The 451,154-nt window shown below is 59.0% G+C and carries 450 protein-coding genes, 5 tRNA genes, 1 other RNA gene and 2 pseudogenes (2 of these 458 running past the window's edge); 183 read left to right on the top strand and 275 right to left on the bottom strand.

Annotation, left to right across the window (positions count from 1 at the left end; translation table 11 throughout):
• Positions 1-1,031: the 3' portion of a murein L,D-transpeptidase gene (locus CFA77_RS04325; RefSeq protein ID WP_206992410.1), read on the top strand. Its footprint begins 769 nt before the window's first position; only the last 1,031 of its 1,800 coding nucleotides appear in the window; its start codon lies off the left edge, out of view; the stop codon is at positions 1,029-1,031.
• A 3-nt stretch (positions 1,032-1,034) separates the two neighbouring features.
• On the opposite strand, the gene CFA77_RS04320 is transcribed toward CFA77_RS04325, so the two are convergent.
• Entirely contained in the window at positions 1,035-1,652 is a 618-nt protein-coding gene (locus CFA77_RS04320) for a helix-turn-helix transcriptional regulator (RefSeq protein ID WP_206992409.1), read from the bottom strand.
• Positions 1,653-1,732: 80 nt separating this feature from the next.
• Here CFA77_RS04320 and CFA77_RS04315 point away from each other — a divergent pair, with 80 nt between their 5' ends.
• A complete protein-coding gene (locus tag CFA77_RS04315) occupies positions 1,733-2,461 on the top strand; it encodes an alpha/beta fold hydrolase (protein WP_206992408.1) in 729 nt (242 codons plus the stop codon).
• A 3-nt stretch (positions 2,462-2,464) separates the two neighbouring features.
• On the opposite strand, the gene CFA77_RS04310 is transcribed toward CFA77_RS04315, so the two are convergent.
• The gene (locus tag CFA77_RS04310) at positions 2,465-5,053 is read right to left on the bottom strand and encodes a response regulator (protein WP_206992407.1); all 2,589 of its coding nucleotides are present in this window, start codon (positions 5,051-5,053) and stop codon (positions 2,465-2,467) included.
• A gap of 197 nt (positions 5,054-5,250) precedes the next feature.
• Between CFA77_RS04310 and CFA77_RS04305 the strand changes: the two genes are divergently transcribed.
• The 3 genes from CFA77_RS04305 to CFA77_RS04295 all read left to right on the top strand — a co-directional run bounded on the left by CFA77_RS04305 (position 5,251) and on the right by CFA77_RS04295 (position 8,836).
• On the top strand, positions 5,251-7,140 hold the full coding sequence (locus CFA77_RS04305; protein WP_206992406.1) for a DUF885 family protein: 1,890 nt from the start codon (positions 5,251-5,253) through the stop codon (positions 7,138-7,140).
• 2 nt (positions 7,141-7,142) lie between these two features.
• Complete coding sequence (locus CFA77_RS04300; RefSeq protein ID WP_206992405.1) at positions 7,143-7,790, top strand: YceI family protein; 648 nt, start codon at positions 7,143-7,145, stop codon at positions 7,788-7,790.
• A gap of 62 nt (positions 7,791-7,852) precedes the next feature.
• Positions 7,853-8,836: a TerC family protein gene (locus CFA77_RS04295; protein WP_242517485.1), complete on the top strand. Its 984-nt coding sequence runs from the start codon at positions 7,853-7,855 to the stop codon at positions 8,834-8,836.
• A 21-nt stretch (positions 8,837-8,857) separates the two neighbouring features.
• Here the strand turns inward: CFA77_RS04295 and CFA77_RS04290 are convergent, their stop codons facing one another.
• Both CFA77_RS04290 and dksA read right to left on the bottom strand, forming a co-directional pair.
• The gene (locus CFA77_RS04290) at positions 8,858-10,021 is read right to left on the bottom strand and encodes a FliM/FliN family flagellar motor switch protein (RefSeq protein ID WP_206992404.1); all 1,164 of its coding nucleotides are present in this window, start codon (positions 10,019-10,021) and stop codon (positions 8,858-8,860) included.
• 243 nt (positions 10,022-10,264) lie between these two features.
• A complete protein-coding gene (gene dksA / locus CFA77_RS04285; protein WP_034816146.1) occupies positions 10,265-10,681 on the bottom strand; it encodes an RNA polymerase-binding protein DksA in 417 nt (138 codons plus the stop codon).
• A 281-nt stretch (positions 10,682-10,962) separates the two neighbouring features.
• Between dksA and CFA77_RS04280 the strand changes: the two genes are divergently transcribed.
• Positions 10,963-12,240, top strand: a complete 1,278-nt coding sequence (locus CFA77_RS04280; protein ID WP_206992403.1) for a hypothetical protein — start codon at positions 10,963-10,965, stop codon at positions 12,238-12,240.
• A 3-nt stretch (positions 12,241-12,243) separates the two neighbouring features.
• Here CFA77_RS04280 and CFA77_RS04275 read toward each other — a convergent pair whose 3' ends face one another.
• From CFA77_RS04275 to flbT, 3 genes are read right to left on the bottom strand one after another with little or no spacing between them, the layout of a single operon-like run.
• Positions 12,244-12,891, bottom strand: coding sequence for a MarC family protein (locus tag CFA77_RS04275; RefSeq protein WP_206992402.1), 648 nt, complete (start codon positions 12,889-12,891; stop codon positions 12,244-12,246).
• A 10-nt stretch (positions 12,892-12,901) separates the two neighbouring features.
• On the bottom strand, positions 12,902-13,195 hold the full coding sequence (locus CFA77_RS04270) for a hypothetical protein (protein WP_034816140.1): 294 nt from the start codon (positions 13,193-13,195) through the stop codon (positions 12,902-12,904).
• A gap of 11 nt (positions 13,196-13,206) precedes the next feature.
• The gene (gene flbT, locus CFA77_RS04265) at positions 13,207-13,593 is read right to left on the bottom strand and encodes a flagellar biosynthesis repressor FlbT (protein WP_206992401.1); all 387 of its coding nucleotides are present in this window, start codon (positions 13,591-13,593) and stop codon (positions 13,207-13,209) included.
• 394 nt (positions 13,594-13,987) lie between these two features.
• Between flbT and CFA77_RS04260 the strand changes: the two genes are divergently transcribed.
• The 3 genes from CFA77_RS04260 (at position 13,988) to CFA77_RS04250 (ending at position 16,678) form a co-directional block, all read left to right on the top strand.
• On the top strand, positions 13,988-14,860 hold the full coding sequence (locus CFA77_RS04260) for a MoxR family ATPase (protein ID WP_034816136.1): 873 nt from the start codon (positions 13,988-13,990) through the stop codon (positions 14,858-14,860).
• 201 nt (positions 14,861-15,061) lie between these two features.
• Positions 15,062-15,901 (top strand): hypothetical protein, encoded by an 840-nt coding sequence (locus CFA77_RS04255; protein ID WP_206992400.1) that lies wholly within the window; start codon positions 15,062-15,064, stop codon positions 15,899-15,901.
• 66 nt (positions 15,902-15,967) lie between these two features.
• Entirely contained in the window at positions 15,968-16,678 is a 711-nt protein-coding gene (locus CFA77_RS04250; protein WP_206992399.1) for a hypothetical protein, read from the top strand.
• 86 nt (positions 16,679-16,764) lie between these two features.
• Here the strand turns inward: CFA77_RS04250 and CFA77_RS04245 are convergent, their stop codons facing one another.
• Entirely contained in the window at positions 16,765-17,121 is a 357-nt protein-coding gene (locus tag CFA77_RS04245; protein ID WP_206992398.1) for a VOC family protein, read from the bottom strand.
• A gap of 100 nt (positions 17,122-17,221) precedes the next feature.
• Here CFA77_RS04245 and CFA77_RS04240 point away from each other — a divergent pair, with 100 nt between their 5' ends.
• A complete protein-coding gene (locus CFA77_RS04240) occupies positions 17,222-17,956 on the top strand; it encodes a YafY family protein (RefSeq protein ID WP_256434956.1) in 735 nt (244 codons plus the stop codon).
• A 45-nt stretch (positions 17,957-18,001) separates the two neighbouring features.
• On the opposite strand, the gene CFA77_RS04235 is transcribed toward CFA77_RS04240, so the two are convergent.
• The 5 genes from CFA77_RS04235 to CFA77_RS04215 are packed head-to-tail and all read right to left on the bottom strand — an operon-like array spanning position 18,002 to position 21,279.
• Positions 18,002-18,754 (bottom strand): DUF2270 domain-containing protein, encoded by a 753-nt coding sequence (locus tag CFA77_RS04235; protein WP_206992396.1) that lies wholly within the window; start codon positions 18,752-18,754, stop codon positions 18,002-18,004.
• Between the two features lie 55 nt (positions 18,755-18,809).
• The gene (locus tag CFA77_RS04230; protein WP_206992395.1) at positions 18,810-19,715 is read right to left on the bottom strand and encodes a mechanosensitive ion channel family protein; all 906 of its coding nucleotides are present in this window, start codon (positions 19,713-19,715) and stop codon (positions 18,810-18,812) included.
• 35 nt (positions 19,716-19,750) lie between these two features.
• On the bottom strand, positions 19,751-20,503 hold the full coding sequence (locus CFA77_RS04225) for a hypothetical protein (RefSeq protein WP_206992394.1): 753 nt from the start codon (positions 20,501-20,503) through the stop codon (positions 19,751-19,753).
• Between the two features lie 46 nt (positions 20,504-20,549).
• Complete coding sequence (locus tag CFA77_RS04220; protein WP_206992393.1) at positions 20,550-20,972, bottom strand: SRPBCC domain-containing protein; 423 nt, start codon at positions 20,970-20,972, stop codon at positions 20,550-20,552.
• The gene (locus CFA77_RS04215) at positions 20,965-21,279 is read right to left on the bottom strand and encodes a helix-turn-helix transcriptional regulator (RefSeq protein WP_206992392.1); all 315 of its coding nucleotides are present in this window, start codon (positions 21,277-21,279) and stop codon (positions 20,965-20,967) included. Before CFA77_RS04215 ends, CFA77_RS04220 begins: the two co-directional genes overlap by 8 nt.
• A 142-nt stretch (positions 21,280-21,421) precedes the next feature.
• Here CFA77_RS04215 and CFA77_RS04210 point away from each other — a divergent pair, with 142 nt between their 5' ends.
• Positions 21,422-22,603, top strand: a complete 1,182-nt coding sequence (locus CFA77_RS04210) for a VWA domain-containing protein (RefSeq protein ID WP_206992391.1) — start codon at positions 21,422-21,424, stop codon at positions 22,601-22,603.
• A gap of 3 nt (positions 22,604-22,606) precedes the next feature.
• Here CFA77_RS04210 and CFA77_RS04205 read toward each other — a convergent pair whose 3' ends face one another.
• The 3 genes from CFA77_RS04205 to CFA77_RS04195 are packed head-to-tail and all read right to left on the bottom strand — an operon-like array spanning position 22,607 to position 25,566.
• Positions 22,607-24,322, bottom strand: a complete 1,716-nt coding sequence (locus tag CFA77_RS04205; RefSeq protein WP_206992390.1) for a DUF2207 domain-containing protein — start codon at positions 24,320-24,322, stop codon at positions 22,607-22,609.
• Positions 24,319-24,882, bottom strand: coding sequence for a LemA family protein (locus CFA77_RS04200; RefSeq protein WP_242517483.1), 564 nt, complete (start codon positions 24,880-24,882; stop codon positions 24,319-24,321). The genes CFA77_RS04205 and CFA77_RS04200 overlap by 4 nt, the downstream gene beginning before the upstream one ends.
• 54 nt (positions 24,883-24,936) lie before the next feature.
• Complete coding sequence (locus tag CFA77_RS04195) at positions 24,937-25,566, bottom strand: GNAT family N-acetyltransferase (RefSeq protein WP_206992389.1); 630 nt, start codon at positions 25,564-25,566, stop codon at positions 24,937-24,939.
• A 115-nt stretch (positions 25,567-25,681) separates the two neighbouring features.
• On the opposite strand from CFA77_RS04195, the gene CFA77_RS04190 reads away from it, so the two are divergent.
• Positions 25,682-26,935: a TCR/Tet family MFS transporter gene (locus CFA77_RS04190; protein WP_206992388.1), complete on the top strand. Its 1,254-nt coding sequence runs from the start codon at positions 25,682-25,684 to the stop codon at positions 26,933-26,935.
• Between the two features lie 46 nt (positions 26,936-26,981).
• Here CFA77_RS04190 and CFA77_RS04185 read toward each other — a convergent pair whose 3' ends face one another.
• Positions 26,982-27,266: a hypothetical protein gene (locus CFA77_RS04185; protein ID WP_206992387.1), complete on the bottom strand. Its 285-nt coding sequence runs from the start codon at positions 27,264-27,266 to the stop codon at positions 26,982-26,984.
• A 143-nt stretch (positions 27,267-27,409) separates the two neighbouring features.
• Between CFA77_RS04185 and CFA77_RS04180 the strand changes: the two genes are divergently transcribed.
• The 4 genes from CFA77_RS04180 to CFA77_RS04165 all read left to right on the top strand — a co-directional run bounded on the left by CFA77_RS04180 (position 27,410) and on the right by CFA77_RS04165 (position 32,371).
• Positions 27,410-27,940, top strand: coding sequence for a D-glycero-beta-D-manno-heptose 1,7-bisphosphate 7-phosphatase (locus CFA77_RS04180; RefSeq protein WP_206992386.1), 531 nt, complete (start codon positions 27,410-27,412; stop codon positions 27,938-27,940).
• Between the two features lie 107 nt (positions 27,941-28,047).
• Positions 28,048-29,256: an acetyl-CoA C-acyltransferase gene (locus CFA77_RS04175; RefSeq protein WP_206992385.1), complete on the top strand. Its 1,209-nt coding sequence runs from the start codon at positions 28,048-28,050 to the stop codon at positions 29,254-29,256.
• 111 nt (positions 29,257-29,367) lie between these two features.
• The gene (locus tag CFA77_RS04170) at positions 29,368-30,543 is read left to right on the top strand and encodes a DUF1131 family protein (protein WP_206992384.1); all 1,176 of its coding nucleotides are present in this window, start codon (positions 29,368-29,370) and stop codon (positions 30,541-30,543) included.
• A 133-nt stretch (positions 30,544-30,676) separates the two neighbouring features.
• Positions 30,677-32,371, top strand: a complete 1,695-nt coding sequence (locus CFA77_RS04165; RefSeq protein WP_206992383.1) for a hypothetical protein — start codon at positions 30,677-30,679, stop codon at positions 32,369-32,371.
• A 3-nt stretch (positions 32,372-32,374) separates the two neighbouring features.
• Here the strand turns inward: CFA77_RS04165 and CFA77_RS04160 are convergent, their stop codons facing one another.
• A complete protein-coding gene (locus tag CFA77_RS04160) occupies positions 32,375-33,793 on the bottom strand; it encodes a TrkH family potassium uptake protein (RefSeq protein ID WP_242517482.1) in 1,419 nt (472 codons plus the stop codon).
• A 295-nt stretch (positions 33,794-34,088) separates the two neighbouring features.
• Here CFA77_RS04160 and CFA77_RS04155 point away from each other — a divergent pair, with 295 nt between their 5' ends.
• The 6 genes from CFA77_RS04155 (at position 34,089) to CFA77_RS04130 (ending at position 40,236) form a co-directional block, all read left to right on the top strand.
• Positions 34,089-35,129 carry a Glu/Leu/Phe/Val dehydrogenase gene (locus tag CFA77_RS04155; protein WP_206992381.1) on the top strand — a complete coding sequence of 347 codons (1,041 nt, stop codon included), beginning with the start codon at positions 34,089-34,091 and terminating at the stop codon, positions 35,127-35,129.
• A gap of 77 nt (positions 35,130-35,206) precedes the next feature.
• On the top strand, positions 35,207-36,037 hold the full coding sequence (locus CFA77_RS04150; RefSeq protein WP_206992380.1) for a universal stress protein: 831 nt from the start codon (positions 35,207-35,209) through the stop codon (positions 36,035-36,037).
• Positions 36,038-36,050: 13 nt separating this feature from the next.
• Complete coding sequence (locus tag CFA77_RS04145; RefSeq protein WP_206992379.1) at positions 36,051-36,419, top strand: hypothetical protein; 369 nt, start codon at positions 36,051-36,053, stop codon at positions 36,417-36,419.
• 92 nt (positions 36,420-36,511) lie between these two features.
• Positions 36,512-38,422 (top strand): DUF3604 domain-containing protein, encoded by a 1,911-nt coding sequence (locus CFA77_RS04140; protein WP_206992378.1) that lies wholly within the window; start codon positions 36,512-36,514, stop codon positions 38,420-38,422.
• A 12-nt stretch (positions 38,423-38,434) separates the two neighbouring features.
• Positions 38,435-39,268: a peptidyl-prolyl cis-trans isomerase gene (locus CFA77_RS04135; RefSeq protein ID WP_206992377.1), complete on the top strand. Its 834-nt coding sequence runs from the start codon at positions 38,435-38,437 to the stop codon at positions 39,266-39,268.
• Entirely contained in the window at positions 39,268-40,236 is a 969-nt protein-coding gene (locus CFA77_RS04130; RefSeq protein ID WP_206992376.1) for a HupE/UreJ family protein, read from the top strand. Before CFA77_RS04135 ends, CFA77_RS04130 begins: the two co-directional genes overlap by 1 nt.
• Here CFA77_RS04130 and CFA77_RS04125 read toward each other — a convergent pair.
• On the bottom strand, positions 40,233-41,054 hold the full coding sequence (locus CFA77_RS04125) for a sulfite exporter TauE/SafE family protein (protein ID WP_242517481.1): 822 nt from the start codon (positions 41,052-41,054) through the stop codon (positions 40,233-40,235). The genes CFA77_RS04130 and CFA77_RS04125 overlap by 4 nt on opposite strands.
• Complete coding sequence (locus tag CFA77_RS04120) at positions 41,054-42,280, bottom strand: hypothetical protein (protein WP_206992375.1); 1,227 nt, start codon at positions 42,278-42,280, stop codon at positions 41,054-41,056. The genes CFA77_RS04125 and CFA77_RS04120 overlap by 1 nt, the downstream gene beginning before the upstream one ends.
• Positions 42,281-42,329: 49 nt before the next feature.
• On the opposite strand from CFA77_RS04120, the gene CFA77_RS04115 reads away from it, so the two are divergent.
• A complete protein-coding gene (locus CFA77_RS04115) occupies positions 42,330-43,268 on the top strand; it encodes an alpha/beta hydrolase (protein WP_206992374.1) in 939 nt (312 codons plus the stop codon).
• Positions 43,269-43,271: 3 nt separating this feature from the next.
• Here the strand turns inward: CFA77_RS04115 and CFA77_RS04110 are convergent, their stop codons facing one another.
• The 14 genes from CFA77_RS04110 to CFA77_RS04045 all read right to left on the bottom strand — a co-directional run bounded on the left by CFA77_RS04110 (position 43,272) and on the right by CFA77_RS04045 (position 56,409).
• Complete coding sequence (locus CFA77_RS04110) at positions 43,272-43,685, bottom strand: DUF1489 family protein (RefSeq protein WP_206992373.1); 414 nt, start codon at positions 43,683-43,685, stop codon at positions 43,272-43,274.
• Positions 43,686-43,703: 18 nt separating this feature from the next.
• A complete protein-coding gene (locus tag CFA77_RS04105) occupies positions 43,704-44,429 on the bottom strand; it encodes a hypothetical protein (RefSeq protein ID WP_206992372.1) in 726 nt (241 codons plus the stop codon).
• A gap of 162 nt (positions 44,430-44,591) precedes the next feature.
• Positions 44,592-45,014, bottom strand: a complete 423-nt coding sequence (locus tag CFA77_RS04100) for a Fur family transcriptional regulator (RefSeq protein ID WP_206993166.1) — start codon at positions 45,012-45,014, stop codon at positions 44,592-44,594.
• A gap of 85 nt (positions 45,015-45,099) precedes the next feature.
• Positions 45,100-45,987, bottom strand: a complete 888-nt coding sequence (locus CFA77_RS04095) for a dienelactone hydrolase family protein (protein ID WP_206992371.1) — start codon at positions 45,985-45,987, stop codon at positions 45,100-45,102.
• Between the two features lie 77 nt (positions 45,988-46,064).
• A complete protein-coding gene (gene rimI, locus CFA77_RS04090) occupies positions 46,065-46,523 on the bottom strand; it encodes a ribosomal protein S18-alanine N-acetyltransferase (RefSeq protein WP_206992370.1) in 459 nt (152 codons plus the stop codon).
• Positions 46,523-47,167, bottom strand: coding sequence for a tRNA (adenosine(37)-N6)-threonylcarbamoyltransferase complex dimerization subunit type 1 TsaB (gene tsaB, locus CFA77_RS04085; protein ID WP_206992369.1), 645 nt, complete (start codon positions 47,165-47,167; stop codon positions 46,523-46,525). Before tsaB ends, rimI begins: the two co-directional genes overlap by 1 nt.
• A 6-nt stretch (positions 47,168-47,173) precedes the next feature.
• Positions 47,174-47,773 (bottom strand): malonic semialdehyde reductase, encoded by a 600-nt coding sequence (locus CFA77_RS04080; RefSeq protein WP_206992368.1) that lies wholly within the window; start codon positions 47,771-47,773, stop codon positions 47,174-47,176.
• A gap of 97 nt (positions 47,774-47,870) precedes the next feature.
• The gene (locus CFA77_RS04075; RefSeq protein WP_206992367.1) at positions 47,871-48,449 is read right to left on the bottom strand and encodes a NifU family protein; all 579 of its coding nucleotides are present in this window, start codon (positions 48,447-48,449) and stop codon (positions 47,871-47,873) included.
• Between the two features lie 82 nt (positions 48,450-48,531).
• Positions 48,532-49,533 (bottom strand): hypothetical protein, encoded by a 1,002-nt coding sequence (locus tag CFA77_RS04070; protein WP_206992366.1) that lies wholly within the window; start codon positions 49,531-49,533, stop codon positions 48,532-48,534.
• 251 nt (positions 49,534-49,784) lie between these two features.
• Positions 49,785-50,240 carry a copper chaperone PCu(A)C gene (locus CFA77_RS04065; RefSeq protein WP_206992365.1) on the bottom strand — a complete coding sequence of 152 codons (456 nt, stop codon included), beginning with the start codon at positions 50,238-50,240 and terminating at the stop codon, positions 49,785-49,787.
• 98 nt (positions 50,241-50,338) lie between these two features.
• A complete protein-coding gene (trpS, locus tag CFA77_RS04060; RefSeq protein ID WP_206992364.1) occupies positions 50,339-51,376 on the bottom strand; it encodes a tryptophan--tRNA ligase in 1,038 nt (345 codons plus the stop codon).
• Positions 51,377-51,400: 24 nt separating this feature from the next.
• On the bottom strand, positions 51,401-52,957 hold the full coding sequence (gene murJ, locus CFA77_RS04055) for a murein biosynthesis integral membrane protein MurJ (protein ID WP_206992363.1): 1,557 nt from the start codon (positions 52,955-52,957) through the stop codon (positions 51,401-51,403).
• A 22-nt stretch (positions 52,958-52,979) separates the two neighbouring features.
• Entirely contained in the window at positions 52,980-55,832 is a 2,853-nt protein-coding gene (locus CFA77_RS04050) for a [protein-PII] uridylyltransferase (protein WP_206992362.1), read from the bottom strand.
• Positions 55,833-55,944: 112 nt separating this feature from the next.
• The gene (locus tag CFA77_RS04045; protein WP_206992361.1) at positions 55,945-56,409 is read right to left on the bottom strand and encodes an Lrp/AsnC family transcriptional regulator; all 465 of its coding nucleotides are present in this window, start codon (positions 56,407-56,409) and stop codon (positions 55,945-55,947) included.
• Between the two features lie 112 nt (positions 56,410-56,521).
• On the opposite strand from CFA77_RS04045, the gene CFA77_RS04040 reads away from it, so the two are divergent.
• Positions 56,522-57,724: a methionine gamma-lyase gene (locus CFA77_RS04040; protein WP_206992360.1), complete on the top strand. Its 1,203-nt coding sequence runs from the start codon at positions 56,522-56,524 to the stop codon at positions 57,722-57,724.
• A 28-nt stretch (positions 57,725-57,752) separates the two neighbouring features.
• On the opposite strand, the gene CFA77_RS04035 is transcribed toward CFA77_RS04040, so the two are convergent.
• The 9 genes from CFA77_RS04035 to rmuC form a co-directional block, all read right to left on the bottom strand.
• Positions 57,753-59,093 carry a mechanosensitive ion channel domain-containing protein gene (locus tag CFA77_RS04035; protein WP_242517479.1) on the bottom strand — a complete coding sequence of 447 codons (1,341 nt, stop codon included), beginning with the start codon at positions 59,091-59,093 and terminating at the stop codon, positions 57,753-57,755.
• 201 nt (positions 59,094-59,294) lie between these two features.
• Positions 59,295-59,660, bottom strand: coding sequence for an EthD domain-containing protein (locus CFA77_RS04030; RefSeq protein WP_206992358.1), 366 nt, complete (start codon positions 59,658-59,660; stop codon positions 59,295-59,297).
• Positions 59,657-60,892 carry an acyl-CoA dehydrogenase family protein gene (locus CFA77_RS04025; RefSeq protein WP_206992357.1) on the bottom strand — a complete coding sequence of 412 codons (1,236 nt, stop codon included), beginning with the start codon at positions 60,890-60,892 and terminating at the stop codon, positions 59,657-59,659. Before CFA77_RS04025 ends, CFA77_RS04030 begins: the two co-directional genes overlap by 4 nt.
• Before the next feature lie 79 nt (positions 60,893-60,971).
• The gene (gene truA, locus CFA77_RS04020; RefSeq protein WP_206992356.1) at positions 60,972-61,709 is read right to left on the bottom strand and encodes a tRNA pseudouridine(38-40) synthase TruA; all 738 of its coding nucleotides are present in this window, start codon (positions 61,707-61,709) and stop codon (positions 60,972-60,974) included.
• Positions 61,710-61,718: 9 nt separating this feature from the next.
• Entirely contained in the window at positions 61,719-62,204 is a 486-nt protein-coding gene (locus tag CFA77_RS04015; protein WP_034816053.1) for a GNAT family N-acetyltransferase, read from the bottom strand.
• Complete coding sequence (gene fmt / locus CFA77_RS04010; protein ID WP_206993165.1) at positions 62,204-63,157, bottom strand: methionyl-tRNA formyltransferase; 954 nt, start codon at positions 63,155-63,157, stop codon at positions 62,204-62,206. The genes CFA77_RS04015 and fmt overlap by 1 nt, the downstream gene beginning before the upstream one ends.
• A gap of 55 nt (positions 63,158-63,212) precedes the next feature.
• The gene (locus CFA77_RS17190) at positions 63,213-63,347 is read right to left on the bottom strand and encodes a hypothetical protein (protein ID WP_256434954.1); all 135 of its coding nucleotides are present in this window, start codon (positions 63,345-63,347) and stop codon (positions 63,213-63,215) included.
• A gap of 5 nt (positions 63,348-63,352) precedes the next feature.
• Positions 63,353-63,880 (bottom strand): peptide deformylase, encoded by a 528-nt coding sequence (def, locus tag CFA77_RS04005; protein WP_206992355.1) that lies wholly within the window; start codon positions 63,878-63,880, stop codon positions 63,353-63,355.
• A gap of 45 nt (positions 63,881-63,925) precedes the next feature.
• Positions 63,926-65,269, bottom strand: coding sequence for a DNA recombination protein RmuC (gene rmuC / locus CFA77_RS04000; RefSeq protein WP_206992354.1), 1,344 nt, complete (start codon positions 65,267-65,269; stop codon positions 63,926-63,928).
• Positions 65,270-65,423: 154 nt separating this feature from the next.
• On the opposite strand from rmuC, the gene CFA77_RS03995 reads away from it, so the two are divergent.
• A complete protein-coding gene (locus CFA77_RS03995; RefSeq protein WP_206992353.1) occupies positions 65,424-66,014 on the top strand; it encodes a hypothetical protein in 591 nt (196 codons plus the stop codon).
• Between the two features lie 27 nt (positions 66,015-66,041).
• Positions 66,042-67,007: a glycosyltransferase family 2 protein gene (locus CFA77_RS03990; RefSeq protein WP_206992352.1), complete on the top strand. Its 966-nt coding sequence runs from the start codon at positions 66,042-66,044 to the stop codon at positions 67,005-67,007.
• Positions 67,008-67,014: 7 nt separating this feature from the next.
• Here the strand turns inward: CFA77_RS03990 and CFA77_RS03985 are convergent, their stop codons facing one another.
• The 4 genes from CFA77_RS03985 to CFA77_RS03970 all read right to left on the bottom strand — a co-directional run bounded on the left by CFA77_RS03985 (position 67,015) and on the right by CFA77_RS03970 (position 70,796).
• Complete coding sequence (locus CFA77_RS03985; protein WP_206992351.1) at positions 67,015-67,341, bottom strand: YbaB/EbfC family nucleoid-associated protein; 327 nt, start codon at positions 67,339-67,341, stop codon at positions 67,015-67,017.
• Between the two features lie 16 nt (positions 67,342-67,357).
• On the bottom strand, positions 67,358-69,037 hold the full coding sequence (locus tag CFA77_RS03980) for a DNA polymerase III subunit gamma/tau (protein ID WP_206992350.1): 1,680 nt from the start codon (positions 69,035-69,037) through the stop codon (positions 67,358-67,360).
• 72 nt (positions 69,038-69,109) lie between these two features.
• A complete protein-coding gene (locus tag CFA77_RS03975; RefSeq protein ID WP_206992349.1) occupies positions 69,110-69,889 on the bottom strand; it encodes a tyrosine-protein phosphatase in 780 nt (259 codons plus the stop codon).
• 76 nt (positions 69,890-69,965) lie between these two features.
• A complete protein-coding gene (locus CFA77_RS03970) occupies positions 69,966-70,796 on the bottom strand; it encodes a mechanosensitive ion channel family protein (protein ID WP_206992348.1) in 831 nt (276 codons plus the stop codon).
• Positions 70,797-70,996: 200 nt separating this feature from the next.
• On the opposite strand from CFA77_RS03970, the gene CFA77_RS03965 reads away from it, so the two are divergent.
• Positions 70,997-71,902, top strand: a complete 906-nt coding sequence (locus CFA77_RS03965) for an SDR family oxidoreductase (protein ID WP_242517477.1) — start codon at positions 70,997-70,999, stop codon at positions 71,900-71,902.
• A gap of 103 nt (positions 71,903-72,005) precedes the next feature.
• Positions 72,006-72,566: a YSC84-related protein gene (locus CFA77_RS03960; protein ID WP_206992347.1), complete on the top strand. Its 561-nt coding sequence runs from the start codon at positions 72,006-72,008 to the stop codon at positions 72,564-72,566.
• A gap of 90 nt (positions 72,567-72,656) precedes the next feature.
• Here CFA77_RS03960 and CFA77_RS03955 read toward each other — a convergent pair whose 3' ends face one another.
• The gene (locus CFA77_RS03955) at positions 72,657-74,108 is read right to left on the bottom strand and encodes an AMP nucleosidase (protein ID WP_206992346.1); all 1,452 of its coding nucleotides are present in this window, start codon (positions 74,106-74,108) and stop codon (positions 72,657-72,659) included.
• A gap of 323 nt (positions 74,109-74,431) precedes the next feature.
• Between CFA77_RS03955 and CFA77_RS03950 the strand changes: the two genes are divergently transcribed.
• The gene (locus tag CFA77_RS03950; RefSeq protein ID WP_206992345.1) at positions 74,432-74,782 is read left to right on the top strand and encodes a UrcA family protein; all 351 of its coding nucleotides are present in this window, start codon (positions 74,432-74,434) and stop codon (positions 74,780-74,782) included.
• Between the two features lie 171 nt (positions 74,783-74,953).
• Here the strand turns inward: CFA77_RS03950 and CFA77_RS03945 are convergent, their stop codons facing one another.
• Positions 74,954-75,982 (bottom strand): ribonucleotide-diphosphate reductase subunit beta, encoded by a 1,029-nt coding sequence (locus tag CFA77_RS03945; RefSeq protein WP_206992344.1) that lies wholly within the window; start codon positions 75,980-75,982, stop codon positions 74,954-74,956.
• A 311-nt stretch (positions 75,983-76,293) separates the two neighbouring features.
• Between CFA77_RS03945 and CFA77_RS03940 the strand changes: the two genes are divergently transcribed.
• Positions 76,294-77,076, top strand: coding sequence for an alpha/beta hydrolase (locus CFA77_RS03940; RefSeq protein WP_206992343.1), 783 nt, complete (start codon positions 76,294-76,296; stop codon positions 77,074-77,076).
• Between the two features lie 6 nt (positions 77,077-77,082).
• On the opposite strand, the gene CFA77_RS03935 is transcribed toward CFA77_RS03940, so the two are convergent.
• The 4 genes from CFA77_RS03935 to CFA77_RS03920 all read right to left on the bottom strand — a co-directional run bounded on the left by CFA77_RS03935 (position 77,083) and on the right by CFA77_RS03920 (position 83,294).
• Positions 77,083-79,068: an alkyl/aryl-sulfatase gene (locus tag CFA77_RS03935; RefSeq protein ID WP_206992342.1), complete on the bottom strand. Its 1,986-nt coding sequence runs from the start codon at positions 79,066-79,068 to the stop codon at positions 77,083-77,085.
• Between the two features lie 95 nt (positions 79,069-79,163).
• The gene (locus CFA77_RS03930) at positions 79,164-80,195 is read right to left on the bottom strand and encodes a lipid A deacylase LpxR family protein (RefSeq protein ID WP_206992341.1); all 1,032 of its coding nucleotides are present in this window, start codon (positions 80,193-80,195) and stop codon (positions 79,164-79,166) included.
• A 16-nt stretch (positions 80,196-80,211) separates the two neighbouring features.
• Positions 80,212-81,054: a lipid A-modifier LpxR family protein gene (locus CFA77_RS03925; RefSeq protein WP_206992340.1), complete on the bottom strand. Its 843-nt coding sequence runs from the start codon at positions 81,052-81,054 to the stop codon at positions 80,212-80,214.
• Between the two features lie 371 nt (positions 81,055-81,425).
• Complete coding sequence (locus CFA77_RS03920; protein WP_051607928.1) at positions 81,426-83,294, bottom strand: ribonucleoside-diphosphate reductase subunit alpha; 1,869 nt, start codon at positions 83,292-83,294, stop codon at positions 81,426-81,428.
• A gap of 410 nt (positions 83,295-83,704) precedes the next feature.
• Between CFA77_RS03920 and CFA77_RS03915 the strand changes: the two genes are divergently transcribed.
• Positions 83,705-84,220, top strand: coding sequence for a hypothetical protein (locus tag CFA77_RS03915; RefSeq protein ID WP_206992339.1), 516 nt, complete (start codon positions 83,705-83,707; stop codon positions 84,218-84,220).
• Between the two features lie 16 nt (positions 84,221-84,236).
• Here the strand turns inward: CFA77_RS03915 and ffs are convergent.
• Positions 84,237-84,337: signal recognition particle sRNA small type (gene ffs, locus CFA77_RS03910), an RNA gene on the bottom strand.
• Positions 84,338-84,456: 119 nt separating this feature from the next.
• Between ffs and CFA77_RS03905 the strand changes: the two genes are divergently transcribed.
• Positions 84,457-86,544: a S9 family peptidase gene (locus tag CFA77_RS03905; RefSeq protein ID WP_206992338.1), complete on the top strand. Its 2,088-nt coding sequence runs from the start codon at positions 84,457-84,459 to the stop codon at positions 86,542-86,544.
• Positions 86,545-86,723: 179 nt separating this feature from the next.
• Positions 86,724-87,800 (top strand): acyltransferase, encoded by a 1,077-nt coding sequence (locus CFA77_RS03900; protein WP_206992337.1) that lies wholly within the window; start codon positions 86,724-86,726, stop codon positions 87,798-87,800.
• Positions 87,801-87,809: 9 nt separating this feature from the next.
• Here the strand turns inward: CFA77_RS03900 and CFA77_RS03895 are convergent, their stop codons facing one another.
• Positions 87,810-87,995 (bottom strand): hypothetical protein, encoded by a 186-nt coding sequence (locus tag CFA77_RS03895; RefSeq protein WP_206992336.1) that lies wholly within the window; start codon positions 87,993-87,995, stop codon positions 87,810-87,812.
• An 84-nt stretch (positions 87,996-88,079) separates the two neighbouring features.
• Positions 88,080-89,906 (bottom strand): translational GTPase TypA, encoded by a 1,827-nt coding sequence (typA, locus tag CFA77_RS03890; RefSeq protein ID WP_034816009.1) that lies wholly within the window; start codon positions 89,904-89,906, stop codon positions 88,080-88,082.
• Between the two features lie 161 nt (positions 89,907-90,067).
• Here typA and nudC point away from each other — a divergent pair, with 161 nt between their 5' ends.
• A complete protein-coding gene (nudC, locus tag CFA77_RS03885; protein ID WP_206992335.1) occupies positions 90,068-90,982 on the top strand; it encodes an NAD(+) diphosphatase in 915 nt (304 codons plus the stop codon).
• 107 nt (positions 90,983-91,089) lie between these two features.
• A complete protein-coding gene (locus CFA77_RS03880) occupies positions 91,090-91,353 on the top strand; it encodes a hypothetical protein (protein WP_206992334.1) in 264 nt (87 codons plus the stop codon).
• A 385-nt stretch (positions 91,354-91,738) separates the two neighbouring features.
• Here CFA77_RS03880 and CFA77_RS03875 read toward each other — a convergent pair whose 3' ends face one another.
• The gene (locus tag CFA77_RS03875; RefSeq protein ID WP_206992333.1) at positions 91,739-92,197 is read right to left on the bottom strand and encodes a YHS domain-containing (seleno)protein; all 459 of its coding nucleotides are present in this window, start codon (positions 92,195-92,197) and stop codon (positions 91,739-91,741) included.
• A 20-nt stretch (positions 92,198-92,217) separates the two neighbouring features.
• Complete coding sequence (locus tag CFA77_RS03870; protein ID WP_242517476.1) at positions 92,218-92,757, bottom strand: hypothetical protein; 540 nt, start codon at positions 92,755-92,757, stop codon at positions 92,218-92,220.
• A 182-nt stretch (positions 92,758-92,939) separates the two neighbouring features.
• Here CFA77_RS03870 and CFA77_RS03865 point away from each other — a divergent pair, with 182 nt between their 5' ends.
• Positions 92,940-93,833: a LysR family transcriptional regulator gene (locus tag CFA77_RS03865; protein WP_206992332.1), complete on the top strand. Its 894-nt coding sequence runs from the start codon at positions 92,940-92,942 to the stop codon at positions 93,831-93,833.
• On the opposite strand, the gene CFA77_RS03860 is transcribed toward CFA77_RS03865, so the two are convergent.
• Positions 93,830-94,666: a prephenate dehydratase gene (locus CFA77_RS03860; RefSeq protein ID WP_206992331.1), complete on the bottom strand. Its 837-nt coding sequence runs from the start codon at positions 94,664-94,666 to the stop codon at positions 93,830-93,832. The two genes, CFA77_RS03865 and CFA77_RS03860, sit on opposite strands and share 4 nt — an antisense overlap.
• Before the next feature lie 161 nt (positions 94,667-94,827).
• Between CFA77_RS03860 and CFA77_RS03855 the strand changes: the two genes are divergently transcribed.
• Entirely contained in the window at positions 94,828-95,700 is an 873-nt protein-coding gene (locus tag CFA77_RS03855) for a cytochrome c family protein (RefSeq protein ID WP_206992330.1), read from the top strand.
• Here CFA77_RS03855 and CFA77_RS03850 read toward each other — a convergent pair.
• Positions 95,697-96,548: an NlpC/P60 family protein gene (locus CFA77_RS03850; protein WP_206992329.1), complete on the bottom strand. Its 852-nt coding sequence runs from the start codon at positions 96,546-96,548 to the stop codon at positions 95,697-95,699. The genes CFA77_RS03855 and CFA77_RS03850 overlap by 4 nt on opposite strands.
• A 23-nt stretch (positions 96,549-96,571) precedes the next feature.
• Positions 96,572-96,961 carry a MarR family transcriptional regulator gene (locus CFA77_RS03845; protein WP_034815997.1) on the bottom strand — a complete coding sequence of 130 codons (390 nt, stop codon included), beginning with the start codon at positions 96,959-96,961 and terminating at the stop codon, positions 96,572-96,574.
• Between the two features lie 129 nt (positions 96,962-97,090).
• On the opposite strand from CFA77_RS03845, the gene CFA77_RS03840 reads away from it, so the two are divergent.
• Together CFA77_RS03840 and CFA77_RS03835 are read left to right on the top strand one after the other, a co-directional pair.
• Positions 97,091-97,570 carry a transcriptional repressor gene (locus tag CFA77_RS03840; RefSeq protein WP_206992328.1) on the top strand — a complete coding sequence of 160 codons (480 nt, stop codon included), beginning with the start codon at positions 97,091-97,093 and terminating at the stop codon, positions 97,568-97,570.
• Positions 97,567-98,490, top strand: a complete 924-nt coding sequence (locus tag CFA77_RS03835; protein WP_206992327.1) for a thioesterase family protein — start codon at positions 97,567-97,569, stop codon at positions 98,488-98,490. Before CFA77_RS03840 ends, CFA77_RS03835 begins: the two co-directional genes overlap by 4 nt.
• Here the strand turns inward: CFA77_RS03835 and CFA77_RS03830 are convergent.
• Positions 98,487-99,680, bottom strand: a complete 1,194-nt coding sequence (locus tag CFA77_RS03830) for an amino acid aminotransferase (protein WP_206992326.1) — start codon at positions 99,678-99,680, stop codon at positions 98,487-98,489. The two genes, CFA77_RS03835 and CFA77_RS03830, sit on opposite strands and share 4 nt — an antisense overlap.
• Positions 99,681-99,807: 127 nt before the next feature.
• Between CFA77_RS03830 and CFA77_RS03825 the strand changes: the two genes are divergently transcribed.
• On the top strand, positions 99,808-100,614 hold the full coding sequence (locus CFA77_RS03825; RefSeq protein ID WP_206992325.1) for a DUF1206 domain-containing protein: 807 nt from the start codon (positions 99,808-99,810) through the stop codon (positions 100,612-100,614).
• Positions 100,615-100,642: 28 nt separating this feature from the next.
• Here CFA77_RS03825 and CFA77_RS03820 read toward each other — a convergent pair whose 3' ends face one another.
• The 6 genes from CFA77_RS03820 to hppD are packed head-to-tail and all read right to left on the bottom strand — an operon-like array spanning position 100,643 to position 105,036.
• Positions 100,643-101,272, bottom strand: coding sequence for a CoA transferase subunit B (locus tag CFA77_RS03820; RefSeq protein ID WP_206992324.1), 630 nt, complete (start codon positions 101,270-101,272; stop codon positions 100,643-100,645).
• The gene (locus CFA77_RS03815; protein ID WP_206992323.1) at positions 101,272-101,979 is read right to left on the bottom strand and encodes a CoA transferase subunit A; all 708 of its coding nucleotides are present in this window, start codon (positions 101,977-101,979) and stop codon (positions 101,272-101,274) included. The genes CFA77_RS03820 and CFA77_RS03815 overlap by 1 nt, the downstream gene beginning before the upstream one ends.
• Positions 101,980-102,024: 45 nt before the next feature.
• Positions 102,025-103,035, bottom strand: a complete 1,011-nt coding sequence (locus CFA77_RS03810; protein ID WP_206992322.1) for a fumarylacetoacetate hydrolase family protein — start codon at positions 103,033-103,035, stop codon at positions 102,025-102,027.
• A complete protein-coding gene (locus CFA77_RS03805) occupies positions 103,032-103,388 on the bottom strand; it encodes a hypothetical protein (RefSeq protein ID WP_206992321.1) in 357 nt (118 codons plus the stop codon). Before CFA77_RS03805 ends, CFA77_RS03810 begins: the two co-directional genes overlap by 4 nt.
• A complete protein-coding gene (locus tag CFA77_RS03800; RefSeq protein WP_206992320.1) occupies positions 103,388-103,939 on the bottom strand; it encodes a VOC family protein in 552 nt (183 codons plus the stop codon). The genes CFA77_RS03805 and CFA77_RS03800 overlap by 1 nt, the downstream gene beginning before the upstream one ends.
• A complete protein-coding gene (gene hppD / locus CFA77_RS03795) occupies positions 103,939-105,036 on the bottom strand; it encodes a 4-hydroxyphenylpyruvate dioxygenase (RefSeq protein WP_206992319.1) in 1,098 nt (365 codons plus the stop codon). The genes CFA77_RS03800 and hppD overlap by 1 nt, the downstream gene beginning before the upstream one ends.
• 92 nt (positions 105,037-105,128) lie before the next feature.
• Here hppD and CFA77_RS03790 point away from each other — a divergent pair, with 92 nt between their 5' ends.
• Positions 105,129-105,596 (top strand): MarR family winged helix-turn-helix transcriptional regulator, encoded by a 468-nt coding sequence (locus CFA77_RS03790; RefSeq protein ID WP_206992318.1) that lies wholly within the window; start codon positions 105,129-105,131, stop codon positions 105,594-105,596.
• A 3-nt stretch (positions 105,597-105,599) separates the two neighbouring features.
• Here the strand turns inward: CFA77_RS03790 and CFA77_RS03785 are convergent, their stop codons facing one another.
• The 3 genes from CFA77_RS03785 to CFA77_RS03775 form a co-directional block, all read right to left on the bottom strand.
• The gene (locus CFA77_RS03785; RefSeq protein WP_206992317.1) at positions 105,600-107,414 is read right to left on the bottom strand and encodes an SLC13 family permease; all 1,815 of its coding nucleotides are present in this window, start codon (positions 107,412-107,414) and stop codon (positions 105,600-105,602) included.
• Positions 107,415-107,505: 91 nt separating this feature from the next.
• Positions 107,506-108,486, bottom strand: coding sequence for an alpha/beta fold hydrolase (locus CFA77_RS03780; RefSeq protein WP_242517475.1), 981 nt, complete (start codon positions 108,484-108,486; stop codon positions 107,506-107,508).
• Entirely contained in the window at positions 108,486-109,226 is a 741-nt protein-coding gene (locus CFA77_RS03775; RefSeq protein WP_034815961.1) for a DUF4197 domain-containing protein, read from the bottom strand. The genes CFA77_RS03780 and CFA77_RS03775 overlap by 1 nt, the downstream gene beginning before the upstream one ends.
• Before the next feature lie 181 nt (positions 109,227-109,407).
• Here CFA77_RS03775 and CFA77_RS03770 point away from each other — a divergent pair, with 181 nt between their 5' ends.
• The 5 genes from CFA77_RS03770 (at position 109,408) to CFA77_RS03750 (ending at position 113,782) form a co-directional block, all read left to right on the top strand.
• Complete coding sequence (locus CFA77_RS03770) at positions 109,408-109,770, top strand: BlaI/MecI/CopY family transcriptional regulator (protein ID WP_034815959.1); 363 nt, start codon at positions 109,408-109,410, stop codon at positions 109,768-109,770.
• The gene (locus CFA77_RS03765) at positions 109,767-111,749 is read left to right on the top strand and encodes a M56 family metallopeptidase (RefSeq protein WP_206992316.1); all 1,983 of its coding nucleotides are present in this window, start codon (positions 109,767-109,769) and stop codon (positions 111,747-111,749) included. The genes CFA77_RS03770 and CFA77_RS03765 overlap by 4 nt, the downstream gene beginning before the upstream one ends.
• Before the next feature lie 156 nt (positions 111,750-111,905).
• Positions 111,906-112,352 carry a hypothetical protein gene (locus CFA77_RS03760; protein WP_206992315.1) on the top strand — a complete coding sequence of 149 codons (447 nt, stop codon included), beginning with the start codon at positions 111,906-111,908 and terminating at the stop codon, positions 112,350-112,352.
• Between the two features lie 10 nt (positions 112,353-112,362).
• A complete protein-coding gene (gene kdsB, locus CFA77_RS03755; RefSeq protein ID WP_206992314.1) occupies positions 112,363-113,172 on the top strand; it encodes a 3-deoxy-manno-octulosonate cytidylyltransferase in 810 nt (269 codons plus the stop codon).
• A 7-nt stretch (positions 113,173-113,179) separates the two neighbouring features.
• Entirely contained in the window at positions 113,180-113,782 is a 603-nt protein-coding gene (locus CFA77_RS03750) for a histidine phosphatase family protein (RefSeq protein WP_206992313.1), read from the top strand.
• Here the strand turns inward: CFA77_RS03750 and CFA77_RS03745 are convergent.
• Positions 113,779-116,163 (bottom strand): ATP-binding protein, encoded by a 2,385-nt coding sequence (locus CFA77_RS03745; RefSeq protein WP_206992312.1) that lies wholly within the window; start codon positions 116,161-116,163, stop codon positions 113,779-113,781. The genes CFA77_RS03750 and CFA77_RS03745 overlap by 4 nt on opposite strands.
• Positions 116,164-116,284: 121 nt before the next feature.
• On the bottom strand, positions 116,285-118,861 hold the full coding sequence (pepN, locus tag CFA77_RS03740) for an aminopeptidase N (RefSeq protein ID WP_206992311.1): 2,577 nt from the start codon (positions 118,859-118,861) through the stop codon (positions 116,285-116,287).
• Between the two features lie 109 nt (positions 118,862-118,970).
• Here pepN and CFA77_RS03735 point away from each other — a divergent pair, with 109 nt between their 5' ends.
• Positions 118,971-119,363 (top strand): VanZ family protein, encoded by a 393-nt coding sequence (locus CFA77_RS03735; protein WP_206992310.1) that lies wholly within the window; start codon positions 118,971-118,973, stop codon positions 119,361-119,363.
• Here CFA77_RS03735 and CFA77_RS03730 read toward each other — a convergent pair.
• Entirely contained in the window at positions 119,340-119,933 is a 594-nt protein-coding gene (locus CFA77_RS03730; protein WP_206992309.1) for a hypothetical protein, read from the bottom strand. The two genes, CFA77_RS03735 and CFA77_RS03730, sit on opposite strands and share 24 nt — an antisense overlap.
• A 218-nt stretch (positions 119,934-120,151) precedes the next feature.
• Between CFA77_RS03730 and CFA77_RS03725 the strand changes: the two genes are divergently transcribed.
• The gene (locus CFA77_RS03725; RefSeq protein ID WP_206992308.1) at positions 120,152-121,267 is read left to right on the top strand and encodes an acyl-CoA dehydrogenase family protein; all 1,116 of its coding nucleotides are present in this window, start codon (positions 120,152-120,154) and stop codon (positions 121,265-121,267) included.
• 13 nt (positions 121,268-121,280) lie between these two features.
• A complete protein-coding gene (locus CFA77_RS03720) occupies positions 121,281-122,486 on the top strand; it encodes an acyl-CoA dehydrogenase family protein (RefSeq protein ID WP_034815938.1) in 1,206 nt (401 codons plus the stop codon).
• A gap of 1 nt (position 122,487) precedes the next feature.
• Here the strand turns inward: CFA77_RS03720 and CFA77_RS03715 are convergent, their stop codons facing one another.
• Genes CFA77_RS03715 through CFA77_RS03700 form a run of 4 tightly spaced genes read right to left on the bottom strand, consistent with a single transcriptional unit; the run spans position 122,488 to position 125,950 of the window.
• A complete protein-coding gene (locus CFA77_RS03715; RefSeq protein WP_206992307.1) occupies positions 122,488-123,084 on the bottom strand; it encodes an ABC-type transport auxiliary lipoprotein family protein in 597 nt (198 codons plus the stop codon).
• Positions 123,085-124,044, bottom strand: a complete 960-nt coding sequence (locus tag CFA77_RS03710; protein WP_206992306.1) for an MlaD family protein — start codon at positions 124,042-124,044, stop codon at positions 123,085-123,087.
• A gap of 17 nt (positions 124,045-124,061) precedes the next feature.
• Positions 124,062-124,826, bottom strand: a complete 765-nt coding sequence (locus CFA77_RS03705; RefSeq protein WP_206992305.1) for an ABC transporter ATP-binding protein — start codon at positions 124,824-124,826, stop codon at positions 124,062-124,064.
• A complete protein-coding gene (locus CFA77_RS03700; protein WP_206992304.1) occupies positions 124,823-125,950 on the bottom strand; it encodes an ABC transporter permease in 1,128 nt (375 codons plus the stop codon). Before CFA77_RS03700 ends, CFA77_RS03705 begins: the two co-directional genes overlap by 4 nt.
• Before the next feature lie 89 nt (positions 125,951-126,039).
• Between CFA77_RS03700 and dgcA the strand changes: the two genes are divergently transcribed.
• Positions 126,040-127,023 carry an N-acetyl-D-Glu racemase DgcA gene (gene dgcA, locus CFA77_RS03695; protein WP_206992303.1) on the top strand — a complete coding sequence of 328 codons (984 nt, stop codon included), beginning with the start codon at positions 126,040-126,042 and terminating at the stop codon, positions 127,021-127,023.
• Here the strand turns inward: dgcA and CFA77_RS03690 are convergent.
• Entirely contained in the window at positions 127,020-128,132 is a 1,113-nt protein-coding gene (locus tag CFA77_RS03690) for a hypothetical protein (RefSeq protein ID WP_206992302.1), read from the bottom strand. The two genes, dgcA and CFA77_RS03690, sit on opposite strands and share 4 nt — an antisense overlap.
• Before the next feature lie 107 nt (positions 128,133-128,239).
• Here CFA77_RS03690 and CFA77_RS03685 point away from each other — a divergent pair, with 107 nt between their 5' ends.
• Together CFA77_RS03685 and CFA77_RS03680 are read left to right on the top strand one after the other, a co-directional pair.
• Positions 128,240-128,668, top strand: coding sequence for a PaaI family thioesterase (locus CFA77_RS03685; RefSeq protein ID WP_034815921.1), 429 nt, complete (start codon positions 128,240-128,242; stop codon positions 128,666-128,668).
• Complete coding sequence (locus CFA77_RS03680; RefSeq protein ID WP_206992301.1) at positions 128,665-129,021, top strand: DUF423 domain-containing protein; 357 nt, start codon at positions 128,665-128,667, stop codon at positions 129,019-129,021. Before CFA77_RS03685 ends, CFA77_RS03680 begins: the two co-directional genes overlap by 4 nt.
• Here CFA77_RS03680 and CFA77_RS03675 read toward each other — a convergent pair.
• Positions 129,018-129,635 carry a hypothetical protein gene (locus CFA77_RS03675; protein WP_206992300.1) on the bottom strand — a complete coding sequence of 206 codons (618 nt, stop codon included), beginning with the start codon at positions 129,633-129,635 and terminating at the stop codon, positions 129,018-129,020. The genes CFA77_RS03680 and CFA77_RS03675 overlap by 4 nt on opposite strands.
• 113 nt (positions 129,636-129,748) lie before the next feature.
• Here CFA77_RS03675 and pip point away from each other — a divergent pair, with 113 nt between their 5' ends.
• Positions 129,749-130,738, top strand: a complete 990-nt coding sequence (gene pip, locus CFA77_RS03670; RefSeq protein WP_034815912.1) for a prolyl aminopeptidase — start codon at positions 129,749-129,751, stop codon at positions 130,736-130,738.
• A 315-nt stretch (positions 130,739-131,053) separates the two neighbouring features.
• Here the strand turns inward: pip and CFA77_RS03665 are convergent, their stop codons facing one another.
• The 7 genes from CFA77_RS03665 to CFA77_RS03635 form a co-directional block, all read right to left on the bottom strand.
• Complete coding sequence (locus CFA77_RS03665; RefSeq protein WP_206992299.1) at positions 131,054-132,439, bottom strand: sodium-dependent transporter; 1,386 nt, start codon at positions 132,437-132,439, stop codon at positions 131,054-131,056.
• Positions 132,440-132,517: 78 nt separating this feature from the next.
• Entirely contained in the window at positions 132,518-133,726 is a 1,209-nt protein-coding gene (gene rodA / locus CFA77_RS03660) for a rod shape-determining protein RodA (protein ID WP_242517474.1), read from the bottom strand.
• On the bottom strand, positions 133,723-135,663 hold the full coding sequence (gene mrdA / locus CFA77_RS03655; protein WP_206992298.1) for a penicillin-binding protein 2: 1,941 nt from the start codon (positions 135,661-135,663) through the stop codon (positions 133,723-133,725). The genes rodA and mrdA overlap by 4 nt, the downstream gene beginning before the upstream one ends.
• Positions 135,660-136,208 (bottom strand): hypothetical protein, encoded by a 549-nt coding sequence (locus CFA77_RS03650; RefSeq protein WP_034815904.1) that lies wholly within the window; start codon positions 136,206-136,208, stop codon positions 135,660-135,662. The genes mrdA and CFA77_RS03650 overlap by 4 nt, the downstream gene beginning before the upstream one ends.
• Position 136,209: 1 nt before the next feature.
• Positions 136,210-137,079, bottom strand: coding sequence for a rod shape-determining protein MreC (gene mreC, locus CFA77_RS03645; RefSeq protein WP_206992297.1), 870 nt, complete (start codon positions 137,077-137,079; stop codon positions 136,210-136,212).
• Positions 137,080-137,122: 43 nt separating this feature from the next.
• Complete coding sequence (locus CFA77_RS03640; RefSeq protein WP_206992296.1) at positions 137,123-138,163, bottom strand: rod shape-determining protein; 1,041 nt, start codon at positions 138,161-138,163, stop codon at positions 137,123-137,125.
• 254 nt (positions 138,164-138,417) lie between these two features.
• A complete protein-coding gene (locus tag CFA77_RS03635) occupies positions 138,418-140,205 on the bottom strand; it encodes a hypothetical protein (RefSeq protein ID WP_206992295.1) in 1,788 nt (595 codons plus the stop codon).
• 105 nt (positions 140,206-140,310) lie between these two features.
• Here CFA77_RS03635 and CFA77_RS03630 point away from each other — a divergent pair, with 105 nt between their 5' ends.
• Positions 140,311-141,342, top strand: coding sequence for a glycosyltransferase (locus CFA77_RS03630; RefSeq protein ID WP_206992294.1), 1,032 nt, complete (start codon positions 140,311-140,313; stop codon positions 141,340-141,342).
• 159 nt (positions 141,343-141,501) lie between these two features.
• Here the strand turns inward: CFA77_RS03630 and CFA77_RS03625 are convergent, their stop codons facing one another.
• On the bottom strand, positions 141,502-143,217 hold the full coding sequence (locus tag CFA77_RS03625) for a sensor histidine kinase KdpD (RefSeq protein WP_206992293.1): 1,716 nt from the start codon (positions 143,215-143,217) through the stop codon (positions 141,502-141,504).
• A 176-nt stretch (positions 143,218-143,393) separates the two neighbouring features.
• Here CFA77_RS03625 and CFA77_RS03620 point away from each other — a divergent pair, with 176 nt between their 5' ends.
• Complete coding sequence (locus CFA77_RS03620) at positions 143,394-144,713, top strand: FAD-dependent oxidoreductase (protein ID WP_206992292.1); 1,320 nt, start codon at positions 143,394-143,396, stop codon at positions 144,711-144,713.
• On the opposite strand, the gene CFA77_RS03615 is transcribed toward CFA77_RS03620, so the two are convergent.
• The 4 genes from CFA77_RS03615 to CFA77_RS03600 all read right to left on the bottom strand — a co-directional run bounded on the left by CFA77_RS03615 (position 144,710) and on the right by CFA77_RS03600 (position 151,273).
• Positions 144,710-146,209, bottom strand: coding sequence for a tryptophan halogenase family protein (locus CFA77_RS03615; RefSeq protein WP_206992291.1), 1,500 nt, complete (start codon positions 146,207-146,209; stop codon positions 144,710-144,712). The two genes, CFA77_RS03620 and CFA77_RS03615, sit on opposite strands and share 4 nt — an antisense overlap.
• 27 nt (positions 146,210-146,236) lie before the next feature.
• Positions 146,237-147,274 carry a cupin-like domain-containing protein gene (locus CFA77_RS03610; protein WP_242517473.1) on the bottom strand — a complete coding sequence of 346 codons (1,038 nt, stop codon included), beginning with the start codon at positions 147,272-147,274 and terminating at the stop codon, positions 146,237-146,239.
• A gap of 17 nt (positions 147,275-147,291) precedes the next feature.
• Positions 147,292-148,023: a SapC family protein gene (locus CFA77_RS03605; protein WP_206992290.1), complete on the bottom strand. Its 732-nt coding sequence runs from the start codon at positions 148,021-148,023 to the stop codon at positions 147,292-147,294.
• A gap of 157 nt (positions 148,024-148,180) precedes the next feature.
• Positions 148,181-151,273, bottom strand: coding sequence for a TonB-dependent receptor (locus CFA77_RS03600; protein WP_206992289.1), 3,093 nt, complete (start codon positions 151,271-151,273; stop codon positions 148,181-148,183).
• Between the two features lie 543 nt (positions 151,274-151,816).
• Here CFA77_RS03600 and CFA77_RS03595 point away from each other — a divergent pair.
• Positions 151,817-153,214, top strand: coding sequence for an amidohydrolase family protein (locus CFA77_RS03595; RefSeq protein WP_206992288.1), 1,398 nt, complete (start codon positions 151,817-151,819; stop codon positions 153,212-153,214).
• 40 nt (positions 153,215-153,254) lie between these two features.
• On the opposite strand, the gene CFA77_RS03590 is transcribed toward CFA77_RS03595, so the two are convergent.
• The 3 genes from CFA77_RS03590 to CFA77_RS03580 form a co-directional block, all read right to left on the bottom strand.
• A tRNA-Val gene (locus CFA77_RS03590) sits at positions 153,255-153,330 on the bottom strand.
• An 89-nt stretch (positions 153,331-153,419) separates the two neighbouring features.
• On the bottom strand, positions 153,420-155,837 hold the full coding sequence (lon, locus tag CFA77_RS03585; RefSeq protein ID WP_206992287.1) for an endopeptidase La: 2,418 nt from the start codon (positions 155,835-155,837) through the stop codon (positions 153,420-153,422).
• 170 nt (positions 155,838-156,007) lie between these two features.
• A complete protein-coding gene (locus tag CFA77_RS03580) occupies positions 156,008-157,309 on the bottom strand; it encodes an NADH:flavin oxidoreductase/NADH oxidase family protein (protein WP_256434953.1) in 1,302 nt (433 codons plus the stop codon).
• A gap of 53 nt (positions 157,310-157,362) precedes the next feature.
• On the opposite strand from CFA77_RS03580, the gene parE reads away from it, so the two are divergent.
• Complete coding sequence (parE, locus tag CFA77_RS03575; RefSeq protein WP_206992285.1) at positions 157,363-159,360, top strand: DNA topoisomerase IV subunit B; 1,998 nt, start codon at positions 157,363-157,365, stop codon at positions 159,358-159,360.
• Between the two features lie 84 nt (positions 159,361-159,444).
• The gene (locus CFA77_RS03570; RefSeq protein ID WP_206992284.1) at positions 159,445-161,046 is read left to right on the top strand and encodes a diguanylate cyclase domain-containing protein; all 1,602 of its coding nucleotides are present in this window, start codon (positions 159,445-159,447) and stop codon (positions 161,044-161,046) included.
• Positions 161,047-161,131: 85 nt separating this feature from the next.
• On the opposite strand, the gene CFA77_RS03565 is transcribed toward CFA77_RS03570, so the two are convergent.
• The 3 genes from CFA77_RS03565 to CFA77_RS03555 all read right to left on the bottom strand — a co-directional run bounded on the left by CFA77_RS03565 (position 161,132) and on the right by CFA77_RS03555 (position 163,917).
• A complete protein-coding gene (locus CFA77_RS03565) occupies positions 161,132-161,746 on the bottom strand; it encodes a hypothetical protein (protein WP_206992283.1) in 615 nt (204 codons plus the stop codon).
• Between the two features lie 261 nt (positions 161,747-162,007).
• A complete protein-coding gene (locus CFA77_RS03560) occupies positions 162,008-163,147 on the bottom strand; it encodes a hypothetical protein (RefSeq protein ID WP_206992282.1) in 1,140 nt (379 codons plus the stop codon).
• 8 nt (positions 163,148-163,155) lie between these two features.
• Positions 163,156-163,917, bottom strand: a complete 762-nt coding sequence (locus CFA77_RS03555; RefSeq protein WP_206992281.1) for a hypothetical protein — start codon at positions 163,915-163,917, stop codon at positions 163,156-163,158.
• Positions 163,918-164,203: 286 nt separating this feature from the next.
• Here CFA77_RS03555 and CFA77_RS03550 point away from each other — a divergent pair, with 286 nt between their 5' ends.
• Positions 164,204-165,853, top strand: coding sequence for an NAD+ synthase (locus tag CFA77_RS03550; RefSeq protein ID WP_206992280.1), 1,650 nt, complete (start codon positions 164,204-164,206; stop codon positions 165,851-165,853).
• Between the two features lie 15 nt (positions 165,854-165,868).
• Here the strand turns inward: CFA77_RS03550 and CFA77_RS03545 are convergent, their stop codons facing one another.
• Positions 165,869-166,693: a hypothetical protein gene (locus tag CFA77_RS03545; protein WP_206992279.1), complete on the bottom strand. Its 825-nt coding sequence runs from the start codon at positions 166,691-166,693 to the stop codon at positions 165,869-165,871.
• Between the two features lie 129 nt (positions 166,694-166,822).
• Between CFA77_RS03545 and gltX the strand changes: the two genes are divergently transcribed.
• Positions 166,823-168,163, top strand: a complete 1,341-nt coding sequence (gene gltX / locus CFA77_RS03540) for a glutamate--tRNA ligase (protein WP_206992278.1) — start codon at positions 166,823-166,825, stop codon at positions 168,161-168,163.
• Between the two features lie 159 nt (positions 168,164-168,322).
• Positions 168,323-168,652 carry a hypothetical protein gene (locus tag CFA77_RS03535; protein ID WP_206992277.1) on the top strand — a complete coding sequence of 110 codons (330 nt, stop codon included), beginning with the start codon at positions 168,323-168,325 and terminating at the stop codon, positions 168,650-168,652.
• A gap of 134 nt (positions 168,653-168,786) precedes the next feature.
• On the opposite strand, the gene CFA77_RS03530 is transcribed toward CFA77_RS03535, so the two are convergent.
• Positions 168,787-170,691, bottom strand: a complete 1,905-nt coding sequence (locus CFA77_RS03530; protein ID WP_206992276.1) for a biotin carboxylase N-terminal domain-containing protein — start codon at positions 170,689-170,691, stop codon at positions 168,787-168,789.
• Positions 170,633-171,553, bottom strand: coding sequence for a DUF817 domain-containing protein (locus tag CFA77_RS03525; RefSeq protein ID WP_242517471.1), 921 nt, complete (start codon positions 171,551-171,553; stop codon positions 170,633-170,635). Before CFA77_RS03525 ends, CFA77_RS03530 begins: the two co-directional genes overlap by 59 nt.
• A 141-nt stretch (positions 171,554-171,694) precedes the next feature.
• On the opposite strand from CFA77_RS03525, the gene CFA77_RS03520 reads away from it, so the two are divergent.
• Positions 171,695-172,051 (top strand): hypothetical protein, encoded by a 357-nt coding sequence (locus CFA77_RS03520; protein WP_034816664.1) that lies wholly within the window; start codon positions 171,695-171,697, stop codon positions 172,049-172,051.
• On the opposite strand, the gene CFA77_RS03515 is transcribed toward CFA77_RS03520, so the two are convergent.
• From CFA77_RS03515 to CFA77_RS03495, 5 genes are all read right to left on the bottom strand, one after another.
• The gene (locus CFA77_RS03515) at positions 172,035-172,835 is read right to left on the bottom strand and encodes an enoyl-CoA hydratase-related protein (protein ID WP_206992275.1); all 801 of its coding nucleotides are present in this window, start codon (positions 172,833-172,835) and stop codon (positions 172,035-172,037) included. The two genes, CFA77_RS03520 and CFA77_RS03515, sit on opposite strands and share 17 nt — an antisense overlap.
• 5 nt (positions 172,836-172,840) lie before the next feature.
• Positions 172,841-173,887, bottom strand: a complete 1,047-nt coding sequence (locus CFA77_RS03510) for an acyltransferase (RefSeq protein ID WP_242517470.1) — start codon at positions 173,885-173,887, stop codon at positions 172,841-172,843.
• Positions 173,888-173,970: 83 nt separating this feature from the next.
• Complete coding sequence (locus CFA77_RS03505; protein WP_206992274.1) at positions 173,971-174,279, bottom strand: EF-hand domain-containing protein; 309 nt, start codon at positions 174,277-174,279, stop codon at positions 173,971-173,973.
• 118 nt (positions 174,280-174,397) lie between these two features.
• Entirely contained in the window at positions 174,398-174,985 is a 588-nt protein-coding gene (locus tag CFA77_RS03500) for an NAD(P)H-dependent oxidoreductase (protein WP_206992273.1), read from the bottom strand.
• Between the two features lie 72 nt (positions 174,986-175,057).
• Positions 175,058-176,665 (bottom strand): carboxyl transferase domain-containing protein, encoded by a 1,608-nt coding sequence (locus CFA77_RS03495; RefSeq protein ID WP_034816656.1) that lies wholly within the window; start codon positions 176,663-176,665, stop codon positions 175,058-175,060.
• 123 nt (positions 176,666-176,788) lie between these two features.
• Here CFA77_RS03495 and CFA77_RS03490 point away from each other — a divergent pair, with 123 nt between their 5' ends.
• Positions 176,789-178,579 carry a patatin-like phospholipase family protein gene (locus CFA77_RS03490; RefSeq protein WP_206992272.1) on the top strand — a complete coding sequence of 597 codons (1,791 nt, stop codon included), beginning with the start codon at positions 176,789-176,791 and terminating at the stop codon, positions 178,577-178,579.
• Here CFA77_RS03490 and CFA77_RS03485 read toward each other — a convergent pair.
• The 6 genes from CFA77_RS03485 to CFA77_RS03460 form a co-directional block, all read right to left on the bottom strand.
• A complete protein-coding gene (locus CFA77_RS03485) occupies positions 178,576-179,403 on the bottom strand; it encodes a lysozyme inhibitor LprI family protein (protein ID WP_206992271.1) in 828 nt (275 codons plus the stop codon). The genes CFA77_RS03490 and CFA77_RS03485 overlap by 4 nt on opposite strands.
• A 30-nt stretch (positions 179,404-179,433) precedes the next feature.
• Positions 179,434-179,691 carry a hypothetical protein gene (locus CFA77_RS03480; protein WP_206992270.1) on the bottom strand — a complete coding sequence of 86 codons (258 nt, stop codon included), beginning with the start codon at positions 179,689-179,691 and terminating at the stop codon, positions 179,434-179,436.
• Positions 179,692-179,737: 46 nt separating this feature from the next.
• Positions 179,738-180,910: an isovaleryl-CoA dehydrogenase gene (locus CFA77_RS03475; protein WP_206992269.1), complete on the bottom strand. Its 1,173-nt coding sequence runs from the start codon at positions 180,908-180,910 to the stop codon at positions 179,738-179,740.
• 36 nt (positions 180,911-180,946) lie between these two features.
• Positions 180,947-182,146, bottom strand: a complete 1,200-nt coding sequence (locus CFA77_RS03470) for a lysozyme (protein ID WP_206992268.1) — start codon at positions 182,144-182,146, stop codon at positions 180,947-180,949.
• 101 nt (positions 182,147-182,247) lie between these two features.
• Positions 182,248-183,630 (bottom strand): magnesium transporter, encoded by a 1,383-nt coding sequence (gene mgtE / locus CFA77_RS03465; protein WP_206992267.1) that lies wholly within the window; start codon positions 183,628-183,630, stop codon positions 182,248-182,250.
• Between the two features lie 419 nt (positions 183,631-184,049).
• Positions 184,050-184,134, bottom strand: a tRNA-Leu gene (locus CFA77_RS03460).
• A gap of 85 nt (positions 184,135-184,219) precedes the next feature.
• On the opposite strand from CFA77_RS03460, the gene lipB reads away from it, so the two are divergent.
• Positions 184,220-184,918: a lipoyl(octanoyl) transferase LipB gene (gene lipB / locus CFA77_RS03455; protein ID WP_206993158.1), complete on the top strand. Its 699-nt coding sequence runs from the start codon at positions 184,220-184,222 to the stop codon at positions 184,916-184,918.
• Here lipB and CFA77_RS03450 read toward each other — a convergent pair.
• The 4 genes from CFA77_RS03450 to CFA77_RS03435 form a co-directional block, all read right to left on the bottom strand.
• Complete coding sequence (locus tag CFA77_RS03450; RefSeq protein ID WP_206992266.1) at positions 184,915-185,685, bottom strand: hypothetical protein; 771 nt, start codon at positions 185,683-185,685, stop codon at positions 184,915-184,917. The two genes, lipB and CFA77_RS03450, sit on opposite strands and share 4 nt — an antisense overlap.
• 23 nt (positions 185,686-185,708) lie before the next feature.
• Positions 185,709-186,224, bottom strand: a complete 516-nt coding sequence (locus tag CFA77_RS03445) for a DUF805 domain-containing protein (RefSeq protein ID WP_206992265.1) — start codon at positions 186,222-186,224, stop codon at positions 185,709-185,711.
• A 153-nt stretch (positions 186,225-186,377) separates the two neighbouring features.
• Positions 186,378-186,824: a DUF805 domain-containing protein gene (locus CFA77_RS03440; protein ID WP_242517468.1), complete on the bottom strand. Its 447-nt coding sequence runs from the start codon at positions 186,822-186,824 to the stop codon at positions 186,378-186,380.
• Between the two features lie 162 nt (positions 186,825-186,986).
• Entirely contained in the window at positions 186,987-188,990 is a 2,004-nt protein-coding gene (locus tag CFA77_RS03435) for an acetyl/propionyl/methylcrotonyl-CoA carboxylase subunit alpha (protein WP_206992264.1), read from the bottom strand.
• 143 nt (positions 188,991-189,133) lie between these two features.
• On the opposite strand from CFA77_RS03435, the gene CFA77_RS03430 reads away from it, so the two are divergent.
• Positions 189,134-190,111, top strand: a complete 978-nt coding sequence (locus CFA77_RS03430) for a hypothetical protein (protein ID WP_206992263.1) — start codon at positions 189,134-189,136, stop codon at positions 190,109-190,111.
• On the opposite strand, the gene CFA77_RS03425 is transcribed toward CFA77_RS03430, so the two are convergent.
• Complete coding sequence (locus CFA77_RS03425) at positions 190,108-190,560, bottom strand: ion channel (protein WP_206992262.1); 453 nt, start codon at positions 190,558-190,560, stop codon at positions 190,108-190,110. The genes CFA77_RS03430 and CFA77_RS03425 overlap by 4 nt on opposite strands.
• 16 nt (positions 190,561-190,576) lie before the next feature.
• The gene (locus tag CFA77_RS03420; protein WP_206992261.1) at positions 190,577-191,518 is read right to left on the bottom strand and encodes a hypothetical protein; all 942 of its coding nucleotides are present in this window, start codon (positions 191,516-191,518) and stop codon (positions 190,577-190,579) included.
• Positions 191,519-191,665: 147 nt separating this feature from the next.
• Between CFA77_RS03420 and CFA77_RS03415 the strand changes: the two genes are divergently transcribed.
• From CFA77_RS03415 to CFA77_RS03405, 3 genes are all read left to right on the top strand, one after another.
• Positions 191,666-192,481, top strand: a complete 816-nt coding sequence (locus tag CFA77_RS03415) for an SDR family NAD(P)-dependent oxidoreductase (protein WP_206992260.1) — start codon at positions 191,666-191,668, stop codon at positions 192,479-192,481.
• A 172-nt stretch (positions 192,482-192,653) separates the two neighbouring features.
• On the top strand, positions 192,654-193,328 hold the full coding sequence (locus CFA77_RS03410; protein ID WP_034816626.1) for a TorF family putative porin: 675 nt from the start codon (positions 192,654-192,656) through the stop codon (positions 193,326-193,328).
• 158 nt (positions 193,329-193,486) lie between these two features.
• Positions 193,487-195,295: a cation:proton antiporter gene (locus tag CFA77_RS03405; RefSeq protein ID WP_206992259.1), complete on the top strand. Its 1,809-nt coding sequence runs from the start codon at positions 193,487-193,489 to the stop codon at positions 195,293-195,295.
• Between the two features lie 12 nt (positions 195,296-195,307).
• On the opposite strand, the gene CFA77_RS03400 is transcribed toward CFA77_RS03405, so the two are convergent.
• From CFA77_RS03400 to CFA77_RS03390, 3 genes are all read right to left on the bottom strand, one after another.
• On the bottom strand, positions 195,308-195,844 hold the full coding sequence (locus CFA77_RS03400; protein WP_206992258.1) for a phospholipid-binding protein MlaC: 537 nt from the start codon (positions 195,842-195,844) through the stop codon (positions 195,308-195,310).
• Positions 195,845-195,881: 37 nt separating this feature from the next.
• Positions 195,882-196,040, bottom strand: coding sequence for a hypothetical protein (locus CFA77_RS03395; RefSeq protein ID WP_206992257.1), 159 nt, complete (start codon positions 196,038-196,040; stop codon positions 195,882-195,884).
• Between the two features lie 99 nt (positions 196,041-196,139).
• A tRNA-Leu gene (locus CFA77_RS03390) sits at positions 196,140-196,226 on the bottom strand.
• A gap of 85 nt (positions 196,227-196,311) precedes the next feature.
• Between CFA77_RS03390 and CFA77_RS03385 the strand changes: the two genes are divergently transcribed.
• The gene (locus CFA77_RS03385; RefSeq protein WP_206992256.1) at positions 196,312-196,767 is read left to right on the top strand and encodes a hypothetical protein; all 456 of its coding nucleotides are present in this window, start codon (positions 196,312-196,314) and stop codon (positions 196,765-196,767) included.
• Here CFA77_RS03385 and CFA77_RS03380 read toward each other — a convergent pair.
• The 5 genes from CFA77_RS03380 to CFA77_RS03360 all read right to left on the bottom strand — a co-directional run bounded on the left by CFA77_RS03380 (position 196,764) and on the right by CFA77_RS03360 (position 201,470).
• The gene (locus CFA77_RS03380; protein WP_206992255.1) at positions 196,764-197,975 is read right to left on the bottom strand and encodes an acetyl-CoA C-acetyltransferase; all 1,212 of its coding nucleotides are present in this window, start codon (positions 197,973-197,975) and stop codon (positions 196,764-196,766) included. The two genes, CFA77_RS03385 and CFA77_RS03380, sit on opposite strands and share 4 nt — an antisense overlap.
• Before the next feature lie 6 nt (positions 197,976-197,981).
• A complete protein-coding gene (locus tag CFA77_RS03375) occupies positions 197,982-198,764 on the bottom strand; it encodes an enoyl-CoA hydratase (RefSeq protein WP_206992254.1) in 783 nt (260 codons plus the stop codon).
• An 86-nt stretch (positions 198,765-198,850) separates the two neighbouring features.
• Positions 198,851-199,336, bottom strand: a complete 486-nt coding sequence (locus CFA77_RS03370) for a hypothetical protein (protein ID WP_206992253.1) — start codon at positions 199,334-199,336, stop codon at positions 198,851-198,853.
• Positions 199,333-200,106: a molybdopterin-binding protein gene (locus CFA77_RS03365; RefSeq protein ID WP_034816615.1), complete on the bottom strand. Its 774-nt coding sequence runs from the start codon at positions 200,104-200,106 to the stop codon at positions 199,333-199,335. Before CFA77_RS03365 ends, CFA77_RS03370 begins: the two co-directional genes overlap by 4 nt.
• 23 nt (positions 200,107-200,129) lie before the next feature.
• Positions 200,130-201,470 carry a serine hydrolase gene (locus CFA77_RS03360; protein ID WP_206992252.1) on the bottom strand — a complete coding sequence of 447 codons (1,341 nt, stop codon included), beginning with the start codon at positions 201,468-201,470 and terminating at the stop codon, positions 200,130-200,132.
• Positions 201,471-201,596: 126 nt separating this feature from the next.
• Here CFA77_RS03360 and CFA77_RS03355 point away from each other — a divergent pair, with 126 nt between their 5' ends.
• The 3 genes from CFA77_RS03355 (at position 201,597) to map (ending at position 203,215) form a co-directional block, all read left to right on the top strand.
• Positions 201,597-202,034, top strand: coding sequence for an OsmC family protein (locus CFA77_RS03355; RefSeq protein ID WP_206992251.1), 438 nt, complete (start codon positions 201,597-201,599; stop codon positions 202,032-202,034).
• 22 nt (positions 202,035-202,056) lie between these two features.
• On the top strand, positions 202,057-202,293 hold the full coding sequence (locus CFA77_RS03350) for a hypothetical protein (RefSeq protein WP_206992250.1): 237 nt from the start codon (positions 202,057-202,059) through the stop codon (positions 202,291-202,293).
• Positions 202,294-202,393: 100 nt separating this feature from the next.
• Entirely contained in the window at positions 202,394-203,215 is an 822-nt protein-coding gene (map, locus tag CFA77_RS03345; RefSeq protein ID WP_206992249.1) for a type I methionyl aminopeptidase, read from the top strand.
• A gap of 6 nt (positions 203,216-203,221) precedes the next feature.
• Here the strand turns inward: map and CFA77_RS03340 are convergent, their stop codons facing one another.
• On the bottom strand, positions 203,222-203,845 hold the full coding sequence (locus tag CFA77_RS03340) for a cupin domain-containing protein (RefSeq protein WP_206992248.1): 624 nt from the start codon (positions 203,843-203,845) through the stop codon (positions 203,222-203,224).
• Positions 203,846-203,972: 127 nt separating this feature from the next.
• Between CFA77_RS03340 and radC the strand changes: the two genes are divergently transcribed.
• Positions 203,973-204,662 (top strand): DNA repair protein RadC, encoded by a 690-nt coding sequence (gene radC / locus CFA77_RS03335; protein WP_206992247.1) that lies wholly within the window; start codon positions 203,973-203,975, stop codon positions 204,660-204,662.
• Here radC and CFA77_RS03330 read toward each other — a convergent pair whose 3' ends face one another.
• Positions 204,663-205,244, bottom strand: coding sequence for a TetR/AcrR family transcriptional regulator (locus CFA77_RS03330; protein ID WP_206992246.1), 582 nt, complete (start codon positions 205,242-205,244; stop codon positions 204,663-204,665).
• A 66-nt stretch (positions 205,245-205,310) separates the two neighbouring features.
• On the opposite strand from CFA77_RS03330, the gene CFA77_RS03325 reads away from it, so the two are divergent.
• Both CFA77_RS03325 and CFA77_RS03320 read left to right on the top strand, forming a co-directional pair.
• Positions 205,311-206,168, top strand: coding sequence for an NAD(P)H-binding protein (locus tag CFA77_RS03325; RefSeq protein ID WP_206992245.1), 858 nt, complete (start codon positions 205,311-205,313; stop codon positions 206,166-206,168).
• Between the two features lie 79 nt (positions 206,169-206,247).
• Complete coding sequence (locus CFA77_RS03320; RefSeq protein WP_206992244.1) at positions 206,248-206,757, top strand: DUF1772 domain-containing protein; 510 nt, start codon at positions 206,248-206,250, stop codon at positions 206,755-206,757.
• On the opposite strand, the gene CFA77_RS03315 is transcribed toward CFA77_RS03320, so the two are convergent.
• A complete protein-coding gene (locus CFA77_RS03315; protein ID WP_206992243.1) occupies positions 206,754-207,431 on the bottom strand; it encodes a Fe2+-dependent dioxygenase in 678 nt (225 codons plus the stop codon). The genes CFA77_RS03320 and CFA77_RS03315 overlap by 4 nt on opposite strands.
• Before the next feature lie 76 nt (positions 207,432-207,507).
• Between CFA77_RS03315 and CFA77_RS03310 the strand changes: the two genes are divergently transcribed.
• The 6 genes from CFA77_RS03310 to rnhA all read left to right on the top strand — a co-directional run bounded on the left by CFA77_RS03310 (position 207,508) and on the right by rnhA (position 213,590).
• Positions 207,508-208,359, top strand: a complete 852-nt coding sequence (locus tag CFA77_RS03310; protein ID WP_206992242.1) for a hypothetical protein — start codon at positions 207,508-207,510, stop codon at positions 208,357-208,359.
• Positions 208,360-208,503: 144 nt separating this feature from the next.
• On the top strand, positions 208,504-210,021 hold the full coding sequence (locus tag CFA77_RS03305) for an MFS transporter (protein WP_206992241.1): 1,518 nt from the start codon (positions 208,504-208,506) through the stop codon (positions 210,019-210,021).
• 28 nt (positions 210,022-210,049) lie between these two features.
• Entirely contained in the window at positions 210,050-211,534 is a 1,485-nt protein-coding gene (locus CFA77_RS03300) for an MFS transporter (RefSeq protein ID WP_206992240.1), read from the top strand.
• A 9-nt stretch (positions 211,535-211,543) separates the two neighbouring features.
• The gene (locus CFA77_RS03295; protein WP_206992239.1) at positions 211,544-212,524 is read left to right on the top strand and encodes a homoserine kinase; all 981 of its coding nucleotides are present in this window, start codon (positions 211,544-211,546) and stop codon (positions 212,522-212,524) included.
• On the top strand, positions 212,521-213,108 hold the full coding sequence (locus CFA77_RS03290) for a hypothetical protein (RefSeq protein WP_206992238.1): 588 nt from the start codon (positions 212,521-212,523) through the stop codon (positions 213,106-213,108). The genes CFA77_RS03295 and CFA77_RS03290 overlap by 4 nt, the downstream gene beginning before the upstream one ends.
• A 38-nt stretch (positions 213,109-213,146) precedes the next feature.
• Positions 213,147-213,590, top strand: coding sequence for a ribonuclease HI (gene rnhA / locus CFA77_RS03285; RefSeq protein WP_206993156.1), 444 nt, complete (start codon positions 213,147-213,149; stop codon positions 213,588-213,590).
• On the opposite strand, the gene mnmH is transcribed toward rnhA, so the two are convergent.
• On the bottom strand, positions 213,587-214,639 hold the full coding sequence (gene mnmH / locus CFA77_RS03280; RefSeq protein ID WP_206992237.1) for a tRNA 2-selenouridine(34) synthase MnmH: 1,053 nt from the start codon (positions 214,637-214,639) through the stop codon (positions 213,587-213,589). The genes rnhA and mnmH overlap by 4 nt on opposite strands.
• A gap of 76 nt (positions 214,640-214,715) precedes the next feature.
• Here mnmH and selD point away from each other — a divergent pair, with 76 nt between their 5' ends.
• The gene (selD, locus tag CFA77_RS03275) at positions 214,716-215,762 is read left to right on the top strand and encodes a selenide, water dikinase SelD (protein WP_206992236.1); all 1,047 of its coding nucleotides are present in this window, start codon (positions 214,716-214,718) and stop codon (positions 215,760-215,762) included.
• Between the two features lie 67 nt (positions 215,763-215,829).
• Positions 215,830-216,270 carry a thioredoxin domain-containing protein gene (locus tag CFA77_RS03270; RefSeq protein ID WP_206992235.1) on the top strand — a complete coding sequence of 147 codons (441 nt, stop codon included), beginning with the start codon at positions 215,830-215,832 and terminating at the stop codon, positions 216,268-216,270.
• 3 nt (positions 216,271-216,273) lie between these two features.
• Here CFA77_RS03270 and CFA77_RS03265 read toward each other — a convergent pair whose 3' ends face one another.
• From CFA77_RS03265 to pdeM, 4 genes are all read right to left on the bottom strand, one after another.
• The gene (locus CFA77_RS03265) at positions 216,274-216,705 is read right to left on the bottom strand and encodes a hypothetical protein (protein ID WP_206992234.1); all 432 of its coding nucleotides are present in this window, start codon (positions 216,703-216,705) and stop codon (positions 216,274-216,276) included.
• Between the two features lie 22 nt (positions 216,706-216,727).
• A complete protein-coding gene (locus tag CFA77_RS03260) occupies positions 216,728-217,717 on the bottom strand; it encodes a nitronate monooxygenase family protein (protein WP_034816570.1) in 990 nt (329 codons plus the stop codon).
• 87 nt (positions 217,718-217,804) lie between these two features.
• Positions 217,805-219,229 (bottom strand): DEAD/DEAH box helicase, encoded by a 1,425-nt coding sequence (locus tag CFA77_RS03255; protein ID WP_206992233.1) that lies wholly within the window; start codon positions 219,227-219,229, stop codon positions 217,805-217,807.
• Between the two features lie 219 nt (positions 219,230-219,448).
• Positions 219,449-220,171 carry a ligase-associated DNA damage response endonuclease PdeM gene (gene pdeM, locus CFA77_RS03250; protein ID WP_206992232.1) on the bottom strand — a complete coding sequence of 241 codons (723 nt, stop codon included), beginning with the start codon at positions 220,169-220,171 and terminating at the stop codon, positions 219,449-219,451.
• Between the two features lie 126 nt (positions 220,172-220,297).
• Between pdeM and CFA77_RS03245 the strand changes: the two genes are divergently transcribed.
• On the top strand, positions 220,298-220,699 hold the full coding sequence (locus tag CFA77_RS03245; RefSeq protein ID WP_206992231.1) for a thiol-disulfide oxidoreductase DCC family protein: 402 nt from the start codon (positions 220,298-220,300) through the stop codon (positions 220,697-220,699).
• Positions 220,692-222,353: an SDR family oxidoreductase gene (locus tag CFA77_RS03240; protein ID WP_206992230.1), complete on the top strand. Its 1,662-nt coding sequence runs from the start codon at positions 220,692-220,694 to the stop codon at positions 222,351-222,353. Before CFA77_RS03245 ends, CFA77_RS03240 begins: the two co-directional genes overlap by 8 nt.
• Here CFA77_RS03240 and CFA77_RS03235 read toward each other — a convergent pair.
• Positions 222,350-224,848: a ligase-associated DNA damage response DEXH box helicase gene (locus CFA77_RS03235; protein ID WP_206992229.1), complete on the bottom strand. Its 2,499-nt coding sequence runs from the start codon at positions 224,846-224,848 to the stop codon at positions 222,350-222,352. The genes CFA77_RS03240 and CFA77_RS03235 overlap by 4 nt on opposite strands.
• Before the next feature lie 109 nt (positions 224,849-224,957).
• Here CFA77_RS03235 and CFA77_RS03230 point away from each other — a divergent pair, with 109 nt between their 5' ends.
• Positions 224,958-225,644 (top strand): hypothetical protein, encoded by a 687-nt coding sequence (locus CFA77_RS03230; protein WP_206992228.1) that lies wholly within the window; start codon positions 224,958-224,960, stop codon positions 225,642-225,644.
• A 3-nt stretch (positions 225,645-225,647) separates the two neighbouring features.
• Here CFA77_RS03230 and CFA77_RS03225 read toward each other — a convergent pair whose 3' ends face one another.
• Positions 225,648-227,201 (bottom strand): serine hydrolase, encoded by a 1,554-nt coding sequence (locus CFA77_RS03225; protein ID WP_206992227.1) that lies wholly within the window; start codon positions 227,199-227,201, stop codon positions 225,648-225,650.
• Positions 227,202-227,240: 39 nt separating this feature from the next.
• Here CFA77_RS03225 and CFA77_RS03220 point away from each other — a divergent pair, with 39 nt between their 5' ends.
• On the top strand, positions 227,241-227,633 hold the full coding sequence (locus tag CFA77_RS03220) for a hypothetical protein (RefSeq protein WP_206992226.1): 393 nt from the start codon (positions 227,241-227,243) through the stop codon (positions 227,631-227,633).
• On the opposite strand, the gene CFA77_RS03215 is transcribed toward CFA77_RS03220, so the two are convergent.
• Positions 227,628-228,857 carry an Hsp70 family protein gene (locus CFA77_RS03215; RefSeq protein ID WP_206992225.1) on the bottom strand — a complete coding sequence of 410 codons (1,230 nt, stop codon included), beginning with the start codon at positions 228,855-228,857 and terminating at the stop codon, positions 227,628-227,630. The two genes, CFA77_RS03220 and CFA77_RS03215, sit on opposite strands and share 6 nt — an antisense overlap.
• Before the next feature lie 115 nt (positions 228,858-228,972).
• Here CFA77_RS03215 and CFA77_RS03210 point away from each other — a divergent pair, with 115 nt between their 5' ends.
• Positions 228,973-230,001: a ligase-associated DNA damage response exonuclease gene (locus CFA77_RS03210; protein ID WP_206992224.1), complete on the top strand. Its 1,029-nt coding sequence runs from the start codon at positions 228,973-228,975 to the stop codon at positions 229,999-230,001.
• A gap of 30 nt (positions 230,002-230,031) precedes the next feature.
• Here the strand turns inward: CFA77_RS03210 and CFA77_RS03205 are convergent, their stop codons facing one another.
• From CFA77_RS03205 to CFA77_RS03195, 3 genes are all read right to left on the bottom strand, one after another.
• Complete coding sequence (locus CFA77_RS03205; protein WP_206992223.1) at positions 230,032-230,748, bottom strand: hypothetical protein; 717 nt, start codon at positions 230,746-230,748, stop codon at positions 230,032-230,034.
• Positions 230,732-231,259 (bottom strand): Panacea domain-containing protein, encoded by a 528-nt coding sequence (locus tag CFA77_RS03200; protein ID WP_206992222.1) that lies wholly within the window; start codon positions 231,257-231,259, stop codon positions 230,732-230,734. Before CFA77_RS03200 ends, CFA77_RS03205 begins: the two co-directional genes overlap by 17 nt.
• Before the next feature lie 879 nt (positions 231,260-232,138).
• A complete protein-coding gene (locus tag CFA77_RS03195) occupies positions 232,139-232,753 on the bottom strand; it encodes a glutathione S-transferase family protein (protein WP_206992221.1) in 615 nt (204 codons plus the stop codon).
• A 50-nt stretch (positions 232,754-232,803) separates the two neighbouring features.
• On the opposite strand from CFA77_RS03195, the gene CFA77_RS03190 reads away from it, so the two are divergent.
• Positions 232,804-234,417 carry a cisplatin damage response ATP-dependent DNA ligase gene (locus tag CFA77_RS03190; RefSeq protein WP_206992220.1) on the top strand — a complete coding sequence of 538 codons (1,614 nt, stop codon included), beginning with the start codon at positions 232,804-232,806 and terminating at the stop codon, positions 234,415-234,417.
• Between the two features lie 57 nt (positions 234,418-234,474).
• On the opposite strand, the pseudogene CFA77_RS03185 reads toward CFA77_RS03190, so the two are convergent.
• Positions 234,475-234,780, bottom strand: a pseudogene (locus CFA77_RS03185) (HU family DNA-binding protein); the annotation flags it as partial.
• Between the two features lie 275 nt (positions 234,781-235,055).
• Here CFA77_RS03185 and CFA77_RS03180 point away from each other — a divergent pair.
• The 4 genes from CFA77_RS03180 (at position 235,056) to CFA77_RS03165 (ending at position 238,279) form a co-directional block, all read left to right on the top strand.
• Positions 235,056-235,814, top strand: a complete 759-nt coding sequence (locus CFA77_RS03180; protein WP_206992218.1) for a hypothetical protein — start codon at positions 235,056-235,058, stop codon at positions 235,812-235,814.
• A 66-nt stretch (positions 235,815-235,880) separates the two neighbouring features.
• Positions 235,881-237,023, top strand: a complete 1,143-nt coding sequence (locus CFA77_RS03175) for a mechanosensitive ion channel family protein (protein ID WP_206992217.1) — start codon at positions 235,881-235,883, stop codon at positions 237,021-237,023.
• Positions 237,024-237,052: 29 nt separating this feature from the next.
• The gene (locus CFA77_RS03170; RefSeq protein WP_206992216.1) at positions 237,053-237,889 is read left to right on the top strand and encodes a mechanosensitive ion channel family protein; all 837 of its coding nucleotides are present in this window, start codon (positions 237,053-237,055) and stop codon (positions 237,887-237,889) included.
• 18 nt (positions 237,890-237,907) lie between these two features.
• Positions 237,908-238,279: a DUF6460 domain-containing protein gene (locus CFA77_RS03165; RefSeq protein ID WP_206992215.1), complete on the top strand. Its 372-nt coding sequence runs from the start codon at positions 237,908-237,910 to the stop codon at positions 238,277-238,279.
• Here CFA77_RS03165 and CFA77_RS03160 read toward each other — a convergent pair.
• Positions 238,257-238,694, bottom strand: coding sequence for a DUF2147 domain-containing protein (locus tag CFA77_RS03160; protein ID WP_206992214.1), 438 nt, complete (start codon positions 238,692-238,694; stop codon positions 238,257-238,259). The genes CFA77_RS03165 and CFA77_RS03160 overlap by 23 nt on opposite strands.
• Before the next feature lie 61 nt (positions 238,695-238,755).
• Here CFA77_RS03160 and CFA77_RS03155 point away from each other — a divergent pair, with 61 nt between their 5' ends.
• Both CFA77_RS03155 and CFA77_RS03150 read left to right on the top strand, forming a co-directional pair.
• Complete coding sequence (locus CFA77_RS03155) at positions 238,756-239,658, top strand: SDR family oxidoreductase (RefSeq protein ID WP_206992213.1); 903 nt, start codon at positions 238,756-238,758, stop codon at positions 239,656-239,658.
• 76 nt (positions 239,659-239,734) lie between these two features.
• A complete protein-coding gene (locus CFA77_RS03150; protein ID WP_206992212.1) occupies positions 239,735-240,472 on the top strand; it encodes a type I pantothenate kinase in 738 nt (245 codons plus the stop codon).
• Between the two features lie 5 nt (positions 240,473-240,477).
• Here the strand turns inward: CFA77_RS03150 and CFA77_RS03145 are convergent, their stop codons facing one another.
• The 8 genes from CFA77_RS03145 to CFA77_RS03110 form a co-directional block, all read right to left on the bottom strand.
• Complete coding sequence (locus tag CFA77_RS03145) at positions 240,478-241,614, bottom strand: zinc-binding dehydrogenase (RefSeq protein ID WP_206992211.1); 1,137 nt, start codon at positions 241,612-241,614, stop codon at positions 240,478-240,480.
• Positions 241,615-241,641: 27 nt separating this feature from the next.
• Positions 241,642-242,616: an NADPH:quinone oxidoreductase family protein gene (locus tag CFA77_RS03140; protein WP_206992210.1), complete on the bottom strand. Its 975-nt coding sequence runs from the start codon at positions 242,614-242,616 to the stop codon at positions 241,642-241,644.
• Complete coding sequence (locus CFA77_RS03135) at positions 242,613-243,647, bottom strand: alpha/beta hydrolase (RefSeq protein WP_206992209.1); 1,035 nt, start codon at positions 243,645-243,647, stop codon at positions 242,613-242,615. The genes CFA77_RS03140 and CFA77_RS03135 overlap by 4 nt, the downstream gene beginning before the upstream one ends.
• A gap of 74 nt (positions 243,648-243,721) precedes the next feature.
• The gene (locus CFA77_RS03130) at positions 243,722-244,348 is read right to left on the bottom strand and encodes a TetR/AcrR family transcriptional regulator (protein WP_206992208.1); all 627 of its coding nucleotides are present in this window, start codon (positions 244,346-244,348) and stop codon (positions 243,722-243,724) included.
• A gap of 60 nt (positions 244,349-244,408) precedes the next feature.
• Positions 244,409-245,098, bottom strand: coding sequence for a DUF6498-containing protein (locus tag CFA77_RS03125; protein WP_206992207.1), 690 nt, complete (start codon positions 245,096-245,098; stop codon positions 244,409-244,411).
• Entirely contained in the window at positions 245,095-245,694 is a 600-nt protein-coding gene (locus CFA77_RS03120) for a hypothetical protein (protein ID WP_206992206.1), read from the bottom strand. The genes CFA77_RS03125 and CFA77_RS03120 overlap by 4 nt, the downstream gene beginning before the upstream one ends.
• Before the next feature lie 16 nt (positions 245,695-245,710).
• Positions 245,711-246,400, bottom strand: coding sequence for a M23 family metallopeptidase (locus tag CFA77_RS03115; RefSeq protein WP_206992205.1), 690 nt, complete (start codon positions 246,398-246,400; stop codon positions 245,711-245,713).
• Positions 246,401-246,432: 32 nt separating this feature from the next.
• The gene (locus CFA77_RS03110) at positions 246,433-247,764 is read right to left on the bottom strand and encodes an NAD(P)/FAD-dependent oxidoreductase (protein ID WP_206992204.1); all 1,332 of its coding nucleotides are present in this window, start codon (positions 247,762-247,764) and stop codon (positions 246,433-246,435) included.
• 90 nt (positions 247,765-247,854) lie between these two features.
• Here CFA77_RS03110 and CFA77_RS03105 point away from each other — a divergent pair, with 90 nt between their 5' ends.
• From CFA77_RS03105 to CFA77_RS03090, 4 genes are all read left to right on the top strand, one after another.
• Positions 247,855-248,334 carry a PaaI family thioesterase gene (locus tag CFA77_RS03105; protein WP_051607972.1) on the top strand — a complete coding sequence of 160 codons (480 nt, stop codon included), beginning with the start codon at positions 247,855-247,857 and terminating at the stop codon, positions 248,332-248,334.
• Positions 248,335-248,345: 11 nt separating this feature from the next.
• Positions 248,346-248,774, top strand: a complete 429-nt coding sequence (locus CFA77_RS03100; protein WP_206992203.1) for a PaaI family thioesterase — start codon at positions 248,346-248,348, stop codon at positions 248,772-248,774.
• Between the two features lie 26 nt (positions 248,775-248,800).
• Positions 248,801-249,250 (top strand): DUF6265 family protein, encoded by a 450-nt coding sequence (locus tag CFA77_RS03095; protein WP_206992202.1) that lies wholly within the window; start codon positions 248,801-248,803, stop codon positions 249,248-249,250.
• 83 nt (positions 249,251-249,333) lie between these two features.
• Positions 249,334-251,097: a hypothetical protein gene (locus tag CFA77_RS03090; RefSeq protein WP_206992201.1), complete on the top strand. Its 1,764-nt coding sequence runs from the start codon at positions 249,334-249,336 to the stop codon at positions 251,095-251,097.
• Between the two features lie 7 nt (positions 251,098-251,104).
• Here the strand turns inward: CFA77_RS03090 and CFA77_RS03085 are convergent, their stop codons facing one another.
• Both CFA77_RS03085 and putA read right to left on the bottom strand, forming a co-directional pair.
• Positions 251,105-251,974 (bottom strand): DUF3298 and DUF4163 domain-containing protein, encoded by an 870-nt coding sequence (locus CFA77_RS03085; protein ID WP_206992200.1) that lies wholly within the window; start codon positions 251,972-251,974, stop codon positions 251,105-251,107.
• A gap of 11 nt (positions 251,975-251,985) precedes the next feature.
• Entirely contained in the window at positions 251,986-255,120 is a 3,135-nt protein-coding gene (gene putA / locus CFA77_RS03080) for a bifunctional proline dehydrogenase/L-glutamate gamma-semialdehyde dehydrogenase PutA (protein ID WP_206992199.1), read from the bottom strand.
• A 227-nt stretch (positions 255,121-255,347) separates the two neighbouring features.
• Here putA and CFA77_RS03075 point away from each other — a divergent pair, with 227 nt between their 5' ends.
• Complete coding sequence (locus CFA77_RS03075; protein WP_242517464.1) at positions 255,348-256,454, top strand: glycosyltransferase family 1 protein; 1,107 nt, start codon at positions 255,348-255,350, stop codon at positions 256,452-256,454.
• Here CFA77_RS03075 and CFA77_RS03070 read toward each other — a convergent pair whose 3' ends face one another.
• Positions 256,455-257,555, bottom strand: a complete 1,101-nt coding sequence (locus CFA77_RS03070) for a substrate-binding domain-containing protein (protein WP_206992197.1) — start codon at positions 257,553-257,555, stop codon at positions 256,455-256,457. It lies immediately after the preceding gene.
• A gap of 266 nt (positions 257,556-257,821) precedes the next feature.
• Here CFA77_RS03070 and CFA77_RS03065 point away from each other — a divergent pair, with 266 nt between their 5' ends.
• Positions 257,822-259,015, top strand: a complete 1,194-nt coding sequence (locus CFA77_RS03065) for a type III PLP-dependent enzyme (protein ID WP_206992196.1) — start codon at positions 257,822-257,824, stop codon at positions 259,013-259,015.
• On the opposite strand, the gene murI is transcribed toward CFA77_RS03065, so the two are convergent.
• Positions 258,961-259,833 (bottom strand): glutamate racemase, encoded by an 873-nt coding sequence (murI, locus tag CFA77_RS03060; RefSeq protein WP_206992195.1) that lies wholly within the window; start codon positions 259,831-259,833, stop codon positions 258,961-258,963. The genes CFA77_RS03065 and murI overlap by 55 nt on opposite strands.
• 123 nt (positions 259,834-259,956) lie before the next feature.
• Between murI and CFA77_RS03055 the strand changes: the two genes are divergently transcribed.
• Positions 259,957-260,256, top strand: a complete 300-nt coding sequence (locus CFA77_RS03055; RefSeq protein WP_034816515.1) for a hypothetical protein — start codon at positions 259,957-259,959, stop codon at positions 260,254-260,256.
• On the opposite strand, the gene CFA77_RS03050 is transcribed toward CFA77_RS03055, so the two are convergent.
• Entirely contained in the window at positions 260,253-261,638 is a 1,386-nt protein-coding gene (locus CFA77_RS03050; RefSeq protein ID WP_206992194.1) for a cell wall metabolism sensor histidine kinase WalK, read from the bottom strand. The genes CFA77_RS03055 and CFA77_RS03050 overlap by 4 nt on opposite strands.
• A 209-nt stretch (positions 261,639-261,847) precedes the next feature.
• Between CFA77_RS03050 and CFA77_RS03045 the strand changes: the two genes are divergently transcribed.
• From CFA77_RS03045 to CFA77_RS03010, 8 genes are all read left to right on the top strand, one after another.
• Positions 261,848-263,302 (top strand): efflux transporter outer membrane subunit, encoded by a 1,455-nt coding sequence (locus CFA77_RS03045; RefSeq protein WP_206992193.1) that lies wholly within the window; start codon positions 261,848-261,850, stop codon positions 263,300-263,302.
• A gap of 17 nt (positions 263,303-263,319) precedes the next feature.
• Positions 263,320-264,591, top strand: a complete 1,272-nt coding sequence (locus CFA77_RS03040) for an efflux RND transporter periplasmic adaptor subunit (protein WP_206992192.1) — start codon at positions 263,320-263,322, stop codon at positions 264,589-264,591.
• Positions 264,588-267,809: an efflux RND transporter permease subunit gene (locus CFA77_RS03035; RefSeq protein WP_206992191.1), complete on the top strand. Its 3,222-nt coding sequence runs from the start codon at positions 264,588-264,590 to the stop codon at positions 267,807-267,809. Before CFA77_RS03040 ends, CFA77_RS03035 begins: the two co-directional genes overlap by 4 nt.
• A gap of 74 nt (positions 267,810-267,883) precedes the next feature.
• A complete protein-coding gene (locus CFA77_RS03030) occupies positions 267,884-270,106 on the top strand; it encodes a M13 family metallopeptidase (protein WP_206992190.1) in 2,223 nt (740 codons plus the stop codon).
• Positions 270,107-270,257: 151 nt separating this feature from the next.
• Positions 270,258-270,593, top strand: coding sequence for a PilZ domain-containing protein (locus CFA77_RS03025; RefSeq protein WP_034816508.1), 336 nt, complete (start codon positions 270,258-270,260; stop codon positions 270,591-270,593).
• A gap of 86 nt (positions 270,594-270,679) precedes the next feature.
• Positions 270,680-270,922 (top strand): dodecin family protein, encoded by a 243-nt coding sequence (locus tag CFA77_RS03020; RefSeq protein ID WP_206992189.1) that lies wholly within the window; start codon positions 270,680-270,682, stop codon positions 270,920-270,922.
• 9 nt (positions 270,923-270,931) lie between these two features.
• On the top strand, positions 270,932-271,294 hold the full coding sequence (locus CFA77_RS03015; protein WP_206992188.1) for a DUF1801 domain-containing protein: 363 nt from the start codon (positions 270,932-270,934) through the stop codon (positions 271,292-271,294).
• A gap of 166 nt (positions 271,295-271,460) precedes the next feature.
• Entirely contained in the window at positions 271,461-271,934 is a 474-nt protein-coding gene (locus CFA77_RS03010) for a glutathione peroxidase (protein ID WP_233347836.1), read from the top strand.
• A gap of 20 nt (positions 271,935-271,954) precedes the next feature.
• Here CFA77_RS03010 and CFA77_RS03005 read toward each other — a convergent pair whose 3' ends face one another.
• Entirely contained in the window at positions 271,955-272,509 is a 555-nt protein-coding gene (locus CFA77_RS03005; protein WP_206992186.1) for a hypothetical protein, read from the bottom strand.
• Positions 272,510-272,736: 227 nt separating this feature from the next.
• Between CFA77_RS03005 and CFA77_RS03000 the strand changes: the two genes are divergently transcribed.
• On the top strand, positions 272,737-273,918 hold the full coding sequence (locus tag CFA77_RS03000) for a thiolase family protein (RefSeq protein WP_034816497.1): 1,182 nt from the start codon (positions 272,737-272,739) through the stop codon (positions 273,916-273,918).
• Between the two features lie 9 nt (positions 273,919-273,927).
• Positions 273,928-274,992: a DUF2332 domain-containing protein gene (locus CFA77_RS02995; protein WP_206992185.1), complete on the top strand. Its 1,065-nt coding sequence runs from the start codon at positions 273,928-273,930 to the stop codon at positions 274,990-274,992.
• A 2-nt stretch (positions 274,993-274,994) separates the two neighbouring features.
• On the opposite strand, the gene CFA77_RS02990 is transcribed toward CFA77_RS02995, so the two are convergent.
• Both CFA77_RS02990 and CFA77_RS02985 read right to left on the bottom strand, forming a co-directional pair.
• Complete coding sequence (locus CFA77_RS02990; protein ID WP_206992184.1) at positions 274,995-276,122, bottom strand: serine hydrolase; 1,128 nt, start codon at positions 276,120-276,122, stop codon at positions 274,995-274,997.
• A complete protein-coding gene (locus tag CFA77_RS02985; protein WP_034816488.1) occupies positions 276,119-276,619 on the bottom strand; it encodes an Lrp/AsnC family transcriptional regulator in 501 nt (166 codons plus the stop codon). Before CFA77_RS02985 ends, CFA77_RS02990 begins: the two co-directional genes overlap by 4 nt.
• Positions 276,620-276,744: 125 nt before the next feature.
• Here CFA77_RS02985 and CFA77_RS02980 point away from each other — a divergent pair, with 125 nt between their 5' ends.
• On the top strand, positions 276,745-280,206 hold the full coding sequence (locus CFA77_RS02980; protein WP_206992183.1) for an indolepyruvate ferredoxin oxidoreductase family protein: 3,462 nt from the start codon (positions 276,745-276,747) through the stop codon (positions 280,204-280,206).
• A 4-nt stretch (positions 280,207-280,210) separates the two neighbouring features.
• On the opposite strand, the gene CFA77_RS02975 is transcribed toward CFA77_RS02980, so the two are convergent.
• The 3 genes from CFA77_RS02975 to CFA77_RS02965 all read right to left on the bottom strand — a co-directional run bounded on the left by CFA77_RS02975 (position 280,211) and on the right by CFA77_RS02965 (position 283,351).
• Positions 280,211-280,549: a hypothetical protein gene (locus tag CFA77_RS02975; RefSeq protein WP_206992182.1), complete on the bottom strand. Its 339-nt coding sequence runs from the start codon at positions 280,547-280,549 to the stop codon at positions 280,211-280,213.
• A gap of 71 nt (positions 280,550-280,620) precedes the next feature.
• Positions 280,621-282,213, bottom strand: coding sequence for a lysine--tRNA ligase (locus tag CFA77_RS02970; RefSeq protein ID WP_206992181.1), 1,593 nt, complete (start codon positions 282,211-282,213; stop codon positions 280,621-280,623).
• A 376-nt stretch (positions 282,214-282,589) separates the two neighbouring features.
• Positions 282,590-283,351, bottom strand: coding sequence for a hypothetical protein (locus CFA77_RS02965; RefSeq protein ID WP_206992180.1), 762 nt, complete (start codon positions 283,349-283,351; stop codon positions 282,590-282,592).
• 197 nt (positions 283,352-283,548) lie between these two features.
• On the opposite strand from CFA77_RS02965, the gene CFA77_RS02960 reads away from it, so the two are divergent.
• From CFA77_RS02960 to bfr, 4 genes are all read left to right on the top strand, one after another.
• A complete protein-coding gene (locus CFA77_RS02960) occupies positions 283,549-283,971 on the top strand; it encodes a hypothetical protein (protein ID WP_206992179.1) in 423 nt (140 codons plus the stop codon).
• Positions 283,972-283,973: 2 nt separating this feature from the next.
• Positions 283,974-284,201, top strand: a complete 228-nt coding sequence (locus CFA77_RS02955; RefSeq protein ID WP_206992178.1) for a helix-turn-helix transcriptional regulator — start codon at positions 283,974-283,976, stop codon at positions 284,199-284,201.
• Positions 284,198-284,512: a bacterioferritin-associated ferredoxin gene (locus tag CFA77_RS17105; RefSeq protein WP_242517463.1), complete on the top strand. Its 315-nt coding sequence runs from the start codon at positions 284,198-284,200 to the stop codon at positions 284,510-284,512. Before CFA77_RS02955 ends, CFA77_RS17105 begins: the two co-directional genes overlap by 4 nt.
• 193 nt (positions 284,513-284,705) lie before the next feature.
• On the top strand, positions 284,706-285,197 hold the full coding sequence (gene bfr, locus CFA77_RS02945) for a bacterioferritin (protein WP_034816470.1): 492 nt from the start codon (positions 284,706-284,708) through the stop codon (positions 285,195-285,197).
• A gap of 5 nt (positions 285,198-285,202) precedes the next feature.
• Here the strand turns inward: bfr and CFA77_RS02940 are convergent, their stop codons facing one another.
• The 6 genes from CFA77_RS02940 to rpmI form a co-directional block, all read right to left on the bottom strand.
• The gene (locus tag CFA77_RS02940) at positions 285,203-286,027 is read right to left on the bottom strand and encodes an ion transporter (protein ID WP_206992177.1); all 825 of its coding nucleotides are present in this window, start codon (positions 286,025-286,027) and stop codon (positions 285,203-285,205) included.
• Positions 286,028-286,057: 30 nt separating this feature from the next.
• Positions 286,058-288,451 (bottom strand): phenylalanine--tRNA ligase subunit beta, encoded by a 2,394-nt coding sequence (gene pheT, locus CFA77_RS02935; RefSeq protein WP_206992176.1) that lies wholly within the window; start codon positions 288,449-288,451, stop codon positions 286,058-286,060.
• A gap of 3 nt (positions 288,452-288,454) precedes the next feature.
• Positions 288,455-289,075, bottom strand: coding sequence for a hypothetical protein (locus CFA77_RS02930; protein WP_206992175.1), 621 nt, complete (start codon positions 289,073-289,075; stop codon positions 288,455-288,457).
• A gap of 12 nt (positions 289,076-289,087) precedes the next feature.
• Positions 289,088-290,164 carry a phenylalanine--tRNA ligase subunit alpha gene (pheS, locus tag CFA77_RS02925; protein WP_034816740.1) on the bottom strand — a complete coding sequence of 359 codons (1,077 nt, stop codon included), beginning with the start codon at positions 290,162-290,164 and terminating at the stop codon, positions 289,088-289,090.
• Between the two features lie 124 nt (positions 290,165-290,288).
• Positions 290,289-290,651 (bottom strand): 50S ribosomal protein L20, encoded by a 363-nt coding sequence (gene rplT / locus CFA77_RS02920; protein WP_034816464.1) that lies wholly within the window; start codon positions 290,649-290,651, stop codon positions 290,289-290,291.
• A gap of 38 nt (positions 290,652-290,689) precedes the next feature.
• Positions 290,690-290,893, bottom strand: coding sequence for a 50S ribosomal protein L35 (gene rpmI, locus CFA77_RS02915; protein WP_034816462.1), 204 nt, complete (start codon positions 290,891-290,893; stop codon positions 290,690-290,692).
• 409 nt (positions 290,894-291,302) lie between these two features.
• On the opposite strand from rpmI, the gene CFA77_RS02910 reads away from it, so the two are divergent.
• Complete coding sequence (locus CFA77_RS02910) at positions 291,303-292,814, top strand: S10 family peptidase (protein ID WP_206992174.1); 1,512 nt, start codon at positions 291,303-291,305, stop codon at positions 292,812-292,814.
• A 302-nt stretch (positions 292,815-293,116) separates the two neighbouring features.
• Here CFA77_RS02910 and infC read toward each other — a convergent pair whose 3' ends face one another.
• From infC to CFA77_RS02895, 3 genes are all read right to left on the bottom strand, one after another.
• Positions 293,117-293,656, bottom strand: coding sequence for a translation initiation factor IF-3 (infC, locus tag CFA77_RS02905; RefSeq protein ID WP_084333463.1), 540 nt, complete (start codon positions 293,654-293,656; stop codon positions 293,117-293,119).
• A gap of 97 nt (positions 293,657-293,753) precedes the next feature.
• Positions 293,754-294,788, bottom strand: coding sequence for a glycosyltransferase family 9 protein (locus CFA77_RS02900; protein WP_206992173.1), 1,035 nt, complete (start codon positions 294,786-294,788; stop codon positions 293,754-293,756).
• A 17-nt stretch (positions 294,789-294,805) separates the two neighbouring features.
• Positions 294,806-295,966 carry a glycosyltransferase family 4 protein gene (locus CFA77_RS02895; RefSeq protein WP_242517462.1) on the bottom strand — a complete coding sequence of 387 codons (1,161 nt, stop codon included), beginning with the start codon at positions 295,964-295,966 and terminating at the stop codon, positions 294,806-294,808.
• A 55-nt stretch (positions 295,967-296,021) separates the two neighbouring features.
• Between CFA77_RS02895 and CFA77_RS02890 the strand changes: the two genes are divergently transcribed.
• Both CFA77_RS02890 and CFA77_RS02885 read left to right on the top strand, forming a co-directional pair.
• Positions 296,022-296,780: an alpha/beta fold hydrolase gene (locus CFA77_RS02890; RefSeq protein WP_206992172.1), complete on the top strand. Its 759-nt coding sequence runs from the start codon at positions 296,022-296,024 to the stop codon at positions 296,778-296,780.
• A 135-nt stretch (positions 296,781-296,915) separates the two neighbouring features.
• Entirely contained in the window at positions 296,916-297,494 is a 579-nt protein-coding gene (locus tag CFA77_RS02885; RefSeq protein WP_034816447.1) for a type 1 glutamine amidotransferase domain-containing protein, read from the top strand.
• Between the two features lie 66 nt (positions 297,495-297,560).
• Here the strand turns inward: CFA77_RS02885 and CFA77_RS02880 are convergent, their stop codons facing one another.
• Together CFA77_RS02880 and CFA77_RS02875 are read right to left on the bottom strand one after the other, a co-directional pair.
• Positions 297,561-299,288, bottom strand: a complete 1,728-nt coding sequence (locus tag CFA77_RS02880; RefSeq protein ID WP_206992171.1) for a lipopolysaccharide assembly protein LapB — start codon at positions 299,286-299,288, stop codon at positions 297,561-297,563.
• Positions 299,289-299,395: 107 nt separating this feature from the next.
• A complete protein-coding gene (locus tag CFA77_RS02875) occupies positions 299,396-300,253 on the bottom strand; it encodes an SDR family oxidoreductase (RefSeq protein WP_206992170.1) in 858 nt (285 codons plus the stop codon).
• A 60-nt stretch (positions 300,254-300,313) separates the two neighbouring features.
• Between CFA77_RS02875 and CFA77_RS02870 the strand changes: the two genes are divergently transcribed.
• On the top strand, positions 300,314-300,991 hold the full coding sequence (locus CFA77_RS02870) for a hypothetical protein (protein ID WP_206992169.1): 678 nt from the start codon (positions 300,314-300,316) through the stop codon (positions 300,989-300,991).
• A gap of 20 nt (positions 300,992-301,011) precedes the next feature.
• On the opposite strand, the gene CFA77_RS02865 is transcribed toward CFA77_RS02870, so the two are convergent.
• Positions 301,012-301,926, bottom strand: a complete 915-nt coding sequence (locus CFA77_RS02865) for an alpha/beta hydrolase (protein ID WP_206992168.1) — start codon at positions 301,924-301,926, stop codon at positions 301,012-301,014.
• Positions 301,927-301,952: 26 nt separating this feature from the next.
• A complete protein-coding gene (locus CFA77_RS02860; RefSeq protein WP_206992167.1) occupies positions 301,953-303,314 on the bottom strand; it encodes a M17 family metallopeptidase in 1,362 nt (453 codons plus the stop codon).
• Positions 303,315-303,433: 119 nt separating this feature from the next.
• Between CFA77_RS02860 and CFA77_RS02855 the strand changes: the two genes are divergently transcribed.
• Positions 303,434-304,405: a tetratricopeptide repeat protein gene (locus CFA77_RS02855; protein ID WP_206992166.1), complete on the top strand. Its 972-nt coding sequence runs from the start codon at positions 303,434-303,436 to the stop codon at positions 304,403-304,405.
• 76 nt (positions 304,406-304,481) lie between these two features.
• Here the strand turns inward: CFA77_RS02855 and CFA77_RS02850 are convergent, their stop codons facing one another.
• From CFA77_RS02850 to CFA77_RS02810, 9 genes are all read right to left on the bottom strand, one after another.
• Positions 304,482-305,501: a type II secretion system F family protein gene (locus CFA77_RS02850; RefSeq protein ID WP_206992165.1), complete on the bottom strand. Its 1,020-nt coding sequence runs from the start codon at positions 305,499-305,501 to the stop codon at positions 304,482-304,484.
• Between the two features lie 9 nt (positions 305,502-305,510).
• Positions 305,511-306,539 (bottom strand): type II secretion system F family protein, encoded by a 1,029-nt coding sequence (locus CFA77_RS02845; protein ID WP_242517461.1) that lies wholly within the window; start codon positions 306,537-306,539, stop codon positions 305,511-305,513.
• A gap of 3 nt (positions 306,540-306,542) precedes the next feature.
• Entirely contained in the window at positions 306,543-308,051 is a 1,509-nt protein-coding gene (locus CFA77_RS02840; protein ID WP_206992164.1) for a CpaF family protein, read from the bottom strand.
• Between the two features lie 19 nt (positions 308,052-308,070).
• Positions 308,071-309,459, bottom strand: coding sequence for an AAA family ATPase (locus CFA77_RS02835; protein ID WP_206992163.1), 1,389 nt, complete (start codon positions 309,457-309,459; stop codon positions 308,071-308,073).
• A gap of 26 nt (positions 309,460-309,485) precedes the next feature.
• The gene (locus tag CFA77_RS02830) at positions 309,486-310,196 is read right to left on the bottom strand and encodes a CpaD family pilus assembly lipoprotein (RefSeq protein ID WP_206992162.1); all 711 of its coding nucleotides are present in this window, start codon (positions 310,194-310,196) and stop codon (positions 309,486-309,488) included.
• A gap of 10 nt (positions 310,197-310,206) precedes the next feature.
• Positions 310,207-311,772 (bottom strand): type II and III secretion system protein family protein, encoded by a 1,566-nt coding sequence (locus CFA77_RS02825; protein WP_206992161.1) that lies wholly within the window; start codon positions 311,770-311,772, stop codon positions 310,207-310,209.
• A 2-nt stretch (positions 311,773-311,774) separates the two neighbouring features.
• Positions 311,775-312,617 (bottom strand): Flp pilus assembly protein CpaB, encoded by an 843-nt coding sequence (gene cpaB / locus CFA77_RS02820; protein WP_051607960.1) that lies wholly within the window; start codon positions 312,615-312,617, stop codon positions 311,775-311,777.
• Between the two features lie 100 nt (positions 312,618-312,717).
• On the bottom strand, positions 312,718-313,233 hold the full coding sequence (locus tag CFA77_RS02815) for a prepilin peptidase (protein ID WP_206992160.1): 516 nt from the start codon (positions 313,231-313,233) through the stop codon (positions 312,718-312,720).
• A gap of 148 nt (positions 313,234-313,381) precedes the next feature.
• Complete coding sequence (locus CFA77_RS02810; protein ID WP_084333459.1) at positions 313,382-313,543, bottom strand: Flp family type IVb pilin; 162 nt, start codon at positions 313,541-313,543, stop codon at positions 313,382-313,384.
• Between the two features lie 306 nt (positions 313,544-313,849).
• Between CFA77_RS02810 and CFA77_RS02805 the strand changes: the two genes are divergently transcribed.
• The 3 genes from CFA77_RS02805 (at position 313,850) to CFA77_RS02795 (ending at position 315,585) form a co-directional block, all read left to right on the top strand.
• Entirely contained in the window at positions 313,850-314,293 is a 444-nt protein-coding gene (locus CFA77_RS02805; protein WP_051607959.1) for a pilus assembly protein N-terminal domain-containing protein, read from the top strand.
• A gap of 123 nt (positions 314,294-314,416) precedes the next feature.
• Entirely contained in the window at positions 314,417-314,974 is a 558-nt protein-coding gene (locus CFA77_RS02800; protein WP_034816417.1) for a TadE/TadG family type IV pilus assembly protein, read from the top strand.
• Positions 314,975-314,979: 5 nt separating this feature from the next.
• Positions 314,980-315,585, top strand: coding sequence for a TadE/TadG family type IV pilus assembly protein (locus CFA77_RS02795; protein WP_233347828.1), 606 nt, complete (start codon positions 314,980-314,982; stop codon positions 315,583-315,585).
• Positions 315,586-315,599: 14 nt separating this feature from the next.
• Here the strand turns inward: CFA77_RS02795 and CFA77_RS02790 are convergent, their stop codons facing one another.
• Positions 315,600-317,102, bottom strand: coding sequence for an MFS transporter (locus CFA77_RS02790; RefSeq protein WP_206992159.1), 1,503 nt, complete (start codon positions 317,100-317,102; stop codon positions 315,600-315,602).
• A gap of 92 nt (positions 317,103-317,194) precedes the next feature.
• Entirely contained in the window at positions 317,195-318,619 is a 1,425-nt protein-coding gene (murC, locus tag CFA77_RS02785; protein WP_206992158.1) for a UDP-N-acetylmuramate--L-alanine ligase, read from the bottom strand.
• A gap of 189 nt (positions 318,620-318,808) precedes the next feature.
• On the opposite strand from murC, the gene CFA77_RS02780 reads away from it, so the two are divergent.
• Complete coding sequence (locus CFA77_RS02780; RefSeq protein ID WP_206992157.1) at positions 318,809-319,297, top strand: DUF3291 domain-containing protein; 489 nt, start codon at positions 318,809-318,811, stop codon at positions 319,295-319,297.
• Here CFA77_RS02780 and murG read toward each other — a convergent pair.
• The 12 genes from murG to CFA77_RS02720 form a co-directional block, all read right to left on the bottom strand.
• Positions 319,294-320,391, bottom strand: a complete 1,098-nt coding sequence (gene murG / locus CFA77_RS02775; RefSeq protein WP_206992156.1) for an undecaprenyldiphospho-muramoylpentapeptide beta-N-acetylglucosaminyltransferase — start codon at positions 320,389-320,391, stop codon at positions 319,294-319,296. The two genes, CFA77_RS02780 and murG, sit on opposite strands and share 4 nt — an antisense overlap.
• Positions 320,384-321,493, bottom strand: a complete 1,110-nt coding sequence (locus tag CFA77_RS02770; RefSeq protein ID WP_206993152.1) for an FtsW/RodA/SpoVE family cell cycle protein — start codon at positions 321,491-321,493, stop codon at positions 320,384-320,386. Before CFA77_RS02770 ends, murG begins: the two co-directional genes overlap by 8 nt.
• Positions 321,494-321,531: 38 nt before the next feature.
• Positions 321,532-322,947, bottom strand: coding sequence for a UDP-N-acetylmuramoyl-L-alanine--D-glutamate ligase (gene murD, locus CFA77_RS02765; protein ID WP_206992155.1), 1,416 nt, complete (start codon positions 322,945-322,947; stop codon positions 321,532-321,534).
• A gap of 10 nt (positions 322,948-322,957) precedes the next feature.
• Positions 322,958-324,151 (bottom strand): phospho-N-acetylmuramoyl-pentapeptide-transferase, encoded by a 1,194-nt coding sequence (gene mraY / locus CFA77_RS02760; RefSeq protein WP_206992154.1) that lies wholly within the window; start codon positions 324,149-324,151, stop codon positions 322,958-322,960.
• Complete coding sequence (murF, locus tag CFA77_RS02755; protein WP_206992153.1) at positions 324,151-325,584, bottom strand: UDP-N-acetylmuramoyl-tripeptide--D-alanyl-D-alanine ligase; 1,434 nt, start codon at positions 325,582-325,584, stop codon at positions 324,151-324,153. Before murF ends, mraY begins: the two co-directional genes overlap by 1 nt.
• Positions 325,581-327,020, bottom strand: coding sequence for a UDP-N-acetylmuramoyl-L-alanyl-D-glutamate--2,6-diaminopimelate ligase (locus CFA77_RS02750; RefSeq protein WP_242517459.1), 1,440 nt, complete (start codon positions 327,018-327,020; stop codon positions 325,581-325,583). Before CFA77_RS02750 ends, murF begins: the two co-directional genes overlap by 4 nt.
• Positions 327,017-328,645: a penicillin-binding protein 2 gene (locus CFA77_RS02745; protein ID WP_206992152.1), complete on the bottom strand. Its 1,629-nt coding sequence runs from the start codon at positions 328,643-328,645 to the stop codon at positions 327,017-327,019. The genes CFA77_RS02750 and CFA77_RS02745 overlap by 4 nt, the downstream gene beginning before the upstream one ends.
• Positions 328,642-328,983, bottom strand: coding sequence for a septum formation initiator family protein (locus CFA77_RS02740; RefSeq protein WP_206992151.1), 342 nt, complete (start codon positions 328,981-328,983; stop codon positions 328,642-328,644). The genes CFA77_RS02745 and CFA77_RS02740 overlap by 4 nt, the downstream gene beginning before the upstream one ends.
• Positions 328,980-330,002 carry a 16S rRNA (cytosine(1402)-N(4))-methyltransferase RsmH gene (gene rsmH / locus CFA77_RS02735; RefSeq protein WP_206992150.1) on the bottom strand — a complete coding sequence of 341 codons (1,023 nt, stop codon included), beginning with the start codon at positions 330,000-330,002 and terminating at the stop codon, positions 328,980-328,982. Before rsmH ends, CFA77_RS02740 begins: the two co-directional genes overlap by 4 nt.
• Entirely contained in the window at positions 330,002-330,550 is a 549-nt protein-coding gene (locus tag CFA77_RS02730) for a division/cell wall cluster transcriptional repressor MraZ (protein ID WP_206992149.1), read from the bottom strand. Before CFA77_RS02730 ends, rsmH begins: the two co-directional genes overlap by 1 nt.
• A 384-nt stretch (positions 330,551-330,934) precedes the next feature.
• Complete coding sequence (locus CFA77_RS02725) at positions 330,935-331,468, bottom strand: carboxymuconolactone decarboxylase family protein (RefSeq protein WP_206992148.1); 534 nt, start codon at positions 331,466-331,468, stop codon at positions 330,935-330,937.
• Positions 331,469-331,689: 221 nt separating this feature from the next.
• A complete protein-coding gene (locus CFA77_RS02720; RefSeq protein WP_034816389.1) occupies positions 331,690-332,250 on the bottom strand; it encodes a peroxiredoxin in 561 nt (186 codons plus the stop codon).
• Between the two features lie 121 nt (positions 332,251-332,371).
• On the opposite strand from CFA77_RS02720, the gene CFA77_RS02715 reads away from it, so the two are divergent.
• Positions 332,372-333,271 carry a hydrogen peroxide-inducible genes activator gene (locus CFA77_RS02715; protein WP_034816385.1) on the top strand — a complete coding sequence of 300 codons (900 nt, stop codon included), beginning with the start codon at positions 332,372-332,374 and terminating at the stop codon, positions 333,269-333,271.
• A gap of 97 nt (positions 333,272-333,368) precedes the next feature.
• The gene (locus CFA77_RS02710) at positions 333,369-334,340 is read left to right on the top strand and encodes a bifunctional helix-turn-helix transcriptional regulator/GNAT family N-acetyltransferase (RefSeq protein WP_206992147.1); all 972 of its coding nucleotides are present in this window, start codon (positions 333,369-333,371) and stop codon (positions 334,338-334,340) included.
• Positions 334,341-334,406: 66 nt separating this feature from the next.
• Here CFA77_RS02710 and CFA77_RS02705 read toward each other — a convergent pair whose 3' ends face one another.
• From CFA77_RS02705 to CFA77_RS02685, 5 genes are all read right to left on the bottom strand, one after another.
• Positions 334,407-335,864, bottom strand: coding sequence for a sigma-54 dependent transcriptional regulator (locus tag CFA77_RS02705; RefSeq protein ID WP_206992146.1), 1,458 nt, complete (start codon positions 335,862-335,864; stop codon positions 334,407-334,409).
• A gap of 849 nt (positions 335,865-336,713) precedes the next feature.
• Entirely contained in the window at positions 336,714-337,070 is a 357-nt protein-coding gene (locus CFA77_RS02700) for a PilZ domain-containing protein (protein ID WP_206992145.1), read from the bottom strand.
• A 95-nt stretch (positions 337,071-337,165) separates the two neighbouring features.
• The gene (locus tag CFA77_RS02695; protein WP_206992144.1) at positions 337,166-337,603 is read right to left on the bottom strand and encodes an ester cyclase; all 438 of its coding nucleotides are present in this window, start codon (positions 337,601-337,603) and stop codon (positions 337,166-337,168) included.
• Between the two features lie 7 nt (positions 337,604-337,610).
• Positions 337,611-338,021 carry a hypothetical protein gene (locus CFA77_RS02690; RefSeq protein ID WP_206992143.1) on the bottom strand — a complete coding sequence of 137 codons (411 nt, stop codon included), beginning with the start codon at positions 338,019-338,021 and terminating at the stop codon, positions 337,611-337,613.
• A complete protein-coding gene (locus tag CFA77_RS02685; protein ID WP_206992142.1) occupies positions 338,015-339,307 on the bottom strand; it encodes an AAA family ATPase in 1,293 nt (430 codons plus the stop codon). Before CFA77_RS02685 ends, CFA77_RS02690 begins: the two co-directional genes overlap by 7 nt.
• 149 nt (positions 339,308-339,456) lie before the next feature.
• On the opposite strand from CFA77_RS02685, the gene uvrB reads away from it, so the two are divergent.
• Entirely contained in the window at positions 339,457-341,652 is a 2,196-nt protein-coding gene (gene uvrB, locus CFA77_RS02680) for an excinuclease ABC subunit UvrB (protein WP_206992141.1), read from the top strand.
• A gap of 9 nt (positions 341,653-341,661) precedes the next feature.
• Here the strand turns inward: uvrB and CFA77_RS02675 are convergent, their stop codons facing one another.
• The 4 genes from CFA77_RS02675 to CFA77_RS02660 all read right to left on the bottom strand — a co-directional run bounded on the left by CFA77_RS02675 (position 341,662) and on the right by CFA77_RS02660 (position 346,437).
• Positions 341,662-343,320 (bottom strand): DUF6119 family protein, encoded by a 1,659-nt coding sequence (locus CFA77_RS02675; protein WP_206992140.1) that lies wholly within the window; start codon positions 343,318-343,320, stop codon positions 341,662-341,664.
• Positions 343,321-343,484: 164 nt separating this feature from the next.
• Positions 343,485-343,847, bottom strand: a complete 363-nt coding sequence (locus CFA77_RS02670) for a hypothetical protein (protein WP_206992139.1) — start codon at positions 343,845-343,847, stop codon at positions 343,485-343,487.
• A gap of 156 nt (positions 343,848-344,003) precedes the next feature.
• A complete protein-coding gene (locus tag CFA77_RS02665; RefSeq protein WP_206992138.1) occupies positions 344,004-344,972 on the bottom strand; it encodes a transposase in 969 nt (322 codons plus the stop codon).
• Between the two features lie 133 nt (positions 344,973-345,105).
• On the bottom strand, positions 345,106-346,437 hold the full coding sequence (locus CFA77_RS02660) for a Na+/H+ antiporter NhaC family protein (RefSeq protein WP_242517458.1): 1,332 nt from the start codon (positions 346,435-346,437) through the stop codon (positions 345,106-345,108).
• 874 nt (positions 346,438-347,311) lie between these two features.
• Between CFA77_RS02660 and CFA77_RS02655 the strand changes: the two genes are divergently transcribed.
• Entirely contained in the window at positions 347,312-348,286 is a 975-nt protein-coding gene (locus CFA77_RS02655; RefSeq protein WP_206992137.1) for an endonuclease/exonuclease/phosphatase family protein, read from the top strand.
• A 57-nt stretch (positions 348,287-348,343) separates the two neighbouring features.
• Positions 348,344-350,488: a caspase family protein gene (locus CFA77_RS02650; protein WP_206992136.1), complete on the top strand. Its 2,145-nt coding sequence runs from the start codon at positions 348,344-348,346 to the stop codon at positions 350,486-350,488.
• A 72-nt stretch (positions 350,489-350,560) separates the two neighbouring features.
• Here CFA77_RS02650 and CFA77_RS02645 read toward each other — a convergent pair whose 3' ends face one another.
• Both CFA77_RS02645 and CFA77_RS02640 read right to left on the bottom strand, forming a co-directional pair.
• Positions 350,561-351,175: a hypothetical protein gene (locus CFA77_RS02645; protein ID WP_206992135.1), complete on the bottom strand. Its 615-nt coding sequence runs from the start codon at positions 351,173-351,175 to the stop codon at positions 350,561-350,563.
• A 91-nt stretch (positions 351,176-351,266) separates the two neighbouring features.
• Complete coding sequence (locus CFA77_RS02640) at positions 351,267-352,103, bottom strand: ABC transporter permease (protein ID WP_206992134.1); 837 nt, start codon at positions 352,101-352,103, stop codon at positions 351,267-351,269.
• Between the two features lie 275 nt (positions 352,104-352,378).
• On the opposite strand from CFA77_RS02640, the gene CFA77_RS02635 reads away from it, so the two are divergent.
• From CFA77_RS02635 to CFA77_RS02625, 3 genes are all read left to right on the top strand, one after another.
• Positions 352,379-352,903: a GcrA family cell cycle regulator gene (locus CFA77_RS02635; protein WP_034817126.1), complete on the top strand. Its 525-nt coding sequence runs from the start codon at positions 352,379-352,381 to the stop codon at positions 352,901-352,903.
• Positions 352,904-353,019: 116 nt separating this feature from the next.
• On the top strand, positions 353,020-354,360 hold the full coding sequence (locus tag CFA77_RS02630) for an ATP-dependent RecD-like DNA helicase (protein WP_206992133.1): 1,341 nt from the start codon (positions 353,020-353,022) through the stop codon (positions 354,358-354,360).
• Between the two features lie 85 nt (positions 354,361-354,445).
• The gene (locus CFA77_RS02625; RefSeq protein ID WP_156947946.1) at positions 354,446-354,583 is read left to right on the top strand and encodes a hypothetical protein; all 138 of its coding nucleotides are present in this window, start codon (positions 354,446-354,448) and stop codon (positions 354,581-354,583) included.
• Here CFA77_RS02625 and CFA77_RS02620 read toward each other — a convergent pair.
• From CFA77_RS02620 to CFA77_RS02600, 5 genes are all read right to left on the bottom strand, one after another.
• Complete coding sequence (locus CFA77_RS02620) at positions 354,580-354,810, bottom strand: hypothetical protein (protein ID WP_242517457.1); 231 nt, start codon at positions 354,808-354,810, stop codon at positions 354,580-354,582. The two genes, CFA77_RS02625 and CFA77_RS02620, sit on opposite strands and share 4 nt — an antisense overlap.
• A 98-nt stretch (positions 354,811-354,908) precedes the next feature.
• Positions 354,909-355,100 carry a hypothetical protein gene (locus tag CFA77_RS02615; RefSeq protein WP_034817120.1) on the bottom strand — a complete coding sequence of 64 codons (192 nt, stop codon included), beginning with the start codon at positions 355,098-355,100 and terminating at the stop codon, positions 354,909-354,911.
• Positions 355,101-355,262: 162 nt separating this feature from the next.
• A complete protein-coding gene (gene dut, locus CFA77_RS02610) occupies positions 355,263-355,718 on the bottom strand; it encodes a dUTP diphosphatase (protein ID WP_206992132.1) in 456 nt (151 codons plus the stop codon).
• Positions 355,719-355,774: 56 nt separating this feature from the next.
• Positions 355,775-357,346: a hypothetical protein gene (locus CFA77_RS02605; RefSeq protein ID WP_206992131.1), complete on the bottom strand. Its 1,572-nt coding sequence runs from the start codon at positions 357,344-357,346 to the stop codon at positions 355,775-355,777.
• 68 nt (positions 357,347-357,414) lie between these two features.
• A complete protein-coding gene (locus CFA77_RS02600) occupies positions 357,415-358,293 on the bottom strand; it encodes a branched-chain amino acid aminotransferase (RefSeq protein WP_206992130.1) in 879 nt (292 codons plus the stop codon).
• A gap of 55 nt (positions 358,294-358,348) precedes the next feature.
• Here CFA77_RS02600 and CFA77_RS02595 point away from each other — a divergent pair, with 55 nt between their 5' ends.
• Genes CFA77_RS02595 through CFA77_RS02580 form a run of 4 tightly spaced genes read left to right on the top strand, consistent with a single transcriptional unit; the run spans position 358,349 to position 362,374 of the window.
• Entirely contained in the window at positions 358,349-358,816 is a 468-nt protein-coding gene (locus CFA77_RS02595; RefSeq protein WP_034817115.1) for a MarR family winged helix-turn-helix transcriptional regulator, read from the top strand.
• Positions 358,813-359,496: a response regulator gene (locus CFA77_RS02590; RefSeq protein WP_206992129.1), complete on the top strand. Its 684-nt coding sequence runs from the start codon at positions 358,813-358,815 to the stop codon at positions 359,494-359,496. The genes CFA77_RS02595 and CFA77_RS02590 overlap by 4 nt, the downstream gene beginning before the upstream one ends.
• A gap of 4 nt (positions 359,497-359,500) precedes the next feature.
• Complete coding sequence (locus CFA77_RS02585; RefSeq protein ID WP_206992128.1) at positions 359,501-360,796, top strand: ATP-binding protein; 1,296 nt, start codon at positions 359,501-359,503, stop codon at positions 360,794-360,796.
• Positions 360,797-360,826: 30 nt separating this feature from the next.
• The gene (locus CFA77_RS02580; RefSeq protein ID WP_034817111.1) at positions 360,827-362,374 is read left to right on the top strand and encodes a bifunctional GNAT family N-acetyltransferase/carbon-nitrogen hydrolase family protein; all 1,548 of its coding nucleotides are present in this window, start codon (positions 360,827-360,829) and stop codon (positions 362,372-362,374) included.
• Here CFA77_RS02580 and CFA77_RS02575 read toward each other — a convergent pair.
• Both CFA77_RS02575 and CFA77_RS02570 read right to left on the bottom strand, forming a co-directional pair.
• The gene (locus CFA77_RS02575) at positions 362,371-363,060 is read right to left on the bottom strand and encodes an SOS response-associated peptidase (protein ID WP_206992127.1); all 690 of its coding nucleotides are present in this window, start codon (positions 363,058-363,060) and stop codon (positions 362,371-362,373) included. The two genes, CFA77_RS02580 and CFA77_RS02575, sit on opposite strands and share 4 nt — an antisense overlap.
• Positions 363,061-363,063: 3 nt before the next feature.
• On the bottom strand, positions 363,064-363,966 hold the full coding sequence (locus CFA77_RS02570) for a GNAT family N-acetyltransferase (RefSeq protein WP_206992126.1): 903 nt from the start codon (positions 363,964-363,966) through the stop codon (positions 363,064-363,066).
• A 241-nt stretch (positions 363,967-364,207) separates the two neighbouring features.
• On the opposite strand from CFA77_RS02570, the gene CFA77_RS02565 reads away from it, so the two are divergent.
• From CFA77_RS02565 to zapE, 3 genes are all read left to right on the top strand, one after another.
• On the top strand, positions 364,208-364,642 hold the full coding sequence (locus tag CFA77_RS02565; RefSeq protein ID WP_206992125.1) for a response regulator transcription factor: 435 nt from the start codon (positions 364,208-364,210) through the stop codon (positions 364,640-364,642).
• Positions 364,643-364,745: 103 nt separating this feature from the next.
• Positions 364,746-365,351, top strand: a complete 606-nt coding sequence (locus tag CFA77_RS02560) for a rhomboid family intramembrane serine protease (protein WP_206992124.1) — start codon at positions 364,746-364,748, stop codon at positions 365,349-365,351.
• Positions 365,352-365,356: 5 nt separating this feature from the next.
• Positions 365,357-366,484 carry a cell division protein ZapE gene (zapE, locus tag CFA77_RS02555; RefSeq protein ID WP_206992123.1) on the top strand — a complete coding sequence of 376 codons (1,128 nt, stop codon included), beginning with the start codon at positions 365,357-365,359 and terminating at the stop codon, positions 366,482-366,484.
• Here the strand turns inward: zapE and CFA77_RS02550 are convergent.
• From CFA77_RS02550 to gntA, 6 genes are all read right to left on the bottom strand, one after another.
• Positions 366,438-367,580, bottom strand: coding sequence for an acyltransferase (locus CFA77_RS02550; RefSeq protein WP_206992122.1), 1,143 nt, complete (start codon positions 367,578-367,580; stop codon positions 366,438-366,440). The two genes, zapE and CFA77_RS02550, sit on opposite strands and share 47 nt — an antisense overlap.
• Positions 367,581-367,765: 185 nt before the next feature.
• Positions 367,766-368,131, bottom strand: a complete 366-nt coding sequence (locus tag CFA77_RS02545; RefSeq protein WP_206992121.1) for a hypothetical protein — start codon at positions 368,129-368,131, stop codon at positions 367,766-367,768.
• Positions 368,132-368,255: 124 nt separating this feature from the next.
• Positions 368,256-369,977: an EAL domain-containing protein gene (locus tag CFA77_RS02540; protein WP_206992120.1), complete on the bottom strand. Its 1,722-nt coding sequence runs from the start codon at positions 369,975-369,977 to the stop codon at positions 368,256-368,258.
• A gap of 133 nt (positions 369,978-370,110) precedes the next feature.
• Positions 370,111-370,653, bottom strand: coding sequence for a DUF421 domain-containing protein (locus CFA77_RS02535; RefSeq protein WP_206992119.1), 543 nt, complete (start codon positions 370,651-370,653; stop codon positions 370,111-370,113).
• Positions 370,653-371,246, bottom strand: a complete 594-nt coding sequence (locus CFA77_RS02530) for a DUF1989 domain-containing protein (protein ID WP_206992118.1) — start codon at positions 371,244-371,246, stop codon at positions 370,653-370,655. The genes CFA77_RS02535 and CFA77_RS02530 overlap by 1 nt, the downstream gene beginning before the upstream one ends.
• A complete protein-coding gene (gene gntA, locus CFA77_RS02525) occupies positions 371,243-371,917 on the bottom strand; it encodes a guanitoxin biosynthesis heme-dependent pre-guanitoxin N-hydroxylase GntA (protein ID WP_034817095.1) in 675 nt (224 codons plus the stop codon). The genes CFA77_RS02530 and gntA overlap by 4 nt, the downstream gene beginning before the upstream one ends.
• A 318-nt stretch (positions 371,918-372,235) precedes the next feature.
• Here gntA and rpoH point away from each other — a divergent pair, with 318 nt between their 5' ends.
• Positions 372,236-373,144, top strand: coding sequence for an RNA polymerase sigma factor RpoH (gene rpoH, locus CFA77_RS02520; protein ID WP_206992117.1), 909 nt, complete (start codon positions 372,236-372,238; stop codon positions 373,142-373,144).
• Here rpoH and CFA77_RS02515 read toward each other — a convergent pair.
• Positions 373,141-373,734, bottom strand: coding sequence for a hypothetical protein (locus CFA77_RS02515; RefSeq protein ID WP_206992116.1), 594 nt, complete (start codon positions 373,732-373,734; stop codon positions 373,141-373,143). The two genes, rpoH and CFA77_RS02515, sit on opposite strands and share 4 nt — an antisense overlap.
• Before the next feature lie 286 nt (positions 373,735-374,020).
• On the opposite strand from CFA77_RS02515, the gene CFA77_RS02510 reads away from it, so the two are divergent.
• Positions 374,021-374,836, top strand: coding sequence for an RNA methyltransferase (locus CFA77_RS02510; protein WP_206992115.1), 816 nt, complete (start codon positions 374,021-374,023; stop codon positions 374,834-374,836).
• On the opposite strand, the gene CFA77_RS02505 is transcribed toward CFA77_RS02510, so the two are convergent.
• Genes CFA77_RS02505 through cysG form a run of 6 tightly spaced genes read right to left on the bottom strand, consistent with a single transcriptional unit; the run spans position 374,833 to position 380,052 of the window.
• Positions 374,833-375,576, bottom strand: coding sequence for a phosphoadenylyl-sulfate reductase (locus tag CFA77_RS02505; RefSeq protein ID WP_206992114.1), 744 nt, complete (start codon positions 375,574-375,576; stop codon positions 374,833-374,835). The two genes, CFA77_RS02510 and CFA77_RS02505, sit on opposite strands and share 4 nt — an antisense overlap.
• 5 nt (positions 375,577-375,581) lie before the next feature.
• On the bottom strand, positions 375,582-376,070 hold the full coding sequence (locus CFA77_RS02500) for a DUF934 domain-containing protein (RefSeq protein ID WP_206992113.1): 489 nt from the start codon (positions 376,068-376,070) through the stop codon (positions 375,582-375,584).
• A complete protein-coding gene (locus tag CFA77_RS02495) occupies positions 376,057-377,715 on the bottom strand; it encodes a nitrite/sulfite reductase (protein ID WP_206992112.1) in 1,659 nt (552 codons plus the stop codon). The genes CFA77_RS02500 and CFA77_RS02495 overlap by 14 nt, the downstream gene beginning before the upstream one ends.
• A complete protein-coding gene (locus CFA77_RS02490; protein ID WP_206992111.1) occupies positions 377,715-378,344 on the bottom strand; it encodes a glutathione S-transferase family protein in 630 nt (209 codons plus the stop codon). The genes CFA77_RS02495 and CFA77_RS02490 overlap by 1 nt, the downstream gene beginning before the upstream one ends.
• Positions 378,344-378,649, bottom strand: coding sequence for a DUF2849 domain-containing protein (locus CFA77_RS02485; protein WP_206992110.1), 306 nt, complete (start codon positions 378,647-378,649; stop codon positions 378,344-378,346). Before CFA77_RS02485 ends, CFA77_RS02490 begins: the two co-directional genes overlap by 1 nt.
• Positions 378,646-380,052, bottom strand: a complete 1,407-nt coding sequence (gene cysG / locus CFA77_RS02480) for a siroheme synthase CysG (RefSeq protein WP_206992109.1) — start codon at positions 380,050-380,052, stop codon at positions 378,646-378,648. Before cysG ends, CFA77_RS02485 begins: the two co-directional genes overlap by 4 nt.
• 108 nt (positions 380,053-380,160) lie before the next feature.
• Here cysG and gcvA point away from each other — a divergent pair, with 108 nt between their 5' ends.
• On the top strand, positions 380,161-381,093 hold the full coding sequence (gcvA, locus tag CFA77_RS02475) for a transcriptional regulator GcvA (RefSeq protein ID WP_206992108.1): 933 nt from the start codon (positions 380,161-380,163) through the stop codon (positions 381,091-381,093).
• Here the strand turns inward: gcvA and CFA77_RS02470 are convergent.
• From CFA77_RS02470 to CFA77_RS02455, 4 genes are all read right to left on the bottom strand, one after another.
• Positions 381,090-381,539, bottom strand: a complete 450-nt coding sequence (locus tag CFA77_RS02470) for a YcgN family cysteine cluster protein (RefSeq protein ID WP_206992107.1) — start codon at positions 381,537-381,539, stop codon at positions 381,090-381,092. The two genes, gcvA and CFA77_RS02470, sit on opposite strands and share 4 nt — an antisense overlap.
• On the bottom strand, positions 381,536-381,817 hold the full coding sequence (locus CFA77_RS02465; RefSeq protein WP_034817077.1) for a GNAT family N-acetyltransferase: 282 nt from the start codon (positions 381,815-381,817) through the stop codon (positions 381,536-381,538). The genes CFA77_RS02470 and CFA77_RS02465 overlap by 4 nt, the downstream gene beginning before the upstream one ends.
• Positions 381,814-382,101, bottom strand: a complete 288-nt coding sequence (locus CFA77_RS02460) for a GNAT family N-acetyltransferase (protein WP_034817075.1) — start codon at positions 382,099-382,101, stop codon at positions 381,814-381,816. Before CFA77_RS02460 ends, CFA77_RS02465 begins: the two co-directional genes overlap by 4 nt.
• 106 nt (positions 382,102-382,207) lie before the next feature.
• Positions 382,208-382,378, bottom strand: a complete 171-nt coding sequence (locus CFA77_RS02455) for a CsbD family protein (RefSeq protein ID WP_084333513.1) — start codon at positions 382,376-382,378, stop codon at positions 382,208-382,210.
• Positions 382,379-382,531: 153 nt separating this feature from the next.
• Between CFA77_RS02455 and mnmC the strand changes: the two genes are divergently transcribed.
• Positions 382,532-384,382 carry an FAD-dependent 5-carboxymethylaminomethyl-2-thiouridine(34) oxidoreductase MnmC gene (gene mnmC, locus CFA77_RS02450; protein ID WP_206992106.1) on the top strand — a complete coding sequence of 617 codons (1,851 nt, stop codon included), beginning with the start codon at positions 382,532-382,534 and terminating at the stop codon, positions 384,380-384,382.
• Here the strand turns inward: mnmC and CFA77_RS02445 are convergent.
• The 5 genes from CFA77_RS02445 to CFA77_RS17185 all read right to left on the bottom strand — a co-directional run bounded on the left by CFA77_RS02445 (position 384,362) and on the right by CFA77_RS17185 (position 386,298).
• Complete coding sequence (locus CFA77_RS02445; protein ID WP_206992105.1) at positions 384,362-384,571, bottom strand: hypothetical protein; 210 nt, start codon at positions 384,569-384,571, stop codon at positions 384,362-384,364. The genes mnmC and CFA77_RS02445 overlap by 21 nt on opposite strands.
• 45 nt (positions 384,572-384,616) lie before the next feature.
• A complete protein-coding gene (pspC, locus tag CFA77_RS02440; protein ID WP_034817059.1) occupies positions 384,617-385,063 on the bottom strand; it encodes an envelope stress response membrane protein PspC in 447 nt (148 codons plus the stop codon).
• Positions 385,064-385,075: 12 nt separating this feature from the next.
• Positions 385,076-385,330, bottom strand: coding sequence for an envelope stress response membrane protein PspB (gene pspB / locus CFA77_RS02435; protein ID WP_034817057.1), 255 nt, complete (start codon positions 385,328-385,330; stop codon positions 385,076-385,078).
• Between the two features lie 113 nt (positions 385,331-385,443).
• Entirely contained in the window at positions 385,444-386,136 is a 693-nt protein-coding gene (gene pspA / locus CFA77_RS02430; RefSeq protein WP_034817055.1) for a phage shock protein PspA, read from the bottom strand.
• A 30-nt stretch (positions 386,137-386,166) separates the two neighbouring features.
• A complete protein-coding gene (locus CFA77_RS17185; protein WP_255342029.1) occupies positions 386,167-386,298 on the bottom strand; it encodes a hypothetical protein in 132 nt (43 codons plus the stop codon).
• A 211-nt stretch (positions 386,299-386,509) separates the two neighbouring features.
• Between CFA77_RS17185 and pspF the strand changes: the two genes are divergently transcribed.
• On the top strand, positions 386,510-387,598 hold the full coding sequence (gene pspF / locus CFA77_RS02425) for a phage shock protein operon transcriptional activator (protein ID WP_206992104.1): 1,089 nt from the start codon (positions 386,510-386,512) through the stop codon (positions 387,596-387,598).
• A gap of 8 nt (positions 387,599-387,606) precedes the next feature.
• Here pspF and CFA77_RS02420 read toward each other — a convergent pair whose 3' ends face one another.
• Together CFA77_RS02420 and CFA77_RS02415 are read right to left on the bottom strand one after the other, a co-directional pair.
• The gene (locus CFA77_RS02420; RefSeq protein ID WP_206992103.1) at positions 387,607-387,957 is read right to left on the bottom strand and encodes a response regulator; all 351 of its coding nucleotides are present in this window, start codon (positions 387,955-387,957) and stop codon (positions 387,607-387,609) included.
• Positions 387,958-387,964: 7 nt separating this feature from the next.
• Positions 387,965-389,707: a PAS domain S-box protein gene (locus CFA77_RS02415; protein ID WP_206992102.1), complete on the bottom strand. Its 1,743-nt coding sequence runs from the start codon at positions 389,705-389,707 to the stop codon at positions 387,965-387,967.
• Between the two features lie 350 nt (positions 389,708-390,057).
• Between CFA77_RS02415 and hpf the strand changes: the two genes are divergently transcribed.
• Positions 390,058-390,651 carry a ribosome hibernation-promoting factor, HPF/YfiA family gene (gene hpf / locus CFA77_RS02410; protein ID WP_034817049.1) on the top strand — a complete coding sequence of 198 codons (594 nt, stop codon included), beginning with the start codon at positions 390,058-390,060 and terminating at the stop codon, positions 390,649-390,651.
• 23 nt (positions 390,652-390,674) lie between these two features.
• Positions 390,675-391,145 carry a PTS sugar transporter subunit IIA gene (locus tag CFA77_RS02405; RefSeq protein WP_206992101.1) on the top strand — a complete coding sequence of 157 codons (471 nt, stop codon included), beginning with the start codon at positions 390,675-390,677 and terminating at the stop codon, positions 391,143-391,145.
• A gap of 82 nt (positions 391,146-391,227) precedes the next feature.
• Here the strand turns inward: CFA77_RS02405 and CFA77_RS02400 are convergent, their stop codons facing one another.
• Together CFA77_RS02400 and CFA77_RS02395 are read right to left on the bottom strand one after the other, a co-directional pair.
• Positions 391,228-393,426, bottom strand: coding sequence for a M3 family metallopeptidase (locus CFA77_RS02400; protein ID WP_206992100.1), 2,199 nt, complete (start codon positions 393,424-393,426; stop codon positions 391,228-391,230).
• A 67-nt stretch (positions 393,427-393,493) separates the two neighbouring features.
• Positions 393,494-394,432, bottom strand: coding sequence for a nitronate monooxygenase family protein (locus CFA77_RS02395; protein ID WP_206992099.1), 939 nt, complete (start codon positions 394,430-394,432; stop codon positions 393,494-393,496).
• A gap of 95 nt (positions 394,433-394,527) precedes the next feature.
• Here CFA77_RS02395 and CFA77_RS02390 point away from each other — a divergent pair, with 95 nt between their 5' ends.
• The 7 genes from CFA77_RS02390 to rpoN all read left to right on the top strand — a co-directional run bounded on the left by CFA77_RS02390 (position 394,528) and on the right by rpoN (position 399,771).
• Positions 394,528-394,980 carry a GNAT family N-acetyltransferase gene (locus tag CFA77_RS02390; protein WP_206992098.1) on the top strand — a complete coding sequence of 151 codons (453 nt, stop codon included), beginning with the start codon at positions 394,528-394,530 and terminating at the stop codon, positions 394,978-394,980.
• 6 nt (positions 394,981-394,986) lie between these two features.
• Positions 394,987-395,469 carry a YaiI/YqxD family protein gene (locus CFA77_RS02385; protein ID WP_206992097.1) on the top strand — a complete coding sequence of 161 codons (483 nt, stop codon included), beginning with the start codon at positions 394,987-394,989 and terminating at the stop codon, positions 395,467-395,469.
• A gap of 68 nt (positions 395,470-395,537) precedes the next feature.
• Complete coding sequence (locus CFA77_RS02380; RefSeq protein WP_206992096.1) at positions 395,538-396,152, top strand: ribonuclease D; 615 nt, start codon at positions 395,538-395,540, stop codon at positions 396,150-396,152.
• Positions 396,153-396,240: 88 nt separating this feature from the next.
• A complete protein-coding gene (gene lptC, locus CFA77_RS02375) occupies positions 396,241-396,915 on the top strand; it encodes an LPS export ABC transporter periplasmic protein LptC (RefSeq protein ID WP_051608018.1) in 675 nt (224 codons plus the stop codon).
• A complete protein-coding gene (locus CFA77_RS02370; RefSeq protein ID WP_051608017.1) occupies positions 396,902-397,423 on the top strand; it encodes an LptA/OstA family protein in 522 nt (173 codons plus the stop codon). Before lptC ends, CFA77_RS02370 begins: the two co-directional genes overlap by 14 nt.
• A gap of 98 nt (positions 397,424-397,521) precedes the next feature.
• Positions 397,522-398,256, top strand: coding sequence for an LPS export ABC transporter ATP-binding protein (gene lptB / locus CFA77_RS02365; RefSeq protein WP_034817035.1), 735 nt, complete (start codon positions 397,522-397,524; stop codon positions 398,254-398,256).
• Between the two features lie 21 nt (positions 398,257-398,277).
• On the top strand, positions 398,278-399,771 hold the full coding sequence (gene rpoN / locus CFA77_RS02360) for an RNA polymerase factor sigma-54 (protein WP_242517456.1): 1,494 nt from the start codon (positions 398,278-398,280) through the stop codon (positions 399,769-399,771).
• A gap of 3 nt (positions 399,772-399,774) precedes the next feature.
• Here rpoN and CFA77_RS02355 read toward each other — a convergent pair whose 3' ends face one another.
• The 3 genes from CFA77_RS02355 to CFA77_RS02345 form a co-directional block, all read right to left on the bottom strand.
• The gene (locus CFA77_RS02355; protein WP_206992094.1) at positions 399,775-400,566 is read right to left on the bottom strand and encodes a S1/P1 nuclease; all 792 of its coding nucleotides are present in this window, start codon (positions 400,564-400,566) and stop codon (positions 399,775-399,777) included.
• 87 nt (positions 400,567-400,653) lie between these two features.
• The gene (locus CFA77_RS02350) at positions 400,654-401,490 is read right to left on the bottom strand and encodes a ribokinase (RefSeq protein WP_034817031.1); all 837 of its coding nucleotides are present in this window, start codon (positions 401,488-401,490) and stop codon (positions 400,654-400,656) included.
• Positions 401,487-402,410: a nucleoside hydrolase gene (locus tag CFA77_RS02345; protein ID WP_206992093.1), complete on the bottom strand. Its 924-nt coding sequence runs from the start codon at positions 402,408-402,410 to the stop codon at positions 401,487-401,489. The genes CFA77_RS02350 and CFA77_RS02345 overlap by 4 nt, the downstream gene beginning before the upstream one ends.
• Before the next feature lie 86 nt (positions 402,411-402,496).
• Here CFA77_RS02345 and cdd point away from each other — a divergent pair, with 86 nt between their 5' ends.
• Positions 402,497-402,904 (top strand): cytidine deaminase, encoded by a 408-nt coding sequence (gene cdd, locus CFA77_RS02340; protein WP_206992092.1) that lies wholly within the window; start codon positions 402,497-402,499, stop codon positions 402,902-402,904.
• Here cdd and CFA77_RS02335 read toward each other — a convergent pair.
• Both CFA77_RS02335 and CFA77_RS02330 read right to left on the bottom strand, forming a co-directional pair.
• Positions 402,901-403,449, bottom strand: coding sequence for a thioesterase family protein (locus CFA77_RS02335; protein WP_051608016.1), 549 nt, complete (start codon positions 403,447-403,449; stop codon positions 402,901-402,903). The two genes, cdd and CFA77_RS02335, sit on opposite strands and share 4 nt — an antisense overlap.
• A gap of 281 nt (positions 403,450-403,730) precedes the next feature.
• Positions 403,731-404,912, bottom strand: a complete 1,182-nt coding sequence (locus CFA77_RS02330; RefSeq protein WP_206992091.1) for a hypothetical protein — start codon at positions 404,910-404,912, stop codon at positions 403,731-403,733.
• 224 nt (positions 404,913-405,136) lie between these two features.
• On the opposite strand from CFA77_RS02330, the gene CFA77_RS02325 reads away from it, so the two are divergent.
• Together CFA77_RS02325 and CFA77_RS02320 are read left to right on the top strand one after the other, a co-directional pair.
• Positions 405,137-406,030, top strand: a complete 894-nt coding sequence (locus CFA77_RS02325) for an acyl-CoA desaturase (RefSeq protein ID WP_206992090.1) — start codon at positions 405,137-405,139, stop codon at positions 406,028-406,030.
• 196 nt (positions 406,031-406,226) lie between these two features.
• Positions 406,227-406,988, top strand: a complete 762-nt coding sequence (locus CFA77_RS02320) for a vWA domain-containing protein (protein WP_206992089.1) — start codon at positions 406,227-406,229, stop codon at positions 406,986-406,988.
• 118 nt (positions 406,989-407,106) lie between these two features.
• Here CFA77_RS02320 and CFA77_RS02315 read toward each other — a convergent pair whose 3' ends face one another.
• Positions 407,107-407,886: an SDR family NAD(P)-dependent oxidoreductase gene (locus CFA77_RS02315; protein WP_034817023.1), complete on the bottom strand. Its 780-nt coding sequence runs from the start codon at positions 407,884-407,886 to the stop codon at positions 407,107-407,109.
• A gap of 65 nt (positions 407,887-407,951) precedes the next feature.
• On the opposite strand from CFA77_RS02315, the gene CFA77_RS02310 reads away from it, so the two are divergent.
• Together CFA77_RS02310 and CFA77_RS02305 are read left to right on the top strand one after the other, a co-directional pair.
• Entirely contained in the window at positions 407,952-408,353 is a 402-nt protein-coding gene (locus CFA77_RS02310) for a YkvA family protein (RefSeq protein WP_206992088.1), read from the top strand.
• 4 nt (positions 408,354-408,357) lie between these two features.
• Positions 408,358-409,011, top strand: coding sequence for a lysoplasmalogenase (locus CFA77_RS02305; protein ID WP_206992087.1), 654 nt, complete (start codon positions 408,358-408,360; stop codon positions 409,009-409,011).
• Here the strand turns inward: CFA77_RS02305 and CFA77_RS02300 are convergent.
• Complete coding sequence (locus CFA77_RS02300) at positions 409,008-409,844, bottom strand: TauD/TfdA family dioxygenase (protein ID WP_034817019.1); 837 nt, start codon at positions 409,842-409,844, stop codon at positions 409,008-409,010. The two genes, CFA77_RS02305 and CFA77_RS02300, sit on opposite strands and share 4 nt — an antisense overlap.
• 136 nt (positions 409,845-409,980) lie before the next feature.
• Between CFA77_RS02300 and CFA77_RS02295 the strand changes: the two genes are divergently transcribed.
• From CFA77_RS02295 to CFA77_RS02260, 8 genes are all read left to right on the top strand, one after another.
• Complete coding sequence (locus tag CFA77_RS02295; protein WP_206992085.1) at positions 409,981-411,144, top strand: phosphoserine transaminase; 1,164 nt, start codon at positions 409,981-409,983, stop codon at positions 411,142-411,144.
• Between the two features lie 10 nt (positions 411,145-411,154).
• The gene (locus tag CFA77_RS02290) at positions 411,155-411,547 is read left to right on the top strand and encodes a contact-dependent growth inhibition system immunity protein (protein WP_206992084.1); all 393 of its coding nucleotides are present in this window, start codon (positions 411,155-411,157) and stop codon (positions 411,545-411,547) included.
• A 4-nt stretch (positions 411,548-411,551) separates the two neighbouring features.
• The gene (gene serA, locus CFA77_RS02285) at positions 411,552-413,147 is read left to right on the top strand and encodes a phosphoglycerate dehydrogenase (protein ID WP_206992083.1); all 1,596 of its coding nucleotides are present in this window, start codon (positions 411,552-411,554) and stop codon (positions 413,145-413,147) included.
• 112 nt (positions 413,148-413,259) lie between these two features.
• Entirely contained in the window at positions 413,260-413,847 is a 588-nt protein-coding gene (locus CFA77_RS02280) for a flavodoxin family protein (RefSeq protein WP_206992082.1), read from the top strand.
• Between the two features lie 67 nt (positions 413,848-413,914).
• Entirely contained in the window at positions 413,915-414,496 is a 582-nt protein-coding gene (locus CFA77_RS02275; RefSeq protein ID WP_206992081.1) for an acyloxyacyl hydrolase, read from the top strand.
• Positions 414,497-414,575: 79 nt separating this feature from the next.
• Entirely contained in the window at positions 414,576-416,042 is a 1,467-nt protein-coding gene (locus CFA77_RS02270) for an NAD(P)/FAD-dependent oxidoreductase (protein ID WP_206992080.1), read from the top strand.
• A 173-nt stretch (positions 416,043-416,215) separates the two neighbouring features.
• The gene (locus CFA77_RS02265) at positions 416,216-416,596 is read left to right on the top strand and encodes a hypothetical protein (RefSeq protein ID WP_206992079.1); all 381 of its coding nucleotides are present in this window, start codon (positions 416,216-416,218) and stop codon (positions 416,594-416,596) included.
• A gap of 466 nt (positions 416,597-417,062) precedes the next feature.
• Complete coding sequence (locus CFA77_RS02260) at positions 417,063-417,308, top strand: hypothetical protein (protein ID WP_206992078.1); 246 nt, start codon at positions 417,063-417,065, stop codon at positions 417,306-417,308.
• Positions 417,309-417,351: 43 nt separating this feature from the next.
• Here the strand turns inward: CFA77_RS02260 and CFA77_RS02255 are convergent, their stop codons facing one another.
• Positions 417,352-418,293: a hypothetical protein gene (locus tag CFA77_RS02255; protein ID WP_206992077.1), complete on the bottom strand. Its 942-nt coding sequence runs from the start codon at positions 418,291-418,293 to the stop codon at positions 417,352-417,354.
• Positions 418,202-418,945 (bottom strand): hypothetical protein, encoded by a 744-nt coding sequence (locus tag CFA77_RS02250; RefSeq protein WP_206992076.1) that lies wholly within the window; start codon positions 418,943-418,945, stop codon positions 418,202-418,204. The genes CFA77_RS02255 and CFA77_RS02250 overlap by 92 nt, the downstream gene beginning before the upstream one ends.
• A 323-nt stretch (positions 418,946-419,268) precedes the next feature.
• On the opposite strand from CFA77_RS02250, the gene CFA77_RS02245 reads away from it, so the two are divergent.
• From CFA77_RS02245 to CFA77_RS02230, 4 genes are all read left to right on the top strand, one after another.
• A complete protein-coding gene (locus CFA77_RS02245) occupies positions 419,269-419,889 on the top strand; it encodes a hypothetical protein (protein ID WP_206992075.1) in 621 nt (206 codons plus the stop codon).
• A 158-nt stretch (positions 419,890-420,047) separates the two neighbouring features.
• Positions 420,048-421,340 carry an adenylosuccinate synthase gene (locus CFA77_RS02240; RefSeq protein ID WP_206992074.1) on the top strand — a complete coding sequence of 431 codons (1,293 nt, stop codon included), beginning with the start codon at positions 420,048-420,050 and terminating at the stop codon, positions 421,338-421,340.
• 93 nt (positions 421,341-421,433) lie between these two features.
• Positions 421,434-421,877 carry a PA2169 family four-helix-bundle protein gene (locus tag CFA77_RS02235; protein ID WP_206992073.1) on the top strand — a complete coding sequence of 148 codons (444 nt, stop codon included), beginning with the start codon at positions 421,434-421,436 and terminating at the stop codon, positions 421,875-421,877.
• A gap of 162 nt (positions 421,878-422,039) precedes the next feature.
• A complete protein-coding gene (locus tag CFA77_RS02230; protein ID WP_206992072.1) occupies positions 422,040-424,127 on the top strand; it encodes a catalase in 2,088 nt (695 codons plus the stop codon).
• A 64-nt stretch (positions 424,128-424,191) separates the two neighbouring features.
• Here CFA77_RS02230 and CFA77_RS02225 read toward each other — a convergent pair whose 3' ends face one another.
• From CFA77_RS02225 to cpdR, 4 genes are all read right to left on the bottom strand, one after another.
• The gene (locus CFA77_RS02225) at positions 424,192-424,467 is read right to left on the bottom strand and encodes a hypothetical protein (RefSeq protein ID WP_206992071.1); all 276 of its coding nucleotides are present in this window, start codon (positions 424,465-424,467) and stop codon (positions 424,192-424,194) included.
• 65 nt (positions 424,468-424,532) lie between these two features.
• Positions 424,533-424,607 (bottom strand) — tRNA-Val (locus tag CFA77_RS02220).
• 44 nt (positions 424,608-424,651) lie between these two features.
• Positions 424,652-424,972, bottom strand: a complete 321-nt coding sequence (locus tag CFA77_RS02215) for a hypothetical protein (RefSeq protein ID WP_034816980.1) — start codon at positions 424,970-424,972, stop codon at positions 424,652-424,654.
• Entirely contained in the window at positions 424,972-425,331 is a 360-nt protein-coding gene (gene cpdR / locus CFA77_RS02210) for a cell cycle two-component system response regulator CpdR (protein ID WP_034816978.1), read from the bottom strand. The genes CFA77_RS02215 and cpdR overlap by 1 nt, the downstream gene beginning before the upstream one ends.
• 340 nt (positions 425,332-425,671) lie before the next feature.
• On the opposite strand from cpdR, the gene CFA77_RS02205 reads away from it, so the two are divergent.
• From CFA77_RS02205 to CFA77_RS02195, 3 genes are all read left to right on the top strand, one after another.
• Entirely contained in the window at positions 425,672-426,421 is a 750-nt protein-coding gene (locus CFA77_RS02205; RefSeq protein ID WP_242517455.1) for an N-formylglutamate amidohydrolase, read from the top strand.
• Positions 426,422-426,716: 295 nt separating this feature from the next.
• Entirely contained in the window at positions 426,717-427,112 is a 396-nt protein-coding gene (locus CFA77_RS02200) for a helix-turn-helix domain-containing protein (RefSeq protein ID WP_034816976.1), read from the top strand.
• Positions 427,113-427,146: 34 nt separating this feature from the next.
• Positions 427,147-427,962, top strand: a complete 816-nt coding sequence (locus CFA77_RS02195) for an inositol monophosphatase family protein (protein ID WP_206992070.1) — start codon at positions 427,147-427,149, stop codon at positions 427,960-427,962.
• Positions 427,963-427,966: 4 nt separating this feature from the next.
• Here the strand turns inward: CFA77_RS02195 and CFA77_RS02190 are convergent, their stop codons facing one another.
• Positions 427,967-428,968, bottom strand: a complete 1,002-nt coding sequence (locus CFA77_RS02190) for a TraB/GumN family protein (RefSeq protein WP_206992069.1) — start codon at positions 428,966-428,968, stop codon at positions 427,967-427,969.
• Between the two features lie 308 nt (positions 428,969-429,276).
• Between CFA77_RS02190 and CFA77_RS02185 the strand changes: the two genes are divergently transcribed.
• The 5 genes from CFA77_RS02185 (at position 429,277) to CFA77_RS17265 (ending at position 430,811) form a co-directional block, all read left to right on the top strand.
• Positions 429,277-429,353, top strand: a tRNA-Arg gene (locus CFA77_RS02185).
• Between the two features lie 79 nt (positions 429,354-429,432).
• The gene (locus CFA77_RS02180) at positions 429,433-429,726 is read left to right on the top strand and encodes a heme-binding protein (RefSeq protein WP_256434949.1); all 294 of its coding nucleotides are present in this window, start codon (positions 429,433-429,435) and stop codon (positions 429,724-429,726) included.
• Complete coding sequence (locus tag CFA77_RS17270; protein WP_371822968.1) at positions 429,663-429,866, top strand: heme-binding protein; 204 nt, start codon at positions 429,663-429,665, stop codon at positions 429,864-429,866. The genes CFA77_RS02180 and CFA77_RS17270 overlap by 64 nt, the downstream gene beginning before the upstream one ends.
• Before the next feature lie 107 nt (positions 429,867-429,973).
• Positions 429,974-430,228, top strand: coding sequence for a VOC family protein (locus CFA77_RS02170; RefSeq protein WP_206992067.1), 255 nt, complete (start codon positions 429,974-429,976; stop codon positions 430,226-430,228).
• 166 nt (positions 430,229-430,394) lie between these two features.
• On the top strand, positions 430,395-430,811 hold the full coding sequence (locus CFA77_RS17265) for a DUF2461 family protein (RefSeq protein WP_206992066.1): 417 nt from the start codon (positions 430,395-430,397) through the stop codon (positions 430,809-430,811).
• On the opposite strand, the gene CFA77_RS02160 is transcribed toward CFA77_RS17265, so the two are convergent.
• Positions 430,702-431,145 (bottom strand): MarR family winged helix-turn-helix transcriptional regulator, encoded by a 444-nt coding sequence (locus CFA77_RS02160; protein WP_206992065.1) that lies wholly within the window; start codon positions 431,143-431,145, stop codon positions 430,702-430,704. The two genes, CFA77_RS17265 and CFA77_RS02160, sit on opposite strands and share 110 nt — an antisense overlap.
• Before the next feature lie 95 nt (positions 431,146-431,240).
• Between CFA77_RS02160 and CFA77_RS02155 the strand changes: the two genes are divergently transcribed.
• The 3 genes from CFA77_RS02155 to CFA77_RS02145 are packed head-to-tail and all read left to right on the top strand — an operon-like array spanning position 431,241 to position 433,333.
• Positions 431,241-431,687, top strand: a complete 447-nt coding sequence (locus CFA77_RS02155; RefSeq protein WP_206992064.1) for a DoxX family protein — start codon at positions 431,241-431,243, stop codon at positions 431,685-431,687.
• Positions 431,684-432,337 carry a glutathione S-transferase family protein gene (locus CFA77_RS02150; protein ID WP_206992063.1) on the top strand — a complete coding sequence of 218 codons (654 nt, stop codon included), beginning with the start codon at positions 431,684-431,686 and terminating at the stop codon, positions 432,335-432,337. Before CFA77_RS02155 ends, CFA77_RS02150 begins: the two co-directional genes overlap by 4 nt.
• Positions 432,338-432,370: 33 nt before the next feature.
• A complete protein-coding gene (locus tag CFA77_RS02145) occupies positions 432,371-433,333 on the top strand; it encodes a LysR family transcriptional regulator (protein ID WP_206992062.1) in 963 nt (320 codons plus the stop codon).
• Here the strand turns inward: CFA77_RS02145 and CFA77_RS02140 are convergent.
• The 19 genes and pseudogenes from CFA77_RS02140 to CFA77_RS02045 form a co-directional block, all read right to left on the bottom strand.
• Positions 433,245-433,502 carry a DUF2274 domain-containing protein gene (locus CFA77_RS02140; RefSeq protein ID WP_206992061.1) on the bottom strand — a complete coding sequence of 86 codons (258 nt, stop codon included), beginning with the start codon at positions 433,500-433,502 and terminating at the stop codon, positions 433,245-433,247. The genes CFA77_RS02145 and CFA77_RS02140 overlap by 89 nt on opposite strands.
• Positions 433,503-433,505: 3 nt before the next feature.
• Positions 433,506-434,699 carry a TrbI/VirB10 family protein gene (locus CFA77_RS02135; protein ID WP_206992060.1) on the bottom strand — a complete coding sequence of 398 codons (1,194 nt, stop codon included), beginning with the start codon at positions 434,697-434,699 and terminating at the stop codon, positions 433,506-433,508.
• Positions 434,696-435,733 (bottom strand): P-type conjugative transfer protein TrbG, encoded by a 1,038-nt coding sequence (trbG, locus tag CFA77_RS02130; RefSeq protein ID WP_206992059.1) that lies wholly within the window; start codon positions 435,731-435,733, stop codon positions 434,696-434,698. Before trbG ends, CFA77_RS02135 begins: the two co-directional genes overlap by 4 nt.
• Positions 435,730-436,413, bottom strand: coding sequence for a conjugal transfer protein TrbF (gene trbF / locus CFA77_RS02125; RefSeq protein ID WP_206993146.1), 684 nt, complete (start codon positions 436,411-436,413; stop codon positions 435,730-435,732). Before trbF ends, trbG begins: the two co-directional genes overlap by 4 nt.
• On the bottom strand, positions 436,413-437,699 hold the full coding sequence (trbL, locus tag CFA77_RS02120; RefSeq protein ID WP_206992058.1) for a P-type conjugative transfer protein TrbL: 1,287 nt from the start codon (positions 437,697-437,699) through the stop codon (positions 436,413-436,415). The genes trbF and trbL overlap by 1 nt, the downstream gene beginning before the upstream one ends.
• Before the next feature lie 3 nt (positions 437,700-437,702).
• Positions 437,703-437,975 carry a putative entry exclusion protein TrbK-alt gene (trbK-alt, locus tag CFA77_RS02115; protein WP_206992057.1) on the bottom strand — a complete coding sequence of 91 codons (273 nt, stop codon included), beginning with the start codon at positions 437,973-437,975 and terminating at the stop codon, positions 437,703-437,705.
• 6 nt (positions 437,976-437,981) lie between these two features.
• Positions 437,982-438,722, bottom strand: coding sequence for a P-type conjugative transfer protein TrbJ (trbJ, locus tag CFA77_RS02110; protein WP_206992056.1), 741 nt, complete (start codon positions 438,720-438,722; stop codon positions 437,982-437,984).
• The gene (gene trbE, locus CFA77_RS02105; RefSeq protein WP_206992055.1) at positions 438,715-441,174 is read right to left on the bottom strand and encodes a conjugal transfer protein TrbE; all 2,460 of its coding nucleotides are present in this window, start codon (positions 441,172-441,174) and stop codon (positions 438,715-438,717) included. Before trbE ends, trbJ begins: the two co-directional genes overlap by 8 nt.
• A gap of 3 nt (positions 441,175-441,177) precedes the next feature.
• A complete protein-coding gene (locus tag CFA77_RS02100) occupies positions 441,178-441,447 on the bottom strand; it encodes a VirB3 family type IV secretion system protein (protein ID WP_206992054.1) in 270 nt (89 codons plus the stop codon).
• The gene (locus CFA77_RS02095; RefSeq protein ID WP_051599995.1) at positions 441,447-441,776 is read right to left on the bottom strand and encodes a TrbC/VirB2 family protein; all 330 of its coding nucleotides are present in this window, start codon (positions 441,774-441,776) and stop codon (positions 441,447-441,449) included. The genes CFA77_RS02100 and CFA77_RS02095 overlap by 1 nt, the downstream gene beginning before the upstream one ends.
• Positions 441,773-442,756, bottom strand: a complete 984-nt coding sequence (trbB, locus tag CFA77_RS02090; protein ID WP_206992053.1) for a P-type conjugative transfer ATPase TrbB — start codon at positions 442,754-442,756, stop codon at positions 441,773-441,775. The genes CFA77_RS02095 and trbB overlap by 4 nt, the downstream gene beginning before the upstream one ends.
• A 156-nt stretch (positions 442,757-442,912) precedes the next feature.
• Positions 442,913-443,621: pseudogene (locus tag CFA77_RS02085) on the bottom strand (2OG-Fe(II) oxygenase).
• On the bottom strand, positions 443,618-444,682 hold the full coding sequence (gene ada, locus CFA77_RS02075) for a bifunctional DNA-binding transcriptional regulator/O6-methylguanine-DNA methyltransferase Ada (RefSeq protein ID WP_206992050.1): 1,065 nt from the start codon (positions 444,680-444,682) through the stop codon (positions 443,618-443,620). The pseudogene CFA77_RS02085 and the gene ada overlap by 4 nt, the downstream one beginning before the upstream one ends.
• 79 nt (positions 444,683-444,761) lie before the next feature.
• Positions 444,762-445,406 (bottom strand): DNA oxidative demethylase AlkB, encoded by a 645-nt coding sequence (gene alkB, locus CFA77_RS02070; RefSeq protein WP_206992049.1) that lies wholly within the window; start codon positions 445,404-445,406, stop codon positions 444,762-444,764.
• Between the two features lie 50 nt (positions 445,407-445,456).
• Positions 445,457-446,212 carry an SDR family oxidoreductase gene (locus CFA77_RS02065; RefSeq protein ID WP_206992048.1) on the bottom strand — a complete coding sequence of 252 codons (756 nt, stop codon included), beginning with the start codon at positions 446,210-446,212 and terminating at the stop codon, positions 445,457-445,459.
• Positions 446,213-446,408: 196 nt separating this feature from the next.
• Entirely contained in the window at positions 446,409-446,831 is a 423-nt protein-coding gene (locus tag CFA77_RS02060) for a CopG family transcriptional regulator (RefSeq protein ID WP_206992047.1), read from the bottom strand.
• Between the two features lie 8 nt (positions 446,832-446,839).
• Positions 446,840-448,849: a conjugal transfer protein TraG gene (locus tag CFA77_RS02055; protein WP_206992046.1), complete on the bottom strand. Its 2,010-nt coding sequence runs from the start codon at positions 448,847-448,849 to the stop codon at positions 446,840-446,842.
• 23 nt (positions 448,850-448,872) lie between these two features.
• Positions 448,873-450,630, bottom strand: a complete 1,758-nt coding sequence (locus CFA77_RS02050; protein ID WP_206992045.1) for a DUF3363 domain-containing protein — start codon at positions 450,628-450,630, stop codon at positions 448,873-448,875.
• Positions 450,631-450,877: 247 nt separating this feature from the next.
• Positions 450,878-451,154, bottom strand: the 3' end of a protein-coding gene (locus tag CFA77_RS02045) for a lytic transglycosylase domain-containing protein (RefSeq protein WP_206992044.1). 410 nt of this gene lie beyond the right edge of the window; only the last 277 of its 687 coding nucleotides appear in the window; the start codon falls outside the window, past its right edge; it ends in the stop codon at positions 450,878-450,880.

The raw sequence follows: 451,154 nt of genomic DNA, 5'->3' as shown, positions 1-451,154 counted from the left end.
GCTATTACACGCCCGAGACATGGGCAGGCGATTTGCTGTCCGCCATCAGCATGGCTTCGAAAAATGATGACGGCACATCCGCTACGGAGATCGTGTTTGATGAGCGTCTTCAGAGCGCCCTGAAGGACTTCCAGCGCCATCACGGCCTTGAGGATGACGGTGTTGTGGGCCGGAACACGCTTGCGGCGCTGAATGAGAGTGTCGACTCCAAAATCGACCGGATCGCCGACACGATGAATCGCTGGCGTCATTATGATGATCTGGGTGACCAGTATATCTGGGCCAATATTCCATCCTTCACCGCCGAAGGTTGGCGTCACAACCGTCGCGAAATCGCGATGAAGACCATTGTTGGCATGCCCAGCCGTGAAACCCCGGTTTTCTCCGACCAGGTGGAATACGCAGTCGCAAATCCGCGCTGGTATGCCCCGGTCAGCATCGTGCGCCGCGACAAGCTGCCAAAGCTGGCCAAGGACCCGTCCTATGCCGCCCGCAAGAATTTCAGGGTGATTGAACGAGCCACGGGTCAGTCTGTCTCCGCCGCCTCGGTAGACTGGACCGATCCAGTCGCCGCCGACAACTACCAACTGGTCCAAGGCCCTGGCGCGAACAATGCGCTGGGCGATCTGAAAATCATCTTTCCCAATCAGTATTCTGTCTATCTCCATGGCACGCCCGGCGTGAGCCTGTTTGACAGGGCCCAGCGCACGTTCAGTTCAGGCTGCGTCCGTCTGGAAAGGCCTGAAGACATGGCGAAATGGATTGCGGCGCATGACCCGGAAATCACATCCAGGGATGTATCGGAGGCGCTCGAAGGGTCAAATCCGGAACGAATCGAGTTCAAGTCCGAAACCCAGATTCACATCACCTACATGACCGTCACAGTGGACGAAGACGGGGAGCCGAATTTTTGGCGTGACGTCTATCACGAAGAAGACGGCATCGAGATGGTCGACAAATATGCCCCACTCTACCAGCCCGCCCAGGATGAGGAACTGGCTCAAGCGACATCCGACCAACGCAAGGGATAAGCCTTACTGGCTCGCCCAGAGAATACGGGCGAGCCAGGCAATCTCTGACGGTTTGAAACTGCGCACGGGATAGGCCGGGTTCAACGAGGCCAGTTCAACTGTGCGCGTATTCTTGCGCGCCAGGACCTTGGCCATCACTTCGCCACCAACAGTTTTTGCCACCACCCGATCGCCCGGTTTCACTTCGGAACCCGGCGACACGATAATCCGGTCCCCGGCCCGATAGGCCGGCTCCATGGAATCTCCGCTGATCTCCAATGCGTAAACCGACTCCGTTTCCAGCCCCGGAAACCGAACCTCCTCCCAGCCCCCGCCAACCGGAAACCCGGAATCATCGAAGAAGCCGTCCTGCCCGGCTTGCGCAAAGCCTATCAGGGGGGCAATCGCTCCGCGCCGACCATCGACCAAGGCGGCAAAATCCTCAAACCGACTGCCAACAGATTCCAGGACGCGCGCAAGGCTTTCCGTGGACGGCCAGCGCGGACGTCCATCAGCCCCTTCCCGCTTGGAAGGATTGAAGGCCGTCGGATCCAGCCCGGCCCGGCGTGCCAGTCCAGACGGCGTCAGCCCATGATGCGCAGCAAGGGCATCAAGCCCCCGCCAGATATCACGATGTTTCATGGGATAATTTTCCCAAAGGTTGCACCTGCCGCTAAATAGGAATATTCACCTATTGTCAAGCAAGAGGTGGGGAAATGGCAATGAAACTGTTCATACATGGCGTTCCGGATACGCCGCATCTGTGGGAGCCACTGATTGCGGCGCTCGGTCTCGGCGCCGATGACTATCGCGCCCCCGCCCTACCCGGCTTCGGCTGCCCGCGTCCGGACGGGTTCAGCGCAACCAAGGACGCCTACGCGAACTGGCTGGTCGAGCAGATGGAAGCGGCCGGTGGCAATGTCGATATTGTCGGCCATGACTGGGGCGCACTGCTGACCCTGCGCGCCGTGTCCCTCAGGCCGGATCTTGTAAGCAGTTGGTGTGTCACCAATGCGGTGATCGACCCCGACTATCGCGGCCACTCGCTGGCGAGGCGCTGGGCAACGCCTGTGCTGGGTGAGCTTGTCATGCTGGGCATGCGCAACAAGAAACGGCTCCTTCCTGCACTGGTTTCCGGCGGCATGCCGCGCAGCCTGGCCGAGCAGGAAGTTCCGCTCATCGACAAGACGATGCGGCAGAGCATTCTTCGCCTCTACCGGTCAGCGGCCGGCCTGCGCTTCTCGGATGAATGGGTGAAGGGTCTCGAAAATCTGCCGGAGCGCGGCCAGTTATTCTGGGGCGAGACGGACCCTTATGTCGACCTCTCTGTGGGCGAACGATTTTCCAAACGCTGGAACGTGCCGCTGCATGTCGAGCGCGGCGCCGGACATTGGGCCTGTGCGGAGCGGGCAACCGAGTTCGCTACCCTGCTCCAATCACACTGGGCCTGAGTTTCAGGCAGCTTCCTTCTTCGGGCTGCCCAGTTCCTGTTTCACGCGCTCGGCCAGCTGGCGGACTGTGAACGGCTTCGGCAGGAACGAGACCGCACGGTCGTCGTCCAACTGTTTGGCAATGTCGCGCTCGGCATAGCCGGAGATGAAGATCACGCGGGCATGACCCAGCAGATCCTTGGCTTCGCGGATCAGCGTCGGACCATCCTTGCCCGGCATCACCACATCGGAAATGACAAGATCAAAACTTTCCGGATTGTCCTCGAGAATTTCCATCGCTTCTTCGCCATCGCAGGCCTCTTCGACTTCATAGCCGCTCGACCGTAGCAAGGAGGCGGCAATGCCGCGCACGCCATCTTCGTCCTCGATCAACAGGATGCGACCGCGACCGGAAATATCCACCGGCTGGCTGGCAATTTTCTCGGCCTGCGCCATGTCCACCGGCTCAGGTATTTCCTCTGCCTTGAGCGCGGGAAGATAGATGTGGAACGTTGTGCCCTTGCCTACGCTGGAAGTGGTGCAGATATAGCCGCCCGACTGCTTGATGATGCCGTAGACCGTCGCAAGCCCGAGACCTGTGCCGACGCCAGCTTCCTTCGTCGTGAAGAAGGGCTGGAAGATCTTGTCCATGACGTCTTTCGGCATGCCGTGACCGCTATCTTCCACTTCGATCAGCATATAGTCGCCATCGCTCACAAAGGCGAAGCCCTTGTCCTGGGCTTCCTTGCCGGTGGCGCGCGCCGTGCGGATTGTCAGCTTGCCACCATTCTTGTGGCTGAGCATCGCGTCGCGCGCATTGGTGGCAAGGTTGAACAGTGCGTTCTCAAGCTGGTTTTTGTCGGCCTTGATGTAAGGCACATCGCGGCCATGCTTGACGTCCAGTTCGATCCGCTCATCCAGCAACTGGCGCAAGAGGATCGAGAATTCAGACATGAAGTCCGTCACCGCAAACACTTCGCGCTTGAAGGTCTGCTGGCGCGCATAGGCGAGCAGCATCTTCACAAGGTCTTTCGCACGGATCGAGAATTCGTGGATCGATTTCAGATTGGAATAGGATGGATCTCCCAGAGGGTGGTGAACCATCAGCTGTTCATTGTTCAGGATGATGCCTTGCAGCACGTTGTTGAAATCATGCGCGACGCCGCCGGCCAGTTGTCCGATGGCCTGCATCTTCTCACCGTGCGCCAGACGCATTTCCAGCTGGCGCTGTTCGGTGATGTCCATGACATAGGCCACCGAGGGACGGCCTGCGCCGTCAAGCGCCACGAAGACGTTTACGTGCTTGGGCTCTTCTCCAACCAGTTTCAGGTTCACTGGCTTGTCGATGGCATCAATGAGCAGGCTCTTGAGTGCATCTTCGCCTTCTTCCGGGGCAAACAATTCAGAGAACTTGCCGCCCGGCGCGGCTTTGCCCTCGGTCAGGTCCATCAGCGAACGGTTGGCATCCATGATGATTGCGCTGTCTACGCTGCCGCCCTCGAGGCGCACCGCTCCAAAGGGCGCATCATCAAACATCGGATCACCATCCGGACGCGGTGGGCGCGACGCAGTCGAAATGCGGAAGCCTTCCTCGCCGGTGTTCATGACTTGCTGGCTAGCCAGAATGATCGTGCGTCCGGTCGCGTCCGCGCCCTTGCCCGACCAGGTCGTAATCGCCTGAACCGGGCGCTCAACACCATCACGTCCGCGCAGCTGGATGTCGACCCGGCCCGGCACGCCGGACTTGCGGTCACGCGAGAGCATCTTCACGAACTCAGGGCGCATGATGTCGTCGATACGAATATTCTTGGCCGTTTCCGGCAGACCCAGCATATCGCGCAGCCAGCCATTGGCATAAGTGATCGTGCCATCCGGGCGCGCAGCGAAGAAGCCCATCGGCGCGTCTTCGACATAAAGCGATTTCAAGTCGGCCGCGCCGGTCGCTTCGCGCTCGCCGGCGATCGGACGAATGCGCCAGAGTACTTTGTCACGCGGTAGCGGCGACACAGTGATTTCGAACTGGGCGGGCACACGCTCCGGGCCGATCGTGATCGGCGGCAGGATTTCGCGGCGCGCATGACCGGCCTTCGCCCCCTTGGACAGGCGGTAAACCGGTGCGGCCAGACCTGGATTGGCACCGAACAGGCGATCCACGGTCACCGGAGCGCCTTCGGCTTGGGAGCCGATCAGCGCAAGGCTTGTCAGCTCGCGATAAGATGTATTGGCCGCAACAGGCGCCCCCCCCTGATCGGCAATCAGGACCGATTCATCCAGCGCCTCGATCCAGCCAAAGCGCGGCGTCGCCGCTTGAGCGGCGCGCGCAATCGAGCCTCGCTCCGGGAACAAGCCCAGCATCCGGCCAGCGCCGCGTACGCTCCACAGCAAGAATACCAGTCCACCAGAGGCCATCGCAATCAGCAGGATCGGACCAGGCGCGCCCGAAGCATTTGGCCAGGCAAGCGCAACACTGGCCGCAGCAATCGAAACGAGCAGGCAGACCCAGAACGAAAGCTGCATGAAATCCACGCGTCCGCGCTCAGTCACTTCGCTTGTTTCAGCGGTGGTATCCTGATCGTCAGCGGGAGCGGCCTTCGCCTGCATTTGAAAATCCATTGGTCGCTTTACACTCCTGTTGCCAGCCGCCAAGGTCAGGCCAGCACTCTACGCCTTTTCCGTTCGGCATCACTGCCGACTCAGTCATACGGAATCCTAGTGTACCAAATGTGGCACGACAAAGGTTAATGAAAGCGAAAAAGGCGTTAAGACAAACGTTGAAAATTACAGAAATCACAGTGGAATCGGAGCTTTTCATGAGACGAACTTCAACAGCAATCGCAGCGCTCCTGCTGCTCGGCGCCTGCCAAAGCGCGGATGACACAACGCTGCCGCCTCCTGTCGCTGAAATGCCGCCTGCGCCAACCCAAGCCGACCGGAGCGAACTGGTCGCGGCCGAAAGCGCCCGGCTGAATGAATGGTTCGAGGACAAGTTCCAGGAAACTCTGGACCGCAACCCGATGTACCAGACCTATCTCGGTGTGAAGACCGACTATGACAAATGGAATGACGTCTCCGACGCCAAGGCTATCGAAGATATGGAAATCCAGCGCGCCAATATCGCTGAGATGAAAACACTCTTTGATTTTGACCTACTGAATGATCAGGCCAAACTGTCCTGGCGGCTCGCCGAATATGAGCTGGCCGAAGCAGAAGCCGGATTTCCGTATCGCCACTATGATTATGTTTTCGACCAGATGCGCGGCGTCCAGTCCGGCATTCCGGCCTTCTTGGTCAACCAGCATGGCGTGACCAGCCTGTCCGATGCGGAGGCCTATGTGGCCCGCCTCGAAGGCGTGGAAACTTACCTGGCGCAAAACATTGAAAATGCGGAATATTCCGCCAGCCTCGGTATCATGCCACCCGCCTTCGCTTACCCCTATGTACTGAACGATTCCAAGGGCGTAATCACCGGCTATCCCTTCACGACCGATGTGAGTGATGGCAGCGAAGACAGCCCACTGATGAAGGATTTCCGCAGCAAGGTCTCCGGACTTGTTGAGGCCGGAACGATTGACGATGTTCAGGCGGCTAAGCTGCTCGCTGATGCCACCACCGCCCTCACATCAGCGGTCGGCCCGGCCTATGAAAACCTCATCGCGACCATGACCGAGCAGGCCAAAAGCGCGACCACAGAGGATGGCGCATGGAAGCTGCCCGAGGGCGACGCCTATTATGCGATGCGTCTGAAGCGGATGACGACGACCGACAAGAGCGCGGCAGAAGTCCACCAGCTCGGCCTTGACGAGGTGGCTCGCATCCATGAGGAAATGCGCGGGATCATGGCGAAGGTCGGATTCGAGGGCACGCTGAAGGAATTCTTCGAGTTCATGCGAACAGATGAGCAATTCTATCTTCCCAACACTGAAGAAGGCCGCGAGGCCTATCTGGCCGAAGCTCGCGCCCAAATCGAGCTTATGAAGGTCGACCTGCCCAGCGTATTCAACACATTCCCCAAGGCTGACATGATCGTCAAAGCGGTCGAACCATTCCGCGAGAAATCCGCCGGCAAGGCCTTCTATTCCCGCCCTGCCCCGGATGGCAGCCGGCCCGGCACTTACTATGCCAACCTCTATCGCATGCAGGATATGCCGACCTACCAGTTGCAGGCCCTCGCCTTCCATGAAGGCATTCCAGGCCACCACATGCAGATCGCCATTGCGCAGGAGCTGGAAGGCATTCCGAGCTTCCGCAAGTATGGCGGCTATACTGCCTTCTCCGAAGGTTGGGGCCTCTATTCGGAATTCCTGCCAAAAGAGATGGGCTACTATTCCGACCCGTATGACGATTTCGGACGACTTGCGATGGAGATCTGGCGCGCAGCACGCCTGGTCGTCGATACAGGCATCCATGACAAACAATGGACCCGCGAAGAGGCGATCCAGTATTTGCTTGACAATACGCCCAACCCGGAAGGTGACGCGAAGAAGGCCATTGAGCGCTACATCGTGATGCCGGGACAGGCAACGGCCTACAAAATCGGTATGCTCAAAATTCTCGAGTTGCGCGAACAAGCCAAGGGGGAACTTGGTGAGTCATTCGACATCGCCGAATTCCACGATGTTATCCTGAAGGATGGCCCCGTGCCCCTGAGCATTCTGGAAGAGAATGTCATGGCTTGGGTCGCCGAGAAAAAGGAAGACTGATCATGACTTCACGCAGCTTCGGTCCCGCCTGTTTCGCTTCTGTCGCACTGGCGGGGCTGGCTGCGTGTACATCTGTGCTGGCGCCGGTGCTCAAACCGAACGTCACCACGGACGTCGTGAAATTGGAGGGCGGCAACTGGCAGCTGGATCCGGCTCACGCCGCCCTCACCTTCAAGATCGATCATCTGGGCTACTCGACTTATATTGGTCGGTTCGAACGATTTGATGTTCAGCTGAGCGGCGCCGCTGACAATCCAGCCGATGCGAAGGTCGAAGGCAGGGTGGACATGAGTTCGCTCGACATCGCAAATGACGAGTTTGCCGAAACGCTTATGGGAGCAGACTGGTTCAACGCCGCCAACTTCCCCGAGGCCCGGTTCCAATCGACTCGCATCGTGATGACCAGCGAAACCACAGCGGACGTCGAAGGCATCCTGACCCTGCATGGAAAGAATGCCCCGGTCACTCTGGCCGTGGCATTCAATGGCGCGGGCTTCGACCGGCTACGCAACGCGCAAGTGGCCGGATTCTCGGCTACCACGGAGATCGACCGGACCGTTTTCGGCATCAGCCGGTTCAGCGGACTGATCACAGATATGGTGCGCGTTGAAATCGAGGCGGAACTGTTAAAGACTCCCGGCGTAACTTGATCTGACGGGTCTACCCTCCCTATCAGGGAACAGGATCAGAACTAACATCAGGAGATTCGGGGATGCTGGGTGAAATGTTGGCGGAGGTCTTCTCCGTATCGGGCCTGTTTACGTTATTCATGCTATTGTTGCTTCAGGCCGTGCTCGGCTTCGACAATTTGCTCTACATTTCCATCGAATCAAAACGGGTCGGCGAAGCAAAAGCGCCGATGGTGCGCCAATGGGGCATCGGCCTCGCAGTGCTGTTCCGGATCGTCCTGCTCTTCGTCATCGTCGCGCTGTTCGATGCTCTGGCCGAGCCTTTGTTCGGCTTCCATCTATCAGGAATAATCGAGGGAGAGTTCACCTTCCAGAGCATGATCACCTTCGTCGGTGGGGCCTTCATCATCTACACGGCGATCAAGGAAATCTCCCACATGTTGACGGTGGAGCACATCGAACACAGCGAGGGCGGCAAGTCGAAATCTGTGTTGCAGGCAATTGGCCTTATCGTGGCAATGAACCTCGTCTTCTCGTTCGACTCCATCCTGTCGGCCATGGCCATTGCGAATGAGGAAATCGCGCGCATCGTGAATTCCGCTGGTGAAACGATTGGCACGTTCAAGGGCACGGTCACCGATTGTAAGGAAGCCCTGATCGCTCAGCCAATAGCAGATGCGGTCGCATGCCGGCCGGGCAAGGACTACCAAGTCTGGTTGATGGCAATTGCGATCATCGCGTCAGGCATCGTCATGGCGTTGATGGCAAACGCGGTGGCGGACTTCCTGAAGAAAAACCGGATGTATGAGGTCATGGGCCTGTTCATCCTGTTTCTCGTCGGCGTTCTTCTGGTCACCGAGGGCGCACATCTCGCCCACTTGAAACTGTTCGACTACACGATCGAAGCCATGTCGAAGTCTTCCTTCTACCTCGTCATCTTCGTACTGGTGGTCACTGACATCATCTCAGTACGCTACCAGCGCCGCCTCTGGGCGCAGCGCGAGGCTGAAATTCTGGGTGGAGGCACCGAAGAAGCGTCGAAAGCGGGCGCTGAAGCCAATATGTAGCAATTGTTGGGCAGCCCCTGCCTAGCGCAGAAGGGCTGTCCGCCGATTGATGCGCACCGCCATCCGATTGCCCTTCCGGCCAATCTCGCCTTCGGCAACAACAGCGCCATCGCGGCCACCGGTCAGCAGCTCAACGGGCTGATCGGCTGGCAGGCCCAGCAGCAGGGTTGAACCCGGCTTGAGATTGGCAAGGCGTGACATGGGTACGCTGAGGGATGCCACGCGCGCCGTCAGCACAGCCGTCATGGCCCCTGCCCCAACAACCGGAGCGACGTCGCGGGAGATGCGCTGTTGCGAGCGCGTCGTCGGCACATCGCTGGACAGGTCAAACAGGTCATCCTCAGCTAGGATCAGGCGCGCCGGCATCTTGATGTCATCGACGCGCACATCGAGATCGAGAATGGATGTCATGCCCGGTCCGGCAAGGGCGCAGGCGAACTCCGCATCGGTTTCGATGCGAGAGAATTTCAGTGAGGATGCCAGCGCCGCTCCCAGGGGGCGTACCAGGCCTTCGAGGAGCGCAGCATCCATCGGCGTCAGGGCGCGGTGATGCCCCTGTGTCGGCTTTCCGCCACAGGCAGTCTCAATGAGTGCATTTGCGAGCGACGCGCTGATCACCAGCATCGCCGCAATTTCACCACCGGGCGCAGAATAGCAGGCAATGGCGGAGCCACGACCAGCGCATTCTGTTGCCAGTCCCTGGTCAAAACTGCCACGCGCGCTGGCGCGGGCAAGCGCCGCCGCCTTCAGACCGCAGCCATCTCTCAGCGCCAAAGTCAGCCGGGACGCAATACGGCGCGCATCCTGTGTAATTTCGGTCGGTTCAGCCGGCGCCAGCTTGCGCAAATTCGGAACATCAACGTCCGTAACTTTGACAGGCTCGGGTTCCGGTTCTGGCATGTCGTCCAGGTTGGGACGCAACAATGCCTCGATCTCGGCGGCGCTCAGCACGCCGCGAGATGTCGGGATTGGACGATCCGGTGTGATTGGCTCGAACGTCGTCGGCATGTCGAGCATGATGTCGGCTTCCCGTCTGGGAGACATGTCCCAGCCGTCATCGGCAGCAAGAGGCAGATCATTGGTCATGGTTCGGTGAGCCGACTTCCGTGTTCCAGTCTGTTTTGCGTCAGATACGGTTAACGACTGGTTAGGAATTTCCGCTTTGGTGCGGTCATTGTCAGCCATGATTCCACTCGAAACTCCGCCAGTGTTAATGCAGGTCCGCTTCGCGTTAAATATCACATGCCGTCGTTAAGGCCTTGATTACCATGCTGTAAGACATCCTTTGGACCTTGATGCCATTATGTCCTCAACGCATGAGGCTCCAAGCATAACCGCCGAAGCGTTGGGTTGATGGGCAAATGAAAACGGCGGTGATCCGATCAGGATCACCGCCGCTTTTTAATTCGGAAATGGTTTTGCGCAGGCTCAGTCGTCGCGCAGCGTGCGTTCCTTGCGCTCGTGGCGCTCCTGCGCTTCGAGGCTGAGCGTTGCTGTCGGACGCGCTTCCAGACGGCGCAGGCCAATTGGCTCGCCGGTCACTTCGCAATATCCGTAGGAACCGTCATCAATGCGGCGCAGCGCGGAATCGATCTTGGAGATCAGTTTGCGCTGACGGTCACGGGTACGCAGCTCAAGAGCCTTGTCGCTCTCTGCTGAAGCGCGATCGACAATATCCGGCAACGAACCTGACTCATCCTGCAAATTATTGATCGTCTGCTTCGCACCGTCGAGGATATCGGCTTTCCAGTTCTCCAGAAGCCGCCGGAAGAAGGCGAGCTGACGCTCGTTCATGAACTCCTCGTCATCCGAGGGGCGATAGTCGTCCGAAAGGTCAACACTCATCGCTTATCACCTTACTCTGTTTGGGGGCGGATATAGACCGCCTAGCGATTCTCTGCAATTCCTGATGCTGTGTAATTTTTGTCAATGTTTTCAGACAATTGAGGCGAAATCATGTAATCTTCATGAGTTTGTCCCTGATCCTCGGCACCTGAAACCGACTATTCCCGTGCAATTTACAGGCCGGGACTTGATCTTTCTGACGACGACGCGCTCTATAAACGCCTGTCTAAAACACAACTGATGCACTGGTTTCAGCGTAGATGGCCCGACGCCGGAAAACTATGGATAAGTCGTCCGGCTGGATGCAGGCAGTAGTGTTCAACTCACTGCTGATCCTCATGCCGGTGATTGCTGCGCAAAGTCTTGCCATGGCATTCTCTGGCGAGAGTTTTTCAGAGTCCCCCACTATTGAATCGATTGATCAGACCCGTCGCAACATTGACGAAACGTTTGCGTCAATCGCCCCCCGCAATGGCGGCGACAAGTACAAATTCTGGCACGACATCGTTGAACGTGAACTGATGGATATGGATGTTGCGGCAGCACGCGGCTTCCTCCTGGCGGCGCCGCAAATGCTTGATCGGGAATCGGTGCGCGAACTCGAAGCTGACTCCAGCGGTGTGAAGCTGGACCGTCCGGATGACCGGATGGCCGCGGCCGCGCTCCGTAAATTACCTCTTGATATCGGCCTGAAGTTCGAAAAGGCACAGGCATCCGCCGGCCCAAGAAACACGCCCTCTTCCACAAGTATCGTGGAGGAAGAAGAGGCCTCCGACGATCCCGCCGATACGCAGGATGCCGATGTGCCAAACGAAGAACCTGAAGTGACCGTATGGGGCAATACGCGACCCTCAGACCGCCGGTTTGTGCTGCTGGGCAGCTTTTCTGATCTCGCCAACAATTCCGAACGCTGGCTGAAGGGCGACCGGGTTGATCCCATTACGCTGAAGATCACGGCGCTCGCCCTGATCGGCGAGGAGGGGTCTGATGGTGTGTCGGACGGCAATGTACGGGCCGCCTCGATCCTGAAGTCCGCGCGCAGGGCACGGCGCATGACACCCGAATTCACCGCTTACATGAAGAGCCGGCTGAATGATGCCCTGCCCGACACTGTGTTGCGACCAGCCCTGGAAGAATCGCTCGGTGAGCTGGCCACGACAAGTGTCCGCGTAGACCGGGTACGGAGTGCTTATCTCAACTCCATTGATGCGGGCGGCCTGCAGCAGCTCGAAAAGGACCTGGCCCAGATCGATCGTATTGGCATGCTGACCAGCACACCGGCGGCCATCACTTTGATTGAACATGTGAAAGACAGTTCAGACTTGCGGCGCGCGCGCTTGCTCGCGGAAGCTGGCGGAGACCGGTCCGTTGCCCTGGTCAAGCAGGATGGTCCTGGCGCGCTGCGGATCGCCGACACCGGAATCAAATGGACGCAACAACTGATGTTGCAGGTGATGGGGCTGACCGCATCCGGTCTCGCCCTGCTCTATGTGATGATTGCGACCTTCCGACGGAACGTCCGGCTGCCGAAGAAGAGCGTAGAGCCCTCCGGCATCTGATCCCTACAGATTGAACGCGCCGCGAATGCCGTCGATCAGAAGCTGTACCGAAAGCGCCGCAAGGATGACGCCCAGGATTCGTGTAAGTGCCCCGGCAACACTCGCGCCCATGAGACGCACCAGCGGCCCGGCAATCAGAAATATCACCAGCGTCAGCAGGAGGTTGAGTCCAATCGCCGACAACACGACCCCCTTCTCGATCCAGTCCGACTTGTCCGACATGTAGAACATGGCGGTTGCAATGGAACCGGGGCCTGCCACCATGGGAATCCCCAGCGGGAATACCGAAATGTCGTCCGGCTCGGGATCGGCGGAGTGCGTACCGAGATGCTCTTCGGCCCGGTGTTCGCGCCGCTCGGTGCGCTTCTCGAACACCATGTCCAGTGCGATCATGAACAGCAGAATGCCGCCAGCCGCCCGAAACGCATCAATGGAAATATGCATTGCGCCGAGCAACCAGGATCCACCAAACGCAAAACCGTAAATGATGATCGTGGCCACGATGATGGACTTCACCGCCATCCTTCGCCGATAGGCGGCGTCGCCGCCCGCCGTAAGCGTCGCAAACACAGGTGCGACCCCCAATGCATCGATCAGCACGAAGAAAGTGACAAATGTCGCGGTAAATAGGGAGAGAAGGTCTGCGCTCATGGGCGCCGACCTAGTCCTTTTGACCCGTTGCGTCGAGGATTTCCTGCACGAGCGGCGCAACGATCACTGAGTCATTCAGGCCTTCAAAGCGGGAAAGGTCTGCGCCGCCAGTCGCGAGCGAGAGCATCATGCGGTGACCGCGCAACCTCTGGAGTAGGCCGTCGGTTCCGCGATGCCCGTCAGCACTGGCGGTACGCCCATTGCCGAGATCGACAACAAGGCCTTCGCCCTGCCCGGCTTCCAATAGCGATATCCCCTCTTCGAGGGAGACCGGCTTGGTGTCGGGGATGGGATCGATACGCATCACACTCCCCATCACTCCGCGCCTCGCGCGTCAGCCGTCATGAGTTTGCGGCAACGGCTCAGCGCGCGATAAAGGCTTGAACTGGCAACATCAGCCGAAATTTCCAAGACTGCATCGCGATCCTCATCGCAATCACACGCCGCAAGCAGCCCGGCCAGAGCTTCCGCGGTCTGCGCATAGGCCGGGCCATCGACCTCTCCCAGCAGATACATTTGCATAATGGCGAAATAGGTGCGGCCTGCCTGAGTGGTCGCATCATTCGGGCGCAAAATATCTTTCTCACGCAGGACACGGGCGCGATTTTCGAGCAGGAGAACGCCGCGCCGATCGCCATTTCTGACAACCGCGCCGTTCACCACGAATGTTTCGCCCGGTTTGAGGGACAGCTTCAATGGCATGGCGTCTGATTCCACTCCTGCAGATTTCGGTAAAATTTGCAGAAAGGCGTTAACGCTTGATTGCGATCCGGTTAGCCGGGTCGAATGAAAACAATCAACTGCACGCTTGGAAGTGTGCCATGCGCCCGTTTCCCATATGCATAGGATCATACGGCCTGCGTCAAATCCGGTCCGTCATGGTCCTCTCGGACAACCCAACCAAACCCGGCGCGGCGCTCATCTGAAGCTTGAGGCACTGCGGCGGCACGCATGGCCATTCCCTTTTACCACACTCACGAAACCGGCAGAAATGATTTCGATGCTGCACTGCGGTGACAGGCCTTTCGCCACGTAAGCGCTTGCTCCTGACTTCCGCGACACTATTGTTGGATCAGACCCAGATGAGGAAGAGTTCATGCGCTTTGAAGGCACCCAGGATTACGTCGCCACCGAAGATTTGAAAGTGGCCGTCAATGCCGCGATCGCTCTGGAGCGTCCGCTCCTGATCAAGGGGGAACCCGGCACCGGCAAAACGGTCCTCGCCATTGAAGTCGCCAAGGCGCTCGGCGCCGAACTCATCGAATGGCATATCAAGTCCACCACCAAGGCGAGCCAGGGTCTTTATGAATATGATGCCGTGTCTCGCCTGCGCGATGGCCAGATGGGCGAAGAGCGCGCCAAGGACGTGGCGAACTACATCAAGAAGGGCAAGCTGTGGGAGGCGTTCACCGCCGAGAAGCGCCCGATCCTGCTGATCGACGAGATCGACAAGGCCGACATCGAATTCCCGAACGATCTTCTGCAGGAACTCGACCGGATGGAGTTCTATGTCTACGAGACCGACCAGACGGTGAAGGCCCTTCAGCGCCCGATCGTGATCATCACATCGAACAATGAGAAAGAACTGCCGGACGCTTTCCTGCGCCGCTGTTTCTTCCACTTCATCAAATTCCCGGACGAAGAGACGATGCAGGAAATCGTCGACGTGCACTTCCCGGACATCAAGAAGAAACTGGTCAAGGACGCGTTGACGACCTTTTACGCCATGCGCGAATTGCCGGGTGTGAAGAAGAAGCCGTCGACATCGGAATTGCTCGACTGGCTCAAACTTCTGATGAATGAGGATATCGACCTCGAAACGCTGCAGGAAACTGACCCGGACCGTCTGACGCCACCGCTTCATGGCGCGCTGCTGAAGAACGAACAGGACGTCGCCTTGTTCGAACGCCTCGCCTTCCTCGCCCGTCGCGGCGACAGCAGCGGAGGCCGCAGGGGCCCGGCTGGCTGACCACAGACCAGTTAAGTCGACCTTTCCGAACATAGAACTCTGGGATAGCACCCCCTAAGGGAGCATTTGCCATCCATCTGAAATTGATACATTGTATCATTTCAGATTTAGGAGGATGCCATGCTAGCTGACGTCAGACGAACGGCGTTCGGATCGGCCTGTATTGCACTGGCCGCATGTGTAAATCATCCAACCTCAATAATGGACCAAGCAACAGCAAACTGCGGAGCGCCCATCGGCTGGGAACAGGTCGCCACCGCAGCAGAAGCCAGAGTACTGATCTTCGGCGAGACCCACGGCACTAATGAAATTCCGGATACTTTTGCCCGCTATGTCTGCGCCGCTTCGGCGCGGGGCGGCAAGACGCTGGTGCTCCTGGAAATTGATGCAAGTTACGCAGACGCATTCGCCGCTGCATCCGATGCCGACGACCCGCGCGCAGAACTTCTCTCCAAAATGTCAAAACATTGGGCCAGTACGGATGGCCGAGCTAGCGAGGCCATATTGGAAATGATGGAATCGCTGATTGAACTGCGCCAGAGCGGGCGGGCCCTTACCATTCGTCCCATGGCTCAAATGGTAGGATGGCCAGAGATGGATTCGCCCGAAAAACTTGCTGCATGGCTCGCCGAACAGCCTCCAACCAAGATACAGCAAATGGGAGAGGACGGATTGGCCGAGATCATTCGCACAGAATCCGAAGGCTTCGATCGCACGATTGTGCTGGTAGGTAACGTCCACGCCAGAAAAGCAGAACTAACAGGGCTACCCGGCGTCCAACTCATGGCCATGCTCGTTCCGGACTCGATTTCCCTGATAGTTCTCCACGACGGGGGAACATCCTGGAGCAAAACCAACGGAGAGGCCCGCATAACGGATGTGTTTAAGACAAACGCGATGAATAATGTGGCCGACTCGATGGCAGTGGGCCCGGAAAAACAACCCGCCTATCCTGGCGATGTGCCGAATTTTGACGGGTATGTATCTGTCGGCGCAATTACCGCATCTTCGCCAGCGATGCCGTCCGCAGAGACACCCTAATAATTCGAGTGTTTCATCGACTCGATGAACTCGTGGCACGCCACTTCAATCAAAGTGAGAAAATTTATGCGTTTCCAGTCACTCGCAATATCAATTGCAAGCTGTCTCTTCATGGCGGCTTGCGCGACCCAAGGCCACCCGGATAGCGGCAGTACGCCCAGCCCCGTCACGATGCATGACGCGGGTGAAGATATTTTTCTTTCTTTGGATGAGGGCGGTGTCTGGCACCCTGCCAGCAAAGGCCGATGTCCCGCTCAATTAGCCGATTTCGAATTTCGCGAGACTTCAGTATTCAATGCGGACGGATCGGATGTGGCCTGCCAATATGGTCGCAGCGATGGCACCACACTCACAGTCTACTTCTATCAGCATGACGACCTGAAGACCGCGCAAAGCGCTGCTCAAGTGGCAGGCGATGCGATCATGCAAGCCTTTCCCCACGCGAACTATCTCAAAGAAGAAAGCCGATCCTGCACCACCCATATCGACCTGATGGCTGGCCTGAGCGATGCCATGATTACGGAGGGAGGCGACACAACGATCGAAGTTGGAAAAACGCCTTGCTTCATGTTCGATATCTCGACAGGCACGGCTGCCGTTGCAACAGACATGATTGGACCTTGGCACTTCAAGATTCGTGCAACGGGCAGTCAAACCGGAGCAGACATCACTGAGCTTCAGATGGCAGTGGCCGAAGTGCTCATTCTGGAACGTAGCAGCATGTCCGGCCAACCCGGCACCTATCTGGGGAAATTGCTTCACCCAAGTGACGAATAAATCGCTGTAACAGCCTGAACGTCCTAATCCGTGCGATCTCGCCGAGCGGCTCTGTCTTTCCCGGCGGATCACGTCTTCGCCGCTGTTCAATCCGAAAAGCAAAGCTTATTGCCGTCCAGGTCCCTGACATAGGCCGAATATCGCGGTCCACGCTGGCCAGGTCGACCTTCGCAAGTGCCACCAAGTTTGATCGCCCGTGCGTGAACCCGTCTGACTTCTTCAGCGCTCCCGACATTGAAGCCAACCATGGTCCCGTTACCGACGCTGGCAGGTTGTTGGTCAAAAGGAAGGGCCACCGCAAATGCGAAGTCTTCGCTCAACCAATAAGTCATCCTGTCTGCCGGAGAAAACTGGTTCAGACCGGCCCCGTCAAGAAGAGGCCCGTAAAAACCCATGGAAGCGGACATGTCATTTGTTCCGACGACGAAATAGTTCATCTTCATGTTGCGATCTCCTCTACACCTAACTTGTGGCGACTTTGCTTGCGGTTCGTGTTGACCCCCTCCTATTGAGTAATACGACACTTTATGTCGTATTTCTTTTATGGTGAGAACGAACGCGACGAATCGACTGCGACGGTTGGAGTTACTGGCCGTACATTTGAAACAATATGCGCACTGCACGGTCAAAGACCTGGCACACCAACACGGGGTGAGCGAGCGAACCATAACGCGGGACCTGTCCCTCATGCGGGACCAAGGCATGCAGATTGACGCAGACCGAGGGCGTGGCGGTGGCGTGCGCCTAAACCGAGAATGGGGTGTCGGCCGGATAAACCTCACTTATATTGAGGCCGTCGACCTGTTGATTAGCATAGCCGTCGCAGAGCGGATGAACTCACCCATGTTTCTGGCAAATCTCGACTCAGTCAGGCGGCAACTGGTGGCCTCTTTCTCACCTGCAAAGCGCGAGGATATAGATCGTCTCAAATCCAGAATCCTGGTGGGTGTCACAGCGTCGACTTACGTCCAAGCAAGTGTCAAAGCTCCACCGAAAGCTGTCGTTCACGCTCTGCATCAAGCGTTCGTTGATCAGGAAACGCTGGAAATAGGATATCATCGAGAAGATGGCGTAACCTCTAAGCGACTGATTGAACCGCACTATCTCTTGTTGAAATATCCGGTCTGGTACGTTGTTGCGTTCGACCATATGCGCGATTCACCCCGCACATTCCGTTGCGACCGGATGCTCGCGGCAGCAATCACTGGCAAACGCTTCAAACTGCTATCAAAGGACAAGTTCCCACTGTCACTGCAGGGAAACGAGTTCATCATGTGATCGGCATGTAAGGCCGGGACGTCCCATGACGAGAAAGCGACACATCTAGTCCTGCGTGATCTCGCCCAGCGGCTCTGCCTTTGCCCGGCGGTTTACGTCTTCGCGGCTTTTCAGAAAGTCGGCCATCTTGGTCTTGTCCTGGCGTTCGTCGAACCAGGTTTTCCAGGCAAGCGTCATCCAGGCCGCGTGGAAGGCCAGTCCAAAGACGATGGAGACAAGTCCCGGAATAGGTCCGATATGCGCACGACGGACGAACTCGCCGAGCGTCAGCACATCCGTGGGGTGGATGGCGATCTTGGCGAAATAGGCTGCGCCCTGAATGGCGAAGATCCAGCCATAATTACGGCGCAGACGCCGCCCGATCGCGCGGGGCATTGATATTCGGTATTGCGGCTTTTCGTAATCATCCGACAGCGCCGTGCCCCGGTCGAGCGGAATGCGAGCCCCTTTCCCGCGCAACATCGGTACGTAAAACGCGATCTCAAGCACACGCGCCCGGAAGCGCCACACATAGAAGAAACGGTAGCGACGCGCCTCGAGTATCAGGAACATGATGCACAGCGCGCCGACGAGTACGATCGGAAAGGGAGAGGCACGATCACTGGCAAATGAGACGGATAGACCGATGCCGGTGGAGATCACGGCCCAGTTGGTGGTCTGGTCGAGACGTTGTCGCCAAATGGTCGAGCGATAGACTTCGGCGCGATAGAGGTGCGCCAACGCGCCGACCTCCTTGCTGCCAACAATAGCTTCTGGCGGGTCGCCGTCCGGATCTTCGGAGAATTCGATATCGCTCATTTTGGCATTCTATGGCGGGAGTCTCCGCCCCGCCAAGAGGCAAAGCGCCCCGGACTCAGCTGTCCTCGTTCAATGATGCCTGTTTTTCGTCGCGCATTGTCCTCAATGGGATCGGCACAGACTCTTCTCGGAAAGACAGGGTCGATTGAGGGAACGGTATGGTAATGCCAGCCTCATCCAGTGCATCCTTCACGGCAAAGGCGACTTCATCATAAGTTTCCCGTTGCTCTGCCGGGCGGCTGCCGGACCACCAGAGCAGCTTGAAGTCTATTGAGGAGCCGCCGAAGGAGACGCATTGCACGTCCTTGGTCTCGGATTGTTTTACGGTCTCGCAAGCCTCAAGCGCCTCTTGCAGTACCGCTTTCGCCTGACGCATATCGGTGTCGTAATCGACGCCAACAACCAGTTCCTGACGTTTCAACCCGCGATCTGTCTCAATATTCACGGGGTTCTTGAAGAGATAGGAATTTGGTACGATCACCAATTCGCCGTCGGTCTCTCGTACATGAGTTTCGCGGATGAGAATATTTTCTACCCGACCGTAGACGTCCTCGCATTCGATCACGTCGCCAATGCGCAGCTTTTCCCGGCCAAGGATAATGACGCCAGCGAGAAAATTCTCGAAGACATCCTTGAACGCGAAGCCGATCGCCACGGAGGTCAATCCAAGGCCGGCAATAATGTCGGAGGGAGACACAGACGGAAAGATGACCGTCATCGCAATGGCGACGCCGACAATCCACGCGGCAATGGAAATGAGATTTCGTGCCAGCGTGATTAGCGCGTCGCGCACATGAGCGCGCGTCATGGCAGCGGATACGATAGCCCGCACGACGCGACCCGCGATCAGCGTCACGACGAGTATCGCCAACGCAATGGTCAGGTTCGGCAAGCTTTTAAAGAAGGCGGAAGCCATGCTTTCGACTTCAGTCTTCAAATCCTCAATGGGAGTAAATTCCATGGGCTTTCAACGCGCTGACAAGCCTCGAGTTCCCGCTAGGGGCAATAACCCCTCTGAAGGATGGCACCATAGCCCTCCAGCGCGGTACGAACATGGTGGGTGTCATCTGCATCCGCCTCACGCCGGATACGACTGGCCAGGACACCGGCATTTCCCGTAATCCGATGTCGCCACAACGCATAGCGCAGCGAGTCCGGATCCGCCGTCAGCGCGACCGCGCGATCAAACTCCGCCAAGTCGCAGGCCTCCATGGCAAGTTCAGCCAACGCATATCCGAAGTCTGCCTGTTCGAACGACCGGTCGAGCCCGGACGCGCGCTGGCGTGGCCCAGCCAGCTCGTACATTGTCTCGATCACGCGGCGTCGTACCGTCTCATTCGGAGCCAGACGCGCACCGGCGGCCATGATCTCGGGCCTGCCAATATTGAAGGGGCGCCCTCCAGAACGGGCATCCTGGAGAAAAGCATCCCAGTCGCCCTCGGCCAGCGCCATCCGGGCTTTCTCCGTCGCATAAGGCGTGTCAGTCGTTTGGCGCGGCTCAGGCACCGCGAGTCGAGATCTCCAAGCGCGTTTCAACGCAACATCACGGCTCATGGAAACGACTTCCAGAAAGGGCCGCGCCAACCGAGTCTGTTTGTCTGACGGCAGAACAGAGGCAGCTGACCATATCGCGTCGAGCATGCAGGCTGTCTCTTCAGCCCCCTCGCAAGACTGGCCGTCCAGCGCATTTGCGGGCCCCGTCTCAAACAAGGTGAGGCCAATCAAGACTACTACGATCATCGCTTTCATGGGGACTGATTAGCAAATCCAGCTGAACCGAGCATGAGTGCGTCACTCAAGAAGCCACCACCCGCAGGCGGGTAAAATGTTGGTCCCAACCCTTGTCATGGCTTGTAAGCATATCGAACACGTCGCCGGCGAACGCCTCAAAGCCGGAGTGAACAAGCGTGAGTTTCGTCCCGCCGAAGGCCTCTTCCAGCTGCCACGCCACTTCAGTTTCATGGCCACCGAGAAAAGCGTGCGTAAAGGTGTAGACCAGCCTGTGCGGCGGTTCGGACACGAGAACCCGTCCCCAGCACATCTTCGGATCCGGTTTATCCTTGTTCTCTCGCAGCAAGGCGTAGTCCTGGCCTGCGTCCAGCATTTTATCGGATTCATGGAACCAGCGGGCGAGCTTGTCAGGCTCGACGAGATAAGTCCAGACGCGCTCCGGCGCGGCATTGATGAAAATAGTTTTTGTAAGTGTGGCGTCAGTCATCGGATCCCTCCACAGCCTGTTTCAGTTTGGCGAGCTTGTCGTCCCAGAACTGACTGAAGAAGGTCAGCCATTCCGCAACGGGTTTCAGTCCTTCCGGATTGAGTCGATTGATCGCTTCCCTGCCTTGGCGCTCGACCATGATGAGATCGGCCGACTCCAGTTGAGCAAGGTGTTTGGATACCGCTGGCCGGCTCATCTCGAACTGGCTGGCAATATCAGAGACGCGCAATTCACCGTCCGCCAGCATCGACATGATCTGTCGGCGGGTTGGATCAGCAATGGCGCGGAAGACATCTTCGTCAGACATATTATGAAACCTTTCAGTTTCCCTTTATAGGGAACCAAATGGTTTCACGTCAAGTCGTCAATTTGCTTTTCCCAGCGTCATCTTGGACATGAGGACTTCGCGACGCTATCTTCAGGGTCAACCCAATCGAAGAGACCCGCCCATGTTCCTGAACTTCTTCAATGAGCTGCGCGAAGCCAAAGTGCCCGTCACCCTGAAGGAATACCTTCTGTTGATGGAGGCGATGGACAAACAGGTCATCGATATGGACGTGGAGGATTTCTATTACCTCTCCCGCGCCGCGCTGGTGAAGGACGAGCGCAATATCGACAAATTCGACAAGGTCTTTGGCCATGCCTTCAAGGGGCTCGACAGTCTGGCCGACGCAGTGGACGTCGAAGACATTCCCGAGGAATGGCTGCGCAAGATGTCCGAGAAATTCCTCAGCAAGGAAGAAATGGACGAAATCGAAGCCATGGGCGGCTTCGAAAAACTGATGGAAACGCTGCAAAAACGTCTCGACGAGCAGAAGAAGCGACATGAGGGCGGCAATAAATGGATCGGCACCGGCGGCACCTCGCCCTTCGGCGCGAATGGCTACAATCCTGAAGGCGTCCGCATTGGGCAGGAGAAATCCCGTCACCGCCGCGCCGTGAAAGTATGGGACAAGCGCGAATTCAAGAATTACGATGATTCCGTCGAACTCGGTACACGGAACATCAAGGTCGCCATGAAGCGGCTGCGCAAATGGGCACGCAAAGGCGCGCCGGATGAACTCGACCTTGACCAGACGATCCGCAACACTGCGCGCAAAGGCTATCTCGACATCGAGATGCGCGCGGAAAAGCGCAACACGGTATCGGTCCTGCTGCTGCTCGACGTGGGCGGATCAATGGACCCGTATGTCCGCATCATGGAAGAACTCTTTTCGGCGGCTCGGTCCGAGATCAAAAATCTTGAATATTATTACTTTCACAACTGCCCCTATGAAGGGCTGTGGAAGGACAATCGCCGCCGTATGAACAATCGCATTCCCACTTGGGATGTCCTGAATAAATACCCAAGCGACTACAAGGTCATCGTCGTTGGCGACGCCACGATGAGCCCGTATGAGATCACCTATTCCGGCGGCTCGGTGGAGCATTGGAATGAGGAAGCTGGCGGCATCTGGATTCAGCGCTTTGTTGAACGCTATCCGAACCTTGTCTGGTTGAACCCGGTCAAGGAAGGCGCTTGGGAATATACTGGTTCCATCAAGCTGATCCGGGAACTGATTGGTGACCACCGCATGTTTGAACTTACGCTGGATGGTCTTGACGAGGCCATGAAGGAACTCAGCCGCTAGGGCTTACCAGCCTCCACCACCACCGCCACCGCCGCCGCCTCCAGAAAAGCCGCCACCTCCGCTGCCCGAGGAGCTGGAGCTTTGTGGCAGAGAGCTGCTGACGCCCGTACTCATGCTCGACATGATGGCATCATTCATGCCACCGACACTGCCGAAAGAGCGACTGCCGAAATGTCCCCATGCCGGCGAATAGTTGGCGGCCTCGGTGGGCAGCGTCTTCTCAAAATACTTCGTCCACGGCTTTTCCACATCGAGCGCCACAGCATAAGGCAGGAACCGTTCGTAGCGCTCAACGCTCATCGGAGGTGGGGCATCACTGCCAACCTCCACTGAATTCATCTGCCACTTCTCGGCTTTCTCCATATACAGTTTGAAGCCTTCAATCTCTGTTCGCACCTTCTGACCCTTGGGCGTTGGCGCTGGCATCAGATACATGAAGAGTCCATTCATGGCCGCCATCGCCAGGATGATGACCATATGCCACCATGACCAGTTGATGGTTTGGGAAACGGCCAGCGCAATGCCGGCAATCGTCAGCACAACAGCGCCCAACGTATAGCCGAGGTTCCAGCGGAAGTACGCCTTCCCATATTTCCGGGAAATCGACTTTCGGAACAGGGAATATGCTGTGGTGAAGCTTGCATCATACTTGCCGCCCAGCGTGCGTGTCCCCGCGCCATCAAACAGATCGTCGTCAAGCTGCTTCTCGTCAGCTGACAGGGTCGCGGACACGCCGGACTTCCGAGTCAGAACGGTTGACTTCTTTTCAGACGCATCGATATCGACGAGGCCTTTCGCGCCCATACTGATAAGCGTGGAGATCAGGGCGCCATGCCCGCGCAGCCCGCGATAGTAGATGTGGTGCACAGCGGCAGGGGACAAACCTTTCGGCGGCTCATACCGCGCAAAGACCGGATCCTTGGGTGGGTCCTCGCCGACCTTGCGGAAACTGCGCGTCAGGAAGGTAAGTACGCCCAGAAACGAGGCGATCAGCAAACCAAGCGACCCGTAGCGGAACCACCAGAGCGTACCCTTGTCCGACAGGGACAGAGGCTCGATCACTCCCTTTTCCAGCCCGAGCGATACGGTCATCCCCTCCCCCGGCAGAAAACCTCGCGTGGCTTCAAACACATGCGCTCCACCACTTTGGCGGTAGGCGTAGTCGCTGCCTACATCGCCAAACCCGCCGGTATACGCGTCCTGCGATACAGTACGCGCGTCTTCTGGCAGGGTGATGCGCACTGCAGACTGATCAATCGGGAACAGCCAGTAATTGCCGGTCACATTCCAAAAGAGCTCGTCATGGGTTTCGAAATAGCGAATCTGGTTCTTCACCTCATACTCGATTTCGTAAGTATGGCTACCATGCTGCAGAAACACGTCGGCATCGCCAATCCGGATACGGAAGGCATTGCCATCCCGCTCGACTGAGTAAGGCTCGCGACGTCCATCTCGGGTCACGCGCCTGACATCATATTGGTATGGCAGCTTGTCGCCCGTCAGCCCTTCGTCATCGGCATAGTATCGAGGCAGGTCGCGGAAGATGCCACGCCGGATACGTGTGCCCTCGGAGGTGACCTGAATTGTCTCGGACACCTCGATGTCGCCATCAGTCTCCACGGAGATCGAAACATCGAAACTGTCGATCTTTTCTTCGGCCACCGCACCGAATACGAACAGGCACCCCATCAAGGACAGGAGCAACGCGCGAACGTTCATGAAACGCCTCCCATGTCGATCTCTGGCAATGCCCGATCGGCCATGTCCACTTCGAAATAGGCGCGTTGCCGAAACCCGAGCGGGCCGGCCACCAGGTTGGCCGGAAAACTCTGAACACTCGTGTTCAACTCGCGCACGGCACCATTGTAGAAGCGGCGCGCCATTTCAATCTTGTCCTCGGTGTCTGACAATTCTCTCTGCAGTTCGAGAAAGTTGCCGCTGGCTTTCATGTCCGGATAGTCTTCGGCAATGGCCATCAGGCGCGCGACTGGTTGGGACAGGGCGCTCTCTGCCGCACCCCGACTGGCGAGATCGTCCCCCGCTGCCATAGCCTGCGCGCGCTTTTCCGTAACTTCTACAAAGAGGTCTCGCTCGTGCGCGGCATAGCCTTTGACCGTGGTCACGAGTTGGGGAATCAGATTGGCGCGTCGTTTCAGCTGCACATCAATATCCGACCAGCCATTGTCCGCCATCTGTGATCGACTGACGAGCCGGTTGTATATCAGGACACCAGTCACAATCAGGACGGCCACGAAGCCGAGTAAGAGATAGGTCAGCACGTCGAAGGCCTCCGAGTTGGTCTCCTTTATCCTTAACTGCGCTTTCGGGCGCTGTTAAGGCTGGCCACCGCCATGCCGGGCGCGCCAGTCCTCGCGAGTCATCTCCCAGACCAGGGACCTGCGCGATGTTCCGTCTGGTCGCACGCTCACGATTTCCCCCATGCGGGCAAAACCCAGCCCATCCAGCATGCGCTGGGTCGGGATGTTTTCGAGGCTGGCCGTCTCGCACAGCAGATCGAGATCCAGCGCCTCAAACATCCAGTTGAAGCTCGCGATGGCGCCGCGCGTTCCCTGACCCTTGGCGTGCTGCGACGGGTGCAACGCGCCGCCGAGCTCACCCGCCGCCAAGTCTGGCCAGACCTGCACGTCGCTGTATCCGAGGATTTGCCCATCTTCGGCTGCACGGACGAACAGGAGGCCAGTGCCCGCTTCGCGCTCTTCGAGGTGCTGTTCGATGAACGCGCAGGTGCTTGCCTCGGTAAGGGGGCGCGGCAGCGTGTAGATCGGCGCATGCACGGCGGGGTCCGACAACAGCGCAAAGAGACTCGCCGCGTCTGCGGGAACGGCAATTCGGGAAGTATTGGGTTGGTCTGCCAATGTCTCTGTTACGCGCAAACCCGCACGAATACCTTCGGCCCGCTCGGGCGATACATTCCGCCGCGTAATCGGAATAGAGTCGGTCATGCGAAAGACTGGGCCACAGGCGGACAGGTGCGACAAGAGCTCACGCGGCGATAAACCCCTGTCATTATGGGCATAAACACATTGACCGCCCCCCCGGCTGCGGCCAGATGCGCGCATGACTGACTCTGCACCTGCCACTCGGCGCCATGGCAAGAACGCCTTCATGTTCGTGATCATAACGGTCGCGATCGACATGCTGGCTTTTGGCCTGATTATTCCTGTCGTGCCGACACTGGTGCAGGAACTTGGCAATATCTCAGCCGAACGCGCCACGCTCTATATAGGCGGGCTGGGCACGACATATGCCTTCATGAACTTTCTGTTCGGACCGATGCTTGGGGCATTGTCGGATCGGTTTGGACGCCGGCCCGTACTCCTCGCCTCGATCGCAACGCTCTCTATCGATTTCCTGATTATGGGTTTTGCAAATTCGATCTGGTTGCTTTTCCTCGGGCGCGCCCTTTCGGGAATTTCCGGCGCAACTTATTCAACGGCCAATGCTTACATTGCCGATGTCACTGAACCGGAAAATCGCGGCAAAGCCTTTGGCATGGTCGGTGCCGCTTTCGGCTTTGGTTTCATCTTTGGCCCGGTCATGGGGGGTATCCTGGGTGAATTCGATCCACGCGCGCCTTTCTTTGCTGCTGCGGCGCTGGCCTTGTTGAACTTCTGCTATGGCTTCTTTGTCCTCCCGGAATCGCTGGAGGAAGAACACCGCCGTCCGTTTGTCCCGTCCCGTTCCAATCCGTTCGGAGCCGTAAAGCATTTCTCGAAACTGCCGCATGTATCCTGGTTTCTCGTTTCGGCAGGCGTGTTTTTCCTCGCCCACACGGTATACCCATCGACTTGGCCGATTCATGGCGAGATCCGATATGACTGGTCCCCGAAGGAAATCGGCTTGTCGCTTGGCTTGGTGGGGCTCGGCGCCGCTGTCGTCCAGGCCGGGCTGATCGGAATCGCGCTGAAACGCTTCGGTGCAGTAAGGACGACGCTCTACGGGATTATCATCAATGCGCTCGCCTTGTTCGCCTATGCGTTTGCCGGGCTCGGCTGGGTCGTTTTCCTGATCATCCCGTTAGGAGCACTTGGCGGGGTAGCCAGCCCGACCTTGAACTCCCTCATGTCCACTGTCACGCCCAAGAACGCCCAGGGAGAATTGCAAGGAGCGTCAGCCAGCCTGAACTCCTTCGCCATGATATTCGGCCCCATGATCATGGCTGGCGCACTGTTCTATTTCACCGAACCCGGCACACCGTTACACTTTCCAGGCGCGGCGTTTCTGTTAGCAGGCATTCTGACGGCGTTTTCGATTATACCCTTCCTGCGAGGGGTCGAGGCCAACAAGGAAAAGCTTCCAATAGACGAATAAAGCCGACCCACAGCGGAGCCGGCTTCATCGTGAATTTCGGTATGGATCAGCCTTTCGGCTTCATGACCAAGCCAGCGAGGATGCCGACAATTCCGCCCCCCACGCCGCCTTCCAGCAGTGTATTGATTATATTCATGGGTGAGGTTGAACTGGCCGCGGCATCGCCCAGAACCTGAATATTGGCTGCATCCAGTCCGTAGTGCGCACCAATGCCACCGATAATTCCGCCGATCAGTCCACCTGTGCCGCCACCGCCGGTTAGCCGTGAAACCAGCGGGCCGATCACCAGACCCCCAATAGCACTCAGGATGAGTGGTATAATGTTTTCCATAATTTGCCCTCCCTTAGGCATTTTGGGGGGCTCTGACGACCCCTCCAATCGGAAGGAAATCGTCTTTCGGACACAAGGTCCAGAAAATTTACCACAAATGAGAGTGTTGCAACTGCGAGAGACTGCGGGCAAAGACCGCTCATATGAGCGTCTCACGCCCCGCCCTCTTCCTTGATCGCGACGGCGTGATTAACGTCGACAAAGGGTATGTCAGCCGGATCGAGGATTTCGAATGGGTTTCAGGCGCCGCCGAGGCCATCGCCGCGTTTAACGCGCGCAACTGGTTCGTTTTCGTGGTTACCAATCAATCTGGTATCGCCCGCAACTATTACACAGAAGCCGACATGCACACACTGCATGAGTGGATGCTGGACGAACTGGCCCAGCAGGGCGCGCGCATCGACCGGATCTATCACTGCCCCTTCCACGAGGAAGGGGAAAATCCAGCTTACCGAAAGGCCAGTTTCAACCGGAAACCCAATCCCGGCATGCTACTGGCCGCGATGTCCGAGTTTCCAGTCAAACGAGAGCAGAGTTTTCTCATCGGTGACAAGGAAACCGACATCGCCGCCGCGCGCGCGGCGGGCGTAGCCGGTTTCTTGTTCCGTGATGGAAATCTCGCTGAATTTGCCGAATGGACCCTCGCAGGTTTTGAAGACGGCAATCGCGGGTAGGAAAAGGGCCGCCCCGAGTTCCGTTTACGCAAAGGTAAGGCTGGCTTTGCGGTTATCACCTGATTAGTGTGCGGCGCAACAACGACGCTCATTTTGGAGGAAAGCACATGCGCGAAGCCGTTATTGTATCCTATGCCCGTACCGGCATGGCAAAAGCCAACCGGGGATCACTCAACAATACGCACGGGATTACCATGGCCGGAACGGCCATCAAAGGCGCACTTGATCGTGCAGGCATCGAGGCCGGCCTGGTTGAAGACGTTTTCCTCGGCTGTGCGCAGCCTGAAGGCGCGACCGGACACAATGTGGCCCGCAACGCCGCACTCTGGGCTGGCTGCCCGTCCACGACGTCCGGTGCCACGATCAACCGTTTCTGTTCGTCCGGCCTGCAGGCGATTGCCAATGCCGCCCACACGGTCATCAACGAAGGCGCGCCCGTTGCCATCGGCGGCGGTGTTGAATCCCTGTCCCTCGTCTCCCGCAGTGGCCACATGAACTTGCACCGCTACACCGAAGACGAACTGATGAAGAAGTGGCCTGCCATCTGGATGACCATGATCGAGACCGCTGAAATCGTCGCTGACCGTTATGGCGTCAGCCGCGAATACCAAGATGAGTACTCCGCTGAATCCCAGAAGCGCACCGCCGCGTTCCAGGAAAAAGGCTACATGGCCGAGGAAATCGTGCCGCTGAAGACCACAATGAAACTGGTCAACAAGGAAACCGGCGAAGAGACGCTGCAGGAAGTCGTATGTGATCGCGACGAGTGCAATCGCCCGGGCACGACGTTTGAAAGCCTTTCCGGCCTGAAGCCGGTCTTCTCTGGCGGCATGGTCGTCAAGGAAGGCAAATACGTCACCGCAGGTAACGCGTCCCAGCTGTCAGACGGCTCCGCAGCCGTTGTCGTGATGGAAGCCAAGGAAGCCGAGAAGCGCGGCCTCAAGCCGCTCGGCCGTTTCGTCGGCTTCAACGTCGCTGGCTGTGATCCGGATGAAATGGGTATCGGTCCAGTGTTCGCTGTGCCACGCCTGCTGGAGCGCCACGGCCTGAAGGTTGACGACATTGACCTCTGGGAACTGAACGAAGCCTTCGCCTCGCAGTGCCTCTACAGCCGCGATCGTCTCGGCATCGACCCAGAAAAGTACAACGTCAATGGCGGCTCGATCTCCATCGGTCACCCATTCGGCATGACCGGCGCACGCTGCACAGGCTCGCTGCTTATGGAAGGCCAGCGCCGCGGAGCAAAATATGGCGTCGTCACCATGTGTATCGGTGGCGGCATGGGCGCAGCAGGTCTCTTCGAGATCTTCAGCTGATCCCCGTCAACTTGAACGCAGTGAACGCCCCGAACTTCGGTTCGGGGCGTTTTCCTTTTGGGGACAAGACCTTATGTTGAACGTCACCGACAAATCCGACCAGGGGCCATCATGATCCGTCACTTCTTTTCCGCCGCCAGCCTGATCGTCCTTGTCGCTTGTGGGCCTGGCGCAGATAAAGCCGACCATGGCGTCAGCACGGATCCGAACGCTGCAACAGGCTTCATCATTTCCAACACGGTCGCACCGGAAACCGCCACGGTGCGCGAAGGCGAGACCATCGCGCGCGACGCTGACGGCCGCCCCTACAATTACGCCCTTTTGGGCCAGCCCCTGCCCGCCCTGTCAGGCAAGTTGGCAGACGGCTCCGTTTTTGACCCGGCCTCGCTGGAAGGTACGTGGAACGTGATTGATATCTGGGGCATATGGTGCGGGGACTGTATGGCAGACGCGCCCTATGTGGCCGCGCTGGTCACCGCAATAGACCAGGACCCTGATCTCGGCTTCCTGTCCATTCACACGCCGGCAAACGCCAATCGTGCGACGCCGACTGACATGTACGGAAAATATGGTTCGGTCAGCGCCTATTTCGACGACAAGGGATATTCCTATCCGACCTTGCTGGATGAAGACGCCAGCCTCAGGTCTGCTTTGGAAATCAGGTGGACACCTTCCTATCTCCTCGTTGATCCAACCGGGATTGTGCGCGGCTTCCGGACAGATCTGTCTGTCGCTGATGGAGAGCCGGTGAAAGACTTTCTGAAAGACGTGGCCAGGGTCAAATCCTCGGTCAAGGCGGGACAGACCCCGCCAGCGTTTCAGCCCGTTATCGGCCCGCAAGGTGTGATGGGCATAACTGGCGCGACGCCATTCAATACCAACGCCATTCGCGCCGCGTTTCCAGATCAGGAGATCGTGCCAGGCGAGATGGTCGCCGAAGGCGATACCTACCCGGTCTTTCAGGTGATGACCCAGTCAGACACGGCACCAATGTTCACTGTGGAGCCCGACTGGTCCAGGGGACATGTTTACCGGGTGTCGACCACCCACTCGAACGTCACAGGGCCAGGCGGCGAACAGATCGGTACGTATCGGCTTAGCCAATTGACGGAGCAAGCGCGATCGACTTGCTTTGACGGGGTGGATGAGTCGGCAAATCTTCTGATTTGCAATGACTTGGACAACGGTGTGCGATTTCAACGCGTTTTCGAACCTCTGGACGATGGAGCTGATGCGGTTCTGACTGGCATGGCCTACTATCCAGCTCGCCCTGACGCGATGGATTAACTTAGCGGAAAGCCTAACCTGCCGGATTTCGCGTCATTTCATCGATTTTGATGGAACAGGGCGTTTGATCATTCGCCTGCCAGCTTGTAACTGTTAGGAAAAGCGTTCTGGATAAACGGAAAGGCGGGTCTTGATGCTGCATCCATCCACCAAACGGCTGATAGACAAGCTCGGCGACATGACACGTCGACAGAAGGTAACGTGGCAGGAAGCCGAAAACGGCCAAATGACCCACGACACTGAAGGCTATCGAGTCACGCTGACGCCTGACCCTTACGGCGTCTTGCTCACAGATGCGCAAGGCCGGGAAATAGAGACCTGCAGCCCGTCCGACTTCAATGATGAACTTGATGCCGACGGCCGCCCTTACGCAATGTTCGTCGAGGAGCTCTACCGGGAGGCCAAGCGCCATGCACGCGGCGCAGAAGAGGCGATCAGTGCGGTGCTGGCCGGACTGACTGCTGCAGAGACAGGCGTCAGCGATGAACCTGCCGATCTGATCGACGATGCTGACGAGGAGGTATCTCCTGAGGCGTCAGGAGAGGATGCGGTCGAGGATCCATTGGATGACAGCTCCCCGCTGGAACCGGAAGCCTATCTGGAAATGGACAGTCAGTCCGACATAACATCAGCGGTCGCGTCTCTTGCGAGCCAGGTAAATACACCTTTGGAAGCCCAACCGGTTGAACATGAAGCCCCTGAAGAAATCAGCGAAGACACGCTGGAGTCTCCGATAGCATCACGGGGCGACCAACAGATGCCGTCCGAAGATGAAATCCTGACCGATGAAAACACGGGCATCTCTCTCGAAGAGGCTGTTGCTGACTCGGCTCATGAGGTAAATACTGTCGAAGACGCAGAACCCACCGAAGAAGCCACGCCTGAAGCCGAAGCCTCCATGTCGCCAATCATGGGTTACGGTGTCTCGTCACCAGATGCGCCAGCCGCGATGGAGCCTGTCGATGAACCGGGGCCACTACACGAACCAGCCGCAGGCTATACACCGACGGGTTATACGGAAATCGAACCGGAAGATGCCTCGACTGCGGAAGCAGACGCGCCGCAATTCATGGGCAAAGTCGACTCCGAAGCTACGGATGAGGCCGACACCTACACACCTGCCTTTGCGGATGTCAGCGACAGTGCGCCGAACCATGCCCAGGCTGAGCCATTTGGCAGTTTCACTCCAGAACCGGAGCCAGAAATAGCACCCTACACGCCCGAAGTTGCGACGATCGACGCGACGAGTGGAACGGAGGAAACGGCGGGTGAGCCGTCGCCTGCCCCGCAGGACAACTCCCCCCCCTCCCATAGTTTCCTTACAGGTGGGTATGGTGGCGGGCTAGATGACTACGCGCCTGAGTCTGACACTGCACAAGCACATTCGGAAATGGAATCTTCGGAACCGCCTGAAGTAGAACCTCAATTGGAAGCTGCTCCAGCACCTGAGATCACCCCGCAGCCGCCTCAATCCTTCAGCCTTTCGGGAATTGGGAACCGGCAGGCTCCCGTCGAAGCACCAGCTCCGCTGGACGCGACCGACTCAGTTGAGTCGGTGAGCGCCCCGCAAGTCGTGATCGACGCTACTCATGACCAGCCTTGGCCCGGAGCAGAATCGGACGACTCTGACGAGCATGCATCCGCCGTGGAGATGCATTTCGAGGTGCCCGAGCCGCACGCAGAGCCCGAAGTAGAGGTCGCACCAGAGCCCGACTTCATTGTGGATACTCCGACCGAACCGGCTGAAACCTTAGCCAGCGAAGAAGAGACTCAAACCTCCGAAGACGCAGCGCCACGCCCGGTCAAGCGGTTCAATCCCTGGAACTGACCACTAACCGCGCCAGAAGCGTCGGGTCAGAACCACAAATACAGCCACGAACTCGAGCCGCCCTAGCAGCATGGCAATGGCGCAAACCCATTTGGCGAAGTCAGGCAATAACTGGAATGTGCCGGATGGACCGATCATGGGGCCAAGCCCCGGTCCGACATTTGACACGCTGGTAGCGGCACCCGAAATGGCCGTCAGCGCGTCCACGCCGGTCAGGCTGATTAGTGCAGCGGCGACGAGGAAAGTCAGCAGGTAGAGGCTGATAAACACCATAACCGACTGCAGGACTTCTTCATCCACCGTCTTGCCGGCATACCGGATAGGCGTGCGACGGTGCGGTTGGATCATGCGCTGCGAATAGGCAACGATCGTCTTGGCGGCGATTTCCAACCGGAACATCTTCAGCCCACATGCCGCCGAGCCCGCACACCCTCCGACAAAGGTGGCCCCCAAGAATATGACCATTACGGGCTGCCCCCAAGTGTCATAAGGCGCCGAAGCATAACCGGTGCCGGTCATGATCGAGATGATATTGAACAGGGCTTCCTTAAAGCCGTGAAAGATATGGTCGAACACTGGTGGATCAACAACGGCCTCGTGGTAGACGACAATGATGATCGAAAAGATCAATGCCAGTGCCAGATAGAGGCGCGGTTGCGGATCGGCGAGCATCGGCCGAATGCGACCTTGAAGCATCAGCATCGCCAACAGGCTGAATGGCAGGCCCGCAATGAACATGAAGAGCGTGGCGACATACGGCGCATTGGTGTCACTGAAATAGCCGAACGAGGCGTCATGCGTCGAATACCCCCCCGCCGACATGGTCGTCATCGCGTGAGTGATGGCGTCAAACCAATCCATACCAGTGAGATAATAGAGCAAGGCACAGAGCATTGAGATCAGCAGGTAAGTGAAACCCAGATACGCCGCGATGTCGGTGATGCGCGGCAGGAATTTGCCCGACATGTCGGAGCTTTCCAATTCAAACAACTGCATCCCGCCAACCCGCAGCTGGGGCAGGATGGCGATGGCCGTCACGATGATGCCAATCCCCCCAATCCATTGCAGGATGGCCCGCCACAGCAAGAGACCACGCGGCATGCTGTCGAGCCCCGTCAAGACAGTCGCGCCGGTCGTGGTTAGACCGGAAACAGTCTCGAACAGGGAATCCGTCACTGTCATGCCCGACGCCAGGAATGGAATGGATGCAATCATCGGCAGGAACACCCAGACCAATACGGTCAGGAGAAATCCTTCGCGCTGTCCGGTGCGTTCAATGTCGCCGCGCGACAAGACCCACATGCATGATCCGATCAGGATCGAACCGAAAGCAGACACCTCAAACACATAGGTTTCCGCCCGCCCATCGGCGGAATCGATCAATGCACAGGGGATCATCGCCGCACCCAGAAGGACGGTCATGATGCCGAGAGCAAGAAAGAGAGGACGAAGCTGCATGTCTGGAGGGCAAGATACGCTGCAATTCCTGCTGAGGTGTCAACGCGTTACGTGGTTAAGCAGTATGCACCAAGGATGCGATCTGGGCAGAAACTGAGGGCTTCCCATGGACTCCTGACGGTAGAACCGGGCCATGTGTGGCCTGTGCCGGGGCAACTATGCCATTTTCGCGCCAAGTCCAAGGGCAGACGCCGGTTGACGGGATCGTCCGCAAGGGCCTAAACGCCCCTTCGTTACATTTGCAACCGATGACTCTCTCATGTTCGATCATTCCTCCTTCGATGCCCATGAGGGTGTCCACATGTTTCACGACGCTGACAGCGGTCTGAAAGCGATTATCGCTGTCCATTCATCGGCCTTGGGGCCCGCGGCAGGTGGCTGCCGCATGTGGAACTACGACACTGGTGAAGCCATGTTGCGGGATGCCCTGCGGCTCAGCCATGGAATGAGCTACAAGAATGCCATGGCAGACCTTCCCCTCGGCGGAGGCAAGGCGGTCATCTGGGGCGATGCGAAAGCCGACAAGTCACCAGAATTGTTCCGGGCGTTCGGACGCGCGGTCGAGAGTCTGAAAGGCCAGTACATCACCGCCGAAGATGTCGGCATCAGCGTCTCCGACATGCAAATCGTGCGCGAGGAAACGCCACATGTCGCCGGGCTTGATGAGGGCGATGCCGCCAGCGGAGATCCATCTCCGATAACAGCAATGGGCATATATCTGGGCATTCTCGAAACCGCGAAGCGCGCGCTTGGAACTGATGACCTTACCGGCCGCACGATTGCTGTTCAGGGCGTAGGTTCAGTCGGCGGACATGTTTGCGAACACTTGGCGAAGGCCGGTGCGAACCTCATCATCACCGACATTGACCAGGCAGCCTTGTCCGACATCTCTACCCGCACTGGGGCACGGATCGTCGCGCCCGACGAAATTTATGATGTCGATGCAGACATTTTTTCGCCAAATGCGCTGGGTGCAATCATCAATGAGAAGACGTTGAATCGTTTTCGTGTGAAGGCTATCGCGGGTGGCGCGAACAACCAGTTGATCGTCCCTGAAATGGGTGAGTTGTTGCGTCGCCGCGGTATTCTGTATGCACCGGACTATGTCATCAATGGCGGTGGCATCATCAATGTCTGCGCGGAAATCTCCGGCACCTATTTGCGGGACTGGGTCGACGCCAAGGTGAAGGCCCTCATGGTGACGCTCGGTGAAGTCCTGGATTTGGCGATGGAAAGCAGCGAGCCGACCAATCTCGTCGCAGACAGAATCGCGCGCCAAAGAATTGGACGGACGGATTAGGTAGTCTCACCTAGTTAAACCGGGGCGATAAATGGTACACACCATTATCGAACCTGAATGACGCTAGGAGTGACCCCATGTCCGTAGTCGCCATGCTGCAGGGAACGGTTGAGACCGATCTTGCAACCATACGCACCGCCCTATCCCTTGCTCGCCGCATGAATGTGCCAATGCGAGCATTATGCGCCTTGCCAGATCCGAACGCTGCTCTGATGGTGATCGCCACACCGGAGGCTGCTGGCCTGACCAGTGCGACCACCCAGTCGATTTTTGACATGCAGGAAGAAGTGCTCGCCAAGGCGCGCGAAGCCTATCAAACAGCCACTCAGGACGAAGATGCGGTTACCTGCGAGTTCAAGCACGAGGTCAACACGGTCGAACGTGCAGCGTCCAATGCGGCCTCCCTCTCGGAGGCAGTGATATTCCCACGTACAGCAGCAGACGGATCACAGCCGCTGAATGTGGGATTCGAGTACGTCCTCATGGATGCGCACCTTCCGCTTGTTCTCGCTGGCACCACGCCCGATATGGATGGCCCAGTCATCATTGCGTGGGATGGAAGCAATGGCGCAGCCCGCACGGTCCGCTTTCACTTGCCGCTTCTGAGAGCATTTGGCGATGTCATCATTGCACAGAACACAGATGACCTGAACAAGGACCCTCAACGCGAAATCGCGGCGCCGGAAGCGCTTGTGGAGTGGTTGGTACTGCAAGGGATTTCCTCGCGTGTCATGGAAATCGAAGGTGAAGTTTCTTCCGGCCTTCTGGCGATGGCGAAGGGCACCGGGGCCTGCATGATCCTGGCAGGTGCCTATGGTCATTCCCGTCTGGCTGAGCGCATTTTCGGCGGCACCACACGACGCCTGCTTACCGCTGACAATGCCCCAGCCCTTGCGCTAGCCCACTAAAGGAGAACTTCAAATGAGCCTGTCAAAAATCGTCCTTCAGCTCGCGCGGAACCCCGGCCTCCCGAACGGTGACGCTGGGCAAGGTTATACACTGGTCGCACCACTGACGGCAGCGGGTCAGATCGATATCGATGCTTGGCGTGAAAATCGCGCCGCGTGTCGCGTTGTACGGTTTAGTCCCGATCCGGAGGAGCATGCCGACGGCTTGCTGACTCATCGAGGCAGCCATTGGTTTTTCCATTACGATGAAGACGAGGAGGGCGATGACGAAGCGGGCTTCAAACTCGGCGAACATGTGTTCAAGGAAGGCGAGTACGTTACAATCGCCAGCCATGGTGAAACGCCCCTGACGTACAAGATCACCGATATCAGCCCGGTCTGATCCTTCCCGGGCGTCAAGCTGGACAGCACGTTCTGTTCGTCGCAGAATTCCAACCAATGAGGGCAGGCTAAAATGCCCCTTGGGAGGAAGACATGAAAAGACTATTGGGCCTCGCCGTTTCGGCGATCGCTTTGGCTGCGTGCGACAGCACTGCGCCAGACACTTCCACGCAGGAGACCGACACCGCCCACATGGAGCCCGCCTCTTCCGCGACGGAGCGGACGGCAGGATACAGTGAAGACCGCAATGCCTATTTCGGCGATCTTCATATCCACACGCGATCAAGCTTCGATGCCTATATCTTCAATGTTCGTCGCACAGCCAACGACGCGTATCGCTTTGCGCGTGGTGAAACGATCACCCACCCTTCCGGATTCGACATGACGATTGCGGGCGGCCCTCTCGATTTCTACACAGTTACCGACCATGCCGAATATCTTGGCATCCTTCCTGTCATGAATACACCCGGCACAGAGCTCTCAAAATTACCTCGTGCCCAAGACATGTTTTCGACCGATCCGGAAAAAATCACCGCAGCATTTCAGAGCGTCGGCGCATCTGTTCGCTCTGGCGAAGTGATCGAGGAAATGTACGATGAATCTATTATTGGGTCTGTTTGGGAACAGAATATTGATGCCGCCAATCGTCACTATGTGCCTGGAGAGTTCACGACCTTCGCCGCCTATGAATTCACCTCAGTCACCGTCAATGAAGAGGAAGACTCCTTTGCAGGAGGCAACCTTCACCGAAACGTTTTCTTCAAGGGGGACGCGCCTGATCGCGCCTTCTCGACGCTGGATTCGCCCAACCCTGAAGACCTCTGGGACTGGATGGATGAACAGCGCTCAGAAGGTTATGAGGCCATTGCCATTCCACATAACTCGAATGTCTCTGATGGGCAAATGTTCCGTCTAGAGACATACAATGGAGATCCACTCGATGTGGCCTATGCTGAACAGCGCATGAGGAATGAGCCCCTGGTCGAGGTAACTCAAGTCAAAGGCACCAGCGAAACCCACCCCTCCCTTTCGCCCAATGACGAGTGGGCAAATTTCGAAATCTATGACAGGCTATTGGCATCTTATCAGGTCTCGAAAACCGAAGGCGGCTATGTTCGTGAGGCCTATCGCAATGGCTTGAAACTACAGGAAGAGGAAGGTTTCGACCCATTCCGCTTCGGGCTCGTCGCGGCTTCCGATAGCCACGTCGTCGGAGGAGCCTATGACGAGAGCGACTATTGGTCAAAGGTCGGAGTCGTTGACGGCACACCGATGGCGCGAGGATCCGTCCCTTTCTTCGGCAAAAAGAATTGGGATGAGCAACCAGACAATCAGATGGTCAACAACGCCCGGGAATGGTTTTCCAGGTGGGCAGCATCTGGCCTGACTGGCGTGTGGGCGGAGGAGAACACACGTGAGTCTATCTTTGATGCGTTCCGGCGCAAGGAGACGTTTGCCACAACAGGGCCACGCATGAAGGTTCGCTTCTTCGCGGGTTATCGGTATTCTGACGATATGTTGGACGATGCCGACCTTACCCGGCAGGCCTATGACGGCGGCGTTCCGATGGGCGGTGATCTGGTTGGGACTGGCGAAGCGCCAACCTTCCTTGCTTGGGCCCAGCGCGATCCCAACATGGGTGCGCTGCAGCGTGTGCAAGTCGTCAAGGTCACCTCTGTCGGAGAAGCTGTCTATGACGTCGCTTGCCATACAGGCTCGCCGGATCCGGCGACACATCGCTGTTCAGACAATGGCGCTGCCGTTGACATGGAGACCTGCGCCCCCACGGGAGCTGGCGCAAACGAGTTGAAAGCTGTTTGGGAAGACCCGGACTTCGATGTTGCCCAGCGCGCGACATACTATGTCCGCGTTTTGGAAAATCCGAGCTGCCGCTGGTCGACTTGGGAAGCAATGCGTGGAAATGTGCCACCTCGCCCCGACGTGCCCCAGACGATTCAGGAGCGCGCCTACACGTCGCCCATCTGGTACATACCAGCCGATTAAGGGACGCTCCCATTGAAGTTCCTGAGAGACCCGCTCGTCCATTTCATCACTGCGGCCGCCTTGGTCTTTGCCGCGTTTGCCATCTGGCAAACGCGGTCGAACCAGGCAGACTCCACCATTCTGATATCCGCAAGTGAGATTGAGCGCATGGCCGCACTGTACACGTCCGAGGCGGGCACTCTGCCCGGCGAGGCGGACATGGCGGCCATGCTGTCCGACCATATACGCGACGTGGCTCTTGCACGGGAGGCGCGACGATTGGGCCTCGACCAGAATGACACAATCATCACGCGGCGACTGGCGCAGAAGATGAGTTTCGTCGTGTCGGATTTGCACGAAGATACCATGCCGACCGAGCGACAGCTCGAAGACTGGCATGCCGCGCATGCAGATCGCTTCACGCTGCCTGCTACCTTGACCTTCAGCCATGTCTATTTCAGCCCTGATGTTCGCGGCGCAGAGACAGCTGCTGCCGCAGAAGAGACGCTCACGCGCTTAAACGCCTCCGATCCTCCAGCAGCGGCGTCGCTGGGTGACCCCTTCATGCTGCAGCGCCAATATGGTGACATGCCACTTAGGGAGTTGGCGCGGCAGTTTGGTGGCGCATTTGCCGAGACCCTTTCAACAATGCCGGTCTCTGAAGATTGGCAAGGTCCCGTCTCCTCTGCTTACGGGCTCCATCTCGTTCAGGTTACACACTCAACCGCAGCTATGCTTTCACCGCTTGATGAGGTTAGAGCAGAAGTTCGCAAGGACTGGCTCGAGCAAACACGTCGCGAAAAGAATGAGCAAGCCATTCAGGAGATCATTGCGCGGTACAAGGTCGAGATAGAGGGCGGAAACTGATGCGTGTCGCACTGTGCGTGTTGGCATCGATCCTGATGGCGCTCTGCGCTGCTGCACATGAGGTGCGACCAGCCTATCTGGAAATTACCGAGACCGCTCACGGCGAATATGATGTGATCTGGAAACAGCCAGTTCTGGATGGTCGACGACTGAAGCTCGACCCGGTCTTTCCTGGAAATTGCGCCCGACAAAATGAGCGGATGTCTGCCCCCGCAGCCACGCTCGTCACCCGGTGGTCGATGGCATGCAATCTCAATAATGGCGAACTCTCAATATCGGGCCTCGACCGGACCCTTACCGATGTGTTCGTGCGCGTAGAGCGGCTGGAAGAAGATGATGTTTCGGCACTTCTGCGGCCTGGCGCGAATGCCATCCAGCTGAGCGGCCCCCAGGGCGCGCCGACACTTGCCTATTTTAAAATCGGCGTAGAGCACATCATTTTCGGTTTTGACCATTTGCTGTTTGTGCTGGGTCTTGTCCTGCTGGTCAGACCGCGCCAGTTGCTTGCCACGGTGACGGCCTTCACCGTGGCGCATTCGATCACCCTTGCCGCCTCGGCGCTGGGCGGTGTGACGCTGCCCGGTCCTCCCGTGGAGATTGTCATTGCCATGAGCATCGCGCTATTGGGAGCTGAAGCAATATACAGAAAGCGCGGGCAAGACACGCTCGCACAGAACCAACCCTGGATCATCGCCTTTGGATTTGGCCTTGTCCACGGTTTTGGATTTGCGGGCGCTCTGTCTGATATTGGCTTGCCCAAAGGCGCGGAGATCTTCGCGCTGCTCCTGTTCAATTTGGGTGTCGAAGTGGGGCAAGTTGCGTTTGTGATATTCGTATTGGCCCTCGCCTGGGTCGGGCAGCGGCTCTATCGCCAGGGTGCACCATTTGTGCGCACGGCCGCAGCGTACGCGATCGGCATCACTGGCAGCTTCTGGGCCATAGAACGGATCGCCGCGACGTTTTTCTAAATGCCGAGGGCCTTCCACAACATGCGAGCCGCCACGATTGCGAGCAGAATGGCAAACCAGCGTTTCAGCTTCGCCGCATCCAGCTTGTGCGCCAGCTTTGCGCCAATCGGCGCCATGGTCACAGTGAAGGCGGAAATCAGCGCGAACGCCGCAAGGTTCACATTTCCGAGCGAGAATGGCGGCCGACCGTCTGTGCCCCACCCCACATAGATTGCAGCCAACGCGCCAGGCAAGCCAATCGCTACGCCCCAGCCCGCCGCCGTCGCAACAGCCCGATGGATCGGCCGACCACACAGAGTCATCAGGCTGACGCCAAACGTCCCGCCCCCAATTCCCATCAGGGCAGACAGTGTCCCTACAGATGCACCAAGCCCCGCGCGTACAATGCCGCCGGGCATCTCGTCTGCCAATCGCCACGTCGGACGCCCGAAATAGAGCTGTGCCGCAAGCAGGAAGGCCAATGAACCAAAAATCGCCAGCAAGCCACGATTGGACAAGTATCCGCTCAGCGCCATGCCAACCAGCGCCCCGATGACAATCCAGGGCGCCCAGCTCCGGATGATCTGCCAGTCGACGGCACCGTGAGCATTGTGGGCCATCACGCTACGGATCGAGGTGAGGATGATTGTCGCCAGAGACGTCGATACGGCGACGTGCATGGCTGTCTCGCCAAAGCCCATCCCTTCGAACAGGAAGTAGAGCACCGGCACAATGATCGCGCCGCCTCCGATGCCGAACAGGCCCGCGGCAAGGCCGGCCGCGATACCTGCTGCGGCGAGCGCCAGCAACAGGGGTGCATACTGGACAAGCAACTCCATCAGGTCACGATGGCCTTTTCCCGGTAGGCCTCAGTATCCCAACTGCGCGTTTCAATGATCTCGGCCAATTCCGACATCGCGTCCCAGATTTCAGCATAGCCAAGGAATAGCGGGGACAGACCAAGCCGGATCGTGTGTGGCGTACGGAAATCGGCCTCAATGCCCCAATCGGCCAAGGCGCGGACAAGCGGGTAGCCATCTGGATGACACACACTGACATGCCCACCGCGCGAGGCCGGATCGAGCGGGGACGCAATGTCGAGCCCCATACCTTCGGCCATCATCAGACACATCTGGCCCAGGGCTCGCGCCTTTGACCGAACCTCGACCATCGAAACACCGTCAAAGACATCCAGCGCGCCATTCAGCGCGGCAAGTGAAAGAATAGGTGGCGTGCCAGAGGCGAAGCGCGCTGTCCCCGTTTTGGGCGCGTAAGCAGAAGTGAATTCAAACGGTGCAGAATGTCCCATCCAGCCCGGCAATGGCGTTTCCAATCGGTCAGCGACATCTGCCCTGGCATAGACAAAGGCAGGCGCGCCGGGACCTCCATTCAGATATTTGTAGGTGCACCCCGTTGCAAACCGTGCGCTGGCAGCGCTCAATTTAACATCAAGCACGCCAGTCGCGTGGCTGAGGTCCCAGATGATCACACCACCACCAGACTGAGCTGAAGCCTCGTCCGCGGCCATATCGGCGAGCTGAGAAGAGCGGTAATTCACGAGGCTCTTCACCAACACACCACCCTCAAGCTGGGAGATCCCCTTCCCCGGCGCAGCGCGGACTAGGTCCACGCCAGTCAAACCAGACAGACCATCAAGAATGTATTGATCGGTCGGAAACTCATCCTCTTCGACAACAAGGCGACGCGTGCGCGCCAAAGGCAACGCCGAGGCAGCAAGCTTGAACAGATTTATGGATACGCTGTCGCAAACAACTACTTCGCCCGCCTTGGCGCCCACCAGCCGTGCGAGGCGATTGCCGACATGTTCGGATAAATGAATCCACTCTGCCGAGTTCCATGCGCCGACGCGGTCGTTCACCCATGCACCCTCTGATGCTGCACGCAGATTTCGCAGGGCACCGATGGTGGCTGGCCCAAGCGAGTGCCCGACCAGATAGGTCACACCTTCCGGCAGGGCAAAGGCATCCCGGCAAAGGGCGAGCGGGTCGGTCGCATCCAGCGCCTCCGCTTCGGCGCGCGATTCCGGAAGGGATATCAAGGTCATTGCCTGTTTGTGCATGACAGAATGCGCCGACGCTAGTAGCAATCCCCGTATGCGCACACCTTCCCTCGCTACCCTCGCCTTACTCTGTCTCGTCGGCTGCGACGCGCCAAATCCGGAATTGTCGCAAACTCCGCCCCATGCTCGAAACGAGACAATACCGCTCCTGCAGTGGCCAGACCTGCTCTCGCGGGAACGACCAACCACGCCGCACACAATTCGCACTGGCCCATCAGAAACCGACATTGTTGATCTCTGGCTGCCTGATGGCGCCGGGCCGCACCCTGTCGTGATCATGGTGCATGGTGGATGCTGGCAAAAATCGATTGCGGACCGGAGATTGATGGATTTTGCAGCTGAGGACCTCCGCCAAAAAGGGCTCGCGGTCTGGAACATCGAGTATCGTGGCGTAGATGAAGCCGGTGGCGGCTATCCGGGGACGTTTGAAGATGTCTCTCGCGCGGCAGACGCGCTTCGCGGTCATGCGAGCCAGTTCAACCTTAAGCTCGACCGGGTCGGTGCGATTGGTCACTCCGCTGGCGGCCATCTGGCGCTGTGGTTGGCAGCCCGGCCCAAGCTGCCGAAGTCGAGTACGCTCTGGCGCTCAAACCCACTCCACATAGATTTCGTGGTCAATTCCGGTGGTCTTGCGGATCTCGATGCTTCCGCGCCCGTGACACAAGCTGCCTGCCTAAGCTCAATCATGGAAGCGCTGACAGGCGCACCGTCAGGCGCACGACAGGATGTGCTTTCCGATACATCTCCCGTGGAATTGCTGCCTTTTGCGGCGCATCAGGTCAGCGTGAATGGCGAGCAAGACCAGATCGCACCGCCGATACTCGGCGAGAGCTACACCGATAAAGCTATAGCAACAGGCAGCGATGCGCGGTTCGTGCTTGTCCCGAATACAGGCCATGTTGAGCTTGTCGCCCCTGGCAGCGAGGCGTTTGAACTACAAGCTGCCATCCTTCTTGAAGCGCTTGCCGACTAGAGTTTACCAGACGCCCGCCTGTTTCAACGCAGCATCCAATGATGGAGGAATGTCGACAGCGGCTTCCTTGCTACCCAGATCACGGGGTGCATCAGCAGGTTTGAGGTATCGCCAGCCCTGAAACGGGCGCTTCTGTTTGGCGTAGGTTCGGACAAGATTGGGATCGAACACCAACTCACACATTGTATGACCGTCGCCCATCACTTCGCGTACCTCCACAATACGCTGACGTACTCGGATGGCCCCCTTGATGACCCAATAGATCGAACCACCCTCGAGCAGTTGGTCTTTCTGTTTAGGCATCATGCGGGTCTGATGAAACGGCTCACGCCCCTGTTTCATCAAGCGCTTTTGCCAGTTCACCAAATCGTCAATGTCTTCCGCGCCAACGCAAAGCTTCACCATGTGAATCGTCATGCGCCCAATCTAGCCGCCTTAGCGCGGCAATCCAGACATGAGCTGCGGCCGTTTTCGTCTCACCTCGAAATCTGCCTCGGCTTCTGCGCTCGCAAAGAAGAATTCCGTTTTGACGATATTGGCGGAATAGCGCCGTGAAATGGTTCGGAATGCTGCGCGGGCTTCCAGATCGATCGAGAAGCTGGAAACATAGCTCATCCCCCAGCGCGGCTCAGTTCGGATGAAATAGCTCTGTTCGTAGCGGGTCAGCTTGCCGCCTTCTGGCCCGGCGACCGGATGCGGGAGTCGGTAGTCAATGCGCAGAAATCGCTCTCCCACCGGATCGAGCCATGCCGAAGCTTGCAAGCGCTCGGCGGCCCAGACATCGAACTCACCATCATTGGTCGAGGGATGATGCCTGAACGCGACCCGCCAAGCATGCCCCATATCCTGGACCTGCACCTGCTGCCCCATGCTCGCTCGGAGGTCATCCGGGAACAGTCGCCCATCTGGTGCAGCTTCGTTGGCCCAGTTTGCCGCGACCTCTTCCAACTCATCGTCTTCGCCTTGCCATGACACGATTTGCCAACGGGCATCCCTCTCTTTGCGGGGATCATACGAATATACGCGGCTGGCATGCTGGCTTTGCAGTTCGACGGTGAAGGCGGCGCGAAGCGTGCGCGGTGCCTCAGTTGCGCTCAGCGCCGCATTCAGCGGCGGCGCCTGCGTCATCATGATGAAGCTCGCGAGGAAAGCCAGAAACATGTCGAATTACCGTCCCGTAATCTGATTAGGTCCGGAATGCGGCTGATCTTGGGCAGCCTGCAAGGATTCACGCACCGGTCCAGACCAGTCAAAACTGAACAGCCAGTGTGGACGCTGAATACTTTACGGGACTTGAACGGGCTGCGTCGGGCAACCAAACTTCTATGAAGCCTGGTCGTCGTCCTGCAGTGGAATGCCATAGAGTTCGAGACGGTGATCAACCAGTTTAAAGCCAAGCTTCTTGGCAATCTCTACCTGAAGACGTTCGATTTCCTCGGAATGGAACTCGACCACTTCGCCACTCTTCACATTGATAAGATGGTCGTGATGTTCGTCAGGCACCTCTTCATAGCGTGCGCGACCATCGCGGAAATCATGTGCCTGAATAATGCCAGCATCTTCGAACAGCTTCACGGTCCGGTAGACGGTGGCCAGAGAGATCGACGCATCCATGGAGTTCGCACGCCGGTGCAGTTCCTCGGCGTCCGGGTGGTCTTCAGACGAGGATAGCACCCGCGCAATAATGCGCCGGGGCTCAGTCATCCGGAGACCTTTGTCTGCACAGAGTTTTTCGAGTCGATCCATAGCCATGTTTTGCCCTCACATTTCAGGGAAGTCCAGTCAGATAAGGTGTCAAACACACCAACAGGTGGTGCGATATCCGTCCCGGTCAGCCCAGATGCAGGTTGAAAAACTCCACGGTGCGGGCCCATGCCAGTTGTGCAGCTTCCTCATCGTAGCGGGAGGTCGTGTCGTTGTGAAAACCATGATTCACACCCGGATAGATATAAGCCTCGTATTCGGCACGGTTTTCATCCAGAGCCGCCTTGTAAACCGGCCAACCGCTATTCACACGCTCATCCAAGCCCGCCAGGTGGATCTGCAACGGCACTTTCACGTCTGCAGCCTCCTCAACCGTTGGCCAACCACCGTAAAACGGCACGGCTGCTGAGAGCCAAGGCTGACGCACTGCCATGAGGTTTGATACGGCCCCGCCGAAACAGAAACCCACACATCCGACCTTGCCGTTCACGGCAACATGGCCCCGCAGGAACTCAGCCGCTGCCATGAAATCCTGCACCATGGACTCGCGATCTCGCTTTGCCTGCATCGCGCGGCCATCATCGTCGTTTCCGGGGTAACCGCCGAGCGGGTAGAGCGCGTCAGGCGCGAAGGCGACATAACCCGCCCGCGCGGCACGGCGCGTCACGTCCTTGATGTGAGGATTCAGTCCGCGGTTTTCGTGGATTACAACGATGCCGGGCAATGCTTGCTCAGCCCCCGCCGGCCGCACGAAATAACCTTCCATCTTGCCGGCTCCGTTGGGGGAGTCGTAGAGCAGCATTTCCTCATACAGGCCGTCGTCACCTGGCTGGGTTTGCTGTTTCGCGTAGTCCGGCATCACACAGGCGGCGAGCGTCGAAACCGTCAGGCCGCCGACCGCATATTTGCTGAGGCCGGAAAAGAAGGCACGCCGCGACATGTCGCCATGACAATAGGCGTCGTAGAACTCGTACACTTCCTGTGGAATCTCTGCCGGGTCGGAATTGGTGGTCATTTGGATATCCTCCATGGCGGGTTCATCAGGAACATAATGCATTTTCGAGCGCCGCCCAAAGAAACTGAAAACAAGACCTACAGGCTCAGGGATCGGGACATCAGGATAGCATCCACAGGCACGTTTCGCGCGGCGCGGTAATAGCGTGGACGGCGACCATCTTCAGCGAACCCATGCGCCCGATAGAGTTCACGAGCGGGCAGGTTGTCTTCTGCTACATCCAGCATGATACGCGTGACGCCCCGTTCTCCCACACGCTTTACCAGCGCGCTGATCAAGCGACCGGCCAGTCCCTTCCGGCGCTGGTGCGGATCGGTCGCAATGGTCAGGATATCGGTTTCACCCGCCACCGTCTGGCCCATGACAAAAGCGGCCAATTGTCCATCGGAGAGGATGCCCAAGGTCAGCACGTTCGGGTCCTTGAGCAGATCGCGCATCGAAGCAGCGCTCCAGGCCTCGCTCTCACTAAAGGATTTCGCATGCAACAGGGCCACCTGCCCCGCATCGTCCGGTCGTAGCACCAGTAGGCCCGACATCAGGTTCTTGTTTCCGGCAGCTTCGCATCTGGCTCGCGCGCATAGACCGGCGCGGGCAGGTGCTGCGCGGGGTCGAACAGGGGCGCTTTCAAGGCCGCCGTCACGGCCGAAGGAATTAGGGGGCGGATGTCCAGCGCCTCTGCCATCTCCTCCAACGCCTCGCTCCCCTGCATGAAGATGGGAGCGTGAAACCCGGTCAGCATGGCCTTCAATTCGTCTAAGCCCACTTCCATCGTGCCGGCGAGGCCCTGATTGCCGGACACACCCTGCACCCACCATGTCTGCTCCGGCGGGCGCTTCTGCGCGGCTATGCAGCCAAGCACAGTGTCTTCCATTCCCGCGGGAATGGCGGCCTCGATGCTGGTCACGCCAATACAGGGAACTTCAGTCACAAGCGCCAGCCCGCGCGCATAGGCAACGCCAATGCGAATGCCCGTGAAACTGCCCGGCCCGGTCACCACAGCGATCCGGTCAAGCTCGGCTAGCGAGACGCCGGCCTCATCCAGCAAGCGCTCTACGAAGCCTGGCAACGCCTTGTCTTGTCCACGCGCCATGGTTTCGCGCGCATCGGCGAGAATTTCACCATCGCGTATAATGGCCGCTTCCATAGCCGAAAAGGCAGTATTCAGTCCAAGGACGAGCATGGCTTGCTAAACGATCCGACAGGCCTCATCGAAATGCAGACGCGGACTACGCGCAAAAATGGTCGATTTGTCGCCATATCCAAGATTGCAGATCCAGTTGGCGCGCCAGCTCTTTTCTTCACCATCCCGGTTCTCGAAGAATTCTTTGTTCACGGCGTCCATGTCGAAGCCGGACATCGGTCCTGTATCGAGGCCGAGTGAGCGCGCCGCCATAAGGAAATAGGCGCTTTGCAGCGACCCGTTCCGGAACGCTGTCTCTTCACGGTTGCTATCAAACCAGTGCTTGGCGCTAGGATTGTGCGGGAACAGTTTCGGGATTTTCTCCTGGAACTCCATGTCATATGCGATGATCACGGACCATTTGGCTTCCTTCACCTTTTGCTGGTTGCCCTGCGAGACGAGCGGTAGAAGTCGCTCCTTGCCTTCCGCAGAAGATACAAAGACGAAACGCGCCGGAGAACAGTTGGCGCTGGTCGGCCCCATTTTGGCAAGGTCATAGACAGCTCGAACCAGCACTTCCGGCACATCCTTGTCCTGGAACCCATTATAGCTGCGTCCATCCCGAAATATCACGTCGAGCGCATGGTCGTTGACCGGATGAGACATGACCTGTTTCCTTCTGTTCCTGAAATATGCTTCTGAGTCTTGCCGGGAAACGCCTGAACAATCAATGCGGTCGGCAGCAATCCAAATGTCGCGAAACCTACAGCACAGCCTCAACGGCGGTGACTTCCGGCACATAGGTCTTCAGCATGTTTTCAATCCCCTGCTTGAGGGTCATGGTCGACGATGGACAGCCCGCACAAGCGCCCCGCATCGACAAATGCACAATACCGGTATCCGGCTCAAATTTGTGAAAAATGATGTCTCCGCCATCTTGGGCAACAGCGGGGCGAACACGCGTCTCGATAAGTTCGCGAATTTCTTCGACGATCTCGGCAGCTTCGCCCTCATAACTGACATTGGCTTCAGCATCGGCCGACGGCGCTGCGCCCTCTTCCACCACCGGCAAGCCAGCCATGTAATGATCCATAATGGCGGCGAGCACCATCGGCTTCACATGTTTCCAGTCCTTGCCGGTATCCTTGTTGATCGACACAAAGTCGCTGCCAAGGAAAACCCGTTCCACGCCGTCGACTTGAAAGAGCGCACGCGCCAGCAAGCTCATTCGAGCGCTGGCCACATCGGGAAAATCAAACGGACCAGCATCGCCCGCCACAGGATGGCCGGGAAGGAATTTTACGGTGTCCGGATTCGGCGTTGGTTCTGTTTGAATGAACATGGCCTTGGGGGCCCTTTCTGGCTTGCGATCTTACCAATCCAGATGGCTCAGGCGAGGTGCAGGTTCAAGGGATAGCGTGAGATTACGGCGCAGAGGCGAGTTGCGTTTCCAATGCAGCAACATTCTCGAGTGCGCCCTCAGGGACCTGACCCAATGCTTCAGCCAGGTTTCGGGACGCATCCTGAGCTTCGCTGAGATAAAAGCCGATGCTTGCCAGATGATTGGCCATGAATGGGCCGTCACCGCTCTGGTTCGAAACGACCAACGGCTTCATCTGTGCCGCCCTGCTCCAAGCCAGTTCGGCGCGATCGAAGGCCGTACTGACCGAAGGCAGGCGCGCGAGGCGGGGCTCCGCAGTGCGTGCTGCGGCCAACATTTGCTGTGCGAGATGTGCACGGGCTTTCGCGCCGTAAAATGTCTCGATATCGACCCTGCTGGCTGGCCACTCAACAACGTCCTGATTGACCTGAACGGACAGATCGATCCGATCTGCTCCGGCCCAGTTCGCAAACAGAGTCGCTTCAGCTGCCAATTTGACTACCTTGTCTGGCGTTGCTGCCAGGCCACGGCCTGCGCGAGAGTCGTAACGGTTCAACGCCTCGGCTGCCGCAGTCAGACGCGGGCGCATGTCTTCGCCTTCCACCCCTTTCAAGAGGCGTGCAGCAGCCTTCAAATCTGAATCGACGTCGCCATCCTTGACCGTTAGATCCGCCAGAAGCGCAGTGTGTTGTGAAAGAGCATCTGCGGTTGCACGTTGCCAAGCGGGCATGGCGGTAAGCCGCGCTTGAGGGTGCCAATTTGCACGATCCCCTGCCCAGCCAGCACCTTCCAGCTCACGGGCGATTTTCACGATCGAGACACCAACTTCCGGCAAGGTCCAGTTCTGGCCCGCAACTTCGATACTGCTGTCATCGATCCGATTGGAGGCGACTGTCATGATGGGATACGCCGCCACTGCGCATACAACCGTGCCGACTTTCAGAAGCGTCACAGTCCGGCGCCACCAGCGCTGGGCAAACAACATGATGGGGCTAGGCTCAGCATAGTCGAATGTTACGAGATGATCGGAACCCAGCACAGTCACGACAGGACCTTCCTCCTGGTATGCCGCGGGGAGGCGACTATCAAATGCCATTCACTCTACCCTGTTTTCAATCACACTCACGCGGAACCTGTTGCGTTCAGGACACTATGCCGAGGTTCCGCGAATTTTAACAGTCTATTTACTGTTAAATATATGCAAGCATCATGCCTGCCCGCCAATTGGCCGGACGGCATGGTTTTGGAGGATAAATTTCAGGCAACTTGGGCGCAAAAAACTGCGCCTTGGTGAGCTTAATCGCCAAGTCCGCGGATTTCGGCTTCTGTGGTGAGGGTCGATTCGGAACCGTCCGAACCCGTCAGAGTGAGGACCAAGTCAACCGTCTCGCCAATCTCGATGTCAGGGCTGACGCCGAACAGCATCAAATGGGCACCCCCGCTTTCCAGCACCAGTGGCGCATCCTCGGACACGTCCAGCTGCTCGACCTTGCGCATTCTCATGACACCATCTTCCATGCTCATCGTGTGCAGTTCGACCGTATCGGCGATGTCAGTATCTGCGCCCACCAGCGCCATTGCATCACCGGTCACCGTAAGGGTCAGACCGCCTCCGGCAACATCGCGACCGGGCGTCGGCTTCACGATGTATGCCTCGCTCACGCTGACCGAGTTTTCACCCCCTTGAGAGGCTGGTGAACACGCTGCCAGGGTCGCAAGACCGAGGGATGCGACAAGTGCCATGATACGCATAGAAGAACTCCAACCGACTGAACGTTGCCCGAGAAGTAGGCCGACCGTCATCGGGGTCAATGGAGCGCGGCGCCGCAGGGGTACGCCGCACTCAGAGACTATGCCCCCCAGAACCCAACTCGCGTTCGAACATCTTCAATGATCGGCGCCGAGATCGCATCCGCACGCTCAGCACCATTTTTCAAGACGGAGTCGATAAACGCATGGTCATCCAGAATCTCACGATAGCGCTGTGTGATCGGCGCCAAATGGGCGACCGTCACCTCGGCCAGGGCCGGTTTGAAAACGCCAAATCCCTGCCCGCCATACTGCTTGAGCACACCCTCGACGGTCTCGCCTGCGAGTGCCGCATATATGCCGACAAGGTTCTCGACTTCCGGACGCCCTTTCAGGCCCTCCACGTCGCTTGGCATGTCTCCTTCAAGGTCCGTCTTGGCCTTCTTGATCTTCTTCGCAATCGTGTCAGCGTCATCCACCAGCGCAATCCGAGAGAGCTCAGACGGATCAGACTTGGACATTTTCTTCGTGCCGTCCTTCAGGCTCATGACACGCGCGCCCGGCCCCTTGATTAGCGGCTCCGGCAGCGGGAAAAAGCCCGGCGCGTCGTATTCCCGGTTAAAACGGTCGGCGATATCGCGGCTGAGTTCCAAATGCTGCTTCTGATCCTCGCCTACCGGCACATGCGTTGCCTTGTAGGCCAGGATGTCGGCTGCCTGCAGGACAGGATATGTGAACAAGCCAACCGACGCCCGTTCGGCATCCTTGCCTGCCTTGTCCTTGAACTGCGTCATCCGCTCGACCCATCCCATGCGCGCCACGCAATTGAAGATCCAGGCAAGCTCGACATGCGCCTTCACCGACGATTGCGCATAAATGATGGATTTCTTTGGGTCGACGCCACAGGCAAGGAACGCCGCTGCGATCTGGCGAGTCTGGCTCACAAGAGCTCCCTTCTCCACCGGCATCGTGATGGCGTGCAGGTCCACCACGGCGTACACTGCGTCCCAACCATCTTCCTGCAAATCCACGAACTTCTTCAGGGCGCCCAGATAGTTGCCCAGATGGAGATTGCCAGTTGGCTGGATGCCCGAGAAAATGCGCTGCGGGCCGTTATAGGATTCAGGTGTATCAGTCATGGGCAGGCGCTTTAGCGCGTTTGTCTAGCGCCGCAAAGCCTGTCGAATGTCAGAAATGCGGATTGCACCAGTCAGCAGGGCGGCAATCCCGTAAATCAGGCCGCCAGCCAGCACGATGGCGGCGGCCGAAACAATGCGCGAATTCCAGAGTTCGGCCCGGATCAGAGTGAGATTTTCCAGCATAAACCAAACCGCGCCCGACATGATCGCCGTAGCGACCGCAGCGCGGACGACCCCAGAGACGAGCCGCGCGCCGGGAACATACCAGCCGCGCCGCATCAGCGTCAGGGCCAGCAGCGCCGTGTTCACCCAGGCCGCAATCGAGGTGGCGATGGCAAGACCGATGAAGCCCGCCTGACCATTGGACTTCATCCAGAAGAACAGTCCCGCACCGAGCGCTGTGTTGATTACGACCGATATCAGCGCAAAGCGCATCGGTGTCCTGGTATCTTCCCGCGCGAAGAAGGCAGGCGCGAGCACCTTGATCAGCACGAAGGCGGGCACGCCCCATGCAAAATGAAACAGCGCATTTCCGGACATCGTGGCATCGGACGGCAGAAACTCGCCGCGCGTGAAGAAGGCGTCGATGAGGAAGACTGGCGCAATCATCAGCGCCGCGGCCGCCGGCAGGGTCAGCGCCAGGGCGAGGCCAATGCCCTCATCCATCGTCTGGCGGCTTGACCCGTCATCACTCGCCCGCGCGGCCCGGCTGAGACGCGGAAGGATGGCGACACCGACGGCCACCCCCACAAGCCCGAGCGGCAGCTGGTAAAGCCGGTCAGCGGCATAGAGCCAAGATTTCGCGCCGACTTCGAAACTCGCCAGCGACTGGCTGACGATGATATTGATTTGCGTACCGGACGCTGCAATCGTACCGGGAATGGCGAGCTTCAGCACTTTCTTCACGGCAGGTGTCATGCGGGGCCAGCCAATCAGGCTGAGACGTACTTTCTGCCGGTTGACGCCCCACCAGAGTGCTCCTGCCTGCAGCACGCCCGCAACAAAATAGGCCAGCGCCGCCGCCAGCGCGGTGCCTTTGGCATCCGGCGCCACGAAGGCAGCCGGGATCAGGGAGAGGTTCAGCAAGGTCGGCGCGCCCGCCGACAGGATGAATCGCTCAGCCGAATTCAGGACACCCGACAGGAGCGCCGCGATGGCCATGAAGGTCAGATACGGCATCGTGATCCGCGTCAGCAGCACCGCGAGGCCATAGCTTTCCGGATCATCCGCCTGCCCGCCATGGATCAGCAACAGGACCCACGGCATGAAAACCTGCGCAAGGATAGTCAGCGCCGCTGTCGCGGCGAACAAGACGCGGAGCGCCTCCTGTGCCACATCGCGCGCGGCTTCCGCCCCCTCGGCTTCCAGCGTGCGGGCATAGGTTGGCACGAAGGCCGAGGCAAAGGCGCCTTCAGCGAAGATACGGCGGAACAGGTTCGGGAATTGCTGCGCGGTCGCCCAGGCGTCGCCGACCGGCCCGGCACCAATCTTCGCGATCAGCAGAATGTCGCGAACCATGCCGAGGATACGGCTGCCCAAAGTCAGGGACGATTGCACCAAGGTATTGCGGGCGACGCTCATGCAGGAATCCCTGATCGCATTCTCAGAAACTGTCCACGGCGCGCGAACGCCTCAGCTTCCGGGCCGGTGTTTCCGGCGCATCGGGTTCATGCTGGCCCAATGCGTCAAGAAGACGATCCTTCAATGTCTCAATCTGGGCAGAGCCTGTCAGTTTTTTTCCGTCGCCCGTCTGAACATAAAACGCGTCAAACATGCGCTCGCCATAAGACCCCACATGAGCCGAGTGAATGGACAGGCCACTGTCAGCCAGTACGCTGGCAACATCATAGAGCAAGCCTGGTCGGTCTCGACCGGCAATATCGACCACCGTGTACTCGGTCGATACATCGTTCCGGATTTGCGCAGAAGGCTGCACAAGGAAGGCTGCCTGGCGGCGCCCAGTGCGGGAGGTTGCCAGATCCTTGACGCTGGCCCCATCCAACGTTTCCGCCAACGCCGTCTCGAGACGCCTCAGTCGCGTCTCGTCCTTTTGACCGAACGGCTTTTGCGCGGCGTCTTGCACCATGAAGATATCGACAATCCGTCCACTGCGGTTTGTGAAGACTTGCGCCGAAACGACGTTTGCACCGAGATTGGCCAATGTGCCGGCAAGGTCCGCAAACAGCCCAGCCCGGTCCTGTCCTGATACGAGCAGAGTGAGCGCACCGCCTTCCGGCGGAAAGCGGTAGCATACGACGTTGCCCGATCCTTTCAGGGCGGTTGCATGCCAGGTGAGCTCAGGCACATCAAAGCCCGTCCAATACGCTGTTTCCATTTCCAGCAGGACCGGCGGAATACTCCCTAAATCCTCAACCAGCGCTTCGCGCCGTGACTCGGCACGCCCCTCAAGATGCGCCTGCACACCCGCTTCATCGGCTCGACCCCCGCGCAGAGCAGCGGCTGTATTGTGATAGAGATCGGCCATCAACTGGCCTTTCCATGCGTTCCATACGCCGGGACCAACGGCTCGAATATCGGCTGCAGTAAGGATATAGAGCAATCGCAATCGCTCCAATGAGCCCACAAGATTGGCAAATTGCGTCACGGTGCGCGGGTCCGAAATGTCGCGCTTCTGTGCCGTTTCGCTGAGTTCAAGATGGTTGCCCACGAGCCAGGCAACAAGCTCAGTCTCGTCCGCAGGTATGCCAAGGCGTTGACAGGCGCGGGTCGACGTTTTCATGCCTTCAATCTGCTGGTCACCCCGTCCCTTGCCCGTGTCGTGCAACAACATGGCGAGGTAAAGCGCGCGGCGGTTTTCGATCAGCGGGAATATTTCGGTTGCAAGCGGCACGCGCTCAGCGTTGACCTGCTCCATCTCGGCAATTGCCTCAACTGCGCGGATTGTATGCTCATCCACCGTGTAGTGATGATACATGTTGAACTGTGTTTGCGCGACAATCCCGCCAAACTCCGGAATGGCCTTTCCCAGCACACCTGCTTCATTCATGCGGCGGAGAATCAAGGCAGGGTCCTTGCTGCCAATGACGGCGTCGAGGATCAGTGCGCGAGCTTCATCCGTACCCCGAACTTGTTCGTTGATGCCCCTCAGATTGCGTGTAATTGCCGATAGGGCATCGGGATGAATATCCTTGTTCTCACGCCGGGCAATGATGAAGAGCCGCAGCATGTTCAGCGGGTCACGCTTCATCACATCCTCTGATGTGATGCCGACCCGCCCAGAATCAATCACAAAACCAGGATCGTCCAGCGCCTGTGGTGTTTTTTGCGGCAGCAGGCGGCGAAACCCTTCAGGCTTTTTCTTCTGCTCCGCTTCCAGCTTGGCGGCGATAATTCGCGTCAATGCGCCAACGTCTTTTGCAACCAGAAAATAGCGCTTCATGAACCGTTCAACACCAAGCTGACCCGTTCTGTCGCGATAGCCCATACGCGCCGCAATTTCTGGCTGCAGGTCAAAACTCAGACGTTCCTCGGCGCGGCCAGTCACGAAGTGCAGATGACACCTAACCGTCCAGAGGAACTTGGCGGATCGTATAAATGAGCCGTACTCGCTCCGCGTAAAGGGGCCGCCTTTCATCACGTCTTCCAACGTTTGACCGCCGTAAATGTGCTTCACAATCCAGTAGAGTGTCTGCAGATCGCGAAGGCCACCTTTGCCTTCCTTGATGTTCGGCTCAACGACATAGCGCGCATCACCCTGGCGCGCATGCCGCGCATCGCGCTCAGCCAGTTTGTCGGCGATAAACTCAGCATCCTTGCCTTCGACGGCATCCTTTTTGAACTTGGCCTGCATCTCGTCGAACAGTGCCTGGTCGCCACACATGAAACGTGCATCCAGCAGGGATGTCTTGATGGTAACATCCTCTGCCGCCAATTTCACGCATTCGGCGGGCGTACGGAACGCATTGCCAACTTTGAGCCCCATATCCCACAGGGCATAGAGCATATACTCGATGACACTCTCCGTGTGCGGAGAGGCCTTGTATGCGCGCAGGAACAAAAGATCGGTGTCGGAGGACGGCGCCATCACCCCGCGACCGTATCCGCCCGTAGCAACAATCGCCAGGCGTTCGGCCTCTGTCGGGTTGCGAGCGCGGTGAACGTGCGTCGTGGTAAAATCATATAGTGCATGGATCACCTCGTCCTGCACCGCAGATAGAAGTCGCGCGGTGTCCAGCCCTTCGGCCCCCTGTTGCAAGCGCTCCTGTGCAATCATTCGGCCGCGAAACATGGCCCCGTGCAAATGGTCCAGTGCGGCCTTACGCATCGCCTGAGCATCGCCGAGGTTGTCGAGCGCCGCAGCGGTCAACTTCACACGAAGCGCGCGGCCATCAATGATGTTCGAAATACGCCATTTGCCCGGTCGGCGGCTCGTCCGATTGCGGGATTCAACAAGAGTGGGCTCTTGCGGTGACTGGTCGAGGGAATCTGTGCTCATCACTTGCCTATATAGCAGGTCCCTCCCCCGCGCCTATGCGGGATCACGGCGCAAGTACAGGAAGAGCCGGAATTTCATCAAATTTCAGTCGCTACCCGCCACAAACGGGTATTCAGGCCTGGATCTTGACGGGCAGCACTCGGGACTTCTTCACGACGCCATAGGCAAAACTGGTTTCAACCGACGAGATGCCCGGTAGCTTTTGAAACGTATGGCGTACTAGCTCCTCATATTCATCGAGTCCGCCGGTCACCACTCGCAACTGATAGTCCGATCCGCCCGCCATCAAATGGCAATCCAGCACTTCGGGCGTATCATGCACGATCCGCTCGAATTTCTGGATGGTGTCTTCGGTGTGGATCGACAAGCGAATGCGCACGAAACACGTAATGGGATACCCGCACGCCTTCTGATCAATCGTGGCGCAATAGCCCTTGATGATCCCCGCTTTCTCCAGGTTCCTGACCCTGCGCAGGCAGGGCGAAGGCGACAATCCGACCTTTTCGGCCAGATCCTGATTGGTCAGGCGGCCGTCCTCTTGTAAGGCGCGCACAATTTTAGCATCAATCTTGTCCATATAACCCCCAGTTGGTTATTTCTGCCAATCTCTGCTTCTTTATTGGCATAAATTGACAGCACATGTCCCAAGTGTGCTGCTAGATTGTGCGAACAGTTCAGGAGGTTTCCCGTTGCCACACGATACCGCTCGCTCTCACGGACCCGCAACGCGCGCCATCCACCATGGCTACGCACCTGCAAATCATTCGCACTCCCTTACTCCGCCCGTGCATATGACGTCTACCTTCGTTTTCCCTGATACTGCAACAGGTTCAGCACTTTTTGCAGGCGAAATCGAAGGGCACATATATTCCCGCATCTCAAATCCAACGGTCGCCTTGCTCGAATCGAGAGTGGCAAATCTCGAAGGTGCAGAGGCGGGGCTTGCAACCGCCAGTGGTATGGGCGCCATCTCCGCTACCTTGTGGACATTGGTAAAGCCAGGCGACGAAATTATCACCGACAAGACGCTGTATGGTTGCACATTTGCGTTCATGCGCGACGGCCTTTCGCGCTTCGGCGTGAAGGTCACTCATGTCGACCTGCGCGATCCAGACAATTTGCGCGAAGCGATCAGCGAGCAGACCCGGATCGTCTATTTTGAAACCCCGGCCAATCCGAACATGCGGCTGGTCGACATTGTCGCCGTTTCAGCCGTCGCGAAACAGGCCGGAGCGTTGACGGTGGTCGACAACACCTATGCGTCGCCCCTCCTGACCCGGCCAATCGAACTGGGCGCCGATTTCGTGATTCACTCAGCAACAAAGTACCTTGGCGGGCATGGTGATCTCGTCGCGGGCGTGGTCTGTGGCCGCGCAGACCTTATCCATGACATTCGAATGATTGGCGTGAAGGACATGACCGGCTCGGTGATGGCCCCACTGACGGCGATGCTGGTTATGCGGGGCCTGAAGACACTGCAACTGCGGATGGCGCGCCATTGCGAGAGCGGGCAGACCGTAGCGGAGTGGCTGGAGCGCCACCCTGCAGTTTCCGAAGTCTACTATCCCGGCCTCCCAAGTCATCCGCAACATGAGCTTGCGTGCTGCCAGATGAGTGCCTTTGGCGGCATGATCGCTTTTGAGCTGAAGGGGGGCTTCGAAGCCGGAACGGCCATGATGGACCAGCTCCGCCTGATTCAGCGCGCCGTCAGCCTCGGCGACGCGGAATCCCTGATTCAGCATCCTGCCAGCATGACCCACTCGACATACTCACAGGAAGAACGGCTGGAGCATGGTATCTCTGACGGCCTGGTCCGTTTGTCTGTCGGGCTGGAGGATTTGGTCGATATTCTCGCGGACCTTGAAAACGCTCTACCGACCAACGCACTTTAGCCGTCGTCACGATGCACATTCACCTCGTTCACTCCACGGGGCTTTGTTCATCCAGCAGGTCATCTTCGGTGTTGTTGGCGCGTTCAGCCGCCACCTTTTCATCAAGGGTGTTGTCGGCAGCGACATCCGTCGCTTCGCGCGTATCAACATGGGGCTTGGGACGTCTAACATCTGCAGATTGCTGCGTGCCAATCTCCGGTTTACCGCTTTTTAGCGCATCTTCTACGCCGCTGTCGAAACGCAGCCGATAAATCGGCTCCGGCAGAGTAAAGCCCGACTCTTCCAGAACATCCTTGGTCGCGGCTATCGCGAGGCCGCGTCCCTTCGCAAAGTTTGTTTGTGCCTGATCCACCCATCCCATGAAATGAAGGATGATGTTTGAGTCTCCAACCGTCTGGATGAAAGCTTCCGGCTCTGGATGGTCCAACACGAAACGTAGCGATTTTAATTTATCGAGGCCAAGCTGCATTGCCGCGACAGGGTCATCGGCTGCATCGACGCCAAGGTCGAACTCAAATCGGCGCTCAGGGTTGCGCGTGTAGTTTAGGATAACGGCCTTGAAAACAGTCGAGTTGGGGATGCGGAGATGATTGCCATCCATCGTCATCAGCACGGTGGCACGAGAGGTCAAGCGCATCACCTTTCCCTCATATTCATCAATCAGAACATGCTCATTCGCCCTGAATGGCTGGCGCACACTCAGCATTATGGAAGAAATGTAGTTTTCCAGTGTGTCTCGGACAGAAATGCCGATCGCCAGGCCGATGACGCCGGCTCCGCCGAGAATAGTTCCCATTACCGTTGTAGCACCCAAAATGCTCATCGCGACCACGAGTGCGACCAGCAGCAAGACAATACGGAACGCACCCGAAACCAGTTCTACGAGAAACGGATTTGGCAGAATCCAACGCCAAAAACTCCGCCAAGAAGCAACCAAGTGTCCAATCAGCGCAATCGTGAGAAATACTCCCAATGCGATACCGTAAAGTGGAAGAGCGCGGACAACACTTCCCCACGTACCAGACGGGTCCCCAAAAAACGGCGTCGCGCTATCTTCAACTGACAAGCTTCGGTCGATTTCGTTCTCAACCGTGACAACGCCATTTACACGCAAGGCCAGATCTTCGGCGCGGGCAACAGCGCTGGTGCTGGGGACTTCCCCGGCCAGCCGTACGACACCGTGCTTAACTTCGACCGTCACACGATTCAGCGATCCAATCTCATCAAAGATGGCGGAAATACGAGATTTGATGGACGCATCGCTGACCGCCGGAGGAGTCTGGATGATCGGATTGAGATCTTCGCTCCTATCCGAAGTCTGTGCCACGGAGATTGGGACGAGCCATACCAAGCACAGCACAACCAGCACTGCGTATTTGACATTCGACGCCGCAGAGCGAGCACCAGTCGGAAGTTGTAGCGAATTCACATTTCCAAAAACACGCTACAGGAGGCAAAGTTCCCTATGCGTGGCAATCCGGGCTGCTCGCGCGCACAACCGTCCGCGCGAAAAAACTGAGTTGTGACGTTCACGGCGAACTTCAGGCGAAGCGAACGTTGAGCGCTGCGACTAACCTACGATCTCATACTCCCTTCCAAACCAGAGCGGCGAGTTGGCAAGGTCGATGAACTTCTTCTCGTCCTCCAGCAGCTCGGCACCGGCGTTCGCGGCCGCCTTGCTGGTATTCGCGGCCATGGCTTCCTCGCTCTCGAACCACAGTTCGGCAACGCCGTCATACGCTTCCGGTCCGCCACGCGACCCTTGCATGGCGCCGTTCAATGCGTCGTGCCCCGTGTGACATTGCACATAGCGGAGGATGCCTAGCGTTTCGGCATGTTTCGCCACCAGCGGGGCATGCTGCTCCCGCCAGTAGCGTTGGAATTCCTCACGGCTCAGATGGGGCAAGCGGCGCAGGCAAAAGGTCAGCTTGATCAAAGCAGATCCCCGCCCGCTGCGGCTGCGGTCGTGCCGTCCTTCCGGAACGCGCGAATAACATTCTTGCCGGTAATCCATTTGTGCACTTCGTCCGGCCCATCTACGAGGCGTTGGGACCGGATGTGCGTGTACCAAGCCGCCAGGGGTGTATCGAGCGAATAGCCAAGGGCGCCATGCAGCTGGATCGCGGTGTCGACCACCTTGTGAACCATGTTCGCAAGGAACACTTTCGCGATGCCGTTCTCTTGTCTCAGATCCATGCCATTTTCGGCCTTGTAGGCAATATGCATCAGCATCAGCCGGGCAATGTAAAGTTGGCTCGCACATTCCGCCAGCATGAACTGGACACCCTGGCGATCTTCCAGTGGTTGGCCGAAGGTCTCACGGCTCGTGACGTGTTCCGTGGCCAGATCAAGTGCGCGCTGAGCCATCGCCACATTGTGCATGCCGTGACGCAGGCGACCATAGGCCAGGCGATGCTGGCCCATGGAGAATCCGCCCCCTTCCCCGCCGAGCAGATTTTCTTCCGGCACGACGAGGTTCTCGATCTTCACTTCAGCATGGCCACCGCCCATCTCTTCATAGTGGGGCCCATGCACTGCCATGGTGGGAATATCACGGATGATCTTGTAACCCGGATTGGGCAGCTCCACGATGAAGGTGGAGAATTGTTGATGGCGAGGCGCGTCCGGATTGGTCTTGGCCATGACGACCGCGATGTCAGCAGCGGTGGCGGCGCTGGAAAACCATTTCTCACCATTCAGGACGTAATTGCCCTTGCCGTCCTTTTCCGCACGCGTCTGCATGCCAGTGGCATCCGCGCCGGCCGCCTTCTCCGTCATGGAATAGCAAATGCGCTTTTCGCCATTCAGCAGCGGTTTCAGGTACTTTTCTTTCTGAAAGTCGGTGCCGTGGGCCAACAGTGTGAGCATGGTCGCATCATCCGGACCTTGCGAATTCATCGACAGCGCACCGAGATGGCTCTGGCCAAGTTCCATCTGGACCAGCGCATTGGCCAGCGGCCCAAGGCCCATTCCGCCATGCTCGACTGGGATGAAGGGCAACCAAAGGCCTTGCGCGCGCGCCTTCTTGCGCAGTTCTGGCAACACGTCCTTGAACGCGCGACCGTTGGACATTTCCTGTTCAGCAGGAATGCATTCTTCCTGCACCCATTTGCGCACGCGCTCGCGGACTTCTTTTGCCTCTTCCGGTATCGTAAAATCGATGGCCATCTTTTCGCTCCCTATTGTTTTTCAGGAAGGCTAAAGCGGAAGCGGAAATATGCACAGACTGACTTCGCGTCAGGCGGGACTATTCATAGTCTACTTTTTCAAGATAGAGCCCGTCCGGAGGGGATATGGGCCCGCACGCCGTCCGCTCGGCAGCCGCCAGGATCTCCGCGATCCATTCGACAGGTTGCTTGCCACGCCCGACATCCACCAGGCTACCCATGATCGAACGAACCTGCCTGTGCAGGAAACTCTTCGACCGACAGGTCATCTCGACCCGATCTCCATAACGTGAAACAGAGATCGCATTGAGCGTCTTAACCGGCGATTTGGCTTGGCAATCCGTATCGCGGAATGTCGTGAAGTCATGCGTCCCGACAAGTATCTGCGCGGCTTCATGCATCTTGTCGGCGTCCAACTGTGACGATATCCGCCAGGCCCGACCGTCATCCAGCGTGAGGTGAGCGCGTCGATTGATAATGATGAAGCGATAATGCCGCTCGGTTGCGCTGAAGCGGGCGTGGAAGTCATCATCCACTTTATCTGCCTTCAAGACGGCAATCGGATGTGGGCGCAGATGAAAATTCATCGCATCTGGCACTTTGGTTCCGCGGTCAGTTCGCAGATCCATGTGCGCGACCTGCCCTGTCGCATGAACGCCGCTATCGGTGCGCCCAGCGCCATGCACCTCAACGGGTGCACCATCGAGCTTTGCGGCTGCTTCTTCAAGGGCGCCCTGAACGGTCGGAATTCCGGGCAGGCGCTGCCAACCCTGATACGGGCCACCATTGTATTCGAGGAGGAGTCTGTAACGTGGCATTCAGCGGCCCTAGCCAAAGGCCGCCGGATAGGTCAACCGGCCGGATGTTGGTGCCGCCGGATCAAGACGCAGCGCCATGAAAGCCTCGCCGGACCATTTGCATTCGAATGGCTGGGCAAGGTCAGCGGAAAACCCAAACCGGGGATAGTATTCGGGGTGCCCCAGCACGAAGACAATCTGCTCCCCCGCTCCTTCCAGCGCCATCAGGCCCATCTGGATCAGGCCGCTGCCGATACCGGTCTTCTGAAAATCAGGATGAACCGACATTGGCCCAAGACCGACGGCCACCGGTTCGCCATCGAGCTGCATGCGGAAAAACTGAATATGGCCGGCAATGGCCTTATCGTCGCTCGCCACAAGTGAGAGCACGCTCTCACCGCTCTTGGCGAGATCCCGAACCATGCGGCCCTCAGCCTTGCCGCCAAAGGCAAGATCATTCAGCGCAACGATCTCATCAAGGTCTTCTTCACGGGCGGGACGAATCCAGAAGCTCATCAGCCAAGCACCGTATCCGGAGCAATCGCCTGCCCCTGCAGGAATTGGTCTGCATTCATTGGCTTTCCCCCTGGCTTTTGCAGGCGGAGGATACGCACAGCGCCGCCATCGCCGCAAGCGACCAGCAGGCGGTCATCCAGAACCATGCCGGCCGGCGCAGTGGTTTCCCGACCGGAGCGACGGCACATCAGCAGTTTCAGGCGCACCGGATCGTCCTTGCCCGGCGGCGTCCAGTAGCACCACGCCCCCGGGAACGGCGACAGGCCCCTGATATGGCAGTCGACCTCTCGCGCAGGCCGCGACCAATCGATCTTCTGGTCATCCGGGCCAAGCTTGGCGGCATAAGTCATCCCCTCTTCCGTCTGCGGAACGGGGGTCAGGCTGCCATCGGCGAGGCCTTCAAGCGCACGCGGCGCGAGTTCTGCGGCGAGCGCGGCCAGCCGATCATGCACGCTGCCGGCCGTATCTTCTTCGGTGATCTGCGTGCGCGCCGAGGCAAGCACCGGCCCCGTATCAAGCCCGGCTTCCATTATCATCGCATCGACGCCGGTTTCCGTATCCCCTGCCATGATGGCGCGCTGGATTGGCGCAGCGCCCCGCCAACGCGGCAGGATCGACGCATGCATGTTGAGACAGCCAAGGCGCGGTGCATCGAGAACGGCCTGCGGCAGGATCAACCCATAGGCCACGACCACAGCCGCATCGAGATCCAGCGCCGCAAACGCCTCCTGCTCCGGCAATTTCTTCAGGGATTTGGGCGTACGCACTTCGATCCCCCTGGCCTCAGCGAAGGCATGCACGGGCGTGGGAGTCAGTTTCTTGCCCCGGCCAGCGGGACGTGGCGGCTGCGAATAGACACAGACGATCTCATGTCCGGCTGTGATCAACGCATCCAGCACATGTGCGGCGATATCCGGGCTACCCATGAAAGCAAGGCGAAGGGGTTTGGTCATCATGCCGGGAATAGTTTGTTCGGAGTCATTTTGAAAGCAACGTTTCGCAAGTGGCTCAGCGCACTGCGCCCGACATACTGAATGGGGTGAGCCCATTGCCGCCCACAATGATCACGATCAGGGCAGCCAGGAGAAAAGCGGCGGTCCAACGAACCCAAGGACGCGCGAAGAAGCTGCCGCGCTTCTTCATGACGATCAGGCCGATTCGCGTGCGTGCAGGCGTTTGGCCTTCTTGACCTTGTCGATCGCGCGCTGGCGTTTCAAACGCGAAAGGTGGTCAATGAACAGCGTTCCCTCCAGATGATCCATCTCATGCTGGATGCAAACCGCATACATGCCGGTTGCAACTTCATCGACTTTGAAGCCGTCATAGTCGAGGTAGCGGACGCGGCACTCGGTCGGACGTTCGACTTCATCGAAAATGTCCGGCACCGACAGGCAGCCCTCTTCATAAGGCGCCATGTCCTCAGTCAGAGGCAGGATTTCCGGGTTCACGAAATAGCGCGGCTGGGGCTCTTCGCCCTCTTTTGCGAGATCCATCACAATCACGCGCAACGGCACGCCGACCTGAATCGCCGCGAGGCCAATACCCGGCGCGTCATACATGGTTTCCAGCATGTCATCCATGAGCGCGCGAATCTCGTCGGTGACGCCGCCCTCGACGGGCTTCGATACTTCCTTCAGACGCGGGTCAGGGACGGTGAGGATTTCTCTGATAGCCATGCTTTTCAGATATGCACGCAGGGACCTCTGGTCAACACTTGGCCGTCATTCCGCCGCCAGCGGCTTCTTGGCGCCGCCAAAGTCCAGCTCCCCTGTATTCTCCGATACATTCGCCCTGTTCTCGATCTGCTTGGGCTCAGCCAGCGTCTTGGCGGGCGGGGCGATCTCCATGTCCTCGAACTTGCGCAGGGTCGGGAGGACTCGTTTGTCGAACGATCCCATCGCGGAGTTGAAATGGTCCACCGAGCCGTTCAGCGATTTTCCGAGTCTCTCGATATGGCCGAGCATTACACCCATCCGACTGTAAAGCTCTGCACCCAGTTCCGCCGCGGCCATCGCATTTTCATTCTGGTGATGCTGGCGCCAGAGATGGGCCACCGTCCGGGCCAGTGCGATCAGCGTGGTCGGCGTCGTCACAATCACTTGCCGGCTCATGGCCTTTTCAATCAGGTCCGGAGAATGCTCAAGCGCCGCCGCGAAGAAATTCTCTCCGGGAATGAACATCGCAATATAGTCAAAGCGATTGCCCAGATTCGACTGGTAGTCCTTTGAGGCCAGCGTGCTCACATGCCGCTGGACGCTGGTCGCATGAGCCTTCAGATGAACGACCTTCTGGGCCGGATCCTCGGCTTCTACCGCCGCCATGTAGGAGGCGAGCGAGACTTTGGAGTCGATCACGATCTGTCGCTCGCCCGGAAGACGGATGATCGCATCCGGTCGCTGGCGTCCCTCCTCCGTCTGGTCATGCACCTGTTCGGAGAAGTCGCAATGCGCAGACAGGCCGGCCTGCTCCATGACGTTTCTCAAGGTCATCTCGCCCCAGCGCCCGCCGCCCTTTGGAGCCGTCAACGCGTTGACCAGCTTGCCGGTCTCCTGCGTGTTGCGGTGCAGACTTTCCCCGATCGCCTTGACCTGTTCCGACAAGAGAGACTTGTCTTGGGTGCGGACTTTTTCGATTTCGTCGACCCGTTTCTTAAAGGCATCGAAATTCTCGCCGATCGGCTTCATCAGCTCCTTGAGATGCCCTTCAGCGCCTTCCTTGTGTCGCTGGAATCTCTCATCCGCAAGCTGCAGAAACTGCTTGTTCGCGCGCTCGAGGACACCCTGCGCCATTTCGCCAAACTTGCGTTCATCCTCGGCGCTGCGGGCTTTCGCCTCGGCCAGCTCCAGCTCTGCCTTGCGCGAGACCTCTTCCAGCGTGCGGATGCGCTGTTTCGCCTCGACAAGTTCATCGGTCGCACGCTCAAGGTCCAGTGTCAGCCGCTCCGCCTTCGCGCCGAACTTGCTGGCAAGCCACCAGGCCGTGCCCGCCAAGGCGAGAGCCAGGAGGAACAGAACAAGGTGCACGACGTCAAAGCCGGCCCCGCCGATAATGATGATTGGGTCCATACGGGCATCCTCGCACGATTCTGCTCAGAACATATAAGGAACATGCCGCATTGTCTATTGAACGCTGTGGTTTGCCCACCGCTTGACTTCCCGCTCAGGCTGATCCTCTTTTCCACCGGGATGGCACAAGGGCAGCGAGATGCGACTGATATGGATGAGTCTGTTTTTGGCGCTGGGGGCCTGTGCATCAGCATCTGGCCCAGTACCTCAAGCAGAGCTGCCACCAACCGGCGCAATAACATACCTGCCGCCGCTGGCCGAAGTCACTTTGGTTACTGCTTCTGGCCAGCGAGAACCGCAATCGGACTCCTCAGAAACGGCTCGCATTAACCTTGCCAACGCCTTGTCGAACGCGGTTCCAGCCGATGCGTTCGATCAATCTGACGAAGGACAAGAACGAGCAAAATTCCTTGCGATCAAGCTGGAGGAGGCTGCGGTCAATCCTGGTCCGGTTCAGACCTCCGAAGTCGACACACCAGAGCATCTGGTCGCTCTTATCCAGGTTAGATTCGATGTGGAAAGCTCCGCCAGTAAGCTGTTGCAAGGCGGTCTAAACCTCATGTTCGGCGGCGTTCCAGGTCCGGATGGTATAGACCAGACGGCTCAAATCGCCCTGTTCGCCCAAGGGACTGATGATCTGGTGTGGTCGCGCACCTTTGTTGCTCAGGATCCACGCACCCCCGATGATGCGGAACGCCTTATAAACGAGCTGATAGCCGCATCCAGCCAGGATACAGAGTTCTGACACTGTTCCCATCTGGAGGAATCACGCATGCGTGGCATGGGACTTGCTGGCAAGTATCCCGACATGTTTGACGCGTATGAAGCCCCCTATGAGGTCGCCGAATTGACTATCGATATTTGCGTCTGCACCTATCGCAGGCCTTCAATTGAGGACACGCTGCGATCGCTCGACCGGCAAACCCTGCCGGACGGCGTATCGGCGCGCGCAATTGTTATCGACAATGACGAAACTCCATCGGCCCGCGACCGGGTCGAGGCGATCGCGGCAAACTTGTCCATGCCCGTCAAATACATTCATGCCCCCGCAAACAACATTTCGATCGCGAGAAACGCCGGTTTGGATGCCGCCACCGCCCAATGGATTGCTTTCATCGATGACGATGAAGTGGCCGAACCGGATTGGCTGGCCTCCCTGCTCCAGATGGCACGCGTGAATTCTCTGGACGCTGTCTTCGGCCCAGCCATCGCCGTTTATCCTGAGACGGCGCCCAACTGGATGCGCCAGCAGGATTACCATTCGAATGTCCCTGTACGCCGAGGCGGCGTGGTGCAGACCGGACATACCTGCAACGCTCTGATGCGCGCCAGCTCCCCTATCGTGAAAGGCCAGCGCTTTCTGATCGAAAAAGGCAAGACTGGTGGCGAAGACACTGAGTTCTTTTTCAGGCTCTGGTATGCAGGCGCCAAGTTTGGCATAAGCGAAGCGGCGATCGTGCATGAAGCGGTAGACCCGAAGCGCTTGGACTCCGAATGGATTCGCCAGCGCAAATTCCGTTCAGGGATGAGTTTCGGCTACCACTCCCTGACCACACGCAACACGGTCACGCTGACCATTACTGTGCTCGCTTCGCTGGCGAAGATTGTTTTTTGTTACGCGATGGCTGGCATCTTCTTCTGGTCCACACAAAAGCGGAATTTCTGGGCGATGCGCGGCGTCTTCCATCGTGGCTGGCTGGCCTCGGCCTTCAGCACGAAGGAACCGGAACTCTACTGAGTCGCCCCTAAAACGGTAGCTTGAAGCCGGGCAACATGCCCCCGCCAAGACCTTGCGTCGCATCCTTCATAGCCTTTTCCATGGCTTCATCCAGACGCTTGCGCGCATCCGAATGCGCAGCCTTGATAAGGTCTTCAACGATTTCGGCATCATCATTCATCAATGATGGGTCAATCCTGACACTGACCATATCGCCCTTGCCCTTGAGGCGCACCGACACAAGACCCGCCCCGGCGACCCCTTCGGCCTCGGTCGATTCGATCTTTTCCTGCGCTTCCTGCATCTTGGCCTGCATCTGCTGGGCCTGTTGCATGATCTTGCCAAGGTCTTTCATGGGAAGCGGGCCTCCTTCAGGCCGATCGTCTGGAGTTCAGGTCAATAACGTTGCCGTCGCTTGCGGCAGGCTCGGTCACGTCAACAATGGTAATGCCGGGAATACTCTTCAAGGCGTCTGCCACAGCCGGGTGCGCCGCCGCTGAGGCAAACAATTCCTCGCGCGTCCGAATTTCCGTCTGGCGCATTGTTTCGGCATTGGTACGGATCTGCTCGACGACCCAGTCATCGCCTGTGTCGCGTTCGAGGAACGCCTTTAGCCGGGCGAGCAAATCGTTTGGTGCATTGTCTTCAAGTTCGCATGAGAAATAGCCGTAGCGCACAGGACCTGGCCGAATGTATCGCTCCAACTCGACCTGCAGGTTCACTTCCCGGTGCTCACCCAGATAGGCGACAATTTGGGCAAAGCTCTCCAGCCCGCCGGCGGGAGACGGGGCCATGCCATGTTGTTCAGGCTTTCCCGGCGCACCGCCTGACTCGGCGATCATGCGCGCAGCCTCCTCCGGTGACGGAAGGTTTGCCGCCGCCGCAAGGCGCAGGATGATCATGTTCAGCGCGGTCGCCGTGTCAGGCGCCGTCTGGAGGTCATTAAACCCGGAGAGCAGGATCTGCCAGTAGCGCGCGGCCTGCGCAGCGGTCAGTTTCTGCGCCATGGCCAATGTGCGCTGGGTCCATTCGGCGGGCCCGGCAGACTGGAACTCTCCCCCCGTGGCCTGAGCTACGGAGACATCGGCACAGACATCCATCAGGTCTTTCAGGATAACCGCCGGATCAGCACCTGCATGAATCTGGTCTTTCACCTCGGCCAGCGCCTCTGCAGCACTGCCGGAGATCGCTTTCTCGAACGCATCCAGCAGGCGCGCCCGGTCGCCGAGGCCCAGCATGTCACGCACCGCCGCGCCAGTGACTTCTTCGCCATCCATGGTCTGCACGATGGCCTGATCGAGAATCGAGAGGCCGTCGCGAACGGAACCTTCGGCAGCCCGGGCGATCAAAGCGAGTCCCTCTTCCGAGACTTTCGCCCCTTCATGCGTGGCGACCCGACCGAGATGTTCAGACAAATTCACGGCATCGAGCCGTTTCAGGTCAAACCGCTGGCAGCGCGACAGGACCGTGATCGGCACTTTGCGGATCTCAGTAGTTGCGAAGATGAACTTCACATGCGGCGGCGGCTCTTCCAGCGTCTTCAACAGCGCGTTGAACGCGGCCGTCGACAGCATGTGAACCTCATCGATGATGTAGACTTTGTGGCGGGCCGAGACCGGTGCATAGCGCGCGCCATCCAACAGGTCACGCATATCGGCAACGCCGGTGCGGCTGGCGGCATCAAGCTCCAGCACGTCCGGATGGCGGCTCGACATGATCGCATCACAATGCTCGCCCTTGGGGTCGAGCCGGATCGACGGACCGTCATGATCGTCTGACTGATAGTTCAGGGCCCTCGCCAGCAGGCGGGCGGTCGTCGTCTTGCCGACCCCGCGCACACCGGTCAACATGAAGGCGTGCGCCACGCGGCCTGTCTCGAACGCATTGGAAAGCGTGCGGACCATGGCCTCCTGGCCAATCAGGTCTTCGAAGCGGCGCGGGCGGTATTTGCGCGCGAGCACCTGATATTCGGCCGATTTCGGCGCCTCATCCTCCCCGAACATCGAGAAGGTCTGGTCGTCGCGTTCTTCGGGGAGTTCGGAATCGCTCATCAGCCGGGACTTTAGCGACTCATGCGGCCCTGCCGCAATGGGGCGAGTTCATCTCATTTACTCACAGCAGGATTAGGTCTCGAGCAATCGGGCTCGCAAGCGCTCCTGCGCGACGTCATCCACACCCAGCACATCCGCCAGATAGGCATCGATGGTTCCATGCTTGTCGTGAATCACGTTGAAGGCGGTATCGAGATAACGCAGCCGCACGCCGAGAAACGGTCGGAACACTTCGGGCTCATAGACCTTCCCAACTTGCTCGTTGAAGAAGGCTGCCGCCTGCGGCAGGAACTCGTCGACATTCACCGCCGTGTTGGTCAGTTCGTAATCGGCCCGAAGATCGGCTTCCTCGACACCGAGAATGTGATGCGTGAGCGCGCAGAGAATGCCCGTCCGATCCTTGCCAGCCGCGCAATTCACGAGCCCCGCGGAGTCACCCTCCAGCCCGGCCAGGTGCTCAAACCAGCCAGAGAACAGCTCAGCGTGATGAGCCTTGAACGGCGCCAGCGCGTAATAGTCGTTCATCCAGTCATCGGCCTTTTGCGCGTCCGCTTCGACCTTCTTCAGGAATTGCGCATGCGGCGCTTCATGCTCCCGGCCCCCATCATGGGTCAGCGTATTGGGCGCAGACCAGCGCGCCACGTTGCGTTCGCGCTCGTCCGGGCGGCGGAGGTCTGCCTGCAGATGGATACCCAGTGCGCCAAGTGCCCTCAGGTCTTCTTCGGTGGCCTCGGCATAGTGCCCGGATCGGAACAACCGACCGCGCTTTACCTGTCCACCGTGGCGGGAAGCATAGCCGCCAAAGTCACGAAAGTTGCGGACGCCTTGAAGCGTGTAGATTCTCTCTGTCATGTGATGCGAGGTACCGCGCCACGCCGCAATCGTCCAGATGGGCGTCGGGGAAGGTTTTGTGACCCTCCCCTTCCGCTCAGCTGTTTTCGTTGACCACAATCACCTTGCGATGGGGAAATGGAATCTCGATGCCAGCTGCATCCAGCGCCTTCTTCACCTGCTCGGGAAGCGAATAGCGCACATCGAAGTAATGCGCGCCCTCACAGAATGGCCGCACGATGAAGTCTACCGAGCTGTCATTGAGGGTCTCGACCTCAACGAAGGGTGCAGGATCCTTCAGGATGTGAGGATGATCGGCCAGCACCTTGTCGATGGTCGCGCGGGCCTTGTCGATGTCTTCGCCATAGGCCACGCCGAAATGCATATCCACACCGCGTACCGGGTGGTGGCTGTGATTGATGATCTGGTCGCCCCAGATCTGGCCGTTGGGAATAATGATCTGCTGATTGTCGAATGTCTGAAGCACTGTGGTGAACAGGGTGATCTCGTCCACCTTCCCAAACTTCCCAGCCGCGTCAATGAAATCGCCCACCTTGTAGGGGCGGAACACCATCAGCATGACCCCCGCCGCGAGATTCGACATCGCTCCCTGCAGAGCCAGGCCGACCGCGAGGCTGGCCGCGCCGAGCAGCGCCACGATGGAGGTCGTCTCAACGCCAAAACGGTTCAAGACCGCAATGATGACAAAAGCGAGGATAACGTACTTCGCGACGCTCCCCATGAAGCGAAACAGCGTGTCGTCCAACCGCTCATTGCGTTCACCCGCATTTCGGATGCTCTTGCCGACCCGTCCGGCGATCCAGAACCCTATAATCAGGATGAGCAGGGCGAGCAGGATATTGGTCGCCCACGAGAGCGCCGACGGAAGATACTGATTTATGTCAATCTGATCGAACCAGTCTTGCATGGTTTATTCCCCTTCTTTTCAGCCACATGACTGGCAAAAGCCGGACCCAGCCTGAATATTGGCCGGGTCGGTCATTCAGGTTGCGTTCACGACGCGGCAATCCGAGAGTCCAAGGGGAAACCACCAGAGACTGAAATATGAGGGGAACCGGTTGGCCTGGGCGCTGTTGAATTGAGACACACCAATTCGAAGAGGCCCCCATGACCGAGACCGTCAAAACCCAATATGACATGCGTGACCCAAGAACGCAGTACCCACAACCGCCCTTCCCCAAGCAACCGCAGGACAAGCCAGGGTTCGATCACAAGATGGAGCCAAAAGCAGATCATGGCGAGAACAGCTATCAGGGCTTCGGCCGCCTGAAGGACCGCAAGGCACTGATCACCGGTGGCGATTCGGGGATCGGTCGCGCAATTGCCATCGCCTATGCCCGCGAAGGGGCAGAGGTCTGCATCAACTACCTTCCCGAAGAGAAAGAAGACGCCGACTGGGTCTGCGACCTGCTGGAAGGCGAAGGCCACGCCGTACACCGCATGCCCGGCAATCTGACCGACAAGGAATTCTGCAATACCCTGATCAAGGAAGCCCATGAGAGAATGGGCGGAATCGACATTCTGGTGAACAATGCGGGCAAGCAGGTGCGCCAACCGGGCATCGAAGACATTTCCGATGAACAGTTCGATGAAACCATGAAGACCAATGTCTATGCCATGTTCTGGCTGACCAAGGCTGCGCTCCCCCTCATGCCGCCCGGCGCGGCCATCATCAATGTTACGTCCAATCAGGGCTTCAGCCCAGCTCCCTATCTGCTCGACTACGCCACCAGCAAGTTTGCCATTCGCGGTTTCACCGAGGCCATTGCTCAGGGTGCGATCGAGCGCGGCGTCCGCGTTAACGGCGTTGCCCCGGGCCCGTTCTGGACGCCGCTCCAGCCCTCCGGCGGACAAACACAGGAAAAAGTGCAGGAATTCGGAAAGGGCACGCCCATGGGTCGGCCGGGCCAGCCAGCGGAGCTAGCACCCACCTTTGTCTTCCTCGCCTCGCAGGAGTCGAGCTATATCAGCGGCGAAATCATTGGCGTAACCGGTGGAAAGCCGATCAGCTGATTGATACAAGTCAACGAAAGTGCGGTATCTTGTGACTCGCTTCCGGGAACCTTGCCCGGAATCCGGAGTTCAAGCGTACTGATGTCATGAAGGAGCAAAGTCCATGATGAAGTTTCGTTCTGCCCTGCTTGCAGGTTGCCTCGCCGCCAGTACTTCCCTCGGCCTCAGCGCCTGCTCATCCCTCCCAGACGAAGTGGACCGCGCGCAGATTGACGCTGGGAGCCGCGCCGCTCTCAACAAGCTGGTCAGCGAGAACGCCGCTGCCCGCGCCATAAACAGCCAGTCTCGCGCGGTTCTGGTCTTCCCATCCATGGTCAAGGCCGGACTGGGGGTCGGCGGAGCGTATGGCGAAGGCGAGCTGATCCGTGGTGGATCGACTGTTGATTACTACAGCTCATTCACCGGGTCCTGGGGGCTGCAGGCTGGCGCACAGTCATATGGTTATGCTGTCTTCCTGATGAATGATGATGCGGTGGACTACCTCAAGAAATCCGAAGGCTGGGAGATCGGCGTCGGACCAACTGTGGTTCTTGTGAATGCGGGCGTTGCAGAAAACCTCTCCACGTCTACACTGAAGGAAGACGCGTACGCATTTGTTTTCGACCAGAAAGGCCTGATGGCTGGCATCAGCATTGAAGGCACAAAGATTACCAAACTGCAGTAGACAGGCTTGGGCTCAGGTGAGCCAGGGCGAAGGCGCAAGGTTTTCGGTTTTCCGGGCCTTGCGCCTTTTTTTGTTGCCAGACGGCTCTGCCTATCTGAACGGTGGCTCGTCAAAGGCGCGCAGTTTGCGGCTGTGCAGCTTCGCACCTTTGTCCGCCGACAAACGTTCCAGTGTTTCTATTCCGATACGAATATGCTCGCCAATGGCCCGCTCATAAAAGCGGTTCGCCGCACCCGGCAGCTTGATCTCACCGTGGAGAGGTTTGTCCGATACGCAGAGCAGCACACCATATGGAACGCGCAGGCGGAAGCCATTCGCAGCAATTGTCGCGCTTTCCATATCGATCGCAATTGCTCGGGATTTGTTGAACCGGCGCGCGGACGCAGAGAAGCGCAGTTCCCAGTTCCGATCATCCGTTGTCACAACCGTTCCGGTCCGCAACCGCCGTTTCAACTGTTTCTCGTCCTCACCCGTCACAGACGCAGCCGCCTGTTGCAGCGCGACTTGCACTTCGGCAATTGGCGGCACGGGAATTTCCGGCGGTAGAACAGCGTCGAGCACATGGTCTTCTCGCAAATAGGCATGCGCCAACACATAGTCTCCGATTGCCTGACTATGGCGCAGCCCGCCACAATGGCCAACCATAAGCCAGACTTCAGGCCGCAACACGGCGAGATGGTCTGTGATGGTCTTCGCATTGGATGGACCGACACCGATATTCACCAATGTGATGCCGCCGCCATTCGGCGCGCGCAAATGATAGGCTGGCATTTGGAATCGGCGCCAAGGTGAAGCATCGATTTCTGTTCGGGACGTGTCGGTGGGCTCAGAGACCTCCAACCCGCCCGGAACAGATAGAGACGTGTAGTGATTGTCTTCTGTCAGCTTGTCCAACGCCCAGTCACAAAACGCATCGACGTAACGGTGATAGTTCGTGAACAGCACATAATGCTGGAAATGCTCAACGGGCGTACCGCAATAATGTTGCAGCCGCTTCAGAGAGAAATCGACTCGCTGCGCGTCGAACAATGCCAGTGGATGGGTTTCATAGGGCTCGTATAGCTCCCCATCGGCCACTTCATCACCAATATCGGCAAGGTTTGGACTTGGGAAGTGACGCGCCAGTTCAGCTGGCGAGATCTCGTCAAGTCCACTGGCCTGCCCCTGCTCCCACACATAGGCATACGGAATTTCGGAATCCGACTGCTCGACATACACATCAATGTCATAGTCCCGCATCAACAGGGAGAGCTGTTCTGTCAGATAGTCGCGGAAAAAGTCCGGCCTCGTGATGGTGGAAACATATGTGCCAGCTTCTGACATCTTGCCGAAGGCGCGCGAAATCGGCGGGGGTGGTCCGTCGGGATTGTAGACGATCCTGATTTGCGGATAGCAGAACGCGCCGGATTCGCGCAGCGCGGGCGCCGGTGGCTTTCCGGAATGAAGGAACATGTCCAGGGCCGAGGACAGGGCGGAAACGGCGTCGGAATACAGGTTTTCCAGCGCATCTATAACGTGTTCGGGTGTGTTCAATTTCGACATGGCGTCAAATGGCGGGATTGCGACGTTCTGTCAATCTACGAGCCTGAGCCGGTCGCATATGACAAACAAATGAGCACGGTCCGCACAGCCTTCGTGCAAACATGAGGTGCAACCCAGCTATGACTTTCTGCCTTGCACCTTTCACTTGAGCCATGCGGAAACATGCGCTTTTGTTGCGGTGCAACATGAAACGTCAATCCCGCACGGAAAGGCCATGACACTTCGGTGTCACTGTGGGGAGAACAGAACAATGACGTCGCATGGGGCGGGAGGAGTTCCCTGTCGGCAATCACGCCGTCGCTAACTCTGAAGGTAGTTTTGACATGAAAAAGTTCATCATCCCGGTCCTGATGGCCGCCGCGATCATCGTTCCTGCTGCTGCAAATGCAGAAGGCAAACCCATCACTGTAGAAATTGCCTATGACAAGGCCCTGCTGGCATCCGACGCTGGCGCAGCTGTCGTTCTCGAATCCATCGAGGCGCAAGCCAAGGAAGCCTGCTCAACACGCTCCCCGGTCACCAGCCAACCGGTTGTAGACCGTACATGTACCAAGAATATCAAGAAGGCTGCTTTGAAGAAAATCCTGGACAAGCAGGAAATCTCCAGCCTCCCGACCGCGCCTGTCTTTGCGCGCCAAGCTGTAACCCTCGTCGCTGACGCGGGACAACGCTAGACCTTTTCCTCCCGGAATAGCGTTGGAGGGGCTGCCCAGGGCCACGGGCAGCCCCTCATTGCATTCGGCGGGGCATTTGCTTCAGAAGCAACCTTGGCCACAATGTAAAAGGCGCACGATCCATTCAGACCGCGCGCCTTTTTAATCTCGCTTGAAAGCGGCGGCCAAATGCTAACCGACGGTCGCGTCCGCAGGCTTGCGCGTGTCGAACTTTGACCACACGCCATCATCGCCGTGCCAGTCACCGCTGGTCGCACCTTTGGAATATTCGGTTGCACGCTGCTCAAAGAAGTTTGCGTGCTCTACCCCGTTCAGGATTTCCGTCAGCCATGGGATCGGGTGCTTGGTCACACCGAACACCGGCTCAAGCTTCAGCTGGCCGAGACGCCAGTCCGCGATGTAGCGAATGTACTGCTTGATATCGTCGGCGGTCATGCCTTCGACCGGACCCATTTCGAATGCGAGTTCGATAAATTTGTCTTCCAGCGTCACGACGGTGCGACAGCACTCGCGAATCCGCTCGCGCAGCGCGTCATTCATGACGCCGGTCTCAGCACAGAACGTGTGGAACAGCTTGATCATGCCTTCGCAGTGCAGCGACTCATCCCGTACAGACCAGGACACGATCTGGCCCATGCCCTTCATCTTGTTGAAGCGCGGGAAGTTCATCAGCATCGCGAAACTGGCGAACAGCTGAAGGCCTTCCGTGAAGCCGCCAAAGACCGCCATGGAAACAGCAATGTCTTCATTCGTTTCTGTGCCAAACTGGCCGAGATAGTCGTGCTTGGCGGCCATCTCCTCATATTCCATGAAGGCCGAGAATTCCGAGTCGGGCATGCCGATGGTTTCGAGCAGCAAAGCATACGCCGCGATATGGATCGTCTCCATATTGGAGAACGAGGCCAGCATCATCGACACTTCAGTCGGTTTGAACAGGGGCATGTAATGCTCCATATAGTTCGCACCGACTTCGACGTCAGACTGGGTGAAGAAGCGGAAGATCTGGGTCAGCAGATTGCGCTCGGAATCATTGAGCTTCACCGCCCAATCCTTGCAATCCTCGCCGAGGGGCACTTCTTCCGGCATCCAGTGTACCTGCTGCTGGACCTTCCAGAAGTCATACGCCCACGGGTAACGGAAGGGCTTGTACGCCCGGCTCGGGGTCAGCAGTCCGGGCACATTGGAATTTCCGTCAGCCATCAGGGCCTCCTACGTCATTTACTGCGTTTTCTGTGACAATCTACACCATATATAGTGCCTCATTGAGGCCATTGCCGCAAGATGTTTGACTGCGGCAAACCGCACTTGTTCACAGGCTTGCCCACAGTTTTGGCATATTTCCCTCGTAGGGGTGGCGCCATGCGGTTTAGTGCAGAATGATCGGCACCAAACCGATACCCATGCGTTCCATTCCCGCCTTACGAGACAAGATATTCATGCGTTTCTTCAGTGCCATTCTTCTTGCCCTGATTTCGGCTTTCGCGTTTGCCCCACCCGCAAATGCTAAAGTGGTGAGGGATGTAATATATGCAGATGCGCCCGGCCTTGATCCCGGCGACGTACGGGCTGATGTCTACATTCCTGATGATGCGGACAATGCGCCGGTGATTCTCATGATGCATGGCGGCGCTTGGACCTTTGGCAACAAGCTGAGCGCATTGGGCATGTTTCAGGCGCGTTATTTCAACGATCAGGGCTTTGTCTTCATTGCCGTAAATTACCGCCTGTCGCCCGCACATCCCTTCCCCGCCCAACAGCAGGATACGGCCGCCGCGATCGCATACTTCCATGAGCACGCAACAGAGTTCGGGGGCGACCCGAACAGTATCTTCCTGATGGGTCACTCTGCCGGGGCTCATATGGCAGCGCTCACTGCGATCGATCCGGACTATCTGGACGCATTTGATCTGACGCCAGGCGTGATCAAAGGCGTCGTCGCCATGGATAGCGCCGCCTACAATATGGCTCGCACCGGCAGTGATGGCGATATCCCCGAATTCTACCACTCCACCTTTACCAGCGATGACCCAGACGTCTGGACGGCTGCCTCCCCGACCCTACTGGTAGAAGAAACAACCGACATCCCACCTTTCCTCCTGCTCTATGTGAACCGAGCTGTCGCGCCGAGCCGCGCCAAGGAATTGGCAGAAGCGCTGAACAGCGCCGGACACAAGGCCGAAGCGCGCCTCGTCAAGAACCGCGATCACAAGAGCCTGAATGATCGTCTGGGCGCCAAAGGTGACAAGGTCGCGCCGATGATCGCTGACTTTTTCCGTGACCAGTTGGAAGACTGACGCCGCCTAAGGCTCCACGACGTTGAACCAGAAGTCCGGAGTCTCCAGCGCCGAGAACCAGGCGAGCAGTGCGGTGGGGTCACCCTCGATTGACGCCTCCCCGGCAGCGGCGATCTCGCGAAAGCTGCGGGTTTGCAGAATCAGGTCATTGAAGGCATCGCGCGACAGGGTAAGCGTTGCCACGGCATCATCGGACTGGACACCGGGGCGTGGGAAGGCCGTGGCGTTCCCTACATCAATGACGAACTCCTCCTCAATGTCCGTAAACTGGAAGTTCAGTTCGAACGGCTCCCTGCTGAGCTTTTCGGGCGCATAGCGAACGGCTAGCGCATTGAATAGTTCAATCGTGGGCACCCCCTCGACGAACTCACGGCTTCGGGTGCGCACCGCTCCGGCATCGGCAAGGCCGTTACGAAGCTCCTGCGCTCCCGTTAGATAGAAATCGCGCCACGCGCCGCTTTCTGCCTGAAAGCCCATCTGCTCATAGCTCGCAGCCAGCCAGTCTCGCGCAACCTGATTCTGAGGATTGGCAAAGACCGCATAGTTCAAAACTTCGGCAGCCCAACGATAGTCGCCTTCCTCGAAGGCTTCCTGCCCAATGACGATGGCCGCCTCTTCGCCGCCAACGGCCTTGATGAACCGACTGGCCTTCGCTTCCAGTGGGTGTGCATTGAACGTCGCCGGCACACCATCCCACCACCCGAAATACCCTTGATAGACGGCTTTCGCATTATGGTTCAGCGTGCCGTAGTAACCACGCGTATCGAAATTCTCTGATTGCACCGCAGGTTCAGCGAGTTCTTCGGCAATTTCGAACTGGGTTTCACCGCGATTTGCCCGGCGAACAGTCTGGTCATGCGTATACCGATAAATATCGCGCTGACCCCGCAGGAAGGTCTCGACATTCTCCTGCCCGAATGTCGGCCAATGGTGCGATGCGAAAACGACGTCCGACCGCCCGCCATATTCAGTCAAAACATAGTCGATCACGCGGCTCCATTCGAGCAGGTCGCGAACCTTTGCGCCTCGCAAGGTGAGTGCATTGTGGAACGTTGCTGTCGCGACTTCGGCCGTGCAGAGCGCGTTGAAGTCCGGTAGATAGAACATGAATTCCGCAGGCGCTTCGGTACCCGCCGCATCGACGAACTCAAACGTAACTCCGTCTACCACGCGAACGGTTCCACGGCCTGGTACCTCCTCTGTCGGCGCGATCAGACCGATCGTGCCTTGGGAAAGCGCTGGCCCCAGCCCCACGCCTACCTGCCCTGTCGGGCCGCTGGGTAACGTATTGCCAAACATCAGCACAGCTCGTCGGCTCATATAGTTCCCGGCCAGCAAATTCTCGGCGACGGCGGATTTCGTAAAGCCAACTGGTGCGAGCACGGGTACACCGCGCGCTTCGATGTCGGCTTCGTCGATCACACCGCGCACACCGCCGAAATGGTCACCATGGGAATGGGTATAGATCACGCCCGTGACGGGGCGATTCCCCAGCGTGTCATTGACCAGTCCCAAAGCAGCCGCAGCTGTCTCCTGACTGAGCAGCGGGTCTACAATGATCCAGCCAGTATCGCCCCGGATGACCGACATGACCGCTAGGTCATACCCGCGAACCTGATAGATCCCATCCATGACTTCAAACAGGCCATGTTCGGAGTTCAGACGCTCCTGCCTCCAAAGCGATGGATTCACTGTGTCGGGGCTGTCCCCGTCAATGAAGTCCCGACGGCTGACCTGCCAAACGACATTACCATCGACGTCGGTGATCGTGTCCTGTTTCAGCTGCGCCAGCAGACCGCGCGTTGCGTCAACAAAATCGGAAGTGTCTTCCAGAGGCAGGCGGTCAGCCACAGCCGCATTTGCTGCGCGGGTCGTATCCGTCGCCTCGCCCTTCGGCGGAGCCTTGGCCATGGACTCAGGAATATTCGTCTGTGTGCCCGGAGAACAGGCCACCAGCAGGATGGCTGCAGCCACACCAAATAGAACTCGCATATCTTCCTCCCATAGCGACGCGTTCACGCACCGTTTTCTCGCACTGTGCGACGAGGCCAAAAGGCACGCAAGACAGCCGCGAAGGAAACAGGAATTTAGCGGGAGATACTGATCGACAAGGCGCCAAACCGTTGCGGGCCGTCTTGGCGGACAAACTCTTCAGTTCGGTTCACGAAAGTGAAGGCGACTTGCACGCTGCGGTAATGGACCGCCACGCCCGCCTGAATATCGCCCACTACCGTCCGACGATCTTCAACGCGCGGCCCATCCCGCCACAGATTTCCATCCAGAAACATGTCACGGGCCACGGCCCGCCCGTCCACGCCCACGAAGAAATAGCCACCAAGCGGATCTTCCGGCGTTCCGGGCACGAACTCCCCTGCCCCTGAGAGGGCTGGACGGATGCGCGGGGGACCGAAGCTCGAATTCAGGTCCCATCCGATTCGCGCCGTCAGGCCTGCAGATCCATATGTGCGCACATTGCCGAGCGCGACTCCGACGTGCGCTCCAAAATCAGTCTCCAGCCCGAGTGGCAAGTTTGGGCCGTCAAACATCTGCATTCGCTGGGCAATGACTTCGACTCCCGGCTCATCCTTCAGCTGGTGATCCCACCCTTTCGCAGTCGCAACTCCAATGATCTCGTGCCACGTGTTTTGCACAAATTCGCCGGCCGCCGATGGTCCGACGACACCAAGATTGACCTGCAGAGTGTCCTGAGTGTTTTCGCTGCTGGCAGCCACGGTCGATGACAGGGCGAGCCACGCTGCATACGGCCGGTCGGTCGGGTCGGGTGTAAACGTCTGAATGTCTTCGGGAGTGAATATGGCATGTGAAATGGCAAAGCCTTGCCGGAGTTCGGTACGATCCAGATCAATCCACGGCAGACGATCGGCGACCCATTCGAGACCAGGATGAACATTGTCTGCGCCGGACACGCGCTCTATGCGAAGTCCGTTGGAATAATTGCGATCCGTGCCACCGCCGAAGAAATCATTTTCCGTCGAGAAAGACACAACCGCAGGTTTGCGCGGAACAGTCGGTTCACCCTCCTGCGCGTACGTCGACGGAGCATACAGAAAAGCTGCGACCAGGGCCGCAGCTTGGATGAGAGGGAATCGAGCCTGCATGGGCGTCGATTAGCAGCTAACGACGCATCGTGAAACTAACACCTGCGAAATCTTCAGTCTCGCTGATGCTGACATTCCGGTCTGAATACTTCACTTCACGGCGAATATAACTGAGCGACAGTTCGCCCCCGCCGCGCTGCACGGATACACCTGCTTGAAGATCACCGACGGTGACCTGGTCCGTGAGCGACATGTCGCCCAGGCTTGGGCGGAACCCGTTGGCATCGGCATCCCATACAAGCGCCTCCCCGTCAGCACCCGCGAAGACGTACCAGCCCTGAGGCTGTCCGTTGCGGTCAAGCAGGTCGAAATCCTGACCAATTCGAACTTCACCGCCAACCCGGCGCGTAAGGACTTCGCCCTCTTCCCGGACCGCAATACGTGGCGCAAGGCCGACATCAAAACTGAGGCCAGTCACCTCCTTCGGCGCGGAAATAGCTATCTCGGCGGCGATATTCTTTTCCAGCTGGCCCGGACGCGAGAGTGCAGCCCGGCTGCGCTCGGCGGCCACTGCGACGAGCGTCTCACTGGTCCCCCAGTCGACGCGCGTATTGTTTGGGACTCCAAACTCGGCATTGGGGTGAGAGCGGTAGTCAATGGGCTGGTCGGCGATCATCTGCGCCGCGACTGTATTCGTCGCTTCAAGCGGTACGCCACTAAACCGGGCCGAGGGTGCGCTAAATACGTGGACGGAAGCTGCATTGGGGACGGAGTTGGGCGCATAATTGGCTGGCGCGGCCATCTGCATACCAAGTGTTGGAGGCGCGACGGGTTCGGAGCGTACTTGCTCATGTGGAGACGTCGATACGCATCCCTGGCACGCCATCGTGATGACTGCGGAAGAAATTGCAAATGCCATCTGCCTTATACCTCTCATGCCTTCATCCCTGAGCACTCGTCTATTCAAGGATTAGACCGTTTGACGATTAACTTAACATAAAGAACTCGTCCGTCTCAAACGCCAATGGGCCGAATTCCATTAATTCTTCTCGTCATAACTCGCCTGTGTAGTGTTTGTTCCAGAACCCGGTAAAATTGTGTTTTTTCGGTGTCATTTGACTGATTTTCGGGTCATCGGCGCCGTTAACCAGCTGTAAAATTTCATGAAATTGTTCGGCTTATTCGATCACAAATGCCTCAATCTCTGCCTTCAGCCAGTTCCATGCAAAAAAAGGCCGGGGCCCCACGAGGCACCGGCCTTTTGTTATATGCCTATTTCCAGTCGCAGCCTTATTGGCAAGCAAGACACTCGTCATAATCGGTATTGGGGGTGTCCATTTTCTGGACTTCAGACTTCTCAGACCCGGCAAATGCCGCGCGCTGTACCGATTTGGAGCGGCAATAATAAAGCGATTTGAGCCCGCGCTCCCACGCTGTCCAGTGCAGCATGTGAAGGTCCCATTTGGCGATGTCGCCCGGAAGGAACAGGTTCAGGGACTGCGACTGGCAGATATAAGGCGTGCGGTCGGCCGCCAGTTCGATGATCCAGCGCTGGTCGATTTCGAACGCCGTCTTGAACACAGATTTCTCGTGTTCGTCCAGGCATTCGAGATGCTGGATGGAGCCTTCATGCTCGAGAATTGAGGTCCAGACCTCGTCTGTGTCCATATCCTTGCTGGCCAGAAGACGCTGGAGCTGTTGGTTCTTCACGGTGAAGGAACCTGACAGCGTCTTGTGGGTGTAGACGTTTGCCGGGATTGGCTCAATGCCAGCCGACGTTCCACCACAGATGATCGAGATCGATGCTGTTGGGGCCACGGCCATCTTGTGGCTGAAACGGGCCATCATGCCGACGTCACGGGCATCCTCACAGGGCCCCCGTTCTTTGGCGAGCTTGACAGAAGCCGCATCGGCACCCTGCCGGATGTGCTTGAACATCTTCTCGTTCCAGACTTTCGACATGGCGCTTTCCAGCGGCACATTCATTGTCTGCAGGAAGGAGTGGAAACCCATCAGGCCGAGACCGACCGAACGCTCACGCTTCGCGGAGTAGACAGCGCGGGCCATTTCCGGCGGCGCGCGCTCGATGAAGTCTTCAAGCACATTGTCGAGGAAGCGGAAGATGTCTTCGATGAAGGTCTCATCCTTGGACCATTCGAGATACTTCTCGGCATTGACCGAAGACAGGCAGCACACAGCGGTGCGGTCCTGGCCTGCATGGTCGACACCGGTTGGCAAGGTAATTTCGGAGCAGAGATTGGACTGTGTGACCTTCAGGCCAAGCTTGCGCTGGTGAGCAGGCATGGCGTTGTTCACGGTGTCGGTGAACAACAGGTATGGCTCACCAGTCTGCATGCGCAGCTCAAGAATTTTCTGCCACAATTTACGAGCATTGATCGTCCGGATAACTTCCTTCGACTTCGGACTGATCAGGCCGTAATCCTCATCATTTTTCACCGCTTCCATGAAGTCGTCGGTGATGTTGATACCGTGATGCAGATTCAGGGATTTCCGGTTGAAGTCGCCGGACGCCTTGCGGATTTCGAGAAACTCTTCGATTTCCGGGTGGTGGACATCAATGTAACACGCGGCCGAGCCACGGCGCAGCGAACCTTGGCTGATCGCCAGCGTCAACGAATCCATGACACGAATGAACGGGATGATTCCGGAGGTCTGACCGTTCTGACCAACCTTCTCGCCAATCGAGCGGACATTGCCCCAATAGGTTCCGATGCCGCCGCCATTTGATGCGAGCCAGACATTCTCGGTCCAGGTCTCAACGATATCGTCTAGCGAGTCGCCAACCTGGTTCAGGAAGCAGGAAATGGGGAGGCCGCGTGCCGCGCCACCGTTCGAAAGAACAGGCGTCGCAGGCATGAACCAGAGCTTGGACATATAATCGTACAGGCGCTGAGCGTGCTCGGTGTCGTCGGCGAAGGCCAGCGAAACGCGGGCGAACATGTCCTGATAGGACTCACCGGGCAGCAAATAGCGATCCTGGAGCGTCTTCTTGCCGAATTCGGTCAGAAGGGAATCACGCGACGGATCCATCACGATCGGGCTGCCTTCAACAACGCGCAGCAGGCCTTCCACTCCAGCCTTGGGCTTACCCTTGCGGAGCGCAGATTTAGACACAGTTTTTGCCTCGGTTGCAGACATAAGAGCAGCCCTTCAGAATCGATAGATACATATAGGTCCGGAAGCCCCTGAAAGCCAGATATTGCTCTCAACCCCGTTCCTGACACAAGATATAGTGTCTGAAGGTTAATATCGGGTCAACGGGCCTTGTCTCTAAAACGTCAAATTTGCCGTGGAATTCTGGTTAATCAATGATTAACACACCCATCGATGGCCCGCCAGTATTGGCCTTTCAGAGACTGCACAAATCTGCATCACAAATCTCTTTTCAGATTGGTCCGATTTTACCTCTTGGAAGATCAATCGACAGGGATTCAGTTAACGCAGAGTGACGATTCCTCAACCGATTGGTCCGACCTGTTGAGACAATCACTAACGTCCACCGTGCATTATGGTCTCATTGGTCCAATTCTGACCTGCAAGAGGATACTATGCTGAACTGGCTAAAGAATCAGACCCTTGAGAACTGGGCCAACGCGCCCATCGTGAATGACGGCGAAACGGTCATCGACGCCCCCGCCGCCGAGATCTTTGAACGACTGGACCTTGCCTCCCCAAGCAATGCCCTGCGCCAGCGCGGCTTTACCTTCGGTGCCGGCAACCCTGCCTACGACATTTTCGAGGCCAGCGACCCAGACCAGCCCGATGTCACACTCGTCTTCGAAGTCACCGAATCCCGCCCGCGCAAACGCTATTGCTATCGCACGACTGCGCGGTCGACGGACAAGCACTGTGCGGTGACCGAATCATCTTGCGAGTTCACAATCGTCCCGCAAAAGGATGGTCGGCATCTGTTGCACCTTCAGGAGACCAGCACACTGACCCCGGGGCTCGACCGCAATCAATACATTCTGGAGCGCGCGAAGCTGAACTTCTCTGTGTTCCGGACATTGGCGCGCCTGAGGCTGCACCTCGAGCTGGGCACAGACCTGCGCAACATCAATTGATTGAATTTCATGGGTAAGGCGGAGACAGACGAGCGACCCGGGCGAAAAAACTCGTTGGGGCTGCTTCGTTCCCGACCTGACCCGATTGGCGAGCGACCCGTCCGCCGCCTGCCTCCTGCCGGTTATATGCGCCGAGCGGCCGCTCGGTGCAAGGGCCAGCGTCCACCCCGAAACACTTAACCCCTCCTCCAATACCGTGTTAGCCTTTCGGCACAGGGTTCTTGGAGGGATACTCAATGAAACTTCACCAAATTTGCGTCGCTGCAGGCCTGACGGCGGCTTTGGCCGTCACTTCGGCAATTGCTCAGGAAGAAACGGCTGAAGACAGCAAGCGCTTCACCGCAGAGCGCGTCTTCGACATCGAGTATGCGACCAACCCGCAGATCTCGCCAGACGGCAAGACCATTATCTATGTCCGCCACAGCATGGACCGGATGACCGACCGCGACACGGGTCATCTATGGATTATTGATATTGAGAGTGGTGCCCAGCGTCCCCTGCTCGGTGTGGGCGGCAGTGCAGGCGCGCCAAGCTGGTCGCCCGATGGCTCCCGCGTCCTCTACACGAGCACAGCGAGCGGAAAGCCCGAGTTGAAACTCGTCTATATGGACACCGGCTTGTCCTATTCGCTTGCACAGTTCACGGAGAGCCCATCAGGCGCCACTTGGTCTCCCGATGGCCGCAACATCGCCTTCTCCATGTTCGTACCAGGCGACAAGCCGGGCTTCGCGACGCCGCCGAAACAGCCCGAGGGCGCGAAATGGGCTGATCCGGTAAAGGTGATTGACGATCTGACCTTCCGGTTTGACGGTGCCGGCTATCTTGAAGATGGCGCGGACCAAGTCTTCGTACTGCCTGCAGAGGGCGGAACACCGCGGCAAGTCACGACAGGCGAAGCCGACATGGGCGGGCAAGCCTGGCTCGACAATGATACGCTGCTCGTCACGGGCAATCTCGCCGACGACCGCGACATGGACCCTATTGAGAGCGAGATATATTCGGTCGAACTGTCCAACCTCCAGATCACGCCCCTCACCTCACGCGACGGGCCGGACTTCGCCGCCACGCCCGCACCGGACGGACGCTCAATTGCCTTTCTCGGCTACGATGACGAGCTGAAATCCTACCAGCAGAACCACCTTTATGTGATGGGCCCGGATGGCTCGGGCGTTCGTGAGCTCCTGTCAGGCTTTCCCGGATCGCCTGGTCAGATCGAATGGGCACCGGATGGCAAAAGCCTCTTCATGCTGTTTGAGGACCATGGCGTCCTTACGCTGAACGAGCTGGATCTTCAGGGTCGCCTTACCCAGGTGGTCACGGGGATCGGCGGCACATCCATCGGCCGCCCCTATGCAGGTGGCAGTTTTTCGGTGGCAAAATCGGGTCGGCGCGAACAGATTGCTTATACAGCAGGATTTACAGATCGGCCCGCTGAAGTCGCCACGATCCGGTCGGATGGAAAGAATGGACGCATCCTGACGGAATTGAATTCCGATGTGCTGCCTTATCTCGACATGGCACCCATTGAAGAACTGAAAGTTGCGTCCAGCCATGACGGCCTCGAGATCGAGGCCTGGGTTGCCCTGCCCCCGAATTTCACGGCGGATGGCAGCTTCCCGCTTATCCTCGAAATCCATGGCGGACCGTTCTCCATGTACGGCCCCTTCTTCGCCAGCGAGATTCAGCGCTATGCTGCCGAGGGATATGTCACCGTCTATGTGAACCCACGCGGGTCGACCGGATACGGAGAAGAATTCGCCCAGGCCATCGACCAAGCCTATCCGGGTTATGACTATGATGACCTCATGAGCGTGGTCGACGAACTCGTCGCACGTAAATATGCGGATCCTGATCGTCTGTTTGTAACCGGTGGTTCTGGAGGCGGCATCCTGACGGCGTGGATCGTCACCAAGACGGACCGGTTTGCTGCGGCTGCCTCCATCAAACCGGTGATCAACTGGATGACGATGGCGCTTGCCGGCGACATTGCACAATTTGTCCGGCGTCACTGGATACGTGAAGATCCGTGGTCCAATCCGGACGCCTTCCTGAAGCTTTCTCCAATCTCGTATGTCGATCAAGTCGTCACGCCGACTCTGGTCATGGTTGGCGAAGAAGACTGGCGAACCCCGACCTGGGAAGCAGAGCAGTTCTACACCGCCCTCAAGATGAATGACGTAGACACCGCGCTCATCCGCGTGCCCGGGTCCTCGCACTATATTGCAGGTCGACCGAGCCGCCTGATAGCAAAAACCGACAATATCATGGGGTGGTTCGCCAAATATGATCCGGCCAAAATCGATGCGGAATCGGAGGGAGAATAGTCCCGAACCGGAATACCGTTCACGTTAAATCGTGAACGGTATTCCGGTGCTATAACCCCTTCAAATTGAGAGAAATTTGCGACTTCCCGCCCCGACCGACCGTGCGGGAAGTCCGATGGCACCCCTTTTGCATTGCTTCGCGTGTCTAACGGGACGAAAGCAGGTCAGGGGGCCTGGACATGCTGCACAGTATCAATTTGCTCAGGACATTGTCCTGCTACGCTATTGCGATCTTCCATATACGGGCGTTCGTGCATTCTCATTCGGACACTGTGCACCTGACCTTTTCTGCAGCACCTGGATTTCACCTGTTCCTTGCGATCAGTGGCTTTATTCTGGTCTACATCACGCGCCCCGATGACACGCCCCTGAACTTCATGATGAAGCGCACCGTGCGAATTGTGCCCCTCTACTGGGCGGCAACGACATTGACCCTGCTCCTCGCCTTGGCGCGCCCGTGGCTCTTCCACGAGGCTGATACGTCCCTGTCTTCTATCGTGAGCAGCTATCTGTTCCTTCCACACTATGATCTGGGCGGCGATATCCAGCCGATCCTGTTCGTGGGCTGGACGCTTGGCTATATCATGCTGTTCTACTTGCTTTTCTCACTGTCGCTATTCGTGCCGGAGCGCGTGCAAGTTCCCGCCGCCATCCTCATGACCATTGGCGTGATTGCGGGAGCGCAGCTATTGCCCGCAGGTCCCTATCGCGAATTCTACGGAAACCCGATCCTCCTGGAATTCGCCATGGGCTGCATCATGGGGCTCGCTTTGCGACAGAAGGCCGTTCAGGAATTTGTGAAGCGCACGTCGATGTGGCCCATTGGCCTGATCGGCATCGCGGGCTTTGCCATCGCCATGAACACCACTTTGCCATCTTGGGGACGGATGGGTGTCTATGCTGTCTCCAGCGCGCTCGTCGTGTTTGCCTGCGCCGGACAAGATCTGTTCCGCAAACCGCTGAATAATGACTTCCTGTCGATGGGCGGCAAGATCAGCTATGGGATCTTCCTGATCCACCCCTTGCTGATGACAGCATTCGGGGTCACGCTGTTCCGCCTCACCAGCAATGACTGGGTCGCAACCATTCTCTTGTTCGCAACCGTGCTGCCGCTCACTTCGTTTCTTGCCTATCTCAGCTTCCGCTATTTCGAGACGCCGACAAATACATGGCTGCGCAAGGCGTTTCACCTGTCAAAGCTTCCGCCAAAATCGGTGCAGGGCAAGGCGGCGACCATGCGGCCGACTGTCGTATAGGATTGGCTCCTACTCGCTTGTCGCGGTCTCATCCCGACGACGTGTCTTGGCAACGCCGGTAATGATACCGAAGCCAATCAGCACGATGGCACCAGTGCCGATCCAGACCGGCGGGGCACCAAGCAGAAAGGCTGCATAGGCAAGCCCTGATACGAGGACCAGGAAACCGATCAGGTAAATTCCGAAAGACGACATTGCGCGCTCCAGTGCTTCTAAAACATCTGAAGACACAACGTGGCCATTGCAGACCGGTTCCCCGGCCCGCATCAGCAATCTGACTTAGTCGCCCTTCTTGGCCGCGCGCTTGCGCTCATGCGGGTCAAGATAGACCTTGCGCAGCCGGATGTTCTCCGGTGTGACCTCAACCAGTTCGTCATCGGCGATATAAGCCAGCGACTTTTCCAGCGTCATCTGCAGTGGCGGCGTCAAACGCACAGCCTCATCAGTACCGGACGCGCGGACGTTGGACAGCTTCTTGCCCTTCAGCACGTTCACTTCGAGATCATTGTCGCGATTGTGCTCGCCAACAATCATCCCGCCATACACCTTGTTGCCCGGATGGATCATCATCGGACCACGATCTTCCAGGTTCCAAAGCGCGAAGGCGACTGCTTCACCCTGCTCCATGGCGATCAGAACGCCCGTATGGCGCCCCTGGATCTTGCCCTTGTGCGGGGCGTATTCGTGGAAGACGCGGTTCATGATCGCGGTGCCGCGCGTGTCGGACAGCAACTCACCCTGATAACCGATCAGGCCGCGTGTCGGCGCATGGAAAATCATGCGCGTACGACCGACACCCGACGGGCGCATGTCCAGCATGTCGGCCTTGCGCTCGGACAGTTTCTGCACGACCACGCCGGAATGCTCGTCATCCACATCGATGACGACTTCCTCGATTGGCTCAAGCTTCTCGCCGTTCGGGCCTTCCTGCATCACGACTTGCGGACGTGAGACGCCCAGTTCAAAGCCTTCGCGGCGCATCGTTTCGATCAAGACGGCCAGTTGGAGCTCGCCGCGCCCGGAGACGGTGAACGCCTCGGCGTCGGTGGCACGCTCGACCTTGAGGGCGACATTGCCTTCGGCCTCTTTCAGCAGGCGGTCCCAGATCATCCGGCTGGTGACTTTCGTACCTTCGGTACCGGCCAGCGGAGAATCATTGACGCGGAATGTCATGGAGATGGTTGGCGGATCGATCGGTTGCGCTTCGATCGGCTCGCTGACGGAAGGATCACAGAATGTGTCGGCTACGTTTGCCTTCGTCGTACCCGCAAGGGACACAATATCGCCAGCTTGCGCTTCGTCGACCGGCACACGGTCCAGGCCGCGGAACGCCAGCACTTTGGAGACGCGGGTCTGCTCGACCAGTTCGCCGTCACGGTTCAGCACCTTGATGGATTGGTTCGGCTTGATCGTGCCGGACGAGACGCGGCCCGTCAGGATGCGGCCGAGAAACGGATCGGAAGAAATCGTTGTGGCGAGGAAGCGGAACGGTCCCTCTTCCACTTTTGGTACGGGCACATGATCAACAACCATCTGGAACAGGGAATCCATGTTCTCGGTCTGGTTCTCATATTCGGTATTCATCCAGCCCTGCTTGGCCGAGCCGTAGAGGATCGGGAAGTCGAGCTGGTCGTCTGAGGCGTCGAGATTGGCAAAGAGGTCAAACACTTCGTTGATCACTTCATCGGGCCGACGCTCAGGCTTGTCGATCTTGTTCACGGCCACAATCGGGCGAAGGCCGACTTTCAGGGCCTTGGAAACAACGAATTTGGTCTGTGGCATTGGGCCTTCAGCCGCATCGACCAGCACGATGGCGCCATCCACCATCTGAAGGATACGCTCCACTTCACCACCGAAATCGGCGTGTCCGGGCGTGTCGACGATGTTGATGCGATAGTCTTTCCATTCCACCGACGTCGTCTTGGCGAGAATGGTAATGCCCCGCTCTTTCTCCAGATCGTTGGAATCCATCATCCGTTCGGCGGTCTTTTCGTTCTCGCGGAACGTGCCGGATTGTTTCAGCAATTCATCGACGAGCGTGGTCTTGCCGTGGTCAACGTGGGCAATGATCGCGATGTTGCGCATTTTCTCGATAGGCGTGGACATGGAGGGTATGCTTTCGGGAGGGAGGCTGATTTGTCGCGCACATACACGTGCCCGCCGCGATTGGCTATGCTTTGTTGTCAGGCAGGCCCCTGCCGCGGCGAACCTCATTTACAAACCCGCCTTCAGGCGGCAAGTCAGCCGGGCAAAGTGAGGATCGCCATATGACCAATTCCAATGACATGCCGCTTGCTGCCAAGCCGATTGATCGTGCCGCGCATCACCGCAAGGACGATGCCTGGCTGGATGAAGCTTTTGCGCGCGACGATGTGCTGGTCCTGCTGCTGCGCAATGGTGATCCATTCGCTGCGACAGATGGCGGCCTTGTCTGGATGGGGCCGGAAATCGAGGAAGTCTCGCCGGGTTCTCCCCGCATTTTCCTCGGTCAGGATACGAGCGGCGCACCCGTCTTCGCGGTTAATCTGCCGCCCAAATTTGATCTTGAAACCTCTCTCATCGCAGGCGTCGGCGAGTTCATTGAGTTTCGCGCGGCGGCCGGGCGCATGAGCGCGCTGGAAGCCAATTGCTCCTCGACCGCACGCAGCATCTTTCTTTGGCACGCCTCGCATGGCTTCTGCGCCAAGTGCGGCGCAGGTACCGCCATTGTCGAAGCAGGCTGGAAACGCGAATGCCCCGCGTGCGGCACCGAGCATTTTCCGCGCACGGACCCCGTGGCCATCATGCTCGCGGTCAAGGGCGACAAATGCCTTGTTGGCCGACAAGCAAATTGGCCTGCCGGATTTGTCTCCTCCCTCGCAGGCTTCTGCGAGCCAGGCGAAACAATCGAGCAAGCCGCCGCACGCGAACTGGAAGAGGAAGCCGGCATTGTCTGCGACCCCGCCAGCGCCGAATACATCGCTTGTCAGCCCTGGCCCTTCCCGTCTTCGCTGATGGTCGGCCTGATCCTGGAAGCTCAGACAGACGAAATCACGGTCGACACCGACGAGTTGGAATCGGCTGAGTGGCTTACGCGCGACGATGTCAAACGCATGCTGGCTGGCACGCACGACCGCTTCTTCTGCCCCCCGCCCATGGCCATCGCGCACCATCTGTTGAAAGTGTGGGCCGAACGGGGCTGATCGGGCGGTCTGACCTCAGACTATCCCTTTGCGGAGTTACGCAAAAATGGAGTTGATTTTGCTCGAATCATTCTAGGCTGAATATTGCCATTTACAGGAGACCCGACATGGCAACAGCAACTCTGAAAAAGCCGGCCAAGAAGGCCGCCATCAAAAAGCCCGCGGCCAAGAAAACCGTGGCAAAAACGGCCTCAAAGCCAGCCAAGAAAGTAGCGGCGAAACCCGCTGCGAAAAAAGCTGCGGCAAAGCCGGCAGCCAAGAAGGCTGCCGCTCCGAAAGCGGCCGCATCGGCGAAGAAGCCTGCAGCAAAGGCCACCAAGCCCGCTGCAAAGAAACCTGCTGCAAAGAAGCCGGCCGCAAAGAAGAAGTAAGCTTGCGGACATGCTTGTCGGAAACGGGCGGGCCTCCCGCCCGTTTTTTTGTGCCGATATTGGGGGCCGGACCGAAAACCCCCACGCCCATAGGACGCGGGGGACTCTGACAGGTCAGTGGCAAACGGCATCGAGTGCCCTCTGGCCCGTTCAGACCGGACTGATCTTCGCGGATGGGGTACCCGCTTGATCCTCCGCCAATCATACCGGCCCATTGTGGCGATTCTTTTTGCCCGCCGTTTACGCGGGGAATTTTTCGACTTGTGCAGCACCGGAACGCCTGGCCGGACGAAACAGTTGATTCAACACGCTTTTGCAGGACGCGCCGGAGAAAGATGCACTCCAATTTTCTGAAAACGCCCTTTAACCAATTGGGCCGCTTGCCCTAGTCATTAATGCTGGACCAGGCTGTATCCGCGCGATCGATGAATGCTGGAACGTCCGAATCCCACTTCTTCTGGATGCTCTTGTTGTAATTGAGATAGAGCTTTCCATCGACGATCTTCCAGTATCTTGCATCGCCCTTTGCATGCTTGCCGTCCGCCATCGCCCAAGCGCAATAGCCGCCATATTGAGGCGCATATTTTTCCGGGGCTTCTATGAAGGCGTCACGATTGACCGCAGAAGCGAATTTGAACTTTGCGCCCATATAGTCAGCCGTGAACGCATCATCGCCCTTCACCGGCGCTCCCGAAGTGAAATAGGCGACAGGGTCATACCCCTGCAAGGCCGTGTCAGAGAACACGCCCGTATAGATTGGTGGCTCCGCATGCGCGATCGGTGCGACCGCCACAATGGGCAGTCCAGCAAGCCCAGCGGCAAAAATCATCGAACGTAGCTTCATTTCGAAAACTCCGGCTGGGTTCAGGATTGGACTGATGCCAGTTTGGCAGGTGCAGAGGTACGGTCCACCACAGTGCGCGCATGTCCAGGCAGGATGGCACGGCCTACTCCGGTGAGAATGGAAAGGAGCGTACTCCGATGAAACAAGAGATACGCAATCGACGCCAGCCAAACCGCAACCGCCATGGCGAAAAGGCCGCCTCCATCATTGTTCGGATCAATGCCCAGAGGCGTGAACAGATGGAAACTTACCGCTCCGGTCATGACAGCGGTCGCGATCAATGCGCCCAGTGTCTGCAACCGGCGCAGGGCTGGAACAAGGCCTATGAGCAATAGTGTTGAGGCTACCAACTCAGCTGATCCGATGACGTACTGGCTGAACAGGCCGGTCTGATCGAACAATCCCCCCGCCCCGAAGCCGGCAGCCCACGCATCAAGCTTTCCGAAAATCACCTGCGTTTCGGGCGCATTGGTAAACTTGAACCGCAAACTGTCCAAAAAGACTGCGGCGGCGATCAGCGCATAGACTACTGGGGCATATTTCTTGACGTGTGACAGCATGTTTTACGTCCTCCCTTGCGCAGGCTTGTCTCACGAAATTCGCTCGCCCTCAAAACAAGGACGTGTGAGCCCCACCCACTTTTGTGTGAGCCGAGGGGCTAAATTTCGTGAATTGCTGTTTCGCACTCGCGAAACGCGTTTATCGTTCCTAAATTAGCGTTCGACATGCAGGGAGGGGTCAGATGGACCGTATCGACGCAATGCGCCTGTTCGTTCGCGTGGCTGAAGCGGGCAACTTCTCCAAGGCCGCCGCGGCGCTCGGAGTGGGCCAGCCCACCGTGTCCCGCCGCATTCAGGATCTCGAAGCTCAACTAGACGTTACGCTCTTCCAGCGGACAACACGTGCGCTCAGCCTTACCGAAGCTGGCGAACGTTTCTACCGACGCGCAGTCGACCTGATCGCGGATTATGAATCTGCGGAGGCTGAAGCGCGCGGCCTGCAACATGAGCCGGTCGGCCTGCTACGCATATCGTGCTCGAATTCCTTCGCCCGGCGGATCATTGTCCCGGCCATTCCACCCTTCCTGGAGAAATATCCACGCATTCGGTTCGATGTGATTTCGGATGACGCGCTGACCGACCTCGTCGAGGAAGCCATCGACTTGGCATTCCGCTTTGGCCATCTTAGCGATTCCCGGCTGATGACTCGGAAGCTCGCAGATTCTCCACGTACGCTCTGGGCAGCGCCCGAATACCTCGCGCGCAAGGGCACGCCGCAAACCCCGACAGACCTGGAACACCATGACGCCGTCCTGTTCAGGAAAGGGCTCTACTCTGACTGGACTCTGACACGCGGCGACGAGAAGATAACTGTGAGGGTGGACGGCCCATTCGCAGCGTCTGGTGGCGATAATCTCGTCCAGGCCGGACTTGCCGGACTCGGTATCCTCATGGCGCCGAACTGGCTGGTTTCAGGCTGCGTATCAGATGGTCAACTGGTCCGCATCCTTCCCGACTGGGAAATGGAGAGCCTGCCCGTGAATTGCGTCTGGACCGCCGGCCGCCTACGCGGAAAGACAAAGCTCTTTGCCGACCATGTGACCGAAGCTCTGAAAGAGGCGATGTCTCACTGCTAGTCCGGCGCGTGTTCAGTGCTTGGGAACACGCCGAGAATTTTCAGGGATTGCGAGAAAAAGCCCAGCTCTTCCAAGGCCAGCTGAACGTGTCGTTCATCCGGGTGACCGTCAATTTCGGCATAGAAGAGCGTCGCAGTGAACGACCCGCCGACCATATAGCTTTCCAGCTTGGTCATGTTGATGCCATTGGTCGCAAATCCGCCCATCACCTTGTAGAGCGCGGCAGGAATGTTGCGCACCTCGAACATGAACGCCGTTTTGGCGGGGCCATCCTTGGCTTCAACGTCTGAATGGTCCTTCGACATGATGATGAACCGCGTCGTATTGTGGGCGGCGTCTTCGATGTCTTCAGCGAGGATTTCCAGACCGTAGACCTCCGCAGCCAATCGCGGCGCAATTGCCGCCACGGATGGATCGCCGAGTTCGGCCACTTCGCGTGCCGCGCCTGCCGTGTCCGCCGCTGTGACCGAATCAATGCCGTGCGTACGCAGGAAATTGCGGCATTGTCCGAGGCCCATGATATGAGAGCGCGCTTTTTTTATATCTGCCAGGCGCGTGCCCGCCAGCGCCATCAACTGAAACCGAATCGGCAGATAATACTCAGCAACGATCTGAAGCTCGGTGTTCGGCAACAGATAGTGAATGTCCCCCACCCGGCCGGCAATCGTGTTTTCCACGGGAATCATGGCCAAATCGGCATCTCCCCGCTCCACAGCCGCGAAACAGTCCTCAAACGTGCGGCACGGCATCGGCTCAAGGGCGGGATACGCTTCATTGCAGGCGATATGAGAGTTTGCGCCAGGTTCACCCTGATACGCGATTTTGCCGGTCATGGGTTTGATGTCCCCTTTTTCGTGGAATCATGTGCGTCGGATCGCCGCGACGAAAGGGGGAAGCCCTATAACGCACAGCCTTTATATTGTCTGCACTCCGTTAGCGTGCCAAAAGGCGCGCGCCAAGACGTATGACCAGACAGATTCGAAGGAATGCCTCCATGGGAGAACTCGGTCTCAACAAGATTTTCGGTGCGCTGCTCGCTACAGCCCTCGGAGTCTTCGCCCTGCAGACACTATCCGGCATCGTGTTCAGCGGTGGAAGCGAAGGCGCCCATCATGGCGACGAGCACGCTGAAGCGGCCTCCATGACGGAACAGATGTGCGAGAAATTCGCCTACTGCGTCGAAGTTGCTGACGCAGGTGGCACCGGCGGCGAAGCCGAAGAAGTCTTCGACCTCGGCCTTTTGCTGGCCAGCGCAGATATCGCTCGTGGCGAGCGCACTTTCAAAGGCAAATGCGCCACGTGCCACACGATTGATCAGGGCGGCGCGAACGGCACCGGCCCGAACCTCTACAACGTGGTCGGCGCCGACAAGGCTGCCCATGCCGGATTTGCCTATTCTGCCGTGCTTGAGGGCATGGACGGTGATTGGAACTACGCAAACCTGAATGACTGGCTCTACAACCCGTCTTCCTACGCACGCGGCACGACCATGTCCTTTGCTGGCCTGCGCCGCGATGATGATCGTGTAAACGTGATTGCCTATCTCGCAGCAAATACCACCAACCCACCGGCCTTCCCGGAGCCACTCGCTGCTTCTGCTGAAGAAGGCGCCGAGGGCGAAGAGGGTGCGGAAGCTGCCGAAGGCGACGCCGTCGAAGCAACCCTTCCGGCCGATGGCGTGGACGACATGGAAAACCCGACCCTGGCCACCGGCGAAGTCAAAACCATCGATTCAGTTGATGCGACCGGCCGGGATGATGGTGGCACCGGTGAGACCGTAACCGTTCCGGCAGAAGCCGTCGAAGCAGTTGAAGACGCTGCAGGCGAAGCTGAAGAGGCCGTGACCGAAGCCACGGACGATAACTAGGCGCTTACGCTTAGCCAGTCGGGGGTGTGCCCCCGTTTCGACGAAATATCTATGCGCCGGGCCCCTATGGGCTCGGCGTAATAGTTTGCGATCCGGGTGATGGCAGACTCCAGCGGTTCGACCGCCACTGCCATGTGCCACGCATTCGCATGCAGCAAATGGTCGGCATCGGTCATGATGCCGACATGCCCTTTCCAGAAGACGAGATCGCCTCGGCGCAAAGCGTTCGGCGCGCGCCAGTCCGGAATGTCATCTCCGGTCCAGGCAAACTGCATGTCACTGTCGCGCGGCAGTATCACACCCACCGCCTCGAAGGCCTGCTGGGTCAGCCCGGTGCAATCGAGCCCGAGGCTCTCCCGTCCGCCCCACAGATATGGCGTGCCGAGAAAACGCTCCGCCACCACAACCGGGTCATCTTCCAGAAACTCCATCGGAACGACATGACGCGTGTGCACCCAACCGCCACGATCCGAATAAAGCCAGTCACCTTCCCGCCCGCTGACCGACAAACGCGCGCCATGGCTCAACAGGAAGCGCGGGGCAGATTTGAGATCAGGTTCGCTGTAACAATGTGTCTTGGATGACGAAACCTTATGCGTTGGCTGTAGTAGCGGCGCAGATAGCGCCTCCATGGTTACCCAACCGCAATACCGGTCACGGCGACACTGCACCAGGCCGAACTCGCCCTGCTCTCTGAGCACGTCCACAATCTCACCATGCAGGGCCTGCGTAGCGAGGCGACCATCAGGCGCCGGTGTCTCGCGTACAGCCGCCACACCGGCGGTCACCTGATAGGCAAAGGCCTCGCCAACGGGTCGCTGAAGTCTCTTGTCGTAAAATGTTGGCATGCCTGTTCCCGTATTCGGGCGCTTCAGGCGGCGGCGTTGGTCTTCCCGCTGCGCTTGGGCGCCAATTGGCTATCATCCTTGCCAGAAGCTGCGGCAAGAACAAGGCCGGAGAATGTCCGCAGATATGCCATACCGGCTGGTGTGCGCTCGATGAAGATATTGCGCAGATCCGTGTCGTCCTTGATCCGGCGGATGAAATCGAGCCGGGCGAGCGCATCCAATGCCCGCGTGACCGCTGGCTTGGCGATATTCAGGTGCTCGGCCAAGCCGCGTACCGTATGGGGTCCCGGTGTCAGCGCGATCGTCATCAGAATGGCCTGCTGGCGCGCGGTCAAATCGGGCGCGTCCGAACGCACAGACGCCGTTACGGCACGCCGCCACAATTCCAGACCTTCGCGCTCAGACAGTGCCATTTCTCTACCCTTATTGTTCGCCTTATCGGAGAATCTCAGCTGATTTGCGGACTCCGTCTAGGGGGCTTGTCCTGTAAAGCTGGGGACAGGGGCCTTCACATTCCGGCCGAAACGCACGACATTGCAGGCATGGCCCAATCACATAGTCACATTCACGCAAACACCCCGTGCAGCCCCCAGGACGTGGATGCTTTCCTCAATGAGGCGGAAACCCTCGTCATGCGGCGCGGACAGCGGATGACGCGCATTCGCCGCAAGGTATTGCGCCTCCTGCTTGAGAGCACAGCGCCCGCCAAGGCGTATGATTTGCTGGCCAATCTCGACGGCGAAGGCTCTGCCAAGCCCCCTACCATCTATCGCGCGCTCGATTTCCTCCAGGAAACCGGCCTCGCCCACAAGATCGAAAGCCTGAACGCCTATGTCGCTTGCGGCCATGCCAGCCACAATCACTCTGCGGTGTTCCTCATCTGCGACACCTGCCATGGCGCAGAGGAATTGCACGCAACAGCAACGAATGAAGCGCTCGAAGCTGAAACAACCGCCGCAGGCTTCCAGATGAGCCGTGCTGTCGTGGAAGTGCGCGGCAAATGCCGGGACTGCGCCGCATGATCACATTGTGGAGGGGGAGCTGCAATCAGTGGGATTGCGACGAGATGGGGCACATGAATGTGCGCGTCTATGTCGAGAAGCAATTGGAAGGCCTCGCCGCCTTTGCGCCGGACCTCGGCATGCCACACGCTTTCAAGGCGTCGTCGCCATCGACGATCATTCCGGTCGATCAGCATATCCGATTCGTACGCGAAGTTTTGCCCGGCCGGCCGCTCACCATGAATGGTTGCGTGCTGGAAACGGACGAAGACAGCGCCCTGATCTATCAGGAACTACGCCACGCAGACGGATCGCTCGCCGCCGCCATGCGCACGCGCGTGCTACATGTCGACACCACCATGCGCAAACCTTTCCCCTGGAGTTCTCGAACCCGCGCGGCCTTCCCGAATTTCACAGACACCGCGCCCGAGGAATCCGCGCCACGCTCCATCGACATGTCGGCGCCCGGCCTGCCGCTGTCAGACATCACGCTCGACCGGGTAAAGAAGGTCGGCGCTCCCCTCGCCGGACGCGGCGCCATTCCGCCCCAACATCTCGACGTGCATGGGCGCATGCAGCCCTATTGGATGATCGGGCGCACCTCGGATTCAGTGCCAAACATTCTCTACAATTGGCGCAAGCGAGTGGCCGACACGGCAGGCGATCTGCGCATGGGTGCTGCAGTATTGGAATACAGGCTCCGCTACCATGCGATGCCCGTCGCCGGAGATTTGTACGAGCTCTACACCTCATTTGGCGGCGCCTCTGGAAAGACGCACAATCTGATTCACTGGATGATGGATCCGGCCAAAGGTACGCCTTGGGCCACCATGCAGGCGACCGCTATCACGCTGGATCTCGATGCGCGCAAGGCCATCCCAGCGCCGCCCGAAATGATAAGTGAGCTGACCGAGATGGCGGCGCCCGGCCTTGAAATCTAGGCTTCCTTGGCGATGATATCTGCCACAGCCGGAATATCCTTCAGGTTCAATCCGGCGATATTGATGCGTCCCGAATTTGGCATGTAAAGACCACTCTTTTCACGCATCGCCGTGATGCCGTCCTTCGACAGCGGCAGCTGGCTGAACATGCCATTCTGCATCGCCACCGCGCCGAGCCGGTTGGAACCCGTCTTCTCGACCAGCGTCTCGGCCAGCGCCTTGCGCAGCGAGATCATCCGTTCACGCATCTGCGTCAGTTCGGCCTCCCATTCGGCGCGCAGGTCTGCATTGTTCAGGATGGTGGCAACAATCGCTGCGCCATGCGCTGGCGGCATGGAATAGCTCGCTCGCGCCAGCGCTGCGACATGTGTTGACGCCGCCGCGATGCCCTCAGCCGACTCGCCCACGGCAAGGAAACAGCCTGCGCGCTCGCGGTACAGGCCGAAATTCTTTGAGCAGGAATAGGAGACCAGCGCTTCGCCCGCTGCCTCGATGAACGCGCGCACGCCTTTGACGTCTTCGTCCAGCCCCTTCGCAAAGCCGTGATAGGCAACGTCCAGCATCGCGATCAGGCCCTTGCTTTTCACTAGCGCTCCGACTTTTTTCCAGTCCTCGATGGTCAGGTCGATGCCGGTTGGGTTGTGGCAAGGTCCCTGGATGATGATGCCATCCCCGCGTTCGGCCTTTTCGATGCCCGCCAGCATGGCAGCAAGATCAAGCTCACCCGTCTCCGGATCAGCATAAGGATACTCGGCAACGTCCAGTCCCATGAAGCGCACGACGTTCGGATGGTTGGGCCAGGTCGGGTTCGACACCCAGACCGTCTTGACGCCCATCCGGCTCATAAGGCCGGTGCCAAGGAACAGTGCGCCACATCCGCCCGGTGCGGTGAACGACAGCGTACGCCCTTCTTGGGTAGCGGCCGCCCCTTCCCCGAACACGAAGCCTTCGATGGCGGCGCAATAGTCGGTATTGCCGCGCGGCCCTTCATATACCTTTGTGGTCTGGGATTTCAGGATCAGCGCCTCGGCCTTGGCCACGGCCGACATCACCGGGGTTTCGCCCTTGTCATTCTTGTAGACGCCGACACCCAGGTCGAATTTTTCATCGCGTGGATCTTCGCGATAAGCCGTCATCAGGCCGAGAAGTGCATCCGCCGGCATGGGTGTCAGGGTCGAGAATTGGGACATATTGGAAATCCGTTTGTTCTGGGAAGTCGCGCCGGACCCTATGCAGTTGTGGATGCCACGGCAACCGCCACGTACGGAACCGATTGTCGCGTCGGGGCTTTACTCCTCAGATACAGAAAGGCCCCTGATGACCCACCACGCCAATACCGCCCTCGAATGGCTCATGCGGGCCGGATATGGGGCGCGAGGCATGGTTTACCTGATCGTAGGCGGGCTCGCTTTTTTTGCAGCCCTGAATGGCGGTGAGGCCGAAGGCACCTCCGGCGCGCTGAACTTCCTGATCCGCCAGCCCTTTGGTGCCGTGCTGCTGGCCATCACGGCCGCCGGCCTTTTCGCCTACACACTCTGGCGACTGGTGGACGGCATCATGGACCTCGAAAATGAAGGCGATGATGCCGAAGGCTACGCCAATCGCGCAGGTCAGATCATGTCAGGCCTGACCCATGCTGCCCTCGGCGTCTCGGCCATCCTCATCCTGATGAAGGGCGCGCAGGCCAGCGGCAACGATTCCTCCGCCGAGAATTGGAGCGCATCCTTGATGCAACACCCGGCAGGTCGACTGGTCGTTATCGCTGCTGGAATCACGACGCTAAGCGTTGCCATCTACCTGTTCGTGAAATCGTGGAAGGCGGCCCACCGCAAAGATATCGTCCGCAAGGAAATGGCGGAGAAGCTCGAGCCCGTCGTCCGCTTCGGTCTTGCCGCACATGGCTTCGTCCTGCTGATTGTTGGTGGTCTGATCCTCACCGCTGGCATAACCGCCAACCCGGAACATGCCGCCGGTCTTGGCGAAGCACTGCGCATTCTGGAGACACAGACGTTCGGACGCATCCTGCTCGCGCTCGCAGGAGCGGGCCTTGCAGGCTTCGCGGTCTATTGCTTCGTGATGGCGCGCTATCGCATCGTGCCCAAACTGTCAGGCGACGCACTCTAGGCGCGCGCCGACTGTCAGTTCATTGTGATTAGTCGACCAGTGTGGCTTCGGTTTTCGACTTCACCTCGTCCAGCGTTACGTCCGGCGCGAGTTCGACGATTTTCAGGCCGCCCTCGACCACGTCCATCACGCAAAGATCGGTGATGATCCGGTCGACCACTTTCAGGCCGGTCAGGGGCAGCGTGCATTCCTTCAGGATCTTGGACTCGCCGCGCTTGTTCGCATGATCGGAGATCACCACGACACGACCGACACCAGCCACAAGGTCCATCGCGCCGCCCATGCCTTTGACGAGCTTTCCGGGGATCATCCAGTTTGCCAGATCGCCATTCTCGGCCACTTCCATCGCGCCAAGGATCGCCATCGCGATCTTGCCACCCCGGATCATGCCAAAGCTGGTCGCGCTGTCGAAATAGACAGACTGCGGAAGCTCCGTAATCGTTTGCTTGCCGGCATTGATCAAATCGGCATCTTCATCGCCCTCGAACGGGAATGGCCCCATGCCCAGCATGCCGTTCTCGGATTGCAGCGTGACGTTCACACCCTCCGGAATGTGGTTTGCCACCAGCGTCGGAATGCCGATGCCGAGATTCACATACATGCCGTCTTCAAGTTCCTGCGCGGCCCGCGCCGCCATCTGATCGCGATCCCAGGGCATCAGGCACTCTCCTTCTTGCGGACAGTCCGCTGTTCAATTCGCTTTTCGAACTCGCCCTGCACCAGGCGGTGCACGTAGATGCCCGGCAGGTGGATCGCGTCAGGGTCCAATTCGCCCGGCTCGACGATCTCTTCGACTTCCATGACGCAGATCTTGCCACACGTCGCGGCGGGCAGATTGAAGTTGCGGGCCGTCTTGCGGAAGATCGCATTGCCCGTCGTATCGGCCTTCCAGGCTTTCACGATGGCGAGGTCTGCGAAGATCCCCTCTTCCAGGATATAGGTCTCGCCATTGAAGACCTTCTCTTCCTTGCCTTCGGCCACCAATGTGCCAACACCGGTCTTTGTGTAGAAGCCCGGAATGCCGGCGCCACCGGCGCGCATGCGCTCGGCCAGCGTGCCCTGCGGGTTGAACTCCAGCTCCAATTCGCCAGAAAGATATTGCTGCATGAACAGATCATTCTCGCCCACATAGGACGAGCACATTTTCTTGATCTGCTTTGTCTGCAACAGAAGGCCGAGGCCGAAATCGTCCACGCCGGCATTGTTGGAATAGACCGTCAGATCCTTGGTTCCAGCGTCCCGGATCGCTGCAATGGACAGTTCCGGAATACCGCACAGGCCGAAGCCTCCAGCGGCAATCGTCATGCCGTCAAACAATACGCCATCCAGCGCGTCTGCGGCCGTCTTGTATATCTTGCTCGCCATGAAGTGCGGGCCTCCCCTTGGTCATGCTGCGGTGCAGCAGACGTTCTAGACCTGCTCGACGGTTTGTTCAATCGCTCCGAAGATCGAATGGCCCGATTTGTCGAACATCTCGATCCGAACCGTATCACCGGGGGACATGAAGGGTGTCTTGAAGTCGCCGGTGGCGATCTTCTCGATCATGCGGATTTCGGCGATGCAGGAATAGCCGAGACCACCCTCGCTGACAGGTTTTCCGGGGCCACCATCGGCGCCCTTGTTGGACACCGTACCGGAACCGATCACCGTGCCAGCCGTCAAGGGCCGTGTTTTGGCCGCATGTGCCACCAGACGCGCAAGGCTGAAAGTGGCGTCTTCTGCGGCCTCGGCGCGGCCGAAAGGCTCGCCATTATAGTCCACGCGCAGCGGCAGGTGCACGAGGCTGTCTTTCCATGCGTCGCCCAGTTCGTCCGGCGTCACCGCAACCGGCGAGAACGCGCTCGGTGGCTTGGACTGGAAGAAGCCGAAGCCCTTGGCCAGTTCGCCGGGGATCAGCCCGCGCAGGGACACGTCATTGCACAGCATGACCAGCTTGATGTGACCGGCGGCATCGTCTTCGCTTACGCCCAACGGCACGTCGTCGGTGATGACCGCAATCTCCCCTTCCATGTCACAGCCCCATGCCATGTCACCCAGCGGAATTGCATCGCGCGGGCCCAGAAAGGCATCAGAGCCGCCCTGATACATCAGCGGATCATCATAAAAGCTTTCCGGCACTTCCGCGCCGCGCGCCTTGCGCACCAGTTCGACGTGATTGATATAGGCCGACCCGTCCGCCCACTGATAGGCACGCGGCAGCGGGCTTTCGCAATCATGCTCGTGGAAACGTGCGGTCGGCACAGAGCCAAGCTCCACCTGCTCGGCCAGCTGTTGCAGTTTCGGGGCGTAGACGTCCCATTTGTCGAGCGCCGCCTGCAGCGTCGGCGCAATGCCGGCCGCATCCGTGTAGCGAGTCAGATCCTTCGAAACGACGACAAGGCGGCCATCACGGGCGCCATTCTTCAGTGTAGCGATTTTCATGTATCGGGCCCCAGAGTTTGTCCAATGAATAAGTCAGGTATCAATCGAATGGTAGTTACGTATTCGCTTTCTTCGTCCTTCAGAATCAGAAATCCTTTTCCATCCTTGATCTCAGCATAACTGCCGGTCTGATGCGCCGACGTCATGTTTAGTACTTCCTTGTCAGCGACGAATAGGGAAAACTCGAACTCACCAGAGGCTGGCAAAAGAACAAATTTGATTGAGTGATCGCCGAACGTTTTCGAATATTCGGAGTAGGAAACAAGCCAGCGCTCGTTGGGGTACTGCCTTAAGGCTGGAGCTCCAAAAATCTCTTCGAGTACCGCCTCCTCAAACCCTTTCTTCAGCCTCATCAGCTCTCTTCCGCGATCTTCTCATGCAGCCAGGCCGCATGCCTCGGCGCTTTCTTTGTCGCGCTCCACTCGTCGATCATAGGCTGGGCAACGTCTTTCAACTGCTTCATCTGCTCTGGTGTGCCGATGTCGGCAGCGAGTTCGATGCGGTGGCCGTTGGGGTCGAAGAAGTAGATCGACTTGAAGATGCCGTGATGCGTCGGGCCCAGCACGTCGAGCCCCATGCCTTCAAGGTGTGCCTTGGTTTCCATCAACTCGTCCAGAGAACCGACGCGGAACGCGATATGCTGCACCCATTGCGGTGTGTTCCGGTCACGGTCCATATCCGGCTGGGTCGGCAACTCAAAGAAAGCGAGCACATTGCCATTTCCGGCATCCAGGAAGACATGCATGTACGGATCATGCGCGCCGGTCGACGGCACCTTGTCCTCGGCGATGGCCAACTGGAAATCCATGCCCAGCGCATCGCGATAGAACTCCACCGTCTCCTTCGCATCCTTGCAGCGATAGGCAACGTGATGAACGCCTTTCAGGGGGGCGGGAGCAGTCATTACGCGTCCTCCTTTTCCTCGACCTTCAATGCACCTCGCTGGATTTGGTCACGTTCCATGCTTTCGAACAAGGCCTTGAAATTGCCTTCGCCAAAGCCGTCCTTGTAATCGCCCTTGCGCTGGATGAACTCGAAGAAGACCGGGCCGATCTGCGCTTGCGCAAAGATCTGCATCAGCAGGCGCGGTTCGCCGCCCTCGGTCGTTCCGTCCAGCAGCAGGCCGCGGGCCTTCAGGCCCTCAACGTCTTCGCCATGCCCTGGCAGGCGCTCATCCAGCATTTCGTAATACGTCGCTGGCGGCGCGGTCATGAAGGGCACGCCGCGCTCTTTCAGGCGGTCATAGCAGGCATAGAGATCATCACAGATCAGCGCGATATGCTGGATGCCTTCGCCATTGTATTCGCGCAGGAATTCCTCGATCTGGCCCTTGCCGCCCTCGCCTTCCTCGTTCAGCGGAATGCGGATCTTGCCGTCCGGCGCCGTCAGCGCCTTGGAGGTCAGGCCGGTATATTCGCCCTTGATGTCAAAATAGCGGATTTCCTGGAAGTTGAAGAGCTTCTCATAGAAATCTGCCCAATATTTCATCCGGCCACCATAAACATTGTGCGTCAGGTGATCGATCAGCTTGAAGCCGGCGCCAACAGGATTCTTGTCCACACCCGGCAGGTATTCAAAGTCGATGTCATAGATATCGAGATCGTCGCCATAGCGGTCGATCAGGTAGATGATGGAATTGCCGATGCCACGAATGCCTGGAATGTGCAATTCGCTGGGGCCGGTGTTCACATTTACCGGCTCAGCGCCCTGTGCCAGCAAATGCTGGTAGGCCTTGCGGGCATCGCGCACGCGAAAGCCCATGCCGCAGGCGGATGGGCCATGCTCACGGGCGAAATACCATGCCGCGGATTTGGGCTCGTAATTGGTGATGAGGTTGATACCACCCTGGCGCCACAGCTCGACATCCTTGGTCCGGTGGCGGGCAATCTTTGTGAAGCCGATCAGCTCGAACACCGCTTCCAGATGGCCTTTTTCAGGCGCGGAAAATTCGATGAACTCGAAACCGTCGAGGCCGGCGGGATTTTCAAACAGGTCTGCCATGGTGCGCTCCAGTCGTAATTCCGGGGGGTCAAAACTATTAGTTTCATATGTAACTATTTGACAGGCGGAACGCAACCCTGAATCAGTAAACCATGCCTGATATTGAAAACGTTTCTTTGCTTCGCCTGCGCGAATTCCTGCCCTACCGCCTGTCGGTCCTGTCGAATACGATCTCGACGCGGATCGCGAGCTTGTATGACCGCGAATTCGGTCTCTCGATCTGGCAGTGGCGGGTCATGGCCGTGACCGGCGACCGGCCCGGCATCAGTGCCACCGAAATCGGCCAGCTGACCGCCATGGACAAGGTCGCGGTCAGCCGCGCCATCGCTGCCATGATCCAGATGGGCTATCTGGAGCGCAAGACGTCAGAGACCGATGGTCGGCGCTCCCAGCTCTTCCTGACGCCGGCTGGCCGCGATGTGTACGAACTCATCGTACCGATGGCGCTCGGCGCGGAACAGGAATTGGCCAGCAGCCTGACGGAGGAGGAGCAGAAACAGCTCGAACGCCTGATGGGCAAACTCGCCGATGCCGCCTCCCCTGACCGCCCGCTCTGGTAATGCTCAGGCCAGCGGCCAGAACATCGGGATGACGATCATGGACGCCGCGAACATGACGAGGTTCAGCGGCACTCCGATCTTCAGGAAGTCCGAGAATTTGTACCCGCCCGCACTGTAGACCAGTGTATTGGTCTGGTAGCCGATGGGGGTGGCAAAGCTCGCGCTGGCGGCGAACATCACGGCGACAACGAATGGGCGTGGATCAATGCCCAGCTGACTTCCCAACCCAATGGCGATGGGCGTCAGCAGGATCGCGGCAGCATTATTGCTCATGATCTCGGTCAGGAAGGATGTGATGAGGTAGAGCACCGCCAACACGGCCAGCGGCCCCATCCCGCCCGTCAGTCCGGCAAGATGCCCGACCAGCAGGCTGGCCGCACCGGTTTTCTCCATTGCCGTGCCAAGTGCCAGCATGCCGAAGATCAGCATCAGGATGTCCCAGCGGATCGCGCGATAGGCTTCCTGATGGTCCAGGCATCCAAGCGCAACGACGGATGTTGCCGCAATCAGCGCGAGCGCCGAGATCGGCAGCACGCCCAGCGCAGCCAGCCCCATCACCGACACCAGCGCGACAATCGCGATGGGTGCCTTGCCCCGTCTCATGGCGCGCTCGGTCGTCTCGGTAAGATTGTTGAGAATGCCATCATCAAACAATTGGCGCATGCCCCGTGCTGGACCCTCCAACAGGACCGTGTCGCCCACGTCGAAGCGGATGTCGTCTGTATTGGTGACATTCTCCCCGCGCCGGTGGATCGCCAGCACGTAGACACCATAGAGGCGCGCCAGGCCGAGCCCATTCAGCGACCGGCCGGTCAACCGCGATTGCGGCCCGATCACGCCTTCCATGATGACGGTCTCGCTGGTCTGGATCGGTTCAAAGGCAGGCCGCGCATCGGAGGCCGACGCACCAATGGCGATGCTGCCTGCCTCCTTCAGTGTCAGGACTTCTGAGACCGGTGTACGCAAGACGATCCGGTCTCCGGCCTGGATCGACAGGTCGCGCAAATCCGCCCTCAGCGACAGCCCCTCCCGGAAGACATCAATCACCTTGAATCCCTTCTCTGCAGAAAACCCGGTTTCGGAAACCGTCTTTCCGATCAGCGGCGACCCCAAAGGGATCAATATCTGAGCCAGAAATCGCCGGTCCTTCGCATTCGGCAACATGTCCACCAGCGATTCCCGCGTCGGCAACAGGAAGGGCGAAGTCAATGCGAGATAGGCAGCCCCGACCAGCGCGAGGATCACCCCGGCGCCTGTGATCTCGAACACGCCGAACGGGGCCAGCCCCGCCTCCTGCGCGACGCCATCCACAAGGATGTTGGTCGAGGTGCCGATCAGCGTCGTCGTACCGCCAAAGATCGCCGCGAAGGAAAGCGGAATCAGCAGTTTTGACGGCGCCACGCCGATCGTCCGCGCGAGTTGGATCACCACAGGGATCAGCACCACGACGATTGGCGTATTGTTCATGAGGGCGGACAGGATCATCACGCCCAGCATCATGGCCAGCATTGCCACTACTGGCGACGCCCGGCTGGCGAGTCGCGAGACCAGCCGTCCAGCCGCATCAATCACTCCGGTTCGCTCCAGCGCCGCCGACAACACGAACATGGCCGCAATCGTGATCGGCGCGGAATTCGAAAAGACCGAAAGTGCCTCAGGCACCGACAAAATACCCGTGAGCAACAATGCGCCCATCGCCAGCAGAGCGACGACATCCGCCGGCAGGACTTCCCTCACGAAACCGAAAAACACGATCCCCACCAGCAACAGCACGATGGCAATCTCTACCCCCGGCAGGGACAGAATATCAGCGGGCATGGGGTCAGCTCCAATGGCAACCCCGCATCCTTACACGACCGCGAATTGTTCCACTACTGAGCTTTTCTAAATCCAGCCGATATGGCCAGCCCTATCTGGACCCGCGCCGCCGCACTTTCAGCGACCGTTCCACAAAGGCATCTTCCTCAAGCGTGAACCGCTCGACGAGGCGCGCAAGGAAGGCCGACAGTTGGTCGCGCACTTCATAAGGCGCTTCCATCGGCAGGAAGTGGGTCGTGCCGCGCACCGCCTTCATCATCATGGCGGGATAGGACAGGATCAATCGCGCGCGCACCTTGTCGCTGATCACGGAATCCCGGGTCGGCCTCAGAATGGTCATCGGGATATGGTGTTTCTTTACGCGGCGCAGGGCACCCCAAGGCCGGTTGCGCTGGGCGGCAAAGGTCGCTGCTTCCCATTTCGGCTCACACAGCAGACGCCAGGTCTGCTCATCGCTATCAGCAGAATTGTGGTCGGTGCGTTCAATACCATCCAGCAGGTAATCTGCCAGAAAGGGCTCGCGCCATGATTTGAATGCGCCGCGACCTGTATAGGACTCAAGCGCCTCACGGAACGATCCGAACTTGGCGCGACGTTTCTTGGCCTGACGGGCCATGGCATTGCGCCGCAGAAGGAATGAAATAGGCGACAGCATATGCTGCCAGAAATAAACCGATTTCGACATGATTACCGGGTCGGCCAGTACGAGGCCTTTGACGAGATCGGGTCGCTTGCCTGCCACCAACAGGGCCACGCACCCGCCCATGGAGTGCCCGCCCAGGATCACGCCCTGTGGCGCTTCTTTCTCCAACCATTCGATCACATCGTCGCGGTGGCGTTTCCAGGATTTCATGCGGCCGGGTTTGGCCTGCAATGTGGAACGACCATGCCCCCGCATGTCGAGCGCCGCCACACGCTGGCGAAGCCCGAGGGGCGCCAGCAATGACTGATAGGTCATTCCATTGAATCCGGTCGCATGCAGCCATACCGCAGAGAAGGGCTTGATTGGGTCACCGAATTCAATGCCGGCCATCTCTCCGCCGGCTTTGGCCTCATACGTAAATCGACGCATCAGCCCCTCGATCCAAAGACGCGCCGCAACAGATCGGTCGTCCGAGCCACAGGATTCTCACGGATCTTCTTCTCCTCTGCAGCCACGTAGTGGAACATGCCATCCAGTCCCAGTGTGACCGCGTGATTGGTCAAGTCATTTTGCAGGCTGGAGGTGACTCCCCCGACGCCATAGCTATTGGCGACCTGCTCAAGTGACGTGAATGCACCCGCCTGTGCAAGCGACGTTTTGACATAGGGTGTGAATGACGCACGCAGCTGGCTCTCGGTCTTCTCGCGCAGGTAGTCTGTCGCCGCTGTGTCGCCGCCATTCAGGATGCGTACAGCATCCTCAATCGTGATCTGGCGGATCGCTCCTATGACCAGCGTCTTTGCCTCCGGCACAGCTGCCTCCGCCGCCCGGTTCATACGCAATTCCAGGTCATCCAGTGGACCGCTCGCCCCGACGCGCGACAGGCCGGATTGGATATCCCGATAGGTTTTCGGAAGCGGAATACGAATTTCCGAATCTCCGAAATAGCCATTGGTCTGGCCCAGTTGCGCTGCCACGATGTTGGTGCCCACTGTGAGCGCTTCGCGGAGACCGGCATCAATTTCGGCCTGGCTGAGCGCACCGCCCTGCCCTGTTTGCTGGCCAATCACCTCGCCCAGAACCCGCCCCAGATCACCAGAGCTGCCCGTGGTCGCGCAGCCCACCGGCACCGTCAGCAGCGCCATAGCTGCGATCATCATTGGTCTCATGGCCGTCTCCTCCAGTTTTCTCCAGATGACCGTACTCGACGCCGTGACTGAATAGAAGCCACACGAGGATGTATTGCTGCAGCGCCAGCTCACCTTACGAACGTGTCATGGAAAATTTGTTGACCACGTATGTAGTCATGTCATACGACTACGCTTGTAGTCCAGAGAGGGGTTCTACACTATGAAGATTTCCGATGCAGAACTCGACGTGATGAGCGTGCTTTGGGCGCGGCCGGGCCTTGCTGCCTCGGATGTCCACGACGCGCTGGGCACCGAAAAGGACTGGACCAGCCGCACCGTCAAGACCTTGCTGGCCCGCCTTGTGGAGAAGGGCGCGCTAAGCACTGAGGAAGATGGCCGACGTTATCTCTACTATCCCCTCGTCGAGGAAGGCACCTACAAGGCCGGGGCCGCTCGCCAGTTCGTCGACCAGGTCTTTTCCGGTCGCGCAGCCCCCCTCGTGGCGCACCTTGCTGATACGCGCGGTCTTACGGCCGATGACATCGCAGAACTTGAAAAGCTTCTAGGGGAGTTGAAGAAATGATTTTTGACCTGAACAGCCTCAACTTCACCTATGGCGTACAGACCGTGATTGCGGTGTCTGTCCTGATCGCGCTCATTCTGTTTGCGCGCAAGCATGTTGCCCGGCAGTTCGGCGCGGGTGTCGCCTATGCGCTCTGGGCAATTCCGCTGGCCCGGCTTGTCCTGCCTCCCCTTTCCATGCCCACGCCGCTGGCCGGGTTCTTTGAGATGTTCCAGTCTCAATCACCTGCGGCGGCTGGGACGGCAGATGCTGCACCTGCATTCGTTCGCTCACCTGAACCCGTAGGATCCGCAGCCAACGCCGTCTGGGCTCCGCCAGCAACCGGTCCTGAGGCTTCGAGCCCCCTGTTCGAAGTGGCTCATGGTCCTGCGGCCTTCCCGGAACTGTCCGAGCCTGTTTTGGGCGGACTCCTTCTTGGAACCGTGTTGGCCGTGTGGGCTGGCGGAGCCATCTACATGCTTGCCCGCAGTTCGTTTGCACACCACAGTTTCATGCAGACCCTGCGCCGCGAAGAGATGCCTGCCTCGCCCGAGCTCGCCAGCCTTGCCGACGATGTGGCCCGGCAGATCGGCCTGAAGCGCACTCCGCAGATTTCCACCAGCTTCATTTCATCTGGCCCGCTGGTCTCCGGCCTCTTTCGCCCGACTGTTCTGCTACCGGCCTGGTTCGAGGAAGACTATACCGTGTCCCAGCAACGGGCAGCGTTGGCGCACGAGCTGACGCATATCAAGCGCGGCGACCTCTGGGCCTTGCAGATGTCGGAAATCTTCGTTTCTGCACTCTGGTTCAATCCGCTGGCCTATATTGCACGACGCGCCTTCCGCACCGACCAGGAAGCAGCCTGCGACAGCGATGTGCTGAAATCCGGAGCGTCCTCCCCTCACGCCTATGGTGAGACATTGTTGAAGGCCGTTCAGCTTGCCCTGCCGGAACGCCTGACCGCCGCGGCCAGCCTGCCCCTGACTCACGCCCTGAAGGAAAGAATGATCCGCATGACCACACCCAGCCCCTCCCGCTCGCGGCGTCTGCTCGGCGCAGGTGTTTCCGGACTTCTTGGCAGCGCGGCCCTCATGTCGTCAGCCTTCGTAGCCACCGCCTGTGCCTCTGCCGAAGCCGATGAAAAGGTCGATATGGCCGAACTCGCGGGCGGAGAACCCGACAACATCAACCCAGTTCCCCAGCATCGCAGTTTGCACTTCAAGGATGGCACATTGTTCATCGATGGCGACAAGGTCGAGGACCGGCAGGTCGTCATCATCGGCGATCCTTTCTCGGTCGATGCGATGACGCCGGAACTTGAGCGGGAAATTGAAATCCTGACATCAAAGATCGAAGCTGAAACGGCCGAAATCGAAACTCTGGTGGCCTCCATGCCGCACATCGAACTCGCCTTCGAAGGCTTTGACGAAGAGCTGAACCGGAAGATGGAGATGGCCTTCAGCTTCACCGACGAAACCATGCCGAAATCCGAAGCCGAGTGGGAAGCCTGGGCAGAGAAGGTCGAGGCACAGGCCGAGGAATGGGAAGCCCATGCCGAAGCGATTGCCGAGCGCGCCGAAGCTCATGCAGACGCCTGGGAAACCCGCTTTGAACCCCAGATGGACGCCCTTGAGGCTCGCATCGAAGCCCATGCCGATGCGCTCGAACGCAAGATCGAGATCGCCTATGGCGAGGAGTTTGAGGATGAAATGGAGCATACCCATATCGTACTGACCGATCTGGTCGAGCAATGCCGCGACGCCAATCTGGCAGAGGGCGAGACCCGGATCCTCGAAAAGAGCAGTAGCCAGGACAAGACCAGGGACGTGAAGATCGCCTGCATCAAGGGCGACAAGGACACGCTGAAAGCCAAGGCGACGATCAAATCCGTGATGAAGAGCGACAAGCTCGACGCCGCCGAAAAGAAGGCCTTCAAGAAGCAGGTCAACGGTTCGTCCAGCCACACGATCACGATTGAAACCGACACGACAGACGAATAACGGGTCCCGCTCGCGCATTGCACGGAATGCATAGGCGGAGTCCCCCGGCGCAGGTCCCATTGCGTCGGGGGCTTTTTTTGCGAATGAGTCCCGCGCTTTGCGGTAATGGGATCGGCGTCTAGGGTGGCCCCCTGAATCGCGCTCCGGAGGATTTCCATGATACGCCTGCTCGCCACAATGGCCATTGCCACCTGCCCGCTCGCTGCCTGTGTCACAGCGCCTGAGCCCTGCACGCAGGAATGGGTCGAATACAAGACCGACCGTATCCTCGGCGAGTTCGCTTCCGAAAATCGTGGTCTGATCAACGACCTGCGGCGCATTACTGATAGCGAGGGCGAACTCAACACATTCGCCACGATGCGGCTGATGTCGCGGACAGACGACCTTCAGAACTTTGCTGACAGCTTCCAGAATGTCGTCATCCCTGAACTGGAACTGGCCCTGGTGGAATGTGGGCAGAGCGATCAGTTCGCCCCTGCACTGACGGGCTTCCTGCGCGATGAAGGTGTGGACGAAGAGGCCTTGCAGTGGGTCGCGCCGATCATCGGCCTCATGCAACAAATGCGCGAAGATGATGTAGGCAACCCGCCGCGAGCCATGTAAGAGCGCGGCCATGAAAACGCTGATCGTTGTCCCCGCCCGCTATGGATCCACCCGGTTCCCCGGCAAGCCGCTGGTCGAGATCGCCGGCCGCACCATGGTGAGCCGGGTGGCCGCGATGGCTTCGCGTGCCGCCGCTGAACTGGATGATGCTGCAAGTGTCGTGGCCACCGATGACGAGCGCATCGCCAGCCATTGCCGGGACCTCGGCATTGAGGTCGTCATGACCGATCCGAACGTCCCGTCCGGCACGGATCGTGCCCTCGCCGCCGTCGACGCGATGGGGGTCACGCCAAACGTTGTCGTCAACCTGCAGGGCGACTCGCCCTTTACCCCACCCGCACATGTTGTCGCCGTCGCCGAAGCCGCCGCCAGTTCCGGCGCCGATGCCGCCACGCCCTATGTCCGCCTGACCTGGCAGGCGCTCGACGACTTCCGCGCGCACAAGAAAACCACCCCCTTCTCCGGCACAACGCTGGCGCATGACGCCGCTGGGCGCGCGCTCTGGTTTTCCAAGAATTTGATCCCCGCCATCCGCAAGGAAGACGCGCTGCGCCAGCAAGGCGACATGTCTCCGGTCTGCCGCCATATTGGCCTCTATGCCTATCGCCTCCCCGCGCTGCGCAAATATGTCACCCTGCCGGAAGGCCATTATGAAAAGCTCGAAGGTCTCGAACAGCTGCGCTTCCTCGAGAACGGCATGAGCGTGCAATGTGTCGAAGTCGAGCCGGACACAATCGCTATTCCCGGCATTGATGCACCGGAAGACGTGGCCCTCGCCGAGCGCCTGATCGCAACCCATGGCGACCCGCTGAAGGACTGACCGGACCATGGCAAGACTGATCATCGTCCGGCACGGAAACACGTTCGACAAGGGCGACACGGTCACCCGTGTGGGCGGACGCACCGACCTTCCCCTGTCCGCATCCGGACTGGCACAGGCTGACGCGCTCGCCCATCATTTCGCGGACACCCGATTTGTCGCCGCTTTCTGCTCTCCGCTGATGCGTACGCGGCAAACTGCGCGGGCCATGATCGGCATGCGCACCGGTTCCCCTGCCCTGATCGTGCTGCCCTTCCTGACGGAGGTCGAGTACGGCCCGGACGAAAACCAGCCGGAAGAAAAGGTCGTGGCACGGATTGGCGAAGCAGCGCTCGAAGCCTGGGAGCGTGATGCCACGCCGCCGGAGGGCTGGCTCGTGGATGCGGACGCGCTCCGCGAGGGCTGGCGCAGCCTGCTGGAGCGCGCAGCCGGGCTCGGCGCAGAAGACACGGCACTGATCGTCACCTCAAACGGCATCGCACGCTTCCTGCCAGATGTCGTGGATGTTCAGCCAGACGATCTCGACCGCAAATTGAAGACCGGGGCATGGGGCGTTGTCGAGGTCGACGGCGCCACGTCGTGCATCACCAGCTGGAACCTGCGTCCCTAGGCGACGTCCCGCGCATTGGTCTCATCGACGAGTTCGCGTGCGCCGGAGATCGGCAAGGTAAATGCCACCGTCGTGCCCTCCCCTTCGATGGAGGACAGGATCATCCGCCCCCCATGCATTTCCGCAAATGATTTCGTCAGTGCAAGGCCAAGCCCTGTGCCTTCGTAATTGCGGTCCTTGGTGCCGGAGACTTGCTCGAACGGCGTCGCGAGGCGCGGCAGGTCTTCAGCCGGGATACCAATACCGGTATCGGTCACGCCGACATAGATTTCCGGTCCGCGCTGCTCGACCGCGACCGTGATCTTGCCGCCAGCATCGGTGAACTTGATCGCATTCGATACGAGGTTCAGCACCATTTGGCGGATCGCCCGATGGTCGGCATCAATCTCAGGCATGTTGGGCTGGGCATCCAGCACCATCTCGATTTCCTTGTCCTCTGCCTTGCGACGGATCATGCGCACAGCCGCGTCGACCGGGTCCACAGGATCAATGGGCTGCGGGTCGATTGTCATCTTGCCAGCCTCGATCTTCGCCATGTCGAGAATATCGTTGATCATGTCCAGCAAGTGTTGGCCCGAAGTCAGGATGTCCTGCGCATAGCCCTTGTAACGCTCGTCCCCCATCGGGCCGTAAAGTTCATTCGACAGGATTTCGGAAAAGCCATTGATCGCATTCAACGGCGTGCGCAACTCATGGCTCATATTCGCCAGGAAGGCTGATTTGGTGTGTGCCGCATGTTCGGCCTTGGCCTTCTCCTCGGAATATTTCCGAGACAGTTCGCGCTCGCGCCCTTCAGACCGTTCAAGGTCCAGGGCGGTCTTGTGCATCTTGGCTTTTTGCTTCCTCAGCTCTTCCTCATTGCGGACATTCTCTGTGACATCCACGCCAACCGAGATCAGTCCACCATCAAGCGTGGGACGTTCCACCAGCTTGATCCAGCGCTCGGTGTTGAGCTCCAGCAAGGTCGTCTGCGGATCTTCCAAAGAGGGGTGCTCTGAACGCAAGGCTCCTGCCCGCGCAATGTTCACCGTGTGATGCGCCATACCCGGCCGCAAGGTTTCCTCGAGCTGGAGGTCGGAGGCAAAGGCCCGGTTCCAATAGAGCAGACGCTTGCGATTGTCCCACAGGGCGAAAGGACCATTGAAGCCTTCGATAGCCGTACGCAGTCGGCGTTCGGCCGCCTTGATCCGGTCCTCGGCCTGCTTGCGCTCGGTAATATCCAGCAGTACGCCGCCATAGACATTCGCCCCGGTCTCGGCATGAGGCGTCACACTGCCACGCAATTCCATCCAGCGGGCCGGTTGGAAACTGGTCACGAAACTGGTCTGCACCCAGCCGTCCTTGTAGCCTTTGCGAAAGGCGTCCTGAACCCGCTTCTGATGCTCAGGGTGTACCTGCGGCAGCATTTCATCAATCGTGATCTCGCCATCGCCCAGCATGCCCATCAACTCGGATGCCGCATCGCTGAGATAAACCGCGCTGGAATCGTCTGACCACTCCCAATAGCCTGCACGCACACCCAGCATGACCGGGCTCATGAACCGGTCGGATTCGATCTCCTGCGCGCGTTCAACGAACGTGACTTCAGGCTCTCGCGAGAGCTGGTTCATCAGTCCGAGAATGACCAGCATGGGCGCTGCCAGCAGCAGACCAAAAATCAGGAGCCGTATAAAATCGTCCAGCGTGAACAGCGGCGTGGCCTGACTGGTGCACACCTGCAAAGCACTGCCGCCCACCGGCGCGCACCCTGTCGCGGCGCGGTCGAGCAAGCCGAGGGCGCGAAACTTCGTGGCAGGTAACATGCCCGCTGTGCCGGGAAGGATCGTCCCGGCACTGAGATGCTTGTCGGTGACGAAAATGCCGGTACCTGCCCGGCTTGCCGGCAACCATGTGCCCGCCGGGGCAAGCGCCAAGATGATTTCGCCATCCGGGGCCGTGGTAGCCACGACAATGTCACCCTGCCCCGACAGACCGATCCGATGCCCTCCGGCCAGCATGGCTTCTGCAACCGGCACAGCCGCCAGCAGACGGCTGCCCTGAGGTGCCAGGCGGGCCTCCTGCAGAGAAACGACCACATCGACACCTGGCGTAGCGGAGGCGACTGCCGAGCGGGACGCGCCTGCATCGGCAATCAGCCGCATCGCCATTTCAGCTGTGCCGGCATGACCGGATAGCCGCGCTGCGATGGTCGAAGAGTTGGCTTCAAGCGCACCCAGAAGCGTGGAGTCGGCCGTCTGGCGCTCTTCCCAGGCCTTCAGGCCAAGTGCGCCTGCCAGCAACAGGATAATCGCAATGATCGTCCATTTCAGCCGCCGGTCATCGCGACTGGGGACTCCCGCAGCGACAGTATCCGTTTGCGGAGGGATAACCGACTTGGACAAGGTGCTTCCTGTGCCGATTCCTTAGAAAAACAAGGGCTCAGCTTTGGTTTTCTATCGTAATCCTTGCCCAATTCTTAACAAAGGTACAGATTTCGTTAACCCAGAAAACGGGTTCCGCCGCCTAGCTCAGCGCGCGGGACACGATATCTGCAGAATTCTTTGACAAATCAGCAGCTTGCAGACGGCGGAGGCAGGCTTCTGCCTCTGCCTTCGCCTTCGGCTCCAGAATGCGCCACTGTTCAAACGCAGTCAGCAGACGGGCACCGAGCGCAGGGTTTACCTTGTCGGCCTTAAGGATAATGCCTTCGATGACTTCATATCCAGAGCCGTCCGGCGCGTGAAACCCGGACAGATTCTGCATTGCAAAAGCCGCCGCGACCGAGCGGACGCGATTGGGGTTGCCCATGTCGAAGTCCGGATGCGCCGCCAGTTTTGAAACGGTTGCGGCATCACCGGTACCCGCCTGTACGCCAAACCATTTGTCCATGACCAGCGGGTTGGATTTCCACGTCCTCTCGAAATCGGCCAGTGCAGTCTCCCGCGCCGCGCCTTCCAGCCCTGCCAGGCCGCGCAACGCAGCGAGCTTCTCGGTCATGTTGGTGGCGGCGTTATAGAGACCCAGAAGGCGCTCACCCGCTTCGTCGTGGCCTGATGCTGCCAACAGGTTGATCAATGCCGTGCGCAGGGCGCGTTCACCCGCCTGCTCTGCTCCCGGATCATAAGGTTCCGGGGAAGACTTGGCGAGAATGTCATCCACAAAATCGGAGAGTTTGCTGTAGAGGGCTGCCTGCAATTTCTTGCGCGCGGTGTTCAACGCCACAGGGTCAGCCGGCTGACGTTCCTGGAACAGTTCACCCACATCCGGCAGGCGTGTCAGGAGCGACGCGAAGGCCGGGTCGTCCACCGCGCCGCGAATAGCCACAGCCATCGCTTCGACAAGCGCATCATCCGGCTCTGCCTGCGATCCTTCGGACAGGGCCAAAATTTCTTGCTTGGCGAGGTTCTGCACACTGTCCCATTGATTGAACGGGTCCGTTTCCAGTCGGATCATCGCGAGTTGGTCATCGCGGCTGAGCGCTCGCTTGATGCGTACCGGCGCGGTAAAGTCGCGATTGATCGACACCAGAGGGCGTTCAGATCCTTCCGGCAGGTCGAAGGTCATGGTCAGTTCTTCATCTTCCAGAAGCGTGATCCATTCAGCCATGTTGCCTTCATCGTCGATCAACGCCATTTCCATCGGGATCAGCATCGGCTTCTTGGCTGGTTGGCCGGGTGTTGCTGGCGTCTTCTGTTTCAGCGTGACAGCAATCTCGCGCGTTTCCGGATTCCAGCTTTCTTCCATCGTGATTTCTGGCGTTCCGGCTTGCGAATACCAGAGTCGGAACTGAGTGAAGTCCTGCTCGCTGACTTCTTCGAAACAGGCATAAAAATCCTCGATGGTGACAGCCTGTCCATCATGACGGTCGAAATAGAGGTCCATGCCTTTGCGATAGGTTTCCTCACCGAGCATCCGGCGCAGCATGCCAATTATCTCCGCGCCCTTTTCATAGACCGTGGCCGTGTAGAGATTATCGATGGCCCCATAGGTGGTCGGGCGCACCGGGTGCGCCAATGGGCCGGCATCCTCGGCAAACTGGCGTGCGCGCAAGCGGATGACGTCCTTTATCCGCTGCACTGGGCGCGAGCGCATGTCGGCAGAAAAATTCTGATCACGGAAAACCGTCAGGCCTTCCTTGAGGCACAACTGGAACCAGTCTCGACACGTGATCCGGTTGCCAGTCCAGTTGTGGAAATATTCATGGGCGACGATGCTTTCGATGGCCTCGAAATCTGCGTCGGTCGCGGTGTCTTCGTCAGCCAGCACATAGGCCGAGTTGAAGATGTTCAGACCTTTGTTCTCCATGGCGCCGAAATTGAAGTCGCGCACAGCCACGATATTGAACACGCCGAGATCATACTCCCGGCCATAGGTCTCCTCATCCCATTTCATTGAGCGTTTGAGGCTGTCCATGGCCCAGGCCGCACGATCCGCATCGCCCTTGTCGACATGAATTGCCAGATCGATGGTCTTGCCGCTCATGGTGGTGAACTGATCAGAGTAGACATCATAATCGCCAGCGCAGAGCGCAAAGAGATAGGCCGGCTTCTTGTGCGGATCATCCCATACCGCAAAGTGACGACCATCATCCACATCGCCTGCCTCGCCCGGCGTACCGTTCGACAGCAGGATGGGATAGGTCGCCTTGTCGGCCGTCATGCGCACGGTGAAGCGGCTCATCACATCCGGACGGTCGGGATAAAACGTAATGCGACGGAATCCGATGGCTTCGCACTGGGTGCAGAAACGGCCGCCTGACATATAGAGACCCGACAGCGCAGTGTTCTTTGAGGGCGCGATCTCAACTTCGGTAACCAGCGTAAACGCGTCTGGCACCTCTGCCAGCGTCAGTCCGGTCTCCGTCAGCTGGTAGGCATCATCCGGCACTGCAACGCCATCAATTGCGATCGACTTCAACTCCAGCGCTTCGCCGTCAAGCTCCAGGGGCGCGTTCGCGTCACCTGTCCGGCGGACCTTCAGATCGGCGCGCACCCGCGTCGCATCCGGATGAAGGTCAAACCTCAGATCCACCTGCTCGATTTCGAAGGGATAGGACGAATAATCCGACAATTGAACGGCAATGGGGGCTTCAGTGCGCATGTTTTCTCCGGCAAACAGGATTTCAGTCTTTCAGTTAGGGAGTCTGGCTGGCAACGTCGAGGGCTAGCGCCCATGCGTCTGCAGATATCAACCCGAATGGCGAGGCCTGATGCGCGCACTTCTGTCTCATCCCCTCATCCGCAGTCTGGCGGGGCTTGCCGCAATCGGACTGGCGATCATTATCGCAGTCTATTCCCTTGTCCCGGTCAGTGAGGCCCCTGCTCCGCAATTGTCGGACAAGATCAAACACTTTGCAGCCTACGCCGCCCTAGCCGCGTCGCTCTCGGTGGCGTTCGGGGTGGGCCCACGCCCGGCTGCTTTGGCGTTCAGCATATCAGGCTTGTTCGGTATCGGGCTTGAGATTGCGCAAATGCTTGGCGAGGCCGGACGCGAGGGGTCCAGCCTTGACGTTGCGGCCAATCTGGGCGGCGCGCTGGTCGGAGTTCTTGTTGTCGGGGTACTTGGTCGACAGGGGCGGCTATTCAGCCGCGACCGTCGCTGAATCTGCCTCAGCCGCGTCATCCAGCTGATAGACAAAGCGCAGGATCGATGCGCAACGCTGGGCGACCTGCTTGAGTTCGGACGGGCAGTCATCCGGTTTTTCCTGACAGAAGTCCGCGATCTGACGTACGGTCTGCAACAAGTCCGGCGTGCAGGCGATCATGCGGGCCTGATGCTCGATACGTTGCGGGTCGCGATCATATTCGCCGCCCGTGACGCGCCAACCGCCCTGGTCATCTTCATCCGTCACAACCACGGGATAGGTCCCGACATCACTGATGCCGAGGCCACCAATACTGGCCCGCCATTTCGCGCGGCGGCGAGCGATATGCCAGTGCTCCAGCAGGGAATCGTCGTCATCCGGGCGCAGGACATGCGAATCCCTCGCCAAGCTCTCTTCAGCCGCCAGTTCATGAGACTGGAAACTGCGTCCCAATCCGCACTCATAGGTCACGCGGAGCGGTTCATCCACGTCCTTGACCCAATGCGGCACGACTTTTTCGATCAGCGCCCACGTTCCGACGGGCTTCACGAAGACGCGCTGCGATTTGTGAAATAACGCCTTGGCCATCAGTTGCTCCCGAATTCAGACGTGATTTTTGCCATCTGGGCCTTTCAACGCAGTGAAACCGATCGATGAAATTTGACCTACCGGCACGATTTCCCACCAAAAGTGGATTTTCGCGTTTCCGTTGGGTGACGGGTTTCCGCGCACGTAAACCGCGCTATTTTGCTCATCATTGAAGAAAAAGAGTGGCCCGACCGGCCACAAAGGGGAGCGCAAGCGACATGAACTTCGACTTTTCCGAAGACCAGAAATTTCTCGGCAATGAGGCCCGCAAATTCCTCGAAGCCGAATGCCCCATGACGGCCGTCCGTCTGGTGTTGAATGACGACGATGTCAGCCACAATGAAACTGTCTGGAACAAGGTGGTGGAAATGGGCTGGCTCGGCACGGCCATCCCGGAAGAGCATGGCGGCCTCGGCCTGGGCCTGCTCGAAGTGTGCGTGCTGGCAGAAGAAATGGGCCGCGTCCTGGCTCCGGTTCCGTGGGCCTCCACCGTCTACTTCTTCACCGAAGCGCTGAAGCTGGCTGGCTCGAATGAGCAACAGGCCGAAATCCTCCCGCGTATCGTCAGCGGTGATGTAATGGGCTGCTACGCTGCCAGCGAAGGCCCTGGAAATCCAGCAGCGGATTCGCTGAAAACGACCTTCGACGGCTCCACGCTTTCGGGCACCAAGGTCCCGGTCACCGATGGCGATATCGCAACGCACGCCGTTGTGCTGGCCAAGGAAGGCTCCGGCGCGAGCCTGGTCCTGGTCGACCTGACCGGCGAAGGCGTGACCCGCAAGACGCTCCAGACACTGGACCCAACGCGCAGCCATGCCGAAATCGTCTTTGACAAGGCTCCGGCCACGCGCCTTGGAAACGCTGGCGACGGCGAAATGCTGAATGACCAGGTCCTGGATCATGCGGCTGTCCTGCTCGCCTTCGAACAGCTGGGCGGCGCTTCCCGGGCGCTGGAAATGGCGACGGACTATGCAAAAGAGCGTTACGCCTTCGGCCGTCCCATTGGTGGCAACCAGGCGATCAAACACAAGCTCGCTGAAATGTATGTGAAGAACGAGGTTGCTCGCTCGAACTGCTTCTACGGCGCATGGGCCGTCTCGACGGGTGCCGCCGAACTGCCGGAAGCCGCCGCCGCGGCGCGCATTGCAGCATGCGAAGCCTTCTGGTTCGCGTCCAAGGAAAACATCCAGACCCATGGCGGCATGGGCTTTACATGGGAGGTGGACTGCCACCTCTTCTACCGCCGCGCCAAGCTGCTGGCCGTTCAGGCCGGAGCGCCCAAAGTGTGGAAAGAAAAACTCGTCCGCACCCTTGAAAACAAGAATGCCGCCTAAGGAGGAATGACTCATGGACTTCAATGACACCAAAGAAGAAGCCGAATTCCGCGCCGAAGCTCGCGCTTTCCTCGGCAAGCACCTCGAGCCCAAGGGCGACAAGCCGCTGCGTCAGCGCGTGGACGGCAGCGAATTCATGAAACTTGCCAAGCAATGGCAGAAGACAAAATCCGAAGGCGGTTATGCTCAGATCACCTGGCCGAAAGAGATCGGCGGGCGCGGCGGCACGCCAATGCAGCAGGTCATCTGGAACCAGGAAGAAGGCAAGTTCGACGCGCCGACCGGCCCCTTCACCATCGGCCTCGGCATGTGCATCCCGACCGTCATCGCGTTCGGCTCCGACGAGCACAAGAAGCGCTATGTCGGCAAGGCGATGAAGGGCGAGGAAATCTGGTGCCAGCTCTTTTCCGAGCCTTCCGCCGGGTCTGACGTTGCGGGACTGAAGACCCGCGCCGTCAAGGATGGCGACGAATGGGTCATCAACGGCCAGAAGGTCTGGACCTCCGGCGCACACTATTCCGATTACGGCATCCTGCTGACCCGGACCGACCCGAGCGTGCCGAAGCACAAGGGCCTGACCATGTTCATCGTGGACATGAAACAGGCTGGCGTCGAAGTGCGCCCGATCCACCAGGCATCTGGTGGTCGCGAGTTTAACGAAGTCTACTTCACGGATGTCCGCATCAAGGATTCCGACCGTCTCGGCGAAGTCGGTCAGGGCTGGAAAGTGGCCATCGTCACACTGATGAACGAGCGCCTTGCCGTGGGCGGTTCCCCTGGCCCGGACTGGGCGGAGATCATGGCCTATGCCAAGGAAGCCGGCACCATGTCTGATCAGGCTTTCCGCGAGAAACTGGCCGACTGGTATGTTGCCGCGCAAGGCTACAAGCTGACCAAGTTCCGCACGCAGACGGCCCTGTCACGCGGCCAGACACCGGGACCGGAAAACTCGATCGGCAAGATCATCACCGCCAACCACCTTCAGGACATTTGTAACTCGGCCATCGAGATGCAGGACCATTACGGCATCCTGACGGATTCAGATCGCATGCCAGCCGATGCCATCTTCCAGCAGAGCTTCATGTGGGCCCCGGGCCTGCGCATTGCAGGCGGCACGGATGAGATCCTGAAAAACATCATCGCCGAACGCGTTCTGGGCCTGCCCCAGGATGTCCGCGTGGACAAGGACATTGCGTTCGACCAGATGAAAAGCGGCTAGATCAAGCCTCAGGCGCGTCTGCGTGAACGTTGATGTACTGGCTGACGAAGGCCGCCACATCGTTCACGCAGGCCCGGCCTGCTTCGCCCAGCGCCTTGGCACGGTCTGCATTGGACCCGCCATTGGCACTGGCAGAATTCGAGACCACGATCTGGTCCAGCACATCTCGCGATCCACCGTCCATGAGCGTCGCGCGCACGCGGCACCGTCCGGTCGTGCCGGACAAGGTGAAATCCGTTACCTGCCAGGAAAGCTCATAGGGCGCTGAAGCTCCCGTCTCGGGCGCAATCGCCTTGCCTGCGCCCTGCCCCTGCAACGCGTCCAGCATCGCCATCTGCATCAGACGTGTCGACGAATCCGTCCATTCCACATTCGGCACCAAACGTAGCGCACCACTGGAGTCTTCCGCCGCAATCGCCCGACCGGCTACGAGGCGTGACGCATCCGGCTCACGAATGAGAACAGACGCATCCAAATCGTAGGTTGTTTCCATCGGCGCAAAGCGATAGAGGCCCTGTGGCACCTTTGGCTCTGGCAAGACAGACACACATGCTGCGAGGCTACAGGCCGCAAGGCCAGTCATAAGAACACGGATCATCTAGCGGCTCTCCTCATATGGGGCCGGGTCACCGACCACGAAGCCCTGGGGGTTTTGTTCCAATTCACGCGCGACCCGGTCGAGGCGGTTGATCAACAGGCGCAAATCCCGGCTGGCAAGACGCGCGTCGACCAGCGCGCCCGTGGCCGGGCCTTCGATGGCGTCTGTCGCCGCAAGTACCGCGAGATTGCTCTGCTCAACCGTCTTGTTCGCACTGGCAGCCACTTCGCGGATTTCGGCGACCAGCGCATTGGCCTGCGAGCCGAACTCGGTCATCTGACTGTCTGCATTCGTCCCGAAGGATTCCAACGACGCAGAGGCCGCTTCAAAGCGCGCGCTCGCCGCCGACACATCTTTCAGCGTCTGGGTCGCTTGCGCCATCGTGCCATCGGAGGCGGCGAGTTGCCCGCTGAGTGTTTCGATGTTGCGGATCGTGGCTGACAGGGACTCAATGTTCTCATCCGTGAGGATCAGGTTCACCCGCTCAATGGTCCGGTTGGCCTTGCCGAGCACTTCGGCGCCACCGGCAAAAATTTCGTCGAGTTGTGTCCGCTCGGCCTTGATGACGGGCACGGGCTGACCCGGCCGCGCACGCAGGGGCGCTGCCTTGGGTGACCCTGCCGTGATCTGAACAAATGTGATGCCCGTAATGCCGGCCAGCTGGATAGAGGCCGTAGAATCCACTTTCACAGGGGTTTCCGCGTCCACACGTATCCGGGCCCGTACCTTGGACTGATCCCCCCGGTCGATCCGCACCCAGGAGACCTCACCCACCTTGATGCCGATATAGCGCACCGAAGCCCCCTGCTCCAACGAGACCGGTCCCTCGAAGACAATATCATAGGCTTCAAAATCCTGCCGGAACTGGGACTGGCCCAGCCACAGCGTGAATACCGCCACGGCCATCGTGGCGATCAGGACGAATGCTCCGATCAGGGCGTAATTCGCTCGCGTTTCCATCGTCTCCGGGTCCTCTTCTAGTGTCCCGTCGCGGCCCGCCCACGCGGACCTCCGAAATATTCCTGGACCCACGGATGATCGAAGGCCCGTAATTCATCAATTGTGCCGACTGCCAGCACGCGTTTCTCGCCCAACACGGCAATCCGGTCACAAGTTGCCTGCAGCGTATCCACATCATGCGTCACAAGGAAGACCGTCAGGCCCAATGCGCGTTGCAGCTGTCGGATCAGCGCATCGAAATTGGCTGCTGTGATCGGGTCGAGCCCGGCGGTAGGTTCATCCAGAAACAGGAGTTCCGGGTCGAGTGCCAAGGCCCGCGCAAGGGCCGCGCGCTTGCGCATGCCACCTGACAGATCGGACGGGAACTTTGGACCGGCATCCCCATGCAGGCCCGCCATCAGAATTTTCATGTCAGCCAGTTCGCGGCATAGCTGCGGCGAGAGGTCGGTGTGCTCTTTCATGGGCACCATGACATTCTCGCGCACGGTGAGGTTCGAGAACAGTGCGCCGTCCTGGAACATGACGCCCCAGCTGCGCTCCACGGCGGCGCGCTCGTCCGGGTCGAGTGTCTCCAATCGCTTGCCGAACACTTCGATACTGCCCGCCGAAGGTTCCTTCAGGCCAGTGATCGCGCGCAAAAGCACAGACTTGCCACAACCCGATGGGCCGATGACGCCGATGATCTCGCCGCGACGAATATCAAGATCAAGATGCTCATGTACGACATGAGACCCATAAGCGGTCTTCAGGTCACGCACGCGGATGATGATTTCGTCGGTCAAATGCCCATCTCCATATAGAAGATGGCGAACAAGGCATCGATCACGATGATCGAGAAGATGGCCTGCACAACCGATGTGGTTGTCTTGCTGCCAAGCGACTGGACGCTGCCACCCACATTCAGGCCCTGACGGCAGGCAATAAGCGCCACCACGAACCCAAACACCGGAGCCTTGGACATGCCAACCCAGAACTGGTCCAACGGCACGTTCGACTGAAGACGGTCAAGGAAGAGTGCCGGATTGATGTCCAGTGCCAGCCAGCCAACGATGACGCCGCCTGCAATGCCTGCAAGCGTGCCTACAAAGGCGAGTACCGGCGTGGCCACAACCATCGCAATGATACGCGGCGCGACCAGCACATCCATCGGCTTCAGGCCGAGTGTCTGCATGGCGTCGATTTCCTGGCGCATCTTCATCGTGCCGATTTGCGCCGTGAACGAGGAGTTGGTCCGCCCCGCCAGAACGATGCCGGTCATGATGACCCCAAGCTCGCGCAGCATGGCAAAACCGATCAGCTCGACCACAAAGATTTCAGAGCCCAGGTCGCGCAGGGTTGTCGCGCCAATGAAGGCCACCACCATACCGACAAAGAAAGAGAGAAACGCGATGATTGGCATCGCATCGAGACCAGCCTCTTCAAGCACAGAGACAATAGAGGTCCAGCGCAACTTCCAGGGCGTCAGGACAAGTCGAAATGTCGTCACCAGCGTCTCACCGAGAAAGGCCAACGTGTCCTTGGCTTCGCCCAGCATGTTCATGAAACCGCGGCCGGTCCGCTCAAGCATATCGACCAGTCCGCCGTGTGGCGGCCGCTTGGGCTCTTCCACATCGGTCACGGCATGCACCTGGCCGATCAGGTTTTCGGCGTTGGAATGGTTGCCCTCGATTCGGGCAGGCGCTTCTGACAATTGTCGCAGCGTGCGGTCAATGACAAAGGCGCCGGCGGTGTCGAGCTTGCCGAGCGCCGCAGCGTCCAACACGAGCGCGCCCTCATGGGCCTCCAAATCGCGCAAACCGTCGTCCACGGCTTGAACCGTGCGCACGGTCCAGTCCCCCGAGACACGGAGGACGGTCTGTTCGCCGCTGGTTTCCAGCGCGAATTCGGGGATGCTAGGGTTCGCCATTCAATTGCTTTTCTACCTGACCACCCTATCCAAACATGCTTAAGACCTGAAAAGCATGATTGTTCAAATTTCACCTATTGGGACCATACATGGGCCAGCGAACACTTGAAATTACTGATGTTTCTTCACCCCTGAAGACGGCGTTTACCATTTCACGCGGCGCCAAGACCAGCGCGGATACAATTCGGGTCACCATCCGCGAGGGCGAGGCGGTCGGACGGGGTGAATGCGTGCCCTACCCGCGCTATGGCGAAACCCAGACCGGGGTACATGCAGCGATCGAAGCCCGTCGGGCTCAGATCGAAGGCGGTCTCAGCCGGGAGGCCTTGCAGACCGCCATGCCCGCTGGCGCTGCCCGGTGCGCCGTCGACTGCGCCTTGTGGGATCTGGAAGCCAAACTGACCGGCACACCTGTGTGGAAACTGGCGGGCCTTCCCGAACCCAAGCCGATCGAGACTGCGGTTACGGTCAGCCTCGACACGGCGGACGCAATGGCCGAGGCCGCGCGCTCAACGCCCAGCCGTTTGCTGAAGCTGAAACTGGGCGGACCGGAAGACCTTGAACGGATCGAAGCAGTTCATGCGGCCCGTCCCGATGCCCGCCTGATCGTGGATGGCAATGAAGGTCTGCTGCCAGAACAATTCCCTGCCATCGTAAAGCGTGCCGCAGACCTGGGCGTGGTCCTGATCGAACAACCCTTTCCGGCTGGCAAAGACGAGGCCTTGCTAAGGTGGCCCGGCGCAGTATCCGTATGCGCAGACGAAAGCGCCCATACGAGCGCCGAGATCCAGGAACTCGCCCGCCGCTACGATGCGGTCAACGTGAAGCTCGACAAGACCGGCGGGCTTACAGAAGCTATTCGCACGGTCCGCGCCGCACGCGAAAGCGGACTTGGTGTCCTGCTCGGATGCATGGTGGGCGGATCATTGTCGATGGCGCCCGCCGTTCTACTGGCCGGCCTCGCTGACGCGGCAGACCTGGACGGCCCGCTCTGGCTCGCCGAAGACATCGCGCATGGCCTGACCTATTCGGACGGCATGGTCAGGCCTCCAACATCAGCGCTCTGGGGCTAGGCCGCCCCGTCGAGAATATCCCTGAAACCGCTGGGGGCGTGAGGCCCCATGAACAATTGTTCGAAGGCGCCGATGCCTTCGGATGACAAGCCGCTCGGCCCTTCATGCCGTGCGCGGGCGATGGCCTGGATGTGGAGATTTTCAGGCTGTTGCCAAGACATCTTCTCAGGCTCGTAATCCTCGCGGAGAACCGACAACTGGTCACCATGATAGGAGCCATGCTTGCGCTCAGGATGGCCATAGCCGATGCCCTTCATCAGGAAGGTTCCGAACGGCTCGAAACTCACCGTATGCGGATTTCCCTGTCCGTCCTCGAGATGCAGCTTGGCCGACTTCATCCGCCGTGTGCCCGGCGTGTAATTGATGTCCATGTGCGGCTTGTCGAGATGGAGCAATTCGCCCTGTCCGGCGCCATCCATCGCCAGCACGGCGCGGGTGTTCCATGCCTCACCCGCCTCATCATGGTTCACATGATAGAACATTGAGAGGTTGGGGAAATTCGTCGGCGTCCAGATCCAGTAGAATTGCGGCGGCAATGGCGGGATCAGCGGCTGGGTATCCTGCGCGCCGATCGGGCGCACACCCCAGCTGCGGTCACGCGTGCCCGTCCAGCTGTCTGGCGACACAGTGATTTCCTGTCCATCAAGGCGCAACTTGCCGGACCATCGTCCATTCTGCGTCATTCGGGTGACGTCCATCAGCATGCGCGGCCCCTGCCGACGTGTGAAGCGAGGTTCTTCGATCGGAAAGGCCCTGCCCTCGAACTCCACATCCAGCGCGATGCCTTCGGTCTCTTCAACTTTCAATCGGATACGCTTCAGTGGCTCAACCACTTCGACTGAGAAGCCCCCGACATATGTGTTCATCCGCTCCATATTGAGGGGACGGGAGAAGAAAACCGAATGCTGCTTGCCACCGCGCAGGATCGAGACCGCCGCGTCGATAATGTTCAGATGCGGATAAATGCCCATCGCCGCCGCGAAGAAGGTCTCGCCATCGGCGGAATAGCCATTGAAAAAGAACCGGTCATAGAAATTCCGGTCTGAGCCGGAAAAGGCGATGGGCTCTGGCGTCTGGTGAATCGGGTATTCGTCTCCGGCGGTCAGCATGTCATTTCCTTCCTTCGCGTTACCTCTTGGCGGGCAACGTCCCGCAAGTAGGGTGAACGACAGAGACACGCGGTTCAAGACGTGACGCCAAGGGAGGCTCCATTTAGATGACCAAGATGACGGCGGAAGAAGCCAACACATTTCTCAAAGGGGCATTCGAGACCCAGGACAATCGCAGCGAAGTGGTTTCGATGGAAGACGGTCGCGCTGTGATGCGACTTGTTGCCGACTCCTCACACCTTCGCCCTGGTGGCTATATTTCCGGACCCACTCAAATGGCTCTGGTCGACTCCGCAGCCTACATGGCGGTGATGACGAAGACAGGACATGAGCCGATGACGGTGACCAGCAATCTCAGCATCAATTTCCTGCGTCCCTGTATCGGAGACGTCGTGGTCGCCGATGCGCGCATCATGAAGATCGGACAGGCACTGGCGGTCATGGATGTCGATGTGCGGATCGAGGGCGCTGAAAAGCCCTCCAGCCATGCCGTCGTCACCTATGCCATCCCGCGCCAGCCGAGTGGCATGGCATGAACCGGTTGGGCATCTTCGCGGCCCTCACGGGCTTTCTTGCCGTCGCCTTGGGCGCATTTGGCGCCCATGCGCTGGACGGCCAGCTGACCCCTGAAGGGCTCGACTGGTGGCACACCGCCACGCTCTATGCCCTGCCCCACGCGGCCGCGGCGCTCGCCATCTCGCTCCATGCGAAGACGGGCCTTGTGCGCAAAGCCGGCTGGGCGTTCGTATTCGGGACGATTGTGTTCGCCGGTTCGCTCTATGCGATGGCGCTCGGCGCGCCGCGCTGGTTCGGTGCGATCACCCCGATCGGCGGCATATCATATCTGGTGGGATGGGCGTGCTGCGCGTTGGGCGCGCGGAAAGCCTAGCTCGTCGACCGGCTCAGCGAGGCGTACTTGTCGGCCAGACCATCAGCCGTCTCACGCGCGTCATCAATCGTATCGGCGAAGGATTTGAGCTCACGGTCAACCGGCGCCACATCCATGTCCATGTCAGGGCGTGAAGTCACTTCACCCATGGCACCCTGGAAATTGCGATAGGCCATCTGCGCGCGAACAAGTGCCCGCTCATAGCTCATCACGTCAGCGCGGCTGGCGGTATCTTCCTTGCCGGACTGCAGCACATCGCGGGCTTCGCGGCTGACATCTGCCAGACCGGTGCGAGCGGCCTGTGCGTCCGACACGATGCGGGCCAGTACAAGCGAGGGGGCATCAGACTTCGCTCCGATGCGGGACGCATAGTCCCGGCTATCGTCACTATCGGATTTTCCGTTGATCAGCGTGGACGCAAATGCGGCAAGGCCGCCTGTCGCTTCGATCCAGCCATTCTTCACAGCGTCCGCACAATAGTCGGCTGATACTTTGCGCAAGGCAGATTGGGACTGCGTAAGGCTGGTTTCCACCGACGCCTCACCGGGTACCATCGAGACGGTTGCGCACCCCGCCAAAAGGCATAGGGATGCACCCAGAACTATACTACGCATTTGACAGCCACCTACACACCTGATTGGGACCACACCTGTAATAATGTTTACGGACGCAATTGGACCAAGTCCAGTAATGGCTGTGAATTTGACTGAAAATAGGTGAAGACTGCATGAACAGACGCCCAAACCGCCGCATTTTGTTCCCGAGACTGGAATCCAGACGCTCTGGACGGCTGCGAGTCAGTGAAATCCACGAGATTTACTGGGAAGAATCGGGGAATCCGAGCGGGATTCCCGTCATTGCCGTCCATGGAGGCCCCGGAGGCGGCTCTAGCCCAGAAATGAGGCGTTTCTTCGATCCGGGCAAATATCGCATCATTCTGTTCGACCAGCGCGGCTGTGGCCGCTCCACCCCGCACTCGGAATTGCGCGAAAACACGACCTGGGACCTGATCGACGACATGGAGTCGATTCGCGACATGCTCGGGATCGACAAATGGGTCGTCTTTGGCGGCTCGTGGGGGTCGACCCTTTCGCTGGCCTATGGCGTCACACATCCCGACCGCACGCTGGGCCTTGTCCTGCGCGGCATCTTCCTGGTCTCGAAGGCGGAGATCCAGTGGTTCTACCAATCCGGCGCCAGCCGTCTGTTCCCGGATGCTTATGACCGGTACATCAAGCCGATCCCGGAAGACGAGCGCGACGACCTGCTGATGGCCTTCCATCGCCGCCTGACAGGTGAAGACCGGCAGGTTCGCGTGGAAGCCGCGCGCGCATGGTCGCGCTGGGAGGGCGAGACCCTGTCCATCAAGGGTCCGACCACGACCCCTGCCCGCTTCAATGAAGATGATTTCGTCGACGCGTTCGCGCGCATCGAATGCCACTATTTCGTCAATCGTGGTTTCTTCGCGAATGATAGCTGGTTGCTGGACGAGGCCGAGACCAAGCTGAAGGACATTCCAGGCACTATCGTACATGGGCGATACGATGTGGTTACGCCACTGTCGACCGCATGGGCGCTGTCCAAGGCATGGCCGAAAGCTGATCTCCATATCATACCCGATGCCGGTCATTCCTCGATGGAGCCAGGTATTGTCGACAAGCTCATTCAGGCCACGGATGACTTAGCCGACATGTATGCAGGCCAACTGAAGTCCTAGCGCCAATGGCCGGACAGGCATCGCCTTCCGGGTTTTTCGATAAATGTAGCGGGCGGAAGATATTTCAGGCCACGCAGTCTTGGGTATTGGGGAAGTATCAGGGCGCGACCCTCATATCTTCCGCCGCTGGAGCGGCGGCCATGGGCGACCGCAACTCCCACCAACCGCGCTGAGCATCACGGCTGGAGACAGGGGCAGAATGCCATGCCTGCGCCGCCGCCGGATTGGTCCGGCAAGAACTGAAATGGTTGCATGAAAAAAGGGGGCGGATAACCGCCCCCTCAATCCGATGACTTCGCATGCTTGGCGCGTCGTCTAGATCACGCCAAGCTTGGTCAGCGTGCCCAGCACCAGAATGAAGGCCAGCGCCGGCGGCACGATCCAGCGACACATGAAGCGCCAGAGGTTCATGATCGTGCCTTCGCCCAGCTCGGTCGTCAGCATCTCGCGACTGACAATCCAGCCCGCAAACACAGCCAACAGCAGCGCGCAGAGCGGCAGCATGATGTTGCCGGTGATAATGTCTGCAAAGTCGATAAAGTCGGTGGAATAGACATAGCCCATGCCGATCATGAACAGCATGAAACCGATGCCCATGGCCGCGCCCGGGCGCGTGACCCCTTCACGTTCTTCCAACCATGCCACGCCAACTTCCATCAAGGAGATGGATGACGTGAACGCCGCAAACAGAGCGAGCAGGAAGAAGGCGCCACCAACCCAGACGCCCAGTGCGCCCATCTGACTGAATGCAATCGGCATGGACACAAAGAACAGGCCGGGACCGCCCGCAGGGTCTGCGCCAAATGCGAAGACAATCGGGAAGATCGCGAAGCCCGCAATCAGCGCCACCATCGTATCCGCGCTGGCCACGATCGCCGAAGCACGCGGAATGTTTGTATCGCGGCTGAGATAGGCGCCATAAGTAATCATCAGACAGGAGCCGACTGACAGCGAGAAGAAGGCCTGACCGACCGCTTCAAGGAACGTACCCATGGTCACTTCACTGAAGTCAGGGGTCAGCAGGAAATCGGCGGCTGCGCCCGCATCGCCTTCAACCAACGCAAAACCGACGATCCCGATCAGCAGGATGAAGAAGGCAGGCATCAGCACGGTTGCAGCTTTCTCGATGCCACCTTTCACGCCGCGCGCCACCACAAAAACATTTGTCAGCAGGAAGGAAGCAAGCAGGCCACCAATCACGTACTTGTTGCTGATCGTTTCACCGAAATTGCTAGCCGACACATCCGCAATTGAAACAGTAGTGCCAGTCTCCGCCGTCAGGCGGGCGGCCTCGGCGGCAAAGCCATTGAAGGTGCCCCCAAATGCCTGCGGGATGAAGGCAAGCACCCAGGCTGAAATAACGATGTAGAAGGTCAGGATAAAGAAGGCGCCGAGCGATCCGATCCAGCCAACGACCTGCCAATTCTCACTCTTGTTCTCGGCTCTCGCAAGAGAGTGGATGCCTTCAATGGCCGACATGCCCGACTTCCGTCCGAGCGCATATTCCGCCATCAGCACGGTCAGGCCGAGGAACAGGACGCAAAACAGATAGATGATGATGAAGGCGCCGCCGCCATTCTCCCCCGCGGTGAATGGAAAACGCCAGAAATTGCCGAGGCCAACGGACGAGCCGACCGCCGCCATGATGAAACCGAAGCGCGAACCCCAATGGTCCGTCTTGCGGCCAATTTCTCCTGCCATACGCCCTCTCCCCGGGTACAAGTTTTGCGCGAACCTATCTTCGGCGAAACAAAAATCAACGACTGTTATGTTTTAGTGCTAAAATAGACCTCGGGCTGTCAGTTTCTCGTCACGGTGCATGTGCGCCGCGATGATGAGCCCGAAGCACGCCATGGTCGTCAGCATGGCTGTGCCGCCATACGAGATCAATGGCAAGGGCATTCCAACCACCGGCAACAAGCCCAACACCATGCCCACATTGAACACGATGTAAAAGCCGACGGTTGCGACGGCTCCCGCAGATGCGAGACGGCCGAACCAACTGACCGAGCGCGCCGCACTATAGAGCGACCACCCCAGCAGCACCGCAAAGCCGACAAGCAGCGCGGTCGAACCAAGGAAGCCAAACTCTTCTGCGATCACAGTGAGAATGAAGTCGGTATGTTGTTCAGGCACATAGTCTTGTTGAGACTGGATGCCCTGCAGGAAGCCACGTCCGTTCAGGCCGCCAGCGCCGATGGCGATCTTGCCTTGTTCGATTTGATAGCTTTCGCCCAGTGCATTGGTCGCGCCGCCAAACAATTGTGCGAGGAACGTGTCGACGCGCTCGCGTTGATAGGGTGCCAGCACGAACTGATAGACCGGCCAGACCGAGGCGACACCGCCGATGATGGCAGTCCCAATCACGCGAACTGACAGGCCCGCCAGGAAGATAACCACGCCACCTGACGCGACCAGAGCCAACGTCGTGCCGAAATCGGGCTGTTTGAAAATCAGCGCCGCTGGCAGGAGGATGATCGCCAACGCGCCCAGATGCACCATGACGCGACCGGTCTGGGGCTGCAGCACCATCTGGTAATATCGTGCGAGCGCCATTGTGACGGCAAGTTTGGCAAATTCCGAAGGCTGTACGGCAACCGGCCCGATCTGCAGCCAACGTTGCGCACCGCCGCCCGTAACGCCCATGACCTCCACGAGGATGAGCAGAACAATCGTGCCGACATAGGCAGGAAAGGCCAACCGCATCCACCAGGACAGCGGCAACATGGCCAGCCCGATCATCATGAAGAAGCAGACAACGAAACGCACCAGTTGCAACTTCCAGAGATGCGCTTCGGCAGGATTGGTGTGCGCTGAAGAATACAGCATCGCGATGCCTGTCAGCGCCATCGCCGCAATCAGCAGGATAAAGCCCCAGGGCAGTCGCATCAGCTTGTTCAGCGGCCCCTGATTGTCGAAATTGAGAGAGGTTGCCGTGCGCGTCCGCGCTTCGCCGCGCGAGAAGCCGGTAAACCCTTCGCGGTTCATGTTGGCTCTCCCGCATCGGTCATGGAGGTCGGCAGCGACGCGCTTTGCGAATAGGACGGTTTGCGGCGGCTATCTGTCTTGAGCGCGAAATGTAGAATGTCGCGCGCAACGGGCGCAGCCGTACGCGAGCCCCCTTCCCCATGCTCGACGACAACCGAAATCGCGTATTTGGGATTGTCCGCCGGGGCATAGGCCACAAACAAGGCGTGGTCACGCAGCTCGCGGGCAATCTCGCTGCCCGAGCGCACGCCACTGAGGCGCTCTTCTCGGGTAATACGGCGCACCTGCGCCGTACCGGTCTTGCCAGCCAGGCGCGGGCCGCCAAGGCCAAGGTCACCGGATCGATAGGCCGTGCCTCCACCTTCGGAGGTCACGCCATACATGCCTGCCTTCATCAGCTTCATGACTTCCGGGTCGAGCGGCGCATCCAGCGTATGATCATCCTGCGACTGCGGGCCAATGCCAATCATTCGCGGCTTGAACGGTTTGCCCTCGGTCGCGATCCGCGCCGTCATCAGCGCAAGTTGCAATGGCGTGGTGCCAAGCTGGCCCTGACCGATGCCAAAATTCAGCGTCTCGCCTTCATACCAGTTTTCCTTGCGGACGCGTTGCTTCCACTCGCGATCCGGAACAAGGCCGCCCCGGCCGCCCGTCATACCCAGCACCCAGTCCTGACCAAAGCCGAACTTGCGCGCGGTTTCGGCAATCTTGTCGACGCCTGTACGTCGGGCGATCTCGTAGAAATAGACATCGCACGAGCCCTTGATGCCCGTGTGCAAATTCACTGAGCCGTGCCCGCCCTTTTTCCAGCAATGCCAGGTCCGGTTGCCGAAATGGTAATAGCCATTGCAATGCACACGGTCGGTCGGCTTGATCGCGCCAGCTTCCAGCGCGGCCGTCGCGACGACCATTTTGAACGTCGATCCCGGCGGGTAGACACCGCCATGCGCACGCGGATAGAGCGGTGAGCGTGTATCGTCGCGCAGTTCGGAATAATTGGCGGTCGAGATGCCATTGACGAAATCGTTCGGGTCAAAGGCAGGCGTGGAGACCATGGCCAGCACGTCACCACTCTCGACATCCATGACAACGGCCGCACCGCTTTCGCCCTCGAAGCGTTCAATCGCGACACGTTGCAGGTCTGAGTCGATGGTGACGAACAGGTCCTTGCCGGGCGTTGGCGCAAGCCGCTCGTCCGGAATTTCCTCAATCACGCGGCCATGTGCATTGGTCACCAGCTTGCGGTAGCCAGGCTTGCCGCGCAGCCATTCTTCAGCAAAGCGCTCCATGCCCTGACGACCTGTCCGCATGTCCGGATGCCGGAACATGGTCTTCAGTGTCTCGGCTTCCTTGTCCGTCATGTCGTCAGTCAGCCGAACGAGATCATCCTGGCTGGCGCGTGCGACATAGCCCAACACATGCGCGAAATCGCGTCCGCGCGGATAGGACCGCGTTAGCGCCATTTCGACATTCACACCGGGCATCTCCGCCGCGTGCACGTTCATGCGCGCAAAGTCTTCATAGGTCAGCTCGTGCGCGACCGTGACGGGTACGAAACCGGCATTGCGGCGACGGCTGAGGCGGATCTCGTTGGCTATGCGTTCGAGCCGCTCATCCGGCAGCTCAATCAGCGCGGCGATCTGCGCGAGCGTATGCTCTGGATTGTCAGTCTGTTCCGGTGTGATCGAGATGCGGCCCGCTCGGCGGTGCGAGGCCAGCGGCCGTCCAAACCGATCAAGGATACGCCCGCGCTGCGGCGGGGCGAGTTGCAGCTTGATATGGTTGGCCTCGGCCTGTGCCTGATAGCGTTCCTGATCGAGGATCTGCAGCTGGAACAGACGCGCAATCAGGCCGGCCCATACAAGGCCGCCTGCAGCCCCGGCAATTGCGGTACGGCGTGTAAACGCAAAATCGAGATCGGCAGTCTTCTTGCTCATCCGGCCTGCCCCGCAAGTTCACCCGGCCTGCGGCCAAGGTCGAACATCTTCTGGAGCACGGCATAGGCGAGCCCGGTTGTAAGCAAGGACGCAAACAGCGGCACCACGCGGACGGGATGGTCTTCCAGCGTCGACGCCATGAGCCACAGGATGAGAAAGGCCCCGGAGAACAGCAGAACGGGTGACATGATCGCGACAAGAGGTTCGTTCATGACATCGAACATATCAGCAATTGCGGTGCTGGCACCGTAGGCGAGCAGGTTGACGATGACAAAACATCCGAGCGGCGCGTGGAATGTTACATCCTGCACGAGGCCAAAAATGATCAGCAGGATCATCGGACGCAGCGACAGGCCCACCCTGCCCCAGCCGACGGCACCCCACAATGCAGCATAGGGCCAGGCAATCGAGAAGCCGAAGATTTCGCGCGGTGTCAGGCCCAGCAATCCGATGGCCGCAATGGCAAACGCCCCGAACAGGAGACGGGGCGTCGGGCCGGTCTGCGACCACAGGCTTTTCTTGTTGCGGGGAGCAGAGCGCGACATCCTATTGGCGCGCCCCCTGTGCCGGGCTTGCAGCAACGGTGGGTTCTTCCACCTCAAGCTCCATTGGCTTGCGTATCTCTGGGGCCGGGATCATCTGGACATAGCCGCCATCACGCTCTGCCATCGAGAATTTGACCCGCCAGTCATCACCAACCTTGCGAACCTCACCCACGATCAGCCCCCGCGGGAAAGCGCCACCCTCGGCGGAGGTCAGGATACGTTCGCCTTCGACAAAATCATCGCGCTCCGGCAAATCCGTCAGGCTGCCGAGGCCATCGCGGCCACCATAGAGAATGGCCCGCACGCCACTGACTTCGCCCATGACAGGGACACGGCTGTTGAAGTCGGTGATCAGGAGGATGCGAGAAGAGTACTCGCCGAGTTGAATGACGCGGCCGACCAGCCCCCCCTCGTTCAGGGCTACCGCGCCGGGCTCGACGCCCTGCGCACGGCCCGCATTGGCCAGAATGGTTTGCGCGAACGGTCCGTCATTCTCTGCGGTCACCCGCGCAGTCACGCCCCGTGCCGGTGGCTCGCCCACCAGGTTGAGGATTTCCTCATACGCTTCGAGGCGCTCGGCCATTGAAATGGCGGCGGCCTTGTAGCGCGAGAGATTTCGCACTTCGGCTTCGAGTTCCTTGATTCGTCGCTCGCGCTTGGCCTGGCCGGTCACCCATGCCCAGGCATTGAAACCCTCATTGCCGCCTAGCTGGTCACCAACGGTCGTGCGAACGGGATTGAAAAGCGTGCGAATTTGCGGAGCGGACTGGGCCAGGACGAGCGCAATCGCGCCGAAAATGAACACACCGAGGATTAGACGCTTGGGAGAGCGTTTCTGACTCTTCGATCCTGATCGGCCGAGGCGCGCCATTGGCCAGTTCCCTTGCGAAATTACCCCTGTCAGCTCATCTCAATCAGACTTCGGGTGAAAGCACCGTACGCATCTTCGTGAAATTCTCGAGCACGTGCCCGCAGCCATTCACAACACATTTCAGCGGATCGTCGGCGATCATGACCGGCAATTGAGCCTGCTCACGGATGACCGTGTCGAGATTGCGCAACAGGGCGCCGCCACCTGTCAGAACGATACCGCGATCAACAATATCCGCAGCCAGTTCCGGCGGCATGGCTTCGAGTGCAATCTTAACAGCATCAATGATGTCCGTCACGGGCTCACGCAGCGCTTCGGCGATCATCGCTTCGGTGATCTCGGTCTCCTTCGGAACGCCATCCAGCGTGCCGCGCCCCCGAACGGTCAGGGCCATGCCGGTACCATTCTCCGGCGGCTGGGCCGTGCCGATTTCCTTCTTGATCCGTTCAGCGGACATTTCGCCGATCAGGATCTTCTGCTCGCGGCGCAGGTAATTGACGATGGCCTGATCCATCTTGTCGCCGCCAACGCGGACTGAGCGCGAATACACAATGCCGCCCAGCGACAAGACCGCCACTTCAGACGTACCGCCGCCAATATCCACGACCATGGACCCGGCCGGATCATCAATCGGCAGGCCCGCGCCGATTGCGGCGGCCATTGGTTCTTCGATCAGCTGCACTTCGCGGGCACCTGCGGCGAGGGCCGACTGGTGGATAGCGCGGCGCTCAACGCTGGTGGCGGAGCTTGGCACGCAGATGATGATGAGGGGAGACACAAACGCCCGGCGGTTGTGAACCTTCCGGATGAAGTGCTTGATCATTTCTTCGGCGACTTCGAAATCAGCAATCACGCCATCTCGCATCGGGCGAATGGCTTCCATGTTTACCGGAGTCTTGCCGAGCATGTTCTTGGCTTGCTCGCCGACCGCATAGACAATCTTGCGACCGCCTTGCGTCATGTAGGCAACGACAGAGGGTTCATCGAGCTTGACGCCCTGCCCCTTCACATAGACCAGCGTGTTCGCTGTCCCAAGGTCAATGGCCATGTCCGTAGACAGCATGCCGAGGAGGCTACCAATCATGTCGTACCCGAGCTCTTTCTTGAGCGGCCGAGCGGTTTTGCCCGGCACGCATGTGCAATTCTTTACACAGCCCCATACACCATCTGCCGTTAACGCCGCTTTAATGCAAGAGTCGCTCGGCACATAAGTGGTACGCAGCGTTCATGGTGAATATTTGCGCTGTTTTAAAAGGGATTTTTTCCGATCCCAGACAACCGTCCACATCGCCAACGGAACGCATCGTACGGCAATCGTTAATAAAGGCCAAAGATGCTTTAGGAAAGATCTTCATCTTTCTGGTCGACGGCTCCGTCCCCAAGCACCCGATAGAGACGCGCTGGCGTTTTCGCACCTGTGTCGAGCGGGATATTGTCGAGGAAATCCGGGATCTCCTGGCGCTTGAGACGTGCCGCAAATCCGTCCTGATCATGCGTGGTCATCAGTTTCGTCTCGGCATCCGCCGGGCAGGTCACGATATAGTCGATCCTGCTGCGGGATAGCTTCGCGCGCGTCTCCCCTGCATGGGACAGCAACAGCTCGATGGCCTGACTGATGCCGTCCTGATTGCGATGATAATTGCCCTGCAGGACATTGTGATCGGTGCGATTCAGGATCTTTGGGCCAAAATCAGCCGGCGCGAGGACCCGGCCCTTCGGAAGCGTCTCCAAGGTGGCAAACAGACCGTCCTGCAGGCAATCGGCCTTGTCGCCGGTCTTGTTTGTCTCAACTGCAGGCGACACCAGGAGGCCCGGCAATGCCCACAGGAAGGGTACGCTCAGGGCCAACGCGCCAATATAGGCAACGCTGGACGCGTTGCGCGCCTTGCCGGTGCGGTAGATATCTGCGATCCACAAGCCCAACGGAATGACCGCGAAAAGGTGGCCGAATACGTAGAAGCGGGTCTGGTAGAGGGTCATCGCCACTGCCGAGACGAGCAGCGCCACAAACAGGAAATTCGCGCGCATCCGCTGGCGGCGATACAGGCCGTAAAGGCAGAGCCCCAGCGCGAGAACCGTGATGCCAAGGCAAAATCCAAGCTTCGCGACAAGGTCTGATCGTTCTGCGAAGATCGGGCGCGCCTCATCCACACGGTCGAGCCAAAGGGTTTTTACATCCGGAGACAACTCATCCAGCGGATTGGACAAGCATTCCGGGCCAACCAGAACCAGTGCCCCTGCACAGGCGGCCCCCACCAGCGCCAGCGTACCCAGCCGCAGCCACCATATGCGACCTGACATGAGCAATGCGACGGCGGCCAGACCAAATCCACCCGCCATGCCAGCCAACAAGCTGACCGCAGAAAGCGCGTCGCACGCCACGACAGTGTATTGAGACGGCGCGACCGTCGCGAAGAAGGCAATTTCCAATCCGGCGGCAAGACCCGCCCCAAACCCGGCTGCGCTGCGCATGGCTGCGGCGCCGGACACGGCCCAATCCAGGGCCATGAATGCGCATATCGCGGCTGCGAATACATAGACTTCGCCGCCAATGGCAACGGACGCTGCCAGAGCGAGACCTGCGCCGACCGCTCTGCTGGCCCGACGCTGTGGATCGAGCGCAAGCCCCATCGCCACCGCCATAAGCGCCAATTGGAGATTGTGATGATCAATTGCTCCCGGTCGGAAACGATAATGAGCGGAGTAGACAAAAATACTGAGCACGAGACAGGCCAAGGCCCCTGCCCGGCCGCCGACTTGGCGCGCGCCCACATAGAGACCGCCGAGCACGATGAGTACACTGAGAGGTGGCCATGCCGAATAAGCCCAGACAAGCGCCGTTTCGGAGGGCAGGAACAGGTCAAACAGGCTGAAAAGCGCGAGGATGGGAAGATCGACCAGTCGCGACCAATGCATCGCCGTGCCGCCGTCTGGACCCATCCGGTATTGATGGAGATCGAACCAGTCCTGGCCGTTCAGCAAATCCTTGATCTGGACCAGCCGCATCACGTCGTCGCCATCAGGCCCGATCGATCCAAGCGTTCCCTGGAGGGCGGCAGATGCGACCAGCCAGACCGGCACGACCACAAACAACACAGCGATTTTGGCGTCGAACCGAGTTTGCACGACCTCCCTTTCCCACTCTGCAGGCAACCAAGCCTTCCACTCCCGAAAGGCAAACTTAACCAGTGGGGGTGTAGGAAACCCTAAAGAGGGAGGCGCTGAAAACCCATGACCGAAGAAGATGTTGCCCGATTGAATATCGCCGTCCTGTTGCCTTGCTACAATGAAGGCAAATCAATCGCGTCCGTGGTCATCGGGTTTCGCAAGGCCCTGCCAGCCGCCCGCATCTACGTCTATGACAACAATTCCAGCGACGACACGTCAGCCCAGGCCGCCTTTGCAGGCGCCACCGTCGTACCGTCGCGCCGACAGGGCAAAGGCAATGTCGTGCGCCAGATGTTCGCGGACATTGAAGCCGATGTTTATGTGATGGCCGACGGCGACGGGACGTATGATCCGACCGCCGCGCCGCGCATGATCGATACGCTGCTGGCAGACCGGGCAGACATGGTGGTGGGCACGCGCCGAAACGTTACCGAGGATGCAGGTCGCAATGGCCACGCTTTCGGCAACCGCCTGTTCAACATGATCTATCGCGCCCTGTTCGGCAGCGATTTCACAGATATTTTCTCCGGGTATCGCGCCTTTACGCGTCGCTTCGCCAAGAGCTTTCCCGCCTCGTCACCAGGATTTGAAATCGAAACCGAAATGTCGGTCCACGCGTCGACCCTGCGTCTGCCCGTGTCCGAGATCGAATTCGATTATGGCCGCCGCGTCGAAGGCTCCGAAAGCAAACTGTCCACATTTCGCGACGGATTCCGCATTCTGCGCATGATGGGCATGTTGGTGAAGGAAACCCGGCCATTCATGTTTTTCAGCTCAGTGTCCGCAGGCCTGTTTGGTCTCGCCGCGATCCTGAGCGTGCCGGTGCTGGCAGAATACTTCGAAACCGGTCTGGTCAGTCGCATGCCGACCTGGATGCTGGCCATGACCCTGTTGCTGGGCGCGATGATGTCTTTCACCGCAGGCGTGATCCTGGATTCCCTGTCACGGGCGCGCGTGGAACAAAAACGCATCCACTATCTGTCGATTGCGCCTGCACGCGGTGAAAAGCATTTCCGTGGCAGTGGATCTGTTTCAGACCGTCGTGAAGCGGATCAGGCAATATCCGCTCCTCAAATTCGCAAGACGAGCGCCTAGAACGATCTTCCATTTTGAAGGGGCATACCCCGCACTGCAGCCTTTGCAGTGCGCGATCCTCCTGCGTTTAACGCAATCGCATAGCGAGCTCGCCAACTAAGGCAAAGTGTTCTGGAATACTGGTTTTGAATGTCAGGTTGCCAAGAAGGATGACGCGCTTTAGCCGGTCTTCTTCTGCAACTCTGCAGGATCAATGACCGAAATTTCCGTTGCGGTGGCGCTGTCCTGAGGGGCCGAGCGACGCACAAGCGTCTCTGGAATGGTGACAAACGCCGTTGTTCCACGGCCGAGTTCGGAGCGCAGCTTGATGCGCAGACCCTGAGCATCGGCCAGACGACGCGCGACGCTGAGGCCGAGACCGACACCGGTCGAGTGGTCATACTTCTGGTGCGCCGGACGAGAATGGAAGAAGGGTTCGAAGGCCTTTTCAAGCACGTCTGAGGTCATACCCCTGCCCCGGTCACGGACCATGACCACGAGCCCAACGCCCGACACCATGCCCGCCTTGACCACGATAGGCGCCGACGAGCCGGATTCCAGCGCGTTCTTGATGATGTTGCGAATGATGATTTCAAAGCTGCTTTCATCCATGTCCGCAGCCAGATTGCTCGGCACGCTGATCTTGAGACGATCTGCAAAGCGCGAGAATTCCCCTTCGGTCAGCTTGCGCACAACGTTCTGGATCACTTCAGACACTGGCACTTCTGATGATTGCGCCAGATAGTCTTCGCGTTCCATCCGCGTGAAATTGATGATGCCATCCAGTGTCGAAGACAGGATCATCGCCTGTTCGGCAATCTTGTCGGCATAGGTGCTGACTTCTTCTTCGCTGCATGGGATGTTTGACGATGAGCCGATAACGCCGGCGCATGCCGAGATGACATCAAGCGGCACTTTGAGTTCGGCGCTCATTGAGCCGAGGAAACGTGTCTTGGCTTCGTTGGCCGCTTCAGCATCGTTACGAGCATGCTCGATCTCAGACCGGGCCTCTTCCATGCGAGTCACGTCTGTGTAGACGACCACAGTGCCGACACCGCTGATGCATTCGACGGATTTTTGCCAGAAGACCCCATCACGACGGATCGGTTTGTCGATGGGCTCCAGCGTATCTTCGCTTGTTCCAAACACTTGTTGGTGCAGCTGGTTTTCTACGACGACATCCCCATCTTCGTTGAAGATTGCAAAGGCCTGGTGGCTGGCTTCGAGCGCACCAATCAAAAGGTCTCGGGATTCTTCCGCCTTCTGGGTCGCGTCGATGTCTGACTTGTAGACCATGTAACTGGAGCGTGCGCCAAGATAGAGCGCGAACATGAAGGACACCATCATCAAACAGATCGTGGCGCCCGTAACGGATTGCGCATAGGCGCTATAGGCCGCACTCGCGAAAAAGGCTGAAAGTGCATAACGCAGGACAATGCGGGGCACGCGCGTCAACATACTGGCCATGCCAGCCGCCATGGGGGTGATCATGAGACCACCCATGATCATTGCGGCGTTTTCATCTGCTCCGACGAAGAAAGGCAGGGATCCCCATGCAAGGCCAAACAGGATGGCAAGGAATTCCGAACGGCGAAGGTACTTGCCGCTGACCGTTTTGGGCGCCGGGCGCCCCCGCTTCAACAGGAAATCAATGACGAGCAGTGTGGCCAGGCAGAGATTGATCGCAATCCAGGCTTCAATATTTGTTTCAGGCACCCAGCGGTGAACAAGGAAGCTCGCCCCGATGGTGTTGACCAGCATGATCGTCGCCATGACCAGCTTGTGACTGGAAAAATCCATGTGCTGCTGCAGCAGGACCAATCGGTCAACCGCCGTCGCCCGGGGAATCGTGTTCCCGGTTACATAAGACAGAAATGATTTTTCCTGTTTCGCCATGACACCGCTATACACAGGCAAGGTGAACAATCCGGTCTACAGGCCCGAAGGGATTGGCAGACTGTGGAAACTTGTCGTTAACGCGGGTGTTAACCAAAGATAGATACTCTTAAACGGTTGCATATCCTGTCCCGGGTTCTGTAGCGTGCATTCCGATTGAGGAGAGTATAGTTCCGGTGTCCCGCCCTAAATCGCCTTTCAAAATAGCAGTCATCGGTGCCGGGCCTGCGGGACTGAGCACGGCACGCTTCATCAAGCAGGCCGGACACAAGGCGGTCTTGTTCGAGGCCGAAGACCGTCTGGGGGGCAAGTCTTTTTCCGTTGTCCGTGGCGATGCCATGAATGAGATGGGCACGTGTTACACCACCCGCTCCCACAAGCTTGTAAAGAAGTGGATGCGCCAGCACGGGATCACGCTGAGCCGCCTGGGTGAGGCGCGATATGATGGCCTGAAGGTCGTCGACTATGTCAGGACGGGTGACGGTCCGCCCATGGTGTTGCAGGCCCTGAAGTTCATCTGGGCTGCCGGGCGGCTGCGCCGCGATATCCGAGACCGACCAGACGATCCGGACGTGCGCGCGGAAGCCGCCATGACGACAGCGGAATGGGTGAAGCGACTCAACCTGCCGAAAATCGACCTTGCGTCTCACCGAATTCAGACAACGCAGGGTTATGGATTCACCGACGAAGCCACGATTGGCCAGACCGTCCAGTGGTGCGATCTGAACTATCTCCTGTCAGGCGTCCTCAACGACATGCACATGCCTGATCAGGGCTGGAGCGAGTTCTGGAACCGGTTCGCTCAGGATCTCGACGTGCGGCTATCGAGCCCGGTGACCCATCTCGACCGGTCCGGACCAAAGCCCGTGATCACGACGGCTGGCAAGAGCGAAGAATTCGACGCTGTGGTCTCCACCGTGCCGATGCAGAATTTCGTCAAGTTCTGCGCCGCAACGCGCGACGAGATGTTCATCTGCAACGGCATTGAATGGCAAAACTATACCACTACGCTGCTGACCTCGCCGGACTGGTTCGAAGGTCACATGATCATCGGCTATTCAGAGGCCAGCATGGACAGTACGCGGAAAGGAGCAATCCTGGGCGGTCGCCGCGAAGGCGAAAGCGAGGAACTGGGCGGTCGTCTCTATGTGACGGGCCAGTTTTCGACCGGCCTGACAGCGCCGGAACTTCGCGAGATCCTGCTGGCGGATGCGGAAAAGCACGGCTTTACCATCGAAAGCGTGATTCAGCAGAAGGTCTGGCAATACTTCCCCCAATACAAGGTAGAGGCGGTGCGCGACGGCCTTTTTGGCGCGCTGAAACGCGTACAAGGCCATCAACGTACCTGGTTTGGTGGAGCCAGCTTTTCACATGAACTGGTCTGCAGCGTTGTGGAACAGGCACAAGACATGGTGAAGGACATGCTCAACGAGCTCGTGCACGCCCCTGCTCCAGAGGCCTCATCGGAAACAGCAAAAGTGGCCGAGACGGTCTAGACAGTCTCGGATTCCGGCACCGCACAATATTGATCAATGAAATCCTGATGACTCGGCATCTGTGAGACCGCCTTTGAGATATTGGCCTCAAGGCCACCCAAGGCCGTCATCAATTGGTCATCTGTCATCAGATGGCCCATATGGTGATATCCCTTGGGCTTCAGCCGCTGACCGAGCATAACCTGCAGCCAGGAATCCACGCGGAACAAATCATCCGTCGCCTGATAGGCCAGGCCGTTCTCACGGAACAGGGAAATGCGCTGTGCCAAAGAATCTGGAACCGGCATATCGCGGCGCGCGCGCCAGAAGTCCGAGTCGTCGCGCTCAGTCAGCTTGTAGTGCAACACGATGAAATCGCGGATTTTCTCAAGCTCGCGTTCGGCCTGTTCATTATAGTGGTTCGCAATCGCCTCACTTATCCCGGCAAACGGGAACTGCTGGACCAGACGGGTCGCCCCGACCTGGATGAGATGGATGCTGGTGGATTCCAGTGGCTCAACGAAGCCGCTCGACAGGCCAAGCGCCACGCAGTTCTTGTTCCACACCTTCTTGCGACGACCGGTCTTGTAACGGATCAGGCGAGGTTCGGTCAGTGGCTCCCCATCGACATGGCCAAGCAGATATTCCTTTGCCTCGTCCGGCTGCATATTCTCGCTGCAGAAGACAAGGCCGTTGCCGACCCGGTGCTGTAGCGGGATACGCCAGCGCCAGCCTGCATGATGCGCGATGGCGCGAGTATAGGGCTGAGCGGGGCCGACCGAGCGCGTCTGCACTGCCAGCGCACTGTCGGTCGGCAGCCAATGAGTCCAGTCTTCATAACCCGTCTTGAGGGTCTGCTCGATCAGCATACCCCGGAACCCGGTACAGTCGATGAAAAGGTCGCCCTCGATACGTTCGCCGGATTGCAGTTTGAGCGCCGTGATGAAACCGCTCTCGCCATCCTGCTCGACTTCTTCGATCAGGCCCTCAACACGCTTGACGCCCTTGGCCTCGCTGAAGGTCCGCAGGAATTTCGCGTAGAGACTGGCGTCGAGATGATAGGCATAGTTTATGTTGGCCTTGTCGGACGTGAAGAACCGTCCCGCCTCTGCAGCCTGTAATTCGAAACAGTAAGCGTCGAGTTCAGCGCCAATGCCACGCTCCTGCGCGTACATCCAGATATTGTAGAATTCGCCCATCCAGTTCGACTTGCCGACCTGGCCGAAGGAGTGAATGTAGCGATCACCAAGCCCGCCCCACTCCTCGAACGCAATGCCGAGTTTGAACGTGGCCTTGGTGGCGCGCATGAAGTCGCGCTCGTCGATTCCCATCAGATGATGAAACGTACGGTGCGTCGGGATGGTTGCTTCGCCGACTCCGACTGTGCCGATGGCATCGGATTCCACCAGCGTTATGTCCAGCAACGGGCCAAGCAGGCGTGAGAGCGAGGCCGCAGCGATCCAGCCAGCTGTGCCGCCGCCAGCAATGACTACTCTCCTGATATTCTGCGTTTCCAATGTGATCCCCGGTTCTTTTTATAGTCTTCAGCGATTGAGCTTGTTCAGCAAGAGTGCACGGAGCCGCCGTGCCTTCACCTCATCGAGCGGCCCGAGATTGCCCTGAGCCGCTTCGGGCAAGTGCGCAGCCGGCTGCTCGGAGGTTCCGAAAATATAATAGTCGAACAAGGCCTTCCAGGCCCGCTTCTCCGGCTCCGGACGATCCCGCAAGCTGAGTATGGCGTGCAGCAAGGTGTTCTGGGGCGTATCCATGAAGGCTGGCGACGTGTTCCACCAATAATTAATCATGGCCGTGAAGTCGCCGATGCCCTCAACATTGTGCCACCAGAGTGCTGGATAGAACAGTACATCGCCCGGCTCCAGCTCAGCCACCTCCCCAGCGGCCATGGCCTCGGCAAAGCGCGGGTAGCGCGCAAGGTCTGGATCACGGAAGTCTACCATGCTCACGACCTGTCCGCCGGGCGTGGGCTCCAGAGGGCCGGGATAGAGATTGGCCACCTGCTCAGGCGGGAACAATGTGAAGCGTCGCTTGCCGACCATACAGCAGGCCAGATTGTTCGACATGTCGTAATGGGCTGAAGCAATCGTATGGTTCCCCATCCAGATGCTGACCATTGGCTTGTGCGCATCAAACATCGGATCGTTCAGCACAAGGTCGTTCTCGTCGCGCATGCCCGGAAAGAAATTATCGAGATCGGTCGAACCAATATAGAAAGAGCGCCCGTCAGACGATCTTGCCGTTTCGCGTACCCGATCAAAGAAATCCGGCAACGGAACACGGTCGCGCTCAAAATTGAAGCCGTCCACCGCCTCAGTATAAAAATACCGCCCGCCTTCTTCTGGCGCACTGCGATATTCCACGACCGGACGCCCGCCATAAAACGAGGCGATATGGTCCATGGCTGCGTCCAGTGACTGCAAGCCCTTCTGGACCAGAGGCCACTTACTCGCCACTCCTTTCAAGATGACGGGCTGTTGGTCGCGCATCAGCTGGTCATACGGTATGGCGTCCGGCGAAATGCCCGCCAGTTCCTTCGTTTTGCGCTGTATGTCCAGTGAGGACAAGGTTTCCTCCCAGAGGGTCAGCCGCCTGCTGCCCGTTTCGCGTTCTTCATATTGATCAGCCGGTTCACATTGCCCAACGAGGCCAGCACAAGATAGGCTGCGCGCAGAAATCCGCCACGATGGAGCTGTTGTAGCGCCTCCCCTTCCAGGGCGGCCAGCTTTTCTTCGTTCAGTGTAAAGAGGTCAGGCACCTTGTATTCGGTATGGTCATCAAGTTTGACGTCCAGTGATACAGGCTCGATCAAGCCAGCCTGCTCGAAAGCTGCAAACATGGGCGCGGTCATATCTGCGCCGACCGTAATCACGCGCAAGACCTGGCTGATATGCTGCAAGTATGGTGCATTGCCGCCATGCGCGAGAAAAAGCGGCTCGCCCTCCGTCTTGCTGACGCGCGGATTTTCTAGGTCCACATGGATCACCGGTTCTCGGCGGACCTCGCCATCGACTTCCTGGTTCTGGAAACCGATCATGAACGGGCCGCGCTGATGGATCGCGGGCACATAACGGGCCTGCCAGCGCGCACCATCAAGGAAGAGGTTTTCGCCCTTGTCGAGACCGAGCAGGATCACGCAGTAAAAAGCCCCCTCCTCGTCCTTTCGGAAGAAGATCGGGTATTCGCGCTGAAGCTCGGAAAACTCTGTCGGATAGACCGCTGCCTGATTGACGCTGTCGCCATAGGCCGCGCCAAAGCGGGTGATCACCTTGAGATCCGGATGATCGATATTGTTCAGAAGTGCCATCTTGGCCATGAGGCGCCTTTCGGTGCTGCTTACGCTCGTTGTGCCGTGCGAGCGCGTTTCCGTCATGATGAAACAATCCTCCCATGCTTACAAGCGGGGGCAAAAAAGGCCGCTGCAAGCAGCGGCCTTTCCTGAATGTTCCAAGTCTCGTTCCAGTCGTCTCCGACTAGAACTTGTAGCGGACGCCAACCTGGTAGCGTGGTGCCAGCTCGTAGACATAGTACACCTGCTCCGGCACGCGGTGGTAGAGCCGCTGGTCTTCACCGGCCAGATTGATGCCCTCGAAGGACACGGCAATCTGGTCGTTAATGTCATAGCTGACATTCAGGTCGATCTGGCTGTATTCCTCGGTATAGATACCGCTTCGGTCTCCGCCTTCGTTCGTGTTGAGAAGGAAGGTATCGCGCCAGTTATAGGCCAGACGCGCGGAGAAACCGTACTTTTCATAGATCGCCGTTACGTTCGCCGTGTCGGATAGACCGAGCAGTGCGAACTGGTTCTCGTTGATATCTCCGGCCGGATTGAGCTCAACGTCGCCATTGACCAATGTATAGTTGGCCTGGAAACCAAATCCGGTCTCCCCGAAGAAGTGCTGCCAGGCAAATTCGAGCCCGTCAATGTTGCCTTCGCGGTTGTTGATCGGCTGTTCGACACCAAATAGTGCCAGCGGGTCGCTGGCATTGGATGCGACATCATATTGTCCGAGAATCTGGTCCACATAGCTTTGCGGCAGGACACCGCCGACAAGCTGGGATTCGAACTCGGCACGCGCCGCCGCAGTATCTCCGCCATTGGCGTCGATCAGGGCTGTCAGTGTAAAGAGGTTGGCTTCAGATTGATCGACACCCAGCGTATTGATAATAGCCAGAGCATCTCCAGACCGCGAACCAGACGCTCCTGATGCGGGATCCCGCAAGCCGAACAAATTGCGCTCGACCACACCGTTACCAATGAAGTTTTTCACCTTCTTGTCGAAGTATCCGAGCGATACATAGCTTGAATCATCGTAGTACCACTCAACCGAGGCATCGAAATTAGTCGATTTGAGAGGTAGCAAGCCCGGGTTCTGAGAGTCACCCGTTAGTGAACCGCCGAAGGCCGTTGGGCGATTTGGCGCATCCGTGGTCGTGGACGAGAAAAGGTTGCTATATGCGGCCCGGCCAATTGTTTTGCTGAACGATGCACGTGCAACAACATTTTCGGTCAGATCAACCTGAAAGTCGACGTTCGGAAGCACTTCCTCATAAGCGCCCTTGCCCGATAGATCTTGCTGGGCACCAGACTGGACGATGAGGAAATCGTTGTCTGCCTGCCACAAGATGCCCGATGGGATCGACTGAACGGTTGTCGAATTGACGTTGGTGTCTTCATAACGAACACCGATATTGGTGCGCGTCGGAAGCCCCATGAAGTCGCGCTCGATATTGAACTGAGCATAGAAAGACAGAATTTCTTCCTGCACAGTGTCGTCGGATTCAGAGACGTTGACCGCGTTGCCGGCATAAGCCGCTTCCAAAATCGGGAAGAGCTGAGCCGCGTCAGTGCGGAACGCGACGTCTGCCTGCCCCACAGCTACGTCGTCGAACAGACATGAGAGGCAATACTGCTGCATCGCGCCTGGAGCGAATTGTTCAACGTCGCCAGGATTGGAGATACCCCATGAACCAAGGTCCTGCTGGGTTGTCCGTGTTGTACGATCCATCTGAGTGTCGCGGTAATTACTGCCAACCGTCAGACTCGTACGATCGTCGAAGTCCCAGACGAAGCGCAGATCAAACTCGTCAACCTGATGCTCCATATTGGCAGAGTTCGACCGTTGCACCTGGGTGCCGAGATCACCTGCATCCAGCACGCCATTGCCATTTCCGCGAACGGAATCGTCAATCGTGTAGGACTGGATCGGAGAGCCGCTACGATAATCCACCGAGTGTTGGAGGATAACCGGCGCGCCCATTGAAACGAATGTCGCAACATGGCCGAGTGGATTGTTACCACCGGATTCCGACTTCGAGCTGTGCGCATCGAAGATAATGGTTCCGCGTTCGGAGAATTCCCAATCAGCGTTGAAGCCGATCGAATTCATCTCGTCCTTCGTCGCGCGATTGGTTTGCTCAAAGCCGATATCCTTTGAGCCGTTATTGTTCTCCTGCATGAACACAGCCGTAGCGACCGGGCCATCATTGTCGAAAATGATCTGGTCTAGCGGCGTCGCAAACCAGTTGGTCTGCTCATAGCGCAGTTCGTCGGCCTCATTCTGGGCGTAAGTATAGTCACCGGTCAGGGTGAGGTTATCAATCGGACGGAACTGGAGCACCAGCTGGCCGTTGAGACGCTCTCGGGAAATATCCGAGAAGTCGTAGCGACTGTCCTGCGGGATAGCATAAAGCTGGCCAGCAGCTGGTGGATTGGTGATTTGGGTAGAACCATCACCACGCGTATAGCTGCCATCAATTGTGCCGTCTGCGGATTCACGGACGATCCAGTCATTGACTTGCTGTGATGGCGCGCCGGAATCCCGCTTCGAATAAGATCCGAAAATACCGATGCCGAAACGGTCGGAAGGATCGGTCCAGCTGACAAGACCTGACAATTCAGGTGTGAAGTCATCACCAGCTTCAACGCTCGTATCGTTGATCGCTTTGGCCGAGAAGGTCGCATTCAGACCTGGATCGTCAAATGGCGTCCGTGTCTTGATGTTGACGGTCGCGCCGAGGCCACCTGATGGCAGCACCGATTGGCCAGTCTTGTAGACTTCCAGTCCGTTGACGCCTTCCGAAGCGAGGTTTGCGAAGTCGAATGCACGGTCACCACCAGCGCCGTAATTGCCGCGGGCACCGATAGCGCGAATTTTGGCGGTTGGCATGGTCCGGCCATTCAGCGTGACCAGGTTGAACCCTGGGCCAAAGCCACGAACGGTGATTTCGGAGCCTTCGCCATTGACCCGGTTGATGGACACACCCGTGATGCGCTGAAGCGATTCCGCGAGGTTTGTGTCCGGGAACTTGCCGATGTCTTCGGCCGAAATGGCGTCAACAACACCATTGGAGCTGCGCTTGATGTCCATGGCGCGCTCGAGCGATCCGCGGATGCCCTGTACGACCACAGTTTCCTGCGTCAGTGTCTCTTCATTCGCGTCTTGCGCCTGCGCTGCCAATGGCAGGGCTGACAGCAGCGACACCGCGGACGCACTGCACAGCAGCGTTCCCCATTTTACTTTCCGTGCGGAATCCGCACGGACCTTGTCCGTGGAAACAGTCATTACAATCCTCCCTGAGACAGGCCACTCACGACGGTGGTGCCGGTCTTCAATGCTTGTCTCGGTCAGGCGGACTGCCCCTGCAATCCACCTACCCGACAGTCAGTGCATCACCAAATGTTTGCGCTATCAAGCCTTTCATGACGAAAATTTTGGATTGGTGTCACTCAGCACGTACCCGATGAAACCGATTTCACCGCTCTTGCAACAATTTTCTCCCCGTAGCTATTGGGACTTTCGCAATCCCGCGCAGGATTGAGCAATCGCGGTAGAAAATTTTTCAAAGACCGATTTTTCCGGATTTATGACAAGGTTGGCAAAAAGGCCACACTCTCGAACCCCAAACCCTGCGGGAATGAGGAATCGTAAACCTGCTGAGCAACTCCCCTCCTCCACGCGCTCCATCTCCAAAATTTATTGTGCGGACTCGATCAAGACGCCTCATTCACTGTGGCTCCACATTCGGTCGAGCCTTCCGGATCAAGTTGCACGCCTCATTCGGCACCGTCTTCGAGCGCCGAGAACTTCAGATGGATCAAGACACGTATGACCCACCCTGCCCCTGTTGACTTGCTCATCCGAAATGCATGGATCGTCACGATGGATGCGACGCGGCGAATTTATCGAAATGGCGCAATCGCGATCGTCGGAAACCGCATTCACAGCGTCGGTCAGGACAGCGAAATATCCGGCTCGGTCAGCGCTCGTGAGACGCTGGACGGCAATGGATTCGTCATCACGCCTGGATTCGTGAATTGCCACGTCCACATCACCGGCGAACCGCTGACCCGGGGAATCGTGCCAGACAATACCGACTGGGCTGAGAACGTCTTCGGATGGCTGATTCCGATGTACATGACCCAGACTCCTGCCGACGAACGCCTGTCGGCTCAGTTTGCGGCCCTTGAAATGCTCCGCACCGGCACCACGACTTTCATCGAGGCCGGCACGATCCTGAACCTCGAAGCTGTTGCGGATGGCCTTGCCGAAATCGGCATCCGCGGACGGATTGGTCAATGGCTGCAGGACCGCGCCTTTGCACCCGACGACGATCAGACGGCGCTGACTGATTCCGCGCTGTCGCGCATGGACGACCAGTCCAACGCCTACCCGCAAACAGAGGATTCACTGATTTCGGCTTGGCCGCTCCTGGTGGGCCACAACACGGCAACCGACGAATTATGGCGCGGCGCATCGGATCTTGCCCGCACGAAAGGCTTGGGTGTGAGCGCCCATATGAGCGCCGATCCGGCAGATCCAGAGTATTATCTCGAGACAGCCGGAAAGCGCGCAATCGCCCATCTGGCAGACCTCGACGCGCTCGGCCCGCACCTGTCCCTGACCCACGCGGTGCATCTGGACCAGAACGAAGTCGACCTGCTGGCATCGAGCGGCACGCATGTCACGCACTGCCCGATGACCGCCATGAAAGGCGGGTACGGGGCAAGCTCTGCCGGCCTGTTCCCCGAAATGGCCGCCGCCGGCGTGAATATCCAGCTGGGCACGGATGGCAACAATAATGGCAATACCAGCGATATCATGCGCGCCATGTTTGCCATGGCAGGCCTGTTCAAGGATGCGCGCCGCGACGCAAGCCTGTTCTCGGCCTATAGCGTGCTGGAAGCGGCCACGATCAATGGCGCAAAAGGCGCGCAGATGGCCGACCAGATCGGGTCACTGGAACCTGGCAAGAAGGCCGACTTCGTACTGCATGATCGCAACCGGCCGGAATGGGTGCCGCTTTTCAACCCGGTCAACCAGCTTATCTATTCCGCCGATGGCCGCGGCGTTCACAGTGTCTGGGTAGATGGGCGGCGCGTGGTCGAGAACTACCGCTCCACACTGATCGACGAAGACCGGTTGCTTGCCGAGGTTCAGGCCGCCGGAATGGCGCTGGTCTCACGTGAAGGCCGCAGTGTGCCGTCAGAATGGCCGGTCCTCTGAGGAAGGCCCGAGACGACACAATCTGGAAATTCGGAGAAAGTGGTGGGCGGTAACGGGCTCGAACCGCTGACCCTCTCGGTGTAAACGAGATGCTCTACCAACTGAGCTAACCGCCCCAATCCCGCTCAAATGCACGGGGTTGAGAGAAAAAGCAAGACGGCCGTTCAGTGTTTGAACGGCCGCCTGTCATAAGTCTCAATTCAGCCTAGTGAGGACGGGCCGGATCGGTCGCCTGATTACCCGGCTGACCGGACAATGAGGCCTGCAATGCGGCTTCATCTGCTTCTGACCACTCTATCGGCGACAAGGGCCGCGTCAGCGCGATGGCCAGCACTTCATTGATGTCCGAAACGGGCACAATCTTCAGGCCGGTCTTCACATTCTCCGGAATGTCCTCGAGATCCTTCTCGTTCTCTTCCGGGATCAGCACCGTCTTGATGCCGCCGCGCAGAGCTGCGAGCAGTTTCTCTTTCAGGCCACCAATCGGCAGGACGCGTCCCCGCAGGCTGATCTCGCCCGTCATGGCCACTTCCCGGTCCACCGGGTTGCCGGTCAGCAGCGAGACAATCGCCGTTGTCATGGCAACACCCGCGGACGGGCCATCCTTTGGCGTCGCGCCATCGGGCACGTGCACGTGGATGTCGGTCGTGTTGAACACGGTCGGCTTGATGCCGAGCATGACAGACCGGGACCGGACCAGCGAGCTGGCCGCCTGGATCGACTCTTTCATGACGTCGCGGAGGTTGCCCGTGACCTTCATGTTGCCGCGACCGGGCATCTTGACCGCCTCGATGGTGAGCAGGTCACCGCCGGTCTCGGTCCAGGCAAGGCCTGTCACCGCACCAAGCTGGTCGGTCTCGTCGGCGAGACCGTAGCGGAATTTCCGCACGCCTGCGAATTCGGGAAGGTTCTCCGACGTCACCGTCAGGGTTTCGCCCTCCTTGTCAGACAGGATGCGGACCGTCTTGCGGGCCAGCCGTGCAATTTCGCGCTTCAAGCTCCGCACACCGGCTTCGCGGGTGTAGTACCGAACAAGGTCGCGAATGGCCTCATCTGCCACAATCCACTCCCCTTCCTTCAGGCCGTGATCTTCACGGACCTGCGGGATGAGGTGACGTTTGGTGATCTCCACCTTCTCGTCCTCGGTATAGCCTGCGATGCGGATGATCTCCATCCGGTCGAGAAGCGGCTGGGGCATGTTGAGCGAGTTCGCCGTCGTCACGAACATCACGTCAGAAAGATCGTAATCGACTTCCAGATAGTGATCGTTGAACGTCGAGTTCTGCTCAGGGTCCAGCACTTCCAGCAAGGCAGATGCCGGATCGCCGCGATGGTCCATGCCCATCTTGTCGATCTCATCCAGCAGGAAGAGCGGATTGCCCGTCTTGGTCTTCTTCAGCGACTGGATCACCCGGCCCGGCATGGAGCCGATATAGGTCCGGCGGTGGCCACGAATTTCGCTTTCGTCCCGCACGCCGCCCAGCGACACGCGCACAAAGTCGCGTCCTGTGGCTTCAGCGATGGAGCGGCCAAGCGAAGTCTTGCCGACGCCCGGAGGGCCCACGAGGCAAAGGATCGGTCCTTTCATCTTGCCGGTGCGTTTCTGCACGGCGAGATATTCCAGGATCCGCTCTTTCACCTTGTCGAGACCATAATGGTCGTCATCAAGTTGCTTCTCGGCCTTGGTGAGATTGGTCTCGATTTCCTTGCGCGTGCCCCAAGGCAGGGCCAGCAGCCAGTCGAGATAATTCCGCACGACAGTCGATTCCGCAGACATTGGCGACATCTGACGCAGCTTCTTGATCTCGGCTTCGGCCTTCAGGCGCGCCTCTTCAGACAGCGGGGCATCCGCAATCTTCTGCTCAAGGTCGGCCAGCTCGTCGCGCTCAGCGCCATCGCCGCCCTGCTCGCCCAACTCGCGCTGAATCGCTTTCATCTGCTCGTTCAGGTAATATTCGCGCTGGGTCTTCTCCATCTGCCGCTTGACGCGGTTCTTGATCTTCCGCTCCATCTGCAACATGCCCATTTCGCCTTCCATGAGGGCGAAGACCTTCTCGAGGCGATCTTTCGCATCGGGAAGTTCGAGCAATTCCTGCTTTTCGGAGAGTTTGACAGACAGGTTCGACGCCACCGCATCGGCCAGACGACCAGGCTCGGTCAGCGCAGCAATCGTGGTGACGGATTCCGGCGGGATCTTGCGGTTCAGCTTGACGTAATTTTCAAACTGCTCCTGCACGGCACGCATGAGTGCCTGCACGTCATCATCGGTGCCTTGGGCCTCGTCATAGGCTTCGACTTCAGCTTCAAAATATTCGCCGCGGTCGTGCAGCTGGTTCAGACGCGCACGCGTCTTGCCTTCGACCAGCACTTTCACCGTACCGTCAGGCAGCTTGAGCAGCTGCAAAATGGTGGCAATCGTGCCGACCTCGTGGACATCATCTGAGCCCGGGTCGTCTATGGCCGCGTCGCGCTGGGCGACCAGCATGATTTCATTGTCGGCCTCTTCGATCATTTCGAGGGCCCGTACAGACTTGTCCCGCCCAACAAACAGGGGCGCGACCATGTCTGGAAACACAACGATGTCCCGAAGCGGCAACACCGGAAGGTTCTTTATACCTGGCATCTACAATGCCTCCTTCTTCAAATTGAGCCCCGACTGGGCGGCAGCTCAGGAAACCCTACCTGCCGATGATGGCAGGAGTCGGGCGTTTCACCAGATGTGGAGGGCGATGCAGGCCGGTTCAAGCCACCGGATGCTCAGGAAATTCCCTCTTCTGTGGAAACCGTCTCCTATCAGGGCATTGCGGCTTTTCTGGCCTTTTCGGTGCGGCTTTCATTTTTCTGATTGGCCAGGAAGGCAGAAAGCACGCCCAATCCCGTATCCGGGGCCTCGCCGGCGCCAAGCCTGCGCAACTGTTCATAATACCAGCCGATAACGCCAAAACCGTTCAGCGCCTTCACCAGTTTGATGGGAGAATTCGGCCCCAGCCATCCCGGCCCGAGGCGCAATGTTTTCTCCCATTGCGCGGCGGCAGCGACCTCTCCGGACAAGAGCTGTTTCGGCGTGTCCGGCTCGACACAGAGCGGCCGGCCAAGACCGATCAGGTCGGCCTCCCCTTCCGCAAGCGCCGAATTCATGGCCTCGGTCGTGCGAAATCCGCCTGTCACCATGAGTGGCAACTGGCTGCGCGCCTGCACTGCTTTGGCATATTTCAGGAAGTAGGCCTCCCGTTCGCGCGTGGATTCACGGACATTCTGCTCAAAAACCGGCTCCAGGCCTTCGCTGTCCATCATGCGGGGCTGTTCATAATTACCCCCGGATATCTCGACAAAGTCGACGCCAAGCTCGTTCAGAATGTCGATCACGCCGAGACAATCTTCAAAACTGAACCCGCCTTTCTGAAAGTCTGCGGAATTGAGCTTTACCGAAACCGAAAACCCCGGCCCTGCCGCAATGCGCGATTCCCTGACGCATTCGGCGAGGAGGCGCGCGCGGTTTTCCAGCGGCCCGCCATAGTCATCCTGGCGCTGGTTCGCCAGCGGCGACAGGAACGAAGAAAGTAAATAGCCATGCGCGCCATGAACCTGAACACCGTCAAAGCCCGCCTGCTTTGCAACGCTGGCGGCCCGGCCGAAGCCTTCGATCACGGCTTTGATCTCGTCCAAAGTCATCGCGCGGGGCTGACCGAATTGGCCGCCCGGCAAGCCCAGCGCGACCGGACTTGGCGCAGCGGGGCTCGGATTGATCAGTTTTGGCGTTTGGCGTCCGGCATGGCTGACCTGCATGATCATTGCGGCGCCATGAGATTTGCCAACGTCGGCCCAGCGCGAGAACATATCCATCTCTTCATTTGACGGCTTGCCGTCTATGACCACATTTCCCGCACGCTCGAGATGATTGCGGTCAATCTGGACATTTCCTGTGATCATCCCGCCTATGCCGCCTTCCGCCCAGCGGCGATACAATGTCAGATGGCTTTCAGTTACCCGGTTGCGAGGATCAGCGAGTCCCTCTGTCATTGCCGCCTTCACAAGCCGATTGGGGAATGTAAGCCCGCTCTCCAGGGTTAACGCCGTATTAATCGAGGCTGTCATCTTATGTTCTCCCATATCGACACTGAGTCGCCCGCCCTTATCGGAGACATCATATGGCAGCCGCCAAGCAAGCAAAGCTGTTTGACCAAATGAGTACAGAAAGTACCGGCTATTCCGCCAAGGATATCGAGGTCCTCGAAGGCCTTGAACCTGTCCGCAAACGCCCCGGCATGTATATTGGCGGCACGGATGAGCGCGCCTATCATCACCTCTTTGCCGAGGTGCTGGACAACTCCATGGATGAAGCGGTGGCCGGGCATGCCAGCCGGATCGAGATCAAGCTCGACGCCGATGGCTTCCTGGCGGTGAGCGACAATGGCCGCGGCATTCCGGTTGATCCACACCCGAAATTCCCGAAAAAGTCCGCGCTGGAAGTCATCATGACCACACTGCATGCGGGCGGCAAGTTCTCCGACAAGGCCTATGAGACCGCCGGCGGCCTGCACGGCGTCGGCATTTCGGTCGTCAATGCGCTGTCGGAACTGGTCGAAGTTGAAGTCGCACGCGACAAGATCCTGTACCGGCAGACCTTCTCGCGCGGCATTCCGCAGGACAAGTTGAAAAAAGTCGGCACGGCGCCAAATCGCCGGGGGACCGTGGTGAAGTTCAAGCCGGACTTCCAGATCTTCGGCGAAAAGATGCGTTTCCGCCCGGCCCGCCTGTTTCAGATGGCGCGATCAAAAGCCTATCTCTATCGAGGCGTTGAAGTACGCTGGAGCTGTGATCCTTCCCTGCTGCCAGAAGATTCCAAGGTTCCTGCCGAAGCCACGCTCTCCTATCCGAACGGATTGGCAGACCAGCTGGATGAAGTCTTCAAGGACAAGGCGACCATCACCGATGCAGCCTTTACTGGTCTTGTTGATCAAGGCGGCGAAGGCAAGGTCGAGTGGGCCATTGCCTGGACGCGCGCCGGCTTTGGCGAGGCGGACGGATTTTCACGCTCCTATTGCAACACTATTCCGACCCCGGATGGTGGTACGCACGAAGCGGGCTTCCGCTCAGCCATCACGAAAGGGCTACGCAATTTCGGGGAACTGACCGGAAACAAGAAAGCCTCCGAAATCACCGCCGAAGATATCATGGGCCATTCCGGCTTGCTCTTGTCTGTTTTCATCAAGGGTCCGGAATTTGTCGGTCAGACCAAGGACAAGCTGTCGACGACGGCCGCGTTCCGCCTGGTGGAAAACTCCGTGCGCGACCGGTTTGACCATTGGCTGGCCGGTAGCCCGAAAGAAGCCGACAAATTGCTCGGCTGGGCGGTTGAGCGCGCGGAAGAACGCCAGCGCCGCCGCAAGGCCAAGGATATCAGCCGCAAATCGGCCACCAAGAAGCTTCGCCTGCCGGGCAAGCTGGCGGATTGCTCCAACAAGGGGCCGGACGGCACGGAACTGTTCCTCGTCGAGGGGGATTCGGCTGGCGGCTCCGCCAAGCAGGCCCGCGACCGCAAGACCCAGGCCATCCTGCCCCTGCGCGGCAAGATCCTGAATGTCGAAAGCGCCTCGCTCGACAAGATGATGAACAATCAGGAGATCAATGATCTTTCACTGGCGCTCGGCACGGCGCTGGGCAAGAAGTTCGACATGGACGATCTGCGGTATGACCGCATCATCATCATGACGGATGCCGATGTAGATGGCGCCCACATTGCCAGCTTGCTGATCACTTTCTTCTATCGGATGACACCGGGCCTGATCGAAAGCGGACGCCTGTTCCTGGCCCTGCCCCCGCTCTACAAGCTCTCCAACAAGGGTACGATCGTCTACGCGATGGACGATGCCGACCGGGCCGAGAAAATGAAAGAGCACTTCAAACCGAACCAGAAAGTCGACATGACCCGCTTCAAGGGTCTCGGCGAGATGAACCCGTCTCAGCTGAAGGAAACCACAATGAACCCGGCGACGCGGACGCTTGCGCGGGTCACTCTGGAGGCGATTGACGATGTCGAGGTTCCGGCCGAGGAGCTGATAAACACGTTGATGGGCAAGAAAGCCGAATTGCGTTTCCGGTTCATTCAGGAAAACGCTGCTTTCGTTGAAGAGCTTGATATCTAGGTAAACAAGATTTGAAACGCCGGTAAGAAATTTCCTTTATTCGGAAAGACGATTCTAACCCTGTTTGGGTATGGTTCGCCCATCATGTTATTCGGACGCACCCTATTCAAACACGACAAGAAGCGCCATTCCGGGCGCGAAATTCTTGAGTCGCACCTGAATCGGTACATCCTCGCGCTGAGCATTGTTCTGGCGCTGATCCTTGCCAGCCACATCGTTTCCCTGACTGCCCTCCGCCAAGGTGCGCATGATGCGACCGCGATCAATATGAGCGGCAGCCAGCGCATGTTGCTGCAGCAAATGTCTCATGCGGCCCATGATTACGCCGAAGACGGGTCGCCGGAGCTGCGGGAGAATTTGCGCGACAGCATCAAATTGTTCGAGACGTCTCACTATGAACTTATCCGCTTTGGCGAAGATGATGCCGCACTTCAGGCGATCTATTCCGAAGGCGAAAACTCCATTCATACCAAGGTTCTTGAGCTCATCAACAATGTGAACTGGGTTCTGGTCGACCGCCGGAATACGTCCGCGGCGCTTGAGGCAATTGAATATGAGGCTTCCGGCCCCCTCGCCAATCGGCTCGGAGAGGCGGCGGACGCTTTCGAAGCGCAGGCCAACAAGCGCGCCGAATGGCTGGGAACGATCCAGACCTATACGGTCCTGGCCCTCGTCCTGACGATTGTCGCGGAAGTGTTCCTGGTCTTCTGGCCGGCCCACAAGATCATGATCCGGGCCTTCAAGAAGCTGGACCAGCAACATAGCGAAGCCCAGGCAACACTGAAGCGCCTGTCCAATTTCTCCGCCGTGGCCTCAGACCTGTTCTGGGAAACCGATCTCCAGGGCAAGCTGATCTATGCCGAGGGCACCTTCCTCCAGAAACTTCAGGGCGGCCGCAATTCCCTGGTCGGGTGCAACTATCTCGACATTATCCAGTTCGATGAAGAAAACTCCGAGATCATGACCAATGCGGTCCAGTCGGCCGCGAGTTACGCCCGTGTGCGCGGAATTTTCACGGACGTTGATGGCCAGACCTATCACATGGATATGGCCGGCGCGCCGTGCTTTGACGACAAGGGTCGGATCACCGGCTATATCGGCACCTCCAACGACATTAGCGCGCAGGTCGAGAAACAAGAGGAGGTCCGTAAATTGGCCTATTCGGACCCCCTGACTCATCTCGCGAACAAGCGCGCCCTCGAAGAGCGGCTGCCGACCATGCTCGCAGAAGCCTCAAACACCGCGCCGCTCTTTATCCTGGCGCTGGACCTGGATGGCTTCAAGGCGGTCAACGACACATATGGTCATGGCGCGGGCGACGAAGTGCTCAAAGTCGTGGCGGCCCGGATGAAAGCCATTGTTCGCGACAGCGACCTGACCGTGCGCACAGGCGGGGACGAGTTCTTCATCGTCTGCAGCACATCGCCATCGCGCCTTGCCGTTGAGGGCCTGGCCCTGCGGCTCAAGCGCAAGCTGAGCGAGCCTTATGGCCTGTCGACGGGCCACCGCGTCCGCATCAGCACGTCCATCGGCATTGCCGCTGCGCCGTATGACTGTATGGGCGAAGGCCCGCTGCTGCATGCCGCAGACATGGCGCTGTACGAAGCCAAGCGCTGTGGCCGCAACCAGTTCCGCTTCTATGAAGATCTCGGGCCTTTCGTGGTCGACGAACAGGCCATGGCCTAGGGCCCCTTCCCTCCATTTCCTCCAGAACCTTTGGCCGGAGACGCGCCCCACGCGCTCCGGCTTTTTTTGTGTTGTGAGGCAGGCGTCAGCCAGAGCTTTCCCAGGAGTCCAGCGCGGCGCGGATCTGCGCGGGCAATAGCGTCGCAATCGCGCCAAGCTCTGGCGAGAGGCGGAAGGCGCTGGTCGCCGGGCCAACCGCCGGGCGCGGCTCGCCATGCTTCTGCAGGCGTTTGAGACTGCGCGCGAGGCGGAGGGCGTGGGCGTCCGGATCTGCGATCACGCGCCGGAGCGCCGCGATCCGGGCCATCAGGCGGCGCGGAGAGACGGATCCGGAAAGGGTCCGGAGAATGTCCGGAAAACCGCCCTCAATCGTCTGGCGTGCGGGCAGCAATTTCAAACGTCTTGGATAAAGTCGCGGAAAGATGGCGAGTTCGACGCCGTCGGGCAGGTTCGGTTCCGGCTTCGGCTCGGCGGGCGCGGCGCGCGGGGCCGCCGGGGCGAGCGTCAGATTGAGCGCGAGGACCAGGATCAGGCGGCGGACAATGGTTTCCAGCATTTTGAGCCGCCCGGAAATCCGCTGCGCCACCCCCCGCCCGATCACTTTCGGCCCGAGATGAAGGTTCGCCAGCGCCGAAGCATCCAGCACCGCCCGCCCGGCATGTTCCAGCCCCCGTTTCAGAATGTCCGTTTGCGCGTCCATGGGGGGAGTATGGGGGTGGAGGGTATCAGACGGATTGGAAGTTCATCCGAAGCCGCTCGCTCACCGTGCCAGGTACGCGTAAATTTTCTCAGCCCAAGCCACTGGTCCATCATCGCAAGGCGCATTTCTTGCGGACTAGTTCAATACGGCAATTCCAAGTTCGTAGCGCGAGTAGCGCCCGATGCTATGCGCCGACTTCGTTGGACCTAGTGCTGGGCCAATCAATTACACAGTGTATCCAATGCCTCATATTTTCTCAATCTATCTCAATTTGTTCTCGAGTACTTCATCGACGACATTTCGAACGAGTTCCAATGGCAATTCTGCGAATGCAAACTGCTCATAAATTGGAGAAAGAAGTTGAATAAGTAATCCGTGCAGATCATCTGAAATATGTTTCACGGGTCGCGATATATAACTTGAAAGCGTGTCCGTCGTGGCGGGGCCATATTGATCAAGAAAATACTTTGCCGGAGTATGCGAGTTTAAGAATCTCCCTTCTACTCCTTCATATGTTATCGAATAAGAGAACTTCGCCGATTCATCAGAGAAGTGACTGGCGAGCGAAGCAAGATATATTAGTATCTCCGAGGTTCGCCAAATTGGTAGAACCCAATCAAAAGAGGTTCCTTTGCTGTACCGATAGTCCGGTCGATCCTCTTGCATAGGTCGAAGCAAGTATGCGAATCCAGATTTCGAAACACGCCAGAAATCTGCATGCGTCGCTTCCGTACCTTTTCCCAACCAAGCTTCGATTGTCTCGCCTCTCGGCTGGGGCGCTCTTTCATTGTGCAAATAGGTAAATGGAGGCCAGCCTGAATGTTTTGGCGTCTCCCTTTCCATTACTCGAGCAAGCTCTCTCAGCGATGAAACCTCAAACGGTGAAATCTGAAATCCGACGCACCAATACCCAGAACTGAATCTACGCTCGTCATCGGCATCTAACGGAGCAATAATGTCGGCCCACCGCTGTTTACTTTTTATCATCCACTCATACAAAGCTGTCGGATGCAGCCCCTTAAACTGTTCATCTAGCTCAGAACTTCGTGGCGCTGCGATAAACTCATCAATAGCTTCTGCTAAATATTTTCTGCTTGAGATTTGATGACGAATATTCTTCAACCGGCCAACAGCTTCATCCCTAGTCTGAGCAATAATCAGCTCCGCCCCATCCCAAAATGACGTACACGCGTGATCCCCTGCCGTAAGCTTTACATTTTTCTCAGAGCATTGAACTTCCGCGTCGTACTCTTCCGATATCTTTAAAAAGCGAATGACGCGATCAAACCGATCCGTATCTTGAATCCAGAGTGAATTTGAATCGGGCCTTCGAAACACTGGCGTCGCGAAACAAGGTCCATCGCCTAGTAAAGGCATTGCGCCAACAAGCTGATAGTACATATTCTTAGTCACAACCGACCTGTTCTTTGGTAATATTGGAAAGCCAACTCCATCACTACACGTGTGTCGTCTGAAGGCCTAGCCCGATAGAAATGATAGGGTATCGGTTCAGCGGCTAAATCATGTGTAATAAAATTTTCTATCTTTGAATCATCCAACAGTTGCCCAGGCAATATAACAGCGAGCACATTGTCTGCCTCCAGCTTAATTTCTGAGTTGTACTGCACCTCTACCGTAGATTTGCGATCATCGACGTCCGACGCTAGCGGCGTCTGAATAAGAGCGTAGTACGATTTCGCAACCAGTTCTGTTGCAGGGATTGACGCGTTGATCGGTTGACCGGCCAAGTAGTTTTTGTTGCTACCAAAAAAGCAACTAACCAAGCGCGAGGCATTGACAATGTCCGACCCTATTTCAAAATCAAGCTTTGTAAATTCAGGATGCATTGCATCCGTATACCGATCAGCCTCCATGGCGCCTGAGTCGAATGCGACAATCCGGTGAGGCGGAGGCATTTTTTCTGGATCCAAGATATACGCCACAAGATGAACAGCCTCTATTGAAGAAGCCGAAAGATTTGGGTGAAGTCGATAGGCAGGTCGCCCATAAAAGAAAAACAAAAGATTTTCCGAGTACTCAGACCGAAAAGCAGTATTCAACTTTGGCTGAGTAATATTCTTCACTAAACATCGCACATCACAATTATGCGCAACGGGAAGAACTTTTTCCTGCCCGCTATATCCAACTACAAAGTTCTGAAATTCTGGCAAATGCCCCCTCCTTTTCACTTCGGATACGTGAAGCGAGTCTGAATGTAATCACAAGCAATATGCCCTCTCACTCAGAAATTGAAAGTCAAGTTGATGCTTGATTGACCTCATCAAGTCGAGGAGAATCGAAATCAAACCACGCTCAGACCACTCAAGGGAATCTTATTAGGCAATCAACATAGTTGGAGCGATCGCTAACCTCCGCGCTGGCGCTTAGGGCTTACTCTGGGCCTATCGCTCCCCTTCCCCAATTGCCATTCCCCTCGCTTCCCCCTAAATGCTCCTTATGAGCAAAAAGCTGAGAATCTTGGTCGCGCAGTTGAACCCGGTGGTGGGGGATATTCGGGGGAATCTGGCGCTGGCGCGGGGCGCGCTGGCCGAGGGCAAGGCCAAGGGCGCGGACCTCGTTGTCCTGTCGGAACTCTTCATCCTGGGCTATCCGGCCGAAGACCTCGTGCTGAAGCCCGCCGCGGTGGAAGATTCCATGAAGGCGGTGAAGACGCTGGCCGCCGAGACCGCCGATGCGCCGGACATGATCATCGGCGCGCCGTGGATGGAAGATGGCAAGCGCCACAATTCAGCCGTCTGGCTGTCGGGCGGGGCCATCAAGGGCCGCTATGACAAGCGCGAACTGCCCAATTATGGCGTGTTCGATGAAAAGCGCATCTTCGATGCCGGCGAGGGCCCTCCCCCGGTGTTCGAGTTTCATGGCGTAAAGATCGGCGTCGCGATCTGTGAGGACATCTGGTATCCGCGCGTGCCGAGCGAGCTGCATGATGCGGGCGCCGACATGCTGATCGTGCCGAATGGCTCGCCCTGGCGGCGGACGGTTCAGGTGGAGCGGCACACCACGTTTTCCGCTTGGCGCAAGACGGGCGTGCCGTACCTGTTCGTGAACCAGGTGGGCGGACAGGACGAGCTGGTCTTTGATGGCAGCTCCTACGCGGTTGATCATGACGGGACCGAGCACCAGCTGCTCGGTGATTTCGTGACCGGCACGGCGATGGTGGCCTATGATCCGGCCACGCATTGTTTCGAAAGCGACGCGCAGGCGGAGCTGACCGAGGGCTGGCATGCCGAATATCGCGCGGCGGTGCTGGCGCTGGGCGATTATGTCAACAAGAACAAGTTTCCCGGCGTCGTGCTGGGCATGTCGGGCGGGATCGATAGCGCACTGACGGCGGCGATGGCGGTGGACGCGCTGGGGCCGGACCGGGTCTGGTGTGTGATGATGCCGTCGAAATATACGTCCTCGGACAGTCTGGAAGACGCCAAAGCCTGCGCCGAGGCGCTGGGCGTAAAGTATGACAGCATCAATATTGCCCCCGGCGTGGACGCGATGGGCGAGATGCTGGCCGACCAGTTTGCCGGCACCCAGCCGGACACGACCGAAGAGAACATCCAGTCGCGCCTGAGGGCGGTGACGCTGATGGCGCTGTCGAACAAGTTCGGCCACATGGTGGTGACGACGGGCAACAAATCCGAAATGGCCGTCGGCTATGCGACGCTCTATGGCGACATGTGCGGCGGCTACAATGCGCTGAAGGATTTCTACAAGACCGAAGTGTTCGAACTGACCAAGTGGCGCAACACGATGGTGCCGCGCGGCGCGCTGGGCCCGGCGGGCGAAGTGATCCCGGAGCGGATCATCACCAAACCGCCCTCTGCGGAGCTGCGCGAGGACCAGCGCGACGATGACTCGCTGCCGCCCTATGACGTGCTGGACGATATATTGCGCGGGCTGGTGGACGAGGAAGAACCGATCGAGGCAATCCTGGCGCGCGGGCATGACCGGGCCGTGGTGAAGCGGATCGAGCATCTGCTCTACATCGCCGAATACAAGCGCCGTCAGGCCCCGCCGGGCGTGAAGGTTGGCGGCAAGAATTTCGGCCGCGACCGGCGCTATCCGATCACCAACCGCTTCCGGGACGATTGATCGGGCGTTTGGCCCCTATTCGAGCGAGCCGGGCTCAACCCCTTCATAGGCGAGGCGGTTGGCCTCGGCATCCATGCGGATCTGCTCGGCATCTTCCGGGGCAATATCGCTCGCTTCGCCATAGGCCAGCATGGGCGATGGCACGATGCCGGGATGGTCGATAACGGATGCATAGAGCAGCCAGGGCTGCGTGCCGTCCGCGCAGGTGACGCGCACCCACTGGTCCTCAACCGTCGGCATGGAGCCGATATCGCTGATATCACGCAGCTCGGCCTCGTTGATGTCGTATTCGGCGCCGTCATAAGACACGACGGTGAACCCCTCCCCCAGATAGCGGAGGTATGTCAGCTGGTCGCCAGCCTTCAGGTCGAGCGTGTGGATGCCGCCATCGGAAATGTATTCGATGCTGGCATCCTGGTTGAGCGTGACCGGGAATGTCTTGGTCGCCACGAAGAAGCGCAGGTCATCGGCGTCGGCGCGGTCATAATTCCAGAGCTGGTAATTGGCGTATTGCGGCAGGGCGCAGCTTGTGTCGGCTTCATTGGCGCCATTCGGCACCGTCCAGGCAGGAACGGTCGTGCCAGCATCCAGCACCGCAAAACCGGCCGGATATTCGCCGGGCCAGCCCGCGCTGACATACCAGCTCTCATCGTATCCCGACAGGGCCTGATAATTGATATCATCGACGGGCGGCGCGGCAGGCTCTGCCTCCAGCGCGCTGTCGAGGTCTGAGGTCACCTCGGTCGTTGCGGGCGCCGGCGTCTCTGCCGGAGCCTCCGCACGCTCCTGCCCGCAGGCCGCCAACAGGCCCGCGGCGATCAGAATACAGCCCAGTCTCATCTACCTCTCCTCGACGGCGACTCACATGCCCGTCGCACATTAGCACGAACAATAGCAAGAATATGGCATCGGCCCTTGGCTTTTTGCGTGATTTGATGTCGAAAGCACGCTTCAAAACAGGTTTTTTCCATGACTGCACCGATTGTTCGCTTCGCTCCTTCGCCCACCGGCCGCCTGCACGTAGGTAACGTGCGCACGGCGCTGATCAACTGGCTGTTCGCCAAGGGCCAGCAGGGCAAGTTCATCCTGCGCATCGATGACACCGATACCGAGCGCTCGACACAGGAATATGAAGACGGAATCCGCACCGACCTGACCTGGCTCGGCCTCGTCTGGGACGACAGTTTCAGCCAGTCCAAGCGCTTTGCCGAATATGACGCGGCGGCCGACAAGCTGCGCGAAATGGGCCTGCTCTATCCCTGCTACGAGACAGCTGACGAGCTGGACCGCAAGCGCAAGATCGCGCTGTCGCGCGGCCGCCCGCCCGTCTATGACCGCGCGGCGCTGGAGCTGAGCGATGAAGACAAGGCGAAACTCGAAGCCGAAGGCCGCACGCCTCACTGGCGCTTCAAACTCTCCGGCGGGCGCGTCGAGTGGACCGACCTGGTGCGCGGAGACCAGAGCATCGACACGTCCAGCCTGTCCGACCCGATCCTGATCCGCGAGGACGGCTCCTATCTCTACACCCTCCCCTCGGTCGTCGATGATATCGAGGCGAAGATCACCCATGTCGTGCGCGGGGAAGACCATGTCACCAATTCCGGCGCGCAGATCGAGATCTTCAAGGCGCTGGGCGGCACCGCCCCGGCCATGGCGCACACGCCGCTGCTGATCGGCGCGGATGGTCAGGGCCTGTCGAAACGCCTCGGCTCGCTGTCGATGGGCGAATTGCGCGCGCAGGGCTATGAGCCGATGGCGGTCTCCAGCCTGCTCGCCAAGATCGGCACATCCGACAATGTCGAGGCGCGCGAAACGCTGGACCAGCTGGTCGCGGAATTCGATTTCGGCAAGATCGGCCGCGCCCCGGCGCGCTTCGACGAGACCGAACTCTTGTCGCTGAACGCGGCGATCCTGCACGGCCTGCCCTTTGAGGCGGTGAAGGACCGGCTCGCCGATGTGGACCCACGCGCCGCCGACGAGGCGTTCTGGACTGTGGTGCGCGAGAATTGCTCGCTGTTGCCGGACGTGGCCGCATGGGTCGAGACCGTGTTTGGCGAGATCACGCCTCTGGTGGATGCTGAAGACAAGGACTTCGTAGCGACCGCCGCAACCCTGCTGCCCGAGGGCGAACTGACGGGCGAAAGTTGGAGTCAGTGGGCGAATGCCGTGAAGGCCGAGACTGGCCGCAAAGGCCGTGGCCTGTTCATGACGCTCCGCAAGGCGCTGACCGGACAGGAACACGGCCCCGACATGGGCGCGCTGCTGCCCCTGATCGGGCGGGACCGAGCGCTCAGGCGGCTGCAGGGCTAGCACCCTCCTCGTAGACTCCTGAATCTTTTCGGATTTCAAACTTTTTGGAACAAAGTCAGAACTTTTTCCTTTCCAAAAGGTGAATATTCTGGTTATGTTCTCTTATCGCAGATCAAGCGAAGAACAGGTTCAGCACACAGTTTCACGAGGGGTTTCAGCATGTCGGGTTTGGTGATCAAGGGATGTGAGTACGATCCAATTGAGTCCAAGGATGTCGTCTATGGCGACGGCTTCCGCATGGAGCTGGAACAGGCGATTGCGCTGGCCTCGACAGGCGTTGAATTCTGGGCCGCAGAGCGCGACGGCTCTGCCGCGCCCGTCTCTGTCGCCAAGAATGAATATGGCGAACTGATCCTGAGAACCGAGCCGACGGCCTACGCGGCCAACCCGCTTGGCGAGATCAGCGCGCCGCCGATCGTGCACCGTCGCTATCGCCCCGAAGCGCAGATGCCTGCCCGGATCCATCCCGGTTACGCTGTCGCGGCCTAGTCACGCAGCGGCCCCTACCCTTTACATGTTTCCTTGTTTTCGCGCGTCTCCACACCCACTCTCGGCGCGCGAGATTGCTCCGGCCTCACCTGTCCGGAGCCTGAAGGGCCACACCTGCATGTGAAGGGTGGGGGTTACTCCGCCTCCAGATGAACCAGCACATCGCCCTCGGCGACCTGATCCCCGGCGGCAGCCTCCACGGACTCCACCACGCCATCGCGCGGCGCCGGCAGGGTGTGCTCCATCTTCATGGCTTCCATCACCGCAACCGGATCACCCTTGGTGACCGTATCGCCCGGCTTCACATGCACGGCGAGCAGTTTGCCCGGCATCGGCGCGCTGACTGAGTCGCCGCCCAGCACCGCTTCGACATCGGCGTCATAGTCCGGCACTTCCACAAGGACATTGTCCCCGCCGGTCGTCACCGCATAGCGGCGCGGAGAGATATCTGTCACGAAAGGCAGCGGCGCGTCCGGATCGACGTCATGCTCGGACGGGTCAAACCAGTCTACATCCGCGCCCACCGCCACGGCCGCTTTGCGCACAGGCGCCGCATTCGCCCGGAACCCATCCCGGATTCCCCATGGCGTGACGGCAGCGCTGTCATCCAGCTCGATGTCGCTGACGGCGAGAACGGATGCATGCTGATGCGCGGCGGGAGGCTGGGTCAGCGCATCCCCCTGCTCCGCAATCCAGTTCACATGATGCGTGCCATCGCGGAACGCGTCCGACTGGGCGCAGCGACGCAGGAAGCCGGTATTGGCCGGCACGCCCGAGAGTTGGGTGTGCGACAGCGTCTCGGTCAGCAGGTCAACCGCCGCGTCGCGGTCTTCTCCGTGCACGATCAGTTTCGCGATCATGGAATCATAGTTGGATGGTACGCGATCACCCGTCTCGAAACCGGCATCCCAGCGGATCGTTTCCCCATCAATGGGCTGCAACAGGCCGAATTCCAGGATCAGCCCCGCGCCGGGGCGGAAGCCATCGGCCGGGTCTTCGGCGCAGATGCGCGCCTCGATGGCATGGCCCATCAGCGGGATCTCGTCCTGCGCCAGCGGGATTTCCTCGCCCGAAGCGACCAGCAATTGCCAGGCGACAAGGTCCTGCCCTGTGATCATCTCGGTCACCGGATGCTCGACCTGGAGACGGGTATTCATTTCGAGGAACCAAAACGTGTCGACGCCCAGCGGCTTTGACCCGTCGACGATGAATTCCACCGTGCCCGCGCCCTGATACCCAACAGCCTGCGCCAGCTTCACCGCTGCGTCCGTCATGGCCGCTCGCACATCATCCGGCATGCCGGGCGCGGGCGCTTCCTCAATGACTTTCTGGCGGCGACGCTGAAGCGAGCAATCGCGTTCATAGAGATGGACGACATTGCCATGCGCATCGCCAAAGACCTGCACTTCGATATGGCGTGGCTGCTCGACCAGTTTTTCCAGCATGACCCGGCCATCGCCAAAGGAACTTTCGGCCTCACGCACCGCGCTTTCCAGCTCGGCCTTCAGCTCGCCCGCCTTGGAGACGAGGCGAATGCCGCGCCCGCCGCCCCCGGCAACCGCCTTGATCAGCAGCGGAAAGCCGACATCTTTCGCCGCCCTGGCAAGCGTTTCCAGCTCCTGCCCTTCGCCGCGATAGCCGGGCAGCACAGGCACGCCGGCCTCTTCGGCAATGCGCTTGGCTTCGTCCTTCGGGCCCATGGACCGGATCGCCTTGGCCGAAGGGCCAACCCAGATGAGGCCCGCTTTCTCGACGGCTTCGGCGAAATCGGCATTCTCGGACAGGAAACCATAGCCCGGATGGATGGCATCGGCGCCGGTCGCCTTGGCAGCGGCCAAGATGGCTTCGACCTTGAGATAGCTTTCGGGCGCAGGCGACGGGCCGATATGGATCGCTTCGTCGGCCTCGCGGACATGTTTCGCGCGCGCATCGGCATCGGAATAGACGGCGACTGTCGCAATGCCGAGCCCATGGCAGGTCTCAAAGATGCGACAGGCGATCTCGCCCCTGTTTGCGACGAGCAGCTTCTGGATCTTCAATGCGTGGCCCTCCCGGCGCCCGGTGGACCAAAGCCACCAGAACAAAACTGATTATCATCAGCAGATACCACGAACCGAGTTTCGATAAAGAGACCATCTGCCAGCCATGCTCTTGCCCGGGATAGGCCCAGGCGCGGGCGAATGTTCCAAGATTCTCAGCAAACCAGATGAAAACTGCCACGAGCAGGAACCCGATGACGAGCGGCATCGGCCTGTGGGCTTCATCAGCGCGGAACCAGACCAAGCATGGCCCATAAACCATCGCCGTGCCCACGAACAGGGCGATCCGGACATCCGGCAGCCAGTGATGCGCGAAGAAATTCACGTAAATCGCGGTTGTCAGACTGGCTTGAACCCAGAGTGGCGGGAAACGGTCAAACCGGAAGTCGAAGATGCGCCAGACTCGCGCCAGATAGGAGCCCACTGCCGCGTACATGAAGCCCGTAAACAACGGCACACCACCAATGCGCAGGAAGCTCTCCTCGGGATAGATCCAGCTGCCATGATAGGTTTTGAACAGTTCCATGACCGTGCCGACAATATGGAAGACGAGGATGATTTTCGCCTCTTCCCATGTTTCCAGGCCCGTCCATAGCATCATGACCTGAATGGCAACCGCACCCAGCACGAGGAAATCATAGCGCGAGAGCGGCGCGCCTTCCGGATACCAGACAAAGGTCAGCAGCAAGAGCCCCAGCATCAGGCCGCCAAACAGACACGCCCAGCCCTGCTTGATGCCGAAGGCCACAAATTCGAACACGGTCTGGCTGACCGGGCCGTTCACGCAGCGCGCATGCAGCGCGGCGCGCGCGGCATGCAGGCGTTGTTGCGCGCGGGTCTGGGCGGGGACCGGTATCTCCATGCCCTCCTCTATCTGCAGGAAACACGGCGCAATCGGGGCACGCACCGGGCGAGGCAAGGGCCTTTGCCAGTCCAAATTCCACCTTTGACACCCCTGCCAGCTGTCGTAAGGGTTAATGCCAAGAAACCACGGGAGTGTCTTATGGCCTATGCTTCAGGAATCCGGATCAGCAGTGTCGCGGGAGTCATCGGCGCCGGCGTTGGCGGCTATATTGGTTACACGCAGGCTGCAGATGTCAGCAATCTCAGCCCCGTGGCCGGCGCGCTGATCCTCGGCGCCATCGGCTTCGTCGCGGGCAGCGCGGGTGCCTTCCTGCTGAAGTCGCTGATGCAGTTCGTGATCTACATCATCCTGTTTGGCATCGTGGCATATTTCTTCCAGCACCAGATCGAAGCGCTCACGGGGATAAACCCGATCAGCGCGACACTTAATCTGCTGGCCGACTTCGGCTTGCCGGTGGACTCCAAAGACAGCGTACTGGTTACCGACCCCAACTAGGCGGGCGCTTGTCGAGGAAGGCTTCAATGCCTTCCTTGCCCTCATCCGAGACCCGACGCGCTGCGATGCGCTTTGATGTCTCGTGGCTGAGATCCTTGTCGATGAATACGCCGGAGACATCGCGCACCAGTGCCTTGCTCTCGGCCACAGCGCCGGGCGCAGCGGCAAAGACAAGATCGGCAAGGTGTTCTTCCATTGCCGTCATCTCGGCCTGGTTTTCCACGACATACTGAACGAGGCCCAGCTTCTCAGCATATTCGGCATCAAACGTTTCGGCAGTGGTGAACAAGGCCTTCGCCCAGCGCGCGCCGATGGCTTCGATCACATAGGGGCTGATCGTCGCCGGGGTCAGGCCGAGGCGCACTTCAGAGAAGCGGAACTTCGTGCCCTTCATCGCCACAGCGACGTCACAGGCGGCCACGAGGCCGGCCCCGCCACCCATGGCGGCGCCCTGCACCAGGGCAAGCGTCATCTGGGGCATGTCGTAGAGCGTGCGCAGCATTTCGGCGAGGTTCATCGCGTCGCGCTCATTGTCTTCGCGCGTATGCATCGCCGCCAGCTTCATCCAGTTGAGGTCTGCGCCCGCCGAAAAACTCTTGCCCGCGCCGCGCAGGATCATCATGCGAATGGTGCGCTGGTCGGCAATGGTGTGGAACGCATCGGTCAGTTCGGCGATCAGCTCGGCATTGAACGCATTGTGCACATCCGGCCGGTTCAGCGTGACAACCGCCAAGCCTTCCTGCGTCGCTTCGAGCGTGATGAGATCATAGTCGGAATCGCGCATGGGGATCAGTCCTGTTCAGGGTTGGAGGCCACTTTGCGGTAGTGGCTGGATGGGCGCAAGGCGCGCCGCTCGACAAGATGCCACAGCGCATAGCTGGCCACGATGACGAGAAGCGCCGACAGGGCAAAGCCGACCGCATGGCCGAATGCTGCAAAAGCGCCGACCATGATAAGGCCCTGCAGGATCGGAAAATGAGTGATGTAAACGCCGTAGCTGATATCGCCGAAGCGCGCCGCGTTCAGCGCAGGACCTGGCAGGAAAGCCAGGCAGACAATCAGGCCCGCCAGTCCGGCCGCGCGGAGCGGCTCCAGCCAGGGATGGACGAAGGAAAGCAAGGTCATTGCGAGCCCCACCACGCCGAACCAGAGCGGCTTTGCCTGGGCCCGATCCCATACCTGCCACAAGGCAACGCCACTGGCGAAAAAGGCCAACTGACCCGGCAGCTGGCGCGCCGCGATAAGCGCGGATTCCCCCTCCAGAAAAACAGGCACCAGATGACGCCACCCCTCCCCCAAAACATACAGGCCCACTAGGACGCTCCACTGCGCGCGGCGCATCGTCCGCAGCAGTCCGCCGATGATCGGCAGGATGAGATAGAATAGAACCTCGATCTTCAACGTCCACAACGCACCATTGACCTCTGTGAAGCGGTTGCCTTCGAACAGGCCCGGCAAATCCGGCGACAGGAAGTTCAGGAAGACGAGATTGGCACCCACATATTCTGCGACTCCACCAATACTGCCGCCCATCAGCAGGCTGATGAGCGCCGGGATCAGAATGACGACAGCATAAGCCGGGTAAAGTCGACGGACCCGCTTGCCAGCATAGTCAGCAAGGTTTTGCGACCGCATGAGCGAGCCGGCCACCAATGCGCCGGATACAATGAAGAAGCCCTGTATGGCGATCTCGGCAATTTGGCCCCAGGCGCGCTCCAACCCGCTCATCGGCGCGAGCGCGGACAGAACGATTGCATGATAGGCAAACACGGCCGAAGCGAGCGCCAGCCGGATGAGATCAAACCTGTTTGCTGCCAGTCGGTGCGCTGTCGCCATCGGCGCTGTTTATCGTATTCGTTCCAAATGGAAAGGGGCCCGCTGGACCGGCGGACCCCCTCAGCACCGACTGGGTGGGCAGCCTACCGAACCGGCAGGCCAGCCGCCGTCACGGCGCCTTGATCGGACCGTCCCCGCCAGGCAGCAAGGGCATCTGCCAGTTCTTCCTCGGACACGGTACCATTCGAATTAAGGTCGAATTTCGTGAACTTCGCTTTCGCCTCCGACTCGCTGGCTGTGCCCGCGCTGTCGGAGTAGCTCACATATTCGTCCTCGCTGATCAGGCCATCATCATCCAGATCCAGCAACGAGAAGTCGGGCATCTCGCCCGCATGGCCCATCAGGGCCGTCATCATCGCCGCCGTTACCAGAAAGCTGCTACGTCTGACCATGTTCGAACTCCTTCTTACTCTATACGTCGCAGGGGACCGCGACAGGACTGAACATACTCGAAACAAGTGGTAATGATGCGTGAAAAGACGTTCACGACGAAGATGTAATGAACCCAGATCAGACGGCCTGCCCGCCGATCTCCTTCATGAACTCGAACCAGGATTCGACTTTTGATGGCGTCAGAGCGCCAACGCCGCCGATGATCGTGTGGTGCATCGGTTTGAAACCGGACAGGCCAAGCACGCCGCGCTCCAACGCTTTCAATGCGCCCGCATCCATGCCGAATCTATAGACCAGGTCGGGCATACCCATCGTCACGATAATGCGGGCCGACTTTCCTTTCATCATGCGCTCAGGCCATTCATGATCGGACTCACCTGTTTTCAGGAAGAATTCTGCCCGGGCCGCCTGTTCGAAGAAGGCCTTTAGTTTGGCTGGCATACCGCCCATCCAGAGCGGGAAAGCGATGACGAGGTGGTCTGCGTTGGCGATCTTCTGGCGTTCACTCAGCACCGGCTCTGGCGGGGGCATTGCGAACTCTTTCTCAGAGTTGAGGAATGGCATGTCGAAATTTGCCACGCGGATGCGAGACACTGTGTGATCGGTCGCCTCGGCGCCCTCGGCATAAGCATCGCAGAGCGCGTGGACCAGATGGTCCGGATCGGGATCGGGGTGGCCATCGATGATACAGATAGAGCGGGTCATGGGGGTCAGCCTCCTGCCATGTGACAGGGAGCTTCTACCATTGGCCGGCAACAGATTTTATACGTAGAACCCCTACATCCGAAAGACGCCGAACCCTCTGTCCGGGAACGGAGCATTTAGGCTGGCTGACAGGGCGAGGCCCAGCACGCGGCGGGTATCGGCCGGGTCGATGATGCCGTCATCCCATAGGCGCGCTGTGGAGAAATAGGGCGAACCTTCAGCTTCGTAGAGATCGCGGATCGGCTGCTTGAAGCTGTCCTCGTCCTCGGCAGACCATTCCCCGCCCTTGCGCTCAATGCCGTCGCGCTTGACTGTGGCGAGCACGCTGGCGGCCTGTTCGCCGCCCATGACGGAGATGCGGGAGTTCGGCCACATGAACAGGAAGCGGGGGCTGTAAGCCCGGCCGCACATGCCATAATTGCCGGCGCCGAAGCTGCCGCCGGTTACCACGGTGAATTTCGGCACGCTGGCGGTGGCCACGGCGGTCACCATCTTGGCGCCATCCTTGGCGATGCCGCCAGCCTCGTATTTCGACCCGACCATGAAGCCGGTAATATTCTGCAGGAAGACCAGCGGGATGCGGCGCTGGTCGGCCAGTTCGATGAAATGCGCGGCCTTCTGCGCGCTTTCAGAGAACAGGATACCATTATTGGCGAGGATCGCGACCGGCATGCCATAGAGGCGCGCAAACCCGCAGACGAGCGTCTCGCCATAGAGCTTCTTGAACTCATGGAATTCCGATCCGTCCACGAGACGCGCGATGACTTCGCGGGCGTCATAGGGCTCGCGGACATCCTGAGGCACCAGACCATGCATCTCCGCAGGGTCGTAAAGTGGCTCTGCAGGCTCTGTCAGATCGAAGGGCTGGGGCTTTGGCGTGGCCAGCGTGCGGACAATGGAGCGGACAATGGCAAGCGCGTGAGAATCATGGGCCGCATAGTGGTCTGCCACGCCGGACTGGCGCGCATGGACATCTGCGCCGCCAAGGTCTTCGGCTGAGATCACTTCCCCCGTGGCGGCCTTCACCAAAGGTGGACCGCCGAGGAAGATCGTGCCCTGTTTGCGTACAATGATGGTCTCGTCCGACATCGCAGGTACGTAGGCACCACCCGCAGTACAGCTGCCCATGACGGCGGCGATCTGGGGAATGCCCTTCGCGCTCATCTGGGCCTGATTATAGAAGATGCGGCCAAAGTGTTCCCGGTCCGGGAAGACTTCTGACTGATGCGGCAGGTTCGCGCCGCCGCTATCGACCAGATAGATACATGGCAGGTGATTTTCGAGGGCCACTTCCTGCGCGCGCAGATGCTTCTTCACCGTCATCGGGAAATAGGCGCCGCCCTTTACCGTCGCATCATTGCAGACGATCAGGCATTCGCGCCCCTCAACCCGGCCGACCCCCGTGATCAGGCCTGCGCCGGGGGCTTCGTTATCATACATGCCATTGGCGGCCAGCGCACCGATTTCGAGAAAGGCAGAGCCCGGGTCCAGCAGGCGTTCGACTCGTTCACGCGGCAGCAATTTTCCGCGCTCTACATGGCGTTTGCGAGACGCTTCCGGGCCTCCGATGGCGGCATTAGCGGTTTTTTCTTGCAATTCGGCAAGAAGCGTCTCCATGGCGGCTTTGTTGGCGGCAAATTTGCTACCGGACACATCAAGACTGGATTTCAGAACCGGCATAACGCCTCCCACTGGAATTTTGTGCCTGCTTAGCGGCGCCCGGCCCACCTGTCACGCGGGCGTCATGCGAATTTGAAACACAGGGGATGAGCGAAAGGCTTTGAAAAGGGAATCGAAATGGGCATGTTCTTCAACATGGGCATTGATATCACTCCCCGCTTGCGGGCCATTGAATTCCTGAAGGATGTTCCGGCCCGCGCCATGAAGGCGGCAGGCAAGGAAGCCATCTGGTTTTCGGTCGCCGCCGGCAAGCCGCTCTATCTTGCCGGAGAACCCGCTGACACGCTCTATTTCGTCCTGTCCGGCACATTGGGCATCTTCCGGGAAGGCGTGCATGGAAAGTCCGAATTTGTCGGCCATATCCGCTCCGGCGAGCCGGCCGGCGAGATGTCACTCTTCCTCGGCGGGGTCGACCTGACCGGCGATGGCGTGCCGAACGATGCACCCCATACGAGTTCGGTTTACGCGCTGCGCGACACGGAACTAATCGGCGTCTCGCGCAAGGGCTGGGACCGGATGGTGAAAGCCGAGCCGGAACTGCTCGAATCCATGATCCGGGTGATTTTGCGCCGATTGGGGAAATCCGGTGATCGCGTTGCCAGTGCGGCACCAAAAGTGTTCACGCTCGTCGCCACGTCACCGACGATCGACCTGAAGCTGCGGGCCCGGTCGCTGAAACAGGCATTGGAACGCCTTGGGCGGAAAGCCGTGATTGTTGACGAGCAGATGGGCGATGAACGCCCGGCTGCCTATTTTGACGAGCTGGAGCGCGCACATGATGTCGTGATCCTGATCTCGGCCATTGGCGACAATTCCTGGTATCGCCTGTCCATGCGCCAGGCCGACCGGATCTGGGTCGTGGGCCGCGCTGATGCGCGCCCCTCCAATCCATTGATGCCGGATGACCAGTCCCCTGCCCGCACGCTGAAACTCGTGGACGTCCTGTTGCTGCATCACAGCGATGAGCGCCAAGGAGCCAAGCCGGCCGAATGGATCGCCGCGTCCGGGGCTACCCGCGTCTTTCACTGGAGCCGGGTAGAAGGCCAGGATTGCGACCGGCTCGCGCGCATCATGGCTGGCGTCTCTGTCGGCCTGATCCTGTCAGGCGGGGGCGCGCGCGCCTATTCTCATATCGGCGTCGTCAAGGCGATGCGGGAACTTGGCCTGCCGATCGATTTTGTGGGCGGCGCCTCGATGGGCTCGGTCATCGCGGCCTGTGTCGCAATGGGGTGGAGCGATGCCGAAATCGAGCAACGCATCCGCAAGGCATTTGTCGATAGCAATCCGCTCGGGGACTATCATTTGCCCGTCGTCGGCATGGTGAAGGGCGCGCGCGTCGCAGCCCGGCTGAAAGAGCATTTCGGCGACGCGGAGATCGGTGATCTCGACATTCCCTTTTTCTGTACCTCGACCAACCTCACCAGCGGCGCCACGCGTATCCATCGCGAAGGCCTGCTGCGCAATGCGCTGCGGGCGACCATCTCGTTGCCGGGCATCTTGCCTCCGGTCGTGGACGGTAAGGATTTGCTGGTCGATGGCGCAGTGCTGAACAATTTTCCGGCCGATATCATGCGGGATATGCATCGCGGCTTTGTCGTGGGCTCTGATGTCACGCGCCAGCCGGAAAACATGGATCTGGAGGAATTTTCTGAACCGCCGAGCTTCTTCCGCTGGGTTTTCAATAACGGGTTTTCCAGCCCGCCCCCTATTGCCGGCCTGCTCATGCGGACCGCAACGATCCGTGCAGACACCAAATTCGGACATGACATGGCAGATGTTCTGGTCCTGCCACAACTTGCCGATGTCCAGCTGCGCGACTGGAAAGCCTATGACGAAACCGTCGAGTCCGGCTATGTCGCCACGATGAAGGCCTTCGAAGGGGCCACAATCAAGGAGAAGTGCTGTCCTGCTTAATCGACGGATTCATTCATGCGCATGTGCAATTCCATGAGCAACACATCCGCATATCGTCGCTGGGTCAATCGAAGTCCAATTGCCGCTGCTTCCAGATAGCCATGAGACTTGTAATGCATTCCATCCGGATGTGCATTGACTTGAAGAGCCATTTCAACTTCTCGATAGCTGATCCACGCAGCCTGGGCCGCATCCAAGCTCGCTTCAAAGACAACCTGACCGCGTCGGTCATTAAAGCGGTTCCAATAGCCCGACTTGAGCCGGATGATTTGCTGCTGCGTAAGCTCATCCAATCGTGCGACTTCCATACCCATACAAACCCGCATGCCCCCATAGGAGCCACCCTTATCATCCATGCATTCTGTGAACGTCGAAGAACGGCAATCGGTTAAGTCGATGGGTTTATCATAACCTACTCGGTCTCTAGCGCAGGATTCAATTTCCATCAGCGCGGATGACGCATTCTGCTTTCCTACGACGCTATCATGACCCGGCTCTTCTGCTTCATCTGGTAAGCTAGCCGCTTTCGGCGTGCAGTCCGCATTGCTGTACGCGTACGCATACGTAGTTCCGAAACAATGGATCATCCGCTGTAAAACTCGTAAATTCGGCGAGGCCGAATCATATTCCTGCAGTACGTTGGCGTTGCGCTTTAACTCCTGCAGATCGTCCTCAAGAAACGCTATTGATCCGAGGGCATACTGGTTCCAGGCACCATAATTCTTACCCGCTGGCATGAGACTCTTGCGGAACAGAGCGACCGCCTCTGCAGTCTGCCCGGCGAAAGCGCGCAGCTGCCCCTCATGCCAATACAGGATTCCCACTTCGCCAGTATCTGATAGAGTAACATCACCTTACTCGGCATCCCATTTGACGGGTTCGCCCTGCGCCTGCAGCCGTTCATGATACGCTCGAAGCAAGTCCGCAGCCTCCAGCCGACATTCCGGGCGTTCAGCAACGGATCGCCACCCCAGTCGGGGATCGTGATCAAAGGTGCTGTAGTCCAAGCTGAGCATTTTCTCCCGGTCAGGAATGCAGGCAATGACTTCATCCGCTCCCGCACGACCAAGAAGTGTCAGGCTGAGTATGATTAGGATCAACAAACGTAACATGAGCGCCTCTCGTCTCATGTTATAATGTTTCACTTTCGGATGGGATTCAAGCCGTTTCGCCGAAGAGTTCCCGGCCGATTAGCCAGCGGCGGATTTCCGACGTCCCTGCCCCGATTTCGTAGAGCTTGGCATCGCGCAGCAGGCGACCGGTCGGGTATTCATTGATATAGCCATTGCCGCCAAGGATCTGGATCGCGTCTAGCGCGAGCTTGGTCGCGGTTTCGGCCGCATACAGAATGGCGCCGGCGGCGTCCTTGCGGGTCGTCTCGCCCCGGTCGCAGGATTTGGCGACGGCATAGACATAGGCCTTGGCCGCATTCATCTGGACATACATGTCCGCGACCTTGCCCTGGATCAGCTGGAACTCGCCGATCGACTGGCCGAATTGCTTCCGGTCATGAATGTAAGGGATCACGACATCCATACAGGCCTGCATGATGCCGGTCGGCCCCGCTGACAGGACGGCGCGCTCATAATCCAGCCCACTCATCAGAACGCCAACGCCGCCATTCAGCGGGCCCATGACGTTCTCTTCTGGCACTTCGCAGTCCTCAAAGACAAGTTCGCCCGTCTCCGATCCGCGCATGCCCAGCTTGTCGAGTTTCTGCGCGACCGAGAAGCCCTTGAAGTCGCGCTCGATCAGGAAGGCCGTGATGCCGCGCGAACCCGCCTGTGGCTCGGTCTTGGCGTAGACGACCAGCGTATCAGCGTCCGGCGCATTGGTGATCCACATCTTGGTGCCGTTCAGCACATAGCGGTCGCCCTTCTTCTCGGCCTTCAGCTTCATGGACACGACATCAGAGCCAGCGCCACTCTCACTCATGGCGAGGGCACCAAGATGTTCGCCAGAGACGAGCTTGGGAAGGTAGCGAGATTTCTGGTCGTCATTCCCCCAGCGGCGAAGCTGGTTGACGCAAAGATTGGAATGGGCGCCGTAGGACAGGCCGACTGAAGCCGAAGCGCGTGAAATTTCTTCCATCGCGACCACATGTTCGAGATAGCCAAGCCCGGTGCCGCCCCACTCTTCCTCGACCGTGATGCCGAGGAGGCCAAGTTCGCCCATTTTCGGCAACAGGTCGCGCGGAAACGTATCCGTGCGGTCAATCTCTGCGGCGCGAGGGGCGATTTCGTTCTGGGCGAAACTTGCCACGGTCTCGCGGATCATGTCCGCAGTTTCACCGAGATCGAAGTTCAAAGTGGGATATGTGTTCGGAATCATGCCGCTGACTTAGCAAGACTTCCCCCGGCTGTCAGCCTAATCTTCCTGCGCCAGCATGCGGTACAGATAGTAGACCGAGACGAATAGGAGGAAGCCACCGCCCAGCGCCATCAAGGGGCCGGTATAGGTCTGACTCGCAGCCTCGCCCATGCGCGCGCCCGATTGGGTGAGGATGCGGCGCAGTCCGTCATAAAGGCCAATCGTGCCGAGTCCTGCCAACAAGGCAAAGGGCAACCAGCGCCAACCGTGTGCGGGAGCAAAGTCCTCTATCTCGGCCTGCGCGGGTGTTATCAGGCGCGATGTATCCACCTCGACCGTGGCCAGGTCATCGATCAGCTTCTGGCTTGTCGGCGGCACAGAGAGATTGTCGAGCGTGAGCCCCTCTCCCTGCGGATCCGACAGGTTTGGCGGGCGATAGGCGCGGCGGCGTTCCGACATGGAGGCTGGCGGCGCCTGGGTCGGTTCGCCATTGCCTTCGGGACCTGCCAGCGCCGAAACGGCGCGCGTAATCTCGTCAACGGTGGAATCACCTGTCGGCTGCGGGTCGGGCTCGCCGGATGCGCGGGAACCATTTTCCCCGAGTATGCGTGTCAGGCGCTGGGCCACTGCGCGGGCGGCGGCCTCTGGCGGGCTCTCGCGCTCGGCTGTGGCGCGAGCGCGGTTCTGTTCAGGTCGCGGCTCCAACACGATGGAAGTGTCCCGATTCCCGTTTGGCCCGGCAAGGCCGTCGCGTTCGGGGCGGACAAGCGCGCTCGGGATCGAAACACGGCGTTTGGGCGTATCCAGGAAGGTTGCCACTTCCACGGCGCGGCGGCGCACCAGTCCATCAATCACGCGGATCTGACCATCCACCCGACCCCGGCGCCAGCTACTCATGGCTTCAGCAGCAAGAATACGGTCACCGGAATTGAGGTGCGCGAGTACGTCAGAGGAATCGAAGGCCTTCAGACCGATATTGAAGGCGAACGAGACGAGCGCATCGAACTCGTTTTGGCTCAGCGGCGTGAACACCTGTTGCGCCAGATGGTTCTCGACCCGCTTCAGATCGTGAAAGCGCAGGATCAGTTCCGCATCAAAGGCGCTGACGGTCAGGCCAGCGCGTGCGGTCTCTGTATGCCCGTAACCGACCAGCCATTTGCCATCCGGCAGGCGGCTTGCGCGCGCACGAAAGCCTTCGAAACTCTTGATGAGTTCGACTCCCTTGTCGGACGTGCGCATTTGACGGGCCAAAAGCATGGCTCCCGTTTTGGGACAGTTTGACTTTTTACTACGGGCAAGCGCTGCAAATCTCGCGCCCATTCACCCGAGAGGCGAGATTTGGCCAAGAAGTGCCCAAATTACAGGAGCACGAGCGACGCCAGGCCAAGGAAACTGAAAAATGCCATCACATCAGTCAGCGTCAGCACGAAGACCGACGATGCCACTGCAGGGTCAGCACCAAGGCGCTTCAGGCCGAGGGGAACAAGAATGCCCGACAGGCCCGCCCAGATAAACGTCGCCAACATTGCCGCGCCGATCACAAGCGCCAGCTCGACGTCACGGAACCAGACCAGCGAGATCAACCCGACCCCGATGGCAAAGATGACTCCGTTGACGCAACCGCTGAACACTTCCCGGAAGATGGCGCGGCGCGCCGCAGCGCCGTCCAATTGCCGTTCGGCAATGGCGCGCACGGCAACGGCAAGCCCCTGGCTGCCCGCATTACCCCCCAGCGCCGCCACGACCGGCATCAGTACCGCCAATGCCACAACTTGCGCGATGGCCGCCTCGAACAGGGAAATAATGGCGGAAGCAATAAACGCGGTGAACAGGTTAACGCCCAGCCACGGCGCGCGCGCCTTAACCGTATCCCAGACCGTATCGGCACCGTCCGCCGAGGTCACGTTGAGCAGGGAGAGCAGGTCTTCGGCGTTCTCTTCCTGCATGACATCGACCATGTCATCGACCGTGATCATGCCGACGAGGCGGTCGCCTTCATCCGTCACAGGCGCCGCAGCCAGCGAGTATTTGCGGAACTGGAAGGCCACTTCTTCCTGGTCCATCTCCGGCTTCAGAGAGGACAATGCGTCTTCCATGATGTCCGACAATTGCACATCTCGCGGCGTGCGCAGCAGCGTCGCCAGCGAAACGATTCCCAGCAGGCGATGGCCCGGATCGATCACGTAGAGTTCGTAGAAGACTTCCGGCAATTCCTCGCCGAGCTCCCGCGCATGGTCGATCGCATGGCCGACCGTCCAGTATTCCGGCGCGGCCACAAACTCCGTCTGCATGAGACGGCCGGCAGTGTCTTCCTCATAGGAGAGCCCCCGCTCCAGCTGGGCTCTGTCCACCGGGGCAAGGTCGTCCAGGATACGCTCACGGCGGTCATCTTCGAGGTCTTCGAGAATGGTCGTCGCATCATCGGAATCGAGTTCGTCGAGCGCGCTTGCCACCGCCGCGTCCGGCAGCACTTCGACCGCCTCTTCGCGATAGGAATCGCGCAGTTCGATCAGGATGTCCGCTGGCAGCTCGCCGCCAAGCAGTTCTACCGCTTCAGAGAAGGTATCAAAGGACAAAGCCTCCAGCGCATCGGCGGCGTCGGCCGGATGCATGCGCTGGAGCGTCCGCGCCAGCCAGCGCGTATCCTTTTCATCGACCGCATCGATGATATCTTCCAGCAGATCCGGATCGACGTTGGGCGTCTCAGCGGTCTGGGCAGGCTGAACGGACGTTTCTGTCATGGCGCCTCTTTGCCGGGGTTACGTGGCGTCGGCAAGAACCGAATACGTTGAGCTAGCCGGGATTCGCAGGAATCTCACAGCGTGCCCGCAGTGATTGTGGCGGGTGTTGATGCGGGTGTGGGTCTTTGATTTCACTCATTCACTAAAATCGATCCTCGATCGATTTTTGGCGCAACGCGCCACCGTGGCAGCCTTGAGCAGTGTCCAACGCGGAATGAAATGTAGCGGGGATGAGTCTTTGATTTCATTCATTCACTAAAATCGATCCTCGATCGATTTTTGGCGCAACGCGCCACCGTGGCAGCCTTGAGCAGCGTCCAACGCGGAATGAAATGTAGCGGGGATGAGTCTTTGATTCCATTCATTCACTAAAATCGATCCTCGATCGATTTTTGGCGCAACGCGCCACCGTGAATGAATGGTGCGGTCAAGAGGACTCGAACCTCCACGGGTTGCCCCACAGCGACCTCAACGCTGCGCGTCTACCAATTCCGCCATGACCGCACTGGTCTTCATTGAGGCAGACGGGCCGTATAAGGCGACACCAGCACTTTGTGAAGCCCTGAATGTCGCCTATATGCCCCCGGTGATGCAGAAATTCCCCGACACAGAATGGGCCGTTTCAGACCGCCTGGTTCCTTATAAGGATGCGGTCCGATTCATGGAGGCGCGCGCCCGCGCGATCCGGGAGGATGGCGCGCCGGAACTGGTCTGGTTCCTGGAGCATCCACCGCTTTACACGTCAGGCACTTCTGCCAAGCCGGACGACCTGCGTGACCCGGCCCGCTTCCCTGTCTTTGATGCCGGGCGCGGCGGCCAGTATACATATCATGGCCCCGGCCAGCGGGTTGCCTATGTGATGCTGGATGTTGCCCTGCGGGGGCGGGACGTGCGCGCCTTTGTGCAAAATCTGGAGACCTGGATCATCAAGGCGCTTGCCGCTTTCAATGTCGAGGCGGGCCCGCGTGACGGCCGCGTCGGCGTATGGGTTGATCGCACGAAAGCCGGCGGGACACTGCGCGAAGACAAGATTGCCGCCATCGGTGTACGCCTCAAGAAATGGGTCAGCTTCCACGGTATTTCATTGAATGTGGAACCAGACCTCGAACATTTCTCTGGCATCACACCCTGCGGGATCGCAGACCCGCGCTATGGCGTGACCAGCCTGGTCGATCTCGGAATCCCTGCCGCAATGGATGATGTCGACCTGGCCCTGAAAGATGCTTTCGAGACCGTATTCGAAAGTCGGCTGGTACGCGCTCCCGATCCGATCAGAGAACCTGTCTAGGCTGTTTCGTAAGCTTTCAGGCGCTGTTCTTCCTGGGTCAGATCACTGCCTGTGCGAAACGGGCCAGCGCCACCATTCGGCAGGCGCGCAACATGCAGCAAGGTCCACAACATGACGAAAAAGGACGAGAGCGCCCAAAGCGGCATGGCCAGGCCCATGCCGCCGCCCATTGCCATCTGCATCTCTGTCGGTGGCGGTCCATCCGGACGGCGCGGGCCACGCGCTTCCTGCGGTGCCGCAGCATCTGTCTCTGCCGCCTCCCCGCCCTCTGCGGCGACAGTCTGTGCCTGAGCCGCCTTTGCCTGCTGGGCCTGATACTGCGCAGATCCTGACACCACACCTCCGGCAAATCCGAGCAAGCCAAGGAAGAGTGGGACAAGCACGATGGCGGCCTTCAGCGTCGAGCGGTTCGCTTCCGCAAAGCGGCGCACATGCGCCACCCATGATGTGAACTCCGTGATGATCGTGAAGAAGAAGAACGGCAACAACAGCGCTGGCAGCGGAATGCCGACTGATTTGACCGGCTGCCACGCGCCTGACATGTCGGCGCCCGCAAGACCGGCAATGAAGGCAACAAAGACCGGCACGATGAATAGCAGCACCCGCCCCATGAACATGAAGGTCCACGCCCGGCTGAAATGCAGCTTTCCGGTCATGCCCATCGGGTTGAACAGGGTCTGAAACCAGTCCATCCGGGCCGGGTCGTCCCGCTCATCCCTGATCCAGGGGCGATGCGCATCGATGGGGGTCATTGTGTGATGGGTCATGCCGGCAGGGTCCTCTGGAGTGGTCAGGAATAGGTGTTGGACATTGGGGTGCCGGATGTCGGCGGGCCATACCGGTTCGTTTCCAGATCGGTAGGCAGGCGCGCGGCGATGAAGCCGAGCAATGCGGTCGTCAGCAGGAAGCTGGCTAGCGAGGTCAGGGCGGTCAGCCGCTCGAATTCCTGAATGTTCTCAGTCAACGCATCCATCGCGCCGGACAGGTCGCTCCCGAATTGGGCATACATCTCGAACGCGACCGGTGACAGGATGGGCATCAACAGAGCGCTCACGATGCTGCCCACGATCCCGTAGCCAGCCAGGAACAGAAGATAGAACCAGCCCGAATGGCCAGCATCGTGCAGTCGCTTGGAGAACAGGCAGACATACACATAGACCATCGGATAAACGAGAATACCGAATATGGGCGAGATGAACGTGTTTGCCACTTGCACGATCATGAAGGCGGCCGTGATCACTGTCAGACCGCGCAGGAATGTGCGCGACCCGATACGGCCTTTTGACGACAAGAGGACATATCTCATGTCCATAAGATTTCAGTCTCCTCGATCCGGGTCCTCACACGGCAGGGCCATGTCGAACACTACGCGTCCTTATCAATAAACGATAAACTCTTGCAACAAAAAAGAGCCGGACGACTGTCCGGCTCCTCTGGATTTCGATTGCTGCGCCAGCGCCTACACGAAGGTGTCTGCGGTACCAGCCATCGGATTTTTCGGGTCTGGTCCATACTTGTTCGGGCCAACCGTTCCGGGGATACAGGCAATTACAATCTGGGCAATCGTTGCCAGGAAATTGATGAATGGGATGAAGCCGGCAATCACGAGACCGAGATAAATCCAGCCAGTCTGGTTGATATCGTGAAGACGGCGGATGAAGAGTGCGATGCTCGGAATGATCACGGCAAGGCCATACAAACCCATCAGCGCGAAGAAGATCATGCCGATCGGATTCATTTCACCGGTTTCGAAATTGCCGCCGAGGCCGAATGCGAGGGCCGCCAAGACCCCGAACACGATCAAATTGAAGAGTACGACCCACCAGTATTCCGAGCGGCGTGAGCGACCCTGAAAATCCACATAGCGGGAAAAGAACATTTTTACTGCATCTGGAAAACTGACCATCTCGGCCCCCTTTGAATTGCTTTCACCATGAAAGGCCGGTGCACTTTCGGTGCATCAGCGGCAAGGTCAAGGGATGACTCGTTAATCTCCCCCTGCCCCATGAGGCGGGATTCCGCGTCGATTTGGTTAGAGCAGGGTTAATAGTTCAGGCGTGAGCCGACCTTAGCCGAACTCCACCATGATCTCGTCGGCGGCCACACTGTCGCCAGCGCCGACATTGATGGCCTTCACAGTGCCATTGGCTTCGGCGCGGATGATGTTCTGCATCTTCATCGCCTCGACCACGCAGACCGCTTCGCCTTCCTGCACTTCCTGTCCAAGCTCGACATCCATCGAAACGACAAGGCCCGGCATGGGGGAAATGATCAGCTTGGACGTATCCGGCTTTTCCTTTTCCGGCAGGCGAGCGTGCAAATCGGCCACGTTCGGCGTGCAGACCAGCGCGCGCAGGGCAACGCCGCGATGACGGAACAGATAGCCTTCGGTCCGGTCAGCAAACTTCACGGCAAAGGGCTGCCCATCTAGCAGGCCTTCGACCAGATGCTGGCCCGGATACCAACCGGTGACCAGCGTGTGCGTCTTGCCCCCATTGATGGTGATCTCGGCTTCGCCATCGTCGCCGAGGTCCAATGTGACGGGGTGATGCTTGTCGCCCAGAATGACAATCCAGTCGCGGCGCGCATCCGGCGTCGGAGACATGCGACCGCTCGTATCGGCAGCGCGGCGCGAGAAGAAGCCGTGCACATAGGCCGCAGAACAGATCAGCTGGATTTCCTGCGCTTCGGTCGGCTCCACGCCGTCAAAGCCGTCCGGGAATTCGTCCTTGATATAAGCGGTCGTGATATTGCCAGAGCGGAACCGCTCTTCGTCGATGACGGCCGCGATGAAGGGCATGTTGTCCTGGATGCCTTCAATATGGAACCGGTCCAGCGCCTCGCCATGCACGTCGAGCGCGATGTCGCGATCCTTGCCGTGCGTGATCAGCTTGGCGATCATCGGGTCATAATACATGGAGATTTCGTCGCCCTCGCGGACGCCGGAATCCATACGCACCTCACCGCCAGCCAGCGCGCCTTCTGATGGCGCGTGGAAACGCTTCAGGCGACCAATCGATGGCAGGAAGTTGCGATACGGGTCTTCGGCATAGACGCGGCTTTCCACGGCCCAGCCATTGATCTTGATATCGGACTGTTTGAGCTTCAGCGTCTCGCCATAAGCGACCCGCAGCATCTGTTCGACCAGATCAACACCGGTGATCATCTCGGTCACCGGATGCTCCACTTGGAGACGCGTGTTCATTTCAAGGAAGTAGAAGCCCTTGTCGGCGCCAGACGCCACGAATTCCACGGTGCCGGCGCTGTCATAGTTCACGGCCTTGGCCAGGGCCACGGCTTGTTCGCCCATCTTCTTGCGGGTTTCCGGGTCGAGCAGCGGCGATGGCGCTTCCTCGATGACTTTCTGATTGCGGCGCTGGATCGAGCATTCGCGCTCAACGAGGTAGATACAATTGCCATGCTTGTCGCCAAGCACCTGGATCTCGATATGGCGCGGCTCAAGAATGAACTTCTCGATAAAGACACGGTCGTCCCCGAAGGACGCTTTCGCCTCGGCCTTCACGGCCGGGAAGCCCTCTTCGACTTCCTTGTCATTGGCCGCGACCCGGATGCCCTTGCCGCCCCCGCCCGCGGACGCCTTGATCATGACCGGATAACCGATTTCCTTGGAAATCTTCACCGCTTCCTTGGTGTCTTCGATCAGACCCATATGGCCTGGCACGGTCGACACGCCGGCCTCGGCAGCCAGCTTCTTGGAGCTGATCTTGTCGCCCATCGCTTCAATGGCGTAGGCGTTCGGGCCGATCCAGCCGATCCCCTCTTCTTCAAGCCGTTTGGCGAACACAGGGTTTTCTGACAGGAAACCGAAGCCAGGATGGATCGCCTCTGCACCGGTCTGGCGAACCGCATCAATGATCTTGTCGGCAACCAGATAAGATTCTGACGCAGGTGACGCACCAATATAGACAGTCTCGTCGGCCATCTCGACGGCCATGGAATCCGCATCGGCGTCTGAATAGACCACCACTGTCTGTACGCCCAGCCGTCGACAGGTCTTGATGACCCGAACTGCAATTTCCCCCCGGTTGGCGATCAGAATCTTTTTGAACATGCTGCCTCGATCCAATGTAAAGTCTTTCAGCGACTGCACTAAGCCGCCCGAAAGCCGATGTCCACAATTCCCATAGGGGAAGTCGGTTGCCACGATGCCGCAGATATGTTAGTAAGCGCTCACTATTTATGGAGATAGTTCTCATGTCCCGGATCATACTCGACCTCGATGCCCTGCTGGCCAATGGCCAGATCGACTCCTCCGAAGCCGCGCGCTTGCAGGGTTTCGCCCTGCCTGATCGCAGGAATGGTGTGCTGATAAACATTCTGCTGATTTTCGGAGCCATCTCGGTCGCCGGCGGCACGATCGCACTTGTGCCGAACGCCATAACCGGTCTCGTTCTGGCACTTGTCGCGTTGGGCGGCGCGGAATTCCTGCGCCGCAGCGCACGTGGAAATTCCCTGAAAACCCTCGGCATGGCGCTAACGCTTATGGGTACACTTGGCGTGGCAGGCTGGATCGGATGGGAATTCCGGGAAGTGGATGATGGCACGGTGCCCACCGTACTGATCGCACTGGTCATGACCGCGGCAGCGCTGTGGTTCCGTTCGGCACTTCTGGCAGCGTTTGCAGTCTTGTCCCTCGGTGCCATTCTTGGTTCTGGCACAGGCTACTGGCATGCCAGCTACGCCCTGTTCGTCGAAGAACCGACCATCACGATCCTTGTCTTCGGCCTGCTCGCCCTGGGTCTCTATCGTGCCCGCAATACCCTGTCAGACGCATGGAACAATCTGGTCACCGTCGCAGCACGCACGGCCATGTTCATGGTAAATTTTGCCTTTTGGGTGGGTTCGCTCTGGGGTGACCGGATTGGCGAACACTGGTTTGCGCCGCAGCGCTGGTCGGACCGGTCGGAATGGCGTGAAGCTGCCATTGCCATCCCCGACCATGTCTTCACCTTGGGCTGGATTGGCGCGCTCGTCGCCATGATCTTTACGGCACGCCGGAACAGCTTCCTGTCGATAACCTCAATCGTGTTCCTGACGATCCATGGCTACACGCAATATTTCGAGTATCTCGGCGCGAAACCGGAAACGCTGGTGATTGGCGGACTGGTTCTGGTGGGCCTGGCCGTAGCCGGGGCGCGCTTCTTCATGAAGCAGGACGTGGAACCGGCCTAGTCCTTGTCATCCAACTGCTCGATGCGCGCCTCGAAGTTGCGCACCCGAGCAGAAATCGAGACAAGGAATGCCGTCGACCAGCCGAGCAGCAGGAAACCAATGACGGATTCTGCTGCCGCCAGCATGCGCCAGTCCTTGTCGATCAGCACATCGCCATATCCCACTGTGGAAAAGGTCGAGGTAGAAAAATAGACGGCTGTTTCGACATCCGGAAACGTACCCAGCGCCAGATAGGTCAGCGTGAACACCCAGATCTCGATCGAATGGATGGCAAACAGGCTGAGCAGGACAAAGAAGATGGCGAGCCCCTGCCCGACCACGGTCGACAGGTTCACGTGCGGCACGTCGCGCTTGCGGATCACCGCAGACAGGGCCACCAGTCCCGCGAAGTGGATGGCAAACGTAATCGCCACCAGCGCTCCCGCCACAATCAGATTGAGCAAGAGCATGGCGAAATCCTCCGTTTTAGCGTGCCGCGACGACCAATCCGGCCAGCAAACCTGGCGCTTCACGGTTGAGGAAGTCAACCAGGGTATTGCTCGCCGTGGTGACCGGGTTCGGTGGCGGGCTCTTGCGCCACCAGCCAGTACGAGGTGGCGGCTGGGCAGGCTTTGATTTCGCGGCGAGGCTGGCAGTTCGGCGGGCCAGGCTCGCCCTTTCCGCTTCCCTACCCATTTGCTCGAACCAGCTTCCCTTGTCGAATCCCAGCGCAAGACACCCGACAAACTTGCCGGGATTGGGATCGTTCGGGTCAAGCCAATGCTTGCGGTTGAGCGCATGGCGTTCCGTGTGGGGATTGGGATGCGCGCGGGCGACCAAATGGTTCCCGATGGCCCGTGCAAACAGGAAGTTCCACGACGGGTCGTTCTCGCTGCCCTCTATGCTCTCCTGTGTGTGGAAGAGGATCGCTGCCTCAGCCCGGCTGACCCAGGGCGCATGCTCCGGGCCCGAAAGCAGAAGCGTTTCAGCGACGTTCCCCACGGATGTTGCATCTGCCTGATTATCCAGGATCATCTGGTCGCATAAATGGGATAACACAATCAAACCGAACCCATCCGGCGTCCCGCTGGCTTTGCGCAGCAGCCGCATGAACAGGCCTGCCAGATTGCGATTGCGCAGCCTGTCCCCGATCGCGACCCGCTCCTGTAGCCAATCGAGATTGGCTGGCGTCAACGCCCCATTGGCGGTATCGCGGGCAAGCACATAACGCGCCATCACCCGAACAAACCGGCTGTCCCAGTCAGGGTCCGCTCCCCTCATTCGCGCATTGAAGTCGAACAGAGCCTGAGCCTCGGCATCAGATTGCGGCCCGCGTGAGCACATTTCCTGCGCGACCTGCCGCATATCCTCGCGTGATCGTCGCGAGACGGCCTGAATGCGTTGAATGATACTGGCCGACCTGACCATGGGTTGCTGTCTCCGGTATAGGCAGCGACGGGTACCAATGACGGGTTTCAGCTTTCTTGACCAATTCGGTGAAACCTGTTGCCACCATTGTTCAACGCCCCGTACATTCCAGCCCAGACACATATGAAAATTACGGGAGAAAACGCGATGACACAGCCAAAAGACCTCGCCGGGCGCAAGGCGATCGTAACCGGTTCAGCCACAGGATTGGGACGGTCAATCGCCTTGAAACTTGCCGAGCGCGGCGCTGATGTGATCATCAATTGCGCCAGATCCGTCGCGGAGGGCGAAGCGACCGCAGCGGACTGTCAGGCGCTCGGTTCGCAGTCGCGCCTTGTTCAGGCTGACGTGTCGACGGATGAAGGCTGTCGTAAACTGGCCGAGGCTGCGGCCCAGGCCGGGCGGCTGGACATTCTCGTCAACAATGCCGGCACGACCAAACACGCGCGCGACCATTCCGATCTGGACGCCCTGACCCGCGAAGACTTCCTGGACCTCTACGCAGTCAATGTCGCCGGTCCCTTTCTGATGATGCAGGCCTGCAAACCCCTGCTCATTGAAAGTCACCGTCAAACTGGTCGCGCCGCTGCTGTGCTGAACACATCCTCCATCGCGGGTGTTACGGGTATCGGCTCATCGGTGGCCTATGCGGCGACCAAGGGCGCGCTCAACACGATGACCCTGTCGCTGGCCCGCGCACTGGCCCCGGAGATTCGGGTAAATGCGATTTGTCCGGGCTTTATCGGCACGCGCTGGTTCAAGGACAAGATGGATGAAGAGCAGTATCAGCGCATGGAAGCCTCCGTTGCGGCCGCGACACCGCTCAACGTGGCCAGCGGGCCCGACGATATTGCAGATTCGGCCCTTTTCTTCCTGACCGATGCCTCTCGACACGTGACGGGAGAGACGCTTTTGGTCGATGCTGGCACACATCTTGGGTACGCGCCGTTGACCGCACGGTGACCAAAACCAGAGCGCACAAGCCTAAGGCATTGTCGCGCCTGCGTGCACAAAATTCTGGCGTTCCGGTTGCCGTCCCGCAACCTCCATATTTTTGTTTCTGATCCCGGATAAAGCCGCGTCATCGTGGTTTTGGCGCTGGCAACAGCGCGATTCAACAACGGGGTACTAAAACATGAAACAACAGCTTTTCCGCGCAGGGGTAGCACTTGCAGCAATGCTGGCAGTGGCTGGCACGGCAGCTGCCGAGGGAGAATGGTCCGGTAACGTCGCTCTCAGCACAGACTATGTCTGGCGTGGCGTCTCCCAGTCCAATGAGGACATGGCCATCTCCGGCGGCTTCGACTATGCGAACGGTATATTCTATGCGGGTACATGGGCATCGAATATCGACTTCGAAGACGGTTCTGACTCCAATGTAGAGCTCGACCTCTACGCCGGCGTCGCCAGCGAATTCTCGAACGGCGTCTCCTGGGATCTCGGCGTCATCTATTATTCCTATCCGGACTCGGATGATGAAGACCTCGACTTCGTCGAACTGCAGGCCGCTCTGGGTTATGCTTTCGAAGGCGGAGTTGAAGTAGGCGGCGCCGTCTACTGGGATCCAGACAATGAGAGCGTCTATGTTGAAGGCTCTGCGGGGTATGCCTTCACCGACGCTTTCGCAGCTGACGTATCCGTCGGCAACTACTCCTTCGATGGTGGCGGCGACTACACCAACTGGTCGCTTGGTGGCACCTACTCGCTGCCAATCGGCATCGATGTGGACCTGCGTTACTGGGATACCGACATCGACGGTACGGACATCGCCGACGAGCGCATTGTCCTGACTCTCGCAAAGAGCCTCTAGCGCTCGGATATTCTTCACAAACTGTGCGCGAGACATTGCCCTCCTTCGCGTGCAGTCTGGTGAAGGCCGCCGGTTCCCTCGAGAGCTGGCGGCCTTTATTTTTGCGCAATCCTCCTTAAGTTGGGAGTTCGACTCCACCCAGAAGAAAGAGCTCCCCCATGGCCGCTGAAATGAGCCCTGCCGACGCCGTGGGCGCGCTCGTTCCCGCAATCACCCTGTTGGGGTTCGGCGCGGCAGCCGCCCTGGTGTCCCGGGCGCTCAATCTCAGCCCCATCGTTGGCTACCTCCTCGCGGGAATTCTGATCGGTCCGGGCATGCTGAACCTGATCCATGAGAGTGGCGGCACGCATTTGCTGGCCGAGCTCGGCGTGGTCTTCCTGCTCTTCGATATCGGCATGCATGTCTCGCTCCGCGAACTGAAAGAAAGCCGTGGTGACCTGCTCGGCCTTGCCCCTGTCCATCTGTTGCTGACAGGCCTGATCAGTGCAGGCGCGCTCTATATGCTGGGCATATCCTGGCCGATTGCGATCGCGGTAGGCCTCAGTCTTGGCCTTTCGTCTACAGCGGTCGTTGCGCGGATCCTGACAGAGCGCGAGCAGAACTCGTGTCCGATCGGGCGCACGGCCACACATGTCCTGATCTTTCAGGATATTGTCGCCATCTTCCTGATGATCTTCGCCACGTCGCTTGGGGAAGGAGAGACCGCCGCCGGCCTTGCGGGCCTTCTGTCAGAATATCTCCTGAATGGCGGTGCAGTCCCGCTGGCGGCTGGATTGTTGCTGGCCTTTGTGCAGGCCCTGATCGCTTTCGGCGCAGCCATGCTGTTTTCACGCTACCTGCTGAACCCGGTTTTCCGGACGCTGGCAGCCACCCGCAATGACGAAGCCTTTACGGCTTTCACACTGCTGCTTGTGCTGGCGGCCGCCTGCGCGACTGCCATGATCGGACTTTCGCTGACCCTGGGCGCATTCCTGGCAGGCCTGGCCGTGTCCGGCACACCGTTTCGCCACCAGGTGCAAACGGAAATGGGACCATTTCGCGGGCTGCTCCTGTCCTTCTTTTTCATCAGTGTCGGCCTGTCGATTGACTTGCCGGGCCTGCTGAGAAACCTGCCGCTCGTCGTGATCGGCGCGTTTGGCATCCTGACGGTCAAGACTGCGCTCGGCTATATCGCCGCCCGCATGAATGGCTGGAGTGTGCCCGGCGCTACCCAGCTCGCTACATTGTTGGCACAGGGGTCGGAATTCACACTCGTCATCCTCTCATTGGCCTCAATCACTGCCAATATGCCCCCTGCCCTCATGGGCAGCCTGATCGCCGCCATTGCACTCTCTCTGGCGCTGGCACCGAGTTGGGCCATGCTCGGAGGCAAGCTCTCGCGCGAATTGGCGCGGCGCAAGCAGGTCACGATGGAAACATCAGGCGAACCTGCTGGCGAGCGGCCTGTCATCGTCATTGGCATGTCTGCCGCCGGGCGACTGGCCGTCGACGCTCTGATCGACTTTGACATCCCCTATATCGCGACTGACGGAGATCCCGACCGCTTTCTGTCTGCGGTCGCAGATGGATACAATGTCTCGTTCGGAGATGCCGCCAACATGAAGCTGATCGAAGCTGTGGGGGGCAGCAATGCGCGCGCGGTCGTGCTTGGAAAAGCGCGTTATGAAGTGTCCAAGGAAGTCACGCCCAGCATCAATCGCCGCTTCCCAGACCTGGTCCGACTCGTGGCTGTCGAAACCATCCATGATCTCGACCGATATCTCGAACTGAACATACGCGCGCACCTCGTGGCTGGAGAGCCCAAGGGAATTGAGATGGTCGCGGATATGCTGAGAGTCCTGGGCGTACCCGACAAAGAACTGGCAGATTGGCTCAGCCGCGAGGCCGACCTGTTCACGATCGGCGACGCGTCAGACCGTCAGGACAAGTCCGATGAGGAAGAAGCTGTGGTCGACGAAGCCGCCTGACCAGATTCCAGGTCAGGAATTGAGGGCGTTGATCGCATCATCAATCGTGGCGCGCGGACGGTCCATGATAGCCGCGATCTGGGCACGCTGTTCGATGGCGAGCCACAGGCCCAGCACTTCGACATCCACGACACGCCAGTCGCCATTCTTTTCAATAACACGCCAGCGCACTGTCTGAGGCGCCTCGCCGGGGCGAACGACTCGCGTTTCCACGATGGAATCTGTCGGCGTGCGATCCTTTGATCCGGTAACCGTGATCTCTGCATCGCGGAATTTTTCACGCTGGTCTTCGAAGCTGCTCAACAGATAGGTTTCGAAGGCGTCCGCGAACCTGCTGCGTTCCTGATCCGTGACGCGGCGGGCATATTTCCCGAGGGTGAAATTGGCGACTGTATCCAGGTCCATGGACTGGCGCAGCGTCTCGCGGCCCTTCTGAGGGTCGGCAATATGCTTTGCGGCGCCTTCGATTACGGCCTCCGCTTCCGGGCCGGCGAAGGCAGGCAGGGCCATCAGGCCGAGGGCAGTGGAGGCAATAAGGGCGCGAAACATGAGGGCTTGTCCTTGTGAATTCTCTGCGTGTTGCCCTCTAGATATGATCGAGATTGTCCTTTTGTTCCCCGAAAGCCGAAATAGGCTCTATGCGTTTTGGGAATGAAACCGGTGCTGCAGGCGTCGGCAGGCAGGCCCCCGACAGGCGCAGGACCTGTAGTTTCGGGCGGCGGCAGGACAGAATGGCTGGGTACATGTCATTTCTCCTCTTGGGCGAGAAACATGCAAGCCGTGTACCAAGGACGCGACCTGCGCGTTCTGTCTCGATCATAAGAGTCGACCAAACATGATGGCATGGTGCGGGCGGCCGGGCTCGAACCGGCAAGGCCTTGCGGCCGAGGGATTTTAAGTCCCTTGCGTATACCAATTTCGCCACGCCCGCATGGCCGATGCTGGACATAACGGTATTTTACGGGGGATGCTAGATTTCATCGTTGAAACCAGCAGAAAGAAGGACGACCTGCGCGTTGAAAAACAGCCTCCCGACACTCTGGTTCATCTCGGCTGCTCTGATGATAGTGACGGCCACAGCCATTCCTGCGTTTATCGAGCCAGACATGAGCAGGTTCGCCAGAACCGCTATGCTGGCATCCACCCTGCCGCAAGGCGTCCTGTCAGGATTGTCTGCGGTGGCGTTTGGTCTCGTGCATTTGCTCATCCTGCGGGTCCGGCCTTCAACGGCGGCCAGCGTATTTGGCGCGCTTCACCTCGGTGCAGCGCTGTTCGGTCACGCCGCGCAAATCAACGGACAAGTTCTACGGCAGCAGGTCATCCTCGGAACGCATGATGTCAGCAGTACGGCTCAGACAATGGGAATGGTCCATATTGCCAGCACCCTGTGTTATCTGCTCGGCGTCGTCTTCTTCATTATCGCGGTGGCCGTTGCGCTGAACACACGGCCACCGGCTGAAGATGTGTTCTAGCTGACCCGCTCGAACACGGCTGCGAGCCCCTGCCCGCCCCCGATGCACATGGTCTCCAAGCCATAGCGCGCCTCGCGGCGCTCCATTTCCCGGAGCATCGTGGTCAGGATGCGCACGCCGGTCGCGCCGACCGGATGTCCGAGCGAGATGCCGGAGCCGTTCACGTTCAGCCGCTCCATGTCGTCCTCGGAGAATTCAAGCGCCTTGGTGCAGGCAAGCACCTGCGCCGCGAAGGCTTCATTCAGCTCGATGACGTCGATGTCCTTCAGTTCAAGACCTGCCGTCTTGAGGGCCTTCTGGCTGGACGGCACCGGCCCAATTCCCATGACTTCAGGCCCAACGCCTGCAACCGACCATGAAACCAATCGCCCAAGCGGCTTGAGGCCATGTTTCTCTGCCGCCTCGCGCGTACAGACGATGCAGGCTGCCGCGCCATCATTCTGGCCGGACGCATTGCCAGCGGTCACCGTCGACTGATCGTCCACCTTGCCCCGGATCGCGCGCAGCGTGGACAGCTTCTCCAGAGAGGAATCCGGGCGAATGTGCTCATCCTGGTCCACGACCGTATCGGCCTTGCGACCTTTCACGGTGTACGGAATGATCTCCTCAGAGAACTTGCCCGACTTCTGGGCCGCAGCCGCTTTCATGTGCGAATTGTAAGCGAACTGATCCTGCGCGTCGCGCGTGATCTGATAATCACGGCGCAAATTCTCCGCCGTCTCGATCATGCCACCCGGCACGGGATGGTTCTTGCCGCCGGCTGTATAGCGACCGCGTGACAGGCCATCATGCAGCATCAGGCCGTCGCCCTTGATGTTCCACCGCATATCGATGGAGAAGAAGGGCGCATTCGACATGCTCTCCGCCCCGCCCGCGATGACAACGTCATTTGCGCCGGTTGCCACCTGCATCACGGCATTGATCACCGCCTGCAGGCCGGAGCCACAGCGCCGGTCGATCTGGTAGCCACCGGTCGAAGTTGTTAGCCCGGCATCCAGTGCCACCATGCGCCCAAAGGCCGGGGCTTCCATGGTCGGATAACATTGCGCGAAGATACAGTCTTCCACCGCCTCGGCGGGCAGCTTTGTCTTTACCATCAGCTCACGGATTACATGTGATGCCATCTCGTGCGCATGCACGGTCTTGAAGGCGCCGCCAAAGCCGCCAACGGCGGTGCGGACGGGTTCGCAAATGACTACGTCTCTCATGGTGCTCTACTCCTGCTGGTCCCGGCCACGCGCGGTGACCTGTTTGCGAGCCTCTTCCACAGCGTCTGCCGTCACAGATTCGGCATGAGCAATGGAGCGTTTGACTTCTTCCTTCATCGCGGCGGCGAAATTCATGCCATAGCCATCATCGATCAGCGCCTTGTATTGCTTGAGCAGGTCCGGCTGGGAACTGCACATGTCGTGCGCCAGCTTCATGGCAGCCGGCACGAGTTCGTCGGATTCGTAAACACGGTTCACAAGTCCCCAACGTTCCGCGGTGTGGGCATCGAGGAAGTTACCGGAGAAAGACAGCTCCTTGGCTCGGCTGATACCAATCATGCGCGACAGCTTCTGTGAGAGGCCCCAGCCCGGCACGATGCCGACGCGGGCATGTGTATCGGCAAACTTGGCATGTTCAGAGGCCAGCAGCACGTCGCACATCAGCGCCAGTTCGAACCCGCCGGTGATTGCAAAGCCGTTGATCGCGCCGATGATTGGCCAGGGATAATCGGCCAGTGCGCGCGCCATATCTATGGACTTGGAATCTTCGTCAGCGCCCAGGGCGAAACCGGTCTGGCCGGCCTCCTTCAGGTCGATCCCGGCGGTGAAGGCCCGCCCGGCACCAGTCAGCACAACCGCGCGGACATCCTTGTTCTCTTTCAGCTCGTTGAAGACGCTGACGATCTCGGCGCGCAGGGCTCGGTTCAGCGCATTCAGCGCGTCGGGCCGGTTCAGTGTTACGAGCGCAACCGGTCCGTCCAATTCGACCTTTACGATGTCTTCCGCCATGGGATCCTCCAATTTTCCTGTTTGCCTCTCTTAGCGAGGACAAGCGGGGAGGACCATGCTTGACGTTAGGGCGGTTTTGGAAGGGATCAGGCCCGGCGCTTGCGAACCAGATTCACAATGCCGATCACGAGAGCAATCACGGCGATTCCGGCCGCAAGGAAGAACAGGCCAAATTTGAGGGGCGTCAGCCACGCCTTGGCATCAAGCGCGTCGACCCATCCCGCCAAGGCCAGCACCTGAACCATGTTCTCAGTCAGGTCGGCGATCACGACCCCGAACGCTGGTAGCGCTGCGTACTTTCCCATGCCGCCAAAGAAGCGCAGGGCCAGTCCGCCGAGGAAGCCCCCATAAGCCAGGGGATACGCCGTATCCAGCAACACCGTCACCCAGGCATGGGCGGCACGTTGGGCGTCACTCATCGTGGCGATGATCGTTCGACTCATCTCCGGATCGGAGGTCATGTCGAGAAATGCCCCGCCCACCATTGGCCGACACAGACCGAAGCCTGCACCAATCACCAGCATCGAAACGAAGCTGATAAGGATCGCGGGGGTGCGCGCCAGAAAACTCATGCGTTTGCGTCCTCGACCCGCTCCGGCTGGACGCCCGTCGCAGAGATGATCGCTTCCAGCTTGTCAGTAATCATGGGGATAAGGCTTTCCTGTATCGTGCTGGCAACCAGGTGGACACCATTGTCACCAATGCCACGAAACCAGGGATAGGAACCGAGTGCGACGTCCGGCATCTCCTTGGCCAGCACGCCCAGCGGTTCGGCAATGTCACCTTCGCGCAAGCCCCTGCCCCGTATCGTGACCTTGTGAATGACTGCGCCTGTCTCCAGCCTCGGCCCGATATCTTCCAGCATGCCGCGCGCAACCGACGGAACACCCGCCAGGGTAAAGACATTCCCGGTCTGGAAGCCCGGCGCCCCGGACACGGGATTGGCCACGATCTGGGCGCCATGCGGAATACGCGCCATGCGCCGACGGGCTGGCGTGTAGTCTGTGCCCATTGCCTCATAGCGTTGGGCCAGCATAGCCGTGACTTCGGGATGTTCTGAAATCTCCACCCCGAACGCCTTGGCGATGGCATCAGCCGTGATGTCATCATGTGTCGGACCAATGCCGCCCGTTGTGAAGACATAGGTGTATTTTGCGCGCAGCGAATTCACGGCCTCGACAATCTCGTCTTCCACGTCGGGCACGATCCGGGTCTCCCGGACGGGAATACCGAGCGGCGCAAGATAGGAAGCAATCTGTTGCAGATTGATGTCGCGCGTCCGACCGGAGAGCAACTCGTCCCCGATCAGGAGGACGGCTGCCGTGGGAGATTCTTTTGTCATAAAGACACTTTGCCCAGACTGGCTTATTCTTCAAGCGCCTCATAGACGAGCCGCATCGATTCCTCACGAAAACCCGCCGGCTCCCCGGGTCGTGCGCCGAAGCGCTGGATCATGCCGATAAAGAATAGATCATTCTCCGGATCGATCCAGAACCATGTCCCAGCAGCTCCGCCCCAATAATAAGTGCCGGTACCGGCTGGGCTGTCCATGGCGACCGGATCAGAAATGATGGCGAAGTCGATGCCGAAATCGCGACGCTTCGGCGTGAAGACACTTCGCTGCGTGCCATCAAATTCCACGCCTGCATTTGGCGGCAACTGGTTTGTCCGCATCAGGGCCACCGTGTCCTCCTGCAGAATACGATGGCCGTCCAGCATGCCACCATTGAGCATCATCTGGCAGAACCGGGCATAGTCGTCGATCGTGGACACGAGCCCGCCGCCCCCCGATTCGAAGGCGATGGTGGACTGCCTGAACTGAACAGTCTCGGTGTAGAATGGCTCGAACCGATCCCGCTCGGAGGCATAATACACGACGTCGGATAGCCGATCATACTCCGCTTCGGGAACATAAAATCCGGTATCATCCATGCCCAGCGGCGTGAGGACATTTTCCTTGAGGTATTCGCCAAGAGACAATCCCGAGAATTTTTCTACCAGGTAACCCTGAATGTCGACCGAGACCGAATAGTACCAGATTTGCCCCGGCTCATGCAGCAAGGGGATACCTGCGACCTTGTCGATGAAGGTCTGCGGGTCAGGCGATTTGAGAACATTCTGCTCCCGAAACTGGGCATTGGCATAATCATCTCCACCAAGGCCGTAAGCGAAACCGGCCGAGTGACTCATCAGTTCCCGCATGGTCGCGGGGCGCGATGGGTCTTTCAGGATCGGTGTTCCGTCTTCATGCTCGCCCGCCAGCACTTTCAGCGCTTCAAATTCAGGGATGTATTTTGTGATCGGATCGTCGAGGTCAAACTTGCCATCTTCATGGAGCTGCATCAGGGCAACGCCTGTGATCGGCTTGGTCATGGAATAGATCCGGTACAGCGTGCCCGGTTGCACGGGTGTCGATGTTTCAACATCCCTCACACCGTACTGACCATAATGAGCAACCTCACCATCTTTAACGAGCAGGGCCTGAAGGCCCACGACATGCCCGTCCGAGACGAACTTCTGCAGGCGTTCGTCGAGCGCATGCAGTCCATCCGAGTTGAACGCCGTGGCGGACCCGGCAGGAGCGAGAGGCGGCCAGTCTGCTACCTCATTCTGTTCCGCCATTGCGGGCAGCGCCGCGAGAGACAGCGCCGTCAAGGCGAAGGCAAACCCGGTGAGACACCGACGACAGGCTTCCAATTTGAGCATTGCGCGCATTCCTTTTCTTCCCGCAGGACCAGACCATGACCAATGCATTTAGGAGAGACAAGCGGGAACGTATTGAGGCTGCGCGCATTGCATTTTTCAATACCCAATTGATTGAAAGGACACGCCATGAAACGTCATGCAACAGCCCATTGGTCCGGAAACCTCGCGGACGGCAAAGGCTCGCTCACGACGCAGAGCGGCGCGCTGTCCGATCACGCCTACTCCTTCAAGGCGCGATTTGAAGATGAGAGCGGCACGTCGGGTACTAATCCGGAAGAATTGCTCGCCGCCGCACATGCGGGCTGTTTCACCATGCAGCTCTCCCACCTGCTGGCCGAGAACGGAACACCTGCCACCGACCTGGATACGAAATGCATCGTGTCGGTCGTGCCGAAAGAGGGTGGCGGATTCGAAATCACGCGCAGCGCCTTGACGCTTACGGCCGTGGTTGAAGGCATCGAACAGGATGATTTTGACGCCATCGCCGAGAAGGCCAAGAACGGCTGCCCGATGTCGGTCGCCCTCGGCGCCATCGACATCACGCTTGGCACCCAGCTCCAGTAACCCTTTCAGAGGATCAAGACCCATGGCACCGGAACTCTTATATGGCGTAGGCGCGCTGCTCTTGCTGATCGCCCTGATCTGGGGGGTCAGCCGGGGCCGACTGAAATCCCGCACCGCGGAAGCGGTCAGCGAGGAAGGCACGCGCGAGATTTACCAGGAGCCCGGACGGTTTAATGACGAGCGGCGCGAAGAACTGAAACGCGCTGCAGAGTCTGCCGAAGCGGCCGCTGAAAAGCGCGACAAGACGGATGGGGCCTGAGTCTGATACTGTTTGGCAGGCCTGAAGGTGGAACTTAGCCGGGCAAATTGCTATCTAGGGGGCAGATACAGGTATTTCCGCCCCTGAAAGGCCCCGATTGATGACTGACACTTCCCTCCTGCTGCCGATGCGCACGGGCGAAATTCGCATTCACGATGCCGAAGGCTTCGCAGGTATGCGCAAGGCAGGAGGTCTCGTGGCTGAATGCCTCGATATGCTGGTGCCGGAAGTGAAGCCCGGCGTGACCACCGAACATCTCGACAATCTGGTGCGGGAATTCGTCATGGATCATGGCGCAACCTCCGCAACGATCGGCTATCGCGGCTACCGCCATGCCAGTTGCATTTCACTCAACCATGTCATCTGTCACGGTATCCCCAGCGCCAAGCCGCTGAAGGAAGGCGATATTGCCAATATCGACGTCACCCTGATCATTGATGGCTGGCATGGCGACCATTCGCGCATGTATGGCGTCGGCAATGTGAAGCGGAAGGCCGAGCGCCTGATGGATGTGACCTATGATGCGCTCATGGCCGGCATCGCGCAGATCCGCCCCGGCAAGCGCTTTGGCGACATTGGCGGCGCGATCTCCGAAATTGCCCGGCTGAATCGCATGTCGGTCGTAGAGGACTTCTGCGGCCACGGCCTGGGACGCCTGTTCCATGACGAGCCAAACGTCGTCCACTCATCGGATTACAATACCGGCCCGGAACTGAAGCCCGGCATGTTCTTCACGGTCGAGCCGATGCTGAACCTGGGCCGCAAGGACGCTGCGATCCTGCCAGATGGCTGGACGGCCGTGACTCGGGACCGCCAGCTGTCGGCGCAGTACGAACATTCTGTCGGCGTGACCGAGGATGGTGTTGAAATCTTCAGCACATCCCCGAAAGGCTGGCACCAGCCTCACAAGGTCCAGCTTTAGCGGGCGCTATTCTTCGGGCGGCGGCGGCATATAGATTGGCGCGGCTTCCGGAGGCATCTTCTCCATCGCAATCGTGATCCCGTATTCGGCTGCAAGCTGGCCGATTACAGCGCCTGCTGCTTCGGCTGAATCCGGCTTGGCCTCCGCAATGCGCGGACCGGCATCATTCATGAAACCTTCAAAAGACCCACCGGTGGTGGTCATGATCAGCCTCGTGGTCTCATCGCTGCCATTCCAGAACATGTGCGTGTTGCCCCGGTTCAACGCAGCGAAGTCGCCCGGATAAAGCGACAGGATCTCGTCGCCCGACATGACACTGAGCGCACCGGACACGACGTAGAAATACTCATCCTCGCGCGTATGGGTATGTGGCGGTGACCCAGGGCTGCGCGGAGGCAGTTCAAATTCGTATACTGTCACATCGCCCGACGATTCTTCGGACGACAGCAATAGTCGGACAGGATGGAACGGGTTCTCGATGGCCTCCCCTGCTCCCGCAACGACAAGTTTGTCGGGATGCGCGTGAACATGATCTGCTGAAACACCGCGATGGTCATGGTCTTTCGGCTGGGTCATGCAAGCAGACAGCGCCAGCAAGCCAGCGCTGCAAAGCGCGATTTTATTCAACATGTTTCATTCTCCCACGGATTGTCCCTCGGGGAAGTCTATCTGCGACCACACAATTCTCAAGTTCAATCTGGGGCCACGTGATCTAAGTCACTTTATCGAAACGTCATTTCATGGTTTTTCAACCATAATGAGCACGTCCTCCGAAGAACCCCACTGGAAAGGTCATCGCGACCGATTGCGAGGCAAACTGCTGACGCGCGGCGCAACCGCGCTGAGCAATTACGAAGTGCTCGAAGTCTTGCTCATGGCCTTCATCCCGCGCCGGGATGTCAAACCCATCGCGAAAGCGTTGGAAGCCCGCTTTGGCAGTCTGTCGGCCATCCTCGCTGCCCCGACATCCGACCTCATCAAGGTCAACGGTGTCGGCGAGACAGTCGCGGCGTATCTCAAGGCCATTGCGGAACTCAACGCCCGGGCGTCCAGAGAGACGATCCAGAAGAAGCCCGCCATTTCCTCCTGGTCGGCGCTCATCGATTATGTTCGCACCGAACTCCAGCACGAAAAGCGCGAACAGTTCCGCATCCTGTTCCTGGATCGGAAAAACCAGTTGATCGCCGACGAAATCATGGGACATGGCACGGTCGACCATGCGCCCGTCTATACGCGTGAGGTCGCCCGCCGCGCGCTGGAGTTGCATGCATCAGCGCTCATTCTGGTGCACAATCATCCGTCAGGTGACCCCACACCGTCGCGCGCAGACATCGACATTACCCGCGAGATCATTGATGCACTCGATCCATTCGACATCACCGTGCACGATCATCTGATTGCCGGCACGGGCGGCGTCACCAGCCTGAAATCAGCCGGACTGATCTGATCAGGACACCAGACTGTCGCGCGCCATTTTCTGAACAGCCGTAATATAGACGGCCTGCGACCATCCGCATTCGAACCGCAGCTTTTCCCACACTTCGACTGACAACAGCGCCCAGAGCAAATCCGTTGCCTGTTCGACTGAATAGTCGGCCATCAGCCGGTCTGCGGACTTGAGCGCCATCACAGCGGCTTCACATCCATGCCGTACGGCTTGCATTCGGTCATTCCAGGCAGCCGCAGCGGCGTCGTCGGTGTCTCGCATGGCGATCAAGGCGCGTCCCACTCCGTGAATTTCCGGAATATAGTTCCCCCACGCCTCTACCCACAAATCCAGACGGTCCGTTCCTTTGGCCTTACGGCTCGCCGCAAGACGTTCGTCTATGTTTCGGACTTCGTCCATATAGCGCGCCGTCCCGGTCAGCAGGTCCGCGCGTGTCGGGAAATGAAGATAGACGGCCTGGCGGCTGATGCCCGCAGCCTTGGCGATATCGCTCATGCGTACGCCGGACCCGCCAGATTCCTCCAGCAATTTCCATGTAGCGCGCATGATTTTTTCGCGGGTTTCGAGATTCTCACTTGACATGATGTCAATCTATAGGCACTTGACGCCATGTCAACTTTACACCGTGTCAAGCAAAGGAGATTGAACATGACACAGCACCTTCATAACCAGACAACGCATCGCGGGCCTGTGCTCGTATTGGGTGGCACCGGAAAGACCGGTCGTCGGATTGTCGGCCGGTTGCGCGAGCGGGGTATTGATACCCGGGTCGGATCAAGGTCCGGCTCGCCCGCCTTCGATTGGGATGAGCCGTCCGGCTGGGACGCCGTGCTGGCTGGCATGAGCGCGGTATATATCAGCTACACGCCTGACCTCGCCGTGCCTGCCGCCAAGCAAGCGATCCGGCACCTTGTCGAACGCGCAAAAGCGCAGGGCGTGCAGCATCTCGTCCTGCTGTCTGGACGCGGCGAGCCAGACGCCCAGGCCTGCGAGCGCATCGTGCAGGAAAGCGGTCTCGACTGGACCATTGTGCGCGCCAGCTGGTTCAATCAGAATTTCTCCGAAGGCGATTTCCTGCCGCTGGTCCTGTCTGGTGACATCACACTGCCGGCTGGACATGTGCCGGAACCGTTCGTGGATGCCGAGGATATTGCCGACGTGGCCGTCGCGGCTCTCACCGAGACCGGACATATTGGCGAAGTCTACGAAGTGACCGGTCCCCGACTGATGACGTTTGACGAACTGGCCAGCGAATTGTCACGCGCAACCGGCCGCAAGATCAGTTTCGTCCGTGTGCCTGCTAATGAATTTCTTCAAGAGTTTCGCCAGGCTGGCGCTCCGGAAGACATGATCTGGCTGCTCGACTACCTATTCTCCACCATACTTGATGGCCGCAATGCCCAACTCTGTGACGGTGTGGAACGGGCCCTGGGCCGACCGCCAAAGGACTTTTCCGACTTCGCGAACGAAGTCGCCGCCTCCGGGCTCTGGAGCGTCGCTGCGTGAAGCCCGCCTCACTCACCCCGCATGTCCGTAGCTGACTGATCCTCTTCGGCGGGCATGCCACATCCAAGGAATCAAACTCATGACGACCCATCTCTTTGTCTATGCCTGCCTCACCATCGGTCTTTTTACCGCCCTCGTCGGCGGTGTGTTTCAAGCCTTCTCCGATTTCGTAATGGCCGGCCTCATCCGCGCCGCGCCAGCTGGCGGCATCGACTCCATGCAACAGATCAACCGGACAGTGTTTCGCTCGGCATTTCTGGCGATCACGTTGGCATTGGCACCTATCATGCTCGCCGCCTCCCTTTATGCCTGGCAAAGCCTGGAAGGGTCACCAAAGATCCTGATACTGATCGGAACCGCGATCTACATGACGGCCGTGCTCGGGGTCACCATGTTCGGCAACGTTCCGATGAATAAACATCTCGACGGCCTTACGCCTTCTTCGCCGGATGCCGCGATCTATTGGAAGAGGTTCGGTACCGTCTGGACAGGGTGGAACCATGTTCGCACTTTCGGGGCGATTATTGCGGCCATCTGCTTCCTGCTAGCTGCAACTGGCTTGCCCGACACCCTTACTGCCATGACTTAGCTCTGGCCGAACCGGCGCACCAGATTGGAAATACTCTTCGACAGAACCAGCATTTCCGGAGACTGAAGATCCAGCCTGCCCGACAGGCTGGATCGCAGATTCTCAAGGTCAAAGATGATCTCCCGTACCGCCGCATCTGGCACGCTGCTCTCAATCCAGCCAACACAGACGAGCCGCTTGCCGGAAGTCACCGGCGCAACCCGGTGCAGACTGGTCGATGGATAGAGCACCATGTCTCCCGCGTCCAATTTGATGGACTGGGTCATCCCCGCCAGATCGATCTCCAGCTCGCCCCCCTCATAGTCGCCCGGATCGGACAGGAAGAGCGTGAAAGAAAAGTCGGTGCGCAAGCGCGACTCCCCTGCTCCCATGAATGGATTGTCGACATGATGACCGTATCCGCCGCCCTCCTCGGTCCGGCTGACAATCAGTTTCGAGAACTGGCGTGGCTGGGCCGCCGCACGCAGAACAGGGTGTCGCTCCACCTTGGCCTTGAGGAGCTGGCGAACCTGCGCACCGGTACGGGATGTCAGATCTGCTTGCTGGTTGCGCTTGACCGCCCGGGCCATGCCACCGGCCGTTTCTGCGCCATCGCGCCAGCCGAGCGTTGCGACCAGATCGCGGACATCACGCAGGTCGGCCTCATCGAGTACGTTGGAAAGGGTCAAAAGCATGTTGCGCCTACTTGCGAATAATTTGCATTTGCGTCATTCAGCGCTATAGCAGATCGACGCAAAGAGGAAGTATATCATGGCCTTTGACACCAAACTGAAGCAGTGGACCAGTCTTGGTCTGGGCACCGTCCTGATGACTGGCGCGCTTGCAGGTTGCAGTGAGCCTGCCGCCCCTGCCGACGAGGCAGGCACAGAGATCGCGCAGCCTGAAATGCCTGCAGAAGTGGATCCAACCGCAGAAGCCAACACACTGGCCACTGAAGGCGGCGAAGGCGAAGGCGGTGTGACCATTGACGCCGCTTATACCGACCCGGTCGTCTACAAGGCCGCGCTGGCCATTGCAGCAGCCCACGTCCTGGCCGCGCGCGACGCCTACGCCAAAGGCGAAACGACCGCCGCGGCTGAAATGTACGCGCATCCGGTCTCCGAAGTCCTGTTCGACATGGAACCGGTCTTTGCAGCTCAAGGCGTCGCCGACTTTACCGACCTGTTTACAGACACGTCTACAGCGGTCTTTGCCGGGGAAAGCCAGGAACAGATCAACGCCCGCACGGACGCGATCCTTGCCGCGCTCGACAAAGCCGCCGAGAGCGCCCCCGCCACCGACATGTCCGATGCCATGGTCAGCGCCCATGTCGCCTCCGACCAGATCGATCGCGCATCCGACATGTATCGCCTGTCGCTCGATTCTGATTTCTACGAGACGTATCTGGACGGCTACGGCTTCTATCAGGCCGCCGAGCGCGCCTTTACGCAAGCGGAAAGCGACATCACGGCCGAAAATTCCGATGCAGCAGAATCCATTCGCGCGGCGCTTGGCCTGTTGGCTGAAGCCTACCCGACCGCGCTTCGCCCTGCCCCAATGGACGCTGATGCTGCAGCCCTTGCCGTTGCGGCGTCGGAAGTACAGTTGGCGCTGAGCCAGTAGTGGCAATTTGACCTCCGCAAGGCCTTGCTCGCACGCTGTCGCAGAGTAAGGCCTTGCGCCCCCCGCACATGTCATTACCGTAGGGGGACATGTAGAGAGGCGCCGCCAAGACGCGCCCGGTATTTTCGGGAGGATTTTCGGCGGATGACCGACACGACAGCTGGCCAAACGGCCACGGGCGGACACATCACAGGCTTCGGTTCAAAAGGCTATCGCACCTATGTGCTGATCGCCCTGATGCTGGTCTACACGCTGAACTTCATCGACCGAACGCTCATTTCGGTCGTTGCCCAGCCGATCATCAACACATTTCAGCTGAATGACACGCAATGGGGCCTCTTGTCCGGGCCGCCCTTCGCATTGTTCTATGCCGCTATGGGCATTCCGATCGCGATGTGGGCTGACCGCGCCAATCGCGTATTGATCATTGCGCTCTGCATCATCGTCTGGTCCGTCATGACAGCGCTTTGCGGGGTCGCTTCAGGCTTCATCTGGCTACTCGTCTTTCGCGTCGGCGTTGCCGTCGGCGAAGCAGGCTGCACACCGCCCGCCAACTCTTTGATCACTGACTATTACCCCCCGAAAAGCCGCGCGGGTGCGCTCGGCATCTATTCCATGGGCGTCACGCTTGGCGGCGTGCTTGCGCAACTCTTCGGCGGCACGATTGCCGGCATCAAGGGGGCTGATTTCGGCAACTGGATCGGTTCGCTCGGTCTTGGGGGTTTGTTTGGTAATCTCGACTGGTCGACCGTGGAAGGCTGGCGTATCGCGTTTGTGGTTGTCGGCGCGCCGGGCGTGCTGATCGCGATCATCCTGATGTTCACCATCAAGGAACCTCCCCGCGGCTATTCCGACCCGCCCTCGGCAAAGGGCAATGGCAAGGCCCCTTTCTTTGATGCCTTCCGTGAATTTTCTGCCAAGCCGACATTCTGGTGGCTATCGCTCGGCGCCGCTCTGGTGGCCTTTGTCGGCTATGGACTGATCAGCTTCCAGGCACCTTTCCTCCAGCGCGTTCATGGTATTGATGTGCGCGACGCTGCCGTACTCTATGGCGCGCCGCTGGCTGCAGTTGCCGCTCTCGGCACATTCCTCGGCGGGTACATCTCGGAAAAGCTCGCAGGCCGCTTCTCCACGATCTCGGCATGGCTCCCGGGCGTTGGCCTGCTGATTGCCGTGCCCGCCTATGTTGGTGCCTTCTTCGCCCCGACCATCGAGATCGCCTTTGGTTTGTGGATCATCGCGGGCACGATGCACTACGCCTATCTTTCCAGCCAGTACATGGTCGGCACGGCCATTGTCAGCCCACAGTCGCGCGCCACCACGATTGCCGTGCTGCTGCTGATTGTCAGCCTGATCGGCAATGGCATTGGCCCGCTCTTTGTCGGGGCGATGAGCGATTTCTTCATGGGACAGGAAATCGGCAAAGCCGGCCTGTCAGCCTTTGCGGACGCCTTCAATCCGCGCCTCTGCGGCACGGACCCGGCTGCCCTCGGCGCGGAAGGCCCTGAGCTTTGCCGCGCCTATGCCAATGGCCTGCGCCACTCCATGGCCGCGACGGTCTTGTTCTTCATCGTCGCCGCATTTTGCTACTTCATGGCTTCGCGTTCATTCATGAGGGATCGGTACAATCCCGATTCCCCAGCCGCCGACATGAATTCCTGAAACACAGCGACGGAAAGACACAAGTAGAATGACAGACACGACCGCTGCGCTCGACGAGAAACCCGGTTTTGAAACCGGCTATCGCACCAAGGGATATCGCGCCTATGTGCTCGGCTCCCTGCTCATCGTCTACATCTTCAATTTCATTGATCGGTCCATCTTCGGCATCCTGACCGATCCGATCCGCAACAGCCTTGGTCTGGAAGACTGGCAGATGGGTCTGCTCGGGGGTCTGGCATTCGCCACGTTCTACACCACGCTCGGTATTCCGATTGCCCGTTTTTCGGAGAAGACGAGCCGCATGATGATTGTCGTGGCCTCATTGACGATGTGGAGCCTGATGACCGTCCTTTGCGGATTTGCCGTCAGTTTCGCGACCATGTTTGCCTTCCGCCTTCTGGTCGGAGTTGGTGAGGCAGGGTGTACGCCGCCGGCGCAATCTGTCATCGCCGACTATTTCAAGCCCGGTAGTCGGGCGACCGCCGCCTCAATCTACGCGCTTGGCGTGCCGCTTGGTGGCATGTGCGCCGGTCTCGCCGCAGGCCCGATCAATGATTATGTTACGGGCGAGAATGTCCACGCCCTGCTGGAAGGCTGGGGCTGGACTTGGGTCGCCGACATGATCGACTGGAAGAGCCTCGAAGGCTGGCGCATTGCGTTCATTGCGGTCGGCCTGCCCGGCCTGGTGTTCGCGCTGATCATCGGCCTCACGGTCAAGGAGCCGCCGCGCGGCTACACCGATCCGCCGAATGCTGCGAAGCCGGAACGGGAATCCTTCGGCGCCGCACTGAAGAAGCTCAGCAAGAAGCCGACCTATGTGCATGTCGTCTTTGGCGCAGCGCTCGCCTCATTTGCAGGATACGGGATCGCGGCCTTCTCCACCTCCTTCCTGCTGCGCACGCATGAACTGACCCTCACACAAGCCGCCCTCATCTTCTCTCTGGTGCTGGGCCTGATGGCTGCCATTGGTGTGTTCCTGTCTGGCTTCCTCGCTGATCGCCTCGCGAAACGCTACCCGACGGCCCTGTCCTGGATGCCTGCTCTCGGCATGGGCCTGTCGGTTCCGCTCTACTGGCTCGGCTATCTCAGCCCGTCGGTCGCGCTGATGCTGCCACCGCTCATGGCCGCCGCCATGCTGCACTATTTTTATCTCGGGCCAATGTATGCCGTCTCAGCCGGCGTCGTGGATGCGCGCACGCGGGCGACCGCCGTGGCCATCACGCTCTTTGCCGTCAACCTGATCGGGCTCGGCCTTGGCCCCACCCTGATCGGTCTGTTGTCCACAGTGCTGAAGACGATGATGCTGTCGGGTGCCGATCTCGGTCTGACACTGGACCTCTGCAAGGAAGCTGCAAGCCTCAGCGCCGACCAGGTTGCCGCCTGTACCAGCGCCGACGCACGCGGCCTGCAATGGTCGATTATCATCTTCGCATCGATCTATGGCTGGGCAGCAATCCACTATCTGCTGGCTGGGAAGACGCTGCAGCGTGACATGGTCGCCAAGACCGCCTAATCGGTCTTCATGGCTGTTTACACTCAGGTTTCAGACGACGCGCTGGCGGCGTTTCTCGACGAATACAATCTCGGCAAGGCCCTGTCTTTCAAGGGCATTGCCGAGGGCGTCGAGAATTCGAACTACTATCTCGAAACCACGACGGGCCGGTTCATTCTTACCCTGTTCGAAAAACGGGTGAATGCGGATGACCTGCCCTATTTCATTGGCCTGAAACAGCATCTGGCGGGCAAGGGCTTCCCCTGCCCGGAGCCCATCCTCGCGAAAGACGGCAAAGCGCTCCGCACGCTCGAGGGACGGCCCGCGGTGATCGTGTCTTTCCTTGATGGACTCTCGCCGAAAAAGCCGACTCCCGCCCAGTGCCGTGGTCTGGGGGAAGGTCTCGCGCGGATGCATGTCACGCTTTCTGATTTTGAGATGACCCGTCCCAACAGTCTTGGTCCATCGGCATGGCCGCGCCTCTGGGCAGGCCAGTCGGACGAGGCCGAAAAACTGCAACCCGGCTTGTCAGCCCTGATCGACGAAGCCCTTGCTGATATCGCAGAGGCCAAGCCACAAAGCCTGACCCTGCCGCGCGGGACCATTCATGCCGATCTCTTCCCGGACAATGCGTTTTTCCTGGGCGAAGACTTTTCCGGCATTATCGATTTCTATTTCGCCTGCACAGATGCGCTCGCCTATGACCTCGCCATCTGCCTGAATGCGTGGGCCTTTGATGACAATCCAGGGCGCGGCGCCATCGACTACAATTATTCCAAGGGCGCAAACCTGATCGCAGGCTATGAGAGCGTGCGCCCGCTGCAGCCAACTGAGCGCGACGCCCTGCCCCTGCTGGCACGCGGCGCAGCATTGCGTTTCTTCCTGACGCGGATGGTGGACTGGACCTCGACGCCTGAGGGCGCCCTCGTAAAGCCCAAGAATCCCCTCGAATATGCCGGCCGCCTCGCCTTTCATCGCAAAGTGACGAGTGCGGAAGGCTATGGTGCATGACAGAGTTCGGACCAAATGGTGAGGTGGTTGGCACCGGTCCGTCTGACCTTTCGGTCGACTATCGAGCCCTCAGCAAGGACCGAAAGATCCGCCGTGTAAAACTCGGCCTGCTCTTGTCCTCCCTGGCGGCGTGCCTTGGCGTTACGCTGATCGGACTTTTCCTGACCTTTGTCTTTGGCGTGCTCGAAGGGATTGGCATGTTGCCCACCATGTTCGATCGCCCAAATAGCGGCTTCCTGTTCGGCATCCAGATGGCTGCGATGATGTCCCTGTTCAACTTCATCCTGTTCTTCGTCACCGTGCCAGCCGCGTGGCTGGCCATGGGTCTGTCCATCGGCAGGTTCCCGCATCAGGGAATCGCGGCCCGCGCGCCCTACTTGCGCTGGGCCAGCATCTGGGGCGCCCTGCTCGTCGGTGGCACGACAGGGGGATTCGGCGTGACAGCGTCGCTGTTGACCGGCCTCGGCGCAGCCCTCACCGGCGCCTGTATCGGTGCGCTGGCCGGCCTCGTCTGCGGCCTGCTCTTTCTCGCCATCGTCAAGCCCGCGCAACAACTGCATGAGGCAGACATCAGCGTCTTCTGATGCTTGACGGACCCGCCAAAGCCCCGCACCTGAAAGCCATGACTGACAAGATCGAAATCTGGACAGATGGTGCCTGCAGCGGCAATCCCGGCCCCGGCGGCTGGGGCGTCCTGCTCGTGGCAGGCGACAACCGCAAGGAACTCTGGGGCGGCGACAAGGCCACCACAAACAACCGTATGGAAATGCTGGCCGTGATCGAGGCGCTGAACGCGCTGAAAGGTCCGTCCAGGATCACCCTGCACGTCGATTCCACTTATGTGAAAGACGGCCTGACCAAATGGATACATGGCTGGAAACGCAATGGCTGGAAGACCGCCGCAAAGAAGCCGGTCAAGAATCAGGATCTCTGGATGGCGATGGACGAAGCCTGTCAGCGCCATGACATCACCTGGAAATGGGTGAAGGGCCATGCCGGTGACCCCGGCAATGAAAAAGCCGACGAACTGGCCCGGCGCGGCACGGAAGAGGCGCGCGGACGCTAGGCGCGGACCACCAGTCTCTCTGCGGCTCGCTTCAGCGCCGTATCATCCAAGCTCTCCAACCTGACCATATCTACCGGCGCATCGTCGCGCCGTTTGCGGCTGCGCGCATAGAGTGGATCGTAGTGCCGGTCCATCAACTGGCGCGCCAGCGCGCGATAGTCTCCCGCCTCCGCCAATGCCTGCCACTCGGCCAGCGTCTCTTTCGACTGCAGGCCCTTCAGCTTGGCGAGCGCTTCCATCAGCCGGTCCTTGTCCCGGATGATGTCTTCATAGGCAGAGAGCAGGAAGTCTGCCCGTACGTCTGAAGGAACCCTCATCTCGATGCGCGGCGCCGCCAGCATGGAGTGCCACAGGCGCCGGGGCACGCGGCACCGGCCGACCCGCGCGGACTCCGCCTCGACAAAGACCGGACGGCTCAGATCGAACTGACGCAACTGCTGCCAGATGCCGCTTTCGAACAAGCGCTGCGCTGGCTGAGGCGCGTCACCAAGATCACCAAAAGCCGAACCGCGATGATGGGCGAGACCTTCCAGGTCAATCACCTGCCCGCCCGCCGCTGCAATGGCCTGCAACAACGCCGTCTTGCCCGTGCCGGTTTGGCCATCGATCAGGCGCACCGGCAGCCGGCTGTCCTCATGCTCCAGCCCTGTTACGACTTCCCGCCGCCACGACTTGTACCCTCCCTTCACCACGCCGCTCGGCCAGCCGACCGAGGACAGGATCGTCGCCATGGAGTTCGAGCGCATCCCGCCACGCCAGCAATAGACTAGCGGTCGCCAACTCTTCGGCTTGTCTGCCAGCGCGGTCTCCAAGTGGTGCGCAATATTGCGCGCCACAATTGCGCCACCGACGCGATTGGCGCGGAACGGGCTCTCCTGCTTGTAGATGGTGCCAACGCGCGCGCGCGCTTCATTCGACAGCACCGGCAGACTGATGGCGCCCGGCATGTGATCATCCGCGAACTCGGCCGGAGAGCGCACGTCAATGATCGCATCGTAGCGCGACAGGTTTTCCGGGCTGATATCCGTGACGGTTTCGAGATAAGGCATCTCTCTTCGATTAGCAGGTTTTGTTTGCCCCGCCAGTGCCCGGCGCGGTAAGCCTGCAGCCCGAGAGGATCCCATCATGCCCGACCATCACACTGAACCCCGCCTGACATCCCTCGCCCATGGGGGCGGCTGTGGCTGCAAGCTCGCGCCGAATGTGCTGGCGGATATTCTCAGTGAGATGCCCCTGTCACTTGGCCATTCAGACTTGATTGTGGACGCGGGCAAGAGCGATGATGCGGCCGTCTACCTCATTAACGAGACAACCACGCTCGTTGCCACGACCGACTTCTTCACCCCCATCGTCGACGACCCGCATACATTCGGGCGCATCGCCGCAACCAATGCCCTGTCGGATATCTTCGCGATGGGGGCGAAACCCATCTTTTGTCTCGCCATTGTCGGCATGCCCATCGGCAAGATTGCCAATGAAACGATCCGCGCCATTCTTGCGGGCGGGCGCAGCGTGGCCGAGGCCGCCGGCGCGCCCATTGCGGGCGGGCATTCGATTGACTCCGCCGAGCCAATCTACGGCCTCGTAGCCCTCGGCATGGGCCATCCCGACAAGTTGCTGTTGAACTCCAACGCACAGGCGGGCGATGTCCTGATCCTTGGCAAACCACTCGGCATTGGCATCTATTCCGCCGCGCTGAAACAGGAACTCCTCTCCCCTGCCGAGTATGACGAAATGGTCGCCTCGACGACACGGCTCAATACGCCGGGCACGGATCTCTCAGAAACTTCTGATGTTCATGCCGCAACCGACGTGACCGGATTTGGCCTGCTCGGCCATGCCAGCGAAATGGCGCGCGGTGCCGGCCTTCAGATCGTTATCGAGAAAAACAAGGTCCCTGTCTTTGAAGGCGCCCGTCGCCACGCTCAGTCAAGCATCAAGACCGGCGCGTCCGGCCGCAACTGGGACTCGGTATCTCATATGGTCACGGGTCAGATGTCCGCGATGGAGACCGACCTGCTCTGCGACCCGCAGACCAGCGGCGGGCTGCTCGTTTCCTGTTCGCCCGAGGCGGCGCACTCGGTATTGGAAACCTTCCGCCGCCACGGCCATGCCGATGCGGCCATCATCGGTCGGGTAGAGTCAGGTGCCGCCAGCGTTCGCGTTGAATAACGCAAGTGTGACCCCACAAGGTCTACGCTCATGCTAAGTCTGCTTGCTCAAACTTCAGGAGAATTTCATGCGCTTCAGCCTTGCTGCCATCTCGATCGCTGCGCTTGCCGCATGTGGCCCATCCGTGGCTGCGTCCGGCAGTCTTGCTGATGTCAAGGAAATCACCGCGCCTGCTGAAGACACGAAAGTTCTGGCAGTCCTGAGCTATGCCAGCTGGTGTGGCAGCTGCAAGATGCTCGATCCCAGGGTCGAAACCGTGCGGGCCTCAAACCCGTTTGACGGCGCTGAGTTCTTCGCCCTCGACTATTCATCCAAGGACGACTCTGCCTATTTCGCAGACGCAGAGACCCTCGGCATCGCTGGCACGATGCGCAAAATCTTCCCGGACAAAATAAAGACCGGCCAACTCTATCTGATTGACCGGTCTTCTGGAGATGTGATCAGCACCGTGACAAAATCTATGTCAGAAGCTGAAATCGCTGCCGCGATCGAGGCTGCGCTATCCTGAGATTCAGGACGCCGTGCAGGCGCTGTCGTCCTTGTTCAGCTCACGGCGAACCTGATCGATATAGGTGCCCGTCATTTCGAAATCACTCCGAGTGATACCATAGGCCGGACTGCTGCCATCCTCGATGAAATCACTCATCAGGCGACCGGCGGCGTCTTCCAGGCCCAGGCTCTCATCTTCGCGAATGTCCGCCACGACCTGGCTGACTTTCAAAATGTCGGCCTGATCGTCTTCGGACTTATCAGCCAGCAGGGTCTGGTAGCAGCCGCAATAGACTTCGATCGTATTGCCGTCCTCGGCAAGATCTTCCACAATCTCCGGATCCCCCGCCAGCATGGTATTGCAAACAGATGCTGCGTTATTGTCGCTTGAGACGCCCATACCGCAGGCGGCGAGAGCGAGACAGGCACTGGCGAAAAGGGGGATACGGATCATGAGAAAGTTCTTTCAGAATGGATCAGGCCGGAACCTTGCCCGACAGCATGCCTGCCAGACGGTTTGTGATGATATCTTCAGCTTCTTTCATGATTCGGTCGATCAGTTCCTTACAGGTCGGAATGTCGTGGATTAGACCGGCGACCATGCCGCAGGACCAGGCACCTGCATCCATTTCGCCTTCTTTCATGATGCGCGGATAGACGCCTGCGACCTCTTCGATAATGTCTTCGAATTTGAGGTCTGCGCCCAGCTTGCGCTCTTTTTCCAACAGGCGCTCAACCGCAACATTGGTCAGCACGCGCTCGGTATTGCGCAGCGGACGCATGACAAGGCGGGTATCGAGTTCGGACGCGGCAACGATGGCATCCTTCACATTCTGGTGCACGGGGGCTTCCTTCGTCGCGATGAAGCGTGTGCCCATGTTCATCCCTGACGCGCCCATGGCGAGAGATGCCACGAGGCTGCGTCCATCCGCCTGACCACCTGAGGAAACGAATGGAATTTCCAGTTCATCCGCCGCACGCGGCAGAAGGATCATGTTCGGGATATCGTCTTCGCCAGGGTGTCCGCCGCACTCGAAACCATCGACGGAGACCGCATCACAGCCAATGGATTGTGCCTTCAGCGCGTGGCGTACGGCGGTACATTTGTGGATCACCTTGATGCCGTGCTCTTTCAGAATCGGCAGGACCTGCACAGGATTGTTCCCGGCGGTCTCAACAACTTTCACACCGCCTTCGATGATGGCTTTCACATAGCCTGGATAGTCCGGCGCGTTGACGACCGGCAGGAACGTAAGGTTCACGCCGATCGGCTTGTCAGTCATGTCACGACAGCGCGCGATCTCATTTGCGAGGTCTGCAGGGGTTTTCTGCGTCAGGGCCGTAATGATGCCGAGACCGCCAGCATTCGACACGGCGGCAGCCATTTCGGCAAACCCGACATAGTGCATGCCGCCCTGGATGATCGGATGCTCGATTCCGAACATTTCTGTGATGGCAGTCTTCATGGCATATCCTCCTTGTTTCCGGCCTATCCTTGGCGGAAGGACGGCGCGGAAACAAGGCTGACATTGGGTAAAGAGTGCAGGCCGGCCTTAGCTGACGGGCGACCAGGACTTGTTCGGTTTGCTCCGGCGCTTCTGACCGTTGCCACCCTGACGGGAGCCACCCCCGCCGGATTCGGAACGCGCGGCGCTTCTATCGCCGCCATCCCGTGATCCACCGGGCTTGCCGCCCTTGTAGCCACCTTTGCCGCCCCCACCGCCGGAGCGATTACGGTTCTGCGACTGGCCGCCCTGACGACGTCCGCCGCCCTGGCTTCTGCCACCGCCGCCTCGGCTCTGCTTGGTGTGCGGACCCGGCTCTTCCGGCAAGGACAGGTCGAGCGCCATGTCTTCGTCCAGATCAATCCGGTCGATCTTGCGACCAATCAGTTTTTCGATGTCACGCAGATATCCGCGCTCATCATTGCCCACGAAGGACAATGCAATGCCGCTTTTCCCGGCGCGAGCTGTCCGGCCGATGCGGTGAACATAAGATTCCGGCAGGTTCGGCATGTCCATGTTCACAACATGGCTGACGCCGTCGACATCAATGCCGCGCGCGGCAATGTCGGTCGCAACCAGGATCGGGGCCTTGCCCTTCTTGAAATTGTCCAATGCACGAATGCGCTGGTTCTGGCTCTTGTTGCCGTGGATCGCTTCGGCATACAGGCCTTCATTGGCAAGGTAGCGGACCACTTTGTCAGCGCCATGCTTGGTGCGGGTGAACACGATGGCGCGGTCCATGTCGTCCTCAGACAGGATTTCGGCCAGCAGGCGCGGCTTGGCCGTACCCTTCACCATATAGACCGCTTGGTCGATCTTTTCGGCAGGCTTGGAAACGGTGGCGACGGTCACTTCAGCCGGATCGCGCAGGAAATCATTCGCAAGTGAGCGGATTTCCTTCGGCATAGTCGCCGAGAAGAGCAGCGTCTGGCGGCGCGTCGGAATGGCCTTCATCACCTTACGGATCGCAGGCAGAAAGCCCATATCCATCATCTGATCGGCTTCATCCAGCACGACCGCTTCGGTACCGCTCAGATTCACGGCGCCGGTTTCCATATGGTCCAGCAGACGTCCCGGTGTTGCCACCAATACGTCCACGCCGCGTACCAGCGCACGGACTTGTCCGCCGGGCTTCACGCCGCCCACGACAATCGCCGTGGTCAGCTTCATCTGGCTACCATAAACGCGCACGCTTTCGGCGATCTGGGCGGCCAGCTCACGCGTCGGCGCCAGGATCAGGATGCGGGCTGCCTTGGAGACAGGGCGGCCAGGATTGGACGCCATACGGCTGAGCAGCGGCAGCACAAAGGCTGCGGTCTTGCCGGTGCCGGTCTGGGCAATGCCCACAAGGTCGCGGCCTTCCAGCAGTGTCGGGATCGCCTGCTCCTGAATCGGAGTCGGCTTGGTATAGCCCTCAGCAGCAATCGCCTTGAGGACGGGCTCGGCGAGGCCGAGTTCGGTAAACTGTGTCAAATCAATACTTTCATGTGCGGGCGCGCAGCGGACTCAAAAGTCCGCGCGCCCTGTTAGGCTCTAAATTTTAGGAAGCCTGCTTTCGATCGGCATCCCGGTTGTTGGCGCACTCGACGCGAACCCGGAAAAGGCAACGATCAATGCGAGAGCAGCAGCTATTCGCCCTGCTACAGCGGCATATGGCACGCTTTTGTGCGATGCACAAACGATATTAGCCGCTCAGAATTTCCAGCGCGCGCCGCGTGGCATATCGGCCACAAGGCTTTTGGCGGCCACCATGAACACCCGGTCCTGCCCCAATGCGAAGGCCATGGCCCCTTCCGGGAAGATCGGTGCGAACGCTTCATCCAGCACGTTCAATCCGCCCGTAAAGGCGCCCATGGCGGGCATCACCAGCCGCGCGCCATCGCTGGCGAAGCAGCGCCGCCGTACCGAACGCCCCCGCCCGATGATCTTGGCGGCCGGATGCAAATGCCCGGACACCTCGCCGATTTCCCCCGTCGGCTCGTGCCGGAAGACCAGCGCCCCGATGCGCAGCACCTTGCTGGCGCGGCCGCCGAGATGGGCCGGCGGGTCCGGATCATGATTGCCCTCTACCCAGACCCAGTCATGCGCCGATGTCAGCGCCTGAATGCGCCGCGCATATTCCTCCGGCAGGCGCAGCTCGGCCGCCCGGTCGTGGAAACTGTCGCCCAGCGAGATCACGGTCTTCGGCTGGAGCCCGGCACAAAGTCGCTCGACCAGTGACAGCGTCGCGGCCGTATCGTAGGGCGGCAACAACTGGCCCCGCGCCGCAAACGCGCTCCCCTTCTCGAAATGGAGATCGGACACGACCAGCACCCGCTCGGCCGCCCACCACAACGCCCCCTCCGGCAGCGGTGTCAGCAGCTCCCCGGCCAGGTGCAGGTGTGTTTCAGAGGGTTTCTTGGCGGCAGCAGTCATGGACCATGAATTTGGCCCGCAATGGCCCGGGGGTCAACGTGGCACCCGCACGCCGCAGCGCGCAATTGACACATATTTCAACCTTTTCACGTAACCTAAGTTCAACCTGAAAGGTGGACCGACTTCATGGACCGGGATACATGCGACCTCTACATCTATGATGGCGATTGTGCGCTGTGTTCGCGCTTCGTGAGGTTTCTGGTTGCACACGATCCGGAGGGGTGTTTCGCCCTGATGACAGCGCAGTCATCGGCAGGTCGGAAAATTTATATCGCCCTGGGGCTCGACCCGGACGCCATGGAAACGGCCCTCCTCCGTATTGATGGCCGGCACTACCGCAATCTCGACGTCTTCACCGAAAGTCTCGCTGTCCTGGAATGGCCTTGGAAAGCCGCCATGGTGTTGCGCTGGCTGCCCTCCCCGTTGGCAAATTGGCTGTATCGCCGCATCGCGAACAATCGAAAACTATTGCAGGGCAAAAGTTGTCCAGTGCCGACACCTGAGATCAGGGCGCGCCTCATTGAATAGCCGCATACTAATCATTGGGGGATACGGGGTATTCGGAGGCCGCCTTTCTGCAGCCTTGCTTCAAGGGAATGAATACGATGTCATCGTCGCAGGGCGCAGCCTTCAGAAGGCAGAAGCGTTTTGCGAGCGACACGGCGGCATACCGTACACGATTGATATCGATGCAATCGATCTTACTGAACAGGTGCGCGGTCTGGCGCCAGCAATCATCGTCGACGCTGCCGGTCCTTGGCAGGATTATGGGAAAGATCCCTACAGAGTTGCACGCGCCGGCCTCGCCTGCGGCGCGCACTATCTGGACCTGTCCGACGATGCGGCCTTTTCCGAGGGCATCGCCAGCCTCGACACAGACGCGCGCACCAAAGGCGTGGTCATCATATCTGGCGTCTCAAGTGTCCCGGCCCTGTCGTCTTCGGCGACCGACGCCCTGTCGAAAGGCATGACGAGTATAGAGCTTGTCGAGAGTGCGATCACGCCGGGCAACCGCGCACCTCGCGGGCAATCCGTGATACGATCCATCCTCTCCCAAACAGGTCAGCCCCTGAAAGTCTGGAAGGCCGGAGCGTGGCGCCACGTGACCGGCTGGGGCGCAATTCGCTCTATCACACTGACTGTGCCGGGCATTCCTCCCCTGAAGAACCGCTGGCTCAGCCCTATCGGCGCGCCAGACCTTACGCTCTTGCCATCAAGATACGACGCCGCAAGTGTTCAGTTTTCTGCCGGACTGGAACTCAAGCTCATGCATGGCGGACTGTTCCTTTTGGGTAAGCTTGTTTCTCGCGGGCTCGTGAAATCTCTGACATCCTGGACGAGCGTGCTTCAACCGCTCGCCACCCTGCTGCGTCCGTTCGGATCCGACCGCGGGGGAATGAGGGTTAGCGTTACAGGAAAAACTGCACAAGACACCCACGAAAACCGTATCTGGACACTTATAGCAGAAGCAGGAGATGGCCCCGAAATTCCGACCGTGCCGGCGCGGATCATGATCCCCAAACTCCTGACCGGGCAAATCGACCCCGGCGCCAGACCTTGCCTTGGCGAATTCACATTGGATGAGGCCGAGGACGCGCTATCCTCCCTTAACGTGTCAACTGGACGGACCGATACGGAAATCACGCCCGTATTCAGGCAAGTCCTTGGTGGCGCCTTCGACAAACTCGCCGCTCCCCTTCAACACCTTCACACAGTTACAAGCGAGCATGTCTGGGAGGGCGAAGCGGAGATCCATCGCGGAAAAGGCTTTCTGGCTCTTCTGGCCAACAGACTTGCTGGCTTCCCGCCGTCTGGGCGAAACGTACCCGTCCGCGTCAGCATGGTGCGTAACCGGAACGGAGAAATGTGGACCCGCCAGTTCGGGACACATCGGTTCTCATCTCACCTGCGCCGCGTCGAAAAAGACGATAGCGGGATTATCCGTGAACGTTTCGGCGTACTGGACTTCTCGATCAGGCTGCTGGCAGGCGAAAACCAATTAGAGTTTCCGGTCATGCGAGCCCGGTTCCTAGGAGTCCCTCTTCCCCGCTTCCTCCTACCTGTCAGCAACACTCGGGAAACTGTCCTGCCAGACGGCTCCTGTCAGTTTGACGTCGCGATCTATCACTCCTTCGCAGGACTTGTTGCCCACTACAAAGGATGGCTGCGCCCGGCCGCCTAACTCATAGCATCTCTGACCAGATCGGCCTCCGCTTCGCCCAGGATGGCGTCCTGCACGGATGCGCCTGAAACCGGTTCCTTGCCGATTTCCAGCATGACGGGTACGGCGAAGGGGCTGATCTTGGTGAGCGCCTGATGGTCGATCTTGTCACGGATCCGCACCAAGGCATCTGACAGGCGGCGCACATCGAGCAGGCCCGTCGCCGCGTCCTGCCGGGCGGCTTGCAGCAGGATATGGTCCGGCTCATGGCTGCGCAGCACGTCATAGATCAGGTCGGAGGAAAAACTCACCTGCCGTGAGTTCTTCTCCTTGCCGGGAAGGTTGCGGTGGATCAGGCCGGAAATCTGGGCGCAATGACCGAAGGTCCGCTTCATCAGCGCGCTCTCATCCAGCCAGCTTTCAAGATCGTCACCCATCATGTCCGGATGGAACAGTGCGTCCATGTCCACTTCGGACATGTCCTCCATGCCCCACACCGCCATTGCATACTCACTGGCGACGAAACCGGTGGGTTTTGCGCCCATCCGCTCCAGTCGCCGCGTCAGCAACATGCCCAGCGTCTGGTGTGCCAGTCGCCCCTCGAACGGATAGCAGACAAGGTAATGCCGGTCGGCGCGCGGGAAAGTTTCGACCAGTAAATGATCCGCTGGCGGAATGGTGGATTTCAGCTTCTGGATTTCGAACCATTCGTGCACAGGGTCGGGCAACCCCTCCCATTGCGCTGGGTCATGGATCATCTTGCGGACGCGATCGGCCAGGAAGGTCGTCAACGGAAACTTGCCGCCATTATAGGACGGGATCGCCGGACGGTCGCCGACCGCACGCAGGACCAGCGCATCCATACCGTCCACGCCGACAAGCCGGAGCAATTCGCCCGCGAAAAGAAATGTATCGTCCGGCGTCAGGGTGGAGAGGAAATACTCCTCCATCTCGCCCAGCTTGAGTCCGGCCCGCACGCTGCGCTTTTCGCCCGGCTTTTCCTTGCCGATGAATTGCGCCAGCCGCACGGCTAGCATGGGCGATTCCACAATTGCGCCGACATTCATCCGGTGGGCCTGCGCGTCGCGCGCCGTGAGCGCCACCCACACCCCGTCCGGGCGACGTACAATACGGTGGAACCGGTCATAGGTCTTCAGCGCATAGCCCCCGCTCGCCACGAAATCGACGATCCGCTCATAGGTCTCCCAGTCGAGCCACGCATAGGGTGCGGCTCGGATAATATCCTCATAGAGTTCCTCCAGACGGAATCCGTCGCCACACGCCCGGCCCATGACATGCTGCGCCAGCACATCCAGCGAGCCCTCGCGGACCCCTTCCCCGTCAATCTCGCCGGCCTCGACCGCTGCCTCTGCCGCACGGCACTCCAGCACTTCAAACCGGTTCGTTGGCACAAGGACGGCCCGGCTGGCTTCATCCATCCGATGATTGGCCCGGCCGATGCGCTGGATCAGGCGCGCGGCCCCTTTCGGCGCGCCCATCTGGATCACGAGGTCCACCTCGCCCCAGTCGATGCCGAGATCGAGCGTGGACGTACAGACCACCGCCTTCAGGGCGCCAGCCGCCATCGCCGCCTCGACCTTGGTGCGCTGTTCCCGCGCGAGTGAGCCATGATGCAACGCAATCGGCAGCCCGTCCTCATTGGCGTGCCACAGCTCCTGAAACATCAGCTCGGCCTGGCTGCGCGTATTGACGAAGACGAGCGTCATCGTCGCCTTCTTGATGGCCTCATACACTTCCGGCACGGCAAATCGCCCGGAATGCCCCGACCACGGAATTCGCTGTTTCGAGATCAGGATATCCACATCCGCCGAGACACCTCCCTCGGCGGTCAGGACACGTACCTCCCCCGCGCCGGAGCGAACATCCAGCCAGTCGGCCAGAGATCGCGGCTCGCGCACCGTCGCAGACAAGCCAATGAAGCGGCAGGCTGGAGCCCAGCTTGCCAGCGTCGCAAGGCCGAGCGCCAAAAGGTCGCCGCGCTTCGAGGCCGCCATCGCATGGATCTCGTCCACAATCACGCATTTGAGGTCGGCAAAGAATTCCTTGGCATGATCGGAGGCAAGAAACAGCGCGAGCTGTTCCGGCGTGGTCAGCAATATGTCCGGCGGCGTCCGTCTCTGGCGCTGACGCACATGGGAAGGCGTATCCCCCGTCCGGCTTTCGATCCTGATGCCAAGCCCCATCTCCTCGACCGGCCCCATCAGGTTGCGCTGCACATCGGCTGCCAGCGCCTTCAGCGGAGAGATGTAGAGCGTGTGCAAAGCAGGCCGGTCAGAGTTTGCCGCCCGCTTGCGCTCACTCAGTTCGATCAGGCTGCCCAGAAAGCCCGCCAGCGTCTTGCCGCCGCCGGTCGGCGCGATCAGAAGCGCGCTTTCGCCCTTCAGCGACTTCTCAGCCAGCGCCAATTGGTGCGGCCGCGCCTTCCAGCCACGCCCGGCAAACCAGGCTTCGAATGGCTCCGGCAGCAGGAATGAGGAAACGGCGGAATCAGCCATGATTGAAATTAAAATCTCGCAAGAATTGCAGTAATCGGCTTGCTTTCACTATGCGTTCAGCTTGCCTCAGGCCAAACCTCTTTTTCAGACAACTATCATGAGGCCCGCCATGTTCCGCTCCTTTGCCGTCTCCGTCAGCCTGATCGCGCTTGCGGCCCCTGCCCTTGCCCAATCACCCCTGGAACAAGCCCTCTCCGCCTCTGCCGACGGCCCGCTCTATGCGTTTGATCTGACGCTTTCCAGTGACGAGGTGGACGCGCTCATGCGGGTCGATCCAAGCCAGCCGGAAGGCGAGCGCCTCAGCGTGATCTCACCTGAGCCTGAAGACTGGAGCGAAGACTTCGCCAAGCGGGTCGAAAACATGAAAGCCAATACGGACGGCGAAATCTGGTGTCAGGATTTTGCCGAGAACATTCCCGCCGCCGACGCAAAACTTGTCAGTGAAACGGACACCACCGCCACCTACAGCTTTCGGCCAAAGCCCGGCGCAGAGCCAGACGACATGGACAAGGTCTACAAGCACCTCATCGGAAAAGTCGTCGTGGACAAAACCGCCCCCGGCATCCTCAATTATGAAATGGTGGCGGAAAAGCCGTTCAAGCCAATGCCTGTCGCCAAGATCAAACAGTTCGAAATGAAAGTCGCGTGCGACCGCGCCCCGGATGGTCGCACCCACGTGGTCAGTCTTGATGTGACCGTCGAAGGCTCCGCCATGATGAAAAGCTTCAGCCAGTCCGACCGGCAGTTCATCTCGAACCTGACGCCGATCCCGAATTCCGGGACCGGCTCCAGATAGGCGCTATTCCTCGAGGCCGTACTTTTCGAGGATTTCTGCGCGGATGGCATCCTTCGCGCGATCAGAACGGGCCCGGCGCGCATCGATTGTGGCCTGGATTTCCAACTCGATCTGCTCGCGCTGGGCCGCTTCTTCAGCGCGGGCATCCTCGGCCGCCTGCAGGCTGAGCAGCACGTCGCGCGTGAACGCGTTGATATCAAACCGCGCCCCGCCAATCACATCAAAGCCGCGCCGCACAATGACGGCGTTCATGCTTGGCACGATCACGACATACTGGCCGCGATTGCCCGCCATGTAATAGGTGCCCGCCGGAATACCCTCGGCATTATTCATCAGCCAGAATTGCGCACCATAGCCGGGTCCGCTGGTTGGCTGTGCTGGTCCGGGGGCCGAAACGAATTGTGCCCAGCCTTCAGGCAACAAGCGCTCATTGCCCCACACACCGTCCTGCAGGTAGAGCTGGCCGACCCGGGCGAGGTCGCGCGCCGTAGACCAGACCTGGCTGGACGAGACGAAGTCACCATTCCAGTCCACTTCCAGCGTCGTGTGAACCGCGCCGATCTTGTGCAGCAGTTTTTCATACGGGAAGCGATGATAGGAATCATCCGTGCCCAGAGATTCCCGGAATGAGCGCATCGCGATCAGCGTGTCATTGTTGGAATACTTGAACCGCGTGCCCGGCTTGGCTTCCATAACTTTCGAGGCGGCCTGATCGACCACGCGTCCGCCGCCAAAATAGATCCGGTCCGTGCGCGAACCGGTTTCACCACTGTCGAGCCCGCTCGCCATCTGCAGCAGGTCGCGCAACGTGATCTCGCGGCGCGGGTCCGCGCCATTGTTCCAGTCGGCGATGACGGCCGGGTAATCAAGATCGATATGCCCGTTCCGCCGGGCTGCGCCGAGGATCGTCGCAGAAATCGATTTTGCCACCGACCAGGTCCGCTGCGGCGTCTCATGATCAATGCCGCGAGCATAGCGCTCGGCCACGACCTGTCCGTCCTTCACGACAACCACGGCGCTGGTGCGTGTGCCATTGCCATAGCTACGCTCGTCGAAAGCAAACGAGACCGGCGCTTCGAGGCGCTCGGCTTCTTCGATGCGCAATTGCACCTTAACATTTGAGCCGATGGCGCTGCCCCGGTCCTCGCCGGTGAAGTCCGGCCAGGCGGCAAAGCGCGGCAGGAAGTTCAGTGCGCCCTCTTCTGCGCCCACCGGCAGCTGGGTACAGCCGAAACCGGGACGCCAGGCCGCCATGCGCGGCGGCATCGTGTTGGAATAGGTCACCGAAACCAGCTTGCGCACAGGGTCGATCATCGCGTCCGGCAGCTTGTCGAAGCTGCGCTGGTAGTCGGGATAAATGCCCGACAACTCGTTCTGGCGGATTTCCTCCAGCGTCTGCCCCGCATTGAAGGTGGACGAGCAGATGAACCCGGCCTTGTAGCCGGCCGCCAGCGCATCATCGAGCGCCTGTGTCGATCCGCCCTCCTCAGCCAGAGCAGGCGTGGCCAGCACAGCCAGCGCAGACAGGGATACGAGACATTTCCGGATTGCGCGCATGCGTGATTCTCCTCTGGATCGGCCTGACTTTATGCACAGATGACCGTGTCGCAAGTGTGGCGGGACAGCTTTCGACTCAGTTTGGATATGTTTTTCGAAACTTCTTCCTTTAAGCGCACGGCGCGCTATCATAGCGGGAAATCGAAATCGTCTGGAGAAGGAAACAACATGAAGTTACGTGCTTCCGTCCTCGCCTCATTGACCGCTGCTGCGCTTTCGCTTTGTGCATGCACGCAAATGCCTGCGACCGCTCCGTCCGTCACTTCTACCGCGATCCTGTCCGACAGGGCACCTCTTCAGGATCTGCTGGATGCAGGGTTTGACCTGGAACACGTCAATGACGACTTCCTGTTTCTGAAAAGCGGGCCGGCCCTTTATCGCTGCCTGATCATCCCGGGCGAAAGGCCGACCTTTTGCACACGCCTGTCATAGATTGCGCTGCCCATGTACCGCCAGGCCCTTGGCAACGGCGCCGAAGCGGTCACTCTCAGAGACCACAGCATTGCCAAACCGCCCCGCCAACCGGGCCTGCACCAGCGGAATGAAGGTCGACCCGCCCACCATGACAATGTCGGTGATCTGGTTCGGTGACACACCCGCCTTGTCCAGGCAATCCACTGCCACCGCATCCATCTGTGACACGGCTTCGTCAATCAGGCCCTCGAACGCCTGGCGCTCTACCACACGCTCCAGCCGCAAATCGGGAGTGTCATAGACGAAAGCCTGTTGGTCGGTGTCGCTCAAGTCAATCTTGATCTGTTCGGTCCGCTTCGCATAGGCGTGGCCTTCATGGTGGCGCACAAGATGGTCGAAGGCCCGGATCGCCTGGCTGTTCGGGCTGTTCTGCACCATCCAGCCGATCCGCTTCTGCACGTCCCGGGCATAGAGCTTGTTCAGGCTTTTCCAGTCCGACAGGATCGAATATGGCGCAGACGGCACCGGCAAGCCGTTCAGCTCCAGCGTCTCGCCGTGCCCGAGCAGCCGCGACAGCTCGAAAAAGCTCAGCTTCTGGTCGAAATCATTGCCGCCCACATAAAGGCCGGTACTGCCCAGCACATCAAAACCGTCATTGTCCGGCGCGATGCGCACGACCGAGAAATCCGATGTACCGCCGCCGATATCCACGACGAAGACCAGCTTTTCCCGACCGCTCGGAAAGCTCACCGAACGTGCCGCCGCCACCGGCTCATCGAGGAACTCCACATGCGCCACGCCAGCATCACGCAGACAGGATTCCAGGATCGCCTGCGCGCGTCGGTCAAGGTCGGCATCCCGGTCATTGAACGAGACCGGTCGCCCCTGCACGACTGACTCCACCCGCTCGCCTGTCTCGGCTTCCGCCCGGGCGATCACCCGGCGCAGGAAATGCGCGATCACGTCCCGGAACGGCAAGCGACGGCGGCCAACATCGGTCGTCTCATCAATCAGGGACGAGCCGAGCACGGACTTGATCGACCGCATCAGTCGGCCTTCCTCGCCCGTTTCATAGGCCGCCACGGCTTCGGCCCCGATGGCATACTCTCCGGAGGCCAGCCCATAAAACACCGCTGTCGGGATCGACGTCGCGTCCGGCTCCAACTCGATCAGGCGGATGCCCTGTGGCCCGGAATATCCAATCGATGTGTTCGATGTTCCGAAATCGATGCCGATTTGCATGAGGGACTCCCGGACGTCTGAATTGCGACCCCGTCGCCTACCCCAGCTGCCGGCATTTCGGAAGAGGCCACACCCAGCCCCTTCCCCGTTCGGCCACACCGCCTACATTACAGGCATGCTGCGGCCAGACCTCCTGCTCCACCCGACCCCCAAAGGCCTCTATTGCCCGCCGGGCGATTTCTATCTGGACCCTGTGCGCGGCGCGGTGGACCGGGCCGTCATCAGCCACGGCCATTCAGACCATGCGCGCGGCGGCCATGGCAAAGTGCTCGCCCATCCCCACACGCTGTCCATCATGGCCGCGCGTTATGGCGACAGTTTCGCCAAGCAGACACAAGCGGTCGAATATGGCGAGGCGATCGAGATCAATGGCGTCACGGTCTGGCTCTCCCCGGCGGGGCACATTCTCGGCTCGTCACAGATCGTGGTGGAACACAAGGGCCTGCGCATGGTGTTCACCGGCGATTACAAGCGCCGCGCCGACCCCACCTGCCCCGGCTTCGAGCCGGTGGAGAACACGCACGTCTTCATCTCCGAGGCGACGTTTGGCCTGCCCGTCTTCCGCCATCCGCCTACGGACCAGGAGATTGACCGCCTGATGCGCTCAGTCGCGGACAATCCGGACCGCACCCATTGCATCGGCGCCTACTCTCTGGGAAAGGCCCAGCGCGTGATCAAGCATCTGCGCCTCGCCGGGCATGACCGGCCCATCTACATTCATGGCAGCCTGGAAAAGCTGTGCGAGGTGTATGAGGCGGCCGGCGTCACGCTGGGAGAGCTGCGCCCCGCCACGCTGGAAGACCGGTCAAAGGCCGCGCGCGAAGCCTTCCGGGGAGAGATTGTCATTGCCCCGCCCGGCGCCTTTGAAGGCAAATGGGCCCAGCGCTTCCCCGATCCGGTGATCGGCTTTGCCTCTGGCTGGATGAGCGTGAAACAGCGCGCCAAGCAGCGCGGCGTCGAACTGCCGCTCGTCATCTCAGACCATGCCGACTGGGACGAACTGACCGACACGATCCGCGAGGTCGACCCGCAGGACCTCTGGATCACCTATGGCCGCGAAGACGCCCTCGTCCGCTGGGCCGAACTCGAAGGCCGCCGCGCGAAGCCGCTAAGGATGGTGGGGTATGAGGAAGAGATGGGGTGAAGCAATCTACGTTACTGCTTCGCTAGCCCACTAGACCTCCCCATCCTCGCCGAATAAATTGCCTTGCTTTGGATCGGGCTTCTTTTCCCTCTTCTTTGGCGGAACCGAACGCACGATCTCCATCGCCTGCTCGATGTTGTTTATGACTGCGGCCATCTCCAACTCAGTAAACGGATCAACGGTATCATGCGTCCTTAAAACCATTTCCCTTTCCGCTCCCTTATGAGGGGCGGACATTTCGAGCCAATGAAAACCAGCAGCATCTAGCTGTGAATCCAGATACATCTGGGCAATAGATCGCCAGAGCTGAAATGAAAATGCATCTAGGGATTGGTTCTTCCAAACTTGTCCCGCCAGCAAGATGATCTGACCGTCCACGCCTGCTTGTCCAATCGGTTTGAGTGGCACCGTCAAGTTCTGCGATAACACGATCTTCGTTGGCCCCAAGGGGTTAAACCACGATACCTCGTGGTCCCTTCTGTACTGCTGAAGCAGTGGCAGGCACTCGATAGCTGCGCGACCCATATGCTTGTTTTTGTGCAGAGCTGCTTGCCCAACCAAGAAATCAATATCGCCGCCACTCAAAAGCTGGCGAAGGTATTCTACGGCAGGCCAAGTCCGAATGTTCAAATCAGCATCTTGAAATGCGATGATCCGCTTTGCTGTTTCCTCAGCGCTGCGCCCTACCAAACGACAGAGGTGCGCCGCAGAAGGCGGCTTTCTAACGCCTTTAGTGTAATCGCGCATCCGAATCACCTTTCGCCTTCAAACCGCTGTAATTATAACGCAAAATCAGTTCATCTGTAATTTTCATACCGACGTTTTCCACAACTCCATTCCAAACAGCATCCCAAGCGCCGCCAGGTTCATGCGACAGGGCTATTAAGTTTGATGGCGACAGTCGTGAGTATTGAAGAAATCTATCTTCCAAATATTGCGCGTCCACACACAAATCCTTGTAGTCTACGACTACAGAGTTTCCAGTTTTCGGGTCAATCCGAGTTGCTCTGGACGTAATGGGGTCTCGTTTAAAGCGTTTGAACTGATGATAAATGATGGGAAGAACCGGACCGAACTTCCACGCCTCAAACGTCAAAGAAGACAGTCGGCGCGTTTTCTCGATCATACAGTCTGTATGGATAAAGAAGATCAGCTTGTTCAGCGACAAGTTCGTTACATCTATACCATAAGAATCTGCTATATCCAGCAGAGCATTTGCTACGGCACGCGGATCGTTTCCCATTCCAAAGTTCTGCATATGTTCCGCCCCTTGTCAATTCCAAGTGTATAGGATTCGTTAGAATTGGTTAATCCGGATTTACCTCGAAGGCTCACCCATCACTTATTTCAGGCCCGCTTTTAAACAATGCCCGGATGTTTCTTCTGCTGGGTAGACGCTCAGCAGCGCAGTATCCGAATTTTGATCAGATCGCAGCCTCGAATAGCAGGGAGTTGCGGACGGCTACGCATCCTCAATAGAAACAAACTTCATCAAGTTCGACCCAATCCGTCTGATAGCCTCCCACCCCATACTCACCTCCTGCCCTCACAGGAGCCGGATCAGGTGCCGTTCTGGTTGTGGGGTCAGGGACAGGATGGGCTTTGCGGGAGGTGTACGGTCCTGCAAAGCCCTAGGCAGGTCAGGCCAGGGTGAGCTTGCGAAGGCAAGTTGGGAATCCGCCTCGTCCGGACGCACGGGAGTAAGGCCTCCCCGGATGCGCCTTTCGTGTGAAAAGCACGGGGGCCGTGTTCGCGCGGCGCCGGTAACGAAGACCCGGGACCTTGGGCCCTTTCGAGGTGTCCGCTGAAGACCCTGTCCGGCGCGGCGGGCGGTAACGCTCCATTCCGTAGCCATCTACAAATCATCAGGCGGAGCGCCACGGCGCCCGCCGCGCCGACGGCTTCGCCAGACGGAGCTGGACTACAGGATACCCGGATGGTTCGCGCCAGTCCGGATGTTTGTGCTGGCGGGGATACCGCAGACCCCCACCTGTCCTCCCCCTTGCAGGGGGAGGAACGCAGACAGCAGCCGCCTTGCTTGAGGGTCGTTCTCCCCCTTGCAAAGGGGGAGCTAGAGGGGGATCGCGATGGCATGGCCATCGCCCCACCCCAGCTCGGGCCGGGGGAGAATTACCCCCTAAACCCCCACCTCCAGCATGGCCTTGTAGGCCGGGCGGGCCTGCACTTTTTCGAGCCAGGCCTTTGTGGCGAGCATGGCCTCCAGCGCGCCCGCGGCGGCGGCAGACTGGATCTGGAAGGCCATCAGGCAATCGGCGGCGGTGAAGGTCTCGCCCGCGAAATAGGCGTGTTTCGCCAGATGGGTCTCGATCGTCTTCATCGCCTTGGCCTGCTCGCCCTCCATCGCGGCGGCCAGCGGCGTGTCCAGCAGGCCGGCATTCATCAGGTAGAAGCGGAACAGGCCCGGCAGGAAGATCGCCCCCTCCGCCGCGTGTACCCATTCCAGATAGCGCGGGAAATCAGCCGAATCCGCGCGCGGGTGAAGCGCATGGTCCGGGTCGTGCCTGGCCAGCAAGTATTCGGCAATCGCGCCTGTCTCGGCGATCACCGTGTCGCCATCCTCCAGCAGGGGCGACTTGCCCATCGGGTGAATGTCCAGCAGCGCCGCCGGGGCCAGCCGGGTTTCCGGGTCGCGGCTGTGGTGGACAATCTCATGCGGCACGCCCAGCTCGGCCAGCAGCCAGACAATGCGCTGCGAGCGCGAGGCGTTGAGGTGGTGCAGTTTCAGGCTCATGGTGGGGCTCCCTTGATGGATTCTTCGCGTGGCGACTCTATCTTAGGCGCATGCAGGCCTTCGCAGAGCTTCTTGACCGTCTTGTCCTAACGCCTTCGCGTAACGGCAAGCTACGCCTGATTGTCTCCTATTTCCGCACCGCGCCAGACCCCGACCGCGGCTATGCCCTCGGCGCGCTGACCGGGGATCTGGACCTGAAAAGCATCAAGCCCGCCGCCATACGGGAACTGGTGACAGACCGGATGGATTCGGAACTCTTCCGCCTGTCCTATGACTATGTTGGCGACATGGCCGAAACCGTCAGCCTTGTCTGGCCGGGCGAGCGGCGCGCAAACCGCCCCCCGCCCCTGTCGGAGATTGTCGAGGCGCTGGACGGCGCAACCCGGCCAGAAGCGCAGAGACTGGTGGCGAACTGGCTGGATGGGCTGGACCCGACCGGACGCTGGGCCCTGCTGAAGCTGATCACAGGCGGCATGCGGATCGGCGTCTCGGCACGCCTCGCCAAGCTGGCGCTAGCGGATTTCGGCGATGTGGATGTGACGGAGATCGAGGAGATCTGGCACGGCCTCGCCCCGCCCTTTGACAGCCTGTTTGCCTGGCTGGAGGGCAAGACCGGCAGGCCAGAACCGGATATTCGCGCGCCCTTCCGGCCGGTCATGCTGGCGCATCCGCTGGTCGCCAAGGCGGAGCGGGACAATCCGGATGCGGTGGACCCTGCACTGATCACGTCAGACGCCTTTGCCGCCGAATGGAAATATGACGGCATCCGCGTGCAGGCCAGCAGCGAGGGCGGCGTCCGGCGCATCTATACGCGGACGGGAGATGACATCTCCCACACCTTCCCGGACGTACTGGCGGGGATGGATTTTGAAGGCACGCTGGATGGCGAACTGCTCGTACGCGCGGAAGACGGGGAAAGCGTGGCACCGTTCAATGCGCTGCAACAGAGATTGAACCGCAAGACCGTCTCGAAGAAACAGATGGATGCGCGCCCGGCCTTTATCCGTGCCTATGACCTGTTGCAGGCTGGAGACGAGGATGTCCGCCAGCTGAGCTTTCGGGAACGCCGGGAACGCCTGGAAGATTTCATCGCGAAAACGGCCAGCCCACGCTTTGACCTGTCGCCGCTCGTGCCCGTTACCGACCTGACGGCGCTGGACGCGCACCGCATGGAGCCCCCTGCCCCGGAGATCGAAGGCCTGATGCTGAAACGCTGGGACAGCCCCTATGTGCCCGGCCGCGTCAAGGGGCATTGGTATAAATGGAAGCGAGACCCCTGGCTCGTCGATGCGGTCTTGCTGTATGCGCAACGAGGCCACGGCCGCCGCTCCAGTTTCTATTCCGATTTCACCTTCGCCGTCTGGCGCGATGAAGACGGCGAGGATCGGCTGACGCCCGTTGGCAAGGCCTATTTCGGCTTTACCGACGAGGAGCTGAAACAGCTCGACAAATTCGTCCGTGACAACACGGTCGAACGTTTCGGACCTGTGCGCTCCGTGACGCCATCACTTGTTCTGGAAGTGGCCTTTGAAGGCCTGCAGCGCTCGGCCCGTCACAAATCCGGCATCGCCATGCGCTTTCCGCGTATCAACCGCATCCGCTGGGACAAGCCCGCAAACGAGGCGGACCGTTTGGAGACTCTAGAGGCAATGCTGCAAGAATGAAAAAAGGCCGGATGACATGCACCCGGCCCTTTCGAAACATATTGAAACCGAAAGTCCTTAAACGGACTCTTTCAGCTCCTTGGAGACGCGGAAAGCAACTTTCTTCGACGCCTTGATCTTGATGGATTCACCCGTTGCCGGGTTGCGGCCCATGCGTGCCGGGCGCTTGCGCACTTCCAGCGTGCCGAGTCCGTTTAGGCGGAAACGTTCGCCTTTCTTCAGGCGCTTGGTGATCCGATCAGCAAGGTCGGAGAAGATTTCTTCCGACTGCTTCTTGGTCAGGCCATGAGCCTCAGCCATTTCTGCCGACAGCTGGCGCATCGTCACCGTGGTTGGCGTCTTTGCAGCCGTCGCCTTTGGGGCGGCTTTCGGCGCAACTGCCTTGCGAGCAACTGGCTTCTTCGCAGCGACCGTCTTGGCAGCAGGCTTCTTGGTGGCCGTCTTGGCCGTGGTGGTCGCCTTCTTGGCGGCCGGTTTTGCAGGGGCCTTCTTGGCCGCAGGTGTCCTTGCCATAAGCAAATTCCTCTTGTGAGTCTCCGCAGAGATCGGGGCGTATAACGTGAAAACGCCAGCCTGCATCCCACTTTTTTCACACGCCGCGGATTTGCCCCATTTGAAATTCAGCTCATATGGAAAACATGAAAACATATTTGCCCCTGATCGTGATTCTTCTCGGCGTGCTTCAGCCCCTGTCCGGCGCGCTCGCGCCTGCACTGGGCATTGGCACACCGATTGGAAACGCCACACGTGACGTGACGCTTCCGGAACAGCCCTTGCCGGCGTTCTTTTCAATCTGGAGCGTGATTTTCTTAGCCTATTTTCTGTTTGGCATTTCCTACTGGCGTGCCCGCGAGCCCTGGATGGAGCGAATCGCGGCACCCCTTGCCTGGGCTGGTGCGTTCAACATCGTCTGGATGATCAGTGCGCAGTTGATCGCGTCTCAACCCCTGGATTTCCTGCTCCTTTTTCCAATCGCCATTGCCGCGTGGACGGCAGCATTTCGCATGGACCGTTTGCGTGAAACTGGTTGGAGCCCCAAGAAAGCTCTCGCAGATCTTACCGCCGCCATGCTGTCTGGCTGGATTACCGTCGCCATCGCGATCTCAGTTCCGCTGACCCTGCGCAGCTTTTCGAGCTTCGGGGCGACCGATTTTCCGTGGCAAATGCTCTGGATCACGCTGGTGACCGCCAGCATTTCGGCGTGGATGTTCGCCCGCTATGTCAGCCGCAGTTGGTGGTACTTCATTGCCCTGGGCTGGGGCATGATCGGGATCGTCCTGAACAATTGGTATGTGACGGAGATGAACTGGCTCGCCATTATCAGCGCAGGGGTGCTTACCCTCATTCTCTGCTTGCGCCTCTTTCGGGGTGCCGACGGATCAGTCATACCCGCCTGAGCAAACTGGACAAGCGGCGCAAACTGACGCTCTTTTGCCCATAGAAACAACGAGCCCGGCCACTTTATGGATTTCACCACAATCGCCCTGCCCGATATCGACACCACAGACTGGCCTGTCTGGCTGGCAAGTTCTTGGCCATTCATGGAGAAGTGGGGCGCCGTTGTCCTGGCCTGTATCCTGATCTGGTTTCTTTCGGGCATGGTCAAACGCATCATTACCGCCTTTGGGAAGCGCGTGACCGCCAAGGACAAATCATTCGAGGGATCGAGTTGGGATATTGCCAGTTCAGTCTCTCGCGTTTTCGCTTTGATTTTCATGTCTCCCCTGCCCCTTGGGCTCGCGGGCTATGACTGGGAAGCGATCATAGACAAGCGCGGACCAGGCGCCTTCGCTGCGGTCGCGATCCTGATCATTGCGGTGACCTTCGCGAACTGGGTTGCCCGATCAATGCGGAAAATGGGCAATCAGGCTCATATGCGTCACGGGGCCGATGATACGCTGTTTGCCTTCTCCGCTTCGCTCCTGAAATATCTGATCTTCGCCGTTGCGATCGTATTGGCACTGACCCAACTCGGCTTCCCGACGGCATCGTTGGCGGCGCTGCTGGGCGGCGCAGCGTTGGCCATTGGCCTCGCGCTTCAGGACACGCTGAAGGCGGTTGCGGCCGGAGTCATGTTGGCCATTTTCAGGCCGTTCCGAATTGGTGATTTCGTCACCCTGGCAGGCATGGACGGCGAAATCACTGATATCACGCCCTTCCGAACGACGTTCAAGCAAATCGACAACAAGATCGTCTCGGTCACCAATGACAAGGTCTGGGGCGATCCGCTGGTCAATCACACACGCCAGACACGTCGTCGCTTCGATCTCTACTTTGACATTTCCTATGACGACAATATGGATCATGCGCTCAAAACCCTGCTGGACACGACGAATGAGCATCCGCGTATTCTGGCCAAGGATGAAACCTGGGTCGGCGTGCATACGCTTGCTGATTGGAGCGTTCGGCTGCGCCTGCGCGCTTTTGTGGCGACGCCCGAATTCGTTCAGGTCCGCGCCGACATCACAAAGGCCGTCAAGGAAGCCTTTGATCGCGAAGGGATCACCATCCCCTTCCCGCATCAGGTCAACATGGCTTACCGGCCACCTGCTGAGTCGAGACCGGAACACGCGTCACAATCAGACATTACAGAGACTGAAGACTAGCCTGCCCTGACAGTAAAAAGGAGACCTCCATGCCCGAAGAGCTGACTGCAGCCGCGCTCTGGAGCGAATACAGCCCCTTCATCATTTCATTCGGCGTGAAAGTACTTGGCGCTTTGCTGGTCCTGATTATCGGTCTGCGCATCGCCGGCTGGTTGGCGGGCCTCGTTCGTAGCGCAGCGCTGAAGCGCGAAGGTATTGACGATACGCTCGGCAATTTCTTTGCCTCTCTTGTCCGGTGGGCCATCACGGCTGCTGTGCTGATTGCCGTGCTGCAGGTCTTCGGGGTTCAGGCCACCAGCTTCGTCGCCGTACTCGGCGCGCTGACCCTTGCCATTGGCCTGTCCATGCAGGGCGCCCTCGGCAATATCGCGTCAGGCGTCATGATCATGTTGTTTCGCCCCTACAAGCTCGGCGACTATATCGAGGCCGCTGGCGTTGCCGGCACCGTTAAAGACATCAATCTGTTCCAGACTGTCCTGGCCACAGTCGACAATGTGAAAGTCCTCGTGCCAAACAGTCAGGCCATTGATGGCGTCATCGAGAACTATTCCGGATACGATACCCGCCGCGCCGATGTGACCTTTGGCATCGACTATGATGACGACATGGACAAGGCCATCGCCGTCATCAAACAGGTGATTGAAGCAGATGACCGTATCTTCAGGGATCCGGAACCCTTCGTGAAGGTTGTTAATCTTGGAGACAGTTCGGTCGACATTGCCACACGCAGCTGGGTGAAAGCGGCCGATGTCTGGGACGTCAAATTCCACCTCATGAAGGCAGTCAAGGAAGCCTTTGACCGGGAAGGCATCTCGATACCCTATCCGCACCAGGTTGAAATCCAGAAGCAGGCGGCCAACGACTAACAGGCCCCACCATATACTATGTCGACAGATCCCAACTCAGAACTACCGGAAGTGACAGTTGAGCCGGTGCCGGAGCCTTTGCCGCCCCGCGCACCGGTCAAAGCGCCTCCACGCTCCTTGCTCGCGCGATTGTTCGGCATCTCGGTCTGGGGATCGCTGAAGCTGCTCGGCCTTTGCATTCTGGTCGGCTTCTTCGTGCTGGCGTCCCAGTTCAATCCGTCCAATCCGGACGTCGACATGGGCGCGGCCATCGCAAATGTTGCAAGCACGACCATGGCGGCGCTTGGCTGGGCAGTGCGCAATTTCTGGAAACCAGCCCTGGCGGGTGCGGCGGTGGTGATCCCTATATGGGTCCTGTGGCGACTCGTCAGTCTGCCATTCCGGAAGTAGATTCAACCGGCGCCCAATGCTGCGTCTGGCAGATCGGGCCGATGCAGCCCTTCACTTCCAGTACACCATCGGCCAGCAATTTGATCTTGGACCCGTAGGTCTTGCCTTCCTTCGGATTGTATATCGTGCCGCCTGTCCAGCCTTTGGCTTTTTGCTTGAACCCTTCAAGCATAGTCAGGCCAAGGATTTTTGCGCCCTTGGCATCGGTCGCCGTTTCGGGGGTCGCGTCGCCAGACACACTCGCCGGATCGATCCAGACGATGACGCCGCAAGGCGTTCCGTCCCCGCAATCGGAAATCCGGATGTGGGAATTTTCTTCCTGCGTCACAAAAGTGCCGAAAACGTCGAGCGGCCCCGCCCGGGCTGTACCCGCAGCAAATGCCGCGACGGCAACGATAGCCAATGCACGATTCATGGGTGCCTCCGCGCTCAACCGACTTATACTCATATCAGAAAAACAAACCGGGAGGAATTCAATGGACATGACAAAACTAATGTTTCGCGACGGCCTGATGGCCGGGGAACGCATTCTGGTAACAGGCGGCGGCACGGGACTCGGCAAGGAAATGGCCGAAGGCTTCCTGAAGCTTGGCGCGGAAGTGCATATCTGCGGACGGCGTGGACAGGTCTGCGAAGACACCGCAGGTGAGCTGATGGACAAGCATGGCGGCAAGGTCGTGCCGCATGCCTGCGACATCCGCGTGGCGGAAGCCATCACCGACATGAATGATCATATCTGGGCCAAGCACGGCGCGCTGACCGGCCTCATCAACAATGCCGCTGGCAATTTCATCAGCCGGACCGAAGATCTCTCAATCCGGGGCTTCGATGCGATTTCCAATATCGTGTTCCGCGGAACCTTCTATATGACCCACGACATCGGCAAACGCTGGATCAAGGAGGGTCAAAAGGGCAGCGTCTGTTCAATCCTGACGACTTGGGTCTGGAATGGCGGTCCGTTCGTGGTGCCGTCGGCCATGTCAAAGGCAGCCGTCAACACGATGACGCAGAGCCTCGCCGTGGAATGGGGGCGCTACGGCCTCCGTTTCAACGCCATTGCGCCGGGCCCCTTCCCGACGGAAGGTATGTCGAAGCGGCTGGCTCCGGATGCCGAAGGCGCCAAGCGCATGGATTCCGGCGCCGCCAATCCGATGGGCCGCGTTGGCGAGATGCATGAACTGGTGAATTTGGCCGTGTTCCTGATGGCGTCTGGCGCGGAGTATGTGAATGGACAAACCATCGCGATCGACGGAGCGATGTACAATGCATCCGGCGGAAACTTCGCTCAGCTGACCGCATGGGGCGACGCCGAATGGCAAGCCGCCCGAGACGCGATTGAAGCCACCAATGCGCAAGACAAGGCCAAGCGCACTGTTTGAGGCCTTTCAGGCTGGACAGTCGCGCAAGCAACACTAGGCTTCGGGCACGCAATCGCCGCCCGGAGCCTCACGCCTCATGACGACCCAATCTAAAGAACATGCCCTCGGCATTACCGCATTGGGGGAACGCCTGTCCGGAGTTTCGGGTCGCCATGCGGGCGTCGTCATTGGCCTGACTGGCTCGGTTGCCTCGGGCAAGACGACTCTGGCCAACCAGGTTGCTGCAGTCCTGGCCGGGGCACATACGGTGGAAACCGTGTCGACGGACGGGTTTCTCTATCCGAACACAATTCTGGAAGAACGCGGCCTGACACTCCGCAAGGGCTTTCCAGAAACTTACAATGCCGAGGCATTGGGTGACGCAATCGCCGCCCTCTCAACCGGCACAGCCGACTTTCCCGGCTATAGCCATGTCACCTACGACGTCGACCCGGGCATGACGCGAACCATTGCACAGCCCGATATACTGATCCTCGAAGGCCTTGGCTTCCAGCCATTGTCGCCGCCTCCGCGTCCTGCGCGGGAGCCGGACTACCTTGTGTACCTCGATGCATCAGAAGACGACTTGCTGACTTGGTATACGGAACGCTTCCATCGCCTCTGGCGCGCGGCTGAGACTGACCCGAGTTCATTTTATGCAAACTTTCTTCACATGACGGAACCGGAACTTCTCGACTTTGCAAAATCCGTCTGGGACCGCATCAATCTGCCCAATTTGCGCGACCATATCGCACCGCTGAAGCAAACAGCCGACATTGTCGTCCTGAAAGATGCCGATCATGCCATACGCATCACGCATGACAGGATCGGCTAGTCTTTCTAGGCGTTCGGCGTGATCAGGTATTTCTCGCCAGTCGCCTTGGCGTCATAGGCTTTCAGCGTTTCAAGGTTAAGCGCCTCAGCGAGCGAGATGCGCTTGGTGTAATGGCTGGCGAACGTGGTCGTCAGCTCATCCATCACACGCTTGTACATGCGGGCGCGGACTTCCTTGCCGGCCTTTTGCAGGAATGGCGTCAGCAGATATCCGCTAAGGTTCCACGCAAACCCTACGCCCGGAGGCACTTGGGTCGGTGACATGTCGAGCCGGCCATAGATAAAGACCTGCGTCTGCTGGCCGGAGCCATAACGCGAGTATTCCTTCATCTTGCGGCTGGCGGCCGCCTCCATCGCAATGAGCAATTGTCCGGCGAGCGGTCCGCCGCCAATCGCATCAAAGCCGAGCGTCGCACCGGTTTCCATCAGCGCCGCGATCAAGTCTTCCATAAAGGTTGGCGACGTAGAATTGACGATATGTTTGGCGCCGATATCACGCAGGATTTCGGCCTGCTCTTCCTTGCGGACGATGTTCACCAGCGGCACGCCATCCTTGATACAGATCTTATTCAGCATCTGGCCGAGATTGGATGCAGCGGCCGTATGCACGAGGGATTCATGACCCATTTCGCGCATAGTCTCGACGAAAGACAGTGCCGTAAGCGGATTCACATAGCAGGACGCGCCCTGCTCGGCCGTGGCACCTTCCGGCAATTCCATGACCTGACCGACATTCAGCATGCGGTATTCGGAATAGAATTCGCCGCCAAGTCCCGTAACGCGCTTGCCGAGCAAGGCTTGCGCCGCTTCGGACTCGCCTGCGGCGACAACCGTACCGGCACCTTCATTTCCGACACCCAGTGACTGACCGATCCGGGCCTGCATCGCACGCAAACCAGCTTCGGGTACTTTTGCCGTGATGACTGGGCGATCCGCCGTGCCACTCTGAACCGCCGTGCGAATATCTCCTGCACCAATCAACAGGCCGAGATCGGATGGATTGATCGGGGTTGCCTCGACCTTGATGATCACATCGCCCGGCCCCGGCGTAGGAAGGTCTACTTCAACCAGGGACAGTTCAAGTTCGCCTTCCGGCTTGATCAGCGAGCGTAGTTGCAGGCCTTTTTCAGGGAGTGTCGACATATCTTCGTTTCCTCTTTTATCTTCTATTCAGGGCTTGATGACCACTTTGCCCACAACCTCGCGATCAGTGAGCAAGCGGTAGGCTTCCCGCCAATTTTCCAATGGAAGCTCGGCATGGATACGCGGCCGGGTCTTGCCCTCTGCTGCCCATTTCCAAATCGCTTCCATATTCTCCTTGCCGCGCTCCGGAAAGCGACGGCCATACTCCCCGGCCCGTACGCCGACCACGGAGAACCCCTTTATCAGGGGCATGTTCGCTTTGACTTCCGGTATGCGCCCGGACGTGAACCCGACCACGAGCAAACGTCCATCAAATGCAATACAGCGAACGCTCTCGTCAAACACATCGCCGCCAACCGGGTCGAAGATGACATCTGCTCCGCGCCCGCTTGTGAGCGTTTTCACCTTGTCGCGAAAGCCTTGCGCCACGTTGATGGCATAGTCTGCTCCATGCGCGATGACCTTGTCCAATTTGGCGTCCGATGCAGACGTCGCAATCACGGTTGCGCCGAGCAGCTTTCCGACATCGACGGCCGCCATACCCACGCCGCCGCTTGCGCCGTGCACGAGCAATGTCTCACCGGGCTGCAAATTGGCCCGCCGCACGAGCGCGACATAGGCGGTCAGATAGGCTGCAGGATAGGCTGCCGCCTCCGCAAATCCCATATTGTCCGGCACAAGAGACAGGCTGGAGGCGGGCAGCAACGCAAATTCTGCGAAGGCTCCAGTCTTGTTGCCGCCGACCACCCGGTCACCCGGTGAAAACGCGGAGACGCCCTCTCCAACGGTTTCGACGATTCCGGCGCATTCCATGCCCTGGGTGAAGGGCAACTCCGGTTTCATCTGGTACCGGCCCTGACTCATCAGCAGGTCTGGGAAGTTCACGCTGGCTGCCTTTACGCGCACCAGCACTTCCCCTTTCCCGACCACGGGCACTGGAACATCCTGAACCGACAGTCCAGAAAAATCGTCCGTCACCGTATTACAGACGAGGGCCTTCATAATTTTGAGACGAGGTCTTTCACCATGTTGGCGATTTCCAGACATGCCTTGCGAGAGCCCGGCGAGAAACCGGAAAAGGCCGTGAAGGCATGAGGTAGCGTATCATAGCGCTTGTGAGTGACCTTCACGCCCGCACTTTTGAGGCGCTTGGCATAGTCATCGCCCTCATCGCACAATGGATCATGCCCCGCAGTAATGATGATCGCTGGGGGCAACCCTTCCAGCTCGGCGGTCTGCCCCGGCGACAGGAGCGGATCGGACATGTCGAAATCGTCCGGCAGGTATTGCTCCATGAACCAGTTCATCGTGTCTGTGCTGAGAGAGAAGGTTTCTCCGAATTCGGTGCGCGACGGGAATTCCTCGACCATGTCCACGGCCGGATAGATCAGCAATTGATAGACGGGCAGTGGCTTGTGTTCGCGTTGCATCTCCTGAGAGATGATGGCCGAGAAATTGCCACCCATACTGTCCCCGCCCACGGCCGCCATGCCTTCGGGCGCACCATACTTGCCGGCATTGCGCACGCCCCATTCATACGCGGCGATACAGTCATCGATACCAGCCGGAAACTTGTGCTGTGGGGCCAACCGATAGTCGACCGACAGGACCGGGCCTTTGGTGACGGAAGCAAGGATCGAGCACCATGCATTGCAGGTTTCAAGGTCGCCAACCACGCCGCCGCCCATATGATAATAGACCAGCAATGGCACAGAGGAATCCTGGCCGGATGGCTTGTAGAGGCGCACCGGAATTTCGTTACGGTCGGGCCCGGGAATGGTAAAATTCTCCGTCGTCACGCCAGGCTCCAGCGGAGCTTCCAACATGGCGAGCTGCTCTTTCACAGCCGCCTGCACGACTTCCGGTTCCAGGGTCGACATCGGCGGTGCGTTGCGGCCATTCCATGCAACCAGTTGCAATTGCGGCTCGAGGACGCGGCCCCGCACTTCGACCGGCTTACCGCCGGCCATGCGCACCAGCAGGCCGTCCGGCAGTTTGAAGATGAATTTGGTGATTATCTGCTGCAGGCTCATGGTCGCCTCCCGTCCTGTCTTGTTGACAAAAAGCTTAGCCTTGCAAGCGCGTCCGCGCCAAGAGGCGTTTCTCCTTACTTCGCGGCAATCTCTCGCACGCCCGCCAGCAGCAAGGCCGTTGCGAATTCCGTTGCACCGTCAACATCTACCGGGCGGCGCAGCAACATGTGCTCACCCATTTCACGGGCAATTCCGATGGCCGCCGCCGTCAGATAGGCTGTGTCGATCTTGGGGCCGCCCTCGCCGGACAGGACATGTTCCAGATCGGCGCGGATTTCTTCTGCCACGGCCAGCATTTCGGGCGTATCAACTCGTACGCCGATCAGGGCCAGATGCGGCGCGCCATTGCGGATCGGTTCTTCATTCTCGGTCGCGATGAAACCGAAATAGGCCCGATAGGCATCATGGACATAGGTTTCGAAGTCCGTGGCATAGGCGCGAACATCCTGCAGGCGTGAACGGAAGCGATGCGTGGAATCTTCGGCAATCGCTTCGAACACCTCTTCTTTCGACTTGAAGTAGTTGTAGAAGGTGCCGGCGGCGAGTTCGGTTTCCCGGATAATGTCGCGTACCGTCGTGGCCTCGAAGCCGATCCGCGCAAACACGCGGCGCCCCGCCTGCAGGATGGCCCGTCGGTTGGCAGCCTTGGATCTGGCCCGCTTTCCGGTTGAACCGGCCAGTGTCTTTACGATGGAGCTCATACACGCCTTTCCTGAGGGAAGCCCCACATCATGACCAAGGCGTCATCACCCGTCAACTTTTTACGCTGTTGACGGGAATTCTTTCATAAGCGCATGGCTAGCCCTGTCCAGTTTGCGTTGGCGCATGGCCGACACGATCACGCCGAACACGACGCGCAGGAAGATCAAGAAGACGACCCCCAGAAGCGGCTCGTTCGTCGCAATCGCGAATACGGCCCCAAGGATGATGGCCACGTGCAGGGTCACAATCCGACCATAGGGTGCGAACATTTCAACAATCGGCTGGGTTTCCCGGAACTCGCCTTTCATAAGAAAGTCTGTGAAGTAGATCACCAGATTGATCGCAATGATCGCAGCAACAAACCAGACCATCCCCTGCCCCGAACTCAACGCCCAATAGACCAATCCCGGCATACCGGAGCTGCCAGTAGTAGATCCGCTCGTCGCGAGTGCCTGGATGAAAACGCCGTGACCAAAACAGAACATGCCATAATGGAGTGTAAAGAATGGCACGATGAAGAGCACGGTAAACAGGTTCACGATGTTCCCGGCGAGCGTTGCAACCATGCGCAATACGGTAAACGTGCCAATGACAAGGTTTTCCAGCCAGTAGAGCGCCACAAGCGGCGTTGCGCCCCAGCCGAAAACGAGCACCGCAAGGATCGGCAACAAGTCCACCAAGAGAACAGCCACCGCGATCGGATCGCGATAGGTTCGCGCAATCAGGTCAGGATCAAGGAAAGACTTCACTCGATCTCCAGATTGGGCACCAAATTCGGCATGGGGTCACTGGTTGGCTCGTAGCGAAAGGTGTGACCGGGTACCCAGCCATCACGAGTCTCGAATTCTGATTCCGACACCAGTGCGCCGTCTTCAGTCATGCGACCGGTCGAGCGCACGCCAATAATATCGCTCAGGCCGGTCACCTCTTCATACGCGGTCCAGCTGTTATCTTCATTGAGCGTGAAGCTGCCCGATGTCCGGAAGCCGGCACTGGTAATGTAGACATAGTCGAGCTTCTCCGACTTCTGGTTCTTCTGGACGTAAGTCAAACCGCCATAAGAGCCATCCGCCAGCACGTGTCGATTGACCAGAACCGAACCGCCCAGATCCCAGTTCCATTCGGAATAATCAGCCGGCTGGCCGAGCTCTGCGTCTGCCTGACTTGGTTCGCCGTACCAGCGCGTGCCCACCAAATCTGCCAGCATACCGAAATCCGCCGCGAAAGCGCTTTCCTCACTGATAGGTACGCTGGTCGAAACCGACTCTCCGTCTGGCATGGGCCCTGTCGTACATGCCCCGAGCATGAACGTCGACACGATGCCCGCGATCCAAAACCCCCTCATATCGTCCTCCCAGTCCCTAATAGGCCTGAGCATACTCATAAGGTGGAAATGAAAAAGGGTCACGCGGCATGAGGCCTTTGGAACCGCGCGGGTTCCTGTAGTCGCCTGTCAGGATTTCGAAGTGGATATGAATGGCGGTCGCATTGCCGCTGGCCCCCATGAAGCCAACGGGCTGGCCGAAGCCAATTGTTGCGCCCTTGGTAACGCCCGGCTGGATATAGGCGAGGTGAGCGTAACGCGTGTAAACGCCCTTGCCATGATCGATCAGCACCATGTTGCCATACCCTGTCGAGACACGGGACTCGATGATTTTGCCCGGTGCACTGGCGTAAATCGTCCCCGCCGGGCGAGACTGCAGGTCGATACCATCGTGTCGCCTGCCAAAGCGCTGGCCAAAGCCTGACGTGAGACAGACATCATTTGCCGGCGCGGCGGCAAGCGGTATGCCGTTCACCACCACAATCGGCTTGTAGTTCACGACCCAGCCATCCTTGTCCACGATCGGCGAATTGGAGACCCGGATCCCGTAACAAGCTCGCAAATAGGCGTTCGGAGCGAAGGGTCCCTGCTCTGCCACAGTGCCCACGGGCGCCGCACCGACAGACGCGTCAGGGGTTTCTGCCGGTGGATAGTGTATCTTCACCGGCGCTGGCGACGCACAAGCAGCCAGCAACAAGGCGGCAGACAGGAAAGGCAATCGGGTCATGGGCCCTCTTTATACCCCCCGACCGGTTAACATCAGGCAACCACGCGCGCGCGCTTCGCCCCCTGTTCAATCTCTTTCTTCAGGTCTTTGCAATAAAGATTGAAATCGACCTGCATCCGATGGCGCGGACTGTCATAGAAATGACCAAGATGCTGCTGTTCATCTTCTTTTGTAATCCGCTCCATCTCCTGGATTTCAGGAAACGCATATTCGCCATTCAGCGCTGCGCCGACCAGTTTGGATTGTTGCTCGGCGAAGTTCACGAGCGTGGGCAAAGGCTGCGCCAGGCCGAGGAAAAAGATGGTTTCACGTCCCGGTTTCACCATACGCTTGTAAAGCGGGAACACGTTTTCCTTTGGGGTCAGATCGTCCTGCTTCAGGAACGGGAACGTCACATTGTAGCCTGTCGCCCAGACAATCGCATCGATCTTCTCCCGTGTCCCATCTGTGAAGACCACACCGTCTCCATCAAGACGTTCGATACCCGGCTTGGGGCATATGTCCCCACATCCGACACGCGTCAGGAATTCACCGGATACGGAGGGATGCCCATCGAGCGGCTCATGGTCCGGCTTTGGTAGTCCATAATCCTCCATCATGCCGATAGTCTTCTTGATCTTCTTGCGCGCCAACGCACGCCCAATCCCCGATGGCAACCAGCCTGGCAACACGGCCTTGTCGGCTGGCTGTCCATCCATGTATTTCGGCAAGACCCAGACACCTCGACGCATGGATATAAACAGGCGCTCGGTCAGGGGACGCTGGGAAAGCTCCGACGAGATATCCATGGCCGAATTCCCGCCGCCAACAATCATGGCGCGCTTGCCCCGGAAGTCATATGGCTCGAACGGATCCGTATAATTGTGCGAATGTACCTGATAACCATCGAACGACCCCGGATATTCCGGCATGCGCGGATCCCAGTGATGTCCGTTCGCCACGATAACGGCGTCATATTCGCGGCTTTCACCGGTTGATAGCGTCACTTTCCATCGATTGCCGGGCAAGTCCGCGACATCGGTCACCGCCGTGTTGAACGTGATTGTTTCGCGCAACCCAAAATGATCGACATAGTCGTGGAAGTATTGAAGCAGTTGGGAATGGTGGGGGAAATCCGGCCAATCCTCAGGAACCGGATAATCCTCAAAGGCAAGGCGCCACTTCGACGTATCGATATGGAGAGACTGATAGCAAGACGAAGCGCCGTTCGGGTTTTTGTAATACCAATTGCCGCCGATATTGTCCGACATCTCGAAACAATCATACGGGATGTCATAATCCTTCAGACGCTTGGCCATCGTGAAGCCGGAGCACCCTGCCCCAATGATACAAACCTTGGGCTTCGTCGCGCCATCAAATGCCATCTCATCTTCCTCCACATGAGCTCTTTGTTTTGCTCTATCGCCAATGATGTTATCCGGGCAGAACGACTCGTCAAACGAATGAGGACCATTATGAGCGATGACGCCGCGTCATCTCCCGCGCCTTGGGAGGTCATGAACGAAAACATAGACATGATCAGTGGCGGTATCCCGTGGGGACGCCGCATGGCGTTCCGGTTTACCCGTATTGAGAAAGGTCATGTCTGGGGCCTGCAGCCCTGGAAAGAACGCCTGGTGGGTGATCCGGACACCGGCGTGATTCATGGCGGCGTCCTGACCGCATTTCTTGACAATTTGTGCGGTACGGCCGCCAGCTCTGCCCTGCCCAAACCGCGTTTCGTGGCGACACTGGACTTGCGTCTCGACTATATGCGCCCGGCTGACAAGGGACGCGACATTATTGGCGAAGCCGAATGCTATCACGTGACGCGGAACATCTGCTTCACCCGCGCTTGGGCCTATCATGAGAGCCGCGACAAGGTGATTGCCACCGCCGCAGGTGCATTCGCCATCAACAAACCGCGCTCGGTTGACAGCATGAGGACGATGTAGTGGCGAATGACATGGATACGACTGAACAGACGCGCGCCGATGAAGTCCGAGCCTTCATTGCTCGCACCCCCCTCGCTCAGGAAATGGGCTTGAGATGCGAAGTCATGGGCGACGAAATGACAATGATCATGCCGTATCAGGAAAAGCTGATTGGCAATTTCATGATCAAGGCCATTCACGGCGGTGCCATCGCCGCCTTTCTGGAACTGACTTCCCAAGCGCAGGTCTTCCTTGTAACCGAGCATCTTGAACGACCGCCGCGACCTATCAATCTGACGATCGACTATCTCCGCCAAGGCCACGCCAAAGACCTCTACGCCCGCGCAGAAATCACCAAGATGGGGCGGCGCATGTGTTCGGTCCGCGCAGAGGCGTGGCAGGATGAACGCGCCAAGCCGGTTACGACTCTGATGGCGCATTTCATGGTATCAGGGGACTAGAGCCCCGACTGAATGCAGGTGATCACATGAAACGAAGCTTGCTTGGACTTCTTGCGCTGGCTGGCTGCACATCAACCGGTCCAGTCGAACCAGGTCCGCCCGCGCACCCTTTAGCGTGGATTACAGGCTGTTGGATCAGCGAAAGCGGAACATCAAAGGAAGTCTGGTCAATTCCGGAAGCGGGCTACGTTTTCGGCTATGCGGTGACACTGGGTGATGGCAGCGTGAGCTTTTTTGAGCAGATGCGCATCAAACCCGGCCCGCTCTACGTGCTCAATGTCTATCCGGCGGGCGTTGGCCCGTCGAAATTCGTGGAAAGCCTGCAGGGGGACCAGTCGGTTACTTTCATCAACAGCGCACACGACTATCCGCAGCTAATTCACTACCAACGCGAGGGCGACACTCTGAAAGCGCATATTGCGCTGGAAGACGGGTCCAACCGGCGAGACTTTTCCTATCAGGCCTGCAACGACTGACACCGGCCCTCAGCGCCTGTTTGGGCTTTTCTTCATGTTTTCGGCCTAGTGTGCACCCTTGGACGACGGGGAGTCAGCACGCGGTGCAACCTGAAAATACATCGCTACGCTCGCGGCTCTCGTCACTGCTGCCGATAGGGACTTTTCTGCTCATTGCCATAGGTCTGCTGGCTGGCGACGCCGTTAATGGCAGCACGGTTCAGGATATTGACGACATCGCCCGGCGGCTGCAAATCGCCGACCTGCTGCGCGATGGTGAGTGGCATGATTTGACGTGGCCCTTTCTGGCGATGCCGGAGCCGTACGTCTCACCTTGGTCGCGTCTGGTTGATCTACCATATGTGCTGGTCACTTGGCTATTCCAGCCCGCTCTTGGACAGGATGCGGCGTTCGAGATAGCTCGTTTTGTCGTTCCACTGCTCTGGCTCATCGCATATGCGTGGCTGGCCGTGCGGCTGATCCGGGAGATCCTTGGGGAGCAGCCAAGCCTGCCGCAGATTGGCGCTGCGGCGGTCGCCTCCCTGTTTGCCGTAATCGAGTTCATGCCAAACCGGGTCGACCATCACAATGTCCAGATCGTCCTGCTGCTTGCGCTCTGCCTCGGGATCGTGTCGAAACATCGGTTTGCAGGCATTCTCGTCGGCGTCGCAAGCGTCCTCTCCATCGCTGTCGGCCTCGAGTGCGCACCCTACATTGCGCTCGCCCTTGCAGGAGTAGCTATCCACGCAGCCCTCGCACCAAATTCAACCATGGTGGCGAGGTTGAGCCTCACTGGATGGTCATTGTTGGCATTCACCCTGCCCGCCGGGCTGCTCCTGACCGGCGGGACACTTTTCCAGACGCAGTGCGATGCCCTGTCAGCCCCTTGGGCCAGCGCCTTGATAGCGGCTGGAGTCGTAGCTGCGGGCGCGCCTGTCATCTGGAAACGTCTTGGCCTGCACAGCCCGACCGCGCGACTAGGAGTGCTCGTGGCAGGTGCGCTTGTTGTTCTGGGCGTTCTGTGGACGGCGTTTCCCGAATGCCATGCAGGCCCCTACACCATGATCAATGAGACTGCCCATACTTACTGGATCTCGAATGTCATCCAGGAAAAGGGACCTGCAGGTGCCTTCGCACGTGGCGAGAACCTACTCGTGCTCATCTTCATGGTTCTACTGGCGCTCACACTCGGCGCATGGATGAACCCCAAGACTTACCGGTCTCCCGTTCTGATCCTACTGCTGATAGCTACGCTGGGCACACTGCTCACAGCCTGGCAAATGCGAAACTTCAAATTTCCCGCCGCGCTCCTGCCCCTCTTCCTCCCCCTGTTCATCGAGAGGGTAAGGGAGAATGGGGGCGCACGAAGAGCCATCGCGGTCTTGTTGCCGCCCGCGCTCCTGCTGGCCAGCTTCGCCCTGCTCATCAAACCAACAGGCCGGGCGCTCACCTTGATCGATTACATGGAGGGCGATGCATGCCGGGATGCCGATCTCTCCAGCCTGGAGACGTTACCGGCCTCTAGGATCATGGCACCGCTCGGCCTGTCTCTCACGCTGGCGGAATACATCTCCGACACAGGCTCCCCACACAAGATTGCCGCGATGCCGTTTCACAGAGCCTCCCCAGGCATCGAACGCGTCTTCCAGACCTTTGCGTTGACAAACCCGGAGCTGCGCAAGCAAGCGCTTGCACCTTATAGCTATGTAGCGATTTGCACCCTGCCTGAGACGAGCGCTGATCCGAGCGCGGCCCTTCTCTATGCGGCCCTGAGTTCCAGCAAGGGCTGGCCGGGTCTTGTAGAAGTCTCACCAATAACCGGGTCACGTCTGAGACTTCTCGAGATTGATCACGATACGGTCGAATAATCTCGCGCTACTCGCCCAATCGTTCAACGGCGGCAGGTTCTCCATCGAACAAAGATACATATTGCTGCTTCACGGACTCACGGAACACGGATTGAGGAATTGTGACATGATAGGCTCCTTCCGCATATGAGCCGATGTCATAGGGGGCAAAGTGAACTGCATACCCGCCGAACCTGCCGGGCAGAGTCGATGGCACGAAGTTCACTTCCCCCGCCAGAACCATGTCAGCGCTAACCAGCTCCATCGCCTCGCTTTTGAAACGCTCAAGGTCTGATACATTTCCGCTCTTATTGACTTTTTGCCGGGCTATTTCCGTCCATACTTCATTCATGTGCGTCTGAATGGCAGCCTGCGGTTCACGCAGAAAACTGCTGAGCCGCATCGGTTCGCCAGTCGCTCCGTTATAGAGCCGTCCAGCGGTGAAGTAATTTCCATGTGCGCCGCCAGTGAACGTATAATGGAAGCCTTCGAGGCTCACAACATTTCCACTCTCAGCTACGATATCCCAATTGATCCGTAGGCCATAGGCTCGGAAGTAATCCGGGTCTGCCGCTTTGTAGGCTTGGGCGTCTTCCGACATCGCCTCGATCCGGATTTGTGCATTCTCTACCAGATCCATGCCAATGGCTGGCGCCTTGGAGAACACGGCCTCATCAATTGTGACCTCAGCCTTGAGAAACTCATCATCGACGATGATCTCGCGGGGAAGTTCGTCTACCGAAGCAATGGTCGCTACATCAATCGCGGTGTCTTCTTCACCTGCCTCGTCAACCTCACCTGACGTTTCACTCACGTCCGACAAGTCCCGAACCTGTTTTTGACACCCAGCCGCCAGCAAAAGCGCCCCCGTCAACGCAATCAAGGCAAGTCTCTTCATGCAAAACTCCGTTATAGGCTGAGCAACTCAGCGTCCCCGCCCTGTGCCGTAATGTTCACCGTCAGGGTGCGCTCAGTTGCGAAACGATGCAAGTAGTGCGGGCCACCGGCCTTCGGGCCGGTGCCAGACAAGCCATCTCCCCCAAAGGGCTGTACACCCACAACAGCCCCCGTCATTGACCGGTTCACATACGTATTGCCAACAGGATAGGCGTCGCGCACCTCCTGCTGAAAGCTTTCGAGCCGCGAATGAACGCCCAGTGTCAGTCCGTATCCCTTGCCTCTCATCATTGCGCCAACTTCAGCAATGTCATCCGGATCGTACCGCAGTACATGAAGGATCGGGCCGAACTTCTCCTCAGTTATCTGGTCGATGGAACTCAGCTCAATCAGCGCGGGACCAAACCCATAGCCCGTTTCGCCGATCCGGCCGGGCGACAATTGGTGCAACACCGTAGCCTCGTCCTTCATCATCTGGACATAGGCCTGAAGGGAAGCGCGGGACTCTGCATCGATCACGGGACCCAAATCGGTGTTTGGCTGACCGGGGTCACCGATGTTGAGCTCGTCCATCGCACCGATCAAGCCTTCGATCAGATGGTCTGCAGTCTCGTTCGGCAGGAACACGATCCGAAGCGCGGAACAACGCTGGCCCGCTGACCCAAAGGCGGAGTCAATAACATCATCTATGACTTGCTCTCTCAGCGCCGTTGTATCGACGAACATGCTGTTCAAACCGCCTGTTTCGGCGATCAGCGGTGTAATCGGACCGTCGCGGTCCGCCAGTGTCTTGTTGATGATCCGGGCTGTCGTCGTCCCGCCGGTGAAGCATACGCCGGATACACGAAGGTCGCCGATCAGCTTGGCGCCAACCGATTCTCCCCCGCCCGGCAATAGATGCAAGGCGTCACCTGGCAACCCGACCTTCTGGAACAGTTTCACCGCCTCGAACGCAATCAGGGGCGTCTGTTCTGCCGGCTTTGCCACCACCGTGTTACCCGCAGCCAATGCCGCGGAAACTTGACCCGTGAAAATAGCCAGCGGGAAGTTCCATGGACTTATGCAACAAAATACACCGCGCCCGTGCAGGGAGATGTGATTGGTTTCGCCAGTCGGCCCGGGTAATTTCTGCAGTGTCGTGAATTCCGCTTCCGCCTGCATGGCGTAGTAGCGACAAAAATCGACTGCTTCCCGGACTTCCGCAATACCATCCGCCAACGTCTTGCCGGCTTCGCGAGCCATCAGCGCGATCAGCCGTTCGGCATTTTCCTCAAGCGCGTCGCCCATGGCACGCAGATGTTTCGCTCGCTCCGCGCCGCCGAGCTCATCCCAGCCGGGCTGAAACCGGGTCGCCGCCGTCAGTGCCCGGTCGATATCGTCATCCTGCGCTTCCCGGCAGCTGCCAAGAACGGTCTCGGTATCAAACGGCACGCGGATCATCTCTCCACCACCTGTGACCGCTTTGCCAGACACGATAGGTCCAGCCGCAATCGAAGGGCTGTCCCGGAAACTCTTGATCGCGGCGGCCATCTCATCGCGCACACTGCGCTGGCTGAGGTCGAGACCGGTGGAGTTGCGACGTTCAGCGCCATACAGCCGTGGCGGCGTCGGGATGCGCGGGTGACGTCGGGGACCGACCTCCACCTTGACGATGGGATCCGCCACAACCTGTTCAGGCGGCACGTCCGGATCAAGGAAGGAGTGTACAAAGCTTGTATTCGCGCCATTCTCCAGCAGGCGTCGCACCAGATATGGAAGCAAGTCTTTGTGCGCACCGACAGGTGCATAGACCCTTACACGGCGGCCTAGACCGGCAGCCCCATAGAGCGCCTCTCCCATACCATGCAAGCGCTGGAACTCGAATGTCGAGTTCCCAATCTCATCGGCGAGCATCTCGATCGCGGCAACCGAGTGCGCATTGTGCGTGGCAAATTGCGGGTAGATGGCATCCTTGGCTTCCAGCATCTTGCGCGCGCAGGCCAGATAGTTGAAGTCGGTCCCGGCCTTTGTGGTGAAGACCGGGAAGTTCGGATAGCCCTCGACGTGGGCATGCTTGATTTCGCTGTCCCAGTATGCGCCCTTCACGAGCCGCACCATGAAACGATGGCCTGTCTGCTCGGCGAGATCTTTCAGCCGGTCGATCACATCACCTGCGCGCTTCTGGTAAGCCTGAACAGCCAGCCCCAGCCCGTTCCAGTTCCTCAGCGAAGGTTCCCGCGCGAGCCGATCAAGAATCTGCAAGCTGAGCACCAGCCGGTCAGCTTCCTCCGCATCAAGACAGAGGTTGATATTGGCTTTCGCTGCGCGTTCACATAGCTCCAGCACGGACGGATACATTTCATCCATGATCCGCGCTCGGTTTACCGCTTCGTAGCGCGGGTGAAGCGCTGACATTTTCACCGATACGCCATTACCTTGTTCCGGCGCGGTGGATTTATCCTTTTCGGCGGCAACGCCATCAATCGCGTGCTGGTAAGCTTTCAGGTAACGCGCGGCATCTTCGGCGGTGCGGGCCCCTTCCCCGAGCATGTCGAAGCTGAAATGCGCTGCATCCCCTGCCTTGACCATTCTGCGTCCGCGCTTCTGGGCATCCTTCACGGTCCGTCCGAGAACAAACTGTTCACCCATGATGCGCATGGCCTGCATCATGGCAGCGCGGATGACCGGTTCACCGCTTTCGCGGATCAGGCCCTGAATAAACTTCGCGGGTCCTTTCTTCAGGCTTGCAGGCACACCAATTACTTGCCCGGTCAGCATCAACCCCCAGGTGGAGGCATTTACCAGCCAGGATTCGGACTGTCCTTGGTGCGCGCTCCAGTCGCCGGAGCGGATTTTCTCTGCAATCAACTCATCGCGCGTTTCAGCGTCGGGCACCCTCAGCAGCGCCTCGGCCAGACACATCAAGGCCAGACCTTCTGCATTCGACAGACCAAACTCCTCAAGGAAGCTTTCCATCATGCCCTTATCGCGGCCACGCGCACGGGCGGTCTCGACCAGTTCCAGCGCTCGACGCATGGTTGCCTGGCGCAAGTCATCGGATAGTGGTGTCTGTTTGAGCAGATCCTCCAGCAAGGCCTCCTCATCCGCAAACTTAATCTGGTCGAGTGCATGCCAGTCAATTTTTTCAAGCGCGAGCGTGTCAGCCATATGGGTACTGGTCCGGTAAGTGTGAGCCTGTAGGCGTAGGAGCAATTATCAGCCTGAATGTGGTGCAAACGGGTTAGTCCTGCCCCGATCTGCACCAATTCCGAATTATCTATATCTTTTCACATGACCCGATGCGAGAGAAGTTCAACGCATCCCGGCCTCTTTACGCAGTGCACCAACACGGCCACATTGGCGCGGGACTGGCTGAGGCTGTTGAAGGAGCGCTCATGCGCATCATGCTCGTTACGGACGCCTGGGATCCTCAGGTTAATGGCGTCGTGCGCACAATGAAGCGCGTGATCGAAGAAACCGAGGCTATGGGCCATGTCTGGGAGATTGTTCATCCCGGCCAGGGGTTTCGAACCATGCCACTGCCGACCTATCCGGAAATCAAGCTGGCCCTGTTCGCCCGGCGCAGGATTGAAGATCGGTTCCACGAATTCGAGCCTGACGCTATCCATATCGCTACCGAAGGCACCCTCGGCATGGCCGGGCGCGCCATGTGCCTCATGGTGAAACACCCCTTTTCGACCGCCTATCATACACGATTTCCGGAATATGTTTCAGCGCGACTACCGGTCCCCACCCGGGCTGGATACTCCTTTGTGCGCTGGTTCCACAAATATTCCGGAAAGGTCATGGTACCGACCCCCTCCATGGTGCAGGAGCTAGAGGCTCAGCGCTTCATCAATCTCGTCGCCTGGAGCCGGGGTGTGGACACCAACATGTTCACCCCGGAGCGCCGCATCGAGGAAGGTCAGCCGGGCGACCCGTTTGAGGGCCTGCCACGCCCGATTTTCCTGAATGTCGGCCGCGTCGCCGTGGAAAAAAACATCGAAGCCTTTGCCGAACTGGACTTGCCGGGCACGAAAGTGATCATTGGCGATGGCCCGCAGCGCGAGGAATTGCAGAAGCGCTATAAAGACGTCGTCTTCCTGGGCGCAAAGTTCAATGAAGAACTCGCGACCTGCTATGCTGGCGCAGATGTCTTTGTCTTCCCGAGCATGACGGACACATTCGGACTTGTTGTTCTGGAAGCCATGGCGTCCGGCACACCGGTTGCGGCTTATGATGCAACCGGTCCGCGCGATGTTATCCCGGGCTCCGATGCGGGGACGATTACACCTGCTGGCGGCAATCTTGCCGAAGGCGCTGTCGCCTGTCTCTCGCTCAGCCGCGCCACGTGCCGCGCCTATGCCGAGACCTATAGCTGGCGCGCCTGCGCCGAAGCCTTCATCGAGAATTTGCAGCCGCTGCCAGCCCCCGCCCGCAAGAGGTTCTGGCAAAAGATCAGGCTGCGCCGCCGGAAGAAGCCAACCTTGCCCAGCCTATAGCTATTCGCGGGCAACCCTTGTCTCGAGCTGTCGGGCCACCTCCTGCTCGGCAATGCGTAATTCATCCGGTAACGGGATCAGGCCCTTTTCGAGCAGATAGCCATCCGGCCCCATGGCGCGGTCTGATACAAATTCCTGAACGAATTCGGTCAGGCCCGGTACGAGCGGGATATTCTGGTTCTTCACATAGATGTACATGCTGCGCGACAAGCCATACTCGCCTGACGCGATGGCCTCGAAGGTCACCGGTACGCCATCCAGATGCGCCGCCTTCACGCGATCTCCATTCTGCTCGAGGAAAGAATAGCCTAGCACGCCCACAGCCGTTGGTGTCTTGATCAGCGACTGGATGATCGCCGTATCATTTTCACCAAGGTCGATCCACGCACCATCGGTACGAATCGTATGCGTGCGCAGCCGGAAGGCTGCCGGGTCAGCCTGCTTCAACGCCACCAATTCCGGCAAGGCAAGCGCGCCTTGCTCCATGCCGAGTTCGGTGAAGGCATCCCGCGTGCCAGATGTAGGCGGCGGGCCAAGCACCATGATTGGCTCGTCAGGCAAGTCGGGGTTGATTTCGGACCAGTTCTTGTAGGGATTGGGCCGGAAACCGCCCTGCCCATCCGGAATGTGAGCCGCAAGCGCGAGGAACACTTCCTCCTTCGTCAGGTCGAGAGTCGGAGCCTGACGAGCATTGGCCAGCACAATCCCATCGAACCCGACCGACAAGGCCGTTATTTCGGTTATGCCATTTTCGGCACACAGCGCCTGTTCGCTTTCAGTGATCATGCGTGAGGCGTCCGAGATCGACGGACGATCCGGTCCGATTTTCTGGCAGAATGTCTTGAACCCCCCGCCCGTCCCTGTGGTTTCCACTATGGGGGTCGGATAACGCGTGGTCGCCCCAAAACGCTCGGCAACGGTTGTTGCAAACGGCGCGACCGTGGAGGAACCGACTATGCGAATTTTGTGTGTGCCGTCTGCGCTGACAGGTGGCGGCGGGATGGTGTCCCCCGTGTCCAGATCAGACAGGTCAGTCCGGCCGCACGCAGCCGAGAACAAAAGAACGAGGGGGAAAAGAATACTGCCAATTCTGGCTGTCATGCGATCATGGCTCCGGCGAACGACATCTGGCTGAGGGGCGTTGGCACCCGGCCTGATGCCCATAAAGCAAGGTCCCTACCCGTTCAATGTGATGTGTGGGTGACAAAAATATCAGGTTGCCCGAAATTTTTGCTTGCATGCCCGAAAAGAGTCCCCTACATCGCCCCTCGAAATCGATGTGGCGGACATCTGGGCCAACCCTTAAACTGGGGGCCCCCTGTACTAACGCCCAAAGCTGGTTAAAAGCCCTTTGGAGGTTAGGTGTCATGCACTCCTATGCTACCCCCTATAATATTGTTGCCGATGCGCAGCCTGATCTGCCGGTATGGTGTTTCCGCCCTGAGCGGGTCACTGCAGCCGCAAAATGGTTCAAGGAAAAGTTCCCTGGCGAGCCATTCTATGCCGTGAAGGCGAACCCGGGCGAGCATGTGCTCGAAGCCCTCTGGGAAGCTGGCGTACGCAGTTTCGATACGGCATCGCTGCCAGAGATCGAACTGATCCATCGCAAATTCCCGGGCGCCCGCATGGCCTTCCTGCACCCTGTGAAGAACCGCCGCGCCATCCAGCGCGCTTATCACGAGTTTGGTGTACGAATTTTTGTCACCGACACGATGCAGGAACTGCACAAGATCCTCGAGGAAACCGGCTACGCCAAGGACCTTACGATCATTGTACGGATCGCTGTATCCTGTGACGGTGCTGCTCTGCCGCTGGCAGGTAAATTCGGTGCCAGCGCAGAAGACGCGACCGAGATCCTGCGTGAAGCCCGCCATTATGCGGACGAACTGGGCGTATCCTTCCATGTCGGCAGCCAGGCGATGAAGCCTACCGCCTGGTGGACGGCTATGGCCGATGTGTCCCGCATCATCATCGCGGCTTCGGTCACGGTTGATATCGTGGATGTCGGCGGTGGCTTCCCTTCGATCTATGCGGACAATCCTCCGCCATCGCTGGAAGACTATGCGGCGATGGTTGAGCAGGCCTTCGAGAACATGTTCGTTCTTGAAAACGCCGAGTTGTGGTGTGAGCCCGGCCGCGCGCTGGTTGCCGAGTCGGAAAGCCTGCTTGCCCGTATCGAGTTGGTGAAGGATGACGCAATCTACATCAATGACGGTTCTTATGGCGCCCTCTATGATGCAGTTCACGAGCGCTGGTCGTTCCCGATGCGGGCCCTGCCAAGCAATGGACGCACGCTTGGCCGACTTGTTGAGTACACTGTGTACGGCCCGACTTGCGATTCTACCGACAAGTTCCCTGCCAAAGTTTGGCTGCCTGCCGGCCTCGAAGAAGGTGACTATCTGGAATTCGGAAACCTGGGCGCCTACGGCCGGGCCATGTCCAGTCGCTTCAATGGCTTCGGGGAAACTCTGGTCGCCCGCGTTCACGATGCGCCTTGGCCGAGTCTCTACAATGCGGTCGGCGCAGAAGTGATCTCGATCGGCGCGTCCGGCACACGCTGAACGTTAGGAAACCCGTACCGCCTGAGGACAAGCGCCAGATCTGGCACGTCTTCAGGCAACGAGGTCAGCCACGCATGGCCCCCAATTCCCTGCGCTTCAGTCTCTGGCGGAAGCACACGGATGGTCTGGCGCGCGATCGCCGCTCCTGAGTCAATATAGCTGACAGGCCGCGGGGCACTGGCCACCAATTGCGCCCGCACGAGCGGGAAATGCGTGCACGCCAATACGACCGTATCGATCCGGTCCCCACCCGGAGCGTCGAACATAGGCTTCTGGGCTGCCTCGAAGGCATTGATCGGCAGATCCTCGCCGCGCGCATGCGCCTCTGCGAGTTTCACCAGTTCGATACTGCCATGCATCACAACGTCCACATCTCGCGCAAAATTGGAAATGAGTTCAGCCGTATAGGCGCGCCGCACCGTTCCGGGGGTTGCCAGCAAACCGATAGTGCCGGTCTGGGTCAATTGAGCCGCTGGCTTGATAGCCGGTACTGTTCCAACAACCGGAATATCCAGAGCAGCCCGAACGTCCTGCAGAGCCAGAGTCGACGCTGTGTTGCAGGCAATCACAAAGACATCCGGCTTGACTTTATCGCACAGCGCCTTGGCAACGGCCGGCAAACGCGCCTGCAAGGCTTCATCGGACTTCTCACCATAGGGGAAAAAGGCAGAGTCAGCAGAGTAATGGATACCTAGCGCCGGTCCCAAGGCGCGTATTTCTTCCACAACGGTCAGACCGCCCATGCCGGAATCGAATACCAACACCCTGCCCCGGGCGGGGGATGGCACGAAATTCGGCGGGAGCGTATCGGCAGGCATTGCAGGAATCCTAGTCGCATTCCGCTGTGGCGGAAACAGGGCATGAAATACGCAATGGCACGGGATTTGTTGTGCAGCGCAGCATTAAGCCCTATGTCTGTTGTAAGAATGTGAGGTAATGCAATGCTCGAACTCTGGCTAACTCCGTGGCGCGCGGGCCTGTCCATGACAGCTGCGACGCTCGAAACCCTGATTGCCACTCAGAAAAGCATGTCGGTCATGGCGCCCAAAGGCATGGCGACTCCGATGACCGAAGACAAATTGCGCGATGCATTTCAGATTGCCGCTGACGTAAATTTGCGTCGCTGGGAAGACACTGCAGGTGCCCTGCAGAATCTGCCAAACTGGTTGCATGATCTGCACGCCTTGCCAGGCAATATGGTGACCGACTGGTTTGATGCAGCGCGCCGCGCACGCGACTAGTCGGACAAACCCTCCTCGCGCGCAGCAGGCAACCAGACTCCGAAAGCCGTCCCCTCGCCAATGCGCGTCTCTACCGAGAATCCGCCGCGATGATGGGCCATGATATGCTTCACAATGGCCAGGCCGAGCCCTGTGCCGGTGATCTTGCCCCCCCGGCTCTGATCGGCGCGGTAAAAGCGTTCGCCCAAACGCGGCAAGTGTTCACGCTCGATCCCCGGTCCCTGATCTTCTACGCGCATCCAGATGGCGCGCTCCTGCGTGCCTGGCCGGCTTGACGCGGGCAACAAGGTCATGCGCTCGCTGCTGGCCCAGGTCTGCCCCGCTTTCAAGCGTGCTTCGGCCATACCGGAGGCTATACCAAAGCTCAGGATTACCTGTCCGCCTTCCTTTGAATACTTCAGGGCGTTTGAAACGAGATTCTCCGCGACCTGAATCATCTCGTCGCGGTGGGCGATCACCGGCATGGGCCCATCATCCGACTGAACCACCAGCCGTACCCCCTTCTCCGCCGCGATGGCGCTGAAAGCATGTGTGGCATCGGAGACAATGTCCCGAAATTCCTCGCGTTCGCGCGGCGATACATGTTCAGAAGACTCGATCCGCGACAGGGACAGCAAATCCGCGATCAATCGCGACATGCGCTCAGTCTCACCGGCCATGATGGCCAGAAATCGGTCCCAGGAATCCTTGTCATCCTTGGCAGGGCCCCGCATCGTCTCGATAAAGCCCGACAGCGCAGTCAGCGGCGTGCGCAATTCATGGCTCGCATTAGCCAGAAAGTCTGATCGCGCCCGCGCGGCGCGGCGAACAGGGGTGAGGTCTTCCAGAACGACGAGCGTACGTCTTGCCCGGCCGGGTCGCGATACATGCGCCCGCCACGTCTCGTCCGGCCCGCTCTCGACCTCCACAGCCATCGGCTCGACCGTGCCAGTCTGGATCGCATTCTCGATTGCAGAAAGCAGCCCCGGCGACCGGATGACGGTACTGGCACGGGGGTTTACACGCCCATCAAGCCGCAGAATGAACTCCGCCTCTTCGTTCATTGTGACAATGCGTTGCTCGTCATCAATCTCGAAAGCCGGCAGCGGCAATGCATCCAAAAGAATGGCAGATTCCTGAATATTCGGCTGAACGAGCGCTGGCTCAACCGAGAGCCGTGGACTGATGGGAAGGATCGTCGCGGTTCCCACGAAGATGGCTGTCGCGACGGACATGGCCACCAACAGGGCAGCAATCGCCTCAATCAGGCCAATTGCACCTGTAATCCACATCAAAAGAAGGATAAAACCGAAGCAGCACACAAGCGTTATGAAGTCTCTCGCGCGCCGCGAGAGGGCGCTACGAGCGGACTGTTTTGCGTCGGCTGACATGCCTTCGCTCATTCATGCTCCTGTTAACTAACTACTCAAAGACTTCAGGTCTCGAAGCCGCTAATACGCAACCAGACATCTGCCAAGCCCTTCACGACGTATCACAACCACAAGCGGCATTTGTGCAACTAAATGTAATTATTGAAAAACGATAATTTATCATTGACAGTCGACTAGAGCGGGCGTATCCGACGTCTGGAAAAAGGAGCGTTGCCGACGGCATGACACGATCAATTCTACTACTAGCCCCGGCAATTCTTGCGGCCTGCGCAACATCACAGGCAAATTTGCCCGGCATTGATGGAAATCGCGAGGAGATTTTTGCCATCGCGCCTGACGCTCCAGTGGATTGGGCGGCATCAGGTGTTGCTGGTCAGGCGAATACCGGCGACTGGCTAAGCCAGTTCAGCGATCCGGTCATGGAAAGTCTGGTGCGCGAGGCTCTGGCCAATAGCCCTACGCTTGAATCACGCGCCGCACTTGTCCGGGCAGCTGCTGCGTCAATCCGCACGGCCCGTTCTCAGCGTTCCGTCAGTATTGACAGCTCCATCAGCGCTGGAGTCACATCCAATTCCTTTGAAGTTGGCGGTGATCTTGATCGAGCGACGGACGGAATTTACGGTCTGGGCCTTGATGCGAGTTGGGAAGCCGATCTTTGGAACCGGCTCGGACGTGGTATTGCCGCCGCAGAAGCAGACCTTGCCGCAACCGAAGCCGACTTTGCCGCCGCCGAGTTGTCTGTTGCCGCTCAAACTGCCATTGCCTGGATCAATCTGAACGCTGCACTGGCGCAGGAGCGCGTGGCAGTACTGACTTATGAAGCACGCGACCGGGTTCGCATTCTGACCGAACGCCGATTCCAGCGCGGACTGGCCCAAGCATTGGATGTGCGCACCGCACGCAGCGCACTTGCTGGCGCAGAAGCCAGTATTGCTCAACGCCGTCAGCAATCAGGTGAGGCCGCACGTCGGCTGGAAATCCTGCTAGGCCGCTATCCGGCAACCGAAATCGAAGCCACGGCAGAATTGCCGGTGCTGGAAACGCTGGTCGTAGAAGGCAATCCAATGCTGTTGCTATCGCGTCGCCCGGATGTGGCGAGCGCCGAAGCGAGTATCATTGCTGCTGGCCTGCGCGCGGAACAAGCGCGCCTCGCCATGCTGCCCGCCCTGCGCTTGACCGGCTCTATTTCTACCAGCGAGTCCGAATTTGCAGACATGGTCGATCCAGAGCGGATTGCCGCCCGGCTCGTGGCAAGCCTGATCCAGCCACTGTTCACGGGCGGGCGCCTGGACGCCCAGCGTGATGCCGCTGTGGCGCAAGCAGAATCAGCGATTGCGAGCTATGCTGGCATTGCGCTGACGGCGTGGGGAGAAGTCGAGGACGCTATCGCAGCCGACACGTATCTCGCCCTGCAAGAGGATGCGCAATTGCGCGCCTTGGAAGAGGCTCGCCTTGCCGAAGAACTGGCCGAGCGCCAGTACACAAGTGGTACGATCACCGTGTTCAATCTGATCGATGCCCAGACCCGGCGTCTCACTTCTGAGAGCCAGTTGGTTTCCGCGCGCGCATCGCGTGCTTCGAACCGGATTTCCTACCATCTAGCCCTTGGGGGCGGCCTGCCCGTACAGACTGCCTCGACCACCGTTCAAGCCCCGCAAGAAAGCGCCGCAGAATAGCGGCAGGAGAATAAGTCATGGGACGCCTCATTTCAGTTTTGATTCCGATCGGGATCCTCGCCGTGGTTGGTATCGGCGGCGTGGCCGCTCTGTCAGCGATCAAACCCAAACCTGAAAAAGCCGAGGAAGCCCGCGCCGGCCTGAATGTATTTGCGGAGCCCGTTCGCCAGGGCGACCTGACGCTCGTCGTGGAGTCGCAAGGCGAGGTAAGACCGCGACGCGAGATCATCGTGGCCCCGCAAATTTCCGGCCGGATTTCCTACGTATCCCCTGACTTCATCGATGGCGGTTTCATCAACAAAGGTCAGCTGCTCGTCCGTGTTGAGGCGGCTGACTATGAACTGGCAGTTGTACGCGCCCAGTCTACCGTGGCCAGCGCCCAGCAGGCCCTTGCCCTCGAAGAAGCCGAAGCTGAACTGGCGCTACAGGACATCGAGGACCTCGGTATTTCCGACGCCTCTCCCCTCGCCCGCCGTGAACCTCAGCTGGCAGGCGCTCGCGCAGCGCTGGAATCTGCCAGAGCCCAATTGAAAGACGCCCAATTGGCGCTTGACCGAACGGCCGTCTACGCACCTTTTGCCGGCCGCGTGCGGGAACGCAATGTTGATATTGGTCAAGTCGTCTCTGTCGGCCAGTCACTTGGCCAGATCTTCGCCAATGATGTTGTTGAAGTCGCCCTGCCGCTCAAGGACGCCGAAATGGGGCGTCTGGGCCTGCCCCTTGCCTTCAGTTCCAGCAAGGCCCAGCCCGGTCCGGATGTGACCTTCCGCGCCACGGTTGGCGGCGTAGAGCGCGAGTGGCACGGACAGGTCGTCCGGACGGCAGCCGCTGTGAATTCGCAAACCCGCCAGATCAATGTCATAGCCGAACTTCAGGATCCGTATGGCGCTGGCGCCGATGGCGACGCACCCATGGCACCCGGCCTTTTCGTGACCGCCATCATTCAGGGGGAAACACTCGAAAACGTGCTGATTGCACCACGCGGCGCTCTACGCGGAGATGATCGCCTGTTTGTCGGCCTGCCAGACGAAGGCAAGCTGGCGATCCGCCAGGTGAAGCTGATCTACTCCGATCCTGATGGAGCCTATCTTGCGTCAGGTGTCGAGCCCGGTGAACTGGCCATCACCAGCCCGATCCAAGCCCCGTTCGAAGGTATGAGCATCACCGTCATGCAACGTATGGAAGATGGTACAATCACGATTTACGAGCCCGAGCGGACCGAGGAATCCTCCAGCTCCGGCGAGCCAGCAGCAATTGCGTCAACCACAGGTGAAGGAGCAGCCCAATGAGGGGGATTGTCGCCTGGTTCGCCCGTAACGCCGTCGCCGCAAACCTTCTGATGATCGTCGCCTTCACGGGCGGAGTTTTCGGCTACACCAAGATGGAACAGGAAATGTTCCCCGTGGTGAACATCACGGGTGCCTCGGTATCGGTTACCTGGAATGGCGCTTCGCCACAGGATGTCGAAGACCAGATCGTTACACGTATTGAAGAGGCTGTCGCGGACATTGACGGCCTCGACCGGATCACCTCGATCGCGAATGAAGGCTTCGGTGTCGTCAACATCAAGGGGCGCGACGATATCGACATGGACAAGTTTCTGGATGACGTGAAAATTCGCGTCGATCAGATCAACAATATGCCCCAAGCGGCGTTCCAGCCGCAGGTGACACGTTGGGAACAGCGCAACAACTATATTGGCCTGTCCGTCCACGGCAATGTGGACGCACGCACGCTGCGACGCGTCGGCGACCGGGTTCGTGATGACATTGCCAACATTAACGGGGGTGAGCTGGCGCAGCTGGGCGGCGTTATCGACGAACAAGTCAACATCGAAGTATCGGAAGAACAATTGCGCCGATACGGGCTGAGCTTCAGTGATGTGGCCAGTGCTATTCGTCAATCCTCGCTGAACTCGTCAGGCGGCCGAATTGAATCTTCAACCGGCGACGTTGCCATCACGGCCCGGCAATTGGCCGACACAGCGGATCAATTTGGTAACATCATCATCCGCCAATCGACCGAACAGGGCACTATCCGCGTGGCCGACGTCGCCACGATCGATGACGGCTTCGCAACAGACAAGTTCAAGGCCACATACAATAACGAGCCAACCGTCTTCGTGCAGGTTCCCCAGCCGAACACGATGCACATTGTCGAATATACTGACGACATCAAGGCATATGTGGACCGCGCCAATGACCCTTCCAACGGCATCCTCCCGGAAGCCGTGAAGATCGACATCCTGTTTGACGATTCCGTGGCTTTCAATGCCCGTATGGATTTGATCCAGCAATCTGCATTGACCGGGGCCGTTCTCGTCATGCTGGTCCTGCTGCTGTTCCTGCGTCCAACTGTGGCCCTATGGGTCACGATCGGAATCATCACCGCTTTTGCGGGCGGGATTTTGCTCCTCCCCTATTTCGGGGTTTCCTGGAACATCCTTTCCACATTCGCTGTCTTGCTGGTGATCGGGGTGATCGTGGATGACGCCATCATAGTCGGCGAGAATATTCACCGCGAGATCGAAAGCGGACGGCGCGAAGGCCTGGACGCTGCCATTGTCGGCACGCAACTCGTGCTCAAACCGGTCGTGTTCGGCGTTCTGACCACGATCATCGCCTTCCTGCCGTGGGCATTCATTAGCGGCCCGACCCGGATGTTTACCCAGCAAATCACATTCGTCGTGGTCGCGGCCCTGATCTTCTCGATCATCGAGTGCATGCTGATCCTGCCGAGCCATCTGTCACATATGAAGCGCCAGTCCTTCGACGGCCCGTCTGGCAAATTGCTGAAGCTGCAGCACTCGATTGCAGACAGCCTGCTCTGGTTTGCCAACAACCTCTACAAACCCTTCCTCGAACTGGCGATCCGCTACCGCTATGCGACCGTCATGTTCTTCTTCTGCCTGTTTTTCCTGGCGACACGGATCACAGGTATGGGCATCGTACCCTTCAAATTCATGCCGGAAATCGAAGCAGACCTTGTTCGGGTCGAAATCGATATGCCAGACGGTACGCCATACACCCGCCTCGAACAGATCCGCGACCAGCTGCAAGCCGGTATCGACGTTACGATGGCGGAATCGATCAAACAATATCCGAACATAGAGGGTGGCCTGATCAAGGATGCCGCTGTCGTTGCGTCCGGGACGCGCGTCAATGCCTGGATTGGGGTCTTGCCACCCGAAGACCGGCCTGTCGGATTGCGGTCCAAGGATATAGCCGAACAATTACGCCTGAATGTCGGTGATATTCAGGATGCTGAAGAAATCAATTTCGATTTCACCTTCAATGATGAACAGAGCGGTGTGCGCTTTGCCCTCAACCATCAAGACCTGGACCGTCTGCGTGAAGCGGCTGCCGCAGTTAAAGAGCACCTGGCAACTTATGCCAACGCCTACGATATTGGAGACAACCTCTCCTCAGCCGCTGAAGAGATTCGTATCTCGCTGAAACCGGGCGCGGAAACGCTCGGCATCACGCTGGCCAGTGTCACCGACCAGGTCCGGCAGGCATATTATGGCGAAGAAGCCCAACGCCTGCCGAGAGATGGCGAGGATGTCCGCGTCATGGTCCGCTTGCCGGAATCGGCCCGGGAAAATCTGGACAGCCTGAATTCTCTTCGTGTTCGCACTTCCGATGGTCGCGAAATTCCGGTTACCCAGGTCGCAAACTTCGATTACGCACCAGGGATCAACCGCATCGTTCGTCGCAATCGCACCCGGTCAGTCTCAGTGTATTCTGAAGTGCTGGGCGACGGCGGGCGAAACCAGATCATGGCCTCAATGGACGAAAATTTCTGGCCAGACTTCGAGAAGACCTTCCCGGATGTCGAACGCGGCGTGGCGGGCGGCATTGAAGAAGAACAGAAGTTCATGGAAGAAGTTGGTCGATTGATCCTGATTGCCATCGGCGCGATGTACATCTTGTTGGCAGTGGCATTCCGGTCCTACGCTCAGCCACTGCTGCTGATGATGGCCCTGCCCTTTGCTTATTGCGGAGCAGTCTTCGGGCTCTGGATATTTGATACACCGATGGCCATGTTCTCGTTCTTCGGCATTGCTGCAGCCGCAGGGGTCGTGATCAACGACAATCTCGTCCTGATCGACTATGTGAATCGACGGCGGGATGAAGGCGCAGGTGCCGTTCAGGCGCTGGTCGATGGGGGCGTATCCCGCTTCCGGCCCATCCTGTTGACTTCCGTCACCACCTTTGTCGGCATCCTGCCACTGATTGCAGAAAAATCCGTTCAGGCACAATTCCTCAAACCGATGGTTGTGTCATTGGGCGCAGCTGTTGCATTCGCGCTTTTTGTCTCATTGTTGATGGTCCCTGCCCTTTACGCAGTCGGTGTCGAGATTGGCCGGATCTTCCGCTGGACCTGGGGCGGCAAGCCTTTCCGCCAGATCGGTGAGACCTATAGCGGAGAAGTGACCATCGACGAGGATGAATTGATTGGCACGAGCAAAGATGGCGGACTTGGTCCAATGGCTCCCGCCGAATAAAATGTACGCAACACGGTAAAGGCCCGCCCGGATCAGGCGTCGGGCCTTTATCCATATTACTGGAGAGACCTTAAATGAAACACCTCATGCTCGGGGCAGCGACCATTGCCCTCCTCACCGCCTGTTCGCCGGCATCCACGGAAGACACTGGTCAGTCAGCAGAGGCTGCGGCAGTAACATCAACATCCTCGAACACGCCGAACGAAGCAGGCAAATATGTCACCGCAGAAGGCCTGGAGCTGTCTGCTGCTGACTATTGGGGGGACTGGGGTGTTGACCTCACATTGCGCGATGACTCCATCGCACCCGGCGACAACTTCTATGCCTATGCCAATGGCAAATGGCTCGACAGTTTCGTTATCCCGAGTGATCGCACACGCTATGGCGCCTTCACTCTGCTGGCTGAAAAGTCAGAGCAGCGCGTACTCAATATCATTCAGGAGCTTGCCGAAGCCGAACCTGATCCAGCCACACTCGAAGGCAAGGTCGCCTCTGTCTACAACGCCTATATGGACACGAGCGGTATCGAAACCGCTGGCCTCGCCCCCGCCACGCCCTATCTCAGCAAGATCAAGAACATCGATAGCCGGGAAGACCTCGCCAAGCTGTTTGCGGCAACGGGCTACGCCTCCCCTATCGCGGGCTGGGTCGATGTCGATTCCAAGCAGACCGACCAGTACATCTTCTATGTGACCCAAGCCGGGCTCGGCATTGGCGACCGTGACTATTATCTCGACGATACAGAGAAAAACCTTGAAATCCGCGCGGCCTACAAAGCCATGCTGACCACCCTGCTGACAGAAGCAGGCTACGAGGAGGCTGAGGCGGCGGCAGACCGCGTGATCGCGCTCGAGACCCGTATTGCTCGCGCCCATTGGGACCGCGCAACAGGCCGGAATCGCAACCTCACCTACAACAAGATGAGCCGCGCAGAGTTGGAACAGCTCGCCGGAGACTTCCCGGTGGCGACGATGCTCATGGACCTTGGCCTGAACAGCGAAGAATCCTTTGTCGTGCGCCAAGTCACTCCGACAGCCGAAGAGATCGCAGAAAACGGGCTCACCGCGGAACAGATCGAAAAAGTCTCGGGCGGCGGCATAGGCGGCCTGTTCGAGATCATGCAAACTGCCTCCCTTGAGGACTGGAAGGCTTATCTAGCGGCCCACTTCCTGATCGATCACGCCGATGTCCTGCCCCGCCGCCTGGATGAGGCGACCTTCGAATTTTATGGCAAGAAACTGGGCGGTGCCGAAGAACAGCGCGAGCGCTGGAAGCGTGCAGTCTCAACCGTCGAAGGCTCCGTCGGAGAAGGTGTCGGCAAAGTCTATGCCGAGCGCTTCTTCCCGAGCGAGAACAAGGCAGCCATGGACGATCTGGTAGAGAATTTGCGAGCGGCCATGGCCAGCAATCTCGATGAGATCGACTGGATGGGCGGCGACACGAAGACAGAAGCACATGACAAGCTCGCCAAATTCACCCCAAAAATCGGATATCCGGAGAACTTCGAGACCTATGCGGACCTGAATGTGGGCCCGGACGCCTTCGCCAACTCCATGGCGGTGAATGACTGGGCCTGGAAGGACATGATCTCCCAGCTCGGCCAGCCGATCGACAAGACCGAATGGTTCATGTTGCCCCAGACGGTGAACGCCTATTATTCGCCCAACCGGAACGAAATCGTGTTTCCCGCCGCCATCCTTCAGCCGCCTTTCTTCAATCTGACTGCAGACCCCGCCGTCAATTATGGTGCAATCGGCGGCGTCATTGGTCACGAAATGGGCCACGGCTTCGATGATCAGGGCGCCAAATCCGACGGAAATGGCACGCTCCGCAATTGGTGGACCGCTGAAGACGAATCCAATTTCAAGGCCAAGACCGGCGCGCTCGTAGAGCAATATAATGCTTTCTGTCCCCTGGATGATGGGGAAACCTGTGTGAATGGCGCGCTGACACTCGGCGAGAATATCGGCGATCTCGGCGGTCTTTCGATGGCGTACAAGGCTTACAAGCTCAGCCTCGACACAGATGGCAACGGCACGATCAGCCCGGATGAGGAAGCGCCTGTGCTGGACGGACTGAGCGGTGATCAGCGCTTCTTCCTGGCCTGGGCCCAGGTCTGGCGGTCCAAGTACCGCGAAGAGGCAACCCGTCGCCAGCTGCTGACAGACCCACATTCCCCACCCGTTTACCGGGTAAACGGCGTCGTTCAGAACATGGCAGAATGGTACGAAGCCTTTGACGTGACGGAAGATGACGAGATGTACCTGCCGCCTGAGCAGCGCATCCGGATTTGGTAAACGGTTAGAAACCGTAGCATACACTACAGAAGCAGCGCTTTAGAGTGCTGCTTCTTTACTTGTCTTGAAGAAGTTTGGGTATATTCTGACCGAGCAGCCTGATTTGGCATGGCGGTTGCAAGAAAATCTTCGGATAAGGATTCCGCCCAAAATGAAATTGCTAAACCGCCTGTTCAAGACATCAAGTTCCGATTCCGAGGCTCCCGCCTCTGCGCGCGTAGAACAGATGGTGACGCCCGTAAAAGAACGGCCACGTCCCGTCCGTGCATCGGTCTATCGGGAAGCAAATGTCGTTTACGAATCCGGCTACAAGCGTCGCGGTATCGTTCTGGACTATTCTGACACAGGCGTTCGCCTCCGGTTTCCGACCAATGAGGGCATGCCTGAATTCGTGACCCTTCATGCCAAGGGAGTGGGCCTGCAGGGCCCCGCACGCGTTGTCTGGCAAAAAGGTTCTGAAGCGGGTTTTCAACTCACGACCATCTAGGGTCGCACCCGTCCCTTCCCAATGTTCATTTGGCTTTTGGGCCTAAAAGGTCTTGAATGGTCCTTTCAACGCGAAAGGGACGCACCATGGCCATCATGAAATCAGAACAGATCATGTCGGAATCGACCAAATCCTTCGAGGATGCGATTCAGACAGCGGTCACACGCTTTGACGCCACCGTCAAAGGCCTCGCATCGGCTTACGTCAACGAAATGTACACCACAATCAAGAACGGCAAGATCGAAAAGTATCGCGTGAACCTCCAGATGACGTTCGAAGTAATGCCGCCCAAGGCCGACGACAAAGCCAAGCGCGCAAAGAAGAAGTAGGCCCCATTCGTGGCCAAGACGACGGAAACCTGGTTTTCGGAACTCGATCCGGCCCAATTCGAGATTGCGGAAAGCCTTCGAGCGCGCATCGAGCGGGCAGGCCCCGGCCTGACCTGCAAGCTCGCCTGGGGCTTTCCGTGTTGGAGTGGGACCGAGCGGATATTCTCGATTGCGGCATACAAGGACCGCTGCAATCTCCAGATCTTCTATGGTGCCGAACTTGCGCCGTCCTTTCCAGATCGGATCGAAGGCACCGGCAAGGCTCTGCGCCATGTAAAAGTCCATTCGGTCGATCAGATCGACGCCCAACTGGATCAAATCATCGAGGCGGCAATCCGGCTGGATGCAACCGATCCACGGCCTGTTCGATAGGAAGACGTGACAGCTGCGTGGTTTGCCCTATCATCTGACGTCAGATGCACAGGAACCTGCCCCCATGCGCCAATTCCTTGTCCCAGCCCTCGCCGTCGTTTGCCTTGTCCTGGCAGTCCCGACAGGAAGCCAGGCACAATCCCCTAGCAATTCGGAAACCCCTTCCATGACGGCAACGCAATTTACGAGCATTGATGGAAAGCCAGTCGACCTTGAAGCACTCGATGCAAAGGCGATCCTCGTCGTGAATACAGCCTCCAAATGCGGCTACACCAAACAGTATGAGGGCCTTCAGGCACTGTATGAAGCGAAGCGAGCGGAGGGGCTCGTCATTCTCGGCATCCCTTCAAATGATTTCGGCGGGCAGGAACCCGGGACCGAGGAAGAGGTCCAGACGTTCTGCCAGCTGAATTTCGGCGTGACATTCCCGCTGACAAAGAAATACGCTGTGACGGGCGCTGATGAGCACCCATTCTATTTGAATGCCGTGGACATGCTTGGCGAGGCCGCGCAGCCGAAATGGAATTTCCATAAAATTCTCGTCGATGGCGACGGCACACCGCTCAAGGCCTACCCCTCTGCCACTACCCCATCGGATCCGGAACTCGTGGCAGATATCGAGGCGGCCCTCGGCGGATGACGCCTATCAGGCGCGCCACTTCACGACCGGAGTGATCCTGCCGGTACGGCAAGTTCGGGAATGGATTGCAGAAAGGCCCGCGCCTGCTCACCGGCTGCAGCACACGCTGTTTCAAGCTGCCCTCTATCCAGGCGCACTGCGCGAATACGTGCCCACGGGTGTCGTTGGAGATAGTAGTCGAGATTGTTCAAAAGCTCGAATTCAACTCGGTCAATCTGTTCGCTTTCGCTTGCTTCAAAGAAATACATTCGAGTTTGGGCCGCGCTCCAGCCCCGCTCGAAATGCGCGTGATAATGGCCCTCATCCTCGCCGAAACAATCGAAGCGGAGGACTTCGTCTTCGTGGATGAAAAGCGAAAACGCGGGCCCGCGCCCAATGGGCAGGACTTTCCAGAAGACGTGCAACTCTGCGTCTGGCGATATCGAGAATATTTTCAGATCGCGTCGGCTCGGAAATTTCGCGGAATAACGTTCATGGAGACGGAACTTGCGGAGGCGCCGGGACAATTGCCGACCAGCATAGAACATCCGAGATGGAAGCATTCTGCGCGCCAAGGCATAAGTCGAACTTGCCATTTAAGGTACCCATCCCCAGCGACATTTTCACCAGATTGCTCTCGTGGCTTTCATTGAAGCCGAAAATGCACTGGCATTACAATAGAACGGCGACAACTTCTCGATTGCGCGCCCCGTTCGATGAAAAAATCTCCGCCAATCGCGTTTCGTGAACTCTTGACGAGTGAGGCCCGGACGCGCTTTGTGTTCGCACCTGCAAAAAAAAATCCATAGCGGAAGGAAACTCCATGTCTGAACAAGATCCCGTCGTCATCGTCGGTATGGGCCGCACGCCCATGGGTGGCCTGCTCGGCGACCTTGCCAGCCTGACTGCCAGTGAGTTGGGCGCCATTGCCATCGAGAAAGCTGTCAGCGAAGCAAAGCTGGCCCCCGGCGAGGCGAATGAAATCATCATGGGCAACTGCCTTCCCGCTGGCCAGGGCCAAGCTCCTGCCCGTCAGGCAGGTTTCAAATCCGGTCAGGACAAGGGCCTTGAAGCCACAACGATCAACAAGATGTGCGGCTCCGGCATGCAAGCTGCCGTCATGGGCCGCAATGCCATTCTGGCGGGCGACGCAAACATCGTGATCGCTGGCGGCATGGAATCCATGACCAACGCACCGCACCTGCTGAACGTCCGCAAGGGCCATAAATACGGCACCATGAACGCTCAGGACCATATGGCGCTCGACGGCTTGTCCGACGCCTACAAGGGCGGCCCTATGGGCGAATTCGCCGACATGATCGCGGGTGAGTACCAGTTCACACGCGAGCAACAGGATGCCTACGCGCTGGAAACGCTGTCGCGCGCACAGAACGCAACGAAAGAAGGCAAGTTCAAGCGCGAGATTGCCCCGGTCACCATCAAGACCCGCAAGGGCGAAACGGTCGTCGACACTGATGAACTGCCTCGCACTGCGATGCCGGAAAAAATCCCGTCGCTGCGCCCCGCCTTCTCCAAGGACGGCACCGTTACCGCAGCCAATGCCTCAGCTATTTCAGATGGCGCAGCTGCGCTCGTCCTGATGCGCGAATCTGAAGCCAAGAAACGCGGTCTCAATCCGCTGGCCAAGATCGTGTCTTCGTCCAGCCACGCGCACGAGCCTGAATACTTCACGACCGCGCCAGTGCCTGCCATGAAGAAAGCCTTGGAAAAGGCTGGCTGGAGCGTCGACGATGTCGAGCTTTGGGAAGTCAACGAAGCCTTCGCGGTCGTTCCAATGATCGCCATGAAGGAAATGGGCATCTCGCACGACAAGCTGAACGTGAATGGCGGTGCCTGCGCCATGGGTCACCCGATCGGCGCTTCCGGCGCTCGTTTGATCGTCACACTGCTCGCGGCCATGGAAGATCGTGGCCTGAAAAAAGGCATGGCCAGTCTCTGTATTGGTGGCGGCGAAGGCATCGCCATGGCGCTCGAACGCTACTAGGGGTCCGGCATGCTGGATGAAACCCGGATCCTCGACCATTTCACCGAACAGGCGAGATGGTGCGAGGATCTGGGCTCTCCTTTCACTGCGGCCCTGCTCCGGAAATTTGCCGAAGATTTTGAGGCCAATGGCCCGGTCGCGGATATCTGCGCCGACTGGACCGGCAATCCCCGCAAGGATGCCCTTGGCCTCAGGCTGGCCGGTGCCCTTCACCATGCCGTGCTAACCAACGCAGCACCTGCTCTTGCCGCGACTTATCCCGGCCATCTGGCGGAGTGGAAGATGGAGGCTGTCTGGGCCGAGGCCCAGCCTTGGCTTGCGGCGCACATCCCCGACATCCGCACCTTCATCAAGAGTCCCCCGCAGACCAATGAGACCCGCCGGTCGATAGCGCTCCTGCCCGGTTTTCTCGAACTTGCCGCAACCTACCGTATGCCCATGCACCTGCTTGAGCTCGGCGCGAGTGCGGGCCTCAACCAGAATTGGGATCGGTTCACCTATGATGGCGGAACCTGGCAACGACCGGGCGCGAGCGACGTCACGATATCCACGATCTGGAACGGACCCGAGCCCGCACATCTCGACGCCGCTCCAGTCATTGCTTCACGCGCCGCTTGCGACCTGAACCCGATTGACCTGACAAATGAGGCCGCCTTCCTGCGGCTCAAATCCTACATTTGGCCAGACCAGGCTGGACGACTGGCCCGTCTGGATGCGGCGGCAGAATTGGCCAGACATATGGGCGTTCGCGTGGAACAGGCGGATGCGGTTGACTGGCTCGCCCAGAAACTGACCAAACGCCCCTCAGAGGGCCTGACAGTCATTTATCACTCAGTCTTCCTTGTTTATCCGTCAAAAGAAGATGTTGCACGCATGAAGCGACTGATCGAAGAAGCGGGCGCAGCTGCCACCGAGACTGCCCCCCTCGCCTGGCTTTGCTTTGAACCGGAATCCCTGTTTGGAGGAGACCGCGCGTCTCCGCGCATGCAGACCCGACTGCAAGTCTGGCCGGGTGGCGAACCCCGCATACTGAATGAGTCTGATGGACACGTCACATATGTGGACATGCCGTAAGACTATTCGGCAAATGCGTCTGCCAGTTCCCGAGCGAGCTTATTGACCGCCGCAACGCCCTCATCACTGAAACTGTTTGTGTTCACAATTACGACAAGACCTGCATCTGGCAGCAGGTAAACCGACGACAACCACATCGTATTCGACCCGTTATGGGCGAAGAGACGTCCATGCGGACCCGGCGCTGAGACGCCCCACCCCAACGCATAGTCGGATCCCGCGGTTGGATATGGCGTAAGCAGTTTCTGCTCGGTCTCATCTGCTTCCAGAAAGCCGCTGACAAAGCGCGCATGCGCGGCCAACGGCACATGTAACGTGCCAGCGGGTGCCAGCGCGGCCGGGTTATCCGCTCCGCTGCCGGTGCCCTGGCCTTTCAAACCTCCGAACAGACCTTTTGCGTGGCCTTCAATCCCCGTCGGCGGCGGTCCGAACCCCCAACCTTCATTCTGGAGTACAAGCGTGGACAGGAACAATGTCTCGTAATTCTCGTGCCCCAGCCGCAAGGCTATCCGGTCCAGTGCTGCCCCCGCAATCATGTAACCAAGATTGGAATAGGTAAATGTTCCCGTTTCGCCGGCAGGCGGCTTTGTCAAAAAACCTCGCGCCAAAGCAGTGCGCTGAGTTTCGACAGGATCGTTGGAGCCGCGACTGGTCAGGAACCACATCATACCGGGATTGGCGGCAAGTCCGCTCCGGTGAGAAAGCAGATGCTCAATCGTCACATCGCCCCAGGCCGGATCCATCTCGTCGGCAAGGTCTGGCAACAACTCTGGCAGGGTCGCACCCCAACTCGCTTCACCCTGCTCTACGAGCCGACCGTAAAGCAGCGCGGTCAGCATCTTCGTGTTGGAGCCGATATGCCAGGCGTCACCCTGCTGGACAGCCCCCCGCTTGCCCTGCACGCGGGCTCCATCAACCGCGAGACCAAGAATGTCCCCATCGGCGTTGGCAATGACAGCCCCAAGAGCCACCAGCCCGGCATCTTCCCGAACCGTTTCGACCTTCTGTTGTAACTCCTCTGGCGATAGCGGTGCGGCCGATGATGGCAGCACCAGTACGGCAAGAACTGAGAGGGATATCGCGGCGCGGATCATGGCATTCATAGTCCAGGCGCTAGCGTCATCGGTCAAGCAGAGGCAGGCTTCTTGATATCTTCAACCAGATCAAGCGGCAGGGCAGTCGTACGCTTTGCGACCCGGATCACGATACGTGATTGCACATCCGACACGAGGGCTGAGCCTAGCAGATTGTCCCGCAGGAAATTGTCATAAGCGTGCATGTCGGTCGTGATGATGTGGATCATGTAGTCGACCGCACCTGTAACCGTCATGCATTCGATGACTTCCGGCCAAGCCTGAACCATCTGTTCGAAAGCATCGAGATTTTCCCGGCTCGGAAGCGCCAGTTTGACGCTCGCCATGACTTCGAAATTCAGCCCGAGTGAGTTATTGTCCAGCAGGGTCACCCGACCTGTAATGAAGCCGGCCTCTTCCATGCGCTTGATACGCCGCCAACAAGGCGATGAGGACAAGCCGACCCGGTCGGCAATTTCGGCGACAGACAAGCCGGCATCATGCTGGATGATGTCCAGTATTCGCGCATCTACAGCATCTAATTCTTGGGCCAATTTTGCTCGCTCTCTTAGGTTATCCGGTAAATTTTACCCCGGAATAGCAAAATTTGCGCAAGATAGGCAAGCAATTTCACGCGGTTTGACCAATAATCTGCCTAAACCCATCAGATAGGCATGCTATGCAACACCGCGAAGTCACGCTGGACGACAAATACGAGCTTGTCGAGGGAAAAGCCTTCATGACAGGGATTCAGGCGCTTGTTCGCCTGCCACTTGATCGGAAACGCCTTGATCTGGGCATGGGCCTCAACACAGCCGGCTTCATCTCTGGATACCGCGGATCGCCGCTGGGCGGTTACGATCAACAGCTTCGCGCCGCTCAAAAATGGCTGGATTCCCATGACATCAAATTCTGGGAAGGTCTGAATGAAGACCTCGGTGCCACCGCTGTGTGGGGCAGCCAGCAGCTCGGCCTGTTCCCCGGCGCGAAATATGATGGCCTGTTCGGCGTGTGGTACGGCAAGGCCCCTGGCGTAGACCGGACCGGCGACGTGTTCAAACACGCCAACGCCGCTGGCGCCTCCGACCATGGCGGCGTACTCGCCATCATCGGCGACGACCATAATTGCAAGTCCTCCACCCTGCCCTCGCAATCAGAGTTCGCGATGGCCGATGCGGAGATCCCGGTACTGAACCCCGCCTCCATCCAGGACGTGCTGGACTACGGCATCCATGGCTGGGCCATGAGCCGCTTCTCCGGAGCATGGGCCGGACTGGTCGCTCTCGCAGACACAATGGATTCCGGCGCTGTGGTAAGCGTCGATCTTGACCGGTTCAGTTTTGTCTCTCCTGATTTCCAGCTGCCTGAAGACGGCGTTCATATGCGCCGCGGCGACAGCCCGCTCGATAAGGAGCGGCGCCTGCGTCAGGTGAAGCTGCCGGCTGCACAGGCCTATGTGCGCGCCAACAAGCTGGACAATGTCATCCTGCCTTCGCCGAAACCCCGTGTCGGTGTTGTCGTGACGGGCCAGGCTGCCCGCGACGTGTTCGAGGCGCTCGCGGCGCTCGGCCTGTCACCGCAGGATGCAGGACGCCTGGGTCTCTCCGTGTACAAAGTGGCCATGCCGTGGCCGCTTGAACCCGAAGGGATCCGGGCGTTCTGCAAAGGTCTGGAACGTGTGGTCGTGATCGAGCACAAACGCCCTCTGATCGAAGATCAGCTACGCTCGGTGCTCTACGATCTGCCGGATGGCCAACGTCCGACTGTAGAAGGCAAGCGCGATCGCGAGGGACGCCCCCTGCTCTCCGATATCGCCTCCATCTCCATCCCGGAAATGGCTGGCGCGCTGATGAAGATCCTTCCTGAAGGTTGGGATACCAGCCGCGCCAACGCCTATTTTGATCGGATTGGCCGGACTGGCGAAGCGGCGCGCATCAATGCCTCCGAAACCATTCGCACCCCGCATTATTGCTCCGGCTGCCCGCACAATTCCTCCACCGTTGTGCCGGAAGGCTCGCGCGCGCTGGCCGGGATCGGCTGTCACTATATGGCGAACTTCATGCCGGACCGCAAAACCGACATGACCAGCCAGATGGGCGGCGAAGGTATTGCCTGGGTTGGTCAGCACTGGGCGACTGAAGAAGGCCATGTCTTCGTCAATCTCGGCGACGGCACCTATTCCCATTCGGGCAGCCTCGCCATCCGCGCAGCGGTGACTTCCGACGCGAACATGACCTACAAGATTCTCTACAATGACGCTGTCGCCATGACCGGCGGCCAGACAGTCGAGTCTGGCCAGACCCCGGCCCAGATCGCGCAGCAGGTGGAAGCCGAAGGCGTGGAGACGATCGTGATCGTCACCGAAGACCCGACCCGCTATGCCAATGTGAAAGACCTGCCGCGCCGCGTGAAGATCTTTGATCGCGAAGAGCTGGACGAGGTTCAGGTGATGCTGCGCGCCACGCCGGGCGTCTCTGTCATGATCTACGATCAGATCTGTGCCACCGAAAAGCGCCGCCGGTCCAAGCGCGGCCTTCGTGCACCGGACCGTACGCGCGTCGTCATCAACACCGAAGTCTGCGAAGGCTGTGGCGACTGTTCGATCAAATCCAACTGCCTGTCAGTGGAGCCGGTCGAAACCGAACTCGGCCGCAAACGGCGCATCAACCAGTCGACCTGCAACACAGACCTCTCCTGTTTGCGCGGCTTCTGCCCGAGCTTTGTGACGATCCAGGATGGCGAACCTGCCTGGCAGGACCAGCCCCGTCCGGAATTTGACGATGCCGGCCTGCCAATGCCGGAAACCCCCAGCCTATCTGAGCCGTGGAACGTGCTGTTCACCGGCGTCGGCGGCACAGGCGTCACCACGGTCGCCGCCGTACTGGCCATGGCCGCGCATGTGGACGGCCATGCGGCTTCCAGCCTCGACATGACCGGCCTTGCCCAGAAGGGTGGTCCGGTGCTTAGCCACATTCGCTTTGCGCGTGAGCCGGAGCTGATTTCGACCGGCAAGGTTCCGCCTGCTAGCGCCGACCTCATCATTGCTTGCGATCTCGTCGTGGCGGCGGGGGGCGACGCACTGAACCTGATGGATGTTGGCCGCACGGCGGCCTATGCAAACTCCGACGTAACGCCAACCAGTGAATTCATCCGGGACCGGTCAAAACGGTTTGAAAGCGATCTCCTCGCCGCGCGCGTGAAACGGCAGGCCCGCGACTTCGCTGCCTTCGATGCCGAGGCCCTTGCGGTCGGTTATCTGCATGATGCGATCTATACGAACATGATCATGGTCGGTTTTGCCTGGCAGAAGGGCCAGGTGCCGATCAGCCTGCGGGCACTCTACCGCGCGATCCGCCTGAACGGCACCAAGGTGGAAGACAACATGTCCGCCTTCAATATCGGCCGGATCGCTGCGGCGAACCCGGAACGGCTCCTGCCCCAGCATGACCCACGCGGTCATATCGAAGAGAAGACGCTGGACGAGTTGATAGATGACCGGGCAGCGCGCCTCACCGCTTATCAAGATGCCGCCTATGCGGAGACCTATCGCAACATCGTCGCTCAGGTGCGCGCCGCAGAACATGGCACTGGCCTCGGCGAGAAGCTGACCCGCGCCGCCGCCGCTTATGCCTACAAGCTGATGGCCTACAAGGACGAATACGAAGTCGCCCGTCTCTACACGGATGGGAAATTCGCTGAATACATTGCCAGCCAGTTCAAGGGCGGCAAACTCCGCCTGATGCTGGCCCCGCCCATTCTGTCAAAGACGGATGCAAACGGGCACGCCAAGAAGAAGCATTTCGGCCCGTGGATGTTCCAGGTCTTCAAACTGATGGCGAAGTTCAAGGGCCTGCGCGGCACGAAGTTTGACCTGTTCGGCTACACGGCCGAGCGCCGGATGGAACGCCAGCTGCGTGACGATTATCTCGCCGGCCTCGCCCGCATCGCGCAGGAACTGACCGCGAAGAATCATGAACTCGCCGTGGCGCTCGCCGAAATCCCAGACGATATTCGCGGCTATGGCCATGTGAAGGAAGCTGCCGCCGAAGTCGCCAAGGCGAAAGAGGCAGAGCTCTGGGCTGGCTGGCCGGACGGCACGCTGCCCAAGGCAAAGACCACGCTGATCGCGGCGGCGGAGTAGGCCCCTACTCTGCCGGCTCGACCTGCACGTCGATAATGGTGCCCTTCTTGCCGATTTTTTCGAGCGTCTTCTCGATATCGTCGGACTCGACGGTGCGCGTATAGGTCTTGGTGCCGCCGCCAAATTTCTTGACTTTCACCTTCAGTTTCACGTCCTCCTCTGGGCCGTCCAGCGCATCTCCGGTGACGTGCACGACCCCAGAGCCGACCGCATAGGCGCCCTTCGCGGTGCCCTCGACCACGTCGCCCGCCACGCTGACGGGCACGGTCACGATCTTGGTGGCAAGGCAGGCGGGCAGCGTGGCGAGCATGCCGGCGATCAGGATTAGGCGAATGGCAGGCATGGCAAAGGCTCCTCTGGCTCTGGCCAGACTAGAGCAGATGAATGTTTAAGCCATGTTACGAAACGTGCAGACTAGTCCCGCGCCAGCGCCTCATCCATCAGGCGGGCCGTATTGGCGACGCCGTATAGCGCCGCGAAGCTGCCGAAGCGCGGCCCCTGGCTCTGGCCGAGCAGGACTTCATACAGCGCCTGGAACCATTCGCGCAGATTCTCGAACTCATGCTCCTTGCCGACCGAGAAGGTCAGCGTCTGCAGGTTCTCCGAGGTCGGCTCACCGTCAAACGCCTTGAGGCGCGCGGAGAGGTCTTCCATCGCCGCGCGTTCCTTGTCCGTTGGCGCACGATAGGTCTTCTGCGGCAGGACGAAGTCCTGATAATAGCTCATCGCATAGCCGGCGAGTTCATCGAGCAACCGGTTCTTCTCGGGTGAGGCGTCCGGCGCATATTGCGAGATGAAGCCCCAGAGCTGGATCTTGTCTTCCGGGTTTGCCACCGCGACGAGGTTCAGGAGCAGCGCAAAGCTGACCGGCGTGGTCTCGGCTGGCGGGTTGCCGGAATGGATGTGCCAGACCGGATTTTCCAATTGGCGCGCAGGCTCCTCACTTGGATACTTCTCAAGGAAGGTCAGGTATTCGTCCACGGCCTTCGGGATGACATCGAAGTAGAGCTTCTTCGCCACGCGCGGCTTCTGGAACTGGAACAGGCCGAGGCTCTCATCCGGCGCATATTTCAACCAGTCCTCGACCGAGATGCCATTGCCCTTGGTCTTGGAGATCTTCTCGCCTTTTTCGTCGAGGAACATCTCATAGACATATTGCTCCGGCGGGCGCTTGCCCAGGATGCGCGTGATCTTGGAATAGATCGGCGCATTCGCCTGATGGTCCTTGCCGAACATTTCAAAGTCCACGCCGAGCGCGGCCCAGCGCATGCCGAAATCCGGCTTCCATTGCATCTTCACATGACCGCCCGTCACCGGCAGCGTGAATTCCTTGCCGGACGCATCCTCGAACGTCACGGTCCCCTTCTCTCCGTCCACGGCCTTCATCGGCACATAGAGCACTTCGCCCGTGTCCGGATGGATCGGCAGGAACGGGCTGTAGGTCGCCTGACGCTCCTCGCCCAGCGTGGGCAGCATCACATCCATGATGTCTTGATATCTCCGCGCAGCCTCCAGCAGCATGGCGTCGAACCGGCCGGACTTGTAACATTCCGTCGCCGACAGGAATTCATACTCGAATCCGAACTGGTCGAGGAAGGCACAGAGCCGCGCATTCATGTGCGCGCCATAGGAATCATGCGTGCCGAACGGGTCCGGCACAGCCGTCAGCGGCTGTTGCAGGTACGGCTCCAGCTTTTCCGGGTTCGGCACGGTCGGCGGCACTTTGCGCATCCCGTCCATGTCATCGGACACACAGATCAGGCGCGTTGTGTACTTGCCGCCGGTCAGCACTTCAAAGGCGTGACGCACCATCGTCGTGCGCACGACTTCGCCAAACGTGCCGATATGCGGCAGGCCGGACGGGCCATAACCGGTCTCGAAGGTCACAGGGTCGCCAGCCTCACGCTGGCCGGCCTTGATCTGCTGCTCCACGCGCTGTTCCAGCTTGCGGGCAAGCTCGAACGGCCAGGCCTTTGCGGATTGGGCGAGCGCGGAAAGATCGGTCATCGGGAATGTCAGTCATTGTTGAGAAATAATGGGTCCGCCGGACCTAGAGGCCACGGGGGGCGCGGTCAAGCTGCAGCAACGTACCTAGCAGTAACGAATGGTGAATCATCAGCCTTCCACAGCAAACGAACCAATAAGGAACTATTGTTGAGCTGGATCGCTGCACACTTTCAATTGCAGCCACGGAGAGGTAAGGCTCAAACTGCAAGAACTTTGACCACGAGGTATTGGGCGTCGACGGCGACCTACCTTACGAATCCCATCAAAAATAGAATCTCTCAAAGCGCGGGGGTCCGCCGCAAACCCCAAGCAAATTCCGCGATGAACGTTTGAGGATCGCCCTCGTCACGGGCTTCTTTCTAGGATTGCGCGGTTATTACTCTCTCTCCATAGTTTCATCTATGCCATCGTCGGGGTCGGGTAGATTGGCAATCTCATCAAGATCCTGCTCAATAGTGCCGTCCGAAATCTTGCGTAGTATTGTCCTGAGGTCTCGCTCTAAGACAAAGACTGCATCAAAATCTTCCACCTCATCGCTGACGCTCCATGGAACTCCGTTCTGATCGAACCGGATCAAGGTTCTGTTGTCCTTGTTCACGAAATATCTTCTGTCCGTCCCCTGCCAGACTTTCTCCCCAAGACGGCAATTCTTGTAGACGGCATAAAGGGGTAGGAGCGCTCCGTCAGACATGTGCTTTATTAGCATCATGGTCCATCCAATCTGGCCACTTAGTGTTTTGGCATGACCGGTTGCAAACTCCGGCTTTGGCGACTTCTTGGCTTCCGCCAGAATTGCCCATGCGGCATCTTCCCACTCAACGGCAGGGCCATCCAGACCTGGTACTTCGCTCGTTCGATATTCCGCCCCAAGGGCCAATTCAGTATCTCGAAGATTTGCAATGCGCCCTGATCGCTCTTTCCAGAGTTTGTAGGGAACAAAAAATACCCCTTCGAGGGCGAACCAAAGCAAGAAAAGGCAGACAATGCTCAGTGCAACGAGCGCAGTCCACGCAAACGTGTCTTGAGCGATGTCTTCACTCATTATTCCGCGCTCAATTATGTTGAATGTCTTATCAAGAACGAACGCTAAAATAATCGCCCCCGAAAGGACGACCGCATCGCGAAGGAGTGTTTTCAACGAGTGTTTCACTACGACACGCCATGTGTCGTTCCACGCCCTCCACCAAACGATCTTTTGGTATCGCAACCATTCCATACATAAAATTCATCGCGATTCTCACATAACGTCGAGCGCAATGTGTCGAAAATATTTGACATGTCAAAAATCTTTGACCATATGGGCCATGTAAGAAATTTTTGACATGGAGACATCAAATGTCCTTTCACGAAAAATCGGCCTGGATCATGGGCCTGCTGCTCTCGCTCACCGGGCTCTGGTACATCAATCAGGTGTGGAGCCGGTCAGAGGCGCTGGGCGAGACCATTGGCCCGAACATCGTGCTGATCGCCGTGGCGACCGGCATGCTGGTCTTCGGCGCCATCATCAGCCACATCATCATCGCGGCCAGCAGCCCGGAAGAGGCCAATGACGCAGAGGATGAGCGCGACAAGCAGGTGCTGCGCCGCGCGGGCAATATCTCCGGCTATGTGCTGGGCTTCGGCATCTTTGCGGGCCTCTGGCACTATTACTTCCTCGCCGATGGCAACATGCTGTTCCACATCGCGGTGGCCAGCCTGATCGCCTCGCAGGTGGCCGAATATGCCCTCACCATCCTGTTCTATCGCCGGGGCGTGTAAACATGGCCAAACGCCCCCCTATCCTGAACCGTGTGAAGGCCCTGCGAGAGGCCCATGACGGGATGAGCCAGGCGGCCCTGGCCAAAGAGATTGGCGTGACGCGGCAAACCGTGATCGCCATCGAACAGGGCCGCTACTCCCCCTCCCTCGAGAGCGCCTTCCGCATCGCGCGGGTCTTCGGCGTCAGCCTCGAAGACGTGTTCCAGTGGGACGAGACCGCCGAGGCATGACGCTCATCTTCGAATGGCCCGGCGGCGCCCCCGTCCGGGCCATTCCGCATCTGCAACAAAGCGCAAAAACCGGATTGACAATCATTCGCATAGTCGTGCAAATGGTTCTCATGATCATCTGTGTCTGCAACCGCATCAACTGCAAGAGCGTCCGGACTGCCGTCGACGCCGGGGCCCGCAGCCCCAAAGCCGTGCAGGCGCATCACGGGTGCAAGTTCCAGTGCGGAAAATGCAGCTGCTCTATCGGCGAAATCATCTCCGAAGAAATGGACCAGCGCCCGGCCGCGCCAGCGCTCGTCGCCGCCGAATAGGCGCCCACCCCCTGAAATTGCAGGCCTTTGCGCGGTCAGCCGCGATACACACCCGATTCAAACCGTTCTCAGGCGCCGCTGCAATTGTGTCGCACTTTCATATGCAATTGTTTTTATTGGATTTTTTGTTGATCCCATGACATAATCACCCTAGGTGCTGGCCCATACGAAATCCACAAAGCAGGAGCTCCCCATGAAAGGCGACCCGAAGGTCATCGAATTTCTGAACAAGTGTCTCAAGAACGAGCTGACGGCGATCAACCAGTATTTCCTGCATTCGCGCATGCTGCACGATTGGGGCGTCAGCAAGCTGGGCGATTATGAATACAAGGAATCCATCGAAGAGATGGAGCATGCCGATTGGCTGATCGAGCGCATCCTGTTCCTCGGCGGCCTGCCGAATCTCCAGGACCTCGGAAAGCTGCGTATCGGGGAATCAGTCTTCGAAATCCTCGAATGCGACCTGAAACTGGAAAACGACGCGATTCCGTTGCTCAAGGACGCGATGGAATATGCTGAGAGCGTTCGCGACTATGGCAGCCGCGACCTGTTCGGAAAGATCCTCAACAATGAGGAAGAGCATGTGGATTATCTTGAAACGCAGTTCGACCTGATCGAACGCATCGGAATCGAGCGGTATACAATGCTCCAGTCCGAAGCGAACGGCTCAAAGGCCCAGGACTAAACGGCTCAGGCGCTGCTCTCTTCGGGGGCAGCGCCGGCTTGCGCTTCGGCCGCCTCGACGCGGTCCTGAAGCTTCTGCAACTGACGCTCGCGCAGCTCGTCCGAAAAGGCACTGGCGAACACGCCTGCCGGCAGTGCGACCACGCCGATCCCCGCAATAGCAATTACAGACGCCGCAATCCGCCCCAGCGTGGTGACCGGATAGATGTCGCCATAGCCAACCGTGGTCAGCGTCGCGATGGACCACCAGATGGCGCGCGGGATGGAGCCAAACTCCTCACGCCCCTGCCCCACACCTTCGATGAAATAGAGCAGCACCGCCGCCACATAGACGAGCGCCAGCGCCATGGCGAGCGTGGTGAGAAGCTGCGTTCCCGCCCGCTTCATCGCTGCGCCCAGCACATCAAAAGCCGGTACGAAGCGCGCAATCTTGATCAGTCGGAACAGGCGGAAGACGCGCAGCGCGATCAGCGGAATGCCCCCGCCAACCACCATCACGATCAGTTCCGGCAGAAAGGCCAGCAGGTCTGCGATGGAATAAAAGCGCGTAATGTAGCGAAGACGACCAACAAAGCCCGCATATTCCGGCCTGAGACCCGCAATGGCGACGCGCAGGACATATTCGACGGCAAAGATGATGACGACCGCAACATTGAACCAGTCAAATACCATCTTCCATTCGGGAATGGCCAACAGGGTCGGCTCGGTCTCGAGCGCCAGGAACAGGAAACTCGCCAGAACGAGGCTGATAATGATCCAGTTGGTAACCGAAATGCCGGACTTGCGGGCTTCGGGCACCAGCTCATTATGCAACCAGCGATACAGCCCCATGCGAGTCCCCCTAAGAACGGTTCTTGTTGCCTAGCCTCTTAGCACGCCGCCTGTGCCCTTGGCGACAGAGGCTACCACCTTGTCCATCAGGGCCTGGATGTCTTCATCTTTCATCTTTTCCAGCGGCTGGACCGTCATTTCAAAGGCGACCGATTTCTGCCCTTCGGGCACACCGGTGCCCTCATAAACATCGAACACGTCCACTTTCGAGATCAGCTTCTTGTCGGCGCCTTGGGCATGGCGCACCAGATCTGCAGACGGGACAGACTGATCGACCACAAAGGCGAGGTCACGGCGGATCGGCGTCAACTCGGCACGTTCGAAGACTGGCTTGGTCTTGGTGTTCTTTGCCTTCATCTGCGGCAGCGCATTGAGGTTCAGTTCGAAGCCAAACATCGGCCCATCGACACCCATCTGTTTCAGAACGCCCGGATGCAGCTGGCCGAAATGCGCCACCGTCACTTTCGGGCCGAGCTTCAGGCTGGCCGCCTGCCCCGGATGCCAGTGCGGTTGAGCGGGCGCGGCGACCTGAAAGCGCTCGCCCGGCTGGCCGAGCGCATCAAGCACAGCAAACAGGTCAGCTTTCGCGTCGAAGGAATCATATGGTTCAGGTGCACCCTGCCAGTGCCGCTCATTGAACGGACGCACAAGCGCCGCCACGACGCTGCGCTGGTCTTTCGGGCCATCGCCCAGATAGATTGGCCCAGCCTCGAACAGGCGAACGCCGCGCTCGCCATGATTGGCGGCGCGCTGGGCGGCCTTGGCCAGATTTCCGAGCACGGATGGGCGCATATAGTCCAGTTCGCTTGCCACCGGATTGGCAACCGTCAGCGCGTCATTGATCTTGCCGAACAGCGCCGCGTCAGCTTTCGCCATGAAGCTCCAGCTGACAGTTTCCAGGAAACCGCGTGACGCCATCACCCGGCGGGCCGCGCGCACGCGGGCCTGCATCGGGGTGGCAATCGCTTTCACGCCGCCCTGGGGCGCTGGCAGGGACGCGGTTGGGAGCTGGTCAAACCCAACCAGGCGCGCAACTTCTTCCACGATGTCGGCCGACTGTTCCATGTCAAAGCGGAAGGTCGGCGGGCGAAGATACCAGGCATCACCCGCATCCTCGATATTGAACTCAAGGTCTTTCAGCATGCGGCGCATGTCAGCGGGCTTGACGGTAAGCCCCGTCAGGCGTTCCACATCGGCCGGATAGAAAGTCACCTTGTTCGGATTGACCGGCGCTTCGCCCGCAACCTTCGGCTTGGAGACGACCCCGCCGCCATATTCCACGATCAAGGCGATGGCGAGGTTCAACCCGTCCAGGCAGCTGTGCGGATCGACACCGCGCTCGAAGCGATAGCGCGCATCGGAATGGATGCCAGTTGCGCGGCCTGTGCGGGCCGTGCGTAGCGGGTCGAACCAAGCGCTTTCAAGGAACACGTCCACGGTCTCGTCAGAGACTGCCGTGGATTGTCCGCCCATCACCCCCCCCAGGCCGATGACGCCGCTGTCATCGGTGATGACGCACATCTCTTCGCCGACCTTGTAGGTCTTGCCGTCCAGCGCCTCCAGCACCTCGCCCTTGCGGCCAAGACGTGCCACGACCGGGCCGGACAGTTTGGACGCGTCATAGGCATGCAACGGACGAGCCCGGTCAAGCGAGATGTAATTCGTCACATCCACCAGCAGGGATTTCGGCTGGATGCCGACGGCCTTCAGGCGCTGCTGCATCCACTCAGGCGACGGACCATTCGTCACGCCGACAATTACGGCCCCGGCGAACACCGGACAAGCCTCGGGCGCGTCCAGCCGGATCTCGACGGGGCATTCCTTGGTGCCAACGACCTTCTTGACGTCCGCGTGCAGGAAGCGCCCTGCCCCGGCCGCGGCCAGGTCACGGGCGATGCCCTGCACGCCCAACCAATCCGGCCTGTTCGGCGTCACTTCGAAGTCAATGACCGGATCGTCCAGGCCAAGAGCGTCGGCTGCTGGCGTGCCGAGTGGAATGGCGTCCTCCAGATCGGCGATGCCGTCATGGTCCTCACCCGCTTCGATTTCCTTGGTGGAGCACATCATGCCATGGCTTTCGATACCGCGAATCTTGCGCGGTTTCTTGTCGAGCGCGAAGTCCAGGCCCGGAATGAACGTGCCCAGCGGCGCATAGATTGCGGTCATGCCCGCGCGGGCATTTGGCGCGCCACAGACGATCTGCTTCTCGCCATCTACCGTATCGACCGTACAGACGCGCAGCTTGTCCGCATCCGGATGAGGCTCAGCCGCCTTGACCTTGCAGACCGTAAACGCCGCCAGCTTCTCGCGCGGGTCCACAACCTCCTCCACCTCGAGGCCGGCCTGCAGCATGAGGGCCAGAATATCGTCCAGCGTCGCCTTGGTGGCGAGGTGGTCGTTCAGCCAGGACAGGGTGAATTTCATTGTCTATTCCACTTCCGAAATCGTTTCGGTGCCTGAAGCGCGCGGCGCGTTTGCCACTGCTTCAAAAAGGTCTACCTCACTGCGTTCGCAGCGTTTAACGCGTTCCGCGCGGCCCATCGTGCGCCCCATACCCAGGCCCCGGGTTATCCAGCATCTATCGAAAACCGAGCAGTAGCAGATCTCGGCGTCCAGCTGGCTCCACTCTGCGGCAACGGCGTCAAGTTGATCGCCCGAAATATCGTCACGAGACCAGTCGACCCTGAGCGGCTCCACGTTGGAACCTGGTGCTATGGCCCGGCCGATGAGGCTCGTCCAGGAAAGGTCATAACCGGACGGGAAACGGTCAACATAAAGGTTGAGGCTCGCGACCGGCTCACCATTCCTGAGCATGCGGACCTGCTCGATCAGGGCTGGACCGACGCCGCTATTGGAAACACGAATACCCATAGAGGCTGTGTCGACACTCGTTGAAACAAACCCGTCGATCTGGATCACGGGATAGACAGCACCATGCTGCTGCGCGCGCATGACCCGGCCCTGGTCCCAGGCGATGAAGACGGCAATTGCACTGGTCAGCACCGCGCAGATCGCAATCAGCATTTCCACTTTATTGCCGGTACCCATGCCCCCTGCTCCCTAGCTCAAGCCGCCACTGACGGACGGTGTCGACCAGGGGGCGAAGCCGTAATGGCGAGTCCATTGCGGGTCGGCTTCGAAGTATGGGCGAAGGTCCGGCATGCCATATTTCAGCATGGCGAGGCGGTCGACGCCCATACCGAAGGCGAAGCCCTGATATTCGTTCGGATCAATCCCGCAATTGCGCAGCACATTCGGATGCACCATGCCACTGCCGAGAATCTCCATCCAGCTGTCGCCTGCGCCAATCTCGATCGTCTCGCCCTTGCGGGTATATTTGACGTCCATTTCTGCCGACGGCTCAGTGAACGGGAAGAAGTGCGGACGGAAACGCGCCTCGACATCATCCACTTCGAAGAACGCCTTCACGAAATCGATCAGGCAGCCTTTGAGGTGGCCCATATGAATGTTCTTCTCGATGACGAGGCCTTCGACCTGATGGAACATCGGCGTGTGCGTCGCGTCCCAGTCATTCCGGTAGACCCGGCCCGGCACGAGAATGCGGATCGGTGGCTTCTGGCTCATCATGGTGCGGATTTGCACGGGAGATGTGTGCGTGCGCAGCACTTTCGGCGCATCGCCTTCCAGCGCATGCATGAAGAAGGTGTCGTGCGTCTCGCGCGCCGGATGGCCTTCGGGGAAGTTCAGCGCGGTGAAATTGTGCCAGTCGTCTTCAATGTCCGGGCCTTCGGCCACCGTGAAGCCCATGTCGCCGAAGACGGCGGCGACTTCTTCGAACACCTGCATGACCGGATGCAACGCGCCGGCCTTCGGGCCCGGCGCCGCTGGTAGGGACAGGTCAACCGTTTCGCTGGCCAACTGAGCCTCCAGCGCGGCCGCTTCCAGCGCCTCCTTGCGGGCGCGGACGGCGGCATCGACGCGATTCTTCAGCGCATTCAGCTTCGGGCCATTTTCCTTGCGCTCTTCCGGGCTCATCTTGCCCAGCGAACTCATCAGGCCAGACACGCGGCCCTTCTTGCCCAGTTCGGCCACGCGCACATCGTCCAGCGATGCCAGGTCGCCTGCCGCTTCAATCGCCGCAAGGGCCTCTTTTTCAATCGTACTGATATCGGACACGGGGGTCGCTTCCCTTTGCTGTTCCAGCGGGCTTTTTAGGCGCTTCGCGCCCGCATGCAAACGCCCTTAAAGAAAAAGCCCGGCTTTGAGGGCCGGGCTTTGTCACTTGTGCCTTGCGGGCAGGTTAAGCGAGGGCAGCCTTGGCCTGTTTGACCAAGGCGCCAAATGCTTCCGGCTCGCGGATGGCGATGTCGGACATGACCTTGCGGTCAACTTCGATACCGGCTTTGGTCAGGCCGTTGATGAACTGGGAATAGTTCATTTCGTCGTCGTGGATTCGCACAGCGGCATTAATGCGCTGGATCCAGAGCGAGCGGAACTTCCGCTTTTTGACCTTACGACCGACATAAGCGTACTGACCGGCTTCCCAGACGGACTGGTGCGCGATGCGGAACGTATTCTTGCGGCGGTTACGGAAACCCTTTGCCTGCTTCAGAATCTTCTTGTGGCGGGCGTGGGCGGGAACTTTGTTACGTGAACGGGGCATCTTAGGCCTCCTAAATCAAGATCTTGAAGGATACGGGCCTAGAGGCCGTAAGGCAGGAATTTCTTCACAACGCGAGCAACATCAGCGTGAGAAGCGACTTTCGTGCCGCGGTTCTGACGAATGTACTTCGAATTGTGGCTCATCAGGCGGTGACGCTTACCAGCGACGCCGTGCTTGAGCTTTCCGGTTGCCGTGATCTTGAACCGCTTTGCAGCGGCCTTTTTGGTCTTCATCTTCGGCATTTCATCTCTCCTGTCGTCGAGCTCACACCGTATAGGCGGCCCAGGGTTCATGAGCTGGAGGGCATGCCGTTCGCCCAAACCGCTCGGAAGAGGCGGCTTATGACGGATCAGGGGCAGAGAATCAAGAGGCCAATATGCTGTTACTGCAGGCGATTTCGCACCGCGCGGCGGCGTGCTTCGCATTCGGCTCGCCGCTTTGGCATTTTGAGGCCTACCCAAGCCCGCCTGACAAGGAAAGGCAAAGCAAGCAAACCTAAAAGCAAGACGATATCCATAGGCTTTCCCCTGCCTGAAAGCGTAACTCCGAAATGCGGAAAACTCAAACGGGTCCAGGACCGTGCGGCTATTGCCCTTGCGCCCCCGCCTGAATAAAGTCGCAAATTGTTATAAAGTTTCAGGGGCTGCTTTCATGCGCACGCTACTTCTCGCCGCCTGCATGGCGATCTTTGTCATGCCAAGTATAGCTGAAGACGCCGGGAACGGGCCGAAAGACGCGCCTGAGGTGCCGGAAGCGCGGGTCTTCACCTCTGACCATTCGCTCCGGCTCGGCAGCAAGACGGTGAAGTACGAGACCGTCGCGAGCGAGACCTATCTGCGCGACGACACGGACGAGCCGACCGCCTCAGTCTTCTCGGTCTCCTATATCGACACCAGCACGACCAGCGCCGCCCAGCGCCCGATCACTTTCGTCTTCAATGGCGGGCCCGGATCAGCTTCGCTCTGGCTACACATGGGCGCGTTCGGTCCGAAACAGGTGATTACCCCGTCCGATGCGTCCGATGTCGGAGCGCCGCCCTATACAATTCGCGATAACCAGAACTCCCTGCTTGATGTCACCGACCTCGTCTTCATTGATCCAGTCGGCACCGGCTATTCGCGCCCACTCGGCGAGACCGAGGGCAAGGAATTCTATGGCGTCAATGAAGACGCCGAGAGCATCGCCGAATTCATCCGCATCTGGCTGACCGAGAATGGCCGCTGGAACAGCCCGAAATACCTGGCTGGCGAAAGCTATGGCACGACGCGGGCCGCCGCACTGACCGAAAAGCTGCAAGGCGGCTGGAACGGCATCGGTCTCAATGGCGTGATCCTGATTTCGGCCATCCTGGATTTCCAGACTGCGCGCTTTGCGCCTGGCAATGACACGGCCCATCTCGCCTTCTTCCCGACCGAGGCCGCCACCGCCTGGCATCATGGCAAGGCCAACAAGGCAAAGTGGAACAATGATTTCGATGCCTTCATCGAAGACGCCCGCACCTATGCCACCGACACTCTGGCCCCTGCCCTGATCCGCGGCTCGACTCTCAGCGAAGCCGACGAGATTCGCATCGCGCAGGAAATGAGTGAGTTCATCGGCCTGTCGCCGGAATGGATCCGCCTTGCCAATCTCCGCGTCGATCCGGCTCGCTTCCGCAAGGAGCTGCTGCGCCGAGAAGGCTTCACGGTTGGCCGTTTTGATAGCCGGTACCGGGGCGTCGACAGTGAAGGTACGGCCGACACGCCCGAAAACGACCCGTCCGGCTATGGCATGGATGTCGCCTATGTCGCTGCGATCAATGACTATCTAACCCGCGAGCTGAATGTGGACTTCACCCGCCCGTACAAGGTGTTGACGGGAGAACCCGGCTCGCAGTGGAACTGGGATGTGAACCAGCGCGGCTGGCCATCCTATGTGAATGTCACGCCATGGCTCGGCAAAGGCATGCGCGAAAATCCTGATCTGCGCGTGCTGCTCGCCTCGGGATGGTACGATTTGGCAACGCCCTTCTTCGGCGCGGAAATGTCCCTGCACAAGAACGGTGTCGTGCTCGACCGGGTCCAGTTCGATTATTACGATTCCGGTCACATGATGTACCTGGCCGAAAGCGACGGAAAGAAACTCTCCGACGATGTACGCGCCTTCATCGAAGCGGGTCAGTAAATGCTTGGCGGCGGGGATGCAGATAAAGCTTTCCCCCGCCGTCTGACTGTCGCTGATACAGAACTGGCGCCCTGAACTCGACAGGGACCCACAGGCAATAATCTGTGAAGGTCATCCCGGGGCGCAAATTCTCCGGGATGGGGACCTGACGAGTCCCGGCAGGCGGAAGAGACAGGGTCGCAACCTGCTCTGCTCCTGAATGCCCCTTCCCTGCGGCCTTGTCTCTCCGCACGCCACACACAAAAAAACCGGAGGGCGCAGGGCCCGTCCGGCTTATTGTGCTGGAGTCAGCAGCGCTGGCTTTAGCGCGGTGCGAGCACCATGGTCATCTGACGGCCTTCGAGCTTCGGCTCGAGTTCAACCTTTGCCATTTCATCGAAATCGTCGCGGACGCGTTTCAGCAATTCCATGCCGAGATGCTGGTGGGCCATTTCGCGACCACGGAAGCGCAGGGTCACTTTCACCTTGTCGCCACCTTCGAAAAAGCGCGTCATCGCTTTCGTCTTCACGCCATAATCATGGGTGTCGATATTCGGGCGCATCTTGATTTCTTTGAGTTCTGAAGACTTCTGCTTCTTCTTCGCAGCCGCCTTCTTCTTGCGTTCTTCGAAGCGGAGCTTGCCATAGTCTAGAATCTTGACGACGGGGACTTCCTGGTTCGGTGAAACCTCCACCAGGTCCATGCCTGCTTCGCGGGCCGCGTCCATGGCAGCCATAATGGGCATCACGCCCTGCTTTTCACCATTCTCATCAATCAAGAGAACCTTGGCGGCGCGAATGTCGTCATTGATACGTGGGCCAGCGGATTTCTGTGGTCCACCGGTGTCTGGTCTGCGAGCTATGGCGAATCTCCTTTGTCGCTATTTCGGTAAGCTTCAATATGCCTGTAAATGCAGGCATCTTCAAGGCGGACGGGCATTCTATACTTCCGCGATCCCGTCAAGATGGCAGCACACCCAAAGCCCGAACCGATTGCCAGACATCGTCGACGCTCAACTCGGCCAGCGTGGGCGCTGAATTGATAATGATGGTCGTGTCGCCGCGCGGGGCCGCATGGTCAGGATTGCTCTCGGTCAGCGCGAACAGAGCAACGCCCGGCGCGCCGGCAATCGCCGCCATATGCATCGGGCCGGTATCATTCCCGACCACAAACAGCGCCTTTTCCGCCAGGGTCACGATCTGAAACAAATCGGTGCGCGTGGTCAGACTCTTTGTGCGCGGCTCCTTACGCACGATCTCATGCGCCAGGGGACCCTCATCCTTGCCGCCAATAATAACCGGCGTAATGCCTGCATCGGCCACCCGTTTTGCCAATTCCGCATAGTTTTCAACGGGCCACCGCTTGGCCTCCCGATGGGCCGAAGCGCCCGGGATCAACAACATGTAAGGCTCTTCAAGGCTGAAATAGGCTGGCTGCAACCGCGGTGCGTCGCGCAGTTTTGGCCGCACCCAGGAAAGATCTGGCTTTGGCGCGGAATTGCCCAGCCAGCGGCCGCCCGGTGCCACGCCAGCCACTTCGAGCTGTTCTGCCAGTCGGTCAATCGAATGCATGGTGGCGCGCTCGCCATTGTCGTGGAAAAACGCCGCCTTTTCATGATGGCCCGACCAGAGCGGCGCCTTGCCGGTCTTGCTCAACGCGGTGAAATAATTCTTCGTGCGTCCGCTGGTCTGGAAATCATAGATGATGTCGTACTTGGCTTTACGGATACGGGTAATCAGCGCAGCCGTTGCCTTCATGCTATCCGGCCGCCCGTCGGTCTCCACCGCGTCCACATAAGGGCAAAGTTCGGCAAATTCCTTGAAGAATGGCGTGGTCAGCAGCGTGATACGCGCCTTCGGGTGCATCTCGCGCACCGCTTTCATCGCGCCCAATGCCAGCACAAAATCGCCCAGTGCGCTGAGTTTGATGACCAGCACATTGAGGGCTTTTGCGCCCGGATTGACGGGACTTGCCGGTTTGACCGGTTTTGCCATGCGAGCCTCGATTTCCCCTACTCCAGCAAGGTCTTATAGACTCCCAGTGTCGCCGCCTGAAGCCCCTGCTTTGAGAAATGCTGTCGAACATGTGCCTGTCCCGCCCGGCCCATGCCATCGCGCGCCAGTGGACCGACCGACAACAGGGCCCGAATAGCGCCTGCAAGCGCCTGCGCATTGCCCGGCTCCACCCGTGCGCCCGTCTCGCCTTCGATCACGGTTTCCCGCCCGCCGCCATGGTCAGCCACGATCACCGGACGCGCCATGGCCGAGGCTTCGGCGGCCACACGCCCGAACGCTTCGGGTCGCACCGATGGCGCCAGCACGATATCGCTTGCCAGATAGGCCGCGGGCATATCGGTAATGTGTTCAGACATGATGACACCCCGGTCGAGCCCGTGCGCCACCACAGCGTGCTCCAGCCGCGTAACATAAGTATTGCGCCCCTGCGCGTCGCCCGCCAGCACGAGCACCAGCTTGTCGCGCTCATCCGATGCCAGCATGGCCAGCGCCTCGATGGCAATGAGTTGCCCTTTCCATTCGGTCAAGCGTCCCGGCAATAGCAATATCTTCCGCGGATCATCCGCAAGTCCGAGCGCCTCGCGAATGGCTTTCACCCGCGCGACCGGCACATTGGTCGGATCAAACGCCTCCAGGTCGACACCCCGCGGAATGGTCACCACGCGTTCGAATGGCACACCATGCTCCGTTTTCACATGCTCGGCGATCCAGTTGGAGTTGGCGATCACGATGTCGCCCTGCGCCATGACCGAATTGTAGCGCTTTTTGAGTTTGGTCTTGCCCGAATAGGCCCCGTGATAGGTGGTCACAAACGGCACATCCATCGCTTTGGCAGCCCAATAGGCGCTCCAGGCAGGCGCGCGCGACCGGGCATGGACCAAGTCTACCCCTTCGCGCGCGATCAAGCGTTTCAGTTTGCCTTCATTCCGTTTCAGCGTGATCGGATTCTTGGATTTGGCGTCCATCCGGAACAACTCACCGCCCAGGGCTTCGAAGGCAGCTTCCTGGCGACCGCCCCTGCTGGCCAGCAGAGCCCTTCCGCCAGCCTGTATGATGGCTTCGGTGACTTCGAGCACGGTACGCTCCACCCCACCAGCCGACAATTCAGGGGCCACCTGGAGAATGGTCTTGCCAGTCAAATCCGGAAAATCGGGCAAGTCGTAATCCCTCCACTCGCTTGACAGGCGAGACAGATGACGGAACGGGAGAGGAATGACAACGACCTATTTCACCTCTCCCGAGGGTCGCCGCCTCGCATATCGCGCCTCGGCCCCGACCCATTCGCCTCTCACCTATGTCTGGTTGTCAGGGTTCAAATCCGACATGAGCGGCACCAAAGTGACTGAACTCGAAGCCTGGGCCAACGAGGCCGGGCATGGCTTTCTCGCCTTTGACTATTCCGGGCATGGCCTGTCCGATGGCGCCTTCGAGGACGGCACGATCTCGGCCTGGCGCGAGGATGCTCTTGCCGCCATCGACGCACACAGCACCGGGCCAATCGTGCTGGTCGGGTCCAGCATGGGCGGCTGGATGGCTCTGCTCGCCGCCCTCGCCCGCCCGGACCGCGTGGCGGGTCTTGTCCTGATCGCTCCCGCACCGGACTTTACCGAAAAGCTGATGTGGCCGGAATTCTCCGCCGAAGCGCAGTCAGAGATCATGGAACAGGGCTTCACGCAGCGGCCCTCGGACTATGATGAGCCCTACACCATCACTCGCGCCCTGATCGAGGATGGCCGAACCTGGCAGATCCTTGACGCGCCGATTAAGCTCGACATTCCCGTCCGCATCCTGCAGGGCATGCAGGACGCCGACGTGCCGTGGAAGCATGCGGAACGACTCGTCGACACGATCACGAGCGAGGATCTCGTCTTTACCCTGATCAAGGATGGCGATCATCGTCTGTCCCGCGAACAGGACATCGCGCGACTGAAGACGACCTGCGCCGAAATCGCCACTGCAACGCGTCCCTGACCTTTCCGCGAGTTAATCGGAACGATGGCCCCGGCCAGTCATTGATCTTGTGCAGGACGGGATGTTCCGTCCGCCCGCGCTCCCCCACCAAAGGTCGCAGCGCGGTGACCACACCAGATCAAGGAGACATGTTATATGTCAAATCAACGCGCCCAAGGTCGGAAAATGGCAATTCTCGCTGCAGATGGATTCGAGGAAATCGAACTCACCAGCCCGAAGGAAGCTATCGAGGCAGCTGGCGGCGAAACGATGATCGTTTCGACAGAGAAGGGTTTCATCCACGCCAATCAACACCGCGAACATGGCGACAAATACCAGGTCGACTTGTCCCTCGACGAGGCGAAGGCAGAGGATTTCGACGCGCTGCTCATTCCCGGCGGCCTGTTCAGCCCGGATGCGCTGCGCACCAATGACAAGGCGAAGTCTTTTGTGTCGGACTTCTTCGCCCAGAAGAAACCGGTCTTTTCAATCTGCCACGGCCCACAGGTTCTTATCTCGGCCAATCTCGTGAATGGCCGCGAAGTCACCGGCTTCCCGGCGATCCAGCAGGACCTGAAGAATGCCGGCGGCATTGTGAAGGACCAGTCCGTCGTCGTCGACGGCGGCCTCGTGACCTCCCGCTCCCCGGATGACCTTGGCGACTTCAACGCCAAGATCGTTGAGGAGATTTGCGAAGGCAAACACGAGCGCCAGCGCGATTCCGTGACGGCATAGTCAAGAGAAGAAAATATCCCCTGCAACTGCCCCCTCCTCACGGAGGGGGCTTTTTCGTGCGTGAGGCTAGAGCCGGGAGCCGTCCAGTTCGATATCGGAATGGCGCCAGACAATCGCGAATGTCTTCTCGACCTCTTCGGCTGCTTCGGTCTTGCCCTGGCTTTCCAACGCCTTGACGAGACCCGACATGGACCACCCATTTCTCGGATACTCTTCAAGGTCTTTGCGATACACGCTTTCGGCCTCGGCGAACTTGCCCGCGGCAACGTAAGCCTCTCCGAGCGACTGCCGGGTCGGATAATACCAGAAGGGCGGCTCCATATAGGGCAGCGAATCCTGCGCGGTGACGGCCGCCGCAAAATGCGGGATCGCCTGTTCAGGATTGCCCTCTGCCATGGCTATTTCCCCTTGCAGGAGCGCATCGGCAATGCCGAGCAACACGCTGGCCGGATAGTCCGCCGTATCGAGGAAGCTGATCTGGACACTGTCTTTCAGACCGGCCAGCACAGCCCGGTCACCTGAAGCGCTTGTCACGTCGCCCGAACGAGCCGCCGCTACGCCCCGGGCGTAACGCCAGATGGCATTTGAATAATCAAGCGACTCCGGCGGCGCATCGGACGCAAGAATGTCATCCCATTGGCCGAACTGGACCTGAGCCAGAATCGGAATGGTCTTGAAGAATTCCACGGTCGGGAATTGCTCGATCTGCTCCAGCCTCACATTGTCTGCAACCTTTTGCGCGGCGTCGATGGCCATATCGCGTTGACCTGACATGCTGGCCGCCGCCCACAGGAAGTGGATATTGTGGGGATAGTACATCGCCGGATAAAATCCCTGCGCGTTGCATTGGGCGATATAGGCTTCATCCACGGAGGCCGCCGTGATGTTCGCCTTCGCGGCATCATCATAACGCCCGACACGCCAGTAGATGTGCGCCGGCATATGTACGAGATGGCCAGACCCCGGCACCAGATCGGCGAGCTGGTCGGCCGCGTCCTCCGCACGGCCCGGATCCTGGGATGCCTCGACCGCATGAATATAGAGGTGCAACGCCAGCGGATGCTCCGGCGACCGCTCAATAATGCCTTCCAGAGATTCGATCACCTTCACCGTGTCCGGCTTCGGCGCGCCATCGGCCGACCAGTAATCCCACGGCATCGTGTTCATCCAGGCTTCGGCATACATTGCCGCGGCATCATCATCCGCCGGATTTGAGTCCACATAGTCGCCCATCGCTTGTGCATAGGCGACATCCAGCGGCTCACGCGACGTGGACGGATCACCATTGTAACGCGCAGCCATGGCAACGATCAGCGCCTTCTCCTGCTCCGTCGCACCACCTGACAATTCCTGAGCCCTGACAATTGCCGCGAAAGCCGACTGCCGGTCTGCGTCCGACATCACGGCCTTGCCCTTGCTGGTCACATTGATGTTGGGGCCGGTGGCCATCGCCTCGCCCCAGAAGCACATGGCGCAGGTCGGGTCGAGCGTCTGAGCCGCCCGGAAAGAGCGGATGCTTTCGGCATGGTTGAAGCCAAATGCCAGCACCATGCCCTGATCGAAATATTTCTGCGCATACGGATTCGACGTGGTGATGGGGCGATGAAATTCCCCCATGCCGTCGAACAATGGCGCGCCAGCTTTCTCTGCGATCTCGGCCAAGCTCATCTCGGCGTCAGCCGCAGATGCGGTTTCAGCCGCTACCGGCTCCTCCGCGCTTCCAAACTTGTCAGTATACGCGCAGCCTGATAACGCGATCAGGCTTGCCGCGAGCAGCAAATATCTTGAAGTCATTTTTTGTCCCTCATGTGGCCAGAAGCTGACGAACATTCGTCACGGCCACACCCTGAGAGGGAGCCTACCACAATCCCGCGAAAGTGGAGGAAAACATCAAAAAATTTTCAATCCGATCCGCATTCTGCAGTCAATACAGCAGATAACCCTTCACGATAGGTCGGATATACCGGCCGCCAGCCGAGCGCCGCTTTCGCGCGCGCATTGGAGACCCGCTTGCATTCGGCATAGAAACTGCGCGCCATCGGGCTGAGGTCTGCCTCGTCGAACGGGACTTCCGGCGGCGGCGCAATGCCGAGGAGGGTCGCCGCAAACGCCGTCACATCCTGCGGTGGCGCGGGCTGATCATCACACAAATGGAAAATTCCATGCAGGTGCGGTCGCTGGACCAACGCCTCCAATCCGCTGGCAATGTCGTCTACATGCACACGGGAGAAGACCTGCCCCGGTTTGACCGCCCGATGTGCCCTCCCATCTCTGAGCTTCTGAAAGGGCGAGCGACCGGGCCCGTAAATGCCCGGCAGGCGCACAATCCGCGCCGCGCCATCGGTCGCGTCCATCCACTGCCGCTCTGCCAGCACACGCGCCTTGGCCCGGTCGGACCCCGGATTAACGGGGCTCCATTCCATCGCCCAACCACCGCCAAGATCACCATAGACCCCAGTAGTAGACAGATAGGTCATGCTCGCGGCGCCCGGCTCCGAATAGGTCGCGACACGCGCCGCCGGGCATCCGCCCTCATCCGGCGGCAAGGTCACCAGCCAATGGGCGCCGTCTGGAATATCCGGCAGCCCCTGCCCGGACCAGACCTGTGCGGCAATACCTTCGGCGCGCAGGGTCGCCGCCTTGTCCTCGCTTCGCACGGTGCCAGAGATCTGTATTCCCTTGGCTTTCAGGCGTCTGGCCAAGTGCAGGGCACTATAACCAAGCCCAAAAACAAAAAGCAGAGATGTCGTATCTGTCATTTGCGCTGGTCGCTCCTGTCGGGTCTAAGACCCGTGTACAGTTTCCGGAGCGCTTGATCCATGTCCATCCTTGCCCTGGCCATCGCAACACTGGCGATGACGCAGTCCTCAAGCGCCACTATTGAGGCGCGCGAAGCCGACCGACTCGAAGCCTGCGTCGCCAAGATCGAAGTGGATGCCGAGGAAGCCTATGAGGATGGACTTGCCTGGATCTATCAGGGCAACCGGCCCGGCGCGCGCCAGTGTACGGCCATGGCGCTGATCGCGCTCGGCCGTCCGGATGAAGGTGCGGCGCGCTTGGAACAGCTCGCCAATTCGGTCGATGGCGGGTCGGTCGAGCAGCGCGCCGAATATCTCACCCAGTCCGGCAACGCCTGGCTTCAGGCTGGCGCGCCGGAGGCAGCCATCGTGACCTTCACCAATGCGCTGAAGCTGAAACCCGGCATCCCTGATCTGCTCGTGGATCGGGCAAGCGCCCATCTGATGCTGGAAGACTGGGCCGAAGCCAAGGAAGACCTTGACCGCGCCATCACGCTCGCGCCGAACATGAGCATCGCTCGCCAGCTGCGTGCCGAGGCCCACCTCAACCTCGACCAGTTGAATCTCGCCATGGCAGATATCGACGCCGCAATGGCTGCCGACCCGGAAAATATCGACACGCTCGTCCTGCGTGGCCGCGTCCGCGAAGCCATTCGCCTGTCGAAAGTACGCGTGCTGAGCCCTGAAATCATCGACTGACAAGAGCGCGAGCGTGCAGATTACTCCTCGACTGGAATGTCCAGCAGGCCCTGCGCTTTCATCCAGCTGATGAACTGATCAAACCAGCCATCGGCCGTCACACCGCGCTTGTACGATCCGAACCCATGCCCGCCGCTTGCATAATAGTGCAGCTCTACGGCTCCCCCACCATCTTTCCAGGATTCAACAAGACCAAAACCCTGATCTCCAAACAGGGAATCATCGGCCGCCAACGCCGCGAACATGGGCGGGACTTCGCCTGAAATATCGACCGGCGTCATGGGCCCATAAATATAGCCGATAAAATCCGGACGCGGCGCGTCGCCGTCTTTCGACGTGATACCGAGTGTTGTCATGGCCCCGGCTGAAAAGCCGAGCATACCGATCCGCGACGGGTCGATCCCCCACACCTCGCTGCGGGCTTCGACAAGTTCCAACGCGGCCTGTGCATCGACGACCGCCACGGATAGTCCTTCGCGAATGTCGATTGGCACCGTCTCAGGGGTTGGGGCGAACATGCGATCCATGTGTACGGAGAATTCGTCTTCCGGCACCGGCGTTTCCATCACTCGATACTTCAGCACAAACGCCGCAATACCGCGGTCCGCCAACCATTGCGCGATCGGATAGCCTTCATTGTCGATGGACACGAACTGAAACCCGCCGCCCGGCACCACGATGACTGCCGCACCGGTCGCGACTTCTTCATCTGGCAGGACCGGCAAGAGTGTCGGCTGAGTGACATTCCGCACCCATCTTTCGGTCCCGACATCTGTCCAGATTTCCCCGCCATCCGCGCCGGGTACATATGCGCCATGAAGTGGAATAGCACCCTCATCAATTTGCGCAGGCACACGGACCATGTCCGAACTCTGAGCAAGGGCACTTACCGGCAGCAGGAAAGCCGTCAGGGCCAACCAATATGTTCGCAACATGATTTCGTCCCTCGAAAATACGAAGCCTAACTGTACCGCGTCTGGAGCATCTGCCAAACCGCCCGCAGGCCGCAAGGCGCGCCCCCTTCCGGACGACCATATTTGCCGAGCCGCCAGGCCCAGACATCAAAGTGCATCCAGCTCTTGGCGTCGACAAACTCCTTCAGGAACAGGCCCGCCGTAATGGACCCGGCAAATCGCCCGCCCGAATTGACGAGGTCGGCAATCGGGCTCTTCAGATCCGCGAGGTAAGGGTCCCAGAGCGGCATGCGCCAGACCGGATCGCCGGATGCCTTGGCACCCGCTTCCATCGCGTCCGCCATGTCCTCGTCATCGGTGTAGAAAGGTGCAAGATCCGGCCCCAGCGCCACGCGCGCGGCGCCCGTCAATGTAGCGAAATCGATCAGCAGGTCCGGCTCTTCCTCACAGGCCCGCGCAAGTGCGTCCGCAAGAATTAGACGTCCCTCGGCATCTGTATTGTCGATCTCGACCGTCAGGCCCTTGCGACTGGACAGCACATCGCCCGGTCGGAAAGAGTTGCCGGCCACGGCATTTTCGACCGATGGCACGTAGAGCTTCAAATGAACCGGCAAATTCGCGCTCATGATCAGTTGCGACAGCGCAATCACATGCGCCGAACCACCCATATCCTTCTTCATGATCCGCATACCCGAACCCGGCTTGAGATCCAGCCCGCCGGAATCGAATGTCACCCCCTTCCCCACAAGGGCAAGGCTTGGGTGGGACGGGTCGCCCCATTCCAGTTCCATGAAGCGTGGCTCGAACGTCGCGGCCCGGCCAACCGCATGCACCATTGGATAGTTCGCCTCCAGAAGTGCATCCCCGACAATTGTGGTGAGTTTCGCGCCGAAACGTTCTGCAAGGTTTGAAATCGTGGCCTGAATGTCCTGCGGGCCCATATCGGCGGCAGGCGTGTTGACCAGATCGCGCAGGAGCGCGCAGGCATCCGCCTCGCGGCTCAGCGCGTCGGCATCTTCGTCTGCCGGAATCACCAGCTGAGGCGGCGTCGCCTTGTCTTTGAGATATCGGTCGAACCGGTACGCACCGTCTGCCCAACCGGCCGCAACCGAGCTGAACGCCATGCCACCTGCCTCGACTATGCGATACGATCCTTTTGGCAGTTTCGCCGACAGGCCAGCCACAGCCAGCGCATCCTGGCCCTTGCCCAGTCCATACAGCACCCGGGCAAGACCGCCTGCCTCCCCCGGCACCAGCACGATCTGTCCTGTCGCGCCTGTAAAAGCCTGCCCTTCAGCAATGGCACGCGCGGAGGGGAACGGATCGCTCTCCAGTGATTTGAAGGCTTTGGAAGTGTAGAGGAAGACGTCAACGGCGCCCTTCGGGTCGGCGGTGAAGCTCTTGTGCATGGAATTCAGCCCTTTCAGGGGGAAGAGTTAATGGAATCTGCTGAGGCGTTAACTGATCCTTGACGCCATTCAGTCCAGACTCGCTGGCAGTGTCTCAGATACAAACCCGGAGCCTGCTCATGTCCAGAGCCAAAACGTCACTGACTGCGCTGATCCTCGCGCTGGGCGCCTGCGCATCTGCCCCAGACCCTGAAGCAGAGGCCCAGGCAGAGATGGCCCGCGCAATTGAAGATGCGATGAAACCTGCCACCCCGGAAGAGATTGAAGCGGCAAACAATTCAGATCCGCTGACCAAGGCCAATTTCTGGGCCAATGAGCACACCAAGGATCCCAAGAATCTGGACGTGGCGATGACGTTCGTCTCTGCGCTACGCGGCATCGGCTCGAATGAGCGCGCGATCGAAGTCCTTTCTCAGACCCTGGTCATGCATCCGGAAAATCCGGATCTGCTGATGGCACTCGGCAAGGTATTTTCCGCCGAGGGCAACCTGAACGGCGCCGCGCGTGCCTTTGAAAAAGCCGCCATTGTCGCACCTCAACGCCCCGACACATGGTCAGCCTTCGGCATCACGCTGGACAAGATGGAACGTCACGGCATGGCGCAGGCCGCCTATGACAAGGCGCTGGCATTGGAACCGACTCGCACTGTGACACTCGCGAACTACGGCCTGTCTCTGGCACTCGCCGGAGACTTGCCGGGCGCCGAGGCGAAACTGAGACTGGCCGCCGACCAGCCCGATGCTGATTTGCGCGTGACCGAAAACCTCGCCCTGGTACTGGGACTGCAAGGCCGGTACGAGGAAATGGCTGAGGTCAGCAGCCGCTATGCGCCCGAGAGCATCGTAAAGAAGAATACCGCCCTGCTACAGGAAATGGTCCAACCAGTCCGGTCGTGGGATGCGCTGCAAGAGGCGCCCGAGGCCGTGGAGCCCCCTGCTCCTGCAAAGACGACCCAACCAAAAGCCAGTGTCACCAAACCCGTCAAATCAGAGACTCTCGCCTTGGCAGGCCCATCGTCTGAAGCGGAGAGCGACGATAGTGCCCCTGCTCCGGCTGCAACCGGCCTGCGGTTGCGCAGAACGCCTGGCTGACGAAACCATCCCTCCAGAAACGAAACGCGCCCGCCGGACCAGCCAGCGAGCGCGCTTCACTGAAGTCACCCGGACCTCAGCCCCAGTTCGTATCCGACTGCTCGATCGATGGCACTGACGCCTCGTCGCTGGCTTGCGAAGCCTTGAACCCGATATAGGCCGGGCCAAGCACTACGAGGAAAAGCACGGGCAGGAAGAACAGGATCATTGGCACGGTCAGCTGAGCTGGAAGGGCTGCTGCCTTCTTCTCCGCCTGCGCCATGCGCATGTCCCGGTTTTCCTTCGCCATCACACGGAGCGCATCGCCCAGCGGTGTACCGTAGCGTTCGGCCTGGCCCAACGCCATACAGACTGCCTTGATACCTTCATTGCCGGTTCGCTTTGCGAGATTTTCATAGGCTTGGCGACGTTCGGGCAAATAGGATAGCTCTGCAACCGTCAGGCCAAACTCCTCAGCAAGTTCGGAAGATGCCGAGCCGACTTCCTGACTGACCTTGGAAAAGCCGAGTTCGATGGACATGCCCGCTTCCACGCAGATCAACAGCATGTCGAGCGCATCCGGAAATGCCCGCATGATGGATTGCTGACGCTTCTGGGCGACATTGGAAATATAGATATTGGGCGCGTAGAAACCGGCCGCCGCGCCAAACAGCAATGAGCCATATTTCAGGACTGGTGCAAAGCCATGATCGTTCACGAAAAAGATGTAGAAGAACATCAGCAACGCGCCGACAAACGGCATGGTCATCCGTGCAAAGTAGAATGCCGACAATGGCCCAGGGCCGCGAAGGCCCGCCTTGGCAAGATTGTTGACGATGTTGGGATCTTCCAGCGCCTTCGCTAGGTTCAGTTTCGACGAAATGTTTCCGACAACAGAATCGTCCTTTCGACGAAGACCTTTGGGATTGTCCAGAGCTGCGCGGCTCTGCTTGCGCAGCTTTTCCCGCTGATCGGTAACCGCCTTCAGGCGCGTCTCAAGCTTGTCGGTCTGCAAGTAGGGGAGCAACACGGATATGACCGTACCAAAGACAGCGAGCGCGATCAGCAGGGCTGCGATCGCGTCAGGCTTGGCCAGTGATGCAAGAATGTCCGTCATCTCTGTCCCTTACAAATCGAAATTGATCATCTTGCGCATGACCAGGATGCCCATGGACATCATCACCACACCGATGGTTAGAAACAGATGACCCGTATCCGTCGTGAACAACTGCATGATGTAGGCCGGTGTCGTCATGTAGACGAGAGAGCCCACGACAAAGGGCAACGCCCCAATGATCATCGCCGACGCCTTGGCTTCGGACGACATGGCCTTGACCTTCTCGCGCATCATCTTGCGTGCGCGAATAACGCTCGACAGGTTGCCCAGGGCCTCAGACAGGTTGCCCCCGGCCTTCGACTGGATCATCAGGACGATCATGAAAAAGTTCACTTCCTGAAGCGGCACGCGCTTGTAGAAAGTGTTCAGCGACCGCTCCAGCCCTGCCCCCATGGACAGGTTGTCGGTCAGCATGGCGAATTCCGAGCGCAGGGGTTCAGGTGATTCCTTGGAAATGATTCGAACGCACTCGTTCAGCGGCAGACCGGATTTCACACCCCGCACAATGATGTCCAGCGCGTCCGCAAACTGGTTGATCATCTTCTTGTTTCGCCCATTGGTGGCCATGCCGAGCAAAATCCGCGGCAAGCCGACGGCGCCGAAGAAGAAGGCACCTCCGACCAGCGCTGGCCGGCTCTTGAACGAAATGCCGCTGATCACGAGCCCGTCGAAGCCGAGAATATAGACTGTGCCGCCGAGCGCCATGCCGAGCACAAGTGAGAAAATCCAGAAGGCGGAAACAGGCACATCCAGCCCTGCCTGCGTCAGGCGAGAGCTGAGATTCTGTGGACGAATGGACTTGCGACGCTCCTTGTCCTGCTTGCGCATCGTATCCAGCATTTCCTGGGTTTTCTGACGACGCTTCGCATTTTCGTCCATTGCCTTGTCGCGCTTGCTCGCGCCGGACCCACCCGTGCCAATCGCCTTGGCCCGCTTGCGCGCGACGTCGGATTTGTCACCAGTCAAGGCGATGCCAAGACCAGCAATTGTCAGAAAAGCGAGCCCGCCGATGACGTAGATCAACATGTTTGCGTCCATGCGTCAGGACCCCAATGCATCGAGCGCTGTGGCGAGGTCACGCTCCATATTGTAATAGGACGCACGCTCCCAGAAGCGCGGGCGGCCAACGCCTGTGCCTCTATGCGTGCCGAGCACCTTACCGTCCGCGTCTTCGCCATCGATCTCGTATTTCAGGACATCCTGAAGTACAATCGTCTCACCTTCCAGGCCCATGACTTCGGTAATATTCATGATACGACGCGAGCCATCCCGCAGGCGCGATGCCTGAACGACCACGTCGATTGAGCCGACGATCATTTCCCGGATGGTTTTGGCTGGCAGCGAAAAACCACCCATCGTAATCATGGATTCGACACGGCTGAGAGCTTCGCGCGGGCTGTTGGCGTGCAGCGTACCCATCGAGCCGTCATGGCCGGTGTTCATGGCCTGCAGCAGATCGAACGCTTCGGGTCCACGCACCTCGCCCACAATGATCCGCTCAGGACGCATACGCAGACAGTTCTTGACCAGTTCGCGCATCGTGATCTCGCCGGAGCCTTCGATATTGGGCGGGCGGGTTTCCAGGCGCACCACATGTGGCTGCTGCAACTGAAGCTCCGCCGAGTCTTCGCATGTAATTACGCGCTCGGTCGGATCGATAAAGCCGGTCAGACAGTTCAACAGCGTGGTCTTCCCGGAACCGGTACCGCCCGAGATCAGGATGTTACAGCGCGAATGTCCGATGATACGCAGAAGTTCTGCGCCTGGCTCTGAAATGGACCCGAAGTTCACAAGATCCTGCAGACGCAACTTGTCCTTTTTGAACTTACGAATTGTGAGCGTTGGCCCATCAATCGCCAGCGGCGGGGCAATCACGTTCACACGTGAGCCGTCAAGAAGGCGGGCGTCACAGATCGGGGAAGAGTCATCTACGCGGCGGCCGACCTGGCTCACAATGCGTTGACAAATATTCATCAGCTGGGCATTGTCACGAAACCGGATATTGGTGCGTTCAATCTTGCCGTTGACCTCGATATAGGTCGTATCGGCACCGTTCACCATGATATCGGCGATATCATCGCGCGCCAGCAATGGCTCCAGCGGGCCGTACCCCAGAACGTCGTTACAAATGTCGTCGAGCAGTTGTTCCTGCTCGGAAATCGACATTACAACATTCTTGATACTGATAATCTCGACGACGATGTCGCGGATCTCTTCACGCGCGCTTTCGGCATCCAGCTGAGCGAGTTGCGACAGGTCGATCGTGTCGATCAACGCATTGAAGATGGTCATCTTCGTCGCATAATACTGGTCTGACTGCTGGTTCACCTTGCGAACCGGTTCCGGCTTGGCTTCCGGCGCCTGCACGCGCACGGGTTTGGAACCACCCGCCGACGGAGGTTTCGGCGCGCCCTTCACCGGCACCGGGTCGGGCACAGGTGGCTTTTTGGGCGTCGGCTTCGGCTTCACCTCAGCCGCCGGGGCCGGCTTTGGAGCTGGCGCTGGTGCTGTTAGTTGCGCGCTTGAGGCAGGTCGTTTTCCAAAGGCCATATGAAATTCCCCCTAGGGGTCACTTTCCCAGCAATTTCTTAAGGAACGACTTCTCCTGAGGCTCCACCGCCCGGCCTGTCAGCGTGGATGCCAGATGGTCGATGGCCTGCGCCGACTTAGACGCCGGATCCGTTTCAGAGATCATCTGGCCGTTATTCGCGGCCGTACCGAACAGCTCAGGATCGAAAGGCAGAATGACATCCGGCTCTACACCGATGGCAGCCGCGAAATCCTTCACCGGAATTTCCGGACGTTTTGGCACTCCGCTCATATTCAGCACGAGACGCGGTGGATGGTCGTTCGGCCGCTTTGCCTTGAGTTGGTCAATCATGTTCTTGCCGTTCCGAAGCGATGCGAGATCTGGCTGGCAGACCACAATCACTTCATCAGAGGCAATCAATGTGCTGAGCATCCAGCTTGACCAGATATGCGGTAAGTCAAGCACCAGGTACGGCACATTACGCCGTACGCCCTCAATCACGGTGGTGTAGGCTTCGTCCGGAATATCCATGATCTGATTGATCGTGGCGGGCGCTGTAAACAAGGACAGTCGGTCTGTCGGCTTGGCCAGCAAACGTTCAATAACGGATTCGTCGGCGCGCTCCGGTGCGAGCAGCGCATCAGCCACTGTCTGAGGCGTCTCCTGATTGAAGTCCAGAGCCGTCGTTCCGAAGGAAAGGTCCAGGTCCACAAGCGTGGTATTGACCTTGACGTTCTCAGCAAGCGCCCAAGACAAATTGTGCGCGATTGTCGAGGCCCCTACTCCGCCCTTTGCGCCCACAACAGAGATCTGCTTTCCGACAAATGGCGAGTCCGGGTTGACGAACAACTCACCGATTGAACGGATGATTTGCAAGGGCTGGAACGGCGGCACCAGATATTCACTCACGCCGCGCGCAATGAGCTGTCGATACAGCATGATATCGTTGACGGCACCGATCACCATGACTTTGACAGTCTCGTCGCAATGCTCAGCAAGCGCATCGATTTCACGAACAACCTGCCCAGCCGATTCCGACGATTCAATCATCAGCAGATTGGGAGTCGGATTCTCGCTCATATACGCAATGGCCGCGGGAATGCCGCCGGGGATGCATTCGACCGTAGCCCGGCCCATACGTCGGTCTTGCGCGCTGACTTCCAGCAGACCGCGTGTTTCCGCGCGCTCATAGAACAGTTTGATGGATATGGCGGGCAACATGACGTCGCCACCGCTCGGCTCTGAATGTCCGAGGCCATGCGTATCATTGTCTGCAGTCAGGCCCATGGGTGCGCCTTCGGCAACAGCCTGGTCCACGCTGTCGTCAACCTCATTGAGGTCGATATCAGACGGTGTGTGGTCGGACATCGAATCTTCGGAAAAGACGTCCTCGAAATCGTCGTCGAACAATGCGTTTTCGTTTGACATTATCTACTAAGTCCTTCTCGTCCCCACTAGTTGCCGACCGCAGTCGACACAGAACCTGACTCGGCATCGCTCCGCTCGGCGCCGGTTGACTCGCCCTCGCGGAACTTTCCAAGGATTGTGCTTCGGCGTACGGGATCGCCCTCATCCAAAGCGCGCTGGCCCAACAAGTCGCCCGGATCCGATATCATTGCCGCAAGATTGGTCCGGATTGAGCAGCCAAGAGTAGGCAACTCATTGTTGGATGAAATGTCTGCCATGTTCAGGGAGGCGAGCGACGGGCAATCCGGCGCAATCGCATCATAGGCCTGATAAGCAAGGATCATCGGTTCCGTCACAGTCGATTCTGCACCATGGCTGCTGCCCGAGATCTCTTCGTACTCCACGCCATTTTCCCACGCGATTTCGCGGGCTTCAGCAACGGCGGATACCGCGAGCTGGGGATTGGATGACGATTCCGGCAGCGACATGATCAGCGGGCCGTGGCCAACCGATCGGTAGCTGGCCACAAAGTTCTGGATGCGAGCCTTGTCACTCAGGCTCAGCTGGCTAGCTTCGGGATGAATGTCGATCTCAAGAAATTCCGTGCGCTTTGCAACAGTAATGGGATTTCGATCAAGCGGCGTACCCTGAAGATATGATGCCGGCACGGCAGTCGGTGCCGCGCTGGAACAGCCCGTCACGGTCAGGGCGCCGAGCGCCGCGGCCAGAGCAAGAGGTGAAGTCAATAGCCTGGTCATCCTGGGTCCCCTACTCCTCAATAAATCCAACGGGTGCACGATAGTCGGAAGCGTCTACCTTGGCGCCGTTCTTGCCATATTGCTCATTGATCTTTCCGAAGAAGATGGTCTTGGCGTCCGACGCATTGGCGAAGCCATCTGCCGGTGTCCGCAACTGATCCTTGGACGTTGGATCCACCAGATACGGAGTGACGATCACGACCAGTTCGGTCTCTTCCTGAATGAAGTCACGTGATTGGAACAAAGCCCCAAGGATCGGCAACTTCTTCAGGCCTGGAACTTGGTCAAGGCTCTGACGTGACCGTGTCTGGATGAGACCTGCCATCATCATGGAGCCGCCGGACGGAAGTTCAATCGTCGATTCAGCGCGCCGCACTGACAAGGCTGGTAGTGTCACGCCCTCCACTGTCACAACATTGCCGGAATCATCAATCGTCGTTGTGCTGGTTCCCTGAAAGGCACCTTCTGACGAGAGCTCTGATACTTCAGTCGACACTTTCAGCGAAATGCGCCCTTCTGACAGCACGACCGGCGTGAAGCCAAGGCCAACACCATAGGGTTTGAACTCGACGGTAATGCGTCCGTTATTGTCCTGGCCGACAGGAACCGGGAATTCACCCCCGGCAAGGAATTTCGCAGCTTCGCCAGACATGGCGACAATATTCGGTTCGGCCAGCGTGCGCACGACGCCAATCCGCTCCAATGCATTGATTTCGGCCCCGATACTGGATTGCAAATCCGTACCGACATAGTTTTGGTAACCAATTGTGCCACCGAAGCCGCCAAGGCTCTGTCCCTGAACCGGATAGCTCAGTGAACTGCCGATATCGCCATTGAAAGAATATGGCAGGCCCGGCGCAAGCGCGGTGGTCCCGGAATCCACCGGCACACCGCTTCCATTATCCACAAATAGCTGCCGCTCCACCAATGCAGCCAGATCTCCGAAACCCGGCGATCCGGTCAAATTGATGCCCAACTGTTTGACGGCATTGCGCTGCATCTCGACGATGCGCACTTCCAGAAGCACCTGGTCTTTCGCAGCGATGCTGATCATGTTGATGACTTGCGTGTTTTCACCAGCCTGCACATAGGCTGAGACGAGACGCTCAACGGCATTGGACGCGCTCAAACTGTCCGCCGAACCAGTCAGAACAACGCTACCATTCATGCCCTCAATGCGCACACGGGCGCCGGGCACATGGCGTGCCACGAGCTGCTCCAGCGATGCCATGTCCATCTCGACCCCGATTTCGAGATTGAGGATCTGATTGCCTGCATTGTCGAATACGAACGCATTGGTCTGTCCAAAGCTCACGCCCCGGAAGATGATACGTTTCGCCGTCTGCACGACCGCGTCGGCAATGTCCGGATTGGTGATGACGACATCGGCGGCCGGAGTGTCGAGTTCGACAATCATCGACTTGTTCAGGCCGAGTGTGACCTGTTGGCTGTATTCCGATTGACCCGGATGCGTGATCCGTGTCCCCAAACTATCTGATTGGGCTTGTGCCACCGGAACGAGCGCAATGGCTGATGCCAATGCTGCAAGACCCGGTAAAATCCTGGACAATTTCATTTTCAGCTTCCCCCCGGCCCGGCATTTGATGCTTTGCCGTTCCGATAAATCAGAATGCCACCATTGCTGTTGCCGCCATTCTCAAGCATGTCGATCCGTGCTGCCCGGTCATAGCTATCCCCAACATCCGACCAGGGACGCAGCGATAGCGAAAGCGCGCCTTTGCGCTGCGAAAGCGCAATCAGTTCGGCTTCCTTGCTATCCACTTCCAGCGTGGCCGTATTGCCCACTTGAGAGGCGCCGCCTTCATCATATGTCAGGTAGACCTGATCGATCGCCAGTACACGCACGTTCTGAATAATGGTTTCGGTGGCAGTCTGCGGCACCATTTCGCCATTCATCTGCATCGTGGCTTGATATGTCAGGATCACATCCACCCGATCATTCGGCAAAATAAAGCCGCCGGATGCCGATTCTGTAGATATTTCGACGGACATGGCGCGCATGCCGGGCTCAATCAGCGCGGCCATCGTGCCCGTATCACCCTTCTTCACCAGCTTACGAGGCAGGATCGGCTCATTCTCGAAGATAGGCACCCGTACGACACTGCCGGCCAGCTCCTCTATCGCCTCCGGTGAATCGGTCTCCGTGCGATAGCCAGCAACAATACTCTTTTCCGGCCAGTCCGCCCATTCCAGATCATCCACGGTCACGAGGTCACCGATGTCCAGGTCACGGCGTGCAACAAGCACTTTCGTCTCGGACACTTCGCGCGTTTCGACCACGGTCTGCTGCTCAGTCTGGATCGTCGGCGCAGGTGCCTGCGCGAGATTGCGGACAAGGAAAGCCGCCGCAATTGCGGCAACCGCAGCGCCGATCAGGATGATTAGACGAATTGGCGACATGAGGCCCCACTCCTCTGGAAACAAGACTCCGCGGACGGCCCTGAACGATTCAGAGTGGTCCGGTCAAAGGCGACCTTTTCACAAGGCCACTAAAGCATCGTTAACTGAAAAGACTGATCCGGCTTAATACATCGGTAAGAAATGGCGACTGGGGACCGGCGGCAAAAACACCCGCAGCAATCGCGACTCCATAGGGAACGCCCGCCTTTTCCTCGAAAGGGGCGCGGACAGCTCCCGGAACCACTTCAACCGGCATGGTCTTGCGAACCAGAATGATGAGGATGGCGCATGCGCCACCCGCTACAGCCATCACGAACAGGAATGTGATGCTGGCACTCGGCCCGACCCAAAGCATCACGGCAGGGATCATCTTGGCGTCCCCTCCCCCAACGATATTGAACGCGAACAAGCCGAACGCGATCAGGAAGGCACACAAGGCAGTAATAAGGTGTCCCCCGATGATTTCCATCGGAACGCCTGAAACGAACGCTGCCGGCACGAACAACACTGCGAGCGTCACGTTCAACCAGTTCGGAATCGTCAGGCGATTCACATCATGAAGCGCTGCAAAAACGCACAAGGCCAGGAACAGGCCGGCAATCATGGCCAGGATCATTGAGGGCTTCCTTCAAGTCTGTTGCGAAGCATGCTGACCCAAAAGATTGAAGGAAGTTTTTAAGCTCCGCCGTATGAGCATAAAAAAGAAGCCGCCAGGTTTTCCCCGGCGGCTCCATTTGTATGGCAAGACTAAATAAGTCTTGGTCTTAGGCTGCGTTCATGTCGTCGGCAACGCCCTGGAACTTTTCGTTCACAGAATTACCGAGGGCGGTAGCACCGCCGATGATAGCAACAGCGATAAGCGCAGCGATCAGACCGTATTCAATAGCCGTAGCGCCGGACTCGTCTTTCAGAAAACGTGCAAACATTGGAAACTCCCATCATGCAATTGTTATTGCCCCGGCAATAATCCTCTACCCGGAACATGACTGACACTACCGGTTCATTCTCAATATCGCGTGAAAGAAAACAGAAAATCCGTGAAGGCAAAACAGGGTTTCGTTTACCTTCTTAGTGCCCGCAAATATTGGGCTTTTGGTGATTCGGAAATTGCCGGTCCAGTCCCATATAATGACTAGAACAGCGAAATCTGGTCGTCGTGGGTACGCTATTAGGAAACGTGCAACCTTATTGGAAGAATGTGCGCGGGCTGAATTAAGTCTGGAGACAGCAAGATGAATCTGTTCGCGAAAATCTGCACACTGCCGGTTGCCGCTGCGCTTGTATCCCAAATCGCAGTCGCGGGCCCTCTGTCGGTAGAGGTGAACAAAACCATACCGGTTCACTTGCGCAGTGCAGCTGCCAGCGTCGTCCTGGGCAATCAGACAATCGCAGACGTTGCGGTCCATGATGAGAAGCTCATCTTCATTACAGGCAAGACGTTTGGCACCACCAATTTGCTGATTTTCGACAAATCTGGCCGCCAGATCTATTCCACAGACATCCTTGTTGTCGCGAATGAAGCGAATGTGGTGACGATCAACCGGTCAGGATCCAACTATACATATGACTGTGCACCTACCTGCCGCTCAACCCTCAGCGTTGGCGATGCTCCGGAGCACTTCGAACAGTATATCGATCAGCAAACGGGCGTGAAGGCACTGTCCGACAGCAATTGATTGACGGTTCGTACCGTTTCTCTGACCCGAATACATAAAATTCGACAGATTCGCGAAACTGGCTGATCACCCACATCTGATAGACACCTCACCTGATCAAATGGGTCTGTGTGGGTGACGACAATGACATTACAACTTGGCATTCTTGCGCCACGACTGCGCAGCAAGTTCAAGGCATGGTGTGAAAACCGGCGCGGTGCGACCGCCGTCGAGTTTGCGCTCGTATCCGTCCCTTTCTTCTTCCTGATCTTCGGCCTGCTGGAAATCTGCCTGATATTCATCATGTCCACAGTACTCGAACATGCGTTGGCGGAAGCCTCCAGAAAGATCCGTACCGGACAGGCCCAGGACAACAGCTTCACAAAAGTCGAGTTCCGGAACGAAGTCTGCTCAAAGTTCTACAATCTGCTCAATTGCGATGATCGCCTCTATATTGACGTGCGCTCGCTCGACAAGTTCAGCCTCGCCGACCTGACCACGCCGTTGGCCGGTGACGGTGAAATTGATGATACCGACTTCAAATATGATCCCGGCTCGGCCAATGATATTGTGGCTGTGCGTGTCTATTATGAGTGGTCCCTCATGACCCCGTGGGTATCGACACCTTTGTCCAACCTTCCAAACAATCGCCACCTGCTTCAGGCCAATGCGGTGTTCCGCAACGAGCCTTTCGGAGATTGATGACCATGACCAAGAAATCCCTGCTCTCTCGACTCAATCCCCGTCTCAAATGGCGCGGTGTGCGCGGCATTCGCTATAATGAGGAAGGCGTCTCTGCGGTCGAATTTGCGTTGATCGCACCAATCCTGATTTTCATCTATCTGGGCGCGGTCGAGCTGAGCCTGCTTATGCGGGTGGATCGCCGCGTCACATCAACCACGGCGAGCCTTGGCGACCTGACCGCACGTCTCGCAACGGTGACCGACGAAGACATGGAAGAAATGTTTGCCGCCGCAGAAGTCATGATGCAGCCATATGAGGCACAGAGCGCCACCATGCGGATCACCAGCATCGTCGACAGTGGAGACGGCAAGGCCGTTGTCGCATGGTCAGACGCCTACAAGATGACCGCCTATTCCAAAGGCGCGACGGTCACGGTCCCAAGCGGGATCATCTCGTCGCCAGGATCGATCATCTTGTCCGAAGTCGTCTATGAGTATGACAGCAAGATTGGTGGCTTCCTCAACACAACGATGACGATCGACGATGAATTCTATCTCCGTCCTCGCCGTGTCGACGCAATTGCCCGCGTGACCCTCGGAACTGGCGATTCTTTCGGCCCGACCAGCTAGGGTCCCCCTGCCCTCTATTCAGCAGGCGTCTTGGACACTTTCACGGTTGTCAGTACCGCAAAGCCGCAAAAGAACAGAAGCGCGATGGCAGACATGCCGACTCGCTGGCTGTTCGACCATGTCGTGAACAATTCGATCAGCAAGGGCCCGATCCAGACAGTGACGGTGCCCGCAATCGCATAAAGCCCGAAGAACTCCCCCCGCATATGCGTTGGTGCAATGTGGACCAGCATTGACCGGCTCGACGAAATGTTCGCCGTGGCGAACACGCCGATCAGCGCCCCGTTCAGCAGGTAGGTGACGTCAGACAGGCTGGAGAAAACGGGTGCCTGCCACAGTTCGCGGTTCTCGATCAGGCCGAACAGGATGGAATCCCGCGTCACGGACAAGCCAAAGAACAAGATGATGACGATTGCCATCAGCTCCATCAGGAGCGCATTCTTCGGGCCGAGCTTTGAATCGAACCAGCCGCCCGCCACACCGCCAATCGCCGCCCAGATCGAGGCCCAGATTGCGTAGACGGTCAGCTCGACAATGCCCCAGCCGAGGAACAGGCTGACATAGACGGCCGCCAGCGCCAGCAGGGCGAACATGCCATCGGCATAAATGGTACGCGCAATCAGGAATTTGAACGCTTCCCGATATTCAGCTGCCTTGCGCACTGTGCGGACAACCCCCGCAGCCCCTTCTTTGACCGATGGGAAAAACGGGGTCCCCTTCACACCCGTATCTTTGGCGTAAAGGAAAAACGGAACGATCATCACGGCCAGCCATACCGCGCAGATCGGTCCGGCAATGCGGAAATGCTGGTACCGTGCGGTATCAATACCGAACAGGGGCTCCGCGAATGGCCAGTTCAGCATATCCGGCAGGGCAAACATGAAGACGATTGCAACGAACAACAGCGTCGCCGCCGCATTGCCGAGTGCCAAACCAAAGCCCGACACGGCCGGGAGGGCGCTTGGCCGGGCGGCGTCGGGAAGCATGGAGTTATGCGTCACCTCACTGAATGTGTAGGTGACATAGGCTGCGATGAGGATGGCGATGATTGTGCCGGTGGAAAATCCGGATTCGCCAGGCACGGCCCACCAGAGCAGGAAGCTGAGCACAGACAGGACACCGAGGAACAGGATCAGGAGCGGCTTGCGCCTCAGGCCCCGGTCGAATGCCGCTCCGAGGAAGGGCGCCGTCAGCGCCGCAATCGCGCCCGCCCATTTTGACAGGGACGCCACCACGGCCTGTCCTTTTGCGCCAGCAACCTGGCGCGCGGTTTCCGGGTCCATCCCTTCCAGCTCTCCGCTGGCCATTATGTCCGCGCCAATGATGTCGCGGGCGAAATAGGGCGCGAACACATAGATGATGATGAGGATATAATAGGGATTGCGCGCCCATTCGAACCAGGCCCACGCAAAGCCCGTCTTGCCGAGCGCTCCGCCCTCCCCGGCCGTGTGCGCGCCTTGCGCAGCTACAATTGCAGCTTCTTCGTCCTGGCCGGGCGAAATGGATGTCTCGGTCATGCGGTATCCTCCCAAGTGCCGCTTGCCGGCATCTGTCGACTAGCGTGCACATTCGGAAAGAAAGTGAAAGCGGTTTTGCCGCTGTCGCAACGTCAGGCCGACAGCTTTTCCGCCAATTCGGCCGCGTACTTGGTGATGTCCCCCGCGCCGAGACAAACCACCATCGCGCCGGGCTCAGCCAGGGCTTTCAATGTCTCTGGCAATGCCTCCATGGACGGGATCGTTGCAGCACCGCGATGGCCATTGCGGACTATGCTGGCGACGAGGGTCTCATGGTTGAACCCGTCAATCGGGCTCTCGCCCGCTTCATAGACCGGCGCGACCAACACATGGTCAGCCTGGTCGAAACAGCGGGAGAAATCCTCGAACAGGTCGCGCAGACGTGTATAGCGATGCGGTTGGCAAACCGCGATCAGCTGGCCTTGCCCCTGCATGGCCCGTGCAGCCTTCAATACGGCCGAAATCTCTACCGGGTGATGACCATAATCATCAATAATGCGGACGGGCGGCTTGCCTTCGACCGGCACCCATTCCCCGACCTGTGTGAAGCGGCGCTTCACCCCGCCAAATTGCCCCATCGAGGTCCGGACCTGATCGTCTGTGGCGCCAAGTTCCAGCGCGACAGCAACGGCGGCCAGCGCATTCTGGACATTGTGCTCGCCCGCCATCGGCAGAGTCAGCCCTTCGATCATCCGCGGCTGGGCAGAGCCGGGACGGCGCAGCGCGACATCGAAATGCGCGCCCGACAGATCGGTTTTCAGATTGATGGCGCGGACATCGGCCTGGCGGTTGAAGCCATAGGTGATGCGGCGCCGGTCCGTAACGCGCGCAGCCAATCCCTGCACTTCAGGATGGTCCGTGCACAGGACGGCAAAGCCATAAAATGGGAGGTTCTCGACAAAGGTATCAAACGCCTCGCGGAGTTTCTCCATGGACCCGTAATGGTCCATGTGTTCGGCGTCGATATTGGTGACCACGGCGCAGGTCGGGTGGAGCTTGGCAAAAGTGCCGTCGCTTTCGTCACTCTCGACCACCATCCAGTCGCTCTCGCCTGCCTTGTAGTTCGACCCATAGGCATGGATGATCCCGCCATTGATGACGGTCGGGTCGATATTTGCGCCATCCAGCAGCGCCGCGACCATCGAGGTCGTCGTCGTCTTGCCATGTGTGCCCGCAATGCAGACCGTGTACTTCAGCCGCGTGATCTCGGCCAGCATGTTAGCCCGGCGCACGACCGGAATACCTGTGGCGCGCGCCGCATCGACCTCTGGATTGCCAGACTTGATCGCGGTGGAGATGATTACCGTGCCGGCCCCCTCCACATTCTCGGCGGCGTGCCCGATGAAGATCTTCGCGCCCCGCTCGCGCAGGCGCTGGATATTGTCGGACTCGCGTATGTCAGAGCCCTGCACCTGATAGCCCATCGTGATCATGACATCGGCGATGCCAGACATGCCGATGCCGCCAATGCCGACAATATGCGCGGGACCAAGATCAAACGGAGTGGGAGAAGTCATGCAGGATCGTCCAAATGAGGAAACGGGAACGCCTAGCGATACCGTGACGCGGGAGCGCGAAGCAAGGACTGCTTGCGCATGACGCATTCATGAAATCCGAGGCGTTTTTCTTGAATGGGCATCGTGCGATCCCAAAATGACTGTAATGAGGCACAATTCGGGTGCTTCGTAGCGAGGGGAACCGCACTCATGAAAATGCATCTGGCCCAGCTCAATGTCGGCCACCTCGTCGCGCCGACGGATGATCCGCGCGTGAAAGATTTCATGGACAATCTCGATTTCATCAACGGGATCGGCAAATCCATGCCCGGTTTCGTCTGGATGATGGAAGGATCGGGTGAGCCCGGCCAGGGCAATACGGAAGCCAAGATCGATGGCGATCCGCAATTCGTTGCCAATCTGACCGTCTGGGAAGACGTACAAAGCCTCGAAACCTTTGTCTGGGGCACGATCCACCGGAAATTCTACGAACGCCGCGCTGAATGGTTCGAGATGATGCGCGAGATGCATTTCGTCATGTGGTGGGTGCCAGAGGGCCACGAGCCGACACTGGACGAAGCACTGGAACGACTGGCCCGCCGCCAGCAAGATGGCGACACGGACGAAGCCTTCGGATGGGAATGGCTGCGTGAAGCCGAATTGCACAAGACGCACGCCTGCGCCCCCCGTGTAGCCTAAAGCTCAGCGACTCGTTCGGCCATGTCTGCCAGTTCTTTGGCGGCATTGACCTTGGCCGACGCCTTCGCGGCTGCCGCCCGTGCGCGCAGATCGTCGGCATCCTGCAGACGGGCCGTTATCAGCGCGCCCAGCAATTGCGGATAGAGATTGCTCTCCAGCACCATGTCGGCGGCGCCAATCTCCGTCAGGGCCTCGGCATTGGCGGCCTGATGATCATCCATGGCAATCGCCAGCGGAATCAGGATGGACGGCCGACCGACCGCGGCAATCTCCGATACTGTGCCGGCGCCAGACCGTGCGATGACGAGATGCGCCTGTGACAGCTTCTGCGGCATGTCCGAGAAGAACGGCGACAACTCGGCTTCAATCTTCACACGCCGATACATGTTATCGACAAAGGCATATTGTTCCTGACGCACCTGCTGGATGATGCGAAGCCGCGCCTGCAGCGGGGGCGGCACGAAATCAACAATCGCCGTCGGGATCGTTTCACCGATGATCTTGGACCCCTGACTTCCGCCCGTAATCAGAATGGTCAGCATATCGTCCGTGGAGGGATAGGGGTCTTCCCGCCGCGCCAGTATGGCCTCACGCACCGGATTGCCGACGGCCAGATGCGCGCTCCAGGAGGGTAGCCTGTCGAGCCGCTCGAACCCGCTGGCGACCAGTTTGGCCTGCCGGGCAAAACGGCGGTTCACCCGCCCGAGAACAGCGTTCTGCTCATGGATGATGATCGGCACCTTCATGCGGCGCGCCGCAGCCAGTGCCGGGAAGGCCGGATAGCCACCAAAGCCTGCGATCAGGCTGGGCCGGGTTTCACGGATCAGGGTTTTCGCACGGGATATGCCCGCATTGATCTTCATGGCCGTCGCCGGCAGAGTCCATGGCTTGCGGAGATTGGGGGAAGAGGCCTGAATCTGTTCCAGCCAGTCTGCCGGAAATTCCTTGGCATATTTTGCGCCGCGCTTGTCAGAGATCAGGCCAACCTTCCAGCCTCTTGCAATCATCTCGTCTGCAAAGGCTCTGGCGGGGAACATGTGCCCCCCTGTGCCACCTGCTGCGATGACGACAAGCTTGTCTCTGTCTTCAGCCATACCGGCCCCTTGTGCGCGTACCTTGTCCGCGCACAAGTGCCAGCGCAAGGCCCAGTGTCAATCCCGTCCCGATCATGGACGAGCCACCATAGGACACAAATGGCAGTGTCATGCCCTTTGGCGGGATAAGGGCCAGATTTACGGCAATGTTTATGGCAGCCTGAAGGCCGAATAGCGTGAAGAGTCCGGCAGCCGCAGCGCGCGCATAGCCATCTTCCACACGTGAACTGGCACGGAAGCCCCGCAGGATCAGCAATACGAAAACCGCCATCAGCATCAGCGCCGCGATCAGGCCAAACTCCTCGACCATGACCGCATAGATGAAATCAGTGTGCGCGTCCGGCAGATGGATCTTAACTTGCCCCTCCCCCGGTCCAACACCAAACAATCCCCCCCGGCCGATGGCTTCGGCGGCGCGGTCAATCTGGTACGTATCGGCAGAGTCTGGATTGATGAAGCTGTTCACCCGGTAGCGAACATGCGGCAGCAAGGCATAAAGCGACGCCGACAAGCTGACCCCGCCAACCGCGAACCCTGCCGCCCATCTCCACGGCAGGCCACTGACATAGAACGTCACGACGAAGGCCGCACTCAGCAACACCGACTGTCCGACATCCGGTTGCAACAATAAAAGGCCGAGCGTGACCGCATAGAACAGGAAGGCAATGATCGCCCAAGGCCCGGTTGGATACAGCTCTCGCTGCGCCAGCAACCAACCGCTCAGGACAATCAAGGCAGGCTTTACCATCTCGCTCGGCTGCAGGGAAAACCCGGCAAACCGCAACCAGCGCTGCGCGCCCTTGGCCTCGTGTCCCCAAACGAGAATGAAGAACATCAGGGCAAGGCTGACAATAAAGACCAGCGTTGCAAACCGCCGCGCCCAGGTCCGGTCCAGCATGCTGACCACCACCATGATGGTCGCGCCCAAACCGGCAAAGCAGACCTGACGGAACACAAAGAAGTATTCATCCGAATAGCCAATCCGCGCCGCCGCAGTCGGCCCCGCCGCAAGCGACATGAGCAGGCCAATGGCAATCAGGAAAAACGCACCGCCGAAGAGCCCCCAATCGAGCGTCCGCCGCCACTCGGTCAGCCAGGACATGTCCGAGCGTGCGAGCAATGGGGCGGATGCTACGTAGGTCAAGCCAACTCCTTCAACTCCTGCGGCATCATTGACTGGACGATGCTCCGGAACACATCTCCGCGATGTTCAAAGTCGCGGAACTGGTCGAAACTTGCACAGGCAGGTGAAAGAAGAATGACCGGATTTTCGTCTCCGACCACTTTTGCATCACGAAATGCAGCCTGAACTGCATTTTCGAGCGTGCCGCATGTTTGCAGGGCCACCTTGCCCTTCAGCGTTGCGGCGAAGGTTTCTTCGGAGTCCCCGATCAGATAGGCCTTCGTGATGTTCGGGAACAGCGGCGCCAATGGCTGGATGCCCTCAGCCTTCGAAACACCGCCTGCAATCCAGTATGCTTTCTTGTAGGCTTTCAACGCCTGTTCGGCGGCTTCGGCATTGGTCGCCTTGGAGTCATTGACGAATTTCACGCCATCAATCTCGCCAACCATTTCGAGTCGGTGGGCAAGACCCGGGAAGGTGCGAATACCATCCATGATGGTCTGTGGGTCGAGGCCCAGCGCCCGGCAGGCGGCATAGGCTGCCGCGGCATTCTGGTGGTTGTGACGGCCCGGCAGCGCCATGCAGTCGGAGAGGTTACCGACGAACTGCGCCTGACCGCTATTGCTGTCATAGAGTCGTCCGTCCACGGCGCTGACGCCCCGGCCGAGCGCATAGGTGGATGAAGCCTGGACAACACGCGCTGGTCCATTTGCCGACAGGCCGATGGCGATGGACTGGGTGATCACATCGTCAAAGCCAATGATCGCAACATCTTTCTCGGTCTGGTTCTGGAAGATGCGCATTTTCGCAGCCTGGTACCCGTCCATGCCGCCATGGCGGTCCAGATGATCCGGCGTGATGTTGAGCAGCACGGCGACATCGCAATGCAGGCTCTTCACCAGGTCCAGCTGGTAGGAAGAGAGCTCCAGAACATAGGTTGCGTTGGCGTGCAGTGGGGCAAGGTCCAGCACGCCTGTGCCGATATTGCCCCCGATGCGCGCATCACGGCCCGCATGTTTCAGGATATGCCCGATCAACGCGGTTGTGGTCGACTTCCCGTTCGTGCCGGTGATGGCCACGATCTTCGGACGGCCACGCTCTGGCAGGGCCTGCACAGCGCGGGCGAATAATTCCATGTCGCCGACGACCGGCACATTGGTCATTTCCGCCATCCGCACAATCCGGTGCGGCTGCGGGAATTTGTATGGCACGCCGGGGGAAAGGACGAGCGCGGCAAAGGTCTGCCAGTCGCGCTTGTTGATGTCTGACAGGGTCAGGCCGGCGGCCTCCGCCTTTGCGCGGGTCTCTTCATTGTCATCCCACGCATGAACACGCGCGCCCCCGGCCTTGAGGGCCTTGGCAGCCGAGAGGCCTGTCCGGCCAAGGCCGAACACAGCAACATCTCTTCCAGCATATTCAGTAATCGGAATCATGGGTCTCGGCTTACCTCAGCTTCAACGTTGCGAGGCCCGCGAGGGCGAACAGGACGGACAGGATCCAGAAGCGCGCCACAACGCGCGTTTCTGGCCAGTTTTTCTTCTGGAAGTGGTGGTGCAGCGGCGCCATGAGGAAGATGCGCTTGCCTTCCCCCGTCAGCTTGCGGGTGACCTTGAACCAGCCGACCTGTATCATCACAGACACCGCTTCCATCACGAACAGACCGCCAATGATAACCAGCGCAAATTCGTGCTTGGCCGCCACCGCAACGACACCCAGCATTCCTCCAAGCCCGAGCGATCCGGTGTCGCCCATGAAGACCTTGGCCGGATAGGCATTGTACCAGAGGAAGCCCATGCCCGCGCCGATCATGGAGGCGAGCAACACGGTCAGTTCGCCGGTGCCCGGCGTGAACTGGATGCCGAGATAGTCGGCGAAGACGAAGTTACCTGTCAGGTAAGCAATCAGGGCATAGGAGGCAGCCGCGAAACTCATCGGCACAATGGCGAGGCCATCCAGACCGTCGGTGAAGTTCACCGCATTCGCGCTGCCGACGACCACGATCATGCCAAACAGGATGAAGAAGCCGCCAAGCGGGAAGAAATAGTCATTTACGAAGGGCACAGCCACGCCGCCGGAAAAGGCCGGGTCGGCAGGCTCGACGCTTGTTTCGGGTGCCAGGCTGGCAATGGTCTCAGCCAATCCGTTCAGAGGGCCCCATTCGGCATGACCCGCTGGCGTATGCGCGCCGTGCAGGCCCATGATGAACGCACAGGCAATCGCCGCTATGCCAAAGCCCGCGAGCAGGCGCACGCTCGCCGGAACGCCATCCGCGCTCTGCTTGGAAACCTTGGCAAGATCATCCAGGAAGCCAAGAATGGCGTAAGACAGTGTCACGAACAGTGTGGCCCAGATGTATGGGTTCGTCAGGTTGCCCCAGAGCAAGACGCCGACCACCAGGCCCAGCCAGATCAGGAAACCGCCCATTGTCGGCGTGCCCTGCTTCGACAGCTGCGCTTCCAGCGACAAGTCGCGGATCGGCTGGCCCTTACCCTGCCGGGCACGGAGGAAGTTGATGATTGCGTCTCCGAACAGGACGGTCACAAGGAACGCCGTCACCACGGCCGCGCCGGACCGGAATGTGATATAGTTCAGAACGTTAAATATACCGCTGTCTGCGGCCAGCCATTCGTATAGCATCACCCAACCTCTGCGGCGCCTTCTGCCCCGCGTTCCATCTTACCCATTGCCGAGTCGCTCCATTGGCGAATTCGGTCAGCTAGTTTCGCCATCCCGGACGCATTCGACCCCTTGATCAAGAGCACATCTCCATCTCGGAGCGCATTTTGCAGAGGATTCCACAGCTCTTCCCAATTGCGAGTCCAGGTCTGCTCCAACTGAGGCGGAAGTGCGTCCGAAAGATGAGTCATTTTGTCGCCTGCCAGGAAAATGGCAGCTGGCCCAGTATCCGCCACCGGATCCGCAAGCGCGGCATGTTCAGCATCCGACGTTTCGCCAATTTCGAGCATTTCGCCGAGCGCAATCAGCCGACGTCCACTGCCCCGACGGGACAGCGCAGCCAATGAGGCCTTCATGCTCGCCGGGTTTGCATTGTAGGCATCATCGATCAGCGTAATGTGTCCACCCTGTGGCAGGGTGAGCTGTTCGGCTGTCCCCCGACCGGGAGGTGGCGTGTAACCCGAAAGTGCTTCGGCGCAGTCCTCGACCGACAGACCGGACTGGCTGGCGGCCAGAACCGCCGCTGCCGCATTCATGGCCCAATGCTCACCAACCGCATTGATCGTGACAAGCACCGGCTTGCCGACAATATCGAGCTGGATCCGGCTTTCATTGCCGTCTGTCTCATATCCGACAATACGCGCCGTCGCATTGGCGCTCCGGCCAAAACTCTCGAGATTTCCGGTCGGGCAGAAGCGCCGCGCGCGTCCGGCAAGATAGTCAAAGAATTCGTCATCGGCAGGCAGGATAAATGTCCCCCCGGCCTCCATACCGGTAAAGATATCTGCCTTCTCATGCGCAACTGCGCTGAGAGAGCCGAGCCCTTCAAGATGCGCCCCCGCAATACAGGTCACGATGCCGGTATGCGGACGAACCATCTGGCTGCGCGGCGCGATCTCGCCAGGAGTCGACATGCCAATCTCGAAAACGGCGCGCGTGGTGTCTTCCGGCATGCGCGCCAGAGTCAGCGGCACACCCCAATGATTGTTGAAACTCTTCACATTCCAGTGCGCCGGACCGAAGGCGCGATAGATCTGTGCCAGCATTTCCTTGACGCTGGTCTTGCCGGCTGAACCGGTCACGGCCGTGCGATGCGCGCCACAGCGGACCCGCGCGGCCACACCCACCTGCTCCAGCGCTTCCTGCACATCATCCACAATGAGCTGAGGTCCCAGCCCGACCTGACGCGACACGAGTGCGCCCGCCGCGCCCGCAGCAAAGGCCGCCTCGACGAAATCATGCCCATCGCGCTGGTCCGTCAGCGCCACGAACAGGTCGCCCGGCTTCAGGCTGCGTGTGTCGATCGACACTGAACCCGTCACAGAGAACGGATCCGTCGCCCTGCCACCCGTAATGAGCGCGATATCGGAAGAGATCCAGAGCGGCGCGTTCATCCGGCGCCGCCTTTCAGCGCATCCAGCGCCGTGTCCTGATCTGAGAACGGGATGATATCCGCGCCAATGATCTGGCCGGTCTCGTGGCCCTTGCCAGCGATCACCAGCGTGTCGCCTTTTTTCAGTTCGGCGATAATCGTCCGGATGGCCTCTCCGCGATCGCCAATCTCGCGCGCATTCGGCGCGGTTTCGAGAATGGCATGCCGGATCATGTCCGGGTCTTCAGAGCGCGGGTTGTCGTCGGTCACGATCACATCGTCGGCCTGACGCGTTGCGATCTCGCCCATCAGCGGGCGCTTCTTGGCATCGCGGTCACCGCCGCACCCAAAGATGACTTTCAGTCGGCCGGCTGTATGCGGACGAACGGCGCGGAGCAACACGTCGAGCCCGTCCGGCGTGTGGGCATAATCGACAAACACGCCCGCGCCTGCCTCGGTCTTGCCGACCAGTTCGAGACGCCCCTTAACGGGCTTCAGCTTGGACAGGCCGTCCATCACCGCGTCGACGTCCATGCCCAGCGACAAGCAGATCGCCGCCGCCGCCAGCGCATTCAACGCCTGGAACTCGCCGATCAGCGGCAGCTCGAAAGGCTTCAATTCGACATCGCGCCAGAACAGGTTGAGCACCTGCCCGGTCGCGCGCGGCATGATTTCGTCGATCCAGAGATCCTCGCCGCGCCAGCCGAAGGACACGACCTGCAGGCCATGATCGGTTGCGGCCTTCTCGAAGACCTCACGATGGTCGCTGTCGGCGTTCACGATGGCTGGCATGCCCTGTCCGCCAAAGTCGCGGAACAGGCGCAGTTTGGCGTCGAGGTATTCTTCCATCGTGGCGTGATAGTCGAGATGGTCCTGGGTAAAGTTCAGGAAAGCAACAGCCGACAAGTCCACACCATCAAGGCGATGTTGCTCCAGGCCGTGGCTGGACGCCTCCATCGCACAATGGGTGACCCCTTGCCCGGCCAGTTCGTGGAGGGTCTCGTGAATGGTAACCGGATCAGGTGTCGTATGGCCGACATCAATCTTGCCCTTCGGGCCAATGGCACCAAGCGTGCCCATCGAGGCAGCCGACAGGTTTGCATTCGCCCAGATCTGGCGACAGAAATCCACCGTCGAGGATTTGCCATTCGTACCTGTCACGGCAGCGATCGTTTTCGGCTGCGCGACATGGAAGCGCTTCGCGGCGAGGGCCAGCGCGCGGCGCGGCTCATCCGCGATCACATGCGTAGCACCATCTACCGCAACGCCGCCTTCGGACAGGATCGCCGCAGCGCCTTTTTCGATTGCCTGCGGAATATAGTCCCGACCATCCGATACGGTGCCTTTCAGCGCCGCGAACAGATAGCCCGGCGCTACCCGACGGCTGTCAGCCGTCATGCCTTTGATTTCGATGTCTCCCTGCTCGACGAGCGGGAACAGGTCTTTCAGTTTGGTCACAAGGAACTCCTCTTCTCCTGGCCGGAGCGGAGGGCTGCGCCCGCCGGGCGAATATCCTCGAACCGTGGCGCAAGACCCAGAAGCGGCGCGACACGTTCTATCATTCGTCCCGCCGCCGGAGCCGCATTGTAGGCCGCCGTGGCGCCGGCCCCTGATCCGGCCTTCGGATCATCGAGGGTCACGATCAGGGCATATTGGGGGCGATCATAGGGAAAGACAGCCGCAAAGCTCGTGACATTGTGGTCATCATCATACCCGCCAAGGATCGGCTTCTCCGCCGTGCCGGTTTTTCCCGCAACGCGATACCCGGCAACTTCGGCATTCTTGCCGGTGCCGGTGACGACCGCTTCGCGCATCATCACGTTCACCATTTCAGCCGTCAGAGCAGACATCACTCTTACAGGCGCAGGGCGATCCCGATTGTTCATGATCAGGGTCGGCTGAACCCGCTCACCCCCATTCGCAAAGGTCGAAAAGGCAGCCAGGAAAGACATGGGCGATACAGCAATGCCATGCCCATAGGACACGGTAGCAGAATAGAGATCGTCAAACCGCTCGGGCAGGATTGGCGCTGAACTGCCCGCCAGTTCGATCTTCACCCGCTCCATCAGACCGGCGCGGGTCAGGAAATCCTGCTGGCGCCGCGGCCCCAGCTTCTCGTTGATCCGGACCGTGCCGATATTGGAGCTCTGGGAAATGATGTGTGTGATGTCGGCATCGCCATGGAATGGGTGATCATCCTCAATCCGGAAACCGCGAATTTCCAGCGGGCGGCGCACATCAAATAATTCGGTCGGGTGCACTACGCCGGCTTCGAGCGCAGCGGCGACCGTGAAGGGCTTGAAGATGGATCCGAGTTCGTAGACCGCCCCGGTCGCACGATTGAGGCGGGACGGATCCGACATCGGAATATCGACTGACCGGTTCGGGTCAAATGGCGGCCAGCTGGCCATGGCGCGCACTTCGCCGGTTTGCGCATCCAGCAGGATCGCGGCGCCACCTTCAGCTTCATGCTCGGCAGCGGCGATTGACAGCTCAGCCTCGACCGCTGCCTGCACGCCATTATCGATGGTCAGGCGGACCGGCTCTCCACCGGCGGCCAGACGTTCATTCTGGCTATACTCAATGCCGCCTGCGCCGAGGCCATCCACATTCGTGTAGCCCAGCAAATGTCCGGCCAAGGTGCCGCGTGGATAGGCCCGGCGGCTCTCTTCCTCGAAACGCAACCCTTCAAGGCCCAGGTCAAACACGGCCTTGCGCTGGCGTGGGGTCAGGCCGCGCTCTACCCAGACAAACTCACGGGTCTGATCTGACAGGCGCCGGGTCATCTCCGCCACGTCGAGATCCGGCAGGACCGTCGCGAGCGCTTCGGACACTTCGCCGCCATCCCAGATCAGTTTCGGATTGGCGACAAGCGAGTAGGCGGAGACGGATGTGGCGAGCAGTTCGCCATTGCGATCAACAATATCGGCCCGCACGATACGCTCGGCCTTCTGACCTGCCGCATGCGCAGGTGCCGCCCCGCCCGCAAGGGACAGGTAGCCGGCCTTGCCAGCCAGAACGACAAACAGCGCACTGACCGCGAGGCCAGCAAGCCGTGTCCGGTTCCGGGAGGCTTCGCTCACTCGGGCACCTCCCCGTTCTCGGTGGATGCAGGCGCCGGGACGCTCAGGCTGTTGGGCTTGCCAACCAGTGCATCCAGATCCCCCTCGGAAGCCATCTGCTCCGGCTTGGGCGGTGCCATACCCAGTTCGGTGCGGGCATATTCCTCAATCCATTCGCGGCGGCTCATGTGCGACAGCTCGGTTTCCAGCAGCGCCTTTTCCTGGCGCGCCTCCTCGATCTGCGCCTCAACCGCCATCAGCTCAGCCGCGGTGTCCTTGGCGCCATATTTGGCACGATAGAGGCTGACAATCAGCAGGCCGACAACGACCAATCCAAACAGAAATGCGCGGCGGCTCATAGGGCATCCTCCAGGTCTGACAGGGGCGGCAGATTCATGCCGTCGCTGGCCTCTTCTTCGATGGCGGGTGCGCTGGTACGGATTGCGGCCCGCAACTTGGCGGAGCGTGCGCGCGGATTGCCTTCAACTTCGTTATCAGACGGCAGAACCGCCTTGGAAACAGCCAGCTCGAACGTGGAGTCGGGGCCTTTCTGCGCAACCGGCAAATGACGCGATCCGCCGCCCATCTTGCCGGCACGGTTCTTCAACCACTGTTTCACCATACGGTCTTCCAGCGAGTGGAAGGCCACGATCACGAGACGGCCGCCCGGACGCAGCAGGCGTTCGACAGCGTGCAGCGCACGGGCCAACTCTCCCAGCTCATCATTCACATACATGCGGATGGCCTGAAACGTCAGCGTCGCCGGGTGAATACGCGCGCCCTTGCGCCCGCCCACGGCCTTTTCAACCGCATCGGCCAGTTCGGTGGTTGTCTCGAACGGCGTGTCATCACGGTGCAGCACAATCGCCCGGGCAATCCGGCGTGCCTGGCGCTCTTCGCCAAGACGGAAGATGATGTTCGCGAGGTCGCGCTCACTCATCATATTGACCACATCCGCCGCCGTTGGGCCTGTATCGCCCATGCGCATGTCCAGTGGACCATGCTTCATGAAGGAAAAACCGCGCGCAGCCTGGTCAATCTGGAAACTGGAAACACCGATGTCGAGCACAACGCCGTCAACATGTTCATATCCCGCCGCGCGGACGATGTCGTCCATTTCGCCGAAGCGACCGAGCAAGGGTACGAGGCGTTCCGTCTTTTCCGCCATCTTCCGGGCGCGCTCAATGGCATCCACATCGCGATCAATGCCAATCAGGGTGCATTTGGAAGACCCAAGAATGGCGCGGCTATAACCGCCGCCGCCAAACGTGCCGTCAACAATGATCTCCCCATCCCTGGGGGCGAGCCATTCCAGCACTTCATCCAGCATGACCGGTTTGTGGCCAGGGTCGGGAGCGAGGGGCGCGTCCTGTGTCATCAGCTGTCGCCCCCATCCACGAGCTTCAGGGCGGCATTCCCCGAGGCCTGCTGGTGCAGCACTTCGGAATAGGCATGCCCGAGCGCTTCCAGTGTGTCTTCTTTCGCAGCCTCGGCGGCCATGGCGTCGAAATGTTCAGCATGGCGATCCGGGTTCCATATCTGGAAACTGTCCATATTGCCCGCGAATTTGACGCGATCGGTCAGGTTTGCCGCCTTCATCAACTCGTCAGACAGTTTGATGCGGCCGGTATCGTCCATCTTCAGGTCGGCAGAACCCGCGATGATGCGCGTGACCAGGGCCTTGCGGGCGGGGGAGTGCGGGGCGAGCCGGATCAGCGTCGCCCGATACATTGCCATCAGGGCCTCACCGCCGCCTTCCAGACAACCGGATCCGTCGAGCGCCGACCAGAGGAAAATCCGGTTTCCACCGCCCAGCGCAGCGCGAAAGGAAGCGGGTATGGAAACCCGACCCTTTGCATCAATAGCGCTTTCATAGGTGGAAACGAACACCCGCCAACCCTGACTTTGTCTGCCTAAACCCCGCATGGGTAAACCATGTCTTAACGTGGAGTATCATGGGACAGTATGGGTCTCAATGGGCACTGTGGATGAATCGAAATATCCACATCCGTAAATCACCGGAACAAAGATAAAATATTACAGGAACATACCGGAACGGTCGAATGGGCCGAAATGGGCGGCCGGTAATTTTCCTTTCTGAATCAGGCCGCTGCCCTCCCCTGCTGTGACGAGAAAGGCACGGGGGACGGAACATGTCTTTTTCTGCTGATTTCCACAGCTCGTTTCGGCAGTGCCCAGTATCTGTTCGTTTCGGCCCCGTATCACTTCGCGAATGCTTCGAATCGCAAAAAAAGCCCCGAAGCAATGCTTCGGGGCCTTTCCATGGGTCTTGGAACATTCGCCGCGCAACTAGCCGGCCGTGACCGCCTCAGCAGCCAGCACGCGGGCGACAGCATTGACCACAGCGCCGATGCGGATGCCCGCCTGGATCTGCTCGGTCGACAAGCCGTGCTTGCGCAATTCGGCTTCATGCGCATCGAGACACATGCCGCAGCCATTCACGGCGGACACACCAAGGGAATAAAGCTCGAAGTCCGCTTTCTCGATTCCCGGCGCACCGATCACGTTCATGCGCAGCTTGGCTGGCAAGGTCTGGTACGTCGAATTGCTGATCAGGTGGATCGACCGGTAATAGACATTGTTCATGCCCATGATCGCGCTGGCAGCTTTCGCAGCCTTGATCGCTTCGGGGCTCAGCTTTCCGTCCGCTTCCGCTTCCAGCGCCGTCAGCGTCTGGGGTTCACCCACAGCATGGGCACAGGCGAGGAAACAGCCATATTTCTGTTGGTCGCTCAACAGGGTCTCGTTCATCAGCGAGCCGAGATTGAGCTTCAGATCCTTCGCATAGTCAGGCAGCGAAGATTTCAGGGACTCGATAGACATGAATCCTCATCCTTCCGGAATTCGTTGTTTTGATGGGGTGGGGGCGAATGGGTCCGACAAGCCTTGCAGGCTAGAGGGGTGGGAGTGCCAACGTCCGGAACTGGGTGGACGGAAGGCCTGCCGGACCTTTCGCGACGCTGAAGGGAAGATGCCTCATGGGTGGGGGAGGGAGTGAGACATCTTCCCGGAAGTTTCAGCGTTGCGCTCTATCTATGCGCAACCTAGGCAGCTGGTTCCAAAATATCTCCGCCAACCGGACGATTACATGGGCACAGCTCATCGGTCTGCAGGGCATCCAGCACGCGGAGCGTGTCTGCAGGGCTGCGGCCGACGTTCAGATTGGTCACATAAACGTGCTGAATCACGTTGTGCGGGTCGACAACATATGTCGCGCGATAGGCAACGCCTTCAGACGGCTCACGCACGCCAAGACCATCAACCAGCTCACCGCGGGTGTCCGCAAACTGCCAGATCGGCAGCTCTGCGAGGTCTGCGTGGTCGCGGCGCCATGCCAGCTTCACGAACTCGTTGTCGGTGGACCCGCCGAGCACAACCGCGTCGCGGTCTTCGAAGTCGCCGGACAGGCGGGCGAATTCAGCGATTTCAGTTGGGCAAACGAAGGTGAAGTCTTTCGGGTAGAAGAAGATGACTTTCCATTTACCCTCGAAGGAATCCTGCGTGATGGGCTCGAATGCGCTTTCGCCATTCTGCTCATGCTGCATGAATTTCGGCTTTACGCCCGTGACTGTGAACTCGGGAAGCTTTTCGCCAATGCCAAGCATAGTGGATCTCCTGGGATAAGATGTTGAGGCTGCCGGAACGGTGGGCCCGGTGGCCGTGCTTTCTCGCAGTTGCGGCAAAAAGGAAAATTGATAATTCCCATTGCCGGTATAGATTGTCTCTATGATTATACCGACCCTTCGCCAACTGCAGTATCTAGTGGCTCTTGGAGAGACCGGCTCGTTCTCTCGGGCCGCCGAGGCGTGCTATGTGACGCAGCCCACCTTGTCAGCCGGGATCAAGGAATTGGAGGATTTGCTGGGCGTCAAACTGGCCGAACGCGAACCGCGCGGCGCCAAGCTGACTCATGCCGGAGAGCTGGCGGTGTCGCGCGCGAATGCGCTGATCAATGATGCCCATTCCCTGGTCCAGTCGGTTCAGAGCGCCGGCGCTCTGCTCACGGGCCCCTTTCATCTCGGCGCGATCCCGACCATCGCGCCCTTCGTCCTGCCAGCGGCAGTCCGCGCCCTCAGCGAGCAATATCCCCAGCTCAAACTCTACCTGCACGAAGAGAAGACACCGCGCCTGATCGACCAGTTGCGCACGCGCACTCTGGACGCCGCCCTGATTGCCCTGCCCTGGGACGTTCCGGGCATCGAGATGCTGCCGCTATTCGATGATGAATTCCTGTTTGCCGCGCCCGCTTCACACCCGCTGGCCAAGAAGAACGGCCTCTCGCCAGAAGACCTGGCGGGCGAGAACCTCCTTCTGCTCGAAGACGGGCACTGCTTGCGCGATCATGCACTCTCCATCTGTCGCATGAAGACCGGCAACGGCACTGATCAGGTGGCCGCTACTTCACTCGGAACATTGGTCAACATGATTGCCGGGGGCCTTGGCGTCTCGCTCCTGCCCAAACTCGCCACAGATAACGGCCTGAACATCGGACCGGACGTCGCCGTACGCGAATTCGTCAGTCCCGTGGTCGGCCGCCAGATCGGTATCGCCTGGCGCACCGGCAGCCCACGCGAGGCCGATGCCCGCAAGATCGGTGAAATCGTCAAGGCCGCCACCCGGCACTAGACCGCTTCCCCTCTGATAATCGGGATTTCATCTTGACGGTTCCCGTGGCCAAGCCTAATCTTATAACGCGTTATATAACTGATTATGGAATCCCGTGATGAGCCAGGATATTCTCGCACAAGTTGGCTATCTGGGCCTGGCCAGTCGGCTGAAGCGTCTTGCCGACCGGCTGCAGGCAGAAGCTGTGAGCGTGTTCGACAATCGCGCCTATCCGATCCAGACGACGCACTTTCCCTTGATCGCCGCGCTTGAGGCCAACGGCCCGCTCAGTGTGAGCGCGGCCGTCGAGGCCACCGGCGTTAGCCAGCCCGCCATCACGCGCATCCACAATGCGCTCCAGAAGATGGGCCTGACCGACACGCGCCCGATTGAGGGCGACAATCGCCAGAAGGAAATCTTCCTCACGCCTGCCGGGGAAGCGCTGGTGTCCGAAATGCGCGCCAGCTTCTGGCCCGCCGTTCAGGAGGCCGCCGAGCAACTCTGTCTCTACCCAGACCATGACTTGCTGGCGGAAATCTGCCTCGTGGAATCGCGTCTCGCCGAGCAGTCCCTGTCGGCGCGGATCGAGACCCTGGCCAATCCTGCGGGCCTGAAGATCGTGGAATTCTCAGACGAACTCGCCCCGCATTTCGACCACATCTCCCGCGAATGGGTCGAGGAGATGTTCCGGCTGGAAGCGGAAGACATCGCCATGATCGAAAACCCACGTGCCAAGGTGATCGACAAGGGCGGCACCATCCTGTTCGTCGAGGATCCGGAACTCGGCATCATTGGCACCTGCGCGCTGATGCCGATGGCGGATGGCGGCGTGGAACTGACCAAGATGGGCGTTCTGGCCTCCGCGCGCGGTCGCCGGGCGGGAGATTTCCTGATGCGGCAGATTCTGAAGCGCGCCCGCCAGATGGAAATCCAGGATCTCTTCCTGCTGACCAATTCAAAATGCGCGTCGGCCATCCGGCTCTACGAGAAATACGGCTTCCGGCATGATGACGACATCATGCGCCGCTATGGCCACCGCTATGAGCGCTGCAACGTCACCATGTCCTATGCGATGCCTGCCCGCTCATAGAAAAGCCCCGCCGGTGGGGCGGGGCTTTGTCGCCGATCTGTGCCGGCATCTCCCTTTGGCCTTGGCCTAGCTCGCTTCGCGCTCCTGGCGCACATCGAGATCATATTCGCGGACCTTGCGATAGAGCGTCGAGCGGCCAATGCCGAGACGACGCGACACTTCACTCATATGGCCTTCATAGAAGTCGATGGCATACTGAAGGATATCGCGCTCGATATCGCTCAGCGTGCGCAGCTCGCCCGCCTCGTCCTGAATGGCTACCGGGCCGTTCTCGCCGGACTGAACGGGCTCGGCGATATCGGGGGCCTTGTTGAAGGGCGATGAAGGCAGGTTGCTCACATCCGGCATCTGTCCGGAAATCTGAGGGAAATCCTGCGGGCGCAATTGGTCGCCATCGCACAGAACCACGGCGCGGAAGACAGCATTCTCCAGCTGGCGGACATTGCCCGGCCAGTCAAAGGCGTACAGCATCTTCATCGTCTCGTCGGCCACACCGGTCACTTTCGCGCCTTCGCTTGCATTGAAGCGATTCACGAAATGGTCGACCAGCGCCGGAATGTCATCACGGCGTTCGCGCAGCGACGGCATGTCAACCGGATAAACATTGAGGCGATAGAACAGGTCTTCGCGGAATGTGCCTTCGGCAACCTGTTGCGACAGATCGCGGTTGGTTGCGGAAATGATCCGTACATCCACCTTGGTCGGGCGGCGCGAGCCAACGGCATCCACCTCCCCTTCCTGCAGGGCACGGAGCAGCTTCACTTGTGCATCCAGCGGCAACTCACCCACCTCATCGAGGAAAAGCGTGCCGCCATCGGCCTCGACAAACTTGCCGAGCGCTTTTGAGACGGCACCGGTAAAGGCGCCCTTCTCATGACCGAACAGGATCGACTCGACCAGGTTTTCCGGGATCGCACCACAGTTCACGGTGACGAATGGTTTCCCGGCACGGTCAGATGCGCCCTGAATGCAGCGGGCAACAACTTCCTTACCCACACCACTTTCGCCCAGGATCAGGACGGGAATATCAGAACTCGCGGCGCGTTCGGCCAGGCGCACGACCTGGCGCATCGGCGGCGCGGTCGCGATCATGTCGTCAAAGCTCATGCCGCCTTCGGATTTGCGCGAGAGGCGCTTCACTTCCCCTGACAGGGATTGCAATTTCAGGGCGTTGCGGATCGAAACGACGACGCGCTCCGGATTGGCGGGCTTCACGATGAAGTCCACCGCGCCGCGGCGCATGGCTTGAACGATCGTGTCAATGCCGCTGGTCGCCGTCAGCATGATGACCGGCAGGTCAGCGCGCTTGGCCGACAGGCGTTCCAGCGTGTCCATGCCCGACAGGCCCGGCATGGTCAGGTCCAGCAGGACCACGTCGATGCCATCCTTCGGGTCAGAGGCAAGCGCAAGTCCCGCCTCGCCATCCGGCGCCGTGCGACAGGCAAATCCAGCCTTCTCGACCGCAGCCTGAAGCAGGCGGCGCTGGGTCGGATCGTCATCAATTACAAGCACCGTCTTGGCCATTGCGATTACTACCTTCTCTACAAGGAACCGACGGATCGCCCGCTCCCGAAACCAGATGTTTGATACAAAGCGGAACACATCCGTCCCGTATCGTTACGCCCCGTTCTGACACAGCGAGGTGGAAGTCTGGTTGAATCGAAAGGTGAAATTTGACGCAAATCTGAAGTGTGCGTCGCGCGCGCAGGCTCTCGCGGGTGCGGCCTCACCTTCGAGCTGGCCGCCATGGCCATGCGGCACGGAGACATTCGCGAAAATCGTGGCGCTCATCCACACGGTTTATTTCAGATTGTTACAAAGTGAAAAACCTGAAAGTTTCCCTCAGACCCGGTGGTTTTCTCGTGCCGATTGTATCCCCCGCCCCACTTCACATCCATGCCCCTGTAGCGCGCACAACACGATGCGGAAGGCGCGCCAGCCCCGATCGGATACGTCCTGCGCCGATTGGCCCCCAGTCGTGAGCGACAATATCCGCAAGCGTGACGGATCAACGAATCATAAAATCGAAGCCCGCTCGGACATGAGCGATTCCGGTCTCGATCCGGGCATCGACAAGGGGGGGAAAACTTCCTAGAGACCGTCCCTTGTTCGGGCCCACAAGCTCGAACCGGATTATAGTAGCTGCGCGGGTTTGGGGACGCAGATATGCAGGAAAAGAGACAGTCTATTTCTAGCGCACAAGACACGGAAGAGGACACAAGCGCAGATCCATTGCGCGACGCACTCAGGAAATCCTTTGAGGAGAGTCTGAAAGCGCCACCTTCTGCGAGACTTGAGGAGCTGATGGCACAGCTGCGCTCGAAGGAGCGCAGCCAGGATTCAGACACCAAAGATTAGGCGCGGACGCCGCGTTCAGTGACGGAACGCAGGCTGGCGGATCAGTTCGGCCAGAATATAGCCGGCCATCGCACGATCAAACTCGACCCCGACCGCCGGGCCAACGCGCCAGCGCACCGTGCAATCGACCTGGAAATGCGGCTCCGACGGGGTCCGGCGCAGCAGCAAGTGGAAACGGTTTGGCAGATCGGCCCAGTCGCCGACTTTCAGACAGGCCCCGTGGACCGATAAATCCTGCACGAGAATGCTGCGCGCCTCGCTATAATCCATCAGGACAACTCGCCCGGACGTTTGCAGGCGAACGCGCGTGCTGCGCCGCAATTCGGCGGGGGCGGAATCGGCCTGGGTCGGAACGGAAACGAGTTGGGTCATGCCCCTACTATGCCCCAACCCCCATTTGGTTCATTTTTTCCTACCCTGACGAGAGTCCGGGCAATCTGGCCGCCTCGGCCGACGCGCCGCCACGATCAGACAAGGTCCAGCGCGCGCAGCACGGCGCCCTGATCATAATAGGGGCGCTCGCAGATAATCCGGTCACTGCCCGGCGCGAATTCAAACGTTGCCGCCATGCGCACCTTGAAACGGCGCCCGGTGGGCTCAATCGTGGTCTTGCCGACCTGTAGCGGGCCGGTATGCGTGCCCGTCAGCCAGAACTCGACCAGAAGTTTGTCGGTCGCCTCATCGACGGCTATCGAGATGATTTCATTGTCCTGATCCGGAAAGGGCGTGCGCGACAGTTCGAAATAGCGCCGCACCGCGGCCTCCCCGTCGAACACCTGCCCGCCGCCATGCATCTCATACCGGGGATGCGCGAATGTCGCCATCACCGCATCCCAATCATGCGTCACCTCCAACGCCATATGGTTACGGACATTCGCGATACGGGCTTCGGTCAGGGGGATCATTGTGATCCTATATCATTTTGTGACGATGCGTGAAATCGTTCACCCAATCAACAAACATGGCTTCAGTTTGACTTTCACCAAGTTGGCCAGCGACCTCTTTTGCCGCCGCAGGAAAAGACTTCTTCCGCGCCTTGTCTGATTGAAATCCTGCCGCCTCTGCGAGCGTATAGAGTTTCAGAACAGCTTCAGATGCTTTCCAAGCAATCTTTTTTTGTGCTTTTTGCATTCTGCTCAACCACTCTGGAGCGGGTTGTCTCGCTCGCTTTTTTTTCGGCTTTGCCGCAAATAGTTGATCCACAATCTCTTCGGAAGACGTAGCCTGTAGCTCCTTGATCAATTTTTGCATTGCACTTTTGTCTAACGCGTATTTACCTCTGGACAGGCGTAAAAGAGCCGCCACCGTTTGCTCACTCAGCACAAGTTCAACTCCTTTATGAGTTCTGTTGTTACTTCGCGTAGGTCAGAACGAATTGCATTGCCGCCGATTCCACCATGATATGCAAGCTCTAGAGTTAGATCACTAAATCCTGGCCGCGCTTGCTTAGCAATCAATCGCTTCGAATAAGGAATACGCCCCTGTAGTACTGTCTGCTTTTCATTCGGGCTGGCCGCCAACTCAATTCGCAATTTTTTCTCAATTTCATCCGGCTCAGCACGATTAACGCCGTTGAATACAATGAGCTTGTGGAGATTTGAAAAATCTCCTTCGATCTTTTCCAGCAAACTATCAAGCAACGTAATACCGTATTTGGCAAATCGGTCTGGTCGAACCGGCGACAACGTATGTGTAGAGACATTTAGTGCAACTTCCGTCATCAACGTCGCTCCCGGATTTACATCAATGGCGATCACGTCGTATTGCCGACGACAGTACGATATGAACCTTCGGAAGTTGGACCACGCTTGGGCTTCAGGACTGAAGTGCTGATGCCTGTCGCCAAGAAAGTAAGTGATTACCTCGAACGTGCCCGGCACCAGATGAAGCAATGGTCCACCTTCGACTGACGAAGTCAGAGATACGAAGCACCGGTCCAGTACTCTTTTTATATTTGAATTTGAAACCTGTTCTGGGTCTGCGACGCCTGCTCCGCGAAACATGGCCATGACGTTTCTTGAAGTGGTCAAGCATTTAGCCATACGCTCTTGGTCTAACAGAAGCTGTGTGAGATTATGCTGTGGATCCAAATCAATGAGTAGGACTGACTTTCGCCTATACTCGCTCATGCAACCAAAAAGGTTGGCGGCCAGTGTGGTTTTGCCAACCCCGCCTTTCAGGTTGACCACAGTAACGACGGGCGCGCGCTTTTCACCGAAAACACGTAGAACGTCGGTCAACAGATCCTGCTTTTGAGCCGCTGTAAATCTAGACCTGACAGCAATCCGCTTAATGTCCATTACATCTTCAGGGAAAGTGCTGGGAACGTCTAAGTTTCCAAACGATATGAAGTGCATCGGAATTCCGTGTCGCTGAGCAAAATCGATTTCATTCATAACCCAGTCTGAACGGACAGAGTTCTTCGTTAGAATGAATACTGCGCACTTGCTCTCCCTTATTGCTGGGAAAATTCGTTCTTCTAGTGACTCGCCCATGCGGACGCCCTGATCATCAAACCAAGTCGGAACTCCACCTGACTTCAGTATCTCGACAACCTGTTTGCGTCTGGATTTGTCTTTCTGCGAATAGCTTATGAACACATGAGTCATTTATGGCCGTTCCCCATCACTCTACTCCACAAATAAACAGAGAGTTTTGCAGCAATGCAATCATATGTTGATAGCTACCAATCTCGCACCACACCGAACACAACAAGAACACCCTAGACACCTCCCTGCCCGCGCCCCATATCGGGGGCATGGCTCCTCCTCCTCCTTCCAAGGGCGTTTCTGAAGCGCCCAGCGTGTTTTCGCTTGATGGGTTCGCGCGCGATGCCGCGGGCGCCCTGCCGTCTGACAACTGGACCCCGCACCGGCCTGACCGGGACTGGGTCAAGCTGGAGGGGGGCAAGCGCTTCAAGGTGCATTCCGATTACGAGCCGGCGGGCGACCAGCGCACCGCGATCCCCGAACTCGTCGAGGGTATCGGCGCGGGCGAGCGCGACCAGGTGCTGCTCGGCGCGACCGGCACGGGCAAGACCTTCACCATGGCCAAGATCATCGAGGCGACCCAGCGCCCGGCCCTGATCCTCGCGCCGAACAAGACGCTCGCGGCGCAACTCTATGGCGAGTTCAAATCCTTCTTCCCCGAAAACTCGGTCGAGTATTTCGTCTCCTATTACGACTATTACCAGCCCGAGGCCTATGTGCCGCGCTCTGACCTCTATATCGAGAAGGAATCCTCCATCAACGAGGCTATCGACCGGATGCGTCACTCGGCCACCCGCGCCATCCTGGAGCGCGATGACGTGATCATCGTGGCGTCCGTCTCGTGCATCTACGGCATCGGCTCGGTCGAGACCTACACCTCGATGACGTTCAAACTGGAAGAGGGCCAGCGCATCGACCCGCGCACCGTGGCCGAACAGCTCGTCGCCAATCAGTACACGCGCAACGACATGGCCTTCACCCGCGGCACGTTCCGCGTGAAGGGCGACGTGGTCGACATCTTCCCGGCCCACTTCGAAGACCGCGCCTGGAAGCTCTCCTTCTTCGGCGACGAGCTGGAGAGCATCACCGAGTTCGACCCCCTCACCGGCCGCACCATGCAGAAGCTGCCCGCGATCAAGATCTACGCCAACAGCCACTATGTGACGCCGCGCCCGACGCTCAACCAGGCCATCGACAAGATCAAGGCGGAGCTGAAGGCCACGATTGCCCATTTCGAGGCCAATGGAAAACTGCTGGAGGCCCAGCGCATCCAGCAGCGCACGCAATATGATCTCGAAATGCTTGCCGCCACCGGCTCCTGCAACGGCATCGAGAATTATTCCCGCTACCTCACCGGGCGCAAGCCGGGCGACCCGCCGCCCACCATGTTCGAATATTTGCCGGACAATGCCCTCGTCTTCACCGATGAGAGCCACCAGACCGTGCCGCAGATCGGTGCCATGTACAAAGGCGACTTCAGCCGCAAGACCACGCTGGCCGAATACGGCTTCCGCCTCCCCTCCTGCATGGACAACCGCCCCCTCAAATTCGAGGAATGGGACGCCATGCGCCCGCAAACCGTCCACGTCTCGGCCACGCCCGGCAAGTGGGAGCTTGACCGCACCGGCGGTGTGTTCACCGAACAGGTCATCCGCCCCACCGGCCTGATCGACCCGCCGGTCGAGGTCCGCCCCGTCTCCAAGGATGGCGCCAACCAGGTCGATGATGTCATGGCCGAGGTCAAGGACGTCGCCGCCAAGGGCTATCGCAGCCTGATCACGACGCTGACCAAGAAGATGGCGGAAGACCTGACCGACTTCCTCAACGAGCATGGCGTGCGCGTGCGCTACATGCATTCCGACATCGACACGATCGAGCGGATCGAGATCATCCGTGACCTGCGCCTCGGCGTGTTCGACGTGCTGGTCGGCATCAACCTGTTGCGCGAGGGGCTCGACATTCCCGAATGCGGCTTTGTCGGCATCCTCGATGCGGACAAGGAGGGCTTCCTCCGCTCAGAGACGAGTCTGGTCCAGACCATTGGCCGCGCCGCGCGCAATGCCGATGCCCGCGTCGTGCTCTATGCCGACCGGATCACCGGCTCGATGGAACGCGCCATGGAAGAGACCAGCCGCCGCCGCGAGAAACAGGTCGCCTACAATACCGAACACGGCATCACGCCGACCACGATCAAGCGCGCCGTCGCCGACATTCTTGGCGAACTCGGCGAAAAGCCCGGCAGCGCCCCGAAAGCGCGCGGCCGCGGCAAGGACAAGACCAAGTCACGCGGCGTCACCGAAACAAAAGCCTTGCCACTTGCCGGCGAAACCGGGCACAATTTCAAAGCCGTCCTCGCGGACCTGGAAAAACAAATGCGCGAAGCCGCCGCGAACCTCGAGTTCGAAGAGGCAGCGCGTTTGAGGGATGAGGTTAAGCGGCTTCGGGAGGAAGAGCTGGGGCTGTAATCGCGACCGTCAAACCGGCTCTTCATGCTCAACGAATGAAATCGTAACCCCTTGTGCCGCATTCCCAATAGTTTTCGCGCGATCGTAAAGAGTAATTCTGCTGAAGAACGGCACATTAAATGTGCCGTCCTTTCGTTTCTTATCAACTATCAGAAAATGAACCGTGTAATCGCCTGTGCCGTTCGTTTCCAAATCGCTTGCGGCCATGCCAGCTCCGGGGGAGGGCAATCCCTTAATCACCTCGAGTGTTTTATCCCTAAACTCCGTATCTCGATCATACAAAGTTAGAGGCGTGACACCTTGATTGAAAAAATGGCTCAGTACGGATGACTGGGACGAGCCCTTTTTAACGTGAATAATTCGCTTATTGCCCGTATCGAGAAGATCGCAAAACTCGAATCCTCGGCCCGATAAAATGGGTGTTTTTACAAACTCCTGATCCATTAAGACCAAATCATTGTCTGCAGCCACTCGGGTATTGTACGTAAGCTCCGCTTCGAGTCCGTCAGTGTCTTTCTTGCGAAGTTTCGCAGACACATATTTGAGCTTCTCAAATTCACCGTCAGACCCATAATCCCTCACGCTACTGAAGAAGTCATCGATGATCTTTTTGAAATTGCTCGATACGAAATACCAACTTCCTTCGTTGATTACATACTTCTCGTCGGTTCCACTAACATCACTTTCTATCGTACCGACCAAGCAGTCATAGACTGAGTCGTAATGCAAGGTCTTACCAGTTTGGTCATGAGCCATGACTTGGTGCTTCTTTAATGACTCAATATCCGAAACCGATCCCGGCTGAAGAACAGCACGGTATGCATCAAGTGAAACGTCTACGCTCACTGGCGGAGTGGGTGCCGAAGTTCTCATGAACCTAATGTAGGAAACGTCGCTTTCCTGGGAGGCTATAAGTGGAATGACCAGCTCCACTTCTCCGGAATTGTCATTCACTGCTTTGACCAAAGCAGCGTCTAATTCCTCGACATAAGATTTGTCGACTATAGGTCGCAACTGATCGATAACTTCAAAGCCCGAGCCCACATAAGCATTGGAATATCTCGCCTTTAACAAGCCAAACAAATCCTCTGATAACTCAGTAACTGGTTTTTCGCTTGCAAATTTAAATGAGGTCGCCCCGGAAATCGCCCCTCCAGAATCATCGCGTCCGCTAATTCGTTTGACGACCTCAACTTTTCCAAGAGTTCCAAGATCACTGAACGGAGTAACTGAAGCAGCCTGAATCGCTCCACGCTGTGCAGTAGCGATCTCAAAACCCTCCCGTGAACTTACGTTCTCGTCTTTGAGCATATTTATTACGCAGCGCAGACCGAACGACATATCGACCTTTCGTTTGTCCAAAGAAAAATGGCCGATTCCAAATGAAATTGCGAACCAGCGTCCGGCCTCTTTTGCGAATACTAAAGCGCCACTTGAGTTCGTATCAATTTCATTTGGCAATATCGCTGCCTGCTCAAAGGCCGCACTCCATTTGGGAGGTGTCGCGTCATTGAAGAAGGCGAACCCTTCAATATCATCGTACTCGTGCGTCTCTGCAAATTCGATTTCTTTTGCACTCGCCGGAAATGAATTTAGCGCTTTGTCGGTCAGACAGTCATTAGGATCAGTAACAGTGTCTTTGAGAAGATAGATTGTATATTTGTACACAACAAACTCAGTAGTTGATAAAGTTGGCCTTCACGAAAGGTTGGAATACTTTCAACTTATTAGCAACCAACATCAGTAAAATAAGTGCCTCGCCATCTCCAGATGCGTGCAGCAAAGCATCGCTCCGCAATGTGGTGGGGCAGGTTTGCGAAGCGTAACCCGCACTACTCCGACCACTCCGCCTTTGCTGAGGCCTGACACGATGTTATTCCTGAAAGACCATTACGTCCCATAGAGATGCGAATTCTTTGCTCATTGATGGGCTCAATTACCTTTCCCGTTTTATCGGCATGCTCCCATGCAATGGATGTGAGCTGCGATTTGCAGGCAGTAGCAACCGCATCGCTTTCGGGAATCATTTGATAGCGTGAGTAGAAAACCGTAATTCCAAATCCAGTATCGTTTTCCGTAATATTGTATTCCGTGTCTTTGTCATACGTGGACATCGGAACATTCTCGTGACTCACAGGTGTGGCACAAGCTGCAAGTGACGACACCAATACTAAACCCCAGATTGCCGATTTCATCTCTATCCCCAGTTAGGTCTACAATGGTTTTGTAGTGACCTCAGAGACGTTCAGCAACCATTGGTTTGGTCGACAGCGCTTCACGCTGTCTTCGTCCCCGGCCCGGCGCTTGCGCTTGGGCAGCCTACGCGGAAATCGCAGTGCGATTTCTGATCGCTACGGCTCCCCATAATACCCATACCCATTCGCGTGGCACCATTGGATGAGGGTTGGGAGGGCGGCTTGTTCTGCCTTGAGGAAGCCGCCGACCTTTTCGGCGAGGGCGTGATGGCCCTGCAGGGTCAGCGTGGTGATTGCCTGGCGCAGCAGCGGGTGGAAATTGCGGAACCAGCCCATCGCCGCGAGCTGGAGCAGGAGGTCCGTCAGCTCCTGATCACTGCCCTCATCGTCCGGATCCACCGCCAGAACCACTTCGCGCGTAATGGCCAGACGTTTCTGGAAGGTTGCCGAGACCACCCAGGGCAGATGGTCCGGCGGCGTGTCCCCCTCCTCCCAACAGGCGCAGACCTGTAGCGCCGCGCGATAGAGCGCGGCGTTCATCTGCGCCTGTCGCATCTGCTGGGTTGCGGCCTCGGTCGCGGCGCGCACCGGGGCGGCAAAGCTCTGCAAACTGGTCAGGCGGCGGGCCGCGCGCATGTCCTGCTCCGCCTCCGGAATATATCCCGCCTCCAGCAGCGCGCCGACCCGGGCGCGGGCCAGCGTGATTTCCTCATCCGTCTGGCTGCGCGGCGTGAACGGCTCATCGCTCTCTTCGTCCTCCTCATCCCGCAAGAGGGTGCGCCGCGCGGCCAATTCCGCCTGCTGGCGAATTTGGTCGGCCTCGTCCTGCGCCTTGGCGGCGGCGGCCTGACGGGCGGCAATGTCCTTGTGGCGAAAGCCGTCTTCGCGCGCCCATTTGGTCAGCGTTGACCAGGGCAGGTCCAGCCGCCGGGCGATTTCCCGCATCGGCTCGCCCGCCTCTGCGGCCTCGCGGGCCAGATGGCGCAGGGCGGTCAAGCTCGCCGTCGTGCGGCGTTGGCGTTTGGCGGGGCTCGGCGCATCATTCATGCCGGGCAGACTGCCACGGGCGCACCCCCATCGGATTGCGCCGGGGGCAAGGCCCGGCGCGGCGGGCGATCTCGCCATCAAAGGCGGGGGATAGCGACGCGCCCCTCCCCCATTACCCGGACATGGCCCAAAGTTCTGGACCAGTTCGGTACCAGTTATGGACAGTTTATGGGCTCTTTATAGGCCAGATTCGGGGCCCGAACGGCGCGCCTTATCCCCCGGTTACCGCGCCCGCTATCAGATAAAGGATCACCGCAATTCCGCCCGTCACCAGCGCATAGGGCATCTGGGTACGGACATGGTCAATATGGTCACAGCCCGCCGCCAGAGAGGCGATGATCGTCGTGTCGGAAATCGGCGAGCAATGGTCACCAAACACACCGCCGCCCAGCACCGCCGCCAGCACCAGCGAAGGCGGCAGGCCCAGCGCGGCGGCCAGCGGCATGGCGATGGGGATCATGATGCCATATGTGCCCCAGCTCGTGCCGGTCATGAAGGCGGTCACGCCCGCCACGACGAACAGCACCGCCGGCACGATGATCGGCGAAACAAATTGCGCCGCGACGCCTGACAGGAACGCCCCCGTGCCGAGCACGCGGAGGCTGTCGCCCAGCGCAATCGACAGGAACAGGATCGTCACCACGGGCACCATTTCGGCAATGCCCGCAAAGCCCCGTTCCTGCAGTCCGCCCTTGGGAAAGGCCTTGCCCATCGCCAGCAGCACGGCCGCGACCAGCATGGCCAGGCAGATCGCCCACAGGATCGACTGGCTGCCGCTGCCGGCCAGTATGTTGCCGCCGCCCGTCCAGGCCATGAAGGCCAGCGCGCCGAGGATCATCACGGCCAGCGGCAGCCACATGTAGATCGCGCGGGTCGGGGCGATGGGTTCCTCGTCTTCGGCCAGCACGCTGCGGCCCTGCCCGGCGGTCTTCATCGGGCCGAAGACGCGGCCTGTGAACACGGTGAAATAGACGCCGACCAGTGTCAGCAGGGCATAGAAATTCCACGGGATCGTGCCGGCCACGACGCCGATCGGGCTCTCGAAGCCGAACGGCTCGACCAGGCCCAGCGCATAGGCGCCCCAGCCATTCAGCAGGATCAGTGTGCTCACCGGCGCCGACGTGGAGTCGATGATATAGGCCAGCCGCTCCCGGCTCAGCCCATGCGCGTCGAACAGGCGCTGGCCCAATACCCCACTGCTGAGCAGGCTGACATTGGTCTCCACAAAAATAACCGTCCCCGCAACCGCCGGAGCAAGCGCCGCGCGGCGCGGGGTGAAGGCAGGGCCGCGCTTCATCAGGCCACTGACCAGCGCCTCGACGCCGCCGGAATCGCGCATCCATGCGATCAGCGCGCCGATCAGCAGGCAAAACAGCAGGACGCGCGTATTGCCCGTGCTCTCGAACACACCGACCGCACGGTCGATCGCGCCCAGTGCGCCCATGCCGGGATGGAAGCTGGCGATCAGCGTCTCCGAAGCCAGCAAGGCGAGCCCCAGCGCAGCATAGACATTGCGCGTCACCAGCGCGACGAGGATCGCCAATACCGGCGGCAGTACAGTCAGGATTTCCAGGGCCCAGCCTCCTTGTGTGCAAGCCCCTCACCTAAGCGCATTCGTCGCCCGATGCCCAGCGCCCTGCGTGCATCGAGAGGTGCAAGCCGGGATGTGACGCAGAAATGCGCGGATTCAGGCCGCCATCACAAAACTGTGAAATTCTCCTCAGAAGGGACTCGACTCATGCCCGTTTTTGGGGAATCATTTCGGTAAGCCAACGACATCCAGGCGGGAGCAGACCCGCTTCAGGAACGGTGGCAAGTACGTCGCCCTCGCAGGAAGGGCCAGGCCAGAAGCAAGGTTGTGAGAGCAGCGGCGCAAAGGGTTTGGAAGGACCGCGAGACAAAGCAGGCGATGTCTTCGATCAGGGGAGCTAGACCCCGGAGCGAAGGGCTGTGAGGCGTGACCGGAGCGCGATCCGAAACACGTGACCAAAGGAAAATCCCTTGGGATTACCGGCGGTTAGGTCAGGACAGCACGTAATTCGCCCGTGCGATTACATGTCTGAAACTGATCCGGGAGACGGCCTTGGGCGCATGCCCGCTCGCAAGAATGTGGCGGCGACCAGACCGGATCCTGACAAAGGGCAAAAGAAAAGGCCCGCTTCCGCGAGCCTGATCTGGAACCCGGTGTCCATCGAGGACCGACAACGAGTGCATGCACAGTGTCTCGGTAGTCTGATTCGAAACACCAGAGAAGGTGTGATCGTCCGCGATCACACCTTTTTTGCGCCCGGTGAAATTCAATTTTCGCGCCTCAGGCGAACTCGCGCACAGTCATGCCCGCAACCTCCCCTGCCCTTCACGCGTAACTTCAGCGAACCCACCCAGAAACCCCGCTATACCCGAAAGGCCCCTTCACCATGCTCGCCCTGATCGAACCCGTCTTCGGCCTGATCGGCGCATGGGGTCTGTTCGCCGCCATCGCGCCGAAGTTGCGCACGGAAATCTGGTGGATGCGTGTCTGGGTCTATGGTCGTCTTCAAACCTGCCTTGTTCTCCTCGCTGCAGCTGCCCTCTACATCTCACTCTACCCTGCCGCCGAACTCGGCAATGCCAGCCTGCTGATGGCCTATGCCGTCGCCTTCCTCATCTGCGCCGCAGACATTCAGCCTTACCTACCGGGCCGCAAACGCGAACTGCGCCGCGCGAAAGCAGGTGCCAACGGTACGCCGCTCTCAATTCTGCTGATAAATGTGCTGCAGGAGAATGAGGACCACACCGCCGTCATTTCCCGCATTCGCGACAGCCATGCCGATGTCCTCTTCCTGTCAGAAACCAATGCGCGCTGGCGCGATGCATTGTCCGACCTCGAAAAGGACTATCCCCACACCTACCTTTTGGACAAGGAAGATCATAACGGCCTTCTGTTCTATTCACGCTACCCGATCAATCAGGCCCAGGAACGCTATTTCTGTCAGGATCACGTGCCGTCACTCACGATGGACATCGACATGGCTGGTAGTGAGGTGCGTCTTTATTGCATCCACCCACGCCCGCCACGCCCCCGCGACGACACACAGCATCTTGATGACGAGTTGATGATCGTCGCCGATGAATTGCGCGAGCAGGAGCGTCCTGCTCTGGTGATCGGCGATTTCAACGAAGTCGGCTGGTCCTGGATGGTGCGGGAGTTCAAGCAACATGCCGGCCTTTGCGATCCCAAGCGTGGACGTGGTCTCTACAATTCCTATGGCGCGAAAAACCCTTTCTTGGCTTGGCCGCTGGACCACGCCTTTGTGACACGGGATTTCGACCTCGTGACCATCCGGCGCCTTCGCCCATGCGGATCAGATCACTATCCCATGCTTTATGGTTTTCAACTGCGGTCGGTTTGATTGGCATCCCTCTGATTACTGTGTAGGTTCTGCTTAACCATAAACAGGGGGATGGTGATGCGGCCAGTTACACTCACTATCAGCTTGATGGTCTTGGCGACCATCCTCGTCGGGTGCGAGACCTCGGAGACCGCTCAACGCGCGCCCGCCTCAGTTGAAGTCGTCACGCCCGACCCCGGTCCATCAGAGCGGCAGGAGATGCCCACAGCGGCCCCTTACCGTCCGGAGCAAAAACCTCCTCGCCCCACCGCACCGCCACCTCCGCCACCTCCGCCACCTCCGCCACCTCCGCCACCTCCGCCACCGGCGATGGTCGAAGACGAGCCCGACTGGTCAACAGGATATGGCGGATATGGAGATGCCGGATCCGAGTGGGGCTATTCCGACGAAGAAGACGCCTACGAAAATGAAGCCTCGGCACCGGCTGATGAAATCGACGATATGCGTGAGCTGTACGCAGATGATCCCGCCATGCTTGAGTTGCTCGCAGCCCTTGAGGAAGGAGATTTCTCGGATCTTGAAGCCACCGCGGCGGGTCCGGGCTATTCCGAAACCTGCCAAGCGGAGATTTCCGCACCCCGGACCTTGCTCGTTACCTGTACAGATATGAATGCCGAGACGTTTACGCAGGCCACCCATCGCATCGATGGCGACCTCATTACCACGCTGGATGCGCTCGCCATTGATCTTGCAGGAGACGGTTATGCAGTCGGCATCGTCGAAAAGCCGCTTTGTTTCTGGAGCGAGACCGTGACGCTGGACGACGCCCAACTCATACGGCCGTGCCCAGAATGGGACTATCGATATTCAGAACTCGCAGCCGAAGCGGCGAACGATTTCGACAGTGGCCGCATCGCACACCATGCGCCGGAACAGATGGTGCTCGGCCAGCCCTATTTCCTCGAAGTTGCCATCCAGCCTCTTCAGCGCAACACGAGTGAAGCCGAAGTGGATGAATCGCTACGTGGCATTATGGGCACGGGCCTTGCGCCAGGCAGCTCAGAAAGTGCCATGTCGCTCCGCTTTGACACCGTCCGCGCAAGCCAGGTGATGACGGCCTCGGCTTCCGGCGAGGGTTACGACTTCGTCGCCACCACACCTTCTGAGCAGCCTGTCTTGCCTGGGTCGCCAACGCTCTGGCAGTGGCAGGTCACGCCACGCCAGGCTGGAACGCCCAATCTGACCTTCACCGTATCGGAAACTGTCGATGTGAATGGCGAACGGTTTGCCCGCGCCGTGAAAACCATACCACTCTCAATCAAGGTCACATCGATTGAAGAATTGCTGGTCGATCCGGGGCCGGTTGCTGAAGCAACCTCGGTCGCAAGTCGCTCCCCTGCGCCTGAAGCTGACATGGCCTCCACCCTCAGCGGCGCAAATACACTGTTGGCGCCCACCAACGCATCAAACCCGTCAACGCTTTCCAGCCCCGCCGATATTGCCAACGCGGCGACCGGCCTGTTGCCCGACACCGAGATCGCAGGCTGCACATGGGTCGCCGGCCCGAATGCGGACCGTCAGGCAATGGTGCTCAGCAATCTGGCCTATACGCCCCCTGTCAGTCGCCTGACTGTGACCCATGACGATGGCGACCGGATCACCGCGGCACTGACTGGCGTCGGCTTCTCGGTCCTGCAATGCGAAGATCTCGGCCAACGCCAGACGGTTCGCGCGTTGAGTCTGCTCGGCCGCATGGCCAAGACACGCAAGGATGCAGGAGCCTATCCGGTCACCTTCTTCTATTATTCGGGTCATGGCGTGAACGTCGACGGTACGAACTTCATCTTGCCGACCGATATTCCCGGCGCGTCACCGGACGACATTCGCGACTTTGGCGTCAGTTTTGAACAGATCTTCAACCGTGTCTCGACCACAGTCGCACCGACTTCGTTCATCGTCTTTGACGCCTGCCGAACGGTAATGGATGATCAGAGCCGTGGCCTCATGCGAGCCTACAGCCCGGTCGGCTGGGCGTCCGGCGTGTTCCAGGCCTTTGCAACGGAACCCGGCAAGACAGCCGCTGATGACGGAGTCTATTCTGAAGAACTCTCCGCCCTCATCAGCACACTCGATGATCCGGCCAATGTCGTGTTCAAGCGTGTCCAGGATGCCGTCGCTGCACGCACCGGACAGAAACAGCGCCCCATCTACACCGATGGCACAACGGGTGGCGACTTCTACTTCGTTCAGGACAGCAACTGAGCAATGGAGCGCAAGAAAGAAGCCGCCGGAACACGGTTCCGGCGGCTCTGAAGTTCAATCTGACAGTCTGCGTTACGGGCTGACCGGCACCGGCTCTTTCGGAGCTTCCGGCTGAGGCGGCTGCGGTGGCACCTCATTCTCGATCAGCGTGTCTTCCGGCTGCGGCGCCGACCCGGACACCGCACAGCAGCGAACCTGCATTTCCAGCACGCGGCTGTTGAAGCGGCACTGCTCGTCATTGATCTCTCGCAGGATAGACATGCCCCCTGCCCGATAGGTGTAGCGGGTTTGCGTGCAGCTGGTCAGCGCATAGCCGGGCCGGCAGGAACCCGTGTCGGAATTCTGTATGGTGCGGGTTTCGCACTGGACTTCCTTGCCATTAGCCTCTTCGGCCAGCGCCATCGCCGCGTCCGCGCGCGCGCTCGCCGCATCTGCGCTTGCCTGGGCTCGCGCAGCCGCCTCCGTAGCGCTATCCGCCATGTTCCGAGCCTGTGACAGACGCATATCAGTATCGGCCAGCGCGGTGCTGTTGCCGTCGATTTCCATTTTCAGTTTGCAAACAGCCTCGTCGGCCTTGTCCGGATTGGCGCAATATTCGCCGACTGTCTGTTCAGCCGGCATCATCTGGCACCCAGCCAGAAGTGCCGTTGCAGCAATCGCACCTGCGAGGAATTTCCCACTACCCATGATTTTCTCCAATTCTTTCCCCTGCCGGGATTTCCGGCATTCAAGGGGGACGGAACTGGAGCGTCAATGCCGCTCCCGCCTGAGGGGAGTCTTAGGCTTTCAGCTTGTAGCCCGACCGAAACATGAGCCAGACAGCGAATATGCCTGCAACAGACAGCAATCCCGTTACCCAGACCCCAACAATCACGGAGCTGTTAGCAACGCCCAGGAAACCATACCGAAACCCGTCAATCATGTAGAAGAAAGGGTCCAGCAGAGCCATTGTGTAGAAGGGTTCCGACATGACCTTGATGTCGTAAAACGTGCCCGACAGGAATGTGAGCGGTACGATCACGAAATTGGTCACGGCAGACAAGTGGTCGAATTTGTCGGCCCAGATCCCACCGATGGCACCTAGTGCGCCAAGCGCGATCGCAGATGTGATGCTGAACCACAGGATTGGCCAGACATGCGCCACGCTGAGATCAGCAAGGCCGCTGAGTTGGATGCCGATGGCGGAAATAAAGGCGACGAGCAGGCCGCGCACAACCGATCCGCCGATAAAGCCGATGGTCAGCTCCATGGGGGAAAGCGGCGGCATCAGGAAGTCGACATAGGTGGAATTGAACTTCGCCTGCACGAGGCTGGAACTTGTGTTCTGAAACGCATTCTGCAGGATCGCCATGACAATCAGGCCAGGTGCGAGAAACTCGATATAACTCAGCCCCTCGAAATCACCCGTCAGCCGACCGCGCTCGCCGAAGGCCAGCTTGAAAACCGTCATGAAAAGAAGTGTCGTAACGACCGGCGCAAACACGGTTTGCATCCACACTTTCAGGAAGCGGCCGATCTCGCGCTTGAACAGGGTCCAGAGTCCCAACCCGTTCATTTTGCCATACTGGCGGACAAGGCGATGGGCGGAGGTCTGGTCAGCAGCTGTATCGGTCATGCGCAGTATCTAGGCGTCTTTACCTGAGTCTGCGAGGGGCAAGACGCGGAAAAACTTCGGAAATTTGGCTGCCTCGCTTTTGTCCACAGGCTGATGCAGTTAACCACAATATGTAGAAAGCCTGTGGAAAGCCTGCGCTGCATGTTGTGTTTCGTTTCGCTGCTGATACGATATCTAGGTGCTGAGCGGATGACGTGTATCAAGTCATCTCAATATATAGGGGCTGATGGATCGTAAGTGTTAACGATCTTGAACCGAGCTGGGAGACATCAACCATGTCCTGGACCGAAGAACGGGTAAGCGTGCTGAAGAAACTCTGGGCGGAAGGCCATTCGGCTTCCCAGATTGCCAAACAGCTGGGCGGGGTCACTCGCAATGCTGTTATCGGCAAAGTCCATCGCCTGGGCCTGTCGGGTCGCGCGACACCATCCCGCCCGGTAAAGCGCCCCCCACGGCTGGCCCGTCCGAAGCCGCGCGTGTTGCCTGATGGCAGCGTCAAGGTGGCAACCCCGGCAACTCCGGAGACCGCGGCTCCGCGCCCGGTAGAGCGCACAGAAGTGATGGCGCCGCTGCCGCCGCTGCAACAGGCTGACGGGGAACCCGCATCGATCCTCACGCTGCGCGACTCCATGTGCAAATGGCCGATTGGGGATCCAGCCGATCCGAAATTCGCTTTCTGCGGACGCAAATCTGATTGCGGTCCATACTGTTCCGAACATGCGAAAGTGGCGTTCCAGCCCGCACGCAAACGGGACAGCCGCAAAGGCGCCTATGATTATGTCCGCCGTATTGCCGGCTAAACCCGGCACGCATTCTTATGGCTGACTGGAAGCCCCCGAAGTGTTTCTTCGGGGGCTTTTCCACTCCCGGCAGGGCCACCCTCGCCTTCCGCGCAAAACGCCGTTAAGCCAGACACGTGACCACCGAAACCACCCCCGACACCATCTATGCCACGCCCGCAAACTGGGTCGCCACCGGCACCGGCGCACAGGGCAATCTGTTCCTCACTGGCCGCGCAGGTACTGGCAAGACCACGATGTTGCGTAAGTTCCTGGCAGGCGCGGGCGAGAAGGCCATCGTGCTGGCTCCCACGGGTGTGGCGGCCATGAATGCCGGCGGGCAGACGATCCATTCCTTCTTCAAATTCCCACCACGCCTGATCGAGCCCACGGACATCAAGCGGCTGCGCTCGACACGGCTGGTCAAGGCCATCGACACGATGATCATAGACGAGATCTCGATGGTCCGGTCTGACATGCTGGATGCCATCGACAAAAGCCTGAAGCTAAACCGCGCCTCCAAACGGCCCTTTGGCGGCGTGCGCATGATCCTGTCGGGCGACCTGCACCAGCTGCCTCCGGTTGTCTCGGGCCAGGAAGCGCCGATCCTGCGTGAGCGCTATGGCGGAAGCTATTTCTTCAACGCACCTGCCTTCAAAGATGCCGAATTCTCCCTGCTGGCCCTCAAACATGTGTTTCGGCAGGCCGAACCTCGCTTCCTCGCCTTGTTAGGCGCGCTGCGCACCGGACGGGTCACCCCAAATGACGAGGCCGTGTTGCGCGGACTGGTCAGCACGAGATCTGCTGTCGAAGCCTCTGAAACCCATGTTGTCCTGACGCCCAACAATGCCAATGCCTACCGTATCAACCAGGCCCGGCTCGAAGGCTTGAATACACGGTCGCAAACATTTGAGGCTGACGTGCAGGGCCAGTTCGATGAGAAGGCCTATCCGACCGAAGCCGACCTCGAACTGAAAGAAGGCGCGCGGGTGATGCTGATCAAGAATGATCCCGAAGGGCGCTGGGTGAATGGGACTCTGGCCACAGTCGCCGGGTTTTCCGGAACCCGCGTAATTGTCGAGATCGACGATCATGTCTACGAAATCGAACCGACGGCCTGGGAAAAATACCGCTACGAATTGGACCCCGAAACCAAAAAAGTGAAGCGCGAAGTGGTCGGCACATTCAAACAGATGCCGCTGCGCCTTGCCTATGCCGTGACCATCCACAAGGCACAGGGCCTGACGCTCGACAAGGTCTTCATCGATTTCGATTCCGGTATGTTCGCCCACGGACAAGCCTATGTCGCCTTTTCGCGTGCGCGATCTCTAGATGGCTTGTCGATCAGTCGCGAGCTGCGTCCGCGAGACCTCGTGCTGGACCGGGAGGCTTTCGCTTTCGGCAAGCTCGACACGATCGAAGATACCGATGCCTATCTGCTCGCACGCTTCGCAAAGGCCGATGGCGCCCTGATTTAGGCCATTCCGAGGCATTAACCTTTCACACACAATGACGCCGCATTCTGATCATCTCTTATACTCCGCAACAAGAGAAAGACACGTCATGAATGCCATCATTGAACGCCGTCAGCGTCGCTGCCTGCTCAGGCGCGACATGGGCGCAGCAAGCGAACGCAAGACGCTGTCACAAGTGGCTGCACAAAGACGGCGTATGCGCATCCCCGGCGGCGGCGGCAACTAGGCCAGCTTGCGAATTTCGTCGGACAGCTGACGCTCCTGATCGGTTACGATCTTTTCCAGAACCCGAACACGTTCCTTCAACCGGTCGACCTCACCGAGGACGCGCCGGATGTCTTCGTCCGCGCCCTTGTCGGATTTGGCGTTGGCTTTCAGTTTCAGATAGTTGTTCACCACACCTGCGCCGACTGAAATCAGCACAATGAGGACGACCATGACAATCGGGTCCATTCGGTAACTCCCCTTTGTATCGTTTTTCGATATATACAATTCAGGCAAATCTTACAAGAAAATTTGCCACCTGTCGCGGACTGGAACTTGGCCAGGTCTTAGCGGAGGCCGTCGATCTCGCGACGCAAACGACGATCCCGGTCGAGAATGATGGCTTCCAGCGTGCGCACACGCTCGGCCAGATTCGCGATCTGATCGGCATCTGGTGACGCTTCAGGCGGGCGGGACTTCCCGGACCGCGCGAGTGAGACGATCACCAGAACAAAGACAAGAAAGACTAGGAAAGACAATGAGAGGCTCCTTTTCTGACAAGACGTTGGTACGAAAGTCAGTCGTTTGGAGCTCCCCGTCTGTTAGATGGATCCGCAATTCGGCGAATGCACCGCTCTCCTGAACTTATCGATATTCAATATGTAAGGAGGGGTGAACACATGTTCAAGAAGAAACCCGGATTATCTTCCGGTTGAGCCAAATCCGCCGGCGCCGCGGTCCGTCTCGTCCAGTGCGTCCACTTCTATCCATGCCAGTTGAGTGACCGGCGCAAGAACCAGTTGGGCAATGCGTTCGCCGCGCTGGATGGTAAAGGCATCCTGTCCGAGATTGATCAGGATCACCTTGATCTCACCGCGATAATCGCTGTCGATCGTGCCGGGCGTGTTCAAACAGGTCAGGCCATGCTTGGCTGCGAGGCCGGAGCGCGGGCGCACCTGAATTTCATAGCCTTGCGGAATGGCCACTGACAGGCCGGTCGGGATCATCGCCCGCTCACCGGCCTGCAGCAGGATCGGTTCTTCCTGCGAGACCGCCGCGCGGACATCCATGCCGGCTGAGCCGATGGTTTCATAGGCTGGCAGGTCGAGCCCCTCGAAATGGGGCAACGGGCGGACGGAAACGTTAACCTTGGTCATGCCCTAAGCCGTTGGCGGAGTCGCATATTCGAGTCAAGCAGATAGGGCTGCGGGCGCTAGTCTTCGTCCTGATGCGCCTCAAAGACCTCGTCTTCCCACTCCATCGTGTCGCCGCGCATCAGCTGATCGTGCTGGCGCTCGGACTCCGGCTTGCGGTCCATGAAGATCGTGTTGTCGATCCCGTCCAATGTGGTTTTCGGAATGCCGTCATTGCGTTTCAGGAAGCTCTCAAACGCGGAATCATCCGGCAGGGTTGAGCGCAGCTGGCCGTCATAGGTGCCGTCGAGCCGGTTCTGCTCGTCCCGGTCGAGGCCGGCATTGGCGGCGTCCTTATAGGCTTGTTTGGTGGCATCGAGATCGCAATTGGCCTTGAGTCGCTGGTCTTCGGTGAGCTTGTGGCAGAGTAGCGCGCCAAGCGCGCCGCCCCCTCCCCCGGCCGTAGCTGGCGGCAGGGAAAACTCGATGCCCGGCACGCGCACGGGAGGCGGACGTCCTAAGGGTTGGGGCCTGGCAAAAGGCTGCGCCGTGGTGGCAGGCTGTTGCACGGGTGGCGCAAGGGTCTGCAGCGGCGCATCAGATGGTTCCGGCAGGATGATCGCTTCGTCCGGGTCAGGTTCCAGCTCCGCGACATCGGGCAGGTCTACCTCGGGCACCGGGTCAGGCTGAGGCTCCAGTTCGAGCGGCGCTTCCGCAGCAGGCTCCATTTCGGGGTCAGGCTCAACCACCGGGTCAGGCACAGGTGGTAGCGTTTCCTCAACGGGTTCTATTTCAGGCTCAATCTCCTCGACGAGGTCTTCCGGAATCTCTTCAGGCTGTTCGTCGGGAATACTTTCAGGCAGATCCTCAACCGATTCATCGGGAGTCGCTTCGAGCAATTCCTCAGGCAGGACTTCGGCCTCAAGGTCCGGCTCGGCGTCTTCAAGGGGGACTTCCAGCGTGTCCGGAAGCTCGTCTGGCAGCTCCTCCGGGTCTTCCATGGCCGGTTCTTCGGGGATGTCTTCGACCGGCAGGCCTGGCTGAGGATCCGGCAGCACCTCCTCCTCTACGGCAAGCGGCAAGGGCTCCGGCTCAGGGATCGGATCGTCGATGACGAGGTCCACCGGCGCTTCGGGCGGCGGCAGAGCCTCTTCCATGACCAATGCCGATTCCGGGATCGGCTCAGGATCCGGCTGGGGCAACGGTTCCGGATCCGGTTCGGGGAGAGGTTCGGGCTCGATGTCCGGCAGCGGCTCCGGCGGCAATTCCGGCACAGGCTCTGGCTCTGGCTCTGGCTCTGGCTCTGGCTCTGGCTCTGGCTCTGGCTCTGGCTCTGGCTCTGGCTCTGGCTCTGGCTCTGGCTCTGGCTCTGGCTCTGGCTCTGGCTCTGGCTCTGGCTCTGGCTCTGGCTCTGGCTCTGGCTCTGGCTCTGGCTCTGGCTCTGGCTCTGGCTCTGGCTCTGGCTCTGGCTCTGGCGGGAGTGTCGGTGGAAGCTCGACGATGTCCACCTCCAAAACCACGGGCTCAGGAGGGGGCGGCAATTTATGTCCGAAGGCAATCGCAAAAAGGAACAGGATCAGGCCGTTGAGGCCCAATGATCCCGCCACAAAGGGAAGGCGCTCGCGCGCGAACTCTTTCCAGGCTCCACCCATGGGCCAAAGCCCTAGCAGCCAGCCTGAGGCGGCCTCAGTTACTTTTCGTACAGCTTGCGCCGTGCCGCCTATAGCGCCAGCTCCAGCCGGCCATTGACCAGTGCGGTATAGTCATTGACCAGCGTTTCGGAGATCTGGCCCGGCTTGTAGACATGCTCGCCAATCTCGGCGACAGGCGTGATTTCAGCTGCGCTGCCTGTGATGAAGCATTCCGAGAAGGTCGACAGCTCATCCGGGAAGATCGCCCGTTCGATCACTTCGATGCCGCGCTCCCTGGCCAGCTTGATCGCCGTCTGGCGGGTCAGGCCATTGAGGAAGCAATCCGGGGTCGGCGTATGTAGGGCACCATCGCGCACGAAGAAAATGTTGGCTCCGGTCGCCTCAGCCACCTGACCGCGATAATCGAGCATCAGGGCGTCGGCGTAGCCATCGCGCTCGGCAGCATGCTTGGACAGGGTGCAGATCATGTAGAGGCCCGCTGCCTTGGCATGGCAGGGCGCGGTGTCCGGGGCCGGACGGCGCCACTTGGCATGTGTCAGGCGGATGCCCTTCATCTTGTCGGCGAAATAGTCGCCCCAATGCCAGACCGCGACCGCGAGATGGATCGTGTTGTTCTGGGCGGAGACGCCCATCATCTCAGACCCGCGCCAGGCCAGTGCGCGCACATAGGCGCTCTCGAGACCCGATTTCGCCAGCGCCTCGGTCTTGGCCTGTTCGACCTGATCAACAGAAAATGGGATTTTGAACCCCATGATCTCCGCTGAATTGTGCAACCGCTTGGAATGGTCCAGCGAACGGAAGATCTTGCCGCTATATGCCCGCTCACCTTCAAAGACGGAGGACGCATAGTGAAGCGCATGCGTCAGGACGTGGACTTTGCTGTCCCGCCACGGCACGAATTCCCCATCCATCCAGATATAACCGTCACGGTCGTCATAAGCAGACATAATAGTTCAGCGCTCCTCGCTTGCACTTATAGCATTTTCGCGTTCATTTCAGAACATGGCCCCTGACGTCAACCTGAATAGACCTTTCGATCCGCGCCTTTTCCTTATGGATCAGGAGCTTGATAGAGGTGTCGGACTCCTGCTGGCAGGAAGCGCCGAACTGATGAGAGCCGCAGAAGAGGCGCGGCACAAGGCGGGGCTGAGCAAGCCAGAATTGCAAATACTCATGGCTGTCCGCTACTCACCCGGCCAAACAGTGGGCGAGCTGCGCGATGCGTTGAGCATGACAGTACCAACTTTCGCCCGCATCATTGGCGAACTGGACAAGCGCGGCCTGATCGAGCGCGAGCGTGAACAGGCAAGTGACAAGCGTCGGCGCACGCTGAACCTGTCGGATGCGGGCACCACGCTGACCACCCAGATCACGATCGTATTGCGCGAGCGGCTGCGCCTGGCCTATCGCGCCGCTGGCCCGGATGCGGTTGAAGGGGCGCGCAAAGTGATGGATGCGCTCGTCAAATGAACCAGGACACCGCTCATATTCTCGTCGTCGATGACGATGACCGCATTCGCGACCTGCTGAAGCGATATCTCACCCGTGAAGGATATCGCGTGACCTCGGCGTCCGGAGCGGACGGAGCACGCAAGATGATGTCATCAATGGAGTTTGATCTCGCCATTCTGGACATAATGATGCCGGGCGAAGATGGCCTGTCCCTGCTGAAATCCATGCGCGAGGGGCGCAATCGGGAAACACCCGTCATGCTGCTGACCGCCAAAGGCGAAGCGTCCAACAGGATCGAAGGGCTGAAGCATGGCGCAGATGACTATCTCGCCAAGCCTTTCGAGCCAGAGGAGCTGTCCTTGCGCTGCGCCGCCATCCTGCGCCGGTCGCACAAGGCCGAGCCGCCCGAAGAAGTCGAAATGTCCGGTTTGGTGTTCAATGCAGAACGCGGGGAGCTGAAGGAGGGCGACACGCGCATCCGTCTGACCGAAGCCGAATTGCAATTGCTGACGGTATTGGCCTCAAATCCGGGCGAACCGGTGAGCCGTGAGGAGCTGGCCTCCCTGACTTCAGCCGGGATGGAGCGCTCTGTCGATGTGCAGGTGACGCGCCTGCGCCGCAAGATCGAGCCCAATCCGAAAGAGCCGATCCATATCCAGACCGTGCGAGGCGTCGGATATCGCCTCATGCCGGACTGAGCCGATGCTGCGCCTGAGGGATATCACACCGCGCGGACTGTATGCCCGCAGCATGTTGATGGTAATCGCGCCGGTCGTTCTGATCCTGTCGCTCATGTCGTGGTATTATTACGACAGCCATATTGCGGAGGTGAACCGCAAGCTCGCCCAATCCATCGCGCGCGATGCGAGCCTCGTCCAGGCATATTGCGACCGCCGCGAGGAGTCCGTGCTGGACCGCAAGACCATAGATGAGCGCCTGGACCTGACCTTCACTTGCGACAGCGATTCCGCCAGCCTCGATCGCCGAAGCTATGCTGAAGTCTTCTCCTATAGCGGCACGCTGGACAAGGAGTTGGAGACCCGGCTTGGCGTACCGGTGGAGACGGCGTTGAACCCTCAGGACTCAATGCTGCATCTCCGCTTCGCATCGGGGCCCCGCACAGTTGAAATCATTGTCGAGCGCAAACGTGTGCTCGCCGCCAATACCCACATCTTTATTGTCTGGGTGATCCTGTTCTCCCTGTTCATGGTTGCACTGGCCATCGGCTTCCTGAACCAGCAGGTGCGCTCGATCCTGAGCTTGTCAAAGGCCGCGCGAGCGTTCGGCCGTGGCCGGGATGTGCCGGACTTCCGCCCGTCTGGCGCCAACGAAGTGCGCGAGGCGGCCCGGGCGGTAATCGACATGAAGAACCGGCTGACCGCCTTTGCGGAACAGCGCACCGCCATGCTAGCCGGCGTCAGTCATGATCTGCGCACGCCCCTCACCCGACTAAAGCTGGCGCTGGCCATGATGGACGAGACCGATGACATCAAAGCCGCGCGGGCCGATCTTGATGACATGTCCATGATGCTGGACGAATATCTCACCTTTGCGCGCGGCGAAGAAGGCGATGAGCCGAGCGATTTTGACCTTGCCGAACTCTTGCGCGACGCCGCCGCGGGCTTTGGCCCGCACATTACCGTAACCGGACCCGATCATGTTCAGGTCAATGGCCGTCGCCTGGCACTCAAGCGCGCTGTGACAAATTTGATCTCCAATGCGACAAAATTCGCGACCGACACACAAATCACTCTTGTGAACGGTCCGCATGCGGCCGATATACACGTCGATGACAATGGACCGGGCATTATCCCGGAGCTGCGCGAGGATGCTTTCCGCCCTTTCATGCGGCTGGATGAGGCCCGCACCCAGAATACACCGGGCACAGGGCTCGGATTGACCCTCGCCCGAGATACGGCGCGCGCGCATGGCGGAGATCTTCGCCTCAGCGACAGCCCTCTCGGTGGCCTGCGGGCCAGCCTGCGCCTGCCCCATTGAACCTTATCCCTCCAGAGACATTCCTTCGCCATGAGCAATAGCAAAGCAAAACTGATCATCCGCAATGCAACGCCGGATGATATCCCCGGCCTTCAGGGCCTCTCGGCGCGCGTTTATGGCGAGGGCGAAGAGTATTCCCGCGACCACCTCATGGCGCAGATCAACCGGTTTCCGGATGGGCAGTTCATCGCTGAATATGAAGGCCAGATTGTTGGCCATTGCGCCACCTTCATGATCGCGTCCGAACATGCCTTTGGTCCGCACACATGGATGCAGATTACCGGCGGCGGATATGCCGCCCGTCACGACCCCGAAGGGGACGTGCTCTACGGCATGGATGTCGCGGTCGACCCGGCGTTCCGTCGCTTGCGCATTGGCCAGCGTTTCTACAAGGCACGGCGCGAACTGTGCCAGTGGCTGGAGCTGAAAGGTATCGTATTTGCCGGTCGGATGCCTGGCTATGCTCGCCGCGCCAAACAATATCCCAACCCGGAAGACTATGTGAAGGCGGTCCGCGAATCCAAGCTCCGCGATCCGGTTATCACGTTCCAACTGAATCAGGGGTATGAGCCGCTCGGCGTACTGCGCCATTACCTGCCGGAAGATATCGACTCCATGGGACATGCCACGCACATGTTCTGGGAGAACCCACTGGCGCAGGAGAAGATCCAGACCAATACGAGCTTTGGCGACACGTCCCTGCCCGAGCGCGTGCGGATCGCCACGGTCCAGTTCCAGATGCGCCGGATCACTTCCATCGACGAGTTTGAAGGACAGGTCGAATACTGGGTCGATATCGCGTCAGACTACCAGTCAGACTTCGTGGTCTTCCCGGAAATGCTGACACTGCAATTGCTGTCGCTGTCTGAACGCCCGCTCGGCCCTGTCGATGCGATCTCTCAGATATCTGACTATACGCCGCGTTTTGTGGAGTTCATGGAGAAGCTGGCAGTTTCCTACAACATCAACATCATTGGCGGAACGCATCCGAGCCAGATGGCGAATGGCGAAATTCTCAATGTCTGCCACGTCTTCCTGCGCGACGGCTCGGTCCATACCCAGCAGAAGCTGCATCCGACCCCGTCCGAGCGCCATTGGTGGAACATTCAGGGCGGTCGTGGAAACTCTGTGATCCAGACCGACTGTGGCCCGATAGGCGTGATGATCTGTTATGACAGTGAGTTCCCCGAAATTGCGCGCCACCTTGTCGACCAGGGCGCGCTGATGCTGTTCGTGCCCTTCTGTACCGACGAACGGCGCGGCTATTTGCGGGTGCGGTATTGCTGTCAGGCTCGTGCGGTCGAGAACCAGTGCTATGTCACCATGTCCGGGGTTGTGGGCAACCTCCCGAATGTAGAGAACATGGACATTCACTATGCGGAGAGCTGTATCTTGACCCCGTCCGATTTCCCCTTCTCACGCGATGGCGTAGCAGCGGATACAGCCCCGAACACGGAAACGATTGCGCTGGCTGACCTGTCCATTTCAGACCTGCTCACAGCTCGTCAATCCGGCGCGGTACAGAACCTCAAGGATCGTCGACTGGACCTCTATCAGGTGGCCTGGAAGAAGAACTAGGTTTCCTCTATCAACTGGACGCCCTGATTACGGACATTTCCCACGGCAGGATTTACAGGCCATGCATGCATGTCCTCGGTTGGGAATGGTTCGTAGAGGTGTTCCACCTTGCGATTGTCAGCATCCAGCCATGTCCGATAGTCCGACGGATGAAGGATGACCGGCATGCGTGTGTGCAGCCCCGCCATCAGGTCGTTGGGCTTGGTGGTCAGGATGGTGAATGTGTCGATCTCGGACCCGTCGATCATGGCGCGGTCCCATAACCCTGCAAAGCAAAACCATCGCCGGTTTCGCAGGCCGATAGCAAAGGGTTGCTTCTTGCCCTTCGGGCCTGTCCATTCATAGAAGCCGCTGGCCGGAACCAGACAGCGATGATGCCGGAAAGGCCCGCGAAACGTGTTGGACGCTTCAAGACCTTCGCTGCGCGCATTGAACGTCGAGAATTTCTTCTCGCTCAACGGCTTTTTCCACCAGCTGGGAACCAGTCCCCACATGGCCGGAGCCATCTGGATGGCGTGACGCGGCACATCCTCGCCTTCCGGCGCCATGCGGATGATGGGCACATACTGGGTGGGCGCAATATTGTACGCAGGCTCCGGCGGCTGGATGCCGTTCGGGTGAATCAGATTCAGCGCATTGTGGTATTCCTCCCACGTTACGCCATGCCGGAAGAATCGTCCGCACATACGCTAAGGCTCGAAGACTGCGAAACGGTCACGGCCCAGATCATAAGCGACGTGGTGCTTCAGTTTTTCTGTGAGCTCGATGGCGTCGCCTGCCAGTTGGTCTGGATGAATCATCTGGCCGAACGTCATACGCACTTGCGCGCCGCGCTTGTTCAGCAGCTCGTGAAACAGGGTGATGTCACGCAATTCCGGGTTCAGCTCGCTGAGAAAGTAAAAGAGCCTCGAATTCCACGCATCGAGATTGAGCGGCAGGACGGGTGTCTTCTGTTTCCGCGCGAGGCCGACCACGGTAGAGAACCAGTCCTTCTCGACCAGCCGCCCGTCTTCCTTCTTTGCAAGCCGCCCCGAGGGGAAGATGACAACGCATTTTTCCTCGGCAAAGGCCTGCCCGGCCCGCTTCAGGGTTTCGCGCGTCTTGGCCGGGGTGCGCTTCTCGGCCACCCATTCGACCGGGATGATGACATCCTGAAAGTTCGGATTGACGCGAATGGCATCGGCATTGGCAAAGAATACGATATCCTGCCGAACCTGCTTGAGCAGATCCCAGACCGCCACACCATCTGCCAAACCGGTTGGATGGTTGGCCGCAATGATAACCCGCCCAGCACTTGGCAGTCTCTCGAGACCGTCGACCTTCAGAGAGAAGTTCAATTGGTGTGAAAGATGATCGAACGAGTCCCGCCCATTCAGCTGCATGATCGTGTCGGCCATTTCCCGCGCCCGCCGATACCCAAGCGTCTTGTAGAGAACCGGACGGACAAGCGGCCACGACCAGCTCTCGCGCAGTTTCGGGCAGCGTTCCTCAATCAGCGTATCGACGATATGCTGGTCATTATTTTTTTCTGCATCAAGAAATGCCGATCCTCTCAAAGTAGAGGATTTTGCGATCAGGCTCTCGTCGCTCATGGTGCGTGGGCCACTCCGTTCTCCCTTTATATACATAGGGGTTGGGGCGAATCCCTCAAAGCGGGAACTACAGGGGAATGGCCGTTCGCGCAGGCCACCGGAACGCTGCATTGTGTTGAAATATAAACACTTCGGAAAGTTTCGCTTTACCAAGACGTAAGAGCCACGTGCCATTGTGAACGCCACAGGGGGGTTGGCTTAAGGCTTTCCTTCGCGGGCAAATAAATCGGGAATAGTGTAGATGAAAGTTCTTTGGGTTGAAGATCACGAGCCAGTCAGAGACATGCTGGCGATTGCCGCGGACAAGGCTGCGCGCTCCCGCGTGCAGGTTGACCTGGTCATGGCGCCGACCCTGATGATGGCGGAAGCCCGGTTGCGCCTCGAAAGATTCGATCTCGTCGTGCTCGACCTCGGCCTGCCAGACTCCTTTGACCCGGACATGACCATCGCGCGGGTTGCCAATATGGGCAAATACCGGATTGCGGTCGTCTCTTCCATGGATGTGCGCGACCAGGCTGTTGAGTCTGCCCTGCGCTGTGGCGCGAACATTCATCCGCAAGCTATTTTCAAGGCCACTCTGCCATTCAATCGCTTCATCCAGCGCCCCGATGCGTTTGAAGACTTCCTGATGGACCTGATGCCAGCCGCTGAAACCGCGGCCGTCCGCGCGGCCTAATCCATGCGGGCGCTTGCGAAGCGCCCCTTCCCCTTGCTAAGCCGCCTAGGATACGTCCGGGCGGCTTTTTGCTGGGCGACACAGGAAAAAGGCGACACCCCCGATGATGGAATATCCCGTGACGATCAGCCTGATCGCGGCCAATGTCCTCGTCAGTCTGATTGGCCTGTCAAACCGCGCTTTCTTCGAGGACAACAATTTCTGGATCGCGCCGATCCGAGAGGGCCGCCAATGGTGGCGCTTCGTGACTTCAGCCTTCCTGCATGTGAACAGCACACATTTGCTCATCAACATGTTCGTCCTGTGGCAGTTTGGCGGAGTGCTGGAACGCGAACTTGGCGCAACAACATTCCTGATCATCTATTTCGGATCGTTGTTTGCCGGAAACGCATGGGAATACATCGACAAACGCGACCAGCCCGACTACCGCGCCGTGGGCGCGTCGGGCGCGACGTCCGGTATCGTGCTCGCGTTCAGTGTGCTGGCGCCGTTTGCGGTATTGTACCTGCTTTTCATCTTGCCGATGTGGGCAATTGTTGCGGCAGTTCTGTTTATCTCGGTCAGCTTCTTCCTGTCGCAACGCCCTAATACGATGATCGCACATGGCGCGCATTTGGGCGGCGCCTTGGCCGGTGCGGCGTTGACCTTCCTGCTGGTGCCCGGAGCCTGGAGCGCACTGCTGGCCCAGATCGCCGAGCGGCTGGGTTGACCCGGATGACCACCGTCCTTGAGAAATACAACGCCCGCATTGAGAGCGGCCAGCTGACGCCGGACCCGGTTCAGGCAACCGCCGCTGCGGCGCTGAACGATCTGGAACACAGACTGGCCAACCGCAAGACCGGCGGCTGGTTCTCAAAGGCCGAGACCGTCACGGGTCTCTATATGTGGGGCGGCGTTGGTCGGGGCAAATCCATGCTGATGGATCTGTTCTTCGAGAGTGCACCGGTTGAAGCCCGCCGGCGGGTCCATTTCCATGAATTCATGGCCGAAGTGCATGACCGGCTGGATGCCTGGCGCAAGCTCTCGCAAGACGACCGCAAGCGGTCCGAATGGCGCGTGAAGGGAGCGGGCGATGATCCAATCGCGCCAGTGGCGAAACAGATCGCCTCCGAGGCGAGCCTGCTCTGCTTCGATGAGTTCCAGGTCACCCAGATTGCTGATGCCATGGTTCTGGCCCGCCTGTTCGAAGCACTGTTCGACATGGCAGTCACGGTGGTGGCGACCTCGAACCGCCACCCCAATGATCTCTACAAGGATGGGATCAATCGCCCCCTCTTCCTACCCTTCATCGAGCATCTGAAGGCGCATTGCGAAATTCTGGAACTCGCCTCGGAGCGGGATTACCGCCTTGACCGCCTGATCGAAGCGCCGGTCTGGTATTCGCCATTGGGCCCGGAATCCGAGGCCGCGCTGGACCGGGCCTGGGACCGGCTGACCCTTGGGGCAGAACCACAGCATTGCGTGCTGACGGTGAAAGGCCGCAAACTGGAAGTCCAACGCGAAGCGGCGGGTGTGGCGCGCTTCACCTTCGAGGAATTGTGCGCCCGGCCGCTCGGGTCGCGGGACTATCTGGCCATCGCCGCAAATTTCAACACGGTGATCCTGTCAGGCATTCCGACGCTGGGACCAGAAAACCGCAACGAGGCGGCGCGCTTCGTGGCACTGATCGACGCGCTCTATGAAGCGAAGATCAAGCTGGTGGCAAGCGCAGCCGCCGAACCGGAGAGCCTTTATCCCGAAGGCGATGGCAGTTTCGAGTTTGAACGCACGGCCAGCCGCCTGCATGAAATGCGGTCTACGGATTATTTGTCCGAGGCCCGTGTTGAACTGGAAGCCGACTAGACGCCGCCTGACGCAAGGCGTCTGCAAGACTCAATTGGCCAGACAGGTTTTTCGGCGCGCCGAACTTACGCGAGATGTAGCGAACCAGAGGGCGTTCCAAGTATAGGTGCGCGACAACGGACGCGATTGTGCACCCGATCACGAACAGCAGCGCCATGATCCAAGGCGGCAGGAATTCCGGTAGGTGCAGGAATTTCGCAACCGGCACACCGGCGGTCATCATTGGCATGTGCACAAGATAGAGCATGTAGGACGCGTCGCCGACCAAACGAAGGCTGCGCGGAATGCTCAGGCGGCCAGCGGTTTCCATTGCGGCGAGCGCTGCAATGATCGCGCTGGCAGAGGCACCGAACAGGACCGTGCGCACACCAAACCCGATCTCGACGGGGCGATAGATATCGTTGAGCCCCGTCATCAGGAAGACCAGCAGACCGCCGACCAACAGGCCACGCGCTGCATTCCGTCCCAGATGCTGGAAGGACACCGCCGCCAGACCGCCGAACAGGAAGATCAGATTGTAAGGCGAGAACAGGAAGTCCGCCGGGAACAGTACGTCCTGGCCAAATACGGTGAGCGCGCAGGCGGTAAACCACATGCTGAGGATGCCGAGACCGATCCAGCGATGCAGGATAGCGAGGCCGAATATGGCGTAGAACAGCATTTCATGTTGCAGGGTCCATGAAACCTGAAGAATCGGAGTGTCTTCCATTGGCACAAGGAAGAGGTTCGGCAGCAATTGCCCAAGACCCGGCATATAGCCAAGTCCGACGGCCGGGATCAGGGCACCGGCCAGGACCATCGGGATGAGAACCAGCCAATAGGCCGGATAGATGCGCGAGACCCGTTTGATCGCGTAGCTATAGGCCTTTTGAGGGGCACCAAAATCCCGACGATGGATATAGAGCATCAGGAATCCAGACAGGGCGAAGAAGAACTCAACACCCGAATAGCCCATATTCGCTACAGGATGCAGCGCTTCGCCCGTTTCCGCATAAAGCCGCTTTGGCAAGATGAAGATATTAAGGTGATAGAAGACGACCATGAGCGCAGCGATGGCGCGCCCGCCCTGGAGTGATGTCAGATGAGGAAGACGCATGCGCGTGTCCTTTTCGGTATGGCACCCGGGATTTCGGAGCCGCCAGACCAGATTCAGGACCAGCCGCGACAATGCCGTTCGTCCTGTGACAGGCAAATCGTGTACCAGCCCGCCGGAGCGACCTGCGCCTGCAACGCCCGTGAAGGCGCTCGGTGGACAAGATCAGGAATTTGCAAGCGCCCGGGTCAGGTATCGGGCGGAGGCAGGCGCAACTCGGCATCATGCGGGCGAGTCATCGGAAATAGCGTTGTTCCGACGCGATGGTCGCCCGCATCATGCGCAGGCGCGGGTTCGGATGCGCTGCCCATCGCGACCTGACAGGCCTTTGGGAGGGTGAACGCCAAAGGGTCAGGCCGCGCGACTGTTGGCATATCCCCGATTGCCGCGATCCAGACATTCCCTCGCGCATCGCACATGGTGAGGAACGGCGTGCCGCGACCTCTCGTTCGGCGCACATACAGGCGCAGAAGGATGAGCTGCAGCCATATCCAGAAACGGAATGGCTGAAGATGCGGCTTCAATACCGGTGGGGGCGCAAACAGGCTGTCCATCCGCGCAAGTATATGTCCGGCGCGTAGAGGCAGCGGATACGTTCTCGCGGGCACCCCTATTGGCAACAGGCGCAACGGATTCCTTGCGGGACAAGGACGCGATTATGCCCTGAAGAAGGCTGCTTCAGCCCGCCCGCACATTGATATCGGGCGCGGTCATCTCCTGGCAAAGCACGGCCCGACCAATGAGATAGCCCTGTATGAGATCACAATTGCGCGCGGCGAGCTGTTCGAGCTGCCAGCTGGTTTCCACGCCTTCGGCGCAGCTGATCAGATTCATCTCGCGGCACATCTTCAGACTGCCAGTCAGCACTTTGGGCAGGACACCAGAATCGCTCTTCTTGCCGAGCAGGCTCTTGTCGAGCTTGACCTTCTTGAAGGGCAATTCCTCCAACAGGGAGAGCGAGGAATAGCCGGTGCCAAAGTCATCCAGAGCCAGAGAGACCCCTGCCCCGACAATCTTGCCAAGCACGTGTTTGCTCGTATCGATGTTCCTGAAAAGGACGTTTTCTGTGATTTCGAGTTCGATCCGTTCAGGCGCTATGCCATGGCGGCGGAGCGCGTTCAGGAAATGGTCAGCAAATTCCAGAGACGTCAATTGAGAGGGAGAGACGTTGAATGACAGGAAGCTGGTACCCCCGGGCAACCAGCGCAAAGCCTGGTTCAGCATGGACCAGAAGAAACTGTCGATCAGGCCAAGGCGCTCCACTGCCGGCATGAATTGCTTGGGCGAGGGCTGCCGGCTGAGGCCGCTATGCGGCCAGCGCGCAAGCACTTCATAACCGGCAATTGAGTGACTGCGCAAATCCAGAATCGGCTGAACTGCGGGCTGGAAGCAATTGTCCTTGACCGCCCCGATAATGGTCTTGTCGAACTCTTCGGCGTCCATGTCCGCCATGTCTTCACGGCGATCGAATACCGCAATCCCTCCGCCCTCCGACTTTATCCGGATCATGGCCTTGTCGGCTGCGTACATCAGATTGGCCTTGTCAGCCGCGTCATCCGGAAACGCAGCGACCCCGATGGAGGCGCCGACCGTGACGAGCCCGAGATCGGTTTCTATCGGAGAAACCAGAGCACTTTGGACAAGCGCAGCCAATGCCAGTGCGTTATCGCCAACCGATGGAATGATAAACGCAAACTCATCTCCACCAAGGCGACAAGCATGCTGGCAGCCCTCCATCTCCGACAGGCGCGTGGCGAGAACCTTCAGGACATGGTCCCCAATCGCATGCCCATAGCGATCATTCAGGGGCTTGAACCTGTCCAGGTCGATCAAGGCGCACATGAAGGGCTGGCCCTGTGCCACCAGAGCCTCCATTTCCCGCACAAAGGCGCGGCGATTCAGGATTCGGGTCAATGGATCTGTGTCGGCAAGCTGGCGGATCTTGCGCTCGGCGCGCTCACGCTCCTCGATCTCGGCCTTGAGTTCAGTCAGCATACTGGCATGAATTTCGGTAAGGGCATGGAACACACCAAGCGCGTTGAGACATCCGGCATAGATGCCGTCTTCATGCGCAAGGATCAGTCCGTTGGTGAGCAGGTCTGATTTGTCCCGGATACTGCCGAATACGGTCGCGGCATCCTCCGATAGCTCCATCACCAGCACGTTTCGATCCATTATGCCGGACACACCCTTTTTCTGATTCAGGGCATAGCCGAACGGATTTGAGATCAGGCGCTGGAAAGCCTGAAGGGACACAAACCCTGTCGGCTTGCCGTTAAAATCGACAACCGGGCACAGTGTCGCTTCAGGGTTCTTGACGAAAAACGCGGATACCGCATCAAAGCTGTCTCCGAGAGAGAGCGGCTCAAAATGCATCCATGACGTGGAGCGAAATCTCATAATAAACCCATCTGCCCCACCCAAAAGGCCTTATGGGTTCTCGCTATCATCACAGTCTGAAAACTTTGTAACCAGTAATAGCCACAACAGCGTACAAGACTTTGACTTTCATGAATTTATTGTGACGCACACTTCAGGAGTGGCCTGGAACTCCGACGACAGATTGGGCAAGATGTTCGGGCGATACATCCGCATTCTTGCGCGCGACCACGCTGAATGACGCATCCGTTTCGAGCACGACCAACTCAGCTTCGGCAACGCGTGTCAGGCCATTTTCCCGCAACGCGGCGAGCACTTCGGACTTGGTCAGACGCTCATCGCGAATATTCTGCATAAGGTACTGACCCCGATATACCAGAAGTCGTGGACTGGATTTCACAAGCCATTCCACAGAGTCGCTGCGCGCCAGAACGAATGTCAGCCCCCATTGAATAAACAGGAGGACTGCAATGGCGAACAAGGCTTCGACGGCCGTGACGGAATTCGAGGTGATACCCGCTCCAGCGATTGAGCCCAGCGCCACGGTCACCACCCAGTCAAAATTGTTCATCTGAGACGTAGACCGCTTTCCAGCGAGCCGGATGAAAGCGATGATGGTGAAATATATGACTGGGGCGGCAAGCGCGATACGGACAAGATCTTTCCATCCGTCGTAATAGATTGCTGAAATATCCATCAGTCGACTGCCTGCACGATCTCATAATCTATCGGCTTGTAGCGAAAATTATTGGACTCTCCTGCGGAGCAGCTGGTCATGCCGATCAGAAGGTCCATGCAGGCTTCGAACGTAATCGACTGCCCCGCTTTGCTCAGAGGTGGCAAAACCTTGATCTCGCCTGTCTGAGGATCTGTCGCGACATGCATGAAGATGTTGAACGCGATCGGAATATCATCGGGGCCTATGCCGTATTCGGCCAGGGCTGCTTCGAGGTTTTCCTGACAACCACCTTGGGGATCAGCCTCATTGTACAGCTTGCGGAACGTATCCTTCGAGCAGGGCGTCAGCGTGAAATCATGACGGCCGACCTCATCCTCGACAATTTTCAACATGTCACGGCTGCGATTGGAGTAGAGCATGTCTCCCTTGGTCAGGAACATGCGCCCGGCATAATCGAGGGAACGCCCGGATGAAATCATTTCCTTCCGGTCGTCCAGATTGTAGGCGACCATGTCGCTGACTTGTTCGCCTTCGGGATCTGTCACAGTCAGGCGTTCGCCCTTGCGCAGGATGAAGGCCGTGCCGGATTTCGGGGGGATACGGTGACTCATTTCGCAGGCTCCTGCGGGGTGAACGGACATTTCCACTCAGGACCGACTTCGCGGCCTGAATATTGCGCGGCTTCAGACCCCCGGCCGAAATCTGCCAGCATCGGATTAACCGAACCGGCGAGCGCCTTGTCGCGCTCTCGAATGATCTGCTTCATTTTCTCGAACCGGCCATCCTGGCGCAGGCGTTCGAATTGCTCATGCGAATTGAAGACGAGCGCAGGAAACTCGAAACGACGGGCTGGTCGGGATGCGTTCGGGTGCAGGCCGATGACGAAGAAGGCCTCGCCCAGCAAGCCCATCGAGAAATGTGCCGATTCCGGATCACGCTCCGCGCTCTCGGCCCACCCCCTGCCCTCGACCACATCGAGATTGTGCAAGGATTGAAGCCGGTTCCAGAGCGCACGCTCGAATTCAGTCTCTGACAGCTCGGTCGGCCCCGTGAAGATGGCGACGAAGGACTGAACCACAGGGGAGCTGAAATCGAGCTCCTCGATAAACTCTTCCAGTGCGCGCCTGAGATTGATGTCACCTGCAGCGGAATCGATGTCGCCGAATTCCGCAATGACCAGCTGATCGCGAACCATTGCCGATTTTGCCCCAATACAGGGAAAGGAATCTGATTGCACGAATTGCCGGAAGGCGTCCGTGCGGGTGAGAGTGGTGCTGCCCATTTGGTTGTGTCCTGTCATATCTGGGCAATCAACCCCGCAACCTTCAAACCGGTTCCGCAACTTCTGACAGCAAGGTGTGGCGGCCTTCTGGATCACTTTGCCGCCACAAGATATACTTTCTCGTGAGCGTGAAATCAGACGCTTGAACCCCCTTCAAAAGCAGGGGCCGAATGCTTATTTATGTTAAACCGCGATGACATTCATGCGGTTTATACGGGGCGACGCCGCCGCCATGCGGGGCTAAACGTCAGGAAGAAGATCTGATTGCCGGAACGATCGCCGCAATGCGGGGTTGGTCTGCAAAGGAGGAGATTAGATATGGCGAACAAAACCGCCAGTGCGAGTGTGGCACTCAGCCCGGAGCAGGGCCTGAGCCGTTATCTCACCGAAATTCGTAAGTTCCCCATGCTCGAGAAGAATGAGGAATTCATGCTCGCGCGGAAATGGCGCGAACAGGAAGATACCCAGTCTGCCGAGAAGATGGTGACATCCCACCTGCGTCTCGTTGCGAAGATCGCAATGGGCTATCGTGGCTATGGCCTGCCGATGGCCGAAGTGATCTCCGAGGGCAATGTCGGTCTTATGCAGGCCGTGAAGAAATTCGACCCGGACAAGGGTTTCCGGCTGGCAACCTATGCCATGTGGTGGATTCGTGCCGCCATTCAGGAATACATCCTGCGCAGCTGGAGCCTCGTGAAACTCGGCACCACGGCCGCGCAGAAGAAACTGTTCTTCAACCTTCGCCGCCTGAAAGGCGAAATGAAGGCTCTGGACGAAGGTGACCTTCGCCCTGAACAGGCCCAGTTGATCGCCGAAAAGCTGAATGTGACAGAAGCTGAAGTGTATTCGATGAACGGGCGTATGTCCGGCTCGGATGCTTCGCTGAACGTGCCAATGGGCACCGATGGCGACATGGAGTGGCAGGACTGGCTGGCCGACGATGATCAAGGCCAGGCCGAAGAGTTTGCTGACAAGCAGGAATTCAATGCGCGGATGGAATTGCTGACCGCTGCCATGGAAGACCTGAACGAGCGCGAACGCCACATCCTGACCGAGCGCCGCCTGTCGGAAGAGCCGAAAACACTGGAAGAACTGTCCGAGGTTTACAGTGTTTCGCGTGAGCGTATTCGCCAGATCGAAGTGCGCGCGTTCGAAAAGCTCCAGAAAGCCATGAAGCGTATGGCCAAGGATCAGGGCCTGCCGAACATGGCCCCCAACCCGGCTTAGTGACCGGTCAGGTTCGAATACGCATCTTTATCCAGCTCAGACGGCCCGCTTAACAGTGGGCCGTTTTTCATTGGACCCACCGCGGCAGAATTCAGCGACCATTCTCCCTGTTCTCTTGACCAAAGTGTCATCAGACATGCCGAATAGGCTCCGCGGATGAACCTGCCCGCAGCCACATAGGGATGCGAACCGATTTCAGACTCGCAAATTATGTCTGACGGCTTTCTTGGAGGAATCTGGACTTCACAGATCAAGGGATCAGGCTGAGGGCCAACAATTGATCTGGCTGGAGCGCGGCGACACTCGGGAAACCCCACATGTACCCGCTCGTGCGATTCCCGCAGTCTATGGACAAGTCCTATATCGTCTTCGCTCAGCGAGCTGAGGAGAATTGGTGGAGCCTCTGCCCCGCTATAGCGGGTCATTTCCAAATTTAACTGAAACTGTTTGTCCGTAACGTGTTCCAACATCGCCTTGCGGTGCATGCGGTTTCCTGCAGAGATCGCGACCACGCAAAACGCGACCAGCAACAATACAAGGATGAGCCTATGGTGCCAAAGCACCACAATGGTTTTCATCATGATATTCATGCGTCCCCCCGGCCCGCCTGCAAATCCTTCGCAATCTCCCTCTATCTATTTATGATTGCGATAACAATACCAAACAGTAGAATTTTTCTCCTATTGGGAGAATTATTTGAGCTGAAGTGCGGGGGGATCCCCTGCAGGAGAATGTTCGGCCTGGATCGTCTGTGCCGGACGTCGATTTGTGCGTATGGGTGAAGTATGCTCGTAGTCGGCCGAGCCGGATTCGTTCCACGTCATGGACGCCCCGCCAGTTGGACGACGTCTTGCGCCTCAGCATAGAGAAATTGAGATGGGTTTTGCGATAGAAGTTGATAGCGCGACAGATGCGAGGCTGGAGGCTTACACATCCATTCGCGAGAAGGACCTGACTTCAGGTCATGGCGCGCGCTTCATCGTCGAGGGCAAAGTAGCGCTGGAGACAGCGCTGCGTCGGGGACGTTTTGCGCTGGAAAGTGTGTTCCTTACAGAGAACCGGGTCGCACCGCTGGCCGAATTGATGGCCCTCGTGCCGGAGAACGTGCCGGTCTATGTCGCGCCCCAGTCGGTGATGGATGCGGTCGCAGGGTTTCCGATGCATCGCGGCGTGCTTGCCTGTGGGCTGAAAGGCGACATCGCCGAACCGGCCGCGTTTCTCGCCGCCATAGAGGCCGGTCCCTCTACCCTGCTCCTGATGTCAGACCTGTCCAATCACGACAATGTCGGCGCGTGCTTTCGCAATGCCGCTGCCTTTGGCGCAGATGCGGTGCTGATGGATGGTCAATGCTGTGACCCGCTCTATCGCAAGGCCATCCGCGTCTCCTCCGGCAGCAGCCTGTGGCTGCCCTATGCCCATGGCGGGACGGGCCTGGACATGGTGAACGCGGCCAAGGCGGCAGGCTATGAAGTCTGGGCGATGACGCCGCGCTCCGAGGCAACGCCGATCACGCAAATGGATATGCCGGACCGACTCGCCATCCTGCTCGGTGCCGAAGGACCGGGGCTGCCGGACGAGTTGATCGCGGCTTGTACGCCCGTGCGCATCCCAATGTCGGAAGGCTTTGACAGTGTGAACGTGGCGACCGCCGGAGCGATCGCCATGGCTCACATATTCGGGGCGAAGGCCTAGAAGACGCGCGGGCGTTCCGTCTTGTCGATGTGGAGGCCGCATTCGGACTTCTCCTGTCCGGCCCAGCGACCCGCGCGGGGATCGTCCGGATTGTCGGACGGCTTCGTGCACGGCCAGCAGCCGATGGACGGATAGCCCTGAGCAACCAGCGGATGGCGCGGCAGATTGCGCTGCTTGATCAACAGTTCCACATCGTCCGGAGTCCAGTTGGCCAGCGGGTTCACCTTGTAGCGTCCGTTCGCAAACTCGAAGACCGGCAGGCTCATCCGGGCCCCACCATGAAAGCGTTTGCGACCGGTGATCCAGGCATCAAAGCCCTCCAGAGCCGGCTCCAGCGGGCGCACCTTGCGCAGTGCGCAACAGGCGTCCGGATCGGTTTTCCAGAGATTGTTCTTCGGATCGAGCACCTTGCGCTCGGTCTCACTCGGCGGAATTTCGCGCACACCGGTCAGGCCGAGCTTTTCGATCAGCTCGTCCTTGTAGTCCAGCGTCTGCGGGAAATGCATACCGGTTTCGAGAAACACGATGGGCAGGTCAGGCTTCACGTCCGCGATCAGGGCCAACATAGCGACACTCTCGGCGCCGAAACTGGATACGTAGGTCAGGCTGTTGGACCATTCGCGAACCATGGCGACGCGCAGCACCGTCTGAGCGGAGGCGTCGCGCAACTCACCATTCAGGCGAGCGAGGCGGACGTCCGCAGCTTCGGACTTGCGGGCAAGACTGTCGCCATAAGGCATAAGGATCAGCTTTCGTGTCTCTTGCGGTACACCGGCGTCCGATCACCCGCTGCGGGCTGGTAGACGTCGGAATACTCTTCCAGTGCGTTCACTACTTCATGTAGGTCAGCACGGGCGGTCTCGTAAGCGTCAAAGCCTGAACGGTTCATATAGAATATCTGATCCCGCAGGACGTGACCCACAGCGCGAAGCTCTCCGGTATAGCCGAAGCGACGGCGCAAAAGCTGGGCCTGGGAGTATCCACGACCGTCAGTATATTTAGGGAAACTGATTTCGATCAGTTGCAACCGATCGAGATATTCCTCTAGTTCGTGCGGGTCATCGCCCGGCTCAAGCCGCACGCCAATATCGGTATTGCGGGCCAGCAGGATCTCCCGCTCGCTGCGAAAGCGCCCCAGCGAAACTGTAATACATCCACCAGGAGACAGCTCGCCTTCATCCGGCACGAAGGCCCAGATATTGTCGATCTCCGTGCCGTTCTTAACCAGCGGCATAAAGCGCCTCCTTGAAGGGGTCATGGCCGAGGCGGGCCAGTGTCTCGATGAACAATTCGCTCTTGTCGGCGCGCAGCTCGCGATAGGTGTCCACGACGCGTTTGAGCGCGCCGGGAACGTCGTCCGCCTTCAGGCCGGGGCCCGCAATATCGCCGATCGCGGCCTTCTCATCGGCGCGGCCACCAAAGGTGATCTGATAGAATTCCTCACCCTTCTTGTCGACGCCAAGGATGCCGATATGGCCCACATGATGGTGGCCGCAGGCATTGATGCAGCCGGAAATATTGATGTGCAGGCGGCCGATGTCTTCCTGATAGTCCGGATCGGCGAAGACCTGTTGCACGGCCTGCCCGACCGGGATGGAGCGGGCATTGGCGAGGTTGCAATAGTCCAGACCCGGACAGACGATCATGTCGGTGATCAGGCTTTCATTCGCCGTATGGAGGCCTGCGGCTTTCAGTTCGCGATAGACATCCGGCAGATCATCCAGTGCGACATGCGGCAGGACGAGGTTCTGGGCATGGCTGACGCGAATGTCGTCATAGGCATAGGCTTCAGCGAGATGCGCGACCGTCATCATCTGCGCATCCGTCGCGTCGCCAGCGAGACCGCCAATCGGCTTCAGGCTGACCGTGACGGATGTGTAGCCCGGCTGCTTGTGCGGATGGAGATTGATGCGGGCCCAACGCGCGAACTCGGTGTCTTCGACCTTCAGCGCCTCGAACGCTGCGGACGTGTCCGGCTTCGCGGCCAATTCCGGCGGCGCAAAATAGGCATGGATACGGTCGATCTCGGCCTGCGGCAGGTCGATCTTCTCGTTCTCGCGCTGGGCGGCATATTCCGCGTCGACGAGGCGGCGGAATTCAGCCTCGCCCAGCTCGCTGACGAGGATCTTGATGCGGGCCTTGTACTTGTTGTCCCGGCGGCCGAAGCGGTTGTAGACGCGCATGATGGCTTCGAGATAATCGAGCAGCTCGGCTTCCGGCACGAACTCATTGACCAGTGTCGCGAGGTGAGGTGTGCGCCCCTGCCCGCCACCGACATGGACTTCAAAGCCGACCACATCGCCGCGCTTGCGGATGTGCAGGCCGATATCGTGCACGCGGATCGCGGCGCGGTCATGCTCCGCCGCCGTGACGGCGATCTTGAACTTGCGCGGCAGGAAAGCGAATTCGGGGTGGAACGTGCTCCACTGGCGGATGATTTCGCACCAGGGGCGCGGGTCCATCAGCTCGTCTTTCGTCGCGCCGGCAAAATGGTCTGACGTCACATTGCGGATACAGTTTCCGGAAGTCTGGATGGCGTGCATCTCGACTTCGGCGAGCTTGGCCAGCACATCCGGAATATCCTTCAGGGCAACCCAGTTGAACTGGATGTTCTGGCGCGTGGTGAAGTGGCCATAGTTCCGGTCATAGTCGCGCGCGACGATGGCCAGTTGGCGCAGCTGACGGCCATTCAGCTGGCCATAGGGAATGGCCACGCGCAGCATGTAGGCATGCAGCTGCAGGTAGACTCCATTCTGCAGGCGGAGCGGCTTGAACTCGTCTTCCAGCAATTCGCCCGATAGGCGGCGGTCCACCTGTCCACGGAATTGCGCGACCCGCTCGGAGACGATCCGGGCGTCAAACTCATCATATCTGTACATTACGCAGCCTCTTTTGCGTGCGGTAGATTCAGGGCCACTTCGGTGCGGCTGACCCATCTTTCCACGGAAGGAAAATCAGACAGGTCAAAGCCACCCTCATGGGCGACCCGTGTGTAGGCGACCAACGCAATATCGGCGAGCGTCATCGCATCGCCAACCAGCCAGTCGGTATAGGTCAATTGCAGCTCCATCACACCGAGCGCGCGGCGCCCCTTGGCCATCAGCTGCGGATCGATCTGGTCATCCGGCGTATTGAGATAATGTTTCTGGAAGCGCCTCACAGCAATGGCGGTCTCGTGAGAGTATTGTTCCCAGAACAGCCAGCTCATCATCTGGGCCCGGCGGAACGTGTCAGAAGGGACCAGGTCACTGCCTGCCTCTTCGGCGAGATACAACATGATGGCGTTGGACTGTGGCAACGCACGGCCATCCGGCCAGCGCGCCAGCGGCACCTGACCCGCCGGATTCAGCGACAGGAAGTCTTCGGTCTGGGTGCCGCCCTGAAGGATATCGACCTCTACCCAATCATATGGGATGCCAAGCAGGTCAGCGGTCCATTTCGGTTTCATGCAATTGCCGGAAATGGAATCGCCGTAAAGTGTGAGTCGCTGAATCTCGCGATGGGGCATTATGCGCCCTCTCCATAGGAAACGGTCGGTCCCTTGGCGCGGATGGTTTCGCGCAGGGTCTCGCGGCCCGTGATTTCGCCGGTCTCGGTGACTTCCATGAAGTAGGGATCGGTAACGATCCCCTCCTGCGTCTGAGCATCTGCAAGGCGCGCTTCGGCCTCATCGCCTGTAAAGGCGGCAACTTTTGAAACGTCCTGGGTCCAGCTGCCGTCGGCGGCCATCCAGACATTCTGGCCGGTTGCGGTTTCCCATGCGGTGACGGCCTTTGGCGTATCCGGCTTAAGTTTCGGGCGAACGGATGTCATACGAAAGTCTCCTGGCTGACGCAGCCTGAAAGGCCGATTGCGCCACTCGCGAAAGGCAGGCCCGCCACTTTGCCGATGATGAGCAATGCTGGACCCTCGATACCATTGTCTGTGATCAGGTCAGGCAGTTCAGCAAGAATACCGAAAACCTGAATTTCGTTCGGCCGCGTGCCGTTCTCGATCACTGCGACCGGCGTGTCTGGCGCGCGCCCGGCTTCGATCAACTTGTCAGTAATGGCGGCCGCTGTGCCGACCCCCATGAAGACGGTGACGGTCTGGTTCGGCTTGGCCAGAGAGTCCCAATCGAGATCGGGCACGCCGCCCGCCTTGGCATGGCCGGTGACGAAGGTCAGGCTCTGGGCATGATCGCGATGGGTCAGCGGTACACCTGCCTGCGCCGCGCATCCCAGCGCCGACGTAATACCCGGCACCACGAAGGCTTCGACGCCTGCTGCCAGCACCGCTTCCATCTCTTCACCGCCACGCCCGAAGATAAACGGGTCGCCGCCCTTCAGGCGTACAACGCGCTTGCCATCGCGGGCCGAGCGGATCAGCATTTCGTGAATTTCATCCTGCGGGACGGAATGGTCGCCCTTGCTCTTGCCGACAGACACGCGGTCGGCATCCCGGCGAATGAGCGTCAGGATATCGTCGCTGACCAGACGGTCATAATAGACAATGTCGGCTTCCTGCAGCAGGCGCAGCGCCTTCAGGGTCAGCAGCTCCGGATCACCCGGACCCGCGCCAACCAGATGGACCACGCCTTGCGTCCGGCCGCCGGACAGTGCGTCGCGCATCGCCTGTTCAGCAGCTTCCAACTCGCCCGCATAGGCAAGTTCGGCAGCCTTGCCATTGAGCACGCTCTCCCAGAACTTCCGACGCGCGCCAGCATCCGGCAATTTGGACTTCACCTCTTCTCGCATGCGTCCGGCCAGTTCCGCCAGATCGCCGATGCGTGCTGGTGTAAGCGCTTCAAGTTTGGCTCGCACCGATTTGGCAAGTACAGGCGCAGAGCCGCCCGAGGCCACGGCTGCAACAATCTCGCCGCGGTCCATGATGGATGGAACCGTAAAATCGCAAAGATCTGGCCGATCGACGACATTCAAAGGCACGCCATATTGGCGCGCCCAAGTGATCGCGCGATCTGTGTTTTCATCAATTCGGCATGCCACAATTGCAAAACGGGCAACATCGAGCGCGGCGCCAGCTTGGTCCTGCGGCGCAATCGTTATGCGCCCGGCAAACTCCTGAGCGAAGCCGGAATCGATGTCTTTTCCAATAATCACAGTGATATGCGCCGGTGTTTTGGCGAGCAGGCGCACCTTGCGGCGCGCTTCCTCACCACCGCCGAACACGACGACGCGCGCGTCATCCATGTTGAAGAAAGCCGGAAACTGGCGCATGCGGGCGGACCTCTTTTTAGGCAAGCTGATCAGTCAGGTGTCAAAATGGCTCTTGACGCGGCGGACGCAAGCATGAACCCCTACAGCGATCCTTTAGAGAAACTATCCATGTCAGACCCATCCGACCGACTTCCCCCATTGAACGCGCTGAGAGCCTTTGAGGCCGCCGCGCGGCGCCTGTCTTTTACACAGGCTGCCGAAGAGCTGAATGTCACGCCCGGCGCGATTTCACAACAGATAAGGCAGCTGGAAGAATATGCCGGCACGCCCCTGTTCAAGCGAACGGGCCGTTCAGTTTTGCTGACAGATGCCGCCCAGGCCAGCCTGCCGCTGGTGCGCGATGCATTCGAGAGAATTTCTGAAGCCGGGCGGATCATGCAGGCTCCAGCGCGCAAAGGCCGGGTCATGGTGTCATCTGCGCCGTCCTTCGCCGCGAAATGGCTGGCGCCCCGCCTTGATGGCTTCCACCGGGAACATGAGGAGACCGAGGCCTGGATCTCGGCCGATATGGGCCTGACCGATTTCACCACGGCCGATGCCGATTTCGCAATCCGCTATGGCCGGGGCAATTATGACGGCCTGAAATCTGAAAAGCTGATGGACGAGACTGTCTTGCCGGTCTGTTCCCCTGCCCTGCTGGAAGGAACCGACGCGATCCGCAAGCCCTCGGATTTGCGGCATCACACACTGATCCATGATGAGAGCAACGAGAATGACCCGTCCTGCCCCGACTGGGCCAGCTGGCTGCGTGCGCGGAATGTGAAAGATGTTGATGGCTCACGCGGCCCACGTTTCAACCAGGCGATCCTCGTGATCGAGGCGGCTGCCGCCGGACGCGGCGTGGCGCTTGCCAAACGCGCGATTGCAGCAGCGGATCTCGCCTCTGGTCGGCTGGTCGCACCCTTCGCGGATGGCTCCCACCTGATCGATTTCGGGTACTGGATCGTCTATCCGAAAGGCCGTCACCTGACGCCAGATGTACGCAACTTCATCAAATGGCTGAAGACCGAGGCGACCAATAGTGAAGTGGTCGGCGTCTAGGGCTCATTGCCTTCCCAGTCGACAATCCAGTCTTCTGTGTCCTCATCGAAGACCGTGTCCTCGGAAACGGTGCGTCCCCGGATCGAATGCCCCTCTTCGTGGATGCGGTTGCGATCACCACATACGAGGTAGTGCCAGTCCGGCAGCTCCTTGCCTTCATGGATCAGGCGATAGGCGCAGGTCTTTGGCATCCAGCGGATTTCCTCGACCTTCTTCGGAGTAAGAATCACGCAGTCTTCGACGATCTTCTTGCGATTTTTGTAGTCGGCACACTGACAGTTATCCCCGTCAAACAGGCGGCAATGGAGTCGCGTGTAAGCGATCTCACCGGTATCTTCATCTTCCAGTTTGAGCAGGCAGCATTTGCCACAGCCGTCGCAGAGGGATTCCCATTCCTGCGATGACATCTGAGCCAGTGGTGTAGTTTTCCAGAAAGGCTTGGTCATCCCCTCAGGGCAGCCCATTCCGGCGTCTTTTCAATAAGTGCCGTTGCAAACCAGCAAGACGAAGAAACCGTCTCACCCGCAGCTATGATGTCATTCATCACACGCGTCACCAGATTTTTGCCAAGGCCGCGTCCACCCAGTTCTCCCGGCACGATCGTGTGCGTGATATGGCGCAGCCCGGTCCGTGGACGCTCATAGGTCAGATATGCTTCCAGCCCGTTCTCGAAATAGCTGTAGCGCATATGATTTTCATCATGGGTGATGGGTATCGTGGTCATGCCAGTACATCCTGCCATTCTGCATGTTTTTGAATTTGCGCCTTCGCGAAAGGGCACAGCGGAATGATCTTGATTCCGTCCCGGCGCGCATCCTCAACCGCGCGTTTGACCAGGGCTACGCCGACACCCATGCCGCCGAGCGCTTTCGGAACGCCGGTATGGTCGATGATGATCCGCTCCGTACCCGCCTTCGAATAGGTCATCTCGGCCTCGTGGCCGTTGACCAGGGTGACGTAGCGCCCGCCGGTCTCTCCGTCTTCGCGCTTGATCTCAAACTCGCTCATGAGTGTATGCCTTCTGCTGAGAGCTCCTATGTGGCGCGCCATCCGGCAGCACGCAAGGAAAAGCCGCCCCCGGAGGAGCGGCTTTCACAGTGGTTCAGGGGGTCGCCTATTTGTTGACGGCGTCCTTTACGTCACCCGCTGTCTTGCGAGCTTCGCCTTCGGCCTTGTCCATTTTGCCTTCGGCTTGCATCTTCTTGTTGTCTGTCATTTCACCGACAGTTTCCTTGACTTCGCCTTCAGCTTCCTTGGCACCGCCCTTGAGATGTTCCTTGTCCATTTGGGTCTCCTTCAGTTTGTTTGTGTCGGCCGCATGATCGCGGTCACTCATTCAACGCGCGACGGACAAGAGCGATCCGATTAATTCGGTGTCAGAAAGCATGCAGCCGCGGAGGACTGTTCAAAACGGTATGGCCCGGCTAACCCGTCTCGCATGGCCCGCTTGCTCACGCATCCCATGATTGACTGGAAGGACGACGGCACGCCCGTCGCCCGCGAGGCGGGGGACGTGTACTTCACGGCGGGGGATGGACTGGCTGAAACCCGCGCGGTTTTCCTGCAGGGCTGCGGTCTTCCGGAAGCCTGGGCAGGCAAGACCGAATTCACGGTAGCGGAAACCGGGTTTGGCACAGGATTGAACTTCCTCGCCTTGTGCGAACTGTGGCAAGCGCACCGACCAACCCCGGATGCATGGCTCCACTTTGTCAGCTTCGAAGGCTTTCCCCTGACTGAGGCCGATGCGGCGCGCGCGTTGGGCGCGTGGCCCGAACTGGCATGCTTGGCAGCGCGACTGCTCGCCGATTGGCCAGGGCCTGTGCGCTGTGTACACCACCTCGTCTGGCCTGATATCGGCGTCACTCTCACGCTTCATCTCGGCGATATTCACGACACGCTGCCCCAGAGCCAGTTCATGGCCGATGCCTGGTTTCTCGACGGATTCAGCCCGGCAAAGAATGAAGCCATGTGGTCAGCTGATCTTTACGGACTGATTGCAGAGCGCTCCAAGCCCGGCGCTAGCATCGGCACGTTCACCGTGGCAGGCGCAGTTCGGCGCGGACTGACAGAGGTCGGCTTCGATGTCGTCAAAGCACCGGGACACGGCCGCAAGCGGCAGCGACTGGAAGCAAGGTTGGCACTTGCCTCTCCCGCCAAGCCGGACATTTACGGCCTGCGCGCGCATAGTGACCCTCGCCAAAAGATCGCCATTCTGGGCGCAGGAATTGCCGGGGCGAGCGCGGCTTACGCCCTGACAGAGCGCGGCGCAGATGTGACTGTGTTTGATCCAGTTGGCCCCGCAAGCGGCGCAAGTGGCAATCCGCTGGCCCTTATGATGCCTCGGCTCGATGCGGGCGACACGGCGCAAGCCCGCTTGCTGATCGACGCTTATCTTGCCGCCCGCCGCGCCTATTCAGGCATGGAAGGCGCACACGAAACCACCGTACGCCAAATGCCAAAGGACAAGGCCGAGCAGACCCGGTTCGCGAAATTGCTTGCGGACCCGCCTCTGCCTTTGGAAGACCTTGAAGCCATTTCGGGCGGCGGCCTGCTCCACAAGCGCGCACTGGTCCTTGAGCCTGCGCGGATCATTTCCGGATTGCTCGACAATGTTCGGGTCCGGACCGGGACGGTCGAGATTTCGCTACAGGATCGCTTGGTGAATGCCGAGGTGTTCGACATCATTGTCCTCGCCACCGCCATGGAGACGAACCGGCAACTTGGCTGGGTCGGGCTGGAAGGCCGATTGGGTCAGGTCGAGAGCGTCTCGGACGCCACACCCGTTCAAGCAGAGGCAATGGCGAGCGGGCACTACGCACTGGCATTGGAAGATCAGAGGCTCTGGGGCGCTACCTTTGAAAAAATCGAAGATGGTGTACCGGCTGCAACGTCCGCCGCTGCCCGCGCCACCAATGCCGACGCATTGCGACAATTGTCTCCATGGTGGCAACGAAGCGCAACGTCGCTGCCCGTTCAGTCTCGTGCTGCCATTCGTGCGACCACCGCTGATCGATTACCCCTGGTCGGCGCCGTGCCCGATTACTCTGCAGCGCTGGAGACATTTTCCGGCATGCGAAAAGGGCGCCCTGTCGATGCGGACGCCCCCGTGTTGCCGGGCATATTCATGGTGAACGGTTTTGGCGCGCGCGGCTTTACCTGGGGCCCCTGGGCCGGCCGGGTGCTGGCGGCCATGTGCCTTGGCGGGCCCTCCCCCGCCGAAGTGGCGGCGCTCGAGGCGGTCAGCCCCGTGCGCCTGATTGTTCGCGCCTTAAAGCGCGGTGAAGTCTGACTCACCAAAAGAGCGGGCGATGCTGAGGCGAACGCCCCCCTCTTCATGCGGCGCAAACGTCATCTGAAGCCCGCCGAACTCCAGTGCTGTCTGTCCCTGGAGGCTGGAGAGAAAGAGTACCATCATCAGGATGAGGATGGAGATCCCTCCGAGCAGCCAGTTATTCGTCAGTAGCGTCCCCTTACGCATTTTTCCGGTCCTTCTTGTCGGATGGTTAGGGTGAATGGGCGCGGTCTAGTTGCCACGCTCCAGGTCGCGGAATTCCTTGCGCAGTCGCCACTCGTCAGATGTGACCTTGCGTTCGATATCCCTGAGGCGTTCATCGAGATCCATGAAAGTGTATTTCAGGTTCCCGAAAGTGGCTCTGGGGCGGTCGTTCACGTTGCGCCAGAAAACATCTTCTTCCGGTGATATGGTACGACCGCCCAAAGGTGTCCGCGGCGTGATCATCCAGACGACGATATAGGCAATCAGGGCGATCGGTCCGGCGACAAAGAAAAAGGCGAGCACGGCCAGCAGGCGCACCAGGATGGGTTCCCAACCAAAGCGTTCGGCAAGGCCGCCACAGACGCCGGCAATGACCTTGTCATGACGCGAGCGGTAATAGCGCTTCGGATTCGGGGAGCCGTACTGGTCGCCTTCTGGGGCTGTATCACGGTAGGCACGGGATTGGCGGGACATATGTCTGGGTCCTTAGTCGTCAAAAGTGGGGCGGGAAGAACGAGGCGGCCTGCGGGGGCTGTCCGCTTCGCTCTGCTCAAGGAGAGATTCGAGCGTCTCGATCCGGCGTTCCATCGCCTTGGCCGAGCGCCAGAGATCCTCCATCATGCGCTCATCGTCGGGCATCAGGGTTTTCTGCTTCCGCCACAGGGTAATGTAGTGGAAGATCATGCCCGGGAGGACGATGAACAGCGAGACGATCGCTATGATTGGAATAAACTCATCCATCAGGCGGCCTCGTCAGCAGATGGCTGCCGGTTGGCGCGCGCCTGGGCGATGAGGCCCGGAGCGCAGACCAACGTCATGAAGCCGGTGAGGCAAGCGAGTGAAAACAACATCGATTAGTCCTCCGATTTCTTGCTGGAAGACTTCGCCGATGACTTGGCGCGCTTCGCTTTCAGGGCTTCGAGTTCCTTCTCGACGCTCTCGTCACGCTCCAGCGCGGCGAATTCGGCTTCGAGGGTCGGTTCACGGCCCTTGATCGTGTCAGCATAGGCTTCCATTTCGTCGACCTTGCGCTCGATATTGCCGTAGCGCGCCAGCGCATCATCCACTTTGCCGTCATAGACCTGGCTGCGAATGCGAATGCGCTGTTCAGCAGCTTCGCGGCGCATCATCAGTGCCCGATGCTTTGCCTTCGCTTCGTCAAGTTTGGCTTGAAGCTTGGCCAGATCGTCCTGGCGCTTCTCGAAGGCTTCTTCTGCCGCGTCCATTGCCAGCTTGCGGCGTTCGATTTCGCCATCAGCTTTCTGCTTGGCGGTCAGAGCGCCACGGGCCAGGTCTTCACGACCCTTGTCGATGGCCAGTTCAGCCTTTGCAGCCCATTCGTCGCGGGTCTGCGTGAAATGGACGATTTCGCGTTCCATTTCCTTTTTGTCTGCCATGGCGCGGGCCGCGGCGGTGCGAACCTCAACCAGCGTATCTTCCATTTCCTGGATGATGAGCCGGGCAATCTTTTCAGGATTTTCGGCGCTGTCGAGCATCGCGTTGATGTTGGAATTGATGATGTCACCGAGTCGGGAGAACAAGCCCATTTTGGTGTCCTTTCGTGAGTGGGGGGAGGATTAGAAGAACAAACCGCCGAAGAAGATGCCGACGACGAAGAACATCCAGCTTTCCGCCGGGCGCGTCGCGAGCCACCGACCGAAACGGCCAGCATCCGAGCGGGCTTCCGAAGTGTTGTAGCGATCTTCCATTTTCAGTTTGTCCTTCTTGTGTTTGTGAGCAACGCCCTGTCGCTCCGAGCCCTTCTGTCATTTCAAGGACCGTGCCAGTTCAAAATTAATTTTATAGTACGTTGTTTTATATCGATATTTTATCATTTTGACTGGATGCCGTTTTTAATTTTTAGTATTTCTCGCCAAATGCATTGTAGATTTAATCGCCACTTTTGGTTATTTTGACTAAATGGTTGATCAGAATACACAATTGCTGGGCCAAGCCCCTGCATGGCTCAGCGCGCAGGAGCATGTCTCCCGCGTCGCCCCGCTGGATCGCCCCATCCTTGTCATCGGGGAGCGGGGAACCGGCAAGGAGTTGATCGGAGAACGCCTTCACTTCCTGTCCAAGCGCTGGGACGGACCGTTCGTGAAGGTCAATTGCGCCGCACTGTCGGAGACCCTGCTGGATTCTGAACTATTCGGGCATGAGCGCGGGGCCTTTACCGGCGCAACCGAAATGCGGCGAGGCCGGTTTGAACTGGCCGATGGCGGTACGATCTTCCTCGACGAAATAGCCACCGCCAGCGCGCAGGTTCAGGAAAAATTGCTGCGTGTTGTCGAGTATGGCGAATTCCAGCGGGTGGGCGGTTCAAAAGTACTCTCAACGGACGTTCGCATCGTGGCCGCCACAAACGCCGACCTGCCGGGCATGGTGGAGGCAGGCGAATTCCGCGCCGATCTTCTGGACCGACTTGCTTTTGACGTCATTACCCTGCCGCCGCTGAGGGCCCGGCCCGGTGATGCCAGCCTGCTGGCCGACCATTTCGCTCGGCGTATGGCAATTGAAATGGCGCAGGATTTCCCCGGTTTTGCCCCCTCGACCATTGCCGCTATCGAAGCTCATGACTGGCCCGGCAATGTACGTGAACTGCGCAATTTCGCGCAAAGGCTCGCACATCGCGCCATGCTGATGGCACCGGACGAACCGGTCTTGTTCGATCCGGCCGTACTCGACCCATTCGATTCTCCCTGGCGCCCGACTGGCTCCGGCAAGACAGGTCACTCCGAGACGCTTCAGGCCGACCCGGTACGCATTCGCGACAATCCAGAGATCGCCGCGGATTTCAGCGCGCAGGTCGCCGCTTTCGAGATGCAGTTGATTGACGAAGCCCTCAGCCTGTCACAAGGCCATCAGGGCCGCGCCGCAGATTTGCTGGGACTCTCCTATCATCAATTCCGGGGTCTTCTGAAAAAGCATGACTATGGGCGCAATGCCGGTAAACCGGCCGATCCTGAGGCTGGCACCCCCATCAAAGGACCTGTGAGGGCCATGTAGGCCAATCTTCAATCCGAATCTGCGAAACCCTTCAACTGTTCGATCAGCCGCGGGTAATGCACAGGCTTTGTATGGATCGGACTGTCGGCAAGCCCGTCCTGCAAGTCGGCTTCGTTATTGCCGGTGACAAACACGAACGGAATTCCGAATTCCTTCAGGCGATGCGCCGTAGGAAACGAGGCAACCCCTCCGAGATCCATATCGAGCACAGCCGCATGGATTGACCCCGGCTCGATGAGCGCTTTGGCGTCCTCATTGCTCGCAACAGGCCCGACCACTTCCATGCCTGCATCTTCCAGTTGCGTCTTCATATCAAATGCGATCAGGAAGTCGTCTTCCAACAGTAATATCTTCGGCATAGTCCCCCTACCTTCTAGCTGGAAAGCGAAATTGAGCTTTTAATCCTTTCGGGTCAAAGGTTAAGTTCGATTTCCCGCCAAGAGCGTGTGACAGACTCTGTTCGATAAGCACACTGCCGAAGCCTTTCCGGCTGGGAGGCACCACCGGCGGACCGTCTGTTTCGACCCAGTCGATGATCACGTCAGGGTCATCATCCGTCTCTTCTATGAACCAGCTGATGCTGAGCCGTCCGCTATCGTTCGAAAACGCACCATACTTGGACGCGTTCGTGGCCAGTTCGTGCAGGATCAATCCGAAAGCGTGTGACCCTTGCGGCCCTAAGACAAGCGGCGGCCCCGTCATTTCCAGCCGCGTGCCATCAGCGGGCGCATAGCCAAGAACCTGATCCCGGATGAGACGAGAAATATCCGATGAGTCCTGCGTCGTGGATACAAGCAGGTCATGGCTGGCCGCAATGGCGCGCAGGCGCCCGGTGAATGATTGGCGAAAGCCTTCAAAGTCTGTCGCCTCCCGCAGCGTGTGGGCGGCGATGGCCTGAATGGTCGCCAACGAATTCTTGACCCGGTGATTCAGTTCACTGAGCAACATTTCGCGGTGTGCTTCGGCCCGCTTGCGTTCCGAGATATCCACTGCGGACATGACAATGTCTGTCACCTGGCCGGATTCGTCGAAAATGGGCGCCAATTGCACGTCTACCGGTATCAGCAAGCCTCGAGAATCCCGGATTTCAGCATCGAACCGCATGCGGCGTCCCGCTTCTGCCTTGGCAAAGGCCGAGATCAGGCGATCCTGCATCGCGCGCGTGTGAGACCATGCCGGATGCTGCCAGATCGGCTTCCCGACAAGGTCCTCGCTCGCCGCCCCGGTTAGTCGAAGGGAGGCTTCGTTGATTTCCAGCAGGATTCCACTGGGTGTGGTAAGCCCGATCATCGAAACGATGCCATCGAGAATGGTGCGCTGGCGTTGCTGGCTTGCATGCAACTGGAGTTCGGCCTGCTTGCGCGCGGTGACATCCTGAAATGACACAGCGAAGCCGTCCCCGACCCGAGCGACCGTGAAGCGGAACCAGCGCGGAACGCCATTGTCTGGATAGTAGAGCTCTCGCCGCCAAGGCGTTCCGGTCTCTACCGTGTTGCAAAAGACGTTGAACAGACCTCTTGCAAAGGCCTCGGGCATGACTTTCGATAGCCGCTTGCCGATCAGGACATTCGCCGAGCGCGCCGTCAGCTGTTCTGCTGCGGGATTGACGAACTCCCAGACGAAATCCTCGATCTCACCGGAAACAGCGCGCTGACTTCGCAGGATCATGAATCCGTCCGGGTTGGTCTCCTGCACGATGCGGAACCGGGTTTCGCTGTCTGTTAGTGCCCGGCTGATGCGCTTCTTTTCCGTTATGTCCTGAAGGATCGAAATGAAATAGGCGACCGTGCCATCCGGATTGCGAATGCAACTGACCGAAAGCAGGACCCAGACAATCCGGCCGGACTTGTGGTAATAACGCTTTTCGATCCGATAGGTCTCGCGCCTGCCCTCAAGCACCTCGTTGAGGAGCCCGACATCCAGGTTCAGATCATCCGGGTGAGTGATGTCCTGAAACGTGATCTTGAGCAATTCGTCGCGCGGATAGCCCACAATTTCGGAGACGCGCCGATTGACGTTCAGCCATTGTCCCTGAGGGCCCACATGCGCGATCCCCACGCTGGCATGCTCGAACGTGGCCCGGAACATGGCATCACTTTCAACCAGCATGACTGCCGGTTTATTCGGTTCCTCGGGCTCACCGGTCGACATGCCTTGAGTTCATCCTTGATGGAGAGATATTAATTCAGGTAACTACGCGAAGATGTAAATCAGGTTACCCTGACTGTACTCCTCATAGGTCATTGTAACCATGTAATTTTTGACGCCAGACTGCACGCAGGGCGTTGCAGGCGCATCCTAGTGTGGCGACGCCAGAATACATATTTCACACGCAATGTACCGCTCGGCTCTTGAGGCCGGTTCTTCCCCTTCCCAAGTCAGGAAAATGAGGAATTCGATTCGCCTCATCGGCAATTCTGCGCCATACTTGAATCCTGAAAAAACAAAGGAGACCGCCCGTGCAGATACAGATTACTGGCAAGCATATGGATCTCGGAGAGGCTCTGCGGAGCCGCATCGAAGACGGACTGGAGGCGGCAGTCAGTAAGTATTTCAACCGAACCGGCGACGCTCGCGTTTTCGTGTCCCAACAGGGCCCCTTCGTCGAAGTTGACTGCAATGTGCACCTGCCCTCTGGCATTATCCTCCAATCGACCGGCAAGGCGGAAGACCCTTATGCGGCGCTGGAAAACAGCCTCGACAAGATGGAAAAACGGGTGCGTCGCTACAAGCGCCGACTGAAGGACCATCATGCCGGTACATCGGCTCCAATGCCGAACGAACTGGCTCCGGAAGCCGTGTTCCAGGTGAATGGTCACGATGCCGCCGAGGAAGAGCATTACGAAGAGCCGGATGACACACCGCTGACTGTCGCGGAAACATCGCACTCAATTCGGACAATGAGTGTCTCAGAAGCTGTTATGCAGCTCGAACTGCAGGAAGTGCCTGCCCTAATGTTCAGAAATGCTGGCCATGACGGGCTTAATATGGTCTACCGCCGACCAGACGGTCATATTGGATGGGTGGATCCAGCGAACGTCCCGAGGAACTAGTCCGGAACACGGAAAGTAACTTCATGGCGACTGATTTGACATCCCTGCTCACGGGCGGGGTAATCATACCATCTTTGGAAGCGAAAAGCCGCAAACAGGCAATTCACGCGCTCGCAGAGGCTCTTGCCGAAGCGACAGGCATTGGCCTGCGTGAGATTGAGGATGCCGTAATGGAGCGCGAACGCCTCGGATCGACCGGTGTCGGCGAAGGCGTTGCCATCCCGCACGCCCGTCTTGAGGGCGTCGACGCACCTGTCGGCGGTTATCTGAGACTGGTCCACGGCGTCGATTTCGAAGCGATTGATGATCGCCCTTGCGACCTGATTTTCATGCTGCTGGCTCCGAAATCTTCGGGCGCTGACCATTTGCGGGCCTTGGCCCAGGTAAGCCGCACATTCCGCCAGAGCGCCGTACGTGACGCCTTGCGCGAAGCGAATACGGAAGAAGAAGTCAAAGCGATTGTCTGCCGCGAAGCTGTCGAACAATCTGCCTGAGACACGTCTGACTCCACTGACATGAAAAAGCCCGCCGAATGTTTCCGGCGGGCTTTTTGTTTGGATGTCGACCGAGCGCCGATCAGCCTTCGCTTGGCTGCTGCTCAGAGAAACCGCGCAGCTTCAACAGCGGCTCAATGGTTGGGTCGGAGCCACGGAAATTCCGGTACAGCTCGTCTGCTTCGCGCAGACCGCCAGATTCATAGACCCATTTCTTCAGCCGCGCCGACAGTTCGGGATCATAGATGTCGCCCGTATCGCGGAACGCGGTGAAGCCATCGGCATCCAGAATCTCGGACCAGAGATAGGCGTAATAGCCTGCCGAATACCCACCCGCGAAGATGTGGCTGAAATACTGGCTGCGATAGCGCGGTTCGATCTCCGGGATCAGGCCGTATTCCTCCAGCACTTGTTGCTCAAATGCCCGGGCATCGGTGATTTCGGCGGCTTCCTCCGAAGTCAGCATGTGCCAACGCAAGTCCAGCAGCGACGCAGCGATGAACTCAGTCGTCTTGAACCCCTGATTGAAGGTCGCAGCAGCGTTCATCTTGTCGATCAGTTCGAGCGGAATTGGCTCGCCGGTTTCGTAGTGATTTGCATAGGTTGAAAGCACTTCGGGGGCGCCAGCCCAATGCTCGAGGATCTGGGCGGGGAATTCAGTATAGTCACGAGGACCATCAACACCGGAGAATGTGGAATAACGGATCTGCGTCAGCAAGCCATGCAGACCGTGGCCGAATTCGTGGAACAGCGTCTCAACTTCGTCAAACCGCATGAGGGTCGGCTCACCCTCGGCCGGAGTGATCAGATTGAGATTGTTGGTGATGATCGGGCGAATATTGTTGCCATTGACGTTGGACGTGTCGCGGAACGAGCTCATCCACGCTCCACCACGCTTGGAATCGCGGGCATACATATCGACCATGAACAGGCCGAGATGGTCACCGGTTTCCGCATCCTTGACGTCATACGCGGTCACAACCGGATTCCAGCCGTCAACCTCGACCGGCTCGATCGTGATACCGAGCAGTTTGGAGGCAACATCGAACGCCCCGTCCCGCACGGCGCCGAGTTCGAAATATGGTTTCAACGCATTGTCATCGAAGGCGTAGAGATCCTGGCGGACCTTTTCGGAATAGTGCCACCAATCATGTCCGGCAATCTGGAATTCGTCGCCAACCATGTCTTGCATGGCCGCGCGTTCTTCCTTGGCACGCTCGAGGCCTGGTTCCCAGACGCGGAGCAGGAACTCCTCGGCGCCTTGCGGCGTCTTGGCCATGCGTGTTTCCAACTGGTAGTGTGCGTGGGACTTGTATCCCATCAATTCGGCACGCTTGGCACGCAGCTGGGCAATCTTGATCGCGAGCGGGCCATTATCGAACTCGCCCTCGGACGCACGCAGGCGATAGCCATCGAACATCTTCGCGCGCAGATCGCGGTTCTCGCTCTGCGTCATGAAGGTTTCGTAGACAGAGCGATCAACGGTCAGGACCCACTTGTCTTCGCCGTCGACTTTCAGGGCGCTTTTGAAATCGTCTGAAAGGCCGACAAGCTCTGCCTCGTCAGTGACCTCGATCTTGAAAGCCTTGGTCGACAGGAGCAAATTGCGACCGAACTTGGTGGTCAGGCCCGACAATTCCTCATTGATCGCGGCGACCTCGGTTTTGACTTCCGGGGAAAGGTCCGCGCCATTGCGGACGAATTCGCGATGGACCAATTCCAGCAGGCGCGCATCCTGCTCGTCCAGCCCCAGCCGATCACGCTGGCTGTAGACGGTCTTAACGCGCTCGAAGAGATCCTGATTGAAATTGATCGCGTTCATCTCGCGAGTCAGCATGGGCCAGATTTCAGCCTCCAACTCGCTCAGCGTGTCATTGGTATCTGTATTTGTGATGTTGCCGAAAACATTCAAAACCTTGTTCAGCGACCCACCGGCGACATCAATCGCGACGATTGTGTTCTCGAATGTCGGCGCGTCCGGATTGTCGACGATGGCATCAATGTCCGCACGCAACTCCAGAATCGCCTTCTTCGTTGCCGGCATGTAATGCCCATCATCGATTTCGGCGAAGGGTGGGACGCCATAGTCGGCCGTCCACTCCTGACGGAATGGATTGCCTGCGAGTTCCTCATCACTGACGACAATCTCCGGCAGCCCGGTCTCGCTGGCGGTCGCCTCGGTTGCAGCGGGCGTTTCCGGGGTTTCCGCTTTCTCGCCACAGGCGGACACGGCAAGGGCGAGCGCAGCAACGCTGCCCGCGAGCAATGATTTTCTGGTCATGGGATCCTCTCAGGTCAGTTAATGCCGTTTAGCGATAAATCACGGCAAAAACCAGACCCGTCGCGGCCTATTTCGGCAGGCGAGCTACGACTTCATGATACTCGGCCAGGGTTTCTTCTAGGATTTGAGCGACGGGCTTGACCGCGTGAATCCGCCCTGCGACCTGCCCCGTAAGGGCAATGCCAGCTTCGAGGTCTCCGTCGAAATAGACTTTCTGCGTCCCGGCAAATTCTCCGAAAATATTCTCCACGCCCTCCCTCAGGATGCGCTCTGTACGCTCCGTACTCAAGGCGCGCAGTGCCGGCCCCGGACCTGATCGGTTCAGGAAGACGGTGTCGGTCGCATCCGCAGCAAAGATCGCGTCCTTCCAGTTCTGGTGCACCGGGCTCTCTTCCGAGGACAGGATACGCGTACCCATCAGAACACCTTCCGCGCCAAGCGCAAAGGCAGCGGCCATGCTGCGCCCATCGGTTATGCCCCCTGCTGCAACCACGGGAACATTCACATGTTCGCAAACCAGCGGGATGAGAACCATCGACGCAACATCTTTCGGGTTCTTGAAGCCGCCCCCTTCCCCGCCTTCGACAATCAGGCCATCCACGCCAGCTTCAATCGCCCTTAGCGCGCCCTGAAGCGATGGGACGACATGAAACACGGTGAGGCCTGCCTCCTTCAGCATCGACGTATACTTCATCGGGTCGCCCGCAGATGTTGTAACGAACTTGATGCCCTGATCGATGATGAAGTCGACAATGTTCGGGTCACGCACGAAGGCCTGGGCAACATTCACACCGAACGGTTTGTCCGTCAGGTCGTGCATCTTGAGGATTTCCTCGCGGATCACATCCAACTCGCCAGAAGACGTCTCGATGATGCCCATGCCACCAGCATTCGAGAAGGCCGAGGAGAGTGGCGCGCGAGCGATCCAGCCCATCGCGGCCTGAATGACGGGCTTCTCGATTCCCAGCATTTCGGTGATGCGGGTTTGGACGGGTGCTGTTGCCATGTGACTTCCTCCATTTTGCCGATAAAAGAAGGGGGAATGGCGAGGCCTGCAAGCCCTTGCCTTGCGTCAGTGCCTGCGGGCGGGAAGACTTGCCAATGATCTTGAGACCGCCACGCCTGGACGAATTGCCATACTTGTCGGACCTGTGCCTGCGATCAAAGGCGGTGTGGGACTATGACGAAGCCATGCTGGACGCATTCAAAGACGAACTCACGCTGACCGAGGACGACCTGGAATCAGACGTCGTCATTGTGGCGGAGGATTTGCGCGGTGTGGCAGGGGTAGCTCAACTATCTTTTGATGAAACCGGATCGAGCTATCTGGACAAACTGTTTGTCGAGCCGGTCCGGCTCGGCGAAGGCACCGGAAAGATGCTGTATGTCTGGGCGTGCCGGTATGCACAGGGCTCCGGAGCAAAGGAGATGGTCATCGAGGCCGATCCGGATGCGGCGCCCTTCTATGTCCATATGGGAGCAGAGCCGGCCGGAGAAGCCGAGTCTGGCTCTATTCCAGGACGTTTGCTGCCCCGACTGGTGCACAAGCTGTAGTCTCGCATGTCTGACACCCAGCCGCCCCCGCCACAAATTCTCGTCGATGCAGATGCGTGCCCCGTCAAGGACGAGATATACAAGGTTGCACTACGCCATGACACGCCTGTGGTGATCGTTGCCAATTCCTATATCCGCATTCCCGAGCACAGATTGGTCAGCCGCAAAATCGTGTCAGATGGCTTCGATGCGGCCGATGACTGGATTGCGGAAGCTTCCACACCAGAGTCGGTCGTCATCACAGCGGACATCCTGCTGGCCGACCGCGCCCTGAAGGCGGGCGCAGCCGTCATTTCCCCGAATGGAAAGCCCTTCACGGATGCCTCAATTGGCAATGCCGTGGCCGTGCGCGCAATTCATTCCGATCTTCGTGCAGGCCTCGGCGACGGCATCGCCCGCGGACCAGCCCCCTTCTCCAAGTCGGATAGGTCGCGCTTTCTCTCAGCTCTGGACGCAGCCCTCGTCGCGCTGAAGAAAACCCGCAGCTAAGTGTGAGCCGATTGTTACCGGAGCGCGGAGATACTTGCCCTTAACGCCTGAAGTGCTAGAGCCTCGGCATGAACGGCATTACTCTTCACAAGGGCGACCTGCCCGCTGGTATCGACTTTGGCCCTGTTGTGGCGGTGGATACCGAGGCAATGGGCCTGAACCTGTTGCGCGACAATCTCACGCTCGTCCAACTTTCGTCCGGGGATGGCACGGCCCACCTGGTACAGCTGGACCGGGACTATAACTGCCCGAACCTCAAAAAAGTCCTGACCGACCCGAAAGTGCTCAAACTGTTCCATTTCGCGCGGTTTGACGTATCGATGATGAAACGCTGGATGGGCATCGATTGCGCGCCGATCTGGTGCACCAAGATCGCCTCGAAGCTGGCGCGTACCTATACGGATCGCCATGGCCTGAAGGACGTCGCACGCGAAATCGCAGGCGCTGACATGTCCAAGGCCCAGCAAAGCTCAGACTGGGGCTCAGCCGAACTGACCGACGCGCAACTCCAGTATGCCGCCTCTGACGTGCTTTACCTGCACAAGATCAAGGACGGGCTGGAAGCCATGCTGAAGCGCGAAGGCCGGCTGGAACTGGCCGAGGCCTGTTTTGCATTCCTGCCAATTCGCGCGACGCTCGACTTGTCCGGCTGGGCAGAAACCGACATTTTTGCGCATAGCTGACATAGTCGTCATGCCTTCGCCGCTTTTGTTTCGGAGCATGGACCGCTAAACGATTACTGTAGTTAAGAAAACAGGCAACCGCGTATCCATGGACGCCGTCAAGCATCACGATCCGGCATCATTATGGGCTCCGCGGCGCCAATTGACGCTGGACCAGGCCCGCAAGCGGTCTCAAGGCGTGCGCCTGTTACGCCTCGCCTTTTCGGCTTGCGCGGCCATCTCGATTGGCTTGTTTCTTGGATACATTGTGCGCAGCGCTATCGCGAAGGATGCGACACCTGTCCAGGTGGCGCAGGGTGAAACCGTCACCATGCTCAATCCGCGTTTTTCAGGTCGGGATTCGGTCGGGCAGAGCTTCAACATCACGGCAGATGCGGCGCGACGGCGCCAAACCACCGGTACACTGGTCGATCTCGTCAATCCTGTTCTGTTGGACCAGACTGGAAGCGAAATCCGCGCACCATCGGGGATGTATGACCGTGATGCCGGAATTCTGGAACTGTATGAGGATGTCCGCATCGCGGATGCCAATGGATTCACCTTCATGACATCTGGCGCGCGCGTGTTCGTCGATGAGGGGCGCGTCGAAGGTCTTTCGCCATTGCAAGGCAGAGGGCCTCTTGGCGATATCAGCTGTGACTCGTATGAAGTTCTGGAAGATGGCAACCGCGTCATCTGCAAAGGCAATGTCAAAACGGTGCTCTACCCTGCCCCGGAAGACACAAATGAAACGATTGAAGGTGAGACAGATGGCTCTCAATAGAATTCTTGTTTCGCTGACCGCTCTGGCAGCCTTCGCAATGCCGGCCGCCGCGCAGATCTCTTCTGAAGGCGGCCCGATCTACATCAATTCGGAACGTACCGAGAGTCTGGAGCGCGAGCGCAAGGTGCTGCTGATCGGCAATGTCGATATCCAGCAGGGCGATGCCCGCTTGCGCGCGGATACGGTGACCATGATCTTTGCGGAAAAGCCGGCTGGCACGACGCAATCCACCAGCGTCGGCGGCGGTTTCGGTCAGGTCAAGACAATGATCGCCGAGGGCAATGTCTTCTACATCACAGCAGATATGAAGGCCAAGGGCGATCGCGGCGTATATGATGCGGCCAGCGATATCATTACCATGACCGGGAATGTGGCCCTGTTGCGCGAGCGCGACGTGGCCGAAGGCGCCGTATTACGGGTCGAGATCGGCAATCGCCGGACAACGCTGGACGGGGGTGACGGACGCACCCGAATGGTGATTGATCCGGACAATCAGTCAGGAAACTGAAAAAATTTTGGCGCGCACGTGAAGCCGATCTTAAGTATGTAAGGTTAAGCCTGTTTCCGGGTGGCAATATCCCAGTAGATTGAGGGAATTCAGAAAAGATGACGGATTCGGCCGAAGGCCTTGTCGTAAACAGCATTGCCAAGTCTTTTGGCAAGCGACAGGTCGTGCGGGATGTGTCTCTGAGCCTTCAACGTGGGGAAATTGTCGGCCTGCTTGGACCCAATGGGGCCGGCAAGACGACCTGCTTTTACATGATCATGGGCCTGATCGGCGCGGATTCCGGATCGATTTCCATCGATGGCGAAGACGTGACCCGTTTACCCATGTACCAGCGCGCGCGCCTTGGCGTGGGCTATCTTCCACAGGAAGCCTCGATCTTTCGGGGCATGACCGTGGAAGAAAATGTGATGGCCGTCGCGGAACTGGTCGAAAAAGACCGGGCAAAGCGTATGGCACAGGTCGATAGCCTGCTCAGCGAATTGCATGTGGAACATCTTCGTGGCCAGGCAGCCACGTCGCTATCCGGGGGCGAACGCCGCCGGGTGGAAATTGCCCGCGCGCTCGCATCGCGTCCAAGCTTCATGCTACTGGATGAACCGTTCACCGGTATCGACCCGCTCGCCATTTCCGACATTTCCGATCTTGTCCGCTATCTCAAGCAGCGCGGCCTGGGTGTTCTGATCACGGACCACCAAGTGCGCGAAACCTTGCAGATCGTCGACAAGGCCTATGTAATGTATGAAGGTGAAGTCCTGTTTGATGGTACGCCGCAAGACGTGCTCACCAATGAGGATGTACGCAGGGTCTATCTGGGTGAGCAGTTCGCCGCTTAGGAAAAAGGCGCGGGCTTGGGAATGAAACAGTCACTCGACATGCGCCAGGGTCAATCCCTGGTAATGACGCCACAGCTTCAGCAGGCGATCAAGCTGTTGCAACTGTCAAACCACGAACTGTCGGAATTCGTCGAAGCGGAGATTGAACGCAATCCCCTGCTCAACAAGGCCGAAGAAGAGGGTGCCGCGGAAAGCGACGCCCCGAGAACGGAAAATCGCGAACAACTTTCGCTGGATGACACATCTGGCCTCGGCGCGGCGCGCGAGCAACTCGATGCACCGGGTGAAGACGTCTATGAACCGGGCACAGGTTCGGATGCGGCGATGCCAGCCGGAAATTCCGGACCATCGGCAACGACGGACTGGTCCACCGCCAGCAGCGGCGGCGGATCCGGGGAGGACTTCGATTATACCGCAAATATAAGCTCCGAAATATCCCTTCACGAACATTTGCACACGCAGCTGAACCTGGCTGGCCTTTCAGCGGCCGACCGACTGATCGCGGCACGCCTGATCGACGAAACCGACGATACGGGATATCTGCGCGCCGATCTGGAGGAAGTCGCCACGGCGCTCGGCGCTGACATCGCGAATGTCGAGGCCGTATTGGGTGTATGCCAGGGCTTTGATCCGACGGGCGTCATGGCGCGCTCGATACCGGAATGCCTGGGCCTGCAACTGAAGGAGCGGGGTCGATATGATCCGGCCATGGAAGCCATGGTCAAGAATCTCCAACTCGTTGCCAAGCATGACCTGAAAGGCCTTGCGGATATCTGCGGTGTCGACAAGGAAGATCTGCTCGACATGATGACGGAGCTGCGCCAGCTGTCACCGAAGCCGGGTTCCAGCTTTGCCGGCGATGCATCGGTCGCGGTGACACCAGACGTTTATGTGCGCGAAATGCCCAACGGCATGTTTGCCGTTGAGCTGAATTCGGAAAACCTTCCGCGTGTCCTGATGGACAAGGCCTATTATGCCGAAGTGACGGCCTTGCCGATGCGCGACAAGGAAAAGGAATTCATCTCCGAATGCGCCGCATCGGCCACATGGCTGATCAAGTCGCTAGACCAGCGCGCCCGCACCATCCTGAAAGTCGCCAGTGAAATCGTCCGCCAGCAGGACGCCTTCTTCGCGCATGGCGTCGCACATTTGCGACCGTTGAATCTGAAGCAGGTCGCAGACGCGATCGAGATGCATGAATCCACGGTCAGTCGCGTGACGACGAACAAGTACATGTCGACCCCACGCGGCCTGTTTGAACTGAAATACTTCTTCTCCGCCTCAATCCCTGCAACAGGTGGCGGCGAAGCACATTCAGCCGAGGCAGTCCGCCATCGGATCAAGAATCTCATTGAGAACGAGAAGCCTGATGATGTACTGTCGGACGACCAGATCGTCGAAATCCTGACAGGCTATGGCGTGGATATCGCCCGCCGCACCGTCGCGAAGTATCGCGAAAGCCTCAGCATCCCGTCCAGTGTCCAGCGCCGCCGCATCAATCGCGCGAGCGCCTGACCCCTATTCAGTCTCTGGGGCCGGCTCGAACATCGCGTTCAGATAGGCCGCAAGGCGCACACCGCCCTTGCTCATCTGCTGGTTCAGGATTGGCCGCGCCATATAGGCGTAGTCGTAGGACAGGATTTCCGATTCCGGATAGATCGTGTCGCGAATGGCGGCGCTCTCATCGGCCCATTGTCCGGGCGTGGCCGCGCCCCACTCGCCCAGGTCAGCCGGCGTGATTTTCTGAACCAGCCAATTGGCCCATTCGGTATAGGAGAGCTCTTCATACTGAATGAGCTTCTCGTCCCAGACCTCGTGCAAATTCGACATTTCCTCGAAGAAGACGACATCGACCCAGTTCCCGCCCCGGTCGGTCCCGTTGCCGGCATGGAGCGGCTGCTGGAGGTCCCCGACAAGGTGCACAATGAACCGAAGCGCCAGTTGGCGCTCCTCAAGAGACGCGGCAGGATCGAGCACGGTGGCCCGAAAACTTGCAAGCGCCGTGATGGCGTCTCCGTTCGCGGGCGGTGTCACATCCGCATAGGTCTGCCCTTCAGGGATCGTGACATAATGCCAGGGATTGGCTTCCGAGCGCCAGAAGGAGTCTGGATTGGAACGCATATAGTCTGGCCAGTCGGATGCTTCGGCAAGACCTTCGGGTCCGAGAATGTCTTCGATAGCTGTTGCAGCGGGTTCGCTAAGATAGGTCGTCGCGACCTCCCCCACGATGCGGTGGCCGGTCTTGCCCCAGGCTGAGGCCGGAAGGGCGAGCGCCGTCACCGCGAGCGCGCTGGCAATCAATCGAAACATGGGGAAACCTCCAACCATCAAAACCTAATTCCAGAAAGCCCTAGCGCGGCCATGCGTCAATTGCATGAAGACGCCTGCGCCCGCCAATCAGAGATATGGATCGAGATCGACACGCTTCGGCAAACTCGGCTGCGCGCCGGGCTTCGTACATGCAACAGCGCCCGCAGCCACCGCGAACTCCAGCGCCTTCTGAGGAGACTGGCCCTCGATCAGGGCCACGGTCAGCGCCGCGGTGAACGTGTCCCCGGCTCCGACCGTGTCGACCACGTTCACTTTCGGGGGTAACGCCTGAGCGATCTGCTTGCCATCTTTCCAGAGCGTTGCCCCGTCACCGCCAAGCGAGATCGCAACATACGCATCCAACTGGTGTAACGCCCCGCCATAAAAGGCCGCTTCGGTCTCGTTCACGCTGATCAGGTCCGCTTCAGCTAGCAATGCGTCGGGCACGACCATGGCCGGAGCAAGGTTCAGGCTTACGAATCCGGTGGCCTTGCGCGCTGCTGCAAGCAACGTGTCTGCGCTGACTTCCAGAACCCCCATCATGTGTTCAATCTCGACGAATTCGACATCAGCAGGGCGCAACACGGCATTCGCGCCGGGGCAGACCACTATCTGGTTCTCGCCATCGGCAGACACCGCGATCAGCGCGACGCCCGTTGTTTCCCCATTCACGTGTTGGACTCCAGACAGGTCCACGCTGCCGGCCTGCAACAGCTTCAAAGCTTCCTCTGCCATATCGTCCGCGCCGACAGCCCCCACCAGACGGACATCCGCGCCCAGACGGCGCGCCGCCAAAGCCTGGTTCGCGCCTTTGCCGCCGGGATGGCGGGCAAGCGTGGCACCCGTCACCGTTTCCCCCGGCCGAGGCAAACTCGCACCCGTCGCGACGATATCGAGATTGATAGATCCAACAATCGTGATCATGATGTCTCCAGCAAATCCTTCACCAACAAAAAGAAGCCTGCGGCATCCGCCTTGGTGATCCAGGTATGGCGACCGGCTTCAAGCCTGGACGGACGCGTCTGACCAAACCGCGCCCCGGACTCCGTTTCGACCGTCACATCTGCCTTGCGCCCCTCAAACAGATGCGGCGCGAGCAGGTAGGCAATGGTCGAAGGATCATGCATCGGTGTGCGCTTGCCCTTCCATTTCTGTTCCAGGGCATTCGCCGCTTCCAGCAGCTGGACCATGATGCGCGGCCGGTCGCCCTCCAGTGTGCGGAAGGGAGCCAGATGGGAGTCGAGCGCCCGGACCTGATGTGTCACATCCAGAGAGAGTATTGTGGCTGACGTCTCGCTCCCCAGCACAACAGCCGCCGCATGGGGGTCTGCAAAGACATTGAACTCGGCAAAGGGCGTGATATTGCCGCCCTCGCTGTCAGCGCCGCCCATAAGGACCAGTTGGTCAATACTCTCCGCAATATCCGGCGCCATGATCAGCGCTGTCGCGAGATTGGTCATCGGCCCTGTCATCACGATCGACAGGCCCTTCGGCCCGGCGGCGCGAAGCATGTCGATCAGCGCGTTGACGGCATGCGCTTCGGCCAGCGGCGTTTCCGGCGCAAACGGTTCAAGCCCGGCAATCCCGCTCTCGCCGTGGAAATCCTCCGCAGTGACCGGCGTGCGCACCATTGGACGCGGGCACCCGGCATATACGGGGACCTCCCTGCGGTCCATCAAGTCGCACATCATGCGCGCATTCCGGCTGGTCAGATGAAGCGGCACGTTGCCGGCAACGGTCGTGATGGCACGTATGTCCAGATCTGAACTGGCCAGCGCCATCATCAACATGACGGCGTCATCCACACCGGGATCACAATCAATTATCAGGGGAATACGGGACATGGCGCTTCGCAGGATTCGGCAATCAAGTGACAAGACAGGCGACAATGCCTAAGCAGGAAGCCCGCACTTGGCCAGAGGATACCTGCGTGACCGACCCGTCCCCTTCCCTGATTGACCGACTTCAAACTGCCGCGAGCGCCGCGCGTGAACAGGCCCACGCTCCCTATTCCAAATTCAAGGTTGGCGCCGCCGTCTTGGATGAACAGGGCAGGATTTTCGCGGGCTGCAATGTCGAGAATGCGGCCTATCCATTAGGAACGTGCGCTGAAGCGGTCGCCCTGGGTGCCATGGTGGTTTCGGGCGGAAAGACTTGCTCGCACGTGCTGGTAATAGGCGGGGACGGAGACCTTTCGCCATGCGGTGGCTGCCGCCAGCGTATTGCCGAATTGTGTGGTCCGGACTGCATCGTCTACGCGGTAGCAGCGGACGGGACCGCCCTGAAAGAGTGGAAGATGGCAGATCTGCTCCCGAACGCCTTTTCGTTTGATCGTTAGGTGCTTCTTTCCGCGTTCCGCGCAGCGTCTTTCGCCTGCAAGTCTGCGATCGCGTCAAGATAGCGCTGGCTCAGCTGCGGGCTTTCGAGGTTGAGCCCCATTGCTTCGAGCGCCATTTGCGTGTCCACCTTTTTCCGACCTCGCCCCACCAGCCGCGCCACCATGCGGCTCTCCGCAATCAGCTTGCCCTTGCTGTGAAACTGATGACGGAAACAAATATAGCAGTCAGCCCACCCAACCAGTTGCGTCGTCAGTTCGAATTTCTGCGGGAATTTCATCATCCGATAGAAGGTGATCGACTCGTGCTGGATGATCGGACTCCAGCCGCGCTTGCGATACGTCATCAGCGCACCGGTACGGCCCATATAGTTCATCGTGCCGAGATCGGTGAACGAGGAATAGCGCGAATTGGTCATGTGACCCAACGGGTCCTGGTCGCCTATCCAGACGGAGGAGCGGACTGTGTGAACATCCATCAGTCCGGTCCGCTTTTTCGTGAAGAAAGCCGGAAGGAAAATACGAAGAAACCTGAAGAACAGATTCATGGACTTACTCTAACCCGTGGACGCGTATCATGGTAAACAGAGATTTCGCTCTCAAGCACCAGATCACGCTGCGTAACAACTGCACCTTTGCTCTGAACGTCATGCAATAGAATGAAGAGCGCCGGTACGACCAGCTTTCGCAAGTCGCAGGCCAGAAACGTAGTAAATGCTCCGCAAGACAGAAAAAAACCGGCACATTCTGTGCCGGTTTAGTTCAGATGGAGAAGCACCATGTCGTTGCTTCAATAGTTCTATGCGTGACACGCAGAAGAGTTCATTTTTCAGGAAATGTCTTGGTTAACGCTTTCAGGCTCGGCGTTTACTTGCGACCTGCCATACAGGATCAGAAGCGCGACCAGACCAATCGACGTGCCCTGACTGGAAAAAAGTTCAAGCATGAGCGCGAAAAACCAGCCGGGAATCGATGTACGGGTCTGCGCTTCAACGAGAATGTCTCCCGAGCCCGTGCCCAGCAGTTCCGCATTTGCGGTCTCAATTCGCGCCAGCAGGTCGTCACGGCGGCGCGCCAGTCCGAGTTCATTCTGTGCGTCTCGGTAGGGCTTCTGGTGCGTTCGTCCGACCCGCTCGACCTCTTCTATATAGGCCTCCAATCCATCGACTGATCGGGTTTCTGGAGGGATGCCTTCCAACTGGCGCCGCCAGTCAGCGATCTGTGTGGCGAGCACGTCCCGGTTTGAACCAGCCCGGACAAGCTCTGCCTCGGCGGCCTGATTGTTGGCGGCGATGTACATTTGCGTGCCAACAATAGAAGTGCCCCCTCCAGCAAGGGCGAACAGCAAGGCACGAACCCCCTCTTTCATTCGGTGGTTGGCCGAATGCCAATAGAAGAAAGTGAAGCCACCGAATGAAATGATCGCCGCGATCACGCCGGTCCATCCCCAGACGCCCGACTGAAGCGGGTCGGCCACGGATTTGGAAAAGGCTTGATAGTTCGCAAAACCGGAGAGGCCCGCTGCCGCGAGGCCTGCCCCGAGGAAGACGAGGGCCAGCAATGTGATGATGATCTTCTCGCCTGTGTGGCGACCCTGACGCGCCGCCTTGCGGGCTTGTTTGCGCTCCAGTCGTATTTCGGCGTCGGACCGGACCCGCTGCCCCTCCCCCAATTGCATCACTCTCGGCTCGGCGCGAACGACCGCGTGGGTTGCCCGGATCGGCGCTTCTGAGAATTCAGCATCCATGATGGCGGGCGCCCGGGCTTCCTGGGCCAGCTCGCCGCTTTCAAGCGCGCGAACAAGCTCCCGGAAAGAGCCCGATTGACCACAATTGGCGCAATGGAACTTTTCGGTCAGCTGGTTCAGCGTCAGACTATTATCGCCGGCCTCGATACAGTCCGGGGTCAGGGGGCATGTACTTTTGAGTTCAGCTTCATCCTGACTGGAATCCAGATCCAGTCCCAGTTCCCGAAGGCGTTGCAGATCAAATTGGCGACGATCGTCTGCCATGCAGCGCCTCCCATACCAGCCCGGCACATGTTCCTGACGTGTTCTAGCGGGTTAGGAGCCAGTTCGTCACCCCTGCACCGCACGTTTCGGTCACAAGCCCGTCAACAATGCGGTTCCATCTTTACGACAACAGCTTTGAGGCCTTAAGTCTGTATTAATTCAGTCCGCTGGACACTCAGGAAAATCAAGGCCCACAGGATGTGAGGCTCTCAGGAGGACACTCAATGACGCTGCCGCGTTCGCTCGCCATTCCCAAGACGTGGAAGAATTTCAATTATGCGAGCTTCTTTTCAGCCTTCGGCTATCCGGCACTCGGCCTGGCGCTGTTCATCACCATGATCGTGCTTGGCGTTGCCCTGAGCCAATTGACCTTCCATTGGTGGTACGTTCCGCTAGCCATCGCCGTGATCGGCGCATCGATCTTCGTTTGCAATGCCGGCATCGGGCCGCTTCACCGCATCCTTCAGCATCGCGCAGGCGAACTGGCAATGCCCGGCCAGATCGTGACCATGATCAATCTCGTGATTGCCATGCAGGGCAATGTGAAGGACTGGGTGAACTATCACTCCCAGCACCATCGCTTTTCAGACAAGCCCGGTGATCCCCACAACCCATTCGAGTCCAAGCGCTGGGCCTGGGTCGGCTGGATCCTTTGGCGTGATCACCGCGACACTCAGCGCCCTCTGGCAATGTGGTTGAAGAACCAGCCAGCTGTAGTGTGGATGGACCGTTTCTATAATGAGATCAGCCTCGTCGTTCATCTCGTGATCCCGGCGGCGATCTATCTGATCGTCTGGGCCGCTGGTGGCTCATTGCTGCTAACTGCGCTGATTCATGCATCGGTTGTGATTGGCCGCGCCATTCAGTTCCACGCCACGGTCTATGGCATCAACGTGCTGGGCCATCTGAAAACCCCAATCTGGGCTGACCATATGATGGCGCTGTTGACTGGCGGCGAAGCCTTCCACGACCATCACCACGACCAGCCCATCAGCGCGCTGCACCGTCCGCGTCGCGGCGTCTGGAACCGGATTGTCGACTATAATGGCACGATCCTTCTGGTCATGGAAAAGATCGGGTGGGTGCGGAATCTGAAAATCGCGCCCCAGTTCGCCTAAACTTCCAGCTCGGAAATCCTACGCCTATAGCAGCCAATATGAACAGCTGCTCATATTCACCGGGTGCGGACAGTCGTTCGCACCCGATTTCCTTTCTAACAACGCGTTAATGCCACATGTGTGCCCGATTTCGCCCGGAGATTAACATGCATCAGGCCGGGTGGCCCGATGTAGATTTCTGGACAGGGACGCACGCATGAAAAAGCTCATCACAACACTCGCCGCCGGCGCAGCCGCCATCGCCCTGATGGGGCCAGCCTCCGCCAAGATACCCGCACCGGAGCCGGACGATGATCCGGGGGCGGTGCATTCCTATATCCTGCTCGACCGAACAGGCTCAATGAGCAGCATCTGGGATGAAGCCCTCACATCCGTGAATGCGTATGCTGCGAGCGTTGGCGAGGCCGATGAAGGGGAAATCGAAGGTAGCGACATCAAAACCGATGTGACGCTGGCCATCTTCGATTTTCAGGAGAGCATGCAGTTTGATGTCTTGCGCGAGAAAGTTGGCGCCGAAGACTGGACGGATGTTACCAATGAGGAAGCCAATCCGCGGGGGATGACGCCCCTGTTCGACGCAATTGGCCGGATGGTATCGCTGGCCGAGGCTGACGACCCGGAAAAGGCTGTGATCGTGATCATGACGGACGGCCTGGAGAACTCATCTCGAGAGCTTACCCGCGATGGTGCCAAAGCTGCGCTCGACAGGGCCGAGGCAAAAGGCTGGGAAGTTGTCTTCCTCGGCGCAGAATTTGCCCGCTTTGACGATGCCGAAGCCGTCGGTGTTTCCGCCTCGAAAACAATGGCGGTGGGCCAGGGCTCAATGCGAGACTCCATGTCGGCGCTGGCCAAGAAATCCCGCGCCTATGGCAAGGGCGAGGAAGCAGAAATCATCTTCAATGACGAAGATCGCGCAATTGCTGACGAGGAAGGCGTTAAACAACGCAAGGGACAGTAAAGGGGACGACCGGGAGCCGGGCTCCCTTTCCGTCCTCGTAGCCCGCTTCCATTAAAGAGGCCCGCCCCCGAGAACCGGGAGCGGGCCTTTGAAGCGTTACTGAGACGGCGTGAGCCGATCAGCGCGGAGCCATGCGAATGGCACCGTCGAGGCGAACGTCTTCGCCATTGAAGTAGCCATTGCTGAGCATCTCACATGCGAGTGACGCATATTCGTCCGGGTTACCGAGACGAGCAGGGTTTGGCACCGAAGCGGCAAGCGCCTGTTTCACATTGTCAGGTGCGCCCTGCATCAGCGGGGTGTTGAAGATACCCGGCAGGATCGTGTTGACGCGGATCAGTTCGCGAGCAAGGTCGCGCGCGATTGGCAGGGTCATGCCGACAACACCGCCCTTGGAGGCGGAGTAGGATGCCTGGCCCATCTGGCCGTCTTCAGCAGCAACAGACGCCGTGTTCACAATTGCGCCGCGCTCACCGTCGATCGGATCCAACGTCATCATGCCAGCCGCAGACTTCGCGATGCAGCGGAAGGTGCCGACAAGGTTGATCTGGATAATCATGTTGAACTTGTCGAGCGGGAAATGGGTGATCTCACCTGTTTCCCGATTACGGCTGGCCGTCTTGATGGCATTGCCCGTACCGGCGCAATTGACGAGGATGCGTTCCTGGCCAATGGCAGCGCGGGATTTTGCAAAGCCAGCGTCCACAGATTCTTCGTCAGTCACGTTCACCTTGCAGAAAACGCCGCCGAGTTCCTTGGCGAGAGCTTCGCCCTTCTCCTCATTGAGATCAAAAAGGGCGACTTTGACGCCCTGCGATGCCAGCTTACGGGCGGTTGCAGCACCAAGGCCAGACGCGCCACCTGTAATAACGGCAGAGATATTCGAGTTCAGTTCCATGGGCTGCTGCCCTCCCTTGTTTTTGTTGATACACTGTTGGTCTATAGTGCTGACAGGAGTTCGCAATGTCTGACGCAGCGGAAATTATCAACATGGTCAAGGACGCCGAGGGACGGTTCACACCGCAATCGGTCGAGCGCCTTGAACGCAATACGAGAGGGCTCGTGCCCAAGCTGCTGCGCGTTGCCGGAAAGATACCGTTCGCGGATGACCTTGCGGCAGCTTATTTCGCCGCGCGCGATCCTGACACGCCACTCAAGGCAAAAGGCGTTCTGTTTGCCGCCGGCGCCTATTTCGTAATGCCAATTGACTTGCTGCCGGATTTCCTGGCCGGGCTCGGTTTTACAGATGACGCAACCGTGCTGGCCACGGCACTGGGCATTGTCGGCATGCATGTGAAAGACGTGCATCGCGGAATGGCACGACGCCTGCTCCGCCTGCCGGAACCAGTCAAGCGCGCAGACTGATCCAGTGACACTTCCAACTGGCGTCCTGCTCGCATCGATGGTCCTCGGCGTCCTGTACGGCACGGCCTTCTGCTGGCGACCGCACAGCCTGCTCAAGCTGATCGTGAAAACCGGCTCCACCGCCCTGCTGGCGCTGTGGGCATATTTGCTGGGCGGCCCAGTCCTGCTGGTGGCCGGGCTCGCCGTCAGTTCTCTTGGTGATTTCTTCCTTGAGGCAGACGAAAATGACAAATTCCTTCTGCCTGGCATGGGCGCGTTCTTTGCCGCGCATGTCACCTATATCGCCCTGTTCTGGGCGCTGCCCCAGGCCGACCGGACCCTGTTGATCCTCGCAGCACAGATTGGCTTGATCGCCTGCGGGGTCGTTTTCATTCGCTGGCTGGCGCCGTGGGTCACAAAGGGCATGCGTCTGCCGGTGATCGGATATGGCGGCATCATCCTGATGATGGGCGCTGCCGCCCTGAGGCTCGAGCCCGCTTATCTTCTTGTCCTGCTGGGCGCGCTCATGTTCATCGCGTCAGATGTGATCCTGTCATTTCAATTATTTGTCAGGCCAGCGGACGCGCCGAAGCCCGCCCTGCCCTCTATCGCGCTCTGGTTTCTCTATTATGGCGGTCAGGCCCTGATCGCCTGGGGCGTGCTCAGCAACCTCGCCTAGCGCGGCTTGTCACCATTGATCGTCGCCCGGCGCATGTGGCGGCGATGACCGTGATAATCATTCAGCGCATAATGCCAGACACAGCGATTGTCCCACATCGTCACGTCGCCTTCCTGCCAGCGCACGCGGCACGTATTGCGCTCTTCCCGTGACAGGTCGAACAAATAGTTGAGCAGCGGCCGGCTTTCCTTCCGGCTCCAGCCCGCAAAGCGCAGCGTGAAAGCGGGGTTGATGAACAGGCCCTTGCGGCCCGTCTCGGGATGCGTGCGGATGACGGGGTGTTCGTATTCCGGCGCATCGGGCGCGGCTTTGGCGTCCATCGACTGGCGCACGGCAGCGGAATAGCCATCCGCGCCGTATTCCTTGCTGGCCGTATGGATGGCGGTCATGCCTTGCAGCGTGGCCTTCAGCCCATCGGACAGCCGATCATAGGCGGCCTGCTGGTCTGCGAATAACGTGTCCCCACCATAGGGCGGCACGTCGATGGCGTGCAGGACCGAGCCGAGCGCTGGCTCCTCAAGGAAGCTCATGTCGGAATGCCAGCCGCCACCGAAATTGGTTTTCTCGTCCGGCTCCTTGATGATCTCCATCAGTTCCGGATGGTCATCCATGCCCTTCACGTAAGGGTGAATGTTCAGCGTGCCGAAGCGGCGGGCAAAATCCTTCTGCTGGTCTGGCGACAGGCCATGCTGGCCGCGCAGAACAATCACCTTGTGATCCAGGAAAGCCTGATGGATCTCATCGAAATCGGCATTGGACAGCCCAGCGAGCAGGTTTGCTCCATGGATTTCGGCACCCAGAGTGCCCGACAGGCGGTGAATGGTGAGGGTCATGAGCCGAAGTGAAGCACCCCGCTGCACCAGACGCAATAATGTCATTTGCGCGTCCCATGGAAATGTGAGACAGACGCGGCGGGCCAGGCGCCCCCAACGGTGCCCAGCCTATCTGTGAGGATAGGAGTAAAAACAGATGACGAATGTCGCCAAACCCGGCGTGCTGCCAGCATGCCCGCACTTTTCTTCCGGTCCGACTGCAAAGCGTCCCGGATTTTCCCTCGAAAAACTTGAAACCGCCGCACTTGGCCGCTCTCACCGTTCCGGTGACGCGAAGAAGAAGCTGAAAGCCGCGATTGACCGGTCGAAAGCCATTCTCGGTATTCCGGACGATTATCGCGTGGCGATCGTGCCTGCGTCTGACACCGGCGCCGTAGAGATGTGCATGTGGTCCATGCTGGGCGCAAAGCCCGTGGACGTGTTCGCCTGGGAAAGCTTCGGCCAGGACTGGGTCACCGATGCCACCAAGCAATTGAAGCTGCCTGATTGCGAAACCTACGGCGCCGACTATGGCGCGCTGCCGGATTTCTCCAAGGCGCGCGATGATGCGGACATCATCTTCACCTGGAACGGCACGACCTCTGGTGTGCGCGTGCCGAATGCAGACTGGATCAAGCCGAACCCGGACCGTGTCGTGATCTGCGACGCGACCTCTGCCGCCTTCGCGCAGGACATTGAATGGGCCAAGCTCGATGTCGTGACCTATTCCTGGCAGAAATGCCTTGGCGGGGAAGCGGCCCACGGCATGCTGATTCTGTCACCGAACGCCGTCCGCCGTCTCGAAACCTATACGCCGGATCGCGCCCTGCCGAAGCTGTTCCGCATGACCAAAGGCGGCAAGCTGAACGAGGACCTCTTCGCAGGCGCCACGATCAACACGCCAAGCATGCTGTGCGTGGAAGACTATCTTCAGGCGCTCGACTGGTGCGAAAGCCTCGGCGGCTGGACCGGCATGAAGGCCCGCTCCGACGAGAGCCTTGCGCATCTCACGGACTGGGTCGCCAAGACCGACTGGGTCGATTTCCTCTGTCCGGATGCGGATGTCCGCTCCAATACGGGCGTGACCTTCAAGATCGTTGATCCCCGCGTGGCCGGTCTCGACGAGGACGCCCAGCGCGCTTTCGTGAAGGCCATGATGAAACGGCTCGAAACCGAGAATGCCTGCTTTGACGCGGCTGGATACGCCAAGGCCCCTCCGGGACTGCGCATCTGGTGTGGCGGCTCGGTGGAACCATCCGACGTCGCCAAGCTGACGCCCTGGCTTGACTGGGCCTTCGCCCAGGAAGCTGCAACACTCTGAGGGTTACCCAATGGCAACGCTTGAAGAGCTTTCTGGCTCACGCTGGCCCGATCCCGAGTCGGATGCGACGCCGCTTGTTCGAAAGTGTGCGAAGTACGTCAAAACTGATGTATCCATGCTCACTAACGAAGGTGTTCGCTTGCTGGTCGGTCAGCGGATTCATCTGAAACATCTGCTTCCCGTGGCCCTTGGACGATTGATGTCGGACCCTTGGCTGGAAGGCGATATGTATCCCGGCGATCTTCTGAAGAACGTTGTCGGTTGCGCGGAAGAACCTGAAGCTCTGAATTTTCGAAGCCAAATTGAAGACGTCGCAAGAGTAGCTCTTGCTGCAGACATTCCCGAATTTATGCCTGACGAACTCATGTCAGGACTCCTGAAAATATTGAAAAGAGAAAATTAGACCAATGCCCAAAGTCCTTATCGGAGACAAACTCTCTCCCGCCGCCGTGGAAATCTTCCACGCGCGTGGCATCGAAACCATCACAAAGACCGGTCTGAACACGGAAGAACTGATCGCGGAAATTCCGGAATATGACGGTCTCGTCGTCCGCTCGGCCTGTAAGCCGAATGCGGACGTCATCGCCGCCGCCAAGAACCTGAAAGTCATTGGCCGCGCCGGTATCGGCGTTGACAATATCGACATCAAGGCCGCCACCGCCAAGGGCGTGGTCGTCATGAACACGCCCTTCGGCAACGCCATCACGACGGCCGAACACGCCATTGCGATGATGTTCGCCGCTGCCCGCCAGATCCCTGCCGCGAATGCCGAGACGCAAGAGGGCAAATGGCCGAAGTCTGGCTATATGGGCACGGAAGTTTCCTACAAGACACTCGGCCTGATCGGCTGTGGCAATATCGGCAGCCGTGTCGCGGAACGCGCCATCGGCCTGAAGATGAAGGTCGCTGCCTATGATCCGTTCCTGACGGACGAACGCGCCGTGGAACTGGGGGTCGAAAAGGTTGAACTCGAAGACCTGCTCACTCGCGCAGACGTCATCACGCTACACGTTCCGCTGACGGAGCAGACCAGGAATGTCCTCTCCCGCGAAGCGTTGGAGAAGACAAAGAAAGGCCTGATCCTGGTCAACTGTGCCCGCGGCGGCCTTGTCGACGAGGAAGCCGTGAAAGATCTGCTCGAAAGCGAGCATATCCAGGCCGCTGCCTTTGACGTGTTTGCGGTGGAGCCCGCCAAGGACAATGTGCTCTTCGGCACAAAGAACTTCATCGCCACGCCGCACCTTGGCGCGGCAACGGCCGAGGCGCAGGAGAATGTTGCCCTGCAGGTCGCCGAACAGATGTCGGACTATCTGCTCTCCGGCGCCGTGACCAACGCACTCAACATGCCGTCGATCACGGCCGAGGAAGCCCCCCGCATCAAGCCTTTTGCAGCGCTCGCGGAAAAACTCGGCAGTTTTGCAGGCCAGATTTCGGATTTCGGCTATGATGAAGTCGTCATCGAATATGAAGGCGAAGTCGCTGACCTGAACCGCAAGCCACTCACGGCGGCCCTGCTGGCTGGCCTGCTGCGTGCCTCGCGCGGTGATGTGAACATGGTGTCCGCCCCGGCAATCCTTGCCGACAGCGGCGTCAAGCTGACCGAGACCAAGACCGAGGACAGCCCGGTCTATGACAGCCTGATCCGCGTCAAGGTGAAGACCAAGGCAACGAAGAACGCCCCCGAGGGCGGCTGGCGCACACTGGCCGGCACGATCATCGCCGGACAGCCCCGCATCGTCGAAGTGAAGGGCATGGCGCTGGAAGGCGATTTCTCGCCGGTCACGCTCTACGTCAACAATCTCGACAAGCCGGGCTTCATCGGCGCGCTTGGCCAGTTGCTGGGCGAGGCGGGCATCAATATCGCCACCTTCCATCTGGGCCGCACGGCGGCTGGCGAGGAGGCGATTGCGCTGATTGGCATTGATGCGGTGCCACCCGCAGACATGATGGAGACGCTCGAGGCCTTGCCTCAGGTACGCTATGCGAAAGTGCTGACCTTCTAGTAATTCAGGCCGGCTTTCATACCGGACTTGCATAAATCCTATTCGAATGGGGCGGGCTGATCCGGGGGATCGCCCGCCCTATTTGCTCCTTTCACCACGAAAGGACATCCTCATGACCAAGATCGCTATCGTATATCACTCCGGCTATGGCCACACGGCCAAGGTTGCCGAACATGTGCGCAAGGGCGCCACAACCACCGGCACCGAGGTCACGCTCTACAAGGCCGAAGATCTCGCCTCCCCCGACACCGGCCCTTGGGACGAGCTGGCTGCGGCCGACGCCATTATCTTTGGCGCGCCGACTTATATGGGCTCCGCCTCAGCACCAATGAAACAGTTCATGGATGCCTCGTCCAAGGCCTGGTTCACCGATGCCTGGAAAGACAAGATCGCCGCAGGCTTCACCAATTCCGGCTCTCTGGCCGGCGACAAGTCCGGCACGCTCGCCCAGTTCGCCACGCTCGCCGCGCAGCAAGGCATGATCTGGGTGAATTTCGGCATGAAGTCCGGGTTCAATGCTTCGGGCCACGATTTCTCGGAAGCGCTCAACCGCGCTGGGCATTCCAATGGACTCGCCACACAGGCCCTCACCGATCTGTCCGCCGAAGATGGGCCCGATGCGGCTGATCTGAAGACGGCGGAATTGTTCGGTGAACGTGTCGCAAATGCCACCCAACGCTGGGCGCGAGGAAAAAGCTGACGGAACGCGCTTGACGGTGCCGCATTGACTTCCATCTTTGTGTATTAACGTTAATTCGAGGTAATGTATGAACCGCGCCGCCATTTTGCTGTTTTCCGCCACAACCGTCTTCGCCGGATCCGCGCAGGCCGATATTCTGAGCGAAGCCCGGCTGGGCGTGATGCAGGAAAATATCTGCGTCACCGACTGCAACAATGCCAATAAGGAGCCCGGCCAGAACATCAGCGCCGAGCTCCTTTTCACATCTCCGGAGTTTCTGGACCTGATCTGGAGTCCCAAGCCCTATGTGATGGGCAGCCTGAGCACCAACAGCAATACAAGCTTTGGCGGCGTCGGATTGCATTGGTCCTTCCCTTTCTCGGACAAATGGTCCTTTGAACCGAGCGTGGGCTATGTGCTGCATGATGGCGAACTGAACAGCCCCTTCCCGCAGGGCAGCCCGGAAGGTGATGCGTTCACCGAAGACCATGTCCTGCTCGGGTCACGCGACCTGTTCCGCACCACGTTTGGTCTGCACTATGACATCAACGAGGCCTGGGGCGCAGAGCTGCTCTATGAACATCTCAGTCACGGCCAGATTCTCGGCAATGGCCGCAATCAGGGCCTGGACAATATCGGCGTGCGCATATCCTACAAATTCGACAGGTAAGGCTCGCGCGGCGGAACCCCTTGTGAAACGCAGGTATCGTGACACTCTTCTCCCATAAAAATAATGGGAGGATACACGCATGCCGGACAAGCATATCGTCATCATCGGCGCTGGCCTGGGCGGACTGACCGCCGCCATCAAGCTGCAGGAAGCCGGCTACGACTTCACGATTCTGGAACAGGCAGACCGGGTCGGCGGCACCTGGGCGCAAAACACCTATCCGGGATGTGCTTGTGACGTTCCCGTCGCTGCCTACCAGCTCTCCTTTGCGCAGTCGATGAACTGGACGCGCGTCTATCCGCAGCAGCCCGAAATTCAGGCCTATGCCGAGGAGATCACAGATCGTTTCCAGTTGCGCCCGAACCTCCGCCTGAACGAGGCTGCGGAAAAAGCCGTTTGGGACGAAGACACGAAGAAATGGACCGTCACCACAGCGAAGGGCGACACGCTAGAGGCGGATGCTGTGATCGGCGCGCTGGGGCAGCTGAACCGCCCCTTCTGGCCGGACATTCCCGGCAAGGACAGCTTCAACGGACCGGTGATGCATTCTGCCGAATGGGACCATTCGGTTGAACTGGAAGGCAAGCGGATCGGCATTGTGGGCTCTGCCGCCAGCGCGGTGCAGATCATTCCCGAAGTCGCCAAGACCTGCGCCAAGGTCGGCGTGTTCCAGCGCTCGCCCAATTGGGTGATCCCGCGCAATGACCGCTTCATTGCGCCGGAGGAAATGGCGCTGATGTTCACCATCCCGGAAAAGGCGATGGAATTCGCGGAAATGAACCGCAAGCTGATCTATGAGAATGCCGACTATTTCTTCTGGCAGGCTTTCGAATGGACACCTGAAGGCCGGGCCCATTTCACGCGGCTGGCCACTGATCACCTTCAGGAACAGGTCCCTGATGAAGAGATGCGCAAGAAGCTGACGCCGGACTATCCGGTCGGCTGCCGCCGTATTCTGATTTCAGACGACTATCTCACCACGCTGATGGAACCGAATGTCGACCTTGTCACCGAGCACATCGCGGAGATCGTGCCGGAGGGCATCAAGACGGTAGACGGCCAAGTGCATGAATACGACGTGATCGCCTTTGCAACAGGGTTCGAAACGACGGGCTGGCGCTGGTCTGTCGACGTGATCGGCCGCAATGGCGTGACGATCGCAGATCAGTGGGACGACGGCCCGGAAGCCTATCTCGGCATCACCGTGAACGGGTTCCCGAACCTCTTTGTCCTCTACGGCCCGAACACCAATCTCGGCCACAACTCCATCACCTTCATGCTGGAGCGTCAGGTCGAATACACGATTATGGCCCTGCAAGCGCTGGACGAGAAAGGCGCCGCCGCCCTCGTACCGACCGAAGCGGCCCAGGAGGCCTTCAACAAGGATCTGCAGGAAAAGCTCTCGAAAACGGTCTGGGCCGATCCGGCCTGCAACAGCTGGTACAAGACCGGCTCCGGCAAGATCACCCAGAACTGGTCCGGCCACACCCGCGCCTATGCCGACGCCGTCGCCGAGGTGAAGCTGGAGGATTATGAGCTGGTGTGAGGGGCTTGAGGGTGACTTGGAACCTCAGGCGAACCAATGCTCGGGAGACCGGTTCATCCCGAAAGGCGACACTCGATGAAACTTTCCTAACGGCAGCTTCTGGTCAGGCGGGGACATAGGGGTTTCAATTGATAAGGTTGAACTGGGTGTAGTCAGCAAATAGACGATCTGACATGGAGTATGTCCCCGTTTCGAAATCCGAAGACCAAGAACTGCCGGTTCCAGCCGCGTGGAGACCGGCGTTAGGAGCGTTGGCGGATGCCATGGTGGAGAAGACGGCGCTCGACCCTATTGAAGGCTTTGTAATCAGCGCCATCGAAGACGGTGACCTTGAGATTAGTCGCAGTAACATTGAAGATTACCCAGACAAGCTCGGTCCCTTGACCAAAGAAAGTTGGAAATCTTCGATTTGCGTTTGGGACGGCAGGTGCTGGGAAGTGCTTGTGGACCTGACGACAGATGGTGGAGACGTCAGCGACTTGGTAATGCACGCAAAAATCACTGAGTGTGGGGATGATTATTTCATAGAACCCGGATTAATTTATGTCCCATAACGTCCGCTGACGCCGAAAGCGGCCTTTAGGCGCTCGTATCTCTCTTGATTAATTGTTCATTCAAAAGATGCGACGCTTCTCTGTGCGCCGTCGAAACGCTGTCGTAAATGCCACCGAGGTTTTGCGAGAGCTCACTCCAATATCGGACGTCTTCTTCCTCATCATAGCGCAACTTAGACACGTACACGTAAAACCCGGCGCTCCCGACCTTGACGATCGAGACGATGGTCTCGCCACCTTTCGTTTCGAAGGTTGCGCATTCATTGGGCCGAGGTTGTCGAGGTTTAGCGATCCCTGTCATTGTGAATCTACTACACCAATCGAACGTAGCGTGGATCCCGATGTACGCTTTACGCCGAAAGCGGACCTCCTACTTGGCTTCACTCAACAGAAATGTTTATTCGCGAGAATGGGCAAGCAAATGAATCTTCCTGATCGATGGGCAGCGCTATCGCCGGAAGAGTCCATGAAATTCACGAATGAGCTACACCGTGAAGTTTGTGGTGCTCACATTTTACACGCAACGCCGATGAAGGCCGTGGCGAGATTGAACGGAAGAGATGATTTCCTCTTTTGTGGTGCGGACGTGATTGCTCCTTGTTATGTCGTTCACCTCACTTGGCGAGAGGAGCGATCGCCAGATTTTCCGTGGGTCACCGAGTTTTCCTCTCTCAGTGATTTCAATCACAATTGGAAACGCATTTGGGATTGAATGAGCGAGAAAGCTAATGTCTACTTAGACGCCGAGAGCTGCCCTACCGCTTGCGGGCTTCAGACAAGATAATTTCTTTAAGGTGGCTCATCGGTATCAATCGCTCGCGATCAGATGAATCTACATTTACACGCAACTCAACGGCGTTGATTTTCTCGATCATGCCGGCCTCTCCCAACTCATTGTCTAGCGCTGTGATTAGAGCGTCTCTCTTATCCGCGGCGTTCGAAATCTCGTGAATGTCGGAATGCAGAATTAGGTCGAACATGCCATCATCAAATTTATGGACCTCGAATAGCCAACCATTCGCATTGATGCTCACCCTATCAGGTCCCCATTGAAACTGACGGCTCCATCGTTTCGGTGGTCGAAAAGGCAAAATCATCCAAGTCGATGGAGCGTCCATCTCAAGAAGTTGTTCGCGATTTCTCTTACCGGTCTCAGTAACCTTGGACCCTGACAGCGCCAGAAAGTGCTTGGAACCATTCGTATCAAACGGACCAATTTCCCATCTGGGAATGTCCAAAATCAGCAAATGCTCTCCCAGTAGCTGAAACAGCCTGCGGTCTCGCCTAATGCTGCGAAGTTCTTCTTCGTGCTGCAGGAACCAATCCCAAAAGTGTTCGGCTGTCGGCATTCGCACTGCTCGTTGTTCTAAGTGGTAATCAAGTAGCGACATTTTTTTATAAATGCCAACGTCCGTTCTGACGCCAAGAGCAGTCATCGGTTTTTGATCGCCGAAAGGCGGGTTAGGGCCAAAAGCCGCCGGATGGTGCTGAGATTCTAATGTCTGGCTTTGCGCCCTTTTCGGAATCTGCGAGCGGCCGTTGTGGGGCGAGAATAGGACTCTCTCCGATGATCGCCTGTGAGCTCTCAAAGTGCTTTCGGGCGCTTTAGAGAAGGCCACCTTCTGGCCAATTACGCCAATTTGTATTTCCGGCTTCGCCGATTGAAAACTTGTTGGGGTCTCCAGTTTGAACGACATTGGCGAGTTTACTGAACGTGGCAACCTCACTTGGTTTTTGCCCGTTGGCTAAATCTGGGTGCTGCCAATCATCGAGAGTAATCAAATGCGGCAGTGAATTAGGGAGATTTGTTTTCCGCTCCGTTTGCGAGGCAAGTAACAGCTCTCGGTGTTGTTCGGCGAGCAGTCTGCATAGTTCGTGAACAGCTGGCCGATCAAACTCCAAGCGGATGCCGGCCGCCTCATACTCTGGGTTTGACGGAAGCGGAATAGATTTGCCTCGAATTATAACCTCACCCGATAACGCGACTAGCTCTGGATTTTCTTCGTCGATCCAGTCGTCGTTCTCTATGGGAAAGAAACTTCTGAATTCGTAATTTTGATTGTGTTTAAGGTAGTTGTTGTAAGCCTCGTCGCTAGCATAGTTGGATCGAGGGTTTCTGTTCTCAACTGACGAGGCAATTGTCTGCACACTCAGGTCAGGTTGACCAGCTCTGGGTGAAAACCCAAAGATCTCGAAAACGAATGCCCAGTCTCGATCGTTGCAAAAAACCGATAAGCGCGATGCGGCCAGATATAAGTTTCCATTGTCGAGCATTGGGAACTGAAAGTTGTCCGCCGCGTCATCGAGCAGTCTCAGAACTTTTCGTTTCTTCTTTTTGTTCCCGAACATGCGATCTCCGCTTCGATCCGAACGCAGAATAGATCCATCATCACAAAAAGCAAAATGCTTACATGTGCTTCAATGAAGATTGCGAGCGGCCATTTTAGGGCGACTTAAGTCATTGGTTTCTGTAGCGCGATCGATGACGAAGGGTCAAAATTGATCTGATCAAGCGCGAATCCTTACGTCTGGAAATGCGCCCAAAGCAGAAGATACGAACAAAGCCTCCACCTCATGAAATTAGCGAGGATTTGTCCTCTCCTATCGCCCCCGCTCACGAGGATAAGCGTCCCCCAGTTCGTCTGACGCACATCGCCCTCACACTTGGGCCCATGAGTGTTGACCGGTCTTTCCTCAGCATGGGGCTGGAAGTTGCCGAGCGCGCGCTGACCGATCTGGTCGCGCGCGACAATCTGCATTTGCGGCCCGAAAAGATGCCGCGCACGCGCCGTGCCAAGGCAAATGGCCGATTGAAACAAATTGAACAGATCGTCCGGCGGCTGCTCACCCTCATGGCGCTCAGCCTGCACATCGTGTTCGCGCCGCCGCGCAAGCGTGCGCCAGCCCCAGACCTGCCGGAAGGCGTCGAACTGGTCACCTTCCCCGGTATGGCAGACCCCTGTTTCGCGCTGCTGCCCCGTGCGGGCGGCCCATTTCCGTCTGGACCGGTTATGGACACTTTCGGGACCTCTTATGGACCACAAGGACCGGTCCCGACCGCAAGACTGCTCGCGCGCATCCGGGCGATCCGCCGCGTCCTGAAATCCACGGACAGCGCCGCCAAGCGCCTTGCCCGCTCCCTCCAGCGCCTCAAGGCCAGCGGCGAACCAAGGCCCATGGCGAGACATGCACACAGCGCGTTCCGGCTGTCCCCGGAACTCGGGGCGCTTTCCACGGCCCTGCCGGGGCTCCTCACTGCCTCGCTTGAGGCGACATGGGAGGAGTCCGGCTGAGGCCCCTCCACATGCAGATAGATTGCCGGAGCGCAGGCCGCGTGTCCGGATAGGGGCGCATCCGCGCCCGCCTGCGACAAAGGGATTTCATTCCCCCCTCTTGCAATTGGTGGCCAAATCCTGCCCATGTCGCCGCGGACTTTGCAGGAGCAGGAATCATGGCCGGAGTAGTGGTTGTCGGGGCCCAATGGGGCGACGAAGGCAAGGGCAAGATCGTCGACTGGCTGTCCAGCCGCGCCGATGTGGTCGTCCGCTTTCAGGGCGGGCACAATGCCGGCCACACGCTCGTCATTGACGGCAAAGTGTTCAAGCTTGCGCTGCTGCCCTCCGGCCTCGTGCGCGGCGGCAAGCTCTCGGTGATCGGCAATGGCGTCGTGGTGGATCCCTGGCACATGCTGGAAGAGATAAAGGGCATCCAGGCCCAGGGCGTCGAAGTCACGCCTGAGACGCTCGTGCTCGCCGACAATGCCTCGCTCATTCTCCCGTGGCACAAGGACATCGACGCCGCCCGCGAAGGCGCGCTCGGCGCTGGCCAGATCGGCACCACCAAACGCGGCATCGGCCCGGCCTATGAAGACCGCGTCGGCCGCCGCGCCATCCGCGTCGCAGACCTTGCAGACCCCGCCGCCCTCGACATGAAGATCGAGCGCCTGCTGGCGCATCACAAGCCGCTGCGCATCGGCGTTGGCTTGCCAGAACCAGACGGCGCCGAGCTGAAAGCAGAACTGCTCAAGATCGCCGACCAGATCCTGGCCTATGCCAAGCCGGTCTGGAAACTGCTGGACGAACAGGTCCGCGCAGGCAGTCGCATCCTGTTCGAAGGCGCTCAAGGCGTGATGCTGGATGTTGACCACGGCACCTATCCCTTCGTCACATCGTCCAATGTGGTGGCAGGAAATGCCTCTGCCGGCTCAGGCGTTGGCCCTGGCGCAATCTCCTATGTGCTGGGCCTCGCAAAGGCTTACACGACCCGTGTTGGCTCAGGTCCCTTCCCCACCGAACAGGACAATCAGATCGGCGAACGCCTCGGCACGGTCGGCCGCGAAGTCGGCGTGAACACGGGCCGCGCCCGCCGCTGCGGCTGGTTTGACAGTGTGATGGTGCGTCAGGCCTGTGCGACCTCCGGCGTTACCGGCCTCGCCCTGACCAAGCTCGACGTGCTGGACGGCTTTGACGAGATCAAGGTCTGCGTCGCCTACAGGCTGAATGGCGAGACGATTGACCACTACCCTGCCGGCCTGACCGACCAGGCCGCTGTAGAGCCCGTCTATGAGACGCTTCAGGGCTGGAAAGGCTCAACCGCCGGTGCGCGATCCTGGGCGGACCTTCCGGCAGAAGCGGTCAAATATGTGCGCCGCCTCGAAGAACTGGTCGGCAAACCGTGCGCGCTGGTCTCCACGTCGCCGGAGCGCGAAGACGTAATCCTGATGAAAGACCCGTTCGAGGGCTAAGCGCCTTTGATCATGTCCGTCATTTAAGGTTTTCTATCTGGAACTCATGCCTTGTCTCTCTGTTGGTCAGGACAGACAACGAGGAGTTTCCAAATGACCGACACAATCAACAAAACCGAAATTGACGCCCTCAATGACGTCACCAAGGTACTGATCGACAGCCGCAAAGGCTACGAAAAATGCGCTGAACTCTCAGATGAGAGTTTTGCGTTTCGTACCCAGTTCCAGAAGCGCGCCAGTGATCGCGCAGCACTGATCAGCCGCTTCCAGCAGCAGGTCCGTACTCTCGGCGGCGAACCCCAAACTGAGGGTGGTACGCTTGGGTCTCTTCATCGCGCCTTGACCGAGTTCTCGTCCATGTTTCAGGACGACAGAAAAGCTGCCCTTGAGGCGATTGATGACGGCGAAGAACACCTGGCCGACTCGATCAAGGATCGCCTTGAAAAGTCCGAAGTCCAGGGCCAGTCCCGCGCCCTTCTGGAAGAAGCCTATTCGAGCGCCCGCTCTGGCGAAGCCTTTGCGGACAGCTTGAGCTGAATACAGGCATAGCAGAAATTTTGCGGGGCGGTTCTGTTTTCTGGAGCCGCCCCCTTTCATTGGATTCCCTCGAAGGGGGATGAAAGCCGCATATGCGAGGAACCAATGAGCCCGTCGCGCAGTTGATTAGAACACCCTCCAACCAGCAGATGGATTTCTCTCATGTCCGACAAACCAGACCTTTCCCTCGACGAGGGCGGCGCACCTCATCAGTCAACTGAGGATGGCTACGAGACCATGACCACCCAGCAAGGCGTGCCCATTGCCGACGACCAGAACCATCTGAAAGCGGGCGCGCGCGGACCGATGCTGACCGAAGACTTCATCTTCCGTGAAAAGATTTTCCACTTCGACCATGAGCGCATTCCTGAACGCGTCGTGCATGCCCGCGGCTACGGTGCGCATGGCTATTTCGAGACACTGGATACGCTTGAGGACGTCACCACGGCAGACATTTTCCAGAGAAAAGGTGAGAAGACCAATGTCTTCGCCCGCTTCTCTACTGTGGCTGGCAATAAGGGCTCGCCCGATCTTGCGCGCGATGTGCGGGGCTTTGCCGTGAAGTTCTACACGAAAGAAGGCAACTGGGATATTGTGGGCAACAACATTCCTGTCTTCTTCATTCAGGACGCCATCAAGTTTCCAGACCTGATTCATGCGGCCAAGCCGGCACCAGACCGGGGCTTTCCGCAGGCCCAGACAGCACATGACAATTTCTGGGATTTCATCTCCCTGTCTCCGGAATCCATGAACATGGTCATGTGGATCATGTCCGACCGGACCATTCCCCGTTCCCTGCGGTTCATGGAAGGCTTCGGCGTCCACACATTCCGGTTTGTGAATGCCGAAGGCAAAGCAACCTTTGTGAAGTTCCACTGGAAACCAAAGCAGGGCCTGCAATCGGTAGCTTGGAACGAAGCCCTTAAGATCAATGGCGCCGACCCGGACTTCCACCGCCGCGACATGTGGGATGCCATCCAGATGGGCGACTATCCGGAATGGGAACTCGGTGTGCAATTGTTCGACGAGGAATTTGCCGAGAATTTTGAGTTCGACGTACTGGATGCGACCAAGCTCATTCCGGAAGAACAAGTGCCCGTCCGCATTGTCGGACGCATGGTCCTGAACCGCGTCGTCGACAATTTCTTCGCTGAGACTGAACAGGTCGCCTTCTGCACACAGAATATCGTGCCCGGCGTCGACTTCACGGCCGACCCGCTGCTGCAGGGCCGTAACTTCTCCTATCTCGACACCCAGTTGAAGCGCCTTGGTGGCCCGAACTTTACACATATCCCGATCAACCGTCCGCAATGCCCGATGCGCCATTTCCAGCAGGATGGCCATATGGCGATGGAGAATCCCAAAGGCCGCGCCAATTACGAACCGAACAGCTGGGGACCGGAAGAAGGCGGACCGCGCGAAGATCCCGCCAAGGGGTATCGATCCTATGCCGAGCCGGTTGGCGGAGAAAAGACGCGCCTGCGCCCGGAATCCTTCGCCGATCATTACAGCCAGGCCCGCCAATTCTATGTGAGCCAGACCAAGGTCGAGCAAAAACACATGGCAGACGCCCTGACCTTCGAACTCAGCAAGGTTCAGAAGATGGAAATCCGTCTTCGCATGCTGTCTCACCTGCTGAACATCGATGAAGACTTGGCGAAAAAAGTGGCGGATGGCCTCGGCGTAACCGACATGCCGCCAGCGGCTGATCCGGCCAGCCCTCCCATCACGGACTTGCCTGCTTCCGATCCCCTGAGCATCCTGAAGAACGCTCCAGACAGTTTCGCAGGCCGAAAACTGGGTATCTTTGCTACGGACGGCGCGGATGCAGACCTCCTGAACGCGCTGAAGGAGGAAGTGACCTCCGCTGGCGGCATGACGATGCTGATCAGCCCGAAAGTGGGCGGCATCACACTCAGTGACGGGTCGCACATGGAGGCCGACGAGAAAATCGATGGCGGTCCATCGGTCCTCTTCGATGCCGTCGCCCTGCTGATCTCCGAAGAGGGGGCAGACATGGTCAAGAACGACGCCCCTAGCCGGGATTTCGTGGCCGACGCGTTCGCGCATTGCAAATTCATCGGCTATGTCGAAACGGCCCAACCTCTCATGGAGAAGGCCAGCGTCTGGGATGCGAAGGATGAGGGCTGCGTCGCGCTCAGCAAGACCGGAGATGTGCCCGGTTTCGTGAAGACACTCGGCAAGCTCCGCCATTGGGATCGCGAACCGATGGTTGACCTTGACGGCTAGGACAAGGCCCCTGCCCCGGAATTGAAACGAACATGAAGGAAGGCGGCCAGTTCGCCTTCCTTTTTTATACGTCCATCATACGGCGGACCCATTTCGTGGTGCCTTCTTCCATCCCTTTGAATTTGGGCAGGGAGTCCAAGCGACCGACGAACAGGGCGTCCGGCTGGGCTAGGCGTTTGACGTGGTGGTAGAGTCTGGACTGCGTCTCCGGCGTCGAAACAAGAAACAGACGTTCATCCAGCTTCCTGGTCATCAGAGAGATATTGGAGGCCTGCAGCATTTTCCCGCCGGTGTAATAGACCACAAACATATCGGCGTCCGGCAAATCTGGATCAATCATGGAAACATCCCGTCATTTTTTAAAACAACGCGGCAGGTTTCAGGAGGTTTCGGAAGACTTCGGAATGGTGGGCGGTACAAGGTTCGAACTTGTGACCCCTACGATGTCAACGTAGTGCTCTACCACTGAGCTAACCGCCCGATCCATTCGGAAGCAGGGGTAATGGATAATTCAGCGCGCGCCGTCAAGCCGGGTTTGGCGGTGTAACGACGCAGAGCGCAATTTTCTGCAGTATTGGCTCCGGTGTCGCAGGATCTTCGGCAAAAAACCAGACTTCGCCAAACGGATCATTTGCGGAAAAGGCATGTCCCTCAAACTCGAAAGACAACCAATGTCCAAGCTCCGAGGGCGTAAGAGACACTATGTTCGCGCCATCCAGAAAATTCAGGCGCAGCATGCATTCATCCATACTCATCGCAGCCGGCGCATCAAAGAAGTGCCGGCCAGCGTCATGGGATAGGGATTTCAGCAGCTTGGGAGGCTCAATGTCGGAGCCCCGCCCCATCAGGCCGCCATCACCTTGTCGACCTCATCCACGATTTCGCGGAGATGGAAGGGTTTGGACAGCACTTTCGCGCCTGCAGGTGTCGGAGCCCCGGAGGAGAGCGCCACGGCGGCAAACCCCGTAATGAAGACGATTTTCATCGCCGGGTCGAGTTCGGCGCCCCGGCGTGCCAGTTCGATTCCATCAAGGCCGGGCATGACAATATCGGTCAGCAGCAGATCGAACACTTCGCGCTCCAACGCGGACAACGCGCTTTCGCCGTCAGCGTAATCCTGGATCTCGTGTCCGGCGCGACGCAGAGCGGCGGCCAGGAACAAGCGCATGGAATCGTCATCTTCGGCCAGCAAAATCTTGGTCACGCGGAATACCCTCTTCTCGGTAGAACCCTAAGCATAAAGACGCAGTTCGGTAAATCAGGCGTGAATATCTGCGGACTTAAAGTCGGAAATTACTGCGGGCACCGGCTGGATTCTCGTGAAAAGGCTTGACCTTCAGGCAAACAAAGAAACGATGTGCTGAATGACAGACGCCCCCCAATTTCTTGACAGACCTGAGCATTTTCAGCGAACGGCCGGTTCGCAGGACAGCCCTGCGGCCACGCCTCGTTATGAAACGCCGTACCGGCTGGCAACCCCGGAAAAAATGTTGGCGCCAGTCATTTTTGCCTCGCCACATTCGGGCAGTCTCTATCCACATGAGATGCGCGAGGCACTCTGCGTACCGGTGGACACCGTACGCCGGACGGAAGATGCGTTCGTGGACGAGTTGTTCAGCGCCGTTCCTGAGCAGGGCGGCATACTCGTGGCGGCGAAATATGCTCGCACAGTCGCTGATCTCAATCGCGACCCACGGGAACTCGACCCGAACATGTTCAGTGATGGAGTCCCTCGCCCCTGCGGCATGCCGACAGCGCGTGTGGAAGCCGGGCTCGGCTGCTTGCCGCGTGTCGCAGCCAGGGGAGAGGCGATTTATGCGCGCCGCCTTACCCGATCAGAAGGAGAAGCGCGCCTGTCTGGCATTCACGACATCTATCACCAGTGCCTGGCGACTGAGCTGGGCAGTCTGAAGGAGCGGCACGGCCGGGCCTTCCTTATTGACTGCCACTCAATGCCCAGCGTCCAGCCTGGGCGTCGCAATCTGGCAGATATTGTGTTGGGGGACCGGTTCGGCTCCAGCTGTGACCCACGTCTGACGGGGCGAATTGAGCGCGCATTCCGAGCGAACGGGTTCAGCGTTGCGCGGAATGCGCCCTATGCAGGAGGGTATACGACACGTCGTTATGGCCGCCCCAAGCGAGACTTCCATGCGGTACAGATCGAGATTAATCGCGGACTGTACATGGATGAACAAGCGGTCGAGACCAGTGCCGGCTTTGCGCAAATGCAGCAAGTCTTGTCCGCTATTGTCGTCGAAATCCTCGACGTCGCGACCCAGATCGGTCGGCGCTGATCGTCGGAATACCCTGCAATTGCAACAGATCCGCGTTACTTCCAAAAAAAAGGCCGCGCTACGAGAGCGCGGCCAAGGTCAAAGGGAGGAAACGCCAGAGGCGTCTGCACCGGAGTGCAAGACCAGATTTATGTTGCGGCGCACAAAACGCAACCGATGATTTGGCAAATTCCTGCAATTTGGAAATGCAGCCCAAATTTTAGGCAAATGTGACCACCGGCACGCCATTTGCGAGAGACCAGCCCGAACATCCCGTTTTGGGACTGAGAGCGGTCCCATCCGCAAGGAGCTGAACATGGCTGATGAAACCGACCTGCACGTAGGCAAACGCCTTCGCCGCCGCCGCCGCCTGCTGGGCATGACCCAACAGGACCTTGCGAGTCAGGTAGGCGTGCGTTTCCAGCAGATCCAGAAGTATGAATGCGGTGCCAACCGCATCACGGCATCTCGACTCTATGAACTGGCGAAAGCCATGAACGTCTCAGTGCAATACTTCTTCGACGGCATTCCCGCAGCAGACGCACCGGATGCCGCGAATGACGCCGAACGCATGGAAGGTGATATTCTTTCGCAAAAAGAGACGTTGGAACTGGTTCGCGCCTACTATCGCCTCGGCGAGCGCCCCCGCAAACGCCTCCTGGAACTGGCCAAGGCGCTGGAAGGCGACACCAGCAGCACGGGCGTCGCTTGACGCCCAGCCCGGGGCGGGGCAATCCCATGCCCGCATGACAAATTCCTACTCCCTCGAAGATGAGCTGACCTTTGCAGGTCGTCTCGCAGATGCGGCCTGGTCAGCGATCCGGCCGCATTTTCGTGCACTGGATGCCGTCGACAACAAGATCACAATACCCCACGCCGAATTTGACCCCGTGACGGCCGCCGACACGGGCGCCGAAGCGGCGATGCGCGCCCTGATCGAAGCGGAACGGCCCGATCACGGCGTTACTGGCGAGGAATTCCCCGCTAAACCTTCGAAGAACGGCTTCACTTGGTTACTGGATCCGATAGATGGCACGCGCGCTTTCGTAGCCGGCCTGCCGAGTTGGACCACATTGATTGCCTTGTGCGATGAAACGGGCACGCCCGTCATCGGCATCATTGACCAGCCCGTTCTGGACGAGCGTTATCTCGGCTGGCCGGGGGGTGCAGCGGTTCAGCGCGCGGGGACACAAACACCGATCCAGGTCTCCGACTGCCGAGACCTCCGCGAAGCAGTCATCTCCACGACAGATCCCTTTATCCTGAACCCCGCCGAACAGGGCGCATGGACCCATCTGAGAGCTACAGCTCGGATCAGCCGCTATGGGCTGGACGCCTACGCTTATGCCCGGCTAGCCGCCGGCACGATCGACCTTGTGGCGGAAAGCGGTCTGAAAGCATGGGATGTGGCCGCGCTGATCCCGGTTGTGCGGGGCGCAGGTGGCCTCGCGACGGACTGGCGTGGCAACGAACCAAAGCTCGGCGGTCAGATCGTCTGCTGTGCCAGCGCAGAAATCCTCGAGCAAGCGCTGTTGGCGCTCCGCCGGTCTGCCGATACATGAGCGCCTACGGGCCCTCGACCTCGTAGCCTTTGGCTTCCAACATTTCGATAACGCTGTCTTCGCCCGCCAGATGACCGGCTCCGACAGCGATCAAGCGCGTACCGGGCTCTTCCAGCATGGCTTCGATCTTGCCAACCCAGATCTCGTTACGAGACTTCAACAGCGCATCATAGACATCGTCTGACCCCATCATGTCCGGATTGGACATGAGCAGGCCAATCCCGTGCACATCGCCATCAACCCACTCGGACACCAGCGTATCGAGCACATCTCCCCCCTCCTCGATGGACTCGGCAGAGCTCACAAGGAAATCGACCTGCACATCTGTGGGCATATTGGCGAGGCGGCCCAACTGCTCGTCTATTGTCTCCAGATAGGCGAATGACTTGCCTGCCGCGCGAGCTTCTGCGCCCAGAACGGTTTCTACGCCGGCATTCGGGTCGAAGCCTTCCTTCTTGATCTGCAGAACAGAGAGATTCACCGCCGCCCACCACGGCCGCATCGGCTCAATCGCGCCGAGGGGCAGTCCGACATGGTCAAGCGCCTTTTGAAGCTCTGCGCGCTCCAGTTCGCTGAGCAAACTCGACAATTGCTGACCGTTTTGCAGCATGCCTTGTGTGGAGATGAACTTCATCATCTCGGACGCCGCAGCCTGGCTTGTGACATCTGCCTCAAAGACGACCGTATCAGCCTCCGCGAGCGCGGCATCCATCTCATCGCTGCGCCATTCCAACTCCGGGCGGAGCAAGTGCACCGTACCAAATATGTAAAGCGTCGTGTCTTCGTCCTGCAGCGTCCACAAGGCTGGCTCCCCTGCCCCTCGGGAAGCTTCCGCTTCGCTCAACGCGGCCTCATAAGCAGCCTTCTGCGCTTCCAATTGCGCCGCTCGGTCTGCGGGCTCTTCCTGAGGCACTGCCGGGCTGGGCTCTTCCCGTGCCCCGCAGGCCGGAAGGCCCAGCAACAGCGCCATGGCTGTGACGGTCATCGCAATGGTGAAAGTCCGCATGTCTGGCTCCTGAATCTGTGTCTGTTCCAGACCTAGCCCAAAGTGATCAAGGCGCAAGCACCCAGCGCTGCGCAAACCGCACTCCGGCGTTGCACTCACTCGCCGGTTGCCGTATTCACCAGCTTCGGTTTGCACCCATAGCTCAGCTGGATAGAGCGCTGCCCTCCGAAGGCAGATGTCAACAGAGTACGTGGAGAAGAGGAGACGAAAAAGGAACACAGGAACAAGGATTTGCGAGGCCCTCGTTCTTGTCTTTTAACTCGCGAAAAGTACACGTAAGCACTGCGTAAGCAGTTGCGACACGGTAAGCACCCGTAGCTCAGCTGGATAGAGCGTCGCCCTCCGAAGGCGAAGGCCACAGGTTCGAATCCTGTCGGGTGCGCCATTTCTCCATATAGATCAATATCTTATCGATAAAACCCGCTGGTGCTCAGGAGCCGGACAAGCTGCCTCTCTCGTTCGCAATGGAAGTCATGACTGAAACAATGCACACTTGTGAAGCCAAAAGCTTTCATGTCGCAGTCGCCATTGTGGACACCGATGGCGTCATCCAGATTGAGGCGCGCGGCGATGACAGCCCGATCCACTCGCAGCGCTTCGCTTACCGCAAGGCCTACACGATCATGAGCATGGGGCCGGTGTTCGGCATCAATCCTCAGGCGAACTCATCAGCAAGATCACCAGCGTCAATCCGGTGGGTGTCCAAAGCATTCAGGCGGGCGCGACGGATTTGCTGTTACTGCCTGGCGGGTTGCTGATCAAATCCGGCGATCAGCCCATCGCGGCTATCGGCGTCAGCGGTGCACCGCAAAGCGCCGAGGACGAAGCCTGCGGCCGCGCTGCCTTGGAGGTTATTCAGAACCGCTTGGTTTCTTCAGAAAGCTCCTCGACAGACTGATGATTTGGTTCGTGTACCTGGGGCATCGCCGACGCTGTCGGAGACTGTGCCCCGCCAGGCCTCAAGTCTCCAAAAATATTCTCGCCCGGGCCGTCGGCGAAATGCCGATGAAGGATGGTTCCACTTATTCTGCGATCATGGTTGGCGACAAACCCGCTGGCGGCTTCCGTCCTATGCCTGGCGAAGGCGGCTGGCTGCTTTACATCACGGTAGACGATGTCGATGCGCGCGTCGCAAAACCAAAAGCTGCGGGCACAAAGATTGCTCGCGAAGCGATGACCGCACCGAGTGTCGGTCGCATGGCGACCATATCCGATCCGTTCGGCGGCCGACTCGCATTCATCTACTACAGCAAAGCGTAACAAAGTCGCCGCCTGTCACTGACGGAGATTAGTGGCAGGCGGCGTTCGCTTGTAGAAGGACAAAAATCATGTAGGCCCAAATCCTGTCTGTTGTCGCCTAATTCATCGTCACCTTCGGTGTTCAGGCTGCGAACCATTTGCCGACCCGGAAATTGGAGCGGCATGGATGATGGGGTTCGAACTGGATAAGTTGGTTCTCGGCTATGGCGTCTTCGCCTTCACCCTTGAGCAACTCAACCGCTGGCGCGAGCGAGTTGCAACACCAGCGGGCGACAATCTCCAGGGTACGCTGGAGCGAACAGATTTGCGGATTGACGAAACCCAGCTGAAGCGCGTGCCCGCGCCCTATGCTTCCGATCACCCGGCCGCACACCTGCTGCGCCGCAAGGGGCTGGCGGCATTCGTCTTACCCTCGCAGGAGAACGATTCTTGCGAAAAGCTCGGATTGTATTTCAGATTTTCAATCGTCTGGATCAACGCAGCTTCGTCAAAATGTCCGACAGGTTCGATACTTCGGAGCCCGCCAGCTTGCCCGCAAAATGTTCCTCAATCGCTTGCCGATAGACGGGCCACATGGATTTGATCCGTTTGCGTCCGTCGTCGGTGATCTTCAGAATCTGTCCGCGTCCGTCCTCGGAACAGTTTTCTCTTTCAATGTAACCGACCTTCTCCAGCCGTTCCGTCAGCCGTGAGAGATTGTACTGGGCGAGCAGCATGCGCTCCTGAAGCTGGTAGGGGCGCAGTCCGTCCGGCCGGGCTCGGTCCAGCTCCAGCAATGCGTCATACCAGGAGAGCGGCGGCTGTCCGTTTTTTTTGAGAACCGCCTCGACGCGGGCGAGGACTACTTGCGAGATCCGCACCAGCCGCGCCCATGCGGCCACCGCTTCCACAGACGGCTTTGAAGTGTCCTTTTGCATAAGGCTTCTTAGCAGGAAGATGCAGATGCATCAAGGTTGACATTGCATGTAAATGCATCTAGAAAGTACATGCACTTGCATACAGGAGGTTTGCCATGCCCATAGAACCCAAAACCGGCCCGATCGCCGCCACGCTGCTGCGCGTTACGCTTGGCTTGATGTTCCTCGCGCATAGCCTGCTCTTGAAACTAGTCATTCTGACATTGCCGGGGACGGTCGAGATCTTCACCGTTATGGGTCTGCCCGGCTGGCTCGCCTATGTCGTGTTTGCTGCCGAAGTGGTCGGCGGCGTCATGCTCGTCCTCGGGGTTCAGGCGCGCTGGGTCGCTTTGGCGCTGACGCCGATACTCATTGGCGCGACCTGGGCGCATTCCGGCAATGGCTGGGTGTTTCTTTACCCGAATGGCGGCTGGGAATATCCCGCCTATCTGACGCTGCTCGCCATCTTTCAGTGCCTGCTGGGTGACGGGCGTTTCGCTCTCGTTCCCTCCTGGCCCATTGCGGCCATCATTCCCCGACTTGGGACGGGAGCGCGCGCGTGAACGCCCTCACACTCGTCAGCCATCACCTGTGCCCCTATGTGCAGCGCGCGGTCATTTCTCTTACCGAGAAGCAGGTTCCGCACGAAAGAATCTATATCGACCTTGCAAACAAGCCGGCCTGGTTCACCGCCCTGTCGCCGCTCGGAAAGACGCCGGCTCTCAAAGTCGGCGACACCGCTGTCTTCGAGTCCGCCGTCATCCTGGAATATCTGGAAGAGACGCAAGCGAACCCGCTTCATCCGCGCGATCCGCTCAAGAGAGCAGAGCATCGTTCATGGATCGAGTTCGGTTCGGCGATCCTCAACGACATCGCTGGTTTCTATAACGCGCCGGACGAAAAGACCCTTGCCGCCAAGGCCGGCGCGATGGCCGCCAAGTTTGCACGGATCGAAGAGCGCCTTGTCGGGCCTTGGTTCGACGGCGAGGACTTCAGTCTCGTCGATGCGGTATTCGGCCCGGTCTTCCGCTATTTCGACACCTTCGATCAAATCGGGGATTTTGGCGTTCTCGCGGGAAAACCGAAAGTGGCGGCCTGGCGGACCATGCTCGGCGCAAGACCCTCCGTCGCCGAAGCGGTCGCGCCCGATTATCCCGAGCGTTTGTTCGTATTTCTCGGCAACCGCGCTGGTGCCCTGTCGCAGCGGATTTGAGGATAGCGCACAGCGACTATCGAAGGACTGCACTTGAGCATTTGGCGCCAATCTAAGTTCTTCGAAGTTCACAATTTGGAGACGGTGCTAGCGGTCGCTGAAGCGGGAAGTTTTCGCAAAGCAGGTGAGCTTCTCGGCATCGGCCAGTCGGCCGTCACGCGACGGATTCAGAAGCTTGAGGACATGCTCGGTGTCTCAATGTTTGAGAGAAACACGACTGGAGCGCGCCTGACTCTGGCTGGCCAGAACTTTGCAGACCGATTGCGGCTACTTTCTATTGAATATTTGGACATGATGTGCGCCGCGCAGTCCGCCGGCACAGCGGGAAACGGGCAGTTGCGCATGGGCCTGACCGCATCCATATCTCGAGGGACGTTGCGCGAGGTCATAGCCAAATTTCAAACGCGGCACGCCAATGTCGTACTGTCCTTCACGGAAGCAGACCTCGGTGAATTAATGACCTCGCTCAGCCATAGAAGCATAGACGTAGTTGGTGCGGTGGGCGAGCCGATATCCCAGTACGGCGACATGATGCTGCTCACACGGGCGCCCCTCTATATCGCTGTCGGGGACGATCATCCACTTGCCCAGCGGCGTTGCGTTGAGTGGTCGGATGTAGCGGCGATGACCTTTCTCGTGAGCGCCGACGTAATCGGGCCGACAATTCATGACTATATCATTCGAAAGTTCAGCGATTTTGGGCGTCAGGCCTCCATCGAAGTGCAGAGGATGCGGCGCGAGGGCCTCATAAATCTGGTAGGTCTCGGGCTCGGCATCAGCCTCGTTTGCGAACAATGGTGTGGTGTCCGCTATCCAAATGTCGTGTTCGTCCCCCTCATGGAAAACGGGAAAGCGGAGACAATTCCCTTCTCGTTGACCTGGCGTCCGGAAAACGACAACCCAGCGCTCAGGCGTTTTTTGAGTCTGGCGCGCGAGGTCGCGAAGGCTGATGCAGCGTTTTCCGCGCCTTGGCAAATCCCCGATCGGTTGCCATGAAACGCGCCAACATTGGAGCGATCAGTTTTGCGGGTTCGTTCTCCTGCCCGGTCTCGCGCGCTAGCGCATCGGCGTAAGCGACGAGATCGCGGTGCACATCGGCGGGTAGCTCAATGCTCAGCTTGACGGGTTTGTCGTCAGGAATGGCCCCGAGTTTCAGCTTCGTCATGGATCAACTCCGATAGGGTTCAAGGATTAGATCGCGCGTGACCATGACGCGCACAGGGAAGCCCGGGCGAATGGTCAGGGTTGGCGGGATGGAAAGCTGACGACGGACGATCTCGTCCCCGGCGCGGCCGATCGTGTCCTGCGATCCCTCACGAATGGCGCGGGCGATGTCGTCATCGTCGTCAGCGCCCAGCTCCACGCCGATGTTCAGGACAGTGGCGAGACCGGCCGCCATGAACAGCTTGCCCCAATGGTTGTTGACGCCATCTTCGAGTCCGGCATAGCCAGCCTCATCGGCGCCGGGCTGGCGTTCGAGAACGATGGAGCGCCCATTGGGCAAGATCAGCCGCGTCCAGGCCAGCAGCACGCGGCTCTGTCCGAAAGCGACCCGGCTGTCGTACTCACCGATCAGGCGCGAGCCTTGAGGGATCAACAGGAAGCGTCCGGTCGGGCTGTCATAGACATGCGACGTCACCTGGGCTGTGATCTGTCCAGGAAGGTCCGAGCGCAGGCCAGTAATGAGGGCTGCGGGGATGACTGCGCCTGCCTGGACCACATAAGAACTTGGCGGATCGGTGAGTCGGTCGACACTTGTCGTGCGGCGATCAACCGGCTTGTCGAGGAATGCCTTTCGCCTGTCCGTCGCGTCTGGCGCGGCGTCAGTAGTAGTCGCCGGAAAGAACGATCCCGCCGCAGGCGGCGCTCCCATGCCGATCGGCGCAGGCTGGGCCTGTTCGCGGAGTGTGGTTTTGGCATCGGCAAAGAGACGGCTCAGCCGAGCCGCTTCCATTTCCTGAAGACGGCGCTGTTCTTCCGGGTCGACGGCGGGCGTCGTGACAAGTGGGGGCGGCGCCGACTGGCCACGTCGCTGTGCTGACAGGATGGGGCGTCCGAGTTCACCGGGCAGTGGCGGACCGAGCTGCGGGACATCTGCATAATCAGCCGGCAAGCGCGACAGGCCGTCGGCTTCCTGAATGCGCTCGGTGGAATAGAGTTCCTGCAGGCCATCCAATGGCTTACGATCCTGCAACGCAACGATCAGGATAGCGCCGAGTCCCAAACCTCCGGCGGCGCCCAGAATAGTCAGGGCACGGCGCGAAAGCCGCATCACGCGGGGGGGATCGGCACGCAGCCGCAGGGATTCCGCGATCCCCTTTTCATCACGGGTCTCCAGCTTGCGTTCGACGTCCTCGCTCATTTGCGCTCCCCACCGGAAGCATGGAGCGAGGAGGTTTGGGCGCTGGGTCTGACGCCATCTGTACGCACGATCCGTACACGTTTCTGCTTGTCACCGAGGCGCAATTCCGCAGCGGCGAAGAGCCTATCGACGATCATGTAGTTGCGGCGAATACGGTAGTTGACGAGTTGGCCTTCGCCTTCCGGTCCGATGACGAAAAGCGGCGGCATTTCGCCCTGACCGATCCCGCGCGGGAATTCGATAAAGACCTGCCGCCCATCGTCGAAGGCGCGCAGCGGCCGCCAGGGCGCGCGGTCGCCCTCGATCCGGTAGCGGAAGCGTAAGGAATCCAGCGCAACGTCGCGCCCGATCGGCAGGGCGGATTCCGCCTCGGCATTGCGCCGCCTGAGCGCGATCAGGGCATCCTCGGCATAGGTCCAGGAGACGGACGCCATATAGGCGGAGGGGTTCGCTCTCAGTTCGAGATGGTAGGTCCGCTTGTCGGTGTTGATGACGAGGTTGGTCTGAAGATCGGGCCGCGTCGGTTTGACCAGAATGTGGATGCGCTGAGAGCTGCCCGAACCGCTTTGCGTGTCGCCGATGATCCAGCGCGCCGTGTCGCCGGCCGCGATCGGGCCGGAGCCAACCAGGCTTTCGCCTGGCTGCAGGGCGATATCGGTAATCTGACCCGGCGATGCATAGACCTGATAGAGCGCGCCGGCGCTGTAGGGATAGAGTTGGATGGCGTTGATGAATCCATCGCGCACGGGTTCCATGCGTGCGGCGGCGTTTGCTTCATTGACCCGTTCGGCGGGGTCAGTGGATTCAGGTTCCGGCGCTTCCCCACCAACGGGCTTGAGCTGTCCCGGCAACGGCAGCGGTTCGGTGCGTTCGACGATCCTCACGGGCCGCTCGGGCTCCGGCAGAAGCGTCGCTTCGATGGGAGGCTCGTCATAGGCGATTTCGGGTGGCTTGAACGTCGCACAGCCCGACAGCGCCGAGGCGGCAAGCAGAACTGCGATGGAGGCTTTTGCGGTGTGAAGTGTTCTTGTCATTGGGCAGTCTCCCGGGACCAGTTGATGGCGTTGACGAAGATGCCGAGCGGGTTCTTGCGCAGGCGCTCGGCGTCGCGCGGCTGTTGCAGGACGATGGTGAGAATGGCGGTCCAGCGCTCCGTCGCGGCGAGTTGTCCGCCCGCGTAACGGCGCTCGATCCAGGCGATGCGGAAGCTGTTTTCAGACGCGCGGATCACGCTGGAGACCTCGACCGAGACCTGCATGTCGCCGACCTTGGCGAAGGGATCGTTCACCCGCGCGTAGTCGTTCAGCGCCAGCGCACCCTTGTCGGTGGTGAAGTCGTAAGCGTGCAGCCAGTTCTGGCGCAGCACGATGGGATCGGCGGGGATCTGGCGCACATTCTCGATGAAGCGCGACAGGTGATAGGCGATCTGCGGGTCAGTCGGTCGAAAATCGGCTATGGCCGGCAGGACGGCTTGCGCGGCGCCGAGCCGATCGACCTCGACGACGTAGGGCACGATCGTTCCTTGTGCGGACTGCCAGACCAAGGCAGCGCTGAGCCCGGCGGAGAGCAGCAGGGACCCGAACGCCATGAGCCGCCAGTTCCTGGCTTGCACGCGGGCGGATCCGATACGCTCGTCCCAGACCTGTGCGGCCTTCTGATAGGGCGTGACGGGCTCGGGGGTTTTCGAATAGCGAACGCTCGGGCGACGGAACATCATGATTTCTCCGAAAGGCTGACAGCGGTTCCGCCGCCGCCATGGTCGCCGGAGCGAACGGCATGGGCGGCGACGGCGGCGCCGTGGTGAAGCGATTGTTGGTGTTTCATGCGGCGCGCCCAAGCAGGCGGCCCGTTGTTCGCCGACGCGGTTGGTTCGGGGCTGTTGCTGAACTTGCCGCCGGTCGCTTCGAATGCGGCGCGCGAACCGGAGCGGTAGCTCTCGCTCATGGAGCGGCGAAGCGGGTTCGTCGCGGCGCCGACGCCGGCTTTTCCGACGCTGGCGAGACCGGCGGCGACACCGGAGGCACCGTCGCCAGCGGCTGCGCTTCCCATGCTGTAGGCGGTCGAGGTGCCACCGGCGACTGCCGCCGCGCCGCGTGCTCCAGCGCCCGCAGCGCCCACGGCCATTCGGGCCCCGGCGATACCACCAACCGCCAGACCGCCAGCGGCAAGACCAGCGCCCACGGCTGCGCCTGCGCCCAGTTGTGGGCCGCCCGAGACGATGCCGTTGGCGATATCCGGACCGAAGATGCCGAGCGCGAGCATGGAGAGCGCGGCAAGAACGATCGCCATGGCGTCCTCGATTGTCGGCTCGCCCGTAAACCCGGCGGTGAACTCGCCAAAAATGGTCGAACCGATGCCGACGATCACGGCGAGCACCAGCACCTTAACGCCGGACGAGATCACCAGCCCCAGCACGCGCTCGGCCATGAAGGCGGTTTTGTTGAAAAGGCCGAAGGGCACGAGGATGAAGCCCGCCAGCGTCGCCAGCTTGAATTCGATCAGCGTGACGAAGAGCTGTATCGCCAGAACGAAGAAGGACAGGAGGACAACCAGCCAGGCGAACAGCAGGATAATGATCTGGAGGAAGTTCTCGAAGAAAGAAACAAAGCCCATCAGATCGGAGATAGACGCGAGAATCGGGCGGCCGGCTTCGAGACCGATTTCGGCGATGCGGCCGGGCTGAAGCAGCTCGCCGGGGCTGAGACTTCCGCCAGAAGCGATGAGCCCAAGCCCCGCGAAGCTCTCGAATACGATGCGGGCGAGCGCGTTCCAGTTGCCGATGATGTAGGCGAAGACGCCGACGAAGAGCGTCTTCTTGATGAGCCGGGCGAGAATGTCGTCGTCGGCGCCCCAGGCCCAGAAGAGCGCGGCGAGCGTCACGTCGATGACGATCAGCGTGGTTGCGAGGAACGCAACGTCGCCCCCGAGCAGGCCGAAGCCGCTATCGATGTAGGAGGTAAAGACCTGCAGGAACCGGTCGATGACGCCAACGCCGTCCATGCTCTATTCCTTCCCGGGATCGTCGCTGGGAAGACCGAAAAAGCGGCGGCGTTGCTCCGCCCATGCCGCACGGCAGGCGGTGTCGGTCTCCAGCTCTTCCGGCATCATCGTCCGGCAACGTGCAAGCTCTGCCTGCAACGGATCGTCTTTCACGGGCGAAACCGCCGGCGTTTCCGGCGCGACGGTGTTCGCCAGCTCGACGGCCGCGAAGAACGCGGCAAGCGCGCCGAGGCCGAATGCGACAAGCCGGAGAATATGGTCAGGAGAGCTGCGCATCGTCCCCTACTGGAACATGGTGACGGTGGTCGGCGCGTAGCCGCCGCCGTAGTCGAGGAACCGACTGAGGTTCTCGCGGGCCTGAGCCTCCGCAGAGGCACGGCGAGCCGCGTCCAGTGCCTGCGCGCGGTTCTGTGCGGCGATGGCGGCGGTAAGGTCCGTCATCTGCTGGCTTTGCAGCGCGAGAAGCTGATTGCCGGCCTGCGCCGCCTGCAAGGCGCCGGTCGCGCCCTGGCTCTCCGCAACGAGATTGCTGAGTTCCGAGCGTGTACGTTCGATGTTGCCGACGACGCCAGCCTGAACCTTCAATGCGTCTTCATAACCGGCGACCGAGTTGCGCCAGCGCGCTTCGGCACTGGCGATCATGTCGGCGAAGTCGCCACTCGCGGCCGCCTCGCCATATTGTTCGTTGAAGGCGGTCTCGATCTCGGAGACCTGATGAGCGATGTTCTGGGCTTCGTTCAGAAGATTCTGCGTACGCGCGATGGTGGCCTGAAGCTGCGCGAGCGAGGAGTAAGGCAGGCTCGCGAGATTGCGCGCCTGATTGATCAGCATCTGGGCTTCGTTCTGAAGCTGCTGAATCTGGTTGTTGATCTGTTCGAGCGTCCGTGCGGCGGTCAGCACGTTCTCGGCATAATTCGACGGGTCGAACACGATGTCGCCAAAACCAAACAGGGCATAGGCCGGCTGCATCGGGGCGAAGGCGATGGCGCCAGTCATCAAAAGGGCGGCAAGTTTCTTACGCATGGGGTGTCTCCTGGGTTGGGTGTGAGGGTTCGGGATCATGGGATGGGCCGAGCAGCTCGACGGCCCAATCGAGGCCGCGCCGGGCGAGCCAGGCGGCGGCGAAGCCGTCTCGCCCGTGTTCGATGAGGATGTCGGTGATGGCGGCCTGATCGGTCTTCGACGATGCGGCCGTGAAGGCGAGCGCGACCTCGCCGAGACCGAGCGAGAAGAGCCGGTTGCCGCGCCGCGACTGGCAGTAATAATCACGCTTCGGCATGGCCCGCGCGACGATCTCGATCTGGCGTTCATTGAGACCGAAGCGACGGTAGATGTCTGCGATCTGCGGCTCGAAGGCGCGCTCGTTCGGCAGGAAGATCCGCGTCGGACAACTCTCTATGATGGCGGGTGCGATCGCGGAATTGTCAATGTCGGCGAGCGATTGCGTGGCGAAGAGGACGGATGCGTTCTTCTTTCTCAGCGTCTTCAGCCACTCGCGGATTTGGCCGCCAAAGGTGCCGTCATCCAGCGCGAGCCAGCCTTCATCGACGATGATGAGGCTTGGTCGTCCATCGAGGCGATCCTCGATCCGATGGAACAGATAGGCGAGCACGGCGGGCGTCGCTGCCGATCCGATCAGCCCTTCGGTTTCGAAGGCCTGGAAGTCGGCCGTTCCGAGCTCTTCTGTTTCGGCGTCGAGCAAACGTCCGAAGGGACCGCCAAGACAGAATGGCGCGAGCGCCTGTTTGAGTTCGGTCGACTGCAACAGGACGGATAGCCCTGTGAGCGTGCGTTCTCCGACGGGCGCCGAGGCGAGCGACGTCAACGCCGACCAGAGATGATCCCGCGCGACCGGATCGACGGTGACGCCTTCGCGCGCGATCAGGCCGGACAGCCAGTCCTGCGCCCAGGCGCGTTCGCCGACATCGTCGATGTTGCGCAGCGGCTGAAGCTGGACGGCGGCTTCGTCATCCGAGAGCGCGCCGGCGAGATCCTGCCAGTCGCCGCCACAGGCGACGGTCGCACAGCGGATCGAGCCGCCGAAGTCGAAGGCGAAGACTTGGCTGTGCCCGTAGCGACGAAATTGCAGCGCCATCAATGCCAGCAACACGGATTTGCCCGAGCCGGTCGGACCGACGACCAACGTGTGCCCGACATCGCCGACATGTGGCGAAAAGCGGAACGGGGTCGAGCCTTCCGTCTCCGCGTAAAAGAGTGGCGGACCGTCCAGATGATCGTTGCGCAGCGGTCCTGCCCAGACCGCCGAGATCGGGATCATGTGGACGAGATTGAGCGTGGAGACCGGCGGTTGACGAACATTGGCGTAGAGATGGCCAGGCAACGAGCCGAGCCACGCCTCGATGGCGTTCAAAGTCTCGGGCATGCACGTGAAGTCACGACCCTGAATGACTTTTTCGGCCGCTTTCAGCTTGGCGTCCGCGACGGCTTCATCCTCATCCCAGACGGTCAGCGTAGCAGTGATGTAGGCGGCGCCCGCCATGTCGGCGCCGAGCTCCTGCAAGGCTTCATCGGCGTCGGCGGCCTTGTTCGCCGCGTCACTATCGAGCAGCGTCGACGCCTCGTTGGTCATCACCTCTTTCAGGATCGCGGTGACGGATTTGCGCTTGGCGAACCATTGCCGGCGAATGCGCGTCAGCAGCTTGGTCGCGTCGGTCTTGTCGAGGCACATGGCGCGCGTGACCCAGCGATATTCGAAGGGTTGGCTGTTGAGCTCATCCAGCAGTCCCGGCCATGTAGCCGTGGGGAAGCCGATGATGGAGAGGCTGCGCAGATGTTCTCCGCCCAAACTCGGCGCCAGTCCGCCGACGAGCGCGCTGTCGGCCAGGAGCGCATCGAGATGCATCGGCGTTTCCGGAACGCGCACGCGCTGGCGGCGTGTCGAAACCGTCGAATGGAGATAGGTCAGCGTCTCCTCGTCAGAGAGCCAGACCGCTTCCGGCATGAAGCCGTCGAGGAGATCGAGCAGACGATCCGTCCGCGCCACAAAGCTCGCGATGTGCTCCTGCGGGTTCAGACCCTTGTCCGGCGCGTCCTCATAGAGCCAGCGCCCGGCGCGGCTAGTGTCGTCCGCTGGCGGCATCCAGACGAAGGTCAGGAAATAGCGGCTCTCGAAGTGGCTCGATGCTTCTTCGAACTGCGCCCGTCGCTCCGCATCAACAAGAGCGGAAACGGGATCGGGAAAATGCGAGAGCGGATAATCGCGCGCCGGCGCCCGCTGCGCTTCGACGAACACGGCCCAGCCCGACCCGAGCCGCCGCAGGGCGCTGTTGAGCCGGCCGGAAACGGCCACGAGTTCCGATGGTGTTGCAGAATCGAGGTCAGGCCCCCGAAACCGTGCGGTGCGTTGCAGGCTGCCGTCCTTGTTGAGGACGACGCCGGGCGCGACGAGCGCCGCCCACGGCAGGAAGTCTGCGAGGAGCGAGGATTTGGAGCGGTATTCGGCAAGGCGCATCATCGCTCAGACTCCGAACCAGGTTGGGAAACGGAGATGACGCCGGGCGACGTCGACGAACTGAGCGTCGCGCTTTGCGGCCCAGACCGCGAGGAGATGGCCGACGAGCCAGAGCGCGATCCCGATCGCCCAGAGCCTGAGCCCAAGTCCGACGGCGGCTGCGAGCGTGCCGTTGGCGATGGCGATCGTGCGTGGCGCGCCGCCAAGCAGGATCGGCTCAACGAGCGCACGGTGAACGGGCGCGTGAAAGCCCGGAATGTCGGCCTCGTCCCGCATCAGATCAGCGCCCCGCCGCCGAAGGAGAAGAAGGACAGGAAGAAGCTCGATGCCGCGAAGGCGATGGAGAGGCCGAAGACGATCTGCACGAGGCGCCGGAAGCCGCCGGAGGTGTCGCCGAAGGCGAGGGTCAGTCCCGTGACGATGATGATGATCACCGCGACGATCTTGGCGACCGGCCCTTCGATGGATTCCAGGATAGACTGGAGCGGCGCTTCCCAGGGCATGCCCGATCCCGCCGCATGGGCGGGCGCGACAAGCAGAAGGCTGAATGCGAGGGCCGTGGCGTAGAATGGCCAGCGCGGATAGAGGATCGTGGTTTTGGTCATGGATGGTCTCCTGTGTGGGGGTGAAGAAGCGGTTGGATCTGGTAGTCTCCGGTCGCATCGAGGCCCTCGACGTGTGCGAGCTCTGAAAGCCTGCGCACCGGTCCACGTCCGGAGAGGACGGCGATCAGGTCGATGGTCTCGGCGATCATCGCGCGTGGCACGGTGACGACGGCTTCCTGAATGAGCTGTTCGAGCCGGCGCAGTGCGCCGAGAGCCGATCCGGCATGGATGGTGCCGATCCCGCCCGGATGGCCGGTGCCCCAGGCTTTCAAAAGATCGAGCGCCTCGGCGCCGCGCACCTCGCCGATGGGGATGCGGTCAGGACGAAGGCGGAGGGAGGAGCGAACGAGATCGGAGAGTGACGCAACGCCATCCTTGGTCCGCAGCGCGACCAGGTTCGGCGTCAAACATTGGAGTTCGCGCGTATCCTCGATCAGCACGACGCGGTCGGAGGATTTGGCGACTTCCGCCAGCAGGGCGTTGGTGAGTGTGGTCTTGCCGGTCGAGGTGCCGCCGGCGACGAGGATATTGGCACGCGACGCAATAGCTTCGCACAATGCCGTTGCCGCTGTTTCTGGCATGATCCCCGCGGCGACATAGTCTTCGAGTGTGAAGACGGCGACAGCCGGCTTGCGGATCGCGAAGACGGGTGCGGCGACGACAGGCGGTAGCAGCCCTTCGAACCGCTCCCCTGTTCCCGGCAGCTCTGCGGATACGCGCGGGGACCCGGCATGGACTTCGGCGCCGACATGGTGCGCGACCAAACGGACGATACGTTCGCCGTCAGCGGCGGAAAGCTCTTCGCCGGTGTCGGCTAGGCCTTCGCTCAGCCGGTCCACCCAAAGCCGCCCGTCAGGATTGAGCATGACCTCGACAACGCCAGCGTCTTCGAGCCAAGCAGCGACACTGGTACCGAGCGCGGTCCTGAGCATGCGCGCGCCACGGGTGAGAGCTTCAGATTTGAATGTGTGGACGGTCATTGGCGGCCCCGCAATTGGTTACGGGATCGATCAAGAAGACCGTTAAAGGCTCATCGGCAACAGTCTTGAAGGCGTAGTAGTGGCGTGGCGCGCAACGGCAGGAAGAATCGAAGACTGTCATTATGCCAGCCAACGGGCCGACCCATAGATGTCCGTTCAGGTGGCATCGTGGAAGATGATTCCGAGCGTGTGCCGAGTGCCACAGCGAAGACGGCTGACACCATGGCGCATGTTCACACGATAGTCGCCGCGCGATCCCCGCACTGGTCGGTGACGCACGGGAAAAATAACCGCATCGCCTTGTCTAAGAGGCACGACTTCTGCGCGGCTTTGCATGCGCGGGCGCTGTTCTGTCAGGACGAATTCGCCGCCGAAAAAATCTGTCCCGGGGCGCGATAGTAGGATGGCGACCTGAAGCGGGAAAACAAGATCGCCGTAAACATCCTGGTGCAGGCAATTGTAATCCCCTTCGCCATATTGGAGCAGCAATGGCGTCGGACGGGTCTGCCCTGCGGCGCGGCAAAGGTTCAGATATGCGTCATGTTCCGCCGGATAGTGCGTATCGATGCCCATACGGGCGTTCCATTCGTGGCGCCAGCAACGGGTAAAGCTCTTCCCTCAGTGAGGCGATCACTTGGGGCAATGGATAGGCAAAGTATTTGTATTCGCCCTTGCCGAAACCGTGCCGTGCCATGTGGACATGACTGCGAAACGATGCGTCCGATGGGTAAAGGCTGGCGACATCAGAGCATACCTGTGCGGTCAACAATTCGTCAATCTGGCTGTAGCCAAACGCGTCCAGATCCTTTTTCAGGCTGCTCGTATCGATAGCGCCCGTTCGAAGGGTAGTGGTCGCGGTCGTCATCCAGCCATTTCCATCTCAAGCAGCTGTTTTTTGCGATCAATACCCCAGCGATAGCCTGACAGTCCGCCATCAGAACGCACCACCCTGTGACAGGGGATAGCGACAGCGAGGTTGTTGGCCCCGCAGGCCTGCGCGACAGCGCGATGAGACGTTGGCGAACCGATCCTTTCGGCAATGTCGCGGTAGCTTGCCGTTTCGCCGGCCGGTATGTCTCGCAAGGCTTGCCACACCCGTTCCTGAAAAGCGGTACCGCGAATGTCGAGCGGAAGGCCGAGTCCATTGTTCGGCGCGTCCACGAATCCAACCACCATCGCAACAAGCGTTTCGAAAGCCTCGTCGCCGCCCACCAGGTCGGCGTTCGGGAAGCGCGCCTGAAGGTCTTCGAGAAGAGGCTCGGGATCATCTCCCAGCAAGATCGCGCAGACGCCAACCTTGCTGCACGCAACTAGCACCGACCCAAGCGTGCATTCTCCGACCGCGAACAGGATGCGCACGCCAGCGCCGCCGTTCCGATAGGTCGACGGGGTCATCCCCAGGGCTCGCGTCGCGTTCTCATAAAATCGGCTGCTGGAATTGAACCCGGCATCGTATATCGCCGCCGTCACGGTGGACTGATCACTCCCCAGGTTCTGGCGAACCTGTTCCATACGGTGCGCGCGCGCGAAGGCTTTTGGGGTTACGCCCGTCACCGATTTGAAGGTCCTCTGGAAATGGAACGCGCTCATGCCGCTCGCCTTGGCGAGTTGCTCCAGGCTCGGTTCCACCTCCGCAGTGCGGATGGCCTCGCACGAAGCTTCGACCGCTTTCACGACATCCGCACGAGGTGATACATCGTTGGGCCGACAGCGCTTGCAAGCGCGAAATCCTGCTCCTTCCGCCTCGGCGCATGAAGAGAAGAAGGCGACGTTCTTCGCCAGCGGTCGGCGAGAGGGGCAGTCGACAAGACAATAGACCCCAGTCGTGATGACCGCATAGACAAAAAAGGGCAGCGTTTGAGTATCGCGCTCCAATACGGCCCGCCAGCGCTGGTCATCTACTGCAATTTGCGTATTCGCGCGCATGGGTGCCTCCTTGGCTACGCATCCTTATTTGCATCCATCTTAACCGATAGACGGTAGCCACGAACTCCGTTTCTTGCGCTCAAATTGCTTTGCGGAAGGTCAGGTTGATCCGCTGTTCGCCAAGCAACGGGTGTATCCCCGCTTTCAGGGCGTTGACGCCATGAAAGCAGAGGCGCGCGGGACCTCCCCAAACCACGACGTCACCATGATGGAGTGGGATTTTCCGGACGGGGTTGTTCCTGTGTGGCCCTCCAAACAGAAAGATGGCTGGAAGTCCCAAGGATACGGAAACGATTGGTTGCCCGAAATCGGCTTCGTTCTTATCCTGATGAAGCGAAAGCTTCGCCCCAGGGCGATAGCGATTAATCAGGCAAGCATCCGGATCGAACGCGTCATAACCCGCAATGGACGCCGCGGTCCTTGCGAGGTTCAATAGTTCATCAGGCATGGCAGGCCAAGGCTTTCCGCTTTCCGGATCAACTGAGGCATAGCGATATCCCGATCTGTCCGAGACCCAGCCGAATCGCCCACAATTGGTCATGGCGACGGACATTCGATGTCCGCCGGATGTGACCATGTGACGGAACGGCGATCGCATCGTGATTTGCTGAAGGATTGCCTGAATCGTGTGATCCTGCACGCGCGCCAAGCCGCGCAGGATCATCACTCCGTCAGCCAAATCTACACCTGACGCGCTGCCGGTGTCGAACAGATCAGGTTGCATCGCAGATGCTTGTCCAACTTGTCTATGGCGTGGGGCTGCAGATCGCGCAATCAGACAAGGCGGCTGGAAGCTCCCCCATCGGCGTTCACCGCGCTTCCGGTCACGAAGCTTGCTCGATCAGAAAGAAGAAACAACGCGGACTGCGCGATTTCAGTGGGTTCCGCCATTCGCTTGAGTTCGTGTAATGTGGCGAAGAATTCGTGCACACTTGCGTCATCTCCGGTCGCTGGTGTCTTCGTACCTCCGGGGAGAAGGGCGTTGACCCGGATCTTCTGCTGTCCATGTTGAGCGGCGAGCGACAATGTGAGGCCAATCAGGCCCGCTTTGGAAGCGGCATAAGCGCCCATGCCCGGCATGCCGGAATTGGAGTAACCGACGAATGAAGACGTAAACACGATCGAGCCGCCGCCATTCTGCTCCATCGCCGGGATCTGATACTTGCTGGCGAAAAAGGCGCTGGTGAGATTAGTGGAAATCACCGTGTTCCAGCTGTCGGCGGACATGTCGGGGATCGGCCCCATTTCACCAAGAATTCCGGCATTGTTGAACGCGCCATTGAGCGCACCAAATTCGCTTTGCGCCAGATCGACCAACGCCTTGGAATACTGCTCGTCATTCACATCACCGGCTAGGGTCACCGCCTTGCCGCCCTTGTGGCTGATCTGATCGGCAATTTTGTCGAGTTCGGACCCACGTCGTGCGCCCAGCACGACATGGGCGCCTTCCGCGGCGAACAGAATCGCCGCCGCTGCGCCGATTCCGCTGCTCGCACCGGTAATGATAATCGTCTTGTCCTTAAGTTCCATCGCGCGTCTCCTTGGCGTTGATTCAAGGACTGAATGACACGAGACGTTTGCGGATAATATCCGGTTCTTGCGGCGGAATTCTTTGCGGGACCCGTCTCGCAAGGGGGCAATGGTTCAGTCTATTTGGCGCACCGTACTGCACCGAAGTGCGACTCGTTGCGTCCCTCATTTTTCAATGAACACCGCGCTTGGCTGGTTATTGCTTCGGCACGTCGGTTCCTATGTCCCGCACCACCTCCTTCTCTAAGGTGTTCCCCTTGGCGAGCCGCCGGCCGAGCGTCTCCACAAAGCCGTCATAACGCTCTCGACCCTTCGCCTGCGCAGCCTCGCGCATCGTGTCGGGCAGCGGCGGGGTTGTGGTGAGCCAGAACCGGACGAACAACGCCAGCGCCTCTGTGCAGATGGTCTGGTTGCGCTCCAGCCGTTCGACGGCGCGGGTTAGCCGGTCGAGGCGCCGCGTGATGGCAGCCTCGCGCTGATCGGCGGCGTCGGGCGAGAGATAGGAGGCCAGCGCTGCCTCGACGATTTGCGACTTCGAGACCTTGCGACGCGCCGCAAGAGCGTCGAGCTCGGGCGACAGCGACGGATCGAAATACACGTTGAGTCGGTCCTTCTTCATGGCGGGTCTCAAAGATCGATTCCGTCTTCGGGGTCGAGCGAGGCCTGCCGGGCGATGCTCCGGAAGCGACCCTGCATTTGGCGGGCGCGCTGCGCGTCGTCATCCGGCTCGTCGTCGAGCCCCACGAACTCTTCACGTGCCGAGGGTGTCGGCTCGGGCGCGATGTCTTCATGTTCGGGCAGTTCGGGCTCGCGGCGTATGCCGCCATCGGCGTCTTCGCTTCCATGCCCGGATGTCTTCTTCCCGGGCTTGGGTGCGGCGATGGGCGCCCGGCCGCTCCAATCATCCGTCTGCAACTCTTCCGATACGGTCGGTTCGGCCAACAGTTCCGGTGGTGATAGGATGCGTGTCTTGAGCTGCGGGTCGGCATAGTAGCGCGCCTTCTTCCCCCGGATCGGCGGCGCACCGGAGACGAGCACGATCTCGTCATCCGGCGGCAATTGCATGATCTCGCCGGGCGTCAGCAAAGGCCGCGCGGTCTCCTGCCGGGAGACCATGAGGTGGCCGAGCCAGGGTGACAGTCTGTGCCCGGCATAGTTCTTCATCGCCCGCATCTCGGTCGCCGTGCCGAGGGCGTCGGACACGCGCTTGGCGGTACGCTCGTCATTCGTCGCGAAGCTCACCCGGACATGGCAGTTATCGAGGATGGCGTTGTTCTGACCGTAGGCCTTCTCGATCTGATTGAGGGACTGGGCAATGAGGAATGCCTTGAGCCCATACCCGGCCATGAAAGCGAGTTGGCTCTCGAAGAAATCGAGCCGCCCGAGCGCCGGAAACTCGTCGAGCAGGAGCAACAGGCGATGGCGCTTACGATTGGCGTTCAACTCCTCTGTCAGCCTGCGTCCGATCTGGTTCAGCACGAGGCGGACCAGCGGCTTGGTGCGGCTGATGTCGGAGGGCGGCACGACAAGATAGAGTGTGGTCGGCCGTGCGCCAGAGACCAGATCCCTGATCCGCCAGTCGCAGCGGCTGGTGACCTTGGCGACGACGGGATCGCGATAGAGACCGAGAAAACTCATCGCCGTAGACAGGACGCCCGAACGCTCGTTTTCCGACTTGTTGAGGAGTTCACGCGCGGCTTGCGCCACAACGGGGTGCGGTCGGTCGCCCAGATGCGGGGTGCGCATCATCGCCGCAAGCGTCGCCTCGATCGGTCGGCCCGGATCGGAGAGGAAGGCGGCGACGCCGGCGAGCGTCTTGTCAGCCTCGGCGTAGAGGACATGCAGGATCGCGCCGACGAGCAGTGAATGACTGGTTTTCTCCCAATGGTTCCGGCGTTCGAGCAGGCCTTCCGGATCGACAAGGATGTCAGCGACGTTCTGGACGTCACGTACTTCGCTGTCGCCGCGCCGGACTTCGAGCAGCGGATTGTAGGCCGCGCTCTTTGCGTCGGTCGGATCAAACAGGATCGTGCGGGTGAACCGTGCCCGCCACCCGGCCGTGAGCTGCCAGTTCTCACCCTTGATGTCATGAACGATGGCCGAGCCCGGCCAGGTCAACAGACTCGGCACGACGAGGCCAACCCCCTTTCCGCTGCGGGTCGGCGCGAAGCAGAGCACATGTTCCGGGCCGTCATGGCGGAGGTAGTGGTTTTCGAAGCGGCCGAGCACGACGCCGTCTGCAGCGAGCAGCCCGCAGGACTCAACATCCCTCCGTTCCGCCCACCGTGCTGAGCCATAGGTAGTCACGTCGCGCGCCTCGCGAGCCCGGAGGACGGAGAGGAAAATCGCGACACCGATCGCGGCGATCCCGCCGCTGCCGGCAATGATCGCGCCTTCGACGAACACACGCGGCGCATAGGCGTCGTAGAAATACCACCAGACGAAGAAGCTCCAGGGCGGATAGATCGGCCATCCAAGAATGTCCGTCGCGGGCGCGCCGAGCTGAGGCTGAAAGCCGAGCCGCCATGCGGTCCACTGTGTCGCGGCCCAGATGAAACCGACCACAACGAGCGAGACGATGATGATCTGGCCCCAGAGGATTTTGGTGGCTTGTGTTGGCTGTGTCTTGATCGGCATGTCTTTTCCTTCCGGGGTACTGCTTAGATGCCAAGCCCGCGCTTGCGGCCAAGGCTCCAGTCGATTCCGCCACCGGGCGTTATCGTTCCCATCACGGTCTGGCCGAGATGGCGTTCGAGCTGGGGTTTCCATGGGACGAGTTCGAAGCCGAGGCCGTTATCGACCATGGCGAAACGGCCTGAGGCGAGATCGAGACGCTGGCGGTAGGTTCCCGAGATGCGATCGCCTTCTGCAGAATTTCTGCGAGGCAAACCGGTCTCGGCTTCGACGCGCGCCGCCGCTGCGTCGAGTTCTCGTTCGCGTAATGTCTTCAGGAGATCGCGGGCGAAGGTGACGCGTCGTCCGTTTTTTGTCGCGAGCCCCTCGGCGACAAGATGATCGGCGCGTCGGTCGAGCGCTTCGCGAACATCGGCGCCGAAGCCGCTCATGCTGAGCGGCGCTTGGGCCTTGGCGAGTTGCAGTCGGTCGAGCCAGGTCGCGCCGTTCGCGCCGATCTGGGTTTCGAGGTCGAGGTCGGAACGCCCGACAAGGGCCATGCGCTGACGGCCGCCATCGTCAGAACGCCAGAGCCGCGTTTCGACGACCCCGCCTTCGGGCGTGTCGCCCGTGGCGTCGAGATCGCTGAAGCGCAGATGATGGACCCGGCCGTCCACCGCGTCGATCACGGCATAGGCTTCGCCAGTGAGTTCGTCATGAAGACCGCGTTCGACGAGCCTTCCCAGTACCGGGGCGTGAGGCTTTTCCTCGATCGCGAAGTCCGTTTGCGCCCGGTCAGGCCCGCCCGCCATGGCGCGGTGCATGGTCTTGATGATGTCACCGCGCTCGGCGATGTCGCGCAACGTCTGTTGAGCGCCAGGCTTCAGCGACCACATAGCGGGAGCGAGCCTGTCCGCCAGGCCGAGCCGTTCCAGTGTCTGCGCGCGACCGATCAGCAGTTTGCGCAATTCCGGATCGCGCGGTTCCGGGGAGCCGGGACGCAGATCGGCAACCCCGGCGCCGTCATCGGCAAGCCCCTGGAGCGCGCGGTCAAGACCCGTCCAGCGTTCGGCTTTCACCTCCACCTGCAACCCGGCTGCGATCTCCTGTTCGGTGCGCGGGCCGAGCTCCAGTTCGACCAGTTGCTCGGCGCGGCTGCGGAATCCCCGGCTGATATAGTCGCGGGCGATAACGAGGTCTTTCCCATCGTCGGCGCGGCCACGCACGAGAACATGGATGTGCGGATTGTCAGTGTTCCAGTGATCGACGCCGATCCAGTCGAGCTTCGTGCCGAGATCGCGCTCGGCCTCGTTCATCAGGTCGCGCGTGTAGGCGCGCAGGTCTTCAAGGCGGTCGGCGTCTTCGGGCGAGACGATGAAGCGGAAATGATGCCGATCCTCTTCGCATCGCTCGGCGAAGGCGCGATCATCGACGCTATCTGCATCGGCGTTGAACATGCCTGCGTCGCGACCGTCACGGGTCACGCCTTCACGCTTGAGATAGGCGATGTGTTTGGCGAGCGGCGCGGAACGGAAACGTGCGCCGCGATGGCGGACGATCCGCGCCTTGACGACGACGCGCCGCTGGGTGCGCGACAGTCCGCGCGCCGCACCGGCGAATCTGCCACGCCCGAACTTCGAGGCTCGACCAGGCCCCTTCGAACCGCCCAGCTTGTATCCGGTGTGTCCGGCCTTGCGGGCGGCGCCCATGACCTGGCCGACGAAGCTCTGCGCCTTGCGGACGCTTGTCCCGTTATTGCGGATACGGCCGGGCCGGATGCGAAGATCATTGTCGCGGTCGCTCATGACAAAATGCCCGCCCGAAAGTGCGCGGCACTGCGAAATCCACGTAAAAACAAGGAATTGAGCTGTGTGGCGGCACTGCGCCCATGGCCGCAGCGGGCAAAATACCCAACAACAACAACGACATAGCACGCCTCTGTGCCGCGCCTTTTATCTCGCCCTCCCTTTGTTGTTGCGCCGTCCGTCCCCGTCCTTCCTCCCGGAAACACGCCATAGCGCGACGGACTGCGCGGGAATGCGATCAGCGGGATCATCGCCGATCCCCGTTTCCATGTGGTGGGAATAGGCTGTCCGAAGCGCCCGATGTGTGCGGAGGATATGCATCTGCACCGCTGCTCGGGTGCGTTTCGTCAGCAACCGTCTGCCGATCAGTATGCGCGGTGAAGAGCGGCGCCGCGCGCCAGTCTACGGTCAGAACCGCACTCTGTTCATGCCGTTCCGCTGCAACCGATGCGCCGATAAGCGGCGCCAGCGTGGCCACATAGTCGCGGGTTTCTCTGGGCAGCGGGCGATCCGTTGCTTGATGC

The organism is Hyphomonas sp. KY3 (assembly GCF_017309975.1).
GTDB lineage: Bacteria > Pseudomonadota > Alphaproteobacteria > Caulobacterales > Hyphomonadaceae > Hyphomonas.
The sequence above is the reverse complement of the archived record's forward strand: the minus strand, read 5'-3'. Positions and strand labels throughout refer to the sequence as shown.

Excerpts from the sequence above, each read along its gene's own strand:
- CFA77_RS04320 (WP_206992409.1), bottom strand. The coding sequence starts at position 1,652 with ATGAAACATCGTGATATCTGGCGGGGGCTTGATGCCCTTGCTGCGCAT.
- CFA77_RS04315 (WP_206992408.1), top strand. The coding sequence starts at position 1,733 with ATGAAACTGTTCATACATGGCGTTCCGGATACGCCGCATCTGTGGGAG.
- CFA77_RS04310 (WP_206992407.1), bottom strand. The coding sequence starts at position 5,053 with ATGGATTTTCAAATGCAGGCGAAGGCCGCTCCCGCTGACGATCAGGAT.
- CFA77_RS04305 (WP_206992406.1), top strand. The coding sequence starts at position 5,251 with ATGAGACGAACTTCAACAGCAATCGCAGCGCTCCTGCTGCTCGGCGCC.
- CFA77_RS04300 (WP_206992405.1), top strand. The coding sequence starts at position 7,143 with ATGACTTCACGCAGCTTCGGTCCCGCCTGTTTCGCTTCTGTCGCACTG.
- CFA77_RS04295 (WP_242517485.1), top strand. The coding sequence starts at position 7,853 with ATGCTGGGTGAAATGTTGGCGGAGGTCTTCTCCGTATCGGGCCTGTTT.
- CFA77_RS04290 (WP_206992404.1), bottom strand. The coding sequence starts at position 10,021 with ATGGCTGACAATGACCGCACCAAAGCGGAAATTCCTAACCAGTCGTTA.
- dksA (WP_034816146.1), bottom strand. The coding sequence starts at position 10,681 with ATGAGTGTTGACCTTTCGGACGACTATCGCCCCTCGGATGACGAGGAG.
- CFA77_RS04280 (WP_206992403.1), top strand. The coding sequence starts at position 10,963 with ATGGATAAGTCGTCCGGCTGGATGCAGGCAGTAGTGTTCAACTCACTG.
- CFA77_RS04275 (WP_206992402.1), bottom strand. The coding sequence starts at position 12,891 with ATGAGCGCAGACCTTCTCTCCCTATTTACCGCGACATTTGTCACTTTC.
- CFA77_RS04270 (WP_034816140.1), bottom strand. The coding sequence starts at position 13,195 with ATGCGTATCGATCCCATCCCCGACACCAAGCCGGTCTCCCTCGAAGAG.
- flbT (WP_206992401.1), bottom strand. The coding sequence starts at position 13,593 with ATGCCATTGAAGCTGTCCCTCAAACCGGGCGAAACATTCGTGGTGAAC.
- CFA77_RS04260 (WP_034816136.1), top strand. The coding sequence starts at position 13,988 with ATGCGCTTTGAAGGCACCCAGGATTACGTCGCCACCGAAGATTTGAAA.
- CFA77_RS04255 (WP_206992400.1), top strand. The coding sequence starts at position 15,062 with ATGGACCAAGCAACAGCAAACTGCGGAGCGCCCATCGGCTGGGAACAG.
- CFA77_RS04250 (WP_206992399.1), top strand. The coding sequence starts at position 15,968 with ATGCGTTTCCAGTCACTCGCAATATCAATTGCAAGCTGTCTCTTCATG.
- CFA77_RS04245 (WP_206992398.1), bottom strand. The coding sequence starts at position 17,121 with ATGAAGATGAACTATTTCGTCGTCGGAACAAATGACATGTCCGCTTCC.
- CFA77_RS04240 (WP_256434956.1), top strand. The coding sequence starts at position 17,222 with ATGGTGAGAACGAACGCGACGAATCGACTGCGACGGTTGGAGTTACTG.
- CFA77_RS04235 (WP_206992396.1), bottom strand. The coding sequence starts at position 18,754 with ATGAGCGATATCGAATTCTCCGAAGATCCGGACGGCGACCCGCCAGAA.
- CFA77_RS04230 (WP_206992395.1), bottom strand. The coding sequence starts at position 19,715 with ATGGAATTTACTCCCATTGAGGATTTGAAGACTGAAGTCGAAAGCATG.
- CFA77_RS04225 (WP_206992394.1), bottom strand. The coding sequence starts at position 20,503 with ATGAAAGCGATGATCGTAGTAGTCTTGATTGGCCTCACCTTGTTTGAG.
- CFA77_RS04220 (WP_206992393.1), bottom strand. The coding sequence starts at position 20,972 with ATGACTGACGCCACACTTACAAAAACTATTTTCATCAATGCCGCGCCG.
- CFA77_RS04215 (WP_206992392.1), bottom strand. The coding sequence starts at position 21,279 with ATGTCTGACGAAGATGTCTTCCGCGCCATTGCTGATCCAACCCGCCGA.
- CFA77_RS04210 (WP_206992391.1), top strand. The coding sequence starts at position 21,422 with ATGTTCCTGAACTTCTTCAATGAGCTGCGCGAAGCCAAAGTGCCCGTC.
- CFA77_RS04205 (WP_206992390.1), bottom strand. The coding sequence starts at position 24,322 with ATGAACGTTCGCGCGTTGCTCCTGTCCTTGATGGGGTGCCTGTTCGTA.
- CFA77_RS04195 (WP_206992389.1), bottom strand. The coding sequence starts at position 25,566 with ATGACCGACTCTATTCCGATTACGCGGCGGAATGTATCGCCCGAGCGG.
- CFA77_RS04190 (WP_206992388.1), top strand. The coding sequence starts at position 25,682 with ATGACTGACTCTGCACCTGCCACTCGGCGCCATGGCAAGAACGCCTTC.
- CFA77_RS04185 (WP_206992387.1), bottom strand. The coding sequence starts at position 27,266 with ATGGAAAACATTATACCACTCATCCTGAGTGCTATTGGGGGTCTGGTG.
- CFA77_RS04180 (WP_206992386.1), top strand. The coding sequence starts at position 27,410 with ATGAGCGTCTCACGCCCCGCCCTCTTCCTTGATCGCGACGGCGTGATT.
- CFA77_RS04175 (WP_206992385.1), top strand. The coding sequence starts at position 28,048 with ATGCGCGAAGCCGTTATTGTATCCTATGCCCGTACCGGCATGGCAAAA.
- CFA77_RS04170 (WP_206992384.1), top strand. The coding sequence starts at position 29,368 with ATGATCCGTCACTTCTTTTCCGCCGCCAGCCTGATCGTCCTTGTCGCT.
- CFA77_RS04165 (WP_206992383.1), top strand. The coding sequence starts at position 30,677 with ATGCTGCATCCATCCACCAAACGGCTGATAGACAAGCTCGGCGACATG.
- CFA77_RS04160 (WP_242517482.1), bottom strand. The coding sequence starts at position 33,793 with ATGACCGTCCTTCTGGGTGCGGCGATGATCCCCTGTGCATTGATCGAT.
- CFA77_RS04155 (WP_206992381.1), top strand. The coding sequence starts at position 34,089 with ATGTTCGATCATTCCTCCTTCGATGCCCATGAGGGTGTCCACATGTTT.
- CFA77_RS04150 (WP_206992380.1), top strand. The coding sequence starts at position 35,207 with ATGTCCGTAGTCGCCATGCTGCAGGGAACGGTTGAGACCGATCTTGCA.
- CFA77_RS04145 (WP_206992379.1), top strand. The coding sequence starts at position 36,051 with ATGAGCCTGTCAAAAATCGTCCTTCAGCTCGCGCGGAACCCCGGCCTC.
- CFA77_RS04140 (WP_206992378.1), top strand. The coding sequence starts at position 36,512 with ATGAAAAGACTATTGGGCCTCGCCGTTTCGGCGATCGCTTTGGCTGCG.
- CFA77_RS04130 (WP_206992376.1), top strand. The coding sequence starts at position 39,268 with ATGCGTGTCGCACTGTGCGTGTTGGCATCGATCCTGATGGCGCTCTGC.
- CFA77_RS04125 (WP_242517481.1), bottom strand. The coding sequence starts at position 41,054 with ATGGAGTTGCTTGTCCAGTATGCACCCCTGTTGCTGGCGCTCGCCGCA.
- CFA77_RS04120 (WP_206992375.1), bottom strand. The coding sequence starts at position 42,280 with ATGACCTTGATATCCCTTCCGGAATCGCGCGCCGAAGCGGAGGCGCTG.
- CFA77_RS04115 (WP_206992374.1), top strand. The coding sequence starts at position 42,330 with ATGCGCACACCTTCCCTCGCTACCCTCGCCTTACTCTGTCTCGTCGGC.
- CFA77_RS04110 (WP_206992373.1), bottom strand. The coding sequence starts at position 43,685 with ATGACGATTCACATGGTGAAGCTTTGCGTTGGCGCGGAAGACATTGAC.
- CFA77_RS04105 (WP_206992372.1), bottom strand. The coding sequence starts at position 44,429 with ATGTTTCTGGCTTTCCTCGCGAGCTTCATCATGATGACGCAGGCGCCG.
- CFA77_RS04100 (WP_206993166.1), bottom strand. The coding sequence starts at position 45,014 with ATGGATCGACTCGAAAAACTCTGTGCAGACAAAGGTCTCCGGATGACT.
- CFA77_RS04095 (WP_206992371.1), bottom strand. The coding sequence starts at position 45,987 with ATGACCACCAATTCCGACCCGGCAGAGATTCCACAGGAAGTGTACGAG.
- rimI (WP_206992370.1), bottom strand. The coding sequence starts at position 46,523 with ATGTCGGGCCTACTGGTGCTACGACCGGACGATGCGGGGCAGGTGGCC.
- tsaB (WP_206992369.1), bottom strand. The coding sequence starts at position 47,167 with ATGCTCGTCCTTGGACTGAATACTGCCTTTTCGGCTATGGAAGCGGCC.
- CFA77_RS04080 (WP_206992368.1), bottom strand. The coding sequence starts at position 47,773 with ATGTCTCATCCGGTCAACGACCATGCGCTCGACGTGATATTTCGGGAT.
- CFA77_RS04075 (WP_206992367.1), bottom strand. The coding sequence starts at position 48,449 with ATGTTCATTCAAACAGAACCAACGCCGAATCCGGACACCGTAAAATTC.
- CFA77_RS04065 (WP_206992365.1), bottom strand. The coding sequence starts at position 50,240 with ATGCGTATCATGGCACTTGTCGCATCCCTCGGTCTTGCGACCCTGGCA.
- trpS (WP_206992364.1), bottom strand. The coding sequence starts at position 51,376 with ATGACTGATACACCTGAATCCTATAACGGCCCGCAGCGCATTTTCTCG.
- murJ (WP_206992363.1), bottom strand. The coding sequence starts at position 52,957 with ATGAGCGTCGCCCGCAATACCTTGGTGCAATCGTCCCTGACTTTGGGC.
- CFA77_RS04050 (WP_206992362.1), bottom strand. The coding sequence starts at position 55,832 with ATGAGCACAGATTCCCTCGACCAGTCACCGCAAGAGCCCACTCTTGTT.
- CFA77_RS04045 (WP_206992361.1), bottom strand. The coding sequence starts at position 56,409 with ATGGACAAGATTGATGCTAAAATTGTGCGCGCCTTACAAGAGGACGGC.
- CFA77_RS04025 (WP_206992357.1), bottom strand. The coding sequence starts at position 60,892 with ATGGCCATCGATTTTACGATACCGGAAGAGGCAAAAGAAGTCCGCGAG.
- truA (WP_206992356.1), bottom strand. The coding sequence starts at position 61,709 with ATGCCACGTTACAGACTCCTCCTCGAATACAATGGTGGCCCGTATCAG.
- CFA77_RS04015 (WP_034816053.1), bottom strand. The coding sequence starts at position 62,204 with ATGAGCTTCTGGATTCGTCCCGCCCGTGAAGAAGACCTTGATGAGATC.
- fmt (WP_206993165.1), bottom strand. The coding sequence starts at position 63,157 with ATGACCAAACCCCTTCGCCTTGCTTTCATGGGTAGCCCGGATATCGCC.
- CFA77_RS17190 (WP_256434954.1), bottom strand. The coding sequence starts at position 63,347 with ATGAAGAAGCGCGGCAGCTTCTTCGCGCGTCCTTGGGTTCGTTGGACC.
- def (WP_206992355.1), bottom strand. The coding sequence starts at position 63,880 with ATGGCTATCAGAGAAATCCTCACCGTCCCTGACCCGCGTCTGAAGGAA.
- rmuC (WP_206992354.1), bottom strand. The coding sequence starts at position 65,269 with ATGGACCCAATCATCATTATCGGCGGGGCCGGCTTTGACGTCGTGCAC.
- CFA77_RS03995 (WP_206992353.1), top strand. The coding sequence starts at position 65,424 with ATGAGTCTGTTTTTGGCGCTGGGGGCCTGTGCATCAGCATCTGGCCCA.
- CFA77_RS03990 (WP_206992352.1), top strand. The coding sequence starts at position 66,042 with ATGCGTGGCATGGGACTTGCTGGCAAGTATCCCGACATGTTTGACGCG.
- CFA77_RS03985 (WP_206992351.1), bottom strand. The coding sequence starts at position 67,341 with ATGAAAGACCTTGGCAAGATCATGCAACAGGCCCAGCAGATGCAGGCC.
- CFA77_RS03980 (WP_206992350.1), bottom strand. The coding sequence starts at position 69,037 with ATGAGCGATTCCGAACTCCCCGAAGAACGCGACGACCAGACCTTCTCG.
- CFA77_RS03975 (WP_206992349.1), bottom strand. The coding sequence starts at position 69,889 with ATGACAGAGAGAATCTACACGCTTCAAGGCGTCCGCAACTTTCGTGAC.
- CFA77_RS03970 (WP_206992348.1), bottom strand. The coding sequence starts at position 70,796 with ATGCAAGACTGGTTCGATCAGATTGACATAAATCAGTATCTTCCGTCG.
- CFA77_RS03965 (WP_242517477.1), top strand. The coding sequence starts at position 70,997 with ATGACCGAGACCGTCAAAACCCAATATGACATGCGTGACCCAAGAACG.
- CFA77_RS03960 (WP_206992347.1), top strand. The coding sequence starts at position 72,006 with ATGATGAAGTTTCGTTCTGCCCTGCTTGCAGGTTGCCTCGCCGCCAGT.
- CFA77_RS03955 (WP_206992346.1), bottom strand. The coding sequence starts at position 74,108 with ATGTCGAAATTGAACACACCCGAACACGTTATAGATGCGCTGGAAAAC.
- CFA77_RS03950 (WP_206992345.1), top strand. The coding sequence starts at position 74,432 with ATGAAAAAGTTCATCATCCCGGTCCTGATGGCCGCCGCGATCATCGTT.
- CFA77_RS03945 (WP_206992344.1), bottom strand. The coding sequence starts at position 75,982 with ATGGCTGACGGAAATTCCAATGTGCCCGGACTGCTGACCCCGAGCCGG.
- CFA77_RS03935 (WP_206992342.1), bottom strand. The coding sequence starts at position 79,068 with ATGCGAGTTCTATTTGGTGTGGCTGCAGCCATCCTGCTGGTGGCCTGT.
- CFA77_RS03930 (WP_206992341.1), bottom strand. The coding sequence starts at position 80,195 with ATGCAGGCTCGATTCCCTCTCATCCAAGCTGCGGCCCTGGTCGCAGCT.
- CFA77_RS03925 (WP_206992340.1), bottom strand. The coding sequence starts at position 81,054 with ATGGCATTTGCAATTTCTTCCGCAGTCATCACGATGGCGTGCCAGGGA.
- CFA77_RS03920 (WP_051607928.1), bottom strand. The coding sequence starts at position 83,294 with ATGTCTGCAACCGAGGCAAAAACTGTGTCTAAATCTGCGCTCCGCAAG.
- CFA77_RS03915 (WP_206992339.1), top strand. The coding sequence starts at position 83,705 with ATGCTGAACTGGCTAAAGAATCAGACCCTTGAGAACTGGGCCAACGCG.
- CFA77_RS03905 (WP_206992338.1), top strand. The coding sequence starts at position 84,457 with ATGAAACTTCACCAAATTTGCGTCGCTGCAGGCCTGACGGCGGCTTTG.
- CFA77_RS03900 (WP_206992337.1), top strand. The coding sequence starts at position 86,724 with ATGCTGCACAGTATCAATTTGCTCAGGACATTGTCCTGCTACGCTATT.
- CFA77_RS03895 (WP_206992336.1), bottom strand. The coding sequence starts at position 87,995 with ATGTCGTCTTTCGGAATTTACCTGATCGGTTTCCTGGTCCTCGTATCA.
- typA (WP_034816009.1), bottom strand. The coding sequence starts at position 89,906 with ATGTCCACGCCTATCGAGAAAATGCGCAACATCGCGATCATTGCCCAC.
- nudC (WP_206992335.1), top strand. The coding sequence starts at position 90,068 with ATGACCAATTCCAATGACATGCCGCTTGCTGCCAAGCCGATTGATCGT.
- CFA77_RS03880 (WP_206992334.1), top strand. The coding sequence starts at position 91,090 with ATGGCAACAGCAACTCTGAAAAAGCCGGCCAAGAAGGCCGCCATCAAA.
- CFA77_RS03875 (WP_206992333.1), bottom strand. The coding sequence starts at position 92,197 with ATGAAGCTACGTTCGATGATTTTTGCCGCTGGGCTTGCTGGACTGCCC.
- CFA77_RS03870 (WP_242517476.1), bottom strand. The coding sequence starts at position 92,757 with ATGCTGTCACACGTCAAGAAATATGCCCCAGTAGTCTATGCGCTGATC.
- CFA77_RS03865 (WP_206992332.1), top strand. The coding sequence starts at position 92,940 with ATGGACCGTATCGACGCAATGCGCCTGTTCGTTCGCGTGGCTGAAGCG.
- CFA77_RS03860 (WP_206992331.1), bottom strand. The coding sequence starts at position 94,666 with ATGACCGGCAAAATCGCGTATCAGGGTGAACCTGGCGCAAACTCTCAT.
- CFA77_RS03855 (WP_206992330.1), top strand. The coding sequence starts at position 94,828 with ATGGGAGAACTCGGTCTCAACAAGATTTTCGGTGCGCTGCTCGCTACA.
- CFA77_RS03850 (WP_206992329.1), bottom strand. The coding sequence starts at position 96,548 with ATGCCAACATTTTACGACAAGAGACTTCAGCGACCCGTTGGCGAGGCC.
- CFA77_RS03845 (WP_034815997.1), bottom strand. The coding sequence starts at position 96,961 with ATGGCACTGTCTGAGCGCGAAGGTCTGGAATTGTGGCGGCGTGCCGTA.
- CFA77_RS03840 (WP_206992328.1), top strand. The coding sequence starts at position 97,091 with ATGGCCCAATCACATAGTCACATTCACGCAAACACCCCGTGCAGCCCC.
- CFA77_RS03835 (WP_206992327.1), top strand. The coding sequence starts at position 97,567 with ATGATCACATTGTGGAGGGGGAGCTGCAATCAGTGGGATTGCGACGAG.
- CFA77_RS03830 (WP_206992326.1), bottom strand. The coding sequence starts at position 99,680 with ATGTCCCAATTCTCGACCCTGACACCCATGCCGGCGGATGCACTTCTC.
- CFA77_RS03825 (WP_206992325.1), top strand. The coding sequence starts at position 99,808 with ATGACCCACCACGCCAATACCGCCCTCGAATGGCTCATGCGGGCCGGA.
- CFA77_RS03820 (WP_206992324.1), bottom strand. The coding sequence starts at position 101,272 with ATGCCCTGGGATCGCGATCAGATGGCGGCGCGGGCCGCGCAGGAACTT.
- CFA77_RS03815 (WP_206992323.1), bottom strand. The coding sequence starts at position 101,979 with ATGGCGAGCAAGATATACAAGACGGCCGCAGACGCGCTGGATGGCGTA.
- CFA77_RS03810 (WP_206992322.1), bottom strand. The coding sequence starts at position 103,035 with ATGAAAATCGCTACACTGAAGAATGGCGCCCGTGATGGCCGCCTTGTC.
- CFA77_RS03805 (WP_206992321.1), bottom strand. The coding sequence starts at position 103,388 with ATGAGGCTGAAGAAAGGGTTTGAGGAGGCGGTACTCGAAGAGATTTTT.
- CFA77_RS03800 (WP_206992320.1), bottom strand. The coding sequence starts at position 103,939 with ATGACTGCTCCCGCCCCCCTGAAAGGCGTTCATCACGTTGCCTATCGC.
- hppD (WP_206992319.1), bottom strand. The coding sequence starts at position 105,036 with ATGGCAGACCTGTTTGAAAATCCCGCCGGCCTCGACGGTTTCGAGTTC.
- CFA77_RS03790 (WP_206992318.1), top strand. The coding sequence starts at position 105,129 with ATGCCTGATATTGAAAACGTTTCTTTGCTTCGCCTGCGCGAATTCCTG.
- CFA77_RS03785 (WP_206992317.1), bottom strand. The coding sequence starts at position 107,414 with ATGCCCGCTGATATTCTGTCCCTGCCGGGGGTAGAGATTGCCATCGTG.
- CFA77_RS03780 (WP_242517475.1), bottom strand. The coding sequence starts at position 108,486 with ATGCGTCGATTTACGTATGAGGCCAAAGCCGGCGGAGAGATGGCCGGC.
- CFA77_RS03775 (WP_034815961.1), bottom strand. The coding sequence starts at position 109,226 with ATGAGACCAATGATGATCGCAGCTATGGCGCTGCTGACGGTGCCGGTG.
- CFA77_RS03770 (WP_034815959.1), top strand. The coding sequence starts at position 109,408 with ATGAAGATTTCCGATGCAGAACTCGACGTGATGAGCGTGCTTTGGGCG.
- CFA77_RS03765 (WP_206992316.1), top strand. The coding sequence starts at position 109,767 with ATGATTTTTGACCTGAACAGCCTCAACTTCACCTATGGCGTACAGACC.
- CFA77_RS03760 (WP_206992315.1), top strand. The coding sequence starts at position 111,906 with ATGATACGCCTGCTCGCCACAATGGCCATTGCCACCTGCCCGCTCGCT.
- kdsB (WP_206992314.1), top strand. The coding sequence starts at position 112,363 with ATGAAAACGCTGATCGTTGTCCCCGCCCGCTATGGATCCACCCGGTTC.
- CFA77_RS03750 (WP_206992313.1), top strand. The coding sequence starts at position 113,180 with ATGGCAAGACTGATCATCGTCCGGCACGGAAACACGTTCGACAAGGGC.
- pepN (WP_206992311.1), bottom strand. The coding sequence starts at position 118,861 with ATGCGCACTGAAGCCCCCATTGCCGTTCAATTGTCGGATTATTCGTCC.
- CFA77_RS03735 (WP_206992310.1), top strand. The coding sequence starts at position 118,971 with ATGCGCGCACTTCTGTCTCATCCCCTCATCCGCAGTCTGGCGGGGCTT.
- CFA77_RS03730 (WP_206992309.1), bottom strand. The coding sequence starts at position 119,933 with ATGGCCAAGGCGTTATTTCACAAATCGCAGCGCGTCTTCGTGAAGCCC.
- CFA77_RS03725 (WP_206992308.1), top strand. The coding sequence starts at position 120,152 with ATGAACTTCGACTTTTCCGAAGACCAGAAATTTCTCGGCAATGAGGCC.
- CFA77_RS03720 (WP_034815938.1), top strand. The coding sequence starts at position 121,281 with ATGGACTTCAATGACACCAAAGAAGAAGCCGAATTCCGCGCCGAAGCT.
- CFA77_RS03715 (WP_206992307.1), bottom strand. The coding sequence starts at position 123,084 with ATGATCCGTGTTCTTATGACTGGCCTTGCGGCCTGTAGCCTCGCAGCA.
- CFA77_RS03710 (WP_206992306.1), bottom strand. The coding sequence starts at position 124,044 with ATGGAAACGCGAGCGAATTACGCCCTGATCGGAGCATTCGTCCTGATC.
- CFA77_RS03700 (WP_206992304.1), bottom strand. The coding sequence starts at position 125,950 with ATGGCGAACCCTAGCATCCCCGAATTCGCGCTGGAAACCAGCGGCGAA.
- dgcA (WP_206992303.1), top strand. The coding sequence starts at position 126,040 with ATGGGCCAGCGAACACTTGAAATTACTGATGTTTCTTCACCCCTGAAG.
- CFA77_RS03690 (WP_206992302.1), bottom strand. The coding sequence starts at position 128,132 with ATGCTGACCGCCGGAGACGAATACCCGATTCACCAGACGCCAGAGCCC.
- CFA77_RS03685 (WP_034815921.1), top strand. The coding sequence starts at position 128,240 with ATGACCAAGATGACGGCGGAAGAAGCCAACACATTTCTCAAAGGGGCA.
- CFA77_RS03680 (WP_206992301.1), top strand. The coding sequence starts at position 128,665 with ATGAACCGGTTGGGCATCTTCGCGGCCCTCACGGGCTTTCTTGCCGTC.
- CFA77_RS03675 (WP_206992300.1), bottom strand. The coding sequence starts at position 129,635 with ATGCGTAGTATAGTTCTGGGTGCATCCCTATGCCTTTTGGCGGGGTGC.
- pip (WP_034815912.1), top strand. The coding sequence starts at position 129,749 with ATGAACAGACGCCCAAACCGCCGCATTTTGTTCCCGAGACTGGAATCC.
- CFA77_RS03665 (WP_206992299.1), bottom strand. The coding sequence starts at position 132,439 with ATGGCAGGAGAAATTGGCCGCAAGACGGACCATTGGGGTTCGCGCTTC.
- rodA (WP_242517474.1), bottom strand. The coding sequence starts at position 133,726 with ATGAACCGCGAAGGGTTTACCGGCTTCTCGCGCGGCGAAGCGCGGACG.
- mrdA (WP_206992298.1), bottom strand. The coding sequence starts at position 135,663 with ATGAGCAAGAAGACTGCCGATCTCGATTTTGCGTTTACACGCCGTACC.
- CFA77_RS03650 (WP_034815904.1), bottom strand. The coding sequence starts at position 136,208 with ATGTCGCGCTCTGCTCCCCGCAACAAGAAAAGCCTGTGGTCGCAGACC.
- mreC (WP_206992297.1), bottom strand. The coding sequence starts at position 137,079 with ATGGCGCGCCTCGGCCGATCAGGATCGAAGAGTCAGAAACGCTCTCCC.
- CFA77_RS03640 (WP_206992296.1), bottom strand. The coding sequence starts at position 138,163 with ATGATTGGTAGCCTCCTCGGCATGCTGTCTACGGACATGGCCATTGAC.
- CFA77_RS03630 (WP_206992294.1), top strand. The coding sequence starts at position 140,311 with ATGACCGAAGAAGATGTTGCCCGATTGAATATCGCCGTCCTGTTGCCT.
- CFA77_RS03625 (WP_206992293.1), bottom strand. The coding sequence starts at position 143,217 with ATGGCGAAACAGGAAAAATCATTTCTGTCTTATGTAACCGGGAACACG.
- CFA77_RS03605 (WP_206992290.1), bottom strand. The coding sequence starts at position 148,023 with ATGGCCAAGATGGCACTTCTGAACAATATCGATCATCCGGATCTCAAG.
- CFA77_RS03600 (WP_206992289.1), bottom strand. The coding sequence starts at position 151,273 with ATGACTGTTTCCACGGACAAGGTCCGTGCGGATTCCGCACGGAAAGTA.
- CFA77_RS03595 (WP_206992288.1), top strand. The coding sequence starts at position 151,817 with ATGACCCACCCTGCCCCTGTTGACTTGCTCATCCGAAATGCATGGATC.
- lon (WP_206992287.1), bottom strand. The coding sequence starts at position 155,837 with ATGCCAGGTATAAAGAACCTTCCGGTGTTGCCGCTTCGGGACATCGTT.
- CFA77_RS03580 (WP_256434953.1), bottom strand. The coding sequence starts at position 157,309 with ATGACAGCCTCGATTAATACGGCGTTAACCCTGGAGAGCGGGCTTACA.
- parE (WP_206992285.1), top strand. The coding sequence starts at position 157,363 with ATGGCAGCCGCCAAGCAAGCAAAGCTGTTTGACCAAATGAGTACAGAA.
- CFA77_RS03570 (WP_206992284.1), top strand. The coding sequence starts at position 159,445 with ATGTTATTCGGACGCACCCTATTCAAACACGACAAGAAGCGCCATTCC.
- CFA77_RS03565 (WP_206992283.1), bottom strand. The coding sequence starts at position 161,746 with ATGGACGCGCAAACGGACATTCTGAAACGGGGGCTGGAACATGCCGGG.
- CFA77_RS03560 (WP_206992282.1), bottom strand. The coding sequence starts at position 163,147 with ATGTACTATCAGCTTGTTGGCGCAATGCCTTTACTAGGCGATGGACCT.
- CFA77_RS03550 (WP_206992280.1), top strand. The coding sequence starts at position 164,204 with ATGAGCAAAAAGCTGAGAATCTTGGTCGCGCAGTTGAACCCGGTGGTG.
- CFA77_RS03545 (WP_206992279.1), bottom strand. The coding sequence starts at position 166,693 with ATGAGACTGGGCTGTATTCTGATCGCCGCGGGCCTGTTGGCGGCCTGC.
- gltX (WP_206992278.1), top strand. The coding sequence starts at position 166,823 with ATGACTGCACCGATTGTTCGCTTCGCTCCTTCGCCCACCGGCCGCCTG.
- CFA77_RS03535 (WP_206992277.1), top strand. The coding sequence starts at position 168,323 with ATGTCGGGTTTGGTGATCAAGGGATGTGAGTACGATCCAATTGAGTCC.
- CFA77_RS03525 (WP_242517471.1), bottom strand. The coding sequence starts at position 171,553 with ATGGAGATACCGGTCCCCGCCCAGACCCGCGCGCAACAACGCCTGCAT.
- CFA77_RS03520 (WP_034816664.1), top strand. The coding sequence starts at position 171,695 with ATGGCCTATGCTTCAGGAATCCGGATCAGCAGTGTCGCGGGAGTCATC.
- CFA77_RS03515 (WP_206992275.1), bottom strand. The coding sequence starts at position 172,835 with ATGCGCGATTCCGACTATGATCTCATCACGCTCGAAGCGACGCAGGAA.
- CFA77_RS03510 (WP_242517470.1), bottom strand. The coding sequence starts at position 173,887 with ATGGCGACAGCGCACCGACTGGCAGCAAACAGGTTTGATCTCATCCGG.
- CFA77_RS03505 (WP_206992274.1), bottom strand. The coding sequence starts at position 174,279 with ATGGTCAGACGTAGCAGCTTTCTGGTAACGGCGGCGATGATGACGGCC.
- CFA77_RS03500 (WP_206992273.1), bottom strand. The coding sequence starts at position 174,985 with ATGACCCGCTCTATCTGTATCATCGATGGCCACCCCGATCCCGATCCG.
- CFA77_RS03495 (WP_034816656.1), bottom strand. The coding sequence starts at position 176,665 with ATGCCGGTTCTGAAATCCAGTCTTGATGTGTCCGGTAGCAAATTTGCC.
- CFA77_RS03490 (WP_206992272.1), top strand. The coding sequence starts at position 176,789 with ATGTTCTTCAACATGGGCATTGATATCACTCCCCGCTTGCGGGCCATT.
- CFA77_RS03480 (WP_206992270.1), bottom strand. The coding sequence starts at position 179,691 with ATGTTACGTTTGTTGATCCTAATCATACTCAGCCTGACACTTCTTGGT.
- CFA77_RS03475 (WP_206992269.1), bottom strand. The coding sequence starts at position 180,910 with ATGATTCCGAACACATATCCCACTTTGAACTTCGATCTCGGTGAAACT.
- CFA77_RS03470 (WP_206992268.1), bottom strand. The coding sequence starts at position 182,146 with ATGCTTTTGGCCCGTCAAATGCGCACGTCCGACAAGGGAGTCGAACTC.
- mgtE (WP_206992267.1), bottom strand. The coding sequence starts at position 183,630 with ATGACAGAAACGTCCGTTCAGCCTGCCCAGACCGCTGAGACGCCCAAC.
- lipB (WP_206993158.1), top strand. The coding sequence starts at position 184,220 with ATGCAGAAATTCCCCGACACAGAATGGGCCGTTTCAGACCGCCTGGTT.
- CFA77_RS03450 (WP_206992266.1), bottom strand. The coding sequence starts at position 185,685 with ATGACCCATCACACAATGACCCCCATCGATGCGCATCGCCCCTGGATC.
- CFA77_RS03445 (WP_206992265.1), bottom strand. The coding sequence starts at position 186,224 with ATGAGATATGTCCTCTTGTCGTCAAAAGGCCGTATCGGGTCGCGCACA.
- CFA77_RS03440 (WP_242517468.1), bottom strand. The coding sequence starts at position 186,824 with ATGGTCAGTTTTCCAGATGCAGTAAAAATGTTCTTTTCCCGCTATGTG.
- CFA77_RS03435 (WP_206992264.1), bottom strand. The coding sequence starts at position 188,990 with ATGTTCAAAAAGATTCTGATCGCCAACCGGGGGGAAATTGCAGTTCGG.
- CFA77_RS03430 (WP_206992263.1), top strand. The coding sequence starts at position 189,134 with ATGTCCCGGATCATACTCGACCTCGATGCCCTGCTGGCCAATGGCCAG.
- CFA77_RS03425 (WP_206992262.1), bottom strand. The coding sequence starts at position 190,560 with ATGCTCTTGCTCAATCTGATTGTGGCGGGAGCGCTGGTGGCGATTACG.
- CFA77_RS03420 (WP_206992261.1), bottom strand. The coding sequence starts at position 191,518 with ATGGTCAGGTCGGCCAGTATCATTCAACGCATTCAGGCCGTCTCGCGA.
- CFA77_RS03415 (WP_206992260.1), top strand. The coding sequence starts at position 191,666 with ATGACACAGCCAAAAGACCTCGCCGGGCGCAAGGCGATCGTAACCGGT.
- CFA77_RS03410 (WP_034816626.1), top strand. The coding sequence starts at position 192,654 with ATGAAACAACAGCTTTTCCGCGCAGGGGTAGCACTTGCAGCAATGCTG.
- CFA77_RS03405 (WP_206992259.1), top strand. The coding sequence starts at position 193,487 with ATGGCCGCTGAAATGAGCCCTGCCGACGCCGTGGGCGCGCTCGTTCCC.
- CFA77_RS03400 (WP_206992258.1), bottom strand. The coding sequence starts at position 195,844 with ATGTTTCGCGCCCTTATTGCCTCCACTGCCCTCGGCCTGATGGCCCTG.
- CFA77_RS03395 (WP_206992257.1), bottom strand. The coding sequence starts at position 196,040 with ATGTACCCAGCCATTCTGTCCTGCCGCCGCCCGAAACTACAGGTCCTG.
- CFA77_RS03380 (WP_206992255.1), bottom strand. The coding sequence starts at position 197,975 with ATGAGAGACGTAGTCATTTGCGAACCCGTCCGCACCGCCGTTGGCGGC.
- CFA77_RS03375 (WP_206992254.1), bottom strand. The coding sequence starts at position 198,764 with ATGGCGGAAGACATCGTAAAGGTCGAATTGGACGGACCGGTTGCGCTC.
- CFA77_RS03370 (WP_206992253.1), bottom strand. The coding sequence starts at position 199,336 with ATGAGTTTTCTGGCGCGCACCCCCGCGATCCTTATCAGCTTCGTTTCG.
- CFA77_RS03365 (WP_034816615.1), bottom strand. The coding sequence starts at position 200,106 with ATGACAAAAGAATCTCCCACGGCAGCCGTCCTCCTGATCGGGGACGAG.
- CFA77_RS03360 (WP_206992252.1), bottom strand. The coding sequence starts at position 201,470 with ATGCTCAAATTGGAAGCCTGTCGTCGGTGTCTCACCGGGTTTGCCTTC.
- CFA77_RS03355 (WP_206992251.1), top strand. The coding sequence starts at position 201,597 with ATGAAACGTCATGCAACAGCCCATTGGTCCGGAAACCTCGCGGACGGC.
- CFA77_RS03350 (WP_206992250.1), top strand. The coding sequence starts at position 202,057 with ATGGCACCGGAACTCTTATATGGCGTAGGCGCGCTGCTCTTGCTGATC.
- map (WP_206992249.1), top strand. The coding sequence starts at position 202,394 with ATGACTGACACTTCCCTCCTGCTGCCGATGCGCACGGGCGAAATTCGC.
- CFA77_RS03340 (WP_206992248.1), bottom strand. The coding sequence starts at position 203,845 with ATGTTGAATAAAATCGCGCTTTGCAGCGCTGGCTTGCTGGCGCTGTCT.
- radC (WP_206992247.1), top strand. The coding sequence starts at position 203,973 with ATGAGCACGTCCTCCGAAGAACCCCACTGGAAAGGTCATCGCGACCGA.
- CFA77_RS03330 (WP_206992246.1), bottom strand. The coding sequence starts at position 205,244 with ATGTCAAGTGAGAATCTCGAAACCCGCGAAAAAATCATGCGCGCTACA.
- CFA77_RS03325 (WP_206992245.1), top strand. The coding sequence starts at position 205,311 with ATGACACAGCACCTTCATAACCAGACAACGCATCGCGGGCCTGTGCTC.
- CFA77_RS03320 (WP_206992244.1), top strand. The coding sequence starts at position 206,248 with ATGACGACCCATCTCTTTGTCTATGCCTGCCTCACCATCGGTCTTTTT.
- CFA77_RS03315 (WP_206992243.1), bottom strand. The coding sequence starts at position 207,431 with ATGCTTTTGACCCTTTCCAACGTACTCGATGAGGCCGACCTGCGTGAT.
- CFA77_RS03310 (WP_206992242.1), top strand. The coding sequence starts at position 207,508 with ATGGCCTTTGACACCAAACTGAAGCAGTGGACCAGTCTTGGTCTGGGC.
- CFA77_RS03305 (WP_206992241.1), top strand. The coding sequence starts at position 208,504 with ATGACCGACACGACAGCTGGCCAAACGGCCACGGGCGGACACATCACA.
- CFA77_RS03300 (WP_206992240.1), top strand. The coding sequence starts at position 210,050 with ATGACAGACACGACCGCTGCGCTCGACGAGAAACCCGGTTTTGAAACC.
- CFA77_RS03295 (WP_206992239.1), top strand. The coding sequence starts at position 211,544 with ATGGCTGTTTACACTCAGGTTTCAGACGACGCGCTGGCGGCGTTTCTC.
- CFA77_RS03290 (WP_206992238.1), top strand. The coding sequence starts at position 212,521 with ATGACAGAGTTCGGACCAAATGGTGAGGTGGTTGGCACCGGTCCGTCT.
- rnhA (WP_206993156.1), top strand. The coding sequence starts at position 213,147 with ATGACTGACAAGATCGAAATCTGGACAGATGGTGCCTGCAGCGGCAAT.
- mnmH (WP_206992237.1), bottom strand. The coding sequence starts at position 214,639 with ATGCCTTATCTCGAAACCGTCACGGATATCAGCCCGGAAAACCTGTCG.
- selD (WP_206992236.1), top strand. The coding sequence starts at position 214,716 with ATGCCCGACCATCACACTGAACCCCGCCTGACATCCCTCGCCCATGGG.
- CFA77_RS03270 (WP_206992235.1), top strand. The coding sequence starts at position 215,830 with ATGCGCTTCAGCCTTGCTGCCATCTCGATCGCTGCGCTTGCCGCATGT.
- CFA77_RS03265 (WP_206992234.1), bottom strand. The coding sequence starts at position 216,705 with ATGATCCGTATCCCCCTTTTCGCCAGTGCCTGTCTCGCTCTCGCCGCC.
- CFA77_RS03260 (WP_034816570.1), bottom strand. The coding sequence starts at position 217,717 with ATGAAGACTGCCATCACAGAAATGTTCGGAATCGAGCATCCGATCATC.
- pdeM (WP_206992232.1), bottom strand. The coding sequence starts at position 220,171 with ATGACTGCTGCCGCCAAGAAACCCTCTGAAACACACCTGCACCTGGCC.
- CFA77_RS03245 (WP_206992231.1), top strand. The coding sequence starts at position 220,298 with ATGGACCGGGATACATGCGACCTCTACATCTATGATGGCGATTGTGCG.
- CFA77_RS03235 (WP_206992229.1), bottom strand. The coding sequence starts at position 224,848 with ATGGCTGATTCCGCCGTTTCCTCATTCCTGCTGCCGGAGCCATTCGAA.
- CFA77_RS03230 (WP_206992228.1), top strand. The coding sequence starts at position 224,958 with ATGTTCCGCTCCTTTGCCGTCTCCGTCAGCCTGATCGCGCTTGCGGCC.
- CFA77_RS03225 (WP_206992227.1), bottom strand. The coding sequence starts at position 227,201 with ATGCGCGCAATCCGGAAATGTCTCGTATCCCTGTCTGCGCTGGCTGTG.
- CFA77_RS03220 (WP_206992226.1), top strand. The coding sequence starts at position 227,241 with ATGACCGTGTCGCAAGTGTGGCGGGACAGCTTTCGACTCAGTTTGGAT.
- CFA77_RS03215 (WP_206992225.1), bottom strand. The coding sequence starts at position 228,857 with ATGCAAATCGGCATCGATTTCGGAACATCGAACACATCGATTGGATAT.
- CFA77_RS03210 (WP_206992224.1), top strand. The coding sequence starts at position 228,973 with ATGCTGCGGCCAGACCTCCTGCTCCACCCGACCCCCAAAGGCCTCTAT.
- CFA77_RS03205 (WP_206992223.1), bottom strand. The coding sequence starts at position 230,748 with ATGCGCGATTACACTAAAGGCGTTAGAAAGCCGCCTTCTGCGGCGCAC.
- CFA77_RS03200 (WP_206992222.1), bottom strand. The coding sequence starts at position 231,259 with ATGCAGAACTTTGGAATGGGAAACGATCCGCGTGCCGTAGCAAATGCT.
- CFA77_RS03195 (WP_206992221.1), bottom strand. The coding sequence starts at position 232,753 with ATGAGCCTGAAACTGCACCACCTCAACGCCTCGCGCTCGCAGCGCATT.
- CFA77_RS03190 (WP_206992220.1), top strand. The coding sequence starts at position 232,804 with ATGCAGGCCTTCGCAGAGCTTCTTGACCGTCTTGTCCTAACGCCTTCG.
- CFA77_RS03180 (WP_206992218.1), top strand. The coding sequence starts at position 235,056 with ATGAAAACATATTTGCCCCTGATCGTGATTCTTCTCGGCGTGCTTCAG.
- CFA77_RS03175 (WP_206992217.1), top strand. The coding sequence starts at position 235,881 with ATGGATTTCACCACAATCGCCCTGCCCGATATCGACACCACAGACTGG.
- CFA77_RS03170 (WP_206992216.1), top strand. The coding sequence starts at position 237,053 with ATGCCCGAAGAGCTGACTGCAGCCGCGCTCTGGAGCGAATACAGCCCC.
- CFA77_RS03165 (WP_206992215.1), top strand. The coding sequence starts at position 237,908 with ATGTCGACAGATCCCAACTCAGAACTACCGGAAGTGACAGTTGAGCCG.
- CFA77_RS03160 (WP_206992214.1), bottom strand. The coding sequence starts at position 238,694 with ATGAATCGTGCATTGGCTATCGTTGCCGTCGCGGCATTTGCTGCGGGT.
- CFA77_RS03155 (WP_206992213.1), top strand. The coding sequence starts at position 238,756 with ATGGACATGACAAAACTAATGTTTCGCGACGGCCTGATGGCCGGGGAA.
- CFA77_RS03150 (WP_206992212.1), top strand. The coding sequence starts at position 239,735 with ATGACGACCCAATCTAAAGAACATGCCCTCGGCATTACCGCATTGGGG.
- CFA77_RS03145 (WP_206992211.1), bottom strand. The coding sequence starts at position 241,614 with ATGTCGACACTCCCTGAAAAAGGCCTGCAACTACGCTCGCTGATCAAG.
- CFA77_RS03140 (WP_206992210.1), bottom strand. The coding sequence starts at position 242,616 with ATGAAGGCCCTCGTCTGTAATACGGTGACGGACGATTTTTCTGGACTG.
- CFA77_RS03135 (WP_206992209.1), bottom strand. The coding sequence starts at position 243,647 with ATGAGCCTGCAGCAGATAATCACCAAATTCATCTTCAAACTGCCGGAC.
- CFA77_RS03130 (WP_206992208.1), bottom strand. The coding sequence starts at position 244,348 with ATGAGCTCCATCGTAAAGACACTGGCCGGTTCAACCGGAAAGCGGGCC.
- CFA77_RS03120 (WP_206992206.1), bottom strand. The coding sequence starts at position 245,694 with ATGAGGGGGTTTTGGATCGCGGGCATCGTGTCGACGTTCATGCTCGGG.
- CFA77_RS03115 (WP_206992205.1), bottom strand. The coding sequence starts at position 246,400 with ATGACCCGATTGCCTTTCCTGTCTGCCGCCTTGTTGCTGGCTGCTTGT.
- CFA77_RS03110 (WP_206992204.1), bottom strand. The coding sequence starts at position 247,764 with ATGGCATTTGATGGCGCGACGAAGCCCAAGGTTTGTATCATTGGGGCA.
- CFA77_RS03105 (WP_051607972.1), top strand. The coding sequence starts at position 247,855 with ATGAGCGATGACGCCGCGTCATCTCCCGCGCCTTGGGAGGTCATGAAC.
- CFA77_RS03100 (WP_206992203.1), top strand. The coding sequence starts at position 248,346 with ATGGATACGACTGAACAGACGCGCGCCGATGAAGTCCGAGCCTTCATT.
- CFA77_RS03095 (WP_206992202.1), top strand. The coding sequence starts at position 248,801 with ATGAAACGAAGCTTGCTTGGACTTCTTGCGCTGGCTGGCTGCACATCA.
- CFA77_RS03085 (WP_206992200.1), bottom strand. The coding sequence starts at position 251,974 with ATGAAGAGACTTGCCTTGATTGCGTTGACGGGGGCGCTTTTGCTGGCG.
- putA (WP_206992199.1), bottom strand. The coding sequence starts at position 255,120 with ATGGCTGACACGCTCGCGCTTGAAAAAATTGACTGGCATGCACTCGAC.
- CFA77_RS03075 (WP_242517464.1), top strand. The coding sequence starts at position 255,348 with ATGCGCATCATGCTCGTTACGGACGCCTGGGATCCTCAGGTTAATGGC.
- CFA77_RS03070 (WP_206992197.1), bottom strand. The coding sequence starts at position 257,555 with ATGACAGCCAGAATTGGCAGTATTCTTTTCCCCCTCGTTCTTTTGTTC.
- CFA77_RS03065 (WP_206992196.1), top strand. The coding sequence starts at position 257,822 with ATGCACTCCTATGCTACCCCCTATAATATTGTTGCCGATGCGCAGCCT.
- murI (WP_206992195.1), bottom strand. The coding sequence starts at position 259,833 with ATGCCTGCCGATACGCTCCCGCCGAATTTCGTGCCATCCCCCGCCCGG.
- CFA77_RS03055 (WP_034816515.1), top strand. The coding sequence starts at position 259,957 with ATGCTCGAACTCTGGCTAACTCCGTGGCGCGCGGGCCTGTCCATGACA.
- CFA77_RS03050 (WP_206992194.1), bottom strand. The coding sequence starts at position 261,638 with ATGAGCGAAGGCATGTCAGCCGACGCAAAACAGTCCGCTCGTAGCGCC.
- CFA77_RS03045 (WP_206992193.1), top strand. The coding sequence starts at position 261,848 with ATGACACGATCAATTCTACTACTAGCCCCGGCAATTCTTGCGGCCTGC.
- CFA77_RS03040 (WP_206992192.1), top strand. The coding sequence starts at position 263,320 with ATGGGACGCCTCATTTCAGTTTTGATTCCGATCGGGATCCTCGCCGTG.
- CFA77_RS03035 (WP_206992191.1), top strand. The coding sequence starts at position 264,588 with ATGAGGGGGATTGTCGCCTGGTTCGCCCGTAACGCCGTCGCCGCAAAC.
- CFA77_RS03030 (WP_206992190.1), top strand. The coding sequence starts at position 267,884 with ATGAAACACCTCATGCTCGGGGCAGCGACCATTGCCCTCCTCACCGCC.
- CFA77_RS03025 (WP_034816508.1), top strand. The coding sequence starts at position 270,258 with ATGAAATTGCTAAACCGCCTGTTCAAGACATCAAGTTCCGATTCCGAG.
- CFA77_RS03020 (WP_206992189.1), top strand. The coding sequence starts at position 270,680 with ATGGCCATCATGAAATCAGAACAGATCATGTCGGAATCGACCAAATCC.
- CFA77_RS03010 (WP_233347836.1), top strand. The coding sequence starts at position 271,461 with ATGACGGCAACGCAATTTACGAGCATTGATGGAAAGCCAGTCGACCTT.
- CFA77_RS03005 (WP_206992186.1), bottom strand. The coding sequence starts at position 272,509 with ATGGCAAGTTCGACTTATGCCTTGGCGCGCAGAATGCTTCCATCTCGG.
- CFA77_RS03000 (WP_034816497.1), top strand. The coding sequence starts at position 272,737 with ATGTCTGAACAAGATCCCGTCGTCATCGTCGGTATGGGCCGCACGCCC.
- CFA77_RS02995 (WP_206992185.1), top strand. The coding sequence starts at position 273,928 with ATGCTGGATGAAACCCGGATCCTCGACCATTTCACCGAACAGGCGAGA.
- CFA77_RS02980 (WP_206992183.1), top strand. The coding sequence starts at position 276,745 with ATGCAACACCGCGAAGTCACGCTGGACGACAAATACGAGCTTGTCGAG.
- CFA77_RS02975 (WP_206992182.1), bottom strand. The coding sequence starts at position 280,549 with ATGCCTGCCATTCGCCTAATCCTGATCGCCGGCATGCTCGCCACGCTG.
- CFA77_RS02970 (WP_206992181.1), bottom strand. The coding sequence starts at position 282,213 with ATGACCGATCTTTCCGCGCTCGCCCAATCCGCAAAGGCCTGGCCGTTC.
- CFA77_RS02960 (WP_206992179.1), top strand. The coding sequence starts at position 283,549 with ATGTCCTTTCACGAAAAATCGGCCTGGATCATGGGCCTGCTGCTCTCG.
- CFA77_RS02955 (WP_206992178.1), top strand. The coding sequence starts at position 283,974 with ATGGCCAAACGCCCCCCTATCCTGAACCGTGTGAAGGCCCTGCGAGAG.
- CFA77_RS17105 (WP_242517463.1), top strand. The coding sequence starts at position 284,198 with ATGACGCTCATCTTCGAATGGCCCGGCGGCGCCCCCGTCCGGGCCATT.
- bfr (WP_034816470.1), top strand. The coding sequence starts at position 284,706 with ATGAAAGGCGACCCGAAGGTCATCGAATTTCTGAACAAGTGTCTCAAG.
- CFA77_RS02940 (WP_206992177.1), bottom strand. The coding sequence starts at position 286,027 with ATGGGGCTGTATCGCTGGTTGCATAATGAGCTGGTGCCCGAAGCCCGC.
- pheT (WP_206992176.1), bottom strand. The coding sequence starts at position 288,451 with ATGAAATTCACCCTGTCCTGGCTGAACGACCACCTCGCCACCAAGGCG.
- CFA77_RS02930 (WP_206992175.1), bottom strand. The coding sequence starts at position 289,075 with ATGGGTACCGGCAATAAAGTGGAAATGCTGATTGCGATCTGCGCGGTG.
- rplT (WP_034816464.1), bottom strand. The coding sequence starts at position 290,651 with ATGCCCCGTTCACGTAACAAAGTTCCCGCCCACGCCCGCCACAAGAAG.
- rpmI (WP_034816462.1), bottom strand. The coding sequence starts at position 290,893 with ATGCCGAAGATGAAGACCAAAAAGGCCGCTGCAAAGCGGTTCAAGATC.
- CFA77_RS02910 (WP_206992174.1), top strand. The coding sequence starts at position 291,303 with ATGCGCACGCTACTTCTCGCCGCCTGCATGGCGATCTTTGTCATGCCA.
- CFA77_RS02900 (WP_206992173.1), bottom strand. The coding sequence starts at position 294,788 with ATGGCAAAACCGGTCAAACCGGCAAGTCCCGTCAATCCGGGCGCAAAA.
- CFA77_RS02890 (WP_206992172.1), top strand. The coding sequence starts at position 296,022 with ATGACAACGACCTATTTCACCTCTCCCGAGGGTCGCCGCCTCGCATAT.
- CFA77_RS02885 (WP_034816447.1), top strand. The coding sequence starts at position 296,916 with ATGTCAAATCAACGCGCCCAAGGTCGGAAAATGGCAATTCTCGCTGCA.
- CFA77_RS02880 (WP_206992171.1), bottom strand. The coding sequence starts at position 299,288 with ATGACTTCAAGATATTTGCTGCTCGCGGCAAGCCTGATCGCGTTATCA.
- CFA77_RS02875 (WP_206992170.1), bottom strand. The coding sequence starts at position 300,253 with ATGACAGATACGACATCTCTGCTTTTTGTTTTTGGGCTTGGTTATAGT.
- CFA77_RS02870 (WP_206992169.1), top strand. The coding sequence starts at position 300,314 with ATGTCCATCCTTGCCCTGGCCATCGCAACACTGGCGATGACGCAGTCC.
- CFA77_RS02865 (WP_206992168.1), bottom strand. The coding sequence starts at position 301,926 with ATGTTGCGAACATATTGGTTGGCCCTGACGGCTTTCCTGCTGCCGGTA.
- CFA77_RS02860 (WP_206992167.1), bottom strand. The coding sequence starts at position 303,314 with ATGCACAAGAGCTTCACCGCCGACCCGAAGGGCGCCGTTGACGTCTTC.
- CFA77_RS02855 (WP_206992166.1), top strand. The coding sequence starts at position 303,434 with ATGTCCAGAGCCAAAACGTCACTGACTGCGCTGATCCTCGCGCTGGGC.
- CFA77_RS02850 (WP_206992165.1), bottom strand. The coding sequence starts at position 305,501 with ATGACGGACATTCTTGCATCACTGGCCAAGCCTGACGCGATCGCAGCC.
- CFA77_RS02845 (WP_242517461.1), bottom strand. The coding sequence starts at position 306,539 with ATGGACGCAAACATGTTGATCTACGTCATCGGCGGGCTCGCTTTTCTG.
- CFA77_RS02840 (WP_206992164.1), bottom strand. The coding sequence starts at position 308,051 with ATGGCCTTTGGAAAACGACCTGCCTCAAGCGCGCAACTAACAGCACCA.
- CFA77_RS02835 (WP_206992163.1), bottom strand. The coding sequence starts at position 309,459 with ATGTCAAACGAAAACGCATTGTTCGACGACGATTTCGAGGACGTCTTT.
- CFA77_RS02830 (WP_206992162.1), bottom strand. The coding sequence starts at position 310,196 with ATGACCAGGCTATTGACTTCACCTCTTGCTCTGGCCGCGGCGCTCGGC.
- CFA77_RS02825 (WP_206992161.1), bottom strand. The coding sequence starts at position 311,772 with ATGAAATTGTCCAGGATTTTACCGGGTCTTGCAGCATTGGCATCAGCC.
- cpaB (WP_051607960.1), bottom strand. The coding sequence starts at position 312,617 with ATGTCGCCAATTCGTCTAATCATCCTGATCGGCGCTGCGGTTGCCGCA.
- CFA77_RS02815 (WP_206992160.1), bottom strand. The coding sequence starts at position 313,233 with ATGATCCTGGCCATGATTGCCGGCCTGTTCCTGGCCTTGTGCGTTTTT.
- CFA77_RS02810 (WP_084333459.1), bottom strand. The coding sequence starts at position 313,543 with ATGTTTGCACGTTTTCTGAAAGACGAGTCCGGCGCTACGGCTATTGAA.
- CFA77_RS02805 (WP_051607959.1), top strand. The coding sequence starts at position 313,850 with ATGAATCTGTTCGCGAAAATCTGCACACTGCCGGTTGCCGCTGCGCTT.
- CFA77_RS02800 (WP_034816417.1), top strand. The coding sequence starts at position 314,417 with ATGACATTACAACTTGGCATTCTTGCGCCACGACTGCGCAGCAAGTTC.
- CFA77_RS02795 (WP_233347828.1), top strand. The coding sequence starts at position 314,980 with ATGACCAAGAAATCCCTGCTCTCTCGACTCAATCCCCGTCTCAAATGG.
- CFA77_RS02790 (WP_206992159.1), bottom strand. The coding sequence starts at position 317,102 with ATGACCGAGACATCCATTTCGCCCGGCCAGGACGAAGAAGCTGCAATT.
- murC (WP_206992158.1), bottom strand. The coding sequence starts at position 318,619 with ATGACTTCTCCCACTCCGTTTGATCTTGGTCCCGCGCATATTGTCGGC.
- CFA77_RS02780 (WP_206992157.1), top strand. The coding sequence starts at position 318,809 with ATGAAAATGCATCTGGCCCAGCTCAATGTCGGCCACCTCGTCGCGCCG.
- murG (WP_206992156.1), bottom strand. The coding sequence starts at position 320,391 with ATGGCTGAAGACAGAGACAAGCTTGTCGTCATCGCAGCAGGTGGCACA.
- CFA77_RS02770 (WP_206993152.1), bottom strand. The coding sequence starts at position 321,493 with ATGTCCTGGCTGACCGAGTGGCGGCGGACGCTCGATTGGGGGCTCTTC.
- murD (WP_206992155.1), bottom strand. The coding sequence starts at position 322,947 with ATGATTCCGATTACTGAATATGCTGGAAGAGATGTTGCTGTGTTCGGC.
- mraY (WP_206992154.1), bottom strand. The coding sequence starts at position 324,151 with ATGCTATACGAATGGCTGGCCGCAGACAGCGGTATATTTAACGTTCTG.
- murF (WP_206992153.1), bottom strand. The coding sequence starts at position 325,584 with ATGAACGCGCCGCTCTGGATCTCTTCCGATATCGCGCTCATTACGGGT.
- CFA77_RS02740 (WP_206992151.1), bottom strand. The coding sequence starts at position 328,983 with ATGAGCCGCCGCGCATTTCTGTTTGGATTGGTCGTTGTCGGCCTGCTG.
- rsmH (WP_206992150.1), bottom strand. The coding sequence starts at position 330,002 with ATGACACAGGACGCGCCCCTCGCTCCCGACCCTGGCCACAAACCGGTC.
- CFA77_RS02730 (WP_206992149.1), bottom strand. The coding sequence starts at position 330,550 with ATGCGGGGTTTAGGCAGACAAAGTCAGGGTTGGCGGGTGTTCGTTTCC.
- CFA77_RS02725 (WP_206992148.1), bottom strand. The coding sequence starts at position 331,468 with ATGTCTATCGAGTCCCTGAAATCTTCGCTGCCTGACTATGCGAAGGAT.
- CFA77_RS02720 (WP_034816389.1), bottom strand. The coding sequence starts at position 332,250 with ATGCTTGGCATTGGCGAAAAGCTTCCCGAGTTCACAGTCACGGGCGTA.
- CFA77_RS02715 (WP_034816385.1), top strand. The coding sequence starts at position 332,372 with ATGATTATACCGACCCTTCGCCAACTGCAGTATCTAGTGGCTCTTGGA.
- CFA77_RS02710 (WP_206992147.1), top strand. The coding sequence starts at position 333,369 with ATGAGCCAGGATATTCTCGCACAAGTTGGCTATCTGGGCCTGGCCAGT.
- CFA77_RS02705 (WP_206992146.1), bottom strand. The coding sequence starts at position 335,864 with ATGGCCAAGACGGTGCTTGTAATTGATGACGATCCGACCCAGCGCCGC.
- CFA77_RS02700 (WP_206992145.1), bottom strand. The coding sequence starts at position 337,070 with ATGACCCAACTCGTTTCCGTTCCGACCCAGGCCGATTCCGCCCCCGCC.
- CFA77_RS02695 (WP_206992144.1), bottom strand. The coding sequence starts at position 337,603 with ATGATCCCCCTGACCGAAGCCCGTATCGCGAATGTCCGTAACCATATG.
- CFA77_RS02685 (WP_206992142.1), bottom strand. The coding sequence starts at position 339,307 with ATGACTCATGTGTTCATAAGCTATTCGCAGAAAGACAAATCCAGACGC.
- uvrB (WP_206992141.1), top strand. The coding sequence starts at position 339,457 with ATGGCTCCTCCTCCTCCTTCCAAGGGCGTTTCTGAAGCGCCCAGCGTG.
- CFA77_RS02670 (WP_206992139.1), bottom strand. The coding sequence starts at position 343,847 with ATGAAATCGGCAATCTGGGGTTTAGTATTGGTGTCGTCACTTGCAGCT.
- CFA77_RS02665 (WP_206992138.1), bottom strand. The coding sequence starts at position 344,972 with ATGGCGAGATCGCCCGCCGCGCCGGGCCTTGCCCCCGGCGCAATCCGA.
- CFA77_RS02655 (WP_206992137.1), top strand. The coding sequence starts at position 347,312 with ATGCTCGCCCTGATCGAACCCGTCTTCGGCCTGATCGGCGCATGGGGT.
- CFA77_RS02650 (WP_206992136.1), top strand. The coding sequence starts at position 348,344 with ATGCGGCCAGTTACACTCACTATCAGCTTGATGGTCTTGGCGACCATC.
- CFA77_RS02645 (WP_206992135.1), bottom strand. The coding sequence starts at position 351,175 with ATGGGTAGTGGGAAATTCCTCGCAGGTGCGATTGCTGCAACGGCACTT.
- CFA77_RS02640 (WP_206992134.1), bottom strand. The coding sequence starts at position 352,103 with ATGACCGATACAGCTGCTGACCAGACCTCCGCCCATCGCCTTGTCCGC.
- CFA77_RS02635 (WP_034817126.1), top strand. The coding sequence starts at position 352,379 with ATGTCCTGGACCGAAGAACGGGTAAGCGTGCTGAAGAAACTCTGGGCG.
- CFA77_RS02625 (WP_156947946.1), top strand. The coding sequence starts at position 354,446 with ATGAATGCCATCATTGAACGCCGTCAGCGTCGCTGCCTGCTCAGGCGC.
- CFA77_RS02620 (WP_242517457.1), bottom strand. The coding sequence starts at position 354,810 with ATGGACCCGATTGTCATGGTCGTCCTCATTGTGCTGATTTCAGTCGGC.
- dut (WP_206992132.1), bottom strand. The coding sequence starts at position 355,718 with ATGACCAAGGTTAACGTTTCCGTCCGCCCGTTGCCCCATTTCGAGGGG.
- CFA77_RS02605 (WP_206992131.1), bottom strand. The coding sequence starts at position 357,346 with ATGGGTGGAGCCTGGAAAGAGTTCGCGCGCGAGCGCCTTCCCTTTGTG.
- CFA77_RS02600 (WP_206992130.1), bottom strand. The coding sequence starts at position 358,293 with ATGTCTGCTTATGACGACCGTGACGGTTATATCTGGATGGATGGGGAA.
- CFA77_RS02595 (WP_034817115.1), top strand. The coding sequence starts at position 358,349 with ATGGCCCCTGACGTCAACCTGAATAGACCTTTCGATCCGCGCCTTTTC.
- CFA77_RS02590 (WP_206992129.1), top strand. The coding sequence starts at position 358,813 with ATGAACCAGGACACCGCTCATATTCTCGTCGTCGATGACGATGACCGC.
- CFA77_RS02585 (WP_206992128.1), top strand. The coding sequence starts at position 359,501 with ATGCTGCGCCTGAGGGATATCACACCGCGCGGACTGTATGCCCGCAGC.
- CFA77_RS02580 (WP_034817111.1), top strand. The coding sequence starts at position 360,827 with ATGAGCAATAGCAAAGCAAAACTGATCATCCGCAATGCAACGCCGGAT.
- CFA77_RS02575 (WP_206992127.1), bottom strand. The coding sequence starts at position 363,060 with ATGTGCGGACGATTCTTCCGGCATGGCGTAACGTGGGAGGAATACCAC.
- CFA77_RS02570 (WP_206992126.1), bottom strand. The coding sequence starts at position 363,966 with ATGAGCGACGAGAGCCTGATCGCAAAATCCTCTACTTTGAGAGGATCG.
- CFA77_RS02565 (WP_206992125.1), top strand. The coding sequence starts at position 364,208 with ATGAAAGTTCTTTGGGTTGAAGATCACGAGCCAGTCAGAGACATGCTG.
- CFA77_RS02560 (WP_206992124.1), top strand. The coding sequence starts at position 364,746 with ATGATGGAATATCCCGTGACGATCAGCCTGATCGCGGCCAATGTCCTC.
- zapE (WP_206992123.1), top strand. The coding sequence starts at position 365,357 with ATGACCACCGTCCTTGAGAAATACAACGCCCGCATTGAGAGCGGCCAG.
- CFA77_RS02550 (WP_206992122.1), bottom strand. The coding sequence starts at position 367,580 with ATGCGTCTTCCTCATCTGACATCACTCCAGGGCGGGCGCGCCATCGCT.
- CFA77_RS02545 (WP_206992121.1), bottom strand. The coding sequence starts at position 368,131 with ATGGACAGCCTGTTTGCGCCCCCACCGGTATTGAAGCCGCATCTTCAG.
- CFA77_RS02540 (WP_206992120.1), bottom strand. The coding sequence starts at position 369,977 with ATGAGATTTCGCTCCACGTCATGGATGCATTTTGAGCCGCTCTCTCTC.
- CFA77_RS02535 (WP_206992119.1), bottom strand. The coding sequence starts at position 370,653 with ATGGATATTTCAGCAATCTATTACGACGGATGGAAAGATCTTGTCCGT.
- CFA77_RS02530 (WP_206992118.1), bottom strand. The coding sequence starts at position 371,246 with ATGAGTCACCGTATCCCCCCGAAATCCGGCACGGCCTTCATCCTGCGC.
- gntA (WP_034817095.1), bottom strand. The coding sequence starts at position 371,917 with ATGGGCAGCACCACTCTCACCCGCACGGACGCCTTCCGGCAATTCGTG.
- rpoH (WP_206992117.1), top strand. The coding sequence starts at position 372,236 with ATGGCGAACAAAACCGCCAGTGCGAGTGTGGCACTCAGCCCGGAGCAG.
- CFA77_RS02515 (WP_206992116.1), bottom strand. The coding sequence starts at position 373,734 with ATGAATATCATGATGAAAACCATTGTGGTGCTTTGGCACCATAGGCTC.
- CFA77_RS02510 (WP_206992115.1), top strand. The coding sequence starts at position 374,021 with ATGGGTTTTGCGATAGAAGTTGATAGCGCGACAGATGCGAGGCTGGAG.
- CFA77_RS02505 (WP_206992114.1), bottom strand. The coding sequence starts at position 375,576 with ATGCCTTATGGCGACAGTCTTGCCCGCAAGTCCGAAGCTGCGGACGTC.
- CFA77_RS02500 (WP_206992113.1), bottom strand. The coding sequence starts at position 376,070 with ATGCCGCTGGTTAAGAACGGCACGGAGATCGACAATATCTGGGCCTTC.
- CFA77_RS02495 (WP_206992112.1), bottom strand. The coding sequence starts at position 377,715 with ATGTACAGATATGATGAGTTTGACGCCCGGATCGTCTCCGAGCGGGTC.
- CFA77_RS02490 (WP_206992111.1), bottom strand. The coding sequence starts at position 378,344 with ATGCCCCATCGCGAGATTCAGCGACTCACACTTTACGGCGATTCCATT.
- CFA77_RS02485 (WP_206992110.1), bottom strand. The coding sequence starts at position 378,649 with ATGACATCCGTTCGCCCGAAACTTAAGCCGGATACGCCAAAGGCCGTC.
- cysG (WP_206992109.1), bottom strand. The coding sequence starts at position 380,052 with ATGCGCCAGTTTCCGGCTTTCTTCAACATGGATGACGCGCGCGTCGTC.
- gcvA (WP_206992108.1), top strand. The coding sequence starts at position 380,161 with ATGTCAGACCCATCCGACCGACTTCCCCCATTGAACGCGCTGAGAGCC.
- CFA77_RS02470 (WP_206992107.1), bottom strand. The coding sequence starts at position 381,539 with ATGACCAAGCCTTTCTGGAAAACTACACCACTGGCTCAGATGTCATCG.
- CFA77_RS02465 (WP_034817077.1), bottom strand. The coding sequence starts at position 381,817 with ATGACCACGATACCCATCACCCATGATGAAAATCATATGCGCTACAGC.
- CFA77_RS02460 (WP_034817075.1), bottom strand. The coding sequence starts at position 382,101 with ATGAGCGAGTTTGAGATCAAGCGCGAAGACGGAGAGACCGGCGGGCGC.
- CFA77_RS02455 (WP_084333513.1), bottom strand. The coding sequence starts at position 382,378 with ATGGACAAGGAACATCTCAAGGGCGGTGCCAAGGAAGCTGAAGGCGAA.
- mnmC (WP_206992106.1), top strand. The coding sequence starts at position 382,532 with ATGGCCCGCTTGCTCACGCATCCCATGATTGACTGGAAGGACGACGGC.
- CFA77_RS02445 (WP_206992105.1), bottom strand. The coding sequence starts at position 384,571 with ATGCGTAAGGGGACGCTACTGACGAATAACTGGCTGCTCGGAGGGATC.
- pspC (WP_034817059.1), bottom strand. The coding sequence starts at position 385,063 with ATGTCCCGCCAATCCCGTGCCTACCGTGATACAGCCCCAGAAGGCGAC.
- pspB (WP_034817057.1), bottom strand. The coding sequence starts at position 385,330 with ATGGATGAGTTTATTCCAATCATAGCGATCGTCTCGCTGTTCATCGTC.
- pspA (WP_034817055.1), bottom strand. The coding sequence starts at position 386,136 with ATGGGCTTGTTCTCCCGACTCGGTGACATCATCAATTCCAACATCAAC.
- CFA77_RS17185 (WP_255342029.1), bottom strand. The coding sequence starts at position 386,298 with ATGGAAGATCGCTACAACACTTCGGAAGCCCGCTCGGATGCTGGCCGT.
- pspF (WP_206992104.1), top strand. The coding sequence starts at position 386,510 with ATGGTTGATCAGAATACACAATTGCTGGGCCAAGCCCCTGCATGGCTC.
- CFA77_RS02420 (WP_206992103.1), bottom strand. The coding sequence starts at position 387,957 with ATGCCGAAGATATTACTGTTGGAAGACGACTTCCTGATCGCATTTGAT.
- CFA77_RS02415 (WP_206992102.1), bottom strand. The coding sequence starts at position 389,707 with ATGCTGGTTGAAAGTGATGCCATGTTCCGGGCCACGTTCGAGCATGCC.
- CFA77_RS02405 (WP_206992101.1), top strand. The coding sequence starts at position 390,675 with ATGGCGACTGATTTGACATCCCTGCTCACGGGCGGGGTAATCATACCA.
- CFA77_RS02400 (WP_206992100.1), bottom strand. The coding sequence starts at position 393,426 with ATGACCAGAAAATCATTGCTCGCGGGCAGCGTTGCTGCGCTCGCCCTT.
- CFA77_RS02395 (WP_206992099.1), bottom strand. The coding sequence starts at position 394,432 with ATGGCAACAGCACCCGTCCAAACCCGCATCACCGAAATGCTGGGAATC.
- CFA77_RS02390 (WP_206992098.1), top strand. The coding sequence starts at position 394,528 with ATGATCTTGAGACCGCCACGCCTGGACGAATTGCCATACTTGTCGGAC.
- CFA77_RS02385 (WP_206992097.1), top strand. The coding sequence starts at position 394,987 with ATGTCTGACACCCAGCCGCCCCCGCCACAAATTCTCGTCGATGCAGAT.
- CFA77_RS02380 (WP_206992096.1), top strand. The coding sequence starts at position 395,538 with ATGAACGGCATTACTCTTCACAAGGGCGACCTGCCCGCTGGTATCGAC.
- lptC (WP_051608018.1), top strand. The coding sequence starts at position 396,241 with ATGGACGCCGTCAAGCATCACGATCCGGCATCATTATGGGCTCCGCGG.
- CFA77_RS02370 (WP_051608017.1), top strand. The coding sequence starts at position 396,902 with ATGGCTCTCAATAGAATTCTTGTTTCGCTGACCGCTCTGGCAGCCTTC.
- lptB (WP_034817035.1), top strand. The coding sequence starts at position 397,522 with ATGACGGATTCGGCCGAAGGCCTTGTCGTAAACAGCATTGCCAAGTCT.
- rpoN (WP_242517456.1), top strand. The coding sequence starts at position 398,278 with ATGAAACAGTCACTCGACATGCGCCAGGGTCAATCCCTGGTAATGACG.
- CFA77_RS02355 (WP_206992094.1), bottom strand. The coding sequence starts at position 400,566 with ATGTTTCGATTGATTGCCAGCGCGCTCGCGGTGACGGCGCTCGCCCTT.
- CFA77_RS02350 (WP_034817031.1), bottom strand. The coding sequence starts at position 401,490 with ATGATCACGATTGTTGGATCTATCAATCTCGATATCGTCGCGACGGGT.
- CFA77_RS02345 (WP_206992093.1), bottom strand. The coding sequence starts at position 402,410 with ATGTCCCGTATTCCCCTGATAATTGATTGTGATCCCGGTGTGGATGAC.
- CFA77_RS02335 (WP_051608016.1), bottom strand. The coding sequence starts at position 403,449 with ATGAATCTGTTCTTCAGGTTTCTTCGTATTTTCCTTCCGGCTTTCTTC.
- CFA77_RS02330 (WP_206992091.1), bottom strand. The coding sequence starts at position 404,912 with ATGGCAGACGATCGTCGCCAATTTGATCTGCAACGCCTTCGGGAACTG.
- CFA77_RS02325 (WP_206992090.1), top strand. The coding sequence starts at position 405,137 with ATGACGCTGCCGCGTTCGCTCGCCATTCCCAAGACGTGGAAGAATTTC.
- CFA77_RS02320 (WP_206992089.1), top strand. The coding sequence starts at position 406,227 with ATGAAAAAGCTCATCACAACACTCGCCGCCGGCGCAGCCGCCATCGCC.
- CFA77_RS02315 (WP_034817023.1), bottom strand. The coding sequence starts at position 407,886 with ATGGAACTGAACTCGAATATCTCTGCCGTTATTACAGGTGGCGCGTCT.
- CFA77_RS02310 (WP_206992088.1), top strand. The coding sequence starts at position 407,952 with ATGTCTGACGCAGCGGAAATTATCAACATGGTCAAGGACGCCGAGGGA.
- CFA77_RS02300 (WP_034817019.1), bottom strand. The coding sequence starts at position 409,844 with ATGACCCTCACCATTCACCGCCTGTCGGGCACTCTGGGTGCCGAAATC.
- CFA77_RS02295 (WP_206992085.1), top strand. The coding sequence starts at position 409,981 with ATGACGAATGTCGCCAAACCCGGCGTGCTGCCAGCATGCCCGCACTTT.
- CFA77_RS02290 (WP_206992084.1), top strand. The coding sequence starts at position 411,155 with ATGGCAACGCTTGAAGAGCTTTCTGGCTCACGCTGGCCCGATCCCGAG.
- serA (WP_206992083.1), top strand. The coding sequence starts at position 411,552 with ATGCCCAAAGTCCTTATCGGAGACAAACTCTCTCCCGCCGCCGTGGAA.
- CFA77_RS02280 (WP_206992082.1), top strand. The coding sequence starts at position 413,260 with ATGACCAAGATCGCTATCGTATATCACTCCGGCTATGGCCACACGGCC.
- CFA77_RS02275 (WP_206992081.1), top strand. The coding sequence starts at position 413,915 with ATGAACCGCGCCGCCATTTTGCTGTTTTCCGCCACAACCGTCTTCGCC.
- CFA77_RS02270 (WP_206992080.1), top strand. The coding sequence starts at position 414,576 with ATGCCGGACAAGCATATCGTCATCATCGGCGCTGGCCTGGGCGGACTG.
- CFA77_RS02265 (WP_206992079.1), top strand. The coding sequence starts at position 416,216 with ATGGAGTATGTCCCCGTTTCGAAATCCGAAGACCAAGAACTGCCGGTT.
- CFA77_RS02260 (WP_206992078.1), top strand. The coding sequence starts at position 417,063 with ATGAAATTCACGAATGAGCTACACCGTGAAGTTTGTGGTGCTCACATT.
- CFA77_RS02255 (WP_206992077.1), bottom strand. The coding sequence starts at position 418,293 with ATGTCGTTCAAACTGGAGACCCCAACAAGTTTTCAATCGGCGAAGCCG.
- CFA77_RS02250 (WP_206992076.1), bottom strand. The coding sequence starts at position 418,945 with ATGTTCGGGAACAAAAAGAAGAAACGAAAAGTTCTGAGACTGCTCGAT.
- CFA77_RS02245 (WP_206992075.1), top strand. The coding sequence starts at position 419,269 with ATGAGTGTTGACCGGTCTTTCCTCAGCATGGGGCTGGAAGTTGCCGAG.
- CFA77_RS02240 (WP_206992074.1), top strand. The coding sequence starts at position 420,048 with ATGGCCGGAGTAGTGGTTGTCGGGGCCCAATGGGGCGACGAAGGCAAG.
- CFA77_RS02235 (WP_206992073.1), top strand. The coding sequence starts at position 421,434 with ATGACCGACACAATCAACAAAACCGAAATTGACGCCCTCAATGACGTC.
- CFA77_RS02230 (WP_206992072.1), top strand. The coding sequence starts at position 422,040 with ATGTCCGACAAACCAGACCTTTCCCTCGACGAGGGCGGCGCACCTCAT.
- CFA77_RS02225 (WP_206992071.1), bottom strand. The coding sequence starts at position 424,467 with ATGATTGATCCAGATTTGCCGGACGCCGATATGTTTGTGGTCTATTAC.
- CFA77_RS02215 (WP_034816980.1), bottom strand. The coding sequence starts at position 424,972 with ATGGGGCGGGGCTCCGACATTGAGCCTCCCAAGCTGCTGAAATCCCTA.
- CFA77_RS02205 (WP_242517455.1), top strand. The coding sequence starts at position 425,672 with ATGCGCGAGGCACTCTGCGTACCGGTGGACACCGTACGCCGGACGGAA.
- CFA77_RS02200 (WP_034816976.1), top strand. The coding sequence starts at position 426,717 with ATGGCTGATGAAACCGACCTGCACGTAGGCAAACGCCTTCGCCGCCGC.
- CFA77_RS02195 (WP_206992070.1), top strand. The coding sequence starts at position 427,147 with ATGACAAATTCCTACTCCCTCGAAGATGAGCTGACCTTTGCAGGTCGT.
- CFA77_RS02190 (WP_206992069.1), bottom strand. The coding sequence starts at position 428,968 with ATGCGGACTTTCACCATTGCGATGACCGTCACAGCCATGGCGCTGTTG.
- CFA77_RS02180 (WP_256434949.1), top strand. The coding sequence starts at position 429,433 with ATGGAAGTCATGACTGAAACAATGCACACTTGTGAAGCCAAAAGCTTT.
- CFA77_RS02170 (WP_206992067.1), top strand. The coding sequence starts at position 429,974 with ATGAAGGATGGTTCCACTTATTCTGCGATCATGGTTGGCGACAAACCC.
- CFA77_RS17265 (WP_206992066.1), top strand. The coding sequence starts at position 430,395 with ATGATGGGGTTCGAACTGGATAAGTTGGTTCTCGGCTATGGCGTCTTC.
- CFA77_RS02160 (WP_206992065.1), bottom strand. The coding sequence starts at position 431,145 with ATGCAAAAGGACACTTCAAAGCCGTCTGTGGAAGCGGTGGCCGCATGG.
- CFA77_RS02155 (WP_206992064.1), top strand. The coding sequence starts at position 431,241 with ATGCCCATAGAACCCAAAACCGGCCCGATCGCCGCCACGCTGCTGCGC.
- CFA77_RS02140 (WP_206992061.1), bottom strand. The coding sequence starts at position 433,502 with ATGACGAAGCTGAAACTCGGGGCCATTCCTGACGACAAACCCGTCAAG.
- CFA77_RS02135 (WP_206992060.1), bottom strand. The coding sequence starts at position 434,699 with ATGAGCGAGGACGTCGAACGCAAGCTGGAGACCCGTGATGAAAAGGGG.
- trbG (WP_206992059.1), bottom strand. The coding sequence starts at position 435,733 with ATGACAAGAACACTTCACACCGCAAAAGCCTCCATCGCAGTTCTGCTT.
- trbF (WP_206993146.1), bottom strand. The coding sequence starts at position 436,413 with ATGTTCCGTCGCCCGAGCGTTCGCTATTCGAAAACCCCCGAGCCCGTC.
- trbL (WP_206992058.1), bottom strand. The coding sequence starts at position 437,699 with ATGGACGGCGTTGGCGTCATCGACCGGTTCCTGCAGGTCTTTACCTCC.
- trbK-alt (WP_206992057.1), bottom strand. The coding sequence starts at position 437,975 with ATGCGCAGCTCTCCTGACCATATTCTCCGGCTTGTCGCATTCGGCCTC.
- trbJ (WP_206992056.1), bottom strand. The coding sequence starts at position 438,722 with ATGCGTAAGAAACTTGCCGCCCTTTTGATGACTGGCGCCATCGCCTTC.
- trbE (WP_206992055.1), bottom strand. The coding sequence starts at position 441,174 with ATGATGCGCCTTGCCGAATACCGCTCCAAATCCTCGCTCCTCGCAGAC.
- CFA77_RS02100 (WP_206992054.1), bottom strand. The coding sequence starts at position 441,447 with ATGCGGGACGAGGCCGACATTCCGGGCTTTCACGCGCCCGTTCACCGT.
- CFA77_RS02095 (WP_051599995.1), bottom strand. The coding sequence starts at position 441,776 with ATGACCAAAACCACGATCCTCTATCCGCGCTGGCCATTCTACGCCACG.
- trbB (WP_206992053.1), bottom strand. The coding sequence starts at position 442,756 with ATGACCGTCCACACATTCAAATCTGAAGCTCTCACCCGTGGCGCGCGC.
- ada (WP_206992050.1), bottom strand. The coding sequence starts at position 444,682 with ATGCGCGCGAATACGCAAATTGCAGTAGATGACCAGCGCTGGCGGGCC.
- alkB (WP_206992049.1), bottom strand. The coding sequence starts at position 445,406 with ATGCAACCTGATCTGTTCGACACCGGCAGCGCGTCAGGTGTAGATTTG.
- CFA77_RS02065 (WP_206992048.1), bottom strand. The coding sequence starts at position 446,212 with ATGGAACTTAAGGACAAGACGATTATCATTACCGGTGCGAGCAGCGGA.
- CFA77_RS02060 (WP_206992047.1), bottom strand. The coding sequence starts at position 446,831 with ATGAAGAAGGACCGACTCAACGTGTATTTCGATCCGTCGCTGTCGCCC.
- CFA77_RS02055 (WP_206992046.1), bottom strand. The coding sequence starts at position 448,849 with ATGCCGATCAAGACACAGCCAACACAAGCCACCAAAATCCTCTGGGGC.
- CFA77_RS02050 (WP_206992045.1), bottom strand. The coding sequence starts at position 450,630 with ATGAGCGACCGCGACAATGATCTTCGCATCCGGCCCGGCCGTATCCGC.